A 461,373-nucleotide genomic window follows, 5' to 3' on the forward strand; every position below is an offset into this window, starting at 1 on the left:
GATACGGCTTGGCGCCTTTGAAACCTGGCAAGAACGAATGGTGAATGTTGATCGCCCGCCCCGAGAGTCGCTTGCACAGGTCATCGGAGAGGATTTGCATGTAGCGCGCCAAAACCACGAGTTCGGTGCCGGTGTCGTCGACGATCTTCATCAGTTCGGCTTCCTGCCGGGCCTTGGTGTCCTGGGTCACCGGCAGGTAGATGAAGCGAATGCCTTCGCGTTCGGCCATGGGGCGCAGGTCGAGGTGGTTGGAAACGATGGCGGTGATGGTCATGTCCATCTCGCCCTTGTGGTAGCGGTAGAGCAGGTCGGTCAGGCAGTGGTCGAACTTGCTGACCATCAACAACACGCGCATCGGCTCGCGGGTGTCGTGCAGTTCCCAGGTCATCTCGAACGCCCTGGCGACGTCGGCGAAACCGTCCTTGATCTGTTGAATGTTGCCCTGATGACCGTCGTTGAAGCGGAACACCGCACGCATGAAAAAACGGCCGCTGAAATCATCATCGAATTGCGCCATCTCCCCGATGTAGCAACCGTTGTCCGCCAGGTAAGTGGTGACGGCCGCGACGATGCCGGACACCGCGGGACAGGTGATCTTGATGATGAAATGGTTTTTTTCGTGTTGCATGACACGTCCTCGGGATGATGGCGGCAGTTCATCGCATAGCGAAAAATGTCTGAGGACAGCAGGCTCATTCCTTGAGCGTATTTTCTTGTAAGGAATAAAATATTCCTGAAGTGGCTTTATAGGGGAGTGGAGGCGGGACGTCTAGGGGGTTGGGAAAGTTTTTTAACTGAGGGGAATTTTTTGTGAGGGGCGGCGACTCGTTTCCGTCGGTCGAACGCGGTCAAAAATGTGGGAGCGGGCTTGCTCCCACAGGTTGATCTTCATGCTTCGGGAGGGGGGCGTTATTCTTTGTCGTTGCCGTAGTTCATGATCGACAAAAGCCGGATAGGCACCTGCACCAGTTGCTCGGGGCCATGGGGGATTTCGCCTTCGAACGTCAGGCTGTCGCCAGCCTCCATGCGGTAAAGCTGATTGCCGTGGCGATAGATCAGTTCACCTTCCAGCAGGTGAAGGAATTCGGTGCCGGGGTGAGAGAAGGTCGGAAACTCTTCACTCGCGTCATCCATGCTGACCATGTAGGCCTCGAAGCTTTTCTTCGGCCCGCGGGTGTGGTTGAGCAGATGGTAGGTATGGCCTTTCTCGGTGCCACGGCGCACCACTTCCATGCCCTGGTCAGCCTTGACCAATAGCGCACTGCCGTCTTGCTGGTCGTATTCGCTGAACAACTTGGACAGTGGCAGGCCGAGCACGTCGCACAGGCGGCTCAGGGTATCGAGACTGGTGGACACCTGGGCGTTTTCGATCTTGCTCAACATGCCTTGGCTGATATCGGCGATCTTGGCCACGTCAGACAATTTCAGATCCTGAGCCTGGCGCTGGCGCTTGATCTGCAATCCCAGGTATTGCTCAAGCTTGAGGCGCGGGGCGGTTTCGGTCGACATAGTCATCAATCCTGCACACTTTCCGTTCAGTAATATTAGTTTCGCACTGAGAAAGTGCAAATAGCGGCGTTCCGCTCGCGTCTGTCGAGCGATATTCCCACGGGGAAAAGAATTTTCCCATATATACAGCACAAAAGCGCTTTCTGAAGACCGTCGGCGCTTCACTCGCGAATCTGGCAAGGGCCTTGCATTCCTATTGGGAAACTAACTTTCTTTTTAGGAATAAAAAGTCAGTCCAGGCCCATCCACAATGTTTTGCCCTTTCGCGAGGAGTGACGAGCAATGTTGCCAGCAGAAACCCAGCGCATCATCGACAAGCACGCAATCAAGTACGTGCTTGCGCAGTTTGTGGATATACACGGGGCGGCCAAAACCAAATCGGTGCCTATCTGTGGGCTCAAGACCGTTGCCGAAGAGGGGGCTGGTTTTGCCGGATTCGCGATCAGCGGCATGGGCATGGAGCCCCACGGGCCGGACTTCATGGCCCGTGGCGACCTGTCCACCCTGACCCCGGTGCCCTGGCAGCCGGGATACGGGCGAGTAGTGTGCATCGGCCACGTCGACGGCAAGCCGCATCCATACGACAGCCGTTATGTGTTGCAGCAACAAGTGCAGCGCCTGGCAGAAAAGGGTTGGACGCTCAACACCGGCCTGGAGCCCGAGTTCAACCTGATGCGCCGCGACGAGCACGGCAAACTGCAACTGGTGGACCTCAGCGACAACCTGGACAAGCCTTGCTACGACTACAAAGGCCTGTCGCGCTCCCGCGTTTTCCTTGAGCGGCTGACCGAAGCCTTGCAGGCCGTGGATTTCGAGGTCTATCAAATCGACCACGAGGACGCCAACGGCCAGTTCGAGATCAACTACACCTACAGCGACGCCATGACCTCGGCGGATCGCTTCACGTTTTTCCGCATGGCCGCCGGTGAAATCGCCAATGACCTGGGCATGATCTGCTCGTTCATGCCCAAGCCGGACCCGAAACGCGCCGGCAACGGCATGCATTTTCATCTGTCGATCAGCAGTGCCGAAAACAAAAACCTGTTCCATGACGCCAGCGACCCCAGCGGCATGGGCCTGTCGAAAATGGCTTATCACTTTGCCGCCGGCTTGCTGGCCCATGGTCCGGCGCTGTGTGCCTTCGCCGCGCCGACGGTCAACTCCTACAAGCGTCTGGTGGTCGGCAATTCGTTGTCCGGCGCGACCTGGGCGCCGGCCTTTATCGCCTTCGGCGCCAACAACCGTTCGGCCATGGTGCGGGTGCCTTACGGCCGCCTGGAATTCCGCCTGCCGGACGCTGGCTGCAATCCCTATCTGGTCAGCGCCGCGATCATCGCCGCCGGCCTGGATGGCATCGATCGCCAGTTGGAAATCGACCACGTCTGCAATGAGAACCTCTACAGCCTGAGCCTGGAACAGATCGCCGCGCGGGGCATCAAGACCCTGCCGCAATCGCTCAAGGAAGCCTGTGACGCCCTGGAGGCCGACCCGCTGTTCGCCGAGGTGCTGGGCCCGCAGATCGTGGGCGAGTTCATCAAGCTCAAGCGCATGGAATGGGTGGAATACAGCCGCCACGTCTCCGACTGGGAGATCCAGCGCTACACCGAATTTTTCTGACTCTCAGTGTTTTTACAACCATTCGGGCACCCGGCACGGCGTCGAGTGTTCAGTGCCTTCGAAGGAGACTTTGTTATGTGTGGGATCGTAGGTCTTTACCTGAAAAACCCGCAGCTGGAATCCCAGCTCGGCAAGCTGTTCGAACCCATGTTGCAGGCCATGACCGACCGTGGGCCGGACAGTGCCGGGTTTGCCATCTATGGCGATGAAGTGGCGGACGGTTGGGTCAAGCTGACCCTGCAGGCAACCACCGAAGGCTTCGATTGGAAAGCTCTGATGGGCGAACTGGAAGGGCGTCTCGGCTGTTCGCTGGACTGGTTTCAGAACGCCAGCGCTGCCGTGCTCAAAGTCAATGCCCAAGAGGCGCCGGTACGTCTGGCCCTCGCCGAACTGGCGCCGAGCGTGCGCATCATGAGCGCTGGCCAGAGCATCGAAATCCTCAAGGGCATGGGCTTGCCCCAGGAAATTTCCCAACGTTTCGGCCTGGCCGGCATGAAGGGCAGCCATATCATCGGCCACACCCGCATGGCCACTGAAAGCGCGGTGACCATGGAAGGCAGCCATCCGTTTTCTACCGGCGCCGACCTGTGCCTGGTGCACAACGGCTCGCTGTCGAATCACTTCCGCCTGCGGCAGGAACTCAAGCGCGAAGGCATTCACTTCGAGACCGACAACGACACCGAAGTGGCCGCCGGCTACCTGACCTGGCGCCTGCAGCAGGGCGATTCATTGAAAGAAGCGCTGGATCACTCGCTGGAAGATCTGGACGGTTTCTTCACCTTCGCCATCGGCACCCGCAACGGTTTTGCCGTGATCCGCGACCCGATTGCCTGCAAGCCGGCGATCCTCGCCGAGACCGACGATTACGTCGCCATGGCGTCCGAGTATCAGGCCTTGTCGAGCCTGCCGGGCATCGAACACGCCAAGGTCTGGGAGCCGGCACCGGCCACCATGTACATCTGGGAACGCGAGTCAGCTTAAGGAGCGCACACATGAAAACCATCGACCTTTCCACGGCCACCGTGCGTGAACTCAATCAGGCGTTGCACGACCAGGTCAATAGCGTTGAAGAGCGCGAATGGGTGGTGACTCATTCGGACGGCAAGCACAACCTCGCGGTCGGGGTGAACGAAGTGCTGTCCATCGATATTCAGGGGCACGCCGGCTACTACTGCGCGGGCATGAATCAAAAGGCCTCGATCACCGTTCACGGCAATGTCGGCGTCGGTTGCGCCGAGAACATGATGTCGGGCTACGTCCGCGTCAAAGGCAGCGCCTCCCAGGCGGCCGGTGCCACGGCCCATGGCGGGCTGCTGGTGATTGAAGGGGATGCCGGCGCGCGTTGCGGCATTTCCATGAAGGGCATCGACATTGTCGTGGGCGGCAGCATCGGTCACATGAGCTGCTTCATGGGCCAGGCCGGGCGTCTGGTGGTCTGCGGCGATGCCGGTGATGCGCTGGGCGATTCCTTGTACGAGACCCACATCTACGTGAAGGGCAATGTGGAGTCCCTGGGTTCCGATTGCGTCGAGAAAGAGATGCGCGCCGAGCACCTCCAGGAGCTCCAGGACCTGTTGAACCGTGCCGGTTTCGCGCACAAGGCGGCTGACTTCAAGCGCTACGGTTCGGCCCGTCAGTTGTACAACTTCAAAGTCGATAACGCGTCCGCGTACTGATCCGCGCGAGGAGAACAGATATGAGCGACCCCATCAGCCAAAAAACGGCTCCGGTACTGCGCGAGTCAGCCACCTTCGACCGCCTGACCATCCAGGAAATCCAGCGTGCCGCCGAGACCGGCATCTACGATATTCGCGGCGGCGGCACCAAGCGCAAACTGCCGCACTTCGATGATTTACTGCTGCTCGGCGCCAGTGTTTCGCGTTACCCGTTGGAAGGTTATCGGGAGAAGTGCGGCACCGACGTGATCCTCGGCAACCGCTTTGCCAAGAAGCCGATCCACCTGAAGATTCCGGTGACCATTGCCGGCATGAGTTTCGGTGCGTTGTCGGCCAATGCCAAGGAAGCCCTGGGCCGTGGCGCGACCATCGCGGGCACCAGCACCACCACCGGCGACGGCGGCATGACCCCGGAGGAGCGCGGCCAGTCACAGCATTTGGTCTATCAGTACTTGCCGTCGCGCTACGGCATGAATCCGGACGATTTGCGCAAGGCTGACGCGATTGAAATCGTCCTGGGGCAGGGCGCCAAACCTGGTGGCGGCGGTATGTTGCTGGGGATGAAAGTCACCGAGCGTGTAGCCGGCATGCGTACCTTGCCCATCGGTGTGGACCAGCGCAGCGCTTGCCGTCACCCGGACTGGACCGGCCCGGATGACCTGGCGATCAAGATTGCCGAGCTGCGCGAAATCACCGATTGGGAAAAACCGATCTACGTGAAAATCGGCGCCAGCCGGCCGTACTACGACGTCAAGTTGGCCGTGAAGGCCGGGGCGGATGTGATTGTGCTCGATGGCATGCAAGGCGGCACGGCGGCGACCCAGGAAGTGTTTATCGAACACGTGGGGATTCCGATTCTGTCGGCCATCCCGCAAGCGGTACAGGCTTTGCAGGAGATGGGCATGCATCGCAAGGTCCAGCTGATCGTTTCCGGCGGGATTCGCAACGGTGCCGACGTCGCCAAGGCGATGGCGCTGGGGGCGGATGCGGTGGCCATCGGCACCGCCGCGCTGATCGCGCTGGGCGACAACCACCCGCGCCTGGACGAGGAACTGAAGAAAATCGGCTCGGCCGCCGGTTTCTACGATGACTGGCAGAACGGTCGCGACCCGGCCGGGATCACCACCCAGGACCCGGAATTGTCCAAGCGACTGGATCCGGTGGAGGGCGGCCGCCGCTTGGCCAACTACCTGCGCGTGTTGGTGCTGGAAGCCCAGACCATGGCCCGGGCTTGCGGCAAATCGCACCTGCACAACCTCGATCCCGAGGATCTGGTAGCGCTGACCGTGGAGTCGGCGGCCATGGCACGGGTGCCGTTGGCGGGGACCAACTGGGTTCCGGGTTCCGGTACCGGTTACTGACCAAAACCTGTGGGAGCGAGCTTGCTCGCGATGACGGCGGCACAGTCAAGACCGATGCAAGCTGACCCACCGTTATCGCGAGCAGGCTCGCTCCCACAAGTCCTGTTCATGACATTAATATTCGAGAGGCCGAGAAGGCCCGTATCTCATTCTTTACTGCTCGCTGCCCGACACCCACCTTTCTTTGCAGGAGCTTTGAACATGGTCAATCGTCTTCTTGGCAAATCCCTTCTTGGCTTACTGGCTACCGGCGTGCTTGTGCCGCTTGCGCAGGCGGCCGAGACGCCGACTTTGAACACAGGCAGCACTGCCTGGATGGTCACTGCCGCCGTGTTGGTGTTGTTCATGTGTCTGCCAGGCCTCGCGTTGTTCTACGGCGGCCTGGTGCGCGCAAAAAACATGCTTTCGCTGTTCACCCAGTGCTTCGGCATCGCCGGCCTGGTCGGCGTATTGTGGGTGATCTATGGCTACAGCATGGTGGTCGACAGCACCGGCATGGTCGAAGGGCAGGTGACCTTCAACAGCTTTGTCGGCGGCCTGAGCCGGGCCTTCCTGGCGGGCATGACTCCGGAGAGCCTGGTAGGAGATATTCCGGAGGGCGTGTTCGTGACCTTCCAGATGACCTTCGCGATCATCACCCCGGCGCTGATTGCCGGTGCATTCGCCGAACGCATGAAGTTTTCGGCGGCGCTGTGGTTCATGGCGTTGTGGTTCACCCTGGTGTATGCCCCGGTGGCGCATATGGTCTGGGGTGGTGCGGGGGCTTTGATGCATAACTGGGGGGTACTCGATTTCGCCGGTGGCACCGCCGTGCACATCAATGCCGGCGTCGCCGCTTTGGCGGCGTGCCTGATCCTCGGCAAGCGCAAGGGCTATCAGAACACGCCGATGCCAGCTCACAACCTGAGCCTGACCATGGCCGGTGCGGCGATGCTCTGGGTGGGTTGGTTCGGCTTCAACATCGGTTCCGGCGGAGGCCTCAACGGCACTTCTGGCATCGTCATGCTCAACACCCAGTTGGGGGCGTGCGCCGGCATTCTCGGCTGGATGTTCACCGAGTGGTTCAAGGTTGGCAAACCAAGCGCTCTGGGCCTCGCCAGTGGTGCCTTGGCCGGTCTGGTCGGCATTACCCCTGCGTGTGCCTATGTCGGCGTCGGCGGTGCGTTGGCCATCGGTTTGCTGTGTGGGGTGTTCTGCTACTTGAGCGTCACCGTGCTCAAGCGTCGCTTTGGTTATGACGACAGCCTCGACGTATTTGGCCTGCACGGTATTGGCGGGATGATTGGCGCGGTGCTGACTGGGGTGTTCTGCGTGCCGTCGGTGGGAGGATTGGTCGAAGGTGTGACCATGGGGGCCCAGGTCGTGGCGCAAATCAAAGGCGTGTTGCTGACGACGGTCTACTGCTTTGTCATCAGTTGGCTCATTCTCAAGGTGATCAACGCGGTGATCGGCTTGCGCGCCAATGAGTCGGTGGAGGAGATGGGGCTGGACCTGGCTGAACACAACGAGCGTGCCTACAACCACTGATCGTTGCTGTTGATCGACAGGGTTCACCTTCGAGTGTTCACTTGGAAAAAGTGGTGCTGTATCTGCTTGCTTTGGTGTGTATATCCGTTGCTGCGGTAACGGCGGCTTATGGTTCCGCTCTTACAGCAGGTCACTTTTGGAAGAGCCGGGAGCCGGACCAGCCAAAAGTAACCAAAAGCGCCTTGCCCCACCACTCGGCACCTCGCCTAGGCTCGGTGTGCCCTCACTCCGGCATTGCCCCGTGGGCCGCCGCGAAGGGCCATCCATGGCCCAGCGCGGCTACCTCGGCATCCATGCCGAGGTGCCCACTCCACAATGCCTGCGTTCGGCCAGCGTGGTTAACGGGGCGCCGAGATCAAAATCCAAAGCAAAGCAAGAGCCTATGTGGCTGAACCACCGCCATCGCGAGCAGGCTCGTTCCCACAATGGTCCTGCTGTGAACACAAGACTCAAGAAAACCCAAGATCCCTTGTGGGAGCGAGCTTGCTCGCGATGAGGCCCGCACATCCAACATCACCGCAAACTGACCCACCGTCTTCGCGAGCAAGCCCGCTCCCACAGGGGAACGCGATCACCCAGAGCCAGGTCGGCTATCAGGCCGCCTCGGTTCTGTTTTTGATCTGGGGCGCCCCGTTAACCACGCTGGCTGAACGAAGGTATTGCGCAGTGGGCAACCCGGCATGGATGCCGGGTTAGCCGCGCTGGGCCATGGATGCCCCTTCGCGGCGGCCCACGGAGCAATGCCTTCGTTCAGGCACACCGAGCCTAAGCGAGGTGCCGAGTGGTGGGGCAAAAGCGTTTTACTTTTGACTGGGCCGGCTCCCGGGCTTTTCAAAAGTGAGCCGCTGTAAAAGCGGAACCCTAAGTAGCCGTTACCGCAGCAACGGATATACACACCATCCTCACGTAAAAACCATGCCTCTCGGAACAGAAACTCAAAATCTCCGGGAACGCTCAAGTGAACAGCATTACACCCTCGAACGGGCCGTACGCGTTGTGCTCAACTCACCACCAGACGGCTAGCAGATGCCAGCCCACGGGCGTGCTGCAACTGGCTGGCGATCAGGGTGTTCTTGAGCAGATAAGCAATGGTCATCGGCCCGACGCCACCGGGTACCGGCGTGATCGCGCTGGCGACGGTGCGCGCGCTGGCGTAGTCGACATCGCCCACCAGATGGCTGCCGGATTCGTCGGTAATACGATTGATCCCGACATCGATCACCACCGCCCCAGGCTTGAGCCAACTGGCATCGATCAGCGCTGGACGGCCTACCGCTGCGACGACGATATCGGCCAGTCGACACAACGCCGGGGCATCGACGCTGCGTGAGTGGACCACGCTGACCGAGCAATGAGCCTGCAACAGCAGGGTCGCCATGGGTTTGCCGACGATGTTCGAGCGCCCGACGACCACGGCGTGCAAGCCGCTCACATCACCGCAGGTTTCCTGCAGCAGACGCATGCAGCCGCTGGGCGTGCAGGGCGTAAGGACTTCTATGCCTTGCACCAGGCCGCCGACGTTTTCCCGATGAAAACCGTCCACGTCCTTGATCGGGTCGATGGCATGAATGACGGCCGCCTCGTCGATATGCCCCGGCAATGGCAACTGCACCAGAATGCCATTCACCGTGGCATCGGCGTTCAGTTGGGCAATCAGTTCCAGCACCTGGCGCTGGCTGGTGTTTTCAGCCAGACGGTACTCCAGTGAGCGGATGCCGACGTCCTTGGCTCGCAGCAGCTTATTGCGCACGTAAACCTCGCTGGCCGGGTCTTCACCCACCAACAGTACCGCCAGGGCAGGGTAAATGTGCTGCTGCGCCAGGGTCAGAACCTCTTCTCGAACCTCGTCGAGAACCCGGGCGGAGATGGCCTTGCCGTCGATGTCGCGGGCAAGTGCGGGGGTGGTGCTGATCAAAAGAGTCACCGTTGTCTTGATGGATAGAGGGCCGAAATAATCATCGAGGCGTCGTTGCACCTCGATGATTCATCAGGGATCTGCAGGCAAGGGCGCTCAGACTACCAATTGATGGCTGCCGTACACCACAAGGACACCCGCAATCAGCGTGAGGTAAGGCAACCAGCCCGCGCGTTTCTGACCCGTGTCGGCCTGAACGTAGAGATCGTTGAGCATGGCTTCGGGGAACAGCCCCTTGTCCTGCACATAGTGGCGGTAGCAGAACACCGGCAGGATCAACAGCGCCAGCAGCAGGCCGGTCATCAGGGTTCCGGCGCCCCAGATATCGGCGCCCAGCCCCATGCAGGCCAGGTTGACGAAGCTCAGCACGCCACCGGCCACCAGGAGCACGGTAGGGGCCCTGTACGGGCGCGCCCAGTCGGGACGATCCAGGCGATGGATCCAGCCAGCGTTGAGGTTGAGGAAGTTGAAGATGATGTAGCTGACGTTGGACGCGGCGAGCACAAAGACATAGTCGGACATCAGCAACAGCAGCAGGTTGAAAGACAGGTCGGTCCACATCGCGGCGGTGGGCGCGCCGTGTTCATTGGTGCGGCCCAGGTACTTCGGCAGCCAGCCGTCCACCGACGCCTGGTACAAGGTGCGCGATGAGCCGGACATCGACGTCATGATCGCCAGCAAGGTGGCCAGGACCAGCATGATCAGCACGATGTTGGCGACCAGTTTGCCGCCGCCGATACTGTCCGCCATCACCTGGCCGACGCCCATGCCGCTGTAGATCGCGGGCGACAACAGGCCGTTGTAGACCGCCGGAGAAACCACTGCGCCGCTGGCGTCCAGCACCGCCGGTGTCACCAGTTGGCCGAGCCCCAGGCTGCCTTGGAACGCCAGGGGCACCAGGGTGAACACCAGGATGCACAGCAGGCCCGCATAGAAAATCGCCTTGAACGTGTCGCGCTTGGGGTCTTTGAATTCCCGCGTGTAGCACACCGCCGTTTCGAAGCCGTAGGTGGACCACGCGGCCATGAACAGACCGCCGGCCATCAGCGACCAGCCGGACAGATCCCAGGGGCCATCGATCACTTGCCCGGCCGCATCATGGGCCAGGGGGTACAACGGCAGGAAATTGGCCTGGGCCGAATCACCGGTGAACAACGGCACCACGCCCACCAGCAGCAAGGGGATCAGCGATGTCACGCCAAGCACCAGGGTCAGACGCGCCGAGCGCAGAATGCCGCCATGCTGCACGGCGAAAACCGTCAGCAGGATCAACAGACCGATGGCGAATGTCGCATTGATCCGCAGCGACAGGCCACTCTTGATCCAGCCCAGATCGAGCAGGGTCAGTTGCCAGGTATTGATCAGCGCATCGGCGGGGAACAGTGCGGTGAGTATGTAACCGGCTGCCAGCCCAGAACCGATCGACAGCACTGGCGACCAGGCCAGCCAGTTGCACCACACCGAAACCGGTGCGATCAGCTTGCTGTAACGCACCCAGGCGACCGCGCCATAGACCGAGGCACCGCCGGATTTGTGCGGGAACAGTCCGGCGATTTCGGCGTAGGTGAAGGCCTGGATAAACCCGAACAGGATCGACACGATCCAGACGATCCACGCCGGTTTGCCCACCGTGGCGGCAATCGCACCGATTGAAAACAGCACCAGCGCGGGTACGCCACTGGCAACCCAGAATGCCCCGCGCCAATCGATCTTGCGGTGCAGGCTGCCCACTGAGCTGGCGGCCTGCGGTACGGTCTCGAACGTAGTCGCTTCCATCTTCGTATTCCCATGTCTGAGTAGCGGAGTAGTGGGGGCAGTCAAAGTCAGGGTGGCGCTCAGGTCCGTCTGGTTGATCAACTGCGCACCCGGCTCTTGTCCGGGTCGTAGAAAATCGCTGCGGTGACCTCGGCGCTGATGCGCTTCTGCAGGCCATCGACTTTGCCGATCTCAAGCATGGTGCCGACGTCGGCGCAGGCCACATCGACCCGGCACAGCGCGATGTTGCTGGCCAGCAGCGGCGAGCGGCAGGCACTGGTGATGACCCCGACCTGGGCCCGGCCGCGATACACCGGGTCACCGTGGTGGGCGGCTTCGTTGCCACTCAGTTGCAGGCCCACCAGCTTGTGAGTGGGGTGGGCGCTGCGCCGCAACAGCGCATCGCGGCCGATGAAGTCGTCGGTTTTACTTTTCATCGGCACAGAAAAGCCGATACCCGCCTCGAAAGGATCGGTCTGGTCGCTGAATTCGTAGCCGGCGAAAATCAGCCCGGCTTCGATGCGCAGCATGTCCAGCGCTTCCAGGCCCAGTGGCACCAGGCCCAGCGGTTGGCCCTGTTGCCAGATCCGGTCCCAGACCCGCTCGGCGTCTTCGGGCTGGCACCAGACTTCGTAGCCCAGTTCGCCGGTGTAGCCGGTGCGCGAGATCATCAGCGGGCAGCCGTCGTAACCGTCCAGGCGGCCCACCAGGAACCGGAACCAGCCCAGGTTTTCCAGGCTCGGTTGGGTCGCTGGGGTCCAGACCATCTGTTTGAGCAGCTCACGACTCATCGGGCCCTGGACGGCCAGGTTGTGAATCTGCTCGCTGGCGGATTTGACCCAGACCTTCATGCCGAGCTTTTGTGCCTGTTCGCGCAGCCAGGCCCCGGCGTAATCCTCACCGCAGATCCAGCGGAAATTGTCCGGGCCCAGGCGCAGCAGGGTGCCGTCGTCGAGCATGCCACCGTGTTCGTGGCACATCGCCGAATACACCACTTGACCCACCGCCAGGCGCCGTACATCCCGGGTCAGGCAGTACTGCAGCAAGGCTTCGGCGTCGGGGCCGATGATTTCGAATTTGCGCAGGGCGGTCAGGTCCATCACCGCGACGCGTTCACGGCAACCGAGGTATTCCTCGATTGCGCCATAGCCGTCGTAGCGCAACGGCAGCCACCAATTGCGGTAGTCGGTAAAGCTGCCGGTCAAGGCGCTGGTGCGTGAGTGGAACGCGGACTCACGGGTGAGGATCGGGTCGGCATCGGCCGTGGTTCGAGTGCTCATGGCGATGGAAAAACGCTCCTTTTCGCTGTAGATGCGGACCTGGATATCGGTCGGGTTCCAGCCGTTGGCCGGGTCGATGTCATCCGGGCATGAGGTGCTGCCACACAGCAGGTCGGTCATGGCCCGCAGGAGTACGTAATCGCCGGGACGCGACCAGGGCTCGTCCAACGTCATCTGCTGGTGAGCGTCGACCCCGGTGTTGAAGAACAAATTGATCGCCGGCCAACCGCTGCGAGCCTCGACCCCGTGGGGCGCCAGGGCCCGGCTCAGGTTGTCGCTGCAGTTGTCGTGCCCGAAGTAGCCATGGCTCTCGTAGTAGCGCGCGGCGCAGGCCAGCGCGAAGGAATCGTGGCGGCCGACGGTGTCACGCACCACTTCCAGCATCGGCTGCATCTGCCGGTCGAAAAACTTCGAGAACAGTCCCGGAGCCGGGTAGGCGCTGCCGTTCAGGGTACGGGTGACGGTCTGGTCCAGGTCCAGTTCCAGGCCGCGATCCAGTGCCCGTCGATCGAGGGCGACGAAGTCCGAGCATTGGCGACCGGCGACATCCAGCACCTGCACGTACTGCCCTTTGCCGACGGTGTAGCTGTGGGCGGTGCCGGCGTGAATTGTGAATTCGTCGAGTAACTCACCCAACGGTTCGGGTAACGCCGGGAGCAGCAGCGACGAGGGATTGGCTCGGGTCACCCACAACCGCAGTTCGCTGGGCCGGTACTGTCGATCGACGGATGTGGGGCCTGCGGGGGCGGCGACAATTACCAGCAGTTCATCGCTGGCGACGAAGTGGCGACTGAAGTCGGCAGGGCTGTCCTCGTCCCAGAGCGAAGCCGCGCTGGGCAGTTGGTAAGGCTCAACACCGCGTCGGCTCAACGCTTGGTTGATGCGCCGAGCTTGCACCGTCGGCTCGGCGAGCCGTGCGCCGATGAACCCGCAGGCCGCCGAACCGCTCAATGCCCAGGCCGCCAGCGCGCTACGACCGTTGGCGTCCACGGCCAGCAGTTCACAGGGTTGCTGTCCTTCAAGGTCGATCACTTGCAGGCTGTCGCCGGGCTGCAAGGCCACCAGTGTCAGGCCGCCGGCCGCTACCCGATAGCGCTCCAGGGCCGGGGCCCGGGCAAACAGTCCGGGCTCCCGGGGATGAGAGACACGAGGTGCGTTCATGAGAACCTCCCGGTCAGCCGACCGACGTGATGGACGTTGGCGGCTCGGCAAGGTACGCCGCCATCGAGTCGTCCAGTGCATGCAGCCAGGGGGTGTGGTGCGGCGGTGACTGGGTGCCGGTCATCAACGAGCGATAGGACTTGTCGCGATAACCCATGATGTTTTCCGCTTTGTCATGCTTCCAGTGCAGGAAGGTTTCATTGACGGCGGCGATGTCGAAGTTCGGGTAGTCGGTGGCGTCCACCAGGTGCTGGATATAGGCACCCTGGTATTCGAACATCTGCTGATTGGTTTCCAGTGTCTGTTCCCGTTCGTGCCATTGCCGGCTGTCGGCGATCATTGCAGCCTGATCAGGCAGTTGAACGCGCCCCAGGATGACATCGCGTGCGTACCAGGCTTGGGCGTCGAACATGTTGAAGGAGTACCACTGGTCCTGCATGCCGAGGTAGATCAGTTGCGGGTTGGACTCCCAGAAAATGCCTTTGTACAGGTTCATCGGCCATAGCCGGTTATCGGTCTTGAGGCACAGTTCGTCCGGCAGGAAGGGGAAGTGATGTTTGTAGCCGGTGCAAAGGATCACCGCATCGATGGTCTTGTGGGTGCCGTCGATAAAGTACGCGCGGTTTTTTTCCAGGCGCTGCAACAGCGGCTTTTCTTCCCAATTGGCGGGCCAGTCATAGCCCATGGGCGCGGTGCGGTAGCAGCTGGTGATGCTGCGGGCGCCGTATTTGTAGCACTGGGAACCGATGTCTTCGGCAGAATAGCTGCTGCCGACGATGAGCAGGTCCTTGCCCTTGAACTCCAGCGCCTCGCGAAAATCATGGGCGTGCAGGATGCGCCCGCCGAACTGCTCGAATCCGGGGAAGTACGGCATCTTCGGCGTCGAAAAGTGCCCACAGGCGTTGACCACATAGTCGAACTCTTCCGAGGTCTGGGTATCGCTGCCGTGGTCGTGGGCGACCACCGTGAAGCGGCGAGTCGCTTCGTCAAAGGTGACCTGGCGCACCACGTTGTTGAAACGGATGTAATCCCGTACCCCGGCTTTTTCGACGCGGCCCTTGATGTAGTCCCAGAGCACTTCCCGTGGCGGGTAAGAGCCGATGGGGCGGCCAAAATGTTCTTCGAAGGTGTAGTCGGCGAACTCCAGGCATTCCTTCGGGCCGTTCGACCACAGATAGCGGTACATGCTGCCGTGCACCGGTTCGCCGTTCTCGTCCAGACCGGTGCGCCAGGTGTAGTTCCACATGCCGCCCCAGTCCTGTTGCTTTTCAAAGCACACCAGTTCGGGAATGGCGGTGCCCTTGTCGCGGGCCGACTGGAAGGCGCGAAGTTGGGCCAGGCCGCACGGGCCGGCGCCGATGATTGCTACGCGTATTGTCATGAGCGTGCCTCCTGAAGGGTTTCAGCGAAAGATCACTGTCTTGTCCTGGTTGATGAATACCCGGTGTTCCAGGTGGTATTTCAGTGCCTTGGAAAGGGCGACGGTTTCGGTATCGCGGCCGATGGCAACCAGCGAATCGGGCAGGTGCGTGTGATCGACGCGCTGGATTTCCTGCTCGATGATCGGCCCCTCATCGAGGTCGCTGGTGACGTAGTGGGCAGTGGCGCCGATCAGCTTCACGCCGCGGTCGTAGGCCTGGTGATACGGCTTGGCGCCCTTGAATCCGGGCAGGAATGAGTGATGGATGTTGATCGCACGCCCCGACAACTGCTGGCACAGTCCGTCGGATAGAATCTGCATGTAGCGCGCGAGCACCACCAGGTCGGTCTGGGTGTCTTCGACGATGCGCATCAGCTCGGCCTCCTGGCTGGCCTTGCTGTCCTTGGTGATGGGCAGGTAAATGAAACGGATGCCTTCACGCTCAGCCATGGCCCGCAGGTCCAGGTGGTTGGAGACCACGGCGGTGATGTGCATGTCCATCTCGCCCTTGCGGTGTCGATAGAGCAGGTCGGTGAGGCAATGGTCGAACTTGCTGACCATCAGCAGCACCCGGGTCGGTTGGCGCGAACTGAACAACTGCCACTGCATGTCGAAGCCGCCGGCCAGGTCGCCCAGGCCTTCGCGCAGGGTGCCTATATCACCGTCGACGCCGGTGTTGAAACGGAACACCGCGCGCATGAAAAACTGCCCGGTGAACTCGTCGTCAAACTGTGCCAGTTCGCTGATGTAGCACTGCTGCCGGGCCAGGCAGGCGCTGATCGCGGCGATGATCCCGGATGCCGCCGGGCAGGTGATCTTGAGAATGTAATGTTCGCTGGAGGCGTCCATTGAAGGCTCCTGATTAAATTAAGGGGCGGCTCAGCCCTTGGCCGTGCGTTTGGTTTTTTCCGGGTCGTCGAAGGGCAGGGCATGGGTCACGGCGCCCGCTTCAAGGCTGCCGCGCACCTGCAGTGCAATACCGGGCACGGAGCAGGCGACGCTCAGGCGGGCGATGGCCATCGAGCGTTTGCTCAGGCGCGAGTACATGCCGCAGGTGATCACGCCGACTTGCTGGTTGCCCTGCCACAGGGTGTCGCCGGCCTCGGCCGGGCGTACGCCCTCGAGCAGCACACCGGTGATCTTGAAACGCTCCTGACCGCGCAGGCGCAGGTGTTCCTCGGCGCCACGGAAGGCTTGTTTGCCGGGTGAGACGGTGAAATCCAGGCCCATTTCCCACAGGGTGTCGCCGGCCTTCTGGTCAGCGAAGGGGTACATCTGCGAGTTGTCATAGGGGAAAAACATCAGCGAGCTTTCCACCCGCAGCCAGTCCAGCGCGGTGAAGGCACACGGGATAATCCCCAGGCTGGCACCCTGTTCGAGGATGCTGTCCCACAGGAACGGTGCATCGGCCGCCTTGCAGAAAATCTCGTAGCCGCGCTCGCCGGTGTAACCGGTGCGGGAGATCATCACCGGGCGTTCGAACAGGCGCGTCTGCAGGTGATGGAAGTACGGCAACTGGCGGACGCCGGGCACGTGCTCGGCGAGAAAGTCCACCGCCAGCGGCCCTTGCAGCGACAAGTCGTGCAGGTCGTCGTCGAACAGCACCGCCACTTGCCGGCCCAGGGCGGAACGCACCAGCATTTCATGCCCGGTGCCAGCGCCATGCACCACCATGAACGCGTTAGGCCCGGTGCGGTAGACGATGCAGTCATCGACGAACTTGCCGTCCTCGTCGAGCATCGAGGCGTACACCGATTTGCCGGGGTAGAGTTTGGCGATGTCGCGGGTGGTCGCCCATTGCAGCAGGCTTTCGGCATGGGGTCCCACGTAATGGACTTTTTTCAGCCCCGACACGTCCATCAGGCCGGCACGGGTGCGGATCGCTTCGTGGTGGTCGGCCAGCGCGCTGCTGTAGGTCCAGGCGGTGCCCATGCCGTTCCAGTCTTCAAGGTTTGAACCGAGGGCACGGTGCCGCTCGGCCAATGCAGAAATACGCCATGAAAGGGTCATGTGAGGGTCCTTGTCGGGAAAGAGAGATCAGGCGTGCGGGTCGAATTGGCTCAGCCACTCGACCAGCGTGTGTCTGTAGCGGGTCATGCCCTTGTAGTCGGCGATAGGGCCGGGCAGGTCGCGCAGCACGCGATGCAGGCGACAACCCCAGCCGGGTTGAGTGACCAGTTCGTCCAGGCTGATCAGGTAGGTGCGGATGCTGAACATCACCGCGTTGCTGCGCGGCAGACGGGCCATCACCTGCAGCTCGACGCGCAGATGCACCTGTTGGCCGACGTTTTCGGCGGTGATGCGGCCGCGGTCGGCGCCCCATTCATGGAACGTCTCGGGCGAGGAGTCCAGGCGCGGCTTGATGGTCAGGGTCCAGTTCAGGCGCCGCACCGGCTGACCCACTTGCAGGTTGAGCAGATACTTCAGCGCACGGTCGAACACGCCCATCTGGTGGGCCATGGGCACCGGTGAATGCCACTGCTTGAAGCTCATGCCGGCGTCGAAGGCCAGGGACCAGTCAGCGGGACTGGTGACCAGGCCGGCGTCCATGTACAGATCGCCGTCACGTTGATCGAGCAGGGCGAAATCCCCCTGAACCTGTCGGCCGATGAACTCCAGCGGCGCGCAGGGCAGGCTGGTGGCATCACCGAAAATGAACGGCTGATCGATCTCCAGCAGGCGGTTGCGCCAATGCCAGCGGTCGCCGTCACGCACCAGGCTGAACCACTGCGGATAGTCGGCGGCCAGGTGTTCCATCAGCATCTGCAAGGCATCCCAGGCTGCCACTTGCATGTGCGGCATCACCAGGTAGCGGCGCGGGTCCTGATCCAGTACCAGGGCGCGTTCGGCCATTTCCGAACAGTAGTGCTCGTCGATGTCGAAGGCATGCTCATAGATCGAGCCGGGGTCGCGGGAGGTGGCCGGTTCGATATTGACCGAGTACAGGTAGCTGTCCTCGACAAAGGGGAAGGGGAAACGGCGGATTGCCGCAGGGCTGTTGCGAAAGCTGAAATCATCGCGATAGCTCAGCACGGGGCTCGCTTGCAGGGGCATGTCACTCACTCCTATAGGTCCAGCGAAATGCAGGGGCCGCTGCCGCGTGAGACGCAGGGCATCAGAAAGTCGGCCTGCTCGGCCGGGCAGAGGAAGCTGTCGCGGTGTTCGATGGCACCGCCGGTGTGGCGGGTGATGCACTGGCCGCAGACCCCGCCACGGCACAGGTTGGGCACTTGCAGGCCTGCGTGTTCGAGGGCTTCGAGCAGGCTCTGGTCGGCCTCCACCCGCAGGCGACGACCGCTGCGCAGCAGGTGCAGGTCGAAGGGTTGGCCGGGTTGCGCGCCTTTGAACGTTTCCGAATGCACGCGCTTGCGCGGCCAACCGAGGCGCGAGGCCTCACGCTCAACCGCGTCGAGCAGAGACTGCGGGCCACAGGTGTAGACATGGCTGCCCAGCGGCCGGTCGGCGAGGATCTGGCTCAGGTCGGGGCGATTGTCATAGGCATGCAGGCGCGCGCCGAGGCGCTGTTGCAGTTCGTCGAGGTAGGCGTCGCTCAGGCCCGGGCGGAACAGGTAATGCAGTTCGAAATCGGCCTGCTGCTGTTCCATCGCAGCGATATAGGCCATGAACGGCGTGATGCCGATGCCGGCGGCGATCAAGATATGCAGGCGTGCAGTGCCGTGGGGGGCGAACAGATTGGCCGGTGGTGAAATCTGCAACGTGTCGCCGACCTGCACCTGGCGATGCAGGTACTGCGAGCCGCCACGAGAAGCGTCCTGCAAGCGCACGGCGATGCGGTAGTGCTGGGTGTGCGCCGGGTCGCTGGTGAGCGAGTAGGCGTTGCGCACCTTGCCCTCGGCCAGTGGCAGATGCACCTGCACATGGCTGCCGGGCGAGAAGCCGGGCAGGGCGCCGTCGCAGGCCGTCAGGGTGAATTCGCGCACCACCGGCGTGAGCATTCTTGCCGCGCTGACCTGAACGTCGAGGACCGCGCTCATGGCTGGAATGCCGCATAGGGTTGGTCGGGGTTGATGCACACGCCGAGGTAAGCCCCCAGGCGCCGGGAAAAATGCGTGCGCACCTCCAGCCCGACGTGGCAACCGACGCAGTTCAGCGACGACTCCGGCCCGGCCGCCTGGGTCAGGCCACAGTGCGCGCAGTACACCTGGCGCAGGCCGGGCGTTGCGCAGGTCATGCTGATCTCGTCGTCTTCCAGGCCAGCGGCGCGAGCCTGCCCGTGAACACGCCAGACAAAAGCTTCATCGCCCAGCAGGTAGAGCCGACACCCAACGGTTGCGCTGGCCAAGGCCTGTTGCAGGTGCCGGGTGAAGTCGGCTTGTTCGCCGTTCAACAGCAGGGGATTGTCCAGTTCAGCGACAACCTCTGTGCAGACGGTTGCCGATTGCATCACCACGATGGGGCGGCTAAGGGTGGGCTTCATGCGGGCTCTCCAAAGTGCTTTTTTATTTCCTGTTGGGAGAGATACTTTCCTATGGGGAAAATCTTCTCAATCTGGAAAAAGGGCTATGCCTTTGGAGATAAGCCTTGCTACACGGCCGTCCGGGGCATGGAAGTTGCTGGTGTTCGAGGAATGTGGAGCAACCGGACGGGGAGTTATCGAGAGTGCGAACACGACCGCAGTGGTGGCCGCTCTGGTTAGGGCCTGTGCGCCCTGAACAGGCCCGCAGCGTGCGTAAGCTGTTGGCCGGGTTGCCCTTGAGCCAGGCGCACGCTGACGGTGCCTTATCGGGTTTTCTGGACCGTTTCGACGCACTGCTGCCGCCTGCCAGATTGAACCTGATCCTTGGCGGCGAGGACCTCAGCCCGACGCGACGCGGTTTGATCGAGGGCTGCCAGGACGTGGTGACTTGCCCCTGGCGCGACGCAAGCGCGGCAGACACCCCCCAAAGCTGCGGCCCGTGTCGGCAACGCGGCGTGCACCGACTGGTGTGCGCCTTGCCCGAGGGCCAAAAGGGCGTGTTGCTGCTCGATAGCCCGAAACGGGCCGGTGCCAGTTGGCGCCAGTTACTGGAAGAGGTGGCGCAGGCGGTAGGCATGGCTGTGCGCTTGCGCAGCTACAACCGTGAGCAGCAGCGCAAACAGGCGACGTCCCGCCACGGTGCCTTGGCCCGTGAGCTGCACGACTCGGTGGCACAGCAACTCGGTTACCTGTCGTTCCAGGCCCATGGCCTGCAATCCCAGTTGGGCGAGCCGGAACAAGCCACTGCGGGTTTGCAGGACCTGTGCGCTGGCTTGAGCCAGTTGCAGCGCCAGGTGCGCGAGTTGATTACCAGTGCGCGTCTGACCATGGACGGGCGCTCGCTGCGCCAGGCACTGGCCGACTCGGTCGCCGAGTTCTCGCGGCGCTGCATCATCGTGTTCGAGCTGGACAACCGCCTGGCTGACGATGCTTTGAGCCCGGGAACCGAGTTACAGATTTTGCAGATTATTCGTGAAGCACTGGCTAACGCGGTGCGCCACTCCCATGCGCGGCATGTCCGCATCGAGTTGCGGCAAAACCAGGACGGTGATGTCTCCATTTCGGTGGAGGATGACGGCATCGGACTCAGTCCGGCGTCAGGGGAGGCCAATCATTTCGGTCTGGCGATTATCCGCGAGCGCGCCGCGAACATTGGCGCCCGATTGACAATTGAGGCGATCCGCCCGCATGGGGTCCGCGTACATCTTGGCCTTCGCTGCCATCAAGACCAGCCACAGGGGAGTTTCGATGGACTGCACAACCTTATTACTGATCGATGATCATCCGCTGTTTCGCAAAGGCCTGGCGCAGCTGTTCGGCGCCAGTGACGACTTCGAAGTGGTGGGGCAGGCGGCCAGCGGTCGCGAAGGCATCAACCTGGCCGTGAGCCTGGCGCCGCAGCAGGTCTTGCTCGATTTGCACATGCCCGGCTTGAGTGGTTTGCAGGTGCTCGATGAACTGCGTCAGTTGCGCCTCGACTGTCAGGTGGTGGTGCTCACTGCGTCGATGGATCGCGCCGAGCTGTTGACGGCCTTGCGCCTGGGGGCCAGTGGTTATGTGCTCAAGGAAACCGAGCCCGATGCGTTGTTGAGCTACATGCGCAATTGCCACAAGGGCGCGATCGTTCTGGATTCAACCCTGGTTGCCCTGCTGGCCGATCAGGACGAATCGGTGAGCCGGCCTGCGTACGACCCGGACCTGCCAGACACAGGCAACCTGACCGAGCGCGAAGGGCAGACCCTGGCCCTGATCGGTGCCGGCATGAGCAATAAACAGATCGGCCGGGAACTGGGAATCAGCGATGGTACGGTCAAGATTTATGTGAGGAATCTGTTGCAGAAGTTCAGCCTGCACTCACGTCTGGAGTTGGCGGCGTGGGTGCACAACGGCGCGTCGGTAAGACACGAGGAGCGTCATTAGATGAGGGAAAGCCCGGAAGCTTTTGCACAGACACCGAGCGTGCACCTGATGGATCGCTTTCCCGCCGCCCTGCTGGAATTGCGCGACAACGGCCAGATCGCTCACTTCAACCTGGCCTGGACCGAGTTGATGGGGGCGCCGGGCGCGGAGCGCAATCTCATCGATTATGTGCACCAGGAAGACCGCCCGCTGTGGCGCAAGGCCTTGCATGAGCTGCGTCGGCGTCCCGAGACCTCGTTCAATCAACGCCTGCGTTTTGTACATCCTTCTGGTGAATTACGCTGGTTCGAGGTGAGCCTCAAGCGCGGCCCGCAGGGGTTCTATCTGGTCGTCGGGGACGTCACGGCACACAAACGCCGCGAAATTGCCTTGCAGGCCAGTCAGCGCAGCAGCATGAGCCTGCTCGATAGCATGCCTGGGCTGATCTATCGGGGCCGTAACAACCGCGACTGGACTATGGAGTTTGTCAGTGCCGGCTGCCTGCAACTGACCGGATATCCTGCGGAGCGGCTGGTGGACAATCATGAGTTCACTTACAACAGCCTGATCCTGGCGCAGGATGCCGACTACGTCTGGCGCGAGGTGCAATATGCGTTGTCGCGCAACGAGCCGTTCGAGCTCAATTACCGGATTCGTTGCGCCGATCAGTCGATCAAGCACGTCTGGGAAAAGGGCATCGGGATCTATGCCGATACGCGTGAAGTGCTGGGTATAGAGGGGGCGATTTTCGAGCGAGCGGCAGGTCAGGCCTCAGTTCGCTGAGTCGCCGCTGATCCCTGGCCGGGATCGCGGCGAAGTGTCGAGCGTGTCGCTACTTGTAATGTTGTTCAAACACCGCCAACTGCTCAGGCCTGATCAACTGAAAGGGCACCCAGACGTCCGTTTCCACCGGCTCTCCCTTGATCATCTTGAGTGCTGCCTGTACCGCGCTGGTCGCCTGGGCCTTGGGGTCCTGGAACACCGAGGCGACCAGCATCCCACGCTTGATCGCTGCCAGGCCGTCAGGCAAGCCGTCGATGCCGACAATCGCGATCTCGCCCTTGGCTTTGCCGGCCTGTTGCAAGGCCATGGCCGCACCGATGGCCATCTCGTCGTTGTTGGCGACGATGGCATCGAAACGACTGCCCGCCAATAGCCAGTTGCTGGTCAGGTCCATCCCTTTGTTGCGCTGCCACTCGGCGCTTTGCTGCTCGACAATCTTGATCCCGGGATAATCCTTGAGCACCTGTTTGACGCCTTCGGTGCGGTCGTGGGTGGCGTTTTGCGCCAGGTCGCCCATGATGATCGCAAGGTTGCCCTTGCCGCCGAGCTTTTCGGCCAGGTAGCGCATTTGCAACTGTCCGGCCTCGATGTCATTGGACGCGACCGTGACCACGCCTTTGGGCAAGGTGCGCTCGTCCGGGTGACGGTTGACGTAGACCAGCGGCGTCTTCGCTTCGACCGCGGCGCGGGTGATGTTGGCCGTGGCGGAGGTGTCCACCGGCAGGACAATGACCGCGTCCACTTGCTGGTTGATAAAGCCCTGGACCTGGTTGAGTTGGCGCACCACATCGCCTTGGGCGTCCTCGAACTGAATCTGCACGTTTTCCTTTTTCGCGGCCTCGTCCAGGCCATTACGCACGTAGGTCATGAAGTTGTCGTCGACCCTGGCGATGCTGACGCCGATGCGATAGTCGGCGGCGGCCCATTGGCTGAAGAGCAATAGCAGGGTGGCGAAAAGCAGTGTGCAACGACGCATGATGGTTTTCCTTTTGTTGTTATGAGTTGTACGTCACCAAAAGATGAAAATCTGCCGCACGTTTTGAGTTAGACGAACGCTTTATCGATCAAGCGTGAAGGCCTGCCTGAAACGCTCAAGCGCAACCTCGCTGTCACCGCTGGCCCAGCCTTCGAGGCCGACGACACCGCTGTATCCGATGCCGAACAAGGCCCTGGCAATGGCGGGATAATGGATTTCACCGGTACCGGGCTCCATGCGCCCCGGGACGTCGGCAACCTGGATTTCGCCGATGGAGCTGCCGGCGCGCTGGATCAGTTCGATCAGGTTTCCTTCGCCGATCTGTGCGTGATAGAGGTCCAGGTTCATCTTCAGGTGCGGGCTGCCCACGGCCTCGATCAGCGCCAGGGTTTCGTCAGCGCGGGCGAACGGTGTGCCCGGGTGGTCGACTTCGGTGTTGAGGTTTTCCAGCAGGAAAACCCGACCCGCGTCCTCGCCCAGGCGGGCGATTTTTTCCAGCGTCTTGCAGGCGTTCAACCACATGCGGCCAGTGGTTTGGGCAACAGGTTTGACCGGCAACCCCTGGTCACCCAGGCCGGTGCCATGCAGGTTCAGGCTAGGGCAACCCAATTGAGCGGCGACGGCCAAGGATTCCTGGGCGCTGTCGAGCAGGTGTTGGATGTCCTCGGGATCGGTCAGGTTGCCGCAGATGTAGCCGGTCATGGAGGTGAAATCCGCGCCGGTCGCCGAGAGGGCCCGGATGTCTTTGGTCGTCCAGTTCCATATCTCGACGCTGAAGCCTAGTGCGTGGATACGTTTGACCCGCTCGGTAAAGGGCAGCTCGAGGAAGACCATCTCGGCGCTGATCGCCAGTTTGAACGGTGTGAAACTCATGACAGAGCTCCTTGCACACGCACCGCTTTGCCCTGCTGGAAGGACTCGATACAGGCACGGGCAATCGCCAGTGCTGCCCGAGCGTCTTCACCGCTGGCCAGAGGTTTTTCACCGCTGCGCACGCAACTGACGAAGTGGTTGAGCTCGGCCACATAGGCATCACGCAGCAGGTCGGTGTCCATGCGCTGGGTGTCGGCCTGGACCCCATTGGCCAGGTACCGCAGCAAGTCAGAGTCGTTGACGTTGCCCATGGTCAGCATGCCAGCGCTGCCGAACACTTCGCCGCGGACATCGTAGCCATACACTGCCTGGAAATTGGCCTCGGCCGTGGCGATGGCGCCGTTATCGAAACGGATCGTGACCACCGCGGTGTCGAGAAATCCTTTGTCCTTGTAGTCCGGTGCGATCAGGGCATCGGCCATCACAAAAACCTCAACCGCTTCGGCGCCCGGATTCAGGTAGCGCAGGGTATCGAAGTCATGGATCAGGGTTTCGAGGAAGATTACCCATTGCGGCGACGCGGCCGGGTTGTTCAGCGCTGGGTCGCGGGTCAGCGAGCGCAGCAGTTGTGGCGTACCGATGCGGCCGCCGACCACGTCCAGGTGAGCAGTGCGAAAACTTCTGGCAAAGCGACGGTTGAAGCCAACTTGTAGCGTCACCCGCGCGTCAGCAGCGGCGGCGATGGCGCGGTCAGCTTCGTCCAGGGTGATGGCCATCGGTTTTTCACAGAACACCCCTTTGCCGGCCCGGGCCGCACTGATCACCAATTCGGCATGGCTGCGTGCCGGGGCGGCAATCAGCACGGCGTCGATGTCCGGGTCACCGAGTAATTGCTGTGGGTCGGTATAGACCTTCTGCACGTCCAGTTCTGCCGCCAAGCGTGCGGCTTGGCCGGGGGTAGGGTCGGCGATGGCGGCGAGGCAGGCGCCGGGGATGTGCCGGGCGGCGGTCAGGCCGTGAGAACTGCCCATGCGGCCGGCGCCGATGAGGCCAAGGTGAATGGTCTTGGATGTGCTCATGAACATGACTCCCTTTATTGTTTTTACGACTCGGCGGTAAGAATGTCCTCGTCTGTCCAGGCAGGGAGCAAGTGCTGTGCCAATAATTAACTAATTGATACTAAAGGGAATTTATTTGTTTTTATTGAAATTCATGTTCATTTAAATGACATGTCTATACTGACATGTCGAAAATATGAACAGTTGGCCGGATAATGAACCAGCAACCTGCAGCATTGAGCGCCGAAGACCGTGACTACCTCACCACGCTGGGCCCCGCGTCGTTGAACGAAGGGCCAGGCACTGCGCTGGATGAGGCTTGGCGCGCGTGCTTGCAGGGAGCTATCGAACGGCCTGCCGGGATCCGCCGGGTGATTTGGGAGTCCTGGTTGCGCAGCGTCGCTGCCGGCCTCGATCCGGAAGACGGCGAGTACCGTTTTGTCGCGCCTGCCGACCTGACCGCGACCCTGGCAGCCAACCGGGTGCTGATCGCCGCTGCGGCGCAAGTCATGCGCGGTTTGCTCGCCTATAACCCAAGGGGCCATATCAACCTGACCGATGCCGAAGGCACGACTTTGTATTTCTGTGGCCTGGACCTCACACCCATTGGCAGTCGACTGCTGGAGTCGGTACAGGGCACCAATTGCACCGGGCTGGCGATCGTCGAAGACCGTTTGGTGTATGTGTTGGCCGAGGAGAACTTCGGGCTTGGCCTGCGCCAGCGCCGCATGCATTGCGCCGCCGCGCCAATTCGCGATCCCCAGGGCCGGACGCTGGGTATGTTGACCTTGACGGCGGAACCCGGCTGGTTTCATTTCCATACGCTGGGCACGGTCCAGGCCGCGGCCGAGGCGGTCTCGAGGCAGATGGCGCTGCAAGCCTTGCTGGAAGAACAACAGACAGTCCTTGAGGTGCTCAACGAGGGCTTGGTGGTTTTGGATGAGCAGGGCCGCATCAAGGCGCTCAACCATTACGCCCGACAGTTGTTCCGCGTCGGCCGTGACCTGCTCGGCAGCCCGTTCAAGAGCCTGGGCCAGAGCGAATTGACCGATGCCGTCCTGCTGGGGGGCGGGGAAGGGGTGCGGGACCTGGATTGCACCTTTGAACTGCACGACCGCAGCCATCTGGCCTGCCTGGTGTCGGTCTGCCCGCTGGAGCAAGGCGGGCGGATTGTGTCGTTGCGCGAGAACCGACGCATCCGGGAAATCACCCGGCGGATCATTGGCACCCAGGCCAGCTACACCTTCGAAACCATCCTCGGCCGCTCACAGGCGATTGAGGATGCACTGCACCTGGCGCGGATTGCCAGTCGCAGTGATTCGACCACGCTGATCCTCGGTGAGAGCGGCACTGGCAAGGAGCTGTTCGCCCAGGCTATCCATAATGGCAGCGACCGATGTGGCGGGCCTTTCGTGGCGGTCAATTGCGGCGCCATTCCCCGTGACCTGGTGCAGAGCGAACTGTTTGGTCATGTCGAAGGCGCCTTCACCGGAGCGGCGCGCGGTGGGTCGGCAGGCAAGTTCGAATTGGCCGATGGCGGGACGATCTTCCTCGATGAAATCGGTGACATGTCCTTTGATGCGCAGGTCAGCCTGCTGCGTGTCCTGCAGGAAGGCGAGGTGACACGGGTGGGGGCGAAAAAATCGCTGCGGGTCAACGTGCGCATCATCGCCGCCACCCACCGCAACCTGAGCCAGGCAGTGGCCGAAGGCGCCTTTCGTGAGGATCTTTACTACCGGCTCAACGTGCTGAACCTGACGGTGCCGCCACTGCGGATGCGCCGCGAAGATGTGCCGTTGCTGGCGCGGCATTTTCTTGCGCGTTGTGCCCGGTCGCTACGCAAGTCGATGCAGGACCTTTCGCCCGCGGCGCTGGACATGCTCGGCGCCTATCACTGGCCAGGCAATGTCCGTGAGCTGGAAAACGTCATTGAGCGGGCCACCAACCTGGCGATGACCGAACTGATCGAGCCGAGCGATCTTGCCTTGGAAATCAGGCAGCGAGGGCGCCCATCGACATGGGGAAGTGTCCCTGAGCCGCGGATGGCGCCGGACCTTGGCACCCATGAGATGAATGCCATCATCGCCGCCCTCAAGGATACGCGCGGAAATATCCGCCTGGCTGCTCAGCGGCTGAATGTGTCGCGGGGTGGGTTGTACAACAAAATGAGCCGGTTTGGGCTCAAGGTTGATGCATTTCGTTCTTAGCGGGTGACGCATGGCCAGGGGGGAGGTCAGAAAGCGGTTTTCTTGAAGCAGCGAGCGGACACGCCCCGAAAGAACGACCAAATGGCGAGCCCCTGCACGACGACCGCTGCTGTCACGACGGCGACGATGGCGTGATTCGGATCGCGGAAGAGCGAGCGCACCAGGCCGAAAAAGGCCGGGGCGAAGGCGTAGGTGGCTTGACTGATCGCGACCATCAGGGCGATTACCCTGGCGGTTTGTTCACGGCTGAACTCGGTCTGGGCTATCAGTGGCGGCAAGGAGGTGGCATTGCCAATGCCTGAACCGATCAACACCACGGCTATCCAGGCCACTGTCGGGTGAAGATCCAGGCCCAGAAGCATCAGCGTGCCCAGCATCTGGATGACATAACCGAGGCAGGCCAGTTGTCGGCGGTTCATGCCTTGGATCATCAAGCGTGCGGCGACGTATCGCCCGCCCATCGCACTGGCAGTGGCCAGACCCATGGCGAATGAGGCCTCATGCGCCCCCATGCGACCCACCAGGATCGAGTACAGGTGCGCGATCAAGCCGATCTGGGCGAACAGCCCCAAGGACATACCGGCTGCCAGGGTGCGGAAACTTGCCGAGCGGAGGGTCTGCATGGCGGTCCACGGCGTGGCGCTGGCACTGATCGGTACGGGTTCCGGTTGGTCTGCATGGTCGGGATGTTGCCCCAGGCTTTCTGGGCTTTTGTTGAAGACCAGGAAAGCGAAGGCGCCTATGAGCAGCACCGCGACAATGCTGATCGCCAGCGCCGCCATGGCAAAGCCGAACCGCTCGATCAGCAACACCCACAGCGGCGAAAAGATCACCCCACCCAGGCTGGCGCCGTTGTAGGCCTTGCCCAGGGCCTTGGGTCTCTCCTTGACGTACCACGGCGCGATCAGGGTGTTAACGGCCGCAGCACCCAATGTCACCCAGCCGATACCCGAGCAGAGGGCGCCGGTATACAGCACCCATAACTGGTTGGCGTGAGCCCAGATGTTTACGCCAATGCCCAGGACGATGCTGCCCAGCAGGGTGATGGCGGGTATCCCGAAGCGCGCGTAAAGGCGCGGCAGGTTGGCGATGACAAGCGTGCCGCTGAGAAAGTGCAAGGTCACGGCAGCCGAGACCTGGGCGATCGGCCAACCCGTGCGCTCCATGACGGCTTGCATGTAAATCGGCGGCCCATAGAAGCCGATCCCCCAGCCGATAATCGCCAGGATGAACGTGCAGGCCAGTACGGTTTTTCCATAAAAGCGGGTGTGTGTCATCGCCATCTCCTCCAGGGTGGCTCACAGACTATGGGGTCGACAGGTTCCTCACTTCGAGGTGCGTCGAACTGTGGATGTCGGGCGGGTGATCTTCATGGGCAAAGATGCAATCGTCGAACCGACCTCTTCGACAATCCGCAGAACGACCGCACCAAGCTGTTCCTGAGCCAGATCCTGCATTGAGGATGAAGTCCAATAGCCTAGCCTGGCGTCTGTTAAAAAAATATTCGTAGCGGGCTGTCGATTTCGGCCAATGCCATTCGATTAACCCATAGAGCCGCCACACGGACGGCCTAATCCATCCACTCTCAGGAGATCAGAGCATGCGATTTATGGTGATCGTCAAAGCCAGTCCGGAATCGGAAGCCGGAGAAATGCCCAGCGCGGAACTGCTGGCCGCCATGGGTGCCTACAACGAAGAGCTGGTCAAGGCCGGGGTAATGCTCGCCGGTGAGGGCCTGCACCCCAGTGTCGAGGGCGTGCGCGTGCAGTTTTCCGGCAAGGACCGGACGGTGATCGACGGGCCCTTTGCTGAAACCAAGGAGCTGATCGCCGGCTTCTGGATCTTCAAGGTCCAGTCATTGCAGGAGGCCATCGACTGGGTCAAGCGCTGCCCGAACCCGATGGTCAGCGACAGTGAAATCGAGATCCGCCAGATCTTCGAGCTCGAGGAGTTCGGTGAGTCCTTTACCCCCGAGTTGCGCGAGCAGGAAGAACGCCTGCGGGCGCAGATGTCCGATCAATCGTGAAACCGACCACAGGAGACCCCACCATGAGAATCATTCCTTACCTGACCTTCAACGGTAACTGCAAGCAAGCTTTCGCCTTGTATAAGGAGGTACTGGGCGGCGATCTGTTTTCCATGTCTTTTGCCGAGGCCCCCGAGGAAACCGGGATGCCCAAGGATCCCAACCTGATCATGCACACTTGCCTGACCGTCGGCGCTTTCAGCCTGATGGCCTCCGACTGCCCACCGGGCCAACCGTTTCGCAAGCCGCAAGGCGTGTCGGTTTCCCTCAACGTCGACAGCGTGGAGGAGGCCGAGCGGCTGTTCAATGGTTTGAGTGCAGGTGGCAGCGTGTACATGCCCCTGGAGAAGACCTTTTGGGCGGAACGTTTTGCCATGTTCGAAGACCGTTTCGGGATTGCCTGGATGGTCAATTGCGAGGGGGAAAAATAAGTCGAGCGCAGCCCACGGATGGACGACTTGGGTGAGCACGCTCCAGGGTTTGCCTCTGTCGGGTGAACCTTGCGCCAATACTGCGTTCACTTATTGAGTTGCCGTTTCAAGTGGTCCTGTGGGAGCGAGCTTGCTCGCGATGGCGGAGTGTCAGTCTCTATCTCTGTAACTGATCCACCGCTATCGCGAGCAAGCTCGCTCCCACAAGGGATCAGTCTAAATCCGGCGGCTGCCCTCCAGTGCCGATAAGGATTTCGCATGCATCCAACCTCGTCCACATTCCCCTTGAACGCCGCCGTCGAACGCGAGCTCAGTCCACGTGCGGTCAGTACGGGAATCGTCCTCGGTATCCTGCTGACACCTTCCAATGTCTATGCCGGGTTGAAGATCGGCTGGTCGTTCAATATGTCGATCATTGCCTTGCTGGTTGGCTATGGCATCTGGCAAGGCTTGGCGAGTCGATCGGTGGGTCGGCTGCCCTGGACACTGCACGAAAGCAACATCAACCAGACCGTGGCCTCTGCCGCTGCGTCGATCATTTCCGGTGGGCTGGTCGCGCCCATCCCGGCCTATACCTTGCTGACCGGCCAGCAGTTGGACGCCATTCCCATGGTGGCCTGGGTCTTTTCGGTGAGCTTCCTGGGGATTTGGATTGCCTGGTACCTGCGCCCCTCACTGCTCAATGACAAGGCGCTGAAGTTTCCCGAGGGCATGGCGACCCTCGAAACCCTGCTGCATATCTACAACCACGGCCACGAAGCTGCGACGCGCTTGAAGGTGCTGCTCAGCGCCGCGTTGCTGTCCGGGCTGGTCAAGGCGGTCGACACGTTCATGTGGACCATCCCGCGCTGGTCTCCGAGCGCCCAACTGGAGCGCCTGACGTTTACCGCCGACCCTTCGCTGTTGTTAGTGGGGTTTGGCGGAATCATCGGTATTCGCGTGGGCCTGACCCTGCTGCTCGGTGCCTTGCTGGCGTGGGGCGGGTTGGCGCCGTGGCTGCTGGCGCAAGGCTTGGTGCGGTTGCCGCACGGCGGCAGCGGTCCGCAGTTCGCTGCGTTGGTGGAGTGGTTGCTCTGGCCGGGGGTGAGCCTGATGGTCTGCTCGACCCTGGCCTCGTTGGCGATTCGCTTGTGGGCATTGCATCGGTCCACCAAGGCGGGCGGCGGGGCGATCTGGACGATACCCAAGCCTGGGCCTGCCGTCGGTTTCGTACTGTCGATCATCCTGGTGGTGAGCCTGCAAGTGCTGTTGTTCGGCATCAATCCGTGGATGGCCTTGTTGACCATTCCCTTGGCGATCTGCCTGGCGGCGGTGGCCGCCCGAGTGGTCGGCGCCACGGGCATTCCGCCGATCGGGGCCATCGGCCAATTGTCCCAGTTGAGTTTCGGCATCGTCGCCCCGGGGCAGGTGCCGATCAACCTGATGAGCGCCAACACCGCCGGTGGTTCGGCCGGGCAGTGCACCGACTTGATGAACGACTTCAAGGTAGGCCGGGCGATTGGTGCCACGCCGCGCAAGCAGTTGATCGCCCAGACCCTGGGGATTTTTGTCGGTAGCATCGTCGGGGTGTTGGCTTACCTGGCCCTGATCCCGGACCCGCAAACCATGCTGCTCACCGAAGAGTGGCCGGCCCCGGCGGTCGCTACCTGGAAGGCTGTGGCACAAACCTTGACCCTGGGCCTGGATTCATTGTCTGCGAGCATTCGCTGGGCGATTTTCATCGGCGGCCTGGTCGGCTTGTTGTTGGGAATCCTCGACAGCCTGCTGCCGGCGCATCGGGCTCGCTACCTGCCAAGCACGGCGGCCTTGGGCCTGGCCTTCGTCTTGCCGGCCTCGGTGTCGCTGATGATGGCCCTTGGTGCGGTGCTGACGTGGCTGGTGAGCTGTCGTTGGCCGAGCCTCACGGAACGTTTCGCCATCACCGCGGCGGCGGGGTTGATTGCCGGGGAGAGCATTACCGGGGTGGGGGCGTCGTTGTGGCAGATGCTTGGGAATGGGTGAGATGGAGTAACTATCGACGGTTGGGGTCCGTCAATGCGATGGGCGCGCTTCAGAGAGGTGTGTATATCCGTTACCGCGGCAACGGATATACACACACCTAAGCAGCAAGCCTGCCAAGCCGTCCGGTTCAGGTCTTCCCTGCGGACAGGCGGGTCAGCCCCGCGGCCAAGTTTGTCGGGGACGCCTTCATCGAGATTGCCGCCGATCTGGTCGAGCGCAAGATTTGGGCCGGACACATGCTCTGAGCAAGGGGTTGTGTTGCCAATTGGCTCCCCATCAATCGGCCGGTTCAAGGCGCGGTGGGCAGCCCCAAGACCACTCAGTCCACGAAAGCTGGGTGGTTTTGGTTTTTTCGTTGTCGACGAGGGTCAAATTGCTAAGGCTGGGCTGCGGTCTTGGTGGAGACAATCTTGCCGTAACCTTCTACCGGCAGCGTCTCATGGACCACCAAGGTACGTTCTTTGCGACACTTGAACTTCACCCCTTTGCGCGGCGCCATGACTCTGGCCGTCTCCATGCACATTGCCTTGGAAGCAAAGGTTGGCCCTGGTTGTCGTTCATCGACACAGCCTTCGAAGCCACTGCAGATCGTCATCACAACAAAATAAACAGTCATCATCTCGGTGTTGCTCCATTGAGTGATGCGATTGATTACTTCCTGTAGTCCAGGTCGGTGGCCTAAACGTTTTGCGGGGTTGCTTGCGGATGATGAGCTTCGATTTGAACCCCCAGCAATGGCGCATTGGTACCGTGCGTCGGGAAACCGTCACTGTATTAATTTATTTTTATTAGGTAGGTTTTTATGCCAATAAGTTGGCGCCATGGCGGCTGTAGTAGACGCTTTGAGGAGCGGTCGGGATAGCCTGCAGGCACCGATATTCAGGCGTTAAAAAGGAAAGGGGTGGGATAAAGGGAAATGCCGCTCAGTTAAGAAACGAAACCTGTGGGAACGGGCTCGCTCCCGCTGGAAATTCCCTTTACCCACAAAGGAGCTGATGGCAGCAGAACCGACTATTCTTTCGGAACACTGCATTCTTGGCAAAAAGGGACGTCATGCCAGACATTGATCGCACCACCGGCCCCAGACACGGCATCACATGCGGTGATCGAACCTGTTCGATTGGGCCCAGGTTAGTAAGGCCCTGGCGACTGCGAATGGCCTCAATAGCGGTTTCCTGTGTTTTCATGGCCACTTCCGGATACGGTCAGGACCTGCCAACCGCAGCGGGTCTCGAAAAAGCCACGGTCACGGTTATTCAAGCGCAGGAAATCGTTTCCAAGGCCACCCTCGGTGCCGTTCGCTGGAGCGGCCCTGAATCTGGCCCGCAAGCCCAGCGGGGCAAGAACATCGCGCTTGTCGCAGAAGATTTGCGTAACGGAGGCATTGTCGGTGTCGCGCAGGGTGCCCGGGAGGCCGCCAGCGCGTTGGGCTGGACGCTGAAGATATTCGATGGTGCCGGCTCATCGGCCGGACGCGCAAAGGCGTTCTCCGATGCCCTGGCTGCGAAGCCCGACGGCCTTATTCTGTGTGGCTCCGATGCCCTTGAGAACAAGGCGGCGCTGCTGCTCTTCGCCAACAAGGAGGTACCGGTGGTTGGCTGGCACGCCGGAGTACGCCCGGGGCCGATTGACGGTACGCCGGTGGCCATGAACGTCACCACCGACCCGCTTGAAGTGGCGCGCCTCACGGCCATGGCGGCAGTGGCGCAGTCAAACGGACGCGCCGGCGTGGTCATCCTGACCGACTCCAAGTACAGCATTGCCATGGCGAAAGCCAAGGCCATGGAAGACGTCATTCGGGCCTGTCGTGAATGTACGTTGCTGGAGGTGCGCGATGTGGCGATCTCCGAAAGTGGCGAGAAGATGCCGGCGATCACCAAGGAACTGCTTCAGCGCTATGGCAAGCGCTGGACCCATACGTTGGCCATCAACGACATCTATTTCGACTACTCGATTGCCTCGCTGACCAGCGCCGCCATACCCAGTGATGGCATCAGTCTGTTGTCTGCCGGTGACGGCAGCGCTTCGGCTTTCTTGCGCATACAGGCAAAGACCTACCAGACCGTGACTGTGGCCGAGCCGCTCAACCAGCACGGCTGGCAAGTGATGGATGAATTGAACCGGCTGTTTGCAGGTCAGCCAGTGAGCGGCTTCGTCGCGCCGATTCATTTGGTCAATAACGACAATATCGCCTTCGATGGCGGGAAAAAATTCCAGTACGATCCTGACAATGGCTATCGAGACATCTATCGCCACCAATGGAATCCCTGACGTTGGATATGACTTCCCGGTTTGGACGCCAGCTCTTGCCACAATCGCTGCGCGCACAATTCACCCTGGCGTTCCTGACGCTGGCGCTGCTGATCCTGGCAGGCGGTGCTACGGCGGTCTACGCGCTGCGCACCTCAAACAGCGCCACTCGCCAGTTGACGGATGAACGACTGGTCCGCATGCAAAATGGGCAAGACATGGTGCAGCGCACCTTGCTGATCGAACGCCAGACCGACCAGCTTCTGACAACCCGTTCCTCCGACATCCTGCGCTCAAGCTATGCGGCGACCGTCGAACAGCTTGAAGCGCTCGATCAACTGGTGCAGCAACTGACTGCCGCAAACAGTGGCGTGGCGATACTCGATATGCATCAGTCGAGTCAGATGTTCCGCAATACCGCCAACATCGTTGCGCAACTGCGAGAAAGCCTGCTGCAAACCGAGGTCACCTTCGAGCAGACCCTGGAGGACCACACCGCTCGATTGACGGCGACCAACACCCGGGCCAGCCTGGAGCTGGCGGTGCTGCTTTTCGATCTGCCGCAGGCGGTTGACAGTGAGGCCGTGCAACGGCTGCGGGCCCGATATGAGCGCCTGCCACGCACCGCAGGCGCGTTATCCGACGCTGACGTGCAGACGCCGGATCTCTTCTCCCTGCGCCAGACGCTCATCGATCAACATAACGTCCTGCAGCGCTTCAACGAGCAACTAAAGAACGAGGCCGGGGGCCTCGTCGCGGTGGCCCGTACGCAATCGAGCGCCTACACCCAGGACTATCGCGAAGCGGTGCAGCGTCTGGTCGAGGCCTCGAATCGCAGCCAGCAATGGGTGCTGATCATGTTGGGCGCCAGCCTGGTGTTCGCCTGGTTCGTGACCCGGGTTTTCATGGGCCGTCATGTGCTCGTGCGCCTGAATGAAATTAGCCGGCAATTGCGTCAGGAACACACGGACAAAACGCATTTGCTGATGGCCGACCATGGGAAGGACGAGATCGGCAACATGGCGCGGGCGGTGAATCAATTTCTCGAAGACCGGCTTCAGCTGGAGAAAAGAACGGCTCAATTGAGTATCGCCACAGAGCGGCTCGCCGTGCAAAACGACCGATTGGAACAAGAAGCGATCATCCGTACCGGGCAAGGTCATGTCCTGGAACTGATCGCCAGGAGCACCGAGCTTACAGAAGTGCTCGACAGCCTGGCCCACCTGGTCGAGTCCCAACTGGAGGGCATGAAGGTCTCCATCCTGCTGCTGGATGAGGAGGGTAAACACCTGCTGCACGGGACTGCACCCAGTTTGCCGAAAGCCTATTGCCAGCTCATCGACGGAATTGAAATCGGTCCGAACGTCGGTTCATGTGGCACCTCGGCGTATCGACGAGAGCCGGTCATCGTCACGGACATCGAGCAGGATCCACTATGGGAAGCATACCGTTCACTCGTTGCGCCCTATGGGTTTCGCGCCTGCTGGTCGACGCCGATCCTGTCCCATGAGCGAAAGGTCTTGGGTACGTTTGCCTTGTATGCCAACACCGTGCGCAGCCCCAGCGCGGCCGAGACGCAACTGATCGACCTGGCGACACCGCTTGCCGGCATTGCGATAGAGCGCCAACTGACCGAAAAGCGCATTCGCTTCATGGGCGACCATGACGCACTGACCGGGCTGCCGAATCGCACGCTGCTCGAAGACCGCCTCAAGCAGGCGATGCTTTATGCCCAGCGCTACAACCGGCTGGTGACAGTGGTGTTTCTCGACCTGGACAAGTTCAAACTGGTGAATGACAGCCTTGGGCACAGTGCCGGGGACGAACTGCTGAAAACCGTCGCCCAGCGCCTGCTGGGGTGTGTGCGGCGTACCGACACTGTCGTGCGACTGGGTGGCGACGAGTTTGTGATCATCCTGTTCGACCAACCCTCGGACCTGGACGGCGTGACGCCAGTCTTGCACAAAATCCAGGAAGCCATCCTGCGGCCGATTCAACTCGGCGGCCATACGCTTCACGTCACCTGCAGCATGGGACTGGCCACATATCCGGCCGACGGCAGCGATACCGACACGTTGCTCAGCAATGCGGACGCCGCCATGTACCGGGCCAAGGAGCTGGGGCGCAACAGCTTCCAGTTCTATACGAGCGAGATGAATAACAAGGTCCAGGGCAAGCTCGCCATGCAAGATGGGCTGCGAAGCGCACTCTACAACGACGAGTTCCTGTTGTTGTACCAGCCACAAGTGGATTTGCAGTCAGGCCAGATCATCGGCGTGGAGGCATTGATCCGTTGGCAGCATCCCGAGCTGGGCATGGTCTCTCCCATCAAGTTCATTCCCCAGGCCGAAGAGACCGGGCTGATCGTACCCATCGGCGACTGGGTGATTCATACAGCCTGCAGACAGAACAAGGCGTGGCAGGATGCCGGCTGGCCGCCGATCACCATGTCGGTGAACATCTCGGCTCGCCAGTTCATCGAAAGGGACCTGATCGACCGGGTGATGCATGCCTTGCAGGAAACCGGATTGGACCCGATGTACCTCGAGCTGGAGCTGACCGAAAGCCTGATCATGCAAGACCTTCAGCAAGCCATCAGCAAAATGAAGGCCCTGCAAGCCATGGGGATCAGCCTCTCGATCGACGACTTCGGCACCGGCTATTCCAGCCTCGCCGCATTGAAAAGCTTCCCGATCGCGAGGCTCAAGATCGACCAGTCTTTCGTGCGTGATCTACCTGACAACGAGAACGACAAAGCCATCGCCACCGCCGTGATTTCGTTGGGGCACAAGCTGAATCTCAAGGTCATTGCCGAGGGGGTCGAAACCGAGGAGCAACAAACCTTCTTGCGTGATAACGGCTGCGATGAAATCCAGGGGCACTTTTTCAGCAAGGCGGTCAGCGCGGAGGAAATCAGCCGGTTACTGCGTACGTCCGGAGTGTCTGAACCAAGCCGCCTTGCCAGCCCTGGTTCGGTCAGGCAAAAAAAACGCGAGGTAAAACGCCCGAGCGGTCCAATGTCCGGGCGTTGATGACGCAGCGTGCGCTAGCGCGCTGCTGTGCCGGCCAAGCCTGCAATCAGGCGCGAACACCCACACGGGTGTGCAGGTGTTCGGTGTTATCCAGCCTCAGAACTGTTCGGGTTGCAGTTGCAACAATGACGGGCTGCCAGCGCGGATGCTTTGTTCCAGGCTGAGGATGCGCGGTAGCAGACGGCTGAAGTAGAAGCGCGCGGTGCCCAGCTTTGCACCATAGAACGCAGGGTCTGTGGCGTGTTGGTGTTCGGCTGTCTGGGCCATGCGTGCCCACATGTACGCGTAAGCGACGTAGCCGAACAGGTGCAGGTACTCGACGCACGCGCTGCCGATGGCGTGGGGATCGAGGCTGGCCTGTTGCTGCAGCCAGTCGCTGAGGTTTTCCAGGCGTTGCACGGCGTCCAGCAGCTCGGCGGCATAGGCGGCGCCGGGCAGGTAAGCGAAGTCACGGATCTGAGTGGTGAACAGCCGCAGGGCCACGCCGCCGTTGCCCACTACTTTGCGCCCCAGCAGATCGAGGGCCTGGATGCCGTTGGTGCCTTCATAGATTTGAGCGATGCGCACATCGCGTACCAGTTGTTCCTGGCCCCATTCGCGGATGTAGCCGTGGCCGCCGAATACTTGTTGGCCATGGATGCAACTGTCCAGGCCGGTGTCGGTGAAGAACGCCTTGGCCACTGGCGTCAGCAGGGCCACCAAGGCTTCGGCGTCGTGTCGCTCCTGGGAGTGTTCGCAGAACTTGGCCAGGTCCAGTTGCTGGCCGACGTAGCAGGCGAAGGCCCGGCCGCCTTCGGTCATGGCCTTCATGCTGAGCAGCATGCGGCGCACGTCGGGATGGACGATGATCGGGTCGGCGATCTTGTCCTTGGCCTGGGCGCCTGCGGGGGACCGGCTCTGGATGCGTTCCTGGGCATAGCGGCGGGCGTTCTGGTACGAGGCTTCGGCACAACCAATACCCTGGATGCCAATGGATAGCCGCTCGTAGTTCATCATGGTGAACATCGCCGCCAACCCCTTGTTGGCCTCGCCGATCAGCCAGCCACTGGCACCGTCGAAATTCATCACGCAAGTGGCCGAGGCCTTGATGCCCATCTTGTGTTCGATCGAACCGCAGCTGACGGCGTTGGATTCCCCCAGCATACCCTGTGCATCAACGTGGATTTTCGGCACCAGGAACAGCGAGATGCCCTTGGGCCCGGCGGGCGCATCCGGCAGCTTGGCCAGGACCAGGTGAATGATGTTTTCCGTCAGGTCCTGCTCACCGCCGGTGATGAAGATCTTGCTGCCGGTGATCTGGTAGCTGCCATCCGCCTGGGGTTCGGCGCGGGTGCGAATGATGCCCAGGTCGGTGCCGGCATGGGCCTCGGTAAGACACATTGAGCCGGCCCAGCGACCCTCATACATCGGCGGCAGGTACAGCGCCTTGAGTGCTTCGCTGGCGTGGGCGTCGATGGCCAGGCAGGCGCCGGAACTCAGCGCCGAGTACAGGGCGAAGCTGGAGTTGGCGGCGTAGAGCATTTCTTCGAACTGCACGGCGAGCATCTTTGGCATCCCCATGCCGCCATAGGCCGGGTTGCCGCTCAGGCCAACCCAGCCGCCGTCGATGTAGGTCGAATACGCGGCCTTGAAGCCGCCCGGTGTGCTGACCTGGCCGTCGTGCCACTGGGCACCTTCCTCGTCGCCGCTGCGGTTGAGTGGAAAGATCAGGTTATGGGTGACCTTGGCGGCTTCTTCGAGAATCGCATCGGCGGTGGCGGCATCGACAGTATTCGCCAGCGCGGGCAGGCGGGCCCAGAGGTTCGGTGCGTTGAAGACTTCGTGCAGGACAAAACGCATGTCGCGCAACGGGGCGTTGAATTCGGGCATTGCAATGAGCCTCATGCAAGGAAAGGAGGTTGGATGGCCGCAGTTGCGCGGATCACGATCCCAGGCCCCGCTGACGTGCGGGTGCTCGCCGGCCCACGAGACGGCCGGTGAGACGCCGGGGCTGTCAGCGATACCTGGGTTTTTTTGGCGTTCGGGCTAGAGATTCTTCGCCATGTCGCGCAGTACGAACTTCTGGATCTTGCCGGTGGAAGTCTTGGGCAACTGGGTGAAGACCACCGTGCGTGGCACCTTGAAACCTGCCAGGTGCTCGCGACAGAAGCTGATGATCTCGGCTTCGTGCACCTCTTCACGGTCGGATTTCAGGGTGATGAAGGCGCAGGGGGTTTCTCCCCATTTTTCGTCAGGACGGGCCACCACGGCGGCTTCCAGAACCGCCGGGTGTCGATAGAGCACGCCTTCCAGCTCGATGGTGGAGATGTTCTCGCCACCGGAAATGATGATGTCCTTGAGCCGGTCGCGGATTTCCACATAGCCATCGGCATGGGTGACGGCCAAGTCGCCGGTGTGGAACCAGCCGCCTTCAAAGGCTTCGGCGGTGGCGCTGGGGTTCTTCAGATAGCCCTTCATCACGGTGTTGCCGCGCATGAAGATTTCACCGATGGTCTGGCCGTCATGAGGTGTCGGTTCGAGCGTCCTTGGATCGGCCACCATCAGCCCCTCCAGGGTGGGGTAGCGTACGCCTTGGCGAGCCTTGATCTGGGCTCGCTGCTCCAGTGGCAACTCATCCCAGGCCGCGTGCCAGGCGCAGAGAGTCACCGGTCCGTAGACCTCGGTCAGACCGTAGACGTGGGTGACCTTGATACCCATTTCCTCGACGGCGCCAATCACCTTGGCCGGTGGTGCCGCTCCTGCAACCATGGCACTGACCGGATGGTCGATCGCGGCCTTGGCCGAGTCGGGCATGTTCACCAGGGCGTTGAGCACAATGGGCGCACCGCAAAGATGGGTGATCTGATGCTCGCGAATCAGGTTGAGGATTTTTTGCGGATCGACCCGGCGCAGGAACACATGGACGCCGGCCAGGGCGGTCACGGTCCAGGGGTAGCACCAGCCGTTGCAATGGAACATCGGCAAAGTCCAGAGATATACCGGGTGATTGCCCATGGCCCACGTCATCTGGTTGCCCAGGGAATTGAGGTAGGCGCCGCGGTGGTGATAGACCACGCCTTTGGGGTTGCCCGTGGTGCCAGAGGTGTAGTTCAGGGAAATGGCCTGCCATTCATCGTCTGGCCACTGCCAGGCGAAGTTCGGGTCGCCCTCGGCAAGAAACGCCTCGTAGTCCAGTTCACTGTTTGCCTGGCCTTCGCCGTACTCCGGATCGTCAAGGTCGATCACCAGGGGCGGGTGGTCGAGCATGCCGATGGCTGCTTGCACCACGTCATGGAACTCACGGTCGGCGATCAACACCTTGGCTTCGCCATGGGCCAGCATGAATGCGATGGCCTCGGCATCCAGGCGTACGTTGAGGGCATTGAGCACCGCTCCGATCATCGGCACACCAAAATGCGCTTCAAGCATGGCGGGAATATTCGGCAGCATGACCGCGACCGTGTCGTTTTTACCGATGCCGCGTCCGGCCAGGGCTGAGGCGAGGCGCCGGCAGCGGCTGTAGGTGTCGGCCCAGGTGCGCCGGATCGAGCCGTGGATCACGGCCGGGTAATCGGGATAGACGCTTGCGGTGCGCTCGATGAAGCTCAGGGGTGTAAGGGCGATGTGGTTGACGCCAGTTGGCGCAAGACCTTGCTCGTAGATGGACATGGCTGGGGTACCCGGTGGCTGATTATTAGCTCTATTGGCCGAGGTTCTCGTGGTCACGAGCTGCCGGTGCTAGCTGAATCGCAATGCGATTGTCGGCAGGCGCGTTCACCACAGAAAAGCTCGGTGACTTATCCGGGGGAATTTATATACTGTTTGCCGATTGATATGGAAGTACTACCTGAGTTGTATAGTATATGTACCATATGTTGCTGATCCTCTTTTTACGACAGGTTTTCTGATGATCTCCACCTCCGTTCGCTTGCACGGCTGGTTGCGCCTGCAACGTGAAGGCATGGCCCTGGCGGCTTGCGCCGATGCCCTTTGCCGGGCCTTGCAGGACTGCGCGCAAATCCGCCGGGCGGTCTACCTGAGCTGGCATGCGCCAAGTGGCATCTATCGGCATGAAGGCCGTGCCCGGCATTTGCCGCCGGGCTTTGGTGAGGCTTTGCAAAGCAGTGACCGGGCGCTTTTCCAGCGCTTGCAGGACGAGGGACGATTGGAGCTGGCTCAGGTGCGTCAGCTCGATTGCTGGCTGGCCGGTCGTCTGCGTCGTGCGTCCCTCGAGCATGGCCAGGTCCTGGAGTTGGCCCTGCAGCCGGGGCAGCAAGGCTTGCTGTTGGTTGAGCTACAGCCGGAAGTGGGCCAGGACTGGCTGGTGGCCGTGCACGAATTGCTGAATCTGCTGTTGGCCAGTGTCGGTGGCCAGTTGCGCGATTCGCCGCTGCTCGGCCATGACCCGCAGCCAAGTGCATTGCTTGATTCGCGAGGCCGACCGCTGGAGCTCAATGAGGCGCTGATGGCGCTGCTCGAACAGCTGTCGTTGGTCGATGCTTCGAGCCTGTTGCCGGTCAGCCACTCGCACCTGGTGCAGGCCTGTCTGGCCCAGCAGCGAGCCATCGAGAACGTGGAGGTGCAGGTTGCCGAGCAGATCCTGATCTGGACGTTCATTCCCGACCCCAAGGCCAATCGTGTGCTGGCCCGGTGTCGCCAGGCCACCGCGCAGATCCTCGCTGAGCGCGAGTCGGCCAAGGCGCGGCGCCTGTACCGGCTGATCACCGAAAATACCACCGACCTGATTTCCCGCCATACCCCGGACGGCTGCTTCCTTGATGCGTCACTGGCTTCTTGGACCTTGCTTGGTTACTGGCCGCAGGAGCTGCATGGGCGTCGGGCCCACAGCCTGTTTCACCGACAGGACCAGGCTAGCCTGATGCAGCGCACCCGCGATGCCCTGGAGCTGGACGGCTATCACACCATGACCTACCGCATTCGCCATCGCGACGGCCATTACTTGTGGTTCGAGACCGCGTGCCGTGCCATTCGCGAAACCTACACCGGCGCGGTGGTTGAGGTGATCAGCGTGTCGCGGGACATCACCGCCCGGGTCCAGGCCGAAGAAAACAAGCGCCGTTTGGCGGAGGTGGTGGAAGCCAACACCGACCCGGTGCTGTTCATCCAGCCCGATGGCGCGGTGACCTACCTCAATCCGGCGGCGCGCCGCACCCTTGGACTGGATGCGCAACACAGCCTGCCTACGCTGGATGCCTTTCTCAGCGCCGAGGTGCTGGCCAGCCTGGAACAGGAAGGGTGGGATTATGCCGAGCGCAGCGGCCGCTGGAGCATCGAGGCTCGCCTGCAACCGCCGGCCGGAGGGGCTTCGGTGCCGGTGTCGTTGATGCTTCTGGCCCATCGCGCGGCCAGTGGCGAGCGTTTCTATTCGCTGGTGGCTCACGACCAGTCCGAACGAGAGTTGCGTGAAGCCCAGCAGCGTCATCATCAGGACGAACTGGCCCACACCGCGCGCCTGGTGACCCTTGGTGAACTGGCCTCGGGCATTGCCCATGAGATGAATCAACCGTTGGCGGCGGTGGTCAATTATGCCAACGCCAGCCAGCGCTATTTGCAGGCCCTGGGCAGTCATTCCGAGGCCGCCGAGAAGGTAGCCCAGGGGCTGGAGCGGATCGCCGTACACGCCAATCACGCATCGGAGGTGATCAAGCGCCTGCGCGCCTTTCTGCGTAAAGGTCGCCGCCGTATGGAGGCCTTGGACCTCAGTGAAGTTGCCCGGGCAACCACGCGCCTGTGCCTCTGGGAAGCGAACAGTTGCCAGGTGGAGATCGTGGAGCGGTTGCCGGATAATCTGCCGCTGGTCTACGCCGACCGGGTGCTGCTGGAGCAGGTGCTGCTCAACCTGCTGCGCAACGCCATCGAGGCCAATCGCGAGGCCCATCCCGGCCTGCCGTCGCAGATCGTCCTGGCGGTCGAGCCTGGGGCCGACGGCGGGGTGCAGGTCAGTGTCAGCGACCAGGGACACGGTGTGCCGACGGCGCAACTGGAGCAGATCTTCACCCCGTTCTATTCCAGCAAGGTCAACGGCCTGGGGTTGGGGTTGTCCATGAGTCGCAGCATCATCGAAGGTTTTGGTGGCGAGTTGCAGGCCCGGCCCTTGGCCGTGGGCTTGCAGATGCGCTGCAACTTGCCGGGGCCGACCCTGGCCGGCTTGGCCCGACAACAAGAGGAGTAAGGCAATGGTGAATGTGGCGGAGCAGGTGGTGTATGTGGTCGACGATGACCAAGGCATGCTCGACTCGACGGTCTGGCTGCTGGAGTCCGTGGGCCTCAAGGCCCTCTCGTTCACCAGTGGCCGGGAATTTCTCGAGGCCTGCGACAACCCGCTCAATGGTTGCGTGCTGCTGGACGTGCGCATGCCAGGCATGGGGGGGCTCAACGTGCAGGAAGAGATGCGCAACCGTGGGCTGCGCCTGCCGGTAATCTTCGTCAGTGGGCATGCCGATGTGCCGATTGTGGTGCGGGCGTTCAAGGCCGGGGCCCATGATTTCATCGAAAAGCCCTACAACGAACAGTTGCTGCTCGACAGCGTGCAACAGGCCTTGAGCCTGGCCGACGACAGCCAGACCGTCAGCGCAGGCCTGGCGCGGGTGCAGGCCCGGCTCCAGAGCTTGACCCCGAGGGAAAATGACGTGTTGCTGCCTCTGGTCCAGGGCTACACCAACCGGGAAATCGCCGAGCAGCTTGGGGTCAATGTCAGGACCATCGACCTCTATCGTTCCCGTGTCATGAAGCGCATGGAGGCCGAGAACTTGCCGCAGCTGGTGGGCATGGCGATTGTCGCTGGCCTGGTCGACCCGTTGCAGTTGCGCTGAGGGCTTGGCTCAAGCCGTGGTGACAGACAACGTTGCTTCGGCTGCGACTTTGGAAGCCAATACCCGTTCTATGGCCCCAGCGAGCAGGCTCTCCAGCAACTCATCGTGCTCGTGTTGCTCCAGAGGCTGGTGCGCCAGCCAACTGGGCGCGCTGTTGAGCAGGGTGGCAATGGCGTGGCCGGCAGCGGCTAACGCTTGAGAGGGGAGACGCCGAGCAGGGCCCAGCATCAGCAACAGCCGCCGTTCGTAGTGTTCGCGTAAATACCGTACTCGCAGTTGCTGCTCGACATTGAGACAACCGCTGTCGCGCTCCGCCAGGCGAAAATGCCAGGGCATCTCCCGGTGCAGCTTGAGGTGGGCGCGGATCAACCGTTGCAGGTTGCCGCGCTTGTCCCGGGGTTGCTGTTCAATGCGCCCGAGGGTGGCCAACAGCTCCTCGAAAAACTCCTCGATCAGATCGGCCAGCAGGTGCTGCTTGCTTGGGTAATGGTGATACAGCGAGCCAGGTGTCAACCCCAGGTGGCTTGCCAGCTCCCGCATGCCAACCTGGCCGAAGCCCTTGTTGGCGAACAGCTCCAGGGCCTTGTCCCGGCTCTCGGCGAAGCGCGAGCAGCGCTCAGCCATAGGCATGGAAACCCCGCCCGGACTTGCGTCCCAGATAGCCGGCGGCGACCATTTCCTTGAGCAATGGAGCCGGGCGATATTTGCTGTCGTTGAAGCCTTCGTAGAACGCCTCCAGGATTGCCAGCAAGGTGTCCAGGCCGATCAGGTCCGCCAGGGCCAGCGGTCCGATGGGCTGGTTGCAGCCCAGGCGCATGCCCGCGTCGATATCTTCGGCGCTGGCCAGGCCTTCCTGGAAGACCAGGATGGCTTCGTTGATCATCGGCACCAGGATCCGGTTGACTACGAAGCCCGGACGGTTCCCGGCGGTGATCGCGGTCTTGCCCAGCCGTCGGGCCATTTCCAGGGCCATGGCGTGGGTTGCGTCGTGAGTCTGCAGGCCACGAATCACCTCGATCAGGCCCATTACCGGCACCGGGTTGAAGAAGTGCAGGCCGATAAAACGTTCTGGATGACTGACGCCGGCAGCCAGTTGAGTAATCGATAGGGAGGAGGTGTTGGACGCGATCACGCAGTCGCTGCTGACTTGAGTGGCGACCTGTTGCAGCAGTCGCAGTTTCAGCTCGAGGTTCTCGGTGGCGGCTTCGATCACCAGTTGTGCATCGGCCAGGCTGGCGTAGTCGGTGCTGGTGCGGATCTTGTCCAGGGCGAGATGTTTCTGCGCTTGGCTCAGGGTCTGCTTGGCGATTTTCCGATCGAGGTTCTTGGCCACGTTGGCCAGGGCTTTTTCCAGGGCGCTGGCGGAAATGTCCAGCAAGGTCACTTCGAAACCGGCCAGGGCGCAAACCTGTGCTATGCCGTTGCCCATGGTGCCGGCGCCGATCACGCCGATTGTCTGCAGATGCATGTGGAGTGTTTCCCTTTTTTTGCGCGCCCCAGCGAGCAGCCACTGGCTGGCCCTGGACGCGGTCCGCTGGAGGGGGCTCGACAGATGGTGTGCCGTGCCCCTTAATGCCGCCAGTCTAGAGGCCGCCGTTGGGTGGGCCTATGCCATAACTGCTCAGCGATGCTGGCGTTTTTTGCCATCCGGGAAGTGGGGAAACTGGGTTTATGCGGGAAAAGGATTCGGTCGCGGTCTACTTCGTGCACACCATGATCCACGCGTTGCGGGAACAGCCTCAACGGCTGGCGGCGATACTGGCCGAGGCCGGCATCGACCCGGCGTTGCTGGGGCAGCCTGAGGCCCGGGTTTCAGCGAGCGCTTTTGCTGCTTTGTGGCTGATCCAGATTCGCGAACTACAGGACGAGTTCTTCCAGCTGGATTCCCACGGCATGCCGGTCGGCAGTTTTGCCCTGATTTGTCGGGGATTGATTCAGGAACCCGACCTGGGCAAGGCCTTGCGCCAGTGCCTGGGTAACTTCGGGTTGTTCCTGAGGGACTTTCGCGGCAGCCTCAGTGTGCGCGGCAAGCGGGCGGTGATCAGTCTGCAGACGTGCTCGGCGGATCCGGATGCCCGCCGTTTTGGTGAGGAAACCTTCCTTGTGCTGATGATCAGCCTGCTGTGTTGGCTGGGCGGGCGGCGTATTCCCATCGATCGCGCGGACTTTCGTCAGTCGCGCCTGGCCCTCAGCGACGATGCGCTGCTCTGGGGGCCCAACCTGAGCTTTGGCGCCGAGCGCACGGAAATCGAATTCGCCAGCCGCTACCTGCGCTTGCCAGTCGTCCAGGACCTGGCCTCCCTCAAGGTATTTCTGCGCAGTGCGCCGCAATGGCTGGTAATCCGTTTTCGCAATCAGCATGGCCTGGCTACGCGGCTTCATCAGTGCCTGCGCCACAGCCATTACAGCCAGTGGCCGACCCTGGAAGCCTTTGCCAGTGACTTGCGGATGAGCCCCAGCACCTTGCGTCGACGCCTGGAGCGTGAAGGAAGTTCGTTCCAGGAAATCAAGGACGAGGTCCGCCGTGGGCTGGCCGTCGAGCTGCTGCGCCAGCCCGGCAGCAGCATCAGTGACATTGCCGAACAGACCGGCTTTCAGGAGCCCAGCGCCTTCCATCGTGCCTTCAAGAAATGGACCGGCGAAAGCCCCGGTCGCTATCGTGCACGCTTCCAGCGGTCGGCATGACCAGCCCACAGGCCACCGCAGCACTGACGGCCTGCTGGCGGCTTACCGAACCCAGCTTGCGTCGGGCATTGAGCAGGTGGAAGTCGATGGTGCGTTCGGAGCAGGTCAGGATGTGGCTGATTTCCCAAGTGGTCTTGCCTTCGCTGGCCCAGTACAGGCAGTCCATTTCCTTGGGCGTCAGGTCCTGGCGCGGTTGGGCAGGCCGCTGCAACTGATGTCGTATCCCGGCGAGCAGGTAGGGGATGAGCATGAACAGTTGGTAAACGGCGGGGTTGGAAAAACCCTTTTGTTCGGTGATCTGTGTGTCGTCGAAGGCCACGCTCAGTGTTCCCCTGAGCATTTCGTAGCGCAGCGGGATACTCACGCCGCTGCGCAGGCCGTGTTGCTCGCGTTGCTCCCAGAAGTGCCGGGAGCGTCCCCGGGCGCGCCGTCGCTCGCTGTCCCAGAAAAACGGCACCAGTTCGCGTCGACAGTGCCTGAGTATCGGGTCGATCTCGATCAGCCCGTCACAGCGGTAGTGTTCCAGCCAGCGTTTGGGAAAGGTGGTGATGAGGCCGGCCAGAGGGTCGGTATCCCTCGGCGCTGCCGGCCCCAGGCTGATGAGGTAGCTGCCGAAGCCGAGTTGGCGCAGCACTTTGTTCAGCAGGCGCTCCCAATCGCAACGGTTGGCATCCTTGGCGAGGCTCGTGAAGGCGGTCAGCGTAGCGGCACGCTCGGCCTGGGTCCGGCCGCAGGCGGGGGAGTGGTGTTTGTCCATAAACGGATCGCTCTAGTTGTAGCAGGAATGAAGCAGTCGCAGTACGGGGAAGGAAGGGGCGCATGCCCCTTCCGGGAGGATCACTTGTGCACGTGACACCGGATGAAACTGCGGAACAGGTCCAGGCCGTTTTCGGTGAGGATGCTTTCAGGGTGGAACTGCACGCCCTCCACCGGCAGGTGGCGATGGCGCACGCCCATGACATAGCCGTCGTCCGTGGATCTGGACGTGATCTCCAGGCAGTCGGGTAGCGGCTGCTCGCTGATCATCAACGAGTGGTAGCGGGTCGCCCGAATCGCATGTGCCTGGGTGTGGTCATAGACGCCCTTGCCATCGTTCTCGATCGTGCTCACCTTGCCGTGCATCACGTGTGGGGCCCGGCAAACCTGGGCACCGAAGGCCAGGCCGATGGCCTGGTGACCCAGGCACACACCCAACAGCGGCAGGCGCCCCTGAAAGTGCCTGATCACTTCGATGTAGCCCACGTCGGCCGGATGCCCAGGCCCAGGGCCCAGCACGCAGAAATCCGGCGAGAACGCTTCAATGCGCTGGATGAGGTCCGGTACGTCGTGGCGCTCGACATGGGTTTCCAGCCCCAGTTGTTCCAGGTACTGGCTGATGATGAAGACGAAGCTGTCATAGGCGTCGATCAAGAATACTTTCACAGTGCGATCTCCTGGCCGGTCACTGCCCGGTAAACGGAACCCATCTTGTACAGCGTCTCTTTCCACTCAAGCTCTGGCACCGAATCGGCTACCACCCCGGCGGATGCACGCAAGTGGTATGTGCCCTCGTCGAAGACCGTCGAGCGAATGCACAATGCGGTGTTGACGCTGCCATCGAAACCGACCAGGCCAAGGGCCCCGGCATAAATGCCCCGGCGGTTGCTCTCCATTCCCTCGATCAGCTCCATCGCCCTGACCTTGGGCGCGCCGGACATGGTGCCTGCGGGGAACGAAGCCTTGATCACGTCGTAGGCATCCAGGCCTGGGCGCAGCAAGCCGCGAACGTTCGACACCATGTGGTAGAGGTGCGAATACTCTTCCACCAGCATGAACTCATCGACCTCCAGTGAACCCGCCTGGCACACGCGACCGATATCGTTGCGACACAGGTCGATGAGCATCAGGTGTTCGGCGCGCTCCTTCTCGGAGCGGGTCAGCTCCAGGACCAACTGAGTCGGATCGACGCCAGGCTTCTTGCCCACGGTGCCGGCGATCGGGCGCATCTCGATCAAGTCGTCCTTGATCCTGACGAACAGCTCGGGGCTGGCGCCGATCAGGTCGATACCACCTACGTGAGCCAGGTACATGTAAGGGGAAGGGTTGCGCAGGCGCAGGTTCTGGTACACATCGAACGGTGAAACCTGCGAGCGGATGCGAATCTCATGGCCGAGCTGGATCTGGTAGACGTCGCCGGCGCGGATGTGCTCCATCGCCACTTCGACACGCTCGACGAATTGCTCCGGGGTCACCGTGCGCTCTTCCTCGAAGCCCTCGGGGTACGGTAGCGGAGCCAGCGACTCGGCTGCCGGGGTTGTGCTCAGGAAGGGGTAGTCCTCCAACGTACGGGGCGACCAGAGATCGTGGTTGTTGATCAGGGTTTCGACGATGCCATTGCTGTGGAAATAAACCAGGGTCTGATAGACCGACAGGGCAATGAGCGGGTAGTCGTAGGTCTGTTTGGCCAGATCGGGAAGTCGCTCGATCAGGCGAACGCAGTCGTAGGAGAAATAGCCGAAGAAGGCCAGGCTGGAAGGGGCATTGGCCGCCGGCTGGAACGTTGCCTGGATCGCCCGGAGCAGGTTCCACGCCGACTCGCTGTCGGGTAGATGGATCTTGTGTTGCGGGTCGACCTGCATGCCCGCTTGCCGCAGGCTGGCGGACAGATGTTCACACAGGGCGGCGCAGCCTCGCAGTTGGGCCTGGCCCTCATTGATACACACTTCGAAAAGCGGTTCGAGCCCGATGATCGTCGCCCGGCGATCACGGCTTGGGCCGGACAGTGATTCAAGAATGAAAACAGACTCGCGACCCAGTTGTTCCAGTGCATTTGCATATATGCCAAGTGCATCCGTAGGTCGACGTTCTTCGCGGCGAAGAACATTCACGCCAATTAGATTTTTATTCACGGTTAATACCATATTCAAGGTGTAACGATTCAGGCGCTCGATTAAGAGAGCGCCACGGGAATATAAAGCGCGCAGGCACTTTAAATGCGTGTTGACGGATGTTCTGAATAGACGGGGCGGACGCTGTTCATGTCGCGCGCACTAAAAAGCTCGCAATGGATTGCAGCCAATTGTTGCGCAGGGCACAAGGCGCGAGCGCCTTCGATTTCAGAGGGGAAAGATCAGGACGTTGCTGACAAGCAGCAGACAGGCTCCGGTCTTCGCTAGATTAGCGACGCCAGATATTGCTTTTGAAGATGGCCAGAATGGCCCGGGAACAGCTGTCGGGATAGCTGTGGGAGGAACTGATAGCAGAAAGGTGATAGTACATTTTTAGACATCCCAGTCTTGGCTAAGCACTGCGGGAATAATTGGCAGTGCGGCGAAATTACCAGCGTGCCCTGGGGCTGTCAACTGCTGAGGGAATATTAATATTTCATTCATTTCTGAATGTCGACGAGGCGAAGAGCTATCCCTACGCGTATGTAACCGCGCGTGCTTTTAACAAGAAACTCGTGCGCGCACAACTGCGAGATAGCGCAGCTGGGTATTTGTAAGTTCTGTTACTAACGTAGCGGCCGTTGAGTTCCAGTAACCCATCAAACCTGAGCGGCTGAAATGAAAGAGCATTTAGAGACATTCAAGAAGCGGTACGATCCGATTCATCATGCCTATTGGACCGACGTCCTCAGCGACACCGAGCTGGCGGCCTGGCACCAGGCACAGTTGCGGGAAGTGGTCGGCCACGTGAAGCGGTCCTCGCCGTTCTACTCCAGGCACCTTGCCCAGGTCGACGAGCGTTCGCTGACCTTGGATGACCTCGCCACCCTGCCATTCACGACCAAGGATGATCTGCGCGAAGCAGGCTTCGACATCTTGTCCGGTCCGCTGGAAGACAGCATCTTCTATTACGAGACCACGGGGACCACCGGGCCCGCCACGCCATGCCCACGGGACCGCAAGGAAAGCTACGCGAGCAATCGCCAGCTGGCGATGGCCTACCAGGCCGTGATCGAAAAGCATTTCCCGGGCGAAAAGACCGTGGTCGGCATCATGGGACCTACCGAGGTCCATTCCTTCGGTGACACCCTGGGTGATGTCTGCACCCAGCTCGACCTGTGCAACGCCAAGATCTGGCCGCACTCACCGGTGATCGGCTGGCCCAAGGCACTGCAACTGCTCAAGGACCTGCGGATCGGTGTGCTCGCATCGGCGCCGGGGCTGTTGCTGGCCATGGCCAAGGAAGCCGAGCGCCAAGGCTTGAACCCACGCGAGGACTTCGCCCTGCGCGCATTCATGATGAGCGGCGAACTGTGCACCCCTGCATTGAAGAACAACCTCTACAGCCTGTGGGGCGCGCAGGCCTACAACAGCCTGTATGGCTCCCAGGAAGCGATGATCATCGCGGCCTGCAACGCCAACGACCAGTTGGTGCCGCATCGCCTCAACTACATCATCGAGGTGCTCGATCCCAAGTCCGGGGAAAGCCTGGGCTGCACCGGCGACGGTGAGTTGTGCGTGACCATGCTGATCCCTGGCAGCAAGCCGTTGATTCGCTACCGCACGGGCGACCTGGTCTCGATCCAGTCGCGCCCCGGCTATCCGCAATCGATGCGCCAGACCGTCAAGGTCGTCGGTCGGGTGAAGGATGCCGTGCAACTGAACGATCGCGCCTTCTCGGCCGCACAGATCGAGCAGGCGCTGCTTGAAGGCGTCGAACAATGCCTGGGTTACCAGATCATCCTCAGTCGCGCCAATGATCGCGACACCGTCATCGCCAAGCTGGAAATGTCGCGCTTCTTCGAAGGCGATCGTGGGCGTCTGGTGCTGCTGATCAAGGAGCGCCTGCGCGAACGGCTGGGGGTCGATGCGACGGTCATGGTGGTGGGCGATCTGGCCGAGCATGTGAACCTTGGCAGTTGGTTCAGCTGGAAAGAAGCGCGCATCGTCGATCAGCGTCAAGGCCAGTGAGGTCAGCGATGAGCCTGTCTGTTCGCGTGATCGACAACGCCAATGAACTGTTCGAGTCCGTCCGGCAACTCAGGAGTCGCTACCTGGGGACCAACCCGGCACGGGAGGATGACTTCGAGCGCAGGGAGCAGGTGCGCGACGCTTTGTCCTATCACCTGGTCTACCTGGACAAGGACGAAGTGGTCGGGACGTTGCGCGTCACCCCGCTGGGTCATGGCCTGAGCTTCGTCGAGCGAGCGGTCGACGTGCAGGCCTATTTCGAACAATCGACGGATGCCTTCGATGCCAATCGCCTGGTGCTGGACGAGCGATACCGCGGCGGTCGGCACCTGCGCATGTTTCTCCTGCAAGCGGCCATTTGGCTGAAAGCCAACACCCACCTGCGATTTATCTCGGCACTGTGCCGCGGCCAATTGGCTGCGCTCTATGTCGGCCTGGGCGGGCGCGTGCTGGTGGATGACGTTACCTGGACCGGGGAACAGGTCGAGCGGCGCTACAGCCTCGTGTACCTGGAACTCGAAAGTGTTTACCTCAATGTTAAAGGAGCCAATTGAAATGCAAGCATTCTTCAAGGAACTCGACGCTATCGTCGACGCAGGCTGGGCCCAGATCAAGCAGGGCGCCTACTGGAAATTCAGCCTGGACAACCCGACGCCGCCAGCCCTCTACCAACAGCTCATGCTGCAGGTCTACCACTACACCCGCTACAACTCGGTGAACCAGGCCGCCTGCGCCTTCAGTGCCGATCCAGAGGAAACGACGCTGTTGCGCTTCGTCTACAAGCACGCCCTGGAAGAGCTGGGCCACGAGCGCATGGTGCTGCGTGACCTGGAGTCGGTCGGGCTGCTGCCGCAAGCCATGCCGGCGCCCCTGGCGCCGACTCAGGCACTGATCGCCTTTCTCAACGATGTGGCTATCCGCAAGGGGCCGATCGCTCGCCTGGGCTACAGCTACTGGGCCGAGGACGTCTACGAGCACATCCAGCCGATCCTGGAACGGTTCCGTGCCGACCTGGGCTTGAAGGATGAGCAGATGACCTTCTTCGTCGCCCACTCGACCATCGACGAGAAGCACGCCGAGGAAGTGCGTATGGCGATGCAGCGTGCGGTGAAGACCGAAGAAGATCGTCGTCAGATCAAGGAAGTGGCACGCGTCACGCTGTGGCTGACCGGGCAGTTGATGGAAGAGGCTTTGCGCGCCTACCTGGCTGGCGAAGAAGGGTTGCGGGAGGCGTCCTGAATCATGAATCTGACCATCATTGTCGGGTCAAGCCGACCTTGTGGTGTCAGTGCACGGGTGGTGGCGCTGGTGCGCCGCCACCTGGGCGAGGAGGTCGCGGTCGATGACATCTGGCTCAAGGATTACCGGATCGATTACTGCGACGCCGACAACGCCTGTTCCGACCAGGACTGCCAAGTGCAGGACGACGTCGGGCAGTTGGTGGCGCGGCTGGACCGCGCCGATGCGGTGCTCTATCTCCCCGTCATGCATGCCTATGGCACCAACAGTCGCTTCCAGGCGTTTCTGGAGCGGGTCGGCTATGGCTTCCTGCGGCCACGGGAGCGTCCGCTGCGCGACAAGCTCGCGGCGATTGCGGTCGTCGGCCGACGCTATGGACACACGGCGGTTTTCTCCCAGGTCGCGCTGAATGTCCTGCTCAACAAAATGATTCTGGTCGGCTCGGGATTTCCGCCGTGCTTCCAGACCCAACTGGCCCACGATCCTGAAGCGGAACAGGCCCTGCGCGAGACATTGGACCGGCTCTGTGAGCATCACTGTCGACTTAACCCCCCAGCCCTTGCGACAGGCAAGCCGGAAAGAATCCTGCGGCCCATTCAATTTCAGAAGGGATAACTGTCATGCCATTGAAAGATTCATTGCTCGCGCTACTGGTCGCGTTTCTCTGGGGCGCGCAGGTTACCGCAGTGAAAATCGGCGGCGCCGAGTTGCCGCCTATCCTCATGGTCGCCATGCGCTACGCGATCATGGCGCTGTTTCTCCTGCCGCTGCTCAAGCGCGTCAAGCGTGAACAGTTTGCGTCCGTGACCCTGGTCGCCACGATTACCGGGACCTTGCATTTCGGTTTGCTGTATTGCGGTATCGCCCGGGTAGACGCCTCTACCTCGGCGATCATCTATCAACTGGCGGCACCGTTTACCCTCGTCCTGGCATTCGCGTTACTGGGGGAAGTCCTGAAACTGCGACTCCTGGCGGGCATCCTGCTGGCGTTCGCCGGCGTCCTGGTGCTACTGGCTACGCCATCGGCGGGCGGGACGTTTATCGGCATGTTGCTGGTGGCGCTGGCGGCCTTGGCATTCGCTGCCGGGTCAGTGTTGACCAAACGTCTCGGGCCCCTCGATCCGCTGGCCTTGAGTGCCTGGACGGCGGTCATCGCCGCACCGCAACTGTTGCTGTGGTCCTTCGTTCAGGAAGGCGAGCAATGGACACGCGTCTACACGGCCAGCGCCCAGGCGTGGTGGGCGGTGCTCTACACCGCGCTCAGTGGTGGTCTGCTGGGGTTCGGCCTGTGGTTCTGGTTGCTCGGCCGCAACTCGATGCAGCAATTGAGCCCGTACCTGCTCCTGGTGCCGGTATTCGCGATCGCTGTCAGCCAGGTCATGCTCGCCGAAGGTTTCAGCCAGCGCCTGGTGATTGGCGCCGTGTTGACGCTGTCAGGTGTGGCGCTATGCCAACTGCGCCTGCCGGCAAGATTCTCCCTCAAGGCGGCTAGCAAAGGACAAGGGGTGGCGGATGAACCGCGTTGATCGACTGCTGCTCGGCACTTTGCGCCTGGTCCACCGCTGGCAGTTCGGTTTGAAGCTGCGCTGGCACAGCGGTGCGCATGGACGCCTGGCCTATCTGCAAAGCCCTGCACGGCAACAGCGGACGACACTGGTCATGCTCCATGGCTTGGGCGCCAGCAAGGATCAGTGGGGCCCTGCGATGCTGGGCATGGCGCGCCATCACCATTGCGTTTTCGTCGACTTGCCGGGGCATGGCCAATCCGTGTACGAGGCGGGTGCCGGCTTTGGACCCCAGGCAATGCTGGCGGAGCTCGAAGGCTTGCTGGAAACGCTCGTCGAGGGGCCCTTCGTGCTGGTCGGCAGTTCTTTGGGCGGGTGCGTGGCCGGGCTGTATGCCGCCAAACACCCGCAGCGTGTCAGTCACCTGGTCTTGCTGGCGCCTGCCGGTCTGGGCGAGCAAACGCTAGGCCCCACATTGAAAGCCGGCCTGCAAGGGGCGGGGACGGTGTTTGGCTATCGTACGGTCGAGGAGATGAAGCGCTTCTGGAGCCTGGTATTCAAGGCGCCGCCCGAGGTAGGAGGGCGCTTGGCCCAGGCCATGGCGGCCAGCGGCAAATCGAGGTTTGCCACGGTGCAGCGGGTCGTCGAGGATTTTCGACGCGAAGGCCTGGACGTGCTGCTCGAACGGTTGCCACAGATTGCTGCCAAGACGCTGGTGATCTGGGGGCGGCACGACCAGGTGTTTCTGCCAGCGACCCTGGATAACCTGCTCCAGCAACTGCCCGATGCACGCGGCGAGTTCATCGAGGACTCCGGGCATGTGCCCTATCTTGAACGGGGTGCCGATGTGGTGGCGGCCATCACGCGGTTCATTGCAACGTCCAGGGGTTAGGAGGATTGGATCAAAGCCTGGCCGCCAAAGTCCCCTTTCTGACCTCCCATAGCCTCAACAGCCGGGTACCGCTGCCGTAACGTGCACTTGACTGCGCACGCAGAGGGAGCGTCCTGATGAATCGTAGAACCTTTATGCTCGGCACCGCAGGAGTGGGTGCATTGATGGTCGGGGCGGGGGCGTTGTTGCGTCCGAGCGATCGCGGCAGCCCTTACAACGAGTATTTCCGCGCGCTGAACCAGGAGCTGAAGCGCCACGGGCCGATGCGCCCCGTGATGCTGATTGACCTGGACCTGCTCGATCACAATATCAATGTGGTCAAGCAATCCGTCACCCGCGCTGGTAAACATTTGCGCCTGGTGGAGAAATCCCTGCCATCACCGGGACTGCTGACGTACATCGCCAAACGTACCGATACCCGGCGGCTGATGTCGTTTCATCAGCCGTTTCTCAATCACGACGCGGTGACCTTTCCCGAGGCAGACATTTTGCTCGGCAAGCCTTTACCGGTACGCTCGGCCGAGGTGTTTTACCAAACCCACAAGGGAACCTTCGACCCTTCCAGGCAACTGCAATGGCTGCTCGATACCCCCCGGCGGCTGATGGATTACCTGGCATTGGCGCAAGGCCTGGGCATCCGGATGCGGATCAATATCGAGCTGGATGTCGGCCTGCACCGTGGCGGAGTCGCTGACCACGCGGTGCTCGGCGAGATGCTGACGCTGATCAGTGCCCATGCGCAGCAGCTCGAATTTTCAGGCTTCATGGGGTATGACCCGTTTGTCGGCATGGGCGTGCCCAAGGTCCTCGGTTCGTCCCAGGCGCTGTTCGACAAGGTGATGGTCATTTACAACGGCCATGTGAATTACCTGCGTGAACACTTCCCTGCGCTTTGGCACGAAGGGCTCACGCTCAATACGGCTGGCAGCCCCAGTTACGGTATACATGAGCAGGAACGCTTGAGCAGCGAGGTCTCGGTGGGGACGGCGTTTCTCAAGCCGACCCATTACGACCTGCCATCGCTGGCCGAGCATGTGCCGGCGGCCTTTATCGCAACGCCCGTGCTAAAGAGCACGGGGGCCGTCAACTTCCCAGCCCTGGATGACAAGTCCCGATTGTTCTCCTGGTGGGACCCTAATCAGCGCGCGACATTCTTCCTCTACGGCGGTAACTGGATGGCCGAGTTCGAGTCGCCCGAGGGGCTGCAAAGCAATGAGCTTTATGGTCGCAGCTCCAATCAGGAAATGGTCAACGGCTCCCTGGCCGTAGGGTTGAACGTGGAAGACCAGGTGTTTTTACGGCCGACCCAGACTGAATCCGTGCTGCTGCAATTTGGCGATTTGCTGGCCGTGCGCGGCGGGAAGATTGTTGAAACCTGGCCTGTGTATTGATCGGAGCGTGAAGGCGAGCTTTTGGCTTGGCCGGGAAAGCGCCTTCAAAGACGACCCCGAAACAGAAACAGCATCAGCGCCACCAGGCAGGCCGTCGTCTGAATCCCACCCAGCGTCGTGACCGGCGCGAAGCTCAAGACCGAGGCCAGCCAGGTGGTCAGCGCAGCCGCACCCATGGAGAGAAAACCCAGCAGTGCAGAGGCCATCCCGGCTTCCTTGCCGAAAGGGCCCATGGTGATTGCCGTGCCCAGCGGATTGGCCAGGCCCATGCCCCACAGGAAGGTGATCATCGAGAGGGCATACCACCCAAGACCAGGCGCGGCTGGACCGACGAGCAGCAGGCCGCCGCCGGCCATGGCGCAGGCAATGCCCACGAGTGTGGCGATTCGGGCGCCATGACGATGCGCCAGGCGCGGAGCCGCCATGCCGGCTGCGAACACCACGAATACCGTAGAGGCGAAATACAGGCCGGTCTGCAACGAGGTCAGGCCGATACCTTGCATCAGGATGGCGGGCGCCGCCGCGAAGGAGGCGAACAGGCCGCTCATCAGCAGGCTCATTGAAAGGGCAGGGAGGATGAAGCGCTTGTCCAGCGCCAATCTGCCATAGGCAAGCACCACGCTCTTGGCCGAGTGCGGCGCCCAGCGATCGGCGGGATGGGTTTCTCCGAGGTCGCGCACGTAGAAAAAGGCCAGCACAACGGCGGCCAGTCCCACCAGGATGAAGATGGCACGCCAGCCGAGCGTGACGGACAGGACGCTGCCGGCCAGCGGCGAAAACCCAGGCGCCGCCGCAGTGGCGATCATCGTCAGCGACAATGCCCGGGCGAGCGTCTCGCCTTCAAACAGATCCCGGGCGATGGCGCGCGACAGCACCGAGGCTGCGCACACGCCCAACGCCTGGACGACGCGTCCGGCGATCAGCACATCAAGGGTGGTGGCAAGGCCGGCGATGACGGTGCCGACCACGAACACCGAGAGGCCGCCAAGCACCAGCTTCTGGCGCCCGTAGCGGTCGGCCAGTGGCCCGACCACCAACTGACCCAAGGCGAACGTGATGAAGAAGCTGGACAGTGTCAGGCCGAGCTCGCGAGCAGTCACGCCCAAGTCTTCGCCGATATCCGCGAACGCCGGGAGAATGATGTTGGTAGACAGCATGCTGATCGCCGCCAGGCCTGCCAGCAGCGCTACGACTTTGCCGGTCAATGGTTGTGTGGAGGCGTGCGGTTGGGTACTGGCAATCGCCAATGAAGTTTGGGCTTCCATACATCCTCCGGCGTCAAAATGATGGTCGTAATATTTTGCTAAATATGATGATCGTCATCTCTGGCGTCAAGCTAAATATCGGGAGGGCGCAGGTGTCGCCCTCAAAGCGGCAACGTTCCGTTCGGGGCCGGACTGACCAGCGATGCTTGTGCGAATGAACTATTTGAACGGACGGGAAACGGGTGAGGTCTACGTTTTTCAAGCGTTGTGACAGGAACCTATCCGATGCCTTCAATGGACATTCCGCCGCTGCTCGAAGCACTGCTTCTGGCCCGCGGTCCCGGCGGGCAGGAAGACGAAGTCCGGGAAATATGCCTCAGGGAGCTGGCCAAGCACTGCGATGAGGCCTTTGTCGACGAGGCCGGCAACGTCCGGGGCCTGATCAAGGCTACGGAGGGGGCTTCGCAGGCATCGCCCATCAGGGTCATGGCTCATCTTGATGAAATTGCCATGATCGTGAAGAAAGTAAGGCCTGACGGTAACCTTGAAGTCGTCGCGCTAGGCGGTGCCCAGCCCATCTGCTTTGGTGTGTGTCCGGTCGACATACTCGGCGATGGCCAATGCCTTCCCGGCGTACTGTCTTACGGTTCCATGCACAACAGTGGCGGTTCTGCCCAGGGGCGGGATGTGCTGTCAGGAGCGGTGAAGTGGAGCGATGTCCATGTAATTACCCGCTGTTCCCAGGAGGAATTGGCGTATGCCGGTGTCCGGCCCGGCGTACGCGTGGTACTCAGCCGACACTGGCGTCAGCCGTTCCAAGTGAAAGACACAGTCGCTGCTCACTTTCTGGATGACCGGGCGCCATTGGCGGCAGTGATCACCACGGCGCAGCAGTTGAAAAACCAAAGGCATGCGCTCAAGCAAGACGTCTGGTTCGTCTGCACGACACTTGAGGAAGAGTCCAACGCCGGTGCGCTCTATGCCTCTGCCCGCGTACCAGGCGACACCACGATCGCGGTCGAGGTGGGCCCGGTGCTGGAGGAATACGGGACGGTTTTATCGGCAGACCCGATTATCAACACCGGGGATCAGAAGGGCTATTACACCCGCTCTGTCGTGGACGCCCTGGTCAAGGCTGCACAGCGCTCGGGCTATCACCCACAAGTAGCGCTCCTGGTTGATTTTGCCTCCGACGCGAGCGCCATCCTGAGTGCTGGCCTGGCCGCTCGGGTGGGTTGCATCGCCATTCCGACGGAAAATACCCATGGCTTTGAAATGGTGCTCCATGAGGGGATCGTTGCGTGTGCGGCGACACTCACTGAGTACCTGCTTCATCCCGATCGGTGAATACGTAGTGTCTGCCACCGGACAGTTGATCAACAAGGGTGTCCCCACACAGGCATTTCCATTGATGGAACGCGCATCTAACTGATTGTAAATAAACGACTTATCACTTGGCACGAATCATGTTGATAGAACAGTGAGAAGCACCGGGAAGTGGTGCTGAATCTATCGAGCAGGAGTTCCCATGCCACGTGAAATTCGTTTGAATGCCTTTGAGATGAACTGTGTCGGTCACCAGTCGCCTGGTCTCTGGAGGCATCCCAAGGATCGCGCCTGGCAGTACAAGGACCTGGATTACTGGACCGACCTGGCCAAGCTGCTGGAGCGCGGCAAGTTCGACGGCATCTTCATCGCCGATGTGATCGGTATCTACGACGTGCTTGGCGGCAATAGTGATGCGGCCATCCGCCAGGCGACCCAGGTGCCGGTCAACGATCCACTGGCGTTGATCACGCCGATGGCGCTGGTGACCGAACACCTGGGCTTTGGCCTCACCGCCTCTTTGACCTTCGAGCACCCGTACCCCTTCGCCCGCCGGCTGTCCACGTTGGACCACCTGACCAAGGGGCGCATCGGGTGGAACATCGTCACCTCTTACCTCGACAGCGGGGCGCGTAACCTCGGGCAGAAGGCGCTGAGCGATCATGATGCGCGCTACGACTATGCCGACGAATACCTGGAGGTGCTCTACAAGTTGTTCGAAGGCAGTTGGGAGGAGGGCGCGGTGGTGCGCGACCGTGAGCACGGCATTTTCAGCGACCCGAGCAAGGTCCACGAGATCCGTCACCAGGGCAAGCACTTTCAGGTGCCGGGCATCCACCTCTGCGAACCGTCGCCGCAACGCACGCCGGTGCTCTACCAGGCCGGGGCGTCGAGCCGTGGCAAGGACTTCGCCGCCGGGCATGCGGAATGTGTGTTTGTCGCTGCACCGTCCAAGGTGATCCTGAAGAAGACCGTGGCTGATATTCGCCGGCGTGCCGCCGAAGCCGGGCGCGATCCGCGCAAGGTGCTGATCTTCAACCTGCAGACGGTGATCGTCGACGAAACCGATGCCAAGGCGCAGGCCAAGTGGCGAGAATTGAAGTCCTACAGCAGCTACGAGGGCGCGTTGGCGCTGATCTCCGGCTGGACCGGCATCGACTTCGCTCAGTACCGACCTGACCAGGTCCTCAAGCACATCCACACCAACGCCATCCAGTCGGCGGTGGAAACCTTCTCTACCGCTGACCCGGACAAGCAGTGGACCGTCCAGGAACTGGCCGACTGGGTCGGCATCGGCGGCTTTGGCCCGTTGATTGTCGGCAGTGCGCAAACCGTGGCCGACGAGTTGCAGGCTTGGGTCGAGGACACCGATGTGGATGGCTTCAACCTGGCCTACGCCCTGGCCCATGAAACCTTCCGCGATGTGGTTGAACTGCTGGTGCCCGAGTTGCAACAGCGCGGTGCGTACAAGACCGAATACCGCCCCGGTACTTTGCGCGACAAGCTGTTCGGCGACGGCCCGCGACTGCCGGGCAACCACCCTGGCGCCGGCTATCGGGACTTGAGTCGCCTGGCCCGGCGCACCCACCTCGCTGAACCGGCCTTGGCCGGCGAGGAGTAAGCCCATGAGTGTCTACGAACTCAATTCGCCACTGCCCGACAGCGTGACTGACAGTGCCCTGGCGGCCTTGCAACGCTGGGCCAGGGAGCGACCGACGCAGATCGCCCTGCGCCATCGGCGTCTCGGCATCTGGAAAGCCTGGCGTTGGATCGATGTGCAGCGCGAGGTCGAATGTGTTTGCGATGGTTTGCGCCAGCAGGGCTTTGCCCCAGGCGCGCGGCTGGCGCTCAGTGGTGCCTTCGAGCCGAGCCTGTTGATCCTGGCACTGGCCGCACGCCAACTGGGCGGGCACAGCGTGGTGATCGACCGCGACAGCCGTGGTGGGGATCTACAGCGCCAGTTACGCCTGGCCCGTCCGACGTTCGCCTTTGTCCAGCGCCGCGAAAGCGTATCGCACTGGCTGCAGTGTGGCCTGGATGAGGATTGGCCGCTGCGGCTGTATTCGGCCCAGGCCAACGCAGCGAGTCGCGGCCTGTGGCAAGTGCAGTCGCTGTCGGTGCTGTTCGTCAGCGAGGCGCCGACCGCACAGCGCCAGGGCTGGGCCCAGGTCGCCGAGGACACAGTGGTATGGGTCGACGAAGGCACCGAATGGCGCGATGGCTTGACCCACTTGTTCAGTCGTTGGCTGGACGGCGGCGAAGGCCTGGCATTTCCGGAAACCCGCGAGTCAGCCAGTCGCGATCGTCGCGAGATCGCCCCGACGGCCTTGTTGCTGTCCGCCGTGCGAGTCGAATCGCTGGCGGCGGAAATCGAGGCTCGCCTGCCACTTCCAGGCAGTTGGCGACGGCGCCTGTGCGAATGGACCCTGGATGATCCGCGGCGTGGCCTGCGACGCTGGCTCAAGGCGCGGGTGCGGCATCTGCTTGGCTTCCAGCGGCTGCGCCGGATCGAAGTGCCGAGCGCGCCCGCACACGCCGTATTGCAAGGACGGGCACCTCAATCGTGGTTGCAGGAGTACCTGGAGCGAGCGGCATGAGTGCGCTGCTGGAGGTGCGCAACGTGTCGCTGTCGTTCAGGGGTGTGAAAGCGATTTCCGACCTTTCGTTCAGCGTAAAGCTTGGCGAAATCTGCGCGTTGATCGGGCCGAATGGTGCGGGCAAGAGTTCGCTGCTGAACATCCTCAATGGGGTCTACCGGGCCGATGCCGGCCAGTTGTTCTTCGCCGCCGAACCGTTGCGCCGCCCGCATCCGCTGAAGGCGGCGCGGCTCGGCATCGGCCGGACGTTCCAGAACAATGCGTTGTTCAAGAAAATGAGCGTGGTGGACAACCTGCTTACCGGCCTGTCTCGTTTCCAGCGCACGTTTTTTCTCGAACAGGCCCTCGGCCTGCCGCGTGCCTGGCGCGAGGCGCGGGCGTTCGCCGAGCGTGCCGAGCGGGTACTGGAATTCCTTGAATTGCAGGCCTGGCGCGACGTCGCCGTGGGCAGCCTGGCCTACGGCCTGCAGAAACGCGTGGAGCTGGGCCGGGCACTGATCGCGCAGCCAACCCTGCTGTTGCTCGACGAGCCGATGGCCGGCATGAATGCCGAGGAGAAACAGGACATGAGCCGCTTCATCGCCGACATCAATCGCGATCTTGGCACCACGGTGATTCTCATCGAGCACGACATCCAGGTGGTCATGGGCTTGTCCAGCCATGTCGTGGTGCTGGACTACGGACGCAAGGTCGGCGACGGCTCGCCGGCCGAAGTCCAGGCCAATCCCGAGGTGATCGCCGCTTATCTGGGGGCGCCTCACCCATGAACTTTTTTCTGGAAACCCTGATCGGCGGGTTGCTGGCCGGCACTCTGTATTCGCTGGTGGCCATCGGTTTCGTTCTGATCTACAAGGCCAGTGGCGTGTTCAATTTCGCCCAGGGCGCCATGCTGTTGTTCGCCGCGCTGACCTTCGTCAGCTTGCGCGAGCAGGGCCTGTCCTTTGCCCTGGCGTTGGTCCTGACGGTGTTGGTGATGATCGTCGGCGCATTGTTGATCGAGCGCCTGGTGCTGCGGCCGTTGGTCAACCGTTCGCAGATTACCCTGTTCATGGCCACCCTCGGCCTGTCGTTCATCATCGAAGGCCTCGCCCAAGGGCTGATGGGCGCCCAGGTGCGCGCGCTGGACCTGGGCATCGAGGACGTTCCGCTGTTCGTCGGCGAGATCATGATCAGTCAGTTCGACCTGATCGCCGCCGGAGTGTCGGTGCTGACGGTGGCGGTGCTGGCCTTGCTGTTCAACAAGACCCGCGTCGGTGTCGCCCTGCGTGCCGTGGCCGACGATACCCGTGCGGCGCTGTCGCTGGGCATCAACCTCAACCGCATCTGGCAGATTGTCTGGGCCGTGGCCGGCGTGGTCGGGCTGGTCGCCGGGCTGCTCTGGGGCGCGCGCCAGGGCGTGCAGTTTTCGCTCTCGCTGGTGGTGCTCAAGGCACTGCCGGTGCTGATCATTGGTGGCTTCACTTCGATCGGCGGGGCCATCGTCGGCGGGCTGATCGTCGGCGCCGCCGAGAACCTTGCCGAGGCCTACATCGGGCCGCTGATCGGCGGAGGCATCACGCCCTGGTTCGCCTATTTCCTCGCCTTGATCTTCCTCTACATCCGTCCGTCCGGCCTGTTCGGCGACCGGATCATTGAACGGGTATGACGCCATGACCGCTACTGTTCCGCGCCTCACTGCCAGCTTCGACGAGGCGCCCCTGACCCTGGTGCGTCGGAACTGGCGGCCGGGCCTGCTGCTATTGCTGCTGGTGGCCTTTGTCGGCCTGCCGTGGCTGGGTAACGACTATTGGCTCAATGCGATCCTGATTCCTTTCCTGGTGTTGTCGCTGGCCGGCCTGGGGCTGAACCTGCTGACTGGCTACACCGGCCAGACGTCGGTTGGCGCCGCCGGCTTCATGGCGGTGGGTGCGTTCGCCACCTACGGCCTGCTGTTGCGCGTGCCTGGCCTGCCGTTGCCGCTGGCGCTGCTTGGCGGCGGGGTGATCGCCGGGTTGGTCGGGCTGCTGTTCGGTATCCCCAGTTCGCGGATCAAGGGCTTCTACCTGATGGTCACCACGCTGGCCGCGCAGTTCTTCCTGGAATGGGTGTTCGCCAAGTTTCCCTGGTTCTACAACTACGCCTCGTCCGGCACCATCAGCGCGCCACGCCTGGAGTTGTTCGGGCATAACCTGGCCACCCCGGTCGGCCGCTACCTGTTGACCCTCAGTTGCGTGGTGCTGCTGACCTGGGTGGCGATCAACCTGGTGCGCAGCCAGGTCGGCCGCAACTGGATGGCGATCCGTGACATGGACACCGCTGCTTCGGTGATTGGGATTGCGGTCGAGCGCGACAAGCGCATGGCCTTCGCCGTCAGTTCGTTTTACCTGGGTATCGCCGGGGCGCTCTGGGCGTTCGCCTACCTGGGGACGGCCAGTGCTGGCAGCTTCGACATCAACCGCTCGTTCCAGATTCTGTTCATCATCATTATCGGTGGCATGGGCAGCATTGCCGGCGCCTTCATCGGCGCGGCCTTCATCAGCCTTGTGCCGATCCTGCTCAGCCATGCCGGGCAATGGCTGTTCAACGGCAACGTCGACGCCGGGCAACTGCAGAACCTGCAGAAGGTGCTCTTCGGCGGTTTGATCATCTGGTTCCTGATCAAGGAACCGGAAGGACTGGCACGCCTGCTCGGCGATCTGCGCGAACGCATCAGGGTCTGGCCGCTGCGGTTCTGAGCGCCGACCCACGCCCCAACAGACCTTGACCCGACCAAGGGAAAGGAGGTTTCCAACACTGCACAAGAAGTACAAACCATGCGTAGAACCTTGCCTCGCCTCCTGTTCGCCGGTCTCTTCGTGGCTGGCGTCCAGGCCCTGCTGCCGACCGTCACCCAGGCCGCCAGCAACCAGCAATTCATCCCCATGGCCACTTACCGGGTCGGCGCCTATGCCTCAAGCGGTATCCCGTGGTGGGCGGGGGAAATCGACTATTTCCGTTACATCAACGAGGTCGAAGGTGGCATCAACGGCGTCAAGCTGGTCTGGCAGGAGTGCGAGACCGAGTGGAACGTCGATCGTATCGTCGAGTGCTATGAGCGCTACAAGGGTGGGCTGGACGGTGCGCCGACAGCGTTCTTCTTCACCCACAGCACGCCGGGTTCCTATGCGCTGATGGAGAAGGGCGCGGCCGACCGGATCCCGCTGATCGACGGGGCTGGCGGGCGTACCGAATCCACCGACGGCAGCGTGTTTCCCTATGCCTTCCCGCTGCTGCTCAATTACTACGGCCAGGCCTCGGTGGGCATCAACTACATCGCCGAGCGCGAGGGCGGTTTCGACAAGCTCAAGGGCAAGAAGATCGTCACCGTCTACCACGACTCCGCCTATGGTCGTGAAACCCAGGCGCCGATGACCTTGCTGGCGCAGAAGTACGATTTCGAGAACATCCAGATCCCAGTGGCCGATCCAGGCAACGAACAGTCCGCGCAATGGCGCCAGGTGCGGCAGATCAAGCCGGACTGGGTGTTCCTGCGGACCTGGGGCGTGTCCACTCCAGTGGGGATCAAGACAGCTGCGCGGTTCGGCATCCCGGTCGATCACATCATTGGTGATGTCTGGGCCGGCTCCGAGGCCGATGTGATCCCGGCTGGCCCTGCCGCCAAGGGCTACCAGGCGCTTGCGCCGTTCCCGGGCGGCGACGGTTTCGAGATCCACAAGCGCTTGCGTCAGTCGATCCTCGACTCCGGCAAGAGCGACCTCAAGGACCGCAGCTATTTTGGCAAGGTCTACTACAACATCGGCCTGATCAACGCAGCCATCGCGGTCGAAGCACTGCGCACGGCCCAGGCGAAGTTCGGCAATCGCCCACTCAACGGCGAGGAAGCGCGCTGGGGCTTCGAGCACCTGGACATCGATGCCGCGCGGCTCAAGGCCAGTGGTTTCGAAGGCCTGCTGCCGCCGCTGAAACTGTCCTGCTCCGACCATGAGGGCGGCGGTGCGGCGCGCGTGCAGCAGTGGGACGGCGAGAAGTGGGTGCTGGTGACCGACTGGGTCCAGGCCGACCGCGCCACGCTGCGCCCATTGATCGAAGCCAAGTCCGCGGCCTACGCCAAGGAAAAGGGCATCACCCCACGAGACTGCGCCAGCGAGCAGTGAGCCGCCGTCGATAACTGTCGCCCGGCCGCCGTTGTGCGGTCGAGCACTCAAGCCGAGAAAAAATCATGCATGCAACCTTCAAACGTAGCCTCGCCGCCTTCGGCCTGGCGCTCGGTGCCTGTGCGGCGCTGATCCCGGCTGCCCAGGCGGCCAACGAACAGTTCTTCCCGCTGGCCACCTTCCGGGTCGGCGCCTATGCCTCCAGCGGCATTCCGGTCTGGGCCGGGATGATCGACTACCTGCGCTACATCAATGAGGTGGAAGGCGGGATCAATGGCGTCAAGCTGGTCTGGCAGGAGTGCGAGACCGAATGGACGGCGGAGAAGGGCATTGAATGCTACGAGCGCTTCAAGAATGGCCTCAACGGCGCGCCGGTGGCGATCTACTCGCCCAATGGTGCACCAGCGGCCTATGCCCTTGCGGACAAGGCCGCCGCCGACAGGATTCCCTTGATCACCCTCGGCTATGGCCGCACCGAAGCCACCGACGGCAGGGTGTTCCCCTACAACTTCCCGGTCATGCTGACGTTCTACAGCGAGGCCTCGGCGTTCATCAACTATGTGGCCGAGCGCGAGGGCGGGCTGGACAAGCTCAAGGGCAAGAAAATCGCCACCGTCTACCACGATTCTGCCTACGGTCGGGAAACCCAGGGGCCGCTGGCACTGCTGGCGCAGAAGTACGGCTTCGAGAACATCCAGATCGCGGTGGCCGATCCGGGTAACGAACAGGCCGGGCAGTGGCGCCAGGTGCGACAACTCAAGCCGGATTGGGTGTTCCTGCGCACCTGGGGCGTGTCCACGCCAGTGGCGATCAAGACCGCGGCACGTTTCGGCTACCCGGTGGAGCGCATCGTCGGCGACATCTGGGCCAGTTCCAACGAAGACGTGCTGCCGACCGGCGAGGCGGGCAAGGGGTATCTGGCGCTGACACCCTATCCGGGCGGCGCCAACTTTGACATCCACCAGCGCATCCGCCAGTACATCCTCGACACCGGCAAGAGCGACCTCAAGGATCCGAAGAGCTTCGGCAGCGTCTACTACAACTCTGGCCTGGTGAACGCCGCCATTGCCGTCGAAGCGATCCGCGCCGGGCAGAAGCATTTCGGCAATCGCCCGCTCAACGGTGAGGAAGGTCGCTGGGGCCTGGAGCACCTCGACCTCAACGATGCACGCCTCAAGGAAATCGGTTTTCTCGGGCTGATGCAACCGCTGCGGTTGTCCTGCAACGACCACGAGGGCGGTGGGGCGGCCAAGGTGCAGCAATGGGACGGCCGGCAGTGGAACCTGATCACCGATTGGGTCCAGGCCGACCGCGCCACGTTGCGCCCGTTGATCGATGCCAAGGCCGCCGAGTACGCGAAAGAGAAGGGCGTGACCGCCCGCGATTGCGCGGCGCAGTAACCAGGCACACAGCTCGCAAATCGAAACGCAACCGGGCGCGACTGCGCCCAAGGGGTAGGAAACCATGACCATTGAGGCCCTTGCGGGTACTGAGAATCGTGAGTTGCTGGCGGTGCAAGACATCGAAGTGATCTACGACGGCGCGATCCTCGCCGTGGCCGGGGTTTCCCTGCGGGTCGGACAGGGCGACATCGTCGCCCTGCTTGGCGCCAACGGGGCCGGCAAAAGCACCACGCTCAAGGCCATCTCCGGGCTGGTCCAGGCCGATCGGGCACAGGTCAGCCGTGGACGGATTGTCTTCCAGGGACAGGACACCGCCGGGGTTGCGGCCAATTTGCTGGCACGCCAGGGCATCGTCCATGTGCTGGAGGGACGGCATGTGTTCGCTCACCTGACCGTCGAGGATAACCTGCGTAGCGGCGGTTTCCTGCGCAAGCCGACGCGACGGGCGCTGGAGCAGGATCTGGAACGTATCTATGCCTGGTTCCCACGGCTGAAGACCAAGCGCAAGACCCAGGCCGGACTGACCTCGGGCGGCGAGCAGCAGATGCTTGCCATCGGCCGGGCACTGATGACCAAGCCTCGACTGGTGCTGCTCGATGAGCCTTCGATGGGCCTGGCGCCGATCCTTGTCGAAGAGATTTTCGCCATCGTCGCGCAGCTCAATGCCCAGGAGGGCGTGAGTTTTCTGGTGGCTGAGCAGAACATCAATGTCGCCCTGCGCCATGCCAGCTACGCCTACATCCTGGAGAACGGTCGGGTGGTGGGTGAGGGTGACGCCACGGAGCTGGCGGCGCGGGAAGACATCCAGCATTTCTACCTGGGTGGCAAGGTTCGCTGAGGGAGGCGCGATGCAACTGTTGGCTGGGCAACAGTCCGCCGACAACTTGCCGCTCACGGGGCTTTCATGCGTATCTGGGTGTCTCGTCAACTTATTGAATATAAAGAGTTTTTAAGTTTGGTACGGGCTGTGCTTTGGCTCTGGGTGAACCCGTTATGCATGGAGTAGCACATGACCGACTCACCGTCTTTCGATCTGCCTGGGCAGGCCCGTCCGGTGCCGCGCAGCCCGGCCCATATCATCCGTAGCGACGCCGAGGCCATCGAGGTGGCGCAGCGCCTGGCCGAGGATTTCTCCCGCGAGGCTGCCTTGCGCGACCGCGAGCGACGGTTGCCCTGGGAAGAGCTCGAACGCTTTTCCGCGAGCGGGCTATGGGCGATCCGCGTGCCGAAGGCATACGGTGGCGCCGAGGTGTCCTATGCCACTCTCAGTGACGTGGTCGCGATCATTTCCGCTGCCGATCCGTCCCTCGGCCAGTTGCCGCAGAACCATTTCGGTGTGCTCAGCAACCTCAGTCTGACCGGCAGCGAGGAGCAGAAGCGCCGTTACTACGCCAAGGTGTTGCAAGGCTATCGTTTCGGCAATGCCTTTTCCGAAGCGCGCAGCCAGTACGTCACCACCTTCCAGACGCAGATACGCTTCGACGGCGACACAGCCGTACTCGACGGCGAGAAGGCCTACTGCACCGGCGCACTGTTCGCCCATATCGTGCCGGTTGCCGGAGTGGATGAGGAAGGGCACGTCCATATCGCGCTCGTCCCACGCGATGCGGCGGGCCTGACGGTGATCGACAGTTGGGACGGTTTCGGCCAGCGCATTACTGCCAGCGGCCAGGTGCGCATCGACGGCGTGCGGGTGCCAGCGAGCGACGTGGTGCCGGCCTGGAAGGCCTATGATCAACCTACCTCCGACGGCCCGATCTCGCAAATCATCCAGGCTGCGGTGGACACCGGCATTGCCCGTGGCGCCTTCGCCGAGACCTTGCGCGTAGCACGCCAGGCGCGTCCATGGGTGGACAGCGGGCTGCAACACGGCTGGCAGGACCCGCTTGGCCAGGCGCTGATCGGTGAGTTGGCCTGGCGCCTGCAGGCGGCCGAAGCGATTCTGCGGCGCGCGGCGCATGCGGTCGACCGTGCTGTCGCCGAGCCCTGCGAGGAGCGGGTGGCTGAAGCCTCGGTGATCGTCGGCCAGGCCAAGGTGCTGTCCACCGAGATTTCCCTGGAGGCGTCCAGCCGCCTGTTGGAGTTGGGCGGCACCCGCAGCGTTTCGGCCAGTCAGGGGCTGGACCGGTTCTGGCGCAATGCGCGGACCCATACTCTGCACGACCCGGTGCGCTGGAAATATCACTTGGTCGGCAATCAGCTGCTCAACGGCATCAAGCCACAACGTCATTCCTGGAACTGAGGTATCGCGCATGTCCAACTTACATTCCCAAGGCCGTAGCGACCTGGCCCATGCTCGTCATGTCGAGGCTGCTTTGCTTGACTACCTGCGAGCCCAAAGTGCCCGTCATGAAGCCCTGGTGATCGCCGCGGTTGGCGAACTGCGCATCCGCATCGACGCTGCCGATGCCTTGCTGGAGTACGCCGACGAGTCCCAGTCGGCCGCCATCGCGTTTCGCCTGGCCGCCGCCGAGGCGGCGCGCCTGGCCGGTCATGTGTACTTCGAGTTGGCCGGTCGCAGCCTGCCGCGACCCTGGCCGGACAACCCCGAGCCGGCATTGCTGACCCAGCGTCGGCTGCTTGGCGACCATTACCTCAACGGCGCTGCGTTGGCCGACGGACAAGGGGATGGATTGAGATAAGGACGGCGGCAGATGCCTCGTTCTGTGGGGGCGAGCCTGCTCGTGATAGCGGTGGGAACGATCAACACCCCAGAGCGTGGGCAAGCTCCCTCGCCACGGATGCAGTTTAGTGAGCGGTCACTTTCTCCTGGCCGGCGCGGACGTCGAAGGCGCCGCCGGTGAAGGCTCCTTCCACGGTGACCTTGCCCTTGCCGGGCAACAGCGGGAACACCAGTTCGGCGAAGCGGTAGGCTTCTTCCAGGTGCGGGTAGCCGGACAGGACGAAGCTGTCGACGCCCAGGTCGGCGTATTCCAGCAGGCGTGCGGCGACGGTTTCGGGGTCGCCCACCAAGGCGGTGCCGGCACCGCCGCGTACCAGGCCAACACCGGCCCACAGATTGGGCGCCACTTCCAGCTTGTTGCGGTCGCCACCATGCAACGCCGCCATGCGCCGCTGGCCCTCGGAGTCCATCTTGACGTAGTTGGCCTGGGCGGCGGCGATGGTGGCGTCGTCGAGGTGGCTGATCAACTCGTCGGCAGCGTCCCATGCGGCTTCGCTGGTTTCCCGTACGATCACATGCAGGCGCACGCCGAAACGCACGCTGCGGCCATGTCTGGCAGCGCGGGCGCGCACGTCGGCGATCTTCTCGGCCACGGCCGCTGGCGGCTCGCCCCAGGTCAGGTAGGCGTCCACATGCTTGGCCGCCAGCTCGTGGGCCGCTTCTGATGAGCCGCCGAAGTACAGCGGCGGGTGGGGTTGTTGCACGGGTGGGAAGAAGTTCTGGGCGCCACGTACCTTCAGATGCTTGCCATCGAAGTCGACGGTCTCGCCTTGGAGCAGGCGCCGCCAGATGGTCAGGAACTCGTTGGAGGCGTCGTAGCGTTCGTCGTGCGTGAGGAACACACCGTCGGCCTCCAGTTCGGTAGCGTCGCCGCCCGGTACGACGTTGAGCAGCAGGCGACCACCACTGGCCTGGTCCAGGCTGGCGGCCTGGCGTGCCGACGCCGTGGGGTTGCCCAGCGAAGTGCGCAGCGCTACCAGCAGCTTGATGCGCTGGGTCACCGGAACCAGGCTGGCGGCGGTCACCCAGGGATCCAGGCAACTGGCCCCGGTGGGAATCAGCAGGCCATCGTAGCCGAGCTGATCGGCGGCCACGGCGATCTGGCGCATGTAGGCGTTGGTCGCCGGTCGGCCGCTGCCGGAATGGCCCAGGTAGCGGGTGTCGCCGGAGGTGGGAAGGAACCAGAAAATATCCAGGCTCATGAGGTTTGATCCTTGTGCGGTTGGGAGTCTGGAAAGGCGCATAGGCCCTTCCGGTATCGCAACGCTTGGCGTATTGGGGCTTTGTCGGCCGGGCCGCATCGCCTGGTTTTATTTTGATTAGATCGACAGTTGCAGGGCTCGGCCCGGGCGTGTGTTGACGTCCGGACGGCGCCGGTTGACCACCAACTCGCCGATGGCGATCAGTCGCGCTCGCGTGACGTTGCGACTCAGGCCCAGCAAGCTGGCTGTGCGCACCTGGTTGCAGTGGCAAAAGCGGTAGGCGGCGCGCAGCAGGCTGTCTTCAACCTTCTCGTGGAGGCCGCCGGCCTGTTCTTCGAACAACCGGTGGAAGGTGCGCAGCAGTTGTTCGTCGGCGCTCTCGCCGAGGCTGGCCTGCGGTTGTTCCTGGCGCTCGATCCGCAGGGACGACAGGCGCAGGTCGTCTTCCTGCACCAGGCCGTTGCGGCATACCAGCAGGGTGTGGTGGATGACGTTCTCCAGTTCGCGAATGTTGCCCGGCCAGCCGTAGTCCACCAGTTTGCGCTCGGCTCCCGAGGTCAGGCGCACTTCGCCGTAGCCCAGGCGGTTGCAGTAGGTCTTGATGAAGTGACGGGTCAGCGGCAGGATGTCGCCCGGCCGCTCACGCAGCGGATAGAGTTGCAGGCTGACCACGTCGAGACGGTAGTACAGATCCTCGCGGAAGTGGCCGGCGCCGATGGCCTTGTCCAGTTGCACGTTGGTGGCAGCGACTACGCGCACGTCGATCGGGATGCTCTTGCGCGAGCCCAGGCGCACCACCTCGCGCTCTTGCAATACACGCAACAGCTTGACCTGTATGGCCATCGGCAGGTCGCCGATCTCGTCGAGGAACAACGTGCCGCCATTGGCCTCCTCGAACCAGCCGGCCTTGGCGCCGAGGGCGCCGGTGAAGGCACCTTTCTCGTGGCCGAACAGCTCCGCCTCCACCAGCGATTCGGAAAAGGCTCCGCAGTTGACGGCGACGAATGGCCCGGCGCGTCGGCCGCTGAGGTTGTGGATGTGGCGTGCGACCAGCTCCTTGCCCGTGCCGGTCTCGCCAATGATCAGGACGCTGGCCTCGCTGGGGGCGACCTGTTGCACGTGGGCGAGCAGCGCCTGCGATCTAGGGTCTTCGAAGACCTGTGCGGTCGCCCGGATCGAGGTAGCCAGTGTTGGCGAAGGGGGAGAGTCAGCAGTTGCATGGGCATCCCTATGAGTAGAAGGAGGGGGTAGGCCGCGTCTGGTTCAGCGCCCATTCACCCAGTTCGTGGAGTTTGTAATCCACCGGGTCGTGCAGGCTCTGGGTGCGCAGGTTGCGCCAATGGCGGTCGAGACGCAGCGATGCATGGGTGGCGCGGGCTCCGGTGACTTCGAACAGACGGCTACAGATATCCAGGCCGGTGCGTACGGCGGCGACTTTGGCGGTGGCGATGGACAACGCCAGTTGTGCGCGTTCCTCGGCACCCAGCGCGAGCCCCTTGTGCCAGGCCTCATCGAGCTGCTCGGCGGCACGCTCCACCAGCAGGCGCACGCTTTCCAGGCCGACCCAGAACTCACCGTAGTGACGCAGCACGTAGGGGTCTTCGCTGACATGCTGAGCCTTGGAGCGGAACCACGGACGGCCTTCCTTGAGGGTGTACTGACGAGCCTCTTCCAGGGCGCCTTCGGCGATGCCGAGGAAGATATGGGAGAAATGCAATTGGGCGATCAACGGGCGCAGGCAGGCGAAATGCGTGCTCAGGGGGCCGGGGTCAAGCAGCAACTCGTTCTCTTCCACGCGCACCCGTTCGAAGGTGGCGCTGCCACTGTCGGTCTGGCGCTGGCCCATATTGTCCCAGTCGCCGTGCAGGGTGATGCCGGTGCGGCCACTGGGGATCGCGGCAATCAGCAGTTTGCCGCCGGCGCTTTCGTCGATGGCCGAGGCGATCAGCATTTCCGAGTCGCTGGCACCGGAACAGAAGCTCTTCTTGCCGGAAAATTCCCGCCAGCCGTCAAAGGTCTTGACCACGGTACGGGTGTCCAGGGGGTTCAGTGCATTGCCCCAGAACCAGTTCTTGCGGGCGGTCTGTTCGAACCAGGGTTGCCACTGATCGGGGCGCGAAAACAGGCGCACGGTGGCCAGCATCAGGTGCTGGAAACCGAAGACGTGGGCGATGGAACTGTCCACCTTGGCGAACTCGCGCACCACCCCAAGGGTTTCGCTCCAACTGGCGCCGAGGCCGCCAAACTGGGTTGGAATGCTCAAGGCCAGCAGGCCGCTCTGGCGAATGGCGTCGCGTTGCTCCTTGGGCGTGCCGCCGGCCTCGTCGCGCTCTACGGCGGTTTCGGCGAATTCCACCGCCAGGCGGCGGGCGGTCTGCAGCGGGGTCAGTACGGTGGGCTGTTGTTGGGTTCTCACGCGATATCCCTCGCAAAAAGGCCTTCCAGGCAAATGCAGTCGTGATTCATGCGGGCTCCTCAGGCGATCTTGCGCAGGGCGTGTGCCTGGCCGGAAAACAGGCGAGCGGCGCGCGCGGCCGCCAGCTCGATGCGCGACTGCAAGGTCTCGCTGACGATGCGGTAGTCGGCGAAATCGGTCTCGCAGGCGTACACGCCGATGGGCAAGGTGAGTGACTGGAAGAAGCTGAACAGCGGGCGCAATTGGTGATCGAGGACCAGGGCATGACGCTCGCTGCCACCGGTGGCGGCCAGCAGTACCGGCGTGTTGACCAGGGCGTCCTGACCGACCAGGTCGAACAAATGCTTGAACAGGCCCGGATAGGTGCCGCGATAGACCGGTGTGGCCACCACCAGCAGGTCGGCAGACTCGATCAGGCGCAGTTCGTGCTCGACGGTTTCCGGCAATTCCTTGCGCCACAGCGCGCCGCCCAGCGGACGGACAATGTTGCCCAGTTCGATCAAGTGGGTATCGATGACCAGATGCTGGCCGAGCTCGCCCAGGATGGCTTCGGTCAGTGCCAGAGTGCGGGAGGGGCGGGAGGTACCGCCGGAGACAGCGACGACTTTCAGAGGAGTGCTCATCCTAGGTGTTCCTGTTGGACTGTTGATCGGGGTACATGGGCTTGAGCAAGGGCCGTACCAATGTGAAAAGCCCAGTGTTTACTGGGCTTCGCGGGGTAGGAGAGGGGGGTGACTGTTGATCTGGCGGATGAATTGTTGAGTGGCTGTTGCACAAGCAACAGTTGAGCCGATGTTCCTGCGGCAACAGTTTTCAGTGCTGGGATTGATGCACGTCGAGCAACGGCTTCAGTTCTTGTTTATTCAGCAAGTTGGGGCGGGACAAACATGCAGCCGTCCTAAACAGCCGGCCGCCGCATCGCCAGAATGGCCGCACCGAAGCCGATGAACGTCGAGCCAACGAGCCTGCTGATCCACACGGAAAACGCGGGCCGTTTCAGCACGCCTTTGGCCTGGGCCGCGATGGCGGCATACAGGCTCAAGGAAACCAGTGACAAGCCTGCGAATATCGAGGTGAGGAGCAGGAACTGCGGTAGCAGTGCGGCGCTCTGGTCGATGAATTGCGGGAACAGGGCGGTGAAGAACATCGTCGCCTTGGGGTTGGTGATGGCTGTCAGGAAGGCCGACTTGTACAGCTTTGAACGCGATGGCTTGCTGGTTTTGCCATCGGCTTGCACATCCTGCGCGAGTATCGGGCTCTTTTTGAACAGCTGCCTGGCGCCCAGATAGAACAGATAACCCGCCCCCAGGACTTTCACGGCGTTGAACAGCCATTCGGAGCTGGCGAGCAACGCGCCCAATCCCAGCATGGCGGCGGCCGACAAGCAGAACAGCCCGCTGGCGTTGCCCACCGACGACCACACCGCGTAACGCGGCCCGTAGGCCAGGCTGTTATTGATCGCCATCAAGGTGGCAGGTCCGGGACTGGCGATGGCGATTGCCGCGACCAGGGTAAAGGCGAGAATTGAGTGCAGTTCCATTGATCACATTCGCGACTGATTGAGAGGATGTGCATCCTACAGGAGAACCTGGGGTTGGCTGAATACGGCCACCCAGCGTTTCCATTGGTGCAGCCACGCTCGGGGTGTTCATCGAGTGGTTCGCGACCCTGCTGGGGCCTGGCCTTGAGCGCTGAGCCGTCGGGGCGGCTTTAATGCTACAGTCCGGCCTTTCCTGGGGGAGGGGCGCGTCATGCGGATCGTAGTAATGGCTTTGACGATGGCGCTGCTGGGCGGATGCGCCACGGCCAACGAAACCTTTGGCATGGGACAGCTCTGCGGCCGCCATCCTTACTGCGGTGCGGCGACCGATATCGAGATCATCAAGGCCTCGACGAATGACAACGACGTGTATTCACGCGCGCTGGCACCGTTTGCTGTCGTCGACCTTCCTTTCAGCATCGTCGCCGATACGCTGATCCTGCCTTATACGATTTTTCATATGAGGCCTGCCGAGGAGTAGGTGTATTGCCTCGACGGGTTGAATCCGTGGGGCAGCAATGCGGCATTTTTGGTGACGATCACCGCCTACAGATTTCGCGAGGGACGCACATGATCGACGGTTCCGCTGTCTTGACAGTTTTTTTGGTCTACCTGGCTGGTGTCGTGATTCCTGGACCGAATTTCGTCGCGGTGGTCCATAAGGCGGTGGCGGCTACGCGCTCTGAAGCGCTGGCCTTGGTGGCGGGAATCGTACTGGTCAACCTGTTCTGGTCCACCTGTGCGATTGCAGGTCTCGGGGTTGTATTTGCTGCGCTCCCTTGGGCTGCGCTGGTTGTAAAGGTTCTGGGCGCAGCCTACCTGATGTGGTTCGGATTCCGACTGCTGATCAACGCGGGGAGGAATGCGCCGGGCCCGCTGAATGATGCCGTCGCCGGTAGTTGCCGCCAGTCCTTTATTCAGGGGGTGATCACCAACATTGGCAACCCCAAGTCCATGGCTTTCTATGCCGCTGTTTTTTCAGCCGCGGCTCCCGCCCACGTTTCGCCAGGCACGTTTTTGTCGATGCTGGCAGTTGTCGTGGTGGTTTCAATGGCCTGGTATGCAATGGTCGCAATTGCGCTTTCGCAACCGAGGATTGCTTGCGCCTATCAAGGTAGGAAAAAAGCAATTGATCGACTGTGTGGTGGTTTGATCTTGTCTCTGGGGATTCGCCAGCTGGTTTAGCGAGTAGCCGTTGCTGGAGCAAGCCTTCCTCGTTGCACGCCAGGTCGGTGTTCCGCTGACCGACCTGGCGCTTACTGCCCAGCTGTTCAAACCCCTGCGGTGGCCTCGCGGACGAAGTCTTCGTAGGTGCGCAACGGACGCCCGAGGATGGTTTGTAGCCGTTCCACGGTTCCTTCAGCAGCCTGCATGCCAAACGTCTGGATACCGGACATCATCAGGCGCATGTCATAAGCCAGCCAGGCGGGACCGTACGCGGCCAATTGCGCTTCGAAGGCGGCCACATCGTCACCGCCGTAGGCGATCTCGCGACCCAGGGCTGAACTCCAGATATTCGCCGCGGCGGCACCGGTCAGTGCTTGTGGGCCGACTAGCTCGAGGGTTACACGGTCCAGGGCCGAAGGTGCCCTGTCGCGTCGCAGCAACTCGGCAGCGGCGATATCGGCGATGTCGCGGGCATCGATCATCGAGACGCCCGCCGAGCCGATCGGCATCGGGTACACCGAGTAGTTCTGAATCGTCTGCTGGACCATCAATTCGTTTTGCATGAAGTACGCCGGGCGCAGGATGGTCGCCGGGATGTCGAGGCTTTCGATCATGCGCTCGACCGTGTGCTTGCCGGTGAAGTGCGGAACGTGGGTGAACTTGTCAGCGTGAATCACCGACAGGTAGACGATGCGCTCGATGCCGGCCTCGCGAGCGAGGTTCAAGGTGATGAGGGCTTGTGTCACCTCGTCGGGGGTCACGGCATTGAGCAGGAACAGCGTACGCACCGACGCCAGCGCCTCGCGTAGCGAAGGCACGTCGGTGAGGTCGGCAACGACTTCAGTCACGCCCGCCGGGAATGTTCCCTTGCCAGGCTGGCGCACGAGGGCTTTGACGTTGGCGCCTGCGTCGGCGAGGCGCTGGATGATGAGTGAACCGATGGTGCCCGTGGCGCCGGTAACGAGAATGCTCATGTTGAATCTCCTGCAAAAGGGTGGGTAGCCGGAAAAGTCCGCTACGGCCTTGTCGGCCCGTTGCGATGATCAAACGATATTCCGTTGCAGAAACAAAACGAAGACGCCAGGATGTAGACACTCCGTTTCAAAAGTGGAACAGCATGAACCTGAACGCGCTGATCGATTTCACCCTCGTCGCAACGAACGAGGGGTTGGGAAAAGCAAGCCGTGCGAGCGGAATATCCAAGGCAACCTTGTCGCGCCGCATTGCCGACCTCGAGGAGCAATTGGGCGTCAGGCTGATCGAGCGCAGTGCGCGTGGTCTGAAGCTCACCGAGGCTGGAGAGCTGCTGCTGAGCAGGGCCGAAGGGCCGTTGGCCGAGGTGGTCGAAGCCATGGCGGCGGCGAAGGAGGGCGTATCGACGCCTCGCGGACGCTTGCGTGTCGCTGCCCCGGTCCTGTTTTCGCAGCTGGCGATGGGCGGCATCGGCGCAGCGTTTTGTGCGGCTTACCCGGACGTCGCGATCGAGGTCATTTCGGAGGATCGCGTGGTTGATCTCGTCGAGGAACAATTTGATGTCGCCATCCGGATCAACCCCAGCCCGGACAGCGATTTAGTCGGTCGCTGTTTCGCCAAGGACCGGCTGGTGGTGGTGGCCGCGCCTGGATTACCTCGGCCTGCACCCGGCGCCATCCGCTCAGTTCCCGGTGTTGTGATGTCCAGTTTCGAGCCCACCCATTGGACACTCGATGGCGGCAGCCTGATTCTGGAGCCGATCCCCAGGCTGCGCTTCTCTTCGTTCCTGATGATCCGCGATGCGGCCATCGCCGGTGGTGGGGCTGCCCTCATTCCACAGTCCATCGCATGGAACCAGTTGGCCAGTGGCGAGTTGGTCCAGTGGGGCACGGTATCAGGGAAGGAAGCCGAACTCTGGGTCTTGCACACGTCCCGGCGTCTTGCTGCACCGAAGGTGCGCGCATTTGTCGATTTCATGTGCGCCAGGTACCCGGACATGTCGTTGGTACTGAAGGGGTAGGGACGATCAATCTCACGTCGGGTTGTCGGCAATGAGCCTCACCCTGTGGCAATCGGCCGGTCCGAGTTTCTGACCGCTTGAGGATCGAACATCCATCGGCATGAGGGCCTGTCCGGACGTGTTGTCCAACAGCACGGAACGCGTTTCTCCCGGCTCGAACAGGAAGCGTTCACCCCACTGTCGCAGGCTGACCACGACCGGAAAGATCTCTCGGCCTTTCTCTGTCAGGACGTATTCCTTGTAGGCGCTTCCATCGGATGCGGGTCGAACGTCGAACACCCCGACCTCGACCAACGCCTTGAGTCGCGAAGCCAGAATGTTCTTGGCCACGCCCAGGCTCTTCTGAAATTCGCTGAAGCGGCGAATGTCGTCGAATGCATCACGAATGATCATGAGCGACCAGCGATCGCCTATCACGTCCAGTGTCCTGGCTACCGGGCATTCGCTGTTTTGCGGTGAAGCGTTTTCCATTGTATTGACCTCCTGAAAAAGCATCGCAAGTCCGGTCGATGTCTGTGGTTGCAAATCGAAACCTGATCAGGCAACAATCCAGTCAGGTTTTCAATTGAAACCAGTTTAGCGTCAAGGAGACGTGCATGACAGCAGATGTCGATTGTTGCACCCAGCAGCCTTCGGGAAATTTGAGTGACGACCAATGTGCCGGGCTTTCGCCGGCGCTCACGTTATTGTTTTCCGTGACCTGCGCACTGGCCGTCGCCAATGTCTACTTCGCCCAGCCCTTGCTCGCCTCGATGGCCGAGAGCCTGGGCGTCGCGTCAGGATTTATCGGGGTGGTGGTGACGGCCACTCAGGTGGGTTACGCGCTGGGGTTGCTGTTCATCGTCCCGCTGGGGGACAGGGTCAACCGTAAACGCCTGGTTTTCGCGCAATTGGTGTTGTCCGCGCTTGTGCTGGCGGTCGTCGGTGCCGCCCAGCATTGGTTGGCTTTGCTGGGGGCCATGATCGTGATGGGCTTGCTGGCGGTGGTTGTCCAAGTGCTGGTGGCCTATGCCGCCGTGCTGTCTACGCCCTCCCAACGGGGGCAGGCCGTGGGAACCGTCACCAGCGGCGTGGTCCTGGGTATTCTCCTGGCGCGGTTTACCTCTGGAGTGATTGCCGATCTGGCGGGCTGGCGCGGGGTTTATTTCGTTTCCGCGGGATTGATGCTGACCATCGCGGCAGTGTTCTGGGCAGTGGTGCCTGCCGCCGTGTCGTCACCTGACCGGCAGCCTTACCTGGCGCTCATCCGGTCGCTGTTCAAGCTGTTCATGACCGAGCCGGTGCTACGGATCAGGGGGCTGCTGGCCTTGCTGATCTTTGCCGCGTTTTCGGTGTTATGGACCGCCATGGTGCTGCCGTTGAGCGCCGCGCCGCTGTCGCTTTCACATACGGCCATCGGCCTGTTTGGCCTGGCTGGCGTCGCCGGGGCCCTGGCAGCCAGAAGGGCCGGTCGCTGGGCCGATCAAGGCTTTGGACAACGCGTTACCGGCTGGTCGCTGGGGCTCCTGACGCTCTCCTGGCTGCCTATCACGTTTACCGAAACCTCCCTGATCGCACTGGTGTGCGGCGTGGTGTTGCTCGACTTCGCGGTGCAAGCCGTGCATGTCACCAACCAGAGCTTGATCTTCGCAGCACGGCCCGACGCGCAAAGTCGCATGGTCGGCGCGTACATGTGTTTCTACTCGGCGGGCAGCGCGCTGGGCGCGGCGGCCGCGACCCAGGTTTATGCGCTGTGGGGCTGGATGGCGGTCAGCCTGCTAGGCGCCTCGATCAGCCTCGCCGCGTTGGCAGTGTGGAGGCTCTCGCTTCATTGCGGCCACTGCTCAAGCAGGATCGAGACGAACTTCTCCGCAGCCGGGGAGAGCGATGCGCCCCGGCGGTAGACCAGGCCCAGCGAGCGGTTTACCACCGGCTCGATCAGCGGCACGCTGACCAGCGTTGGATGATCCCCAGCCGGCATCGCCAGGCTGGGCATCGCCGACACGCCGAGGCCAGCCTCGACCAATCCCAGCGACGTGGACAGGTGCTGCACTTCGTAAAACCATTGCGGGCGCCAGCTCAGGCCCGACAGTGCGTGGTCCAGCAGCATGCGGTTGCCGCTCAGGCGACCAACACCGATCAGCCGATAATCACTGAGTTCCGACCAGGTAACCGCACTGCGTTCAGCCAATTCATGATCGCGCCGGCAGGCCAGCACAAAGGGTTCGTTGACCAGGGGCACGAACTCGATGTCCGGGTGCTGGCCGCTCATCATGTTGATGCCGAAGTCGGCTTCGCCGCGCAGAACTGCTTCGAGCCCTTCGTTGGCGCTGAGGTCGAGCAGGCGGATGCGGATTTTCGGGTAGCGCTCGTTGTAGAGGCGGATCACCGAAGGCAGGAAATAAAACGCTGCCGTGGGAATGCAGGCCAAAGTTACCCGGCCGATCTGCCGCTCCGCCAGCTCGCGGATGTTGAGAATCGAGTCGTCGAAATCATCCAGCAGGCGCCGCGCCTTGGGCAGGAAATCACGGCCGACGCTCGTCAGGCTGACCTTGCGGGTGGTGCGATCGAGTAAAGCGGTTCCCAGGCCTTCCTCGAGTTTTTTCATCCGTCGGCTCAAGGCTGGTTGCGACAGATGCAGTGCGTCAGCGGCTTCGTGGAAACTGCCGAGTTCGGCGATTTTCACGAAAGATCGTATGTCCTGGAGTTCATATTCCATGTGCTACCTCACCGAGGAAGGGCCGTGCGCGATGATAATTAGCGTAAAGCAATTCATTTGTGAAACGCAATAATCGCTCTGATCTTTGCATTGGAAACACTTTTCAAACCCTGCCACTCTTGTTTCCAGAGCATCAATTATCCAGATTGATCAACAAGAGTTAGTGAACATGCAGCGAATTCCTTGTGTGCTAATGCGCGGCGGTACGTCCAAAGGCCCGGTATTTCTCGCCTGGGATCTGCCGGTCGCCATCGCCGAACGTGACGAGCTGCTGCTCAACCTGATGGGCTCGGGCCATGAGTTGGAAATCGACGGCATCGGTGGCGGCAGTCCACAAACCAGCAAAGTGGCGATCGTCAGCCCATCGCTGCACCCTGATGCGGATGTCGATTATTTGTTCGTCCAGGTCATGGTTTCCCAGCGTCGGGTCGATACCGCCCCCAACTGCGGCAACATGCTCTGCGCCGTCGGCCCGTTCGCTATCGAGCAGGGACTGGTCAAGCCTTCCGGCGACCTGACCCGGGTGCGTATTCGCAACCTCAATACCGGGACTTTCGTGAATTCCGAAGTGCAAACCCCAGAAGGCAAAGTCCGCTATGAAGGCGACACCGCCATTGATGGCGTGCCTGGCACAGCGGCTCCGGTGCAACTGACCTTTCTCGATGCGGCGGGCAGCAAGACAGGGAAACTCTTTCCCACTGGACAACCCCAGGACCTGATCGACGGCATCCCGGTGACCTGCATCGACATGGCGATGCCGATGGTGATCGTTCAAGCCAGTCAGCTTGGCAAGCGCGGCGATGAAAGCCCCGCTGAGCTGGACGCCGATAAAGCTTTCCTGCAGCGCCTGGAGTCCCTGCGCCTGAAAGCCGGCCTGGCCATGGGCTTGGGTGATGTCAGTGACAAGGTCATTCCCAAACCGGTGCTGGTGTCTCCGGCCAAGTCTGGCGGGACGGTCCAGGTGCGTTATTTCATGCCGCACAACTGTCACCGCGCCCTGGCGATCACCGGTTCCATCGGCTTGGCCACTGCGTGTGTGACCGAAGACAGCGTCGTCGCACAGTTGCTTGGCATCGTCAGCGAGCCGCGCTTGCAACAGGTTCGGATTGAGCACCCAAGCGGCGGCATTGATGTCGTACTGTCCTACACCGGTGAAAAGGGTGAGACCATTCGGGCTTCGGTAGTACGTACCGCGCGCCGGCTTTTCTCAGGTTACGTCTACGCCACGGCGTCCCAGCGGCTGGCCGGATAGCCCAGGCAGCCAGGGTCTTTTGCATCAGAACAATTCTAAAAATGGGTGATGCCATGAAAGTTGTTAAATCGCTCTACTTCCAGATCATCTGCGCCGTGCTGCTGGGCGTGGTCGTCGGGCACTTCTGGTCGCAACAGGCAATTGCCCTGAAGCCGCTGGGTGATGCCTTCATCAAGCTGATCAAGATGATGATCGCGCCGGTGGTGTTCTGCACCATTGTCACCGGCATCGCCGGCATGAGCGACAAGCGCTCGCTGGGGCGTTTGTTGAGCAAGACCATGCTGTTGTTCCTGGCGCTGACGGTGATCAGCCTGATCATCGGCCTGGTGTCGGTCTACCTGTTCAAGCCCGGCGCGGGCATGAACATCGATCCGACGCAGTTGAGCACCCAAGGATTGTCGCAGTACACCGAATCCGCCGCGAAACTGAGCGTGGTGGACTTCTTCATGCACATCATTCCCGACACCTTTATCGGCGCCTTCAATAAAGGCGAGGTGTTGCCGGTGCTGTTTATCGCGGTGCTCTGCGGTTTTGCCCTGTCGTCCTTGGGTGAGCGCGGCAAGCCGGTGCTGGAGGTCCTGGAATCAGCTTCGCACATGGTCTTCAAGATTTTCTCCTACCTGATGCGTTTCGCTCCGATCGGCGCTTTCGGGGCCTTGGCCTTCACGGTGGGGCAGTACGGGATCACGTCGCTGGGCTCGCTGGCCAAGCTGATCATGACCTTGTATATCGCCTGCGCCTTCTTCGTCTTCGTGGTGTTGGGCAGCATCTGCCGCGCACATGGCTTCAGCCTCTGGAAGCTGCTGCGTTATCTGCGTGAAGAATTCCTGGTGGTACTGGGGACGTCCTCGACCGAACCGGTGATGCCGCGAATGTTGGAAAAACTCCAGGCCCTGGGTTGCAAGAAAGGCGTCGTGGGGCTGGTGCTGCCGACAGGTTACTCGTTCAACCTCGACGGCACGGCGATCTACCTGTCGCTGGCGGCGATCTTCATTGCCCAGGCCTGCAACATCGACCTGACGCTGACCCAGGTCATCAGCATGCTGGCGATCATGCTGCTGTCGTCAAAGGGGGCCGCGGGTGTGACCGGCAGCGGGTTTGTCGCCCTGGCCTCGACCTTGACGGTCATCCACGACATTCCCCTGGCGGGCCTGGCCCTGTTGATCGGGATCGACCGGTTCATGTCCGAAGCGCGGGCGTTGACCAGCCTGGCGAGCAACGCCGTTGCGACCGTGGTGATCTCCCTTTCGGAGAATGCCTGCGACCGCGAACTCCTGTTGCGGACCCTGGATGGCAAACCCGCCCTGACGCAGACCCCGGCAACGGACTCAGCCTGGGACGACACGAAGGTCGCCAAACACATCTAGCCGCTCGCGGCTGACTCGACGGCACCACATCAGCTCACTCACTACCTGCGCCAGGCACACTTTTGCGTGTTGCCTGGCGGGTTGGGGGGCGTGCGCCTGAATGTCAGCCAAGCTACTCATAACAACAAGAGAACTGACATATGCTCGCTTTACTTGGCTTGGCCATGGTGGTGGTCTTTACCTTCCTGATAATGACCAAACGGTTGTCACCGATCGTCGCCCTGACGGTGGTGCCCGTCGTCTTTGCCGTGCTCGGCGGCTTTGGCGGGACCACCGGCAAGATGATGTTGGACGGCCTGAAAATGGTCGCGCCGTCGGCGGCACTGTTGTTGTTCGCGATCCTGTTTTTCGGCCTGATGATCGACGCCGGTCTGTTCGACCCGTTGATCCGCAAAATCCTCAAGCGGGTCAATGGCGACCCGATGAAGATCGCCGTGGGCACTGCGCTGCTGTCGCTGTTGGTGGCGCTGGACGGTGACGGCACGACGACTTACATGATCACCTGTGCCGCGATGCTGCCGCTGTACAAACGCATCGGCATGAATCCGATGATCCTGGCGACTGTTTCCATGCTCTCCTTGAGCATCATGAGCGGCATGACCCCTTGGGGCGGCCCGGCGACCCGCGCGATCGCGGCATTGGGCCTGGATGCCGGTGAGTACTTCGTGCCCTTGCTGCCGACCATGATCGGCGGTGCGATGTGGGTGGTGTTCACGGCGTTCCTGCTAGGTCGTGCCGAGCGCAAGCGCATCGGCAACGTCCAGCTGCAAAGCGGTGGCGGTGACTGCTACATCAACGCGATCATCGAGAATACGCCGCACAAGCGTCCGAAGCTGGCCTACGTCAACCTGCTGCTGGTGGTTGCGGTGATGGTTGCGCTGGTGATGGGGCTCATGCACTCGGCGATCCTGTTCCTGATCGGTTTCGTCCTGGCGCTGATGATCAACTATCCGCAGTTGGACATTCAGAAGGAGCGCATTCTCGCCCACTCGGGCAACGCCATGACCGTGGTCCTGCTGGTGTTCGCCGCGGGCATCTTCGCCGGGATTTTTTCCGGGACGAAAATGGTCGATGCCCTGGCACAAACCCTGGTCGACTGGATTCCGCCTTCCTGGGGCCATCTGTTCCCGCTGGTGGTGGCGATTACCAGCATGCCGCTGACCTTCGTATTGTCCAACGATGCCTACTACTTCGGTGTCGTGCCGATCCTGGCCAATGCCGCTGCCGCCTATGGCATCGATCCGGTGGAAATTGCCCGGGCGTCCATTCTCGGCCAGCCGGTGCACTTGATGAGCCCGCTGGTGGCCTCGACCTTGTTGCTGGTGGGCATGGTTGACCGCGACCTTGGCGACTTCCAGAAAGCCACCGTCAAATGGGCGGTGCTCACGTCCCTGGTGATTACTGCACTGGCGCTGCTGACCGGGGCGCTGACGCTGTTTTCCTGATTCACCCGACACCTTAGCTTTTTGCCTGACACGCCTGCGCAAGCGGGTGTGCGCTGGCTTGCACGCCAAATAACAACAACGAGTAGCTCGACATGACCACTTTGCTTACCCGCGGGGCTTTGTTTCCAATCCTTGGGCTGTTGCCTCTGGCCTCGGCCAGTGCCGAAGGTTTCATCGACGACAGCAAACTCAAGCTGCAATTGCGCAACGTCTACTTCAACGAAAATTTTCGCGACGAGCACGGGATGAGCGCACGGGCGGCGAGGACCGCCAAGAGTGAGCGCACCGAATGGGCCCAGGGCTTGCTGCTGGATTACCAGTCAGGCTTTACGCCGGGCACCATCGGCTTCGGGGTCGACGCCCTGGGCCTGCTCGGGGTCAAGCTCGACTCCGGGCGTGGTCGCAGCGGCACCGGCCTGCTACCGGTGCATGACGACGGTCGCGCCGCCGACGAGTTTGCCAGCGCAGGGATGACCGCCAAGGCCAGGGTGGCCAAGACCACGCTCAAATACGGCACGTTGCTGCCCAAGACTCCGGTGCTGGTCTACAACGATGCGCGGCTGTTGCCCCAGACTTACCAGGGCACCCAGATCAGCAGCACTGACATCGACAACCTCACCATCATCGGCGGGTATCTGGAGCGTTTCAAGCTGCGCGATTCGAGCGACAGCATGCCCATCGTGCCCGATGGCTACGGCGGCGATAAGTCCGGTGACTTCAGCTATGCCGGTGCCGACTACAGGTTGGGCAAAAACATCCGTCTGAGCTACTTCTATGGCGAGCTGGAGAATTTCTATCGACAGAATTTTGCCGGCATCCAGCATGATCTGTCCTTGGGCGCTGGGGTATTGACCAGCGACCTGCGCTACTTCAACAGCGTCGATTCGGGTTCGGCCTACGGTGGCAAGATCGACAACGACATGCTCAGCGGATCGCTGTCCTACGCCGTTGTCGGCCATACACTGAGCGCCGGCTATCAAACCCTCAGCGGCGAGGCGGGCCTGCCTTATGTCAGCGGCGCCACGGTGTACTCCTTCAGCAACGTCGGGATCGGCAAGTTCATCGAGGAAGACGAGAAGACCTGGATGCTCGGTTATGGCTACGACTTCGCTCGCCTCGGTGTGCCCGGCCTGACATTTTCCACCCGCTACCTGAGCGGCAACGACGGCAAGTCCAATACCACCGTCAAAGAGTGGGAGCGTGACGCAGAGATCGCCTACGTGGTGCAGCAGGGTACGTTCAAGGGGCTGGGGGTGAAGTTGCGCAACTACGTCTATCGCTCGGACTTTTCCCGTGGCCGTGACAGCAACCGGATCTATTTCACCTACGACATCGCGCTTTGGTAGGACGCCGTGCGCGACGGCCGGCGCGTTGGCGTAGCGTGTCCCCAGGGCACGCATCCAACCCAACACCCCATGTGGGAGCGAGCTTGCTCGCGATGACGGTGTCAGATCCAGCATCATCGTTGGCTGATGGTCCGCCATCGCGAGCAAGCTCGCTCCCACAGGGAAAGGGGCCCGCGCTCATCACGGTGGCCCGGTTCGATTCTTTGCGACATCATGGCGGCAATTTTCTTTGGGGCAATGCCCGTCGAGGCCGCTATGGATCGCAACCGAGACCGACGTAACAAGCTTTCCCTGGATGGCCTGAATTTTTTCCTCGCGGATGTACGCGATGGGCTGGGTCCTTACCTGGCGATCTACCTGCTGGCGGTGCATCGCTGGGACCCTGCCAGCATTGGCGTGGTGATGACGGTGGCCGCTATGGCCGGGCTCGTCGCCCAGGCGCCCGCCGGAGCGCTGATCGACCGGGTGCGCAGCAAACGTGCCGTGGTGGCCGTGGCTGCCTTGATGGTGACGCTGGGTTGCCTGGTGCTACCGTTCACGTCTTCCTTCGGCCTGGTGGCGCTGACCCAGGCGCTCGGCGCCGTGGCGGCGTCGGTCTTCGCGCCGGCCATTGCGGCCATCTCCCTGGGCATTACCGGCGTCCGGGCCTTTACGCGGCGTACTGGGCGCAACGAGACATTCAACCACGCGGGCAATGCCTGCGCAGCGCTGCTGGCGGGTGGGTTCGCCTGGCTGTTCGGTCCCATTGCGGTGTTCTACCTGATGGCCGCGATGGCATTGGCCAGCATCGTGGCGGTCAGTTGCGTGTCCGCCGAGGCCATCGACCATGACGTGGCCCGGGGCCTGGAGGCCGGTCAGTCGGTGCAGGGCCCGACGCCCTCGGCGCTGCGCGTGTTGCTGGATAACCGCACGCTGCTGTTGTTCGCCATTTGCTGCGGGCTGTTTCACCTGGCGAACGCGGCGATGCTCCCGCTGGTCAGCCAGAAACTCGCCCAGGCCAATGCCCACCTGGCCACGCCGCTGACGTCGGCCTGTATCGTCGCGGCGCAACTGGTCATGGTACCCATGGCGTGGCTGGTCGGCGTCAAGGCCGATGCCTGGGGACGCAAGCCGTTGTTGCTGGCCGGCTTCCTGATCCTGCCCATTCGAGGGGTGTTGTACGTGCTCTCGGATGACCCCTATTGGTTGGTGGCGGTGCAGTTGCTCGATGGGATCGGTGCCGGGCTGTTTGGCGCGCTGTTTCCACTGGTGGTCAAGGACCTGACCCAGGGCACCGGGCGTTTCAACGTCAGCCTCGGGGTGCTGTCGACGGTGTTCGGGTTCGGCGCGGCGTTGAGTAACAGCCTGGCCGGCTTTGTGGTGCAGGGGGCTGGCTACAGCGCGGCGTTCCTGACCCTGGCGGCGATTGCTGCGTTGGCATTTGGTCTGTTGCTGGCGATGCCCGAAACTTTCATGCACAGCCGCGCCCCACAGCCCGGCACGCTTACGGTCGCTGACGGCGGGGTCGCTTGAGCCTGCGTATCACCTATGTGTGAGCGAGCTTGCTCGCGATGGCGACCGGCAATCAGAGCCTGGGTACCGGCCGTTCCACGACGCTCCAATAGGACGAGGTGTCGATGAGGCTCAAAACGCGCCCTTGGTCCATGTCCTGGTTCAGCACGCCTCGTATCAAATCACCGGCCAACCAGCTCGCCGTATTAGCTGCCAATACTCGACCTTCGGCATTGAGCAACAGCGCTTCATTGCTGACTCTCATCAGGCTGCGCACGAGCAAGGGTTCCAACGAGTGCAGGGAGATGTCGGCGGCGGCAACGCCAATGAAGCGATCATCGAAAAAAATCGGCACGGAGAAGGCAACGATGTACTGCTCGGTGCCATACAAGTCGACAAAAGGCCCGTCTATGGAGGGCTGGCGAGTCTGCTGCGGACGGGTGTACCAAGGCATGTGCAGGTAATCGTAGAAACGATCGCTGCGGCTATCGAGATTCAGCTGCAAAGGCTGGACTTGTTCGTTCTGGGTCCGGCACCACCACTGCAGGTGCATCTCGCAATCTTCCAGCTCACCAGGGGCGAAAACCACGCCAGCGCCATGAAACTTGAGACTCTCGGAGTCAAGGATCTGCCGGACGCCACCCAACAATGGCTTGAGGTCGCGTTGATTGGGGCGCCTGGTCTTGCACCGTTGCCGTTCCCAAATGCTCGATACCTGGGCGCCCAGGTCGTTGAGACCCTTGAAGACGTTACCAATGGAAGCGTTGATCAACGTTGCGCATTGGGATAACCCATTTGCTGAAATTTCGTTATCCATGGCTCTAACTCATGCCTCGGAAGGGACAGTGCGGTGTTTGCTGGCGACACGGACAGGCTGTCGGGCGGTGTTTGGAGTCAGTTGTTGAGCAAGTTCTGTTCCAGTCATCAGGCATCTTGCGCCATCTGCTGCAAGCGTATGGCGGTCAAACGCCGGACGCCGCGAGCAACATGGGCTTCGGCCAGTGCCCCCGCCAGATTGGCATCGTTCGCAATGATGGCCTCCAGAATCGCCCGGTGTTCCCGCTCGATCACTTGGGGATCCGGTTGCTCATCAAATGGCAACCATAACAACTCCCCCAGTTCCGCCTGCAAGCGGGCCTCGCTGTGGGTCAGCCGTACCGACTGCGACGCCACGGCAATTTCGATGTGGAACCTGGCGTCGGCACGTCGGCGCTCCAGACGTTCTTGTGCCTTGGCCAGCGCATCGATGTAGCCACCCAGCCGCGCATGTTGCTCAGGGCCGGCGCGTTGGGCTGCCAAGCGGGCGGCGGCGCCTGAAATGGCTGCGTGCTCGTCGGCCAGGTCACGCAATTCAAGCGTGCTCATTTCACGCAATTGATCGAACAACGCCTGATCGGTGGTTTGTGGGGCGGCGCAGATAAAGCTGCCGCCGTTGCGTCCACGCCGGGTTTCGATGACCCCGCGCTCTCGCAAGGCAGCCAACGCATCGCGCAGGGTGACCGTGGCGACGCCGAGTTGGGTGGCCAGGGTACTTTCGCTGGGGAGCTGTTCACCTTCGACCAGCAACCCCAGGTCAATCATTTCAACCAGGCGGCGGGTGACGGATTCCGTTTTCCCTTCCTGACTGAGGCGTATGAGGCTTGATGTAGGGCTCATGGTCGTTTCATTCATTGGCGGCGTCGTCGACGCCTGGACTCAAAAAAATTCTATTTCATAGTTCAAAGGCATTTTCAGGGGCCACTGGCGCGGAATTCTAGGGATGAAAAGGCGTTTAAGTCAAAAAAACCTGGCTGAATTTGGTTTTCCTGGGGTTCTCATGAACTAAAAGATATGGTTCCATATGTTTAAGCGAGCCGAGATCGCATTCATCCGAACCCAGGAGCACTTCAATCATGAGTCACTTGACCCGAGCAGAGTGGGAAGCCAGAGCCAAGGCGCTGGACATCGAGGGCCGTGCCTTTATCGACGGGCGATACAGGCCTGCCAGTTCAGGCGCTACCTTTGAATGCGTGAGTCCTGTGGACGGGCGATTGTTGGGCCTGGTTGCAAGTTGCGATGCCGCGGACGCCGAGCTGGCCGTGACCAGCGCCCGGGCGGCATTCGACTCCGGCGTTTGGTCGCGTCAGGCACCGGCAATGCGCAAGGCGGTCATGCTGCGTTTTTCCGACCTCTTGCAGTCTCACGCCGAAGAGCTGGCACTGCTGGAAACGCTGGACATGGGCAAACCGATCGCCGACTCGCTGGCGGTCGACCTGCCTGGCGCCATCGATAGCATTCGCTGGTGCGGGGAGGCCATCGACAAGATCTACGATGAGGTGGCCGCGACGGCGGTAGATCAGCTCGGGCTGGTGACGCGGGAGCCGGTCGGGGTGGTCGCTGCCATCGTGCCGTGGAATTTCCCGTTGATGATGGCTTCGTGGAAATTGGGGCCGGCATTGGCGACCGGCAACTCGGTGATTCTCAAGCCTTCAGAGCGTTCGCCGCTGACGGCTATTCGTATCGCACAGCTTGCCCTGGAAGCAGGGTTGCCGGTCGGTGTGCTCAATGTGCTGCCAGGCCATGGACACACGGTGGGCAAGGCCCTGGCCTTGCACGGTGACGTTGATGCGCTGGCGTTTACCGGTTCCACCCGAGTGGCCAAGCAACTTCTCGTGTATGCGGGCGAGTCGAACATGAAGCGGGTTTGGCTGGAGGCGGGGGGGAAGAGTCCGAACATTGTCTTCGCAGATGCCCCAGATCTACAGGCAGCCGCCGAAGCGGCAGCGGCCGCCATTGCTTTCAACCAGGGCGAGGTGTGCACCGCCGGTTCACGTTTGCTCGTCCAGGCTTCCATCAAGGCGCACTTCGTGCCGATGGTGGTCGAGGCTTTAAAAGGCTGGAAGCCAGGCCATCCGCTGGATCCCGACACCAATGTCGGTGCGCTGGTGGACGCGCGCCACCTGGAAGGGGTGTTGCAACACATTCGGCAAGGACAGGATCAAGGCGCCCAGTTGTTGCTGGGAGGGCGCGTGGCATTGGAGGAAACCGGCGGCAGCTACGTGGAGCCGACACTGTTCGACAATGTCAGCAACTCGATGACAATTGCCCGGGAAGAGATTTTCGGCCCAGTGCTGTCGGTGATCGAATTCGACGAAGCCGAGGATGCGGTGCGCATCGCCAACGACACGCCTTACGGGCTGGCTGCAGCCGTCTGGACGGCCAATCTGTCGCGCGCCCACACCATGGCCCGCGCACTTCGCGCCGGAAGTGTCTGGGTCAACCTGTATGACGGCGGCGACATGATGGCGCCGTTCGGTGGCTACAAGCAGTCCGGTAATGGCCGCGACAAATCCCTGCATGCCTTCGATAAATACACCGAGATCAAGGCCACCTGGATACAGCTCTGAGGCATTTCTGGTGAACCACGTTACGGGTGGAATGGTTCTGCCTGCTTGACGCTTACTCAACGAATTCCTTTTTGAAGGATGGCGCAATGAACAGCTCAATAAGCTCCACGGCAGCCGTGGACCAGGACGCGGAGCAACTCCGTGCCCTCGGGTACACCTCGAGTTTCGAACGTAGCATGAGCCTGTGGCAGAACTTTGCCCTCGGGTTCACCTACCTATCACCGGTAGTCGGCGTCTACACATTGTTCGGCCTGTGCCTGGCAACGGGCGGGCCGCCCATGTTCTGGTCCTACCTGCTGGTGGGGTTCGGGCAAATGCTGGTGTGCCTGATTTTTTGCGAAGTGGTGTCCCAATATCCCATCTCCGGCGGTGTCTATCCGTGGGCCCGTCGCCTGGTGGGGAAAAAGTGGGCCTGGATGGTCGGCTGGATCTACGCCATCTCCCTGTGCGTGACCATTGCTGCCGTAGCTCTGGGCGCCGGTCCCTACATTGCCAACCTGCTGGGTTTCGAGCCGTCGCCGGTCACCAATACCTTGGTCGCGCTGGTCCTGACCGCTACTGCGACGGTCTTGAACCTGAGCGGCACCAAGCTGCTGGCGCGGGTGGCTATGTTCGGCTTTCTGTGTGAGCTGGTCGGGGCGTTGTTGATCGGCGGCTATTTGCTGATTTTTGAGCGCCACCAGCCCTTGAGCGTGTTGTTCGACACGTTCGATATCTCCATCGATGGGGAGTACTGGCCGGCCTTCCTGGCCGCATCACTGGCCGGGATGTTCCTTTACTACGGTTTTGAAGCGTGCGGCGATGTGGCCGAGGAAACGCCCAATCCCAGCCGCCAAGTCCCCAAGGCCATGCGAATGACGATCTGGATCGGCGGTGCCGCGTCGATCTTTGCCGCCCTGGCCTTGATCCTGGCCGTGCCTGATATTGCCGCCGTTGTTTCCGGCCAGGACAAGGACCCCATGGCCACGATATTCGGCGCGGCGTTCGGTCCGGTCATGTCGCGGGTGGTCATGGCGGTGATCACGGTTTCGTTCGTTTCCTGTGTGCTGAGCTTGCAGGCATCCGCCAGCCGCTTGTTGTATGCCTACGCCCGAGACGAGATGCTCATGGGCAGTGGCGTGCTGAAGAAAATCTCCCCGGCTACCCATGTGCCGACCGCCGCCCTGATGGTCTGCGGGGTGCTGCCGGCGATCATCGTGTGTGTCGGTTTCTATCTTCAGAACGCCATCGCGCTGGTGGTGAGTTTTGCCGCCATCGGTATCTACCTGGCATTCCAGATGATCGTCGGGGGTGTGATGTACGCCCGTCTCCGGGGCTGGACACCCAATGGCCAGTTCACCTTGGGACGTTGGGGCTGGCCGGTGAACATCGCTGCGCTCTGCTATGGCTTGTTCGCCATCGTCAATATGTCCTGGCCGCGTATGCCAGACGCGCCGTGGTATGTGAACTACGGCATCGTGTTGGTTGGCGCCATCGTGATCTTCGTCGGCCTCGTCTACATGGTCCTGTTTCGCCCCTACGAGAAAGGTACCGCCCCGGCTTCCGATGCCTGGAAAAAAACCTAAGCGACATGACGGCCTGCCGCCGGGCGCGGCAGGCAAATCCTCTGATGATAAAAGGGTGAACGCTATGACGTCTCGAATCCATTCGATGCTGTTTGGGTTGCTCCTGATTCTGGCCAGCCATGGGGTTCTGGCAGCCAGTCAAAACGATACCCTGGGTGTGATCCATGACTATATGAAAGCTTGGAACGCTCGCGATGCGGAGGCTGCGGCGAAGTACTTCACCGAGGACGGCGAGTTCCTCGACGCCTCGGTGGGGACACCGCAGGTCGGCCGGGAAAATGCCAAGACCCAGGTGATCGAAGTGTTCATGCACGCAGTGCCGGATCTGCAATGGACGATGCTGGGCGAGCCGATCGTCAACGGTGAAAGCATTGCCTTCGAATGGGAATTCAAGGGACACAATACCGGGCCTTGGAGCACCGAGACGCCGGCCACCCAGCGCCCCCTTAGCTTCAAGGGGGTGAGTTTCATCCGGCTCAAGGAGGGCAAGATTATCACGCAGCACGACTACTATGACGCCCTGGGTTTCAACAAGCAGCTCGGCTGGTAGATCAATGTTCCCGCCGCGAGAGCTGTAGCAACAAACCAGGCTCGGCTCTCCTGGCCGAGAGCGTCCAGCCGTGGGCCTGGGCGATTTCCTGGCAGATCGTCAAGCCCAGGCCGGCGCCATGGTCGCGGCGATGGGCCCCGCGCCAGAAGCGAATGAACAGGTGTGGCAGTTGCTCCCGCTCCACCCCGGGGCCCCAGTCTCGTACGCTCAGGTGATCCGCGCCGATGTCCACTCGAACCTCTGTGCCCCGAGGGGCGTGTTGGATGGCGTTTTCCAGCAGGTTCTTCAACAAGGTGAAGAGGGCGCTGCGATCCGCCTGCCATGGGTCAGCAGAGGCAGCGTTCTGCGCCAGCACCAAGCGCACGTCTGCGGCTTCGGCCATGCGCTGCAAATAGTTGCTGGCTTCCCTCGCGACATCGGCCAGTTCGACCTCGGCAAACTGGTAGTTCCGGGCCTCACTGGCTTCGGTCAGGAGCAGCAGTTGCTGGACTTGACGGGTCATGTGAGCGACATCGTTGAGCAACGCGTTGCGATCGTGGCTGTCCTCCATCAATTCGATTTGCGCGCGTATCAGCGCCAGCGGTGTCTTGAGCTCGTGGGCCGCGGTTGCTAGAAACTCCTGTTGGGTCCGGTAGCCATGTTCCAGGCGCTGGAGGGCCCGATTGAAACTGTCCACCAGTGGCACGACTTCGGACGGTACGCTGGTGACCTGCAAGCGTGAATGCAGGGAACGAGGCGAAATGGCCGCGGCCGACTCGGACACCTCGCGCAAGGGTCTGAGCGTATAGCCCAGGGTGATATAGGCACAGGCGGCAAAGACGAAGAGCAGCACCAGGCTGAACAGGACGATACCGGCGCCCATGAATGGCAACGCGAATGCACCATGGAAGAGGTCCATCAGCCGTTCGCTGACGGCAAGTTGCAGGAACCAGGTCTTGCCGTCGTGTTCGACCGGCGCGGTGGCGCCATACATCAGGATGCCCTGGCGCTCGAACTTGAACGGTTCGTGCTCTGAAGGACGCACCGCGGTGCTTGCAGGCCAGAAGGTTGCTTCGGTGGACGTCAGGACCACATTTGCCGAGGCGTCCAGCACGCGGTATCCGATGTCTTGCGGCATGCTTTCATAGGTCCAGATTCGATCGGCCTCGCTGCGATCGAATCCGACCGGGCGGCCGGCAGGATCGAACTGGAGTTTCTCCGCCAGCTCCTGGGTGCGTTCGGCCATGTTCATGACCAGCAGGATGTCGCTCTGGGAGGTGACCAGGGCCAGCGCCGTCAATACGATCAGCAGGATGCTCAGCGCCACGCCAGCAATATAGGCCAGCAACACTTTGAATCTGAGGCTACTCAGCCACGTCGACCTGGCGCAGCGCATAACCAAGACCTCGCAAGTTGACAATGCGTTGGCGGGAACCGATGGCAAGCAGCTTGCGGCGGATACGGTGAAGGGCCACGTCCAGGGCGTTCGGCGTGACCGCCTCGCTCAAGCCCCAGCCTGCTGCCTCTATCGTCTGACGGCGGACGATCTCCCCAGGTTTGCGCAACAGCAGCAACATGATCTGCATTTCCGCTGGCGCCAGAGCAATGCTTTCATTGGCACACCACATGCTGCCGGTGTCGGGTTGCAGGCTCAGGTCGCCATGGCTGGGCGCCAGTGGGCGACAGTCCACGGGGCGTCGCAGCAACGCTCGCACGCGCGCGACCATTTCATCCATGGCAAAGGGCTTGGGCAGATAGTCATCCGCGCCGGCATCGAGCCCCTGTACCCGATCATGCAGGGCATCCCGCGCCGTGAGCACCAGGCACGGGATGCCTAGCCCGGCGCTGCGCAGACGCTTCAACAGGACGAGCCCGTCGCCGTCCGGCAACCCGCGATCGAGGATCAGCGCCTGGTAGGGCACACGCTGGATGGCCGACCACGCGCCATCCATGCGGTTGATCACATCGACGGCGATCCCCGCATTCGCCAGGCCTGTGCAGACCAGGTGCGCCAATCGTTCGTGGTCCTCGACCAGCAGAATTCGGCTCATCAGAAGCGGTACAGGTAGCCGAACAGCGCGCTGTTTTCGGTAGAGCTGTCTACCAGCGGGCTGTCCTTGATCTCACTGGCGAGGCTCGTCGCTTTGATATCGAGGAACAGGGCGTGGTGTTTATCGAACATGTAGTTTCCCCGGACGCCAAATTCGGTATTGAGGGCAGACTTGCCATCATAGGCCGCACGATCGATGCGGGCCTCACTGTCGCGCACGCCAAAATAATAATCGACGTATTTTTTGTCCTGCCACATCGCCGTGACTTGGGGTGTGAGCGTGATGTGTTCGCCGACCCGCCAGGTCCGCTCCAGGCCCACGTTGAAGCGCTGCCCCTTGCTGTTGCCCGACACCTCCGACAGCCACTCGGCGCGCACGTCCACCAGACCGGTGTGCCACTCCACTTTGGCCCCCGCCCAGAAGCTGCTTTTGCGGTCGCTCATGCCATCGAAGACCCGCGCGTCGTCAGCGTCGTAGCCACTGAAGTCGTACTGGCCCATGAGGCTGAAATCGATTTGCTGGGTGTCGCCGATCTCGAGTTGTGACAGCTTGACCTCGGCGTTTGGGCCGAACACCCATAGGTATTCGTTCTCGAAGTAGATCAGCGGTATCGCCTTGTTGTCACGATCGATGCCGGTATAGGGCTGCTGGCTGCTTAATGCGCCGACCCCCAGTCCCCAGGACGAAGACGGTTCGGCGTTGTCAGACTCGGCCGCCTGTGCGGCCATTGCTGAAATGGCCACGGCGAGCAGGAACACACTCGGGATTGTCGAAACGGCTAAGCGCAAAGGCATTGAGTTCTCCAACAGGACAGGATGAATGCACGCCCATCGTCGAGAACTTTCTCTTACCGAATACTTACCGTTATTTGTCGAATGCTTGATCTTGATCAAGGCAAATACAAATTCCAGCCCCCCGGGTGGATATAAGTGCCAAGCAGTGCAATATCAGGCGTGATGGCCATTTGGTATTGCGTTAAGATCGTTCAGGATCAGCGTGTATAACAGCGGTTTTACAATAAGTTCACGCATCACTAATTCAGTATGAAATGAGGCTTGAACGGAAATGCTCAGGAATGCACCGCTGCGTCTGAAACTTTTATTGATACTGCTACTTCCCTTATTGGGGTTTCTCACCTTGGCCGGGGTCTTTGTAGTGGATAACTACAAGACACTACGCGATATGAACACCACGGTGACTGCCAGCGCCACGGCGCAGAAGTTGAGTCAACTGATTACCGTATTGCAGCGCGAGCGCGGAGCCAGTGGGGTCTTCCTGGGCAGTGGCGGCAAGTCCATGGGTGAACGGATGTCCCAGGCGCGCCAGGATGCCAATACCTCGGTCGAGGTGGTGCGCCGATTGTCTGCGTCGGGAAGCACGCAATTGGACAATGTCCTGCGGGCATTGGACGCGTTGCCCACCATTCGCGGGCAAGTTGATAAGTTGAGTATTAGCAGCACCGAGTCGGGTGTTCGTTATACCGAGATCATTCAAACGCTCATGGGTTACACCCACTCTCTGGAAGCAACGATCAACAACGCCACCATTGTCCATGCGCTCGGTGCCCTTAATCAGTTTATCGAGATGAAAGAGCGGGCCGGACGTGAACGGGTGGTACTCGGTCTGGTGTTCAGCCAGGACCATTTCGATGAGACGTTATTGTCACGCTTTAGCCGCAATCTCGGCGAGTTCTCCGCTTATTCCGACGGGTTCCGTCGCAAGGCCCAGCCAGGATTACTTCAACAACTGACTGATCAAATGCTGAAACCCGCTGCGGTTGCAGTCGACAAGTTGCAACGCCTGGCATTCGAGGTGCCATTGGGGCAGCCGCTGGGCATCAAGCCCGAGGCCTGGTTTGAACTCTCCACTCAACGCATCGACATGATGAGCCAGGTGGAACAAGCCCTGGGTGAAAGCGTCAGTCGCCTGGCGACACATGAGCGCGATGAAGCAAGCCGTGCATTGTGGCTGACCATTGGCGCGGTCGTCGTGGCATTGCTTGCGGTGACGGTGCTGTCGTATGTGATCATCCGCATGATCGATTCGGCGGTGCGCGATGTGAACCGCGTCCTGAATGACTTGGCCCAGCGTGATCTCACTGCCAGGGCCACCTATGACGGCCGGGATGAGTTCGGCCAGATCTCGCGAAACCTCAACCGCATGGCGCAAGAGATCAGCGGGGTCGTGCAGGAAATCGGCAATGCCACGGCGCAAGTGGCAACCGCGGCGCAAGAGTCTTCCACGGTGACGGTCCAGACCAGTGAGAGTGTCGAGCAGCAGCGCCAAGGCACTGAGCTGGTGGCCACCGCGATCAATCAGATGAGCGCCACGGTGCGCGAGGTGGCGCAAAGTACCAACGACGCTGCGCACATGTCGCAACAGGTCAATATCAGTACGGCTCAAGGTCGGGTGGAGATCGAAAGTACCATCGGCTTGATTCGCCAATTGTCCGCGCAAGCCGAAGAGACCGCGGGGATCATTGGTGATCTCAAGCTGGAAAGCGACGCCATTTCCTCGGTGCTCGACGTGATTCGCGGCATTGCCGAACAGACCAATCTGCTTGCGCTCAATGCGGCCATCGAAGCGGCGCGAGCTGGTGACCATGGTCGCGGGTTTGCAGTGGTCGCGTCCGAGGTGCGCACCCTGGCGCAAAAGACCCAAGAGTCCACGGGCAACATTCAACAGATGATCAGCAACCTGCAGGCCGGCTCCGATCGTGCGGCCCTGTCCATGCAGCAGACCTTGGGCAAGGCCCAGGATGGCGCGAGCAAAGTCGAGCGAGCGGGCGAGTTGTTGGTGGAGATCGCCGAAGGCGTGGCGACGATCAGCGACCGCAACATTCAGATCGCCTCCGCTGCTGAAGAGCAGAGCGCGGTGTCCGAGGACATCAATCGCAATGTGAACGAGATCAATGATCTGGTAATCCAGGTGAGCGCCGGTGCCGAGCAGACGGCAATCACCAGCCAGGAACTCGCGCGCCTGGCCGAGTACCAGCAACAGTTGGTCAGTCGCTTCAAGGTGGCTTAGTGTCCGGTATCACAAATGCTGTGCCTTTTTGACGGCGTCGGGGAGCTGAATGCAAGCTCCGGCAGGCGTCCGTCAGGACGGCGCGCAAAGCCTGGCACAGCTCATCGGCCCCGGGCTTCTGGCGAAAGTCTCGAAGGTGTTGTTGGAGGGCGGCGAAAGCAGTCCCTTCGACGATCTTTGCCAGGCTGAGCAGCGGGTCTGGCTGGATGTAATGCGGGTGGTCTGGCGCCAGGTGGAGGCCATTGAGACTCTGGTAGTCGGCGTCGATCCAGGCGTACAAGTGATGGTCGAAGTGCTCGGCAAAACGATAGCGACCGAAGTCCATGATCTGCAGCTGCAGTGGGGCGGCGCTGGACTGCCCGGCCAATTGCACATTGACGCCGTCGATCACCAGCGGCTTGCCTTGGTTGTTCGCCAGTATCTGTTCCAGTGTCTTGGTCACCTGGTTGCTGACCTTGAGTGTTGCGCCGTCGCGTTCCACCTGCAGTTTCCCGTTCTCATGGCTGACCTGAAAACGCACCGCGCCGCAGCTGCTGGCAGTCAGGCCGTAACGCCTGAGCAGCAGTTCGGTCTGCATCAAGGCCCCCGCCAGTTCGGCCCCTTGCCAGTAACGTTGCCACTGGCAGCGCGGGCGGGTGCAAGGTCGGCGCAATAACAGCACGGCGGGTTCAGGTGGTCGACCGTCATGCCACAAGGCATCGAAACCCAGGTCAATAACCGCATAGGTCGGCAGCGGCGTGATTGCCTCTTTTGCATGAGTCATGGCCGCCAATACCAGGTGTTCCATCAGCACTTCATGCACAGCTTCTGCCAGGGTCAACAAACCGTTGGAATGAGGAAGCACGGGGGCTTCATCCGGTGGTACACCGATGCCTTTGACGTCGAAGAGCACCTTGTCGCTGGAAGGCAAGCAAAGCACCGCGGCCCTGCCATAACGGGGCGGACGCCAGGCCGGCATGCGGCGACCGTCGAGGGAAATCGGCGTGCTGATGCCTTGCGCTGCGGCTTGGCTGCTGGAGATAAAGGCCGCATTGTGTAGCAGCCAACGGTCGATCTCGGCGTGCCCGGACGTGTCTGCGCACGATCCCCAGAGAGCACCAAAGTCGGCCCGAATCGCTGCGTAGTTGGCGAGCAGGACCCGGGCGTTGGCCACCCCCAGCAGTTGTTCTTCGATCAGCGCCTGGCCACTGTCGGCGTAGTCCGCAAGGTGCTGCACCCTTGGGCCGATGTTGAAGGGCTGGGCCAGATCATGGACGGATGAATTCATCGAAGGTCTCCGGCCCAGGCTGCCAGATGCTGCGGATGATCGAGGGCGGCCTGGGGATCGAGCAGTATCCAGTTGCGGTGCAGGTCCAAGGTGGGCTTCGGCCCTTGGGCCACCTCTGCACGAGTGCCAAGCATGGGCAATTCCCGCAACGCATGGGCGGCTGGGGCACAGACGCCGAGGCGATCGGCATGGGGGCTGTAGCGCAGGTGTTCGAACACCCGGGCATCGCGGGTGCGGATCGGGATGAACTGCCAGCTTGGCGCCAACGTGTCTTGGCTGACCCAAGGGTCCAGGCCATATTGACGCAACCGCACCAGTAACTCGGGCACCTGCTGCCGCAGCCGTTGGGTTCGTGCCTGGGCCGCTGTGACGGCCTGCACCAGGGCGGGCAGGGCATGGATCGACAGGGGCGGGCTTGACGCCGGGCGTGTCCGCGAACGTTGGCCTGGCGACCACACATCGATATCGGCATCCACCGGGGTGTCACCGAACAGTGCTCCGCCACCGCCGATATCCAGTGGTTTCCCGCTTCCCAGGGAGGTCACCACCCGTGAAGCGCCAGGGCGATTGAGATCCCAGGCGCCGGCGCTGTCTTCGATGATTGGCATCCGGGGCCCCAGCTGTCGACGCAGGGCCGGGATATTGCAAGGCAAACCGTATTGATGAACGGCAATCACCGCATCCAGGCTGTTTTTATGGCGCTCCAGGGCGGCGCTGCTGAGCAGTAACTCGGCACCGTTTTCAATGATGACCGGCACCGCGCCGGTATTGAGGACAGCCGCCACCACTTGATGACAGGTCGCCGCCGGAACCGCCACTCGCCAGTCGGACGTGGCGCCCAATTGCCGTAGCGCCAGTTCCAGCGCGGCGGTGCCGCTGCCAACCAAGGCACCGTGACTGCGCGCGTAAAACTGTGCGAGCCAGGACGAGCACGGGAGCCTGTCGGCTTCCCGTGCCCGCCACTGGCCATCTGCAGGGGCTGGCGTTACTTGCATTTGTCCATGGCGCAGGCGGTCAGCGCCTGGACCTTGCAGTGGTCATCGGCGCACGCAGTCAGGGCCTCGACCTTGCACTTGTCCATGGCACAAGCCGTCAAGGCTTCGACTTTGCAGTGGTCCATGGCGCACGCGGTCAGGGCTTCGACCTTGCACTTGTCCATGGCACAAGCCGTCAAGGCTTCGACCTTGCACTTGTCCATGGCGCACGCGGTCAACGCCTCGGCCCGGGACCCGCCAATGCGCCAGCTGGTGAACTTGCTTTCTGGCAGGGTCGCACGCTTGACCACATCCAGGTGCAAGGTGCGGGCATCGTGATCGTTGCACTCAAGGAGAATCTCGTCGTCGGCAACCGCGAAGTGATCATGCAGCAGGCAGAGTCCGAAGCGATCAAGGTTGCCATGGCGCTCTAGCAGCTCATGCAGGTCATTGATGAATTGCACGTCAGACGCCCCCAATGGCGTCGCTTCGGCAAAGGAGGGATTGGTGTGTCCGTTCATAAGGTGTACTCCAATATGTTTGAGTTAAGGCCTGTCAATGTCATCAACCGTGCGCGGTGCGTTTTCGTCTCATAGACCTCCTTGTCCCGGGGGAACCTTGCTGGCCGATACCCAAAGATTTTCGATGCTCAGCAATGGCGGCTGGTTGTCCGAGGCCAATGCACCCAGTGCCAGTTGGGCGGGGTCGTCGGCGCTGAAGGCGCGCAGGGTCAGGTCGACCCGGGCGTTGCCTTGGACCGTGACCTGTTCGGCCAGGCGCCAGCGATCGATGGCCTGGCTGAAGGCGTTGGTAAAGGCCGGCGGGCTGTTCAGCGACGTGGCCACTGGCAACATCAGCGCGGCCGGCAGCACGGTGCGCGCGACAACGCCCTGGCCGGCGATGTCGTAGCTGTAGCGCCCCTCCATGCCCACCTGCACCGTGGTGCCGTTGCTGCCCGAACCCAGGGCTGCAAAAAACACCTTCAGGTAATCGTCCAGGCTGGCATTCGCCACTGTCAGAGTGTCCAGGGAGAAACTGCCTTGGGTGATATGGGGGCTGATGCTGTCGGCAAAGCGCACGATCGGGGTGGAAAAACGAAACAGCGGGTTGGTCTGCAGGGTGCCAATGTCCGCGGCGGGGAACAGGATGCGGTTGCGCTCCACCGACAGCGAAGCCCAGGCGTCCTGATGATCGAACACATTGAGGGCCGGCAGGCTGGTGCGACGCTCGTTGACCAGCAGCGCTTGCTCGTAATCGAGCCATTGGACTGGCAGGACGTCCTTGAGCTGATAGCGGTAGGCGATCAACCCGGGATTGTCCGGATCGACGACGCTCACCGCCTCGTATTGCGTCGGATCTATTTCCACCCGTGGGGCCGGCAGGCTGACTTCGCCCAATTGCGCCAGGGTGGCGCTGATTCGTCCGGTGCCTGGATCGTAGCTGGCCGCCACATCGTTGATGGTCACGTCCAGCAGCAGGGTCTCGGCCACCTCTTGCCCAGCGACCGTCACCGGGGCGAGCACCTGGCTGAAAGCGCAGGTCAGGGCCTGGGGGGGCACAAACGCAGTTTTGCTCAGGATCGGACTGGCCCAGGCATGGTAGGCATCGGTGACCTCCTGGACGATGTACACGAAGGCCGCCACCGCATGCTGGGCCTCAGCGATTTGCAGCTCGGTCGGTTGGCTGACATCGATCCCGGTGAGGCTTTGCTGCATGGCCACCTCGATGCTCGGGTAGACGGTGACGAACTGGGCCAATGCGGTGACCAGGCTTTTGCCGGTGCTGCGCAGCGCACCGTCGAGCGTTGGGGTGTTCAGGGCTATGGCGACGTTGAGGCTGTCCTGGGCGGTACCGCGGAACAGCGATTCGAAAGCGTAGGTCCACTTGCTCAGGTCCGAGGCACTTTGCGGCGGCTGTACCCAGGCTGTCGCTGTCTGGCCCTGGATCGTCGGCGGTTCAGGCAAGGCCCGCAGCAGCACCGGCAGGTTCATGGTCTGCCCTCCAGCCAAGGGGATTCGCAATGGCCCGCCGATCAGGGAAATCCAGTTCGATTGGGTGTAGCCGCTGATCCCTGGGACACTGCGCATGTCGTGTTCCAGGTGACTGATCTGCAATTCCAGCTCCAGCGGCACGTAGCTTCTTGCCGCCTCGTTGCGGGAATTGAAGACAAACGCCAGGGCGCTTTCGCCGGCCGATGCCTGCAGGCCGATGCGGCCGCTGCCAAAGGCGTAGTTGTTGTTCCCGGTGCCGGGCGTGGACTGGCTGGAGCCTGAAACGGTCGGCTGGCCATACAGCGACAACGTCTGGTCGGTCGCGTTGCCTTGTACGGAGAAGCCGACGATGGCGGTGGTGCTATAGGCCGAGTACAGCTGGTTGAGCAAGGTCTGACGCAGTTTTTCGCCCGCCGCGGCCCGTGTCTCTCCATCTTGCGGACCTGTCGACAGCACCGGTTCTATGGTGGAGGCGATATCGTCAGCCAGGGTCTGCTTGGCGCTGAGGATCTTGCCGAGATTGCCGTCCTTGAGCGGGTCCTTGCTGCCGAGCAAGGTGTCGAGCAGGAACACCGAGGGGGCATAGGTTGGCGACAGGAAGCCGTCGATGGCCTTGAGGGCTGTCTCGAACCAGAGGTTCTGGTCGACGCCGGTGAGGTTTAGTGTCGCCAGGTCATTGCCAGGGAATGGCTGGTCCGGCCGGTAGGTGGGGGCGATCTGCACGCTGTCCGAGGTCAGGCTGTTGGCGATCGGTCGGGCCGCGAAGTAGCCCGGGGCCGGATCGATGCGGTAGCGAATGCCGACCGCGCCATCCTGCAGGGCGAAGCGGGCGGCCCACAGGGTCTGGCTGCGTCCGTCCGGTGTGCTGCCGGGATCTGCGGTGCCGCTGCCGACCCGTGTCAACCAGGCGCCGGAGCGCTGGAACAGCGCCTCGAAGGTCGCGGCGAACAAGTTGTAGCCGCTGGTGCTGGCCGCCTGTGGGTCGGGGACTGGCAGCAGAGTGCTGGTGACCGCGACGCCGCCCTCCAGGCCGGCGACATCCGGCGCGACCAGGGTCGAGACCCGACGCAGGCTGAGGGTCAGGCTCAGGGGCAGGATCGAGCCGGGCGCGAGGCTATCGATATCCACCGCCAGGCACAAGCGCACGGTGGCCGGCGGTGTAGCAGTGGCGCCCAGGACCACTTGCCCGAGGTACAGAATCACCCCGTTGATGTAGTCCAGCAACGGTTGCGATTGACTGTCGTCGAGCCGGCTCAGTGGCTGGGCGAACAGGCTGTTGACCAGTTCCACGCTGACGGCGCGGCCCTGGCACCAGGGCAGGTTCAAGCCCTGGTAGGACTGGTTCAACTGGTAGTAGATCAGGCTGAACATTTCCAGGTCCTTGCCGGCCTGGACCTTGATGTCACCGCCGCTGGCCGGGTCGTAGCTGGAGGTGTCCAGGCTCAGGCTGATGACCAGTTGCGCGCCACCGGCAGCGGCTTCATAGGTGTAGAAGCTGCGGGTATTGGGCCAGGCCGACAGGGCAATCAGGCGATCGTTGTAGCGTAACGGCAGCGGTGGATGGTTGAGGCTGCCACTGTAGCCAGCCGGCGGTTGCTGGAAGGGCGTCACCGTGATGTTGCCGAAGATGTCCAGCCAGGAGAGGTTGACCTGGGCGAAGCTGCCCACGCCTCGATAGGGGTTGTCGGCGGCGGCCGGTAGGCCTGGGTTCGTCGGTTGCGGGGCGGCGTTGCTGGTGGCGCGCCGGGCCAGGCCGAGGGTTTGCTGATAGTTGTACTGGCTTTCGTCGGCCAGGGCATCGAGGGCCTCGCGCCGGCTTTGCGGGTTGCGCATTGCTCGGCGATGGATTTGCGCCTCGAGTTCATCCGCCCCGCTGTCCGGCCGCTGTGGGCCGAAGGGCAGGGCCAGGTCGCTGGCGCTGAACCAGGGCGAGCCGTCGATGCCGGCGGACAGCACCGAGTAAAGGTTGTACAGGTAGGCACTGGCATAGCCGTCCGGGTCCACGCTCGGTGAGTCCACCGGTGGCGGGTTGTCGCGCAGGACACTGAAGGCGGCATTGCCTTGGTTGAACACCGCTTGCAAGTCGAAGGTCCGGGTATCGAGGGTCAATGTACTGCCGCTGACCAGCAGTCCGGGTACCCGCTCGGCGCCGACCGCCAGTGCATCGAGATCGAGGTTGTAGTAGTCGGCCAGGGACTGCAGGCTGTTGCCCGGGGCAAGGCTGCCATCGACGAGATAGACCAGCGCCGGGATGAACAGCGCCACGCTGCTGGCGGCGCTGACGCCGGGGTTGAGGGCCGCGATCTGCGCAGCGGTGAGCGGTTGCAATGCCCCCACCGAGTAGTAGCGGGCCAGGTTGTCGAGGATGGCCGCGGGCTGGCCATTGCCAGCGCTGGAATCGGCCGGTGTCACCAAGTGAATGATGCCGTCGATCGGCACCTGTGCGTGGGTGGTCAATGTCGCGCCCGGATTGAGTTCGGCAATGCGCCCGGCGCCGATACCGTAGAACGTCGCCAGGCTTTCCAGGCTGTCGCTGACGCGGGTCGGCTGGCTGGGGTTGACGGTGCTCGCCGAGCGCAGGGTCATGTGGCTGCCTTGCTGGATCACCGTATCGGTCGTGACAAAGGCGTTGATGAAGTTGCACAGGCGGCCTAGCAGGGCCTCCCTCGGATAGGTCACCACCAGGGTCAGGGTCGCGGTGCCACTGTCGTCGAAAATTCCGTCGGGCAACCCGCTGCTGGCGATCACGTCGTAATAGCTCAGGTAGTAGCCGCCCGAACGGACGGTGGACAGTTCCCAGAGCAGTTTCACCACCTCCTGGGGCGGATTGAGGATACCGCGCGGCCCGGCGTCGTCGGCCATGCGTGGGGTCATCAAGTCGGGTGGCGGGTTGGTCTCGGTCGACAGGTTGGTCTGGGTCAGGAACGCGAGGAAGTCGCTCTGGGCCTGACTCAGCAGGTTGCTGGCCTTGGCGTTGCCTTGGGGCATCAGCAGGAACTGGCCGCTGATGATTGACGTACCCAACTCGTCGACTGCGCTCAACAGGCGTTCCAGCAACTGTGCATCGGTGGCCGAAGGACCCAGCAGTTGGTAGGTATAGGACACGCTGCTACCACTGCTGGCGATGACGCCGGGCTCGGCCTGGGGCAGCCGCTTGATGGTGAAGTCGACCCGGGTCGCGTAGCTGTAGGAGGCTATTTCGCGGTGGGTGGTTTCCAGGGTCGCGGGGTCGGTTGAAACTTCGCAGGGGGTGAAGGCCAGCAAGTAGGGCAGTTGCTGCGAGAGATCGGGCAGTTGCGTGGCGAGACTGCCCACACGCTGATTGATCAGGCGAACCAGGCCATCCGGCAGGGACCAGAGCATGGGTTGGACGCTGGGGGCCTCTTCGGTTGAGGCACGCAGGCCCGGCTGGCAGAGGTCACGCAACTGCTGGAGGTCGGCGGTCGACCACAGGGACACGCTTTTCACTGCATAGTCTTTCGGGCTGCGGGCCACCGTCGGCAGCAGGCTGATGCTCGGTGCCGGCTGGAACTTGCCTTGTTGTGCGTAGGCCAGCACCACGGACAGGTTGCTGTAGGCCTGGTTCAGGTTCATCGAACCGTTGCTGCCGCCGGCGATCTGCACGAACGACAAGTCGACGCCATGACTGCTGGCGGCCCGGCTCAAGCTGATAGGGAAGTCGGTGCCGGGCACCTGGTCGGTTGGCGTGGGGAACTGCTGGCCGGTCAGTTGGTAGAGACCGTAGGCGCTCTGATTGTTTGGGTAGAGAAATTCCGCACTCAGGCTCAGGCCACCCATGCCCGCCGGGTTCGACGGCAGGCGCAGGCCATAGGCCAGGAAGCGCGAAAGCATGCCTGCCAATTGGGCCAGTTGATCGGTGCCCACCACCACGCTCCACAGGTCCTCGGTAAAGAGGCTATTGAGGGCTGTCAGGGTGATCTGCGGCGTGGCGAAGAGTGGCCCGACACTGAAGTTGCCGGACAGCGGGTCGCTGAACAGAGCCATGGCACTCACGCCAAAGCGTGCGCCACTGCTGTTCAGGCTGTCGCCGGCGGCGGTCTGGTACGCCAGGGTCGGCAGCAGCAACGGTTGGCCGGGCAGCAGCAGGCCGGCCATGTCGTAGAGCGCGCTGTCCTGGGCCAGCACTGGCAGGTCGACACCCAGGGCCCTGGCCAGGCTGTTGAAGGTTTCCCCAGGGCCTGTGGTGTACTGGTGAATGTCGTTGCCCACCAACAGGCTGATGAGTTGATTGGCGGCGATCACCGTCGAGTTGCCATTGGCCAGGATCAATCCCGGGGCGGTGGTCGTCCAGCGTGCCGGCGCGGCGCTGTCGGACCAGGCTCGTGCGACGGTTGCCAGGGTGTCGCTGCTTTGCAGGGTATAGGCGGACAGCGGGATGTCCAGGGTCAGCCCAGCGGTCAAGGCGACCTCGGCGTTGGGCCGGACAAGATCGTCCAGGGTCAGGCTGTTGCCACGAGCGTCATTGGTCCATTGCAGGATCTGTTTGATGGAGTTGCCGTTCGCCGTGGCATAGGCGTAGTCGTCAAAGGCATTGAGGGCGACCTGCAACAGCTGTCGGCCGATGACCATGAAAGCATCGGTAAAAATCACGGCGGCCATGGATTCGTTGTCATCGCCCGTGGCCCGCAGTGCCGGCGGGTGGCTGTCGTCCTTGGCCGTGACCACGGCCGCCAGTTCCTTGAACAACTGCGCGACGTTGCTGCGGTAGGTGCTGTTAGTGCCCACGTACTGGAGAAAGTCCAAGGTCGTACTACCAGCGTTCGCGAGGGGCACCTCCAGGGACAGGCCGTCGAAGACCGGGAACAGCACCGAACCGGCTTCCAGCACCTGCTTGATCTGCGCCTGGTTGGTGGCGTCGGGCAACGTGATGCTGACGTCGAAGGACGACAGGAACGTCAACAACTCGCTGATGCCGAACGGCGGATTGGCCAAGTCGGCGAGGCGTTCGATATCCACTTCCAACAGGGCCTTGTCCACCAAGGTGCCGAGGATGTCGGCCAGGGTGTCCTGGTCGCTGCTGGCTGAACCCAGGGTGCCGATCAGCCACGGCAGGTAATCGGCGCACAGGCGCTCGAAACTGCTGGAGCCATCCGTCTGCCGTGTCTGTTGAGTCGGGGACGGTGCGTCCATGGTCAACAGGAACACGAAAGCACCTAGCTGGCCGCTGTAGCTGCTCACACCCTCGTTGCACATCACGGTGAATTGCGGTGTCGCGTACAGGTTCAATACCGGTTTGGTCGTACTGCGCGACACCGACATTGCCTTGGGCGTGGTGGCCCGTCGTTGGTTGGCGAGTTGCAGATGCCGGGCCTGGCGAGCCAGCTGCAGGGTCGGCTCGGCCCAGGGGGCCGGGCCGCTGTTGAGGGCATTGATCTCGAAGCGTGCCGAGACGTCGGCATGGAATGAAAAACTGATGCTGAAACTGAACAGCCCCAGGTCGATCTTGACCTTGACGCTGACTTCCACCGTGGCGCGGGCGGCAATGGGAATTGGCTTGTAGCTCTCGTAGGTCAGGGAGAGCGACAGGGTGATGCGTACATTGACCGCCGCCGAGATAATGGCGAAATCGATACTGCCGTAGAGCAGGCCGATGACCCCGACCGTGCCCTGGATTTTGAAGTAGTAGTCGTCCTGGACGCTGCTGTTGGCCGTGACCAGTGCGGTGGACGGACGATAGGCGTGGAAGGCGGCGATAGTGCCTTCCAGGATGCCGAACACCGTCAGGGCGAAGCCGGCCTTGAGCGGCCCCTTGACGAAGTTGTAGCCCAGCCCCAGTTGCAGGCCCAAACCGAAGACGATCACCGGGTCGAAGGTGCCCTGGGTAGTCTTCGGTACCTGGGTCGCGGTGACCGACGACAGCTTGCCCAGGTAGAAACCACCAGCGCCCAACACGGGTACTCCATAGACGATCGCGGAAATCGAGAACGAGCGAGTGAAGTCGAGGTTGTAGGGGAAGCCTATGTCGATGAAGAAGTCACCGTTGGTGTAGATCTTGACCCCGATCTCCGGCAGCACGATCGACACTGCGCCGAAGTTCAGGTTGCGGATGCTGTCGGGAAAGGTCCATTCGATCTGGTACACGCCCACATCGTCGGTGATTTTCTTGTAGAGGATGTCGAGTACCAGATTGCCCAGCGCCTTGGCTTTCTCCCCGGCCAGCGCCAGGCGCAGGCCGTAGAGGTTGGGGTCGTTGAACACCAGCATCAGATCGACGGTCCAGTCCTTGCCGGTCTTGAGCAGCAACAGTTGCCCGGCGATCAGCCAGTCGCTGTTGCGGTTGTAGTACGGCGTGCCCTTGGTACCGCTGTCGCCAGGGTTCAGCGGGTTGCTGGAACCGGTCGTCGAAGGCACCTTCTTCAAGGCGTCGATCACCGCTTTGGTATTGGCGAAGCTGTCGTAGCCGCTGATGGCCACGCGTTGGCCGAGCACCAGCAGCGGCAGGCTGAAGTAGTCCGTACCCTGGCCCGGAACTGAAGGCAGCTTGTCCACGGGCTGGCCTTTCTGCGGATCCAGCAGGTTGCTCCAGTCCTGTTGTTCCTGGGGGTTATTGCCTTTGAACACCGAGGAACCGTCGATACCCAGGGTGATCTTGTCGACGCCGTCGACCTTCTTGCGCTCGAATACCAGGCCGTCGATGCTCATGAAACCCAGGTCGATCTTGCTCGCCAGGGTGTATTTGGCGGCGATGGTCGGCGTGCTGTCGTTGCTGGTTTCCAGGCTGATGATCAGCGACAGGCCATCGAGGGAAATCTGGTTGAGCACGTCCCAGGGTGAATCGAGCGTGAAGTAGGGGTCGCCCAGCGATTGCATGAGCTTCTGGATCAGACGCCCCAGGCTCCAGTTTTTCAACGTGAAGGTAAGGGTTTTTTTGTCGACCTGATAAATCGCCGTCAGGCCTTCCCAGGACAGGCTCAACTGGGCGTTGCTGCCCTGATTGTCGGGGGCAAAGCTATAGCCCAACAGCACGCTGTCGTTGAGGAAACTGAAATCCCATAGCGTGGTAGCGCTGCCACTGTACTGTTGTTGGGCGGGTTTGCTGGCGTCATAGCTCAGGCTCAAGGTTGCCAGGGTGTCGACGCTGAAGGCCTGGCCCAGGTTGAAGGTCCAGCGCAGGCTGCCGGCGACGGTGTAGCGGTCGATCGGGGTGGCGCCGGTGGCGAGACTGGCGTCGACCTCAAGGGTGTTGACCAGCAGCGTGCCGGGCAGGAAATCCGGGAATGTGAAGGCACCACCGAAGCTGAGAAACTGGCTTACCAGTTGTTGCACGTCCACCGGTTGCGCCAGTCGGGCGGCGACTTTCCAGGTGGCCGGGGTCTGGGTGCCGTCATAGTCGACGTTGACGTTGGCGAAGTACGGCCCGATGCCGACCAGTCCGCCGATGCCTGCCTGGTAAGTGGTGACCGGCGGGGTATTGGCGACGCCGTTGGCACTGGGGGGAGTGGTGGCCTTGATATAGAGCTGGCCGTCGGTGACCGAGAGTATTGGCTGGCCGCCGAGCGTGAACAGATTCAGGTCCAGCTCGAAGCCGGCATTGAAGGCGTAGCTTTTGGCGCCGACGTCAAGGCTCAGGCCGACGTCGGACAGCGACGCATCGACAAACCCCTTGGGAATGCGGATCAAGTCCAGGGTGAGCGTGGCAATCAGGTCGTTGAGGTTGGCTGTGCCGTCGAAGCGTGCGAGCAACTGGAGGTCGGAGTTGAACTGGACGAAGAACAGGCCGTTTTCTGCGACGGTCTTGCCTTTGAACACCTCGGGTAGCAACAGGAACTGGGTCTGGAACAAAAAGCTCTGGGCACTGCCCTTGGGCAGAAAATTGATGCCCCACACCAGTTCGAAATCGGTGACGCCGAAAACCAGCTGGTTGGTCGGGTCCTGCAAGGGAACCCAAGGGTGCTCGATATTGATCACCGTCGGGTCGGCACCCAGGGTCACACTGGCACTGCTCAGGGCCAAGCTGGGGCTGGTGGCGCCGCTGAGGCTGAGGCTGCGCAGGCCGATCCCTGACAGAAACTGCTGCAGTACCGGTGGCGTCCCGGTGAAAAAACTGCCGTTGTTGTCCAGCAGGCCGATGATCGTGGCCGGGGTCAGCAGGGCACTGCCGTCGTCGCTGTGACCGAGGTAGAAATTGAAAGCGCTGCCATTGTTGATCTGGGCCAAGGCACGCATCTGGTAGTCGATGGACTGTCCTCGTTGGTCAGTCAGGCTCAGGTCGAGACCGAAATACAGGCTGACCTGCTGGTCGTAGAAGGCCTCCGCCGGGTCGTCGCCGTCCTGTAGTTCCGGTGGGCCGATGATCAACCCGAAAACCGGCACGTCGACGCTCAGGTATAACAGTTTCAAGCCGCTGTCCGGGCCGAGGAACGGTGCCTGCAGGGTGGTGGTCGGCATGAAGATGTCGACCCCGTCGACCTTGGCGAAATCCATGCTGCCGGTAAAAGGCAGGGCGAGGGTCGGAAACCCCAGGTTCTGCACCACCGCGACCGCGTTGCTGAGCTGGTTGGGCGGTGTCAGGTTGGCGGCAAAGCCCTGGCAGGGGCCCAGGCTGTCATTGAAGGTGAACACCGCGTTGCTGATCCCGGCCCACTTGAAGGGGATGCCGGTGGCAAAAGTCGACAGATCGGACCAGCCCCAACTGGCTGGCGTGGTGACGATCTCCAGGCTCAGGCTCTGCGCGCCGACGCTGCCCCGCAGGCCGAAGGTCAGCACCAGCCCTTGCTTGACGTCCTGTTGCAGAAAACGTGCACTGACTCCGGTGACCTTGAACGTCTGACTGGTGGGGTTCAGCGGTTGCACGCTTTGCGCTGTCAGGTTTATCGACAACCCGGCGACAGTCGATTGGAAGGCCGCCTTGAGGTCGCTGTCCAGACTGGTGGAAACGCTGACGCTGGCATCCGCCAGGCCTGCGATCAGGTAGTCACGGGTGAGGAGGATCGGCGCGCCGGCATCGCGAGTCAGTGCCGCGGCGAGATTGCTCAGTGGGTTGTTGGCCATCTGTCTTCTCCTTGATTCAGACCGTCACAAACAGGGCCAGGTGATCGCTGGTGGAGCGGATGTGCCCCATGTTTCTCCAGCCACGGAAACGTTGTCGGTCACCAGCGGCAAATGCCGGTGCCGGTGATGGCGGCCAGCCGAGCGGGGGGGCCTGGAAATCGCTGGCGATGGCCACCACGCCCATGGGCGCACCGCCCGGCGAGGGGTTGACCACGTTCAGCGGCATGCCGACCACGGTGTTGGCGATGGTGAAGTTCCCGGCCGCGCCGCCGCGCACCAGGATGTTGTCGATCGAATACAGGTTGCTGCTGCTCGAAGAGCCGATGTAGCGGTAACCCGGATAAGGCACGACCCCCACATTGGTCGACCAGAAGATCGTCGAGTTCTTGCTCTTGAGGTGCGTGGCGAAATAGCCCGTGTAGGCATCCAGGGCCGGAGGCGGCGCCGCGGCCGGTGGTTGCAGTTGCAGGGCATAACCCAGACCGGTGAGCGGGGCGTAGCGCAGTGGATCATTGCCGTTCTGGCTCAGCAGGTTGACATTGAAATCACCGGTGATGACTCGGGTTTCCAGCGCTCCCAGGGCGGCACTGATGTCACGCACATTAGCCAGACCGTTGAGGTAGGCGTTGGCTGCCACATACTGCGGCGGCGAATGGATGGCGAACAGCGTGAGGTTGCGCTGCACCACCACGGGCGGGCCGTCGACGGTTTCACAGAACGTCACCATGTAGGGTTCGCGCAGGCCGCCATAGTTGATTGGCGCGCCGAGGTTGTCGACGAAATCGACCCGAGCCGCGCACCGGCTCTCAGTGAGGTTGCCGGGGTTCAGGGCGGTAGGAGGAATAGCGCGACCGGCGACGGTAAAACAGGTGTTGGTCTGCAGCAGCGGGTAGTTGCCGGCGGCGGGGGCGGGCAATACGGTAGGGTTGAAACTGATGCCATTGCCCGCCGGTGACCAGGCGTTGGGGCCGGTGAACAGGCGTCTGCCGGCGCCAACGCCACCGCCCGCCGGGATCACCGGTTTGTAGAACACCGCGACGCCCTCGGCGCGCCCGGCCTGGCCGACCACCAAGGGCGGTACCAGATTCCAGGCAAGGCCGGTCAGGTTGCGAATGCGCAACAGCAACTCGACACAACCTTGCCAGCCGCCGGTGGGGGAGATCAGCGAGCCTGGGCCGTTGCTCGGGCCGCTGGCGGTCTCCACCACCACGAAGATGTCCGGGTTGAAGGCCGTGATGTGGGCGAGGATCAGCGCCAGTCGATCGGCTGCGTCCAGGTCGGGAATGAGTGCCCCGGTGTGGTCCCGCTTGGTGGTCAAGGGACGAATCTTGTTATAGCCGAAACTCTCGATGTTCCAGTACAGGACGCGAGTCATGAGGCGATCTCCGATGGCCCGGTCAGTGCCGGATGCGTGGGCGTGTCCGACGCGAGGGCCAGCAGGCGTTCGGTTTCGCTGTCCGGATCTTTGACGTAGGCGGCATACCAGCCCAGGCTGCCGGAAGACTGAGGGTCGCCAAACAGGAAAAACTGCAGGGTCGCACCCGGTGGCAACTTGGCTATGCCGAGAATCTTGATGCCTATATCGGTCAGTTGCAGGTTGAAGAATTTCGCTTGGGGATCGGGCTGCCCGGGGATGGTCTGGTAGAGCAGTTTGATCGGCCCGGTGGAAACCTTGATGATCCCCTGCAAGGAGAACACGCTGGCGGACGGCGCGGCGCCCGGCAGGCTCAAGCCAACGAAAAGCATGGGATTGGCATCGGTGCTTTTACTGCCGGGCGACCAGGCGACCAGCAGGTCGGACTCGAAACCGGTACCCGACACCAGGGCGCCAGGCGAGCCCATGGTGACCTTGTAGACAATACCCGACCAGGCTCCGGACAGGGCCTTGAGCGCCAGGTCCTGCGGCAGGACCGGAAGAAAACCATAGTCCGCGGGCTTCTTCTGTTCCGGCGCCTGGATGAACTGTTTGAGCTGCAGGGTAAAACCCTTGTACAGGCTTTTTCCACGAACCTGGCTGGTGACCGGATCGAATCCAAGGTTGTCGGGATTGAAGTTGAAGCTCACGGCATTTGGCGTGGCGCTGGGAAAGCTCATGCCGATTTGCAGGTTGGTATAAGCCAGGCCCTGGTTGCTCGGGCTGCCATCGTCGCTGCCAAAGGACAACAGATCGAAGGGGCCGGCAGAGGTCTTGAGCAGGGCGAAATCCAGCTTGCCCCACAACAGGAAGCGACTGGCAGTGGTGACGCCGCCGTCCGGGCTGCCCAGGGTGTTGAACTGGATGCGATTGACCGATGCGGCTGGTAGCACGTTGCTGTCCAGGTTGAACAGGTAGCTCTGGCTTTGCTCGAACACATAGGTGGTGGTGTCATTTTGTTGCAGGGCGCTGCCATCGAGCACCATCGCGTTCACTGCGCAGGGTTCTGCGGCGCGCAGCGTGGCCAGAATTGGTGAACCGAAGAGGCGGTCCAGGCTCAACTGGATACGACTGTTGAAGGTCACCAGCCTGGATTGGCGAAACAGCGCCTGGAGCTGGAGAACGCTGAAGGCATAACCTTCGGCTTTGGCCAGGGCGATCGGCATGTCGGCATCCGCCCCGTTGGCCTGGGCCTGTTCATAAGCCGGGTTCTGGTAGTCGATCAGTCCGAACAGGTTGGAAATGCCCTGGATATCCAAGGTGTCGTCCTGATGACTGATGCGACTGACACTTGCACCGAAGTGGTGGGCGAAAAAACGGCTGTAATCGATACCGGCGGCGATCCCGGCCAACTGCTCGGGGAGACTGTCCAAGGGCAGGTCGGCGTTGAGCACCATGAAGCCGTTCCAGTCGGGGTCGTTGACCTGGGCGACGAAGTCCGCATAGAGGCTGTCGGATGTGGCGGCGGCCTTGAGCTCGGCGGCGCCGATGAAGTCTTGCAGCCATTGGGACAAGCCGGTATAGGCCAGGGTTTCCAGGCCGGGCACCAGGTCTGCGGTTTTCGAGAACGTCTCGGGCATGGTCCAGCGGTTGGGGTTGTCGATGCGTTCCTTCAGGCTGCCGCTGCAATACTTCATGATCAACACGTTGCGATAGCTGGTGGTCTGCACGCCGACACCGATATTGGCGATGAAGCGCCAGTCGGCGATCTCCAGCTCGTTGCTGAACGTTGCGCTCTGGTCGATAAACGGTTGCGAGTTGACGCCGACGAGGAACAGCTGATTGGTTTGCAGGGCCTCGTGCAACTCGTTGGTGGGCTGCTCGAAGGCAAAATCCAGCAAACTCTCGGCAGATTTCGAGCGTGCCAACAGTACTTTGCGGTAGCCGACACCGTCCGGATCGAGGTCGACCAGCAGGCCTTGTGGTGTCGTCGCTCGATCAGGTTTTTCCGTCGTGGCGGTCAGGGCCCGTTGCAGGCGTTTGAGTCGTGCGGCCTGCTTGCCCGGCAGGGTGGCGGCGCTGATCAGGCTCTTGCGCGAGGCAGCGAGAATCTCGCTCTCGAACTGGGTCAGGTTGACGCTCGTAGAACTGGTCATGCCGGCATAAGGCACCAGGGGAAGGCGAAGCCGGGGTCTTGCGGGAGCGGTGTACGGGGGGCGGTCGGCGCCAGCAGCACGGTGTCGCCATCGGTCGCAGCTTGGCCATAAAGCGGGCTACCGTCGGGCTGCGCGCTGTAGGCCGGGGTGGAGGCGCCGGCAATCAGGTTGCTCCAGGAGGTCCGGTAGGCCTTGGTCAACAGGTCAGTAACCGCGCCACTGGTGGGCGAGACCAGGCTGCTGGTCTGGAACGGAAAGACCGGTGCATATGCCGATTGCGCGGCGAGCAGGCGCATGCGGTCATTGTCGGCGGGGCTGGCCGCGGGATTGTAGTTGGTGAAGCTCAGCCACTCGGTACCGAAGATGCCACACAACAGATTTTGTCCGGCGGTGGCGGCGGGCACGTTCGGCAGGCTCAAGCCATAGTCGCCGCTCAGGGTGAGGCTGTAGCTGGCGCCGTCATCGCAGAATACCAGGCTGGCCGCGTGGGGCAGGGGCCAACCATTGGCGTCGAGGCCATTGAGTGGGACCAGATTGATGGGGTTGCCGGCAGTATTGCGCCATTGACTGGGGAGCAAGGTGCTGCCGGGAGCGGCGAAGGTCAGGCCGGTACGGATCAGCCCGGCGGCCAGTTGTGGCGCACTGATGTTCTGGTTCAGCGGGTCCAGCGGGTCGAGGACACCGCCCATGTTCAACTGGGCCGGCATGCCGACCGGGTTGAAAACCGGGTAATTGAGTATGTTGTTGCCGTTCCCGGTGTTGACCACATAGGCGAAGCCGGTCTGGAAGTACCGCAGCGCAGGCAAGGCGTTGTAGATCAAGGCATAGGTCAGGCTTGCGGCTTGGCTACCATCCAGCGGTACATAGGCCAACGGCTGCAGCGCGGGCGTCAGTTGCAGGCCGCTGTCGGCCTGTAGTTTGTCGTTGAAGCCCATGCTGATACCGATGTTGCCAGACTTCAGGCGCAAGGCATTGAAGTCCGCGTCGTATTTGACAAAGGTGCCGAAGTTGATAAAAAAAGTCAGGTGATCGCCGAGTTGCAGATTGAGGTTGTTCTGCACCTGGCAAGGCACCCCCAGGCTGATGCGCAACCCATAATCGTTGAAGCTAGTGGGCGCCGGCAGGCTGCTTGCAGGCAACCAGAGCAGCGCCCGACCGACGAAGTTTCTCTGTTCGACGGCAAACAGGAAGTCGTACAGCGCGGCGACGAAACCCGAGGGGTCGCTGCGCAGGCTGACCGGCTCGCTGGGGGCGAACAGGTAATGGCCGGCATTCTTGTCGAACGCATCGGTAGGGCTCAGGCTGGCCGGCAAGCTGGCGGGCGGGGTGCCCTTGGGCATGACGTAGCCGCGCCAGCCATAGCCACTGTCATCGGGCAGGGCATAGGCCGCGCTGTTGGCGATTTGTTGATAGTCGGACGGGGTGGCGGCGCGGCTGGTCATGTCTATCCCCTGCAATTGTCGGCACGGCCACGAATCCACGACCAGTCGGCGATGCTGCCGGCATAGTGGTTGGGCGGGTTATGGCCGGACTGGAAAGTGCCATCGAGGCTGAGCTGTCCCCGCTGTTCCTGGGTAGCGGGACGAAACGACAAGGCCCCGCCCTGGATACGCACCGGCCCGACGCTGGATTTGCGTAGGGTCACGGGGGTGGCGGTGGCCATGACGGTGTAGCGGTCGATAAGGTTCGTGGCGTAGTAGAAACTCACTTGGGCCGTCAACGCGTTGCTGCTGTCGGGTTTGTAGGGATCGAGCAGTTCCACGGTCACTTGCAGGTCGGGCAGCAAGGGCTGGTGATAACGGGCAATCACGCTGGTGGTCGGGCTCTGCCAGCGAATCAGGTCGCCGCGGTAGGCTTGCGCGCTGTCCTTGTTGTCATCGTGTGTGCCCTCGATATTGAAATCGGCGAGCAGGTGCGACGTGTTCGGCGGGGTGCAGAAAAAGGCCCCCAGGCTGCCCCGTACCCGCCGGCCATCGCTGGCCAGGTCAAAGGTGGCAGTGGGTGTTTCGGCCGTCATGCTCAACCCGGTCAGGCCCGCGCTGCCCATGGACAGTTCGGCGTTCACCCGGGCCTCACGGCTATCGATTACCAGCACGAACAACACCGGACCGACCTGGCGGCTGACGTTCATGCCGGGCAGCAGTATCGGCCCGGGCAGGCAGGGTGCCGGGATCTCTGAAGTGGTGGAGGAAGAGGGCGCAAGGTCGGCGCAACCCGATATTGGGGATGCGCGCTCGGCGCTGGAAAAGATAGGCCTATACCCGTCAGGCGAGGCCGTTGGCGCAGGTCTGCCGGTGGTGAGTCCCCACAGTATTGTTGCCAGGATCGCGCCCAGTGTTACCCAGAAAACACGGGTATAAAGCATCCGATGCTTTGTCACGCGAGGGTACCGTCCATGTCCCGTACTGCGTTAAATGAAGCCGGCGTATGACGTCCGCGTCCGCCGGCTTCAAGGATGGGGTCTGGTCACAGAGCCCGTGCGGATCAGGAAAGGCTGAATGTGCCGATGTTGGTGCCGTTGAAAGGCGTCTCGGAACCGCTGTCGACGATGCTGCCAGTGAACAGGATGGTGAATGCCGAACCGACGATTTGCAGCGTTACCTTGGCGCCCGCACGCAGGATTACCGGCCCGGCAGAGGCGTCGGCGGAGAGCGTTTGGGTTGAGGCGGTGTTGTTGACCTGGGTGGCCCACAGCAGGTTGTTCTGGTAGCTGAAAGTGACCTTGGTGGTGTCGTTGGCATCACCGTTGTATGTGGCCACGGAGTTGCAGTTGATGGTCAGAGGGGTGGTGACGGTATTTACCGAAGTGAAGGCGGTCATTTTGAATATCCTTTTCGTGTGTTGGTCATGATTCAGGGAGCTGAATCGAGTGAGAGTCTAGGCGCGCTTCTTCGCCTGTAAAGGAAGGTCTTGAACGTGATGAGGTGCATTCTGCGGTCAATTTTTGCAGCCAAAGCGGAGCTTTTTTGCCGTCCAACTTGCTGTAATTCAATGATTTTTTCTTTGTAAAAAAAGTAAGGCACAATGCCTCTAATAGCGTTTTGTTAGCAGTCTTAGGCCGAAATAGTCATTCGCTCAGGCCTCGGGCCAGGCCTGTACGAAAAGTAATGCGCCACCCGCTGTGCGCGGCGAATGCAGATCGCGCTCAAACGATATCGTCGATCAGGATGTGGGGCTGTCCGCGGCTGCATCGTTCGATCCGCGCCTCGACCTTGTAGACCTGGCGAAGCATCGACTCGGTAATCACCCCGGTGTTTGGTCAGGCTGCCCATCGTCCAGAACACCACGGCGGCCACGGCTTGTTCGGTGGCAAAGAATTGCACCAGCGCCAACAGCGCATTGAAGGTGAACACCAGGGCGATGCCGAGCAGCACGATGGTCTAGGACGCTGCAGATCAGTAGCAGCGCGAGCCCGCCGAGGATGAGGCGCTTGCGCAGCATCAGGCGCCGGTAGGTGTCGCGTTGAACCACCAGGGCTTCGTTCAACGAGCTCATGGCGTGACCTCTGCCCGGCGCAGGCTGACGGCGTAGCCCGGCTCTCCGCGCACATTGCAGCGGTCGGCCACGGTCGATTTTTAAGAAGCGGGCAGGGTGGCTCAAACCACGGGCCACCTCCCTCGTCTATAGCGGTCGATCAGAACTTTTTCGGTACGGGCAGGGGCCGGTCAATACAGCCATGGTCAGGTGCGCGTCGCGCAGGCAAGGGCACCAGCGAAACCAATTCCTCTTCGACGATTTGATTGCTCATGGCCAATTCCAGCTCGGGGCAGTCAATGCTGAGCCAGTCACCGTGTTGGAGCGGCACATTCGCGGTGCGATGGCTCAAGCTGTGAAACACGTAATGAACCAGCCCAGGCTCGAGAAACTGCTCATGTTTCTCCAGGAACTCTTCCGAGTATCGGCGCAAACTCTGCCAGCGATGCAAACTCATCCGGTGGTGACTTGCCGTCAAGGGTTGGCCGTCGCGTTCTATCTGGACATTGATGGCCAAGTCAGCCTGCAATTCCCCCACGATCAATGCCGGGGCAATCGCACAGGTACGCAAGTGCGCATGCGTTGAAGAAATGGCGTCACGACTGTGCAATACATGATCGTGAATATCGTTGCCCAGGGTAAAACCAATGAAGCGCAGCGCGCCAAACGGGTCGACCCAATAGAGGCAGACAATGCACGGCTCGCTACTGATGCTTTGTGAATGATAAGGCACCTGCAAAGGGTCGCCGTCGGTCTTGAGCAGTCGGCCGTTACCTTTGTAATACCAGGCTTGTTCTGTCTTGGCGGTACAGAGGGTGATTTCGCTGATCTGGACCAATAAGTTGTTATCGGGCTTGAGCGGCGGTCGGTATTTCACCGCCGCAGGCGTAAGCGGGTAGGGTGTGGACGGCAGGTCCTTGAGATAGGACTCCCAATCCATATTCCGATCCGCGCAATGGGCCAGGGCTTCATAAAGATTTCCCTGGGGTGGGCGCACCTCCCGGCTTTGCCCGGACTTGAAGTCAAATACGCCAAGACCTCCTCGCGGCACTGGAGAGTCCAGCAACATTACATAATGGGTCATCACTTATCCTCCAGGGTCAAGCGTGCGGACAGAGGGACGTAGTCCTTGAGTCCGTTGAAAGCCGGGTTTGTCTCTTTGAGCCGTAAGGACAGCAAGCCCCCCGTGATACTTCCGGCCAGTGCCAGGAACAGAATCGCGGTAAGCCCCCACGTCATGGCGATGTAGCCAGCGACGACAGGCGCGACGCCGCCTCCAAGAATCTCTCCGCAGCCCACCACCAGGCCCGTCGCGGTGGCCAATAGACTGGGCGGCACTGATTCGCTGGTCAGTGGACCGACCGTCATGCAGATCAGGCTGAAGTTGATGAAGGACAAGAAAAATAATTGAAGGAACAGTAGCCAGGGCAGCGGTGGGCTGATGATCAATAAACCCACCAGCAGCGCGCTGATCATGAAGCAGATGGAAACCACTGGCTTGCGACCCAGTTGGTCGGACAAGCCGGGAATGACCAGTTGGCCAAAAAAACCACCCAGGCCAATTGCAGAAATGATCATGGCCATGGAGAAATTGCTCAGGTGCAGGATGTCTGTCAGGTAGCTGGGGAGCAGGGCGCACAGAACGAACTGGCACGTCAGAATGCAAAGCATCAAGGCAATATTGAGCCGTACATTCCCGCTGGACAGGGCCGTCCTCCACTGACTTTTGGAGGTGTGTGCAATCGACACCGCGCTGGGCGCCTGGGTCGGTTGGTAGGTTCTATAGAGGTACCAGGCCACTAACAGGCCGGGTAACGAAATGATGGCGAATACGGCGCGCCAGGATCCGAACATTTCCAGCAAGACACCCGCCAGCAGCGGTCCGAGGCACAGGCCAATGATGGGGAACAAGGCCTGTTGAATGCCTAGATTGAGTCCGCGCCGGCAAGGCTGCGAAACTTCGTCGGTGACGATGATACTGACTGGAGTGAAGGCACCTTCACAGACGCCCATCAAGGCGCGCAAGAGCACCAGGCCCACCAGGCTGGTGATCAATGCAGACGCGCCGGCCAGAAGCGATAGCAGGGTGATCGACAGCACCAGCAACTTCTTGGGGCCCAGTACCCTGATGGCGGCGCCCATGAACAGGGCAGAGCCTCCCCATGCAAATGCCAGGATGGCCGACAACATGCTCAAGTCCTGATAGTCCAGGGCCAAGTCACGCATGATCACCGGGAACAGCGGCATGATAATGAACCTGTCCAGTCCTACCAGCCCGAAGCTCAGCGACAGAAGCGTGATCATGCGTCTTTCATAGCCGCCCCAAGGTCGAGCGACCAGATACTTCATCTCCATGTTCCTTCCCCTTCTTTCCCTAGTGCTTTCGAAGCCCTCTCGAACGAGGTGAACGCCTGCGATCCATACTCCGGCAGCCAGGGACAGGTGTGCCCCTGGCTGGGTGCCGGTGTTTTATCGGGTCTGTCAGGCGACCCACTTGCCCACGGCCATTTCAGCGGTGAAGCCGGGGCCGAAGGCCGCCAGCATGCCCGTCGCGCCATCGACAAGCCCGCTGTCGAACTGGCGCTTGAGCACATCGAAGACCACCACGCTGGCGATGTTCCCGGCTTCGCTCAAACTGTCGCGAGACTGCGCGACCCGACCGGGTTCCAAGTCCAGTTGCAGGACCAGTTCATCAAGAATTTTCCGTCCGCCGGTATGGAAGATGAAAAAGTCATTTTGAGCGCAATGTTGATTGAAGGTCTCGTAGTTCAATTCCTCCATCATCGGTGCGACATCTTTAATGGAGTTCATGACAGCCTTGTCCAAGGTGAAATGAAAGCCGCTGTCTTTAACGTCGTATTTAATGTAGTGCTCGCTATCAGGCAGGAAGTAAGACCCGGTATTGGCGATCTTGAAACCAGGCGCCTGGTCATCGGCGCGCATGACGCAGGCCGATACGGCATCGCCGAATAACGCGGCTGATATGAACGCGTGCAACTTGGTGTCCTGGGGTTGATAGCAGAGCGATGAGAACTCCAGGGAGACGATGAGGACATGGTTGTCCGGCGCCCGGCTGGCGAAGTCATTGGCTCGATTGATCGCCGCAGCGCCTGCCACGCAGCCCAGTTGAGCGATGGGCAGTTGTACGGTCGACGTTCGCAGGCCCAGGTCATTGATCAAGTGGGCTGTCAGCGAGGGCATCATGAAACCGGTGCACGATGTCACCGCGACCATGCGAATGTCATCGATGGTCAGCCCGGCATTCTCGATGGCTTGGCGCGCCGCGATGGACGACATTCGGCGGGCTTCGCGCTCATAAACGATACTGCGGTGGGTGAAGCCGGTGTGCACCGCCAGTTCATCGATAGGCAGGACCAAGTGCCGTTCGTTCACCTGCGTGTTTTGAATCATTCGTTTGGCAAGTGCCATTCGTGGATGATCATCATGCAACTGCTCTAGATGCTCGATCATTTGTTGCTGGGTGATCTTGTATTGCGGAAACAACAGACTGGGTTTACAAAGAGTAGACATGACAAGTCCTCGGCGAGAAGCCAATAAAGTTAGAAGCACATTTAAGGCAATGACTGCAAAGCAGGACTCTGAAAGACAGAATCAAAGCAGCGGGCTGGAGAGCCAAAAAACTTGACTGTTGTTATCGAAAGAGCGGGGTGTAGCGGGCGCCTGGTTTGTTATTTCACCAGTACAAACTTATAGGCATATTGCCAGGCCAAGTTGCTTTCCCGGACATGTTTGCGAATAACCATGCGCACAGGCGCACCGCTGACGACTTGCCGGGGATCGGTGACATCAACGATTTCCGAGGCAATCACCAGGCCATCATCCAGGCGCACCATCGCCATGAAGCGAGGCACGGTTTCGCCATAGCCCATGGCCGCCAGTATCGGATTCTCGGCATGGGCGCTGACTTGGATCGTGCCGGTGCGTGCGCAGCGATACGGTTCCACATTCAACGAATTGCACGCGCCGCAGACGGTGCGCCGAGGGAAGAAAATTTCTTCGCAATCCTGGCAGCGGCTGCCTTCGAGACGGTATTTGCCGCCATGCTCGCGCCATTCGCGCAACATGCTGGCGGTGGTCATGCGGTGAATCTGTTCAGGGTAAAGGGACATGGTCGGCTCCTTAATCGTTGGAAAGCACAATGACACTGTTGTGCGCGGCGTAACCGCCCAGATTTTGCGAGACGCCAATACGGGCGCCTTTGACTTGGTTGTTGGACTCGCCGCGAAGCTGTCGGAACAATTCAGTAATGTGCAAAATCCCATCGCAACCGGAGGCGTGGCCGCGTCCGATGTTGCCGCCGTCAGTGTTCAGGGGAAGTTGCCCGTCAAGGGCTATGCCGCCTTCCAATACAAAGTCGCCTGCCTGGCCTGGACCACATGCGCCCATGGATTCCATTTGAATCAACCCGGCGCCCAGCAAGTCGTAGACTTGCGCCACATCGATATCCTTTGCAGTGATGCCGGCTTTTTTGTAGGCGATTTCGGCGCAGGCCATCGAGTTGGCGGAAACCGCCATGCCTACATCTTTTGGCAGCCCTGGAAATTGCAACGTCGGGTTGTGATAGCGCGTGCCGAAATAGTGCGATACGCCGGTGTAGGCACAGCCACGGATAAATACCGGCTGGGTCGTGTAACGGTGCGCAAGGTGTTCGGCAACCAGGATGGCGCAACCGCTGGCTTCACCCCAGGCCAACATCGAGCCACATGCTTCGCTACTCTTGAGTGCTTCGAGGGACGGAATCGGCACGCCATAGCGGGTAGCCGTGGGGGTGTTATGGGCATAGATACGCATCTGCCGCCCAAACGTTGCCAATACATCCGCCTCGCGTCCTGCATAACCGAACTTTTCAAAATATTCGGCGGTCGCCAGGGCGAAGGCGTCTGTGTGTGAGATGCCGAGAAAATAATCGTATTCACATTCAGTGCTGGAGCCAATGTACTCGGCGTAGTTGATGTGATCGGTCATTTTTTCAAAGCCGCCGCACAGGACAATGTCGTATTCACCTGAGGCGACCATTTGGTGAGCCATCTGGAACGACACCGAACTGCTGGTGCAGTTGGCAGTACTCATGAACGTGGGGGCAGGGCTGATACCCAGGGCATCGGAAATGGTCGGGCCCAGGCCTCCGTATTCAGAAATGCCTTCACCGTGGTAGCCATAGGCAACTGCCTGGAGTTCGCGGGGGTGCATCTTGATGGCGTTGAGCGCCTGGTAGGCGGACTCGACGATCATCTCCTTGAAAGTCTGACGAACTCTGGAACTGCCGGGCTTAGGGGTATAGGCAGCCGAAACGATAGCAACGCGTCGTGCGCTCATAAAAAAGTGCTCCTTGCTGGATGGATTGGAATCAGAGATAGGCCGTCAGGGCATAGTCGGGCCGCAAGTATTTGAACTCGTACTTGATCGACGTCCCGTAATCCACGTAGTACTTATCCTCCAGCAGCGTGCGCAGCGGAACGTTGGTCTTTTGATAGGCTTCGATGGCATCGGTGACGGTCAAGGCAATGGCATCGCTGCCTGCACCAAACCCATAGGAAACCACCAGGATTCTTTCGCCGGGACGCGCTTGATCGAGGACGTTGACCAAGCCCAGCAAAGGGCTCGCTGCCCCAGCATCGCCGACGCTCTGGGCATAGATGCCAGGTTCTATTTGCGCCGTCGTGAATCCCAGGTGCTTGCCGAGAGAGTAGGGGGTCGACACCAGGTTCTGTTGGAAGACGACATAATCGAAATCACCGGCCTGCGCATGGATCTTGGCCATCAATCCCGAGGCAGCACGGCGAGTCTGGTCTTCAAGGCCGATGCTGTTCTTGTCCGAACCCAGTCCCATTCCCGACCGGATATAGCGGTCCCCTTGAGGCCTGATGTTGTCAGCGACATCCGCCGCGCAAGAAAAACTTGCGTCAAAATGCGCGATCACATTTTCTGTACCCAACAGCAGGGCAGCGGCGCCCGCTCCGGCGTAGGACTCTGTCAGATCACCGGGGGCGGTGTTGCGGTTGATCGTATCGGCGCCCACCGCCAACGCGTTGCCCACCATGCCCGATGCTACCAGGGCGTATGCAATCTGAAGGGCGCTGGTGCCTGATTTGCCGGCAAACTGCACGTCAGCACAAAAGGCGTCATAGCCGCAGCCAAGCATTTCCAGGATGATCGCGGCCGAGGCCCGGGAGTCATATGGATTGGTGCAGGTGCCAAGATAAAGCGCTTCAAGGGAACAAGGCGGCGCTTTGTCCAGTGCGCGTTGGGCGGCAAGGACGCCCAAGGTAATGACGTCTTCATCAGGCTGCAGTACAGCCCTTTCGAGAACGCCCAGTTGACCCTTTACCAAGCTCAAATCGGTGTTTTTCCACACCTGGATCACGTCGTCCACCTTGAGCCGGCAGACCGGGATGCCCGCGCCATAGCTCACAATTCCTACTTTATTCATGTGTACTTCCTCCAGATTCCGTTCTTTCACCTGCTGGCAGAAAGCCGTGACAGGTGCATGAAATATTTAGAAACTATCTATTGGTGCTCGCAAAGTGATAAATGGCGGTCCCATGCCCATAAATCGGCAGGTTCAAGCGTCAGAACCTACCGGTCAACCTATGAACAATAGGTTTGTTTTCGTACAATCATTATGTATGATACGAAACGTACCGTATCGTTAAGGTAGCGTTAAAAATTTATGACTTTCCTTCTCATATCTCCCTATTTAGAGGTAATAAGCGCTCAAGAGACCCCCTGCTAAGCAGAAGCTGAGATCAAATAAACATACAAAACGAAACGATCCGTTTCATTGCTTTTCGAGAGAATCCTATACCCTGAGTCTCTTTTGTCAAGCGCCATATTGGAGATTTTGATTTATGGCCCGTAAACCATCTCGGAGCTCCATTGGCTCATTGAGGAGCCCTCACACGCACAAAGCGATCATCATTTCTGCCATAGAAACCCTTAAGGAGTGCGGTTACTCGGGGTTGAGCATCGAGGCGGTGGCCCGCCGCGCTGGCGCGAGCAAACCGACAATCTACCGGTGGTGGGGTAACAAGGCAGCCTTGATCGCCGAGGTCTACGAGAGTGAAAGCGAGCAGATTCGCAAAGAGCCTGATAAAGGCTCTTTCAAGGAGAATCTCAATTTCTTGCTGCTCAATCTCTGGAAGGTCTGGCGAGAAACGATTTGCGGGGAGGCTTTTCGATGCGTCATTGCTGAGGCCCAGCTCGATCCCAGCACGTTGCCCAAGCTGAAAGACGAATTCATGGAGCGGCGCCGGGAGTTGCCTCGCAAGCTGGTGGAAAAAGCTATTCAGCAGGGCGAGTTGCCCAAGGATACGTCGCGTGAATTGCTCTTGGATATGATCTTTGGGTTTTGCTGGTACCGGCTGTTGACCGAGCAGTTGGAGGTGGAGGCAGATATCAATGAGTTCACGACACTGCTGATGAACGGGGTATTGCGTCCGACTTCGGCGGCGGTTCAAGACGCCGCCGAAGCCTGATTATCGGGGAGGGGATGCGCTTATTTCGTGCCGCTGAATTGTGCATGAAGGCTCGGCAGGATGCTGGCCAGATGGTTGAACTCACACAAGTCATGCACCGCAAATTCATAAGCCAGGGTTTCCAGCTCAACCTCTCCCAGACCGTTTTCTTCCAGTAGCTGAGCGGCTCGCTCGGCGCCTGGAAAACGCTGCATGGCGGGGTGGCTGCCGACCCAGTAACGGCTCGTCAGGTACAAACCCTCCGGACATTCCTTGAACAAGTGCGCCATCAGCGACACCGGCACTTGCGGTTCATGGGCCAGGCTCATCAGGGCGCTGACGCTGCCGTCTATTTTGGATTCGCGGTACAGGTCCGGACAGAAGCCCAGCTCGCAGGGGTCCCTGAAATCAATGTGCAGGTGCATGAGGCGGTCACCGACGTACTCGGAGGCGCAAAAGGTATTGCCATACAAGCGCTCCTCGAAGCTCAGGGTATCGTCCAGGAGGCGCTCGTGATGAACACAGGGGTTTTCCACATGGGCATAAGGAAACCACAGGGTGTAGCGTTCAGCCTCCAGTGGATGCCACATGAACCACCACTTGAGCATCTCAGCTGTGCAGTTGGGGAAAAACTTGCGACTTTGCACGTAGGCCATCGGCCCTGGCAGCAGCGCGTATCCGGCCTCTTCGCTAATGAAATCAGCGGCGAGCATGCGGTTAAGGTCTTCAACGCTGGGCGTCAAGGCGTCAGCCAAGGGCATGGGGCCTTGCTGTATCTTTTCGACGGCACTGAGCGGCACGCTGATCTTCGAGCGGAAAAAGTCGGCGTAGGGTTTGCCTTGGATGGCCCGCTGATTGGCTAGGAACTGCTTCTGCATTGGCAATGAGAAGTAGGTGAAAGGTGTCATTACGCGCGCTTCCATGACGGTATTTCCTTGGTAGTGCGTGAAAAGCCCGCAGCATCGGCTGCAAAGTCCTCACGTGGTGTTGTAAAGGGACAATGACGGGACCAAAATAGGTAGGCTGAAATAAAAAGTCAAATTTGAATTAGAACTATAAAGAGATGAGCTCATGGACAATGCCATTGGCAAGCCTTCCCTGCCTCGTGCTTCGCGACTCGATGGGCAGGCAACGCGGCTGCAGATTCTGGAAAAGGCGGGTGAGTTGTTTGCCGAACAAGGGTTGGCCAACACCACCAGCAAGCAGATTTGCGAACGTTCGCAAGCCAACAGCGCGGCGGTGAATTATCACTTCGTAAACAAAGAGGGCCTGTACCGCGCGGTATTGCTCGAAGCCCACGCTCGGTTGATGCGGATGGAAACTCTGGTTTCGCTTAACGAGCGGCCAGGGTCGCCGCAAGACAAATTACGTGCCCTCATCACCGTGTTGGTCGAGCGCCTGCACGACCATCCGGATGGCTGGGCGCTGAAAGTGCTCACGCGCGAAGTGCTTTCGCCTTCTCCCGAGTTCGAGGTGGTGCTCAAGGAACAATCGTTTCCCAAGGCGCACATTCTGCGTGGCTTGCTTGGACAAATCATGAACTTGCCAGCGGATCATCCGACAACCCTGCGCAGCGCCATCAGCGTCTTCGCCCCCTGTCTTTTTTTGCTTATAGCCCATCAGCCGTTAAAGCAGCATGTACTGCAAGGGTTGAGTCTCGAGCCGCAGGGTTTGATCGACCACATGATGAGTTATGCCCTTGGTGGGCTCCAGGCAGTGGCGGCGACTGCGCACGACGCTGCAAGCTGACGCGGGATCCATGGTTATCGGGGGCTACCGTTGGCGCGCGTCCATTGAGTAGGCGCCGCCGCCGCGCGCGACGATGTAGAGGGCCAGAAAACCCATCAGTACAGGAAACTCGATGCCCCGATCTATCCAGGGCCATGTCGGTCCCAGCGCATAGCTGATTGCAACCATCTCAATGGCGATCAGCAGTGCGACGAGTCGCGTGCCGAGCCCCATCGCCAGCATGAGCGCACCGACCGTCTCCAGGAGCATGACCAGGAAGGCAAGCTGTGCAGCGAAAGGCAGCCCCATCACGTTCTGGATGAGGTTGATCGACGCGCTCATTGGATCAGCCATCGATCCATGGGCGGTGCGCAGAACCTTCGGCAAACCGTGGGTAAACAGGACCACGGCGAAGACGATCCGCAGCGCGGCGTACAGGTGAGGTTCGAAGCGGGCGACTCGTGCAGTCACCGTGGCCACCGCGCAGCGCAGCGATGATAGGTCTTGAGTTGTCATGGGAAATCCTTGGCTGGTTTGCTTGAAGCACTGATACATGACGTCGATAGGCCTTTTGAATACTCCGAAGGCGCTATTGTCCTTTGGCAGGCAGCCCCATCTTCGCCAGCGTCAGCGTTTCATCAGCGCGCCCCCATCCGCCGTCTGCAACCTCTTCGACCAGCACCATGGTGAACGGACGAACTCCCTCGCCGAAGTATTCGACGAACATCTCTGTGGTGCGATGAATGATCTCTTCTTTGCGGGCGTGGTCCAGGATTCCTTCGGGAAATTTATAGTTGGCGAATGGCATCGGTTTGCTCCGTGGGTGTGAAACAGACTGGGTCGGGCGAACAGCCCATGGCGCGCATTTTTCTTGTTTGGGCCCTGGAGATAAACCCTGCCGAGTTGCCATCTGAATTCAATAACCGTGAACAATCGACGCCGTGGAACGCTCTCACGTGCCAACCTCCGGATGCATGCGGTGTCATTTGATTTTCGCCGCAAGAACCGGATAGCGGGTTCTGCCCAGGTGTTCTCTTCTAGGCACTCACATCAAGAGGTGCCCATCATGAACTTTCGCATCACAGGCCTTGCCCCCGATCCATTCCGCGCGCTGTTTGGATTGTCCGATGAAGCACTCGCCTCGCGGGGGATAAGGCGTTATGTCGTTGACTGCCAGCCAGGCTTTCCTGATCGCATAGAAATGAAAGATGCGGAGCTGGGGCAACGCATGCTCTTACTGAACCATGTCAGTCAGCCGGCCAACTCGCCGTATCGCGCCTCCCATGCGATTTTCATCCGAGAGGGGGCGCCCCAGGCTTACGACGCCGTCAACCAAGTGCCCGAGGTCATGCGCATCCGACTACTGTCCCTGCGTGCTTTTTCCGAGGAGGGGATGATGCTTGATGCCGATGTGGTGGACGGACAGGCAATAGAGCCTGTGATCAGCCGGATGTTTGCCAATCCTGAGGTCAGTTACATCCACGTTCACAATGCTAAGCAGGGGTGTTACTCGGGGCGGATAGATCGGGTGTAGGCAAGGGGAGGTCGTGCTTGCAGACTTGGCTTGAAAGCATTCGGGCCTGCAAGCCTGGAGCATCGCTCCACGGCCCGATGCGCGGAAGCGATACTGAGTTGGCTGTTGTCAGTGCGAATGACGCGGCTCACCACTACGAGCAATCACCCGCAGGTGCAACGTGGCCGGCTCCAGGCAACCCCCGGTGGAAAGCTGTCCCACCAATTGCCGGTACAGCTCCTGCCAGGGCGTTTGCGAAGGCGGAATATTCGGCGTCCATTCGCGTCGGCGCTGGGCCATCTCGGCGTCGTCGATCAGCAGGTTCACGGTGCGGGTATTGAGGTCCACTTTCAGCCGGTCGTTGGTTTTCAGCAACGCCAGGCCGCCGCCCACGGCCGCTTCCGGGGACATGTTGAGGATCGATGGGCTCGCCGAAGTGCCGCTCTGGCGACCGTCGCCGAGGCAGGGCAGGGAGTCGATGCCTTGTTTGATTAGCGCGGCCGGCGGGGCCATGTTCACCACCTCGGCGCTGCCGGGATAGCCCACCGTGCCGACACCGCGAATGACCAGGATGCAGCGCTCGTCGATGTCCAGCGCCGGGTCGTCGATGCGGGCGTGGTAGTCCTCTGGTCCTTCGAACACGATGGCCCGGGCTTCAAAGCTATTCTCGGCGCCGGGCTCGGACAGGTAGGTCTTGCGAAACGCTTCGCCCACCACCGACATCTTCATGATCGCGCTGTCGAAGAAATTGCCGCTGAGCACGATGAAGCCGGCCCGGTGCTTGAGCGGGGTATCGAAGGGATGGATCACATCGGTGTTGCTGGTCAGGCTGCTGCCGACGATTTCGCCGATGGTCCTGCCGCTGACCGTGGCGCAGTCTTCATGCAGGCGCCCGGCTTTTTGCAGTTCGTGCATGACCGCTGGCACGCCTCCAGCCCGATGGAACCCTTCACCCAGGTACTTGCCCGCCGGCATGCAATTGACCAGCAGCGGCACGTCCTCGCCAATCCGTTGCCAGTCCTCCAGGCTCAGCTCGACGCCCATGTGCCGGGCGATGGCGATCAGGTGCGGCGGGCAGTTACTCGAAGCACCCAGGGCCGAGGCGACGGCGATGGCGTTCTCGAAGGCTTGGCGGGTCATGATTTGTGACGGGCGAATGTCTTGCAGCACCAGTTCGCAGATGCGCTTGCCGGTGGCATAAGCCATTTGCCCGCGCTCGCGATAGGGCGCCGGGATGCTCGCGCAACCGGGCAGGGACATGCCCAGGGCTTCGGCCAGGGCGTTCATCGACAAGGCGGTGCCCATGGTGTTGCAGTGACCCACCGACGGCGATGCCGCGGTGGTCATTTCCATGAAGCCTTCGTAGTCGATCTCGCCGGCGGCCATCAGGTTGCGCGCATGCCAGAGCACGGTGCCCGAGCCGATCAGCTCGCCCTTGTGGTGACCGTCGAGCATCGGCCCGCCGGACAGGACAATGGCCGGCAGGTCGGTGGTCGCCGCGGCCATCAGGCAGGCCGGGGTGGTCTTGTCGCAGCCGGTGGTGAGCACCACGCCGTCCAATGGGTAACCGTGAAGAATCTCCACCAGCCCCAGGTACGCCAGGTTGCGGTCCAGCGCGGCGGTGGGGCGGCGCGACTGTTCGGCGATCGGGTGTACCGGGAATTCCATGGGAATGCCGCCGGCATCACGGATGCCGGCCTTGACCCGTTGTGCCAGTTCCAGGTGATGACGGTTGCAGGGCGTCAGGTCGCTGCCGGTCTGGGCGATGCCGATGATCGGGCGTCCCGACTGCAGCTCTTCGCGGGTCATCCCGTAGTTCATGTAGCGTTCGACATACAGGGCGGTCATGTCCGCGTGGGCAGGGTCATTGAACCATTGCTCGCTGCGCAGGCGGCGTTTTGACGTGTCACTCATGATTCATTTCTCTCTTGTAATTGGATGAATCGGTCACGGTCGTGGCGTTTTAGCGGTCCAGCAGTCCTCGGGCGGCGAGGTTACGCAGCAAGGCGCTGACACCAAAGGTCCAGGGGGCGGCATCGCAGCTGTGGGTCACCTGGTTATGCAGGCTTCCGAGCAACGGGCTGCTGATGCTGACCACGTCCCCGCGTTTGTGGGTGAAACCGCTGCCGGCATGATCACGGTCTTCGGTGGGGGCGAACAGGGTACCGAGAAACAGCACAAAACCATCCGGGTATTGGTGATTGGCGTTGAGCGTCTGGCCTGCCAGGTCCTGCGGGTCGCGGCTGATCTGGCTCATGGAGCTGGAGCCGTGCAGGCGATAGCCATCCTCGCCTTGTACCTGAAGATCGACCACGCAATCCCTTACATCATCCAGGCTGAAGTGTTCGTCAAACAGGCGAATGAACGGCCCGATGGCGCAGGAGGCGTTGTTGTCCTTGGCCTTGCTCAGCAACAGCGCACTGCGGCCTTCGATGTCCCGCAGGTTGACGTCGTTGCCCAGGCTGGCGCCGTGGATCTGGCCACGGCTGTTCACCGCCAGCACCACTTCCGGTTCCGGGTTGTTCCATTGCGATATCGGATGAATGCCGATGCGGCTGCCGCTGCCCACGGCGGCCAGGACCGGTGCCTTGGTGAAGATCTCCGCATCCGGGCCGATGCCGACCTCCAGGTACTGCGACCACATGCCCTGTTCGATGAGCAGGGCCTTCAGGCGCATGGCTTGCTCGGAGCCCGGCACGATCGTGCGCAGGTTGTCGCCGATCACGCTGTGCACCGTGGCGCGTACGGCTTCGGCCTTCGCGGCGTCGCCGCCGGCCTGTTCCTCGATCACACGCTCGATCATGCTGGCGGCGAAGGTCACGCCGGCGGCCTTGATCACTTGCAAGTCCAGTGGCGGCAACAGCGACGGCTTGCTCGGGTCGGCATCAGGGCCGGTGTTGGCCAGCAGGGCTTCGACACTGGCGATGAAGGTGCCGGGCGTCTGTCGCACGGCGGCCAGCGGCGATTCGGTTTCCAGCAGATCACTCAATGTCGCAAAACGATCCGAGAGATCGAACACGCCATCGCTGCGCAACGCAATGGGCGAAGGCCCGGCGATCCGGCCTGGCACCCAGGCACGTCCAATCAGGGTTCCGGCCACGCCATCGACGGGCAGGGTGTTCTCGGGAGTAAGCAGTAGCGACATGGCGAGTCTTCCTGTTCGTAAAGCCTTCACGCTAGGGTGGCCGCTCGATAAACTCCAATGAGATATATTCAGTATTTGATAACGTCGGGTTATCGCCGGCCTGAGGAATAGCCATGTCAGATCTGTCCTTCTCCAGCTTCTGCGGCTGGCTCAAGTTCCGCCACTTGCTGCTGATCGACACGTTGGGGCGCACCCGCAACATGCACCTGGCGGCGCAGCAGATGAACCTCAGCCAGCCGGCCATCAGCAAGATGCTCAAGGAAATCGAAAGCCTGCTCGGCTTTGCCTTGTTCGAACGGCTGCCACGGAGCATGCCGCCCACGGCCTTGGGCGAACACGTACTGCGGTATGCGCAGATTGCCTTGAATGATGCGCGCTCGTTCGTCGAACAGATCAGCAGCTTGCGCGAGGGCGGCCACGGCTTTCTCAAGGTCGGCGGGATCTTTGCCGCCACTGCGGTGGCTTTGCCCGAGGCGATCCTGCAGATCAAGCAGCGCTGGCCGTTGCTGTCGATTGAAGTGGTGGAGCAGACCAGTAACCACCTGATGGAGATGCTTGAAGAGAAGACGCTCGACCTGGCGGTGGCCCGTTTTACCGATCAAAGCCAGCAGCAGCGCTATGACTTCCAGCCGTTGGCCCCGGAACCGTTCTGCATCGTGGTCAACTATCGCCATCCGTTGGCTGGCGCGGGTCCGGTCTCCTTGCAGCAGTTGGTGGACTTGCCGTGGATTCTCTATCCGGTCGGCACACCGATTCGCGCACGCATGGAGTTGGCCTTTGCCGAGGCTGGCGTAGGAATGCCGCGCAACACCATCGACACCATTTCCATGCAGACCTTCCTCCAAGTGCTGCAGCGCGGGCCCATGATCGGCATGCTGCCCAATGCAATGGTCGACCCGCTGCTCGAAAGCGGTCAGCTCAAGACCCTCGATACCCCACTGCACCTGGCGCCGCAGGATTACGGCATCCTCACGCGCAAGGATGAGCCGTTGGTGGGCGCGGCGCTGGAGTTCGCCGAGATCCTCAAGGACAACGCGCGCCTGGCCGCCATGCAGCCTGCTTAAGGGCAGTATGAATCTGTGGGAGCAAGGCTTGCCCGCGATGCAGGCGCCTCGTTTCCCCTCAGACCGCGTCGTCTTCATCGCGGGCAAGCCTTGCTCCCACAGATGACTCGTCACAGGTTCCATGGGTCTGAAGATCATTTCGATAACGCATCGTTATCAACTAATCCAAAAATGCCATTGGGAAAGAATCGCTTCCCGACAGTAGAGTCCTCGTTCAATCGCCGGATGATTCGCTCATTCGACGTGACCCAATAAAAACAATCAGGGGTTACCTCATGCAAACCATCTCCGAGCAGTTGCCCGCGCAGGCTCCCGCCTGCGAATTGGATTTCGAAGACCGGACCTACCGCAAGGTCATCTGGCGCATCCTTCCGGTCCTGCTGTTGTGCTACATGGCGGCGTACCTCGATCGGGTGAACATCGGGTTCGCCAAGCTCGACATGCTCAACGAGCTGCAGTTCAGCAACACCGTATATGCCTTGGGCGCCAGTATGTTTTTCTGGGGCTATTTCCTCTTCGAAGTCCCCAGCAACCTGTTGCTGCATCGCTTTGGCGCGCGGTTCTGGATTGCCCGGATCATGCTGACCTGGGCGGTGGTGTCCATGGCCGTGGCCTACACCGTGCCGCTGGCGGCTTTCTTCCACCTCGAATCGAGCACGATGTTCTATGTGCTGCGTTTCCTGTTGGGCATCTGTGAAGCGGGCTTCTTCCCTGGCGTGATCCTGTACCTCAACTACTGGTTCCCGACCCATCGGCAGAGCCGGGTGATGTCCGGGTTCCTGCTGGCGTTGCCGGTCAGCCTGACCCTGGGCGGGATACTCTCCGGTTGGCTGATGAACAGCATGCAAGGGGTGCATGGCCTGTCTGGCTGGCAATGGATGTTGCTGATCGAAGGCATTCCTTCGATCATCATGGCGTTCGTGGTGATCGTCTGCCTGGCCGACAACATCGACAAAGCCAAATGGCTTTCTGTCGCGGAAAAAGCCCTGCTCAAGGCCAACCTGCAAACCGACAACCAGGGCAAGGCCACGCGCTTGAGCGAAGTGTTCCTCAACCCGCGGGTGTGGTTGCTGGTATTGATCCTGCTGACCTTCAACACCGGCTTCTATGGCCTGGCGTTCTGGATGCCGTCGATCATCAAGAGCACCGGCATCACCAACAGCTTGCACATCGGTTTGCTGACCGCCATTCCTTACTCGGTGGCAGTGGTGGCGATGCTGCTCAACGCCCGGCACTCCAACCGCACCGGTGAGCGGCGCCTGCACGCGGCAATTCCGGCGTTCATTGGCGGCGCCGGCCTGATCCTCAGCGCGTTCTTCGCCGACAACCTGGTGTTGTCCGTGCTCTTTCTCAGCGTCTCCGCTTCGGGGATCCTCAGTCTGATGCCGATTTTCTGGACCCTGCCGGGCACCGTGCTGTCGGGCGTCGCCGCCGCAGCCGGGATTGGCATGATCAACGCCATCGGCAACCTGTCGGGTTTCACCGGTTCGATGATCACCGCCGTGGCCGAGACCCTCACGGGCAACATCAACAACGGCACCTATGTATTAGCCTTGTGTCTTTTGGTCAGCGGTGGACTGATCCTGGCCATTCCCGCCTCGATGCTCGGCAGGACACCCAAGCACGCCACCACGGCAGCCCAACTGGAGACCGCATGAACCTACAAAACAAGCGCGTACTGGTCACGGCAGCGGGGCAGGGCATAGGCTTGGCCAGCGCCATTGCCTTCGCCCGGGCCGGTGCCGAGGTGTTCGCCACTGACATCGATATCCACGCACTGGCGGGGATCGAAGGGATCACCGCCATGACCCTGGACGTCACGTCGCCCGTTGCCATCAGCGCCGCCTGCGAGCGCATCGGTGGGCTCGACGTGCTGTTCAACTGCGCAGGCTTCGTACACAGCGGCAACATCCTCGACTGCGACGAGGCCGCCTGGGCACGTTCGATGGACCTCAATGTCACGGCCATGTACCGGATGATCCGTGCGTTCCTGCCGGGCATGCTGGCCCGTGGCGGCGGTTCGATCATCAACATGTCGTCGGTGGCCTCCAGCGTCAAGGGCGTGCCCAATCGCTTCGCCTATGCCACCAGCAAGGCCGCGGTAGTGGGCCTGACCAAGGCCGTCGCCATCGACTTCGTCAGCCAAGGCATCCGTTGCAACGCGATCTGTCCGGGCACCGTGGATTCCCCCTCGTTGCGCCAGCGCATTGCTGACCAGGCCGCGCAGCAGGGCGTCGATGAGGCACAGGTCTACCGGCAATTTCTCGACCGCCAGCCCATGGGCCGCATCGGCCACACTGAAGAGATCGCGCAGTTGGCGTTGTACCTGGGCAGCGATGCGTGCGCCTACACCACGGGTGCCATCCACATCATCGACGGTGGCATGAGCATCTGAACCCCGGTCTTCACTTGAGCAGGAGCACGACATGAAACTATTGCGCTACGGCGAAAAAGGTTCGGAAAAACCCGGGCTGTTGGATGCCGACAATCAGATCCGCGACCTCTCGGCCCATGTGCCGGACATCGCCGGGCTGGTTCTCGGCCCGGATAGCCTGGCAACGCTCGCCGCCCTCGACCCGCGCAGCTTGCCGATCGTGGCCGGCCAGCCACGGATCGGAGCCTGTGTCGGCCAGGTCGGCAAATTCATCTGCATCGGCCTGAACTACGCCGACCATGCGGCCGAGTCGAACATGGAGGTGCCAAAAGAGCCGATCATCTTCAACAAGTGGACCAGTGCCATCTGCGGGCCGAACGACGACATCCAGATCCCGCGCGGCTCGCTCAAGACCGACTGGGAAGTCGAGCTGGGCGTGGTCATCGGGAAAGGCGGGCGCTACATCGACGAAGCGAACGCCCTGGAGCATGTCGCCGGCTACTGCGTCATCAACGATGTGTCCGAGCGCGAGTGGCAACTGGAGCGCGGCGGTACTTGGGACAAGGGCAAAGGCTTTGACACCTTCGGTCCCCTTGGGCCGTGGTTGGTGACCCGGGACGAAATCGCCGACCCGCATACGCTGGACCTGTGGCTGGAGGTCGACGGACACCGCTATCAGAACGGCAATACCCGAACGCTGATCTTCAGCGTGCCGCAACTGATTGCCTACCTGAGCCGCTGCATGAGCCTGCAACCTGGGGATGTGATCTCCACCGGCACGCCGCCCGGCGTCGGTTTGGGCATCAAGCCCAACCCGGTGTTCCTGCGTCCGGGCCAGACCATGCGCTTGGGAATCCAGGGCTTGGGCGAGCAGCGCCAGGTCACGGTGCAGGCGGACTGAGGGCTAGACCGGACCACTGCTATCGCGAGCAAGCTCGCTCCCACATTGGATCTTCGGCAGGCACACAATTCATGTGCCCCGCAGGCCCCTGTGGGAGCGAGCTTGCTCGCGATAGCGATGGTCTGGCTTAACCTCACTTGGGATCAACACGCCTCACGCGCTTCATCACCACCACAAAAAACACCGGCACAAACACCACCGCCAGTGTCGCGGTGATCATCCCGCCGATCACTCCGGTACCGATGGCCTGCTGGCTTGCCGAACTGGCGCCCGTGGCAATCGCCAGCGGTACCACCCCAAGGATGAAGGCCAGCGAGGTCATGATGATCGGCCGCAGGCGCAGGCGTGCTGCCTGGAGCGTGGCGTCGATCAGGTCGTGGCCTTCGTCGTACAGGCTCTTGGCGAACTCGATGATCAGGATCGCGTTTTTCGCCGACAGGCCGATGATGGTGATCAGCCCGATCTTGAAGAACACATCGTTAGGCATGCCGCGCAACGACACGGCCAATACCGCGCCGAGCACACCCAACGGCACCACCAGCAACACCGAGGTCGGGATCGACCAACTCTCGTACAGCGCCGCCAGGCACAGGAACACCACCAGCAGCGACAGGCCCAACAGGATGGGCGCCTGGCTGCCGGACAAGCGTTCCTGCAAGGACAACCCCGTCCATTCCTGGCCCAGTCCCGTCGGCCCCAGGGCCACCAGCCGTTCGATTTCAGCCATGGCTTGCCCGGTGCTGTAGCCCGGTGCCGGTTCACCGGAAATGCTCACCGCCGGATAACCGTTATAGCGGGTCAATTGCGCCGGCCCCTGGGTCCAGCGGGCCTGGACGAAGGCTGACAACGGGACCATTTTTCCGCTGTTGTTGCGCACATGAATCTTCAGCAAGTCTTCGACCTGGCTGCGCTGGTCGCCCTCGGCCTGGACCACCACCCGTTGCATGCGCCCCTGGTTGGGGAAGTCGTTGATGTAGGTCGAACCCACTGCCGTGGACAACACACTGCCGACGTCGGCAAAGGAAATGCCCAGGGCATTGGCCTGCTTGCGGTCGACCTCCAATTGCACCTGCGGCGCCTCCGCCAGGGCGCTTTCACGCACATTCATCAGCATCGGGCTTTTGTCGGCGGCGGCGAGCAATTCGCTGCGGGCCTGCATCAAGGTGGCATGGCCGAGGCCACCACGGTCCTGCAAACGGAACTCGAAACCGCTGGACGTGCCCAGGCCGTCCACCGGCGGCGGTAGCACCGAGAACGCCATGGCGTCCTTGATCTGGCTCAGCGCCAGGTTGGCGCGGTCGGCGATGGACGCCGCCGAATCATCGGCGCCGCGTTGCGACCAGTCCTTGAGGGTGGTGAAGGCCAGGGCCGCGTTCTGCCCACTGCCGGAAAAGCTGAAACCGAGAATGATCGTGCTGTCACCGACTCCCGGTTCACCGGCGTTGTGGGCTTCGATTTGTTCCACCACCTGCACCGTACGACTCTTGCTGGCACCCGGTGGCAACTGGATGTCGGTGATGGTGTAGCCCTGGTCTTCCACCGGCAGGAACGAGGAGGGCAGGCGACTGAACAGCAGGCCCATGCCCACCAGCAACACGCCGTAGATCAGCAGATAACGGCCGCTGCGTTTTACCGCATGGGCCACCCAACCTTGATAGCGCTCGCCGAATCGGTCGAAACCACGGTTGAACATGCCGAAGAAACCGCTCTTGGCGTGGTGATCACCCTTGGCGACCGGTTTGAGCAAGGTCGCGCAAAGCGCCGGGGTCAAGGTCAGTGCGAGAAACGCCGAGAACAGGATCGAGGTCGCCATCGACAGCGAGAACTGCTGGTAGATCACCCCCACCGAGCCCTGCATGAACGCCATCGGAATGAACACCGCCACCAGCACCAGCGTGATGCCGATGATCGCCCCGGTGATCTGCCCCATGGCCTTGCGCGTGGCCTCTTTGGGCGACAAGCCTTCCTGGGCCATGATACGCTCGACGTTCTCCACCACCACGATGGCATCGTCCACCAGGATGCCGATGGCCAGCACCATGCCGAACATCGTCAGCACGTTGATCGAGAACCCCAGCGCGAGCATCGTCGCGAAGGTGCCCATCAGCGCCACCGGCACTACCAGTGTCGGGATCAGGGTGTAGCGGATGTTCTGCAGGAACAGGAACATCACCGCGAACACCAGCAACATCGCCTCGCCGAGGGTGTAGATCACCTTGGTGATCGAGACCTTGACGAACGGTGAGGTGTCGTAGGGAATCTTGTATTCCACGCCGGCCGGGAAGTAGCGCGACAGCTCGTCCATCTTGTTGCGCACCAGGGTCGCGGTGTTCAAGGCATTGGCGCCCGGCGACAGTTGCACCGCCACGGCAGTGGACGGCTTGCCGTTCAGACGCGTGGAAAACTGGTATTCCTGGCTGCCGATTTCCACCCGTGCCACGTCGGCGATGCGCACCGTCGAGCCGTCGGGGTTGGCCTTGAGCACAATGTCGGCGAACTCCTGCGGCGTGTTGAGCTGGCCTTTGACGACGATGGTCGCGGTGATTTCCTGGGTGCTGCGGCTCGGCAAATCGCCCAGGCTACCGGCCGACACCTGGGCGTTCTGCGCCACGATGGCGGCATTGACGTCGGCCGGGGTCAGGTTGAAACCGACGAGTTTCTGCGGGTCGATCCAGATCCGCATGGCCCGTTCGGCCCCGTACAACTGGGCCTTGCCGACACCGTCCAGGCGCTTGATCTCGTTCATCACGTTGCGCGCCAGGTAGTCGCTGAGGGCCACGTCGTCGAGCTTGCCGTCGCTGGAGGTGAGGGTGATCAGCAGCAGGAAGCCGGCGGAGACTTTGTCCACTTGCAGGCCTTGCTGGGTCACCGCTTGCGGCAGGCGCGACTCCACGGCCTTGAGGCGATTCTGCACGTCGACCTGGGCCAGTTCCGGGTTGGTGCCGGGTTGGAAGGTCGCAGTGATGGTGGCGCTGCCCAGGCTGCTCTGGGACTCGAAATACAGCAGGTTGTCGGTGCCGTTCAGCTCTTCCTCGATCAGGCTGACCACGCTTTCATCCACGGTTTGCGCCGAAGCACCCGGGTAGACGGTGTAGATCTCGATTTGTGGCGGGGCCACGACCGGGTATTGCGCCACCGGCAGTTGTGGAATGGCCAGGATACCGGCCAACAGGATGAACAACGCGACGACCCAGGCGAACACCGGGCGGTCGATGAAGAATTGCGGCATGGCTTAGTGTCCTGCCTGTGGCCCGGGAACCTGGGCGAGGGGAAGTGGGGTGTCATCGACCTGGACGTGCTCGCCGGGACGGGCGTGTTGCAGGCCTTCGATGACGATGCGGTCGCCGGGCTTCAAACCTTGCGTGACGACCCAGCGATCGTTTTGCGCGACGCCCAGTTGCACCGGTTGCTGGCTGACCTTCTGCTCGGCGTCCAGCAGCAACACCTGGGCGACTCCGGCGCTGTCTCGCAGGATCGCCCGTTGAGGCACGGTGATGCCCTGGCTATTGACCGCCTGTTCCAGGCGCACGCGAATGAAACTGCCAGGCAGCAAGTCCAGGTCGGGGTTGGGAAATTCGCTGCGCAGGGTGATCTGGCCGGTGCTCGGGTCGACGCTGAGGTCGGTGAACAGCAATTTGCCGGGCAGCGGATAGGGGCTGCCATCGTCCTGAATCAACGTGGCCTTGGCCTGGCCCTGGCCGACCGCTTGCAAAAGCCCTGAACGAAAGGCGCGGCGCAGGTCGTTGAGTTCGCGGGTCGACTGCGTGAGGTCGGCGTGGATCGGGTCCAGTTGCTGGATCAACGCCAACGGCGTGCTTTCGTTCTGCCCGACCAGGGCGCCTTCCGTCACCAGGGCGCGACCGATCCGTCCGGAAATCGGCGCGGTCACCGTGGCGTACCCCAGGTTCAGTTTTGCCCGTTCCACCGCGGCCTTGCTGGCAGCGACGTCAGCGGCGGTCTGGCGCACGCTGGCCCGGGCGTTGTCGTAATCCTGGCCACTGATCGCCTTGTCATCGATCAACTGGGCGTAACGTTGTGCCTGCAAGCGGGCCTGGAACGCATTCGCCTCGGCCTTGCGCAACGCCGCCTCGGCACTGTCCAGGTCGGCCTTGAATGGTGCCGGATCGATGCGAAACAGCACCTCGCCCTGTTTGACGTCGCGGCCTTCACGAAACACCTGCTGCAAGACCACGCCGGCCACCCGCGCCCGGACTTCGGCGACCCGCGGCGCGGCGATCCGGCCACTCAGCTCGTTGCTGATCGACAGTGGCCGGGCCTGGACGGTTTCAACGCGCACGCTTGGCAGCGGAGCGGATGCCTCCGGGGTCGAGGCGCTATCACAGCCACTGAGCAGCAGTGCCCCGACCAACAGGCCCAGTGTGACGAAAGGAATCTTGGACATGGTGCTTCCCCAATATTGAGCCGCCCATGGTAGGGGGCGAGGTCAATGGCAGGGGTGAAGCTTTGTAGGCGCTCTGTGAAATTGTGTAAGCACCCTAGTGGTCTGTTTCAGGGGCCACTAGATCCGAAAATGTCCCACCAACTGCTGTTGACGGTTGGCCATGGCATGCAGCGAGTGGCTGGCCTGCGATGCTTGTTCCATCTGGCCGGTCAAGGTCTCGCTGATCCCTCGAATGTCACTGACGCGATGGCTGATGTCCTCGACCACAGCGCTTTGCTCCAGGGCAGCGCTGGCGATCTGCTGGTTCATGTGCTCGATCACTTCCACGGCGTCGCTGATGTGTTGCAGTGCCGCCTGGGTCTTTTCGACTTGAACGACGCTGTCCCTGGCCTGCTCGCGGCTCAATTGGGTGCTGTGCACGACCTCCTGGCTCAACTGTTGTAACGCTTCGATCACCGTGCGTATCTGCTCGACCGAGTTCTGGGTGTTGCTGGCCAAATGGCGGACTTCGTCAGCCACCACCGCGAAGCCGCGCCCCTGTTCACCCGCCCTGGCGGCTTCGATGGCGGCATTCAAGGCCAGCAGGTTGGTTTGCTGGGCAATGGCGCAGATCACGTCCAGCACCTGGCCGATGTGTTGACTGTTGCCGGCCAGCGCCTGCACTTGCTCAAGCGTGGTCTCCAGGCGCCGGTCCAGGCTGTCGATGCTGGTGACCGCGTTGGCGAACAATTCACGCCCCGATCGGCTGGCGTTTTCGGCAACGGTGGCGGCATCGGCCGCCTGGTGGGAGTGGCGGGCCACTTCCTGGGCATTGGTGCTCATTTCATGCAGGGCGGTCGCGGCCAGCTCGACCTCCCGGTACTGCGTGTGCATGCCTGCGCTGACTTCCCGGGCCACCTGCGCCGAGGTATCGGCGGTGTCGCGGGTGTCCAGGGACGCTTGCTGGATATCGCGGATGATGGGCTGCAATTTGTCGAGAAAGCGGTTGAAGCCCTTCGCCAGTTGGCCCAATTCATCGTGGCGGTCGTTGGGCAGGCGCTGGGTGAGATCGCCGTCGCCCTCGACAATGGCGTCGAGCATGTGCGCCACCCTGAGCAAGGGCCGTGTGACGCCGTAGGCCGTCAGCCAGATAAGCAATAATCCCAGACAACTGGCGAGCAAGCCCAGGCTGAGGTTGAACCAGTTGGACTGGCGACGCTTGTCGTCCAACTGGGTCTGCATTTGCAGGGCTGGCGCTTGCACAAGCGACTCAGGCACGCGTATCTGCAATTGCCAGGGCGTATTGGCGGGAGCGGTTTGCACGGCTTGCTGAACGTCGATGGAGATGCCATCAACCGTGCCGCTATGGCCGGCAACTTGCCCTGACGGGGAAAGAATGTTGATCTCGCTGTGGCCGGGGTACAGGTCGTTGGCAAGGCTGGCGGCGAGTTGCTGAAGGGTATCGAGGCTGATGTCCATGCCCACCACGCCGATGACTTTGCCCTGGTCCAGCAACGGTATGGAGATGCTGCTCATCAACGTCTTCTGGCCTTCGACCTCGATCGCGTAGGGCTCTGTCACGCAGGTGCGCCCCTGGGTCTGCGGGCAGACGTACCAGGCGTTGGCCGGCTCGCTGCCCGGTGGTGCGGTGTTGGCGCTGATCTGGGCTTCGCTGAGCACCTCTTGCACCAAATTGCCGGGTTGGCTTTGCGACCAGTACAGGGCAAAGCGACCTTTTTCATTGCCGGCCAGATCGCGTTGGCCAGTGAAACCGACATCTTCACCGACCAGCGCGTCGGGAAGCAGTACCACGTAGAAACCGAGGACTTTTTCGCGGTTTTGAAGGGCTTGGCGGGTCGCGGCGATCAGGTCCCGGCGCAGTTGCCCTGGCGTCAGTCGCCCGTTCCACGCTTGGGTGCGCAGTTGCAGGACCTGCTGGGCAAAACCTTCCCCATAGATCGCCGTTTCGCTGAAAAAGCGTTCCACCCGCTGACCATGGGCCATGGCCTGTGCCTGCAGGCCTTCCAGGGCCGAGCGCCCCAGCAGTTGACTGCTTTGCTGCTTGAGCAGCGTTGCGCCTTGCTGGTTCTGATACAAGGAAGCGCCGGTCAATGCCCCGACGACGGCGAGCAAGCACAGGCCACTCAAGAGCGTGATCCGCCATTGGATAGAGAGACGAGCGAAGAACATGCTGAGGTTTCCTGCGCTTAGGGATTTTTATTGTTCTGTGCCCAGCACTGTTTGAAGGACGGGCAAGGCTATCTTGCGGGAGGAAACGCCTGCCGGTTATCCCGAATCGGCAGCCGCTGCACGCTGCATGCAGGAGTGTTGACCTGTTTTGGGGCGCGGCTTTGGATGCTGCCGTTTTGGGATAGCGAAGGGTTTTGGCAAGGGCCTAGGATCGAATCCAGCGTGCAAGCAAAACAATAAGCTTTTGGAAGCCGGCGAAGCTGGCCGCCTCCGATCCAGCAACACTGCCTCATACAATAAGGTCAAGAACAATGAGTGTATCTTTCCCGATCAGCAGCTCGACGGAGTTGAAGCGCGGCGCCTTGGGTGTCGGTTTCATCATCTTCTTTGTGATTTCGGCGGCGAGTCCCTTGAGCGTCATCGCCGGCGGTTTCCCCATTGGCATCATGCTGGGCAACGGCGCTGGCACGCCGGCATTGCTGCTCCTGGCCTTGCTGGTGTTACTGGCGTTCTCGGCGGGCTACACCGCCATGTCCCGCCACATGACCAACGCCGGTGGGTTCTATGCCTTCACCTCCCGCGGCTTGGGTGGCCTGGCCGGCGGCGCGGCGGGCGTGCTGGCGATGTTTGCCTACAACATTCTGCAGGTTGGCCTCTACGGCATGTTCGGCGGCGTGGTCAGTGGCACGATGGCCAGCGTCTTTGGCCTGGACTTGCCTTGGTGGACCTATTCGTTGCTGGCGATGGCGAGCATCGCGATTCTTGGCTATCGCAAGATTGACCTGTCGGCCCGGGTGCTGTCGGTGGTGGTCATTGCCGAGTACCTGGCGATCCTGACGCTGGATTTCGCCATTCTCAAAACCGGTGGCGACAGTGGCATCAATCTCGATTCGTTCGATCGCAGTCATGTGTTCAGCGGCACGCCGTCCATCGGCTTGCTGTTCTGCTTCGCGGCGTTCATCGGCTTCGAGGCCACCACCATCTACGGCGAGGAGGCGAGAAATCCGCACCGCACGATTCCCATTGCCACCTACAGCTCGGTGCTGTTGATCGGTGGTTTCTATGCCTTGTCGGTCTGGGCGATGGTGATTGGCGTCGGGGCCGACAAGATCGTGCCGACCCTGCAAGCGCTCCAGGATCCCACCACGTTCATCTACGGCATGTCCGATCACTTTGTCGGCCCGCACCTGACCCAGATCATCCGCGTGCTGTTCATGGTCAGCATCTACGCCGGGCTGCTGGCGTTCCACAATGCCGCGGCGCGTTATTTCTATGCCATCGGTCGTGACGGTTTGCTGCACAGCCGGTTGGGCACCACCCATCGCGTGCACCAGAGTCCGCACATGGGCTCGGTCCTGCAAAGCCTGATCGCGGCGGTGGTGGTGCTGATCTTCGCCGCGCTGGACGCCGATCCGATCCTTCAGCTGTTCGCCTGGTTTTCCAACCTGGCCACGCTGTGCGTGATCCTGCTCATGGCGCTGACCTCAGCGGCGGTGTTTGTCTATTTTCGCGCTCACCCGGAGCTGAAGCTGGGGCTCTGGCGCGGTCGGATTCTTCCGGTCTTTTCGTGCCTGGCATTGCTGGCGGTCCTGGCCCTTGCGGTGATTCATTTCGACGTGCTGACCGGCGCCAGCCAGCTTCTGTCCTATGGCCTATGCGCTGTGATTCCCGCCGCGCTGATCGTCGGCGTGTTCCTCGCCGCTCGATTGCGCAAGGTATCGCCCGAGCGGTTCATGGCGCTGGGAAGCCACAAGCTCTAAGGCGTCAGGCACAACGTCAATCCACCCAGAAAACAAGTCCGCTGTCGTTCGGGACGGTTCGTCAGCGCGTGAAAGGAAGGTTCTATGCACGATTATCAAATGCTCATCAATGGGGCTCGGGTCGACGGTGAAAACGGGCACTTTGATGTGCTCAATCCGGCGACCGGTACGGTGTTCGCTCGATGCCCAGCCGGTTCCCTGGCCCAGCTGGACCTTGCCGTCGAAGCGGCGCAGTCGGCCTTTGTCGAGTGGCGACACAGCACCCATGAAGATCGCCGCCAGCGCCTGCTGAGCATCGCTACCGATCTCGAACAGGAAGCCGAGGCGTTGGCCCGGCTCATTGTCCTGGAACAGGGCAAGCCACTGGAATTGGCGTTCTCCGAAGTGATGGGTGCGGTGGCCTGGACGCGCTATGCCGCCGAGCAGCAGATTCCCGTGGAGTTGGTGGAAGAAACCCCGACCCAGCGTATTGAACTGCACCGCAAGCCGTTGGGCGTGGTCGCGTCGATCACGCCTTGGAATTGGCCGTTCATGATCGCTGTCTGGCACATCATGCCGGCATTGCGGGCCGGTAACTGCGTGATCAGCAAACCATCGAGCCTGACCCCCTTGAGCACCCTGCGCCTGGTGGAAGTCATCGCTCGCCACGTGCCTCGGGGCGTGATCAATAGCGTGACCGGTGAACAAGGGTTCGGCAGTGCGATCACCTCCCACGCCGGTATCCAGAAGATTGTCTTCACCGGCTCCACCGCCACCGGCCAGAGCGTGATGCGCGGCGCCGCCGGCAACCTCAAGCGTCTGACCCTGGAGCTGGGCGGCAACGATGCCGCCATCGTGCTGCCAGGCACCTCGGTCGCGGCGGTCGCCGAAGATATTTTCCAGGCCGCATTCCTGAACATGGGGCAGACCTGCGCCGCTCTCAAGCGGTTATACATCCACCAATCCCAGTACGAGGCCTTTGCCGAGGCCCTGACCCTGATCGCCAAGCGTCAGGTAGTGGGTGACGGCCTGGCGCCCGGGGTCACGTTTGGCCCGGTGCAGAACCTCGAACAGCTGGCGCTGGTGGAGGAACTGGTGGCGGATGCCCGTGCCCAGGGCGCGCGTGTGTTGTGTGGCGGTGCTCGTCTGGACCGCCCCGGCTTCTTCTATCCGCCGACGCTGGTCGCCGATGTGACCGATGGGCAGCGCCTGGTGAATGAGGAGCAGTTCGGGCCGGTGTTGCCGCTGATTGCCTACCAGGATGTCGAGGATGTCCTGCGTCGCGCCAATGCTGGCGACATGGGCCTGGGTGGATCGGTCTGGGGACGCGACAGCGAGCAGGCACAGGCCCTGGCCAGTCGCCTGGAATGTGGCATGGCCTGGGTCAACTGCCATGCGCAGATCCAGCCGAATACGCCGTTTGGCGGCAGCAAGATGTCCGGGTTCGGCGTCGAGTTCGGCCTTGAAGGGTTGTTGGAGTTCACCGGCCAGCAACTGCTGTACGTACGCAAGCGTGAAACAGAGTGAGGAATGCAACCATGTACGAGCAATACAAGACAGCACCAAAAAAATTCTGGCACCCGATGAGTTCTTCGGCGCCGGCGAACCGGTCCAAGACGTTGATCATCGCCCGTGGCGACGGTAACTACATCACCGATATCGAAGGCCATCGCATGCTCGATGGGGTCGGCGGTTTGTGGAACGTGAACGTGGGCCATAACCGGGCTTCAGTGAAGGCGGCCATTGCCGCGCAGCTGGACGAACTGGCTTATTACCAGACCTTCGACGGCATCGCCCATCCGCGGGTGTTCGACTTGGCCGAGCGGCTGACGTCGATGTTCGCCCAGGAAAACATGACCCGGGTGTTGTTCAGCTCCGGCGGTTCCGATGCGGTCGAGACGGCCCTGAAAATGGCCCGCCAATACTGGATCGCCAGCGGCGAGCCAGGGCGCACGCGCTTTCTGTCATTGCGCAATGGTTACCATGGCGTGCACGTGGGCGGCACCTCGGTGGGCGGCAACGGCGTGTATCACTACAACCACGGGCCGCTGCTGGCTGGCTGTCATCTGCTCGACACGCCGTGGCTGTACCGCAACCCCTGGGACTGCCGCGATCCGGAAGAACTGACCGCTCACTGCATTCGTCAGTTGGAAGACCAGATCGCACTGCTCGGCCCGCAGACCATTGCCGCGCTGATCGCCGAACCGGTGCAAGGTGCCGGCGGTGTGATCGTGCCGCCGGCGTACTACTGGAAGAGGCTGCGCGAAGTCTGCGACCGCCACGGCATCCTGTTGATCGCCGATGAAGTGGTGACGGGTTTCGGCCGCACCGGCTGCATGCTCGGCAGTCGTGGCTGGGGCGTCGCTCCCGACGTACTGTGCCTGGCCAAGGGCATCACCGCCGGTTACATCCCCATGGGCGCCACGGTCTTCAACCAGCGCATGGTCGATGCCATCGAGAACGGCCCGGGTTTCAGCAACGTAATCATGCACGGCTACACCTACAGCGGGCACCCGACTGCCTGTGCGGCGGCCCTGGCAGTGCTGGACATCGTCGAGGCCGAGGATTTGCCGGGCAACGCCGGGAAAGTCGGTGCCCAGTTGCTGGAGCAACTGCAACCGCTGACCGAACGTTATGCAGTGGTGGGCGAAGTGCGTGGCAAAGGCTTGATGATCGCCGTGGACCTGGTGGCGGACAAGGCCACGCGCGAGCCGCTTGACCCTGCAACGGGCCTGGCCTCGCGCATCGCCGAGCAGGCGCGCCTGGCCGGCGTATTGATGCGCCCGATAGGCAACAAAATCGTGATGTCGCCGCCGCTGACTCTCACGTCCGACGAGGCCGCCATGATGGTCGGCGCGTTGGACAGCGCACTCGCTGACTGCCGTTAGCCCGGCCAGCCGGTGCCGCTTGCGGTGCCGGCTCCTGCATATAAAAACAGCCTACAAGGGCGCACCACAAGGAGCTCCAGCCATGCGAAATCTATTGCGTATGGGATTTTTCGGCAGTGGCCTTGCCTGTACGCTGGCGCTCTGCGCTGCGAGTCAGGTCCAGGCCTATGAGTTGTATGCCGATGACGACACTCACCTCAACGCCGACATGCTGGCCGTGTTCGGTCTTTTCAACAGTCGCAAGAATTACGACGGCAGGCCAGGTGGTTCAACCTGGCGCGAAGGCTTCATCAAGTATGGCGTCAGCGGCGACCAGGGCCTGGCCGGCCATGGCACCGCCTACGGGGCGTTCAGCCTGGTCAGTTCCGCCACCTGGGGCGATGGCGACGCGGCCGGCAATACACTGGGCAGCGAGCGCACGACGAAGATTGAAGACGCTTACCTGGGTTGGCGTTCCGCCGATCTGTTCCCCGTATTGGGACAGGACGGTGTCGATATCTCCGGCGGCCGCCAGGTGGTCAAGCTGGGCAGGGGGTTCCTGATCAACGATGACGGGCCGAACCTGGGCAAGGGGCCTGCCGATGGTCGCTTGAATCGCGGTGGAGCCTATTACCTGGCTGCCCGGCACGCGTTCGATCAAACCGCCGTATTACGTCTGGGCGGGCAGGATGGGCTGCATGGCAGTGTGGTGTGGCTCAAGTCCGATAACCGCGCCCAGGCCGAAACCGAACTGGCCGCCGGTACGCTCGATTACACCGCCAAGGCGGGCACGTTGGGGCTGACCTGGATACATGGCCTCGACGTGAACGAGCAGTGGGCCAGCGATTTCCAGAAGCAACGCAAGGGCATGGACGTCTACAGCATTCGTGGTGAAGGTGACGCGGGCATCGAGAACGCCAGCCTGGCATTCGAATACGCCTGGCAGGACAAGGACGCCGGCCCGCAGAACGCCTGGTACGCCGAGGCCGGCTACACCTTTGCCGATCTGGCCTGGGCCCCGAAGCTGACGTACCGCTACAGTCGTTATTCCCAGAAGTGGGACTCGCTGTTCACCGGGCAGAGCACCGGCTATGGCACCTGGTTCCAGGGCGAAGTCGCGGGTAACTACGCAGGGCCCTTCAACAGCAATACGGCTATCCACCATGTCGGCCTGAAGGCCACGCCACTGGAAAACCTGACCCTCGGCGTGTTGTATTTCGATTTCAACACGGTACGCAAAAATAACGCCCTGAACCTGGATGCCCGTGAGCTGGATCTGTATGCCGAGTGGGCGGTCAACGAGCATGTGATCATCACTCCGCTGATAGGGCTCTACAAGCCGGATCGGGATGCAACGACCGGGGGCAATCAAGTGGCGGGCAATGGCACCAACGTGTACAGCCAGGTGACGGTGGCCGTTCCGTTCTGAAGTAGGGGGTGTTCGATAAAACCTGTGGCGAGGGAGCTTGCTCCCGCCGGGACATGTAGGAGCTGCCGAAGGCTGCGATCTTTTGATCTTGATCTTTCGCTTGGGACTCAATGGGGGAGCGAAAAGATCGCAGCCTCGCTTCGCTCGACAGCTCCTACAGGGCAGCGGTATGGCCGCACCTCCGGTTTCTAGCCGATGGCAGGCGGATTCTGCATTCTCTCGGCAATCCGCCGGGTGGTGTCCATCACCATTTCAATCACGGTTTCCTGGCGCAGCAGTTTGAAGCTGTCGGTGCTGCCGACGGCTGAAAGGCTGCCCACCACCTCGTCGAGCCCAGGGTTGATGATCGGTGCCGCGATACCGGTGAGTCCCAGGTTGAGTTCGTCGTGGGTCATGCAATAGCCGTCCTTGCGGATCTTTTTCGCCACTTTGGAGAAGCTTGCCCAGTCATAGCCGTTGTCGGGGTCGTTGGCCATGTGTTCTTCGAACAGGCGTTGCAGGCGCCGTCCCTTTTGGAAGGCGATCAGCACCTTGGATTGCGCACCGCGAAAAAACGGCAGCGGCTGGCCGCGACCGAATGCGAACTGGTAGGTGTCGTTGGGTTCGGCGATGTAGGTGTTGATGATGTGGCCGTCATAGAAAACGCTGGCGAACACCGCCAGGCCCGTGGCTTCGGACAGCTGGTGCATCAACTCGCGGCCCGCCACGAGGATCGGGTCGTACTGGCGCATCATCCAGTCGAGCTCGATGATCCGTGGCCCCAGGCCGTAGCTACCGGCATCCACCCTGACCAGCAGGCCCGCATCACACAAATCCTTGACGTAGCGGTACACGGTCGCCCGTGACAGGCCCATGCGCTCGGCGATGGTGTCGGGGTCGATCTTCAGCGTTGCCGGGTCGAACAGGTCCAGCACACTCAGCATTTTGCTCAGACTGCTCATTTCGCTCCTAAAGGGGGGATGGCGCGTAGGTGGTCGTTGGGTGAGCACTATAGGTAGGTGCGCCGATGATGAAAAGCCCGCTCGCTCGGCGAACAGGGCGTTGCCACGATACGTCAGTGCTTGAGAAAAACATACATATTGAAGGTAGTATTTACGTAATATTTTTGCATAAATCTCAAAATAAGAGTTTTTGTGTATAAAAATGCTTGAGTGCAGGGTTTTTCTGTGTGATAAATCTCAGCCACTGCAAACGCTCGATCAAGAGGGCTGGAAATGAATGGTGCGCAACTGATAGTGAAAGCGGCGGTGGCGAGTGGTATCGAATACTGCTTCGCCAATCCCGGAACGACTGAAATTCCCCTGGTGGCAGCCATGGCCAGTGCGCCAGCCCTCAAGCCGGTGTTGTCCTTGTTCGAAGGGGTGTGCACCGGTGCTGCGGACGGCTATGGCCGGATTGCCGGCAAGCCGGCGATGACCCTGACTCACCTGGGGCCAGGCTTTGCCAATGGCATTGCCAACCTGCACAACGCGCGTCGCGCCAACACCCCGATCGTCAACGTCATCGGCGATCACGCGTCATGGCACGTCAATTACGATCCGCCGCTGGCCAGTGATATCCAGGCGCTGGCCGGGAGTGTTTCCGGATGGGTGCGCACATCGCGCACCGCATCGGGTGTCGGCGAAGATTTCCAAGAGGCAGTGCGTGCCGCCTGGCAAGCCAACGGGCAGATCGCCAGCCTGATTCTGCCGATGGACCTGCAAGCCAACACGGTGCAGCACGAGAAAGCCTTCACGACATTGCAGGCCCCGGTTCGCCGTTTTGCTGGTGACCGGATCGAGGCGGTCGCCCAGGCCCTTCGCGATGGCCAGCGCCTGGTGTTTATCGTTGGCGACCAAGGCTTGTCCGTCGCCGGACTCGAAGCGGCGGGGCGCCTGGCACAACTGCCAGGCGTGCGCCTGTTCGCCGAAACCTTTCCGCGCCTGAGCTATCGCGGTGGTGGTTTGCCTGACCTGGATCGCCTGCCTTACTTCCCCGAAGTGGCCATTGAGATTCTTGACCAGTACGACGCGGTGGTGTGCGCCGGCGTGCCGGACCCGATCAGTTATTTCGGCTACGAAGGCATCGCTTCTCGCCTGGCCGAACGTGAACGCCTGCTCTGCCTGGCGGAAGTAGGGGACGATGTTGCCGGCGCGCTCACTGCGCTTGCCGATGCGCTTGAAGCGCCGGCTTATGTGCCAACGCCAACCGGTATCGAGCTGCCGCCAAGCGAAGCTACGTTGACACCGCAGTCCGTGGGTCAGGTGCTGGCTGCGTCGCTGCCCGACGACTGCATCGTTTCGGTGGAAGGCGGGACGTGCGGCTATCCGTTCTTCACCGCCTCGGCCCATGCCGCACGGCATCGGGTCTTGACCAACACCGGTGGCGCCATCGGCCAGGGCATCCCGGTGGGTTTTGGCGCCGCCATGGCCGAGCGCGGCAACCGCGTGTTCTGCCTGCAATCGGACGGCAGTGCCCAGTACACCATCCAGACCTTGTGGAGCATCGCCCGCGAGCAACTGCCCGTGGTGATCCTGATCGCGGCCAACCATCGCTACGCCATTTTGCAGAACGAACTGCGCCGCTTCGGCATGACCGAGCTGGGCCCCGAGGCCCTGAGCCTGACGGTGCTGGACCGTCCACGCATCGATTGGAAGGCTTTGGCCAAGGGCTACGGCTTGCCGGCCAGCACCGTGCACACCAATGGTGAATTGCAGCGCGCCCTGGCCAACGCCAAGGCCGATGGCGGTCCTTGCCTGATTGAAATGGCCCTGTGAAGGAGCGGATATGAACCCGATTCAATTGTTACCTGCCGTCGAGAAGTTCCTGTCGCAGCCCGGGCGCCTGTTTATCGGCGGGACCTGGCAGGACGCCGCCAACGGCCGCCGGTTTTCCGTGGAAAACCCGGCCACTGAGCACATCCTGGCGGAAGTCGCCGAAGGCGGCGAACGCGACGTGGATGCCGCCGTCGCTGCCGCCCGCGCGGCCTTCACCGGGCCCTGGGCGCAGCACTCACCGGCCCAGCGCGGGTTGTTGCTGTTTCGCCTGGCGGAACTGCTCGACCAGCATCGCGAAGAGCTGGCGCAACTGATCACCCTGGAAAACGGCAAGCCAATCGCCGCGGCCCGGGGGGAAGCGGCCAGTGCGGCCAATATCATTCGTTATTTCGCTGGCTGGCCGACCAAGATCGAAGGCAGCACGCTGCCGGTATCGCCGTCCAGCGGCGCGCCGATGCTCAACTACACCTTGCGCGAGCCGGTGGGCGTCTGTGCCTTGATCGTGCCGTGGAACTTCCCGCTGACCATGTGTGTGTGGAAGCTTGGCCCGGCGCTGGCGACCGGTTGCGTCGCGGTGCTCAAGCCCGCCGAACAGACGCCTCTGGTTGCGATTCGCCTGGTGCAGTTGATCGAGGCCGCCGGTTTCCCGGCCGGGGTGGTCAACCTGCTCACCGGCCTCGGCGTGCATACCGGCGCACCGCTGGCCCAGCACCCGGACGTGGACAAGATCGCCTTCACCGGTTCGACCCAAGTGGGACGACTGATCGCCCAGGCGGCCACGGGCAACATGAAGAAGGTCTCCCTGGAGCTGGGTGGCAAGTCCCCCAACATCATCCTGCCGGACGCCGATATCGTCCGTGCCGCCAAGGGCGCTGCCGACGGCATTTTCTACAACCAGGGGCAGGTCTGCACCGCCGGGTCGCGTCTCTACGTGCACGCCAGCGTCCTCGATCAGGTGCTTGAGGAACTCCAGCGCCATGCGGCCGCCCATGTGTTGGGGCCAGGCCTGGATCCGGCCAGCAGCATGGGTCCTCTGGTCTCGGCCCGGCAATTGGGCACGGTGCATGGCTACCTGCAACGCGGCCAGGAAGAAGGCGCCGAGCTGATCTGCGGCGGTGATCGGCCGGCCCACTTGGAGCGCGGCCACTTCATCCGGCCCAGCGTGTTTCTCGATCGCGCCGAACGCGCCTGTGTCGCCCGGGAGGAAATCTTCGGGCCGGTGCTGACCGTCATGAGCTGGACCGAGATCGATGAACTGGTGCTGCGCGCCAACGACTCGCCCTATGGCCTGGCCGCCGGGCTCTGGACCCGTGACTTGCGTTCCGCCCATCGCGTGGCCGCCCAGTTGAAGGCCGGCTCGGTGTGGATCAACTGCTGGAACGTCGTCGACCCAGCCTCGCCATTTGGTGGCTACAAGCAATCCGGCTGGGGCCGGGAAATGGGTAAGAACGTGATCGATGCCTACACCGAAACCAAAAGTGTCTTCGTCGATCTCGCCTGAGCCGAACAATCACAAGAGGAACTGCTATGGATCTGGAATTACAAGGCCGCGTGGCGATCGTCACTGGCGGTGGCATGGGCATCGGCAAGGAAGTCGCGCGCTTTCTGTCCCAGGAAGGTTGCAAGGTGGTGATCTGCGCGCGGCGCATGGAATACCTCCAGCAAGCCGCCGAGGAAATCACCGCAGAGACCGGCAACGAGGTGCTGCCGCTGTTCTGTGACACCAACCAGATGTCGGCGGTGTCCGACATGGTCGAGGCTGCCCACAAGCACTTTGGCCGCATCGACATCCTGGTCAACGGCGCCGCGGCCCCGTCCGGTGTGGTGCGCAACGACATCGAGCACGCCGGCGACGACGAACTGCTCTCGGACCTCAACACCAAGGTGATCGGCTATTTCCGTTGCGCCAAGGCCGTGACCCCGCACATGAAGGCCGGTGGCTTCGGTCGCATCATCAATATCGGTGGCCTGACCGGGCGTGGCAGCAAGGTCCTCTCGGGCATGCGCAACCTGGCCATCGCCCACATGACCAAGACGCTTTCCGACCAACTGGGCCCAGCCGGCATCACGGTCAATCTGATCCACCCCGGCGTCGTGGACACCCCGCACATCCAGGAGCTTTACGAGCGCGAAGGGATCAAGCAGGGCAAGACGCCCGAGCAGGTGGAGCAGGGCTACATCGACGCAACGCCGATCCGACGCACCCTGGCACCCATCGAAATGGGCTGGCTGATCGGTTTCCTCGCATCCCCCAAGGCCGGTGCGGTGACCGGGGAATCCATTGGTATCGACGGCGGCTTGACCCGCGGCATCTTCATTTGAGGAGCAGCAGTGATGAGTAACGGAACCCTTTTGGTCGCCACCGTAGGGCAGGCGGTCATCCGCAGCGCCGACGATGGCCGTACCTGGCATCGCCTGGGCCTGGGCCAAGACCTGGAATTCGACGCGATCACCCGCTCCCTGAGCTTGCATCCAGGGACGCCTGAGGTGATCTATGCCGGCACCGATGTCGGCCTGTGCATCAGCCGTGATACCGGAGGCCATTGGCAGCGGGTGGATTCGCCATTCAACGGCCAGACCGTCTGGAAGGTGGCCGTGGATCCTCAGGACGCACAGCGGATTTTCGTCGGCACCGGTGCGCCGTCGCGCGCGGTGCTGTGGCGCACCCTCGATGGTGGCCAGACCTGGGAACGTGCCCCGGTGGAGATCCCGGAGTTTTGCGAAGGGGTCAGCCGTCCACGCTTGCTGGCTTTCGCCTACGACCCGACCGATCGCAACCAGTTGTGGTTCGGCCTGGAAGAGGGCGGGTTGTTCCACAGCCGTGACGGTGGCGATAGCTGGACCCGTGTCGATGACCGCCTGCTGTGGGACTTCAACTCGGACGTGCACAACATCGTGGTCCTGCCCAACCACGGGCAAAAGGTCATCGTGGTGGTGTGCGTCAACGCCGTTTACCGCAGCCTCGACGAGGGGCAGACCTGGACCGGCATCGTCGCCCGGGAAACCTTCGGCCTGTACTACGTGCGCGCCATGAATGCAGCGCTGGGCAGCGAGGATACGCTCTACCTGAGCATTTCCGACGGCACCCCTGGCACGACCAGCAAGGTGCTGGTCTCCCGGGATGCCGCCCTCAGCTGGGAAGTGCTGCCACTGCCGCAACAGCCCAACTCCTGTGTCTGGGCGATTGCCTTGAACCCTGCCGACCCTCGCCAGATTGTCGCCGGCACCAAGTACGGGCATCTGTTCACCTCCGAGAACGGCGGTGACGGCTGGCAGAAGCAGTGGCGTGAATTCAGTGAAATCGCTGATGTGCTCTGGACGCCCGCGGTGGCGCAAATCAAGTCCGGGCATCAATCCATCATCAAGAAGAACTGAGGTATCGCGCGATGAAAGTCGAAGTCGTTCGTACTCACCTGTCGCTGTCCGTGAGCGACCCTGAAGTGTCGGCGCGTTGGTACGCCGACGTGCTGGGCATGCATGAAAGCGCCCGGGGTGAAAGCTGGATCATGATGGCCTTCGGTGCCAAGCACCACGATATCGCGTTGCTCCGTGCAGCACCCGGGGCCCACCAGGGCGGCCTGGGGCTGCAGCACTACGGGCTGGAGATCGCGGGCGACATGACCACCCTGCGCAAGCTCTACGGCATGTTGCTGAAGAAGGGCGTCGAGGTGGTGAAGATCACTGACCACGAGATCGGTAACGGCGTGTATTTCAACGACCCCGATGGCAATCGCCTGGAATTCTTCCTCGAGTCCGAACACGACGATGCACGCGGCAAGGCCCGCTTCAAGGCCGCTGGAGCCCCCAGCCGGCATTTCGATCTCGACCCACTTTGAAAGAGACTTCTCTTATGAAAACCGCAAATTTCGCCAGTTACCACATCCGCAAATGGTACACCTTCGTCGAGGAAACCCTGGCCAACGAAACGGGCCAGTTGGCCGATGGCGAGCCGCTGTTCAAGTACGCCATTGGCGCGGTGATCGCCAACCCTTATGCCGGCCGTTTCAGTGAAAGCCTGGCCGAGTTGATTGAGCCATCACCCTTGCTGGGTCAGGAGTTTGGTCGGCGCATCCGGGTACTGGCCGGCCAGCACAAGATCGTCAGCTATGGCAAGGCGTGCCTGGTGGGCAGCCAGGGCGAGTACGAGCATGGCAATGCATTGTTGACCAATCCGGCGGCGGATCCGATCCGCGTCGCATTGGGCGGCGGCAAATCCTGGGTGCCTTCCACGGGCAAGCGTGGCGGGCCTGGCGTGACCATCGATGTGCCGCTGGCTCACAAGGATGCGCTGTATGTCCGTTCGCACTACGACAGCATTTCGTTGTCGTTCGGTGATGGTCCGGCGGCCGACGAATTGATCATCATCTGGGCCTTCGCCACGCGTGGGCGCTTGCATGCGCGCCTGGGTGGCCTTGAGGCTGCCGACGTCAAGGGCAATGACGGCCTGTATTGAGGTACGGATCGTGGGAAGCAAACGAATGTCTGCAAACAGCCAGTTCTTCACCAATCGATCGGGGCTGCGCCTGCATTATCTGTCCTGGGGCAATCCGTCGGGCATTGCGGTGGTACTGCTCCACGGGCTGCGCTCCTATGCCCAGACCTGGGATGGCCTGGTCAATGCGTTGGGCGAGCGGTACTGCTGCTATGCCCTTGACCAGCGTGGTCGTGGCCACAGTGACTGGGCGGATGCCTCCAGTTACCGGACCGAGGCCTATGTCAACGATCTTGAAGATCTGGTGGCGCATCTGGAACTGCAGCGTTTCGTCCTGGTGGGGCATTCCCTTGGCGGCACCAATGCACTGGAGTATGCGCGGCTCAATCCGGGACGACTGCAAGCGTTGGTGATCGAGGACATCGGCCCTGGTTCTTCGGTCAGCGGTGACGGCGCCGAGCGCATTCGGCGCGAGATGAGCCAGACACCGCTGTTGTTTCCTGACTGGGAGAGTGCCGCCCAGTTCTGGCTGCAAGCGCGACCTGGCCTCTCTCAGGAGGGGCTGGCTTCCAGGTTGATGTATTCCATGAAGGAAACCCTGGCTGGAATCGAATGGCGTCACGACCAGCAAGGTATTGCCCAGGCGCGCCTGAGTATTACCCCGACCGACCTGTGGCCGGCGGTACGGGCGCTGGATTGCCCGACGCTGTTCATTCGTGGCGCCCGTTCCGATTTCCTGCCCTTGGCGACCCTTGAGTCGATCAAGCAGGCCGGTAAGTGGGTGCGCACAGAGGAAATCGCCGACGCCAGCCATTATGTGCATGATGACCAGAGCGAAATGTTCAACCTTGTCGTCATGGACTATTTGTATGACCAGTGCCTACAACCACAACAACAAAGCGGTGAATAGCGATGAAGCAGGAGAAAACCCAGGTTGTCATCGTGGGCGGCGGCCCCAACGGGATCACGGCCGCTCATTACATGGGGCTGTACGGCATCGACTGCATCGTCCTTGAGTTGGCTGACGGCGTCCTGCCGTATCCGCGTGCGGTGGGCATGGATGACGAGGCCCTGCGTGTGTTGCAGGGCATCGGCATCGCCGAACTGGCCGCGCGCGACATGATCTGCAACGTGCCCTTGCGTTACTACAATGCGCGAGGCGTGTGTTTTGCCGAGGTCAAGCCGAGCACGGCAAACTATGGCTGGCCGATGCGCAACATCTTCATGCAACAGTTGCTGGAAACGACGTTGCGCGAGCAGTTGGGCAAGCACGCCAGTGTCGAGTTGCGCCAGGGCCATGAAATGCTCGATCTGGAGCAGGATGCCGAGGGCGTGACCTTGCAGGTGCGCGATGCCCAGGGCGAGCTCTATCAATTGCAGGCGCAGTACGTGATCGGCGCCGATGGTGGACGTTCCAGCGTGCGCAAGAAACTCGGCATCGAGCTGCTGGGGCTGACCCATCCGCGCAAATGGGTGGTGATCGACACGGCCAACGATACCCTGGATGCACCGTATACCGCCCTGCATGCCGACCCTCAGCGACCTTTCGTCTGCATCTACTTGCCGTATCAGCAGCGGCGCTGGGAGTTCATGCTCCTGGAGGGCGAAGACGAGACCCGGATGTGCGAAGAGACGACGATCCGGGACTTGATCCGTGGGCATATCGGCGATGCGGTCGATCAACTGGAAATCATCCGGATCCGCGCCTACACCCATAACTCTCGGGTCGCGGCGCGCTTTGTCCAGGGCCGTGTGGCCTTGGTGGGGGATGCGGCGCATATTTCCCCGCCCTGGGCCGGGCAGGGGCTCAATTCGGGCCTGCGTGATGTCGCCAACGTCACCTGGAAACTCGCCGCGATCCTTCAAGGGCGAGCGTCGCCGACGATTCTTGCCAGTTACGACCAGGAGCGCCGTGGGCACGCGACCGATCTCATCGCGTTGGCCGACAACATGGGCGCGGTGCTGGGGCTGACCAACCCGTTGATGGCCGGTGTGCGGGACTGGTTGTTCCAGGCCGTCAACAGCGTCGACAACCTTCGCTCGCACTTGCTGGAATTCAAGTTCAAACCCAAGGCGACCATCACCAAAGGCCTGGTGCATCACGAGCGTGCCGAGCTGCATGAGGATGATCTGGTCGGGCAGTTGTTCATCCAGCCGTCTGTCGAGGACGCCCAGGGTCAGCGCCGGCGCCTGGACGATGTACTGGGGCATTCCTATGCGGTGCTGGGGTATCGGGTCAATCCGAGCGAACAGCTCAGCGAGCAAACCGCCGCCTGGTGGGCGCGCTGGGAGACGCGCTTCATCCAGATCAATCGCTCGCGCAGTGGCGTGGGGCGTAATCAACCCTTGTCCGCCAGCGGCGCCATTTGCGTCGAGGACATCGATAATCGCTTGGGCGAATGGTTTGCCAAGGTGCGTGACTGCGTTGTGGTGGTGCGGCCAGATCGGTTCGTTGCCGCGATCACCACACCCGAGCGGCTCGAAGGCGTTTTGCGCAAACTGGCGGAGCAACTCTCATGAAGCGTGAGGATGATTTCCTGATCCGGCTCCACGATGCTGCGCAGGTCGTACACGCCTTGCCTTCGTTGGAACCTCAGGCCCTCGACCTGTCGGCGGGCTATACCTTGCAACGCGAGGCGCTGCGCCGGCGCCAGGCCGCTGGTGAGCGGTTGACCGGGTGGAAAGTGGCCTTCGCCGGCCGCGCCGCCCAGGACCGTTTCGGTATTGATGAACCGGTATTGGGCGCGCTGACCGATGCCATGGCTGTGGAACCCGGCAGCACGGTGCCCCTGGCACGGCTGATCCAGCCCAAGCTGGAGATCGAGCTGGCGTTTGTCCTGGGGCGCACGCTGGTGCCAGATTTCTACAGTGACGAGGACATCCTCGCCGCCATTTCCGAGGTCGCGCCGGCATTCGAAATTGCCGATTGTCGCTGGCAGGGCTGGCGTTTCGGTGTCGGAGCGTTTCTTGCCGACAATGCCGCCGCGGGGCTGTATTGCCTCGGGGCCAGGGTGGGGTTCGATCCGGATCGACTGCCCGAAGTGAACTATCGCCTGGTGCATGACGGCGGGTCCTGCGGTGAAGGTAACGTCCTGGCGCGCGAGGACACACCTCTGGCGAATCTGTGTTGGCTGGTCCGGCGGTTGCTGGCCGACGGGCAGCGCGTTGAAGCGGGGCAGGTGGTGCTGTCCGGGGCGTTGTTGGCGCCGATGGACGTCAGGGCAGGCGAATATCGTTTGCACATGCTTGGCACGGAACTGGCTTTGGTTTTCCGACAATAAGAACGGTTCACGAGTCCGTGGCGAGGGAGCTTGCTCCCGCTGGGCTACGCAGCAGACCTGTTTTGTGAGCGCTTCGCGCTCAAGCGGGAGCAAGCTCCCTCGCCACAGGTTTATCGACCTCTTTGGATATCAGCACCAGGGTTAAGCACAGCACCACCGAGGAACAATGATCATGTTCGCCGAAGTCCGTACCTTCAATGATCCTCAGCAACATGCCGGTTCGATCCTGGGCTGGCAACAGGTCTATGACCAACTCGGGCGTGGCTGCCTTTCCAGCGAGCTGCGGCAGGTGTGCGCCGATCGCTTCCAGATCTTCCAGGAGGTGCTGGATAAACGTGTAGTGCAGCGCGGTTGCGCGCCAAAAGGGCGTTTGTGCATTGCCATGTCGCTGGGCGGCGCGCCGGTGGTCCAGGGGCACCAGGTGGGCGCCCACAGTGTCGTGCTATTGCGCGATGGCGAGGACTTCGTCTTGCACGCCCCGGAGGGCATGCACTTCTTTGCGGCCAATGTCGACACGGTGCGGTTCGCCAAGCTGGCGGCCTACGAACTGTCGAGCGAACAGCTCAAGCGCCTGCAAAGCGTGTCCCAGGTCAGCGTGGATGAGGCGGTGCTGCGCCGCGTGCAGCAAAGGATCCACCCACTGTTTCGTCAGCTTCTGGAACAGGCGGACGCGGTCAATCCGGCCTCGGAAAAAATCCTCGAGGACGTGCTGCTCAACGCCTTTCTCGACTTGTTCAGTCACGCTTCGGACGAGGTGCGTGGCCGGCGCGGCAATTTTGCCGTCAGTGCCTATCTGGTCAAGCGTTGCCAGGAGCTGGTCGTCACCAGCGCAGAGGTGCCCTTGAGCATCCTCGACTTGTGCGAGCAATTGCGGGTGAGTCGCAGGACCCTGCAGAACAGTTTCCAGGCGGTCACCGGGATGCGTCCGGTGGAGTACCTGCGCAACCTGCGGCTCAATGCCGTGCGCCGGCGTTTGATCACGACCCGTGCGGCGGCATTGAACGTCAGTGAAATCGCCGTGGCGATGGGGTTTTTCCACCTGAGTCATTTTGCGGCCCATTACCGGGCGCTGTTTGGCGAGTCACCCTCAGATACACCCAGGGCACCTGCATGATGGGCTGCCGCCTGCGGTGTTACCGAAGCGTCATCCTGCACACATAAAGGGCAGCCACTGAGCTGTTTGGTAGCACAGGTGTGCGGCCAAGCCTATGGCAGGGCTTTAAGGCTGGCAGTGGTTTTCCTCTGAAAATTCCTTCAAATCAAACACTTGCACGATTATTCGTGAGCTTGGCACGCATTCTGCTTTTTTGAATCCATGGATAATTGGATACAAAAATTCAAAAGGTGCTGCCATGCAATTTGCCCCGACTTACGCTGAACGTCCGCCGATGACTGCCGAGGAAGAGGCCTACAACTTCCTGCTCGATGCCATTTGTGGCGGTCGGTTACGCAAGGGCGACCGGCTGATTGCCGAGGACATCGCCAACGAAATCGGCATGAGCCGGATGCCGGTGCGCGAAGCCTTTCGCCGTCTGGATGCCCAGGGGCTGGTGACCCTGCGACCCAATCGCGGGGCGATTGTCAGCGGCCTGGACATCGATGAGTTGCACGAAGTCTTCGAGATGCGCAGCGCCCTGGAAGGCCTGGCAGTCCGTGTCGCGACAGCCAGAATTGGCGAGCGCCAGTTGGCTGCCTTGGAGCGACTGCTGGACGAGATGGACGATTACCGCGAGGAAAGCGCCGAGTGGGTCAGCCGCCATCGCGCGTTCCATGAGTACCTGTGCAGCCTCAGCGGTCGTCCGCGATTGCTCAAGCAGATCAGCGCGCTCTATTCCCTGATCGAAGCGCCCATGCGCCTGTGGCTGCAGCATGTGGAAAAGCCCCTGAGTGCGCGCCAGGAGCACATGCTGATCCTCGATGCCCTGCGTGCGGGCGACGCCGACAAGGCCGAGGCGGTGGTGCGTGCGCACATCGAAGGCACCGTCCCTGAATTGATCGAGTTCCTGCAATCGAAAAAATAACGAGAGCGGGCTCCGAGCCTGCCCGTGTTCTGACTTTGAGTACTGCCCGTTACTTACTGAACTGGAGTGTCTGGTCATGCATAAGCCTCGCCTGTTGGTTGCCGCTTTATCCTTGGGTTTCTGTGCACAGTGGGCGGTTGCCGCGCCCGTTGTCCCGGAGCGTTTGCTCAAGGTCGATAAACTCGTCTACTGCTCGGGCATGGATTCGCCGCCGCTGGTGTCCTTCGATGAGGCGCAGAAACCCAAGGGACTGACCGTGGACCTGGGGCTGGAAATCGCCAAGCGCCTGGGCGACAAGAAGGTGGAATGGCGGGTCATTCCCTTTTCCGGGCTGCTCCCCGCGTTGCTGGCTCGACAGTGCGACATGATCGTCGACCAACTGTTTGACAAGCCCGAGCGCCGCGAGGTGATCGACATCGTCAACTACATGTATTCCAGCCAGGCGGTGGTGGTGCCCAAGGGCAATCCAAAGGGCCTCAAGACGCTGGCGGATCTCTCCGCAGACAAGGTCGCGGTACTTAACGGTTCCACCATCAAGACCCTGCTCGACGCCGAGAGCGAGACCCTGGCCAAGGCCGGCAAGCCGCCTATGAAACTGGTGGTCTACAACTCCGACACCGATGCCTTCCAGGCTCTGCGCATCAGCCAGGTCGACGCCTACGGCACCACCGTGGAAACCGCCGGTTATTACGCCGCCATGGCGCCCGATCTGTTCGAGGAGGGCGTGCCAGCCTTCAGCCGGATTCTCACCGGCCTGGGCATTCGCAAGGACGACCCGCAACTGACCGCCGCCGTGCAGCAGGTCATCGGCGATATGCGCAGCGACGGCAGCTACAGCCAACTGCTGGGCAAATGGCATGTCGCCAGTGACACGCTTGATTGAGGTGAACCACCGATGAATTTCAATTGGGATGTGTTCTGGCAGTACCTGTTGCAGCCCAGTGGGGTGTACCTCACCGGGCTCTGGCTGACCTGCCTGATCAGTGTGCTGGCGATGCTGCTGGGCTGTGCCCTCGGGCTGGCCGCCGCGCTGTTGCGGTTGTCGAGGAACCCGTTGCTGCATTTGCCAGTGCGCTTTTACGTGTGGCTGATGCGCGGCACGCCGTTGCTGGTGCAGATCGTCTTTCTCTATACCGCGCTGGCCGCTGGCGGGATTTTCCGCTTCGAAGACATCGACCTCTTTGGGCTGGTAATCCCTGGCAATATCCAGGCGGCGATCATTGCCCTGGGTCTCAACGAGGGGGCCTACATGGCCGAGATCATCCGCGCCGGCATCGGTGCGGTGGACAAGGGCCAATACGAGGCCGGGCGCTCGCTGGGCATGACCTTCGCCAAACTGATGCGCCGCATTGTCCTGCCCCAGGCGTTCCGGGTCATCGTGCCGCCGCTGGGCAACGAGTTCAACGTGATGCTCAAGAACACCACGCTGGTCAGCGTGATCGGTGTACAGGAATTGTTGCTCAGTACCCAGATGGTCACGTCGGCGACGTTCCGGGTGTTCGAACTGTATCTGGTGGTGGCGATCTACTTCCTGTTGCTGACCACGCTGTGGGGCTTTTTCCAGCGCTGGCTGGAAGCCCGTTTCGGTCAGTCGGACCGGCCCTCGTCACCGCCGCCGGCTTCGACGCGGATGTTCGGTCGCAGCACCCTGAACCTGCTGAGGGCACGTTAACCATGGCGCATAAAAGCGAAGAGCTGATTATCGAGGCGCTGGATGTCCACAAGTCCTTCGGCGAGCTGCAGATTCTCAAGGGCATCTCCCTGCAAGTGCGGCGCGGCGAAGTGGTGGTGCTGATCGGCGCTTCGGGCTCCGGCAAGACCACCTTCATCCGTTGCATCAACCTGCTGGAGGACATCCAGGGCGGGCGGATCCGCGTCAACGGTCGGGCCATGGGCTATCGCGAGCGGGCCGATGGCAGCCTGGTGCGTGAGTCGGAGCGCAACATCGCCCGTCAACGGCGGGACATCGGCATGGTCTTCCAGCGCTTCAACCTGTTTCCTCACATGACGGCCCTGGAGAACATCATCGAGGCGCCGATCCAGGTGCTTGGCGTGACTCGCACCGCAGCGCTGGAGCAGGCCCGCGGCCTGCTGGAGCGGGTCGGCCTGGCGGACAAGGCCGATCACTACCCGTCGATGCTTTCCGGCGGCCAGCAACAGCGGGTGGCGATCGCCCGGGCCTTGGCGATGAAACCCCAGGCCATGCTGTTCGACGAACCCACCAGCGCCCTCGACCCGGAGACTGTCGGCGAGGTGTTGCAAGTGATGAAGGAGTTGGCCGAGGAGGGGATGACCATGGTCGTGGTGACCCATGAAATGGGCTTTGCCCGGGAAGTGGCCGACCGTGTGGTGGTCCTGGATCAGGGCGAGCTCATCGAGCAGGGGCCGCCGGAGCAGATTTTCTGTCACCCCATTCATCCTCGTACCCGGGCTTTTCTCAGTCGCGTGTTATGACTTTTCCCGGCCACTGAATTCCTGTATCGAAGAGCCTCCGCCATGCTGAAATTTTCTGCCCACCAATACCCTTATCCGTCGCAACGCCAGAGCGTTTTCGCCCGTCGGGGCATGGTCGCCGCGTCCCAGCCCCTGGCTGCCCAGGCGGGCATCGAGATCATGCAAAAGGGCGGCAATGCCATCGACGCCGCCATCGCCACGGCAGCCACACTGACGGTGGTCGAACCCACCGGTTGTGGCATTGGCGGTGACGCCTTCGCGCTGGTCTGGTGCAAGGGCCAGTTGCACGGCCTCAACGGCAACGGCCATGCGCCGGCCGCCTTGAGCATAGAGGCGGTCAAGGCCGCCGGCCACGGGCAGATGCCGCTCTATGGCTGGACACCGGTGACCGTCCCGGGCTGCCCGTCGGCCTGGGCCGAGTTGTCCCGACGCTTTGGCAAGCTGCCCTTTGCCGAGCTGCTGCAACCGGCGATCAGCCTGGCGCGGGAGGGCTTTGCGCTGTCGCCGGTGGTTGCCCATCAATGGCAGGTTGCGGTGAACGAGTTCACGCCCCATCGGGATGCCGTCCTCGAGGCCTGGTTCGATACTTTCCTGATCGATGGCCAGGCACCACAGGCCGGGGAGGTTTTTCGCAACCCGGCCCAGGCGCGCACCCTTCAGGAATTGGCCGATACCCGCTGTGAGAGCCTGTATCGCGGCGCGTTGGCCGAGCGCCTGGACGCCCATTCCCGGGCCAGCGGCGGCTATCTGCGGGCCTCGGACCTCAAGGATTATCGTGCCCAATGGGTGGACCCCATCCACGTCAATTACCGAGGCGTGGATGTCTGGGAAATCCCGCCAAGCGGGCAGGGCCTGGTGGCCTTGATGGCGTTGAAGATTCTGGAAGGTTTCGACTTCGATCACCGTGACAGCCAACAGACCTGGCATCGCCAACTGGAAGCGATGAAGCTGGCCTACAGCGACGGCCTGCACTACATCACCGATCCTTTGCACATGCGCGTGGCGGTGGCTGACCTGCTCAGCGATGACTACAGTGCCCACCGTCGTCGACAGATCGGCGAACAGGCCCAACCGCCCGCGCCCGGCGACCCCCACGCCAGCGGCACGGTGTACCTGGCGACCGCGGATGGGGAGGGCAATATGGTCTCGTTCATCCAGAGCAACTACCACGGGTTTGGCTCCGGTGTGGTGCTGCCCGACAGCGGTATCGCCTTGCAGAATCGAGGGCAGGAATTCAGCCTCGATTCGACCCACGCCAACTGCCTGGCCCCAGGCAAGAAGACCTTCCATACCATCATTCCCGGTTTCCTCACCCGCAATGGCGAGGCCCTCGGTCCCTTCGGCGTGATGGGCGGCTACATGCAGCCCCAGGGGCATGTGCAGATGGTCATGAACCTGGTGGATTTCGGCCTGAACCCGCAAGCGGCGCTGGATGCACCGCGCTGGCAATGGCTGGGGGGAATGAAGGTCGGGATCGAGCACGGGGCCTCACGGGACCTGGCCAATGCCTTGGTTCGACGGGGGCATGAGGTTCAGATCGCCAGCGACCTGACCGACTATGGCCGCGGCCAGATCATCCTGCGCGACCCGGTCAGCGGGGTGCTGTGTGGTGGTACCGAACCCCGGGCGGATTCGCATATTGCTGTTTGGTAAGGGTTGTCACAGACGATCAGTCGGCACGGGCGTCGGTCAGTGCCTGCCTGATCGCCTGCGCCAGATCCAGCAGCACCGCTGCATAACGCTCTTCCACTTCCTGCGCTGTTGCAACGGTCGCCAGACTGATGTTCAGCGCATGGCTCCGATAGGCCGGGTGGCCGAGCGGGGTGGCAATCGCCATGACCTCCGGCTGCCATGAGGCCACGCAGTACCCGGTCGCCCATACATGCCTCACCGCATCGTCGATCTCCTGGATCAGTTGACTGGCGCGGGACTCGCATCGACGAGAGCCGAACAGTTCCAGCAATGGCCGGCGTTGTCCTTCTTCAAGCCCCGATAGATAAGCCCGGCCCAGGGACGTCACGTCCATGGGCAAGCGCTGCCCGGCGAGCACGTTGCGCGGCGACTTGCGCTTGCCCAAGCGAATCGACTCCAGGTAGATCATCTCGTCGCCATCGGCGGCGGCGAGGCTGACGTTGACCTGATGTTCGCGAGCCACTTGCAACATCAGCGGCGTGGCGACCTGCAACAGCGTACTGGCGTGGTACATCGAATGCGCCAGCCCAAGCAGGGAGGGCGCCAGTCGGTAGGTGCCCGTTGTCGGGTCGTAATCCAGGAAGCCGGCGTGAACCAGAGTCTGGGTCAACCGACTCACGGTGGATTTCGACAAACCGGCGATCTCGCTCAGATCACCATTGGTCAGCGATTCGGTACCCGGCCGAAACGCCCTCAGCAAATCGAGGCCGCGCTCAAGGGATCGGTTGAGCGGCGCCTTGCCTTGCCCGGGAATGTTTGCCGAAGCAAGGCCAGTGTCACCCTGTTCCAACAGGTGGAACGGTCGCGTTGTCATCAGGTTCGCTCTCCCGCAGATTGAATCCAAGCTTGGCTCAGCGCCGGGCAGTCAATCAACCGAATAATAAAAGAGGCACCGTATGACCAATCCTGAGCTATTGTCTTGCCCGGTCGAACTGTCTGTTGTCGAAGGCATCGCCACCCTGACCCTCAATCGTCCTCAAGCGCGCAACGCAATCAGCGACGACATGCGCTCGTTGTTGATCGAGCATCTGGAGCACATTGCGTCTGATAATTCGATCAAGGCGTTGATCGTGACTGGCTCCGGCAAGGGCTTCTGCGCCGGTGGCGACATCAAGGGTATGCAAGCACGCATGAGCGCTCCGATCGGTTCCGTGGCGTTCAATGGCTGGAAACGCCAGCAACGGGTTCATCATGCGGTGTCGCTGCTGCACAACCTGCCCAAGCCGACCATCGCCGCAGTGAATGGCGCCGCGACGGGCCTGGGCTGCGACATGGCGTTGAGCTGCGATTTCATCGTGGCCTCCGAGCACGCCAGCTTTGCGATGAGCTATATCGCTCGCGGCCTGATCCCGGATGGCGGCGGCTTGTATTTCCTGCCCCGTCGTGTCGGCCTGCCCAAGGCCAAGGAACTGATCTTCAGCGGACGCACGGTGGCGCCGGTGGAGGCCCAGCGGATCGGCATGATCGATCGCGTCGTCGAGCACGATCATCTGTTACCGGCGGCCCACGATTGGGCGTTGCAACTCGCGGGGGGATCCGCCACGGCCCTGGCGTTGAGCAAGTCGATCCTGAACAACACCTTCGAGCTCACCCAGAGCCAGATCTTTGCCATGGGCAGCCAGGCCCAGGGCATTTGCTACACCTCCAGCGAGCATCAGGAATCGGTTGCCGCCTTCCTTGCCCGCAAGGCCGAGCGGAGCTGAACCATGAACCAGATTGCACGCCTTCTCAGTCCCGCCAGCGTCGCCGTCATCGGCGCCTCGGGCGATGCTCGCAAAACTTCGGGCCGGCCCATCGCGTTCCTGCGCAAGCACGGTTTCCAGGGGCGCTTGTATCCCGTCAATCCACGTTATGAAGACATCGATGGGCTGCGCTGCTACCCCAGCATTGCCGAGCTGCCGGAAGTGCCGGACGTGGCGATCATTCTCCTCGGGCCGGCGCGCGCCAACCAGGCCGTCGCCGAGCTGGCGGCATTGGGTTGCCCCGCCGCGATTGTGTTGGCCGGTGGTTATGGTGAAACCGGTACTGCGGGTGCATTGCGCCAGGACGAACTGAAAGCGGCCCGTGGGTCGATGAGGATCCTGGGCCCGAATACCATCGGCCTGGTCAACCTGACCGAGCGGATCACGCTGTCGGCCAGCGGTGCGTTGGACATGGACGAGCTGCTGGCCGGCCGTGTAGCCGTGGTATCGCAAAGTGGCGGGATCCTGGGCGCGCTGCTGTCTCGTGGCGTCGCTGCCGGCATCGGTTTTTCCAAGCTGATCTCCACCAGCAACGAGGTCGACCTGGATGTCGCCGACTTCGTCGATTACCTGGCCGACGATCCCGCGACCTCGGTGATTGCCCTTTATCTGGAGGGCTTGCGCGACAGTGAAAAGTTTTCCCGTGCGGCGCGCAAGGCTCGCGATGCCGGCAAGCCTGTGGTGGTCTTCAAAGTGGGACGCTCCCAAGCAGGTGCCCATGCGGCAGCCTCCCACACGGGGGCCATGGCCGGCTCCGATGCACTGTATAGCGCCTACTTCCGTCAGCTTGGGGTGATTCGGGCCGAGACGTTTGCCGACCTGCTGGACATTCCCTTTGCCTTGGCCAGTGGCAGGGTCATGCGTGGCCGACGGGTCGCCATTCTGACCTCGACCGGTGGCGCGGGCACCTTGATCGCCGACAGCCTGGGCGTCAGTGGTTTCGAAACCCCTACGCCCGGCGCGCAGACCGCGGCGAAACTGCGTGACCTGGATATTGGCGACCAGGCGGTCCTGGACCGTAACCCGATCGACTTGACCTTGGCGGGGCTGCAGCCGGAGTTGATGCGCGCGGCCATTGGCATCCTGCTCGACAGTCCGGATTTCGATGCGGTGATCAGCGTCGTGGGCTCTTCCGGTGTTGCCCAGCCCCACCTGATGGCCGATGCCATTCGCGACAGCCTGGCCAGCTCCGATAAACCGGTGCTGGCGTACATCAGCCCCCATGCTCCGGCTGCGGCTCAACGTATCAATGGCTCGGGTGGCGTGGCGTTCAGCGCGCCGGAAAGTTGTGCCAGCGCACTGAAGGCATTGGCGGCGCAGGCCACATGGAGCGAGCCATCTCCTGAGCCAGGCAGTGCGCAGCCCCGGCCTGAGGTTGTCCAGGACCTGCCAAGTGGCCCGCTCGATGAAGAGCGCAGCAAGCGCTTGTACGCCAGCTTCGGCATCCCGGTGACGCGGGAGCGGGTGGTTGGTGATGGGGAACAAGCCGCTCAGGCCGCGCAGGAACTGGGCGGTCACGTCGCCCTCAAGGTTCTTTCCGAGCAGATCCCGCACAAGAGCGAAGTGGGTGGCGTGGCCTTGCATCTGGACGCCGGAAATATCGGCGCGCGGCTGGATCGCATGCGCGTCGAGGTCTGCGGCCATGTGGGGTTCGAGCCGCCAACCTTTCTCGTCCAGGAAATGGTCACGGGCGGGCAGGAACTCATTCTCGGTTTTCACCGCGACCCGCAACTGGGCCCGGCGCTCCTGCTTGGAATGGGCGGGGTGACGGCGGAGTTGTTCCAGGACACCACCTTGCACTTGCTTCCGGTAAACCTCGAACAAGCCCGGCAGATGCTGCGCGAGCTGCGCACTTACCCGTTGCTGGACGGCTATCGCGGGATGCCCAAGGCCGACATCGAAGCCGCCGCGCACTGCATCGTCGCGTTCTCGGACATGGCCATGCAGTTGGGCGAGCGCCTGATTGAAGCCGAGATCAATCCGTTGCTGGTGCGTCCTGCCGGAAGCGGGGTGATGGCCTTGGACGGCTTGACGATCATGGCGTAAGGGAGGGCTGTTCCATTCTGTGGAACAGCTGTCTTTACCCTGGAAATCACGCTCGCATAATCAAAGAACGCTCATTTAAGACTCATAAAAACAAGCAGGTCTCTATGAACAGCCCCCATATTGCCATTCAGTCGCGCAGTTCCCCGATCAGCGCCACGGCGACCGCTCCGACGGTGGTTTCTTTCCGTGACGTGTCCAAGTCTTTCACGGTGAAAGGCGTCGCCAAGCAGGCGTCCCACAGCATCAACGTCGATATCCAGCAAGGTCAGTTGGTGACCATCATCGGCCCCTCCGGCTGCGGCAAGTCGACCTTGCTCAACATGGTCGCCGGGCTGTTTTGCCCCACCACCGGCGAGGTGCTGTACCGAGGCGAGGCCGTACACGGCGTCAACGGCCGCACCGGCTACATGACCCAGAGCGATCATCTCCTGCCGTGGCGGGATGTGGCCGGCAACATCGCCGTGCCCTTGGAAATCCAGGGCGTACCCAAGGCCAAGCGTGAAGCGCGTATCCGCGAGTTGCTGACCCTCGTTGGCCTCGATGGGCATGAAAAGGCCTACCCGAGCCAGCTCTCCGGTGGCATGCGCAAGCGCGCCGCCCTTGCTCGCTTGCTGGCCTATGACCCGGAGACGCTGCTGATGGACGAGCCGTTTGCCGCGTTGGATGCGCAACTGCGGATCCGCATGCAGACCGAGCTGTTCAAGCTCAGCCGCCAGCTCAAGAAAACCGTGTTGTTCGTCACCCATGACCTGGACGAAGCCGTGGCCCTGGGTGATCGCTGCCTGGTCTTCTCCGGTCGGCCGGGCACGATTGTCCGCGATGTGCCCATTCCCTTGGGGGATGACCGCAACATCATCCAGCTGCGCAAGAACCCGCGTTACCACCAACTCTGTGGCGACCTCTGGGAAATCATCACGCCGGATCACGACGCCTAAAGGCCCAGTCTTGGAGAACCCTGCACATGAATATCTTTCTCGGTCGTCTCGCCATCTTCGCTGCGATTTTTTTGTCCTGGCAGTTCGCTTCCGGTCCCTTAGTGGACCCGTTCTTCGTCAGCTCACCATTGGAAATCGGCCGGCGCTTCATTGAACTGGTCGCCAGTGGCCGACTGTTCGCCCACGGTTGGATCACCGTCGTGGAAACCTTGGTGGGCTTTTTCTTCGGTGCCTTGGCAGGTATCACGGTGGGCTTGATCCTGGGGCGCAACGCGCTGCTCGCCAAGCTGCTGGACCCCATCCTGACGTCCATCTACAGCCTGCCCAAAGTCGCCCTCGCGCCGCTGTTCATCATGTGGTTCGGGATCGGCATCGAAATGAAGATCATCCTGACCGCCACCATCGTGTTCTTCCTGGTGTTCCTCAACACCTACAGCGGCGTCCGTGCGGTGGAGCGCGAGCAATTGGAAATCCTGCGCCTGATGGGCGCCAAGGAGCACCACCTGATCACCAAGGTCGTACTGCCATCGGCCATCCAGTGGGTGTTCACCGGCCTAAAGCTGTCGGTGCCCTATGCCCTGATCGGCGCCATCGTCGGTGAAATCATGGCCGCCAACCGCGGCCTGGGCTACCTGTTGCAGGACGCGGCGGGGCAATTGGACACGGCCGGCGTATTCGCCGCGCTGATCGCCATCATCACCTTGGCGCTGCTGCTCCAGGCGGCGGTTCGCGCGTTGGAGACATACCTGATGCCGTGGAAGAAAGAACAGGACGAGCGAGAAATGTCGGTCTGAGCAAAACCATCACAACAACAAAAACAGAGGGTCGCATCATGTCTATCAAAGGTTTTATTTCTGCTTTAGGACTCAGCGTCGTACTCAGTGCGGTCTCGTTCCAGGCGCAAGCTGCCGAAAGCGTAAAAGTCGCCTTGGGGACGGAAGGTTTCGTGCACATGCCGCTGTTCGTCGCACTCGACGGCGGCTTATTCGAAAAGCACGGCCTGGATGTCGAACTGGTGAAATTCAAGGGTGGTGGTGCGGCGGCTTCGGGGCTCGTCAGCCGTTCGGTGGAGTTCTGCTCATGCGCCACCCAGAATGCGATCAACGCCAAGATCAAGGGTGCCGACATCACGCTGTTGGGGCGCATGGTTGGTCAATACGCCAGCAACGTCGTCATTCGCCAAGAGGTGGCCGATCGGCTCGGCCTGGATGCCAATTCCACCGTCGAGCAACGCCTGGCCGCTTTCAAGGGCCTGCGCCTGGCGGTGAGCGGGGCTGGCGGCAGCGCCGATTTTCTGGTGCGTTTCCTCGGCCAGCAGGCTCACCTGCAGTCGGAAAAAGACTTCACGCTGCTTTACCTCAATAACGGCGCGGCCATGCTGGCGGCGTTCGCCCAAGGCAAGATCGATGGCTTTGCCCTGTCATCGCCGGCATCAGATAGTGCGGTCATTGATCACAAAGGCTTCACCCTGCTGGACATGTCCGAGGGCATGGTCGCCGAGCTGGATGGCTACCCCTCGATCGCCCTCAGTGCTCGCCGGCAATGGGCCGAGGACAACCCGGCCATCGTGAAAGCCTTCCTGGCCGCCCTGGGTGATGCCACTCAGATGATCAACGAACAACCGCAGCAAGCCATGAAAGCCGTGCGCAGTCGCTTCGACGGCGTGAATGACAAGGTCTATGCCGCCGCCTGGGAAAGCAATCGCAAGTCGTTCCCGAAAACCCCGTACCTGACGGATACCGACGTGGAGCGGGCGATCAAGTTCCTGGGCGCGGTCCAGAACGAAAAAATCCCGGGCAAGGCCCAGGACTATCTGACCCAGGTGCGCTGAAGCGCGTTTGAATTCCATTTGGCCGGCGCGTCAAGGAGCACATTGGCCGCGCTCGGCTTCTTCTCGGTAAGCAGTCATGAAATCAATAAAAACAATGCCGCTCTGCGCGGCAGGGGTTGGCTTTGCCGTGTATCTGCCGATGGCAGGCGCCGAAGGTTTTTTCGAGGACAGCAAGGCTTCCATGGAAATGCGCAATTTCTATATGAGCCGGGATTTTCGCGAGGGCTCGGGCCAGTCAAAACGCCAGGAGTGGGCCCAGGGTTTTATCCTGCGCTATGAGTCCGGTTTTACCCCTGGCGTCGTCGGGTTCGGTGTCGATGCGATCGGCATGCTGGGCATCAAGCTCGATTCCGGACCAGGACGTTCCGGCACCGGCCTGCTGCCTGTCCAGGACGATGGGGATGTCCCCGACAGTTATTCCAAGGCCGGCGGGACCCTCAAGGTCAAGGTCTCGGAGAGCCAGTTGCGGGTCGGGACCTTGCTGCCGAAATGGCCGACCTTGGCCGCCAACAACGGTCGTTTGTTGCCGCAGACCTTTGAAGGTGCCCAGGTGCAGGTCAACGAATGGAAGCCCCTTGAACTCACCGCGGCACAGATCCAGGGCACGGTGTACAGGGATCAGTCGGGCTCTACCGGTCTTGAGCTGAACAACAAGAACCGACGTTTCAGCGGCCCCCTCGATGGCGGCGATTTCAACCTTCTCGGCGGGACCTTTCACGCCAGTGAGACGACCGACCTGATTGCCCAGTACGCCGTCTTCGAAGACGTCTACAAGCAGCGCTTCCTGGGCCTGACCGACCGCAGGAAAGGCGACTGGGGCGCCTTCACCAGCGATGTGCGCTTTTTCGACAGTGACAGCGACGGCCAGGCACGAGGCGGGCGCATCGACAACCGCGCCTTCAGCGCCTTGGGCACTTACAAGCTGAAAGGCCATTCGTTTGGGCTGGGCTACCAGAAGATGTCCGGGGACTCCGCGTTTCCCTACGTGGCCGGCACCGATCCTTACCTGGTGAACTTCGTCCAGGTGGGCGACTTTGCCGAGAAGGACGAGCGCTCCTGGCAGGCACGCTATGACTTCGACCTCGCCAGCGTCGGCGTGCCGGGCTTGAGTTTCATGACCCGCTATGTGCGCGGCAGCCGGGCCGATGTGACGGGCGCGGATGCCGACGGTGAACGCGAGCTCGACGTCGAACTGCAATACGTGGTGCAGAACGGTTCGATGAAAGGCATGAGCATGCGGGTGCGCAGCGCCACCTATCGAGCGGACTTCGCCCGGGACGCTGACGATGTTCGCGTGATCGTCAGCTACCCACTGTCGCTTCTGTAATCCAAGCCATTCAACGGGAGGTAACCGATGCACGCCACTGTAGTGCTCCAACGTGAAGGTGATGTCGGCCAGGTCATCATCGACAATCCACCGGTCAATGCCCTGTCGCAGGAGGTTCGGGAGCAGTTGCTCGAAAGGCTGCAGGAAGCGTTGGCCGACAGCGCCATCAAAGCGATTGTCATTGCATGCCAGGGCCGGACGTTCGTCGCTGGCGCCGATATCAAGGAGTTTGACTTGCCCCTGCAGGCACCTCATCTGCCTGACGTGTTGGTTGCGATTGAACAGGCGTCGAAACCCGTCGTTGCGGCGCTGCATGGCTCGGCGTTCGGTGGTGGGCTCGAACTGGCCTTGGCCTGCCATTACCGAGTGGCCGCACCTGATGCGCAGTTCGCCTTGCCGGAAGTCAGCCTGGGCCTGATACCCGGAGCGGGGGGCACGCAGCGCTTGCCACGGTTGTGCGGTATGCAGGTGGCGCTGGCGATGGTGCTGGAGGGCGAGCGTATCGGTGCGGTACAGGCGTTGTCGATCGGCTTGTTGAATGGGTTGAGCGACGCCTCGGTACTGGTGTGTGCCAGCGACTTCGCCAGGAAGGTCATGGACAAGCCCATCCCGCGGGTCTGCGACCTGTCGGTCGCGTCATTCGACCCGCAGCTTATCCACGAACGCGCCCAGGCGATCATTCGCAAGGCAGCGGGCCAGGAAGCGCCCAGCATTGCCCTGCAAGCACTGCAAGGTGCCTCGCAGCTGACCTTCGCCGAAGGGATGGCGAACGAGCGTGAGCGCTTCATCGCTCGCCGCCATAGCGAGCAGGCCAAGGCGTTGCGGCACGTGTTCTTTGCCGAGCGGGACCTGGCCTCCAGGTGTCGTGCATTGGCCAGGCAAGCTCCCACGCGCGCCGTCGAAGTGGTAGCCGTGATTGGCGCGGGCACCATGGGCAGCGGCATTGCGCTGTGCCTGGCCAACGCCGGCATCGCTACACGCCTGATCGACACGCAACCCGAAGCCCTGGAGCGTGGTCGCGCGACCATCGACCGCTACTTCACCAGCGCCGTGGAAAAAGGTCGGCTGGATACCGACGAAGCCGCCCGACGTGCCAGCCTGATCGAGTTCGACTCAAGCATTGAAGGCGTCGCCAGCGCCGATCTGATTATCGAAGCCGTGTTCGAGGACCTCGCCGTCAAGCAGGCCGTGTTCAGGCAACTGGACCGCTTCGCCAAGCCGGGTGCCATCCTCGCGACGAATACCTCGTACCTCGATATCGAGGCCATTGCTGCCGTGACCACCCGCCCGGGCGATGTCGTCGGCATGCACTTCTTCAGCCCGGCGCACGTCATGAAGCTGCTTGAGGTGGTCAGGACGCCGCAGGTCCAACCTGATGTCCTGGCAACGGTGCTGCAATTGGGTGGCCGACTGGGCAAGACCGCTGTCGCGGTGGGCAATTGCTATGGTTTTGTCGGCAACCGGCTATTGGCCGTTCGCGAGCGCGAGGCGGGTTTCCTGCTGGAGGAGGGGGCGGCTCCAGAGGATGTGGACCGGGTCATCCGGCAGTTCGGTTTCCCCATGGGCCCCTTCGAACTGCGTGACCTGGCGGGCGTGGATATCGCTTGGCGAAACCGCCAGGGTCGGGCCGATCTACTGAGTGCATCGGAGCGCCGTTGCAACTGGATCGAACAGCTCCACGAGGCAGGGCGTCTCGGACAGAAAACGGCGGCCGGTTTCTATCGATACGAGGAAGGCCAGCGCCGGGGCCTGCCGGACCCGTATGTGGCCAGGATGCTCGTGGCCCATCGACAGAACCGTGGCATCGAGCCGCGTGCAATTGACGATGAGGAAATTCTCAACAGGTGCCTGTTCGCCATGATCAATGAGGCCGCGCACCTGCTTGAGCAAGGTATCGTGGACAGCCCCAATGACATCGACCTCGTCTGGATTCACGGCTATGGCTTCCCCCGTTACCGGGGCGGGCTTCTTTACCATGCCGACCGAATTGGCTTGCCTGGGATCGTCGAGGCACTTTCCGGCTGGGCGGCCTTACTTCCCGAGCGAGGCCTGCGGGTGGCTCCGCTGCTTCGGACAATGGCAGCGCAGGAGGCGTCGTTCATTCGGCCATGAGGCGAATGAGGTCACGCTTCATTGCTCGAGCATCAACGTGCGCCAGACGATCACTGGCGCAACGAAGTCTTGCTCCTCCTTGTCTTCCTCCAAGGGGGCCGGGGCCGAAGGGGTCACCTCTGTTGCTGGATCCTGGTCGCTGTCTGGGGTGGATACGGTTTCACTCATCGGCCATTCCTGAGCGGACTTTGATGACGACCTTGCCTTTGGAGCGTCCTTGCTCGACGTAGCTCAAGGCATCGGCTGTCGCCTCGAAGGGGAAGGATCGGTCAAGCACCGGCTTGATACTGCCGGACTCGACGAGCGTGGTGATTTCACGCAGTTGAGAACCGCTGGCACGCATGAACACGAAGGCGTAGCTCACACCTTTTTGGCGGGCCTTGCGGCGTATACCGCTGCTCAACAGGCCCATGATCAGTCTCAGCACCCAGGAAAATCCCTGGGCCCGGGCGAACTGTGGGGTGGGTGGTCCTGAGATGGAGATGAGCTGGCCGCCAGGTTTCAGGATCTTCAGCGATTTCTCCAGCTCATCGGCGCCCAGGCTGTTCAACACGACGTCATAGTCCTGCAGAACGTTGGCGAAATCCTGTTGCTTGTAATCGATGACAACGTCCGCGCCCAGGGCTTTGACCCACGGCACATTGGCGGTGCTGGTAGTGGTCGCAACGAAGGCGCCGAGGTGCTTGGCAAGCTGGATGGCGAGGGTGCCGACGCCACCTGAGCCGGCCTGGATGAAGACCTTTTGGCCTTTCTTCAATCGGGCGGTTTCAACCAGTACCTGCCAGGCGGTCAGGGCGACCAAGGGCAGGGCGGCGGCTTCTTCCATGCTGATGTTTGCCGGTTTCACGGCCAGGGCATTTTCGTTCACTGAAATCTGCTCGGCGAAGGTGCCGATATGCCCATCCGGGGCGCGGGCATAGACTTCATCGCCCGCCTTGAATTGCTCGACACGGGATCCCACGCGGACCACGACCCCCGCCAAGTCATGACCCAATGCCAAGGGAAATGAGTAGGGCAGGATCAGTTTGAATTCGCCTTTGCTGATCTTTGAATCCAGCAGATTGACGCTGGCGGCCTGCACGCGGACCAGAACGTCATGGTCACCCACGTCAGGGGCCGGTAGCTCGCCGATACGGCCACTGTGCTTGCCGTAGCGGTCGATTAAAAATGCCTTCATGGTGCTTTGCTCTCATAAGGGATGCGGCGCAGTGATCGCCCGGCCCGGCATCCGGAAATACCGGCGCTGTCCTTCGCGCCGGCGCCCGCTAAACAATGATCACGCCGGGTCTTGATAGCGTTCGGCAACATGGGACTGCCGGATTTGCCCGAGCAGGCCTTGACGCGCGGCCTGCAAGGCATCCCAGCGTGCTTCTTCATGCAAGGGCGGGATGGTCACCGGCTCGCGACGATCAAAACCGACCAGCGCGGCATCGACCAGGTCACCGACTTCCATGACTTCATTCAGGGTGTTGATATCGATGCCCGCGCGTTCCCAGATCTCGGTACGGGTGGCCGCTGGCAGGACGGCTTGTACGTAGACGCCTTTCGGAGACAGCTCCAGGCTGAGTCCCTGGGAGAGAAACAGCACGAACGCCTTGGTCGCGCCGTAGACCGACATACCGAACTCCGGTGCCAGGCCAACGACGGAGCCGATGTTGATGATCGCGCCGTCACCCGCTTTGACCAGGCGTGGGGCGATGGCGCTGGCCAGCCGGACCAGCGCGGTGGTATTGAGCGACACCAGGTGCGCGACACTGTCGGTCGACTGTTCGATGAAGGTCCCGGATTGGGCGGCGCCGGCGTTATTGACCAGGATGCCGATGTTGGCGTCATCGCGCAGCCGGGCTTCGACGGTTGTCAGGTCGCCGATCTGGGTCAGGTCGGCCTGGAGAATATCGACGGCAACGTTGTGTTCGCTGCGCAGCTTGGCGGCCAGCGCTTCCAGGCGCGCGCTGTCGCGGGCCACCAGGACGAGATCGTGTCCACGTTGCGCAAAGCGCTGGGCATAGACAGCGCCAATACCGGTGGAGGCGCCAGTGATGAGAACAGTTGTGCGAGTGTCCATGGAGATTCTCTTCTTCAAGGTATTGATGAGCGAGTCGCGCGCTGTTGTTCAGGCGCGCGGTCGGGTCTGGCCAGTGTTACTGCGTGCTGGATTCAGCGAGCGTTGGATAATCGATGTAGCCCGTCGCACCACCACCGTAGAGGGTAGCGGGATTGAAAGCCGACAAAGGCGAACCGGTTCTGAGCCGCTCCACCAGGTCCGGATTGCCGATGAACGGCCGGCCGAAGGCGATCAGGTCAGCCTTGTCCTCGGCGAGTCGTGAGGTGGCCAGGTCCAGGTCGTAGCCGTTGTTGGCGATGTAGGTTTTTTTGAAGCGCTGGCGCAAGGCACCAAAGTCGAAGGGCGCAACGTCGCGCGGCCCACCGGTCGCGCCTTCGACCACGTGCAGGTAAACGATGTCGAGGGCGTTGAGCTGGTCGACCAGGTAGTCGAACTGGGCCTGTGGCGCGCTGCTGGACACACCATTGGCCGGCGAGACCGGCGAGATGCGCAGGCCGGTGCGGTTGGCGCCGACTTCGTCCACCACTGCCGCGGTCACTTCCAGCAGCAGGCGAGCACGATTTTCAATCGAGCCGCCGTAGGCATCGGTGCGCAAGTTGGCGCCGTCCTTGATGAACTGGTCCAGCAGATAGCCGTTCGCGCCGTGGATCTCTACGCCGTCAAATCCCGCGGCGATGGCGTTCGCCGCCGCCTGGCGAAAATCGTTGACGATCCTGGGCAACTCGCTGATGTCCAGCGCTCGCGGTTCGGAAACGTCCTCGAAACTATTGTTGACGAAGACCTTGGTCGCCGGACGCAGAGCGGAGGGGGCCACCGGCGCCGCACCATTCGCTTGCAGGTCGACGTGGGAAACGCGGCCGACATGCCACAGTTGCAGGAAAATCCGCCCACCTTTGGCATGCACGGCCTCGGTGACCGTGCGCCAGCCGTCGATCTGTGCCTGGGTGTAGATCCCGGGTGTGTCCTGATAGCCCTGTCCTTGCTGGGAAATCTGTGAAGCCTCGGAGATCAGCAGGCCTGCCGACGCTCTCTGGCTGTAGTAAGTGGCAGCGAACTCGCTCGGTACAAAGCCTTGCCCCGCACGGTTACGTGTCAGCGGCGCCAGGACCACTCGGTTGGAAAGCGTGAGATCACCCAACGTGTAGGGCGTGAACAGGATCTGGTCGGTCATGACGTCTTGTTTCCGTAGGTTTGGATAAAGGGAGCGCGTGCAGCCTGGCGAGGTGAGCGCGACTTTTCATTAGGATGATGACCGAAATCTAAACTGTCAACGAATTTGATTATGTTCGACATCTATGTATGATGTGAGCATGATTTTCGAGCAGCACGAGGGAGTGAAAAATGAGGGTGACCAAGGCCCAGGCCCAGGCAAATCGGGAGCACATCGTCGAGACGGCCTCTGTCTTGTTTCGCGAGCGAGGCTTTGACGGCGTAGGTGTGGCGGACCTGATGGCGGCCGCCGGCTTCACCCATGGCGGGTTCTACAAGCATTTCGGCTCCAAGGCCGACTTGATGGCCGAAGCGGCAGCTAGCAGCCTTGCGCAGTCGCTGACCGACAATGCGGGCATCGACGTGGCTGATTTCGTCGATCTTTACGTGTCCAGGGATCACCGTGACGGCCGGGGTGGTGGTTGCACCATGGCGGCACTGTGTGGCGACGCTGCCCGTCAATCGCCCGAACTGAAGGCTACCTTTGCCAACGGTATCGAAAACACGCTGGCCGCGCTCGAAAGCCGGTACGAGGCCGGGCAAGACGCGCCGCAGGAAGCGATCAGGGCAAAAATGCTCGACATGTTGGCGCATGCCGTCGGTGCGATCATGTTGTCGCGTGCCTGCCCGGACGATTCCGCGCTGGCCGATGAAATCCTCGAGGTATGCCGCGCCCGGATCATCGCGGCGCTGCCGCCGTCGCCCGCGAAGCAGCCTTGAGGGCAGGGCGCCGGATGCCGATTGGCGTTATAGCGACGCCCTGACCACCAGCGGGCAATCCACCGGCTGGGCACCCGATACCTCGAGGTTCTCGATCAGGTGCCGGGCCGCCTGGCGACCGATCTCGTAGTACGGCAGTTGTACCGTGGTCAGTGGCGGGATGAACAGTTCGGCGATGCCGATCATGTTGTCATAGCCGAGCACCGCGACATCGTCGGGAATTTTCAGGCCGCGCCCCAGCAACAGCTGATAGGCGCAAAAGGCGATGCGGTCGTTGCCGCAGACCAGGATGTCGAATTGCGGACGGCCGTCAACGATATGCCGGTCGAGAATGGCGGCGGTTTCACCGTAGGCGTCGTGATCGGAAAGGTCGTACTGCAGGAGTGCTTCAGGTGCCAGCCCGACGGCCTGGCAGGCGCGTTGCAGGCCTTGCTGGCGCAGGCCCCAGGCAAGACTCTTCCTCGGCAAATTGATACACAGCGGGCGCCGATAGCCTTGGTTCAACGCATGCTGCATGGCTCGATGCTGCCCGGCTTCATCATCCGGCACATAACTGACCAGGTGGCTGTCATCGGCCAGGCAATTGGCGAGCACCAGCGGCTTGCTCTTGAGTCGCTCGGGAATGCTCACCTGGCGCAATCCCATGGCACTGAAGATCAACCCGTCGGGGCGGTGCGACAGCATCAGGTCGATGTTCTGGTCGGTGGGCGGGTTGCTCAACAGGTTGAGGATGAAGACGTTCCAGCCTGCCTGCTGCGCGGTCTGTTCGATGGACAGCAGCAACTCGACGGCGAACGGCGTGGTCGCGGTGTCCAGTGCGAACACACCAATGGTGCGCGCCTGCAGGTTGTCGCCGCGCATCCTGCGCGCCGACAGGCTCGGTACGAATTGCAGTTCCTCAATGGCGCGACGTACCCGCTGAAGGGTTTCGGGGCTCAGTTTTTCCGGCGTGTTGAGCGCGCGCGAAACCGTCATCAGGGATACGCCGGCCAGCTGTGCAACGTCTTTCACGGAAGTCATGCGAAGTGCGGCCAGTCAGGTTGACGCAGAATCATGACACAGGCCCTGGGCTTCTCGCGACTCGAATGACGGTACTCACAGCCAGCCCGAGTCCAGCGGCCAGGCCTTGGGAATGGCGACGCGCCCGCCAGTCCCGTTCGCCAACAGCTTCACCCCGAGGCTGTCGGGCCGCGGGTAGAGGCGGCTGCTGAAGCTGAAACGGCCGTTTTCCTCGAACACCTCGATGGACGAGCGATCGAGAAATACCCGCAGGTGCAGTTGTGTTTGCGTCGACTCGATCGACACGCTGCGCTGACCACTCACTTGCGCACCCGAGTGGCTGCGATCGAGCACCAGGCGTTGCAGTGACGCGTCGTAATAAAGCAGGGTTTGTTCCTGCTCATCGGCACTGCAGCGCAAGGCGACGCCCAGGCGGCCTTCGGTGCAGCCGAGCAGATCCAGATGCACATGGATTTCCAGCCTGTCGCCCTGCACTTGCGGCACCCAGCAGCTGCCCGACTCGCCCCACGGTGCGACGCTCGGCAGCGGCGCCTGGCGCAACGCCGTCAGTTCCCGTGCCGGAAACACGCCAAGGCGATCGCCCTGCAGTTCAAGCTCGCGGGGCAAGCCGAGCATGCCGCACCAGTGATGAGCCTGGCTCGGCATCGGGCTTTCCCACATATCCAGCCAAGCCCACACCAGGCGCCGACCATCGGCGGCCTCCAACGTTTGCGCGGCATAGAAGTCGTGACCGTTATCCAGTTCGATGAACGGCCCGCCGGTGAAGTGCCATTCGCTGTCGAGTCGGCCAATGCGATAACCGGTCTGGTACTTGTTGAGGCGTTCGTAACCTTCGGGTTGCATGCCCTGGGGGGAGTACAGCAGCACGTCGCGCCCGTTGAGGCGAAACAGGTCCGGGCATTCCCACATGTAGCCATCGCCCTCATTGCCGCTGGACACGTAGTCGAGGAATTCCCAGGTGTGCAGGTCGGTGGAGCGGTACAGCGGCAGCAGCGGCTTGTCGCCCAGGCGCGCGCCGGCAATCAGGTACCAATAGCCGTCCTCCTGCCAGACCTTGGGGTCGCGAAAGTGCATGATCGTTTCTTGCGGCGCGTTCTCGATGACAGCGCCATGCTTGACGAACCGGATGCCGTCGTCACTGGTGGCCAGGCACTGGACCTGGCGGATAAAGCGTTCGTCACCCACTTCTCCCAGCCAGGTGTGCCCGGTGTAGATCAGCGCCAGGGTGTCGCCACACACCACCGCGCTACCGGAAAAACAGCCGTGGCGGTCGAAGTCATCGCCTGGCGCCAGGGCAAGGGGCAGATGCTGCCAATGGACCAGGTCGGCGCTCTTGGCGTGCCCCCAATACATTGGCCCCCATTTGGCATCGAAAGGGTGGTGCTGGTAGAACACGTGATATTCGCCACGGAAAAACACCACGCCGTTAGGGTCGTTCATCCAGCCCGCGACAGGCGCCAGATGATAGTCCGGTCGATAATCGTCGATGAGACGAGACTGACCTTCACTCAGCGCCTGCTGCGCATGTTCAAGGGGGGAGGGCATGGGTGCATTCATGGCATTCACAGACACAGTCATAGGGCGCCTGCTTTTGGCGAGCGCTGCGGGACGTCCTCCGGGAGGACTTCAATAACAGCAGGATGGCGTCTCAAGGCCGTGCCATCCGCGTCGAACAGATGCACGCTGCCGAACGCCAGTTGCAGTTCAACCCGATCGCCCACTCGCCATCCGGCGTTGATTTCGCAGCGACAGATCAACGGTTCATCCTCGCCTGACTCCAGGTGCACGTAGGTTTCGCTGCCCAGGTATTCGACCCCGACCACGACGATGCCGGCGCTGCCTTGCGCCGCTTTGAGCGACACGTGTTCCGGGCGAATCCCCAAGGTCAATGGGCTGTTCGCCGCCAGGTGGGCGCTGTCGAAGGGAAGGGGCGTCATACCCAATAAAGGGCTGTCGATCTGGCTGGTTTCACCTGGGGTGTGCAGGTGCGCCGGCAGAAAGTTCATCTTGGGCGAACCGAGGAAACCGGCGACAAAGCGGCTGGCCGGATGCTCATAGAGTTCGCGTGGCGAGCCGACCTGCTCGATGCGGCCGCCATTGAGCACGACAATCTTGTCGGCCAGGGTCATCGCTTCAACCTGGTCGTGGGTCACGTAGATCATGGTCGAGCCCAGTCGTCCATGCAGACGGGCGATTTCGTTGCGCATCTGCACGCGCAAGGAGGCGTCGAGGTTGGACAGCGGCTCGTCGAACAGCAGGATGTCCGGTTCCCGCGCCATGGCCCGGCCCATGGCCACCCGCTGGCGCTGTCCACCCGACAGTTCCCGTGGCTTGCGCTGCAGCAGTTTGTCCAACTGCAGGATCTGCGCGGTTTTGAGCACTCGCTCGCGCAGGCTGGTCTTTTCGGTCTTGGCCAGTTTGAGGCCAAAGCTGATGTTGTCGTAGACGCTCATGTGCGGGTACAGCGCATAGGACTGGAACACCATGCCGACGCCACGCTCGCGCGGTTCCAGGTCATTGACCCGGCGTCCGTCGATCAGCAGGTCGCCGTCACAGATCGAATCCAGTCCGGCGATCAGCCGCAGCAAGGTCGACTTTCCGCAGCCCGAAGGGCCGACGAAAACCACGAATTCACCCGCCGAGATTTCCAGGCTGACGTCGCGAAGAATGCGTGCGCCGCCCAATTGTTTGTTCACGTTGTCCAGCTTCAACTTGATCACGATGCTGTTCCTTTCTTGTCTGTGTTGGGCCTCAACCCTTTAACGCGCCGGCAGTGAGGCCGGAAACGATGCGGCGCTGGAAGACCAGCACCAGAATCACCAATGGGACCGTGACCAGCACCGACGCCGCCATCAGCAAGCCCCAAGGCAGTTCATGTGGGCTGCCGCCGGAAATCAGCGCGATGGCGACCGGGACCGTGCGTTGCGAGTCGGTCAGGGTGAAGGTCAGGGCAAACAGGAACTCGTTCCAGGCGGCGATGAAGGCCAAAAGCCCCGTGGTGACCAGTGCCGGCCAGAGCAGCGGCAACAGCACGCGGGTCAGCGTGACCCAGGGTGACGCACCGTCCATGATCGCGGCCTCTTCCAGCTCATGAGGCAGTTGGCCCATGAAGGTGGTCAGCACCCAGACGGTGAAGGGCAGGGTGAAAATCGTGTAGCTCAGGATCAACGCCCAGGACGTGTTGTACAGGCCCAGGGCACGTATCACTTCGAACAATCCCGACAGCACCGCGACTTGTGGAAACATCGAGACGCCCAGGACCATCATCAACACCACGCCGCGGCCGCGAAACTTCACGCGGCCCAGGGCATAGGCGGCGGTCAGGCTGAGGAACAACGCCAGCGCGACCACGCTCAGCGCAACCACCAGCGAGTTGCCGATGGCCCGCAGGAACGAGGCCTGGCTCAGCACGGCGGCATAGTTGGAGAAGTCGGGTTTGTCGATCCAGTAGCTCACCTGGAACAATGCGCTGGACGGCTTCAGCGACGTCACGATGGCGTAGTAGAACGGGAAGACCGCATACAGCAGCAAGATCCCGATCAGGCACCAGAACCCGGCGCGCAGCAGGGCTTTTTTCAGCAGGCGCGGGCTCATGAGCGAACCTCCAGTTGACGGCGTCCGAGGTACAGGTAAGCCATGGCGATGACCGCCACGACCAGGAACAGCAAGGTCGAAGCGGCGCTGCCGTAACCGACGTCCTGGAATTCCACCAGGTGCTGGCGGGCATAGACCGACATGCTCATGGTGCTCGATGAGTTCGAGGTCAGCACATAGATGACGTCGAACACCCGCAAGGAATCGAGGATGCGAAAGATCGCCGCCACCAGCAATGCCGGCATCAACAGCGGCAGGGTGACCCACCAGAACACTTTCACCGGGTGAATGCCATCGACCCTGGCGGCTTCGTAGCAGTCGCTGGGCAACATCTGCAAGGCCGCCAGCATCAGCAGCGTGACGAAAGGCACGGTCTTCCAGACGTCGACGATGATCACTGCCCACATCGACAGGTCCGCGTCGGCTGTCCAGGCCAGGGGCGCATCGATCAGGCCGAGGCCGAGCATCAGGTGATTGATGATGCCGAACTGGTCGTTGAGCATCCATGACCAGATTTTCGCCGAGACGATGGTCGGGATCGCCCAGGGGATCAGGATCAACGCCCGCACCAGCGCGCGTCCGGTGAACTTGACGTTCAGCAGCAACGCCACCATCAGCCCCAGTACGATTTCCAATCCCACTGACACCACGGTGAAATGCAAGGTGTTGCGCACCGCGTTCCACCACTGTGGATCGACCAGGATGCCCGACCAGCCGGCGCTGCTGTGATACAGATAATTGCTCAAGCCGACAAAGCTTGCATCGCCCGTGTCGGCCAGGCTGGCGTCGGTCAGGCTGAACCAGAATGTGCGCAGCAGCGGCCAGGCCGCCACCAGGGCCAGGCATAGCAACATCGGGCTCAGGAACAGCCAGGCGGCGCGAACGCGACGGCGTTGTACCGGCGTTTCCCGAGTGAGCAGGTACTCGTCGTCGCCGGGGGCGAGTGTAGTGGAGACAGACATGGTGATTTCCTTCCTTGTGGCTTACCAGTTCCGGCGTTTGATGCGCGTGAGTTCGCTTTCCAGTTCGGCCAGCGCCTGATCGACCGGCCGTTCGTCCGCCAGCACGCCGTGCACTTGATCGAAGAACGCATTGGAGACCCGTGGATAGCGGTCGGCGGTGATTGAAGCAGGGCGCATGACCCCATCATTGAGGATGCTGCGCAGTTGGCTGTAGTACGGCATGGCGGCGAGCAATTCGGGATCCTGGTAGAGCGACTCGATCACCGGGTTGTAGGCACCCACCAGGGCGCGGTGTTTCTGCTGTTGGGCGCTGCTCAGGTAGCTCACCAATTCTGCGGCGAGCTTGGGGTTGGCGCTGTAGCGCGACACCGCCAGGCCCCAGCCACCGAGGGTGGACGCATGGGTGCCCGTCGCGCCGCCGCGGGGCAGGGGAGCGACGCCGACCTTGTCCTTCACGACGCTGTCCTGGCTTTGCACCAGGGCCCAGAGATAAGGCCAGTTACGCATGAACAACGCATTGCCCGACTGGAAGACGCCGCGTCCTTCTTCCTCGGTGTAATTGAGTACGCCACGCGGGGAGATGTCTCCCACCCAGCTTTTGGCCAGGGTCAATGCGGCCCTCGAGGCCTGGCTGTTGACCACGATGTCGCCTTGCGCGTTGACCAGCCCGCCTTGCGGCTGGCTGCTGATCCACTCCAGTGCGTTACACGTCAGGCCTTCGTAGGCGCGCCCCTGGAATACATAACCCCAGGCATTGGCGTTCCCGGCATCGCGTTCGGCCTGCTGGACAGCCCTGGCAGTCGTGGTCATTTCTTCCCAGGTCTGGGGCACGGGCTTGTTGTACTTCTCGAGCAGGTCCTTGCGGTAATACAGCAGCCCCGAGTCGGTGAACCACGGCATGGTCACCAGGCGCCCGTTCACCGTGGCGTTGTCCACCTGGGCCTGGAAGTAACCTTGGGTCGCGTTGGCAGGAAGCACCTCGCGCAGGTCCATCAAGTGCTTGGCAAGCATCCCCGGCCACACCATGTCGATCTGGATGATGTCGATGTCGCTGGATTGCGCACTGAGGATCTGTTGGTAGAACGACAACCGCTCGGTCGCCGAGTTAGGCGTGGAAACCACTTCGACGCTGTTGCCGGTCTGCTTCGACCACGCCTCGACGGCCTCTTTGCACAGTTGCAATTCAGCACCCACGGCACCGCAGGAAATCGTCAGGCTGGCGGCTGTGGAGAGGGATGGAAACCCGACGCACAGGCCGAGCAGTGCCGCTGGAAGGATCGATTTGAGCTGTTTCATAAAGCCCTCTTTATTTTTGTTTTTAGAAAAGTTAACGTTAACATCGCCAAATGTAGCAGTGTATTTGCGATGAGGCATCCTTTTTTTCCTTTGGTTTGACAATTCAGAACCTGGGCGAAAAAGGCCGGTCGCGGCAACAGAACAATAAAAACAAAACAGGGAAAATCCACATGCAGAAAGCATCAAGCTGGCTACTCGCAGGCGTGCTCGGCGCCGCGGCGACCACTTCTCAGGCCGCGACTCTGGAAGAGCGCATGGCCGCGTTCGAGGCCCGTGCCAGCGCAGCGGAAAAACGCGCAGCCGCCGCCGAACAGCAAACCCAGGCACTCGCCAGGGAATTGCAGCAACTCAAACTCGCCACGTCCGCCACACAACCGGTGGCGTCCGCTGCTACGGTCCCCACGCTCGATGCTCGCCTGGCAAAACTCGAAGCCAGCCAGCAAAGCACGGCGAAGCAGGGCAGTGGCGCACACCTTACCGACGGCTTCAGCTTCAAGGGCTATGCTCGCTCCGGGTTGCTGATCAATGATGGGTTGGGCGGTGGTCGTGGCGGTCCGTACACCACTCCGGCCGGTTCTGTGGGTGGCGCTGTCGGGCGACTCGGCAACGAGGACGACACCTACATGCGCATCGACCTGTCGAAAGAGCAGTACGCGCAAAACGGCACCCACTCCAAGTTCACGGTGTCCATCGCCGATGGTGTGGAGAGCTCCAACGACTGGACCGCCGATGAAAGCAACCTGAACGTGCGCCAGGTGTTTACCGAACTCGATCACCTCGCGGCATTCAAGGGCAATTCGATGTTCGAAAACTCGACCCTGTGGGCCGGCAAGCGCTTCGACCGGGACAATTTCGACATCCACTGGCTGGACTCTGACGTCGTCTATCTGGCCGGCACCGGTGGCGGCATCTACGATATACAGATGACCAAGGACTGGCGCTCGAACTACTCATTGATCGGTCGCAACTACGGGGATTTCAGCGAGGGTGGCGTCAATGCCGATGTGGAAAGCTACATCCTGACGTCCAACCAGTTTTTCGACGGTGGCCAGTGGCAGTGGATGTTCAACGCCATCGGCTCGAAGAAAAACGACTTTGCTACCCGCACCAACGAGGCGGGGCTGACGCCGGCCGACTCCGGCTTGCACAGCATGGTCGCCAATCACCAGAAAAACTTTTTCGGCCGCGAAGGCTTCTTCAAGACGGCGCTGCTCTATGGGCAGGGCCTGGGGGCTGAGGTCAAGAACGTTGGCTCGGATGGCGAGCTGATCGATGATGCTCGTGCCCTGCGTCTGGCGCTCTACGGCGAGACCCCTATAGCGTCCGGCTGGCGCATCGGCCCGAGCCTGCTGGCTGAACAAAGCAAGGACCGCTATGTCAAGGGCGACGACTACCGTTGGATGACCCTGAACGTGCGGTTGGCCAATGAAATCAACAGCAATTTCGAGATGGCCTACGAGATGAGCTGGCAAACCATGAAGCTGGACCCCAAGGGTTACCTGCAACGCAATGCGGTCGACGGCAACTTCTGGAAGTTCACGGTCGCCCCGACCTTCAAGCCTGACCTGGGCGATCTGCTCACGCGTCCTGAGCTACGCCTGTTCGCCAGCGTGATGAACTGGTCGTCGGACCTGGACAGGTACAGCACCACGGATTCCTTCGGCAAGACTGACTTCAACGCCGGCGGTGTCTGGCAGTACGGCATCCAGATGGAAACCTGGTTCTGATGCCGGCCAGTTGAAACCTGTGGGAGCGAGCTTGCTCGCGATAGCGGTGGATCTGCCTGCAATGATGTTGGGTGTGCCGACACCTTCGCGAGCAAGCTCGCTCCCACAGTTTTACCGAGTTGCTCACAGACCTTGCGTACGCCACACCCCCTTGTGGGAGCGAGCCTGCTCGCGAAAGCGGTGGATCAGTTTGCAATGATGCTGGGTCTGCCGACGCCTTCGCGAGCAGGCTCGCTCCCACAGGGGCTTTGCTTGACTGATGGGTATTACCGCGCATGCCAGCCCAACTGGCTTGAGATCTGTTGGGTGGCTTGCATCAGTTGCTTGACGTAGTCCTGCTTCAACTCTTCCCTGAAGCGAAAGCAGGGAAATGAAACGCTCATCCCGCCGATCACATGGCCAAAACGGTCGCGGATCGGTGCCGCCAGGCAACGCATGTTGTCTTCGAACTCTTCATGGTCCTCGGCATAGCCTTGCTGGCGGACGGTCTCCAGTTCCTGCAGATACGCTTCGGCACTGGTCAAGGTATTGGCCGTGCGACGCTCGAAGCTTTCCTGCGCCAAGTGCGCCAGCAACTCCTCTTCTTCAAGCCAGGCCATCAGCACCTTGCCGATGCCGGTGCAGTACAACGGCGCCCGCCGGCCGATGCGCGAGTACATGCGCAGGTTGTACTTGGAGTCGATCTTGTGCACGTAGACGATGCTGCCTTCGTCGAGAATCCCCAGGTGGACGGTTTCGCCGGTCAGCTCGTTGATCCGCCGCATACCCGGCTCCGCTTCCCGGACGATGTCCAGGTGGGGCAGGGCCTGGGCCCCCAGTTCAAACAGCCGGACGCTGAGGCGATAGCGATCCTCTGCGTCCTGCACCACATACCCACGCGCCTTGAGCGACTGCAGGAAGCGATAGACCGTGGCCTTGGACATGTCCAGCTTGTTGGCGATTTCCGAGACGCCGCTTTCTTCCGGATGCTCGGCCAGTGCCTCGAGCACGGCCATGGTCCGGCCAACCGCCGACACCAGATCGTTGTTTGGAATGACGCTGTTGTCCATGAAGGCTCCAACGTGAAAGTAAAACCCAAGGATATACGCAAGCAGAACAAAACGCTGTTTCATTTTTGCTTGACGAGGCGGCAAATCTGACTAGACTCGGGCCTTGAGATAAAAATGAAACGCCGTTTTAAAAACAAGAAAGGCGCGTTGATTATGGATGTAACGCTTAACCATGGCCCAGAGACCCGCTTCGCCCGCCCGATGAAGGTGGCGTTGGTGGGGGAATGCATGATCGAGATGCGCGGTGAACCGGGTGCCGCGATCACGCAGACCTTCGGTGGCGATACGCTCAACACCGCGGTCTACCTGGCGCGATTGAATCTGCGTGGCGCAGTGGCCGTGGACTACGTGACGGCCGTGGGCTGCGATGCGTTCAGCGTTGCCATGCGCCGCTCCTGGCTGGACGAAGGGATCGGTGATGCCCATGTCCGCGTGATCGAAGACGCGCTGCCGGGGCTGTATTTCATCCAGACCGATCCCCACGGCGAGCGGCGTTTCCTCTACTGGCGTGGGGAAGCGGCGGCGCGGCGCATGTTCGAGGGCCCCGAGGCAGAGGCCATGCTCGATGCGCTGGCTGATTACGACTACGTCTATTTGAGCGGTATCAGCCTGGCGATCCTCACGCCAGAAGGGCGCCAACGCCTGATCCAGGCTTTGCACCTGGCGCGCCGAGCCGGCACGCGCATCGTCTTCGACAACAACTACCGTCCCCACCTCTGGCCCGATCCTGAAACGGCCCGGCAGGCCTACCGCGACCTGTTGCAGCTGACCGACCTGGCCCTGGTCACTTGGGAAGATGACGCGGCCCTGTTCGGCTATCGCGACACGGAGGCCTTGTTCAGTGCCTACGCCCAGGCGGGAGTTCGCGAGGTGGCCCTCAAGCGCGGCGCCGCCAGCTGTTTGATCCAGTGCCCGACAGGGCGTTTCGAAATACCCGCGCAAACCGTCGTCCATGTCATCGACACCACCGCTGCCGGTGATTCGTTCAACGCCGCGTACCTGGCCTGTCGCCTGCGTGGCGGCGATCCAGAGCAGGCCGCCCGCTGGGGCCATCGCCTGGCTGCCCAGGTCGTCCAATACCGAGGTGCGCTGATTCCCCAAGCGGCGATGCCGAACATGGGCACGTCCTCACTCCCTTCTGTTGCACAGGTCTGACTTTATGAAAATTGTTGAAGCGCGCGTCATCGTGACCTGCCCGGGTCGCAACCTGGTCACCTTGAAAATCGTCACCGACGAGGGCCTCTACGGCATTGGCGATGCGACGTTGAATGGCCGCGAACTGGCGGTGGTCGCTTATCTGGAGGAGCACGTGCTGCCCGCGCTGATCGGCCGCGACGCCCACCGCATCGAAGACATCTGGCAGTACCTGTATCGCGGTGCGTACTGGCGCCGGGGGCCGGTGACCATGACCGCCATTGCCGCCGTCGACGTAGCGCTCTGGGACCTCAAGGCCAAGGCCGCGAACATGCCGTTGTACCAGTTGCTCGGTGGCAAGAGCCGCGAGCGGGTGATGGTCTATGGGCATGCCACCGGCAAGGACATCGAAGGGTGCCTGGACGAAGTCGCCCGTCACGTCGAGCTGGGCTATAAAGCCGTGCGTGTGCAATGCGGTGTGCCCGGCATTGCCACCACCTACGGCGTCGCCAAGCGCAGTGGCGAGCGCTATGAGCCGGCCGACAGCGACCTGCCCGCCGAACACGTCTGGGACACCGCCAAGTACCTCAACTACGTCCCCAAGTTGTTCGCCGCCGTGCGCGAACGCTTTGGCGATGACCTGCATATCCTCCACGACGTGCACCATCGCCTGACGCCCATCGAAGCCGGGCGCCTGGGCAAGGCCGTGGAACCGTACAACCTGTTCTGGCTGGAAGACTGCACGCCGGCCGAAAACCAGCAGAGCTTTCGCCTGATTCGCCAGCACACCACCACACCGTTGGCCGTTGGCGAGGTGTTCAACTCCATCCATGACTGCCGCGAGTTGATCCAGGAACAATTGATCGACTACATCCGCACGACGCTGGTGCATGCCGGTGGCATTACCCATGTGCGGCGTATTGCCGATTTCGCCGCTCTGTTCCAGGTGCGCACCGGCTTTCACGGCGCCACCGACCTGTCACCGGTGTGCATGGGCGCGGCCCTGCATTTCGATACCTGGGTGCCCAACTTCGGCATCCAGGAACACATGCCTCACGAAGACCGCATCGATGAAGTCTTCCCCCATGCCTATCGCTTCGAGGACGGCCATTTCACGCCGGGCGAAACACCGGGACATGGCGTCGACATCGATGAAGACCTTGCCCGCCAATACCCCTACAAGCGCGCCAGCCTGCCGGTCAACCGTCTTGAAGACGGCACGCTGTGGCATTGGTGAAACGCTTTTAACCCTTTGAGCAAACGGGGCGAATGTCCCGTCAGGAGTGACCCGATGAAAGCGTTCCAGGTAAGAGCACCCTTCGAGTTCGGGTTGGCCGAGGTCGACCGACCGCAGCTCGCCCGAGGCGAGGTCCAGGTCGATGTGGCGTATGCCGGCATCTGTGGCTCGGACATGCACATCATTCATGGGCAGAACGCATTCGTGCGTTTCCCCCGTGTCACCGGCCATGAGTTCTCCGGGGTGGTCCGGCAAGTCGGCGACGGTGTCGAACACCTGCAAGTGGGTGACCGAGTGTGCGTCGATCCGGTGATCAGTTGCGGTACCTGTTATCCCTGCCGGATTGGCCGACCGAATGTCTGCACCCGCCTGCAAGTGATCGGCGTGCATCGTGACGGTGGTTTCAGCGAGCAGGTGTGCGTACCGGCCGAGAACGCACACCGCTTGCCCGATTCGATGTCCCTCAGCCACGGCGCCCTGGTCGAGCCTTACTCCATTGCCTTGAACGTGCTGGATCGGATGCAGCCTCATCCGGGCGACAGCGTGCTGATCTACGGTGCCGGGGTGATCGGCCTGACCCTGGTGCAGATGGCCCGGGCGCTGGGATTGACCGACATCACCGTGACCGATGTCATCGACAGCCGCCTGGAGACGGCGCGGGCGCTGGGCGCCAGCCGGACCCTCAACGGCCAGCAAGTCGACGTCGAGGCCACGATGCGTGAATTGACTCAAGGTGAAGGTGTGCCGTTGATTGTCGATGCCGCCTGCATTCCGGCACTCATGCCGCAGATGGTGCGCCTGGCTTCGCCGGCCGGGCGCATCGGGTTGCTGGGGTTCAATGCCACGCCGAGTGATCTGGTGCAGTTGGAAATGATCAAGAAGGAACTGACCCTGGTGGGCTCGCGGCTCAATAACCGCAAGTTCCCGCGGGTGATCGAACTGATCGCCAGTGGCAAGTTGCAGGTCCAGGACCTGATCAGCCATCGCGTCAGCTTCGACGAAATGCCCGGCGCCATCGACCTGATCGAAAAACATCCCGAGCAAACCCGAAAAATACTGGTGGAACTGACGAACGCCCATCCCTGAGCTGTCTGTACCACCGGTTTCATCGTGCCTGTCATGGGCACCCTCACCGAATAAACACAACAAGCGGGAGGTTCCACCATGTTTGGTCAAGGACGTAGCTTAATCATCATCATGCTGTTCCTGGCCGGGGTCATCAATTACCTCGACCGGTCGGCATTGTCTGTGGCGGCGCCTTTCATCCAGAAAGACTACGGTCTGAGTACGGGTGAGATGGGCATGATCTTCAGTAGTTTCTTCGTCGGTTATGCCGCCTTCAACTTCATCGGTGGCTGGGCCGCCGACCGCTACGGCGCCAAGACCACGTTGCTGCTGGCCATGGTCCTGTGGTCGTTGTTCAGCGGCCTCACCGTGTTGACGGTGGGCTTCGCTTCGCTGGTACTTATCCGGATCCTGTTCGGCATGGGTGAAGGACCGCTGAGCGTCACCACCAGCAAGATGGTCAACAACTGGTACACCCCCAAGCGCCGGGCGCGGGCGATTGGCACCTCGATGTCCGGCACGCCGCTGGGCGGGGCGATTTCCGGTCCGGTGGTGGGCTTTATCGCCGTCACCTACGGCTGGAAGATGTCGTTCATCATCATCATGGTGATCGGCCTGGTCTGGGCGGCGGTGTGGTTCAAGTTCGTCAAGGAAAGGCCAGAAGGCGAGGGGGCCGAGGAGATTCTGCGGGCCGAGGGGCAAAGCGAGTTGGCAGCACAACCGGTGTTCCCACTGCGCTTCTACCTCAAGCAGCCAACGGTGCTGTTCACCTCCCTGGCGTTCTTTTCCTATAACTACACCTTATTCTTCTTCCTGACCTGGTTCCCCAGCTACCTGACCATGGCCCACGGCCTGAACGTCAAGGACATGAGCATCGCCACGGTCATTCCCTGGGTGTTGGGTTTCCTCGGCCTGGCCTTGGGCGGTTTCATCTCCGACTTTGTGTTCAAGAAAACCGGAAAGATGATGTTCTCCCGCAAGGTGGTGCTGGTGACCTGCCTGCTGGCCTGCGCCGTTTGCATCGCCTGTGCGGGGATGGTCAAGACCCTGTATCCGGCGGTCATCCTCGTCGCCTTGGCGGTGTTCTTCCTGTACCTCACCGGTGCCATCTACTGGGCGATCATCCAGGACACCGTCCCGGCGGCGCGGGTGGGCGGCGTCAGCGGTTTCATGCATTTCCTGGCTAACACCTCGGGCATTGTCGGCCCGACCCTGACGGGCTTCCTGGTGCAGTTCACCGGCTCGTTCACCAGTGCATTCCTGCTGGCGGGGCTGTTGACCGTGATCGGTGCCGTGTGTGTGGCGCGCTACGTGAAACCGCTGTCGGTGGCCGATACCGGCAACGCGGCGGCACAAAGCTCGCAACCCGCTTCGGCCCTGGGCCATCCCTGAACAGAAGGAGTGAGTCGATGCCTGTTGTGAAACGTGTACCTTGTACCGGGACTGCAGCGCAGATCGGTATCGTGCACCTGGGCCTGGGCGCGTTTCACCGCGCGCACCAGGCGGTCTACCTGCAACGCCATCTCAATCGCCATGGCGAAAGTGACTGGGGATTATGCAGCGCCAACCTGCGCTCCAATCGCACCTTGGTCGAGCAATTGCGCGAGCAGGACGGCCGCTACCATGTGGCCGAGTACCGCGACCGCGAGCAGGTGACCCTGCGCGAGATGGGAGTGTTGCGCCAGGCCTTGTATGTGGGCGAGGGCGGTGATGAATTGGAGCAGTTGCTGCAGCGCATGGCTGCGCCGCAAACGCGGATCGTCACGCTCACCGTCACCGAAAAAGGCTACTGCCTGAGCCCTTCCTCCGGGCAGTTGCGCCGCGAAGATCCGACGATTGCCCATGACATCGCGCAGCCACAAACGCCGCGCTCGGCCCCCGGCATTGTCCTTGAGGCCTTGCGTCGCCGTCGCGCGGCAGGCATTCCGGCCTTCACCGTGTTGTGCTGTGACAACATGCCCGACAACGGCCAGCGCACCCGCCAGGCGGTGAGCGCCTTGGCGGCGTTGCAGGATGAGGCGCTGGCGCAGTGGGTCGAGCAACAGGTGGCGTTTCCCAGCTGCATGGTCGATCGCATCGTGCCGGCCATGGACGACGAGTCCTTCCGTCGGCTGGAGCAACAACTGGACTGCCACGACCGCGCGGCAGTGGTCTGTGAAAGTTTCAGCCAGTGGGTGATCGAGGATCACTTTCCCCTCGGCCGCCCGGACTGGGAAGTGGAAGGTGTGCAGATGGTCGACGATGTGCGTCCGTTTGAAACCATGAAACTGCGCATGCTCAATGGCAGCCATTCATTGCTGGCCTACGTAGGGCTGCTGGCCGGCCATGAGTCGGTCTTCGACGCCGTCAGCGACGTGAAGCTGGCGCGCTTCCTCGAGCGTTACATGGCCGAGGAAGCCGCACCCACCCTGGACATGCCGGCCGGCATCGATCTTTCGGTGTATGCCCACGACCTGCGGGCGCGCTTTGCCAACGACAGCCTGCAACATCGCTTGCGCCAGATCGCCATGGACGGCTCGCAGAAACTGCCGCAACGCTGGTTGCTCGGCGCGCAGCAATTGCTCGACCAAGGGCGCAGCATCGACTGTACCGCCCTGGGCATCGCGGCCTGGATTCACTACTGCACGCAGCCGTTGCCTGGTCAGTCGATGCACGTGATCGACGACCCGCTGAGCGCAACCTTTGCCGATCTTGCGGGACGCTTCGAGGGCGCATCGCGGGTGAATGCTTTCCTCGACCTGGATGAAGTCTTCCCGCTGCAGCTGGCGGCTCGCGCAGAGTTTCGCGATGCCGTGCACCGCGCCTATCGCACCCTGGTCCGCGATGGTGTGGACAGCCTGTTGCCCGCCCTTGCCGCACTCAACTGATAACAAGGAGAAGAACATGGAACAGACATGGCGTTGGTTTGGCCCCAAAGACCCGATTTCCCTGGCGGACGTTCGCCAAACCGGTGCGACCGGCATCGTCACCGCGCTGCACGAAATCCCCAATGGCCAGGTGTGGCCAGTGGAGGCCATCGCGGCGCGCAAGCAGATGATCGAAGCGGCCGGCTTGAGCTGGTCGGTGGTGGAAAGCATTCCGGTGCACGAAGACATCAAGCGCGGCTGTGGGCGGCGCGACGAATACATCGCCAACTACCAGCAAAGCGTGCGCAACCTGGCGAGCTGCGGCATCGATATCGTCTGCTACAACTTCATGCCGGTGCTGGACTGGACCCGTACCGACCTGGCCTATGAGCTGGCGGATGGTGGCTGGGCATTGCGTTTCGATCAAACCGCATTCGCCGCTTTTGACCTGTTCATCCTCCAGCGCCCGGCTGCGCAGGCCGAATACAGCGCCGAGGATATCCAGCAAGCCAAGGCCTACTTCGAACAACTGTCACCTACCCAGCGTGAAACCTTGGTCAACACCTTGATCGCGGGCTTGCCCGGCGCCGAGGAGCACTACAGCCTGGACAACTTCCGTGCCTTGCTGCGTACCTACGCCGACATCGACGAGGCCACGTTGCGCGAACACCTGGGGTATTTCCTGCGCGCGGTGATCCCCGTCGCGGAGGAGGTGGGTGTGCGCATGGCGATCCACCCGGACGACCCGCCCCGGGCGCTGCTCGGTTTGCCACGCATCTTGTCCACTGCCGAAGACGCCCAATGGCTGCTGGACGCGGCGCCTAGCCCGGCCAATGGCCTGACGTTCTGCACCGGCTCCTATGGTGTGCGTGAAGACAACGACCTGGTGGCGATGGCCAAGCACTTTGCGCCGTTCATCTACTTCACTCACCTGCGTTCAACTCGCCGGGAAACCGACCCACGCAGCTTCCATGAGGCCCATCACCTGGATGGTGACGTCGACATGGTCGGGGTCATCGCCGCCCTGGTGGCTGAAGAGCGCCGACGTGAGCGCGAAGGCGGCCCGCGCTTGCCGCTGCGGCCAGACCATGGGCATCAATTGCTTGACGATCAACAGCGCAAAAGCAATCCCGGCTACTCGCTGATCGGCCGTCTCAAGGGCTTGGCGGAAATCCGCGGCGTGGAGCTGGCTGTGCGGCAACAGCTGAGCTCTGTAGGAACTGGCGAAGCCTGCGATCTTTGATCGTTCCCACGCTCCTGCGTGGGAATGTCGCCAGGGACGCTCCGCGTTCCGCTTCCGGGGTGTGACGCAGAGCGTCACGGGATGCATTCCCACGCAGGAGCGTGGGAACGATCAAGCCCCTTCCGGTTCCAGCGCTTGCAGCCAGCGGTTCTCCGAACGGCTCAGATGCTGGCGCATCGAGGTTTGGGCGCCGAGCACATCCTTGTTGGCTACGGCGTGCAGGATCGCCTCATGCTCGACGACCGCAGCTTCCCACGTCAGGGCATTCTCCGAGTGTTTGCTCAGGTGAGCCGAAATCGGGTTGTGTCGTTCATCAAAGAGCGCAGTGATAATCCGGACCAGGGCGGAGTTGCCGCTCATCTTGGCCAGGCGCTGATGGAAGCGACGGTCATCCTCCAGCGGAGGCAGGCCATTGGCGATGCTTGCGCGCATGGCATCGATACATTCCTGCAGATAGCGGTAGTCGCTTTTCTTGCCATGCAGACACGCCAGGATCACCGACTCACCTTCGATCAAGGCACGCGCCTGCATCAGTTCCGAGGGGCTTTCGCCCAAGGTCATGCTCGGGTTTTTTCCGTCCTTGGGCTTGGCGCGCACGTACACGCCGGAGCCCATCTTGATCTCGATGTCGCCGTCTATTTCCAAGGCAATCAGCGCCTCGCGCAGCGACGGCCTGGAAACCCCCAGCAGTTGGGTCAAGTCACGCTCGGGGGAAGCCTGGAGCCTGCTTTGAAATCCCCCTGGGCGATGTAGTTGCGCAGTTGATCGGCGATTTTCTGGTACGGCTTTCGCTCGGTGGTGTTGATCGGTGAGACCATGGGGTGGCGTCCATCGGAGAATCCGCAAAGGCTACCATAGGCGCTTGATGGTGTTCATTTATGTGGGGAAGGGTTGCAGTGACTCTGCCATTCACATCACCGCGCCGATCTGCCAAGGCAGGAACTCGTTATCGCCCAAGCCGTTTTCCTCACTGCAGGTGCGATGTCCGGACGCCGTCTCCAGCATCAGTCGGAACAACCGCTCTCCCGCCTGCGCCACCGACTCCACGCCATCGACAATGCCGCCGGCGTTGAAATCCATATCCAGTTCCATGCGTTGGAACAGGCGAGTATTGGTGGCGATCTTCAAGGAGGGCGTGGGTTTGCAACCGTAGGTCGAGCCGCGGCCCGTGGTGAAACAGATGAGATTCGCGCCTCCGGCCACCTGGCCGGTCGCGGACACCGGGTCATAACCGGGTGTGTCCATGAACACGAGGCCCCCGGTATCGACCGTTTCAGCGTATTGGTAGACGCCCATCAGCCCGGTCGCACCGGCTTTCGCCACGGCGCCCAGGGATTTTTCCAGAATGGTGGTGATGCCCCCGGCCTTGTTGCCCGGCGAAGGGTTGTTGTTCATGTCGCCGTCGTTGTGGCGCACGTAAGCTTCCCACCAGTGGATCCGCTCCATCAATTTTTCCGCGATTTCGGCAGACGCCGCGCGGGCCGTCAGCAAGTGTTCGGCCCCATAGATTTCCGGCGTTTCCGAAAGAATCGCGGTGCCGCCATGCTGCACCAACAGATCCACGGCCGCGCCGAGTGCCGGATTGGCCGTAATGCCCGAGTAACCATCCGAGCCGCCGCATTGCAAACCGACGCATAAGTGGCTGGCGGCCACGGTCGACCGTTGGTATTGGTTGATGGCCGGCAGCATCGCTTCAATATGGGCGATGCCACGGCGCACGGCTTCGCGAGTACCGCCTTCTTCCTGAATGATCAGGCTGGCCTTGAGCACAGCGCGGCGATCTCCCAGTTCATTCATCAACGGGGTCAGTTGGTTGACTTCGCACCCCAGGCCGATCAACAGCACGCCGGCGAAGTTGGCGTGATCGGCATAGCCGCGCAAGGTGCGTTTGAGGATGTCGATGCCTTCACCCTTGGCGCCCATGCCGCAGCCGCTGCCGTGGGTGATCGCCACGACGCCATCGACGTTGGGAAAGTCTTTCAGGCGTTCCGGAGAAAAGGCATTGGCGATGTGTTTGCAGACGGTTGCCGAGCAGTTGACGCTGGAAATGACCCCGATGTAATTGCGTGTACCGACGCGCCCATCCTCACGAACGTAACCTTCGAACGTAGCGGGATCATTGCTCAACGAGGTGGGCACATAGACGTTCCGTACACGGTGTTCGGCATTGGAGGCGGGCATGTCCAGGTTGTGCACGTGGACGTAATCTCCGGGCTCGATGTCCCGGGTTGCCTGGCCAATGGTCTGCCCGTACTTGAGCACCCGTTGGCCGGCCAACACCGTGCGCAGGGCGATCTTGTGGCCGGACGGAACCGGCTGGCTGGCGGTCAGTGTGATGCCGTCGGCACTCACGTGCTGACCTTTGGCGATATCGCCCCGGGCCACTGCGACATCATCGCCCGGTGCCAGCACAAGCAAAGAAGAAGGCGGGTTCATGTGGCGTCCTCCGATTCCTAGCACTCGATGATGGCTTTGACGACACCCTGGCTGGGATCGAGCAATGTGGAGAACGAATCGGCCACGTCGCCCAGGGCCAGTCGGTGGGTGTTCAGGGCCGCATCCGGAATCAATCCGTCGCGCAGGCATTGCTCGACGTGGCGGAAGTCTTCCTGGGTGGCGTTACGGCTGCCCATCAGCGTGGCTTCGCGCTTGTGGAATTCAGGGTCGGAGAAGGTGATGGAGTCCCGCACCACCGAAATCATCACATAGGTGCCGCCATGGGCGATGAACTCGAACCCGCGCTCCATGGCCCGTGCGTTACCGGTGGCATCGAACACCACGTCGAAGAAATCACCCCCTGTCAGTTCAGCCAAGGTCTGCTTGTCGCCTTCGCCGATGTGCACGGCGGCGTGGATATCCAAGTGTTGCTTGCAGAATGCAAGACGATCCTCACGGGTATCCAGGACAGTGACTTGCGCCCCACGCAGGCTGGCGAAGATCGCCGCGGCCATGCCGATCGGGCCGGTGCCGACCACCAGCGCACGTTTATCCGCCTGGACATTTGAGCGCCGCACAGCGTGGGCGCCGATGGACAGGAACTCGATCATCGCCGCCTGATCGAGGGAAACACCCACAGCCTTGTGCACGAACTCGTGGGGAACGCTCAGGTACTCAGTGAACGCGCCATCGCAATGAACCCCCAGCACTTGAATGCGGGTGCAGCAGTTGGTCTTGCCCTGGCGGCAGGCGATACATGTCCCGCAGGAAAGGTAGGGCATCACATAGACAACATCACCGATGGCGAGGTCGCTGGCGCTGTCCGTCTCGTCGACAACCCCGGAAAACTCGTGGCCCATGACGCGCGGATATTCGAGGTACGGCTGATTGCCGGTGAAGATGTGCAGGTCGGTGCCGCAGACCCCGACACGCTTGACCCGGATAAGGATCTCTCCCGGTTTCCTGAGGGGCTTTTCACGTTCGATGGCGGTTAACGAGCCGGGTTCGTTACAGATGACAGTCAGCATGTTGATGCTCCTTGGCTGGCGTACGGGCAGTGGCTGCCTGCAGGCGGGAGGAGGGTTGTGAGCGCACGGCTGCCGGGACCGGGGCTCTTTTTTTGTTGTAGGCGGGCAGTGACCTGCACCGATGACCTTGGCCCGAAACTACACGCCGTAAAATATATTGGCAAGACCAATTAATAAAAATATTGATTGGACTGACCAAATTCAATCTGGACGTCGCCCGGCGCTGCATCTTGAGTGAACCCAGGTCCATCCCGACAGGTCACTCGTTTATCAGGAACGAAAAACAGGATGGACCCTCTGATGCGACCTATCGATCTCGCCAGCCTCTCCTTTGCCGCGCTGCTGTGCGTGGCCTGTTCAAGCCAGCCGCCCGCCAAATGGAGCTACGCTGACGCCCAAGGACGGGCCAATCTCCCCCCCGATCAGGCCTATCCCGAACTCTTTGAAGCGGTGCAACGCGGGCAGGTGTTCACTGACCAGAAGCATTTCGTGGACGCACTGCCCAACCGTGATCCGGCGCAGATTCGCGCCGATTACCTGGCCCGACGTAACAGCGATGGCTTCGATATCAAGGCTTTCGTGAAAGACAACTTCATCGAGTCCGGCGAAGCCGAAAGCCCGGCTCCCAAGCCCGGTGCTGCGATCGAGGCACACATCGACAGCCTCTGGCCGGTACTGAGTCGATCCTACAGCCAGGTGCCGGCCTACAGCAGCTTGTTGCCGCTGCCGCAGCCCTATGTGGTGCCCGGTGGACGCTTTCGCGAGATGTATTACTGGGATTCGTATTTCACCATGCTGGGGCTTGAGCAGAGCGGTGATAAGGCCCAGGTCCGCCAGATGACCGACAACTTTGCCTACATGATCGACACCTACGGCCACATTCCCAACGGCAATCGCACCTACTACCTGAGCCGGTCGCAGCCGCCATTCTTTGCTTACATGGTGGAGTTGCAGGCGCGTATCGAGGGCGACCAGGCTTATGGACGATACCTGCCGCAGTTGCAGAAGGAGTATGCCTATTGGATGGAGGGCGCCCAGGCACTCAAGCCCGGCACGGCTGAGCGGCACGTGGTCAAGCTCGCCGATGGCAGTGTGCTCAACCGCTATTGGGATGTCAGCCCGACGCCTCGACAGGAATCCTGGCTGCAAGATGTCAACACCGCCGAGCAGGCGCCGGACCGGCCCAGGGAGGAGGTCTGGCGTGACCTGCGCGCTGGCGCCGAAAGTGGCTGGGACTTCAGCTCGCGCTGGTTGGACGATGGCCACAACCTGGCGAGCATTCGCACCACCGCTATCGTGCCCGTGGATCTGAATAGCCTGATCTATCATCTGGAAAACACCATCGCCAAAGCCTGCGAGACGGTGCACAACAGCCCCTGCGTCCAGGCTTACGGCCGGCGCGCCGAACTGCGCCAGCGTGCCATCGAGAAGCACTTGTGGAATGCCGACAAAGGCTTCTACGTGGACTACGACTGGCAACGCAACCAGCCACGCCAGCAGCTCACGGCCGCGACGCTTTTCCCGCTGTATACGGGGCTGGCGTCTGTCGAACATGCCAATCGCACCGCCGATGCGGTACGTGACGGCCTGTTGCGCCCCGGCGGCATCGCCACCACCCAGGTCAGTAATGGCCAGCAGTGGGACGAGCCCAATGGCTGGGCACCGTTGCAATGGGTCGCGGTGGAGGGGCTGGACCGATACCGGCAAACCGCCCTGGCGCAGCAAATTGGCAGCCGCTTCTTGCAGCAGGTCGAGAACCTTTACCGCAAGGAAAACAAACTGGTGGAGAAATACGATCTGTCCGGGCGCGGTGACGGCGGGGGAGGCGGCGAATATGAACTGCAGGACGGTTTCGGCTGGACAAATGGGGTGACGCTCAAACTACTGGGTAAATATGGCGCGACTCCCCCAACCCTGGTGGGCAAGTGAATGCCGTACACATCTCTGTGGGAGCGAGCTTGCTCGCGATGACGGCGTGCCAGCCACCCTCAATGTTGCTGAACCACCGCTATCGCGAGCAAGCTCGCTCCCACAGGGGGATGTGTGGCGTGGTCAAGTCGCACCATCACCTTAGTAGGAAGGTGGGCTCGCTATTCATGGATCGTCACCCGATTGCGCCCGCTCTTCTTCGACGTATACAGCGCCTGGTCCGCCCTGGCGATCAGGTCGGCGTGGTCGTTCGAGGGTTGGCTCAGGTCGGCCACCCCCAGGCTGATGGTGAAGCGGATGGCCTGGTCGTTGTAGTGCACTTCCAGCGTCTCGACGGCCTTGCGCAGGCGCTCGGCGAAAATCTGCGCGCCGGCCTTGTCGGTGTCTGAGAGCACCACGCCGAACTCTTCACCGCCATAACGCCCGGCCACGTCGGCGTCGCGCACATGCTCGCGCAGTAGCCCGGCGACATGCTCGATGACCTTGTCGCCGGCCTGGTGACCGTAGGTGTCGTTGACCCGCTTGAAGTGGTCGATATCGAGCATTACCAGGCTCAACGCATGGCCGTAGCGCTGATGCCGGGCGTAGGCGGCTTTCAGGTTGGCCTCCCAGTGACCACGGTTGTACAACCCCGTCAGTCGGTCCGTGCTGGAGAGTTTTTGCAGCTGTGCATTGGCGGCCTGGAGTTGATGCCGGTTGGTGGCGACGTCGGTGACGTCATAAATCACCAGGCAAATGTGCTTGATGGTGTTGTCAGGCGAGCGCAGCGGCAACAGCGTGGTGTTCTGGTACATGAACGCTTCCTGGCCGGTGATCGGCTGGTAGCTCTTGAACCGAATCAGGTACGGGCGCTGCTCCCAGACCGTGAACGCCGGCGTGCCCAGGGTTGCGACACTTTCCACCTTGCGGCTGAACCATTGGCGATCGATTTCAGGGAACAGAGTGAAAAAATGCTGATTGTGGGCGTCCTTGGGCTGCACCCCGGAGCGGTTCTCCATGAAGGTGTTCCAGACCTGCACGCGGTACTCGCGGTCGAGCACCACGACACCGACGTCGATGCTCTGAACGATGGCCAGCAACCAGTGAAACTCGTTCAGATCGATGGAATCGTTCATGGCTCAGCTCATCAGATAGGCGAGTTTGTGGGTCAACCGTTCGATGGAGTCTTCCGTGAACAGCAGCAACAGGTCGAAGCGAATATCGTGCCCTTCCAGGCTGTAGCTGATTTCCACTGCCAGGGTCTTTTTCCAGTGCTTGCGGTTGACCTGGATCAGGTCCTCGATGGCCGCGTGCTGGCCGAGGATTTGCGGATGGCCCTGGGAAAACACCACATCGATCTGTTCGGCAATGCTGCTCAGGCACGCACCGATCAAGACGCTGGAAAGGTCCAGCAACATTTCCAGGTCCGAATAATCGGCGCTCTCGCGCTGCATCAGTTGCGCGATGTCAGCGATTTCCGAGTCATGGAATATCAGCAGGGCTTCGCCGGCGATGCCGCTGCCGATGAAACCCTGGCAGATGGCCGTGAGTTGCTGGGAGCTGCCGACGTCGTTGAGCGCCATATGCAGTTCCCCGACCTCGAGAATGTTCACGTTCGGCACCGGCAACTGCACAAAGACCCCCAATACCTTGGCGATCAGGGCCGCTGCCCGGCCGATGGCCACGTTGACCGTCTCGCGGAACACATCGTGAAAACTGATGGCCGTGTTCGTGGCCGAACGATTCTGCAGCGGCACCTGGCCGGATTGGGTCAGTAGCCCCACCCGGATGAGGGTCTGGCGCAGTTCGTTTTCGTCGAAAGGCTTTTTCAGGAACGCCAACGCGCCCAGCTCAAGCACGCGGCGCACCGCCTCGTCCTGGATGTCACCGGAAATCACGATGACTTGCGCCTGCAATCCCTCGGCGCGCAAGGCGCTCAACACCTGGTAGCCATCCATCTCCGGCATGGTCAGGTCGAGCAGCACCACTTGCCCCAGGCCTTGGCGTATGGCGTCCATGGCCTGGCGCCCGTTGACCGCCTCGGTGACCGAAACCGGCCAATCTGTCGGCAGCGCGCGCAAAACCTGTTTGCGCGCCATGTTGGAGTCGTCACACACAACCAGGGGAATCAACGGCACAGGGGCATCCATTGGCGTTCAATGGCAGGGGAGGTCCTACGTACATCATTCATAGGCTGGCAGGGGCCCTTTGATTAACGAACGGGATTTATCAGGCATTGCGTCGTGCATGAAAGACCTGCATGACACTGTTGTATTAAAAACTGGACCAATAAGTCAGGGGAGTCAACTGCACTTCGTCATTACAACCAGCGCAAAGCCACGGACGACGTGCCGATTGGCAGTGGCAGACGCGGTTTGTGGTCTATAGTTTTCTGCAGGTCCGGAATCCTTCAGTGCCGGCGATCAGGAACCACGGACGCCTCGCAGCGTTGCCGCGTCGGATACCCGCAGGCCGTCAGCAGTGAACAATGCAGGGAGCACATCATGGCGATCCAACGGGCGAGTGTACTGACGTCGGCCCAGGATGTTGCCCCTCGTGAAAACGCCTTGTCCGATGCGACGAGCGATCTGTTTCGGCGCCGCTTCGACCAGGTCAAGGAAGCCTACATTCTGTTCCCGCTGCTGGCGGTTCTCCTGCTGTCGGTCATCTGGGCGGGCACCCTGTACCTGATCAAGTTCGAACAGGCCCGCGCGCAGCAGGGCATTGCCGAGGCGAGCCTGGAAATCGGAGCCACCTACGAAGCGCAGATCCTACGGGCGGTGCGTGAAATCGATCAGACCCTCAAGCTCGTCAAGTACACCTACGAGTCCGAGCGCGAGCCAAACCCGCTGCCCAAGCTCAAGGCCCGCGCCTTGCTGCCTTCACCCTACTTGTTTGATGTCAGCGTGGTCGATGCCAGTGGCCTGGTCGTCGCCAGCACCCAGTCGAGCGAGGTCGGAAACCGGATCGCCAAGGATGAGCTGCAAACGGTGGGGCGTGACACTGCACTGTCGATCAGCCGCCCGTGGAAAAGCCCGGCGACGGGGGAGTGGAAGTTGCGTTTCAGTCGACGGCTCGACACGGGGGATGGCGCATTCGCCGGGATCGCCATGGTCGAAGTCGATGCGGCCTATTTCGTCAGCAGTTATGACACCTCCAAGCTTGGCAATCAGGGCTTGCTCGGTCTGCTGGGCATCGACGGTGTCTTTCGGGCACGGCGCAGCGGGGAAGCGATATCGGCGGGCGACGAGGTCGATTACGCCGTCGTGGTGCCAGACACTGAAAACGCTGAAGCCGTACGCTTGATCAACGGACCGGACGGTGTGCGGCGCTATATCAGCGCCCGTCAGCTCTACGATTTTCCGCTGGCGGTGATTGTCGGCTTATCCGAAGAAGAACAGCTGGCCACGGTGAAGCGGCAAGCGCGCACCTACCTCTGGCGGACCGCGGGCGGCAGCCTGTTGCTGGTGTTGTTGGCGGGGCTGCTTGCCCGGATGAGCTGGCAACTGCTGCAAAGCCGCCTGCGCGCTGGTGAAGCGAAAGTCGCCTACGCCGAAAATGTCGAGTACCTGGCCTATCACGACGGCCTTACGGCGTTGCCCAATCGCAGTCTGTTCAGCAAGCTGTTGAGCCGGAGCATTGGCGAGGCGAGTCGTTATCATCGGCAACTGGCGGTGCTGTTCCTGGATCTCGACCGCTTCAAGCAAGTCAACGATACGCTTGGGCACGATGCTGGCGATCAATTGCTCAAGGAGGTCGCGCTGCGACTCAAGGCGTGCCTGCGCACCAGCGATACGGTGGCCCGATTGGGCGGCGACGAATTCGTGATCCTGCTGCCGGAGCTGTCCGATGACAAGGACGTGGCAACCACTGCCCAGAAAATCCTGGGTGCCATTGCCCGGCCTTTCAACCTCCAGGGTCAGGAGTTCCGGGTGACCGCCAGCGTCGGCATCAGTGTTTTTCCACAGGATGGCCTGGACGAGCAGACACTCAAGAAAAACGCCGATATCGCGATGTACCAGGCCAAGCAACGCGGCAAGAACAACTTCCAGTTCTACTCCGCGAAGCTGAACGCGGACTCACTGGAACGGTTGACGCTGGAGCTGAGCTTGCGCCACGCCCTGGAGCGCCACGAGTTCCAGCTTCACTACCAGGCCAAGCGAGATATCGGCAGTGGCCGCATTACCGGCATGGAAGCGCTCCTGCGCTGGAATCATCCGGACCTGGGTATCGTGGCACCGATGCAGTTCATCCCCGTCGCGGAAGAGACCGGTTTGATCGTGCCGATCGGCAAGTGGGTACTCAAGACCGCCTGCCAGCAAAACATGGCCTGGCAGCAACAGGGATTGCCGCACCTGGGGGTCGCCGTGAACCTCACGGCACGGCAGTTTGCCGATGAGAACCTGCTTACGGACCTGGCTGAGATATTGGCCGAAACCGGTATGGATGCACGTCTGCTGGAGCTGGAGATCGCCGAGAGCCTGCTCATGCAGGACGTCAAGAGAGCGTTGAGCGTGTTGACCGGGCTCAAACACCTGAGGGTCCGCATCGCCATCGATGATTTCGGCATTGGCTATTCTTCGCTCTCTGCCCTCGAGCAGTTTCCGCTCGACGTCATCAAGATCGACCGCTCGTGTATTTGCGATACCAGCAGCGTGTCGGAGGACAAAGCCTTGACCGAGGCCATTATCGCCATGGGCCGGACCCTCAGCCTGACCGTGGTGGCCCAAGGCGTGGAAACCAAGGAGCAGGCCGATTTCCTGCGCGACAATGCCTGCGACGAATTCCAGGGGTTCTACTTCAACAAACCGGTTCCCGCCGATCAGTTCAAGGTGTTGCTGCAAGCCCAGGCGGCTGACACGGATCTCGATACGTAAAGGCCCGCGCTTATTGCGGGTCAAGCGGCAGCGCCCTGACGCTGCCGTCCACCTCCCGAGCATCGATATAGCCAATGGTGCCGGGGTTCTCTGCGACACGCTTCTTGACCTCCGAACTGCTTGAAACAGCCTGGGGCGGTTGGCCTCTGCCGGTAAAGATGATTTTCGACCAGTGCGCCTTGAGCTGGGAGGCGGACTTGCTTGTGAACGTTGTGTAGAACTCATCGCGGGTCGGCGAATCTTCCGTCAGGTCAATGGGAGTAGCCTGTCCGCCGTCGGGGAAACGACTGGTCTTGCCGAGGAAAATATCCGCCACCTGATTACGCGCGAGCGCTTTCACCGGGCTGGACGTGGCGACGACCACAACCACGTCGGCCTTGACGGCAGCGCTGGCTGCGCACATGGCGAGTCCCGCTACGGCGAATCCGATGAGCCTCACAAACCACATGTCCCGCTCCATCAGAATACAAAATCGACAGCTAGGCTGATGACGTTGAATGAGCCCCCAGGCTCGAAGTCCGGTTGGGGGTTGATCAACGGACCGACCGAGTTACCCTTGAAACGTGTGTGATCGTATTGCAGCTTGGCGTCCATGTTCTTGGTGAAATCCCAGCGCACGCCCAGGGAAAGGGTCTGCTGGCCTTCGTTGGAGCCCAGGACAGAGTTGAGCGCACCATTGAGCTGCGCGGCGGCACCCGCCAGCTCCGGTGGCAAGGCCGATGTCGTCAAGCCCGGGCTGGAGACTTCTGTTTCGGTCTTGGACCGAGCGTAGGTGGCATAGGGGGTGAACGCTTCAATGCGGTACCCGCCGCTGATGTACCAGGCGCTGGTCCTGCCGAGGCCAGAACGGCTATCCAGACGCCCCCATTCGCTCATGACGAACCAATCACCCGGATCATAGCTGGCGCCTACTCCAAAGAATTCGACGGGCGTGTGATCGGAGTCGTAGCGATCGGCGATGGCGATGCCTTCTGCACCAAACTCCCTGAACGTATCGAAGAGTGAGTTGAACTGCTCCAGGGTCAGGTCGGCTTTCATGAAGGTGATGCGCGTGGTCAGGACGCCGAACTCAGTGGTGTTGGTGATCCCCCAGAAATTTCTCGCCAGTGCTTTGCCGGCACCGTCAGGCAGTCGGCTGTCGGTCTGACCGTAGTGAGCCTGCACGGTATCGGTGATTTCATCGATATGAAACCGGTAGCTGCCATCGATGCCGTCGCTGCTGGAAATCGGCATCAGGCTGTAGACCTCCATGGGCGCCCGCACCCAGGGCAGGGTATAGCCCACCTTTTGAGTGTCGGAGACCAGGAAAGTCGGCAATACGGTACGGCCAATGCGTGCGTTGAAGTCCGGCGTGAACTGGTACTTGATGTTGGCCCACTCGACAAAGGGCCGGTAGCTGTTGTCGTAGCGCTGCTCTGAAATGACCTGCACCACGGCCGACAGCTGCGGGGTGAACGTAGCGGTCAGTTGGGCACCGATCAGGCTGTCGACGTCGGCGCTCCAGTTGCGTGAATGACCTGCGCCGTTGGGTTTGAAGATACTGGAGGTGAAGTCGGCTTTTTTCTCGCTGGAGTGGACGATCCCCACCGTGCCGAAGCTGCTCAGCGAGAACATCGACGTATCGGCTGTGTCGGCGCTGGCGCCGCCGGCATACAGCGTCATGACGGCCAGGGCCAGGGTATTGGGTCTTGTCGCCATAGGGTCAACGTGACCTCGTTGCATGGATCGCCATTCGTCTGTTCCTTGTAACGTTGGCTGAAGCTGCGTGAAACCACCGAAGCGTAGCCTAGATCGCCAATTTGAGCGTAAAGGTCGCCCCCGTTCCCGGGCCTTCGCTGTGGGCCTCCAGCGAACCACCCATCTCCATGGCCGCCAGGACGCAGCTGTGCAGACCAAAACCATGACCATCCTTGCGCGTGGTAAAGCCGTGGGCAAAGATCCGTGTCAGGTTCTCGGGCGCGATGCCTTCGCCATTGTCGATGACCTTGATCACCAGGGTGTCTCCTGGGTGCATCTCACTCTGAAGAATGATTTGATGGGCAAGCTCCGGCTTGTCATCCATCGCCCTGCTGGCGTTTTTTATCAAGTTGACCAGGATCAGCAGCACCCGGTGCTTGTCCAACAGCAGCAAGGGCGTTTCGGCAAAGTTTCGCACCACGGTTATCTGGCGCGCCGCGATGATGCCGGCGTTCATGCGCAGGGCATCCTCGATCAGTTCCTTAATCTGCACGGTTTCGGCAATGGTGGAGGTGCCCGCATACGATTGCTGGGCGGAAACGATTTCCTTGATATGGTCAACGCTTTTAGTCAGTTGGCCGAGTTCCTCGGTCATGCTCTGTTGCTCGACCGCCAGCGCGTCCACCAGTTGGTTCAGGTAGCCGGGCAGCAGCTTGCCTTTTTCGTCGTGGGAGATGAAGTCGCCGAGGTCCTCGGCATGCTCGTTCATCATTTGCACCGCCTTGCCGAGCCCCAAGGCCTTGCTGGTACGCAGCTTGCGGGTGACCAGGTCGGCGGAGATATTCACGCTGTTGAGCACATTGCCCACGTTGTGCAGGACGTTAGTGGCGATTTCGGCCATGCCGGCCTGGCGGGCGGCCGCGGCCAGTTGCGTCTGGGCTTCGGCGGCGCGCAAACGGCTCTGCGCCAGTTGCCAGCTCATCCGGGCGAGCAGGCCCACCAACAACACCAGCACCAGGCTGCCGCCCGCGGCGCGCCAGAGATAGGTGCGCGCTTGCTGGTTCACCGCGGCCAGTTGCTCTTGCTCGGACAAGCCGACAATCACCGCCAACGGAAAGTCGTAGAGCTGGCGGGCACTGGTGTAGCGCCGCACCCCGTCCCATCCATTGACCGAGAGTACGGCCTCGGTGTTTTCGGCGTCCGGCACCACGGCGCTGTAATCGACCGTATCGCCGGCCAGTACCGTTTCCCCGGTGCGCCGTACGCGGAAGATGCCGTCGGTGCCAAGGAGCCCGAGCGCACCCTGGTCGCCGAGTTTCGAGGCGTCGTAGCTGCTGACGAAGTAGGCGGCATCGACCTCGACCCTGGCGATCCCGGAAAGCCCGCCATCCGCGGCGTCGAGTCGCCGACTGAAGCGCAAGCGCCATTCCCCGGTGACAGGGCTTTTCCACGGGTGGCTGATGGACAGTGAGTCGCTATGGCGCAGCGTTTGTTGCTCATCCGGGTCCGCGATATTTTCCCGGTCGTTGGTCCGCGTGCTTGCCACGAGCCTGCCGTCCGGGTTGACCACACTGACGTCAAACACCAAGGCCGGCGGCAACAAGGCCCGCTCCTGGAGACGGCGCAAGGGATTGGGCTCACCCTCAGCTTCGTAGGTGTATTTGACCAACTTGAGGGTTTGATCGATTTCGTGAATGGCGCGCAACATTTGCGCTTCGTAGGTGGCGCCCATCTCCAGGCTTGCCGTCGCGGCGCTCTGCTGCGCGCGGGCGTGTTCAACCTTGATCAGGTACAGGGTCGCGGCCCAGATGGCCAGCAACAGCAGCGCGGCCAGCAATGGGAACAGAATGTAGGCTTCCTTGGCCTGGTCGAAGCCGAACCGAAACACGCCGGCCTCGGTATCGCCATCCATCGCTGGATGATGGGCAGGGCCAGGGGCCAACCTCAGTGTCTCAGGCCGCTGGATCGGCATGGTGTGCTCCCTGCATTATTCACTACCGAAGGCTGGTGGGCATCCGACATGGTTACGGCTCGAGGGGGTGTTGCTCCTATGGCCCGAGCGAAACTCTGGATCTGTCAGGAACTATAGACCACAAAACCTGCATGCCAATGTACAAAGGGGGGCGATTGACGGGGATACTGAGGACTTTGTGACGAGGGGGTTTTGTGGGAGCAAGGCTTGCCCGCGATGAAGGTGACGTGGCCCTCCTGAAGTCGAGTCGACTCCATCGCGGGCAAGCCTTGCTCCCACAACTCCGCCCGCCACAGGTTATTCAGCGTTTGCTCTATTGGGCTCACACCGCTTGTTTGACCTTGCGATGCACCCACTGCGCCTCGTCCCGCAATTCAAGGACTTGCCAATGGAAGTGCTCCAGGGAGGCGCTGTGCCCGACACTGATCAGGATCGTGTCCGGCAGCGTTTGCTTGAGCAGTTGATAGCAGCGCGCTTCGTTTGCCGCATCCAGCGCCGAGCTGCTCTCGTCGAGAAACAGCACCGTAGGGCGGGTCAGCAGGGCCCTGACGAATGCACAGCGTTGCTGTTCGCCGACGCTGAGGGTCTGCGCCCAGTCCCGTTCCTCCTCCAACTGATCGGCCAGGTGTTGCAGGCCGACTTGCTCCATGATCTGGCGCAGCGCCGCATCTTCTTCGCGACGGGGCGGTTTGGGATACCACAGCGCCTCGCGCAGGCTGCCCAACGGCAGGTAGGGTTTTTGCGAAAGTGTCAGGGCGCGCTCACGGTCATAACAACTTGAACCGCGAGCGTGATGCCAAAGCCCGGTAATCGTGCGGATCAGCGTCGATTTGCCGTAGCCGGACGGCGCGCTGATCATCAGGCTGTCGCCGGGCTTGAGGGAAAGGTTGAAGCCTTTGAACAATGGCCGGCCGTTCGGCAGCCAGATGTCCAGGTCCTTGATGTCGAGGCCGCTGGCCTGTTGCTCGTGCCTGACCTGGGACTTGACCTCGACGTTATCCAGGCGCTCCTGGAAACCGACCAGCCGGTCGATCACCGACTTCCATTCCGACAGCTCCGGGAACACGCTCACCAGGTAGGCGATGGCCGCGTGCACTTCGCCGAAGGCCGCGCTTATCTGGGTCAGGCGGCCGAGGGGAAAGGCGCCGGCAAAGAACTGTGGGGCCATGATGAACATCGGGATGACCGTCGCGCTGCGCAAGTAGAAGGTCGAGTAGCCCATGATCAACTTCTGTTTCTTCACCAGCGCCCAGAAGTTCTCCAGCGCCGCCTCCAGGCGACGGTTGAAGCGTTCGTTCTCCACGACTTCACCCCGGTATTGCGCCACCGAATCAGCATTCTCCCGCAGGCGGATGAGCGAGAAGCGAAAATCCGCCTCACGCCGCTGTTGCATGAAATTGAGGCTGGGTAGCGCGCGGCCCAGCCAGAAGGCCAGGCCGGTGCCCGCCAGCGCATACACCAGGGCGACCCACACCAGCAGCCCCGGAATGACCACCGATTGGTCGTTGAACGGCACGCTGACAAGGCTGGAGGCCTGCCAGAGGATATGCAGGAAGGAAAACAGCGACACCACCGACGTCAACAGGCCCAGGCTCAACTTCAGCGACTTGACGATAAACAAGTCGATGTCCTCGGCGATCCGCTGATCAGGATTGTCGACGTCGGTTTCGGTCAGTTTCAGCTTCTGGTAGCGCTGGCTGCCCAGCCATTGATCGAGCATGTTGCGGGTCGCCCAGCGCCGCCAGCGGATGGTCAGCTTTTGCTGGAAGTGGAATGCGCCCACGGTAAAGGCGGCCGTGCCGATCTGCAGCAGGATGAATTGCAGGCTGCCGATCAGGAAACCGTGATAGTCCAAGGCCTGCAAGGCGTTATAGAAGTGCAGGTTCCAGAAATTGGTGAGGATATTGACGCCAACCAGGCACAGGGTCATCAGCACGGTGGCCAACAGCAGCAACAGGGCCGGGTACTTTTCCTCGGAGGCCCAGAAAGGCCGCGCGAGACGCCAGAAATTGCGAAGTGTGTGCATGTGGTCTTGGTAAGCCTGGTCGCTAACGACGTTGAGTTTGCAAGGGCGGGAGGATAGGATCAGCCAATGCTAATCGTTTGCATTAATTAGGGAAAGCCACGGGAGCCCCGCTATCGAATTTCCAGAATGGCTTAACCAGGCCTGGCCGCCGATACAGCGGGTTATCCGGCAGGCACCTGGCGACCAGCCTGCCATCGCGTTGAGCCAGCTTGCCGACCCTGCCGTACTGCAACCCTTGCTGAGCCGGTTTGCCCTGCGTTACCCGGGGGTGAACCGCGCCGCCGTGGTCTCGCAGTGGTCGATGAACTACATGAGTATTGTCCTGCCGGCCACCCTGGCCTGCGTGCTGACGCGTCATTGCGCCATCGAGTTCTGGGGCGAAGACGCGCTGCTGCTGCACGACGACGGTCAACCTGCGGCGCTGGGCCTGGCCACCGGGCTGTCGGCCTTGGGTGCGGATGATCGTGCCGCGTACTGGTCGCGATTGATCCACGAGCACCTGGCGCCGCTGTTCAGCACCTTGGCCGCCGCTGGTGGCCTGGCTCCGAAGATATTGTGGGGCAACTTCGTCGCCATCTGGGATGGCGCGTTCGCCAGGCTGGACCCGGACCTGTCCAGGGACGGCTTCGCCGAGGCGCACCAGTGGCTGGAACACGTCACGGTGAACAACGGACGCTTGAAGCTGCGAGGCCTGCAACGCATGGTCGAATCACCGGCGCCGCAGATTTGCCCGTGCTTGCCCCTGCGCCGGCATTGCTGCCTGCATTACCAGCTGCATGAGCCGGTCGAAGGCCAACCGCCAGTGCTCTGCGAATCCTGCCCCAAGCTGCACCGCCTGCCGGTGGCGGAGCAGGTGAGCTACCTGCGTTACATCTATGAGTAGGGGGGAGCGCGTCGTTTTCTTTTGGGTGGGTTGGACTGGGTTGGATTGGATTGGGTGCATATCCGTTGCTGCGGTAACGGCTGCTTAGGGTTCCGCCCTGACGGCGGCTCACTTTTGAAAAGCGCAAAAGTAAAACGCTTTTGCCCCACCACTTGGCACCTCGCTTCGGCTCGGTGTGCCCTCACTCCGGCATTGCTCCGTGGGCCGCCGCGAAGGGCCATCCTTGGCCGCGGCTATCCCGGCATCCATGCCGGGATACCCACTGCGCAATGCCTGCGTTCGGCCATCGTGGTTAACGGGGCGCCGAGATCAACGTCCACCGCGAGGCGGCCTAACAGCCGACCTGGTTCTCCCGGTCATACACCCATCAGAACTGTGGGAGCAAAGCTTGCTCGCGATGGCGGTGGCTCAGTCGCATGGATGTTGGGTTTGCTGGCCTCATCGCGAGCAAGCTTTGCTCCCACAGGTGATCTTGGGTGTTCATGAGTTCTGTGTTCACTGCGGCCCATTGTGGGAGCGAGCCTGCTCGCGATAGCCGTGGCGCAGTCACATAGATGCTGGACATGCCCCGCTTTTGCTTTGCTTTGCTTTGCTTTAGATCTTGATCTGAGAGCCCCGTTAAACCACGCTGGCCGGCGTGAGGGCATGCCGAGCCCTAGCGAGGCACCGAGTGGTGGGGCAAAGCGTTTTTGGTTACTTTTGGCTGGTCCGGCTCCCGGCTCTTCCAAAAGTGACCCGCCGTCAGGGCGGAACCGCCAGCTGCCGTTACCGCAGCAACGGATATACACACCATCCGTCCGGAAAAAAGGCGAGTAGCTTTATCAAAAAAACGACGCTTTCCATTTCTGAAAGAAGCGCCGTAAGTGAACAGCATTACCCACAATGTTCAGGGTTTCCTCAAGACAGCATTTCGGCCACGGGCATCGCATCAGCCTGCGGGGCGACTTCGCTGAGCTTGCCATGTTCGATGCGTATCAGCCGGTCGGCCAGGCCGAAGTAGGCGTCGTCATGGGAGATGACGATCAGTAATTTACCGCGCTTGCGCAGGTCCGGCAGGATCCGGGTGTAGAAAAAGTGCTTGAACACCGGGTCCTGGTCGGCGGCCCATTCGTCGAACAGATAGCAGGGACGATCATCCAGGTACGCACTGAGCAGCGCCAGGCGCTTGCGTTGCCCGGTGGACAGCGCCAGCGTCGTCAGCTTGCCTTCCTCGATTTTCACCTTGTGGTCCAGTTGCAAGTGCACCAGGTAGTCCTGGGCCTGTTTCACCAGGTGTGGATCGTCGCCATCGAACAGGTTTTCGAACAGGCAGAAGTCGGTAAAGATCGCCGAGAAGTGCTGTCGGTAATGGTGGTTGTCATTGCTCGAAGACACTTGCTCGTCGAGCATGATGTCGCCGCTTTCCGGCCGGTATAGCCCGGTCAGCAACAAGGCCAGGGTGGTCTTGCCGCTGCCGTTGCCGCCGGTGATGAACACCACTTCGCCGGCATTGAGGGAGAGGTCGATGGGGCCCAGGGTGAAATGACCGTCCTCGCGCTCGCGGTAATAGGTGTGGGTGACCTGGCGGCACACCAGGCTGCGAACCTGGGTTGGCGAGATCGTGTCGAGGGCCTCGCCGACGGTTTGCATCTCGCCTTCCAGGGCGCGGATCTTGTTCAGCGCCACGCTGGCCCGGCCGAGGGTCGGCAAGGCGTGCATCAGTTCCGACAGCGGCGTGATCATGTAGAGGATCGCCAGGATATAGCCGGTGACCAGGCTCACGCCCAGCTCGATGAAGTGCGGCGCGGCGAACAGCACCACGCCGATCAGCATGTAGAACACCGCATTGCCCCAGTTCAGGACCAGGGCGTAGATGCTCATGCCCCGGACAAAATCGCGGCGATATTGCTGGCTCACCGGTATCAGCAGGCGGGTGAAGAAGTGCTGCCGGCGCGGATGGTTGAGTTGCAGTTCCTTGCTGCCATCGGTGAGCAGGCGGTATTGATTGAACAACTGGTCCTTGAGCTCGCGAGCGCGGGAAATCGAGGTCAGTGCCCGGCGTTGCGGCCAGTGAAAGCTCAGGCTGCCGAGGGCGATCAGCAGCAGCGTCAGGCCCAGCAGCGGCATGCTGAGCCAGCCCAGGTAGCCCAGGCATGCGACGATGATCCCGACGTTGACCAGCAGGATCGGCACCAACTCCACCGCTTGGCTGATGGTTTGCGTATCGTCGGTGAGCATTGCCAGCAGGCGATGTTTGCCCAGGCGCTGCAATTGCGCGTAGGGCGTGTCGATCAGCTTGGCGCTCAGGTGCAGGCGCATGTCGTTGACCGCGGCCTGGCCCAGGCGTAGCAGGCTGATGTCGGAGACTATCCGCGACACCGCGACCAACACCACCAGGCCGGCGAAGAGCACGCCATCCACTGGGCGCAGCTTATCGAACACCTCCAGGCTGTGGTTGATGTTGGCGATCAGGCCGGCCGCTGCGAGGCCGCAGGTCAGCCCCGTCAGGGTCGCCACCAGCAGTGCGCGCCATGAGCGTTTAGCCATGAGTAACAACAGATCCATTTCAAACCGCTCCGTGTGTAGCAATGGCCGTGAGGCGCGCCGCCAATTGTTCATGCAAGGCGCGTTGCTCCAGGATGGTGAGGTGTTGTGCGGCGATGACCTCGCGGGTCAACGGCCCGCTGCTCAAGCGTTCCCACTGCGGGTCGGCGAAGTCAGGCTGGGCGAGGGTGTCGCTGGCCCACCAGACATGCACCGGGCAACTTAGCCGGGCAGGCTGGAAAGTCGCCAGCAGATGCTGCGTATGTTGCTGGTAGCGCAGCCGCATTTGCAAATGCTCCCAACTGTCGCCATCGAGTTGCAGGCCTTGTTGCCGTGCCCACTGGACCAGTTCCGGCAGGCGTGCCGCTGGAGGCAGGGCGTCCAGTTGCGCCAGCAAAGCGGCCATGATCGGCGGCGGCAACTGGCGCAACACTGCCTGGCTGTCCGGTGTCACTGCTTGGGAAGCCGATTCCAGCAGTGCTTCGACACTGTCTTCCGGCGCCTGACGCTGGTATTGCGAGTCGATGATACCGAGAAACGCCACTTCTTCACCCTGGCCTTCCAGGCGAGCGGCCGCGGCAATCGCCAGCAGGCCGCCGAGGGAAAAGCCCAGCAGGTGATAAGGCCCTTGCGGTTGCTGCTGGCGCAGGTGTTCGACATAAAGCGCGCCGAGGCTCTCGATATCGCCGCCCAGCGCTGTGCTGTCGTCGCTCAGGTACGCCGCCTGCAAGCCCCACAGATGCCAGCCCGAAAGCGGCGCCAGCAGCGTGCGGTAATCCTGCACGTGACCGGTGGATGGGTGGAAGCAGAACAGGTTGGCGGCCTCAACGGTGTTGGGCGCCGACAGCCGGACCAGCGGCGAGAGCTTGAGCTCGGCCTGTACCAGCGCCGCAAACGCCGAGACGCTCGGGGCGTTGAACACCGCATTGACCGTCACCGGTGCCGACAGCGCGGTCTGCAAGCGACTGGCAAGGGTCACTGCTGCCAGGGAGTGGCCGCCCAGCTCGAAGAAGTCATCGTCGATGCCCACCCGCTCCAGGCCCAGCACCTGCGCCCAGACGTCGGCGAGCAGGGCTTCCATCGGTGTGCGCGGCAAGGCGCTGCCGACCGTGTCGAGGACTTTATCAGCCCATTGCTGCAGGGTCTTGCGGTCGAGCTTGCCGTTGCCCATCAGTGGCAATGCTTCGACGATCCGCAGGGTGGGCAGCATGTAGTCTGGCAAGCAATCCTGGGCCTGGCCGTGCAGCCGGGCGACCGTGGTCGAATGCCCAGGCGCCAGGGTCATGAACGCGAACAGTTGCTGGCCGAGCTCGCCCCGAGGGATGCATTCCACGGCAGCCTGGGCTACACCGGGAAGGCCGGTCAGCTGCGCCTGGATCTCGTCGAGTTCCACACGGAAACCGCGGATTTTCACCTGGCGGTCTGCGCGTCCGGTGATTTCCAGGCTGCCGTCATGGCGATAGCGGGCCAGGTCGCCGGTGCGATAGAGGCGTTCGCCAGGCAGTTGCGCCAGTTCGATAAAACGCCCAGTGCTTTGTTCTGTGTCCAGATAACCGCGGGCCAGTTGCGGGCCGGCGATATACAGCTCGGCGCTCTGGCCGGGGGCGGCCAGCGCTTGCTGCTCGTCGAGCAGGTACAGGCGCATGCCGTCGAGACGGTCGCTCAGCGGCAGGCGGCGATAATCCATGGTCGGCTCGGCTTTGTGCATCACCACGCCAACGGTGGTTTCGGTCGGGCCGTAATGGTTGAAGACCACCAGCGTCGGCGAGAGGTCGCGAATGCTTTGCAACAGGCGCCGCGAACAGCTTTCGCCACCGAGGATCAATTGCTTGCGTGGCAACACGGCAGCGCTTTGGGCGTGAATCAACCAGGCGTCGAGCAACGACGGCACGATCTTCAGGTGGTCGATCGGGTATCGCGCCTGCCAGGCAGCCCAGGCCTGGGCGTCCATCGCCGTTTCCTTGTCCAGCAAGTGCAATTCGCCGCCGCTGAGCAGTGCCGGGAACAGCAACGTGTAGCCCAGGTCGGCCGCCAGGGAAGTCACCACCGCGCTGCGTTCGCCGGGCGCCAGCGCCAGGCGGCGGGACACGCTGGCGACATAACTGGCCAGCTGCCGATGCTCGACGATAACGCCTTTAGGCGTGCCGGTGCTGCCGGAGGTGAACAGCACGTAAGCCGCGTCCTGGGATTGGATCTCGACATCGACTGGCGTGGTGGGTGCTTGCTGCCAGGTCGCTTCATCCCGCAGGTCGAGGCTGCCGATGGCGGGCAACGCAGGGGCGCTGCCGGCCGAACCACTCAGGATGAAGACCGGCTGCGCCTGTTGCAGGATGGCCAGGGAGCGCTGTGCCGGCTGATGCACGTCCAGGGGAATGAACGCCGCGCCGCTCTTGAGCACGGCGAGCATGGCCAGGACCATCTGCGACGAGCGATCCAGGTACAAGGCGACGCGGTCTTCGCGACCCACGCCTTGAGCGCGCAGGTAACGCGCCAGTTGGCTGCTGCGGGCCTGCAATTGGGCGTAGCTCAGTGGCCCGCTGTGGTCGCGCAGGGCCAAGTGCTCGGGGAACTGCGCGGCACACGCATCGAAGCTCGCCGGCACGCTGGTAAACGGCAGCGCCGCGACGTCGACTGGCGCCTGCAGGGCGGCCAGCGTCGCGGTGAAACTCGGCGACTGCAATGACAGCTCGGCCAAGGGCTTGCCCGGGTTGGTGAGGGCGTCGAGCAGCAGCGATTGGAACTGCTCCAGCAAGACCAGGGCGGCTTGTTCGCTGTAGCGGCTCGGCAGGTGGCAGAGGTTCAAGCGATAGCCGCCAGCGATGGTTTCGGCCACCAGCAGCAGCTCCATGCCCGCGGGGATGGCCTGTGCGTCCAGCACGGTGAGCGTCGATGCCAGGTTGCCCAAGGTGTCGAGCCGATCGGGCAACTGCCCACCCCACTGGAAACCGTACTGCGAGGCGTCGCCCGGCTGTGCAGCGCTGACGCCGCAGTATTCCTGCCATTCCGTGGCTTGCTCGCAGAGCACCTGCAGGTTCGCCAGCGCCTGGGCAAAATGGCTGTCCGCCGCCGGTTGCCAGCGCAGGGGCAGGGGCTTGGCGAACAAGCCCCAGCAGTCGGCGAGTTCTTCATAGTCGTCGCGGCAATCGTGGACCCAGTTCAAGGTCAGTGCGGGGCTGTCGCCAGTACTCAGGCGCTGCAACAGCACGCCCCAGGCCGTCATCAAGACCTGCTCGGGCGATGCGTCGTGACGCTGGCAAAAGCTGTCCAGGGCCATGCTCACCGACGGGTTGGCGTCCAGGCGAGTGGTGACCGGGGCGTCCGGGCGGTCGCTGCGTACCTGGCGGTAGAGCAATTCGCTGGCGGCCGGCTCGTCCAGGGCCTGGCTGGCCCAGAAGCGTCGGCCAGGCTCGGCGTCTTCATCGGCCTGCAATTCGTAGAGCCAGGCGCTGTACTGGGTATAGGTCATGGCCTCGTCATCCACCGATGGCGCATCGGTCGAGCCCAATGCCTGCGCCAGGCGCAGCAAGGTTCCGCGATCGGCGCTCAGTGCCGGCAATTGCAGCGTCACCCGGTGGCGATCGGCGCCGATTGCTTGCACCTCGACGTTGAAGGCGTTCGCGGCCATGACGGTGGATTCGATCACTTGCAATGGCATCAATAAGCCAGGCTCAGGCCGCACCCGCAGGCGCAAGGCCTCGTGGCAGGCGCTCAGGGCGACGAGTCGTTGCTGCAGACGTTCCAGGGCCAACGGACCTTTTATTTCCAGTTCCAGGCGCGCTGCTGGCAACCCCGCCAACCACTGGCTGCGTTGTTGGGGCGAGAGGGCGAAGGCTTCTTCACGTTTTTCGAAGGCGCTCATGCCTGCACCTCCGCAGCCGGCGACGGCTGCGCTTCGGGCAGGCAGCCGGTCAATTGTTCACGGCGCATCATCTGGCCCATGGCAACGCAGATCTTGCGCTCGCCCTCGAAGGGGTCCCGGGCATGGGCCACCAACATATTGTCCAGCATCACCATGTCACCCTTTTGCCAACTGAAACGTACTGCGCAGTCTTCATAAGCTTCGCCGATCACTTGCATCACCGCGTCTTCGATCACGCTGCCGTCGCCGTAGTACACGTTGCGGGGCAGGTGCCCGGGGCCGAACAGGCTGATCAGGTTGCTGCGCACTTCCGGCTCCAGGCAGGCGGTGTGGTGCAGTTGCACCTGGTTGAAGAACGACAGTTCACCGGTCTCGGGATGCGCGACGATGGCCGAGCAATGCTGGGCGATCCGCAGGTTGTCGGTCCCCAGCCATTCCCAGCGCATGCCCGACGCCAGGCATTGGCGCTCGACTTCCTCGCGCTGTTCGGTCTTGAAGAAGTCCTGCCAGCGAACATCCAGCTTGTCGGTGAAGTGCCGCACATAAAGCAGCCCCAGGGCCTTGAAGCGAGCGACGATGTCCTCGGGCAAGCGCGCCAACACCTGCCGGCAATCGACGATGGGCGTGCAGCCGCCGCGCGGTGCCGGCGTTTCGCAATAGAACCACTGCTTGCGTGGCCACTGCGGCAGATGGGAGCTCTCGTTGTGGAAGAGAATCATGTGCTGTTCCGGGTACGGCGTGGAGTGGTAGATGTTCTTGCCCGAGGTGTTTTTCGGCAGGTCGCCGTAGGTCCCGTAGAGGTCGGGTTCGATGGCCTGGGCGAATTGTTCGAAAGCGCCAGCGTCCGGCAGGTTGAAACCCCGGAACAGCAGGCCACCGTGGGTCAACAACTGGGCATTGATCCATTCCCGGGCTTGCAGCGCCCAGTGCACCGGGTCCAGGTCGCCGAGCAACGGCTCGATCACCAATGGCAAGGCCTGCCCGGCGTTGAGGGTGCGGGTACGGACCTGCTCGTGGGCCACCTGGCTCACGGCGGTAGCGCGGGTCTGCTTGAGCTTGCTCAGTTTCGACTGCTTGCGCGCGCTGCGGGCCGAGGCCTCGTCGAGCGACGAATCGGCCTGGGACGGCGTGCTGGCGTTGCCGCCCTCAAGGCGCCACGACCAATGCTCCAGCGCTTGGCCTGCGTCCGAGAGGATCTGCTCCAGCAGGCTCTCGAAGCCTTGTTCGAGGCGCTGGACGGTCTGCGCCTGCAGCACGCTGGTGCGATACACCCAGCGCACGTTCAGGCCTTGTTCCTCGTCCTCTTCGACGAACACAGCGAGGTCGAACTTGCTGCTTTCCTGGGGCGATACCAAGTGCTCCACCTCAAGGTCCGGCAGGCTGGCATTGCCGCTGGGTGTGTTCTGCATGACGAACAGCACCTGGACCAGTGGGTTGACCCCCGGCGTACGCGGCGGCTGCAACTCCTCGACCAGTTTGTCGAACGGCACCTGCTGGTGCTGGAACGCCGACAGGCAATCCTCGCGCAAGCGTTGCAGGCGGACGTCAAAGGTTTCGCCTTCGCTCAGGCGGGCACGGATCGGCAACACGTTGACGAAGAAGCCGATGAGGTGTTCCAGGGCCGGATGTTCGCGGTTGGCCAGGTCGGTGCCGACGATAAAATCGTTGGCCCCGGTGGCGCGCTGCAACAGGCTGTTGAAGGCATTGAGCAAGACCATGAACAGCGTCGCCCGTTGCGCTTGCGCATAGGCCTTGAGCACCTGCGTCTGGGCCGCGGTGAAGCGTTGCTCCAGCGCCGCGCCCTGGTAGTCGGGGCGCGTCGGGCGTGGCTGGTCAAGCGGCAGCGGGATCAGCGTTGGCGCGCCGTCGAGCTGGCGGCGCCAGTAGTCGATGGCCCGTGCCAGCAGGCGCTGTTGCGCTTCGCTGCGTTGCCAGTAGGCATAGTCGGCGAACTGGATCGGCAGCACCGGCAGCACCGGTGTCGAGCCGCTGGTACGGGCCTGGTACCCGACGATCAGCTCCTGCATCAGGATGCCCATGGACCAGGCGTCGGTGGCGATGTGATGCAGCACCAGTTGCAGCACATGATCATCGGCACCCAGGCGCAGCAGGTTGGCGCGCAGCATTGGTGCCTGTTGCAGATCGAACGGGCGAGCGGCCTGTTCAGAGATCAGGCGTTGCAGGGTTGGCGCCTGCTGCTTGCTGTCGAGGTGACTCAGCTCGGTCGGCGTCAAGTCCACCACAGGCGCCGGGCTGATGACCTGGCAAGGCTGGTCGCCGTGGAGGTGGAACGCCGTGCGCAAGGATTCATGGCGCTCGAAGACTGCCTGCAACGCCGCTTGCAGCGCCGCGATGTCCAGCGCGCCACGCAGCCTGACGGTGGTGGTCATGTTGTAGGCGGCGCTGGGGCCTTCGAAGCGATCCAGGAACCACAACCGTTGCTGGCTGTAGGACAGCGGCAACGGCTGGTTGCGCGGCGCCAGGGTCATCTCGCTGTCGCTGTCGGCTTCGGTCTGGGCGTTGCGCTGCTGATCGACCGCTTCGGCCAATTGTTCGAGGGTGCCGCGCTCGAACAGCGTGCGCAGTGGCAGGTTCACGTTCAACCGTCGACGAATCCGCGACAACACCTGGGTGGCCAGCAGCGAGTGACCGCCGATGGCGAAGAAGTCGTCATGCACACCGACATCGTCCAGGCCAAGGATTTCCTGCCAGAGTTCGGCGAGCACTGTCTCGGTTGGCGTACGCGGTGCGATGCCTTGCGCCTGCGCTGTCTCGTCCTGGGGCACATCCAGGGCGGCGAGGGCGCGGCGGTCGACCTTGCCATTGGCGTTCAGCGGCAATTGCGCAAGGGCCAGCCAACGGGCCGGGACCATGTAGCTTGCCAGTTGCTGGCCCAGGTAAGCGCTCAAGACCTGTTGCGCGGACTCACCGCCCAGGTCGACCGCTTCGTCGAGCACATACCAGGCCACCAGTTGCAACGCACCGCGGGCGTCGGGCAGCGCCAGCACCGCCGCGCTGTCCACCGCCGGGTGTTGCATCAGGCGGTTTTCGATCTCGCCCAGTTCGATGCGGTGGCCACGGATCTTCACTTGCTGGTCGCGACGGCCGAGGTACTCGATCACGCCGTCGGCGCGCATCCGGCCGATGTCACCGCTGCGATACAGGCGCGCATCGGCCTGGAACGGGTGCGGCACAAAGGCTTCGCGGGTACGTTGCGGGTCGCGCAGGTAGCCGCGACCTACGCCGACACCGCCGATGCACAACTCGCCGGGTACGCCGATGGGGACCATGCGCAGCGCCGAGTCGAGGACGAACACCTGGTTATTGGCGGTCGGCTTGCCGATGGGCATGTGCAGGCAGTCGTCGGCCGGGGCTTGGGTGATGGGGTAGAAGGCGACGTCGTCCGAGCATTCGGCGGGTCCGTAGGCGTTCATCAACGGGATGGCCGGGAAGCGTGCGAACCAGTCCCGCGCCAGGGCCGGTGGCAATGCCTCACCGGTAGGCAGGAGCCAGCGCAGGCTCGCCAGGCTGTGGTGCGCCTGGCTTTCCTGGAGCATGCCGCGAATCAGCGCCGGTACGGTTTCCAGCAGCGTCAGCTGCTGTTCTTGAACCGCATCGAGCAAGGCTACAGGGTCGTGGGCCTGGGCATCGGGAAGAATGTGCACGGTGGCGCCGAACAGCGGTGCGGCGAGGAATTGCCACACACTGATATCGAACGCCGCCGAAGCCGTCTGGGCAATCCGGTCGTGCTCACCCAGGCCCAGGCTCGGGACCTTGCCGAACATGTTGTTGAGCATGCCGCGTTGTTCGACCATCACACCTTTGGGCGTGCCGGTGGAACCGGAGGTGAAGATCACGTAGGCCAGTTGATCCGGGTTGTGCACATAGCTGACCGGCGGCTGTTCGCGGCCTTGCCAGAGTGCCTGGGCGATCAGGCAGGTGGGTTGCTGGCGCATCTGCGGCAGGACGTTGTCCAGTGCCGAGGTCGCGTGCTCGCACACCAGCAACAGCGGCGCTTCGCCCAGGTCCAGCAGCTCCGCCAGGCGGGCGTGAGGCTGTTGGATATCCAACGTCTGGAACGCGGCGCCGGCCTTGAGCGTGGCGATCATCATCGTCAGCAAGGCCAGGCCACGCTCAGCGAACAGCGCCACCAGGGTTTCCGGGCCGGCCCCGGCGGCTTGCAACGCATGGGCGATGGCGTTGGCGCGGCGATCCAGTTCGGCGTAGGTCAGCGATTGTCCCTGGCATACCGCGGCGAGGTGTTGCGGGCGGCTGCGCACTTGTTCGGCGAACAGCGCCGCATAGCCGCGCTCCAGCGGGAAGTCGACGTCGCTGCGGTAGCAGTCGATCTGCAACTGCCGGCGTTCCGACTCAGGCAGCATGTGCAGGCTGCCCAGGGGCGCCTGCGGTGTCTCCAGCATGTTCGAAAGCAGCTGCACCAGGTGCCCGAGCATGCGCTGCACGGTGTCAGTGCTGAAACGCATGCTGTCGTAGGACAAGCGAATGCCCAGGCGGTCGCCGGGGTACAACACCACCGTCATCGGGAAGTTGGTGTGCACTCGGTCTTCGTAGATGTCGATGCTGAAGGCATCCAGTTGCACGCTGCTGATATCCAGTGGCGCGTTCTCGAACACCACCAGGCTGTCGAACAATTGCTGGCCGCGCGGCACCTGGCTGCAACGCTGAATGTCCACCAGCGACGCGCTTTCGTGTTCGCGCAATTGCGCGTTGTGGGACAGCAGCGCCTGCAACCAGTCGGCCACTGGCGCTTGTGGGTCGACATCGATGCGCAGTGGCAAGCTGTTGATGAACAGCCCGACCATTTCTTCTACACCGGCGAGGTCAGTCGGGCGGCCGGCGACGGTCACGCCGAACAGCACGTCGCGGTTGCCGCTGTAGCGCGACAGCAACAGCGCCCAGGCGCCCTGAATCCAGGTGTTGGGGGTCAGTTGGTATTGCTGGCATAGCTGCTGCAGACGCTGGGTCTGGGCGATGCTCAGGGTCTGGTCGAAGTCGCCGACCTGTTCCGGGCCGGCTGCGGGGCTGTCCACATGCAGTGGCGTCGGCTCGCTGAAACCGGCCATTTCGGCTTGCCAGAACGCGTGTGCGGCGGCCATGTCATGGCGTTCCAGCCAGCTCATGTAGCCGCGGAACGAGCGCAAGCGCGGACGGGCCACAGGTTCCTGGCGCACGATGGCCTGGTAGATCGCCAGCAGGTCTTCCATCAGCAGGCCAAAGCACCAGGCGTCGGTCAGGATGTGATGGAAGCTGCGCACCACGGCGAAGCGTCGCTCGTCGAGTTGGAACACCCGCAGGTGGGTCAGTGGCGCAGCGGCCATGTCGAAACCTTGCAGGCGTTGTGCTTCGAGGGCCTGGTCCATGGCCAGGCGCTGCTGTTCTTCGTCGAGATGACGCAGGTCCTGCCAGTCGAACGCCCTGTGGGTCTGGCGGTACACGCATTGCAGCGGCTCATGGTCGTCCTGCCACCAGAAGGCGGTCCGCATCATCGGATGGCGCTCGAGGAACAACTGCCACGCAGCTTCCATCGCCGGGCGTTGCAATACCCCGTCCCAGCTGTAGCGTTGTTGCATCAGGTAGATGCCGCTGTGGGGTTGCAACAGCGTGTGCAGGAGCATGCCTTGTTGCATCGACGACAACGGGTAGACGTCTTCGATGTTCAACCAGTCCAGCGGCTCGGCCGCCAGGGTCGCCGCTTGCTTGTGGCACAGTGGAAACGCCTGGCTGGCAGGGCGCAGGTCCGGTGTGGCGACGAGTCCGGCGAGTTCGCTCAAGCGTTGAGCAAGGCGCGGTGCCCAGTCGGCGGCGAGGGTGCCCTGGCTGCGCAGGTGCAGGCAGTCATCCTGCCACCAGGCGTCCAGGGTCAGTGGGCAAGGCGAAGCCGTCGATGGGCTTGCGGCTTCGACCTGGGCCAGGATGCCGCGCTCTTCGCGATGGCTGTCGAGGTTGCCCAGCCAGCGAATGGCGACCGAGGCCGTCGGCAGGTCACGCAGCGGTTCTTGCAGGTAGGTGTTGTCCGACAGGTAGCGCAGGGCGCCATAGTCGACGCCGTGTTGCGGGTAGGCGCGCATCTGCGTGGCCAGTGCCTGCAAGCGTTGCAGCAGGCTGTCGCCTTCGGGCTGAAGGAAATAAGGCACCGCCAGTGCCAAGGGCCCGATGATGCGTGCCGGGTCGAGGTCGGCCACGGCAATCGGCGCTGCGACCGGCAAGCGCTCGACACTCGGTCGGGCGCCGTGCACGCTCAGCGCGATCAGGCCATTGCCGCACAGTTCACGGTACTGTTCGGCCACGGCTGCGGCCAACAGGCTATTCCAGTCCAGTTGCAGCACTTCGCCCAGGCGCTTGAGTTCGCCTGAGGTGGCGGCCGCCAGGGTCTGTTCGATCACGCTGACCGGCTGCTGGCTGTCAGGCAGTTGCAGCGGTTCCAGACCGGCGTATTGCAGCCAGTGCTCCCAGGCGTCGTCCAGGGCATCGCCCTGTGCGTGAGCTTGCTGGTGCCGTGTCCACTGGGTGAAGTCACCACCGGCGTAGGACAGGCGCACCGGCCGCTGATAACGCAGTTGCGCCAAGGCCAGGTTGAGGTCAGTCAGCAGCAGCGACCAGGAGGCTTCGTCCAGGCACAGCGGATGAGCGGCCAGCAGCAGGGCGTGCTTGCCGCCCACTTCCAGCAAGCTGGCGTGCAGGGTTTGGCCGGCGTCCAAGTCCAGCGCATCGACACCGGCCTGGGCCAGGGCTTGCAGTTGCGCCGGGGCGCAGGTCTCCAGTTTTTCGGTGGTGATGACCGGGGCCTTGGTCGCGACCAGCACCCGTTGCTGCCACTCGCCCTCCGGCAGGGCCTTGAGCGCCAGGCGCAAGGCCTGGTGGTGTTGCTGCAAGGCGCCGATGGCCTGGCTCAGCAGCTCGCTGTCGATCGCCTGGGTCAGCGCCACGCAACGCCAAGTCGCGTGCAACGGCCCTTGTTGCAAGCGCGCCAGTTGACCGGCGGCCAGCGGCAGTTCATAGCCATCGGCAATGTCTTGTGCCACACCCTGGCTGGCATCGGCGCCCAGCACCCGGGCGATGTCGGCGATGGTGCGGTTTTCGAAGAGCTGGCGGGGCGTGAGTTTCAGCCCTTGCTGGTTGGCGCGGGCGATGATCTGCAAGTTGATGATCGAGTCGCCGCCCAGGGCGAAGAAGTTGTCATGCACGCCGACACGCTCAAGCTTCAGCACCTCCTGCCAGATGGCGGCCAGTTGCGCTTCGACTTCATTGCGCGGGGCAACGTGGGTGGCGCTGTCGTCCGTGGGCTTTTGCGGGAGCGGCAGGCGCTGGACATCGACCTTGCCGTTACGGGTCAGGGGCAATTCGTCGAGGGTGATGAAGTGCGCCGGCACCATGTAGTCCGGCACCCGCGCTGCGAGGTCGTTACGCAGTTTCGTGGCGGACAGCGACTGGCTGGCGACCAGGTAGGCCACCAGGCGCAGGCTGCCGTCCAGTTCCACGGCGCGGACCAGCGCCTGTTCGATCAGCGGCGACAGGCGTTTGAGCTGCGCCTCGACTTCGCCCAGCTCCAGGCGGTTGCCACGGATCTTGACCTGGCTGTCGACCCGACCGAGGAACGCCAATTGGCCGTCCACTTGCCAGCGCACGCGGTCGCCCGTGCGGTACCAGCGTTGTTGATCCGCGTCGAGGTGGAAGCGCTCGGCGGTCAGGTCCGGGCGGTGCAGGTAACCCCGGGCCAGGGCGCCGTTGATCAGCAGCTCACCGGACACCCCGGTGGGCACCAGCCGACCGTTGGCATCCACCACTTGCAATCGGCGGTTCGGCAGCGGCCGGCCGAGGGCGATGCTGTGCAGGCCTGCCGGCAGTTCGGTGGCAATCGCCCCGACTGTCGCTTCACTCGGCCCATAGTGGTTGAACACCCTGAGCCCTGGGGCCAGGCGGTTGACCTGCTCCAGCAGCGCCGGGCTGAGGGCGTCGCCACCGAAGACCAGCAGGGCGCGCGGCAACAGGCGGGCGTCGGGAAGCGCCTGCAACAGACCGGCCAGGTGGCTTGGGGTGATCTTCAGCACATCCACCGGGTGTTGCTCGAAGAGTTCGGCCAGCGCCAGGGGGCTGAAGCCGCTGTCTTCATCCACCAGCAGCAGGCTGGCGCCGCTGCACAGGGCGCCGAACAGCTGGGTGTGGCCGAGGTCGGCGGCGATGCTCGACAGCAAGCCGTAACGGGCCGCCAGCGGTGGGTTGAGTACCGCGTGCACCGCCGTCAGGTAATCGACGATGGACTGGTGCTCGACCACCACACCCTTGGGGGTGCCGGTGGAGCCCGAGGTGTAGATCACGTAGGCGGCGTCAGTCGGGCTGTGGGCCACGGTCGGTGGCATGTCTGGCTGGGAGGCGATGGTCTCGGCCTGTTCCGCCAGCCACAGCGTCGGCGTGTGCTCGGCCAGGCCCTTGAGCAGGGGCGAGGCGGCCGCGCCGATCAGCAGCGCGGCGCGGCTGTCCACCAGCACATCGGCCAGGCGTCCGGCGGGTTGTTTGAGGTCCAGCGGCAGATAGGCGGCGCCGGCCTTGAGGGTGGCCAGCAGGGCAATCACGAACTCGGCGCTGCGCTCCAGGGCCAGCGCCACGACGCTGTCGTGGCCGATGCCCTGGGCGCGCAAATACTGGCTGAGGCGATTGGCCTGCTGGTCCAGTTCACGGTAGGTCAGGGCGACCTGACGGTCGCGGACCGCCAGGTGTTCCGGGTGAGCGGCCACCTGTTGTTCGAAACGCTGGTGCAGGCACGCCTCAGGCACCGGCAGCTGCACGCCGCGACCCTGCACGAGCAGTTGCTGGCGTTCTTCAGGGCTCAGCCATTCAAGCTCGTTGACCCGGCACTGCGCTTGTGCCGTCATCGCCAACAGGATGGCGCGCAATTGTGCCGACAACACCGCGACCTCTGCGTCGCTGAAGCGACTGCGGTCGTAGCTGATCAGGTAGTGCAGTTGTTTGTCCGGCACCACGATCAGCGATAGCGGGAAGTGGTTGCGGCCTTGGGTGAGGGTAATGCCATCGACCTGCTGGTCGTTGCTCGGGGCACTGAAGCTCAAGCCACCGGTGTCCTGGTTGAGCGCGTCGGTGACCGGGAAGTTCTCGAACACCAGGATCGAGTCGAACAGCGCCTGTTCGGCAGCGATGCGCGTCATCGACTTGAGCTTGCCCAGCGGCAGGTAGGCGTGGTGACGCAGATCACTGTTGGTTTGCTGCAAGTGTTGCAGCCAGGTCACCAGCGTCGGCTCGTCAGCCCATTGCACACGCAGCGGCAATGTATTGATGAACAGCCCGACGGTGCTGTCCACTGCCGCCAGGCTCTCCGGACGTCCGGCGACGGTGACGCCATAGACCACGTCGTCACGCCCGGCGTGTTGGCCCAGCAGCAGTGCCCAGGCGCCCTGGATCAGCGTATTGATGGTCAGATCGTTCTGGCGGGCGAAGTGCGCCAGCTGCTCGGTTTCGCTGGCTGCCAGCAGACTTTCCCGTTCGGCGAACGGCGCTCCTGCCGGTGCTGCCTGGCGTACGGCGAAGGTGGGCAGCGGGGTCGGCTCGCTGACGTCCTGCAACTGCTCGCGCCAGAAGCCTTCGGTGGCGACCATGTCCTGTTCCGCCAGCCAGGCGATGTAATCGCGATAAGGGCGGGTCGGCGCCAGGTGGGCGGGGCGGCCATGGGCTTGTTCGTAGTACAGCGCCAGCCACTCCTGGACGGCGATGCCGACGCTCCAGCCGTCCATGAGGATGTGATGGAAGGTCCAGATCAGGTGCCAGCGCTCGGGGGCCAGGCGCACCAGGCACACGCGCATCAGCGGCGAGTCATTCAGCTCCAGGGGTTGCGCCCGCTGCTCCAGCGCCAACTGTTCCAGCGCAGCCTGTGGCTCGGCGCGGTCTTGCCAGTCCAGTTCGGTCAGGGGCAGGGCGACTTCCTGTTGCACCACCTGATAGGCATCGTCCAGTTCTTCCCAGAGAAACGCACTGCGCAGCACCGCGTGGCGCTGCATCAGCGCCTGCCAGGCAGCGCGAAACGCGTTCAGTTGCAGCGGGCCGTTCATGTCCAGGCTCAATTGTTGGTAATAAACCCGCGAATCCGGTTCATAGACGCTGTGGAACAACAGGCCGTGCTGGGTCGGCGAAAGGGAGTAGATGTCTTCGATGTTGTTCATGCTTGCTTGGTCCATTTCAAAGTCTTGAAAACTCAAGTGAGTCGATCAAGGCGCCGCATCGGTCTGAGACCTGCGGCGCCGCATCGCTCGCTAGCTTTGGGAATTGGGTTTGGTCTTGAGCTTGCCCAGCAGCTTGTCCAGGGATTTCTGGTTCAGCGCCTTGGCCAGCGGGAAGTCCGCGGGCATCAGCGAACCGGCCTGCGGGTCGAGGCAGTGTTCGACCAGCGCCTGCAAACGTTCCAGCAGGCGAGCGGGCAAGCGGCTGTCGGCGTTTGGCGTGACGCTGTGCCACTCGACACGCAACACGCCGTCCTCCAGCCAGGCCACCACCTCACGGGCGTGGGTCACCCGGTTAACCGAGGCCACGTCCGGCGGCGGGGTCAGGCTGCTGGCGCGCAACCAGCCCTCTGGCGTTTGCTCATGCCCCAGGTAGTTGAACAGCACATCACCGTGGCTGGCCGGCAACTCGCCGCGCTGGCGCAGCAAGCCGTAGCCGAGGCCCAGGCCAGGTACGTCACGCAAGGCTTGCTTGGCGTTGCGCACTTGATCGCCCGCGGCGCCGCTGGCATTCACGCGCAGTGGGTAGAGGGTGGTGAACCAGCCGACGGTGCGGCCGACGTCCAGCCCGGCAAACGGTGCGTCACGCCCGTGGCGCTCCAGGTCCACCACGATGTCGCTGCGCTGTTCGGCCTCGGCCAGGGTCGCGGCGAGGGCGGCGATCAGCAGTTCTTCCGGTTGCGTGCGGTAAGCCGCATGGGATTCGGTCAGCCATTGGTGCGTGCGGCTGGCGTCCCAGCGGGCCGACAGGGTCTGGCGTTCGGCGACCGTGGCCATGGGCGGCTGGTTAGCGCCGATCTGGGCACTCCAGTAGCGATGCTCGGCGGCGACCTTGGCGGCATGGGCTTGCAGGTGCTCGCTCCATTGACGATACGAGGTGGTTTTCGCCGGCAACGTCGGGCTCTCGCTACGCTCCAGTGCCGGGTACAACTGCTGGAAGTCTTCCAGCAGCAGCGTCCAGGAAACTGCGTCCACCACCAGGTGATGGGCCACCAGGTATAGGCGCTGCGGGGTGCCTTCCAGCAGCGCCGCGGCAAACAGCGGGCCGTGTTGCAGGTCCAGGCTTTGGGCAACTTGCAGCAGTTGTTCCGGGCGTTCGCAGCAGGTCAGTTGGGCCGCAGCCACTGGTGCGATGTGCGCCTGCCATTGGCCGTCGACGTCGGTGAAACGCAAGCGCAGGGCGTCGTGGTGGGCGACCAGTCGATCCAGCGTGGCTTGGACCATGGCCGGCACCAGGCGACGGTCGCTGTCGGCCAGCACCGATTGGTTCCAGTGCGCGACCTGGACCTGCTGCTGGTCGAAGAACCACTGGTGCAATGGCATCAGCGGCATCGGCCCGGTCACGTCACCTTGTTCGGCCTGGGTCAGCAACGCCGTGGTCACGTGGGCCAGGGCCGCTGGGGTTGGCGAACGGAACAAGTCCCGTGGGGTGAGCGAATAGCCCTGTTCACGCAAGCGCGAGATCAGTTTCAGGCCGAGGATCGAGTCACCGCCCAGGGCGAAGAAACTGTCCGAGGTGCCGACTTCACGGCCACCGGTCAAGGTGTCGCCGAGCAGCTCGCCGAACAACTGGCAGAGCAGGCGTTCCAGGTCGTTGCGCGGTGCCGCGTAGTCCTTCTGGGTGTTCGGCAAGGGCAGGGCGGCGAGGGCCTTGCGGTCGATCTTGCCGTTGGTGCTCAGGGGCAGGGCCGGGATCTGCACCCATACCGCTGGCACCATATAGGCCGGCAGCTCGGCCGCGAGCTGGGTGTCGAGGTCCGGTTGCGCGGCGCTACTGCTGTAGAACGCCACCAGGCGGTTGTCGATGACCAGGGTGCAGGCACCGGTGATGGCCGGCAGGTTCAGCAGGGCTGAGTCGATTTCCCCCAACTCGATGCGCTGGCCGCGCAACTTCACCTGATGGTCGAGACGCCCCAGGTACTCGATGTTGCCATCGGCCAGGAAGCGGCAACGGTCGCCGGTGCGGTACAGGCGATCACCGGCCACGAACGGGCTGGCGAGGAAGCGTTCCTCGGTCAGGTCCGGGCGTTTCAAGTAACCCCGGGCCACACCGACGCCGCCGATGTACAGCTCGCCGATGCTGCCAATCGGTAGCGGTTGCAGGGCCTCGTCGAGGATGTACAAGCGCAGGTTGGCGATGGGTTTGCCGATCGGCACGATTGCATCGTCCGCCGAGCAACGCCAGACCGAGACGTCGATGGCCGCTTCGGTCGGGCCGTACAGGTTGACCAGTGCCGCCGGGTGCTGGCCCATGAAGCGCCGGACCAGGTCCACCGGCAGGGCTTCGCCACTGGCGAACACCTGGCGCAGGCTCTGGCAGTTGACCAGGCTCGGCTCTTCGACAAAGGCCCGCAGCATCGACGGGACGAAGTGCAAGGTCGTGACCCGTTCCTGCTGGATCAACTGGCTGAGGTAGGCCGGGTCGCGATGACCGTCCGGACGGGCAACCACCAGGGTCGCGCCAGTGATCAGCGGCCAGAAGAACTCCCACACCGACACGTCGAAGCTGTACGGGGTTTTCTGCAGAACACGGTCGTTCGGGCCGATCGGGAAGGCGTCCTGCATCCAGTGCAGGCGGTTCATCAAGGCGCCGTGTTGGTTCATCACGCCTTTGGGTTGGCCGGTGGAACCGGAGGTGTAGAGCACGTAGGCCAGGTCGTGGGCTTCGACATTGATCGGTTCGAAGGCGGGTGCTTGGGGCAGGGCGTCGAGGGTCCAGGCTTGATGCCCGACCGGGAGGCGCGACAGCCACTGCGCTTGGGTCAAGGTGACCCGGGCATCGGCGTCTTCGATCAGGAACGCCAGGCGCGCGGCAGGCAACTCCGGGTCCAGCGGCAGCCACGCGGCGCCGGCATGGACGATGCCGAGCAAGGCCACGACCATCTCCACCGAACGCTCCATGCACACCGGCACGATGCTGTCGGTGCCCACGCCAGCGGCGCGCAGGGCGCGGGCGACGGTTTGCGCCCGCTGGTCCAGCTCGGCATAGCTTAGGCGCTGGCCTTCGAACACCAGCGCCGGGGCGTTGGGGCTCAGGGCCGCTTGCTGGCTCAGGGCGGTGTGCAGGTTGGTTGGGCCGCTGTAGTGGCGGTCGGTGGCGTTCCAGCGGTCCAGTTGCTGCTGGTCCTGCTGTTGCGGGAACAGTTCGACCAGGGTGCGTCCAGGGCTTGCCACCAGGGCGTCAAGCAGCGCGCACCACTGCGCGCTCCAGCGTTGCATCGTTGCTTCGTCGTACAAGGCCGATTGGTATTCCAGCGCCAGCGTCATGTCGCTGCCGTCGTCCTGGACTTCCCAGCTCTGTTCAAACTTGGCGTCGATCACCGGCAGCATCTGTTCTTCGACGTTCAGCCCCGGCCATTGGCTGCTGTCGATGCGGCCGTAGTTGAGGGAGAACAGCACTTGGAACAGCGGCGTACGGTTCAAGTCGCGGTTCTGCGCGATAGCGCCGACCAGGGTGGCGAAGGGCAGGTCAGCATGGGCTTGGGCTGCACGCAGATCGGCCTCGAGGCTGGCCAGCAGTTGCTCGGCCGGGGCCCGTTGGTCGACGTCGCTGCGGATCACCAGGGTATTGACCAGGCAGGCCAGCAACGTCTGGGTTTGCCCATGGTCACGCTGGTCCGCCGGGGTGCCGAGACGAATCTCCCGCTGACCGCTGTAGCGGGCCAGCAGCGCGCTCAGGGCCGTGGCCAGCACCACGTAGGTGGTCGTGCCGCGCTGACGGGCAAACTGCCGGATGGCTTCGGCGCGCTGGGTTCCGAGGCGCACGGTGAGTTGCCGGGCGCGGCGATCGGCTTCGGCGCCGCGTGGGTGGTCGATGGGCAGGTCGAGTTGGTAGTCGTCCTGGCCCAGGTGGTTTTTCCAGTAGTCCAGGCTGTCATTGCGCCGGGCCTGGGTGTCCGGGTGCTGTTGCCACAGGGCGAAATCGACGTAGTCGATTTCCAGCGGAGCCCAGGCGGGCGACTGCCCGTTCAGGCCGGCGGCGTAGGCCTGGGTCAGTTCGTCGATGAGCAACTGCATGGCCCAGCCGTCGGTGGCGCTGTGATGCAGGCATACCAGCAACAGGTTCTCGTCACTGCCTTGGCGTTGCAGCAGGTGCGCCCGCCAAGGCGCCGCGGCGGCCAGGTCGAACGGCGTCATCAGTGCGTTCTGGGCATTGGCACAGGTCGCTGCCCAGTCCTGGGTTGCAACGCCAGTGACCGCGAGCGCCGGGCCGTGGTCGTCGATCAGCAATTGCGGCTCGCCGTCGACTTCGACGATACGGCTGCGCAGCACCAGGTGGCGCTGGCTGACCTGCGCAAAGGCCTCGCGCAAGACCTCGACCTGCAACTCGCCGCGCAAGGTCAGGGCGAATGGCATGTGGTACTCGCGGGACTCCGGTACCAGGCGGCTGAGCATCCAGAACCGGCGTTGAGCCAGGCCCAGGGGCAATTGCGCCGGGCGCGGTTGTGCGCTGATCGACTCACCGGGCATGGCCGCGCGCAGATGCTCGGCCAGGGCCGCGACCGTCGGTTGGGCGAACACCAGCGGCAAGGGCAGGGAAACCCCCAGGCGTTCACGAACCCGGCTGACTAGGCGGGTGGCCAGCAAGGAATGGCCGCCGAGTTGGAAAAAGTTGTCTTCGATGCCGACTTCCGCACCACCCAGCACTTCGCTGAACAGTTCGCAGAGCACGCTTTCAGTGACCGTGCGCGGCGCGGTGCGCGGCTGCTCGCTTTGGCTTTGTGGCAGCGGCGTGGCGGCCAATGCCTTGCGGTCAAGCTTGCCGTTGCTGTTGAGCGGCAGGTTATCGAGCTGCACGAACAGGCTTGGCTGCATGTGCGCGGGCAGGCTGTCACTCAGGTCGGCACGCAGGGTGACCTCATCGGCGTCACCGCACCAGAAACTCACCAGACGCTGGTCCAGCAACAAGGTGGCGGCGTCGCGAACACCGGCCTGTGCCAGCAGCGCAGCGTCGATTTCCCCCAGCTCGATGCGTTGACCGCGCAGTTTCACCTGATGGTCGAGACGCCCCAGGTACTCGATGTTGCCATCGGCCAGGAAGCGGCAACGGTCGCCGGTGCGGTACAGGCGGTCACCGGCCACGAACGGGCTGGCAAGGAAGCGTTCTTCGGTCAGGTCCGGGCGTTTCAGGTAACCCGGGCCACACCGACGCCGCCGATGTACAGCTCGCCGATGCTGCCAATCGGCAACGGTTGCAGGGCTTCGTCGAGGATGTACAAACGCAGGTTGGCGATGGGTTTGCCGATCGGCACGATTGCATCGTCCGCCGAGCAACGCCAGACCGAGACGTCGATGGCCGCTTCGGTCGGACCATACAGGTTGACCAGCGCTGCCGGGTGTTGGCCCATGAAGCGTCGGACCAGGTCCACCGGCAAGGCTTCGCCACTGGCGAACACCTGGCGCAGGCTCTGGCAATTGACCAGGCTCGGTTCCTCGACAAAGGCCCGCAGCATCGACGGGACGAAGTGCAACGTCGTGACCCGTTCCTGCTGGATCAACTGGCCGAGATAGGCCGGGTCGCGATGACCGTCCGGCCGGGCAACCACCAGGGTCGCGCCGGTGATCAGCGGCCAGAAGAACTCCCACACCGACACGTCGAAGCTGTACGGGGTTTTCTGCAGCACACGGTCGTTCGGGCCAATCGGGAAGGCGTCCTGCATCCAGTACAGACGGTTCATCAAGGCGCCGTGTTCGTTCATCACGCCTTTGGGTTGGCCGGTGGAACCGGAGGTGTAGAGCACGTAGGCCAGGTCGTGGGCCTCGACGTTGATGGGTTCGAACGCCGAGGCCTGGGGCAGGGCGTCGAGGGTCCAGGCTTGATGCCCGACCGGCAGGCGCGACAGCCACTGCGCTTGGGTCAAGGTGACCTTGGCATTGGCGTCTTCGATCAGGAACGCCAGGCGCGCGGCAGGCAGTTCCGGATCCAGCGGCAGCCACGCGGCGCCGGCATGGACGATGCCGAGCAAGGCCACGACCATCTCCACCGAGCGCTCCATGCACAGCGGCACGATGCTGTCGGTGCCTATACCGGTTGCGCGCAGGGCGCGGGCGACGGTTTGCGCCCGCTGGTCCAGCTCGGCATAACTCAGGCGCTGGCCTTCGAACACCAGCGCAGGTGCGTTGGGGCTCAGGGCTGCTTGTTGGCTCAGGGCGGTGTGCAGGTTGGTCGGGCCGCTGTAGTGGCGGTCGGTGGCGTTCCACTCGATCAGTTGGCGGTGACGCTCTGCCGCCGGCAGCGGTGTCCAATCGCCGAGGCGGGTCCGTGGCGCTTCGAGCATCGCCTCCAGCAGTTGTTGCCATTGTTCCAGCCAAAGCCGGGCCGTGGTTTCGCTGAACAGCGCGGCTCGGTACTCCAGCAACACCGACAGCACCTCGCCGTCATGCACTTCCCAGTTCAGGTCGTACTTGGTGGCCTGGGCGGTCACGGCGCGTTCGCTGACCCGCAACTGCGGCCATGGCTGGCTCGACGAGTCGGCGTTCTGCATGGCGAACAACACTTGGAACAGCGGCGTCTGGCCGAGGCTGCGCGAAGGCTTCAAATGCTCGACAACCTGGTCGAAGGGCACGTCCTGATGCTGCTGGGCATCCAGCACACGGTTGCGCACCTGGTTGAGCAAACCTTCGAAGTCCAGCGCCGGATCGAGGTCGGCACGCATGACCACGGTGTTGACGAAGCAGCCGATCAGCGGCTGCAGCTCGGCGAATGGACGCTGGGCCACCGGGCTGCCAACCCGTACATCGCGCTGGTTGGCGTAGCGGCCCAACAGCAATTGCGCGGCGCCGAGCATGAGCATGTACAGGGTGGCACCGCGGTGCTGGGCGAACTGTCGCAGGCGTTCCACCAGGACGGGCGGCAATTGCAGTTGGACCGCGCCGGCCGCCGGGGCGAGCTGGGTTGGCCGGCCCTGTTCGGTTGGCAGGTCCAGCAGGTAGTCGCCGTCCTCCAGTTGGTTGCGCCAGTATTCCAGTTGGCTGCTGAACGCGGTCTGTTGACCGGGTTCGCGCTGCCAGAGGGCGTAATCGGGGTATTGCAGCGCCAGCCCTGGCAGTGCTGCCGGGGCGCCCTGGCACTGGGCGGTGTAGCACTGTCGCAGTTCATCCAGCAGGTTCTGGCTGGAGGCGTCGTCGGTGGCGCAGTGGTGCATGTTGAGCAACAGCAGCGACTGGGTAGCGCCGCTGCGTTGCAATAGCGTGGCACGGACCGGCACTTCGGCGGCGAGGTCGAAGCGGCGGCCGGTTTCGGCGTGGATCACCGCGTCGGTCAGTTGCTGCCATTGCTCGTCGCTGGTCGCTTGCAGTGCCGTCACCTGCAGGCTGATATCGACCTGGGGTTCGATCACCAGCGCCAACTCGCCATCGCTATCGCGCACGATGCGGCTGCGCAGGATCTCGTGGCGCTGGACCACGCTGTTCAAGGCCGTGTGCAGGGCCTGGACGTTGAGTTCGCCGTCCAGTTGCACGGCGCTGACCACGTTGTACTCGCCACCGCCGGTGCTCAGTTGTTCAAGGAACCACAAGCGTTGCTGTTCGAACGACAGCGGCAGGCGCGCCGGACGCGCTGCCGGGACAAAGGTCGCCGCCGGGGCTTGCAGGGGATCGCCCAGCAGCGCGGCCAAGGCGTCGAGGGTCGGGTGTTCGAACACCGCCCGCAACGGCGGCACGCTGGTGAACTGTTGGCGCAGGCGGGCAAACAACGTCGCCGCCAGCAGCGAGTGGCCGCCGAGGTAGAAGAAATGGCTGTCACGGCCGATCTGCGACGACGGCATCTTCAGCAACTCGGCCCACAGGGCAGCCAGTTGCTGTTCGGCGGCGCTGCGGGGTGGATCGAGGGCGTCTGGCGCGGCTTGGATGTCCGGGGCCGGCAAGGCCTTGCGGTTGAGTTTACCGTTGTCGGTCAGTGGCAGCTCATCGAGCAATACGAATGCCGAGGGCACCATGTAGTCGGGCAGGGCGGCGCCAATGGCTTTGCGCCAGGCATGGATGTCGGCCTGCTGGTCGCACGTCACATAGGCGACCAGGCGCTTGTCGCCGGGCACGTCTTCACGGGCCAGCACCACGGCCTGGCGCACGCCCGGTTGGGCACCGATCAAGGTTTCTATTTCCCCCAGCTCGACACGGAAACCACGGATCTTCACTTGATGATCCATGCGTCCCAGGTATTCGAGCTGGCCGTCGGGCAACCAGCGCACCAGGTCACCGGACTTGTACATCCGTGCCCCGGCCACGGTGGAGAACGGGTCTTCGATGAACACCTTCGCGGTCTGCTCGGCGCGGTTGAGGTAGCCCAGGGTCACGCCGGCACCGCCGATGTGCAGTTCCCCGGGACGCCCACCGGCATCGGGTTGAGGAAGGCATCGAGCACGTAGGTGCGCACGTTGGCGATGGGCCGGCCGATGATTGGCCGCAGCGGGAAGTCATCCACCGCGCAACCAGTGGCATCCACCGTGCATTCGGTTGGGCCGTAGGTGTTGAAGAAGCGGCTGCCGGCAATCGACGGCAGGCGTTGCCACAGTTGTGCGTCCACCGCATCGCCACCGAACAGCACGAAGCGCGGCAGGTACACTTCGCCACGCCGAACACCGTCGCTTTCGAGCAGGGCCTTGAGCTGTGCCGGGGTACATTCGAAGGCGTCCAGGCGGGTGTCGCGGAAGAATCCAGCCAGGGCCTCAGGGTCGTAGCGCACGTCTTCCGGGGTCAGGTACAGGCTGTGGCCGTCGAGCAACAGGATCAGCTCGGCCACCGAACTGTCGAAGGCGAACGAGTAGTTGAAGCTGGTACGCATCGGCTGGTCGGTGTAGCGGCGATACAAGCCATGGATACGCGCCCAGGCCAGGTTGACCACCGAACCGTTGGTCACCAGGGTGCCCTTGGGCTTACCGGTCGAACCGGAGGTGTACATGATGTAGGCCAGGTCTTGCGGCCCGGCGAGCGGGGCAGGGTTGCTGTACGGCTGGTTGGCGAACAGGGCTGCGTCGCTGTCCAGGCGCAAGCGCGGCAGTTCGGCGCCCAACTGTTCCAACAGGCCTTGCTGGCCGAGCAACAGTGCCGGTTGCGCGTCTTCGAGCATGTACGCCAGGCGATCCACCGGGTAGGTTGGGTCCAGCGGCACATAGGCGCCACCGGACTTGAGAATGCCCAGCAGGCCGACCAGCAGTTCCAGCGAGCGCTCGACACACAGCGCCACCGGGCTGTTGGCGCCGACGCCCCGGCTGCGCAGGTAATGCGCCACCTGGTTGGCGCGCCGGTTGAGTTCGCCGTAGCTCAGGCTGCGGCCTTCGAAGCACAGGGCGTCACGCTCCGGGGTGCGTTCGGCCTGTTGTTCGAACAACTGGGCGAAGGTCAGGTGCGTTGGCACCGCCATCTCGGTGCGGTTCCACTCGACCACGGTGCGTTGCCATTCGGCGTCCATCAGCAGCGGCAAGGCGGCGACCGGGCGTTGGGGCTCGGCGAGCATGTGTTCGAGCAGATGTTCCAGGCGCGCCAGGGTCTGGCGGGCGCTGTCGGCGACGAACAGATCGAGGGCGAACATCAACTCCAGCTGGATCGGCGCATTGGCCGGGCACAGCACGTGCAGGTCCAAGTCGCATTCGGAATGTCGCAGCGGCGTGTCCAGCGCTTCGAATTCCAGCCCGGGGAAGCGCAACCGCGACTCCATGGCCAGTTGCTGGGCGACCATCACCTGGTACAGCGGCGCATGGCTGAGGCTGCGTGGCAGTTGCAGGCTGTCCACCAGTTGCTCGAAGGGCAGGTCCTGGTGCAGCAGGCCACTGCGCAGACGTTCGGCCACCTGTTTGACCAGGGCGCTGAAACCGACTTGCGGTTCGAAGTCCGCGCGGATCGCCAGGTTGTTCAACAGTATGCCCAGCAGGCCTTCAGTGCCCGGCTGTTCACGGTGGGTGACCGGGGTGCCGACCAGCACCGTGGCATCGCCGCTCAAACGGTGCATCAGCACGGCGAAACCGGCGAACAGGACGGTGAACGGCGTGGTGCCGAGGCGACTGGCTAAGGCCTGTACCCGGGCGCTGAGGTCGGCGCTGAGTTCACGCTGCACGATCCCGGCGCGGTAGCTTTGCACCGACGGCCGTGGATGATCGGTGGGCAAGGCCAGCAGCGGGCTGGCGTCGCTGTCGCGCCGGTCGAGGGTGGTGGTCCAGTAGTCGAGTTGGCGCTTGAGTTCGGCGCCTTGCAGGTGTTCGCGCTGCCAGAGGGCGAAGTCGGCGTATTGCAGCGGCAGGGCCGGCAGTTTGGCAGGGGCGCCGTTGCAACGGGCTTCATAACCCAGGGCCAGTTCGCGCAGGGCGATGGTGGCCGACCAGGCGTCCGAGACCAGGTGATGCAGGGCGATGCCGAGCACGTGCTCGCCCGGCGCCAGGCGTAGCAAGCGCGCACGCAGCAGCGGTGGGCAGGTCAGGTCGAACGGCAGCTCGAAGGTGTCTTGCAGGGCATTGAACTGCGCGCCGGCGCGAGCGGTGGTGGTCAGCCCCGACAAGTCTTCGAAGGGCAGCGCGATGTCCAGCGCTGGGCTGATGCGCTGGCACGGCACGCCGTCGGTGCTGTGGATGCCGGTGCGCAGGATTTCGTGGCGCAGCAGCAGGTCGTTCAGGCTGGCGTGCAGCGCCTCGACATTGAGTTCACCCTTGAGGTGCAGGGCGAACGGGATGTTGAACAGGGTGGTGCCCGGCGTCAGTTGCTCGATGAACCACAGGCGTTGTTGCGAGAACGACAGCGGTAGCAGCGCCGGACGTGGCTGGGCCTTGGGCACGCTGATCGCGCTGGCTTGCGGCGCGGCGGCCTGGGCCTGGCGGGCGGCGATGGCCACGGCCAGCAAGGCCACGGTCGGCTGTTCGAACAGCACCCGCAACGGCAGGTCGAGCTTGAACTGGGTGCGCAGGCGGGCAACGATCTGGGTTGCCAGCAGCGAGTGTCCGCCGAGGGTAAAAAAGTTGTCTTCCACGCCAACGGTGTCGCGCCCCAGGACCTCGGCCCAGATCGACGCGACGGTGGTTTCCAGCGCGTTGCGCGGAGCGATGCTTTGCTGGGTGTCGGCCTGCCAGTCCAATTCCCGGGCGGCCAGGGCCTTGCGATCGACCTTGCCGTTGTTGTTCAGGGGCAGTTTGTCCAGGCAGACGAACGCCGCCGGCACCATGTACGGCGGCAGTTGCGTGCGCAGGTGTTCGCTCAGGCCGTCGCTGCCCAGGGTTTCGTCATGGGCCGACCAGTACGCCACCAGCCAGGCTTCGCCGACGGTGTTTTCCCGCAGCAGGACGGCGGCTTCGCGTACGTTGGGGTGCTGGGCGAGACGGTGTTCGATTTCCGTCAGTTCGATCCGGTGCCCGCGCAGTTTGACCTGCTGGTCGCGGCGGCCGAGGTATTCGATCACCCCGTCTGCACGCCAGCGTCCCAGGTCACCGGTGCGGTACAGGCGACCTTCGAGTTGAGGGTGGTCGATAAAGGCTTCAACGGTGCGCTGCGGGTCGTGCAGGTAACCGCGGCCAACGCCGACGCCGCCGACACAGATTTCCCCGGCCACGCCCACCGGCACCGGGCGGAGGGATTCGTCCAGCACATACAGGCGGTTGTTGGCGGTCGGCTGGCCGATGGGCATGTGGCTGACCTCGGCCCCCGGTGCTTTGAGGATCGGCTGGAAGGCCACGTCGTCGGCGCACTCGGCCGGCCCGTAGGCGTTCATCAGGGCAATGTCGGGGAACCGTGCGAACCAGTCGCGGGCCACGGTCGGCGGCAGGGCTTCGCCGGTAGGCAACACCCAGCGCAGGTCCGGCAGTTGCAAGTCGCACGGGCACAGCGCGAGCAAGGTGCGCATCAGGCTCGGGACGATTTCCAGCACGTTCAGGCGCTCGCTGGCGAGCACCTGCAACAGGCGTTGCGGGTCGTGGGCAACTTCATCCGCAAGGATGTGCACGGTGGCACCGAGCACCGGTGCGGCAAGGAACTGCCACACCGAAATGTCGAACGCCACCGAGGCAGTCTGGGGAATCCGGTCGGCGGCGCTGAGCCCCAGGGCCGGTACTTTGCCGAAGATGTTGTTGAGCATGCCGCGCTGTTCGATCATCACGCCCTTGGGCGTACCGGTCGAACCCGAGGTGAACAGCACGTAGGCCAGGCTGTCGGGGCTGGCGAGCACCGGCAGTGGCGCGTCGTTGCCGGACGTCCAGCAGGCTTCGGCGAACAGCGCCTCGGGTGCCTGGTCGAGGCCGCTGAGCAGTTGATCGAGCAGGCCGCTGCAGGCTTCGCTGGCGACCAGGAGCGGGGCGCGGGACAGCCCGAGGATTTCCCGCAGGCGCTCGGGCGGGTGATTGACCTCAAGGGGCAGCATCGCCGCACCGGCCTTGAACACCGCCAGCATCATGCTCAACAGCGCCAGGCCACGGGGGGCCACCAGCGCGACCAGTTGGTCTTCAACTGCGCCGGCCTCGCGCAGAGCGTGGGCCAGGCGCGTGGAGCGCAGGTCCAGCTCGGCGTAGGTCAGCGACTCCCCGTCGCAGGTCGCGGCGATCTGTTCGCCGCGCTGAGCGACCTGGGCGGCAAACAGCTCGGCGTAGCTTTGCTCCAGCGGAAAATCGTGGGGGTTGAGCGCCCACTCGCCCAGCAACTGCTGACGTTCGTCGGCGGCCAGCAGCTCAAAGCTGGCCAACGGCGCCTCGGGTGCGGCGAGCATGTTGCGCACCAGGCTGGCGATGTGGCCCAGCAGGCGTTGCACGGTGGCGGCTTCGAAACGTTCGCGGTCATAGGAGACGCGGATGCCCAGCTGTTCGCCCGGCAGGATCACCACGGTCAAGCCGTAGTGGGTGTGCACGCTGTGGTCCATGCCTTCGAGGCTGAACTGGAAGCCGCCTTCGAGGATCTGTTCGTCGATGGGTGCGTTTTCAAATACCAGGATGCTGTCGAACAGGGTCTCGCCCCGGGGGAAATCGCTCCAGCCCTGGATGTCGGTCAAGGGCGTGTGTTCGAAGTCGCGCATGTCGACGTTGAGCTTTTGCAAGTCGCCCAGCCAACTGCCGAGCGAGGCGCTCGGGTCCACCGAAACCCGCAGCGGCAAGGTGTTGATGAACAGGCCGATCATTTCCGCGACACCGGTCAGGTCGGCCGGGCGCCCGGCCACGGTGACGCCGAAGACCACGTCCTGTTGCCCGCTGTAGCGTGATAGCAGCAGCGACCAGACGCCCTGGAAGAACGTGTTCGGGGTGATCCGGCGACTGCGGCAGAACGCCGCCAGTGCCTGGGTTTCCTGTTCGTCGAGGTGAATCAGTTGGTCGTCCACCAGCACCGCATCGGTGTAGCGGTCGCGGGTCACGCCGTTGTCCACGGTCAGCGGCGTGGGGGCATTGAGACCTTGCAGCTGGCCGCGCCAGAACTGCTCGGCCTCGCTCGCGTCCTGGCGTTGCAGCCACTGGATGTAATCGCGAAACGGCCGAGGGCTTTTCAGCTCCGGCGTGCGGTCGTTGCACAGCGCTTCGTAGACTTTGAGGAAGTCCACGGTCACCAGGGAAATGCACCAGGCGTCCATCAGGATGTGGTGGAAGCTGCGAATGAACTCGTAGGACTCATCGCCCAGGCGTACCAGCCGGAAGCGAATCAGCGGTGGCTTCGACAGGTTGAAGCCGACTTTCTGCTCGTCTTCCAGCAACGTGCGGATTCGCGCTTCCTGCTCATGGGGGGCGAGCCCGCGCAGGTCGAGGGTGTCCAGCGGTACCTTGACCTGGCGATGGATCACCTGCACCGGTTGCTTCTGGCTTTTCCATTGGAAACTGGCGCGCAGGGAAGGGTGCAGCGCCACCACCTGGCGCCACGATTCGAGGAACGCCCCTTCATCGATAGCCCCGCCGATGCGGTAGCGATCCTGCATCAGGTACACACCGGAGTCTTCGTGCAGCAGGGAGTGGAACAGCATCCCTTGTTGCAGCGGCGACAGCGGGTAAATGTCTTCGATCGGGTTACCGGTGGTTTTTTCGGTGGTCATTGAAAGCGTCCTGCGTAAAAAGGGGCAACGGTGATGGCGGGGCGACGGGACGAGCCGCTCACAGGTCGGCCTCGTCCAGTTCGGCCATCAGCGCTTGCATTTCGTCATCGGACAGGCCCGAGGCGCTGAACTCGGTGCTGTCGGCTTGCGGCTCGGCGGCGCTCGGTGCCAGCGGTTGCGCGACCTCGGCCATGGCCGCGATGGTCTGGCGTTCGAAGACTTGCTTGGCCGAAAGCGCGATGCCTTGCTCGTGGGCCTGGGCCACCACTTGCAGGCTCAGGATCGAGTCGCCGCCGATGGCGAAAAAGTTGTCGGTGACACTCACCGTCGAGAGCTTCAAGACCTTGGCGACGATGGCTTGCAGGGCGGTTTCCATGGCGTTGCGCGGCGCCACGTGGGCGCTTTCGTCGAACGAGTCGGGGTCGGGCAATTGGCGGGTGTCGAGCTTGCCGTTGGGCGTGCGCGGAAAGCTTGCCAGGGTCAGCACCAGGGCCGGCACCATGTACGACGGCAGGCGCTCGCCGAGGAAACGCTTGATCGCCTCGGAGTCCGGTGCGTAGCCGTGAGCGGCCAGGATGTAGGCCAGCAGGCGCTTGCCGGCGGCGTGTTCCTGGACGATCACCGCGGCTTCGCGCACGTCGCTGTGGCTGCACAACTGGCGTTCGATTTCACCCAGCTCGATGCGGTAGCCGCGCACCTTGACCTGATGGTCCTTGCGCCCCAGGAACGCCAGGCGCCCGTCGGCCAACCAGCACGCCAGGTCGCCCGTACGGTAGGCGCGAGTGCCGTCGGCCAGGGTGACGAAGGCCTTGGCGGTTTCTTCGGGTTTGTGGCGATAGCCGCGGGCCAGGGTCGGGCCGGCGAGGACGATTTCCCCTGGCTCGCCAATGCCGCAGGCAGTGTCGAACTCGTTCAGCAGGCGCAGGTCCATGCCGGCGATGGGGCGGCCAATGCTGACGTTGCGGTTTGGCTCCAACACCTCATAGGTGGCCCAGACGGTGGCTTCGGTGGGACCGTATTCGTTCACCAGCCGGGCGTGGGGCAGGGTCTTGCTGTGTTGCGCGATCAGCGATGGCGGGCAGGCTTCACCGGCGACGATCCAGCAGGCAAGGCTGTCGGTGCCTGTGCTGCGCTGCAGTTGATCGAGCAGGGCCTGGTACAGCGACGGCAGCGACAGACCGTGGCTGACCTGATGCTGGGTAATCAGTTGCGCCAGGCGGGACATTTCCAGCTCTTCTCCTGAGGCGGGCAAGACCAGGCGTCCGCCTTGGGCCAGGGTCCAGAAAATCCCGGCGACCGAACTGTCGAAGGCGAACGACGACAGCAGCAAGTAAGCGCGCACCGGAGTCTCATAGGCGGCCATGCGCACCTGGGTCGAGAAGCTCAGTGCGCCGTGGCTGATTTCCACGGCCTTCGGCGCACCGGTAGAGCCCGAGGTGTAGATCAAGTAGGCGAGGTCGATCGCGTCCGGCAACGGCAGCGCCGGCCAATCGCCGAGGTCCGGCGCTGCCAGGTCATCCAGCACGAAGCGTTGCAGGGTGGCCGGCACGCTGTCGGCCAGTTCGCTGCTGACCACGATGTGGGCAATGGCGCTGTCGGCGAGCATGTAGGCGCGGCGGTCGGCCGGGTAGGTCGGGTCGATCGGCACGTAGGCGCCACCGGCTTTCAACACGGCGAGCATGGCGACAATGGCCGCGTTGCTGCGGGCGAACAGGATGCCGACGGGCACGCCAGGACCGATTCCGGCCGCGACCAGTCGATGGGCCAGTTGCGTGGCGCAGGCGTCGAGGTGGCTGTAGCTCAGGTCACCGTTCTGGTCGCTGAGGGCAATGGCGTCTGGCTGTTGGCGAACCTGACGGGCAATCAATTCTACCAGCGTCACCGGTTCGATGGCCGGCACGCTCGTGCGGGTGCCGATCAACTGCGATTGCAGCGTTCCACCCAGGGGCAGTTGGGCCCAGGCCCGTTGCGGTTCAGCCAGGGCGCCTTGCAGCAGTTGCAGCCATTGCTCGGCGAGGCAACCCGCGGCTTCGGCGCTGAGGGCATGGCGGTCGTAGACCAGTTGCGCGTGCAGGCTGGCGGGCAACTGGCGTACGTTCAGGCAGGCCTTCAGCGGGTTCATCACCGCGCCGGCATGACGCTCCCGGGCATCGCCCGAACGCCAGGCAAAGGCATAGCCGGCGTTGAGGTGGCCGGTGTAATAGTCTTGCCAGCCGACTGCCCGTCCCAGGGTGGCGGCCACTTGTGTGCTTTGTTCCAGCAGGGTCGCCTGGGCATCCAGTTCGATGCTCACGGGCAGGCACTGCTCGAACAGGCCCAGGGTGTTTTCCAGCTCCGCGCCGCGACTTTCATGGATCAGGGTGAGCGGCACCTGTTGCTGGCCGGCCAATCGTCCCAGCACCGCTGCCCATGCCGCCAGCAGCAGGTCCGGGGTCAGGGCCGAGTGACGGGCGAGGTCGCTCGGCAGAGTCAGGTCCAGCCGGGTCGGCGCGAACCCGCCATCGAGGGCCACTTCGAGCGGCAGCTGCAAGGCGGCCTGTTCGGTTTCGCCCGAGGGTTTCCAGAAGCTCACGCCCGGATGGTCCGGCGCGTCTTCAACCAGGCTCCAGCGCCATTCGGCGTAGTCGGCGTACTGCAAGGTGTCGGACAGGTCCGTGGGGTTGTCTTGCAGCAGTGCGCCGGCCAGCCATTTCAGGCTGGCGAGGTCGAAGTGGCTGCTGGCCGCCGCCAGGTCCAGGACCGCTTGTTCATCGGACAGGCGCACCAGGGTCACGCACAGTGGGGTTGCCCAGTCGCGGGGCTGGGTGGCGAGCCGGGCCAACGCGGCGTCCTGGTCGACGCGGCTGTGCTGGCGCAAGTCCTGGAGGTTCACCGCCAGCGAGCCGGCTTCGTCGATCACCTGCACCGGGTGGCGCAGGCCGGGCACGGGCATCAGGCGCGTGCGCAGGATTTCACTGCCGGCCACCAGGGCTTGCAAGCGGTTGTCCAGTGCAGCGACGTCCAGCGGCTGTGACAGCGACCATTGCAGATGGCAGCTGAACGGGTGCTCCGCCGCGCCGTTGATGTGGGGGTAAACCGATGCCTGTTGCGGCGAAATACGAAAACCTTGAAGTCCGCTCATGTTCATCTCGACTGGAAAAGGGCTTGAGCCTGGATCACCGCACAGACGTCGGGGCTTGCTGGACACGTGTCAGGCAAGCCTCCTGCGAACGGCGGGTGGACCCGTTGAATGTCAGACGGCAACGTCGCTCGACAGCAGGGCTTCAGCCATGCCGGTCATGATTGCGCGCTTGCCGGTAAAGGGTTCGCGACCGTGCACGGCGAGCATGTTGTCGATGAACAACACGTCCCCCTGTTGCCAACTGAATCGCACCAGCGAATCGAGGTAGGCCGCACGCAGCGATTGCAGTACGTGTGGCTCGATCGGTTCGCCATCGCCATAAAAGGTGTTGGTGGGCAGGTCGAGGTCGTTGAAGTTGCTTTGCAGCGAATCGCGGATTCGCTCAGGCAGGGTGCTGATGTGGAAGAACGTGGCGTGATTGAACCAGACCTCTTCGCCGGTGCGCGGGTGGCGCACCACGGCCGGCCCGCGTTGGCGGGTGCGCAGGCGATTGTTGTCTTTCCATTCCACTTCGATGCCGACGCTGGCGCAGTAGGCCTCCACTTCGCGGCGGTCTTCGGACTGGAACACGGTCTGCCATGGCAGGCCGAAACCGTCGCCGTAGTTGCGCACGTACAGCACGCCTTTTTCCCGGAATCGCGCTTCGATCTGCGGGCTGATCCCGGCCTTCACGGCGCGGGTCGAGCCAATCGGTGTTTCACCACCGGTCTCGGACGGCAGTTGGCAGTAGAAGAACAGCCGCAGTGGAAAGCGCGGCGAGTAGGAGTGCTCGTTGTGGGGGAAAATCATCTGGTCGGCCGGGTAGTCGGTCGAGGTGTAGATGTTGCCGCCGACCCGTGTCCGGGGCGAGGCGCGGAACATGTATTCCAGAGCGCCGGGGGAAAGGGCGGCGATCACTTGGTCGAACTGCTCGACGGACGCGACGTTGAAGCCGCGAAACAGCAGGGCGCCGTACTCCAGCAGTTTCTTTTCCAGCGACTCGCGTTCCCGGGTGGCCCAGGCGATCAGGTCGACGCCGCTGACCGCCGGCTCGATCACCAGGGGCAGGACGTGGTCCGGGCTGAGCAGGCGCTCGGTGACCAACTGTTGTTCCGAGACGTTCATGGCTTTGCGACGCACGGCGCCGAGGGCGCGTGGCGATGGGGGCACGATAGACATAACGGCATCCGACTCGGTTAAAGGGACAAGGAGCGACGTTTGGCTTGCATCATCTGGCTGCGACCGGCCAGCGCCTGTGACTGTTGTCGCTCACGGGCAAAGGCCTGGTCCCAGTTATCGATGCGCTCGGCCAATGCCGGCAGCGGCTCGTCCAACAGGGTGTGTAGCTGTTCCAGCAGGCCCGTCCACAGGTGTTGCAGGCGCAGGGCACGCTGCTGGTCGAAGTATTCGCCGCGATACTTGAGGGTCGCGGCGAGGCCTTCGCTGCCGTGCACGAGGTCGAGCACCAGGTGGAAATCTCCCGGTGCCTGGGCCACGTCCAGCGCGGACAGCTGCGCGCCGGCGATGGCGGTCGGGGTCACCCGTGACGGTTGATAGTTGAGCTTGACCTGGAACAGCGGCGAGTGACCGGGGCGGCGTTGCGGCGCGAGGGCCGAGACCACCAGGTCGAAAGGCAGGCCTTGATGGGCATAGGCCAGGCGCGCTTCATCGCGAACCCGCTCAAGGAAACCGGCCAGGGTCGGTTCGCCACGCAAGTCGCAACGCAGGGTCAACTGGTTGACGAAGAAGCCGATGACGTCGCTGTGCTCGGCCAGTGGCCGGCCATTGACGTCGGTGCCCAGCAGGAATTGCTGCTGGCCGCCCAGTTGCTTGAGCACCAGTTGGTAGCTGGCCAGCAACAGCATGAACAAGGTCATGCCTTGCTCGCGGGCCAGTGCTGCCAGCCGTTCGCAGCGGGCCTGGGGCACGCTGAAGTCCAGGCTGTGTTCGCCCGGGGCCTGGCCGCTGCCACCGAGTTCCAATGTTTGCGGCATGCCGGCCAGGTGTGTGCGCCAGAAGTCCTGCTCGGTGGCGATCTGCTGTTCGCTCCAGTACCGGGCTTCCCATTGGGCGAAATCGAGGTATTGCCCCGGCAGCCCTACGTCCGTCGAACCAGCCAGCTCCGCCAGCAGCACTTGTGCCGAACGCCCGTCGAAGGCGATGTGGTGCAGGGTCAGCAGCAGGTCATGCTGTTGGCCATGTCGGCTAAGCAACTGCGCTCGCAGCAGCGGGCCGGCTTGCAAATCGACAGGGTTGGTGTGTTCGTGGGCCAGGTGCTCGCTCAGCGCCTGCTGTTGCTGCGCTTCATTCTGCTCGCGCAAATCATGATGGATCAGCGCTACCGCCGTGGCCGGCAACACCTGTTGTTGCGGGCCATCGACACCGTCGCGGTACACCGTGCGCAACACGCCATGCCGCTCGACCAGCGTGTTCAAGCGCAGGGCCAGGGCCTCGATGTCCAACGGCCCTTGCAGGCGCAGATGCAGCACCAGGTTGTGGCGGGTGTCGTCCGGGTTCAGTTGGCGCAGGAACCACAGGCGACGCTGGGCGAACGACTGATGGCCCTGGTTGAGGTTGGCTTGCTCGGTCGAGGCTTCGGCCGTGGGCGCCGGTTCATTCAGGAAACCTTGCAGGGCCAGCGCCCATTGTTCCAGGGTGATTTCCCCGAACAAGTCCTGGGTCTCGAGATTCCAGCCCAGGTCCCGGTGCAGGCGCGCAGCGAAGTCGGCCACGCCGATGGAGTCCAGGCCCTGGCCGATCAGGCTGCGTTCGAAATGGGCGGACAGATACGGGTTGACCGCGTGCAGCGTCTGTTCCAGCCATTGGCGGCAGGCGACCTGGGCCTGTTGCGGCGTCTCGGCCACCAGGCGCTTGAACTGGGCAAGGTCAAGGGTCTCGCCGTGCGAGGCATGCTGCCCACCGCTCTGGGCGATGATGCTCAATGTGCCGGCGGCCAGCTGCTTGCGTGCGCCTTGACGGGCGATCTTGCCGCTGGTGGTCATCGGGATGGTGCCGGCTTGCACCAGCACAATCTGGTCGATGCCACAGTCGGCGGCTTCGCGCACGGCGTTTTGCATCGACGCGAACAGCGCCGGATGATGCGCCGGGTCGACGAACTTGCGCTGCGGCTCGGCGACGATCACCAGTTTCTCGCGGCCCAGGGCCGGGTCCATTTCCGAGAAGGCGGCGATGCGTCCAGTGCGGATGCCCGGCTCGGCGTCGGTAATGGCGAATTCGATGTCGTGGGGATAGAGGTTGCGTCCGTTGAGAATCAGCAGGTCCTTGAGCCGTCCGCAGATCACCACCTGGCCTTCATGCATGAAGCCCAGGTCGCCGGAGCGCAGGTAATGCTCCGATGAGCCGGCAATCCGTGCTTCAAAGGCTTCGCGAGTGGCCTCGGGGTTCTTCCAATAGGACTCGGCGTTGCTCGGGCCCTTGAGCCAGACTTCGCCGATGCGGTCGGCGGCGCAGCGTTCGAAGGTGTGCGGGTCGACGATGGCGATGCCGTGCAAGGCTTGCGGGTAACCACAGGCGACGAACTCCACGGCGGCGGCATCGGCCGTCGCCAGGGCCACACGACCGGTCTCCAGCACGGTCTTGTCCAGGCGCAGCACCACTGGCAGCGCATCGGCCGGCGTGGCGCTGACGCACAGGGTCGCTTCGGCCTGGCCATACCCGGGGCTGATGGCCAACGGGTTCAGGCCACACGCGGCAAAGCGTTGGGCGAAGGCCTCCAGGGTGCCAGGGTGGATCGGTTCGGCGCCGTTGATCGCGTGTTTCCAGGCACTCAGGTCAAGCTGCGCGATCAGGTTGTCGCTGACCACGCGGTTGCACAGGGCATAGGCGAAGTTGGGGGCGAAACTGGCGGTGGCGCGGTAGCGGCTCAACGCCTGCAACCAGGTCGACGGCGCATTGACGAACGTCTGGGACGCCATCAGGTAGCAGGGCATGCCGCTGTAGAGCGGGGCCAGCATGCCGCCGATCAGGCCCATGTCGTGGTACAACGGCAGCCAGTTGACCATGGCGCCGTGCTCGTCGAAAGCGTACGCCTGGCGCATCAGTTCGACGTTGGCGATCAGGTTGCGTTGACGCACCTCGACACCTTTTGGCGAACCGGTAGAGCCGGAGGTGTATTGCAGGAAGGCCACGGTAGAACCGTCGATGACCGGGCGTTGCCACTGGCTGGCCGGTGGCGTGCCCAGGTCCTGGACGGTCAGCACATCGACGCGTCCTTCCACCAGTTCCAGCAAGCCTTCGCAATAATCTGCCGGTGCAAGAATCAGCCCCGGTTCGGCATCCACCACCACGTTGCGGACGCGATCGAGGTGGCGCGGCTTGCGCGACGGCGGTGGAAACAACGGCACGGCAATCAGCCCCGCATACAGGCAGGCACAGAAAGTGCGGGCGTAGTCGAGGCTGCTGGGCAACATCAACAGCACCCGATCACCCGGTGCATAACGTGCTTGCAGCGCGGCCGCCAGGGATTGGGATTGCTCGTGCAGCTGGGCAAAGGTCAGGGTTTCGCCGATCTCTACGCCGTCCGGCAGAAAATGCAGGGCCGCACGATGAGGGAAGTGCTGGGCGTTGGCTTCCAGCACGTCGATCCAGTGTTCGAATGAAAACATGTGCAATTCACGCCATGGCCACGATGACTTTGCGGTCACCGGTGAAAGGATTGCGACCGTGTGCGACCAGTCGGTTATCGAGCATCAGGATATCGCCGGGCTGCCAGGGGAAACTGATGGCAGTCTCGCGGTAGACCTCGCGCACGGTGTCGAGCATGTCGTCGGCAATCGGCGAGCCGTCGCCGAAATAGACATGGCGCGGCAGGTTCTCTTCACCCACTGCCGCCAGCAGGCTGGCGCGTACGCTCGGTTCGATGGCCGAGACATGGAACAGGTGCGCCTGGTTGAACCAGACCCACTCACCGGTATCGGGATGCTGCTGCACAGCGGCGCAACGCTGGCGGGTGCGCAGGTCGCCATCGGCTTTCCATTCCCACTCGATGTCGTTGTCCTGGCAGTAGCGTTCGACCTGGGCGCGGTCCTGGGTGTTGAAGACTTTTTCCCAGGGCAGGTCCAGGGCGCCGCTGTAGTTGCGCACGTAGAGCAACTCGCGGCTGGCGAACAGCTCGCGAATCTCGGCAGGCATGCGCTGGTAGATCAGGCGGCTGTCGGCAATCGGGGTCTCGCCGCCGGTTTCACTGGCCTTGATGCAGTGGAACCAGATGCGCGAAGGCCAGGGGCGGGTGTAGGCCTGTTCGTTGTGCAGCGGGATGAATTGATGGGCCGGATACTCGGTGGAGCTATAGACCCCGGCGAAGACTTTGCTGCGCGGTGTGGAGCCGAACTCGTAACTGGCCAGCGGTGCACCAAAGCTGGCAGCGAAGCGCTTGAAATCAATGGGCGTGGCGACGGTGAAACCGCGAAACAACACGCCGCCAACGGTGCTCAGGACATGGGCCAGGCTGTCGCGGATCGAGGTGTCCAGATCGTGGATCGACTGCCCCGATGTCCCCTGCACCAGCACGGGGAGCGATTGGGCGCTTGCATCCGTGGGCGCCATTGAAAAAAGCTCGGAACGCCCGTTCAGGTGTTCGATTGAGGTCATCCTTGTGCATCCTCTTATAGCGTCTTCGACCAGTCACAAGACCTCGAAAGCAGGGCAGCGGTCAGCGATGTAGGACTCGTCTGTAATGTATGTAAGGCGATACAAGACGACATACTAGGTACAAATGAGATGGATTATCAATACTATTTATTTAATTTTTTTTTTGGATTAGACTCCGCTCCGCTGGCGCCAAACAGCCTTCGGCCAGCTCAAAAAACCTAAAAATATCTGTCGCAGGGGAGCGGGGCGTGAATTTCAAAAAGAACACAATTGCGTTGGCTGTAGGGTCGGCCATCGGCCTGAGCAACGGCGCATGGGCGGCCGAAGAAGCCGGCAAGATGGAGATCGCTCCGATCACCGTGACGGGTGAAAAAATCGACCGCCCCCTCGATAAGACCCAGTCCAGCGTCGTGGTCGTCACCGACAAGAACCTGCGTGAACACGGCGACAAGGACCTGGTGGATGTATTTGCCCGCACGCCCGGCGTCTATAGCCAGGCCGGCAATGAGAACTGGGGTATCCGTGGCGTGCCGGTGTCCGGTTTTGACGACCAGGGCCCGGCGGCCCTCAACGGGGCAGTATCGGTGTATGTCGACGGTGCCGTGCAGCCCAACCGCGCGCTGACCCTCAGCCCGGTCCCGCTCTGGGATGCCGAGCAGGTCGAGGTTTTTCTCGGGCCGCAATCCACCACCCAGGGCCGTAACTCCCTGGCCGGTGCGGTGGTTATCCGAACCAAGAACCCAACCTTCGAACCGAGCTTCTCGGCGCAGACCAGCGTGGGCAACTACGGTGAGCACGGTGCGGCCGTGGCGGGCGGCGGGGCCATCGTCGATGACAAGATCGCCGGGCGTATCGCCGTGGATTATTCCGACGGTGACGGCTACATCCGCAACACCACGCTCGATAAAGACGCCAACCCGCATCGCACCAGCAACGCCCGCGGTAAATTGCTGATCCTGCCCAATGACGACACTGACGTCTTGCTGACTTATGCCCATAACGAACATCGCCAGGGTGACCGCTCGACGATGCGCGGCGCCGATGGCAAACCGAGCTATTACGACATCGCGTCCAATACCGAGGCCTTCGACAACCTCAAGCAAGACACCCTCAGCGCCAAGGTGGATTATCGTCTGAACGATGCCTGGTCGCTGACGAGCATGACCGCCAATACCAATACGGACTACAGCAACCGTCTGGACTTTGACCAGAATGCCGTGGACAACGAGGTCGTTCTGCGTAAGCAGGACGGCAACCTGTTCAGTCAGGAACTGCGCCTGAATTACGACTCGGACACGGTGAAGAGTTTCGTCGGTGCCTACTATGGTCACAACACCAACAACTTCCACGACCGGTTGTTGTTCGATGATGTGCTGGTTCGTACCGTCAAAGGTGATACCAAGATTGAAAACAAGGCGGTGTTCGGTGAAGTCAACTGGACGTTCGCCCCGCGCTGGACCTTGATCACCGGCCTGCGTTACGACCACGAAACGAACGATACCGACATCGAAGCAGATGGCCGCTTCGTGCCCGAGAAAATCAAGAAGTCGTTTGATGCCGTGCTGCCGAAACTTGGCATCGACTACGAACTGGCAACGGACCAGTACCTCGGTTTCACGGTGCAGAAGGGCTATCGCGGTGGCGGTGTCAACCTGCGTTCCGGTAGCGGTCACCAAGCCTACGATCCGGAATACACCACCAACTACGAGCTGTCCTATCGCGGTTCGTTCTTCGACAAGACCCTGCGTACCCGCGCCAACCTGTACTACACCGACTGGAAAGATCAGCAGGTCAGCGTGCGGCAGCCCGGTAGCACCGTCATTGATATCTACAACGCTGGTCGCAGTGAGATCAAGGGCCTGGAAGTCTTCGTCGAAAAAGACATCACCGAGCAACTGACCCTGAACGTCGGCGGCGCCATTACCGATAGCAAATACAAGGACTTCGTCGCTGACAATGGTCAGGACAGGAGCGGTGAGGCGTTCCTCTACTCGCCTAAATACAAGGCCTCGGTGGGTGGTGTCTATCGTTTCGACGATCGCCTGATATTCGGTACGGACATTGTCTATCAGAGCACCGCGCCTTCGGAGTACGAGTTCGATTCAAACGGTAAAGTCACTGGTGAGCGTAAGAGCGATGCCTATGTGCTGGTGAATTTCAACACCGAGTACAAAGTCACCAAGAACGTCGCAGTGTCCGCCTACGTGAAGAATGCGTTCGACAAGGAGTACGTCACCAACAATCGCGACGACGACATCATCGACGTCGGCGCACCGCGCACGGTGGGGATGATCCTGCGCTACGACATGTAAACCCACGGGCGCGGGGAGGCAATCTCCTCGCGTCTGTCCTGCAACGTTTCGGATGTTTGTTTCCAGGCTGTTTGTTCCCTTCCAAACCCAGCCTCCATGGAGGAAATCATGAGTGCTTTTTCGAATGTCACAGCGGGTGGCGCGCAACAGCTACGCCTGTTGCACACCGGTCTGTCGAATCCTTACTGCCTCGATTCGACACCACTGCTGGAACGTCAGCAACAGCAGGAATCCAACGCCCGCAGTTACCCGCGACGCATTCCCCTGGTGCTTGAAAGGGCCCATGGCATTTATGTGCAGGACAGCCGAGGGCAAGTGTTCGTCGATTGCCTGGCCGGTGCCGGGACCCTCGCGCTGGGCCACAACCACCCGGTGATCATCGAAGCCATCACCCAGGTCATGGCGGCCGGTGTGCCGATGCATACCCTGGACCTCATGACGCCCGTGAAGGACGCATTCGTCCAAGAGATTTTCGCTTGCCTGCCCAGCGAGTTCGCTCGCCATGCACGCATCCAGTTCTGCGGCCCGAGTGGGGCCGATGCGGTCGAGGCCGCGCTCAAGCTGACCCGTACCGCGACCGGACGGCATTCGGTCCTGGCGTTCGAAGGGGCCTATCACGGGATGACCCTGGGCACGCTGGCTATCAGCGGCAACCTGTCGCCAAAGAATGCCCTCGGCGCGTTGATGCCCGGCGTGCAGCGCCTGCCGTTCCCCCACGACTATCGTTGCCCGTTCGGGGTGGCCGGCGATCAGGCGGTCACGTTGAACGTTCGATACCTGGAACACTTGCTCAACGACCCGGAAAGCGGGGTGACAGCACCGGCGGCAATGATCCTGGAGCCGATCCAGGGCGAGGGTGGGGTGATCGCCGCGCCGGACCGCTGGCTGCAGGAGTTGCGCCGGTTGACCCAGGCCCACGGCATTCCGCTGATCGTCGACGAGATCCAGTGCGGCATTGCCCGCAGTGGACGGATGTTCGGCTTCGAGCAATCGGGCATCACGCCGGATGTCATCACCCTGTCCAAAGCCATCGGCGGCGGGTTGCCGCTGTCGGTGATGGTCTACCACGAGTCGCTGGACGTCTGGCAGCCGGGTGCCCACGCCGGCACATTCCGCGGCAATCAACTGGCGATGGCGGCGGGTACCGCGACCTTGCGTTTTATCCGTGATCAAGGCCTGGTCCAGCACGCTGAAACGGTGGGCGCCCACCTGCAGAAACAATTGCAGGCGCTGCAAAACGAGTTCGCCTGGATCGGTGATGTGCGTGGGCGTGGCCTGATGCTCGGCATGGAAATCGTCGACCCGCACGGCACCCCAGACGTACAGGGCCATCCGCCGGTGGACACCGCCCGGGCCAAGGCGTTCCAGCAGGCTTGCCTGAAGCACGGCTTGATCGTTGAACTGGGCGGACGCCACGGCGCGACCGTACGCTTCCTGCCGCCGCTGATCATCACCGAACAGGAAATCGATTTCGTCGCGAAAATCCTGTTCCAGGCCGCGAGCACAATCAACGAGCGCCCCGCAGGCTGATCATCCAGGTTCGACCCCGCATCCAGATACAACACCCAACCCTGTGGGAGCGAGCTTGCTCGCGAAGGCGCCGGCACATTCAACATCACCACAAGCAGACCCACCGCTATCGCGAGCAAGCTCGCTCCCACAAGGGATTGCGGCTGCCCACAGCATCCGGACTCAGCACCAAACCCTGTGGGAGCGAGCTTGCTCGCGAAGGCGCCGGCCCATCCAACCTCACTACAAGCTGACCCACCGCTTTCGCGAGCAAGCCCGCTCCCACAAAAGATTGCAGATGCCCACAGCACCTGGATTCAACACCAAACCCTGTGGGAGCGGGCTTGCTCGCGAAGGCGTCAGCACATCCAACATCACCGCAAGCAGACCCACCGCTATCGCGAGCAAGGGATTGCGGCTGCCCACAGCGTCCGGACTCAGCACCAAACCCTGTGGGAGCGAGCTTGCTCGCGAAGACGCCGGCACATCCAACATCACCACAAGCAGACCCACCGCTATCGCGAGCAAGGGATTACGGGTGCCCACAGCATCCGGACTCAACACCAAACCCTGTGGGAACGAGCCTGCTCGCGAAGACGCCGGCACATCCAACATCGATGCAAGCTGACCCACCGCTATCGCGAGCAGGCTCGCTCCCACAGGAGATTGCGGCTGCCCACAGCATCCGGATTCAACACCAAACCCTGCAACAGTTGCTCAAGCACTGGCGTGAGTCAGCCCCGTCAAGGTGTCCGCGATGGCCTTCGTGCGTTGTGCCGTACCTTCGGTGGTGCGGCTCGAGTCTTCCAGGGCATCGAGCATCTCGCGCAGGGCGCTGACGGCGACGGACTGGTCTTCGATCTGTTGGGCGACGCCTTGGATCTCCGTCGAGAGCAGGTCAATGTCCACGCCGATTTCCGCGGCATTCTTGCGGGTGATTTCCGCGAGCTTGCGGACCTCATCAGCCACCACCGCAAACCCTCTGCCCATCTCACCGGCGCGCGCTGCTTCGATGGCGGCGTTGAGGGCCAACAGGTTGGTCTGCCCGGCGATTTGCTGGATGACCTGTACGATCGACTGGATACGCAAGCTCGAACTGGCAAGCGCACGGGCGCCGACCACCGCTTCACCCGCTTGGGTGGCAAGCTGTTCGACGGTCGTGCCGGCCTGCTCGGCGACGCTGTTTTGCCGGTCGATCGTGCCCGTCAGGTCATCCATCGACAAGTGCAGTTCGCCAGAGTAGTGCTTGATTTGCGTCGCCATCAGCGCTTGTTGCTGGCTGGCCTGGGCCAATACCTGGCCCAGATCCGTCAGGCCGTCGAACACCGGCAGGATGGTGTTGTCCAGGCCGCGAGTGTCCAAGGCGCTGCTGAAGTCATTCATCTTGAACGCCATGATCTGCTTGACCACGACATGGTTCAGGCCCGCCAGCTTCTTGATCTGGCGGCGCAGGAAAAACGCCTTGAACTCGCCGTAGTGAGCAATGAAGTTATCGACGTACTCATCGACAAAACTGGCGCCCTTGGTGACTCTGAAGAAGAAAATCGCCGTGAGTGTCTGGTTGAGGTTCAAACCGAGGATTTCACCAAACGTCGAGAAGCCGGCCAAAGGCACATCGCCGAAAATACCGGCCATGCTGCCCAGGTCGCTGCTGTTGTTGAGCCGGCGCAGGATGCAGTCGTTGAGAATAGCGGCCACCGGACGGCCGCCTTTGCCCTTGAGGAATTTCTCGTAGTCGAGGCGGGTCGCCTCGCGAAGGGGCGTACGCTTGACCATCACCAGCTCTTCGCCGGGCGCCACGTCGCAGAACAGCTGGATGATCTGCTGCTGATAATCGATGCGGGCAATGGAGCGCACGAACAGCTCATCGCCCACACGGATGGCGAATGAATAATCGGCCAGCTTCTTTTCCAGTGCCTGGGCACTGCACTCGAATGCATCGCACAGCGCCTGGACCATGCTCTTGATGTTGCCACGGCTGTCGATGACCTGGTCGATGGTGCGGTCTTCGACCGACGCGGTCAGCACGCTGAACGTCAGCCCGGCAGGTTGGAAGTTCTGACTCTTGAACACCCCGAAGCGCACATCCGCCGCGGTTTTCAGGAAGACAATCTGCGCATGGTTCTGATAGCTGCGCTGCCCATCACTGATCAAGGTCTTCTTGAAATCGGCCTTGCCACCGGCCGAACCGCCGACGAACAGGCAAGGGAAGCGTCCCGACTCATAAAGCGCTTCCATAAAGAACGATTCGGAAGCCGAAAGACCATCGAACACCACGTAGGCCAAGGTATCGCGATGGTCAATCGGCGTGCTCACTTGCGCCTGCTTGATGTTACTCACCAACCGGGTGATTCGCTCACGCATGGCCAAGCGCTTGCCGCCACCGCGAATGTCCTCGCACTCCAGCGGCACCATCACCACCTCGGCCGACACAATCACACTGGCGTCAAACAGCTGCAGCACCACTCGATCCCAGGTTTCGCCGGTCTGGCAGTACAGCGTGTTCGCGCCGTTGCACAACTCACCCGACGTCGTGCACAGGCTGATGGCGCTGTGGGCAAAGCGCTTCTTGACCTTGGCGGCGACCTGGTCGATGTCCAGGTGCGGGGAGATGAACCCGGTAATCAACACTGGGGTGATACGTATGTTGGCCAGTGCCTGGTCAAGTTCAGCAGAGGTGCAGACCACGCTGACCGCGCCTTGAGTCTGGGCGCGGGCCTTGTTGAATAGATTCAGTAGGTTCATGGCTGGACTCGGTTGAGTGCGACGTGACGCGTACGAGGTATGCGTGCGGAGTCCATTCTCTGTAGCGGTCACGGCTGGGGGGGCTTGTGTGGGCGTGAGCTTGTGCTATTTGCGGGGAGGGTCCATAGGGGCTTTTGGTTGGGGTTTACTACGTCTGTTGGCCAGCGACTTTCGTATGGGTGCCAGGGGAGGGCGATGAAAAAACAGTCTCTGACCTCTAGACGAAAAAATGGCAGCCGCTATGCTTCGGTGATGCCTCTTGCTACTTGTTATGGCCGTCACAAGCAATTCTTGGCGCGAGACGGACCCCCCTTCATGAGGCGGTGATAAGTATGAGGCGAATTTTTGAGGGTGGATTGGGATGTTTTAGCGGAGTCTTTTGAGTTAATGGTTGATGAGTGAAAGGAGGTTGAGTAAGGCGGGAGCAGGCCATGTTTCTGGGAGGGTAAATGAATATTTCGAATGTTAGAGGAGTTGCTATAGTCAATGGTGCTATCTCGAGCGTTAGGTTGGTTGAGTTGCAAGGAGGTTTTCACGTGCAACTGCCAGACGCTTATGTGCAGATGCTTAATTCGGCAGATGGTTTTTCATTGCAAAATGGTGTGATCTTATATTCTTCTAGTGAGCTTGTTGAAAGGAATAAGACCCTGGAGGTGGATAAATATGCCTCAGCCTATCTTGCTATAGGTGACGATAGTGGTGGCCGTTCTATAATGCTTCCGCTTGCAGGTAAAGGCGTCTACCTAGTGGATCAAGGCAGTATGGATTCTGATGAATTTAAAAGGATCGGTATGTCGTTAACTGATTGGATTACTGACGGGTGTGTGATTTAACTATGTTGGGTGGGGGCTGTAGTGATTACACGGAAACAGAGAAGACAAAAAAGCAGTTAAGGATGATAAGTATGGTAACGGCAGGTTGGCAGTTTAGTGATCCTCCGAACGTCGCGGTCGTTGCAAGCCAGAAAATAGTTTCGGGTGGCTGGATAGCGTATGTTTCGCATGATAGCGATGATGGTGCTTGGCAGTTTCATACCAGTCAATCGGAGCCTGTCAGCGAAGAAGATGCAATGGTCGTGAGTTTGCAAAGCATTGTGATGCTCGACCCAACCGTTATTGAGCTGGCTGATCTTCCGCTTGGATGGCATGCGTGGCGGAGCTCTAAGTCAAGTGTTTGGCAAAGAAAGATGATGTAAGGGGGCGCAAGGATAGGTCGAGATTTGAATTCACCTGTAATTGGTTCGTTTCATAATCGTGATCTGTTCCCGGGAATAAATTATGACGAGTGATGAGTTGTGTGAATGCGCAAAGGCCGTTTCAACAAGAGCGGGTTTTGTCGATTTTGTTGAGATGTTAAGCCGGGATTATGTAAGTAATCGTGACGAGTGGCAGAACGATACTTTGGATCAGTTTCTTTTGGGGCTCTCAGGTTTCGCAAGTGACATGGGTGGATGTTACAAAAATATGGGGGAAGCTGTTGATGTTGAAAAAATAACTTGGCGGATTGCTGCGGAAATGTTAATTGCTGCTACTGTTTACGAGGGGTAGCGGATCCTCGGGGGGCTATATTCCTTATGTTTCTGCTGTTGGGAGAGCTTGCTTGAGCATCCAGCGCCGACTTAAATCTGCTCTATTTCGATACCATGAGTCTTGTGATGGAGTGGAGTTGTTTTAAGTGCTCAGCATCCATCCAGAAATAATTTCGGAAAAGTATGGTGAGTACCCTGACGTACATCGATTGATAGATCTTAGGGTAGGGGAGCGAGGTTTTCGAGTTTGCCGTCAAATATCATAGGGTGAGTTAATAACTCTGGTTTCTATTGAAGAGGTATTTGATACGCCAGGAGTTCCACTTTGGTTGACGGGAGAGAAATTGGTGCTGTGGACTATAGATGAAAAGGAAAGTCCGTCAGACGAACCAACTGATTGGAGTAGGTATTGTTAGCTATGAAATATCATTTGACAGAGGGGGAGTTCAATGACCCAGCTGAATCCGAGATCCTCAATGACCTCTCGACTCACTCGGGTATGGCACTTCCAAAAAGTTATATCGACTTTCTCAAACAGCATAATGGTGGCGAGGGTTTCATAGGCGAGAATTACATTGTTTTTTGGAGTGCAGAGGAATTGGCCGACTTCAATCGGGAGTATGAAGTAGAAGTCTATGCTCCGGGCATCTTCTTGTTCGCTTCGAGCGGAGGCGGAGAGGGGTATGGCTTCGATACCAATGACGCAGCGATGCCGATAGTGCGCATCCCGTTTATAGGCATGGATCGGCGGTATGCCGAAACGCTAGCCTACGATCTCCCCGATCTATTTGCTCGGTTGGCAAACGAGGATGAATAAGCCAGGGCGCCCCAAGGGAATGGAGTTGTTCGAGATTGTACCGGTCATTTTAGGTGGCGATCCAATAAGCCCAGAAAACAAAACATGGTTGACGAGGCAACAGCATTTTGAAGCTGTGCGCTATTGGAATCAAGTTGTCAGCGGTAGGCGAAAGGAGCAGGGGTAACAATAGCGGATACTGTAGGAAATGTGAACTGCTCCAATGTTTTTTAAAGTTGACAATATGGAAGATCGGAGATTGACTCATGTATGATATTTTTCGCAGTTCTTTCTCCGAGGATTATCGTGTAGTCGATAAAGGCCTGACTGCTCTGGATATTAAAGGCGACGCTTATGGGGTGTCTGAACTGATGTCGGAGTTTGGAGGGTGTTCATTTGATAGAGCATTATATCGAGTGATGGCGCCTAGCTCGATTAGTGAGTGGAACCAAGTCATTGAATATGCGTTCCCCAATTTCGATGGGCGTGTGCAATGCTTTGGTTACGATTGGCTAGGTCGCATATTTGCGCTGGATTCAGGCCGGTTGGAAGGGGGGCATTCTGGAGTTGTTATGTTTGAGCCAGGAACCGGAGAGGCGCTAGAGATTCCCTGCAATATCGTGACTTTTCATAACGAAGAATTGATGGAGTTCCGAGAAGAGGCCTTAGCTGTTAGCTTCCATATTCAATGGCTAGCTCAAGGTGCTGCTCCTAGCTATGAAGACTGTATCGGCTATAGGGTGCCATTGTTTCTCGGTGGTAAAGATGTTGTCGAAAACCTAGAGGTTTCAGACCTTGATGTCTACTGGACATTAATAGGCCAAATAATTAGGAAAACGAAGGAGCTTCCTCTAGGTTCATTACTGGCGAATATTGTGCTCACTGATGAGGGGGAAGGAGGTTAGAGCCACATTTTTACTCTGGCGAAAATCTCTCTTTTCACTTGACGCATACTAGGGGATCTATGGTGAGTCTGATGAGGCTAACAATGCAGTCGAGAGTTTTTATGGTGTCTTCAATAGATGTTGAAGTGGCTAATAAGATAATGTCTTAAACATATTTCCAATCTATCGCGAGTGAGAGTGGTGTCGAAAATTTTATCTATATTTTTACACGTTATTAAAGTGACGGTTCTGCCACTGGCGTTGTCTAGTTGTTGTCTGATAGAGATGGAACAGGTTTTTTTTGACGAGCTTCGTATTGAAAATAAGTTAGCAATACCAATAACATATTGCAACGAATTCGATGCTACGACCTGTTCTGAGGTAGTCCAGAGCGGCGGAAGCTACAGCGTAATTTTCGTTTCGCACGTTGATAATGACGATGATGAAGAGATTTTAGAGGCATTTGATCGTCAAAACATCAGGGTCTGTGGAAAGGTCCTTGATATCAAACTTATTCGCTCAGTGTCGCCAATAGTTAAGCGTGACAAGGACCATTTTGAGATCATCATTAATAGGGCGGCAAGCGATCAATTTTGCCAATAGTATAGCCTTTGGGTTTTATCGCATCGATCAGCGCGCTAAATAATGTGAGAGCAGGTTATGAGACAGATGACGGATGAAGAAAAGACTGAGTTAAAAAAGAGAAAGGACAGGTTTGACGTGTTTCGCAAGGAATGTATGCCCGTTCTACATGATTTTGCTAATATATTAGGTTGTGAAAGTCCGCATGAAATACTGATTGTGCCTGAAAAATTTCTACCTTATATAAGTAAATATATGGCAGCGCAAGATGTGAGCGATAGCAATCGCATTTGGTTGATGACAAGGATAGGCTATTTTATTGGGGAGTGGCTTGTTGGTAAATTTGACGGGTGCTGGGTAGTTGATGAAAGCGTTGAGTCAAAAACCTTTTCGAGGTATGTGATTGGAGAGTTTGGGGGGGCTGGGGCAGGAAAAGTCATAGATCCATTTTCTTTGGCTCAAGCATATGTCGATACTCGGCCGCCTAGAAATTTGATCGAGCAGTTGGATTTGGTAGTAAATTCTTTTGAGGACTCCTGAGGTGGTATGAGGCGCGGAGACGGATAGCGGCACGCGGTCACTGTTTTCCAGTATGGGACGATTTTTTTTGCTGAGCTAGAAGTGAGAGTGGATTTCCGCTTTAATTTATCAAAGGAAAGTTAATATGGAAGTGATAGTGACGTTGTTAGATCACTTTATTGATGGGAGAGATACAAGTATTGAAGCTGCAAATCGTTTAGAAGTGTTGATTGATAACGCTTATCCAGACGATAATTTTTTACAAGCGACGGTGGAAGTTTTGGCGTGCTATCGCCCTGAAGGTGGAGATTTTATTTTTGATGTGAATCAAGTGCGAAATCGTCTTGTTGAAACTCGAATTTATTTGATGAAAGTCGCTTCCCTATGAAGACTGGTCCGAGCACATAAAAGAGCAGTGGGCAGATCACTTTGATTCTCTGCCAACGCAGCTTGAGTTTGCGAGAAACGGGGACAGACCACGTTTTCTGATGAAATTGAAGCAATGATCGTACGGGGAGCTCAGTAAGGCCGACCGGGGCGCCCGGAAAGCGATGCTGTCTTGGTTTGGATACGTAGTCTGTCTCCGTTTTTTTTTAAGTAGAGGCGTAAAGGTGGCGATGATTTTATTATTCCTTTTCATGTTCGGCCGCTTGAGTCGTCAATCATGCCGTCTGATTTTTCAGGGGCATATGTAAGTTGCTATGCGTCTGGAATTGATTATGTTGATGCTACTCAGAAAGCGCTAAAGCGGCTTTCTGATGATGGTCTGTATCCAATTGAAATTTTGGAGCCGATCCATTAGGAAACGTGGTCTGTCCCTGAGGAATTTCAGCTGTCAATTGTTGTGAAACCAATCGTTCCTAGAGGTTGAATTCAATGCAATATGTAAACCTGCTTGGTGTGCACCCTGGTTGCGTGGAACTGCGACCATTTGCGAAAAAATTCTTTGACGCCCTAGGCGTTAATGATAGGGAAAAGCGCGAGAGCAGTAATTACATTGATGGTTATTATTTTAAGGGTTCCCTTGGTGGCATGACTTTCTCCGTCGCTATTTCAGACGAAGATGCGCATGAAAACGTACCGTACTGGATTCACATTTCAGCGGACTTGGTCACACCTGACGCTCTGGAAGATGCGGTTTCCCAGTTGATTCGAGATAAGGTACTTCCAATGGGATTTCAGTTGCTCCGTATTGTTAACTTCGGCAAGCGAGGTGAGCTGCGAATTGACTACTGACATGTCAAGCGTGATAAAGATAATATTGTTATTGGTAGCGTTGTGATGACGGATTTTGCCGATGGCGAGATTTTCAGATTGGATCACGGCGACCAACGCACTTGAGAAGTCAGAAGGCAACAGAAAGATAGGGCTCTAATAAATGAAGTTTACAATGAGCGTAGTCGAAAAATTTGAGTTGTCAGATGGAGTTACGATTCTCGCTTGTAAAGGCTGTAACTCAAATGTTGATGTTATCGGAAAACGATTTTATCCGGTTTCTGGTGATAAGGTTCGACAGCCTCTGACGATAGTTTGTGAGCGTAAGCTGCTAAATCAACAGTCGAATCTTGATCAAAAGGCTTTTGAAATAAGAGATGTTGTGGATCTGACGCAAGAAGAGGCAAGAAGTGGAGGTTGGCAGTTGGTCGTAGAATAAGATCAAGAGGGCTCAACGGAGGGGCAAAATTCTGGCTCACTTAAAGTAGTGCTATTAACGCTTTGTACGTTCTTTAAAGGCTAAATAGAATACTAGCGATTGTCGGGTAAAAGCATTGCGCACAAGTAGATTCTGAGTTTGGCGATAAAAATTATCTGTTTTGAGGGTTGGCTGGATGAGTTCTCCAATTATTTTTGGCTTGAGCGAAGATGATAATTCAATGAGGTTGATTTATCGTCTTGAGCATGACTTGGAAAGAGATCACGAAAGAGTATCGTTGACTCAAGCTTTAACATTGGATAAAACTCGCCCGCTTATAGGGCTTAAAGGAACCTATGGGCTTTTTGGATCAGTAGATTGGTGGGATAGCATCCGCCAAGGACAAATGCCACTGTTATTCGTTTCTGGCGTCATTTTGCGGGCTTATGTTGCGGGGCAAGATAAGCATCAAGCGAATAATATGCTTGATTTAGAGCTAGAAGACGGCTCGGTGCGAGCTGTTGGTATTTATGTCAATGACAGGGAAGACGTTCGGTTGTTTCGGCCTGGTTACAAAGCTAGTGTTGTGTATGCGTTAGATGAATTGAAACAACAGCCGGCTGCTGATGGTGGTGTGAATTATTCGAAGGTTGCATTGGAGATGGCGGTTTCGTTGCAGTCTGTTATATAGCAAAAGCCAGTTTGTGTTGGCAGTTTTGGGGCGGTGCGGGCAGACCAAGTCTTCTAGGCGTTTTGGAGATGGTGATTAAGCGTATGAAGAAGCAGCTTGAAATAAGGAATGAGGTGACAGCGTTTTATATTCGTAGTGAGTTTGAAAGAGGAGATGCTCTATTAGCTGATTCAGTGGGTGTGCTATCTAATTATATTAAACTCGAGTGTATTGGGAATAGGCATTTTTATAAGCGGGAGCTAGCTGATGCGATTCGTTGCTATGAGGAAGGAATTAGTTTGAATTCCGAACACCAAGTGGCGAGATATCAGTACTTGGTCGGCGTGCAGCTTGAGAAAAAAATGGAGTTGGTGGAGGCCTTTAAGCGCTATCAGGCAGCTATAGAGGCTGATTCTTCATTTGTGGATGCCTACGTAGAGTTAGGGGGGTTGCTTGTTAGGGTTGGTGATTTAAAGGGAGCTTTGCATTGCTATCGTGACGCTGTTCGTATTGATAGTTCTGATCCCGGTAATCTATTTAATCTAAAAGCAGTTTTAGAGAGGTTGGTAGAGGAAGATCCTGGTGACTATGAGGACGAGCTTAAGCGCATCAACAAAACTTATGAGGGTTGTCCAAGAGGCGCTCAGTTGCAGGATAAAAGTTGGTGATAAGCGGAATTTTTTGGAGAGCCGGGGACAGACCACGCTTTCTGATGAAATTGAAGCAATGATCGGGCGGGGAGCTCAGTGAGGCCGACCGGGGCACCCGGAAAGCGATGCTGTCTTGGTTTGGAAACGTAGTCTGTCTCCGTTTTTTCCTTAAGTAGAGGCGTAAAGGTGGCGATAGTTTTTATTATTCCTTTTCATGTTCGGCCGCTTGAGTCGTCAATCATGCCGTCCGATTTTTCTGGGGCATATGTAAGTTGCTATGCGTCTGGAATTGATTATGTTGATGCTGCTCAGAAAGCGCTAAAGCGACTCTCTGATGATGGTCTGTATCCAATTGAAATTTTGGAGCCAATCCATGAGATGAACTCTGGAAACTGGTTCGAGCACATAAAGGAGCAGTGGGTAGATCACTTTGAGTCTATGCCAACGCAGCTTGAGTTTGAAGAGGCGATGCAGAACAACAAAGTGGTATATGGGCCTTTTGGTTCATATTCCTAGCAGTGGAGCTTCTGGAGGTAGTAGTTTTTTTGCTTCATCCATCTGCTGATTCATTACAAGTGAATTGATCTTGTGGGCCAGTGGTGTTACGTCAGTAATCCGCTGAATCCATTCTTCGGTATATAAACGGACGGCCTCTTGGCTGAGGCCTATCTGGATGGCGCGATACGGCAGTGGTTGCAGTAGTAGATTGCGCTCTGGGTCCCACTGAACACGTACCGGGGAGCGGCTTTTGAGTTGTTTCCATTCCTCGTGGCTCATGTTAGGTTCAGAATGGCTAGAGCAGCTATGTGCCAGTGCCCACTCGAAACCTTCGCGGGTTATGTCGATGGCAAGGATGCGTTTTTGGCCTTCGTCCTTGAATCCCCAACCGGCGCGATACATCATCCACAGAAATGATGGCTTAATCCACGTCATGCGCTCCATTTTAAAGGGAGGCGAAACAAACGTTCCGCGTGTTAACGCGCTGTCGGCAATAGCATCGGAATAGGCTTGATAAACACGAATGGTTTTATCGTCATAAACAGCGCGAATTTGTTGGAGAACGGTTTGATTCATTGCTTTTTTCTCGCTGTAAGTCATCCGGTCTGAAGCATATTTTATGGGGAAGCGTCGTGAGTGATGGGGAGCAGGTCATCATTTCGTGCATGATGAGTCAAGAGTACACCCTATGTGAAAAGCCTGAAGCCCCTTGGCCGGGGTGGATCCCCTCCATTAAGCCAACCAGCACGATCCCTCAGGTACAGACCACGTTTTCTGATGAAATTGAAGCAATGATCGGACGGCGAGCTCAGCGAGGCCGTCCGGGGCGCCCGGGAAAGCGATCGCTCTCTTAGTTTAGATAACGTGGTCTGTTCCCCCATTTTCCTCACTCCCCAGCGCCTTATTAAATATTTTCTACACCCCCTAAACTTTTTTCAAGGAGAAACGGGGACAGACCACGTTTTCTGTGACGTATTTTAATTGACTGAAACAGTAGGAAATAGAAAGGGGTGATGTCTTCTCTTGAGTTGACTAAGCTTTGGTCCGACTTATATGAAAGGACTCTCCATATGCCACGCAGAGCACGCGTCTTGATACCGGGCGCACCCTTGCATTTAATTCAACGAGGAAATAATCGATCGGTTTGTTTTTTCTCGGATGATGATTATCTTTTTTATATGGAGCTGCTTGCTGAACAAGCCAGCAAAAGCGGATGTGAAATTCACGCGTGGTGTTTAATGAGTAATCATGTTCATTTGTTAGTCAGCCCTCAAGAGCAAAGTAGTGCGGGTTCGCTTATGAAGGGGATAGGGCAGAGGTATGTGCAGTACGTGAATCGTACATATGGACGCAGTGGGACCCTGTGGGAGGGACGCTTTCGTTCATGCCTTGTTCAAAGTGAAAACTATGCTTTAGCCTGCTATCGTTATATAGAAATGAATCCTGTCCGGGCAAAAATGGTAACGCATCCGGCGGAGTATCGTTGGTCGAGTTATCGTGCTAACGCACAATCAGAGCTTTCGTGTTTTATTACCCCGCATGCTCAGTACCTGTCGCTTGGAGGGCCAAATACATCGACTGCAGAAGCTTACAGGGAGCTTTTTAGAGACGAGCTGGGGGTAGGGTTGGTTGACCAAATTCGGGCCGCCACCAATGGTAACTATGTACTTGGTGGCTCGCGATTTGCTAATGAAATTGAAGCAATGATCGGACGGCGAGCTCAGCGAGGCCGCCCGGGGCGCCCGGGAAAACGATCGCTGTCTTAGTTAGAAAACGTGGTCTGTCCCCGTTTTCTCATGCCATCTGATATACAGCTTTTTAAGCATGAATACTTCGAATCAAAATTCGAAAAGATTTTCAAGGTAGACTACGGGCGGGCGCATGATGCTACCCAGCTTCGATATCCAAGCCCGCTCGTCAAGTAACGAAAATAGGACAAAAAATTATGGCTTTTTACATCGAAATGGACAAGATCGCTGATACCGAGGAGTTCGTTGACTACTCTTTTGGGCGGGGTATGGATGTTGGTGTTCTTAGACTAAACAAAGTGCGTGGAACGCTAACGGTACTTTCTGCGTGCCCATTAGACCAAGACGGAGAATGGTCGCAGAGGGCAAGCATGAAATTAGCGAGGCTCTGGAAGGAAGGCGTATATCCTGACAAGACCCAATGGGCCTCGTAAGGCAAGCGAAAACGGGAGAAACGGGGACAGACCCTGAGGGATCCCTCCTGAGTGCCGCGTCGCGCGCAAGAAGCTTTCTCCAGCGCTTGTTCAAAGCTCAATTGGAGAAAGCGCCGGGCAGGCCCTGAGGTTCGCCGTTTTTCCCGAGCCTTGCTTCATTCGAGCATTGGGTCCTCGCGTAGGAAACTTCTGAAAATCCCACCAAAAGCACTATTCTGGCCCTAAGCCTCTCGCCGGAGGTTTTCTGTCGCGTTACGCTCTGGGTGTCGCTGCACATTCAGCGACCGGGCTTGGTAACCCGGTGGAATAAGGCGTAATAGTGTACAGACAGGATTGCAGGCTTTCAGGCCTGCGATTTTGTTTTATGGCAGCTGTGCGTGGGACGTCTTCTGACGTGCCGGTTTCCTTGATTCCCCGGTTTACCAACCTGCGCACAGCTGCCACCCATTCGCTTGGTAACGGATGCGGTAGCTCTTCGGATCAAGGGAGTTGAACAATGCATATCGATAGATCAAGCAAACGGCCTCATCTGCTCCGCAGCTCTGTATCGCCGTCCCGCTGCATCTCAGTCAGTGGGGATCTCAAATGACCATACAGGCAGAAGCAAAAACCATCGGCTACACCCCATTCCATTATTGCTCCGATCGTCCGCTGTTCCGCGTTAACGGCGGTGTCCCGTTAGATGAAGCGTTGCAACAAGCGTCAGATCTCTTGCATCTCGCCTACCGGCTTGCAGAGGATGCAACCTTCGAAAGGAAAACGGACCGCCATGCCTGGGCCGCTCATTATTTAATGGAGATGAGCAAAGCAGTGATTGATGATGTAGTGAAAGTTATGACGGTTAGACCTGGGGAATCAAAACGCTCCAATAGCTAACGACGCATCCAAATTAGTCGAGAAGGGGGAAGGCGGGGGCAGGCCACGATTAGGGGACGGGCCGATTACAGGTGAACTCAAATCGTGGTCTGTCCCCGATTTCGTGCCTCAGGAACGGACCACGTTTTCGGTAATCGTGGTCTGTCCCCGGTTCCGTCCCCGGTTTCCGCTGGTCGATTGGAGATCCAAGATGAGCACCATCGTACCGCCGCCGCTAAGAAAGCAGATTTGAATAAAATTTCGGTTCTTGTATGGGAGTGATGTCATGAAGGGGAAATATCAGGCCGCTTTCATTCTTCCTAAAGGGGCAAGAGAAAAGTTGGGTGAGGATGGATGGGAGTTTGAGACGAGCAATCGCTTGCCGTTAGAGTTTAAAGAATGTCTGATTGATAGCCTGGGGTTGAGCTTTCTTAGTGAGAAACTTGGGGTCGAAATTTATTCAGGTTTTGAGTTGGAGGTTTCTTTTTTCTACGATGTTGATCAGCAAATTGAGTTTGTTCATATAAAAGTTTATGGCGATGGATGGCCTAGCACTCTAAGTGTAATCAGGGATCTAAAATTGGCCGGGGCATGGGAACTGTTTGTTCCCGATAAAAAAGCAGAGTAGGAGGCCGCTCCCACAGGGGGACTGTGCAAGTCGAAAAAACCGAGGTTCACCGCCGATACAATGTGGGAGCGAGCTTGTTCGCGATGGCGTCGGCACATTCAGCATCGAGGCCAACTGATCCACCGCTTTCGCGAGCAAGCCCGCTCCCACAGGGGGGCTGTGCTGATCGAGAAACCGAGGTTCACCACCGATCGAATGTGGGAGCGAGCCTGCTCGCGATGACGTTGGGACATTCAGCATCGAGGCCAGCTGATCCACCGCTATCGCGAGCAAGCTCGCTCCCACAGGGGGGCTGTGCTGGTCGAGAAACCGAGGTTCACCACCCATTCAGTGTGGGAGCGGGCTTGCTCGCGAAGACGTCGGCACATTCAGCATCGATGCAAGCTGATCCACCGCCATCGCGAGCAAGCTCGCTCCCACAGGGGGCTGTGCTGGTCAAAAAAAGCCGGGGTTTACCACCGACCCGACATGCGACCTGGCCTCAGCCCAGATCCCCAGCCTCATGCCGCTCCGGCACCTGGCTCGCCTCATCCCCCCACGTACGGTTGACCCGCTGTCCGCGCAGGACGGCCGGTCGCTTGGCAATCTCTTCTGCCCAGCGCTGCACATGGGTGTATTCGTGAGCACTCAGGAATTCGGCGGCGCCGTACACGTTGTTGCGCACCAGTTGGCCATACCAGGGCCAGACCGCGATGTCGGCGACGGTGTAGTCATCGCCTGCCAGGTATTGGCTTTCGCCGAGGCGGCGATCCAGGACGTCGAGTTGACGCTTGGCCTCCATGGTGAAGCGATTGATCGGGTATTCGAGTTTCTCCGGTGCATAGGCGTAGAAATGCCCGAAGCCGCCACCCAGGTATGGGGCAGAGCCCATCTGCCAGAACAGCCAGTTCAGTGTTTCGGTGCGGCCCGCCGGGTCGGTGGGCAGGAAGGCGCCGAATTTTTCCGCCAGGTACAGCAGGATCGAACCGGACTCGAAGACACGGATGGCAGGTTCCACGCTGCGGTCCAGCAGGGCCGGGATCTTGGAGTTGGGGTTGACCTCGACAAAACCGCTGGAGAACTGGTCACCTTCGCTGATGCGGATCAGCCAGGCGTCGTATTCCGCGCCCGTATGACCCAGCGCCAGCAGTTCCTCCAGCAGGATGGTCACCTTCACGCCATTGGGCGTGGCCAGGGAATAGAGCTGCAACGGGTGCTTGCCAATCGGCAAGGTTTTTTCGTGAGTTGGCCCAGCGATAGGGCGGTTGATGCTGGCGAACTGGCCGCCAGACGGGGCGTCGTTTTTCCAGACCTTGGGCGGAACGTAGGACGCTTGGCTCATCGGGACATACCTCATCGTTTGCTTGTGGTGTGATCCCCCAGAGTCTACCGCTGTTCGTTCATGATCCGCGCCACTTCACCGGAAGCCTTGAGCTGCTCGAAAGCGCGCTGGGCCTTGGCGACGACTTCGTCAGGTGTGCTCAGGCTGAACGCCAGGTGGACCTTGTGGGGTTGCTCGTCGAGGGTATAGACCTCTTCCAGCGAAGTGAAATCCACTTGGGCATCCTTGCTCATCAGGCGCGCGGTGTTCTCCGGCAGCGGCAGCATTTGGATCTGGTGATTCAGCAGCTTTTGAAAGTTGTCGTGGTTGTTGGCCGAGATGACCAGCCGGGTAAACCCACGCTGTTGCAGGTAAATCTGCTTGGCGTCATTTCGCACCACGCCGATGCTGTACTGCTTGGCATCCTCGAGATTGTTGACGGCGATGCCTTCACTGTCTCGCATCTTGTAGAGCCGGCTCGCCACCCGGTGTATCTCACCGACCCATTTGAACAATTGCTCGCGGGCCGGGGTGCGGTCCAGGGGGAAAATCAACACGTTAGGCTCGTGCAGCGCCTTTTCGTAGGCCCGGGCCCACGGGTATAGCGACAGGCTGTAGTCGGTGAGCTGCGCGTTCTTCAGCGTTTCTTCGGCGATGCGAATACCCGGCCCGACGACCTTGTTGTCACGCTGGTAGGCATAGAGGGAATCTTCGGTCACGACTTCGATCGTCTCGGCGTGGCTTTGCAGGCTGATCGAGGTGAGAAGCAGGCACGAGCAGAGTATCAGGCGATAGTACATATACAGACCTCATGGCACGCGATGGTTTACAGGGCGACGCAATCGCGTCCCTTGTGTTTGGCCCGGTACAGCGCCTGGTCGGCGCGTTGCAGCAGTTGATCGAAATGGTCCATGGTCTCCGGGTCCAGCTCGGCGACGCCGATGCTCACGGTGACAAACGACGAGACCTTGGAACCGCTGTGGGGCAGTTCACGTTCCGCCAGGCTTGTACGGAAACGTTGGGCGGCCTCGCAGGCCTGGGCGGCATCGACGTTGGGCAGGACCACGACGAACTCTTCGCCGCCTACGCGCGCGGTCAGTTCGCCAGAGCGGCCGAACACGCTGCGCAGGGTCTCGGCGATCTCTTTCAAGCACAAGTCGCCCTGCATGTGGCCGTAGGTGTCGTTGTAGATCTTGAAGAAATCGACATCGCACATGAGCACCGCCAGCGGGGTCTTGTGGCGGATCGCCCGGCGAAACTCGATGTCCTTCAACTCGTCGAAATAGCGACGGTTGGCCAGCCCCGTCAAATCGTCGTGGCGTGACAGTGCTTCGAGGGCCTGGTTGGCCGCCTTCAATTCCGCGGTGCGGGCCTCGACCAGTTCGGCCATTTGGTCGCGGCTGGCGGCAAGGGCCAGTTCGTCCGAATGCTGGCGTTCCAAATGGGCGCGCAGGTTGTCCTGGAGTGTATTGACCTGGAATTCGAGCAGGCTCAGCTCGTCCTGGCGCTGCACCGCCCGTTGCAGCTTGAGGTGACGCTTGAGGGTTTGCGGCGCCAGTTCGCCCAGGTGCCGGGCGATATGCACCACATGCACGGTCACCAGGCGGTTGAACACGGTCATGATCAACCCGGCCAGCAGCAAGGACTGGATGAGCTGGGTGATGACGATGCTGCGTGCTTCGCCCCAGAGGCGCTCCCACAGCAGGTTATTGTCGCCTTCGATGGTCAGCTCGCCGACTTTTTCATGGGCCCCGGCGTAAGGTTGTGCGATGAGCTGGCGATGCAGCACCGGCACCACGCCCGATTGACCGGCGGGGTATCGATTGAGTTCGATGACTTCAGGCGCTTGCCCGGGGCGCAGGATGTTCAATACCAGGCGTCCCACGGGCGCTGCCATGGCGACGCTGGCGATTTGCTGGTCGAGGGATTCACGGTCCAGTTCCCAAATGGCATGGGCCAGGGTGTTCTGGAACACCTGGTCGATCAGGGCCAGCTCCGAATTCATTTCCGCCAGATTGTTTTCCCAGGCCAACCAGGTACGCCAGGTGACCATCGCCAGGGTAAAGAGCAGGCAGAACAATAGCGTTGCCAGTACCAGGCGGCGTCCCAGGGAGCTGAACGCCCTGGTCTGTGGTTGTAAGGAGGACGCCCTGCGGAAATTGGCATCCATGTCATAACCATTTGCGCAGGATGGCATCGTAGACGCCATTGCGCCGGATGGTCTCCAGGCCCACACGGAACTTCGCCACCATATCGGCTGGCGTATTGCGGCTGAATGCCATGCTCAAGCCGTCTGCGCTGCTCAGCTCGGGCAGTGCCAGCGAGCGGATCAGCAACTTGTCCGGGTCTTCGCCGTTCTGGCGCGTCAGGTACAGCGCGTTGAGCTCATTGGAAATCCACAGCTCCACGTGATCGACCTTGAGCTTGCGGTAGTTGTGTTCGTACTTGGTGCTCGACTGCAATTCCTCGCCGATGCGAAAGCCCTTCGAGACCAGGTATTGCTCACCCACGTCCTGATTGACCGTGGCGATCTGGTGACCATGGGCATCGGCCAGCGAGTCGAGTTTCACCGGCCGGTCCGCCAGCGAGTAGAGGTACCACTGCGTCGGGCCGATGCTGCCGACCCACTGGAAAAGCGGTTCACGTGCAGGGGTGCGGACGATCGAGTAGATGAGCACGTTGCTTTCATTGAGCGCCAGTTCGTAGGCACGGGCCCACGGCATGGAATGGATAGGCGCGTCCATGCCGACCTCCTTGAGCACGGCCTGGACCACCTCGGTGCTCATGCCGGTCATTCGGCCGTTCTGCGTCATGTTGTAGGGCGGCAGTTCCTCGGTCACGATGCGCAGCGGCGCCTCTGCCGCGCCAGCGCTTGCAGCGAGGAACATCAGGACGCCCCACACCAGTAGGCGATTCAGCGGCAAACCCATTGATCATTACCCTATGCAACTGCAGAACCCGGAGGTCTGGAAGCTATTATTGATAGGGTTATCGGCTGGGCTGACGCCTGCTTGAATCCGGCCTGTCGAAACTGCCAGCCCAGCCGCAGGATCAACCGTTCAACAACGTCATCGTGTGCGCCTGGTATCGGTCGCCTGCCACGGCACCTTCGCCTGCGAAAATTCCATCCAGCTGGGCCAATTCGTCAGCGCTCAACATCACCGAAGCCGCTGCCACGTTGCTTTCCAGGTACTTGCGCTGCTTGGTGCCCGGGATCGGGATGACATGGTCACCCTGGGCCAATACCCAGGCCAAGGCCAATTGCGCAGCGCTGATGCCCTTGTCCAAGGCCAATGCCTTGACCCGCTCTACCAGCGCCAGGTTGCGATTGAAGTTGTCGGCCTGGAAGCGCGGGTTGAAGCGGCGATAGTCATCGGCGGCGAAGTCCTCCGGTGATTTCAGCTCACCGGTCAAAAAGCCCCGGCCCAAGGGGCTGTAGGCGACGAATGCAATGCCAAGGCGCCGGCAAGTATCGAGCACGTCATTGTGTTCTGGCTCACGGGACCACAGCGAATATTCGCTTTGTACCGCTGCCAGGGGATGCACGGCGTGGGCCCGCTGGATGGTCTCGGCGCTGGCTTCCGAGATCCCGATGTGGCGGACCTTGCCGGCCTTGACCAGCTCGGCCATGGCGCCGATGGTTTCTTCGACGGGCACTTCAGGATCGATGCGGTGCTGGTAGTAGAGGTCGAGGTAATCGGTATCGAGACGCTTGAGGCTGCCCTCGACAGATTGCCGGACGTAGTCGGGGCGACCATTGACGCCGCGGGCATGGGGATCGCTGCTGCGCACCAGGCCGAACTTGCTCGCCAGGTAAAGGCTGTCACGCTTGCCGCGCAGGGCCCGTCCGAGCAGTTCTTCGTTGGTATGCGGCCCGTACATGTCGGCGGTGTCGAACAGCGTCACGCCCAATTCCACGGCGCGGTGCAGCGTGGCAATCGCTTCGCGCTCGTCCACGCCCGTGGTGTAGAAATCCGACATGCCCATGCAGCCCAGGCCGATGGAGGAAACGTGAGGGCCGCGATGGCCGAGTTGGCGAGTCTTCATGCTGATAGCTCCTGGAAATGAACGACCTGTGCAGTCTCTATCAAGAGGTTTCCTGGATAAATCCACGATTATTGGTTTAACTATTCGTGATATCTAAATAATGAGGCACGAGATTGGACCGATTACAGGCCATGCAGGTGTTCCGGCGCATCGTTGAACTGGGCGGTTTTGGCAAGGCGGCCGATGACCTTGGGCTTCCGCGGGCCACCGTCAGCCTGCTGATCCAGCAGTTGGAAGCCCATCTGGGCGTGCAACTGTTGCAGCGCACCACCCGGCAGGTGCGCGCAACGCTTGATGGGCAAGCGTATTACCAGCGCAGCGGCCAGTTGCTGGACGACCTCGATGACCTCGAAAGTTCGTTGTCGGCGCAACGCAGCCAGCCGCGCGGCACCTTGAAAGTGGACATGCCCATTGCCTTTGGTTGCACCTGGATCGTGCCACGCCTGCCGGATTTCTATCGCCGCTACCCGGCGTTGCAACTGGACATCGGTTTTCATGACCGCCAGGTCCATCTGCAGCGCGAGGGCGTGGATTGTGCAATCCGCGCCGGCAACGTCGTCGACCAGGCGCTGGTGGCGCGTCCCATCGTGCGTCTGCATCAATTGACGTGCGCCAGCCCTGACTATCTGGCCCGCGCCGGCACGCCCGGGCGGTTGGAGGATTTGGCGGCGCACCGGGCCATCGGGTTTGCGTCCGGCAATGGGCGGTTCTTTCCGTTCGAATTCGAGGTGGCGGGGCGGGTGCGCGAAATGCAATTGCCCAGTGACTTGAACGTCAACAATGCCGACGCCTACGTGACGGCCTGTGAAGCGGGATTCGGCTTGATCCAGGTGCCGCGTTATCACGTGCAACAGCAGTTGGCCGAAGGCCGGCTGGTTCAAGTGCTCGACGACTACAGCGTGCCGTCGTGGCCGATCTCAGCGGTATACCCGCCCCATCGACAGTTGTCGCCCAGGGTGAGGGTCTTTATCGACTGGGTGATCGAGCTGTTGCAGGGAGAGGCGGATGCCCAGGGGGCGCTGATGGATAGGGTGTAGAGCAGCGCCGAATCGCTGTGGGAGCGAGCTTGCTCGCGATAGGGCCCTGTCAGTCAATAGGACCTCAAGCCTTGACCCAGCGTTGGCGACTCCAGCTGCTCAACGTATCGACCGCGAAAACCAGCAACAACATCGCCAGGATCACCGTGCTGCCCTGGGCTTCCTGGAACAGGCTGAGGCTGACGTAGAGCATTTGCCCCAAGCCCCCGGCGCCGACGAAGCCGAGCACGCTGGCCATGCGGATATTGTTTTCCCAGCGGTACAAGACATAGGCCAGTAGCTGGGGCAGGAGGTTGGGCAGCGTGCCGTAGCAGAAAGCCAATACCGCATTGCCACCTTGCAGGCGGATGGCGTCGGCCGGTTCGGACGGGGTATTTTCCAGGGCTTCGGCGAACAGCCGGCCGAGCACGCCGGTGGTGTGCAGGGCCAAGGCCAGGGTGCCGGCATTGGGGCCGAGCCCGGCGGCGAGGACCATCAGCGCCGCCCACACCAATTCTGGAACCGCGCGCAAGGCATTGAGCACCAGCCGCGAAGCGCTCTGCAGGGGCCAGCCGAAGCGCCCGGCCGCAGGCAAGGCCAATAGCAGGCCGAAGACTGCCGCGAGCAAGGTGCCAATGGCCGACATGGCGAGGGTTTCCAGGGCGCCGTGGCCGATCGCCTTCAGGTGGCCCAGGCTCAGGTCCGGGCTGAGAAAACGCTGCGCATAAGCGCCCATCTGGTGCAGATTGCCGCTGTCGCCGAGCTCGCCCAGGTCGATGCCCAGGTAGATGAACGAGGCGACGACTGCCGCACCGATGCCCAGGACAATGACCGCGTTGATCAGGCGATTCATGCCAGCCTCCAGCGCAGCAGGCGGCTGAGTTGATCGGCGAGCAGTACCAGCACCAGGAACGTCAGCAGCAGGCTGGCCACTTCACCGCCGGCGAACATTCGCAGCGACAGGTCCATTTGCTGGCCCAGGCCCCCGGCACCGACGAAGCCCATCACTACCGAGGCGCGGATGGCGCACTCCCAGCGATACACCGTGTACGACAACAGTTCCGCCGCGACATTGGGCAGGATCCCGTAGCAGAAAGCGGCGAACCGGCTGCTGCCGGATTGCAAGAGCGCATGGGCCGGACGCTGGTCGACCGACTCGTAGATTTCCGCGTAGACCTTGCCCAGCATGCCGCTGTAGGTAATGGCGATCGCCAGTACACCGGCCGTGGGGCCGAGGCCGACGGCACGCACGAAGAGCAAGGCCCAGACGATTTCCGGGACGCTGCGCAGGAAGATCAGCAGGCCGCGCACCGGCCAGCGCAGCAGTTGCCCCCAATAACCCGGGTGCCCGGCACGGGAGGCCGCCGACAGCGATAGGGCGCGGCTGGCCAGCAGGCTCGCGGGCACCGCCAACAGCAACGCCAGGGCCATGCCGGCAGTGGCGATCGCCAGCGTCTGCAAGGTGGCCTGCCACAGCAGCTCGACAAATTCGTCGCCATGGGCTGGAGGCCAGAAGGCTGCTACAAACCGGCCCATTTCACTCTGGCTGTCCCTCGCCACCAGCACGCGAAGGTCCAGTTCGCTGAACTGGATGCCCGGCCACAGCAGGACGAGGGCCAGCAGAGTGAGCAGCAGGCGCGGGCGGGTGGCGGGGTCTCGGGTATCGCGTGTCAGCATCGGGGAATCTGCACGCTCAAGGAAGCGGGGGGCGTTGGCGAAGACTGTAGCTGTTCGTTGGCGTAGAGCGTGTCGAGCAACTGGCGGTCTACGGCTTCGGTTGGCAGGTCGAACAGGATCTGTCCATCACGCAGGCCAATGACCCGGGAAAAGTGTGCCAAGGCCAGTTCCACCGCATGCAGGCTGGCGACCAGGGTGACGTTGTGCTCCCGGGCATGGCGGCAAAGCACCGAAAGCGTGTGCTGGGCCAGTACCGGATCCATGGCCGAAACCGGTTCATCGGCCAGCAGCACCTCAGGCGCCTGGTACAACACCCGGGCAATGCCTACGCGTTGCAGCTGTCCGCCCGACAGCTGCTGGCATTGCGCGAACAATTTGTCGCCCAGGTCCAGTCGGGCCAACGCCGCCCTGGCGCCTGGAATATCCAGCGGATGCAGCAGGTTCAACAGGCTTTTGCCGATGCCCCACTGACCGAGCTTTCCGGCCAGGACCGCCGTGACCACGCGTTGACGCGGCGGCAGCGGCGGCGATTGGTGGATCAGGCCGATGCGCGCGCGCAGGCGTTGACGCTGGCGGGCAGACAACTGCCAGGCGCGTTCGCCGAGCAGTTGCAGCTCGCCGTTACCCGGGCGCAGGGCAGTGGCCAGCAGGTTGAGCAGGCTCGACTTGCCCGCGCCGGACGGGCCGATGATGGCGACCTGTTCACCGACGCCGATGTGCAGGTCGATGCCGCGCAGCGCCTGGACGCCATTGGCATGGGTAACGCTGACCTGGGTCAGTTGCAGGGTCATTTGAGCAGTTCGGCGGCGCGTGCGGCTTCCTCGATGCCCTTGTAGTTCTCAGGCTTGGTTTCGATGAAGCGGCTGGCGGCCTGCAGATCGAGGATTTCCTTGTCCTTCGGGTTGGCTGGATCGAGTGCCAGGAAAGCTGCCTTTATCTTGGCCGCCAACGCTGGGTCGAGGGTACCGCGCACCGTCCAGTTGTAGTCGAAATAGGCTGGGGTGGTGGCGAAAACCTTGACCTTGGTCGTGTCGACCTTGCCGGCAGCGACCAGTTTTTCCCAGACACTGGCGTTCAGCACGCCAGCGTCGACCTTGCCGGCCTGGACCCAGGCGACTGTGGCGTCATGGGCGCCCGAGTAGCCCACGCGACTGAAGTAGCTTTCCGGCTTGATGCCGTCCTTGAGCATGAAATAGCGCGGCATGAGGCTACCGGACGTCGACGACACCGAACCGAAGGCAAAGGTCTTGCCCTTGAGGTCGGCGAGGGATTTGACGGCCGGGTCGGCGGTGATGAATTTACTGGTGAACTGGGCGTCCTGTTCGCGTTGGACCAGGGGAATGGCGTTGCCGGTTTTCAGGCGTGCCTGCACGAAGGTGAAGCCGCCCAGCCAGGCCATGTCGATCCGGTCGGTGGCCAGCGCTTCGACTACGGCGGGGTAGTCGCTGACGGGTACGAACTCGACTTTCATGCCGGTTTGCTGCTCCAGATAAGCACCCAGCGGCTTGAACTTGCGTAGCAGCTCGGTCGGGGCCTCATCGGGAATCGCACTGACTTTCAAGGTGTCGGCGGCCTGGGTCAGCAGGCTGCAAAAAGACAGGGCAACGCCGACGGCCAATGCCAGGGAACGCTTGAGCATGGAGGATCTCCGGTACATGAAGGCAAGGAATGGTGAAGCATCACGCCCACGTGGAGGGCGGTACGCCGCTCTGTGAGGGTAGACGAAGGAGAGCGATATTAACCGTTTTCTGGCCTGCCAGATGAAGAAGATAGGACAGAGCAGCGATCTCAAGCTCACCCACAACCCTTGTGGGAGCGAGCAAGCTCGCTCCCACATTGGCAGGTGGCGGACAGGAGATTCAGCGCGAGGCCTCAGTCAGGTGAGGCCTCGGCGAACGAGAGGTCAGAACAGCTTGGTGAACAACCAGTAGAGGCTGCCCGAAAGGAGGATGGCAGCAGGCAGCGTCAGTACCCAGGCCATCACCAGGTTGCGGATGGTGCGCATCTGCAAGCCGGAACCGTTGGCGACCATGGTGCCGGCCACGCCGGAGGACAACACATGGGTCGTGGACACCGGCAAACCGAACATGTCGGCGGCGCCGATGGTCAGCATGGCGACGGTTTCGGCTGAGGCACCTTGGGCGTAGGTCAGGTGGGACTTGCCGATTTTCTCACCCACCGTCACCACGATGCGCTTCCAGCCGACCATGGTGCCCAGGCCGAGGGCGATGGCCACGGCGATTTTCACCCACAGTGGAATGAACCGCGTGGAATTGTCGATCTGCTGCTTGAACAGTTGCAGCTGGGCGCTGGTGTCGGCGTCGAAGTTGCCGACCTTGTTCTTGTCCATCAGGCGAATGGTTTCGCTGGTCAGGTACATGTCGTTGCGCACGTTGCCCACGGCTTCGGCGGGGACTTTGGCCAGCGAGCCGTAGCCCTTGACCTCGGCGCCGATGCTGCCGGTCATGGCGGCCAGGGCCGGTACCAATTGCGGCGTCGCCTCCTTGCTGCCCACGTAGGTGGAAAGGATCGCTCGCGGATTTGCCGGGGCCGGCAGCGGCGAGTGCTTGACCAGTGCTTGCTGGGTGACTTGCGCCACGGCGGCGAATTGCAGCGCCTGGTCGGCCGGCATGGTGCGGTTCAGCGCATACGCCATCGGCAGGGTGCCGACCAGAATCAGCATGATCAGGCCCATGCCTTTCTGGCCGTCATTGGAGCCGTGGGCGAATGACACGCCGGTGCAGGTCAGGATCAGCATGCCGCGAATCCACCAGGGCGGCGGCGTATTGCCTTCCGGGGCCTTGTACAGCGAGCGGTTCTTGACGAAGGCCCGCAGCGCCAGCAGCAGCAATGCAGCGCAACCGAAGCCCACCAGCGGCGACAACAGCAACGCATAGCCGATCTTGGTCGCCTGGGCCCAGTCCACACCGCTGGTGCCGTCACGCCCGTGCATCAGGGCATTGGCGACGCCCACGCCGATGATCGAGCCGATCAGCGTGTGGGACGACGACGCCGGCAAACCCAGCCACCAGGTGCCCAGGTTCCACAGGATGGCGGCAATCAGCAGGGCGAAGATCATCGCGAAGCCGGCGGAGGAGCCGACTTGCAGGATCAGTTCCACCGGCAGCAGGGCGATGATGCCGAAGGCCACGGCGCCGCTGGAGAGCAGCACTCCGAGGAAGTTGAAGAAGCCCGACCAGGCCACGGCGAAGTTCGGCGCCATGGAATTGGTATAAATGACCGTGGCCACGGCGTTGGCAGTGTCGTGGAAGCCATTGACGAATTCGAAGCCAAGGGCAATCAGCAGCGCCACGCCCAACAGCAGGAACGGCGTCCAGGTGGTCACTACGGTGCCGAGTTCGTTCATGTCGTGCATCAGGCTGTAGGCGGTAAACAGCAAACCGCTGCCCAGTACGGCGAAAAACACCACCAAGGTGATCACGCTCGGTTTGCCGGTGAGCTGCGGTCTTGAGCTGGGGGCGATGGAACTCGATGAGTCCATGACCAGGGTCTGGTTTGTCATGATGAAATCCGATTCAGTGAGCTGTGGAAGTGGGAGGCGCGGTGCCGGGCGTCCCTGCCTGGCTGGCCTTAATAGACCCGAGGCACGATGAGCTCCGGTGGCGTCGGACTGCGGGAGTAGTCTTGCTGTCGTACTCGCTGCGGCAGTTCGATGGCCGGCATTTCCACCTCTTCATAGGGCATTTGCCCAAGCAGGTGATGGATGCAATTGAGCCGGGCCTTTTTCTTGTCGTCGGCGTGCACCACCCACCAGGGAGCCTCGGCGATGTGGGTGCGTTCGAGCATGATTTCCTTGGCCTTGGTGTAGGCCTCCCAACGCCGGCGGGACTCCAGGTCCATGGGGCTGAGCTTCCATTGCTTGAGTGGGTCATGAATGCGACTGAGGAAGCGCAGGTGCTGTTCCTGGTCGGAAATGGAGAACCAGTACTTGATCAACTGGATACCGGAGCGAGCGAGCATCCGTTCGAATTCCGGCACGGTACGGAAGAACTCTTCGTACTGGTCGGCGGTGCAGAACCCCATGACTTGTTCGACCCCGGCGCGGTTGTACCAGCTGCGGTCGAACAGCACGATTTCACCCGCCGCAGGCAGGTGCGAGACGTAGCGCTGGAAGTACCATTGAGTCCGTTCACGGTCGTTGGGGGCGGGCAGGGCGGCGACGCGGCATACCCGTGGATTGAGTCGCTGGGTAATACGCTTGATCACGCCACCCTTGCCAGCGGCATCGCGTCCTTCGAACAGGATCACAACCTTGTGTCCGGTCTTGACCACCCAGCTTTGCAGCTTCACCAGTTCGCCTTGAAGGCGGAACAGTTCGCTGAAATACAGTCGTCGGATTTCCTTCTCGCTGCTATCCGGGGCATGTTCATCGAACAAGGCGTTCAGGTCATACCCGTCTTCGGATAACTCCAGCTCCAGCTCTTCGTCACTGTGGTCAAGCAGTTCGCGGTGGATGCGCTGTACCAAGGTGTCCTGGGTTGAAAGCATGATGGAAAACTCGGTCGTGGAGGCGCCATCCACGCTAGTTGCATTTTGTTACATGACGGTGACGGTCATCCGAGCCTCACGCGCTTTCCCATGGCTAAAACGTTTATCTCTGGAGGATGCCTGCACGATCGAGTTTTATCGATTACGCTCGAAGGCGCAGGGTTCGCCCGAAATTTCGTTGGTGCGCGTCTGTTTTCCATGGCCGAGCGCCAGGGGTGTCATCCAGGTGTCATCGAAGCCATGGCAGGATCTTCGCAAACCATCGTGGGAAGTCCGGCAGCGCCTGTGCCTGCTGGCTGATGAATCAAGGAACACCGCTATGAAAGGCGACGCCCCCCTGTTCGCGGCCATTGACTTGGGCTCTAACGCTTTCCGCTTGATGATCGGCCAGTCGGTCAAGCGCAATCGACAGTTGGTGATCCAGGAAGTGAAAACCCTGCGCGAGCCGGTCCGATTGGCTGAGGGCCTGCAGGCCGGGGCGTTGGACGAGCTGGCACTGGATCGGGGCTGGCAGGCGCTCGCCCGATTCGGCAAGAAACTGCGCGGCTTTGAAGCCGGACGGGTGCGGGCGGTGGCGACCAGTGCCGTGCGCGAGGCGGCGAATGCCCAGCTGTTCCTGGCCAGCGCCGAGCGCCACCTGGGGTTTCGGATCGACGTGCTCTCCGGGCACGAAGAAGCCCGACTGGTGTATGCCGGTGTTGCCCATACGGTGCCCGGTGTCGAGCGTACGCGGCTGGTGGTGGACATCGGCGGTGGCTCGACCGAACTGATTCTGGGGCAGGGTGCGCAGCCGCTGTTCACGGAAAGCATTGCCATTGGCAGCGGCACTTTTGGCGCGCGTTACTTTCCGGGCGGATGCATGACTGCTCAAGCGCTGTTGGAGGCGGAGCGAGTGGCCGTCCTGCAGTTTGAAAGAGTGGCGTCTCGTTATCGCGCGCTGGGCTGGCAGCAGGCTATCGGCTCTTCCGGTACCGCGCGGATGTTGGCCAAAGTGCTCAAGGCCAACGACCTCAACGACTTGGGTAAAGGCGGCATTACCTACAGTGGATTGTTGCGGTTGTCGTTGCGACTGTTGGAGGTCGGCCATGTCAACCAGCTCAGGTTGGCCGGCTTGCAAACCCACCGCCTGGGCATCCTGCCCGGTGGCCTGGCGATCATGCTGGCGGCATTCAAGGTCTTTGGTATCTCGCAAATGATTGCTTCCGAGCCGGGCCTGAGGTTCGGCGTTCTGCATGGTCTGATGCATCAGCACTGATCACGGACGGTTGTTACCCATTGCCGTCTATCAGCGATGGCTCAATTTCGAGCATCAGCGCCTCTTCGGTGACCCCTTCTTTACCAGATCATCCAGCATTTCATCGCCTGGGCAGTCGGTACGTCCGGTTATCGCAAAGCGTGGGCCCGGATCAGGGTGATTGCGTGAACGGGGCTTTTCGCTCTTTCGATATGCAGTCAGTGAAGGCACAATGCGCATCCTTTTTTGGCTCGCCTTGCCCGGAGGCCTCGAAAATGATCAAAACGCCGTACTACCTCATCGACAAACAAAAGCTGCTGGCGAACATGCAGAAGATCGCCTATGTGCGTGAGCAGTCCGGGGCCAAGGCCTTGTTGGCGCTCAAGTGCTTCGCCACCTGGTCGGTGTTCGACCTGATGCAGCAGTACATGGACGGCACGACTTCGTCGTCGCTCTATGAGCTCAAGCTCGGCCGGCAGAAGTTCGCTGGCGAGACCCATGCCTACAGCGTCGCCTGGGCCGACGATGAGATCGAGGAGATGCTCGCCAACTGCGACAAGATCATCTTCAACTCCATCGGCCAGTTGCAGCGCTACACCGAAGCGTCGGCCGGCAAGGTCCGCGGCCTGCGGGTCAATCCGCAAGTGAGCAGCTCCGATTACCTGCTGGCTGACCCGGCGCGCCCCTTCAGCCGCCTGGGCGAATGGGATCCGGTGAAAATCGAGCAAGTCATCGAGCATATCTCCGGCTTCATGTTCCACAACAACTGCGAGAACGGCGATTTCGGTTTGTTCGACCAGATGCTGGGCACTATCGAAGAGCGCTTTGGTCACTTGCTGCATAAGGTCGAGTGGGTCAGCCTCGGTGGCGGCATTCACTTCACCGGCGAGGGCTACGCCCTGGACGCCTTCTGCGCGCGGCTCAAGGCCTTCTCGCAAAAATATGGCGTGCAGGTCTACCTGGAGCCGGGCGAGGCCGCGATCACCCAGAGTGCGTCGCTGGAAGTCACCGTGCTCGACACGCTCTACAACGGCAAGCACCTGGCCGTGGTGGACAGTTCCATCGAGGCGCACATGCTCGATCTGCTGATCTATCGCCTGGACGCCAAAATGGCACCGAGCGAGGGCGAACACACCTACATGGTGTGCGGCAAATCCTGCCTGGCCGGAGACATTTTCGGCGAGTACCAATTCGATCGTCCGCTGTCCATCGGCGATCGGCTGTCGTTCATCGACGCAGCGGGTTACACCATGGTCAAGAAAAACTGGTTCAACGGCCTGAAAATGCCGTCCATCGTAGTGAAGCAGCTCGACGGCAGCGTCGAGGTGGTTCGCGAGTTTGTTTACGACGACTATCTGTCCAGCCTGTCTTGAGTTGGCGGAAGGAGAAATGAAGAAATTGAAGAAGAACGTACTTATCATTGGTGCAGGAGGTGTCGCCAAGGTGGTGGCCCACAAGTGCGCGCAGCACAACGACGAACTCGGTCGTATTGCTATCGCGTCGCGCAACATCTCCAAATGCCAGGCCATCATCGACAGCGTCAAGGCCAAGGGTAGCCTCAAGCAACCCGCCGACATCAAGGCTTTCGCACTGAACGCTCTGGATGTCGAAGCGACCAAGGCGCTGATTCTCGAAACCGAGTCCCAGATCGTCATCAACGTCGGCTCTGCCTTTCTCAACATGTCGGTGCTGCGTGCCTGCATCGATACCGGCGTGGCCTACCTGGACACCGCCATCCACGAAGAACCGGGCAAGGTCTGCGAGACGCCGCCCTGGTACGGCAACTACGAGTGGAACCACCTCCAGGAGTGCCAGGAAAAGAACATCACCGCCATTCTCGGCGTGGGCTTCGACCCGGGTGTGGTCAATGCCTATGCGGCACTGGCGCAGCAACAGCATTTCGACCGCATTGATTCGATCGATATTCTCGACGTCAATGCCGGCTCCCATGGCAAATATTTCGCCACCAATTTCGACCCGGAAATCAATTTCCGCGAATTCACCGGACAGGTGTGGAGCTGGCAGGACAGCCAGTGGACCAGCAACACCATGTTCGAGGTCAAGCGCACCGACGACCTGCCGGTCGTAGGCTCGCAGAACCTGTACCTGACCGGCCACGACGAAGTGCACTCGCTGTCGAAGAACCTCGACGTGCCCAACGTACGTTTCTGGATGAGCTTCGGTGAGCACTACATCAACGTGTTCACCGTACTGAAGAACCTCGGCCTGCTCTCCGAGCAACCGGTCAAGACCGCCGAAGGCCTGGAAGTCGTGCCGCTGAAAGTGGTCAAGGCCGTGCTGCCTGACCCGAGTTCGCTGGCGCCGGGCTACACCGGCAAGACCTGCATCGGCGACCTGGTCAAGGGCGTCAAGGACGGCCAGCCGCGCGAGATGTTCATCTACAACGTGGCCGACCACGAGGACGCCTACGCCGAAACCGACAGCCAGGGCATTTCCTATACCGCAGGCGTGCCACCCGTGGCCGCAGCCTTGCTGGTGGCCCGTGGCGAGTGGGACGTGCAGCGCATGGTCAACGTCGAGGAGCTGCCTGCCGAGGCGTTCCTCGAGGCGTTGGACGTGATGGGCTTGCCTACGCGCATCAAGGACGAGCATGGAGACCGTCCCTGGAACCAAAACGCCTAAGGATAGCGGCGGGTTGCGTTCCGGCTCCCACAATCCGCGGGAAGCCTTGAAAAAATGCTCCGTATCGAAAGGTACGGGGCATTTTTCGTTTATGGCCGCGTCAAATGAATCCCCTCGCCACATAAGTCCCTGGATATACCTATTTGATAGTTCCCATGCTCTGCGTGGGAATGCATCCCGCGACGCTCTGCGTCACCTTCCAGAAGCGGAACGCGGAGCGTCCCTGGCGACATTCCCACGCGGGAGCGTGGGAACGATCGATATGTATTTTCAGCCTTAAAAATCACATGGTTGCAATTTGTTCCATGAGAGCCTGTTCTCGCTGGGTCGAGCGTAGGAGCTGCCGAAGGCTGCGATCTCTTGATTTTTCGCTCACCACTCAATTGGCTGGAGCAACGTCCACGTTTCGTAGTCAGGCATTTCTACTCTCTTGCTCCTTAAGCAAATCCAGTGTCCTTGCGTCGACCTTCAGCCCACCCTCCAACGCTTGGGCATACACGGAATGCTCGCCCGCAGCCGCTGCAAAAAGCGTCATGCAGGACGCGAACTTCATGGCATCGATGGTCCCGAGGAGTTTCTCCAAAGCGACTCCCGAGTCCAGTACGGCACGGGTGGCGCGCTCGAGTCGCGGTCCCAGAAGCGGGTGCTGCAAATAGTCACGCGCTTCGTCAATGCCGCACAGGCCATAGTAGGTGGCGTTCTCACTGACGCCCAGGCCGCGTAATTGCGGAAAGATGAACCACATCCAATGGCCTTCCTTGCGGCCACGCCGCAGTTCCAGCAAGGCGTGCTCATAGGTAGACGCTTGCGCCTGGATAAAACGCTCCAGTGATTCGGTCATGCGAGCCTCCGTATGGTTTCAAGGCTGAAGAATGAACCAGACAAGGGCAAAGCCTATAGCACACTTGCGCTATAGCGCCGCTCGGCGCTCGTCCCTAACCTATGAGCGTTATCGGTTTTTCGATCGATCGCAACGAGCACATCGGGACAAGGATCTGTTTTTTGAAAAGTACATCTGCCAGAAAGTCCAACGTCAATCCGGCTTGGCGCAAACGCCTGGCAACGGCGTTCACCGCCTCGACCCTTGCCGTCAGTGGCTGGGGTTCTTTTATCGCCGATGCGTCGGCCTCGACCGCCAGTGCAACGTCTTCAGCCGCTTGCACCAACGAAGCGGACTTTCAGGCCGGGACAGTGGTGGAGTACGAAAGCCGCGACAACCTGTCGTCGGCCATCAGTCGCGGCAAAACCGAGACGTTGGGGCGTGAGGCATTTGCCGACGCCAATCCGATGGCTTCGGCGCACACCTCGTTCTTGAACAATGCGCCGTTCTTCCTGACGACAACCTTCGCCGAGATCAAGGACGGTCGATTGATTCGTTACGGCGATCGCCATGGCGCCGGGGCATCGTTGGTGACCACCCTCTACCAGCCTCCCGCTTCCACACCAATTGATCTGCAACCTGGGCAGACCGTCACCGTCAGCTACAAAAACAAAGCCGTGAGCGCCGGGGCAACCATCGAGTTCGATGTCGTCGAGAAGCTGACTTACAACGGTCGCGAAACGATCAAGACCGCCCTCGGCACGTTTGATACCTGCAAGTTCACCAATGAAATTTCTACCGGCTCGGCTTCGGCCACGCAGCCGAAAAACGTCGTCGTTGTCCAGAATTGGTTTCCTGCGGACGGACCCTACCGTGGGCAGTCGATCCGATCCGTCACGCCGCCGGCCAATGGCGTTGCGCAGAGAATCAGCGAAGTTATCAAGATGCAGTATGAGGCGCGATGAACGACGCGTTTCGGGCCAGAAGATTTGCCGGATCATCGTGGCAGACGAACACCCGCTGTTCCGAGAGGGGATGACGCTGTTACTGCAACGCCTGGTACCTGAGGCGATGATCGAACAAGCAGGGAGCCTGGAAGAAGTACGGACGCTCGTAACGAATGGACACGCTCTCGATACGCTGATTCTTGATATACGTCTTCCCGGCCTGGGTTCCGTCAGCGAGCTTGCGCAGTTGCGCCAGGCACTCAAGCACACTGTGATGATTGTGGTTTCGACCCTGGATGACGGCGATGTCATTGGGCGTGTCATGGAGACCGGTGTCGACGGCTTTGTCGGTAAGAGCCTTTCTCCCGAGCAGGTCGGCAAGGCTATCGGCGCTATTCGTCGTGGCGAAGTACTGGTCAAGTACGAGCCTTCGGACCCGCTGCCGCTTGGCTCCAACGATGACATGAACAAGCTCACGTCCCGGCAGCGAGAGGTCTGGCAATTGATTGCCGAAGGCAAGACCAACAAGGAGATCGCCGCAGCGCTTGAGATTTCTCCCTTCACTGTGCGCATTCATGTCTCTTCGTTGATCCGTGCGCTGAACGTCCCCAACCGGGCGGTGGCTGCGGCGCGTTTTGCCGGGCGCCAGGCGCCTGGCACTTTGCGTTAGACGAGATGAGAAATCGACGCCTGGCCAAGGCAAGGCGTCGATCCGGCTAGCGCTTACAGCCAGTACCGCAGGCCGAGCATCAAGGACTGGGCGTTGTATTCGGTTTTCACATCGGCTGGGACCAGGCCCTGGATTTTGCCGTAGTTCGCTTCGCCGGTCTTGAAGTAGCGGTAATCCAGGGACATGGACCAATGGTCGCTCAGCTCGTAAGCAACGCCTGCGCCGAGTTGCCAGGCCGAGACGGTGTCGCGATGGGTGCCGCCGAACTCGACGCCACCCGCTTCCAGGCCCTTGATGGTCAGCACCGCGTAGCCCAGGCCACCGCCTACATAAGGTGTGAAGCGGCTGAAGGGGGCCGGCAGGTTCGAGACGTCATACCAGAGGTTGGCCATGAGGCTGCTGGCTTCCTCTTCGCCTTTGCCCTCGATGCTGCTTCCGCCCTCGTAGACCCGGTTATTGAATTGGTCCATGGTGTTGCGGCGGTAGCTCAGCTCCACCTCGGGCCGCAGTCCGACCGGGAACCGCCAGCCCACTGCCAGCCCGGTGGCGTAGCCCGAGTGCAGCGGTTGATTGTATTCCATCTCGACGAAATCATTGCTGTTCTGGGTCAGGTCCTGTTTAGAGACCCAGTTCACGCCGCCCATGCCACTGACATAGGGGCCGAGGTTGTCGGCGAAACTCGATGCTGGGGCAATAGCCCCCAGGCCAACGATGGCCATGAGCAGATATTGGCTGTTTTTCTGTAGGTTCATGCTAGATCCGAAATGTGCTGTTATCGATAAGTAAGCAAAGCGAGTCCGGGAAGGTGCGTTCAGCACGCGTGCTTCCGGGAGGCATTCACACGAGGTGCAAAGGCGTCGCGGTTTTCTCGTGTCCTGGGGCGCCAATGGCCCGTTGTTCAGCCAGCCGGCACAGGTTGTCCAGTGCCGTGGTCATCGCTGCGGTCAACGCTTTGCGCAGCAGTCCGCGATACAGGAAACTCAACGGCCCGGAAATTTTCGCGCTATGGATGACATGGGTTTCATCGGGAGAAAGCCTGCGCAACTGATGATCGAACTCGAGGTCGATCCACAGCAGCCGTGCACTGTTGCGATAGCTTTCGTGCAGGCTCACGGCTTCCAGTTTCAGTGGCATGTTCAAGCCATTCTTGAGCACGCATTTGCCGCGTGTCCCCGCCTGGAAAGGGCCGTCGAGTTGACACTGGCGAACGTCGGTATCCCATAACGGCGCTTCTGCAAAATTGCTCCAGATCTTCCAGATTTCAGAAGGGGGCGATTTGACTATGACTTGCACTTTGACATCGTTCACGGCGACACCTTGGTTGTGGGGGGCACGGTCATGCTGGAGGGCAGATCCATTCAATGCTCAGGCCGCCGGTGCGGATTGACTGAGCACCTGGGCGGTAATGCTCGCTTGACCGATTTTTTCGCCCCGGTTGAACAGGTCGATATAGATGCGGTTGGTCTTGAATGCCTGGAGCGCCGCATCAAAGCCGGCTTGCGGCGCCAATGACAGCGGGCTGTTCCTGGGGATGGGGCGATCCAGGGTGAAGCTCAAGGCCAGCAGATTCATTGGCGTATTGAGTGGAATCCGCAGATGGCTGTGGGCGATCTGCATGTAGCACTGGCGAGCCACTTCGAGGAAATACACCATCGAATAGTGTTCGGGATCACCTGCCTGGAAGAAGTGTTCCTGCGGCAGTTTCACCGTGTCCACGCTCAGGCCCTGGGCCACGCCGCTCATGTCACTGACGATGACGTTCTCCTCCCTGGCCTTGTGCAACAGGGCCTTGTTACGGCAGGGCGTGGCGGTGAATTCGCCGGCTGGCGATGTCTCGAACGCCGAGCTGTAGGCCATCCCGAGGACGCAGGTGCACATCACTTTCCCGGCCTGCATGACCTTGGCATTGAACACCTGGGGATCCTGGCCTTGCTCGACGTGCAGATCGATCACGCCTTGCTTCTGTACGTATTGCTGGAACTTGATCGTCAGGCTCTTGATGTAGGCGACCCGGCCGCTCAGAGGCGGCATGGCCAGTTCGATCAGTTGCAGCACGCCCTCGAGCAGCAAAATGCCCGGGACGTGATCCAGGGGGTGATCGAAGAAGTACGGGTGCGCTTCATCCACCACGAGCTGGGCGTGCAGCGACTGTGGGCTGCGCTGGGCGTTGGCGATCACGATATGTTCCACGCTGCGCTGCCAGTGCGTCGGGCGCTGGGTTGTGTCGCCATGGTGCAGGGCGAACAGGCTTTCCATGGCGCGAACCCGCACCCGCAGCCCGGAGAGCAAGGTGCTGGTGAGCATGTCGCTGAGTTGCAGTACGTCGACGCCATCGTTCTGTGGTTCGCGGACCAGGCTGACAGGCCGGGCAGGCGTGATGACCTGCTGCAGTTCGTGGGATGACGAATGGGCAAAGCGCAACATGAAGGGATGCTTGATGGGCGAGCTGGCTTCGGCCGCCGTCGGGCTCCATTGGCGAAGCTTTTCGGTAAACAGCCACATCACCGTCTTGCCGGCGTCGCGCACCTCGATCACGGAATGGGTCGCGCCATTCAACATCACCGCCAACAGGGTCTCGATGCCGCTGGCTTCAGCCAGGAAACCGGTCATCTCCTGCAGTGATCCGCTGGCAGGCGTCGCAGCAGGCTGCAACTCACAGACGTCAACGTTCGGATAGTCGCTCGGCGCTTTGTCCAGCCGTTGGCAAGCCTCTTCCAACGAGCCGGCAGCGTGGGCGAGGACCGCCGCGCGGATCACCAGCAAGGGTTTGTCAGCGGCATCCGGTTGGTAACGACGCAGCGCGATCAGTCCCAGTCCTTCACCTTGCGTGATTGCGCTGCTCCGGGCGCGCTCGACCTCGATTTCACCGCTGACAAAACGCCCTGCGCCGAGCAGCAGCGTGGTGATGCCGTCGTTGAACCATTGCGGCGAGGCCAGCAAGGTTTGCCAGAACAGGCCCGCTGTGCCGACCAGGGTCTGATGGAAACCCTTGAAGTCAAAAATCTGCGCCGGATAGCCGGACAACATGTTCGGCAGCATGGTTGCCACGTCTGTCACTTCGACGCCCGGTGCCGCACCTTGCGCCCGGGAGTAGAAGTTGTGGGCGCTGCTGTAGGCATTGCTGAAGCGCTCGCCACCCATGTTGCAGCACATGACCATCGCTGTGCCGGGCGAACCGGCCACGCCTGGCAAACGCCGCAGCAAATGATTGACGCGATCGGTGATCAACAGCTTGAACGGATCGACATGAGCCAATGGCTTGGGCCCCATGCCATAGCCATCGATATCGATGACGTGGTCTTGTGCGAGGAATTTACCCAACAACGGTTGACCGGGCGCCGGGGTGTAATCAACGAAGCGCCCATAAGGGAACATGACGGAGGGGGCGGCGGGTTGATCGAGTTGCTGCTGGAATGACTGCAAGGAACGGTGGCTGCCCAGCGCTGCTTCAGCCTCGACAATGGCAAGGTCGAGCATGACCACGCCACTGGCGCTCGCCGGCGCGGTCAGGGGGGCGGCAGGGTGGTTGTCGGGAATGTATTCATCCACCACCAAGTGCGCGTTGGCACCGCCGAAACCAAAACTGGAGATGCCAATCCGGCGTGCAGATGGATGATCCTCCAGGGGATGTACCTGCTGGGTGGCGAGTCTCAGGCAGGTCTCGTCGACCTTGGTGCTGGGGCGGTAACCGGGCTGCGGGGGGATGCCTTTATGGCGCAGTATCATCAAGGCCTTGGCGAGCGAGGCACCGCCGGCAGCGGCCAGGGGATGGCCGATGACCGACTTGATCGAGCCGATGGTGATTTTCTTGCCGTCCGGACGATGGGGGGCAAAGAAGCTGTTCAGCGAGGCCAGCTCCGTTGCGTCCCCCAGCGGTGTCCCGGTGCCGTGGGTCTCGATGTAGTCGACATCGCGTGGATCGAGGCCGCGATAGGCTCGTTGGTAGGCCGAGTACTGGGCCTGTTTGCCTGGCGCAAACACCGAGCCTTCGGCGCCGTCGGCGGACATGCCCAAGGCGCGCAGCACGCCCAGGGGATGACGCTGCGCTGTCAGGGCCTGGGCGAGCGGTTCGACCAGAAAGGCCACGGCACATTCGCCCGGCACGATGCCGTCGGCGTCCTGGCCGAACGCTTCCATCCGCGCGCGGGCGGAAAAAGCCGTCAACTGCGAGAAACCCAGGAACAGCGCGGGTGGCAGCACGGTGTTGAGGGCCATGACAATCGCGTTGTCAGCCTGGCCACTGTTGACCAGTGCCTGGGCCATATCCAGGGCATAGGGGAACGAACTGCACGCGGTGTCTACCGATAACGCCGGCCCACCCAAGGCAAAGGCCGCCGCCAGTTCTGCAACTTGTTCACCCGGTGTAAAGCCGGCCGGTGCGTCGGTTTTTCCGGACACGCCGGTGACGAAATAGCTCTCGTCACTCCAGGAGGTCGCGACCACCAGCGCGGTGCGCTCCCTGTTTAGCGCCGAGCCTTGTCCGGCGAGTTGGGTGAGCAGCGTCTGGAGCACTTTCTTGCCGATGGCGACCTGTCGTCCTTCGTGCCGTGACGGGGTTGAGACGTCATCGGTCAGGCAAAAAGCGCTGTCCAGGTACGTGCGATCCTTCTCGCCGGCCTTGGTTGAATAGATCGACGCCTTGTCCAATTCCCAGCGTGTCGGCATTGATTCGATCGGTGCGATCTGCCCTTGCGAGAGCAACTGCCAAAGCGCATCCGTGGACGGCGCCCCCGGAAACTCGCCCGCCATTGCGCTAAAGCAAAAATCGCCCTTTGTTGTGACTGCGCCACTCATACCTGTCTCCCTGATCGCCAAAATGCTGGGTGACCTGTTCGATCACCCGGATTCCATTCCTGTTGCTGCCGGGCTCAGCTCAGCCTGGCCAGCAGCGACAAGGCATCCTCAGGCGTGCGACGGGACATCAGCGCTTCACCGGCAAATTCGCTGGCAGAGCACTGTTGCGCCATGGATTGGCAGAGCGCCTCTCGGGCAAAGCCGTTGAGGCCCAGTTGTGCGAACGGCGTCTGGATGTCGATCGACTGCGCTGCGTCCGGGATCAGCGGGGACAGGGCGTTGAGCAGCAGGTTTTCTTCCTGCCCTTGAGTGTCCGTCGTGGCCGCTGAAGGTTCGTCGCCAGGCGCCGCCTGCGGCTGGGGAGCGGCCAGGGCGGTTTGAATCAGGGCGATGGTTGCCTGCGGGAACTTGGCGTTGGCCAGTTCGGAACTGTGGGCCTTGAGCTGCGGCCACATGGCGACTACCGACTCCAGGAAGTCCAGTTGCACCAGGGAATCCAGGCCCAGGCTTTCATAGCTTTGTGTCGGGTCGATCTGCTCGACCGTAAAGCCGGTGATGGTCGCGAGTTGGTCGAGTACCCACGCTTGGACATCCACCGTTGGTGCCTGCGGATCGGCTTCAAGCCGCGCCAGCAATGCGGTTGGGGTAGGGGCGTCGAAGAGCTGCGAGGTCAGGTCTTTCTTTTCCGGGAAGTGCTGGGCCAGGGATTCGAAAATATCGACCAGCCCCAGGGAGTCGATCCCCAGGCTCTCGAAGCTCTGATCGAAGTCGATCTGTTGAGCCTGGAAGCCGGTGACCGTACTGATTTCGGCACGCAACCATTGCCCGTAGCTGAGTGCATTTGTCTCTTCGACGGCTGCGGCGGCTTCGACGACAGGCGTCGGCGCCAGTATGGTCGGGTTTGAATGAACCGGCTCGAGTACGGGAACACTCGTGTTGACCGCCGCTTCGGTCCCATTGGCATAAACGCCTTCAAGGACTTGTTGATGAGCATTGAAGTAATGCGCAGTGACCGTTTCAGCCTGTTCCAAGAGTCGCAGCAATATTGATTCTTTGGCGATATTGGATTCGCAGAGTGAATCAATAATCTTTTCGGAAAGAGAGAAATAGCTATGGGCTATTCTCCCATTGGACACGATGAATTCCTGCACAACATCATTAAGTTGCAAGCGCATAAGATTCTCCTAACCAAGTCGGTCGATATTTCTATAAGTAAGAAAGATCAAAAATCATGGCCCAGGGCAGGGCCTTGTTTATATCAGTTCATCAAACTGGCAGTAGCCATGGAGCGACTTAAAGTTGGAGTTCCACTGCGTCGGTCTCGCAAGATATTGTTTTTCTGGCACCCTTGAGCAACCCGGACCTTACATTCAGATACGTCATCAGCGTTATTGCATCGGCACCGAGGAAAGCGATATAGCCGTCAGGACGAATCAGCATCATCGTGCCTTCCTTGGCGTGATAGCGCTTATGCAGTCGCCAATCGGGGTCCAGCAACGTCGAGTGCCAAGCCGGCAGGCCGGCGCTGCTCAGGGCGTCGATCACGCAGTAGGCCTTGATGCCTGGGAAGTCCTTTTCCACCGACTTGGCCAGCGCGTAGTAGCCTGGCAGCAACGGCGAAAACTGATCGGCCGCGCTGAAAATCAGCAGCGTGAATGTCCCGTGGAACAAGTCGATCAAGCGTTTTGCTGGCATCCCTTGCAGTTGCCACAGTTCGACATCGGGCGCCAGTTGCCCGGCGCGAGGCGCTGCGCTCTGGAACTCGGGTTTTTTCCCTTTCTTGCTCCAGTTCTTGCGCTGCTTCTTCGTCAGCGATTCTTGAATGTAGTCACTTTTCTCATAGTGATATTGATGACCGGAAATCATCGACGGCAGTTTGCGCTGGACCTTTTTGCGGTTGCTCAACAGCGGCAGGACATTGTCGCGCAGCCACACCAGGGCGCGACGCCGGACCGTAATCAGCCCCGTCAGCCGGTGTGCGGTGTTCTCGACTTCCAGGGCAACCGGGTAGCGCTCTTCGTTGTAACTGTCGAGCAAGGATGGATTCGCCAGGCCCTGATCGACATAGGCCATTTTCCAGGCCAGGTTGTAGGCCTCGGAAACCCCCAGGTTCATCCACTGCCCACCGATGGGGCTGCCGATATGCGCCGAGTCCCCCAGCAGAAACACGGAGCCTTGTTGCATCGATTGCACGCGGCGATGCTGGAAAGAGGCGATGGTGGTCGATGAAATGTTGGACAGCGTCATCTTTTGCCCGCGCCCTTCGCACAAGCGCTGGAAGTTCTCCAGGCTCAAGGACGGGCGCTCGCCTTCTGGCGGCAGGTTGTAGGGCATTTCGATGAACAACCGGTAACGCGATTGAGCGCTGATCGGTGCAACGGCCACATAACCGTCCTGCGCACCCAGGAAAAATGCGCCCTCGTCCTTGCTTCCGGACCACTCGATATCGGCATCGGCGAGCATGAAGAAGCGGTCGTAGGACGAGCCTTCGAAGGTCATGTCCAGGCGTTTTCTGATGTTGCTGCGAGCACCGTCGCACGCGGCCACCCAACGACTGGTGAAGTGTTCGTCGGTGCCGTCGGCATGCTTGAGCGTCATGCGCACCGAACCCGGCAGGTTTTCGATGTCCATCAGTTCGGTATTCCACTCCACCTCGGCACCCAGCTCCCTGAGCCGCTCCAGGAGAATCTTCTCCGTTTGCGGCTGTGGCAGGCTCAGGAGCAGGGGATAGGGCGCGTCCAGGTAGGAGAAGTTGTAGTTCAGTACCCGCTTGGCATTCGACTGCACCGAAAACTGGTTGATCGTGAAGCCGTCGCTGATGGCTTGCTCGGCAACGCCCAGGTCCCGAAAGATTTCCAGGGTCCGGGAATGGATAGCCATCGCCTTGGTCGCCGTCGAGGGGCCGGCGTTCCTTTCAATGATGCGGAACGACACGCCCCATTTCTTCAACAGGATTGCCAGGGACAGGCCAACAGGACCGGCGCCGACGATCATGACCGTCGGGGCGCTGCCAGGTCGCTGGAAATGCTTGGGGGCCAACGTGCTCAGAGTGTTCATCGATCAGTACCAGTTTCTGTAGAAGGGAGAGTTGGCAATGCCGAGCAGGGCATCGTCGCCTGATGAATCGCCGTAGGCATAAATGTAAAAATCATCAAGGTTGCTCAAGCAGCCCTTGAGCCGCGTGACTTTCTCTCGCTCTACACAGTTGGTACCGGATATCCCGCCGGTCAGCTTGTTCTTTGCCGTTGCCAGGCGGGTACCGCACACATAGTCGAAACCCGCGGCCTGGCCCCAGGGGATCAGGTAGTTTTCCGGCGAATTGCTCACCAGCGCGGTGACGTGCCCCATGGACTGATGCCATTGCAGCCGTCGCAACGCCTCGGGCCTGAGCCAGAGCGGCAGCAGCTCGCTGATGAAATACTTGGCATGCTCGCGCTCTTGCTCCACCGACAGGCCGCCCAGGTAGCAGGCGATGAACGCCAGGCGCGCTTGCATCAGCGGGGTGATGCCGACGATCACGCTGAGCATCTTGGGCAGCAGGGGAATGATCCGCAGCCAGAACGAACGGGTGCCTACGATGAAGCGCATGTAGCGCCAGAACGTGTGCCGGTCGGTCAATGTGCCGTCGAAGTCGAAAACGGCCAGGACCGGTTGTGTGCTGTTAGCGTGCATGTGCCTCTTCCTTGAGAGAAGTAATCTCGATGGTCTTGGGCAGCTTGAAGCCCGATAGGTAGCGCGAAAGCAGGGTGGACAGCGCGTTCTGGGTCAGCTCGCCGGTCCCTTCGACGCACAGGTGCAGCACGTTGACTTCCTTGTGGTCCGGGACGATATAGGCCTTGGCGCGCACCACGTCGGGGTGCTTGAGGGCGACGGATTCGATTTCCACCAGGTCGACCATCTGCGCCTTGATCTTCGAGATTCGCAGGCGTTGGCAATAGAAAAACACATGCCCATCGTCGTCCTGCCAGACCAGGTCACCGCTGTGGAACCAACCATCGCGGAAGAACCGCGCATTGGTGTCCTCGGCATCGTTATAGCCGTCGATCACCATCGAGCCGCGTATCAGCAATTCGCCGATACGCCCAGGCGCTACGTCCTGGCCCTGGGCGTCGACGATGCGTAGCTGCACACCGCTGATCGGCTGGCCCATGGCGCCACGGTGGACCGTTCCAATCGAGCTCTGGACGATCACGGGCATGCTTTCGGTCAAACCATAGCCCTGCAGCACCGGATTGCATCCCAGCAGCCTTCCCAGCTTCTCGGCCTCGTCGGCCGGCAGGTGGCTGCCGCCCGAGTAAATCATCAACTGCGGGTGCAACGGCAGGAGCGCGCCTTTACGCTTGGCCAGGCGCGTATTGAAGTAGCGAATGACGTCGGGCACCAGGCAGGCAAAGGTGACCTGATGCTCGGACAGGACTTCAGCCAGGTCTCGATTGAGCAGGGTGTTGGTCATCAGCAGGGTGGCGCCGATGCTCAAGGGAAACACCATCATCACGGACAGGCCGAAGATGGCATACAGCGGCAGCGTCACCAGATGAACGGATCCGACGCCTTGCAGATGAAAGTGCTCATGCAGCCCGTCGCTCGATTGCGTCAGGTCGAGATAACGGTGAGAAACAGCCAGGGGCCTGCCGATGCCACGATAGGTGAATTGTACCGAGACGATCGGATTGCCCTCGGGCAACAACAAGGCTTCGATCTGGCAAGGCAGTTGAGAGATGGCCGTTGCGTTGGCAGGCAGGGGCGCTGACGGTTCGCTCCCGCCGTCCAGCACCAGGGAGTGCCTGACACCGTTGTCAGCCTGGAATACCTCACTGTGTTGCACCCATAGCGTTTCGGTCGTGACCACGAGCGTCGGCCTGGCGAGGCTGACGACACTGGCCATTTCGAAGGAGGTCAACTTGTAGTTGAGGATGACCGGAATGGCACCTCGCCCGATGATCGCCAAGTAGTAAGCGATGAACGCCACGCCATTGGGCAGTACCAGCGCTACTTTGTCGCCTGGCAATACACCGAGCGCTGTAAGAGCGCCATTGCATTGTTCAGCCTTGATGCGCAACTCGCGATAAGTAACGGTATCTTCTTCCGTATCCAGATGCCGAATAGCAACTTGCTCGGGGAACGATTCCGAAAAACCGACAAAGCGATGCAGAAAACCTTCTTTATATGAAAGGCTTTTCATTTACCAACCTCTCTCAATCCTTGGATGTTTGGCTAGTCAAAAAGTACTACAGAGGCAGGCTATATATGAATTGTTTCAATTAAGCATCTGTGTAGTTGTTATTCCGATACCAGTCCAGGGTATCGGTCAGGGTTTCAGCAACAGGGCGGAACTTGCACTCCAGCTCCCTGGAACTTTTGTTATGGCTGAAATGAGTACGGCCTTGTTCTTGCTCCATGAGCTTGACCGTGGAGGTACTGATGAGCACCGGTTTTTTGGTGATCCGGTAATAACCTTCATAGATAAGCGCGATGATTCGCAGCATGAACAGGGGCACTTTTCGCTCTGGGGCTTTTACACCACTGACGCTGGACAGCGCCTGGAAAATGCTCTTCATGTCCATGTGATTGCCGGCGGCCAGGTAACGCTCTCCGGACCTGCCGCGGGTGATGGCCGCGATTTGATGCTCGGCCACATCCCGGGCATCGACAACGGAAAAGCTTCCGGGCAGTACACCGGGCAATTTTTGTCCGACGAAGTCGAGCAGGAACTGGCCTGAGGAAGTAGGGCCGATGTCGCCGGGGCCGAACATCCACCCTGGCAGGACCATGGCGATAAACATGTCCGGGTGCTGGGTCAGGAATTGCTGGACCTTCTGTTCGGACAATATTTTGCTCAAGTAGTAATCGTCAGCCTCCAATTCACTGCGAGACATGGTTTCATCGATCACTTGATCCCGGTTGCCCTTCAATACGGCAATGGAAGAGGTGTGGACTGCACGACGGATACCGGCGTCATAAGCGGCTTGCAGCAAGCGCTCGGTGCCGGTCACATTGGTGTCATACAGCTTTTGCCAATGTTTCCCGCCTTTGTAACTGTCGCGGAAATAGGCCGCCGTATGAAACAGGGCATCACACCCTTGCAGGGCATGGGCGAAGGCCTCGACATTAAGCATGTCGCCTTCGACAAACTCCACAGGCAGGCTGCCGAACTGTTTCTTGGCTTTCTCTACGGAACGAACCAGCGCTTTTACTTTGATGTTCCGCTTTAACAGCGCACGAACGACATTATTCCCGAGCAGGCCAGTAGCGCCTGTAACGAAGGCATATTCCATTAAAATCCCGCTCCTGTGAGGTGACCTGGCATTGCATCGAGAGCGGTGTCACTGACTCGATGCGCTGATCAGGCGTTGGGCTCCACCAACGGCGCAAGTAAAAACCATTCGGTATCTGAAAATCAAGTGGTATTTCGTCGGATTGACAAGCTGATGGCTCTGCAACGGGCTTCATGCGCGTTTTTTCACGATCCAGCGTGAGGTGTCGGACAGGAAAATATCCGGTTTGAGCCGCTCAAAGGGATGTCAGGGACTCATCAAACGGGGCGAAATGAAGATTTTGATTGCTTCATATTCGAGCAAAACTGTGGCGGGTAGCCCATCTAGCGTGCCTTTCCGGCTGTTCCAACTACATGGCACATACATGGCACTTCTTGAAAGTTAAAATGTAAATGATTGAACAAGGCGCGTATAAGATATGATGGCGAAAACGGGTTACGTACAGTGAGTAATCGATTCGTTGCATCCAGTTACACATAGCTATCTTGTTTGGCCAAAGGAGCCGAGGGCGTGATTAAAAAGAGACTAGGTCGAGAAGAGAGCCAGCAAGTAACAAGAGACAGATTGTTCGACACAGCCACTGAGCTGATGATCCGAAAGGGCTTTCATGCCGCCAGCGTCAACGTTATCGCCGAAGAGGCGGGCTTTTCCAAAGGCGCCTTTTTCTCAAATTTTTCAAGTAAATCGGACTTGCTGCTGCAATTGACTCAACGCTTCAAGCGAGTTGAGATCGACCGACTGAGTACGACCCTGGCATCGGGATATTCGGCGGAGCAGTTGAGTCACGGCTTGAATGCCTATATCGACACGCTGAAGAACAATACCCGCTGTGCGATCCTCGATGCCGAGTTGCAATTGATCGCCTTGCGCGATGAAGAATTCTCGCCGCATTACTACGACTTGCATGAGGAAAACAGCGAGGCCTTGGGCAAGTTGATTACCATCATATTCAATCACGCTGGCAAGAAGCCGCCGCTGGCCTACGCCGCGCTTGCCAAGACCTTCACCGCCCTGGCGGAAGGCCTGATATTGCAAGGGCATAAAGACCCAGCTGTTGAAATCAAGCTGGTATTGAACTCGCTCATCCAGACCGCAGAGCCTCTATAAGCCCTTGGTTTATCGCTGATAGGCCAGCAAGCGGCGCTCAGACCATCGGAATACACCCACCAGCATGCACGCCAGCAACATGTAGAGCAGGGCGGCAATGCCATAGGCCTGGAAGGTCTTGAAGTTATCCTGGGATTCGGGCCGCGAAGCTTGACTGAACGCATTGATGAGTATTTAGTTGTGCGGTACAACTACTCAATCATTGCGTCCGAGGTCCCCCATGAACCATTGCCCACCAGATCTGATTGAGAACGTCCGTTCAGCGTCGCGCCTCATGGTGCGAGAGCTGGGGTTCATGCGCACCACGCTGGCGGCGACGGATTATCCGCCGTCGTCGGTGCACACAATAGTGGAGATCGGCAATCACGAATCCCTGACGGCGGGTGAGCTTGTCGAGTTGCTCGGCCTGGAAAAGTCCAGCGTAAGCCGGATGGTTCGCAAGCTCGTCGAGGCCGGCGAGATCGAAGAAATTCCCCATGAACAGGATGCGCGCGCCAAGCGATTGCGACTCACCGCGCAGGGGCAAAACACCCTTCGAGACATCGATGCTTTCGCCACGCAACAGGTTGTCGCGGCCATGTCTCACTTGTCCAGCGGGCAATGTCAGATCGTGAGCGAGGGGATTGCCAGCTATGCCGACGCCTTGCACGCTCATCGGCTCGGTGCAGAGCCACCTGCGCCGGCGCAGTTGGAGATTGCCCGGGGCTACCGTCCTGGCCTCATCGGTCGCATGGCGGAAATGCACGCAAACTATTACGCCAGGCGTTCAAACTTCGGTCAGCCGTTCGAAAGCCTGGTGGCATCGGACATGGCGGAACTGATGGGGCGTTTGCACAATCCGCGCAACGAGGTCTGGTCGGCCCTGGATGGCGAACGAGTGGTCGGTTCAATTGCCATCGACGGCGAAGGAGAGGACGGCAGTGCGGTGCTGCGTTGCTTCATCCTGGATGATTCGGCACGAGGCAAGGGCGCCGGTAGACGCTTGTTGGCTGAAGCGATGAAGTTCTGTGACGAGTGGGGCTTCAGTTCAACGAGTCTCTGGACGTTCCAGGGGCTCGATGCTGCCCGCAAGCTGTACGAGGATTTCGGTTTCAAGTTGGAACTGGAGCAAGAAGGGCAGCAATGGGGGCAGCGGGTCATGGAGCAGTGTTTTGTCAGGCCGGGTCCAGCCGCCTCATCACGTTGACGCGTAATCCGTCGAGATCAACTGGCCGACGTGGATTTGAAAACCCCACTGAGGATGAAGGCATAGCGTTCCGGGCGGATGAAAAACGTCGTGCGGTCGCAGCAGCGTCCGTCGGCAAAATAGGATGTGCGCTCCATGACCAGCAGCGCGGCGCCGCGTTTGACCTGCAGCGCGCTGGCCAGGCCTTTGTCGGCTTCCTGCGCACGGATGGCCAGGTCGGCACGGGTGACCGCCAGGCCGGTGATCGACTCGAGAATGGAATAGATCGGTTGATGTTCGACTTCAGCCCAGGCCACGCTGGCCAGCTCTGCCGGTAAGTGGCTGCGCCCCAACGCGATGGGTTCGTCATCGACGAAGTGCAAACGCTCCAGGAGCAGGCAGTCGTCTGCGTCCTCAAACAAACCACGCAGGATCTCTGGAACGGGCTGCAGGGCATGGCTGACCACCTGCATGCTCGGTTGCAGCCCTTGCAGCAACAACGCCTCATGAAAACTGCGCAACGCATCCAGGCCGTGGCGTACCTGCTTGGCTGCCACGAAGGTGCCTTTGCCTTGCTTGCGCTCCACCACGCCGTCGTCGCTGAGCTTGCCCACCGCCAGGCGAACCGTGACGCGGCTCACCCCGAACCGTTCGCCCAACTGTGCCTCGGACGGCAGCTTGCCGCTGGGTTCGTAGTCGCCGCGTTGGATTTCCTCCAACAGTTGATGGGCGATCTGTTCGTAGAGCGAGGTGGTGCTGTCGCGAAGAATGGGCGTGGACACAGTCAGTTTCCATGGCCTTGAGCGGGGCAGGGTGCCTTCACTTCTAAGGTTATAAAAATAGGTTATTGGGACTACTTGTATTAATACGTATTATGTCAGGTATTCCCATTGTAAACGACCTGACGACACTTGCCATGCTCAAAACCTTTCCTTACGCACAGCCGCAAGCCGATGCCCTGACGGTCGATGACATCAGCTTCAGTTACCCCAATGGGCACTCCGTATTTTCCGCTTTCAGCCTGAACGCCCAGCCTGGCGAGTTCGTCGCGATCCTGGGGCCATCCGGTTGTGGCAAGACCACGTTGCTGAACTTGTTGTCGGGGTTCATGCAACCGCAAAGCGGTCGTATCACGATCAACCAGACAGCGGTACGTCCGGAGCGTTCGGAATTGGGCTATGTGTTCCAGGCGCCGCAACTGTTTCCCTGGTTGAGCGCGTTGGAAAACGTCCGTTTCGGTCTGCGGATGAGCGCTCGAATCGACGAATCGCAGCAGCGCGCCCAGGCGTTGCAGTACCTGCGCCTGGTCGGGTTGGAGAATGCGGCGCATCGGCTGCCGCACCAGCTTTCCGGTGGCATGCAACAGCGTGTCTCCCTGGCCAGGACCCTGGCCCTCGAACCCAGCGTGTTGCTGATGGACGAGCCGTTCGCCGCGCTCGATGCCATCAGCCGCAACAGCATGAATGAAGAGACGTTGCGCATCTGGGCCGAACTGGGCCAGACGGTGTTGTTCATCACCCACGACATCGACGAAGCGGTATTCCTGGCCGATCGGGTCGTCGTGCTCAATATCGCGCCGGGCGGTATTCACAGCGAGCTGGAGATCCACCTGCCGCGCCCCCGCAGCAACCTGCAAACCCGCCGCCTGCCGGCCTTCCTGGATTACCGCAATGAACTGATGACGCGCATTGCCCAGGTGATGGACGCGCCCCAGGCCATTGCTCACTCCACTCCTCGACTTGAGCTGACAGCATGATCAAACGTTCGCTGCTTGCCCTTACATTGTCTGCTGCCACGTTGGCGGGCAGCGCATTCGCTGTGGCGGGTGAAGAGAAACCCTTGCGTGTGGGGTACGTCTTCGCCATGGCCAACGCCCCGGCGCTGATTGCTGACAAACAGGGTTACTACCGCGAGGAAGGCTTGAACGTCGACCTCAAGTCGTTGGGCGATGGCCCGGTGATCCAGCAGGCTCTGGCCGCGGGTGAACTGGATGTGGCCTACGTCGGCACGCCGCCGGTGTACCAGTGGTTTTCCCGCGGGCTGCAAAGCCGGATCCTGGCGAAGGTCAATTACGGTCAGGCTGCAGTGATTGTCGACGCCAAGAGTCCGATCACCAGCCTGGATGCGCTCAAGGGGAAGAAACTGGCCGGGGTCAAGAAGGGCAGTGGCATGGATGTGTTGCTGCGCGGTTATGTCCTGAAGGAAAAGGCCGGGCTCGACCCTGACAAGGACCTGGACATCATCGACATGCCGCCGGGCAACATGAACGCGGCCCTGGAGCGCGGCGTCGTCGATGCGGCATTTTCCTGGGAACCCTTCGTCAGCCAGTCGGTATTGCGCGGCTCGAGCCGGATCCTGCTGGACGTCAACCAGGCGTTGCCCCAGTACCCGTGGTATGTGGTGATCGCCTTGCCGAAAACCTTGCAGGAACGTCCGGATGATGTGGTGAAGCTGCTGCGTGCCCATCGCAAGGCCATCGCCTTCCTCAATGAGCATCCCGCCGAGTCGAACCGGCTCATCGCCGAGGCCTTCAAGCTTGAAGCGGTGCAAGGCACTGACGGCAAGACCATCGCCCCGGACGCCATCGTCGCCCAGGCCCGTACCCGACTGGGCTGGTCGGCGGATTTGCAGGCGTCGGACATCCAGTTCATCCAACGCCTGATGGATTATTCCCACGACCTGGGCTTTATCGAGACCACGCTCAAGACTGATCAGATCGTGGATACCTCCTACCTCGAAAAAACCGCGCACTGAGTCCGTCATGTCCTTGCCAAAACCGAACTGGGGATGGGCGTCGCTGCCATTCCTGCTGTTGATCTGGATCGCCCTGGCGAGCCGCTTTCCCACCTACATCCTGCCGCAGCCCTGGGACGTTGCCCGCGAGGCGCTGCGCTGGCTGGGCGACCGCTCGCTGTTGCAGCACCTGCAGGCCAGTGTGCTTGAAGAGGTGGGGGGCTTTTGCGCGGCGGTGATCGTTGCGATTGCGCTGGGCACTGGCGCTGGCCTGTCCTCGCGTTTTCGCGACTTTATCTCGCCACTCAACAGCCTGTTCATGGCCATCCCGCCGATTGCCTGGGCGCCGCTGATCATGATCATTTTCGGCCTGGGCTATGTGTCCATCGTGCTGGTGATTTTCATTGCCGCGATGTTCCCCATGGCGGTGACCATCCAGGAGGGCGTGCAGAGTATTCGCGGCGGTGAAGTCCGCGCGGCGCGCACCTTGGGTGCCAATGCCTGGCAACTGTTGGCCCACGTCTACCTGCCGGCCTCGTTGCCGTTCGTCACGGCCGCCTTGCGCATTGGCTTCAGCCAGGGCTGGCGGGCACTGGTCGCGGCGGAAATGATCGGCGCCTCCCAGGGCATCGGCTGGATGGTGTCCACGGGCGGCCAGATCGGCAACAGCAGCCAGGTGCTGCTGGGCATTGTCGTGATCGGCCTGATTGCCTGGCTGATGGAGAGTTTTGTATTCCGGCGCATCGAGCGTCACTACCAGAAATGGCGCGTGCAATAAGCGCTACCTGCTTGTCTTCGTCCCCCTTTCAAACCTTCAGTGGACCACTGCACGAGGTGTCATGTGAGTAACGTTTTCGATCCCCGCGAAGCCGGGCATTACATCGCCCCGCAAGGCTTGTACGAGCGCAACAAGAAACGTCCGTTCCTGGGCAGCGTCCACTGTGATCGTGACACGCTGGTCGCCGGTCAATGGGATGAAATCACCCTGGTCTACGAGGTCGGTGGCAGTGGCCTGGCCGATGGTGCCTGGCTCAAGCTGGCCTTCAAGTTCTACTCCGACTGGGCTTTGTTCCAGACTTCGAACCCGGCCGGCCCCAACTACGTCAGCGCCGAATACCAGGCCGGTGAACTGGTGCCCGGCCAGAGCCAGGCCACCGTGCAGCACTTGAAAGTGCGCTTCGACCAGAAGGGCCATGAACGGCCGTTCCAGAAAGCGATCATCATCGACATCATCGACGGTTACCTGAACCCGGGCGACAAAGTCATCATTCGTCTGGGTGACCGACGCCAGGGCGGGGCGGGGACGCGGGTGCAGAGTTTCGTCGAGAAGGACTTCCGTTTCCGTCTGTTCATCGACCCGTTGGGCAGCTCGAAATTTGCCGAGGTGCCGGGCGACCCCTTGCTGGACATCGTGCCGGGACCGGCGCGGAGCGTGCAGTTGATCGTGCCGCGACTGGTCAGCGCCGGTGAGGCGTTCGATGTCCTGTTGCGGGTGGATGATGCCTGGGGCAACACCTGCCGAAACTTGCCGCTCAACGGTGTCCTGACCCTCGTTGACCCGGAAGGTGGCGAGCGCCAACAGCCGTTCACGCTGGCCGCCGAAGGTTGGGCCACGGCCCGGCTCGAGGGGCTTGATCTCGGCGCCGTGGGCGAGTGGCGTTTGTCCGCCAAGGTGGCAGAGCCTTTTGTCGACGGCGCCCAGGCCTTTGTTACCGTCGACCCGGCCGGTACTGCGTTGCGTCCGCTCTACGCCGACCTGCATGTGCACTCCGATGACACGGTGGGCACCAACGACACCCTGTACAACCTCAGCTACGGTCGCGATGTCGCCGGGCTCGATGTACTCGGCTACACCGCCAACGACTTCAATATCACCGAGCAACGCTGGGACCAGGCGGTCAAGTTGATCCACGAACTCAACGAACCGGGGCGATTTGTTTGTTATCCCGGCACCGAGTGGTGTGGCAACTCTTGTGCGGGCGGCGACCGCAACGTGGTGTTCCTGCATGACCGCAAGCCCGAGTTCCCCTTCGACAACCAGGGGCGGCTGGTGCGCTCCTTCGAGTGGAACGAGTTCACCGCCGGCACCATCAAGCCGGGGGCCTGGCCGGTGGACGAGTTGTACGCCGCCTATGCCAAGGACCCCGAAGGGCATCTGATGATGCCCCACGTCGGCGGACGTCGTTGCAACCTCGACTGGCATCACCCGGAGCTCGAGCGGCTGATCGAGGTCGGTTCGGCCTGGGGCCAGTTCCATTGGGTCTACGCCGAAGCGTTGCAGCGCGGCTATCGGGTGGGAGCCGCGGCGAACAGCGATGAACACCAGGGCCGCTGCGGTGGCGGCGTGCCGGCCACGGCGGTGTTCGGCTCCCGTGGCGGGCTGACCGGCGTTGTCGCCGAGGCTTTCGACCGCGCCAGTGTGGGCAAGGCCCTGCGCGCTCGTCGCACCTTTGCTACGACGGGGGAGCGTTCGTTCGCCAGCTTGCGTCAGGGCAGGCACTTCATGGGTGAAGTCTTCACTGCTGATTCGAATGCCACCTTGGACTATCGACTGCTGGGCGAGGCGGGCTGGGAGCAGGTCGATCTGTTCGATGGCGACAAGCTGATCTGGTCGCGCAACCTGCATCAGGAACTGGGTTTTTGCACGCAACGCATTCGCTTGCGCCTGGGGGGCGCACGGATCAAGGACCGTTATCGCGGCGCCTACTGGACCGGCGAAATCCGCATCACGGGCGCGGTCATCAATGGCTTCCGCGCGTTGGGCCTCGACCATCCCGAGCAGACCGTATGGCGCAAGGATGCAACGGTCCTGGCGTTTCGCACCGACACCAACGGCGATACCGACAGCATCGAAATCGACCTGTCGCAACTGGCCGGCGCGACGCTGCAGGTCCACAGCCGTATCGACAACTACGTCAAGGTCGGCGACCCGTCCGAGCCGCAACCTTACGTACACGCGCCGACGGTGTTGATGACGCTGTCCGGCGAACAGTTGCTGGCGCAATCGCAAGTGGTCGAAGAGTTGCCGGGCGCGGAGTTGAAGGTGTCCCTGGAACGGGTGACCGCCGCAGCGCTGCCCCGTGAGCTGCAGGGGACAATCGAACTGGCCCGGTTGGGTCTTGAGCCAGGTCGTGAACACCCGCTGTTCATCTGCGCCCGCCAGCGGGATCAATCACGGGTATGGACGTCCGCACTGTTTCTGACCCTGTAGGCGCTGTCGAGTGCAACGAGGCTGCGGTCTTTCCCCAGACACTTGAGTCTCAAGCGAGAGATCAAAAGATCGCAGGCTTCGCCAGCTCCTACAGGGCCCAGCGGGAGCCATCTCTGGCCACATTTTTCGCAAAACCCCGACAGTCCCGGCAAACCTGCGAAAGCTCGCTAGTCCCCGTTGCGAGAAAGTGAAGCCGTCGATAACGACAGCGCCCACGGGCGCCGGGCTGGCGAATGTCTCGTCGGCCCGCTCACGCAGGAGAGCGATCATGACCGATATCCAACATAGCATTCCCCACGAAGTCGAAGGCAAGGTCGCACTGGTCACCGGAGCCGCCAGTGGCATCGGCAAGGCCATCGCATTGCTGTTGCATGCCCGCGGCGCCAAGGTGGTCGCGGAAGACATCAACCCCGCCGTCCATGAGCTGGCCCGTCCCGGGTTGGTGCCGCTGGAGGCTGACATCACCGAGGATGGCGCTGCCGAGCGCGCCGTTGGCCTGGCCGTCGAACAGTTCGGCCGGTTGGACATCCTGGTCAACAACGCCGGGATCATCATCAACAAGCTGGTGATCGACATGACGCGCCAGGACTGGGAGCGCATCCAGGCAGTCAACGCCACCGCGGCCTTCCTGCATTCACGCGAAGCGATCAAGGCGATGATGCCCAACCAGTCGGGGGCCATCGTCAACATTGCCTCCTACGCGTCCTATTTTGCCTTCCCGACCATTGCCGCCTACACCGCCTCCAAGGGTGCCCTGGCTCAACTGACGCGGACCCTGGCGCTGGAAGTCATCGGGCATGGCATTCGCGTCAATGCGGTCGGAGTTGGCGATGTGGTCACCAACATCCTCAATGACGTGGTCGAGGACGGCCCGGCGTTCCTTGCCCAGCACGGTGAAGCCGCGCCTATCGGCCGAGCCGCACAGCCGGAAGAAATTGCCGAGGTGGTTGCGTTCCTGGCGTCGGACCGTGCCAGCTTTATCGTCGGTTCGGTGGTCATGGCGGACGGTGGCATGACGGTCACTGCTGGCTGAGTCAAGAAAAACGGCGCCTATCCCATGAAGGGTAAGCGCCGTTTTTTTGCCTGCGGCCTTGAGCGTTTGTTCAGAGTTGCACCCGACGAAGTCTGCCGTTTAACGGCACCACGCTTCCATCTGGCGCAGGCAGTGGCCGCCCGACCAGCCCCATGCCTTCGCTGACCAGTACCGCGTCGGGTAACAGGCATAGGTTGGAAGGGGTATCCAGGTCGCGGGCGAGAACCGTGATCTGGGCTGTCTGCAAGTCGCAGCTCAGCAGTCGCCCACTGAACCGGGTAAAGCCACCATGCAGGGGTTCGCCGTTCCAGTCGGGGAGCAGCGGTTGTTGCAGGCGCTCGCAGAGCTCCAGCACCAGCAACTGGCCGTTGGGGCGCAGCGCCAGCCCGGTGGGCAGTTGCAGGCCGCGAATCAGGATGTCGATCCTGGCGCTGGCGGGCCAGACCCGGATCACCTGGCCGGCCTTCTCGGCGAAGTCGATGCCCTTGCGGCTCGGGTCGCCGTGCAGTTCGCCCGAGAACAGGCTGATCAGCACGGCGTCTGTCGCCGGTTCGTACACCAGGGTCACGGGAACGGCCTCCTGGCCTTGATCCAGTTCGGGCAGTTGCGCCAGTACGCGCTCTTCCTGGCCTGTGACGAACTCCACCAACTGGTTGGTATCGGGCTTGACGGCCAGCCAACTGCGGCGGGTCGGGTGGTAGCACAGCGCATTCAGGTTGCCACGGCTATGAAAGACCGGTTCGGGCGGTGTGAATTGCAGGTCCAGCAGTTTGGAGCCGGCGACGTAATCGGTCTGGCTGACCAGGCAGCGTCCGTCACCACAGGCGATGTCCGACACCCCCATGATTTCATCGCGCAGCATGCGCGCCTGCATGTTCATGGCGCGAAACCCTTGCGCCAGGGTTTCGCGGGGCAGGTAGGCGTCGGGCCGCTGCGGATCCGGTCGCAGTCGGCTGATACGGCCGCTGAAGGGGTGGTCGGGCAACCCCGAGCCTGCTTCGGTCAGCAGCAGGCTGCCATCGGCTTGCAGGCAGAGGCCGCGAGGGTTCAGCAGGTCCTCGGCGACCAGGGTGCTGGGGCGCAGGTTTTCCCCGGGGTGTGCGGGGATCTGAAGGGGAACGGGCATAGGCTCTCTCCGTGAATGAGCAGGGGATACGGTCATTGCGGCGGCTGCCACGGTTCACCGGTGAGATAGGCCCGCAGCAACGCCCGTTGGCAGGGCGACATCGAGCGCACCACGGGCATGAACAGCGTGGTGCCTTTGTAGGCGTCCGAGGTACGGGCGAGGATGGGGTTCTTGGCGCCCATGATGGCGTCGGGCTGATTCAGCGGGATATAGCGCGACATGGCGGGGAAGGCCAGGTAGTGAAAGCGCAGCACGTTGGGATACATCAGCGGCCAGGTGATGGTGGTGCCCTTGGGAATGCCGAAGTCGGTCTGGGCGTATTTGCGAAAGTTGGTGAAGTAAGCGCTGCTGTCGAGGCCATTGGCCGTGCAGGTCAGGGCGACGAAACCGGCCTGGGCGGCGCTGCCCGGTTTGACGGTGACGGGGAAGCTGACTGAAAGCTGGCCGGCGCTGACCGTCAGCGAGTCAGGGTAGTCGAGGAAGTCCCAGTACTGCGGTTCTTTGTACGTGGGAGGATCAGCTGCCGGGATTGCCTGCAGGCCGATTTCGGTGGTGCTGGGGACCGCCCCGCCCAGGTACCTGACCTGCAGGGTGACCGACAGGCCGTTGGGGTAGTCCTCCAGGTAGACGTTGCGCTGGTCGGCATAGATCCGATAGGTCGACTCGGTGGCTTGCAACGTGGTGCCGGCGACCTTGCCCGGAGCGTCGATTGCCAAGGCAGAGGTCCGTACTGCCTGTAGCTGGTCGGCGGTCAGGGGCAGGTCGACGATGCCGCCATACACGTAGTAGTCGAATAAAAAGCGGCTGGTCGGCTCCAGGGTCGTCAGGGTGGTGGTGCCGGCACTGATGGTCACGGTCCCGTAATCGGCGTTGGGGCCGATCGGGCTGGTGATGTCGTCCCTGACGGCCCGGAAGGTTTCCTTCGGAATGACGTTCACCATGTCGATGCTCAGGTAACCGGTGTCGCCCAGGTCGGCATAGCCGGCATTGCCGGTACTCTGGTTGACCAGTTGCCGGCCCGGCTGGCAGTTCAGCGGCTCGTCGGCGAAGGCCGGGGCCAAGGTGCCGATGACCCGGCCGATGCTCGGGTTGGGCGTGTATTTGCCGGCGGCGTAGTCGGCGTCCAGTTGTTCGGTGGTCATCGTCGGGCACATTTCGAACATGACGAAACGCAGGACGATGCCCGTCGCCCCTGGTGCCTGGATGATCGAGCGCAGGCCGCTGCTGTTCTGGTTCCAACTGACAATGCTGCTCAAGGGAAAGGTCAGTTGAAACGTGCCGCTGGCGTGGAAAGAACCCGGCGCGTCCATTTTTTTCGGCAGCAGCACACGTCCCGCCACGTCGAAACTGCTGCACACGGTGTTGCTGCGGATCAGCAGTTGGATGTTGTCGTTGCCACCGATTTGCAGGCCGCCGACGAAGATCTGGGTGGTCGTCGAGGAGGTGGGGTCCAGGTCCACCATCATCGGGCCGGAAACGGGGCCCTGGCCGGTCACCGGGTCCACCGAACCGAGCAAATAGACGGCCTGGCCCACCAGGTCGCCGGTGGTGTTGATGCTGCCGGGGATGCCCTGGGAGCTGATCAAGGCGTTCTGCATGTCGACGACATGCTGTCCGTAGTGATTCCAGCCACCGGCGGTGTAGTAGTTGCCGGCGGGGGCATTGATCATGTTGTTCAACTGGTCGTCGGTGTAGGGCTCGGCGCCTGGTGCCAGGGTCGAGGTGGTCAGGTCGAAGAGCGGCCAGTCATCGTTGCCATCGTAGGGAATGGTCGGGGAGTTGTTCGGCAGGCTGACGTCGGTGCGGATGCCGCCCCAGAAGTTCAGCCGTGGTCCGTTCAGGATGCTCATGAGTTATTCCTCGTCCTTGATGGTTTTGCCGACAGGTGAATTGGCGAATTTGAACAGGTAGGAGTAGTCGGATTTGTAGGGACTCTTGACCGGTGTCGCCATGGAGTGGCAATTCATGCAGCTGCTGTTGGGCTGGATGTAGCTTTCCATGGTCACGTTGGCCGAAAGGGCGGGGGTCGGCTGGCCCAGCGGGTTGCTGGGGTTGTCCGGCATCAGCGGGCGCTGGGTGGTGATGAGTTGGTAGTACTTCAACACGCTGCGTTGCAGGCCCGGGTCGCTGCGGTAACGGGCGTTGACCTCGTTGGTGATCTCGGCGATCGGGGTGTACCGGTTCAACGGGTTCGGGGTCTGGAAGGTGGTGCCAGGTTTGGGCACGCAGACCAGGTGTGCGCCTTGGGTCTGCCAGTCGCAGGGCGACTGGTTGAGTGTGGCTGCCGGGGCGCTGGCGTTGAAGTAGGAATAGGCCGTGCCGGAGGTCGGCTGGTCGACCCATGCACCGTTCACCAGCGTTTTGGGCGGAACGTTGTCGATCTGTTCGAAGGTCGACCAGATCCACTGCGGATAGCCGTTCACCTTGGTGATGACGTGCAGTCCTACCAGCCCCAGGTAGGCTTCGGTGACGCCGGTGCGCTGGCCTTGGTCGTCGAACGTGGCCACGCGCGCAAGCATGGTCAGGTAGCGGCTGGCATTGTCGTTGGGGGTGAGGATGCGCCAGCTCGATTTGACCTCGATGACCCCATAGGGGAAGTAGATGTTGTTGGCTTTGGAAACCACATCGGCGTTATAGAACTGGTTGGCGACGATGTAGTTGTAGGAGGTCTCGTTGGCCGAGATGTCGTAGTAGGTCGGGTTGCCGGCCTGGTCGATCAGCCAGCCGCCGACGGCCTGGTCGACGGCATTCACCTGGGAACTGTTCTTCAGCGCGGCGATGTTGATGATGCCCAGGCTCTTGGCAAGCTGCGGGGTGTTCCAGGGGCCTGGGTCGGCCCCCCGTGGCAGGAAGGTTTCTTCCACGGTCTTGTAGGTCTGCCAGACGGTGTAGCCGGGGTCCCCCGGCTGTTTGCTGCAGTCGGGATCACCGCGCTGTCCCGCCTGGGCGGGCCAGTTCACGGCGATGAACAGTTGCCAGCTGTATTGATCGAACAGGTCCTGGCTGGCACTGGCCGCTGGCGCTGTACTGGGGGGTTGGCAATTCAGGTTCGAGGCCTGCGTCCGTGGCATGGTTTGTTCCTGGGATTGCTCCAGGCCCAGGGCCGGAAGATTGGCCAGGCCCAGCAGTACCAGGATGAAACGGAGTGAAGTGTTCATGGCGATCCTTCGTCATTGGTCAGGGTTTGCGCTGCATGAGCTTGTTCCACTGCGCCTTTTGCCCGTTGCTCTGTGAAGCCGGTGGCTCGAACAGCTGGCAGGGCGGTGGATTCGCCGGGCACATCGCGGCCACCTGCGCCCAGGTCTGGGCAGGGTCCGGTTTGGCGATGCGGAAGTTGGTGTAGTTCTGGCTGACGATGGGGGCATTGGCGACGCTGCTGTCACCGGAGAAAAAGAACGATTGGGGCTGCCGGTAGGGCGGTTGCCCCGACATTTTCTTGTAGAAGGCATAGCCGAACAGGATCGGACCCTGCGGCGATTGAAGGTCCAGCGCGTAGGCCTGCACGCTGCCATTGAGGTTCTGGCTGCGCTCGGCGCTGTAGGGCAGGTGCTGGATGAAGTCTTGCCGCGGCGGATGATTCATCGGCGAAAACATGCAGCAGGCCGGCATGTCCTTGGGGCGATCCTGCGGGTAGGTCAGGAAGTACGCCTTGTTGCCCAGGGACACGAAGGAGCAGGTGTAGTTGTTGTTCTTGATCGGGAAGATCGGCAGGCAGTACTTCTCATAATGCTCCATCATCGCACCGAAACCGTCGCCATCGGCCGGGATATAGGCCGTGTCGTAGTAGCTGGTTCCTCGGGAGACGGTGTAGTCCGCCGGGGTCAGGGTGGAGGGCGGATTGCTGTAGGGCGGCGGGTTTTTCTCATAGTTGTGCATCACCCGGTACATGGTCCAATCGCTGATCCAGAACGCCGGGAAAAACGGATCGGAAGGCTCGCCTGGGAGGCGTTTGGCGATGCAGTTGCCGTTCTGTTCGTTGCAGCCCTCGGTGTTGTGCACGCCCATGGTGAAGTACACCGCGCCGCTGTCCTGGGCGAACAGAGGTGTGCTGAACAGCAGGATCAACAGCAACAACCGGTTCAAGATACTGGTTTTCATAGGTCATTCCTTTGAAAAGTACCGGGTGACACTGTGGGAGCCTGTGGGAGCAAAGCTTGCTCGCGATGAACGATAACGCGGTCATTCGAAAGACCGCGGTGCCTTCGTCGCGAGCAAGCTCAGCTCCCACACAAGCTCGCTCCCATAGTGGTTTATCCTCCTTGGGTGAACAGCGTCACGGTCAGAGGTTGTCGTAATCGCTCATCTTGAGTTGTTGTGGCGGATAGTTGCGCTTGACCAGCTTCTGGGCCCACAGCTCCAATACCGCGCGGCGGCTCTGGGACATGTCACGGGTGATAGGCATCGAGAGCGTGCTTTCCTCCTGGTAGGGCTTGCTGATCAGCACAATCAACTGGTCGATGGCGCCTTCGACGCGCGCCTGGGAGTTGAGCGGCATGTACTTGTTCATGATCGGGTACAGGTAATAGAAGGTCTGCAGGATGCGTGGGTAGAGGAAGCCCTCCCACAGCTGCGTCGCGGCGTTCTGATCCTTGTAGACGGTGTTCCAGTAGTTGATGAAGTCCTGTTGCAGCTGCACGTCCAAGGGCAGGACGCGGAGCGGGGCGAGGAAGTCGATGTAGGCTTGGGGCAGCGGGAAGCTGAAGGGAAAGACCGGATCGCTGTCGCCTTCCTTGACGAAAAAACGCAAGGTCGGGAAGCCCGGGGCCACGGCCCTGAAGCTCACCTGGGCGATGCCGTTGGCGTCGGTGGTGGTCGCTACATAAGAGTAATCCACCGGAGTGGCGTGGACGTCGTCGCTCAGGGTTCCGGTGGCGTAGACGCCGGCATCGAATGCCAGGCAAGGGTGCAAGTCGATCGTGACCGGTTTGCCGTCGCCCTGCAGGAATTGCTGATAACCGATCGGGTTTCCACTGGACTGATCCGTACTCTGCAGCGCAGTCAGTCGGCGGCCGCTGCCTTTGGCCAGATAGTTTTGTACGGGCGGCGCGTTATTGAAATTCGGCAGATTGGCCTTGTTCTGGTTGGGGTCGTCTGGGTGGTCGAAGAACAGCGTGAAATTGGCCGCGTTGCTGGAGGCCAGGTAGTAGTCGCTGGTGGTCACCATGTAGGGGTTGCCATATTCCGCCACCCACAGCGTGGTATTGGCCGCCGGCTGACCATTTTTCTGCACCATGATGGTCAGCGTCTTGTGGTCGCCCACGTCGATGAAACTGCCGCTCTCCACCACTTCGGCGGTCCAGGTTTGCTGGGTGGCGGCGATCACGGGTGTCGGGGCGGCCGTGGCCTTGAGTCGCAGCTCCAATGGATGACCTGGTTGTAGTTTCGTCAGGTCCGCGTCGCTGAGCGGGAAGTCCTGCAGGCCGGAGCGTTTGTCGAAGGCTGCCTGGTCATACCGGTCGAAACCCAAGTCCACTACCGGCGTGAATTGATCACCCTCGCGTACACCCAGTTGATAGTCGCCGGCCTGGAATTTTTCGGCGGTCAGGATGGGCGCATTGGGCTCTACCGGATAGAACGGGAACGTGTTGGCCAGATCCAGCGACAGGGTGTTGCCGGTAATCTGCACTGAAGTCACGCCCAGTGTGGCGTTTTGGGGAGTCCCATTTGGTTGAACAACAGGTACGGCCTGCGCGGGCACCAGGCGCAGGCCGGCGGGGGCGGTCGGGTATTCGTCGGCGAACCAGAGGCCCAGGGTCGCAGCGGTGCGGCTGTAGGCGGGGTTGAAGAAAATACCGGAAACGTTGTCCAGGCCCTTCTGATACATCGCTTGCAGACGAGCCGTATCCGAGGGGGCATTGGAACGGGTGTTGACGTACGGGAAATCGTTGAAAACACCGTTCCTGTCGTAGCAGGTCAGGTAGGTGGAGAACCTGAACATCAGGCCCTTTGCCCCTTGCAGCTTCATCTGCTGCTGGAGGTTACTCAGCAGCGCCGAATCGCCGATGACCCATTCCAGGTTCTCCTGGGGAAAGCAGGTCTGCCAGGTGGTGGTGACATACACCAGGCCATGGAAGGTGCTCGCCCAATTGAAATTCAGGAAGCGATCCATCATTCGATACTGGCGATTGAGGGTCAGGCCACACGTGGCATCCCCCAGCATCAGCTTGTCGAAATACAACGCGGTGAAGGTGTTCTGCCACGGGCTGACGTCCACGAAGCGCGCGGCAGTCGGAGCGTTGCTGCCAAAGGGATTGCCGAGCAATTGGTAATCCCTGCCAACCAGCGCATCCTCGGTGATGTAGGTGTCGGCCTGCAGCTCGCCGCCAATGATCGTCGAGCGAGTACCTTTGTAGCTCACCGTGCCGCAGGCATTGTCGCCAAACAGATCCCATTCGGCGGGCATGTACGGGTAGGTTCCCGGGTTGGCATTGGTCGGTACCTGCAGCATATAGGCCGGCAGCTCCGCCATTGTCAGGGGCTTGATGGCCCAGGGCATCAGTAGGGTGGGGGCGTTCTTGGCGTTGATGTCGAAGTGGCTCATGAACGGCCAGTTTATGTCCGCGTTGACCGCGTCATACAGCGGATACACGTCGTTGTTGTTGGCCGTTGGCGGGTTCCAGAACATATGGCCGTTGAGGTAGATACGGGGGAAATTCAATACGCTCATGTCATGCTCCTTAGCGTTGCCACTGGGCGCGTTTCAGCGACCAGACAAAGTCCAGTTTTTTGTAGCCATCGAATGCCGAGGGCGGCAGCGGGGTGGTGGGATAGACAATGCCGCCCCCGTGGTTCAGAGCGAAATTGAAGTAGCCTTTGTCGTTCGAGTAGGCGGCGGTGCCGTGGCAGGCCAGGCAGGACGAGGTGTTCTGGAACGCCGATTCCAGCTGTGAGTTGGCCAGTACCTGGGTGATGGGTTGGAACTCGACCCCGATCAACTCGTACTTCGACAGGTTCCGGTTGTTGGCCTGGAAGCTGGTGTTCACCGGCTTGGCGGCCGGAGTCGGCCCCGTGGTGTTGGTCATCGGCGCAGGCGGGGCGGCATTGGTGACGGTGTACTTGCTGTTGTTGATGTTTTCGAAGGTGGTCCAGACCCAGTTGGCGTTCAGTTTGTTGACGACATGCAGACCGCTCAATGCCACATAGCCGACCTGGTAAGTACCGTCGTCCTGCTGGTAGTAGGCCTGTGCAATGTAGTAGCCGTCATTTACCAGGGTTTGTCGGTAGGTCGTGTCTGTGCCGATCCACAGCCACGCGGCTTTCAACTCCCAGGCGGTGGGGGGAAAGTTCAGGTCGTTGGCCAGGGCGGCCTGGCCATTCACGTTGTAGACCTGCTTGTTCACGATGTAATCGAACGTGTCCTTGCCCATCAGCAACTGAAAGCGTACGGGGTGGCCTTGTTGGGCATCGGGCACGGCACCCCCCATTTGCAGGATCAGGCCATCGACCTGTTGGGTGGCATTGATGTTATGGAAGGATCGGGACAGGTCCATGCCTTGTGCCTTGGCTTGCGTCACCACCGCGGCCGGGAGCGGCGCGGAGCTGTCATAGGCGCCCGGTGGTGCGCCGTTGGGCAGGTAGACCTGGTCCGAGGGCTTCATCATCTCCCACACCAGATTGCTGCTTTGCGCGGTACTGGGTTGGTTCAAGCAGACGAACCAGTTCCAGGCCATGGTCTCGGGACTCTGGGCAAACGCGGTCCGAGTCTGGTTGATGTCTGCTCCAAATTGCAGGAAGTTGCTGCAATCGAAGTTGTTGGTGTCCTGTGCCTGGGCCAAACCGGCCAGGGCACTGAGAACGGTTATGGAAATGGCTCGCCGCATGGAAGCTCCTTGGCATTCGCCGTATCGGCATGAGGGTGCCCCCGGAAGTGTTCCAGGAGCAGTTGCTTCACCGCCGTGGCCGCAAGGTGCTGTGGCAACGACAGATCACAATTGGTGATGAGCAGCGGGCCGGTCTTCTCGCTCGTGGGCAGCCGTCCGTGGCTGCCGCGGACCAGGCGGGTGTCCAGCGGAATCAGGTCCATGTAGTAGCGAAAGCCGAGCTTTTTCTGGAGCAGGCGGCGCGCCACTTTCAATTTCGGGAAGCGAATGGCCGGGTCGATGAACAGCTCGAGCGGGTCGTAACCTGGCTTGCGATGGATATCCACGGTGCGGGCAAAGTCGGGAGCCTTGCCCTCGTCGAACCAGTAGTAGTAATCGAACCAGTAACCGGGCGCGGCCACGGCCACCAGCTCGCCGCTGCGGGGATGATCCAGTTGCCAGGCCTGTTGTTCGGTTTTATCCAGTACCTGTTCGATGCCGGCCTGGCGTTGCAACAGCGCCTTGACGCGGGGGATGTCGCGCGCATGCTTGACGTAGATGTGCGCGACCTGATGATCGGCCACGGCAAACGCTGCACTGGCACCGGGATCGAGCAACTCCCAGGTCAGCGATTGGCGTACCTGCAACAAGCCCTCGGCACGTAATAACCGGTTGATGGAAACGGATTGGGTGACGGCTTCGATCCCGTATTCGGACAGCAGCATCACTGCCGCGCCTTGCGCTTGGGCAAAGTCCAGCAGACGCCCGACTTCGCTGTCGATGGCGCGTACCTCGTCGGCAATCGACGGGTGATCGGGCCCCAGGCGTTGCAGGCTGTAGTCGAGGTGGGGCAGGTAGATCAATTGCAGGTCGGGGTGGTTGAGCTGGAATTCGGAGATGGCGCAATCGACGATCCAGCGGCTCGAGGCGATGCCAGCCGCCGGTCCCCAGAAGCTCGGAAAGGGAAACTCGCCGATCTGCTGTTCGATACGCTCATGCAACGAGGCCGGCGCCGAATACAGGCCGAACATCTTGCGACCATCGGCCGGGTAATGCGGTCGTGGGGTAATGGCGGCGTCTACGTCGGCATACATGTTGTACCACCAGAACAACTGACTGCAGCGAAACCCGGGGTACTGACGCTTGAGTGTCTGCCAGACCTTTTCCCCCTGGATCAGAGCATTGGGTTGCAGCCAGAAACGCACTTCGGCCTGATCGCGAAAGTACCAGCCGTTGCCGATGATGCCGTGTTCCGACGGTGGCTGTCCCGTGAGGATCGAGGCCTGCACGGTCGAAGTGACCGCCGGGAACACCGGTTGCAGCGTGGCCATCTTGGCCGTTTTCAACAGGGCATTGATGCAGGGCGTCGCGGCACCCAACAGCGCGGGCGTCAGGCCGACCACGTTGATCAGCAGCAGCGGCTGGCGCGCAGGATCAGAGCGCATGGGCATGGGCCTCCAGCGCTTGAGGTTGCAGCAAGCGGCGCTGCTGCAACTGGTCCTCGACCCAATGCAACTCCGCCGCGATGCCCTGGAGTTGGGCGTGCTCGGTCGTGGGCCGCAATTGGCTGGGCAGGACGCCCCAGCTGTAGGTTTCCACTTCCAGTACGGGGCGAAAATCCCCATGGTCGGCCAAAAAGTCGAACGTCTGCGACAGGGCAACCTGGCTGCCGCTGAGTTCGGGCAGCAGTAACTGCTCGCTGAACAGCGGAATGTGGAAGTGAATCCTCAGTTCGGGATGAGAGACGCGGTTTTGCTCACAATCATCCAGGGCCGCGGGGAGGTCCGCCCAGGCCGATAACCGGTCCTGTCCATTGCGGGCCTTCACTTGATGCAGGTAGGTGGGTTCGGCAAAACCGCTCAATGTCTTGAGCACCTGTTCGCGCCGGTGCTCGTCCTCAGGCAGGCGACAAATCAGTGCATTGGATAACTGGATCTTGCCGATGGGGACCCGGGCCTGACGCAATCGGTCCAGTGATTGATAGCAGTCTTCGAACATCACGGCCTGGTGGCAAACATCAAAGCACAGCGCCAGGTGTTCATGGTGCGGGTCCGTGGCTTGCCAATGGCGGAAGAAGGCGATGGCCTGGTCGGTGTTTTCCAGCACGCAATCGGGCTCCATTTCCAGGCAGACCACGATCTTCTTGCCCGTCTCCCGTTGCAGCCGGGCCAGCCCGGCAGTGAGCTCGCGCAGTTGGTGCTCGGCATGTTGCTGTAGCGTCGGGCTCCAGTGGGCGGCATAGCCCAGCGGCAGGCTGGAGATCACCCCCTGGGCACAGTCCGCTGGCAGGGCCTGGGCGAGAAATCGAGCCAGGTCCAGGCTGTACGCCAGCCGCTGCGGATCGGCCCAGCTGGGCAGGTAGACGTCGGCTTTCACCGCGCCCTGGTGAAATTGGCCGTAGGGAAACCCATTGAGTGAGGTCAGGCGTAGCCCGCTGCGTTGCAGCAGGTCGAGGAAATCCGCACGGGTCGACGCTTGTTGGAGTTCGGCGGCGGCGAGGGCGCTGATCCACAATCCACTGTCCTGCGTGTCGAGCCCGCGCAGTGTGCGCACGGTGTGGAAATGCCGTTCGACGGATGCGCGCAGCCCGCCCAGGTCATGGGTCGGGTGCACGTTGCTGCAATAGCCGATCTGCGTGGCCGTCCAACCCGTGCGGGCGCTCATTTGATCACCGGTTCCTGGCCCCGCAGGGCGGAGTTGTCCTGCCATTGCCGCCGCTGATCGATGGGCAGGGGCGTGCTGACCAGGGCTTTGTCCAACTGGCCGCTCTGGGCAAAAAAGTCCACCGGGTTGTGGAACAGCACTTGTTCGACCTGGTCTTCACTGAAGCCTGCGGCCAACATTGCCTGGCCGGTCTTGGGCACCTTGAGCGGGTCGCTGATGCCCCAGTCGGCGGCGCTGTTGACCACCATTTTTTCCGTGCCGTACTGCTGCAGCAGCGCGACCATGCGCTGTTCCGACATCTTGGTGTTGGGGTAGATGGAGTGGCCGCGCCAGCAGTCGCTGTCCAGCACCAGGGGCAGGGTCAGTTCGTTGAGGTGGTCGATGATCACCATATGTTCGGCAATGCCGACCTCGCGGATGACCGCGAGCGTGCGTTTGGTGCCGCCGATCTTGTCGCGGTGCGGCGTGTGCACCAGCACCGGCAGATTGAATTGCTTGGCCAGCTCCAATTGCGCGGCGAGGAAGCGATCCTCTTCCGGGGTAATGTCGTCGTAGCCGATTTCACCCACCGCCACCACGCCGTCTTTCACCAGGTAGCGCGGCAGAATCTCCAGCACCTCGTTGGCCACCGACAGGTCATTGGCCTCCTTGGGGTTCAGGCCAATGGTGCAGAAGTGATGGATGCCAAACATGCTGGCGCGAAAGCGCTCCCAGCCCAACAGTGTGTCGAAGTAGTCGATGAAGCTGCCGACGCTGGTCCTGGCCTGGCCCTGCCAGAAGGCCGGCTCGATTACCCCGGTGATGCCGGCGGCCGCCATGTTCTGGTAGTCGTCAGTGGTGCGGCTGACCATATGGATATGCGGGTCGAAGTACTTGAGCATGGTGAATCCTCGTCAAAAAAAGCGGGGGACGGTGGGGCATCAGTTCGGCGAAACGCCGCCCAGGTGCTCGTGCCATTGCGCCGGCAAGCGTCGTTGCTGGCCCAGGCCGGCCAGGCGCTGACGCTGCGCCGGGCTCAGCAGGTCGAAGGCAATCACGTGGGGCAGTCCGGCGGACACCGTTCGTTCGGCGGCGAGTTGTTCGTCCAGCAGGTCGAGGGCCAACTGGTTGAGGGTGACGCTTTGTCGTTGTGCCAGGCCGATCAGGCGTCGCACGTCGAGGCCCATGCCCAGCGCTTTCAACACCAGTTGGTTGAAAGCCTGTTCGTTGTAGTGACGCGACGGGTAGGCGGTGTCCAGGGCGAGGGCGGCGAACACCTGGCTGTTGCTGGTGCGTCCGGCCTGGCGTGCAAGCTCCACGCACGCCCCGCGGCTATCGAGCCAATCGAGGGCTTTCAAGGTGGCGACCTTTTCCTGGTCGTCGCCCCACAGGAACAATTGGTGCAGCAGGGCGACTTGCCCGGCGGCGGGCTGCTGTTCCAGCACCTGGGCCAGCAGCAACGCCCGCGCCATTTGGACGTTACTCCAGCCGGCGATATCGGGCAGTGCTCGCTCCTTGAGGTTGCGCTTGCACTGGCTGCTCAAGAGTGACGAGGTATTGGAGTCCGGGCGCTGGGCAAGTTGCTCCTGTGCCTGACGCCACCATTGCCGCTCGGTTTCTTCGAGTTGACGAATGAAATTTTGCCGTTGTTCGTTCACGCAGTCGTGGCGCATGTCGAGGGCCGCCGATGCCGGTGCAGTAACGTCCGTGTTCATGTTGGTTTGATCCAGCGCTGGAAATGAGGAAGCAGGAAAAACACCAGGACACATAACAGGCTGCCCAGGGGCTGGTTAGCCACGGCCAGCACCAGGGCATCGAACAGCGGCAGGGCTGCCAGGCCAGCGCCGATAAAGACGCGGACCTGCCGTTGCCGAGGGTTGGCCAGGTTGCGCCAGTAGTGCCAGCCCAACCAGCCAAGCCATAACAGCAGCACCGGCCAGAACCAGGCGCTGCCTGCGTAGATCGCCAAGGCCAGTGGGCTCAGCATCAGCAGCAGGGGGAGGCGGCTGATCAGTTGGTTGCGATGTTCCTGGCGAGCCAGGTAGGTCAGGCCGCTGATGTAGACACCGAGCAAAATGGCGCAGAGCCAGATCGGTCCCGGCGGCACCGCCAGGCTTGCCGCTGCGGTGAGGTAGAGCGCCGAGCGGCAGGCTCCCATCAGCCAGACGCTGTGGGCGTATTTCTTGTGCAGCAGGTTGTAACCGAGGATGCAGCCCACCAACAGGGTGGCGCTGCCCAGCAGCCAGTGCGGCTGCTCGATCAACCGGCTCAGGCCCAGCAGTGAGGCCGCGGCCAGCACCAGCAACAACGCAGTGGCCAGCAGCACTTGCTGGCGGCTGACCAGGCCCAGGGTGATGGGGCGGGGGTTGTGGTGTTGTTGGTCCCAGTCGGCGTCCAACAGGTCGTTCAACAGCATGCCGGCCAGGTACAGCAGCGACAGTGCCGCCAGCAGCAGGATCCATACCAGGGAAGACGGCGGAGCCAGGGCCCCGGCGCTGCTGGCGAGCAGGGCGGCGGCCAAGGTGTTGGTCCACACCGTGGGCAGGTTGGACACACGGCCGAGGGTCAGCCAGGCCTTGAGGTTCGGCGCAGTCTGGTTCATTGCGCACAGCGCTCGTTCAGGGGTAGCGCAAGCTCGACCTGGGTGGACAGCCGCTGCAATGCCTGCTCCATTCGCGCGGTATCGATTTCATGCAAGTCCACCGACTCGCCGATCCGGCTGAGCATGGGGATGGAGAGTTGCCCACCCAGATGCTGGCGGAACTCCTCCAGCCCCAGCAAAACCTGCGAGCGCCCCAGTGCATCTTTCAAGATCAGTTCCGGCGGGTTCAGGCAGAAGCCGAGCTTGAGCAGCAGGTTCAGCACCCGTTCGGTGTCGCTGTCGTTCAACAACCCCAAGGCATTGGCATAGAGTCCATCCAGAGCCATGCCCACCGCGACAGCTTCACCATGGCGCAGTCGGTGCTGACTGAGATTTTCCAGTTTGTGAGCGGCCCAATGCCCGTAGTCCAAGGGCCGCCCGTTACCGCGTTCGAAGGGGTCGCCAGCACCGGTGATGTGCGCCAGGTGCAATTCGGCGCAGCGGCGGATCGCATAGCGGCTGGCCCCATGTTCGAAGCAGGCGAGGGCGTCGGCCTGTTGCTCCATCCACTGGAAAAACGCCTGGTCCTTGATCAGCGCCACCTTGACCGCCTCGGCCAGCCCGGCGATCTGGTCGCGCCGGGTCAGGCTGGTCAGCAATTGAAAGTCGTTGATGACTGCGGTGGCGGGATAGAAGGCGCCCAGCAGGTTTTTCTGGCCGAAGGCGTTGATGCCGTTTTTCACACCGATGCCGGCGTCGTTCTGGGCGAGCACGGTGCTGGGGATGCGAATCAGACGAATGCCGCGGTGGAAGGTGGCGCAGGCGTAGCCCACCGCATCCAGCACCGCGCCGCCACCGACGGCCAGCACATGGCAATGCCGGTCCAAGCCATGTTTCAGCATGTCGGTGTACAGCCGCTGCAACACCTTAGAATCCTTGCTCGACTCGCCGGCCGGGACCGCGATCGGCGGCGCCTGCAGGTGCAGGTCTGGAAAGTGGCTGACGAAGTAGGCGTTGATCTGTTCCAGCAGGTGCGAGGCGCTGTGCAGCAGTTGTTCATCGGCGAATATCAACACCGTGACCGGGCCCCTGTGGCCGGCCATGAGCTGGCGGTGCAGGCAGGGATTGAGTGGATCGAATACATGATCGGTGAATACCACCGGGTAGTCGTAGCTGACCTTGAAGCGCCCGTGCAACGGTTGCTCCGCGTCGCTGCGGCGAAGGCTCTTGAACAGGCTGTACCCGGCGATGAACAGCCCGGGCAACACCATGCTGGCGAGCAGGGTCACCAACAGCGCGTTCTGCTCGACGAGAAAGGTGCCAATGGCGCTGTAGGCCAATGCCAGGCCAGCATTGGCCAGGGTGGTGACGAGGATGAACGCGCGCAGCGGGTAGCGTTGCATCCCGGCGGCGACGACCGAGGTTTCCGCCAGCACCGGGACCCCGCGCAGGCAGATCAACGACAGTGTGCCCAACCGGTACGCCAGTTGCCCCGGCTGGCGCTGATGCAGGCCCAGGCGGCCGGCCAACAAACGCAAATAGCCGGCTCCCAAGGCATAGCCCAACCCGGCGCCCAGGCACAGCCCCACGAAAATCGCCAGGTAACCCCCACGCTGCCAAGCATCGCTACGGCCAGCAGCGCGACCATGCTCGACGGCACCGGCAGCACCACGTCCAGCGCCAGCAGGGCGATCAGCAGCAACGCCAGGTAGAGTTTCTGCGCGGGCGTCGAGGGCTGGTACAGGTTGAGATGGGTCAGGAAATCCTGGATCTGTTGTTCGAACAGCAAGAAGCTGGCGATCACCAGGGCTGAAAAGCAAACCAACGACAGCCAGAAATGTCCGGCTGCGCCTTTTTGCGAGAGCAAACGATACCCACGGCCATGCTTCATCAAGCATCCCTCTTGTTGTTATTGACTGATTCCGTGTCAGTAATTGAAAGCAACGCCAAGTGTGTGTTTTAGGCCAATAGACGCTCTCGCCCGAAGGGCTGTCAGGTGTGGTTGATGATGTGGTTGGAGACAGGTTTGAATCTAGACGGCCCGGGTGTTTTTGCAAGGTCATCTGATGGCAATTTGATTTGGGCTGCCACTGCGCGTTTCAGGTACCCCGTACCAGCGGCTTGTCCCGCTCGTTCAGGGCGTCGAATACCCGCGCAACTGCGCCGGGCTGACGCCAAGGCGTTGCTTGAACAGCGTGGTCATGTGCGCCTGGGAGTTGAAGCCACAAGTGTGGGCGATATCGGTCAGTCGGGCGGTTGAATCGCGCATCAGCGCCCGTGCCTTGGCCAGGCGCCGGTCGATCAGGTAGCTGTGTGGACTTTTGCCGGTGGCATTCTTGAATGCCCGCATGAAATACCCTTCGGACAAGCCAAGCAGGCCGGCCATTTCCTTGACCCCCAGCGGACCGTCGAGACCGGCGTCGATGAACTCGTCGAGCAGGCGCATTCGCCCGCCGGTGATGGCCCCTTGTACGGGGGCCGAAAACGTCTTGGGGTCCTTTACCCGTTCAGCCAATCCGAGCGCCCAGGCCTCCCAGTCATCCTCTGCGCTGGCACGCAGCAATGCGCTGCGCATTCTCAGCGCGAGGGTGATGGCCTGCGGGTCAATACGGTTGTTGAACGCATGCTCCCCCGGCAACGCCATACCGTCGGTGCGCACGACCCGCAGGTATTCACCGCCCCTGGGGGACTCGGAGAACACGTCGCATTCGGCGGGGACGAATGCCAGGCCGTTGGGGATCGCCTCGAAGGGCTGCACTCGGTCGCTGCCGATGGCATGCAGGCCGCGCTGGCTGTCGAAGGCGAAGCCGATCGCCGACTGGGTGGCGACATAGCGGGTGGCGTAGGCGCAGCCGGACAGCAATTCGATCGCCCACGGTCCTGCCTCGATGCGACGGACCGGTTCGGACTGGGGCGGCTGGTGGCGGTTTCGAGGGTTCATGAACAGCATAGTAGTGAAGAGAGGGCCTGAAAGTCAGGTCAGTTTTCTGAAAGCCCGCCGGTGGTGCCCTGATTAGACTGGGCAAAAACCCGGAGGCCCATCATGCACACACTGACTCGCGACGATATCGAACAAGCTGCCCGCCACTTATACGAAGTCATGCCCGCCACCGCCCAGTACGCCTGGCCCTTGCTGGCTGAGCGGTTGGGTTGCACGGTGTGGGTCAAGCACGAGAACCACACCCCGACGGGGGCCTTCAAGGTGCGCGGCGGCCTGACCTTCGTGCGCTGGCTCATGCGCGAGCACCCAGAGGCAAAAGGCATCGTCACGGCGACTCGCGGCAACCATGGCCAGAGCCTGGCGCTGGCGGCCAGCGCATTGGGTTTGAAAGCGTTGATCGTCGTGCCGCGCGGTAACTCGCTGGAGAAGAACAACGCCATGCGCGGTTTTGGCGGCGAGGTGGTCGAGTATGGCCGCGATTTCGATGAGGCCCGTGAAGAGGCCGCACGCCTGGCCCAAGTGCATGGCCTCTACCTGGTGCCGCCGTTCCATCCCGAGTTGGTCAAGGGCGTGGCGACCTATGGGCTCGAGCTGTTCAACGCGGTGCCGGACCTGGACACTGTCTATGTGCCGATAGGCTGCGGCTCGGGGATCTGCGCGGTCATCGCCGCCCGCGATGCCTTGGGCCTGAAGACCCACGTGGTGGGCGTGGTGTCCACCGAGGCCGTCGCGGCGAAGTTGTCGTTTGAAACGGGCAGGCTATGCGAGACCGATTCGGCGAATACCTTTGCCGACGGCTTGGCCGTGCGCAGACCCATTCCCGAGGCCTTTGCCATCTATGGAGCCGGGGCGGCGCGAATCGTAGCGGTCAGCGACGCTGAAATTGCCGGGGCCATGCGGGCGTATTACACCGACACCCACAACCTCGCCGAAGGTGCCGGCGCTGCCGCCTTGGCAGCGCTGATGCAGGAGCGTGAAACGATGCGGGGGAAAAGGGTGGCGGTGATTCTGTCCGGTGGGAATATCGACCGGCCGGTGTATGCGAATCTGATTGGCTGAGGTTGGGCTTGCCGCCGTCATCGCGAGCAAGCTCGCTCCCACAGTGGTTCTGTGTCGGATATGAATTTTTTATTCAATGGAGATTGAATCTGGGAGCGAGCTTGCTCGCGATGAGGCCGGTAAGCCCAATATCCATCGTTATTGCATAGCCGGCGAAAGGGCGGTTTTCGGGGCCCTCTATGGGGTAAAGGCTTCAAGCCGATGTTGCCCAGCCAACAGTCTGTTGCGGCACTGTTGCGCCCTGGACATTGGCTGCCTGTGACTATGAGCTTATGCTTTAAAAGAATTTCTAATGTGAATTCCAAGAGCGTTATGTTCTATGAAATTCACTCAGGAATGTCTTCATGAAGTTCGCCCGATCCCTGCGCCGTCTGTTCCTCAGCACATTGTTCGCCGCCCCTTTGGTCCACGCCAGCGAGCCCTTGGTACTGCACGTCGGCGACCAGAACTATTACAACGTACGGGCATCGGTGGAGGCTTCGGGTGTGCTTGAGGGCGCACCTTACCAAGTCGACTGGAAACACTTCCAGGCCGCCGCGCCCCTGGCCGAGGCGCTGAATACCGGCGACCTGGACCTGGGTTTCCTCGGCGATTCGGGTTTTCTGTTCCTGGCTGCCAAGCAGGCACCGGTGAAATTGATCGGTGTCTCGCGGCAGAACCCGGACACTATCGCGCTGCTGGTGCCCAAGGATTCACCGGTCAAGACCATCGCCGACCTCAAGGGCAAGAAAGTCGCCTATTGGCCCGGTGCCTGGAGCCAGCAACTGACTTTGCGCGCCCTGGAGCAGGCCGGTTTGCCAGAGAACCATGTGGCATTCATCAAGCTGATGCCGATCGACGCGGCGGCGGCCTTGCCCCAGGGCAGCATCGATGCGTTTCCGGTGTGGGAGCCCTACATCTCGCAACAGATCCTGTTCTCCGGCGCCCGACCGATCCTGACGGCGAAAAACCTCATGCCCGGCCTCAGCGCCATTGCCGCTTCGACGCCGGCCATCGACAGCAAGCGCGAAGCCATCGCCGACTTCCTCGGGCGTGTGAAACAAGCCCGCGCCTGGGTCGACAACCACACCGACCAATACGCGGACCTGTGGGCGAAAAAGGCCAACCTCGACCAGAACGTCTCGCGTCATTGGTTGCGTCAGGCACACATGAGTGTCGGCCCGGTGGACCAACAGGCTGCCGCCGACCTGCAAAGCACGGCGGACTTCCTGTTCAAGGTCAAGGCGCTGCCGGCACCGCTGGCCACTGCCGGGATTATCGACACGTCCTTCAACCAGGCCTTGAGCGAATAAACCGAGCCGCTCTGGATCAGGGCACCAGTACGGCTTTTGCGCTGCTGCCCTTGGCGATCAGCGCGTACTGGGCCTTGCCGTCCACCAGGGGGATTTCAAGAATATCCGTGGGAGCGTCGATGACGCCTGCCTCGAAGTGCTTGCCAAATTCTTCAAGCATCCGGGCGCAATCGGTATTGTCATAGAGCAGTGAGTTCACCCCGATCAAGATGCCGCCTTTGCGATAGAGCGCCAGGGCGGGGAAGTGCACCATCCCATCTGGCGGGGCAGCAATGATCGCGATTCGACCGAAGTTGGCCAATGCCGATACCGCCTCTTGCAGCCAGAAGCCGGTGGTGTCGAAGATGACCTGCGCCCCTCCCGGAAATACCGCGTTTACCTGCTCTGCAAGGCTGCCGGGCGAACTGGTCACGATGACGTCGTAGCCTTTGGCTTGCAACTCGGCGACCCGCTCCGGTCGCCGTACCGCCGCAAGCACACGGGCCCCGCGGGCCTTCGCCAGGGCCAGCGCTGCGCTGCCTACCGCGCCATTGGCGCCAATCACCAAAAACGTCGTGTCGCGCTGCACGTGAGATCGTTCAACGGCATCGTAGGCGGTGGTAAAAGGCACACCGATAGCCGCCGCTTGGACGAAGGACAAACGCTCGGGCTTCAGGGCCACGCCACTTGCCGGAACCGTGAGGTATTGCGCATGGGAGCCGTCACGCAGGAAACCTGGGCCCCTGCCGGTTCCCCAGACCGCTTTGCCGAGCAGGTGTGCCGGGCCTTGCTCAACCACCCCGGCGAAATCACGGCCGGGCACGCGGGGCAAGGTGGTATAGGGGAAGCGGCCCTCGACATTCTTGACATCACTGGGGTTGAGCCCAGCCGCCTTGACCCGGATGAGGACCTCGTCGGGGCCCGGGACGGGTGTCGGCAAGTCAACGAGGCAGAGGTGGTCCAGGCTGCCGGTGGCGGAAAACTGTAGGGCTTTCAAGCTGCAATACTCCTCGACGAAATGTGCATCGAGGATAGCGTCCGGGCCGATAGTGAGCCCGCCAGAGAGTTTCGTCTATCGGACAAATCCCCTCGATGCCATCGCGTTTTTATACGCCGACGGTGCAACGCCCAGGGAACGGCGGAACATCTCGCTGAAACTGCTCAGCGTATAGCCCAACCGCGCCGCTATCGTGCCCACCGAGTCACCCTCCAGGAGTGCGGCGACGGCGTGGGCCAACTGCACTTGGCGTCGCCACTCGGTGAACGTCAGGCCAAGCTCGCCATGGAACAACCGGGCCAAGGTGCGGGTGCTGGCCCCCACCGACTCGGCATGCTGCTCAAAGGACATGGCCAGGCCGGGGACGTCGAGCACCGTCTCGCACAAATTGCGCAAGCGCCTATCCCCGCCGGCAGGCATGGGCACCTTGAGCACCGCCGGGCGCTGCTCGCGAAGTTCCAGCACCAGCAGGTTGTCCAAGGCATCACGCAACGCAGGATCAGGACGGTTACCCAGCGCCACTCGCCGGATGATCAGCTCGCGCAGCAGTTTGCTGACCTCAAGCACTTCCAGCTCAAGCCCCACGCCCATGGCCAGTTCTGCGCGTAAATAGAGATTGCGCATCTCCAAGGGCGAAACCACCCGGATCCCATGTGTGACCCGCGGCGGCAGCCACACCGCGCGCTGCGGCGGGACCAGCAGCGCAGCACCGGGTGTATCGACCCACATGAGACCACTTTGCGCGTAGAGAAGCTGACCCCATTCATGATGATGAGGCGCGATCAACGTCCCGGATGAGTAGGTGCGGGAAAGCGGTTGAACAAGATGCGTCGTGTCCGTCAGATCGGGAGGTGAAGCAAGGGCCATGACCGGAACTCAGAACGATAACGGTGCTTTTTAGCACAAGTGCGCAAGCGTTGGGGCCTGGCGTGGCTGTACCGCCGCTATCGCGAGCAAGGGATCCGGGTGTATCTCGAATCTCACAATCACCCCGGACACCTGTGGGAGCGAGCCTGCTCGCAATAGCGGTGGTTCAGATCGCACCGAGATTGGATGCCGCCTCCGCAGCCATGGCCGCCCGGACGCTGGGGCGTGCGGCGATTCGCGCCATGAACGCCGCCAGCGCCGGCCAGTCCCTGATCTGGATATTGAACAACGGCAGCCAGTTCAGGACGGTAAACAAATAGCCGTCGGCCAGGCCAAAGGTGCCCATCAGGTAATCCTGTTGTTCAAGGGCCTGGCTGAGGTAATCCAGACGCCTGAACAGCTTTGCCCTGAAGATGGCCTTGGTCGGCTCTGCAATATCGGCGTTGAACAATGGCGCACATCCGCTGTGAATCTCGCAGGTAATGAAGTTCAACCATTCCTGCAGGCGAACCCGCTCCCAGGTGCCATTGACCGGCGCCAGTGTGTTTGCGGGAACCAGATCGGCCAGGTATTGGACGATGGCGGGGCCCTCGGTCAGGACATCACCGTTATCCAGCACCAAGGCTGCCACGTAGCCCTTGGGGTTGATGGTCAGGAAGTCGAGCCCATCGGCAGTTCGTTTGGTCTGGTTGTCGACCCGGATCAATTCAAAGGGCAGGCCCAATTCCCGCAGCACGATGTGCGGGGACAATGAGCAGGTCATGGGGGCGAAGTACAGTTTCATGGTTTCCTCAAGGTCGGGGGCGTGCCGCCAGAATCCGCGAGGGCCGGAACATTTTCAAAGGACATCTTCAGTGCTAGCGTATGACAAAATCTCATGAGCAAGCCAACCCAATGGCCACAAGAATCCCTTCCTTAAATGGCCTTAGAGCATTCGAGTCGGCCGCTCGGCACATGAGTTTTACCAAGGCTGCGCTAGAGCTGAACGTCACTCAAACAGCCATCAGCCATCAAATTCGCCGGCTCGAAGAGGAGCTGGGCGTGCGCCTGTTCCTGCGGCTCAAGGATGGCCTGGCGCTGACAGACGAAGGACATGGCTATTTCCCAGGCGTTCGTGCGGCGTTCCATGAGTTGCGCTATTGCACGCAGACGTTGCTGGAGAGCCGCAACAACAGCGTCTTGACCATCAGTACGCTGGTGTCCTTTGCCTCCAAATGGTTGTTGCCGCGACTGGCGTCTTTCCAGCAGGCGTTTCCCAGCATTGACGTACGCGTTACGGCCTCCACCGAACGGGTGGATTTTCGCAAGGGCGGCGTCGATGCGGCCATTCGTTACGGTTCCGGGGATTGGAAGGGCTTGCGGGCGGACTGGCTGATGGCCGATGAGATCTTTCCGGTGTGCAGCCCCAGGCTGCTGCAAGGTCCGACAGCCCTGGAGAATCCGCACGATCTGGCCCGGCACACCTTGTTGCAGGTCAGTGGGGTGACCCACGACGACTGGAGTGCCTGGTTGAGTGCCGCCGGCCAACCGAAAAAACTGGCCGAAGGCAGCCGGTTGACTTTCGACCTTGCCATGATGGCTGTTCAGGCTGCGGTTGACGGCCTGGGGGTCTGCATCGGGCGTTCAACCTATGTCGAGGATGACCTGAAGGCCGGGCGATTGGTTGTCCCCTTCGATCTACGCTTGAAATCTGACCTCGGCTTTTATTTCGTGAGCCCGCATGAAACAGCCGACACCCCAAAAGTGCAGGCCTTTAGAACCTGGTTGATGGATTCGGTGAGTTTTGGCGCCAAAACATAATTACAGCGTACCGTTCAGCCTCCAGCCAGCGAGCCGATATGAATAAAAGGTCCGGTTACTTCCAGGGTTCACCGAGGGTACGTCATGTTTAATACAACACTAAAAAATGAACTGACGGCTAGGACGGCCGAATTGGCAACATACAAAGGACTGGTCGGCGCCTTGGAGCGGTCGATGGCTGTCATCGAGTTCAGCCCCGATGGCAAGGTCCTTCGGGCGAACGAGAATTTTCTTGGCACGATGGGCTACCGTGCGGATCAGTTGGCCAGCCTGTCCCATCGGGATTTTTGCGCCCCAGCGCTGGTGGGCAGCGCCGAGTACCGTGAATTCTGGAACCAGCTGCGCGCCGGCCAATTTGTTTCCGGCACGTTTCAGCGCCGTAGCGCGCAAGGGCAGAACGTGTGGCTGGAAGCTAGCTATAACCCGGTAGTGGACGAGCAAGGCCGCGTCGTGAAGGTGGTCAAGTACGCACTCGATGTCACCGCCAAGGTTGCCGCCGAGGCAGAAACACGTGGCCGGCTGGCGGCTCTCGACCGGGCCATGGCAGTGATCGAGTTCGACCTGGGCGGCAACATCCTGACCGCCAACGACAACTTCTTGAATGTCATGAATTACACGTTGGCAGAGCTCAAGGGCAAGCATCACCGGATGTTCTGCGAACCGAGCCTGGTGGGCAGTTCGGAGTACAGTGATTTCTGGCGTCGTCTCAACGCCGGCGAGTTTTTCAGTGGCCAGTTCAAGCGCCTCGGCAAAAACGGCAAAGTCGTCTGGCTGGAAGCCAGCTACAACCCGGTCTACGACGCCGAAGGCAAGTTGTGCAAGGTTGTGAAGTTCGCCAGTGACATCAGCGAACGGGTGGAGAAGTTCGAAGAGGATTCGCGTGGCGCTTCCCGTGCGTACCATATCTCCGCCGAGACCGAGCGAGTGGCCGAACAGGGCGCCCAGGTGATCCACCAGACTGCCAAGGAGATGCGCGAGATCGCCGACAACATTGGCTCTTCCGCGCGTCTGGTTGGGCAGTTGGGGGCGCGTTCGGAAGAGATCACAGCCATCGTCAACACCATTCGCGGCATTGCCGACCAGACCAACCTGCTGGCCCTCAACGCGGCTATCGAGGCCGCGCGGGCCGGAGACCAGGGGAGGGGATTCGCGGTGGTGGCCGACGAGGTCCGGCAACTGGCCGGGCGCACCAGTCGCTCCACCTCGGAGATTGCCGAAATGATCGGCATGATTCTCTCCGAAACCCGCGACGCCGTCGCCAGCATGAACGTGACCCATGAAGGCGCATTGCGCGGTGTAACCCTGGCAGACCAGGCCGGCTCGGTCATCGTGCAAATCAGGAACGGGACCACGGATGCACTCGAGGCCGTGAGCATGTTTGCGTCCAAGCTCGACGAGTCCGAGGTGATTCCCAAGACGGCTATCGGCTGGGTGGGTTGAGGTGAGCTGAGTCCTCGCCCCAGCGATCCATGCGCTTGACCAATTCAAGCAATACCGCTCGCAGTTCCGGCGGTCGCACGGGCTTGGCCAGCACCGAGATACTCAGGCTTTGCAGCGATTGGCGTATCCGCTCGATCTCATGCCCGGTGATGACCAGCGCCGGGACTTGCCAGCCGCGCTGCTCGCGTAGCGCGGCAATGCATTCGGCGCCCGAGACTTTTGTGCCCAGGTCGAAATCGGCGATGACGATGTCGCAATCGCTGGTCAGCCCTTCACCGTCGCTGTGGGCCTCCACCTCGCATCCCCATTTTTCCAGCAGCGCCGAGGTCGCCATCAGCACGTTGGCGTCGTCTTCAACCAAACACACCCGCAACCCGTCCAGGCGATTCTGGACGGGCACCACCTTGGGCGCCATGACACGTGGTGCCGCCGGTTCCAGGCCGCTGATCGCCACCCGGGTGCCTTGTCCGACCTTGGAATGGATGTGTATATCGACATTTAGCATCTGGCTGATGCGCTTGACGATGGACAGGCCGAGGCCGAGCCCCTCGACATCCTTGTCGCGCGCATGGCGAATGCGGTAGAACTCCTTGAACACCTCGGGCAAATGTTCGGCGGCGATGCCGCGCCCCTTGTCGTAGATCACCACGGCCAGGCGCTGGCCCTGGCGTCGCACGCCGATCAGCACGGGTTGGCCGGGTGCGTATTTGAGCGCGTTGGACAGCAGGTTCTGGACCATCGTGGTCAGCAAGCCGGGATTGACGCTGACCCAGTAAGGACAGGCGCGCAAACGCAGCTCGACGCCGGCCCAGCGGGCCGCTTCGGTGTTCTGCTTGACGACGTCCTGCAGCAATTGGCCCAGGTGTACGGTGTCGGCCTTCGGCATCGGTTGGCCGTGATCGAGGGTGTAGATATCGAGGATCGAGCGGAACAGTTGCGACACGGTGTGCAGCGAACGGTCGATGTTGTCCACCAGCCGCAATTCTTCCAGCCCCAGCCTGGCGTCACGCAGGCAGGCCGTAAACAGACCGATGGAGTGGATTGGCTGGCGCAGGTCATGACTGGCCTGGGCCAGGAATCGCGATTTCTCCTGATTGGCCAAAATGGCTTCTTCGGAGGCAATGCGTGTGCGCTTGAGCAAAATGTGCGCGTAGGCGGGCACCACAATGGTGGTGACGATCAACATCAGGAACATGTAGGGCTGCGTATGCCAGAACGGGGTCAGCCAGAAAACCAGTACCAGGGTCGACAGCGCGATAACGGTCGCCAGCGCCAGGTAGCGCGAGCCGAAGCGCATGCCATTGCCCAGCGTGACCCAGAGTAATGCAGCGTACACCGGGAGCGTGCCCTCTCCACCCACGATCATGGCAAATGCGATGCCGGCATAGTCATGCAGCATCGTGAAAAGGCGCCGCCAGAAGAAGTGTCCAGGCCAGCGCTTGATGATCATGCGCAGGAACACCGAGACGAAGATGAACGTACAGATGTAGATAATGATGGGTACGTAGCTCGCGGCCTCTTCTGGATAGAGGCCGGCGAGGATGACGATATACAACAGCGCACAGGCGCTGACGGTCAGGCGTAACGTGGCCTGGTCGAGTTCACTGTTCTTTTCCACTGGTTTTGGCACCGCATGACCTCTGGTGCCTCCAAGCGTAGCGGCTAGCCTCGGTAAAGGTTGGGAACAGACTTGATGCTGTCCCCAACGGGCGATGCCATTGCGTCAGTAGACCCTGTAGTACTTCACGACATCATCGACGAAATAGATGGTCAATACCGAACCCTGGCTCTGGCTCTGGCCTGTTTTCGTGCCGGTCACGCTGCTGACGTCATTGGCTACGGTTTGCGCCTTGGACAGTTGTGCCGAGGTTTCATACATCTTCAGGCTGGTTTCGGTCGAGACGTACTTATGGGCCAGCTTCATGTACTTATCCAGGCCTTCATCAGTCTTTTCATAGGTCCAGTTCGACTCGTTGCTGGAGCTCGTCGAATTGAGTTCTTCATTGGTCGGCGCGCCGAACATTTGAGTGATCTGGCCTTTTGTCGTCTTGCCCGGAATGATTGTTTGCTTGAGGTACGAGACGTCGTATTTTTTGGCGCCCTGATTCAAGGAGCCCATCAAGTTGCCCAAGTCGCCGGTGTTTGCACAACCGTTCAGTACGCCCGCCAGCACGCACAGCGCCATTCCATTTCTAAGTGTTTTTCCATATTCGAAGGACATGATGACTTACCTTGAGTTAATGTCAGGACCATTCCATTTCAACCGTGCAGACGGTGAAGTTGACCCAGCATTGCGCCGCCTATCGATTTATAAAATCCATAGGCTTCGCACGTCATAACGTTTCAATAGGTACAGTGATACTGCACGGTGCATGGCATGTTGGCTTTCTTTATGTTTGGCTGTTCCAACAGCCTTTTTATGGAGCGTCCACAGCTTAGGGGGAGAGTACTGGGCGACGCTATAGTACAAGTGTGCTATGGCCTCGGAGATGGGCAGGCAGGGAGGGTGATGCTCAATTAATATTCGCGGTCGTTATACATTTAATTGTCTTGTTTTCCCGGCCATCCACCATTGCCTGGGAAGTTGGAGAACTGCGCCGCAGCCGCCGCGCGCGTGGGCACACCCAGGGATTTGAGCAGGCTTGAGACATGGATGCGCACCGTGAACGGGGAAATGCCCAGGTCCCGGGCTATCTCCTTGTTGGTCTTGCCGGCGGCGATCAAGCCAAGCACTTGCCGTTGGCGCGCGGTCAGTTGGGAAAGTGCATCGTCCAGGATCGCGTTTTCGGCCTGATACTTCACCACCACTTCGCCTTCGCGTATTGCCATGATGGCGTCGGCAATACCGGCGGGGTCGATATTCTTGCCGATGAATCCGTCGGCACCCAGCGCCATCACTTGGGAAATAACGTCGACATCATCCACCATTGAAACCACAATGATCGAGGTGCGCTTGAACTCACTGCGCAACTGGCCGATTACTTGCAACGATTTGATCCCGGGAAAGCGCAAGTCGAGTATCAGGGAGTCCACTTCCATTCCGGAACGTGCCAGCGCCAATACTTCGTCCAGATTTCCAGCCTGTTCTATGGATGCTGTCGGTATGAGTCGTTCAATGGTTCTCAGCATACCTTCGCGAAACAAAGGATGGTCATCTGCCACAATTACTCTGCACGTCATGCTTCAGATCCTTCTGATCTTCCAGTTCACGAATCGTAACCTAAACTGCCCCCTTGGGTTTCAAGTTTGAAACAACCTTTCATGTTGGAATAATCCAGTGACTATGACGGAAAAGAATAGCGAGCTTGATCAGGCTACCTTGAGATTGACGGTCGGGGCCTGTACTGCGCTCTACATCATAGTGGTGGCCTGCCTGGCCAGTGATTTCGAAACCTATGTCCCGATCCTGTGGTACATGGCCTTTTTTTTCGGCGTCGCGGTCCCGCTGCGCATGGCGATCAAGCGTTGGCCCGGGCACTTCATCCTGCGTCGTCTTTTTGCCATGACCCTCGACTATGCAAGCCTCGCCTTCGCCTTGATCGTGGGTGGGGAGGGGTTGCTACCGGTGTACGCCGCATTGCTCTGGGTCACGTTGGGCAATGGCATGCGCTTCGGCTCGCGCTACCTGGCTGCCGCGACGTTGATCGCTCTCGCTACCTTGGTGGTGATCTTCCTGCTCACGCCGTTCTGGCGTGGTCAGCCCTACGTGTTCCTGATGCTGATCGTCACCACCATAGTGGTGCCCGCCTACGCGCATATCCTGCTGACCCGAACCCGCATCGCTTCGGAGGAGGCGATTGCCGCGAACCAGGAGAAATCCCGCTTCCTGGCCCAGGCCAGCCACGACTTGCGCCAACCGATTCACTCGATCGGCTTGTTCACCGCCTGCCTGCGCGATGCCCGGTTGGGCCAGGAAGAGTTGCGACTGGTGGACAACATCGACCGCTCGTTGCACATCGTCTCGCAGCTGTTTCGTTCGATCCTCGATATCTACACCCTCGATAACGGGCAGCTTGAACCGCAGGCCGAACCTGTACACCTGGGCGCGTTGCTTCAAGATGTGGTCAAGCAGAACACCGAAGCCGCACGCTGGGCCGGTGTCGAGTTGCGCCTGCGGCCTTGCCGGCATTGGGTCAATGTCAACGCCGGCCTGTTGGCGACCATGGTGCAGAACCTGGTCTCCAACACGCTCAAATATGCCTCCGGCCAACCAGTGTTGATCGGCGTGCGGCCGAAAGGCAGCGGCCTGGCCATCGTCATCTACGACAAGGGCCGGGGCATTGCCGCCGAACACCTGCCCGAGGTGTTCAAGGAGTTCTATCGGGTGCGCCACGTTCGTGACAAGGACGTCGAGGGGCTGGGCCTGGGGTTGTCCATCGTCAAGCGAATCAGCCTCCTGATCAATCTGGACATCCAGCTGGACTCCCGGCTCGGCAAGGGCACGCGCGCCATGATCCAGGGGCTGGAAACGGTTGCGCCAAGGGCGATGGTGGACAGGCCGGTGTCCACCCATAGCCGTTTGCAAGGCTTGCGGGTGTGCCTGGTGGAGGATGACGCCAACGTGCTGATGGCGACATCCGCGCTATTGGAGAAGTGGGGGTGCGAAGTGGAAACCCACAGCGACGGGGTGGGCGTGACCAGTGACTGCGACATCATCATTGCCGACTTCGACCTGGGCACGAAGGTCTCCGGTTCCGAATGCATCGCCGCGATTCGCGAGCAACGGGGTTGGGAAGTCCCCGCCATGATCATGACCGGCCATGAAATCGAAAGAATTCGCCACGCGCTGCACCACATGAACATCTCGATCCTGGCCAAGCCTGTGCGGCCTCCGGAGTTGCGGGCGACCTTGCTCGAGCTGACCAAGAACTTTGCCAGCGTCAGGACCTGACCTCCGTTCGGGCCATGCCTCGTGCTTCCACCATTCCATTTTATGAAACGGTGGATTGCAGTTTGTGCGTATTCCTGCGCCGTCGCTTTGGGCAGAAGATGAGTCCAGCCATTTGCACAGCCGTGCAAACGATGGCGGAGAATCCCTAACCGTAGCGCACTGGCGCAGGCGTTCATGCTGCGAGCGCGAGGAGTAGCTGATGGACGAAGCCTTGCAAGCAAAAACCTCGCCCTGGCACGAAGGAGAGCTGGCCTTGCAGCGCTCCGTCGGGGCAGTCGACATGATGGCCGGTGTCGGGCAACGGCAACTGGCGCGCACGTGGATGCCAGACCAGCATCGGGAGTTCTACGCCCAACTGCCTTTCGTGGTGCTGGGGGCGGTGGATCGGCAAGGCGATGTCTGGGCGACCTTGCGCGCCGGGCAACCAGGCTTCATGAACTCGCCCGATCCGCAGACCCTGCACATCGACCTCGAGCCTGAGCCGAACGACCCGGCCCAGGAGGGCATGGGCGAGGGCGATGCCATCGGGATGCTGGGGATCGAGTTGCACACCCGCCGGCGCAACCGCATGAACGGTGTCGTGCGTCGTCAGCTCGACCCTGGGCTCGAGATTTCAGTGAGCCAGGCGTATGGCAACTGCCCTCGCTACATCAACCTGCGCCAGTACCACTTTGTCGACGCGCAGGCCGTTGCGCCGCGTCAACTGACCGTGTCCGACCCACTGGTGCGGCGCCTGGTGACGGCGGCCGATTCGTTCTATATCGCCACCTACGTGGTGCGCGACGGCGAGCGGCAGGTCGATGCTTCCCACCGTGGCGGCAAGCCGGGGTTTGTGCGCATGGACGAAGACGGATCGCTGACCATTCCGGACTTTTCCGGCAACCTGTTTTTCAACACGCTGGGCAACATCCTGCTCAATCCGCGGGCCGGGCTGGTGTTCGTCGATTTCCAGACGGGCGATCTGCTGCAAATGAGCGGCTCGGCGCAAGTCCTGCTGGACGACCCCGAGATCAGCGCGTTCCAGGGCGCCGAGCGGCTGTTGCGCTTTACCCCGCAACGCATCGTGTATCGCCCGGCGGCCATTGCCCTGCGCTGGAAGGACCAGGACGAAGGCGACTCGCCCAATTCAATGATGACCGGCAGCTGGGAGCAGGCCGCCGAGCGCTTGCAGGCCGAGGCGCTGCGTAGCCGCTGGCGTGCATTGCAGGTCGCGCGGGTGGTGGATGAAAGCCACAACATTCGCTCGTTCTACTTGCAGGCAAGCGATGGCTTGGGTTTGCCCCGGTTTGAAGCCGGGCAACATTTGCCGGTGCGGATCTTGCTGGAAGGACAGAACGCGCCATCGATCCGGACCTATAGCGTATCCAGTGCGCCGTCGGATGATTTTTTGCGCATCAGCGTCAAGCGCGATGGTTCGGTGTCGTCTCACCTGCATGATCAGGTGCAGGCGCTGCACGAGCTTGAGGCGCGGGCGCCCCAGGGCCATTTCACCGTCCAGGCCACCGAGCGACGTCCGTTGGTCTTGCTGGCAGCGGGCGTGGGCATCACACCGTTGTTGTCGATGTTGCGCGAGGTGGTTTACCAGGGCCAACGCATCAGCCGCATGCGCCCGGTCTGGCTGGTGCAAAGCGCCCGCTCGGTGGCCGACCTGGCTTTCCGTGACGAGATCGACGAACTGGCCGCCCGTGCCGGCGACAAGCTGCAGGTGCTGCGCATGGTCAGCCAACCACCCACTGATGGAGGAGGCGCTGAAGGTTATGACCTGACCGGCAGGATCGATGTGGAACTGCTCAAGAAGCTGCTGCCGCTCAACGACTACGACTTCTATTTGTGCGGGCCGGGCAGCTTTACCCAGGCGCTGTACGACGGGCTGCGCAAACTGCGCATCCCTGACGATCGCATCCACGCGGAGACCTTTGGGCCCTCAACGCTCGTGCGGGATCTCGAAGTGAGCATGCCGGCGCCAGAGCAAGTGCCGGCTGCGAGTGAAGCGGTGAAGGTCTTGTTCGCCAGTTCCGGCAAGGAGGCACGTTGGGAGCCGGGCAGCGGGACGTTGCTGGAGCTGGCCGAAGCGCGCGGCCTTAATCCGGAATTCAGTTGCCGCGGCGGTTCCTGCGGCACCTGCAAAACTCGCTTGAGCCGCGGCCAGGTGCATTACCTGAGCCAGCCGGCCGAACCGGTTGGTGAAGGTGAGGTGCTGATCTGTTGCGCGGTGCCGGCCCAGGGGAGCGAGCCGTTGGTGCTCGAGGTCTAGGCTGACCGCCTGACTGTTTCACCGGATGAAATGCTGGATTGTAGAAGCTGGTTATTCCGCTGTCCGGGGCAGGAGCAGAGGATAGCGCCATCGACGCGATCACCGCTTCGAGCCCAAAACAACATGGAGTACGTCATGTCTGAGAAAGCGATCAAACTTTATCGCCACCCGCTGTCGGGGCACGCCCATCGTGTCGAGCTGATGCTCTCGCTGCTTGGCTTGCCAACCGAGTTGATATTCGTGGACTTGATGAAAGGTGAGCACAAGACTCCGGAGTTTCTCGCCATCAACAGTTTTGGCCAGGTGCCGGTGATCGACGACAACGGCACCGTCCTGGCCGACTCGAACGCGATCCTGGTCTACCTCGCGGCCAAGTATGGCAAGGGGCAATGGCTGCCCAGCGATCCGCTTGCCCAGGCGCGGGTGCAGCGCTGGCTGTCGGTGGCGGCGGGCCAGATCAACCAGGGGCCGGCCAACGCCCGGTTGATCACCGTGTTCGGCGCCGGCTATGACGCCGAAGACGCCATCAAGCGTTCCCATGCCCTGTTGAAGGTGATGGAGACGGAGTTGGGGCAGAGCCGGTTCCTGGCCGGTGAGCAACCGACCATCGCGGACGTGGCCGCGTACACTTACGTGTCCCATGCGCCGGAAGGCAACGTCGCGCTGACCGACTACCCGAACGTCCGGGCCTGGCTGGGCAGCATCGAAGCATTGCCGAATTTCGTCGGCATGCAACGCACCGCCAAGGGCTTGCAGCAAGCCTGATTCACACCGCAGGTGCTTGCCGGGGGGCATCTTCCGGCAAGTACATTCAAGCCACGTGCCCTCAAGGCTGGATCGCCCATGGATCGCTTTCAGGAAATGCAGGTTTTCATGGCGGTTGCCGAGGAGGAAGGGTTCGCCGCTGCCGCCCGTCGACTGCGTATATCACCACCAAGCGTGACGCGCGCAATTGCGGCGATGGAGGAGCGGATTGGCACCCAGCTGTTGTCGCGCACCACCCGCAATGTGTACCTGACTGAAGCGGGGCAGCGCTACCTGGAGGATTGTCGACGGATCCTGAGTGAGCTCGATGAAGCCGAGGAGGCCGCTGCCGGCAGCTATTCGATCCCCTGCGGGTATCTGACGGTCACCGCCCCGGTGCTGTTTGGCGAGCTGTACATCGCGCCTTTGCTGACGGATTACCTGGATCAATTTCCCTCGGTACACCTCAACGCCTTGTTGGTCGACCGCGTGGTGAACATCGCTGACGAAGGCATCGACGTGGCGATCCGCATCGGCCATTTGCAGGAAAACAATCAGCACGTCATCAAGGTAGGTGAAGTGCGCCAGGTGATTTGTGGCGCCCCGGCCTATTTCCAGCGACACGGACGGCCAACCCATCCTGGCGAGTTGAGCAAGGCCAATATCGTGATGTCTTCGGCCAGTCATTTGCTGAGCCACTGGCAGTTCATGGACGAAGCCAATTCGCTGAGCCTGCGCTTTGATCCACGCCTGGTGGTGACCGCTAATCAGGCGGCAATCAACATCGCCTGCCAGGGTTGGGGCGTGACCCGGGTCTTGTCCTATCAAGTGGCCCGGCAGGTCGCCGACGGCGAGCTTGAGGTAGTGCTCAAGGCGTTCGAGCCACCAGCGTTGCCGATTCACGTGGTGTATCAGAAGAGCAATCGAGTGCCGGCCAAGGTGCGCACGTTCGTGGACTTCCTCGCTGATCGGTTGGGGGACGACGTCACGCTCAAGCCTGTCGTAAAAGGCATCGCCTGATGGCTCGCCACCATGAAATGCTGATGTTCCATGCGCTGTCGCAGTGCCCCAGTCTCGCCTCGGCAGCCCAGCGCCTCAACGTTTCCGGACCGACCGTGATGCGTGCCATCGCTCGGCTGGAGGCGCGACTGGGTGTGCAGTTACTGTCACGCAGCACGCGCGGGGTCGTGCTGACTGAAGCCGGGGTCGGCTTCATGGCTGACTGTTCACGGATCCTCAATGCGATTGACGAGGCCGAGGCGTCGGCCAAGGGCTGGCATGTCCAGGCCCAAGGCAACCTGACGATCCTGTTGCCCTTGCTGTTCAGCCGCTATGTCATGGCCCCGGTGCTGGCCGGCTACATGGATCAGTACCCCGAGATCAGGGTATTTGCCCACTACCACGATCGTTTTCCGAACATGCATGAGGAAGGGCTGGATGTGGCGGTGTTGGTGGGGAATCTGCCCAACTGCTCATTGATCGCACGACCGGTCGGCAGCGTTCGTTCGCTCGTCTGCGCCAGTCCTGGCTACCTGGCGATTCATGGTGAGCCGGTTGTGCCGCAGGATCTGCACAATCATCGATTGATCGCCACGCAGGCCAACCAGGATTGGGTCCAGTGGCCTTTCCAGCAGCAGGCCAGCGGCCTCAAGGCACGCACGCGGCTCAGTTGCGCCACGCTGCAGGCGGCCATCGACGCGGCGGCTCGTGGGGCTGGGTTGATGCGCTGCTTGAACTATCCGCTGTACGACTATCTGAACAGCGGACGCTTGCGCCGGGTCCTGCAACCCTATGAACCGCCCTCGATACCGGTTCATGTGGTCTACCGCGAAAGACGCAAGGCGCCGATGCGCGTGCGCAGTTTCGTGGACTACATCGTCGAGCACCTGCGCGAGCACCCGGCGCTGCGAGCGGATGTTTCTTGAATATCAGCTCGCGCTTGGACCCAGGATCCCGCGGCGCACACGGCCTGGCGCCTCACCGAAGACTTCCTTGAATTTCTTGCTGAACGCGGCCTGGGATTGGTAGCCGACCTGTACGGCAATATCGCTCAGCCCCAAGTGTGAGTGACTGAGCAGGCTGAAGGCCAACTCCATGCGGACTTGCGTCAACAGTACCCACGGCGAGACACCGGCCACCTTGACAAATGCACGCATGAAGTTGGCCCGGGACATGCTCGCGATGTCCGCCAGGCCTTGGATGGTCCACTCGTGCGCAGGGTCCGCCAGCATTGCCTGCCAGGCCCGGCCCAGACGCTTGTCGCCGAGCAGGGCCAGCGAGCCGCTGTCCTGTCCCTGGCTGGCCAGATGCGCACGCAGAATCAGGGTGAACAGCGCCTGTGACAGGGCATCGAGCAAGAAGCGCGCGCCGACCTTATTCCCATCTGCTTCTGCGCGCATGACCTCCACCAGCGCCGGCAACGGCCCATTGGCCGGTAATGCGCCGCTGGGAATCACCAGGTATTCGGGCAAGGCGCCGAACAGCAACGAAGCCCGGTTGAAGTGAAAGCCTCCGCAAAGCATGTCCAGCTCCGCGCTGGCGCCGCCAATGCGATGAATCGGCAAGGTGCCCCCGGTCAGGATTCGGGGGGAGGTCGGCGTTACCGTTTTGCCAGGGCTGTGCATGACGTGAGGGGCACCGCGCGGCAACAGCAGGATGTCACCGGCACGCATGGGCAAGCGCTGCCCATCGGCAAACTCGACGCGGCATTCGCCGGCCAGCACGATGTGATAGGGCGCTGTGCCCAGGGCTTGCTGCCCGTGATCCATGGCCCAGTCGCCCTGGAACTGACAGCGCAGGTCCAGGCTGCCGCGCACGTTGGCCAGGCTGATGAGTTTATCGATCGCATTCATTTGAGCATTTCGCCAAAAAAACTGAGCGCATTGAGCAAACCCGAGTGGCGCCAGGGTGAAAAACTGAGGGCGTCAAAACAGTACACCCAACCCACTCAGGAGTTAATGCCATGTTCAATAACTGGTCCGAATTGTTGCCCACCATTCAGAAGGCCTTTGGCGCACTGGGCCGCAGCAACCCGAAAATGGTCAAGGCCTATATGGCGCTAGGGGAAGCCGCCAGCGAAAACAATGTGCTCGATGCCAAGACCCGCGAGCTGATCTCGATCGCCATCGCCGTCACTACCCGCTGCGACGGTTGCATCGCCGCCCACACGGACGCGGCGATCAAGGCCGGCGCGAGTCGCGAGGAGGTCGCGGCGGCCCTGGCAACTGCGATTTCGTTGAATGCGGGGGCGGCCTATATCTACTCGCTGCGGTCGCTTGAGGCGTATGACATGCTGAAAGCGCCGGTGTGATTTGTATGGGGGCATATCCGTTGCTGCGGTAAGGGCGGAACCATAAGCCGCCGTTACCGCAACAACGGATATACACACCAAAAAAACACCCCTCTCGGAACGAAATATCAAAACCTCGGTAAGCCTTTTTTGTTCAGTCAGCTGCGATTGTTTCAGATTACGCAATCAAGTCATGTAATTCCTGGACATTCTCTAAAAACCGTCCGCCAGTGAAACTGATCCCAGAAGCGATTGACCGTTTCGGGTCGTCGCAGCGTTCTCCATCCATCGGGAGATTCCCATGATCGACACGACTTGCACCGGCAACCTTCGGCCCGATACCTCCGTTGCGACTTACCAGGAGCACGAAAGCGGATTCCTGTTGCCCCAATTGATGGGCGCCTTGGCAAGCGAGTCCGCAGGTTTCGTCTCGAACGACCTGTGTCAGCAACGCGCGCACGGCACTTTGCTGGCGAAGGCTGGCGCCTTGGTGATGCGGGTGCTGAAGCTAACGCCGATCGGCTAACGCAGAACCCGTGGCGAGGGAGCAAACAATGAAGCGTCGCTTCGTGCGCACTTGAACATGGGGATGAAAGAGGTCGCTACTTTTCCGTTCAACGGGTTTGAGTTCGCTGTTTATTCGTACATTGGCTAGGCAGAAAACGAAAGCGGGCCATGCATTACGATCGACTAAGTCGACACCGAATCATGGCAGCAGACGCAAAGCTTGTTGCCATCGAGATCTCGAAAGTAGGCGCCGTAATAATCAGGGTGGTAGTGGGGTCTCAAGCCGGGTTCTCCCTCACACGTCCCGCCCAGTGCCAGCGCTGTCGCGTAGCTGTTCCTCACCGCTTCCCGGCTGGGGGCAAGCAGAGCCACCATTTGTCCGTTGCCGGGTTGGTGCACCTTGCCGTCAAAGGGTTTTCCAATCACGAAGATCGGGCGCGGTGAATGCTCGGCAATCCAGCCCGCCCAGCCTTTGTGGGCGTCGCTAAATTTCAATGTCAGGCCCAGCCCGGCCATGACCTTTGAATAGAACCCGAAGGCGCGATCAAAATCGGCGATACCTAGAAAAACATGCGAGATCATGATGACTACCGTTTTGCCGTGGGCGCGAGGGTTGTTTGAAATTCCAGCCTACGCTGCCACAGGAATCATCGCGCTGCCAAGTCCGGGCGGTTAGCGCTCCGGCTCAGACGCTCGGCGCCTGGCCTGCCGGGCTTCGGTGCCGACGACCAGCCAGATGCCAATCCCGGAGACCGCCATGCCCGAGACCATTTGCCATGAAAGCGGCTCGTTGAACATGGCCCACGCCCAGAGCATCGTAATGGGCGGGCTGAGGTACAGGACGCTGGCGACCCGGGTGGCGGTTGCGCGGCGCAGGCACAGCCAGTAGAGCCCATAGCCGCCCATCGTCGACAGGCCCGCGGTCCACAATACGCTCAGTGCAAAGCCTGTGCTGGGTATCGGGGCGAGGCTGCCATGGGCGGCTTCGACCAGGGCGAAGGCCAGTCCCGAAACGCAGCATTGCAGCCACAGGTTAGGCAACAGACCCAGCGATTGCGCGGGGGGAGATATTTCTGCCACAAGGTCGCGACAGCGAGCGAGAGCATGCCAAGCAGCGGCAGGCCATAGGCCCACCAAGGCGCGTTGCCCCACGCCAGCGCGCCTTGGGTCACCAGCATGACGCCGAGCAGGCCGATGAGCAGCCCGGCCCAGATCTGCCAGGCCAGTCGTTGCCGCAGTACACCCGCAGCCAACAGCGCCAGGCCCATCGGCAGCAGGTCGGCGACAAGCGCGGCCAGGCCCGCCGGCACACCCAGGGCAATGCCTTGGGTGATACCGGCCAGGTAGCCCGCCATCGCCAGAAGGCCGATACCGGCATTTTTCAACAACACGACGGGCGAGGTTCGGCGCAGCGCTCTGGCGACGAAGGGCAACAGGACGAGCGTGACCACGACGCAACGCCAGAACACCACCAGCAATGCTGGCGCGTAATCAATGGAAAAACGCGCGCCGACGAAGCCGGAGCTCCACGTCAGCAGCAACGCCGCCTCGAGCAACGGCAACGGAATCAGCCAGTGCCAGTCGGGCTTGGGAAGGGAAGGGCAGTCCATCGATTTGGTCGGGTTCATGACCACAGGCTACGAAACCCGCGTAATCTAATAAATCAAAATGTAGTGCATCAGTCTTCACAAAGATTGAATAATGACGGCCATACTCGATATCGACTTGATACGTACCTTTCATGCGGTGGCACGGATCGGCAAATTCAGTGCGGCGGCAGAACAGCTGCACAAAAGCCCGGCGGCGGTCAGCGTGCATATTCAGCGCCTGGAAGCGGTCGCTGGCGGGCGTTTGCTCAACAGGGACAATCAATCCGTATCCCTCACCGCGTTGGGCAAGCGTCTGCTCGTGGCGACGACGGAACTGCTGAGCACCCACGACCGGGTGCTGGCCGATCTCCACGGAACCCGGCTGGCGGGACGCATTACGCTGGGGGTGCCGGATGAATACGCCGAACATGTCATTCGCGACATCCTCCCGACCTTCGCCGCCGCGTGGCCCAACGTGGTGCTGGAACTCAAGACCGCGCCCAGCTACGCGCTACGTGACCTGGTCCAGCGTGGCAAGCTCCAGGCAGCGGTCGTTGCGCAGCCGAAGGGGCAGGTCAGTGCTGGCGGGCAAGTGCTGGTTTCCACCACGCCGGTCTGGGTCGGTCCGGTCCACACAACAGTGGCCTCGATGGAGCCGCTGCCGCTGGCGGTGCATGCGGCGCAATGCCCTTATCGGCAAGCGATGATGGAGGCCCTCAGGCAAAGCGGCCGCAGGACCCGAGTCGTCCTGGAAAGCCCCTCCAACCAGGCCGTCAAGGCGTGTGTGGAGGCAGGGTTGGCGGTCAGCCTGATAGACCGCGCGCGGGTGACGGACACCATGCAGATCCTCGAAGGCCTGCCGGTTATTCAGGAGCACGAGGTGGTGTTCCTGCGAGCTCGGGCGTCACACGGCGATGAGGCCGTGGACCTGCTTTCCCGTGCCATGCAACAGTCTTTCCGGCTGTAGAGCCGGTCCAGGGACTGCTGCGCAGCCCCAAGACCAAACCCGCCAAACGATCAAGCCGACAGCGGCGGCGTCCGCGGCGGGATCAGGCGTTTGGAGCCAATCGATTCAAACGCCGAAGCCAGTCGCAACAGCGTCGAATCGTCATAGGCGCGGCCAGCGAACGTCAGCCCGACGGGCATGCCGATGTCCGCCATGACGCCCATCGGCACCGTGACAGTCGGCACGCCCAGATGGCGGATGGCGAGGTTGCCATTGGCGACCCAGACGCCGTTGCTCCAGGCGATATCGGCAGACGCCGGGTTGATGTCCGCATCCGCCGGCCCGACGTCGGCGACGGTCGGGAAGATCACCGCGTCCAGGCCCAGCTGCGCCATCCAGTCCTCCAGATCGATTCGACGTGTCTCTTCAAGCCCCCGCAGGCCGTCAGGCAGGGTCGGGATCTGGTCCCACGGCATGATGCCGCGCTGGGCCATCTTCACGTACTCATCCATGCCGGCGGCCAGATCGTCCTCCCGGTTGGGCAGGGTGCCCGGGTCGTGGGGGAAGATCTTCGGTCCGTCGACGTCGGCCAGGCGATTCAACTTCGGATCGCCGTTGGCCCGCAGGAAATCATCGAATGCCCAGGCCGACAGGTCCCACAACTCATGGTGCAGGAACTCCTTGGAAACCAGGCCGCGGGTGAAGACCGTCGGTGCGCCAGGACGATCGCCCTCGCAGTTGGATACCAGGGGGAAATCCACCTCGACCACTTCGGCGCCACAGGCCTCAAGCGCCTTGCGCGCTTGCTCCCAGAGCTCGATCACCGAGGCGCGGGTGATGATTCGCTGCCCCGTCGGACCGCCGATGCGGGGGCCGGGGCCGTGCCTGCTTCAGGGTCGGCGTTGATGTACATCCGAGGAACGCCGAACCGAACGCCTGCCAGCGCACTTGGGTGGCTGGCAAGGCTCGGATACGAGGCCGGGCGAACCGAGTCGACGCTCGGAATCGGCACCCAGGGTTGCAGGCGCCACAGGTCGCCACGGGTGTCCAGGTCCTCGGCGACCACCACGTCCAGCACTTCGAGCAGGTCGGCCATGGTCCTGGCGTAGGGCACGACGACGTCCATGGTCGGCGTCAACGGCCAGTTGCCACGCACCGAGATCACGCCGCGCGACGGCGTATACGCGCACAAGCCGTTGTTCGACGCCGGACCGCGTCCGCTCGACCAGGTTTCTTCGGCAAGGCCGAACGCCGCGAAACTGGCGGCGGTTGCCGTGCCCGCACCGTTCGAGGAGCCCGAGGCAAAGGGCGCGGTGAGGTAGTCGCCGTTGTACGGGCTTTCGGCACGGCCATACACCCCGCGCTGCATGCCGCCGTTGGCCATGGGCGGCATGTTGGTCTTGCCCAGGCAGATGGCGCCGGCGGCGCGAAGCCGCTCGATGGTGAACGCATCGCGATAAGCAACCAGGTCCTTGAACGCCGGGCTGCCGGAAGCGGCAGTGAGCCCCTTGACCAGGTAACTGTCCTTGGCCGTATAGGGAATGCCGTCGAGCGGCCCCAGGGTCTGGCCGCTGGCCCGACGGGCATCGGAGGCCTGGGCCTCTTTCAATGCATCGGGGTTGCGCACCACCACCGCGTTGAGGGCTGTGGGCGTATCGGGGCCGTCGTAGGCATCGATCCTGGCAAGGTAGGCCTGGACAAGCGCCACCGCCGTTGTCTGGCCCGACTCCAGCGCAGCGCGCAATTGGGCAATGGAGGCTTCGGTGATTTCGATCATGCTGTTAGCGCCGCGGCAGAGGGATGGCGGGGTGTTCGGGTCCATTGAAGTTGCTCCTGAGACTTCAGGTCATCTCAAAGTGGATATTTATCGGACTTGCGCACTGTACTACGGAATAGCGATCAGGGGCAGTTCAGGTTTGACCGAACTGCCTCTCTAACGAGCCAAAATTTTCCACCTTCAGACTTCGTTAAGAAACGACCTCGATACTTTCCCCCAATAGCCCGAGGGAGAACGTTGACCCATGCCCGATTTCGACTGGAACATCCACCTGCCGCTGGCCTTTGGCGATGCCGGCCCGCCGGTTCGCCACTTGCACCGGGCTTTGCCGGGACAACCTCGGCGAGATGAGTTCGAAGCGTTCATCCAGCAGCGTTTCCGCCAGGTCCACGGTGCCGATATTCGTCACTTCATGCCGGAGCTGTTCGGGCTCGACGATGTCCACGGCACGCTCTGCGCTGCCGCTGGCGTGCGCCGCGCCGCACAGGGGCCGCTGTTCCTCGAACGTTATCTGGACAGCCCCATCGAGCCCTTGATCAGTGCCGCCGCTGACCGTCCGGTGGACCGCGCCGGCATCGTCGAGGTTGGCAATCTGGCCGCCAGCGACACGGGCAGCGCCCGGCTGAGCATCATCGCGATCACTTATCTGTTGGCCATGGGCGGTCTGGAGTGGGTTGCGTTCACTGGCAACATCGGCCTGGTCAACAGCTTCCATCGCCTGGGTCTCAAGCCTGTGACGCTGTGCCCGGCCGACCCTCAGCGCCTCGGCGAGGACCGCCATCTCTGGGGCCGCTACTACGAAAGCCAGCCGTGGGTTCATGTCGGAAACATCCGCGCCGGTTTCATTCATCTGCGCAATACCGGCCTGTTCAATCGCCTGGGACTGCCGACGGACCTCGGAGAAACCAGCCATGTCGCCTGAAATGGAACGCTTCAAGCGCACCCTGCGTGGTCATGCCGAGCGCAGGGGCCACGCCGTGGCGCTGTGGGGCGACGGCTCGCAGCTCGACTACGCGACGCTTTATTCCGAAGTGGTATACCGCCAGCAACGCCTGCGCGATGAACACATCAGCGTGGTCGCCCTGGCCCTGGACAATGGCATCGAAGCGATGCTCTGGGACCTTGCCGCACTGTTCGAAGGGCTCACCTGCGTCATCCTGCCCGGGTTTTTCAGCCAGGCTCAACGTCGGCACTGCCTGGAACAGAGCCAGGCCGAGCGAGTGATTGCCGAGCCCGTGTTCGAAGCGGAACTGCAAGCTGCCGGATACCAGCACAGTGGTGAGTTCTGGCGGCGGCACTTCGACGGGCCGAGCCGTCTGCCGGTGGGCACCGCCAAGCTGACGTTCACCTCCGGTACCACCGGCACGCCCAAAGGCGTCTGCCTGAGCGCCGACAGCCTGTTGCGGGTGGCCCGTGAACTGGAGCAGGCCAGCCAACCGGTCGAGGCCAGGCATCACCTGGCGTTACTGCCCCTGGCGATTCTGCTGGAAAACCTTGGTTGCTACGCGGCGTTGTATGCCGGTGCCATGCTGAGCCTGCCCAGCCAGAAGACCCTCGGCATCCAGGGTGCCAGTGGGGTCGACCCGACGCGTCTGCTGGGATGCCTGGCCGAGCGTCGGGCGCAGAGCCTGATCCTGGTTCCGCAGTTGCTGTTGATGTTGGTCACGGCTGCCGAACAGAAGATGTTCAACCCGCACATCGTGCGATTCGCTGCCGTCGGCGGGGCACGGGTGTCCCACGATTTGTTGCAGCGGGCCCAGCGTGTTGGCCTGCCGGTGTTTGAAGGCTATGGGCTGTCGGAATGCGCCTCGGTGGTCTGCCTCAATCGGCCACAGGCCCACCGTGCCGGCAGTGTCGGCCAGCCGCTGCCCCATGTGGAGATCCGCTTGGCCGATGACGGCGAAGTCCTGATCAAGGGCTCGACGCTGCTCGGTTACCTGGGTGAGCCACCGCACACCAGCGAATGGTGGCCCAGCGGCGACCTGGGCGAGTTCGACGAAGAGGGTTTTCTTTACCTGCGCGGGCGCAAGAAGCACCAGTTCGTGACCAGTTTCGGGCGCAACGTGAACCCCGAATGGGTTGAAGCCGAACTCACCCAGGGCGGTGACATTGCCCAGGCCTTTGTCTATGGCGAAGCCATGCCGCACAACCATGCACTGCTCTGGCCCGCCCGGGCCGACTGCACGGATCAAGCGCTGGAGCTGGCCGTGGCCAAGGCCAACGACACGCTGCCCGATTACGCGCGGGTCCATCACTGGACGCGCCTGGACCAACCCTTCAGCGCTGCCAACGGCATGCTCACCGCTAATGGCCGGCCACGCCGGGAGGCCATCGTCGAGCATTACCGCGCGCAGCTCACTTCATCTGTCTTGTCCGAGGAATCCCCATCATGAGTTTTTTTGACACGTTGCAAGAAGCCACCCAGCAAGAACGCCAGACCCTGTTCAATCTGCCGATCATTCGTGACGCCCTCAACGGCCAGGTCAGCCTGGCCAGTTACCGGGGCTTCCTGATCCAGGCGTATTACCACGTGCGCCATACCGTACCGTTGATGATGGCGTGCGGGGCGCGGCTGCCAACGCACCTGGAATGGCTGCGCAAGGCCGTGTGCGAATACATCGACGAAGAGTACGGCCACGAGCAATGGGTGCTGGATGACATTGCCGTGTGCGGTGGCGATAAGGAAGCGGTGCGCAACGGCCAGCCCTCGTTGCCCATCGAGCTGATGGTCAGTTACCTCTACGACTTGATCGCCCGAGGCAACCCGGTAGGCCTGTTCGGCATGGTCAATGTGCTGGAGGGCACCAGTATCGCCTTGGCGACCCATGCCGCCGACAGCATCCGCGAGCGCCTGGAATTGCCGCCCACGGCGTTCAGCTACCTCAGTTCCCATGGATCGCTCGACATCGAGCATATGCAGACCTATCGCGGCCTGATGAACCGCCTGGACGATCCGGCGGACCAGGCTGCGGTGATCCATGCCTCCAAGGTTGTGTACCGGTTGTACACCGACATGTTCCGCGGCCTGCCGCGCGACGGGGAGCATGAACATGCGCTTGTGTGATGCGCGTGTCGTGCTGACCGGTGCCAGCGGCGGAATTGGCCAGGCCATCGCCGCCGCCCTGTGTGCCAGTGGCGCGCGGGTCCTGGCCGTGGCCAGGCATCGCGAAGCCTTGCAGCCGTTGCTGGAGCAGTATCCGCAGCAATTGAGCTGGGTCGAAGCCGACCTGACCTTCCTCGCCGACCGGCGCAAAGTGTTGGTCGCCGCCGAAGCCCAGGGCGGCATCAACCTGCTGATCAATGCGGCCGGCGTGAACCACTTCGCCATGCTCGAGCAACTCGACGACAGCGAGATCAACGCCATGCTGGCGCTGAACATCAGCGCGCCGATCTGCCTGACCAAACTGCTCTTGCCGCTGCTCAAGCAAGCTGACAGTGCGATGGTGGTCAACGTCGGCTCGACCTATGGATCAATCGGTTACCCGGGATACGCCAGCTACTGCGCCAGCAAGTTTGCCTTGCGCGGTTTTTCCGAAGCCTTGCGCCGGGAGTTGGCCGATACCCGTGTTGGGGTGCTCTACGTAGCGCCCCGGGCCACCCGTACCTCGATGAACAGTCCGGCGGCCGATGCGCTCAACCAAGCCCTCAAGGCCAACGTCGACGACCCGCAAACCGTGGCGGCGGCGGTGATCCACGCGATTATCGGCGACCGACGCGAACTGTATCTGGGCTGGCCCGAACGCTTTTTCGTCGGCCTCAACAGCCTGCTGCCCAACCTGGTGGACCGGGGTCTGCGCAAGCAGTTGCCACTGGTGCGCCGTCTCAGTCACAAACCCGAAAACGAGCACCTCAAGCCATGAAAAAAATCTTCGCTTGCCTGTTGATCGGCACCCTGAGCCAAAGCGTCTGGGCGTTGGAGGCGGCCGACCAGCAACGTCTCGGCGACATCCAGCAGAGTTGGGCCCATATTCAATATGAAGTGCCCGAAGGCCAACGCGCCGATGCGTTCGAAAAACTCGCCGTCCAGGCATCGGCGTTCAAGCAGGAGCGCCAATCGGTGGCCGAAGCGTGGATCTGGTCTGGCATCGTCAACAGCAGTTGGGCCGGTGCCAAGGGTGGGATCGGCGCGCTGGGCAAGGTCAAGGATGCCAAGGGCGACTTGGAAAAAGCCCTGACCCTGGACCCCAAGGCCCTGCAAGGCTCGGCCTACACCAGCCTCGGCGCACTCTACGACCGGGTGCCGGGCTGGCCCCTGGGTTTCGGCGATTCGGACAAGGCCGAGCAATTGCTCCAGCAGGCTTTGCAACTCAACCCGAACGGCATCGACAGCCTGTACTTTTGGGGCGATCACCTCTACCGTCAGAAGCGCTATAGCGAAGCCAAGGCAGCGCTGCAAAAAGCCTTGCAGGCAGCACCGCGGCCAGGTCGAGAAACGGCCGATGCCGGGCGCCGCAAGGAGATCGACGCTTTACTGGTGGATGTGAACAAGAAACTGAACTGACAGGAGCGGATGTGCGTTTATTACTGATCGAGGATGACGTGGCCTTGGGGGAGGGCATCCATCAGGCCCTGAGTCGCGAAGGTTATACCGTCGACTGGGTGCAGGACGGCAGCAGCGCCTTGCATTCGTTGCTCAGTGAAACCTTCGACCTGGCGGTGCTCGACCTGGGCCTGCCACGCATGGACGGCCTGCAAGTGTTGCGGCGCTTGCGTGACAGTGGTTCCAACCTGCCGGTGCTGATCCTCACCGCCCGCGATGCCACCGAGGATCGCATCGCCGGGTTGGACGCCGGGGCCGATGATTATCTGGTCAAGCCCTTCGATCTGGCGGAACTCAAGGCCCGGCTACGGGCCTTGTTGCGCCGCAGCGCCGGCCGCGCCCAGGCGTTGATCGAACATGCCGGCATCAGCCTGAACCCTGGCACCCAGCAAGTCAGTTACCAGGGCAAGCCGGTGGCCCTGACACCCAAGGAATACCAACTGCTCCATGAACTGCTCTCGCCGCCGGGCCGAGTCATGACCCGCGATCATCTGATGCAGTTGCTCTACGGCTGGAGCGAGGAGGCCGAGAGCAACACGCTGGAAGTGCACATCCATCACCTGCGCAAGAAATTCTCCACCGACCTGATCCGCACCATCCGCGGTGTCGGTTACCTGGTGGAGGAGCGTCGATGAGTTCGATCCGGCGTCGTACCCTCACGTTGATCCTCGGCCTGCTGTTCCTTGGCCTGTTGATCATCACCGTATTCAACCTGCATGACAGCAACCACGAAATCGCCGAGGTCTACGATGCCCAGTTGGCGCAGAATGCCCGGCTGTTGCAGGGCGTGATGCGCATGCCGATGGCGAGCAAGGAACACGCCGAGCTGTATCAGGCGTTCAATTCGGCGCTGGGGCAGGCGGTTCCCAGGGTCGATGGCCATCCCTATGAAAGCAAGATTGCTTTTCAAGTCTGGAACTCACAAGGTTCGGTGCTGGTTCATACCTCCAGCGCACCCTCGTTCACCTCACCGCCGGGCGCGCCCGGTTTCAGTGAGGTCGTGGACCAGAAGAACCGTAAGTGGCGGGCGTTCGTCCTGGACGATGCGCAATACGGCTTGAAGATCTGGGTGGGCGAGCGCGACGACGTGCGTGCCGACCTGGTCGATCGCATTGTTCGTCACACTGTCGTGCCCAACCTGATCGGCAGCGTGGTGCTTGCCGCAGTGATCTGGCTGGCCATCGGCTGGGGGCTCAAACCCCTGGTCGATATGGCGGCGAAGTTGCGCGCCAGGCATCCCGGCTCACTGGAACCCCTGCAAATGATGCCGCTCCCTACGGAGCTTGAGCCCATGCAGGCGGCGCTCAACCGCGTCTTGGCGCAGATCCAGGAGGTGATGGGCCGTGAGCGGCGTTTCATTGCCGACGCCGCCCATGAAATGCGTACGCCCCTGGCCGTGCTGCGGGTGCATGCACAGAACCTGATGGAGGCGGGAAGCGAGCAAAGCCGGCGCGAGTCCCTGGAGCACCTGATCGCTGGCGTCGATCGCACTACGCGCCTGGTCAATCAACTGCTGACCATGGCGCGGCTCGAACCGCAGGCAGGTGTTCCGACGCCTGCGGTCATCGACCTGCCCGCCACGGTTCGTGCGAGCCTGGTTCAACTGACGCCCTGGTTGTTGAGCAAGGGGCTCGAGCCGGTGCTGGACGTCAGCGATGACATCGGCCCGGTTCGAATCGACCCGGTGGCCATCGACATCGCCTTGAACAACCTGGTGACCAACGCGGCCAATTTTTCGCCGGCCAACGGCACGATCACCGTACGCCTGGCCAGGAAGGGCGATCACTACGAGCTGTCAGTCGAAGACCAGGGGCCGGGTATCGACGAGACCGAGCGTGAGCGGCTCTTCGAGCGGTTCTACAGCCGCGGCAATGACCAGGGGGCTGGGCTGGGTCTGACGATCGTGCGCACCATCGCGGATCGTCTGGGAGGGCGCATTCGCTTGGAAAATCGCACCGAGGGTGGGCTGTGCGCGACCTTGGAAATAGGGCGCTTCTAAGCGGTTTCCCGACGCCATGACAGGTGGCCAGCCCCTGGTGGTGGGCTCAAGCCGGCGTATCGGCCGTGGATTGTTCGGCGAGAAAGGCGACTATCTCGTCGACCGTGCTGCGTGCCGTGCGTGTAACGCCGATCAGGGTGGCGGAAGCCGACCCCGTCCACTCGCCGTAGCCGACCAGCCACAGCCTGGGCTCTTGTATCGAGCGGGTGCCCTCGACTTCCACACGGCCGTCGTTGTTGAGCACTCCCAGCGTATCAAGGTGCTGCAGGGCGGGCCTGAACCCGGTGCACCAGATCACCACGTCCACTGCTGATTCGCGGCCGTCGGCCCAGATCACGCCGTTGCGGGTAAAACGCTCGAAAGGCCTGACAGACTGAAGGACGTTGCGTTCACGAGCCTCGACCACCGGCGGCACCATGACGATGTCACCCAACCCTCCCACGGGTTGGTCGATGATGCGACCTTCCTGTTGGGCCTTCCAGCGTTCGGTGGCGCGCTCGAACAACACGCGCCCATCCACTTCGTCGGGAAGGAACAGTGGCTCGACGGGAGTGACCCAAGTAGTCTCGGCAATTTTCGACACCTCGGCCAGAATCTGCGCCCCTGAATTGCCGCCGCCCACCACCAGGACTCTCTTGCCAGCGAAAGGGGACGCCTCGACATAGTCCGCCGAATGCAGTTGCTGGCCGGCGAACAAGGCCGCATCAGGGTAGCGAGGGATGTAGGGGTTGCTCCAGGTACCCGTTGCGCTGACCACGACCCGTGCGTCCCATTGCCTGTCCCGGGAATGGACGCGCAAACCCGTTTCCGTGGGTTCCACACGGGTGACCTGTACCGGCCGCACCACGGGAAATCGATAGCGCTGTTCATACTGCTTGAGGTAGTCGATCACGTGGTTTCGTGACGGATAGCCATTTTGTGTGGGGGCATCATCCAGCCGGGGATCGAACTCCAGGTCGCCGGGGAAAAGAGTCGTAGCGAGTTCCAGCCATGCCGCCAGGCACCACCGGGTTCTTCCTGGGCGTCGAGGATGACGAACGACAGAGGCGTACGCCGCAGGAAATAGGCCACCGCCAAGGCCGCTTGGCCGCCACCGATGATGACTACGTCAAATGTATCGGGCTGTGAGCGGGGCATGACGGCGAATCCTTTGGTTGAGCAAGCCTGTTGCAGGACTCCAAGGGTGACTGGCAAGGTTCAATGGCCGTTCCAAAAGAACGGCCATTGCGCCTCTCAGCTATGTTTGCAGGTCTTGATGCCCAACAACGAATAGATCGGGCAGAAGCGCATGAAACCGGTGGCCAACGGCACGAGGCCGATCCAACCCCACGCGCCGATCAAGCCCGTCAGGCTGAGGATAATGAGGACAAGCCCCACAGCGATACGTGCGCCCCGGTCAATGGTTCCAATGTTGGCTTTCATGACAATCTCCCGATCAATGGACGCGCCGGGTTTCCAGCGCGGAGAACAACAACATGCCCGCCAACATGGCCAGCATGAACACAAAGGCTTGCCAGTGTCCGGTCAGCAGGATGGCCACGGCAGGGCCAGGGCAGATGCCGGCGATGCCCCAGCCGATACCAAACACCAGGCTGCCACCGATCAGGCGTGGGTCCAGTTCTCGCTTGACCGGCAACTGCATGGGGCTGCCCAGCAGCGACTGAGTCTGTTGGCGCGCCCAGGCCAGGGGGGCGATGGCGGTGCCAATCGCTCCGATCATCACCAGCGCCAGGGACGGGTCCCAGGTGCCGGCCAGATCTAGAAATCCCAACACCTTTTTCGGGTTGGCCATGCCTGCCAGGAGCAGCCCGAAGCCAAAGAGCAGGCCAGCGATGAATGCCGTCAGTTTGCGCATGTTCAAACCCCTATCACGTGACGCAGGACAAATACCGTGGCGAAACCGCTGAGCATGAAACACGCGGTGGCGACCATCGAGCGCGGTGAAAGGCGCGATAGGCCACACACGCCATGGCCACTGGTGCAGCCCGAACCGTAACGAGTGCCGACCCCCACCAACAGGCCGGCGACGGTGAGGCCGAGCCAGCCGTTCTGGAACTCGATCGGCGGCAAGGTGGCAAACACGCCCCATAACAGCGGCGCGACAAGCAGGCCCAGGAGAAACAGGGCCTTCTCGCCCAGCCCTTCGCTGCCACGTTGCAAGAGGCTGCCGATCAGCCCGCTGATGCCGGCGATCCGGCCGTTGGCGACCACGAACAGGCTGGCCGCCAAGCCAATCAACATGCCGCCGGCCAGGGATGCCCACGGCGTAAAGTTGAGCCAGTCAATATTCATCAGCGTTCTCCGCTACACATCGTTGATATTCCATCTGGTTTCAACCCAGGACCTTTACCAGCAGGGCGACCGCTACCAGCGTCGACACCAGGGCAAAGCCTCTTTGCAGATAGGGTTCCGGCAACCTCGCGGCGACCAGGCGCCCGCCGAGCATGCCGACGATGGCCCCCATGGAAAAGGGTAGCGCTATGGGCCATTGCAGGTGGCCCATCGCCGAACTCGCCAGCACCCCTGACATGGAAACCAAAGCGATGACGGTCAGCGACGTGGCGAGCACCGACTGCGTGGTCAAATTGGTGTACCGCTGGAGCGCCGGAACCATGACGAAACCACCGCCCACGCCGAGCAGTCCGGAAAGCACCCCAGCGACCATGCCCGAAGCCGTGAGCGCCCACGCGCAAGGGCCGGTCCAGTTCAGCTTGCCGCGATTTTCGTCCAGGACACAGGGCGGCGGTTTGCGTGTTTCGGATGCCTTTGCTCTGACATGAGAGGGCAATGATTTTTGCAATGCCCGGAACGCCACGTACATCAGCAACAAGGCAAACAGGATCGTCAGCGGACGGTTGGGCGTGCGCTGCGCCAACCAAAGGCCCAGCGGCGAACAGATGACCCCCGCACTGGCCGTCACCAGTGCAGCCTTGTAGCGCACGATGCCATTGCGCAGGCCCATCACGGCGCCCAGGGTGGCGGCCAGGCCCACCGCCAGCAATCCAATGGGCCCGGCTTCGGCCATGCTCAAGCCCACGCCAAAAACCAGGAACGGGACGGCGAGTATGCCGCCGCCGGCACCGGTCAGCGCCAGGATCACGCCCACCGTAAAACCCAGTACCAGGACGGTAATCATCTCGGTCTCCTGGAGGTGAAGGTTGATTTCATAGGTCCGCCAGTTCAGGTTTCGCCAGCCATTCACGGCCCTTGAGCATGGCTTTCCAGTACAGCGGTGGAAGAATTCGCTCTTTAAGTAGCCAGGCGAGCCGCGAAGGCCTAGTACCGTCGATCAGCCAGGACGGGAAACTGGGGGCGAGCTTGCCGCCATAGGTGAATTCAGCGAGAACGACCTTGCCCCGTTCCACGGTCAGCGGGCAGGAACCGTAGCCGTCGTAATGGGCGCTGCCCTTGGCCTTGCCCATGGCCGCCAGCACGTTATGAGCGACCACGGGCGCCTGCTTGCGCGCCGCCGCTGCGGTCTTTGCGTTGCTGGTATTGGTCGCATCGCCCAATGCGTGAATATTCGCCCAGGCCTTATGCCGCAAGCTGTCGGGGTCGACATCGATCCAGCCCGCCCCATCGGCCAGAGGGCTTACGCGGATAAAATCCGGCGCTACCTGAGGGGGCACCACATGCAGCAGGTCGAAGTCGTGCGTCACCAGGTGCGTACTGCCATCGGCCTTGACGCACCTGAAGGTCGCCGTTTGTGCCGGTCCATCGACAGACGTCAGCGTACTGCCGAAATTCAGGTCGATCCCATAGGCGTGGACGTACTCCATCAAGGCTGGCACGTAGTCGGGAACGCCGAACAGGACTGTCCCGGCGCTGCAGAAGTCGATCTCGATATCGCCGAGTACCCCTTGGCGTCTCCAGTGGTCGGCGCACAGGTACATCGCTTTTTGAGGGGCCCCGGCGCATTTGATCGGCATGGGGGGCTGCGTGAAAATGGCCCGGCCACTGCGCAGTTGCTGCACCTGTTCCCAGGTGTAGGGGGCCAGGTGGTACAGATAGTTCGAGGTGACGCCGTTGCGCCCCAGTGTCTGCGGCAAACCTTCAATGGCATGCCAATCCAGTTTAAGGCCCGGGCACACGATCAACTGCTCGTAGCGGACCACGCGGCATCCATCGAGAATAATGGCGTCGTTTTCAGGTTCGAAGGCCGCGACAGCCGCTTTGATCCAATGCACGCCCCGGGGAATGGTCGCGCCCATCGTGTGGGCCGTTCTGTGCGCGTCGAAGACGCCACCGCCGACGAGGGTCCAGCCGGGCTGGTAATAATGCACATCCGCCGGGTCGATAATGGCAATGTCCAGGCCCGGCTCGCGGGCCAATAGGCTTGAAGCTGCCGCGATGCCCGCCGCACCGGCGCCGACAATGACCACGGCATGCCGGGCTTCGGCCACGCCAACGGGCGTGCGTCCCTCGTTGGCAATTCTACGGATGACGCCTTTCATGTCGAAGCCGGCTTTGCTGGCTGTTTCGACAATCCGTGGCAAGGGCTGCTGGCCGGCCTGGGACAGGGCCCACATCGTCGTCGAGCGCATGCCGGAGCGGCAATACGCCAACACTGGCTTGGGTAAGGACTCGAACAATTTACCGAAGGCAACGCCCTGTTCGTCGGTCACCTTGCCGGACTCTGCGGCAAGGTAATGCGCCTCGATGCCCATCGCTTGTGCCGCACGCTGGATGTCGGCAAACAAAGGTTGATCGCTGCCTTCACCATCAGGGCGGTTACAGATGATGGCGCGGAAGCCGCTGGTTTTGATCTCACTCATCTGGTCGGGATGAATCTGCCCTGAGATCGAGAGGCCGGACGCAAGGTGGCGGATGTCCATGACTGTCTCCGTGATGACGGTTTTTCTTATGAGAGGGGGCGGGTCTTCAGAGCCGATTGAGTGGGATTTTCAGGTAGCACGTGCCGTTCGACTCCGGCTCCGGGAAATGCCCGGCCCGCATGTTGACCTGGACCGATGGCAGGATGAGCGTCGGCATGTCCAGCGAGGCATCGCGCTGGGTGCGCATCGCCACGAATGCTTCTTCACTGATGCCGTTACGGACATGGACATTGTCGGCACGTTGCTCGGCGACGGTGCTGGAAAATTGCACCTCGCGGCCACCCGGTTGGTAATCGTGACAGGTGTAGAGGAGGGTGTTGGCCGGCAGGCTCAAGACCTTGTTGATGGATCGGAACAACGTATGCGCGTTACCCCCGGGGAAATCACACCGTGCGGTACCGTAGTCGGGCATGAACAAGGTGTCGCCGACGAATGCCGCTGTTTCCTGGCCATCGCTGATGACATACGTCATGCAGGCGGGGGTGTGGCCCGGTGTATGAAGCGCACGGCATTGCAGCGTTCCGACTGTGAACGACTCGTCATTGACGAACAGATGGTCGAACTGACTGCCATCGCGGGGCATCTGCCCACCTGTGTTGAACAGCGTGCCAAAGACTTCCTGCACGGCGGTAATCTGGCTGCCGATCCCTATCGTGCCACCGAGTTTTTCCTTCAGGTACGGGGCGGCGGTGAGGTGGTCGGCATGGACGTGGGTTTCAAGAATCCATTCGACCTTCGCCCCCAGCTCGATCACCCGGGCCATCAGCTTGTCGGCCGAGGTGGTCGTGGTACGGCCTGATTTGGGATCGTAATCCAGGACGCTGTCGATCAACGCGCACTGGCGGGTCACTTCGTCCAGCACCAGATAGCTGACAGTGTGGGTCTCAGGATCGAAAAATCCTTCGACGTACGGTTTTACGGTCATGAACGGTCTCCTTCGGGGCTCTCAGCCGCTTGAAGAACAGACACAGCAATAATGCTGCCATGTCGATTATGGGTTGCTTGCAAACGATAACCATATGATTTTATTGGTTTAAATTCATGGGTGCCGACAAGGTCTCTTCCGATGTCCAGACAATTGAACTGCCATTGGCAGCGTTTGTTGGCATAGTGGCAGTGTCAACCTTGCTGGATGAATCACTGGAGCCGCGATGACACACAGCCTGCCGCCCACCCAAGACCTGCTTCCGCATCCAGACCAGGTGCAGTCCCTGGTCTCGTTTCTGGAGCACGAGCCCCAGCCGATGATCGTCCTCGATCCCGATTACAACATCCTGGCGGCAAACACGGCTTACCTGCGTCAGTTCGGCAGCGCCGACAAGCCGTTCATTGGCCATAAGTGTTATCGGGTTTCCCACCACTACGATGTGCCTTGTGACCAGGCCGGTGAGAACTGCCCGATGAAAAAGGCCAGGGAGATGCGCAGTCCGGATCGGGTCTTGCACATTCATCACACACCGCGCGGGCCCGAACACGTCGATGTGGAATTGCGCCCGATCCTGAATGAGCAGGGTGTCATCACCGCTTATGTGGAACGTCTTACCCAAGTGCGTAGCGCATCGGCACGGCCCAGCAACGAGGGGCTGGTGGGCAGTTCGCCGGCCTTTAATCAGGCGCTGCTGGAGCTGCAGCGGGTCGCGCCCTCGATGTTACCGGTCCTGCTGCTGGGAGAGTCCGGCACAGGCAAGGAGCTGTTTGCCCGCGCCGTTCATGAAACCAGCGAGCGGGCCGCGGGGCCTTTTGTCGTGGTCGATTGCTCCGGGTTGACCGAAACCTTGTTCGAGAGCGAGCTGTTCGGCCACGAGAAGGGCGCGTTTACCGGCGCCACTGTGCGCAAGGTGGGCCTGGTGGAGACGGCCCAGGGCGGCACGCTGTTTCTCGATGAGATAGGCGACGTTCCCCTGGCCATGCAGGTGAAACTGTTGCGACTGATCGAGTCTGGAACCTATCGCCGTGTCGGCAGTGTGGAAACCCTGCACGCGGATTTCAGGCTGGTGGCCGCGACCCATAAGCCGTTGGAGAAAATGCTCGAGAAAGGCGAGTTCAGGCAGGACCTGTACTACCGCATCAGCGTGTTTCCCATCCATTTACCGCCCTTGCGGCATCGCCTTGAAGACATCGGCTTGTTGGTGGATTCGTTCCTGCAACGTTCCGGGATCGGTAAGCGTCGACTGACCATCGATCCCGAGGCGCTGATGCAATTGCAGCGGTTTTCCTGGCCGGGCAATATCCGCGAGCTGCGCAATGTCCTGGAAAGAGCTGCGCTGTTTGCCGACGACGGCGTCATTCACGCCTTGCATCTGCCCGCGCCCCCCCTGGCGTTGTTCGCCCCAGCCTTGACGCCTGCGCCCGACAGCAGGGACCTGGACCAGCTCCTGGCCACTTTCAAAGGCACCCGCAGCGAACTGGCCAGACACCTGGGCGTGAGTGAACGCACGTTGTACCGGCGGTTGAAAGAACAAGGCCTGGCCTGAGCCCCATCGAGCCTTGACTGCCAATGACTGCCAGCCCCTGGCAGTTTGGCAGGTTCTCCTCCCTCCAAACCAAGCGCTGAGCTTCGGCGTTTATCGCTAAATAATTGGTTTTTAAGCATAAATAATAAATTCAGGCGTTGGCATGAGCCGTGCTAATGCTTGCCCCATGACTATTTCCGATAAACGACTGCGTCGCCATCTGCTCACAGCAGTACTGATCAAACTGGTCGTGCTGACAGTGCTGTGGTGGCTGTTCATCAAGGATTCGCGCGTCAGCGTCGACTCGAACACCATCAGCGACAGGTTCGGCGTACCCACCTCGGCTCAAGGGGCAAGCAAGTGATCTCAGAACAACTGGTGGATCTGTCACGGCTGCAATTCGCAGCGACTGCGCTGTACCACTTTCTATTTGTGCCGCTCACCGTGGGGATGGTGTGGCTGCTGGTCATCATGGAAAGCGTCTACGTGATGACCGGCAATGTCATCTGGAAAGACATGACTCGCTTCTGGGGCAAATTGTTCGGTATCAACTTCGCGTTGGGCGTGACCACCGGCATCACCTTGGAGTTTCAGTTCGGCACCAACTGGGCGTATTACTCGCACTACGTCGGGGACATCTTCGGTGCCCCGCTGGCCATCGAGGGCCTGATGGCGTTCTTTCTTGAATCGACCATGATCGGGTTGTTCTTTTTCGGTTGGGATCGCCTGAAGAAAGAACATCATTTGCTGGTCACGCTGCTGATGGCCATTGGCACAAACCTGTCGGCGCTGTGGATTCTGATCGCCAATGGCTGGATGCAGAACCCGGTGGGTTCGGAATTCAGTTACATCACCATGCGCATGGAGATGGTGGATTTCTGGGCCGTGGTCTTCAACCCGGTGGCGCAGGCCAAGTTCGTCCACACCGTGTCTGCCGGTTACGTCACCGGTTCGATGTTTGTGTTGTCGATTTCCAGTTGGTACTTGCTCAAGGGGCGTGATGTCGAGTTCGCCAAGCGCAGTTTCCGGGTGGCGGCCGCCTTCGGCCTGGCCTCGGTGCTGAGTGTCATCGTCCTGGGGGATGAGTCGGGTTACACGGTGGGCGAGGCGCAGCAAACCAAGCTGGCGGCCATGGAGGCCATGTGGGAAACCAAACCCGCACCGGCGGGCCTGACCCTGGTGGCCAGCATCAATGAAGCCGAGTCCAGGAATAACTGGGAACTCGATGTGCCGTGGATGATGGGCTTGATCGGCACGCGCTCGGTCAGCAAGCAGATTCCGGGCATTCATGACATCAAGGCGAAAAACCGCGCACGCATTCTGCGGGGCATTACTGCGGTCAATGCGCTTGAAGCACTGCGCGCCGATCGCACCGATAAGGCCGCGTTCGATACCTTCGAAGCGTACAAGGCCGATCTGGGTTTTGGCCTGCTGCTCAAAAAGTACGTCGAGGATGTCAACCAGGCCTCGCCGGCCATCATCGACAGGGCTGTGAACGATACCGTACCGCGCGTGACCCCGATGTTCTGGGGGTTCCGGATCATGGTCGGCCTGGGCTTTGCCATGCTCGTGCTTTTCGGGCTGGCCTTCTGGAGCACCTTGAAATCGAGCGGCGCACATCATCGCGGGTTACTGCGCTGCGCACTGTTGATGCTGCCTGCGCCATGGCTCGCCTGTGAACTGGGCTGGTTCGTGGCCGAGTACGGCCGCCAACCCTGGACCATCTACGGTGTGTTGCCGACCCACATGAGCGTTTCCACCCTCAGCGTCGATAACCTTTACGGCTCGCTGGCTGGGTTCGTCGTTTTCTACACGGTGCTGCTGGCGGTGGAAATGTTCCTGATGGTCAAGTTCGCCCGCCAGGGGCCCGGCAGCCTCGGTACAGGTCGGTATGTCCACGACGCCAAGTTGAAGGAGCTTCACCATGCTTGATTACTTCACGCTCAAGATCATCTGGTGGGCGCTGGTCGGCGTCCTGCTGATAGGTTTCGCCATCATGGATGGCCACGACATGGGCGTCGGCACGCTGCTGCCGTTCGTGGGTCGCAATGACATGGAGCGCCGTGTCGTGATCAACACCGTGGGCCCTCATTGGGATGGCAATCAGGTCTGGTTCATTACGGCCGGTGGCGCGTTGTTCGCCGCATGGCCGGTGGTCTATGCCACTGCATTCAGCGGATTCTATTGGGCGATGATCCTGGTGCTCTGGGCGTTGTTCTTCCGCCCGGTGGGTTTCGACTACCGCAGCAAGATCCACCATCCGGTGTGGCGCAGTACCTGGGATTGGGGGCTTTTCGTGGGTGGGGCCGTGCCGCCGCTGGTGTTCGGCATCGCGTTTGGCAACCTGTTGCAGGGCGTACCGTTCCACTTCAATGAGTACCTGGTGTCAACGTACACCGGCAGCTTCTGGCAGTTGCTCAACCCTTTCGCGCTGCTGACCGGCCTGGTCAGCAGCGCCATGATTACGCTGCAGGGGGCACGTACCTGGCCCATCGCACCGAGGGTGGGATTCAGTCCCGGGCGATCAAAGGCGCGTTAGGCGCTGCCATCGTGCTGGTGTGTTCGTTCGTCGTAGCGGGTATCTGGCTGCAATGGATCGAGGGGTATCGCATCACGTCGCTCGTGGATACCGCCGGGTTGCCTGACATTCTCGGCAAGTCGGTCGTGAGGGAGGCGGGGGCCTGGATGGCCAACTATGGTCGCTATCCTTGGTTGTGGCTGCTGCCCGCGCTTGGACTGGCCGGCGCAGCCGGTGCGGCGCTGTTGCTGATGAGGCGCCGTACCCTTTGCGCGTTCGTTGCGTCTTCGCTCGCGGTGGTGGGCGTCATCAGTACGGCAGGGGTATCGATGTTCCCCTTTGTCATGCCGTCGTCATCGATGCCAGCGGCAAGCCTGACCGTGTGGGACAGTGTTTCCAGTCACCTGAGCCTGGCCATCATGTTCTGGGCCACGTTGTTCTTCATGCCATTGATCGTGATCTATACCGCTTGGGCGTATCGCGTCATGCGCGGCAAGGTCACGGCCACCCAGATCAAGGCCAACGAACATTCGGCGTACTAGTGTCGACAGAGGAGTAAAGCAATATGTGGTATTTCGCCTGGATGCTGGGAGTCGGTTTCGCACTGCTGCTGGCGATACTCAATGCAATGTGGGGTGAGAACGAGGCAGGACGAGCCATGAGTGACCGTGACGAGGCGCAGCCATGACGCCGGATGTCGCTGACGTGCAGCCCTCGTCACGGCTGCATCGGCTGAGCCTGGCCGTCGCGGTGACGATCATGTTGGCCTGTACGCTCTACCCGCCACTGATGACGGCGCCGGATGGGAAAGCCGACCATGCGCTGGCAACGGCATTGTTCATCGCCATGAGCGTGGCCTTTGTAAGAGGGGTGGGGTTCATTCCGCGCAGGCTTGTCTGGCGAAGGATGTTCTCGGGCTGGACCTGCCTGGGGGCACTTGCGCTTGCCGGCGGGTTGAAGTTCTTGCACTGAGGCCTGACGAGAAGCCCGGCGATGGCCGGACGGTGATCAAAAAACTCACCTGCCGACGCGGCAGGTGAGTGGGGGCAGTTCTGGAGGCCGGCCTAGCGAGCTGGCGGGCTCATTTGCTGTTGTTGCATCATCTGCTCCATCATCATCTGTTGCATGCCCATGTACCTGTCCATCATGTACTGGTGCTGCTTCATCTGCTCGGGCGTCATCTGGGAATAGTGGTTGCCCATTTGTTTCCAACCCATCATCGGGCCGTTTCCCTTCATGTGGCCGCCCATCATGCCACCTCCGCAACACCCCATCATCCCATTCATCATCTGCATGCTTTGCCGCATCGAGGCCTGGTGTTCTTGCATGAGTTTCTGGCGTTGCGCCGGATCGCTGGTGTTCTGGATCTGGGTCATCTGTTCCTGCATTTTTTTCAGGTTTTCCTGGGCCGTCGCCATCTGCTGATCGAATTGCTCGACGCTCATCGACGACTGGGGCGCCTTGGCGGCGTCGGTGGCTTGCTGGGCAAAGGTCAGCGTGGGGAAAAACACCGCGGTCAGAGCGAGGGCGGCGAGTCTGGGTGCGTTCATGGTTCAGTTCCTTGCAGGCTGGTGGAGCGGGGGAGCGGGATCGTCACGGTTGACGATCGGACTCGGTTAAACGCAGTCGAAGCTGTTTTTCAATTTCGATGATGGCGAACAGCGCGATGCCCACCGCGATGATCAGCAGTCCGTCCTTGAAGGGAACCGCTTGGGTCGCGAACACGGTTTGCAGCGGCGGCGCGTAGGTGATGGCGAACTGAGCGACGGTCACCACCGCGATGGTCGCCCACACAACCTTCGTACCTCGAAGGCCCTTCCAGGTCAGCGACGTGCCGTAGAGATTGCGGATAAAGAACAGATGGAAAATTTCCATCACGACCAAGGTGTTCACCGCCAGGGTGCGAGCCAGTTCGACGGAGTAGCCTCGGTCCAGGGCATAGGTAAAAATGCCGTAGACGCCGCACAGGAACAGAATGGAAACGAGCACCATATGCCAGACCAGTGCGCCGCTGATCAACGGCTCCTCTCGTGAGCGCGGAGGCCTGCGCATGGTGTTGTCTTCGGTCGGTTCGAACGCCAGCGCGATACCCAGCGTGATGGCGGTAATCAGGTTGATCCACAGGATCTGTATCGCCGTGACTGGCAATGTAAGGCCAAACAGCAGCGCGACAATCAGGGTCATTGTCTCGCCCGCATTGGTGGGTAACGTCCAGCTCAGGACTTTCTTGATGTTGTCATAGACCGTCCTGCCTTCACGCACAGCGGCCACGATGGAGGCGAAGTTATCGTCCGCCAGGACCAGGTCCGCGGCTTCCTTGGCCGCTTCACTGCCTTTGCCGCCCATGGCGATGCCGGCATCTGCGCGTTTGAGCGCTGGCGCGTCGTTGACGCCGTCGCCGGTCATGGCCACGGTCATGCCGTTGAGTTGCAGCAACGTCACCAGCCGCAGCTTATGTTCGGGGCTGGTGCGCGCGAAGATGTTCACTTGCTTGAGCGATTCCCTGAGGGTGGCATCGTTCATGGCGTCCAGGTCGTTGCCAGTCAGTACCTTGTCGGGGTTGTCCAGGCCGATCTGATCACCGATGGCGCAGGCGGTGCCGGCGTGGTCCCCTGTGATCATCTTCACGACAATGCCGGCCGCCTGGCATTGCTTGATCGCCTGGATCGTTTCCGGGCGGGGCGGGTCGATCATTCCTACCAGGCCAAGCAAGGTCAGTGTCCCTTGCACATCGGCAAATTCCAGGATGGCGTGTTCGGGTGGGACGGACCTGACGGCGAGCGCCAGCACGCGTTGGCCTTTGCGGGCGATGGCATTGGCCTGCGCGTGCCAATAGTCGGCATCGAGCGGGGCTGTTGCCCCTGTGCTGCTACGTTGGCGCGTGCACATGGTCAAAATCTGCTCCGGCGCGCCTTTGACATAAATCGCCGCTTGCCGGTCATGGTTGTGATGCAGTGTCGCCATGAAGCGGTGTTTGGCGTCGAACGGAATGGCATCGGTGCGGGCCCAGGTGCCGCGTTCCTCCTCGTCGTTGATGCCGGCCTTGGCGCAAAACACCAGCAGTGCGCCCTCCATGGGGTCCCCTTCGACTTTCCAGGTGTCTTCGTGCTGCCTCAAGCTTGCGTCATTGCAAAGGCTGGTCGCGCGCCCCAGTTCGGCCAGCACCGGGTGATGGGAGGTATCGATCAACTGATCGGCAAGGTTCATGTTGCCCGAAGGCTGGTAGCCGACACCGTCGACCGTGAAGGTCAGGTCACTGGTGACGACGGATGCCACCATCATCTCGTTACGGGTGAGGGTGCCGGTCTTGTCCGTGCAGATGACTGATACCGAGCCCAGGGTTTCGATGGCCGGCAGGCGCCGAACGATGGCGTTGCGATGGGCCATCGCCCGCACGCCCACCGCCAGGGTGATGGTGAGTACGGCGGGCAACCCCTCGGGTATGGCCGCGACCGACATGCCCACCACGACCATGAATATCTCGGTGAAGACGTAATGCCCGACAAAGTGGCCATAAGCGAGTAGCAGGCCGGCGATCAGCAAAATCAATAGCGTCAGCCAGCGGGCGAAGACATCCATTTGCTGTATCAGGGGTGTTGTCAGTGGCTCCACTGCCGACAGCAGGTTGCTGATGCGCCCGATTTCAGTCGAGGTTGCCGTGGCGACAACGACCCCTGTTGCTTGTCCGCAGGTCACCAGGGTGCCACTGAAGGCCATGCAGGCACGATCACCCAGGGCTGCTTCGATGCGTACCGGCTCGGTATTTTTTTCAGCCGGTGCGGACTCTCCGGTCAGGATGGCTTCCTGCACCTGGAGCCGGTTGGCATGTAGCAGGCGCAGATCCGCCGGGACTTTGTCGCCAGCCTCCAGCAAGACGATATCGCCGGGTACCAGTTCTTCGCCGGCGATGCCCAGGCGTTCGCCGGCACGTATCACCGTTGCACGGGGCGCCAGCATGTTGCGGATGGCATCCATGGCCTGTTCGGCCTTGCCTTCCTGGACATAGCCAATGATCGCATTGGCCACCACGACAGCGAGAATGACCACCGTGTCCCACAGGTGTTGCAGCGTTGCGGTGATTGCAGCGGAACCGAGCAGCACATAAATCAGGATGTTATGAAATTGCAGCAGAAATCGCCGCCACGCTGGCCGCCGGGTTGACGCTGACAACCGGTTGAACCCCGTACGCTCAAGCCGGGCCTGGACTTCGGCGATGTCCAGCCCGGCTTGCTCATCGACACCAAGGTGTTTGAGCGCCTGTTCGGCGGGCAACGTGTACCAGGCCAGGCCCTGCGAGGGCGTTGTCGGGTGCGCCGCTGGTATGTTGCTCGGTCGGTTCATCAGCCGCGTTCCTGTGGGTACGGAGCGGTTGTTCTACAGGCCATCTGCGCAGGTCTGCCTCAGCCAACTTGCTGCGGCGCAATCACCCACAGGCTGCAGGGCATCTTGTACAGCAGGCCTTCGACGGTGCTGCCGATCAGCTTGTCCAGGCTGCCATAGCGCACGCGCCCCATGACGATGACATCAATGTCATGGGACGCGGCGTAGCTCGCCAGCACCTTGGCCGGGTCACCCATGATCATGCGTCGCTGGTCCGGGGCGATGCCATTGCGTTCGGCCAGTGCATCGAAGGCCGCACCCTGGGACTCGTAGAGCTGGCGGGCCAGGGTCGAGGAGAAGAACATCGAACCGTTGCCAAAGCCGTATTCAGCGGCAGTGATAGACGAAAGGTCATAGGCGTAGATGACTTCCAGCGTCGCGTCGCAGCTGGTGGCCAGCTTGTTCGCTTCGCTCAGGATCCGATCATTGAGGCCTTCGTAGCGGCCGTCCTGATGGAACGGGTCGATGGCCGCCAGGATCTTGCGCGGACGGGCGTGGGTGACCTTGTTGACGAAGTGCAGTGGAACCTCGCATTCGCGCAGCAGATGCACGTCCAGCGGCGTGAACATCAGTCGGGAAAACCACGACTCGGGGTCCACCGACTTGATCAGCGCATCCATAGGCGCTTCCTTGAGGTGGACCAGGATCTCCTGCAAGGGGCGCTCGACCCACGTCACTTCTGTCGTGACCTCGATACCGAGGTTGCGCAGGGGCCTGGCCTGTTCTTCCAGCCACTGCCGATGGCGCTCGATGTAGCCCAGGCGCATCTGCTCCAGCGCCTGCTCGTTGACCAGGCCGGCCGTGGCCAGGCCTTCGAGGTAGTCAAAAGCGACGATGTGCAGCGCCGCGCCTTCGGCCTTGGCCAGTGCGGCAGCCCGGTCGAACGCCGGGCTGTGTTCCATCAGTGGCGAGACGACCAGCATCAAGCGTGATTGCGTAGACATGACAAACCTCCCGGGCAAGGACCTGTTGGCGCCGGGCGAGGTTTCGCGCGGCGTGGTGTCTGTCATTGATCATGAGCGCCATAGAGCTCGCTAACTTGATTTGCATCAAACACGCTGCAAAGCGTTGAATTGAAGGCGGCAACGGCGAGGCAATCGCGCTATGTTTGAGCATGATCAGTCGCCCCAGGGCACGAGTGCAGCCGGCTCGGACCGCTGGATTGAGTGACAACCGCAGACAGTGCCAGGGAGCCGTAACCATGACTGAAACCCTGGCCTTCGCCAATGCCGCCGCCGCGCTGGGAATCGGCCTGCTGGTGGGGCTTGAGCGCGAACGACGCAAAGGCGAGGGCGACCGGCGCGACTTCGCCGGTTTGCGCACCTTCGCCATCACGTCCGTGCTCGGCTACCTGGCGGTCCAGGCGGGCGGCCCCCTGTTACTGGGGGCATGACCCTTGCCCTGGGCGCTTTGGTGACCGTGGCCTATTGGCGAAACCTCGACAAGGACCCCGGGATTACCAGCGAGGTGGCCTTGTTCGCGGTATTGGCACTGGGCGCGCTCTGTGCGAGCGCCCCGGGCCTGGCGACCGCGATTGGGGTGGTGATGGCCGGGCTGCTCGCCAGCCGCCAGGCGTTGCACCACTTTGCCCGCAAGCAGTTGACCGCTACCGAGATGCGCGATGGCCTGGTGCTGTTGATCGCCGCGCTGGTCGTGCTCCCGCTGGCGCCGGATCGCTTCCTCGGACCTTATGACGCAATCAACCTGCGCAACCTGTGCACGCTCACCGTTATGCTGATGGCGGTGGGTGCACTGGGGCATGTCGCGGTTCGAACCCTGGGGACCCGCTATGGCTACGCTCTCAGTGCGATTGCCTCTGGATTCGCCTCCGCCACGGTGACGGTCGCGACCATGGGTGGCATCGCGGCCAAAGACCCGATCAATCTCAAGGTGGTGAGCGCCGCGGCAGTGTTATCCAACCTGGCGACGGTGGTTCAAATGGGCCTGATCCTCACGGCCGTGGACCCCGCGCTGTTGCGTTGGATGTGGGGCCCGCTGTTGTGCGGGATGCTGATGGTATTGCTCTACGCCGGCGTGCTGATGTTTCCCCGCCCAAGGGCGCGGGCCGATGAGCCCATCAAGCATGGCGGTGCCTTCAGCCTCAAGCTGGCGGTGACGATGGTCCTGGCGATGACCGCTATCACCGTCCTCTCGTCGGCAATGCTCGATGCGTTTGGCCAGGCCGGGGTGACCGTCACCGCGATTTTCAGCGGGTTGCTCGACGCCCACGCCTCGACAGCCTCCATCGCTTCCCTGGCCAAGGGCGGGTTGTTGCCCTTCGACGGCGTCGCCGTGCCGATCTTGATCGCGTTTAGCAGCAACTCCCTGAGCAAGTGCGTGGTGGCCTGGCTCAGCGGCGGACGGAGGTTTGCCGCGTATGTAATTCCCGGCCAGGTGCTGATAACGCTGGCAATGTGGGTGGGGCTGTTGCTCCCGAGTTTGTCAGCCTGAATGATGGCCGTTTGATAAAGATCAAGTCCCGTCCCTGGCATATGTTCATTCTGGAACCCTCAATCCTTTAAGTGGCTGTCGCCACGTGCCGAGGTGTTCCATGTCCCAGACTCAACGTTTATTGCTAGTGGCGCCTGACGCCATGATCCGTACGCCGGCGTTCGACCGCGCCACCGAGTTGGCCCTGGCGCTGGACCTGCCCCTGCACATCGTGGCGTTCGACTACCTGGAGTTGCTCTCGGTGGCCGGTCTGTTCGCCCCGGAGCAGGTCAAGCAAGCGCGTGAGGGTTATCTGGAAACCCACCGGCATTGGCTGTGGCAACAGGCCGAACTGGCGCGCCGGCACGGCGTCGAGGTGACCTGCGAGGTGGTTTGGAGCAAGGATGCCTTCCAAGCCTTGCAGCAATACGTCAAGGAGATGCCGATGGCGTTGATCATCAAGGACGCGCAGCCGGAACCGGCGATGAAGCGGGTGTTTTTCACGCCCCTGGACTGGCGCTTGCTGCGTGACTGCCCGGTGCCAGTGCATCTGGTCACGGATTCGCGTAACCCGCGGCCTCGGCGGATCCTGGCGATTGTCGACGTGCTGCGCAGCGAGGATCAGGACCTGGTATTCAACGACCAGATCGTCGACGCCGCGGTCAAACTGGCGGAACAATGCAACGCCCAGGTCGAGTTGCTGCACGCCTTCGATTGGACGGCTGTCTACGCCTCGGACATGGGCATTGGTGCGCTGCCCCTGGCCACCGGGCTCTATGAAGCGTTGGGCCAGGCACAGCATGAGGTGTTCGAGTCCCTGGCCGAACGGCATGGGGTTGCACCGCAGCAGCGCCACTTCATCGAAGGGGCGCCGCTGAACAGCATTTGCACGTTCGCCAGCGATCACCAGATCGATGTCATCGTCATGGGCACCACGGAGCATCGTGGCCTGGACAAGCGCCTGGGCACCACCGCCGAGCTGCTGCTGCAACGGGCGCCTTGCAGCGTGTTGGCGATCAAGCCGCAAGTGTGATTGGAGCAACGCTGCGCGAGGCCATACCAAGGCCTCGCGCGGCGCCCGGAGCTAAAGGTAGAGCCGGTGGATGACCTGCCGGGTGTCGTCGGGATCGCTGTGGGTTTCAAAACCCAGGCTATGGGCCAAGTCCCGCATCGGGGCATTGCTGGCCGCGTCCACGGAGTACATCTGGCGGTAGCCGTTTTTACGCGCGGTGTCGATCAGGTGCTCCATCAATAACGTCCCCAGCCCCAGGTGTTGCCAAGGGTCGGCGACCGTCACTGCGCACTCGCATTCGTGTTCCTGGGTCGAGCAATAGCGGCTGACCCCGATCTCGATCAACTCGCCGTTGTCATGGACCAGGGCGATGTAGGCCATGTGCGTCTTGCAGTCGACATCCATCAATTGATCGAGCAGCGCCGCGCCTGGCTCATTGATCTGCGCCAGGAAGCGCATGTGCCGGGACTCCGGTGACAGGCGCATGATGAAGTCGTATTCGCGCTGGCGGTCCTGCTCCCTGAGCGGGCGGATCAAGACATGCCGGCCGTCCTTGAGTGCCTGGATCCAGTGTTTGCCACTGATGCTGGCATACAGGGCAGCGGCGCGTTCGTTGTGGTCTTTGACAGTAAGCATGGTGCGATCCTCCCTCGGATGTGCACGTGCGGTGCGATAAATAGCTACGCATTCGGTACTGTTCTACGCCCGCCACGGCGATCGATTCTGATCTGGATCAGTGCCCGCGTATCCGTCCATCGATTGCCCTGCCTTTGATTCAGATCAAACCGTCCGGGGCCTTGATGGGCGCACGCTGAAGATCGCGCCGGAAAAGGCCGGTGCAAGGTTTCGGGTCTGAGTCGATCTGCCCGATGGAGGTGTGCGATGGGGCAATACCAGCGTCTGCTATTGATCGTCGAACCGGATCTGCACCCCTCCGCAGCGATGCGCAGGGCCTGTGCCCTGGCCCGGGCCAGCGGCGCGGCGCTGCATTTGTGCGCTTTCGTCCAGCCGCCGGCGCGTACCCACTTGTGGGGTGAGAAAACCGACGAAGCGAGTGTGCAGCGCTATTTGCACCACTACCGTCGCTGGATGGTAGAAGAGGCGGAGCTGCTCAAGGAGGAAGGCCTGGATGTGACGACTCACGTGGTGTGGACGCTCCATCCGTTGCTGGACATCCTGCGCTATGTCGAGCAGTTCCAACCTGACCTGTTGATCAAGGACGTCACCCTCGAACCTTTGCTCAAGCGCGTGTTCGCCACGCCCCTTGACTGTCATTTGTTGCGCGACTGTCCGGTGCCGGTGCATCTGGTCAACCAGGCGGTACACGGCTTGCCGCGCCGGGTCGTGGCGGCGGTGGACCCCTCGGACCCCGAGGCCAATGCCTTGAACGAGCACATCGTCCAGACTGCCGACGCGCTGGCCCGGCAATGTGACGCCTCGTTGAATCTGCTGTATGCCTGCGACCTGTCGCCGGCCTTCAATGGCGAAACCTCGTTGCTGGCCGGTGCCTGGGATGACGACTTTGCCGACGCCCTGCGCGAATCGCTGCATGCGGCGTTTATCAGCCTGGCCGAGCGCTGTGGCGTACCGGCGGAACGTCGGCACTTTGTCGTTGGCCTGCCGGTGCCGGTCATCCGTGAGTTCATCGACGAATTCGAGGCCGACGTGGTGGTGATGGGCACTGTGCACCGCGCCGGTCTTGAGCGTTTGATTGGCAGCACGACAGAACGCGCCTTGTATTCGGTGCCGGGCAGTGTGCTGGCGGTCAAGGGATAAGTACGATAGCCCCGTTGACCTGTCCGCTCCTCAGGCGCTCCAGGGCCTGGTTGGCTTGGACCAATGGGTAGCAGGTCACGTTGCAATGCACGGGCGTACGCTGGATCTGCTCGAAAAACGCCACGCCGTCCGCGCGGGTCAGGTTGGCTACTGAATGCACGCTGCGCTCCTGCCACAACAGGCGATAGGGAAAGGTGGGGATATCGCTCATGTGAATGCCGGCGCACACCACGCAACCGCCTTTGGCGGTGGCTTGCAAGGCCAGCGGCACCAGTTCGCCGACGGGGGCGAAGATCAGGCTGGCGTCGAGCAGGTGTGGCGGGAGCTGGTCCGATGCTCCGGCCCAGGTCGCGCCCAGCGAACGGGCATAGTCCTGGCCGCTGTCATCACCGGGGCGAGTGAAGGCATAGACTTGCTGGCCCCGGCCCACGGCGACCTGGATCGCCAGGTGCGCAGCGGCGCCGAAGCCATAAAGGCCCAAGTGAGGGGCGTTCTGCGCCATCTGCAAGGCCCGGAAACCGATCAGCCCTGCACACAGCAGGGGTGCGGCTTCGGCGGCCTCCAGTGTATCGGGCAGAGGGAAGCAGAACCACGCGTCGGCAACGGTGTAGTCGGCATAACCGCCGTCCAACTGGCAGCCGGTGAACAGCGCCTGGTCGCAGAGGTTTTCCCGGCCCGAGCGGCAGAACTCACACACGCCACACGTCCACCCCAGCCAGGGCACGCCCACCCGTCGGCCGATCCAGTCCGAGGCAACTTGCGCGCCAACGGCGGTGACCTCACCGACAATCTCGTGGCCCGGCACCCGAGGCAACCGGGCCTGGGGCAGTTCACCGTCGAACAGATGCAAGTCGGTGCGGCACACACCGCAGGCTTGCACCTTGATCAGCATTTGCCCGGCGGCCGGCGTCGGTTGGGGACGTTCCTCCAGTTGCAAGGGTTGACCAATCGTGTGCAGGACCATGGCGCGCATGAGCATTCTCCTGTGTGAATGGGCGCTCGCCATGCCAGTGAGCGGCGCCAGGGCATCGAGCAAGCACCTTGTATGACCTTAGCGTCCCTGGTTCTGATGTAAATCAAGTCACCCTTATTCCCGCGTTCCAGAATCAGGCATGGCAACCCTGTTTTTTGTGGAGGACGTGATGAGCGATTTTCTCAGCCCCGACCAACTGGAAGGCATTGACGCCTACTGGCGTGCGTCCAATTACCTGGCCGTGGGGCAGATCTACCTCAAGGACAACCCGTTGCTGCGCAAACCGCTGCAGCGCGATCACGTCAAGCCGCGCCTGCTGGGACACTGGGGCACGACGCCGGGGCTGAATCTGATTTACGTGCACCTCAATCGCCTGATCAAGTCCCGTGACCTGAACATGATCCTGATCACCGGCCCCGGTCATGGCGGCCCGGCCATCGTCGCCCAGAGTTACCTGGAGGGCAGCTTCACCCAGTGTTATCCCTCGGTGGAGCAGAACGAAAACGGAATGCTGCGCCTGTTCCGGCAGTTTTCCTGGCCTTATGGCTTATCCAGCCATGTCTCGGCGCAGATTCCCGGCTCCATCCATGAAGGTGGAGAGTTGGGTTATTCCCTGGCCCATGCCTATGGCGCGGCGTTCGACAACCCTGACCTGATCGTGGCTTGCGTCATCGGCGATGGTGAGGCCGAAACCGGCACGTTGGCGGCAAGCTGGCACTCCAACAAATTCCTCAACCCCAGGCGTGACGGTGCGGTACTGCCCATTCTTCATCTCAACGGTTTCAAGATCGCCAACCCCACGCTGCTTTCGCGCATCAGTGAAGACGAACTGTCGGCCCTGATGTATGGCTACGGCTACGATCCTTATTTTGTCGAAGGCGACGATCCGCAAGCGGTGCACCAGCAGTTGGCCAGGACCCTGGACGGCATGTTGCTCAAGATTCGCGAAATCCAGCGCATGGCCCGTGCGGATTCGTCGGGACGTACCCTGGAACGCCAGCTCTGGCCGATGCTGGTGTTGCGTACGCCCAAGGGCTGGACCGGTCCGAAATTCGTCGATGGCCAGCAGGTTGAAGGCACCTGGCGCGCCCACCAGGTGCCGCTTAGCCACTTCGAGCTGCCCGTGCATTTGACGCAACTGGAACAATGGCTCCAGAGCTACCGTCCGCAGGAATTGTTCGACGACAACGGGGCGTTGCTCCCGGACATTGCCGCGTTGGCGCCGACGGGACATCGGCGCCTGGGCGCCAATCCCCATGCCAATGGCGGCATGCTGCTCAAACCCTTGGAACTGCCTCGGTTCACCGATTACGCCGTGCAATTCAGCGCGCCCGGCAGCGTGCAGGCAGAGGCCGCCCGGGTGTTGGGTGGTTTTGTCCGTGATGTGATGAAGCACAACCTGCGGGCAGGCAATTTCCGCCTGTTCGGTCCCGACGAAACCGCCTCCAATCGCCTTGATGCGGTGTACGAGGTCAGTGGCAAGACCTGGATGGCGGCCCTGGAGGCGGGCGATACGAACCTGGCGTGCGACGGCCGGGTGATGGAAATTCTCAGCGAGCAAGTGTGCGAAGGCTGGCTGGAGGGCTATTTGCTGACTGGCCGGCATGGGCTGTTTTCCTGTTACGAGGCGTTCATCCACATCGTCGATTCGATGTTCAATCAGCATGCCAAATGGCTCAAGACCGCCGCCCAGATCCCGTGGCGCGCATCGATTGCTTCGCTCAATTACCTGCTCACGTCCCATGTCTGGCGTCAGGACCACAACGGCTTTTCCCATCAGGACCCGGGGTTCATCGACCTTGTGGCGAACAAGAGCGCTGACGTGGTGCGTATCTACCTGCCAGCAGACGCCAATTGCCTGTTGTCCGTTGCCGATCACTGCCTCAAGAGCCGCGATTACATCAATGTGATCGTGGCCGGTAAACAGCCGGAATGGCAGTGGCTGGACATCGATTCGGCCGTTCGGCACTGCTCGGTCGGGATCGGTCGCTGGGCCTTTGCCTGCAACAACGACGAAGACCCGGACGTGGTGATGGCCTGTGCCGGTGACGTGCCAACCTTGGAAACCCTGGCCGCTGTCACGCTGCTGCGTGAATACGTGCCAGACCTGCGCGTGCGAGTGGTCAATGTCGTCGACCTGCTGGCCCTGCAACCGCCGCAACAGCATGCCCACGGATTGCCGGACGCCGAGTTCGATGGGTTGTTTACCGTGGACAAGCCAGTGATTTTCGCCTTCCACGGCTATCCGTCGCTGATCCATCGGCTGATCTACAAGCGTCACAACCACGATAACTTCCATGTCCGCGGTTTCATGGAGGAGGGCGCCACCACTACGCCGTTCGACATGGCGGTCATCAACCACCTGGATCGCTACCAACTGGCGCTCGATGTCATCCAGCGCGTGCCACGCTTGCAGCCGCTGGTGGACAGCGCTCGGGATCGCTACTGGGCAACCATGGAAAAGCATCAGCTGTACCTCATCGAGCATGGGCAGGACATGCCCGAAGTCTTGAATTGGCGCTGGGCGCCGACGCCGCAATGACGGCCAACATGCCTCATGGCATCGACGCTGCGCCGTGGCGTTCGAGCCCGACTTTGGAGACCCATCATGAGCCAGTACCAACGCCTGTTGCTGATCCTCAACCCGGCACAACGTCATTCGCCCGCCCTGCATCACGCCGCGGCCCTGGCGGCGGCCAGCGGGGCGCACTTGCATGTCATCGCCTTGATTCCCTCGCTGGACATTCTTTCGCTGCTTGAAGAGAGGCCCCGTGAGGAGGCGCGGCAGAACTATCTCCAGGATCATCGCCATTGGTTGGAGGATGAGGCGGACAAGATGCGTCGCCGTGGCCTGCGGGTCACCACTGAGGTGGAATGGGCCCAGAAGATGGGCAAGCAGATCCTGCAACACGTTACGCAGATCCAGCCGGATCTGCTGATCAAGCAGGTACAACACGAGCCCATGCTCAAGCGGGCATTTTTCACCCCGCTGGACTGGCAACTGCTGCGCAACTGCCCGGTGCCGATGTACCTGGTGGGGGCCACCGGTCATGCGCTGCCGCGCACCGTGGTCGCGGCGGTGGACCCTTCCAGTGCGTTTGCCCAGAACAGCGGGCTGAACGACCGGATCATCCGCCAGGCAATGGGGCTGGCCTTGCAGTGCGACGCCGAGCTGCATCTGGTTCACGCTTATGAGGTGTCGTCAGTCTATCTGGGGGATGTCGGCGGTGGCGGCCTGTCGCTGTCGCAGCTCAGCAAGGAACTGCGCAGGAGCCTGGAAAAAACCTTCCTGGAACTGGCGAACCTGTTTGGTGTGCCGGCCGAGCGCAGGCATTTTCTGCTTGGGCATCCGGTCTCGGCCCTGAGTGAATTTGCCCTGGAGCATGAAGTGGACGTGATCGTCATGGGGCGATTCCAGCACGACGATCTGTATGGGCTGCTGGGCAGCACGACCGAACACATCCTCTACCAGGTGTCGTGCAGTGTTCTGGCGGTGTGATGAATCGGACTTGACCGCTGAGCTGTTGACAAAGATCAACGGCAACGAGGTCAAACAATGGGACCAATAGACCTATTATCGATTGTCCAGGAGCACCGCCATGCGCATGACATTTCTCGGGGCCGCCGGTACGGTCACCGGCAGCAAGTACCTGCTGGAACACGACGATCAGCGCATCCTGATCGATTGCGGCCTGTTCCAGGGCTACAAACAATTGCGCCTGCACAACTGGGATCCCTTCGAACTGCCGATGCGTGACCTGGATGCGATCGTACTGACCCATGCCCACCTGGACCACAGCGGTTATCTGCCGGTGCTGGTGCGTAATGGCTATCGCGGCCCTATCTATGCCTCGCCGGCGACCTGCGAGCTGGTGAAGAACCTGCTGCGCGACAGCGCCCGCCTGCAGGAAGAAGAAGCCGAATACGCCAACCGCAAGGGCTTCTCCAAGCACGCGCCGGCCTTCCCGCTGTACACCCGTGAACACGCTGAGCGAGCGCTGAAACTGCTGCGCCCGATTGCATTCGAACATCCGGTGGAGATCGCCCGGGGGATAACCATCTTGCTGCGTCGCGCCGGGCACATTCTCGGTGCCGCGACGGTACAGGTCCAGGCCGGTGGGGTGACGCTGGTGTGTTCCGGGGACTTGGGGCGGCCCGAGGATCCGGTGATGTTCGCGCCGAAGGTCGTCGAGCAGGCGGATATCTTGCTGGTGGAGTCCACCTATGGCGACCGTCGACACCCACACGAGTCGCCGGAAGACCAATTGGCAGAGGTGATCACTCGCACCGCGCTGCGCCGTGGCATCACGTTGGTGCCCTCGTTCACGGTTGGTCGTGCCCAATTGCTGATGTACCACTTGTATCGCCTGAAGCAACGCCGGGCGATCCCCGATATCCCGATCTACCTCAACAGCCCCATGGCCATCGACGTCACCCGGTTGTACCAGCGCTTTGGCGACGAGCATCGTCTCTCCAGGGAAGAGTGCGAAGGCATGTGCCACATCGCCCATCCGGTGCGCTCGGTCAAGGACTCCATGGCGCTGGACCTGCAACGCACCCCAGCGGTGATCATCGCCGCCAGTGGCATGGCCACCGGCGGGCGCGTGCTGCACCACCTCAAGAGCCTGGCGCCCAACCCGATCAACACCTTGCTGATGCCCGGTTTCCAGGCAGGCGGTACGCGAGGTGCGAGGATTGTGGCGGGCGAGCCTGCGGTGCGCATCCATGGCAAGGATGTGCCGATCAACGCCGAAGTGGTGCCCATGCAAACGCTCTCGGCCCATGCCGATGCCGACGAAATCATGCAATGGCTGCGCGGCTTCAAGACACCACCCCGGCACACCTATGTCGTGCATGGCGAACCCAATGCGTCCGATGTCTTGCGTCACCGCATTTGCGATGAATTGGGTTGGTCGGTGTCGGTCCCGGAGTACCGCGATAGCGTCGAACTCTGACCCACCGCCTTCGCGAGCAGGCTCGCTCCCACAGAGGATTTTCTGTGCCCGCCGGATCTGTGCCCGCCACGACCCAGTGTGGGAGCGAGCCTGCTCGCGAAGGGGCCGGCCGCTTCAACGACGCATTCGGCCTGAAATAAGCGCAGGCATGAAAAAGCCCCTCGTCGTTGGCCGGCGAGGGGCAGGGTTCAAAACGATCAATCGGCCTTGATCGGCACGACCTTTTCCGCTTTCAGTGCTTCGGGTTTTTTTGGCAGTGTCAGCGTCAGCACGCCTTTGCTGAACTGGGCTTCGATCTTGTCGCTGTCGACGCCTTTTGGCAGGTTGAACACGCGCTCGAAGGAACCGTAATGGCGCTCGGAGAGGTGATAACCCTTTTTCTTTTCTTCCCTGGTTTCTTTTTTCTCCCCCTTGATGATCAGGTTGCCGTTGGCCAGGCGGATTTCGATGTCTTTCTGATCCATGCCGGGCAGCTCGGCGGTGATTTCAAAGCTCTTTTCCTTCTCGCTGATGTCAACGGCCGGCAGGCTGCTGGTGGAGAACTCGCGACGCCAGAAGGGCTCGACATCGAACAACCCGCGACTGAATGGAGAAATCCCAGTGCCCCGGTTGAAGTCATCGAACAGGCGATCCACCTGCTGGCGAAGCTTTTCAAATGGATGCCTGAGGTCAGTCTTGGCGGGATGTGGCGCGTTTTCTTCGGTTTTGACCGGCATTTTTTTCACTGAATTGGACATTTGATTTTCCTCTTTGGTGATGTCCGGGCGAGTACCTGGCCAGATGACCAGGCACCGTCGCCGAACGGGTCAATGCACGCTTGCGAACCTACAAAGACAGTTGGCCGGACCAGAGCATCCAGCCGGCGAAAATCGCCGCCGCCCAGATCACCAGCAGCAGGCCCCAGCCAAACCCATTGAAGGCCCGGCCCGTCCTGGCCCGTTGGGCGCTCAGGTAGATCAGCGAGCCGGGGGCATAGAGCAGGGCACTGAGCAGCATGTACCGGGGGCCGGCAGCGTAGAGCAGCCAGACGCAATAGCCCGTCGCGACCACAGCGATGGCCATGTCGCGCAGTTGCAGGCCGCGATGGCCGGCGTAGGTCTGGCCTTGCCAGGTCATCTTCAGTGCATACAGGCCACTGAACAGGTACGGCAGCAGGATCATCGAGGTGGCGAGTGAAATCAGCGCCAGGTAGCTGGCGCTCGAATACAGGGTCAGCAACAGGAACAGCTGAATGCAGCCGTTGGTGATCCACAGCGCGTTGGCCGGTGCGCCATGTTGGTTTTCCGTGGCCAGCAGGCGCGGCATGACCTTTTCCTTGGCCGGCGTGAACACCGATTCGGCTGCCAACAGCGTCCAGGCCAGCAACGCGCCGCCCACCGACACAATCAGGCCAATGCTGATCAGCACCGCACCCCAAGGCCCGGCCACCGCTTCCAGTACACCCGCCATGGAGGGGTTCTTCAGCGCGGCCAGTTCGGGCTGTCTGAGGACACCCAACGACAATAGGGAAACAGCGATCAGCAGCAACAATGTGAGGACGAAGCCAATCACGGTGGCGCGGCCCACATCGGCCCGTTCGGCGGCCCGGGCGGAGAATACGTTGGCGCCTTCAATACCGATGAACACCCAGACCGTCACCAACATGGTGCTCTTGACCTGGTCCAGCGTACTGCCCAGTGCCGGCGCACCCCAGAAATCCACCATGAAGGTGTCCTTGGAGAAAGCGGCAATGACCAGCCCGATGAACAACAGCAACGGCACCACCTTGGCGATCGTGGTCAGGGCGTTGGCCTTGGCGGCGGTGCGCATCCCGCGCAGGATCATCCAATGCAACGCCCACAGCACCACGGACGCGCCGAGGATCGCGGCTTTGTTATTGCCTTCGCCAAACACGGGGAAAAAGTAACTGAGCGCGGCGAACAGAATCACCAGGTAGCTGACGTTGCCGATCCAGGCGCTGATCCAATAGCCCCACGCCGAATTGAAACCGAGGAATTCACCGCCCAGGGCACGGGCGTAGGCGAACACACCGTTGTCCAGTTCCGGTTGGCGGTTGGAGAGTGTCTGGTAGACCAGGGCCAGCGAGAGCATGCCCACGCCGGTGATGAGCCAGCCGATCAGGATCGCCCCTGCACCGGCGCTGGCTGCCATGTTCTGGGGCAGGCTGAAGATGCCGCTGCCGATCATCGAACCGACGACCAGGGCGATCAGCAGGCTCAGCGACAGGCGCCGGGGCTCGACCTTTCGCAAACTGCCGGCCAAAGGGTGGGGGGTGACGGTCGGGATGACCGGTTTTGTACCTTGCAGGTGCGTTGCCATGATCAAAGCCTCCATGAGACGGGAGGTTCGGTAACCTTCGTCGATACAAAGGTTCGAACGCTAGTCTTAATGTCGACCTGTAGGCATTGGGGGGTATTGATGTAGATCAGATGTCATGCAGGGCGGGCGTTACAGCTCGGAATGACGATGGCAACCGGCGACCTTCTGCCTGAGGCCGGGCAAGTCCAGAATGGTGACATTGCGCCCATGCATGTCCACCAGTTCCTCCTGGCGTAGGTGGGCGATGCCCCGGCAGATGGTTTCCAGGCGCAGGCCCAGGTAGGAGCCGATGGCTTCGCGGCTCATGCGCAGCACGAATTCCCTGGAGGAATAGCCGCGCATGTTAAGCCGCTGGGACAGGTTCAATAGGAATGCCGCCAGGCGTTCGTCGGCGTTCATGTTGCCGAGCATCAACAGCATGCTGTGGTCGCGCACGATTTCCTGGCTCAGGAGTTTGTTCAGGTTGTGCTGCAACGACGGTAAATCGTGGGCCAGTTTTTCCAGGAGGTTGAAAGGCAGCGGGCAGACTTCGCTGTCTTCCAGGGCAATGGCATTGCAGGCGTAGTGATCGGTACTGATAGCGTCCAGGCCAAGCATTTCGCCTTGCATCTGGAAACCGGTGACCTGTTCGCGACCGTCTACCGAAAGGACGCTGGTCTTGAAGAAGCCCAACCTCACGGCATACAACGAGCGCAGCGGGTCGCCGGTGCGATACAGCGCTGCGCCTTTCTTGACCTTGACCCGCTGGGCGATCAGCGTGTCCAGGCGCTCGACTTCACCGCCCGTCAGGCCGATGGGCAGGCACAGTTCGAGCACGCTGCAGTTCGAGCAAGCGGTCTTGAGCGCATGCACGTGCAGAAGTCGCGGTTCAAGCTCGCTCATGGAAAAATTTCCTTTATCTGGTGCAAGCATAGAAGAACAATGCAGCTGCGCTTGTTTTTTGTCGGCCTAAAGTGTTACCGACTGTCGATAGACGCAGAACGGGTACAAAGGATGGGGGTGCAAACCTTCACTATGGGGCTTGCAGATGACGCTATTGCGTCGTGGGTGTGCGTACAGGGGGCGTTGGATTCGTTCACGCCGTGACAGATCGATCAACGGTCAGGCGCTGTCAAACCAGTCGCAAGGTCAGCGCAGCGTGTTTAAGCGGCAGGAGCGGGGCAAACTCTTCAGGTGTCAGGGTTTCCTTTTCCACCAGCAGATGGGCCCCGGTGTCCAGGTCTTCCCGATGGCTTTCCAGCAGTGTGCTGGCGCGTTGATAGGCTTCAGCGAGCAAGGCGCGAATAGCCAGGTCGACTTCCCTGGCGGTTTGTTCCGAATAGTCCTTGTCACCGATTTCCATGCGTTCGCCCAGGTAGCTCGCACTTTTGCGCTCCAGCACCGCCAGGCCAAGCTCTGTGCTCATGCCAAAGCGGGTGATCAACTGCCGGGCGATATCCGTGGCGTGGGCCAGGTCATCGGCGGCCCCGGTCGAGACTTGGCCATAGGCCAGGCATTCGGCGGCACGTCCCGCCATCAGGACGACCATGCGGTCCTTGAGCATCTGGTAGCTGACAAGAAAATGATCTTCCGTCGGTCGCTGCAAGGTATAGCCCAGCGAGCCAATGGCGCGCGGCACGATCGAGACCTTATGGACCGGGTCCATGTCCGGCAGGTTGCTGGCCGCCAGGGCATGGCCCATTTCGTGGTAGGCCACCACTTGGCGTTCATCGGGGTGCAGCAGGCTGCCCTTGCGTTCGATCCCGGCAACGATGCGTTCCACCGCCGCGGTGAAATCGTCGAGGCTCACCGTTTCGGCACCGCGTCGAGTGGCGATGATGGCCGCCTCGTTGACCAGGTTGGCCAGGTCTGCTCCGGTAAAACCGGTGGTGATGTCGGCGATACGCTCGCTATCGAGGTCCTGGCCGGTGACGATTTTCTGAAGGTGGACCTTGAGGATCGCCTGGCGGCCTTTACGGTCGGGGCGATCGATCAGGATCTGCCGGTCGATCCGGCCGGCTCGCAACAGCGCCGGGTCCAGTACCTCGGGGCGGTTGGTCGCCGCGAGCAGCACGACACCCTCACGCGGGTCGAACCCATCGAGCTCTGACAGCAATTGGTTGAGGGTTTGTTCTTTCTCGTCATTGCCCCCGAAGGCGCCAACGCCGCGCATTTTGCCCAGCGCATCGAGTTCATCGATAAAAATGATACACGGCGCTGCCTGCCGGGCCTGTTCGAACAAATCATGCACGCGAGCGGCACCAACACCGACGAACATCTCGACGAATTCCGACCCCGATATCGAGAAGAAGGGCACGCCAGCTTCTCCGGCGATGGCCTTGGCGACCAGGGTCTTGCCGGTGCCGGGCGGGCCGACCAGTAACGTTCCCTTGGGGATGTGTGCGCCCAGGCGCGCATATTTCGCCTTGTCCTTGAGAAAGGAGACAATTTCCACCAACTCGACCTTGGCTTCGTCGATGCCGGCGACATCGGCAAAGGTCACCCCGGTATCGCGTTCGACGAACACCTTGGCGCGGGACTTGCCAATGTTCATCAGCCCGCCCAGGCCCTGCTTCTCGGCCAACCCGCGAAACAGGAAGTGCCAGACCGCCATGATCAGCACGAAGGGCAGCAACCAGCCCAGCAAACCGTTCAAAAAAGTGTTTTCGTTGATGCCTGTAAAACCGACACCTGATTGGGCGAGGTCCGTTGCCAGAGCCGGATCGACCCGTACGGTCGAGAACAGATTGTGACCCTCAATCGGTTCCTGCAATTTGCCGCTGATGTGTTCTTTTTCGACGCGTAAATCGCTGACCTTCTGATTGCTCAACAGCTGTAGGAACTGGCTATAGGGGATGACCTGCACCGCGGGACGTTCGAAAAACAGGAACTGCACAAGGCTGAACACGGCCAGTGCAATGAAGAAGTAGGACAGGTTCCATTGGTGGGTTTTTTTCATGGCCTCGACTCAATAAAAGGCCTCGGATGAACAGGCCGTGCATAAATGGTCGGGGAGATCGCAGGCTCCCCGGTTTGCTTTTTCTACGCCTGAGGGCTGCAAAGACATTGAGCTAAATCAACTAGGTTCAAGTGAGCCACGGTGTGGATGTCGGACGAGCCATGCAGTTGACAAAGATCAGAGTGCACCGGGGGTGTTGCCCGATACTCGAGCCAGTTGTTAGCCGTTTTTCCTGCTGCGCTTAACCGAGGAAATAACCATGGCCTTGAATAGATACTTACCTGTCGTATTGATGAGCATTTTTCTGGCGACCACTGCCGGGTGCTGTAACAAGCTCGCCCAAGAAGTGGATGCCCGACTGGAGTCGGCGGAGAATAACGCCGCGACGGCAAGGCTCAGGGCGGATGAGGCCTACAGGAAGGCTGAGCAGGCCGAGATAATGTCCGAGCAGGCGCAACGTACTGCCGAGGAGGCAAGCATCCGCGCCACTCGGATGACCGATAAGGCCAAGCGCAAGTAATCAGCGGATGAAGGAGGCATTTCTATCAGGAACAGTGGACGTCAGAATGATACGAACTGCCATCATCACCCCCACCAGCACGCCAGTAAGACCGGACGCTTCTAGAAGCGTTGGCAGCCGCTGATGAAACAACAGGCCCAGTAGTGTGGCAAATAGTGATTCCAGGGATATCAACTGCCCGGAAAGCACCATGGGAAGGCGACGGGACGCCGCGTTCCACGCCCAGGCCCCGATGACTGACGACATCAGCGCAATCACAAGACCCCAGGCATACAGGTGTCCCGCCAGGGAAACACTGAAACCCAGGCTTGGCAGCTTGAGAAGATCAAACGCTTGCGCTGCTGGTAACAAGCACAAGGTGCCGATCCCTGCGCCGACCATCATGAGGCCGGTCCAGGCCCCCGAAGCGCTGGCCGACAGGTTGACCAAGGCGCCCTGGTTCAACCAACTGAATACGATCCACAAGAGCACCGCACCGATCGAGAAAAACACGCCCGTCAACCATGAACCGTCGTCGCTCAGGGGCTGCTGGATACTGCTGATGTTCGACAGCAATAGCCCTCCCGTTAAAAAAACCAGCGGTATCGCCAGCCTTCGCCATGGGAGGGTTTTGTGGGTGGCGTTGCCGAGCAGTGCCTGCAGGATCGGCACCATGCCAATAAACGCCGGGGTCAGTACCGGCCCGGCAAACATGACGCCTGCGGCAATGCAACTGCTGTAGCCGAGATACCCGATGACCCCCAGGCTGGCGCCAAGTAGCAGTTGGCTGCGACGCATACGCCGGAGCTGGGTTCGATAGCCCACCACGACAGCCACGCCCAGCGCCCCGGCGATCAGGAACCGTATGATCATCAGATCGTGGATCGTGTAGGCACCGACGACGTAAGGCGCAATGAAATTCAACGCCCAGCTCAGCGTCGCGACGACGGCAAGGCTCACGCCGGCGAGGGTGTTCGAGTAGGCATTGGGCATTCATGCATATCCTTAAGGCATTGAACTCATGTTGCACAGCGTCGCAGCTATGCTACAAACGAGTTCTCGGCCCCGGATGCATTACCTCTGATTATGAATACCCTTGGAAAATCATTGCCGCCGCTTGCCAGCTTGTTGCCCTTCGAAGCGGCTGCGCGCCTGGAGAGTTTTTCCAAGGCCGCCGAGGAACTGCACATCACCCAAGCGGCGATCAGTCGGCAGATCCGTGGGCTCGAAGAGGACTTGGGGCTGAAGCTTTTCTGCCGTCGTAACCGCGCCGTCTTCCTGACCCCCCAAGGACGTGAGTTGGGCCGTGTGGTGAGTAACGCGTTGCAAAGTATCAGTGCCAGTGCTGTCAGCCTTCGTCAATCGCCAGGTAAAAACCGCGTCGTTTTGCTGTGCCAATTATGTGAAGCGTTCTATTGGTTGATGCCGCGGCTCTCGACGTTCCACCAGCGATACCCGGAAATCGAGATACAGGTGGCCACATCCACCGGGCCGCTGACTGAGTTCAATGAGCATTTTGACGTGGCCCTGCAAAGCACGGGACGGCCCAGCGGCGTCCATGGCTTGATGTTTACCGCCGCTGATGAAGTGTTTCCCGTATGCAGTCCTCATTACCTGCGTACCCACAAAGCGTTGCAAGTCCGTGACCTGAAGTCCCACACCCTTTTGCACTATCACGCTACGCCGCCTCATTGGATGCAGTGGGGTGCCTGGTTCCAGGCGTTTGGGCAGTCGTTCGACAATTCTTCCGAGGGCTCGGTGTTCGATAGCTACCCCTTGATGCTCCAGGCGGCGGTCGAGGGGCATGGCATCGCATTGGGGTGGCGGCGCACCGCCCAAGGGCTGCTTGAGAGCGGTGCGTTGGTGAGGCCTTGCGCAGAAAGTGTCCCTTTGCCTGATGCGATATCGGTATTCAGCCGGCCGGGCGGGGAAGGTCGGGTTGAGGTAAGCGCGCTGCTCGACTGGCTTGAAGGTGAATTGGGAAGTGATCGTCAGGCCGGCTTCGGTCAGTCGCGGTTAAACCGTTGAAGCTGCCATGACGGATAAAGTATTGGTATCCATTGTGGCTGGGTCAGAACGGCCCCAGCTTGAGGGGGTACTGGATGACGATATACAGCCGGTCGATGTCATCGCCGCCCTGGCTGCTATTGGCGCGATGGGTGACATGGGACAGTTGCAGCGACAGGTCCTTGGCCGGGCCTGACTGCACGATGTAATGCAGGTCCAGGTCGCGCTCCCAATGGCGTCCGCCAGCGCCTTGTTGCGGACTGTAAGTGCCAGTGTCGCTATCGAACAGGTTGTAGGCGCCGCCTTGGGGGGCATGGCTGCCGTCTACGTCCAGTCACATAGCGGGCCATGAAGCTCAGGCCGGGGACGCCCAAGGTGCCCAGGTCAAGGTCGTAGCGCGCTTGCCATGAGCGCTCACCCGGGCCGTTGAAGTCGGCATATTTGATCGAGTTGGCCAAGTAGATGGAGTCGCCGCCGACGAAATCGAAGGGCGTGTCGCCGTTGATTTTCTGATAGGCCAGGGTGAACGCCTGGGCATTGAGCCGGTATTTGCCACTCAGGCTATAAGCTGTGGTGTCGATGGCCCCGGCGTTGGCCTTGCCATAGTCGCGGGTGTGATACAGGTTGCCGTCAAGGAACAGTTCGCCAAGGGTGGCATGCAGGTTGGCATAGTACTGGCGCCAGGTGTCGCTCAGTTCGGAGGCGTAGAGCGCGCCGCCCAGGGCTTGGCCGGTGAACAGGTCGGCGCCGATGAAGTCGATGGCGCCGTTGCGCGTCGTCGCCCCATACCCGGAAAAGTCACCCTTGCTGGTCGAGGCGTCCTGATTCTTGAACGCACTGAAGTGGCCCGCCTGCAGATCGACCCCTTCGACCTCGCGGCTGGAGAGCAGCAGGCCGCTGGCGTATTCGGGTTGCAGGCGCTTGTCTGCGGTGTCGAATACCGGGCTCTGCACAGTCATTTCGCCGACCGCCAGGGTGGTGCGTGAGGTGTTGAATTTCAGCGCGCCACCCGCACTGGAGTAGTGATCCTCGCTTCGTCCGTTCTCATCCAGCGGCAACAATCCCGTTCCGGAATGCCCCTTGCCGCCGTCCAGTTTCAACCCCAGGAACGCGTGGGCATCGATGCCTACGCCGATCGTGCCGGGGGTGAAGCCGGACTCGAACGAGGCGATGAAGCCCTGGGCCCATTCCTGTTTGTAGCTTTTGCCGGCCGGTGTCGGGGTGCGATAGTCATTGTTGAGGTAGAAGTTGCGGCTGAGGACTTCCAGCGTCGCGCCGTCGAGAAAGCCAGGCGTGCTTTGCGCGAGCTGCGCTGCCATCGCCGGTGCGGCGCTGCCGGTGAGCAGGGCAAGCAGCCAGAGCGGTTTCAGGGTGACGGTTGAGTGGTGTTGTGCAGGCAACATGCTTCATTTCCATGTGAAATTGGGCGGGCGAAGGGGGCGGTACTACGCGCAGCCAGGTGTGTACGGCTGAGCGCGCAGTTCCCGACACCGCCAGGCAAACGGATTGATGCCTTCGCTGTGGGTGAAGATGTGACAAAAGTGCGCCTGGTCGCAGAACCCGCATTCCAGGCTGATTTGCGTCAGGGTCAAGTCGGTCTCCCGGATCAGTTGCTTGGCCCGGGCGATGCGCTGGCTACGGATCCAGGCTTGAGGGGACTGGCCGGTGCTGCATTTGAATGCTCGGGAAAAATGACTGCGGGACAGGGCGCAGGCCTTGGCCAGTTCGGTGATTTCCAGCGTGTCGCTAAGGCCGTCGAGAATCACTTTCTTGACCAGGCTTTCGCGCCAGGGAGACAGGCCCCCGGTGCCGGTTTTGCGCGTTGGCTTGATGGCCGCCCTGACGGTGGTGTGTGATGCACGAGCCATGACAAAAACTCCGTGTCAGTGGGAAATGCCGGGCGCACCGTACGGTGGACGGCCAGCTTCCCGCTTGAGAAAACAGGTCTGGGCAGAGGGCTTCATTCTTGGGTGTGAGGCGCGAGCGTGCGAGTTAAACGTTGTTAATTGCGTTCAGGTGCAGCACCGGACGCAGTACTCACTCAGCACATGCCTGCAAGTTCTGCGGTGTGAGACGAGTGCATGATGACCTTCTCCGGCTGGTGTATGAGTGGCCGTTCTTCTGACTCGATCAAGGTGAAGGTATGAAGCATTCTCTGGCGTGCACACTGCGCGGGGCGGGCCTGGCATTGGCGCTGACATCGCTGGGCGCCCTGGCCCAGGCGCCGCTCCAGGGCACTCAAGTACCCGGTTACTACCGCTTGACGGTGGGCGACTACGAAGTGACGGCGCTGTTCGATGGCTACAACGATCTGTCGCCCAAGCTGCTCGAAGGCCTGAGCCAAAGCCAGATCCGCGCCTTGCTCGCCCGTCGCTCGATTGAAACGCCGGGGGTGCAGACCGCGTTCAACGCTTTTCTGGTCAATACCGGTAGGCAACTGATCCTGGTGGACACCGGTGCCGGCCAATGTATCGGCGCCACGGCTGGAATGCTCTCGGCGAACATGCAGGCCGCCGGTTATCGCCCGGAGCAGGTCGATGCCATCTTGCTCACTCATTTGCACCTGGATCACGTGTGCGGGCTGGTCGACGACAAGCAGCAACCGCTGTTTGCCAACGCTACAGTCTATGCCGCGAAGGCAGAAGCCGATTACTGGCTCGATCCCCAGGCACTGGCGAAGGCGCCGGCCGGTGCCCGGGAATTCTTCAAGATCGCTCAGGATTCCACCGCCCCTTATGTGGCAGCCGGCCGCTTCAAGACCTTCGCCAGCGGCCAGTCGCCGCTGCCCGATGTCGACGCCGAGCTGGAGCCAGGGCATACGCCCGGCAGTACCACGTACCGGTTTACCTCCCAAGGCCAGAGCATTCTGTTCATGGGGGACCTGGTGCATAACCTGGCGGTGCAGTTCGAGCATCCTGAAGTGTCGATTCGTTTTGATGTCGACAATCAACAGGCAATCAAGAGCCGGGCCAAGGTGTTCAATGCCGCGGCCACTACCAGGACCTGGGTGACAGCGGCGCATTTGCCGTTTCCGGGGATAGGGCATATCAGTGCAGTGGGCGGGCACTTCCAGTGGGTACCGGTCGAGTACGGGCCTTATCAACGGGCAGCCAAGGTGCCGATGATCGAGTGAAATCCAATCGCTCGCGCCGTTAGAACAGGTGTTGCCCCAGGGCGTCGGCGTCAGCGCGTTTGAACCTGAGGCTGCAACTGTCCGCCGACTATGGATATTTCCTTGAGCTGCAAACCGTCGCGCATGACGAACAATGCGTCCATCCCGCGTTCTTGTGCCAGGCGGGGGCCTTGGGTTTCGCCCAGTACCATCAGCGCTGTGGCCCAGGCGTCGGCGAGCATGCATGAAGTCGACACCACCGTGACGGCTGCGAGTGCGTTGCACAGTGGGGTGCCGGTGGCCGGGTTCATTGTGTGGGCGAAGGATTGCCCACAGACGTCGACCCAGTGTCGATAATCCCCGGAGGTGGCGATGGCGGCGTCGCTGAGTTCCATCACACCCATGACCTCACGCACGCCCCGGCGGGGCTTTTCCATGGCCACGACCCAGGGCTGCCCATCTGGTTTGTTGTCGCGGGCACGCATCTCGCCGTCGATGCCTACCAGGTAGCGCGCGATGCCAAACCTGTCCAGGCAGCGGGCCAGCTCATCGACACCAAAACCTTTGGCAATGCCGTTCAAGTTGAGGTTAAGCGGTGCCTGTTTGCGCACCAGGTTGCGTTGTGAATCAACGACCAGCGCTGCACTGGTCGAGCGTCGAGTTGGCGCAGGCGCCGGTTCGGTGATGGACAGCTCGCCGGGACCGAAGCCCCAGGCGTCCACCAGATCACCAACGGCGATATCGAAGGCGCCGCCCGATTGCCGGCTGACGCGCAGCGCCGCAGACAATACCGTGGTCAGTTCCTCGGGCAGCGCTATCCATTCCTGCAACGGTGCGTTGTTGAGGCGATTGAGGTCCGAATCGGCTTTCCAGGTCGACATTTGTTGGTCCACCCGGCCCACGGCGTGCGCCAGGCTGCGACTGATCGGGCGGGTGTCGAGTTCGGTTTCGGCATAGAACAGGGCGGTATAGCGCGTGCCCATGGTTTCGCCGCTCAGGCTGTAGCGTTGCAATTCAGTAGACGTCTTCACGATAGCGTCCTTGTGCCTTGAGGGTCCGCACATTCAGGTTCAGCGGTGCCAGTACTTCGTCCAGGGCCAGCATCACCCCCTTGGCCATCTCGCGACCGCCGCAAACCAGTACCTGGGCGCCTTTTTCGATCAGCCGACGCAACATCAGGGCGTCGCTGATCAGCCGGTCCTGCACGTAGGAACGGTCCATGACCTGGGAAAAGGCTGCGTGCAATGCGGTGAGACGCTGGTCCGCCAAGTAATGGTTAAGCTCGGCTTCGTAGAGGAAATCCGAGGTCGGGTTGCGCCCGCCCCAATACAAGTGCATGGGGTGGTGGGCCTTGTTGTTGCGGATAAAACCGGTCAGCGGGCCGATGCCGGTACCGGCACCGATCAGGATCACCGGATGAGCGCCCGACGCGGGACGAAATTGTGGATTCGGTTGGATAAAGGCGTCGATGGTCGCCCCGATCTCCAGGCTGTGAAGGAATGACGAGCACAGACCTCCTTTGTATTTGCGTACGCAGATCTCCAGCACGCCGTCCTGTGAACTGCTGGCCAGCGAGTAGAACCGCGGGAGGGGGTTGCCAGGGGGCAGGATGCCGACCAGATCACCGGCTTCAAAGGCCGGTAACTTCCCTGGGGCTTTGAAACGCAGCACGTGGGTGGGCGCGCCTACCTGTTCACCATAGGCAATGCGTTCGACCAGGATCAGTTGATCGGTGCGGGGCGGCTGTGGGGTGTGGATCAGCGTCAAGTCATGCCCCAGCACTTCACCCACGGCGTGGCCCCACCGAGCGAACTCCTGGGAGGATTGGCGGTTGATGGTTTCCAGGCCAATCAAAGGCGTGCCACCGGCCTGCAACAAGGCTTCCTGTACCTGATGGGCAAACTGACAGAACTGCGCAAACTGCCGGTCGCCAAAACCCAGCACGGCAAACGGCTGGCCAGGTTTCAGGCCGGCTTCGGCCAGCCGTGCCAGGAACTGCGAAGCCGAGGCCGGGGCATTGCCGTCACCGTGGGTCGCGGTGAGGATCAACACGCGTTGAGCGTTGCCGTAGTCGTTGGCGTATTGATTCATTGCTGCGCTGTGAACGCGGTGGCCGGCTTGATGCAAGGCTTCATGCAAGGTGTTGGCAAAGCCCCAGGTGCTGTTGGTTTCGCTGCCGACCAGAATCACGGTGTCGGCGGATTGCGCAGCGCTGTTATGGCGGATATTCGGCCCGGCCTGGCGGCGACGCCACCAGATCAGGATGCCGGTGATGCTCATCACGGGCACGCCGAGGGCACAGAGGCCCAGCAACAGGCCCAGCCACCAGAGCCCTTCACCGGTGTGCAACTGATAGATCAACTCGTAGACGTTGCGCATCGAGTCGTGAGCTTGATAGGACAACAGGGCACCGCTGACCGGGTCCACGTAGCCGTCACCCTGGGCCGTGCGCAGGGAAAACACGTCTTGCGGATTATTCGGGCTGGGATAGACGAGCTCGCGCAGGTCAGTCAGATCGGTGGCCTGCAAAGCTTGCAGGCTCGCCACGGGCGAGGCCGAGCCTGCGCTGATGTGGTCGGGGAATGCAGGCTCGCTCTGACTGCCATCGGCGATGAAGTCGAAGGTCGTGGCGCACATGTAGAGCCCGCTCAGTGCCGATAACAGCAGCCCAAGCAACGCTAAGCGACCGACCTCAGCGTGCCAGCGCTGGCTGAAGTCGCCCCGCAATGGCCGCAGCAGGTTGCGCCAGCCGCCGACCCGCCGGACCAGCAACAGCGCCCCGGACACCGACAGCATCAGCATGAACAGCGCGCCGACGCCTGACACCCCGTGGCCCGGCGTGTCAAGAAACAGCGAGCGGTGCAGGTCTTTCATCCAGCGTGAGAAAGCGGAGGGTTCGTAGGGGGCCAGGCCTCGCCCGGTCAGTGGGTCGACCTTTTCGGCCCCGACCCGGCCGTCCTGATCGAAGTAGACAATGACGGTCCCGGACGCTGTGCGCTGGATCTGCTCCACGCCCGGAAAGTGACTGGCAACGCGTCCGGCCAACTGGCCGACATTGACTTGCCCGGCCGCAGTGGACGTGTTGTTCAGGCGTTCAAGGGCCGGATCGACAGACAATGTCGCGCCGCTGATGGCCAAGAGCATGACCAACAGGGCGGCGATCAGACCGGGCAGGGAGTGGAGCTGGCGAAGCATGTTCGGCCTCCGAACAGGTAGGTGCTACAAATCGTAAGTAAAGGATTCGACGTAGGTATTACCGGCCGCCGGCTTGCCTGCGCCTTCGCGGGTCAATGGCACGCTGACTTCGGCGCGGGCATCACGCTTATCCTCGACGGCGCTATCGATACGGATCTGATACCCGGCATCGATCAGGGTGTCTGCCAGCTCGACGCTGACTTTGAGGGTGTCGCCGCTGCCAACGCTGGCGCCGCTGACGCCGTCGTACTCGCTGGGGTTCAGCTTGCTTCCACGGGCCCAGTCGGCCAGGTGCTTGTAGTACTTGGCCTTTTTGCCGGCCACCCAGAGGGTTTTCTGGTACTGGCCGCTGGCGTCGGTGACGTAGATCGCCAGGTACGCGTCGTTGCCGCTGTAGCGCTTGAGCTGGGTGGTGAGGGTTACTTCACGGGCCTGAGCCAGCCCCGGCAGGATGATGGCGCCGGCGAGGCAGGTTGCAGCGATGATTTTTTTCATGGAGGTTGTCCTTTTGATCGTTGGGGCGAGAGCCTGGACCTGCTTGCTGACAGCAACCTGAACGGCAGGATCAACGCGTCGAAATGTCACGGTGCGGGGGCAGGGGCGAGGTAAGCGCTGGCATCGTCATCGTCCCGGAAGTAGATCTCGAGCTTGCGCAAGTGCAGCGACGCCGGTGCGTAGCGGGCCTCGATGACATTGCCCTGGCGGTCCAGGCCCTTGAGCTTGTAGCAGCCGTCGTCGACCTTGATGCGCTGCACCTTCCAGCCGTACCGCTGTTCCACCTGCAGGCGCAGGGTTTCCCGTGGCTGCCAGTCGTTGACCGGTTCGCCGCAGTCGTCATCGGCCAAGGCGTAACCGTTGGCCAGCACACTTATCAGCGCAGTGCTGGCGATAAAACCTGATTTCATGATCTGTCTCCTGCCGGGGGCTTCGTTGTGGGCATACCCTACGGTGCATTCCTGACAGCCAGCTGAATCTTCAGATTCACGTCAGGTAAGGCCGCTAAGGTGCGGCAAACCACGATTACAGGAGCTGCCCGATGCGGGTTTTATTGGTTGAGGACTCGCCACGGTTGGGGGATGCGGTGCGCGAGCAGATCGCCGATGACGGCCATGCCGTTGATTGGGTGCAGAACCTTGCCCAAGCACGCAGCAGCGTGAGCACCACCGCTTATGACCTGATCCTGCTTGACTTGATGTTGCCGGACGGTCGAGGGCTGGACTTCCTGCGTCAGCGGCGCAGCGCAGGTGACGCGACTGCGGTGATCATCCTGACGGCCCAGGACCAGATCTCTGATCGAATCGCCGGCCTCAATGCCGGCGCCGACGATTACCTGGTCAAACCCTTCGATCTGTTTGAACTGTCGGCCCGTGTGGCTGCGGTGGCTCGTCGTTACAGCGGCAACCCCAATCCCCAGATCAGGCTTGGTGAGCTGCACGTCGACATGACGGCCCGTACGTTGCATCGGGCCGGCATGGCCGTGGACCTCACGGCCCGGGAATGGGCGCTGTTGGAGGCATTCATCCAGCGTCCCGGCGCGCTGCTGTCCAAGGGGCAACTCGAAGATCGGCTGTACGCCTTCGGTGCCGAAATCGAAAGCAACACGATCGAGGTCTATATCAGTCGATTGCGCAAGAAGCTCGGGCGCGACCTGATCGAGACCGTGCGGGGCATGGGTTACCGGATGGTGTCGGCATGAAGACGACCTTCAGCCTGCAAAAACGTCTGGGCCTGGGCCTGACGCTGGGCATGACGTTGCTCTGGCTGGTGGCGACAGTCGGCACCTGGCGCGGGGTACGACATGAGTTGAACGAGGCCTTTGACAGCGCACTGGAAGAGACCGCCCAACGCATCCTGCCCCTGGCCGTGCTGGAAATCAGCAACCGGGAAACCCCGGGCGAGGCGCAGCAGGTTGCCACTTTGAAGATGCACAAGGAGTACTTGAGTTATCTGGTGCGCGATGCCGAGGGCAAGGTCCTGATGCAGTCCCACGATGCCAACCCGAAGGTATTCAGCAAACATCCGATTGAAGGTTTCTCCACGACTGGAAAGTACCGTCTGTATGGCGCCAGTGCGCTGCGCGAGACGGTATTCATCGAAGTCGCCGAGCCGCTGCGCCATCGTCGTGGGGCCGCACGAGAAGCCTTGTTTGCCTTGTTGTGGCCATTATTGGCGCTGATCCCCATCAGCCTGTTGGGGACCTGGCTATTGGTGCGCATGAGCCTGGGCAGCGTGCTGGCCTATCGTCACGCCGTAGAGGCCCGCGGCGTGGGTGATCTGTCGCCGATCAAGGTGTCGCGCCTGCCGGCAGAAATCAACCCCTTGGCGGATGCGGTCAACCGCCTGCTGGAGCGCTTGCGCAAGGCCCTGGAGGCCGAACGCAGCTTCACCGCCAACAGCGCACATGAGCTGCGTACACCCTTGGCCGCGACATTGGCGCAAGTCCAGCGGCTATACCAGGAGGCCCCTGAAGGTCCGTTGCGTTTACGTGCGAAAAAGATCGAAAGCGCTTTGCGCGAATTGGCCCGGTTATCGGAAAAACTCATGCAACTGGCCAAGGCTGAAGGGGGCGGACTGCTCTCGCAAACGCCCCAGGACCTGGTCCCATTGTTGGCTCACGTGGTGGATGAGTGGCGGCACAACAGCAGCCGCCAGATCGCGCTGCAACTTCCTGCCCAGACCCATGTGTATTCGACCGTCGACCCGGACGCCTTCGGCATCCTGTTGCGCAATCTGATCGAGAACGCATTGAAGTACGGTGCGATGGATCAACCCATCGAAGTCACCCTCACGGACCAGGCACTGCTGCGGGTGATCAATGCCGGACCGGTGGTGCCGGTGGCCGTCCTGCAGAACCTGACCGAACGTTTCGTGCGCGGCCAGAGCGAAACCAGTGGGTCGGGATTGGGCTTGGCGATCGTCAAGACGATTGTGCAGGGGATCAATGGACGAATCGAACTGCTGTCCCCGGCAAAAGACCGGCAGGAGGGGTTCGAGGTGCAGGTCCGGCTACCGCTTGCCACTGTTGCCACCGGCCATTCGTCAGCCAGCTAACCTGCGCATTCTTGACAAGCAATCGACCTTGAGCAAATACTCTCGTCCATATTCATATATATGACTAGATAACAAGGTGAATAAGGTCAATGAAATCTCTCTCCAGTGATGTCCGCCTGCCGCTGTATCAACGTTTACGCGACCAATTGGCTGAACAGATCGCCAATAACCGTTGGCGTCCGGGGGAGGCGATTCCTACTGAAGCGGTACTCTCGGCCGAATACCAGTTGTCTACCGGCACGGTGCGCAAGGCCATCGATGCGCTGGTCAGCGAGGGCGTCCTGGAGCGCCAGCAGGGGCGTGGCACCTTCATTCGCCGGCCGCAATTCCAGTCGTCGCTGTTCCGGTTTTTCCGCTTTCAAAGCGCTTCAGGCGAACGCCGGGTTCCCGAGAGCCGGATCCTGTCCGTGGAGCCGGTGGCCGCGCCTTCGGCGGTGGCCCAGGCGCTGGGGTTGCCGGCGGATGCGCCGGTGATTCGCATCGTGCGGGTGCGTCTGCTGGATGTGGCGCCGGTGCTCGCCGAAGAAATCTGGCTGCCCCGCAACCGTTTCCAACCCTTGCTCGAGATCGACCTGAGTCAAAAGGGACCGCTGCTTTATCCCATCTATGAAGAAACCTGCGGTCAGGTGGTCGCCTCTGCCGAAGAAACCCTCACCGCTGAATCGGTGAATGAGGTGTACGCGCGGCTGCTGCAGGTGCCGGTCAACAGTCCGGTGGTGGTGATCGAGCGTCTGGCGCGAGACTACGCCGGCAATCCCCTGGAGTGGCGACGCTCGCGCGGGCATGCCGAGCACTTCCGCTACAGCGTGGAAATCCGCTGAGCCTACCGGGTTAGCGGCGAGTCGGTCGCCGCAGCCCTTATCGTTTTGTTTGCCATGACTGGCCCTGTAGCGGCGCGGTTCGCTCTCGGCTGCCTTTCGTTCCACTTACAAGGATAAGAATCATGTTCAGCTGGTATCGCCAAGTCACTGCGCGGGAGCGTAAAACGTTTTGGGCCTGTTTCGGCGGATGGTCGCTCGACGCGCTGGAAGTACAGATGTTCGGCCTGGCGATACCGGCGTTGATCGCCGCGTTCGCCCTGACCAAGGGCGATGCCGGGCTGGTCAGCGGCGTGACCCTGGTCACTTCGGCCATTGGCGGCTGGGTTGGCGGGACGCTGTCGGACCGTTACGGACGGGTGCGCACGCTGCAATGGATGATCCTGTGGTTTTCGTTCTTTACCTTCCTGTCGGCGTTCGTCACCGGCTTCCACTCGTTGTTGATCGTCAAGGCGCTGCAGGGCTTCGGCATCGGCGGTGAATGGGCCGCCGGTGCGGTATTGATGGCCGAGACCATCAACCCCAAGTACCGCGGCAAGGTCATGGGCACGGTACAAAGCGCCTGGGCGGTGGGTTGGGGTCTGGCGGTCGGCGTCTTCACGCTGATCTACTCCCTTGTGCCGCAAGACATGGCTTGGCGGGTGATGTTCATCGTGGGCCTGCTGCCGTCGTTCCTGATCATCTGGGTACGACGCAACGTTGAGGAACCCGACAGTTTCCAGCGCCTGCAAAAAGCCAATGTCATCCCGCAAAGTTTCTTCAAATCCCTGAGCGGTATCTTTCGCCCTGAGCTGATCCGCGTGACCTTGTTTGGCGGGCTGTTGGGGCTGGGGGCGCACGGCGGTTACCACGCGGTGATGACGTGGCTGCCAACCTTCCTCAAGACCGAGCGCAACCTGTCGGTGCTCAACTCCGGCGGCTACCTGGCGGTGATCATCTTCGCCTTCTGGTGCGGCTGCGTAGTCAGTGGCCTGTTGATCGATCGCATCGGGCGTCGCAAGAACATCGTGCTGTTCGCGCTGTGCTGCGTGGTGACCGTACAGTGCTATGTGTTCCTGCCGTTGAGCAACACCCAGATGCTGTTCCTGGGGTTCCCGCTCGGCTTCTTCGCGGCGGGTATTCCAGCGAGCCTCGGGGCGTTTTTCAACGAGTTGTACCCGGCGGATGTACGCGGCGCCGGCGTGGGGTTCTGCTACAACTTCGGCCGGGTGCTCTCGGCGGTGTTCCCGTTCCTGGTCGGTCACATGAGCGACTCCATGTCCTTGGGCTCGGCCATTGGCATCGACGCCGGGATTGCCTACGGCGTGGCGGTGATCGCGGCGCTTTGCCTGCCGGAAACCCGCGGTCGCAGCCTGGAAGCCACTGCTGCATCGGTGCCTGCGGTGGAGAGTGACGGCCAGGGCGCCCGAGCCTGATTTCCCTTATTTTCGATAGATGAAACCCATGGTTGATACCCGCACTACGCCGATCACCGGCATTGACTGTCACGCCCACGTATTCAGCAGCGAGCTGGAACTGGCGGCTGTCCGGCGCTACACACCTGACTATGACGCCACGCTCGCCCAGTACCTGGGCCATCTGCACGCTCACGGCTTGAGCCATGGCGTGTTGGTGCAGCCAAGTTTTCTCGGCACGGATAACCGCTACTTGCTGGCCGCGCTACGGCAAGCGCCAGAGCAATTGCGTGGGGTCGTGGTGGTGGCGCGAGACGTCAGTCGAGCCGAGCTGGACGACATGGCCCGGTTGGGCGTGGTCGGTGTTCGCTTGAACCTGATGGGCCAAGCTTTACCTGATTTTCGCGACCCCACCTGGAAAGGCTTTTTGGGCCACATCGCGGAGCTGGATTGGCATGTCGAGTTGCATGCCAACCTGGCGGACTTGCCGGGGCTGATGAGACAGCTGTTGCCATTGGGCATCAAACTGGTGGTCGATCACTTCGGTCGTCCGGATGCGCGTTTGGGGCTGGATCAACCTGGCTTTGCCCAATTGATGGAACTGGGGCAGGGCGGGCAGGTGTGGATGAAGGTGTCCGGCATCTATCGATTGGGCGCAACAGCCCCGCGGAATCTTGAATTCGCCCGCGCCTCGTTGATGTTGCTGGAACACCACTTCGGCCCCGAGCGCCTGGTGTGGGGCAGCGACTGGCCGCACACCCAGCATGAAGAACACGTGGGTTTCGAAACGGTGATGGAGCAGTTGTGCGCATTGGAATGTTCGGGGCCACTTATGCGGGCGTTAATGGTCCAGGCACCCCAGGTACTGTTCAAGTTTTGAGGCCCGAGGCTTGTGACATTGAGTTTTCCTGAACTCGCCCGATGAATAGGGATCTAGACTCCATTGATGCCCTGTGAAAGGTTTCAGCCAGGCGGTTTGAGGATGACTGATGTCGAACATTGAAGAGCTATCCAGGGAAACGCGTGCGCCAAGCGAGTACGAGAGCTTGATCTCGATGGGGACGAGCGCACTCGATGCCATTCCTGGTGCGGTGTACCTGTGCGATCGCCAGGGGTGGCTCGTCAGGTACAACAGTGAGGCGGCCGAGCTGTGGGGAAGGGCGCCGGCACTTGGAGAGAACGGTGACCGTTTCTGCGGCGCCCATCGACTGTTCCAGACTGACGGTACACCGCTGGCGTTCGAACACTGCCCGACAGCCTCGGCACTCAATACCGGCATTGCCTCGCGTAATCAGGAAGTGCTCATCGAGCGTCCGGACGGCTCGCGGTTCGTGGCGCTGATGAACATCCGCGCCCTCAGGGATCGGCAGGGGGGCGTCCAAGGCGTGATCAACTGCTTCCAGGACGTCTCGGCGCACCACGCCATGGCCGAAGAGCTTCGGCGCAAGAGCGACGACCTCGAAGACTTTTTCGAAAACAGCGCGGTGGGCCTGCATATCGTCAGCGGCGAAGGCATTATCCTGCGCGCGAACAAGGCGGAGCTGACGCTACTGGGCTATTCGGCCGACGAATACATCGGCCGCCACATCACCGAATTTCACCTCGACGAGCCGGTCATTGGCGACATCCTCACCAAGCTCGGCAGCGGCGACTGCCTGGAAAGCTATCCGGCGCGACTGAGGGCAAAGGACGGCTCGATCAAGCATGTCATGATCACTTCCAATGGCCGATTCGAAGACGGAAAACTCTTCAATACGCGCTGCTTCACCATCGACAGGAGCTGTGTCCATGCGGCCGAGGCGGCGCGCCAGGACAGCGATGACCGGCTTTCGGCGACCTACGAGGCGGCGACCATCGGTATTGCCGAGGCCGGCGTCGACGGTCGCTTGCTGCGCGTCAACGATGCCCTGTGCAACATGCTGGGTCGCTCGCGCGAAGAGCTCCTGTCGATGACATTCCTGGACTATACCCACCCCGATTGCATCCCGCAGGACGCGGGGTTGTACGCCCGCCAGGTGGCCGGTGAACTTGATAACTACGTGCTTCGCAAGCGCGCCGTGAAGCCCGATGGCGAGGTCGTTTACCTCGACATCCACAGTTCCTCGGTGAGGGACGTCAGCGGTACGTTTCGGTATGGCGTGCGAGTGCTGCAGGACGTCACGCTGGCGCGGCGGATGGAAAACCAGGTCCGCGAAAGCGAACGGCACATGCGCAATCTTCTCGAGGCGTTGCCTGCCGCGGTGTACACCACCGACGCCGATGGCCGCATCACCTTCTACAATCGCGCCGCTGTCGAACTGTCCGGGCGCACACCTCGGCTGGGCGACCAGTGGTGCGTGACCTGGAAACTGTTCAACACGGACGGCAGTTTCCTGCCCCACGACCAATGCCCGATGGCGGTGGCCCTGAAGGAAAACCGGCCGATTCGCGGCGTCGAGGCAATTGCAGAGCGGCCGGATGGTAGCCGCGTTCCGTTCACGCCTTTTCCCACGCCTTTGCATGATGCCGATGGAAACCTGGTGGGCGCCATCAACATGCTGGTGGATATCTCCGAGCGAAAGCAGGCGGAAAACCGGCAGAAGACGCTGATCGATGAGCTCAATCACCGGGTCAAGAACACCCTGGCCACGGTGCAATCGCTGGCAGCCCAGACGGCACGCAACGCAGAGGATGCGAAAGACGGCTACAGGCGTTTCGAGGCGAGGCTCCTGGCGTTGTCACGGGCACACGATCTTTTGACGAAACGGCATTGGGGGCAGACGCCGCTCGACACCCTGGCCCCCGAGGTGCTGATGCCGGTGTTTGGGCATGAGCCTGGTCGTATTGTGATTGAAGGCCCTTCTATGGACGTCGGCACTCGCGTGGCGCTCAACCTAACGATGACCCTCAATGAATTGGCGATCAACGCGTTGAAATATGGCTCGATGTCGGTCGAGAGCGGGACGCTTGCAGTTACCTGGCACCTGCAAACCCGGGCGGACGGAACGTTGCTGACCCTCGACTGGCGCGAACAAGGAGGGCCACCCGTGTCACCGCCGGAACGGGAAGGGCTGGGTTCGCGCTTGATGAGGCGCTGCATCGAGCGCGACTTGGCCGGCAAGTTCGACCTCACCTACGCTCCGCAAGGCGTTTGTTGCCGCTTTTCGTTCCTGATTGGGGTGACCGGGGCATGACCCCATTTGTTGGTGTCAGGGTGCTGGTCGTCGAGGACGAAGGCGCGGTTGCCCTGTTGATCGAGGACATGCTGGAGGAGTTCGGATGCGAAGTGGTGGCCTCAGTCGCCCGGCTCGCTGCGGCACGTGACATGGCCGGCTCGGTGCAGGTTGATCTGGCGATCCTCGACGTCAACCTGGCTGGCGAGCGGGTTTTTCCGGTGGCCGAAATCCTTCGCGGTCGCCATATTCCCTTCCTGTTCAGCACCGGATACGGCGCCAGTGGACTTCCAGCCGAATACGCCGAGTGCCCGGTCCTGCACAAGCCGTTTTCGCAAAGTGAGTTGCAGCAGAAAATTGCCGTTACGCTGAGCGGGGCTCGCGAAAGCGGCTTGGCTGCCAGCACCGATGTCGACTGACCCGCCGCCTTCGCGAGCAAGCTCGCTCCCACCTGGGATTTGCGGTGGTCACTCAATCAAGCTCCACCGCTGATCCAATGTGGGAGCGAGCTTGCTCGCGATAACGGTGGCACAGGCAATCTCATCGCCAACGAATACAACACCGTCGCGAGCAAGCCCAGCCCTTGGCTTCAAGTAGGCCTCTGACTGTGCTAAATCTCTTACCGGTAACCAACCTCCCCAAACTCCAAGGAGTGATCATGAGTCTCCACGGTCATTACGATCCGCAGAACATCTTTGCGCTGATCATTCGCGGCGATGCGCCGTGCTACAAGATTTACGAAGATGCCGATGTGTTGGCCTTCCTGGATCTCTTCCCTCAATCGCGCGGGCATGTCCTGGTCATTCCCAAAGCCTCCCAGGCGCGAAATATCCTCGAGGTCGAGCCCGCCGTCCTGAGGGCGATGATGTCTGCCGTGCAGCGCCTGACGCGGATCATCGTGGACGAATTGCAGCCGGACGGGGTTCAGGTCGCGCAGTTCAATGGTGCTGTGGCCGGGCAAACGGTCTATCACATTCACATGCACATCATTCCTCGCTGGGACGGTGAAGCACCCGGTATACATGGCAGGGGCAAGGCCGATCCCGAAGAGCTGGAAGCACTCCAGGCGCGTCTGGTCGAGCGCATTCGCTCAGAAGCCTGATGCTGGGCAGGACGCCGTAAGGGGCACAGGGCGTGCCCCACTCATCAAAATGCTCGGCGACCTTGCCACAACGTCCAAGGCTGTGCACCCCACCACAAAACCTATCAACAATGGGCTACCAAATCCCTGGCCAACCGCTACCATTGCGCGCTGATCTCCCAATACCCCGGACCTCACCTTCATGAAATTGCGCCTGCTGACCGCCGCCTTGTTTTTCACCTGCACCCTGACTCACGCCGCTGAATCGAAACCCGTTCCGAAAGCCCTGGAAGTACAGATCGGGCACTTGGTAGCGCTCATCAAGGACAGCTATGCCACCGGCTATCCTGAAGCGACGCTGGTGCAGACGCTGGACACCGGCGAGGACAGCCAGGTCACCCTCGCGGTCTTCACCATCGAAGGTTTCGGTATGGGCAATAACTACAGCCAATACCTGGCGGCCTTTACGCCCGAAGAGAACGAAGAAGGTGTGCCGCACTACAGCCTGTTGGACGTGATGCGCATCGGTGGCGACAGCTGGCGTGCCATCGACAAACTGGATGCCAAGCTGGTCAGCGACCCGACCGGGGAGCAGACCCTGATCGACATTCCCGTGATGGAGAATACCGACGAGGACGCGCCGAACTTCCCAAGCAAGGCCGCCGTGATTCACTTGTCGCTGGACGGATCACAGGCAGTGCGGTTGGTTGAGATCAAGTAAAGCGGATTTATGCGATTGCGATATAAGTGCTATGTAATTGGCATGGTTTATCGATTAATGCAGCAAGGTTAATTTGTTTCTCTACGATATCAATCGAGAGGAAAGCCAAATGACTCTGCGTTCAACCGGTAGCCTTTGTTTTGCGCTATGCGCGGCGGCGCCTTTTGTCGACGCCGCCAGTACAGAAAGCACCAGCGAGTCCCGGACTTCGCAACAGATCAGTCGGGCCGGCAGCCAAGCGTCGGTCGCAGGCCCGGCGGACTCTTTCACCGGGCGCGTGCGGGTCGATCCTCTGTTCCCGGCAACCGATGAAATCGATGCTTCCGGCGCCTACGTCAGCTTCGAACCGGGCGCGCGTTCGGCCTGGCATACCCATCCTGCCGGACAGCGGTTGGTGGTGATTTCCGGTGTCGGTCTGACGCAGGAATGGGGCAAACCTGTGCAGCAGATCCTCCCGGGCGATGTGATCGTCTGCCCGCCTGGCGTCAAGCACTGGCATGGTGCCGCGCCGACGAGCGCCATGACCCACTTGGCCGTGACTGGCACGGTGGAGGGCAAAAACGTGGAGTGGCTGGAGAAGGTCAGCGAAGAACAATACAGCGCCGCTGGAGTGTCGACGCCATCGACCAAGCCGGATGCCGTGGCGGTTTCGCAAACCCTATCGGCCAAGCAGCAAGCCATCCCGCTGATTGCCGCCGCCATGGCGACGAGCAACATGCCCGGCCTCAATACCGCCTTGAATCAAGGGCTGGATGCCGGCCTCTCCGTCAGTGAGGCGAAGGAAATCCTGGTGCAGCTTTACGCCTACAGTGGCTTTCCCCGCAGCCTCAACGCCCTCGGCGAATTGATGAAAGTGGTGGAGGCGCGCAAGCAACGCGGCGTCCAGGACGACCCGGGGCGCGAGCCCGTTCGCCTGATCCCTACCGGCGATGCGCTGCTGGCGGCGGGCAAGGCCAATCAGACGCGCATTGCCGGTGCGCCCGTCCAGGGACCGTTGTTCGACTTCGTCCCAGTCATCAACCAGTACTTGCAGACGCACCTGTTCGGCGACATTTTCGAGCGTGACAACCTGGACTGGCAAAGCCGTGAGCTGGCGACAGTCGCCGCGCTGGCGGTCACCCCCGGTGTGGAGTCACAACTGCGCTCGCACATGGCCGCCAGCCTGCGCGTCGGCTTGAGCGCCGCGCAACTGCGGCAACTGATCCAGCTACTGGGCGAGCAGGGCGATGCCGCCGCGGCCAAGCGCGCCGCCGAAGCATTGGACACCGTCCAGGCCAGTCAACCCTCGTAGCGCAAGGCTTCGCGCAGCAGCGTGAAGGCCGGTGAACTTTGGCGGCGACTGGGATAGTAGAGGTGGTAGCCGGAAAACGGCTCGCACCAATCTTCCAGCACCCGAATCAACCGGCCTTGCGCGACAGCATCCTGCACCAGGTCCTCCGGCATGAAGGCCAACCCCAAGCCTTGCAGCGCAGCCTCCAGGCGCATCGCGATGGTGTTGAACACCAACTGGCCTTCCACCCGGACTTTCAGTTCCTGTCCGTTTTTCTCGAACTCCCAGATGTAGAGGCCGCCATGGGTCGGCATGCGCAGGTTGATGCAATTGTGCGCCGTGAGGTCGTCTGGGATGACCGGCTTGGCATGCCGGGCGAAATACGCCGGCGAGCCTACCACCGCCATGCGCATGTCAGGGCCGATGCGCAGGGCAATCATGTCCTTGGCCACCTGCGGACCCAGCCGCACACCGGCGTCGAAACCCTCCGCGACGATATCGGTAAAGCCGTAGTCGACGATGATTTCGATGTTGAGGTCGGGATGGTCAGGTAGCAGCCTGGCGAGAACGGATTGCAGGATGGTGATCGCGGAGTGCTCACCGGCAGTGATGCGCAGCTTACCCGCCGGCTTATCGCGAAACTCACTGAGCATCGCCATCTCGTTATCGATCTCTTCGAAGCGCGGCGCGACCACCCGCAACAGGTGTTCACCGGCTTCGGTCGGGGCGACACTTCGAGTGGTTCGCGACAACAACCTGACCCCCAGCCGCTCCTCCAACTGACGCATCGCCCGGCTCAGCGCCGGTTGCGACATGCCCAGTTTGGCGGCTGCGCGAGTGAAGCTACGCTCCTGGGCTACGGCGGCGAAGATGGCGAGTTGGTCGTAGCGTTCGGTGGTCATTGATCCGTCTCTGGTATGAGCAGGCTTGGATTATGACATCTATTGTATTAATTGGTTGAGCCATTTGAAGTTGGGATCTGCCAGGAAAATTGACTGCTATAGTCCACTGGCACCCCCTGATGAACTTGTTGTACGTGAGGCGCTAAGCGCTATAAAAAATTATTTAAGTTGGCTAATTGTTATATCGAACAAGGAGAGGGGCGATATGCGTAGGGCCATGGCATTTTTGGTACTGTTGATGAGTGCCTCGAATACACTTTTTGCGAGTCAATTTACAGGAGAGCTGAAGCTACTCCCTGAAGGCTGCCAATTTACCAAGGAGCGAAAGTGTCAGTTAGGATCGATGCTTACGTTCAAATCGCCAAATGGCTTGGTTTGGCAAACCGATATTTGGAAAGCAGGCAATCATGAGTCAGGAACCACGGATGGCGCGTCGATCCCCAAATGGGCGCAACCTATAATAGGTGATGCTTACGACGCGTCTTTCTTGAAAGCGGCAATTGTTCATGATCATTATTGCTACGAAGAAAATCGGGTCCGGTCGTGGGTTGAAACGCATCGGATGTTTTATTACGCGCTCATCGATCTTGGTATTGATAAAGTCAAGGCGAAAACAATGTATTTTGCTGTCTTTACTTTTGGACCTCACTGGAGGGATGTTGTCGAGGGAGAGAAGTGTGGTGAAAATTGCATCAAGACTTTAGCTCCTTCTGGACTGGTTTCAGAAGAAAGCCAACTCAATTGGGATAATTCAATAACGACGACACAAAATTTCAAGGCGGCTCTTGAGGCGGATCCGAGCATGAGTCTCAATGAAATCGAAGCTTATGCCGAATCGGCCAAGCCAAATGATTTTTACGTTGGTCAGGGGAGTACGTATGTTCCCGAGGGCGTGAATGATCCCAATTTATTACAGAAATATTAGTCGAGTGGAGAGGGCGATCCAAGATCGTTCATTTCTCCTCGCTCCGCAGCTTGCGCCCGCAACCGTCTCCCATCATATCGCACCCGTCGCGCAGCGCTTCGGTGGGGGAATGGTTGAACGAGCTTGTCGTAGGAATCGACGGAGCGAATATTCCCCATTGACTTGCAGGACATTTCCTAGAAAATTCCAGCCTCTTGCGCCTGCTGATTCCGGTGCCTAGTCTTTGTCCACCGCTGCCAATTCAGCGGTCGGGTTTAGTCGCTCGGTATTTCGTTAGGCGCAAGGTCTCCTTGAAGTCAGGCTACGGTTTTCTCGCTGATTTTATGGTGGCTGTGCGCAGGGCACTTTCGGGTGCGCCGGTTTCCTAACGTCCCGGTCGACTAACCTGCGCACAGCCGCCACCCCACTTCGTTTAGTCGCGAACAGTGGCGGATCCGACTGACGTTAGGAGGTCCATATGGACAAACTCATCCCCGACCCACCCGTTCCACCGCTGCACCTGGACATCGCAGCCGACGTCAACGCCGAACGCGTTATCGATTCCTATCTGAACCCCAAGCCCGCCCAGCCTGACAAGAAGCCACCTCCGGAGCAGCTATTCACCGTCGTGGAGGATGTCGATGCTGAAAGCCTGTTGGCCAACCTCAGCGAAACCTTGGCCTCCGCCAATGCCATGGCCGGCGATTTGGCGTTCGACCTGGAGGATTCTCGACGGCATGTTGCACTAGGGTTGCAACAGTTGATCGAGTTGGGTCAGCTATTGGCAAACCGGGCGCTGGATGTCATCGACCCTAGATAGACGTTCGTAACTGGCGTGGGATAGACCCCATTTTTCCAAGATAAATCGGGTCGGAAGCAGGGCAGCTTCCGACCCAAAACACCCGCTTGCAGATCATCCCCAAGCGCTCAGCGCTCATACCTGATCCATGTCCTCCGTCACCCCCCGATCCTCACCCAGGAACCCACCACTCTGATGGTGCCACAGCCGCGCATAAATACCGTTCTTGGCGAGCAATTCAGCGTGAGTACCCTGTTCAATGATGCGTCCATCATCCATGACAATCAGTCGATCCATCGCCGCAATCGTGGACAGTCGATGAGCAATGGCGATGACAGTTTTACCCTGCATCATTTCATCGAGGCTTTCCTGGATGGCCACTTCGACTTCCGAATCCAGGGCGCTGGTCGCCTCGTCGAGGAGCAGGATCGGGGCGTTCTTGAGCATCACACGAGCAATCGCGATGCGCTGGCGCTGACCGCCCGACAGCTTGATGCCGCGCTCGCCCACCAAGGTGTCGTAGCCGCTATGACCCTGGCGGTCGCTCAGTTGGCTGATGAACTCATCGGCCTGGGCATTGGCCGCGGCACGGCGGATTTGTGCGTCGCTCGCGTCGGGTCGGCCATAGGCGATGTTGTCGCGAATGGAGCGGTGCAGCAGGGAGGTATCCTGGGTGACCATGCCGATGGCGCTGCGCAGGCTGTCCTGCGTCACGTGGGCAATGTCTTGCCCGTCAATGCGAATCTGTCCGCTGTCGACATCATAGAAACGCAGCAGCAAGTTGATGAGCGTGGATTTGCCCGCGCCGGAGCGGCCTACCAGGCCGATTTTCTCGCCCGGGCGAATGTTCAGGCTCAAGCCATCGAGCACCTGGCGTTCACCGTTGTAGTTGAAGCTCACCTTGTCGAAGGTGACCGCTCCGCCAGTGGTCGCCAGCACCGCGGCGTCCGGCGCATCCTGCACCTTGGGGCCGCGGGTCAGGGTGGCCATGCCGTCCTGCAAGGTGCCGATGCTCTCGAACAGCGAGGTCATTTGCCACATGATCCAATGCGACATGCCGTTGATACGCAACGCCATGGCGGTAATCGCCGCCACGGCACCGGCGCCGACGTCACCCTGGTGCCACAGCCACAGTGCATAACCGCCTGCAGCCATGATCAACCCCACCACCAACGCTTGGTTGACGATTTCGAATTGGCTGACCAGGCGCATCTGGCGAAAGCCGGTCTGCTTGAAGTCCTCCATGGCCGCGCGCGCGAAGTGCGCTTCACGGTTGGAATGGGAGAACAGCTTCACGGTGGTGATGTTGGTGTAGGCGTCTGAGATCCGTCCGGTCATCGAGGAGCGCGCATGGGCCTGTTCCTGCCCGACTTTCCCCAAGCGGGGCACGAAGTAGAGCATGGCCAGCCCGAACAACACGATCCAGGCAAGGAACGGCAGCATCAGTTTCAGGGCGAAGCCGCCGGCCAATGCGATGATCGCAATGAAATACACGCCGATGCCGGGTGCGATCTCGATCAGAGTGAACAGCACGTCGCGCACGGCCAGCGCAGTCTGCATCACCTTGGTGGTGACCCGGCCGGAGAACTCATCGGAAAAAAACGACAGGCTTTGGCGCAGCATCAGGCGGTGAAAGTCCCAACGCAGCCGCAACGGCAGATTGATCGCCAATACCTGGTGCTGCACCATGGTCCGCAATGCCACCAGCCCGATGCTCGCCACCATGACGATGCCCATGCCCCATAGCACGCGACTTTCCTGCGCCGCCGCCTCACCACCGGCTTGCCAGGTCGAGAGCAGATCCACGACCTGACCGAGGAAGGAAAACAGCCAGGCTTCGTAGATCGACACACCGGCGCTGAGCAGCGCAAACGCAAGGATATAGCCGCGGGCGCCCCGTGTGCAGGCCCACAGAAACCGGGCCAGGCCTTCGGGGGGCGGCGGTACCTCGTCGGGTGGGAAGGGGTCGAGTCTTTGTTCAAACACGCGAAGCATGGTGGTCTCCAGAACGATCAATTAAGGAGATTCTGCCATTTAAAGGTGGCTTTGAGGGTTCTGTGGAGTGGTGGGTATGGTTCTATTGGCATGCTGCTCAAGATATTGGGTTGCCGGGAGGGGAGCTAAGCTACGTATTGACATATCGAAAAATCTCGATATTCTCGAGACATGGAATTGATCGAAATATTCAAAGCACTCTCAAACCCTACACGCCTGCAAATCTTGAAAGGCTTGAAGGATCCCGCAAAGAACTTCCCTCCACAGGATGAAGGTGACGTTCTCACGGTGGGTGTCTGCGTCAGCAGTATTCAAGAAGGTATCGGACTGTCGCAGTCAACGGTGTCTGGTTACCTTGCAACGCTGCAACGAGTGGGCTTGGTCGAAGTCCGGCGCGTCGGTCAGTGGACCTACTACAAGCGCAATGAAGCAACCATCAGGGCGCTTGCCGAGGTCATAGGGAAAGAGCTGTAATTTTTTACCGTAGCATATCGAGATATCTCGATATTCCTTTTTGTAGATTCGAGGATTTTACGATGAAAGCAATGGTATTTAAATCATTCGGCGGGTCGGGATCGTTCGAACTCTGCGATGTGCCCAAGCCTGTGCCGCACACGGGGCAAGTCCTGGTCCGGGTACACGCAACCTCCATCAATCCGTTGGATTACCAGGTTCGACGCGGCGATTATCCCGACCTGGTGCAACTGCCGGCCATTACCGGACACGATGTATCGGGTGTCGTCGAAGAAGTTGGGCCAGGCGTGACAGCCTTCGCTCCAGGAGACGAAGTCTGGTACACCCCGCAAATATTTGACGGGCCAGGCAGTTATGCCGACTACCACGTTGCTGCTGAAACCATCATCGGGAAGAAGCCACCCTCGCTAAGCCATCTGGAGGCGGCAAGTCTGAGTTTGGTTGGCGGGACGGTGTGGGAAGCATTGATCGTGCGTGCGGCGCTCAGATTGGGTGAAAGCATTCTGATACACGGCGGCGCGGGAGGCGTCGGTCATGTGGCGATCCAGGTGGCAAAAGCCATGGGGGCACGGGTGTTCACGACCGTGCGCGAGGCAAACGCTGAGTTCGCACGGAGTCTGGGGGCCGATGTGGTCATCCATTACGAAAAAGAGGATTACGTCGACGCCATCATGCGGGAAACGGGGGGCCGCGGAGTTGATGTTGTGTTCGACACCATCGGCGGCAATACCTTGTCGCGCAGCCCCGACGCGCTGGCACAGCTTGGCCGCGTTGTCACGATCGTGGACATTGCACAGCCACAAAACCTTGTCCAGGCCTGGGGCAAGAACGCGAGTTATCACTTCGTTTTCACAAGGCAGAACCGCGGCAAGCTCGATGAGTTGAGCGCATTGGTCGCGCGAGGTCAGCTGCGGCCACATGTTGGCGCTGTCTATTCGCTTGCCGACATTGCACTTGCCCATGCCCGGCTGGAGAGTCCCAACAACGGCGTTCAAGGAAAAATCGCGATCGCAGTCGAGCCATCGCTCATCGCGTAAGTGCGTACTGTTAACCGTTCAAGTCATGCTCGAGGAACGCCATGATTTATGAGATCGCTCTGCTCCCCATTCACAAAGAACGCATTGAAATGTTCAGGCGTGCATTTGCCGAGGTCGCTCCTTTGCTCACCCGCGCAAAGGGTTACTGCGGTCACCTGCTAGCGCAAGGGATTGAGTCCCCCCAACAATTCAACCTGATCGTGCGATGGCAATCGCTCGAGGATCACACGCCGGGTTTCGAAGAGAGTGAAGACCATCGGATGTTCATGATGGGTTTGGAGGACTATTTTTCGGAAGAACCGAGGGTCTACCATATTGACGGGACAGCGTCCTGCTCACCGTTTCTGACCGAGCAGTGGTCGAATTGACCGCCCTCAGGGATTGGAGCTCATCCGGCCCCGGATCGCCATGCGCAGACAACCCCAGGCGATGAATCCGATGATCAACACCTCGGCCATGCCCACCAGCATGTTGAATGAGAAGGTGAGCGGTTGCTCGGCCCAGTAGAAAGTTGTCGTGCCCGTTCGACCGCCGACACGCAGCCGCCCGGCAAACAGAGCGGGCACCAATGCGATGACGCGACTCAGCTCCAATAGTGCCAGGAAAACACCCATTAGAAGGAGCAGGGCGCGTGCGGGCGTGCCGAGTTTTTCGGTGACCTCATGGGCAGGCGTGAGCCCCTTGGCTTTGCGCTGCCTGGCTTCCCTCACCGCCTTACCGCTGGTTGGGGCTGGAGCAGGCCTGTAGGTAACCTTCTTCACTCCCGCCGCCGAACCCACCACGACTTCGGTGGGCACTGCCACGTTCAGGTAGTCGGCCAGCTCTCGCAGCCACACGTCGGTGCGTTTACTACCCGGCACTACCGGAACGTTGTCGGTCGTCAGGCGGTGTTCGCTGCCATCGCGCATCACCAGCCACAATTGGGTGTAAGCCGGTTCGGCATCTTGGCGGCGGCGAAGCTCGAGGCATTTGGGGGTATCGATTCTGAACACCGAATGCACACGCTCGCGGCGCCCAAAAAAGTTTTGGGTGCGGCGCTTGCCTTCACCGTCGCATCGCGATAACTGCAAAGTCTCGCGGATGCCGGTGTACACCATCAGGAGTAGGCCGAGTGCGGGAATCAACAGCAACCCGAGCACGATCAGCAGTGAGGACAGTGGATCGACGTCAATCAGCGGCGTGCCCCCATCAGCGATCACAAATACGGCGAACGCCACCGGCAAGATGAAGGCAAGCGCGCCTGTCAGCAGCACGAAGGCGCTCTGCACCCGGTTGCGCGAGTGGATGTGCAGGTCATCCTGGGCGGTGCGCTCGAAGCGATGTCCAATCAACATGCAGATCTCCTGGTGCGCCGCTTTTAGATCGATCAAGGGGACGTGACAATCGGTTGCACGTCGCAGGCCTGGATCGTGTTTTACGCCGCGCAGAATACCTCATGCCCAGACATAATCACTCCGCACTCAACTCCCACAACACATCCAGCACATGTTGCGTAGGCCGTTCGATCTCCTGACTGCGGTGGGCGATACCCAGTTGACGCCACAATAAGGGCTTTAGTGGCCGCATGACGATCCTGTTATCGAGCAATGGCGTGGCCGCCTCATGGGGCAACAACGTCGCACCATATCCGGCCGCCACCAGGCTTTTGATCGCGTCGTTGTAGTTCAGTTGAATACGCGGCGCAGGCTGCTGCCCATCACTGGCGAACCACTCCGCCGTCAAGCGCGAAAGACGCGTGGTGGTGTCGTTCAAAATCAACGGCTGAGCGGCCAGCCAAGCGGGGGTCACAACCTCCGGGGACTCCCAGCGAGCCGGCAGGAACGCCATGACCGGGTCCCGCCGCCACGGCTCGATCCGCAAGCCCTTCACCGGCGGCTGCGGCAGCGCAACCAAGCCGACCTCCAAAGCGCCCTCGGCAAGTTTCTTCAAGGTTTCCTGGGAGGTGAGCACCGCGACTTGTACATCGATCGCGGGGTGGCGTTGGCTCAATGTCTCCAACGCATGCGGCAGCAACTGTGCGATGGCCCCTGTGGAGGCGCCTAACCGCACACGCCCGGCCAACCCTTGAACCTGACGTTCAACGTCTTCAAGCGCCTGCTCTGCGTCCGCCAATAGGCGCCGCGCGCGTTCCACCAATGTGTTCCCTATCGCTGAAGGCTGAACGCGCCCGCGCGTGCGCGACAACAGCTTGCCGCCCACGCGCGCCTCCAGGTCGGCGATATGCAGACTGACGGTGGGTGGCGCAAGGTGCAGCACACGGGCGGCCTCGGCAAACGACCCCAGGTCGGCAATCGCTACCAAGGTGCGCAGACGGTCGAGGCTGATTTCGCGCATGAGGGATTCCTTGTTCAGAAAAACTGAATTTCATCGTTTATAAATTCAACTTTTCCTATCTTAGAGCCTCGCTGAAGATTGGGCTCCTGATTTCCAATGTTCCGAGAGCATTCCATGGCAAGTCCCCTTGTATTCATCGATGGCGACCAAGGCACCACCGGGCTGCAAATCCATCAACGTCTGCGCGAGCGCAGCGATCTGCGGCTTTTCACCCTCAGCCCTGAACATCGCAAGGATCCGCAACGTCGCGCCGAAGCCATCAACCACTGTGACATCGCGATTCTCTGCTTGCCCGACCAAGCCGCACGCGACGCGGTAGCGACCATCGAAAACTCCGCCGTTCGGGTGATCGATGCGAGCTCGGCGCACCGCACCCATCCAGACTGGACCTATGGATTCGCAGAGATGAACCCGCAACAGGCCCAACGCATCGCCGCTGCGCGCCGGGTCAGCAATCCCGGTTGCTACCCAACGGGGGCGATCGGGTTGCTGCGTCCATTGCTGGAGGCCGGATTAGTGCCCAGGGATTACCCGCTGAACATTCATGCAGTGTCGGGTTATTCCGGAAAAGGACGCGTCGGCGTGCAAGAGCATGAGGGCGCAGGCGCAGCACAGGCGTCGGCGTTTCAGGTCTATGGGCTGGGGCTGGCACACAAGCATATTCCGGAGATTCAGCAGCAAAGCGGGCTGACGGAGCGGCCGATGTTCGTGCCGGCCTATGGCGCTTTTCGGCAGGGGATCGTGCTGACCATTCCCTTGCAAACCCGATTGCTGGCGCCAGGCGTGAGCGCGGTGCAGTTGCATGGATGTTTGATGCAGCACTACGCCGATGCGCACCATGTACAGGTGATGTCGATGCAGGAATCCAAGGAGATGACGTCCCTTGATCCTCAAGCGCTTAACGGAACCGATGATTTGCGATTGTCGGTGTTTGAGAATGATGAGACCGGGCAGGTTTTGCTGGCTGCGGTGTTTGACAATCTTGGGAAGGGCGCCGCTGGCGCGGCGGTGCAGAATCTGGACTTGATGCTTGCAGGCGCATGACCGCGCAAATCAGCTCGCTGCCCTGACTTCAATGGGTAGCGGGAATATTCTGTTTGGGCATGAAGAATCGAGCAAAGAGCTCAGATTGTGACTTGATATTTAATTTTGCGTAAATGTTGCGGCGGTGAACTTTTATGGTCTCCGCCGAGAGGGACAGCTTTCCGGCTATCTCTTTATTGGAGAAGCCGCTGAGCAATAAACGGAGTACATCACTCTCGCGTGCTGTTATTTGGGTGCCAAGCTGATTGACCGTTTCCGGCCACAGAGGCGGTTCAGCCGGAGTTTTCTCTACGTCAACTTCATAGCCCATGCGCTGATGCATTAATGCAGTCACCCACGGCTTGATGATGTCAAGCATGGTTATTTGTTCTTGGCTAAAGCGAACTTTGCTGCCGATGGAAATGCACAACGTTCTGTCGGGGTCGAGCTGGACATTGTACTGTGCCTCATCCATGGAGATGTATTGTGCAAAATACTTGTGGTAGTACTCGGTTTCAAGAAAGTATGCCGGTGCAATATCCAATAGGTGGAAGAAACCACTCTGTGGATTTTCCCGATTGGCTATATAGAACGGATCCAGCAAGTAAAGACCCTTCACATAGCGATGAATGAACGCGTCGACTTCTTCCGCGTCTGCTATCTCAGGAAGGCTAACGACCTGTACGTGTTGATTGCTGAAAATCAATACAACCCAATTATCGATCTGTACATATTCATTTAATGTGCGAACAAGTGAACTCCAGAAATCTGGACGGTTCAGCTGCATGATCAGCTTCCCAATCGATCGATGCCAAGCCAGGCTGTGGAGGTCAAACGGCATTTTCTACCCCTTTAGGGTTAGGGATTCGCAGGTCAAAGGTAAGTATTCGTAGGTATTTACTATTCGGTAACACCCGGTATATTCGCTGCCAGGGTTAACGATGGCCATGAGGGCATATCGTCTTGACAAGGATGTTGCATGAGAAAGTCACATTTGCGAACCATTTTTTCCGCCTCGCTTCTCTGTGCAGGGATAAGCACATCAGTAGCGGCTGTAGAGCCCGGGATGTATCTGTATAACTGGTTCGGGTTGCTTGCGCCGGAGACGCCAAAAGAGTTTGAACAGGAAACTGGCACGAGCGTGCATATGGATGCGTTCGACAGCGCCGAAATCATGCAGAGCAAGGTCATGGCTGGGCGCACCGGTTATGACGTGGTTGTGGCGACCTCCAATGTGTTGCCCAGCCTGATCCAGGCGGGAGTCCTTCAGCCGTTGGATCGTAGTCAACTGAGTAACTTTTCACATATCGATCCTGAGCTCTTGGCACAGCTCGCGGTCAATGACCCTGGTAACCGCTACGCCGTACCTTATCTATGGGGCACTACCGGCATTGGTTATGACGTTGACAAAGTCAGGGTGGCATTGGGTGATAGTGCTCCGGTGAATAGTTGGGACCTGATCTTCAAAGAAGAAAACATTAGCAAGCTCCAGTCATGTGGTGTGGCAATGCTTGACTCTCCAAGTGAGATCATTTCCATTGCCTTGAATTACCTTGGACTCCCTAGCAACAGCAAGAACCCGGAGGATTACCAGAAAGCTCAGGCTTTGCTGTTGAAAATCCGTCCTTATGTCCTCTATTTCGACTCATCCAGAATCGACGCCGACCTGGCTGACGGCAATATTTGTGCAGTTGTGGGATGGGCCAATGGTGCCCTTGCGGCACAGGCCATCAACGAGAAGACCAACACAGGGCGCAAGATCGCCTACAGCCTGCCTCGCGAAGGAGCGCTGTCCTGGTCGGAGAATCTGGTTTTACTGAAAGATGCTCCCCATCCCAAAGAAGGTATGGCGTTCATTAATTATATGATGCGACCAGAAATTATCGCCAAGACCTCAAACCACACGCTATACCCAAACGCCAATAAAGATGCCACCGAGTTTGTCGAGCAGAAGCTGCGAGACAATCCTTGGATTTATCCAGACAAAAAAACGGTCGCAACACTTATTCCGCTTGAGCCACTGCCATTGAAGTTGGAGCGGATCCGCACGCGGATCTGGACCAAAGTGAAGAGTGGTGTCTGATCTGACTTGATTTGCATGTCTGGAAAGTAAGACGCAAACGCCGATATACAGGGATGCCGGGCGGGTGGGTGAGTACCTGTTAATCCATCAACCCAGTATTACTCAGGGTCTTCCGGTCCATTGCGCCGCCTTATGTAAGAAGAGAACAGCGGATGTTCAGCCCAGCCAATCAAACGCACTTCAGTTTGACCATCGACGGTTTTGAGCACGATTTTCAAGTGCTCGCATTCACTGGAGAAGAGGCGATCAGCAGGCCTTACCTCTTCAACGTGGAATTTGTTAGCGAGCGGCCTGACCTGGATCTCGAAAACCTCTTCGACGTAGAGGCTTTTCTGACCTTCGACGCGAAGGGCAACGGCATTCATGGACGGGTCTACCACATCGCTCAAAGCAGTAACGGTGAGCGTTTGACGCGCTACAGGCTGGCCCTCGTACCGCACCTGTCCTACTTGCGCCATCGCATCAGCCAGAGGATCTATCAACAGTTCTCGGTGCCGAAAATCGTCGCCTTGGTACTGGAAGAGCACGGCATTCTGGGCGACGCCTATCGGTTTCATCTGGGGGCGACCTACCCCGAGCGTGACTACTGTACCCAGTACGACGAAACGGATTTGCACTTCATTCAGCGCTTGTGCGAAGAAGAGGGTATCCACTTTCACTTCCAGCACAGCGCTCATGGCCACGTGCTGGTCTTTGGCGATGATCAGGCGGTTTTTCCCAATATTGGCCAACCCACTGCTTATGGCCATGAGAGCGATAGGGTGGCCAACGAGCCATTGATCAAACGCATCAACCTGCGTCTGGGACAGTTCACCAGTCGTATCTCGCCGCGCAATCATGATTTCGAGCAACAGCTGGACATTGAAAAAGATGACAGACCGGAGCGTTTCACCGGTCATGAGCACGGCAAGCAGATACGTCTTCGGACTATGGAGCGCCGCCATGCGGCCTATCGACAAGCCGAGGGGCAAAGTGACCAGACTCGGTTAGTCAGCGGCCATGTGCTGGAAATCTCAGGCCATCCGCGCCAAGAGTGGAACACCCTATGGCTAATGACCCAGGTCATCCACGAAGGTCGGCAACCACAGGTATTGGGTGAGAACGTCGCCAGTGGCAACTCTGGAAACGACGATGACTTTCATCAGGGTTACCGCAACCGCTTTGTCGTTCTTCCGTGGAATGTTTCCTATCGTCCGCCGTTGGCTCACAAGAAACCTCAGGTACCAAGCCTCCAGACCGCCGTAGTCGTCGCTTTGGAAGGCGAGGGCATCCAGAGCGATCGGCGCTGCGGGCGGATCAAGGTCAAGTTCCCCTGGGACCGCGAAGATAGATTTGACGACAAGAGTCATTGTTGGCTGAAGGGAACCGCCGATTGGAGTTGTGAGATGGGGCCGCCTCGGACGGGCATGGAAGTCGTGGTTACATTTCTTGAGAATGACCCTGATCAGCCGGTGGTCAGCGGTTGTCTGTGTTGTCGCTAAGGGGGACAGACCCTTACATTGATGTTGCTGAGCGCCAGTTTTTGGTCGATTGCTGCCTGTCACAAGTGACTGCAATCGACTCTGGTGACCTTACGAACTGCCTTCGCTACGGATCACTCTATAGGCGCACATCGAAGAGCTTGCCTATGCCGCAGAGCGGTCTGCGCGGGTTATTCTGCGGCCACAAACGATCATATCGCAGCGTCGGTCGGGTGCCTTTACTGTCTTCCCGAGCGGACATCACACAGACATTCGTCAGGATTTACCATGGGCGAAATACAAATGATCCGCCAAGCAGTTGCAGACGATGAAGTAGCAGTGCGTGCTTGTGCCGAGCAAGCGTATGCCCCGTATGTTTCGGTAATAGGACGAAAGCCTGCACCGATGTTAGCGGATTTCGGTGCTCAGATTGCAGCCGGTTTTGTGCACCTTTCAATCGGAGAACAAGACGAATTGCGAGGCTTCATCGTCTTCTTTCCTGTGGGTCAGCAGATGTTTCTCGAAAATGTAGCCGTGTCCAAAGAAGGTCGTGGGAAAGGGATCGGCAAAGCACTCATTCAATTTTGCGAGGCGCAGGCGACGCGCTTGGGCTTTGGTAGTGTTTGTCTCTATACGAATGTGAAGATGACCGACAATCTGTCAATTTATCCTCGACTTGGTTACGTCGAAGTCCAGCGGCGCTCGGAGGATGGATTTGATCGTGTCTACTTTGAAAAACGTTTGGGTTGACACTTTTTCAAGATCAAAGTCGTGGTAACCACTGATTGCACATGGCCGATTTCTGCCTGCCGCGATTGCCATGGATGCCCGCTTCAGCGCCCTCGCTGCCGGAGCCAAGGCAGACCTCATTGATGCAACGAACCGGGTTGTTCGATGAGTCGAGTCACGACGAGCATTGTGGTCGCTGTCATGCCTCAGACCGGCGGCAGCGCCGCAAGGTGTGGAGAGTCGCCGAAGTACTCGATCAGGAGTTCGGTGAGGACCCGTATCTTGCGTGCGGGATGCTGGCCTGACGGGCGAATGACATAGGCACCTGCCGGGGGCGGTGGATGACGCGTCATGATCGGCACCAGTGCCCCCGAGGCCACATGTTCAAAGGTGAGGCAATCGGGCAGGTAAGCGATCCCAAGGCCTGCTGTTGCCGCAGCGACTAACGCGATGCCGTTGTCGGCTTTGAAGCGGCCCTGCGGACGAACCGTGATGATCTTGTCCCCATCCATGAATTGCCAGGCTTCTGTGCTCTGCATCAGGGCCTGATGGGCGACAATCTCCTCCGGCGTCTCAGGTGATCCGTGCGCCTTGATGTAGTCCGGACTGGCGAGGAGCTTCCCATAGATCGGGCCGATGCGCCTTGCGATCAAGTTGGAGTCCTGAAGGTAGCCAACCCGTATCGCACAATCGTAACCCTCCGTGATGAGGTCAACGAAACGATCGCTGTAGCAGGTCTGGATATGAAGCTGGGGGTGGCGTCGTGCCATTTCCGCGAGCACGGGCGCGAAATGCGTCGGGCCGAAAGAGAGTGGTACGGCGACTCGCAAACGGCCACGAAGGGCTCCGGCGGGCAGGATCGTTTCCTTGGCTATGTCGATCTCTGCGCAGACTCTGGCGGCGTAGTCGCGGAACGTAGCCCCGGCTTCTGTGAGAGCCGCCCCGCGTGTGGATCGTGCAAGCAACTGGACGCCAAGTTCCGTTTCAAGCCGAACGAGCCTGCGACTGACGATCGATTTGGACACGCCAAGCCGAAGCGCGGCAGGTGAAATGCCCCCCGCATCAGCCACTTCGACGAAGGTCTGCAGCTCTTCAATGTCCATTCCAGCGTTCCCCATTTTGCGACACAGCTCGCCTCGCAATGCTACTACTGCACCGAATAGGGGAACAGCACAATGCTGCTTCCGGGCAACGTCGCCGCTGGTGCATGTCTCCCGGAAAATCATTTCTCCCACAAGCGTGGATTACCCATAAAAGGATTTGCCAATGGCAAGCGAGAATATCCGCAACCCGCAGACCGACCAACTCCTGTCCCCCGAGAACTCGGCATTGATCATCATCGACTACCAGCCGATCCAGGTCTCCTCGATTCGCTCGATGTCCCGTGACGAGCTCGTCTTCAACATAACGAGCGTCGCCAAGGCGGCGGTCAATTATAATCTTCCGATTATTCACTCGACCGTCAACGTCGCGACCGGCCGCAACAAACCACCGATCCAGGAGCTGCAGGACGTGCTCGGCCATCTGCCAACCTATGACCGCACCTCGATCAACAGCTGGGAAGACACAGAGTTCAAGCAGGCGGTCAAAGCGATCGGCCGCAGGAAGCTCATCATGACTGCGCTCTGGACCGAAGCATGCCTGACGTTCCCGGTACTCGACGCGATTCAGGAAGGTTATGAAGTCTATGTGCCGGTCGATGCGGTCGGCGGCACGTCACTGGCCGCGCACGAGGCGGCGTTGCGCCGAATGGAACAGGCGGGCGCGAAGCTCATCAGCCGCGTGCAGATGTACTGCGAACTCCAGCGCGACTGGGCGCGAGCGTTGACCGTTCCCGGCTTCATGGGTGTCTTCGATAACTTCGATGGTTTCAACGCCGAAAAGGCCCATGGAGGCACGCGCTAAGAACGCCTGACTGATACGTGATGAAAGTGGCGTTCGCGAATGCGGCCGCTACTTTCATTTCCATAATCGGCGTTGATGGTCTTGCATTGGTGCTCAAGTAAAACAACAAGGAACCCTCAAAAATGCCCACCGCCCACGTGTTCATCGCCACCAGCCTGGATGGCTTCATCGCTCGCCCCGACGGTGACATCGACTGGCTTCTACAACGTGACGACCCATCCGAAGACCACGGCTATTCAGCCTTCATCGCCGACAAGGACGTGATCGTGATGGGGCGCGGGAGCTATGAAAAGGTGCGGACCTTCGACACCTGGTTCTACGACCGGCCCGTGATAGTGCTGTCCGAACAGCTAGCCGATTCGCCAGTGCCCGAGGCGTTGAAGGGCAAGCTGCGTTTCTCCGATCTGGCCCCCAAGGATTTGATGGCTGAGCTGGAGAGTCAAGGCGTGCAGCGCGTCTATGTGGATGGTGGGCGGGTGGTGCAGTCGTTCCTGCGCGATGGGTTGGTCACCGATATGGTGATCACCACCGTTCCTGTATTGATCGGCTCGGGGCGGCCGTTGTTTGGCGGGCTTGAGCGGGATGTGGATTTGAAACTGGTATCCAGCCGCAGCTTTCCTTCGGGGCTGGTGCAGTCCACCTACCAAACAATCGGTGGGGCTTGACAGCCATGGGATACTGAAAGCGTAGCCACATCCATCGCGGCTTCAGCCCGTCACGACGCAAAGGAAGGTGCCCTCCATGCGCAATGAAGAACTCAAGGCTTTATTCGACCAGCAGGCCGCCAGCTACGATAAGCAATGGGCGGGAATGGCGCCCATTCGTGACGCCCTGTACACCCTGCTCGACTCGGTGTTCGCTGACTTACCGGAGAATGCCCGGATACTCTGTGTCGGTGTGGGCACTGGTGCGGAACTGACCCACCTGGCCAAGCAGAACCCCGGCTGGCATTTCACCGCCGTTGATCCCTCGGACGCCATGCTCGATATCTGCCGACAGAAAGCGGTACAAGAAGGCTTCCTTTCGCGTTGCCGCTTTCACCATGGTTACCTTGACGCGCTGCCTGCCGAGCCTGACCACGACGGCGCTACCTGTTTTCTGGTGTCTCAGTTTTTGCTCGAGCCACAAGCCCGTATAACTTTCTTCCACGAGATCGCCCGCCGGCTTAAGCCGGGTGGAATACTGGCAAACGCCGACCTCGCCGCTGATACCGAATCACCTGCCTATGAGGCGCTACTGCGCAACTGGATGACGCTGATGTCCTCTGCAGGCGTACAGCCGGAAATGCTGGTGAGAGCTCGTGCCGCCTACGCTCGAGACGTGGCTATCCTGCCGACACAGCAGGTCGCCGGTCTCATCGAGAGCGCTGGGTTCGAGGCTCCGGTACAGTTCTTCCAGGCGGGGCTGATGCATGGGTGGTTTTGCCCGCGCAAGGCAGACATCGTCTTGAGTTAGACGTGACCTTGACTTTCAACGCACGCGGTCGCGGCTTTGTGCGGCCAGGTCCAGGGCCTTTTGCATGTCCAGCCGCGCCGAGCGGCCGACGTCTTTGTCGTTGAGTTGGTAGCGGCGCTCCGACGGCAGAATGGGGGCGGTGAGGTCTTCGGCGTCCATCTGTTCGAAGTCGTGATTGTCGCCGATGGTCATGGCGCTGCGGCGTAGCAGCATGCGCAGTTGCTCGGGTTGCAGTTGCGGGTTGATGGACAGCATTGCCGCCAGCAGCCCCGCGACCATGGGCGTGGCGTAGGACGTGCCGCAATGCACTGCGCCTTGCTGGCCTGCGTTGGTCGTCGAGGCATGTGCGCATGCGGCGGCGGTGATGTCGACGCGCATGTCGATGTTCGAGGAGCTGCGTTTGACCGCGTAGGCCGGGTCGTCGACGGCGACGCCGGTGTGCTCGCTGCGCTGGTGCCCGCCGACCACCAACAATTGCTCGGTGATGAAGGAGGAGGGCAGGCGGTATTCATCGCTGCCCGAGAACGAAGCGCCATTGCCGGCGGAGTTCACCACGATTACGTCGGGATGTTCCTTGCGCAGCCAGAGGAAAAACTCCTCCAGCAACTCCTCGTACCCGCCCATGGCGATGCCCGAGCGCAGCAGCGAGTCGACGTCATCGCCTTTGATGTCTTTCGCGCCGACGCGGTGGATGCCCCAGCTCCAATTGAGTACGCGTACACCGTCCTCCACGAGGTTGACCGAGGCAGCGATGTTGGCGGTGATCCCGGCATCGGAATTACGTTCGACGATGACCTCGAAGCCACCGCTGGTTTTGTCCAGCCCGCGGAGAAAACCAGTGTTGCCGCTGTCCTCCCAGCGTGCTGCGAGAATGCCGGCGACGGTTGTGCCGTGGTTGTCCGGTTTGTCTGCATCGCGGGCGTAGACGCAGGTGCGTGGTGGTGAGCAGGCGCCGAGGTAGTCTGCAAAGTCCGTCGTGTCGAAATCCACATTACGCTCGATCAGGCCGATGCGCACCGGTTGCGGCTGGATGGGCGGCTGTCGTCCGGGGATGCGTCGTTGGTAATAATTCACCGCGTCGAGAAAGCGATTCGCGGCCCATTCATCGGAGTCCAGGGCTGGCTTCTTCGGTTCTTCAGGATGGGCTGCGGCTTGCTCGGTTTCTTCGGCCGAGGATTCTTCGATGACCACGGCGTCCACGCTGGTCTCGCTGCCCAGGCGCAGCACCAGGGCGTCGCGCTGCACCAAGTCCTTGGCCGGCAGGCGAAGTTGGTACAGGTTCAGCGGCGCGATGCTGCCGACCACCGTTGCCCCGTACTTGTGGGCCAGGCGCTCGGCTTCCTGGCGGCCATCACGGTCTTCCTCGATCAGTACGCTGACCAGGTCGACGTAGGTGGTCAGGCCATCCATGTTCTTCGCTACTTCGTCCGCTCCGGCGGCCAGTACGTGACTGTTGCGCAAGGTCAGCCAGGCGGCATTGCTGGCGCGTGGGCCGTCCTGCAGCCAGAGCGGGCCGCTCTGGTAGTCGGCGCTGTCCAGGCGCAAGCGCAGGTTTTCCCCTTCGCGCTGGATCGCGTCTGTGGGTATCACCTTTGTGCCCAGTTTCAGTTGCGGCCTTGCGTCGCCCAGTCCGCGTACGGTCAGGCACCAGTCCTGCTGCTGGCTTTGCAGCAGGTCGCCGCAGCGTTTCAGGCTTTCCAGGCGCAGCGGTTCAGGCACAGCGGCTGCCGTGCTGGCAGCAAAAGTGAGCAACGTAGCGAGGGCAGCGGATCGTAGGGGCATGAGCCAGGTTTCTTTGCCGAGGGTCCTGTTGCTCCGACTGTTGCGTTGCTTGCTTCGTTCAGCGCAATAACGCTACCCAGCGATGACGCCTCTTCGTTCAGAAGCTATCGAGGCGCACACCCAACATGAACGCGATACCTGATATCCCGATCAAAACTGTCTTCCGGGTTTTCATAAGCTTCCAGTGTTTCCAAGAACCCTGTGCGCTCAAGACTCACCAGATCCTCAAGGGACCAATCAAAGGGGAAGTCGCTGGAAAAGCTTTCGCCCTGGTATTCAATCCAATGAAAAACCGGGAAGGGCAGGTAACCGAGCCACTCTGATCGATAGGTGATCTCGTCGGATTCGCTGCTCGTCACCACGGCGTGGATCTTGTTCTTGATGGTTGCTTGGCGTTCATCCATGGTGTTTCGATCCTGGGTGATGAGATGGAGAGAGCAGCAAAGTTGTTCGGCTAATGGCAATCATCGACGACATGCCTCGTATCCTGTGTAGAATCCGTTTTTTCCAGTTTTCAAAGGATTGAGCCCGTGATTACTTGCCATGTCAGGTACGTCATTGACCCCTACCAGATCCCAGCTTTCGAGAGCTACTCGCGCCAATGGATTGAAGTGGTGACCCGAATGGGGGGCGTCCATCATGGCTACTTTCTTCCCGCCGAAGGCGCCAACAATATCGCCTACTGCCTGTTCAGCTTTTCCAGCCTGGCCGACTACGAAAACTATCGAAGGAAAGCCGAACAGGATCCAGCGTGCGTTGAATTGGTGACCCAGGCGACGGAACAACGATTCATTCTGAGTTATGAGCGTAGTTTCCTGCGGCCTGTTCTTGATTGAGCGGGTGGCTGCTTGAATCAATGTCAGATTTCAAGCCATGAGCCAACGTTCGTTAAAGTCCTACATCACACCGAAGACCTATTACTATCGCGGCACCTAGATAGACCTTTGGTTAACGCGTTTGGATAGCGCTTCGGCGCTTTCCTTGCGCTCGGAGTAGCGGTCGACCAAATAGGTTTCTCTGCCGCGCACCAGCAAGGTGAACTTCATCAGTTCCTCCATGACATCGACGACCCGGTCGTAATAGGACGAGGGCTTCATGCGCCCGGCTTCGTCGAACTCAAGGAAGGCTTTGGGGACGGAGGATTGATTGGGGATCGTGACCATGCGCATCCAGCGACCCAGCACGCGGAGTTGGTTCACTGTGTTGAAGGATTGCGAGCCGCCACATACCTGCATCACCGCCAATGTCTTGCCTTGGGAAGGACGAACCGCGCCCAGTGCGAGCGGGATCCAGTCGATCTGCGCCTTGAACACCGCCGACATCGAGCCGTGGCGTTCCGGCGAGCACCAGACCTGGCCCTCCGACCACATCACCAAGTCGCGCAGTTCCTGCACCTTGGGGTGATCGACGGGCGCATCGTCCGGCAGTGGCAACCCGGACGGGTCGAAGATAGCGGTTTCGGCGCCCATGAGCTCCAACAGACGCGCCGCTTCGCGGGTCAGCAACTGACTGAAAGAGCGTTCGCGGGTTGATCCGTACAGCAAAAGTATGCGCGGTTTATGTTCGGGTTCTGCGCTCTTTGCGAGTTTTTCCGCTGTTGGTACGTCGAAGAGTGACAGGTCAAGATTTGGGAAGTCATGCGGGGTTTCGCTGGAGAATTCAGTCATTACACAGCTCCAATCCGGTCCAGAACATATGGAAAAAACATATTCGTATTTCCATATGTTGATCGCAAGCCGCAATTGGCTGACCGCGCAAAATTCTGCCGATAGAAAACGATATTCCTTATGGGAATGCCGCGCATAAGATTAATGAATTTTTATTATCCATCAGCGCGGTGTAGCCTGATTTCAGCACACGGAGAACTGCGCCTTGAAATCATCCTCGTTAAATTCAGCGGAAAAATTTGATACCTCACGGGCCAACGAGTACGGCCGGCAGAGCCGCATTGCGCTCGCTGGATACGACGCCTGCCAGGACCTGGCGGCGTGCATGCTGGCAGCGACTCTTGGAAATGTGGGCTCGGCGAAAATACTGGTGGTGGGCGCCGGCGGTACGGCGCAAGAGATCATTGCAATGGCCAAGCTGGAGCCGGGTTGGCGCTTCACTGCCGTCGATCCGTCCGAGCCTATGCTGGAGGCCGCGAAGCAGCAATTAGTCGCAAACAACGTGCTTGAAAGAACCGCCATGCATCTTGGGCATGTTGAAGACCTGGTAGCCAACGGGTCGTACGATGCTGCCACCTTGATCGGTGTGCTCCATCATCTCGATGGGGATGAAGCCAAGTTGAAAATATTGCGGTCCATCCAGGCACGTCTAAAGCCGGGAGCGCCGCTGATTGTCGCCGGGAACCAATATGCGTATGCCAGTCAGCCGTTACTCCTCGCGGCCTGGGGGCAGCGCTGGCGACAGCATGGCGCCAGCCCGGAAGAAGTGACGGTCAAGCTTGGCAAGATTCTTCAAGGCGCCGACCCTCCACATTCCGAGGCAGCGGTTCAAAAACTGTTGAATGATGCAGGATTCGGCAGTGCTACCCGGTTCTTCAGCAGTCTTTTCTGGAGCGCCTGGTTAACCTGCAAAACGGCCTGAGCATGGAGCTTCAGCGACCTGGATCAGCTTTCCGGGGGCGTGATGGGGGCGTCGCTGGCTTCTGCCGCCAGCTTCAGTCGGTCGGCTTTGCTGATGTATTGAGTCTTGTTTTTGGGAGCCAGCTTGGCGCTGGCTTTTTTGGCGTTAGCCTTTAACAACTGGTTTATTTTCTTGCGGCGATTCATGGTGTTCTGCTCAGCCTGTCAATTTTCCGGATGGTATCAGCTTTCCGTTTTCTCAGGATTTTTCCTCATCTTTGCAGTGGGCTTCACACGGCGCTCGATAATGATCGAGTCATTCGGGATCTCCAACCGGATCGCCGTTTCCCCGGCGTGCATTTCAATGAGCGTCGAATTGCCAATGCCTCGGAAAATCACCGTCGCATTTTCAAATTTTTTGTAATTTTCCAGCGGGGAATCCCTGGGGGCAGGCAATAGATTGGCGTAAGGCGGTTTCACCAGAATCGTTGCCCTTTCTATACGTATTTGCGCGAAGCTCATGGCCACTTGCAACAAGTCCGAAGTCACGCCCCCCATGAGAAGGGGCGTCAGGAGGATGACCCCAACGATCACTGCCCTGGTTCTCTTCAAGGGTTTCATTTCGGCGTGAGGATTCTGGTCAGGATGCTCGGAATCGACGACTTCAGGTGCCGATGGCTGCGCTGCTTTTATTTTCTTGTTCTGCTCCAGATAGGCGGAGTAAACGATGTACTGAAAAATGGGCAGAAGGATGAGCTGAATGTGTTCCAAGGGGCTTTTATGAGTAAGGAAATAAATGGTCACCGCGCCGAATATTCCAAAAAATACCGAGAGGAAGGTTATTTTTGGTCGTTTGAATTCCAGTATGGGTTTTTTATCGGTGATTTTTCCATGTAGCCAGACGAAGCTTCTCAGCACGGGTATGAAGAACGGCGAAAGTAATATCCCGACAGCCGTGACGGAGACTGAAAAGTAAACACAAACCAGTCCGAAGCAAAACGCCGTGACCAGAAACAACAAACTGTCTCCAACGGATACGCCTTGTGGGTAATGACCGTTGCTCAATAAATAACTGACGATGCACGTGCCGCCAATCAGCAATCCGATTTTTGCCGACAGGGAGAGTAGTTTTGTAGCGATCTCTATCTGTTTTTCCAGTCCGGTGGTTGCTTCCCGCATCATAGAATCCTCCTTGATATTAAGCAGCAGACGGTCGCTTCCCGGACGCATCTATCCGTAGAGCATAGCGATGCTTTGGTTGTTCGTGGCGTGAGAGTGCGCGCAGAGTTGGGGCGAGGTTGGCGAATGCTTCCCATGAGTCTCTGGAGGTGATCGCGGGTTCGCACTTGGTACAACGTCTAAATATAAAAAAAGCGTCTTGAAATGCCGGTCTTCAGACTGCCTTAAGACTTTACCCGCAGGTTGGCAGCATCGCTTCCCAGCGATCGGATCGGGGCTGCCGAATGAGTCGGCGGCTCGTCAGACTTTCACGAGGCGCGTTATGACCCGCGATATTGCCGTAAACCGTTATGGAAAACTGTCGATCACCCTGCACTGGTTGATGCTGGCGCTGTTCGTCGGCGTATATGCCTGCATTGAGATCAAGGGGTTGTTGCCCCGTGGCAGCACCGGGCGAAGCCTTTTCCTGGGGTTGCACGGGCTCTTCGGGCTGAGCATTTTTGCACTGGTTTGGGTCCGTCTGCTCGGGCGTCTGACACCGCGCCCGCCGGTCACACCCGCGCCGCCGGCCTGGCAGACGGGTGTTTCCCACCTGATGCATGCGGCCCTGTATGGCCTGATGATCGCGACACCGGTGCTGGCCTGGCTGATGCTGGCCGCCGGAGGTAAGCCCATGCCGTATTTCGGGTTCTTCTTGCCAGCCCCCGTGGCGGTGGATCCCGACTTGGCCAAACAGCTCAAGTATTGGCACGAATTGCTCGGTAGCAGCGGCTACTGGCTCATCGGCCTGCATGCGGCGGCGGGTCTGTTTCATCATTACTGGGTGCGTGACAATACCCTGGCCCGAATGCTGCCGGGGCGAAACCGCTCTTGACTACTCAGCTGACGCGATGAGTGCTGCGCTAGAAACGCCTGTCTGACTCAGCCCAATTGCACCGGTTTTGTCATGTATATTTGCTCGCACGAACATATCTGGCAAATCGGCGTTCCTGTTTCCGTGTTCCCCCGGAACTCCGTGAAGAAACCAGTCCCTTTGTCACTTCAGATTGCTCTGGAAGAAGCTCGTCAGCTTATCGAACGGAATGAGGTTGACCCGATCATAAAGATCGACATGACCAGCCCCGGGAATGATGACAAGTTCCTTGGGTTGACCGGCGAGCTTGTAAGCCTCCTCGCTGAACTCCCTGGAGTGCGCATCGGCGCCAGCGATGAATAACATCGGATGAGGCGAAATGGTCTCGATGTCATTGAGCGGGTAGAAATTCATGAACTTGATGTTGCTCGTCAGCGTCGGGTGCGTGGTCAGGTCTTTGGAGGAGCTGGCTGGTGTGAATTCGCCGCGCGGGGTGCGGTAAAAATCATAAAATTCACGCTGGATAGGATGGGTACTTTCATCCAACTGATGCACCGTACCGCTGGTGTAAAGCGTTTCACCGCCTGCGAACTCCACATTACGCTGCTGTGTGGCCTGCGCGATGATCGCCCGGCGCTGTTCAAGCGTTTGGGAGTGCTTCAATCCGTTGCGATTGACGGCTCCCATGTCATACATGCTCACCGTTGCAATGGCTTTCATGCGCGGGTCAATCTTGGCTGCACTGATAACAAAGCTGCCACTGCCGCAGATGCCGATTGCGCCAATCCGCTCTTTATCGACAAAAGGCTGGGCGCTGAGAAAGTCCACCGCTGCGCTGAAGTCTTCGGCATAGATATCCGGCGAGACTGCATTGCGCGGCTGCCCCTCGCTTTCGCCCCAGAATGACAAGTCCAGGGAAAGGGTCACGAAGCCTCTTTCTGCCATTTTCGTGGCATAGAGATTGGCGCTCTGTTCTTTCACTGCGCCCATCGGGTGGCCTACGACAATTGCCGGATTCCTTGTCTTGCCATTGAGTTTTTTCGGGATGAACAGATTGCCTGCCACGTTCATCTGATATTGGTTTTTAAAATTGACCTTCTGTACGGTCACTTCGTCGCTGGAATAAAAATTGTCTGCGCCATTAGACATATCGGCCCCTATTGCTGACAGTGAACTGACAAGCAGCGTCAGTAAAACGATGATCTTTTTCATTGGAAATCCTATCGATGCGGAGTAATCAATTCTGGGAAAACATCACTTGCACACCCCGCCGGCCCAGCGCCTGAGCCAGTCTTGCGGGGTCGTCCACACGCCCCAGGCGCGTGTATGCGTAGGTTGAAACGAAGTTCGTATAGAAGATGACCAGGGTGTCCGGGCCATACAGCATGAGATCGCCGCTGTGGATCGTTCCCGGCTTGCTCGCTTGGGTAGGTAGTGCTTGGGGAGGGCGGCGTACTTTTCATTGCGGTTGAGATCACTCATGTCCAACGTCAGTGGCAATAACGCGACAAGCGCGCGGGCAGCTGCGTTGTTGGCCAGGGTGATGGCGAAGCGTTGTTCCCCGACGGTCATCCACATGCCAGTGTTCTCCGTTAGCGAAGATGCCGATGCGGCTTCATTCATTGTCGAGTAGCTGCCGAGCACGAGCATCGAAGCCCGCAAACCAAGCCAGGTCGCCCTCATCGCAGTTCTGCTTTCATTCCTGTTCATGGGGAACATGGTGAGCGACGGACAGTCACGCGACTAGCTAATGAATGCTTAACAAGGCTATAAGTAAGGCTAATCAATTGGCTTAGATGTGTTTCACCATGATCAAAAGAAATCTCAATGATCTGCTGTCTTTCGTCACGGTCGCGCGCGAAGGCAGTTTCACGCGCGCTGCCGGGGCATTGGGTGTCACACAATCTGCACTGAGCCAGGCAATCAATGGCCTGGAAGCACGCTTGCAGATCCGCTTATTGACGCGGACTACCCGCAGCGTTTCGCCGACCGTCGCGGGCGAACGGCTGCTGCAAGCAATAGGCAATCGCTTCGATGAAATAGAAGCGGAGCTGGATATGCTGACGGAAATGCGCGACAAGCCCGCAGGTACGGTACGCATCACCTGCGGCGATCATGTCTTGCGCACGACCTTGCTCCCCAAACTTACCGGGTTACTGCACGACTACCCGGATGTAAACGTTGAATTTGACGTGTGTTACGGCTTTCGAGACATCGTGGCGGATCGGTTTGATGCTGGTGTGCGCCTGGGGGACACCATCGACAAAGACATGGTTGCCGTTCCGATAGGCCCTCCATTGCGGATGGCTGTCGTCGCTTCGCAAGCGTACTTCGCTGCCCACGCCATTCCCAAGGCCCCGCGCGACCTGATGAGCCATCGCTGTATCAACCAGCGCATGCAGACATCAGGCGGGCTCTATGTCTGGGACTTTGAGCGGCGAGGCAAACAGGTGAACGTGCGAGTTGACGGCCAGCTGATTTTCAACACGTCGACTCATATCGTGCAGGCGGCAGTGGCCGGGCTGGGCGTTGCCTACCTGCCAGAAGAAGAGTTTGAACCGTACCTGCAAGAAGGCCGGCTGGTGCGGGTGCTGGAAGATTGGTGTCCGCCGTTTTCAGGCTACTATTTGTACTATCCCAGCCGGCGACAGCCTTCGCCTGCATTTACATTGGTTGCCAATGCTTTGCGCAAAGACATCTAAGAAAGTAGTCGCTTTCAGAACACGTTTCGTCGTCCATGTGCAATCGCCAACCCCCGGGAGTGGCAAGCTGTGAGGATGCCCCGGACCAGATGCGCCAAAGACACCTGGCCGGAGAGCGAGAATGGCGATCGGATGTGCCACGCGACCGTGACGTGGGCCGCACGCCCAAGCCAAGACTCCGGACGGCTGCCGCTATGCGGCGGTGGCGTTCGAGATGCCGAGGTACGTTTATGCCCGATGAGACGCTTCACCTGCCTTTGATCCACAGCGTGCTTGCGCGCGAAAAGGACACCCCCGGTGCCTTGCTGCCTATTCTCCATGCCATCCAGGCAGGCTGCGGGTATGTCCCCGACAGCGCCGTCCCGGAGATCGCCCACGCCCTCAACCTCAGCCAGGCTGAAGTGCGCGGGGTCATCAGCTTCTACCACGATTTCCGCACCACGCCGCCGGCGCGCCATACCTTGCGCCTGTGCCGGGCCGAGTCCTGCAAGAGCATGGGCGCCGAGACCCTGGCTGCGCAGTTGCGCGAGCAATTGGCGCTGGACGATCACGGCACCAGCGCCGATGGGAGCATCAGCCTGCGGCCAGTCTATTGCCTGGGTGCCTGCGTCTGCTCGCCGGCCCTGGAGCTGGACGGGGAGTTGCACGCGCGGATCACGCCCGAGCGTCTGCGTCAGTTGGTCAATGACTGCATGGAGGAGGGCGCATGCTGACGCTCTGTATCCCCCGCGATTCGGTAGCCCGTGCCGTGGGCGCGGACAAGGTGGCCGATGCGTTGGCCCTTGAGGCTGAGCGTCGACAGCTGCCGTTGACGGTGTTGCGCACCAGTTCCCGTGGCCTCTATTGGCTGGAACCGCTGGTGGAGCTTGAAAGCGCCGGCGTCCGGCTGGGCTTTGGCCCTGTCACACCGGCCGATGTGCCGGGCTTGCTGGATGCGCTGGCAGGCGATCCCGGCAGCCATCCGCTGGCCCTGGGGCCGGTGGAGGAGATTCCCTATCTCAAGAGCCAGCAGCGCCTGCTGTTCGCGCGCGCCGGCATCACACAACCGCTGTCCCTGGACGACTACCGTGCCCAGGGCGGCTTCCTGGGCCTGGCCCGGTCCATCCAGATGGATGGCGCAGACGTGGTCGCCAGCGTGCTGGATTCCGGCCTGCGCGGTCGGGGCGGTGCGGCGTTCCCGGCGGGCATCAAGTGGCGCACCGTGCGTGATGCCGTGGGGGCGCAGAAGTATGTGGTGTGTAACGCCGATGAGGGCGACTCCGGCACCTTCGCCGACCGCATGCTGATGGAAGGCGACCCCTTCCTGCTGATCGAAGGCATGATCATTGCCGGCATCGCCGTAGGCGCGACGATGGGCTACATCTACGTGCGTTCGGAATACCCGGCCGCCATCAGTACGCTGAACGAAGCGCTGCGCATCGCTCGCGACGCCGGCTATCTGGGCGCGAACGTGAGCGGTAGCGGCCGCGCCTTCGACATCGAGGTTCGTGTCGGAGCCGGCGCCTATATCTGCGGCGAAGAAACCGCACTGCTGGAATCCCTCGAGGGCAAGCGCGGCACGGTTCGCGCCAAACCGCCACTGCCGGCGATTCAAGGCCTGTTCGGGCTGCCGACCCTGGTGCACAACGTGGTGACCCTGGCCTCGGTGCCGATCATCCTGGAGAAGGGCGCGCAGTTCTATCGCGACTTCGGCATGGGCCGCTCCCTGGGCACGATGCCGTTCCAACTGGCCGGTAACGTCCGTCAGGGCGGTCTGGTGGAGCGCGCCTTCGGCCTGAGCCTGCGTGAACTGGTGGAAGGCTACGGCGGCGGTACTGCCAGCGGTCGGCCCCTGAAGGCCGCGCAAGTGGGTGGGCCGTTGGGTGCCTGGGTGCCGCCTGCGCAATTCGATACACCGCTGGACTACGAAGCGTTCGCCGCCATGGGCGCGATGCTTGGCCACGGTGGCGTGGTGGTCGCCGACGACAGCCTGGACATGGCCCAGATGGCCCGGTTCGCCTTGCAGTTCTGCGCTGAGGAGTCCTGCGGCAAGTGCACGCCGTGCCGGATCGGCTCCACCCGTGGGGTGGAAGTGGTGGATCGCTTGATCGCCAGCACCGAAGCCGGTGCTCGCCAGGAACAGGCCCTGCTGTTGCAGGATCTGTGCGACACCCTGCAATACGGTTCGCTCTGTGCCCTCGGCGGGATGACGTCCTACCCTGTCGCCAGTGCCCTCAAGTATTTCCCCGCCGACTTCGGTCTGGCGACCACGGAGGCCGACCAATGATCAACATCTTCGATCCCAGCAGCGATATCGACCTGGGCACCCCGGCGCGCGAAAGCGACGTGCAGGTCAGCCTGACCATCGACGGGCGCGAAATCAGCGTCACCTCCGGCACCTCGGTCATGCGTGCCGCGGCCTTGCTCGGCACCACCATTCCCAAACTCTGCGCCACCGACAGCCTGGAGGCGTTCGGCTCCTGCCGCATGTGCCTGGTGGAGATCGATGGCATGCGCGGCTACCCGGCCTCCTGCACCACCCCGGTAACCGAAGGCATGGTGGTTCGCACGCAAACCTCCAAGCTCGCCACGCTGCGACGCAACGTGATGGAGCTGTACATTTCCGATCACCCGCTGGACTGCCTGACATGCTCGGCCAACGGCAACTGCGAATTGCAGACCGTGGCGGGGCAGGTGGGCCTGCGCGAAGTGCGCTACGGCTACGAAGGCGCCAATCACCTGGATGAAGCCAAGGACGTTTCCAACCCCTATTTCGAGTACGACCCGAGCAAGTGCATCGTCTGCAACCGCTGCGTGCGTGCCTGCGAGGAAATCCAGGGCACCTTCGCCCTGACGATCACCGGACGCGGTTTTGACTCTCGAGTGGCGGCTGCCGGCGGTGACAACTTCCTCGATTCCGAATGCGTGTCCTGCGGCGCCTGCGTGCAGGCATGTCCGACGGCGACCCTGATCGACAAGAGCGTCGTGGAGATCGGCCAGCCGGAGCGCAGCGTCATCACCACTTGCGCCTACTGCGGTGTGGGTTGCTCGTTCCGCGCCGAGATGAAAGGCGAACAACTGGTGCGCATGGTCCCGGACAAGAACGGCCAGGCCAACCACGGCCACTCCTGCGTCAAGGGCCGCTTCGCCTGGGGCTACGCCACGCACCCGGACCGCATCACCAAGCCGATGATCCGCAAGCACATCGACGACCCGTGGCAGGAAGTCAGTTGGGACGAGGCGGTCACTTACGCCGCCAGCGAATTGCGCCGGATCCAGCTCAAGTACGGGCGCGACTCCATCGGCGGCATCACCTCCAGCCGCTGCACCAACGAAGAAACCTACCTGGTGCAGAAACTGGTGCGCACCGCGTTCGGCAACAACAACGTCGACACCTGTGCCCGCGTCTGCCATTCGCCTACCGGTTACGGCCTCAAGCAGACTTTGGGCGAATCCGCTGGTACCCAGAACTTCGACTCGGTGATGAAAGCCGACGTCATCCTGGTGATGGGCGCCAACCCCACTGACGCGCACCCGGTGTTCGGCTCCCAGCTCAAGCGCCGCCTGCGCCAGGGCGCACGGCTGATCGTCATCGATCCACGGCGCATCGACCTGGTGGATTCACCTCACGCCCGTGCCGAGCTGCACCTGCAACTGCGTCCGGGCACCAACGTGGCAATGCTCAACGCGTTGGGCCATGTGATTGCCACCGAAGGCTTGATTGACCAGCCTTTTGTCGAGGCACGCTGCGAGGCGGCGGACTTCGCTCGCTGGCGCGATTTCGTCAGCCTGCCGGAAAACTCCCCCGAGGTCCTGGGCCCGGTGTGTGGCGTGCCTGCCGAGCAGATCCGCGCCGCCGCACGGCTCTACGCCACCGGCGGCAACGCGGCCATCTACTACGGCCTCGGCGTCACCGAGCACAGCCAGGGCAGCACCTCGGTCATGGGCATCGCCAACCTGGCCATGGCCACCGGCAACATCGGTCGCGAAGGTGTCGGGGTTAACCCGCTGCGTGGACAGAACAACGTCCAGGGCTCCTGCGACATGGGTTCGTTTCCCCACGAGCTGCCGGGCTATCGGCATATCTCCAACGAAGCGGTACGCGCCGAGTTCGAGCAGGCGTGGAACGTCACCCTGCAACCCGACCCGGGCCTGCGCATTCCCAACATGTTCGAGGCGGCCCTGGACGGCACCTTCAAGGCGCTCTATTGCCAAGGCGAGGACATCGCCCAGAGCGACCCCAACACCCAGCATGTGACGGCCGCGTTGTCCGCTTTGGAATGCGTGATCGTCCAGGACATCTTCCTCAACGAGACGGCCAAGTTCGCCCACGTGTTCCTGCCGGGCAGCTCGTTCCTTGAGAAGGACGGCACCTTCACCAACGCCGAGCGTCGCATCTCCCGCGTTCGCAAGGTGATGGACCCGCTGGCCGGCAAGGCCGACTGGGAAGCCACCATCGCCCTGGCCGACGCCTTGGGCTACAAGATGCACTACAACCATCCTTCGGAAATCATGGATGAAATCGCCCGCCTGACGCCGACTTTCACCCGCGTCAGCTACGCCGAACTGGATCGTCACGGCAGCCTGCAATGGCCTTGCAACGATGCCGCACCGGACGGTACGCCGACCATGCACATCGATCAGTTCGTGCGCGGTAAAGGGCGCTTCATGCTCACCGGCTACGTGCCCACCGATGAGAAGGTCAACGGCCGCTACCCGCTGCTGCTGACCACCGGACGCATCCTCAGCCAGTACAACGTCGGCGCCCAGACTCGACGCACCGACAACGTGGCCTGGCACGAGGAGGATCGGCTGGAGATTCACCCAACCGACGCCGAGAACCGCGGGATCGTCGACGAAGACTGGGTGGGTATCGGCAGTCGTGCCGGGCAGACGGTGCTGCGTGCGAAGGTGACCGAGCGGGTGGCACCGGGCGTGGTCTACACCACGTTCCATTTCCCTGAGTCGGGCGCCAACGTGATCACCACCGACAACTCCGACTGGGCCACCAACTGCCCGGAATACAAGGTGACGGCGGTCGAGATCGTGCGGGTCAGCCAGCCTTCGGAATGGCAGAAGCGTTACCAGGCGTTCAGTGATGAACAGGGACGCTTGCTCAGGGAACGTCGCCATGCCGAGAAAGCCGAGGTGCGTCGATGAGTTCTGATAGCTTGATCAAGATGGCCAACCAGATCGCCCAGTACTTCGCCACCGAGCCGGATCACACATTGGCGGTGAATGGCGTGCGCCAGCACATCAAGAGCTTCTGGACGCCGGGCATGCGCCGGCAATTGCAGGATTGGCAGCAGATGCATCCGGGGGCTGTCCTGCACCCCCTGGTGCTGGAGGCGCTGACTGAGCCGGAGGGGACGACCTAGCGCGGTTTACTGGCGTCAAGTTATCTGCGTTGCGCTTATCAGGTGGCTGTCCTAATCTCCGAGACAAGGCATTGTGCCAGCAACGACTAGGGGAAAGGGATGTTCACCGAAAACGCACCGGTTCAGGTAGCGAAGGCGTTGCGCGCAGCCTTCAGCACTCGATTCGCATTGGTATGCGGATTGTCACTCTTCATCGTCGGTTGCGCCGTTCCAACAGGGACGGCGCATCTTTTCAAGGTTCAACCTGCTCGTCCCTCGAGCGTCGTCGATAAGCAGTTCGAAGAGGCGGCAGCACTAAAGCTCAAGTGGCAACAAGCCCAGCAGGCCCACGCCGCCCTGGTGAAAAAAGGGGCGACCTCCGCCGACCTCGCTGCTGCCGATGCACAAACGCAGCAAGCAAGAAAAGAATTCCAGGACGCCATCCGCAATTTGAAAGCCGAGCGCCTGCGCATCGATGGCGACATCTTCAGCGCCGATAAAGCTGGCGCTATTCGTAAACCTGACAGCGAGGGCAACGGTGGCGATGTGTTCGCTGTCTATTTGACGGATGCTTACTTTAAGTACCTCAAGGATCTCGGTGGGGTGAACGAAGTCGTGATCGTTGCCGAGTTCACCGAAGTGGGTGGCGAGAATAAAAGCGAAACGGTGACCAAAGTACTCGGGCCTTATCTCGGGGTCGCCGATAACGCCAAGCCGAACCTGCTGAATAAATTGTTGTACGGCCCCAAAAAGCTTGAGTCCGATCACCTGTCGATGAAATTGACTGTCCTGGAATATGACCAGGGCGAGAACGAAGACTCCGCTGCATTTCTCGATTTTATCGGCTCGGCCAGCAAGACATTGTCCCTGGCCAACCCGATAACAGCTGCTGAGCAAGTATTTGCCAAAGAAGTCGCCAAGAGTCTGCTGGCCCTCAACAAAGACGACATTGTGCTGCAGATCGACGTGGATCTGGTGGCTGGCCCCGACGATGAGGCAGTGGAAGATAACGGTTCGGTCTTGGCGCTCAGGCCTGGGAATTATGTGCTGATCAACCAGGAGCGCTGTGCCCCCACCAATTGCTATTTCTATTTGACGAATCGTGGCAATAAAGAGAACCCGCTGGCTTGGCTGGGGGATACGCTGATGCTGGTGCCTACCGCCATGCGGCGCGGTTGGACTGACACGCCAGACGGTACGTCGTTGGAGGACATCCAGGCTGGAGAGATCGAGTACGCCAATCACGGTCTGCAACAACGCGGCAAGAACGAGACGTTCCTGGACAAGACCTGGGTGTCGTTTGCGGTCCGCAAGGGTGGCGATGACGTGCTCTGGGGACGGCGACGTGCGTTGATCGAGGCAGAGAAAGCCGTCCAATACATCAACAGGCAAGAGACGAGTGCGCTGTTGAAGAGTGCCGACTATGAACGTGCGCGGACGGCCCTGGATGCTGCCCAGCAGGCCGAGCAAGAGAGCCGGAGTGGGATAACGTTCGTTTCCCCCCTGGATGCCAAGGGTCGATTCGCGCCTTCAGCCAAGAACGACTCGTTTTGCCTTACCCACGCCAAGCCGGTCAGCAACCCCCAATATTCGTTCTATCAATTGAACGAGGCTGCTGAGCCTACGCCGATCAAGAGCGTGGCTATTGTTCCGGGTAAATCCACCTCCAGCGTGTCGTGCTTCAGTTATCCCGCAAACACTTTGCTTGTTGGCAAGTATCAATTGGTGGTGACCACGCCCGGGAAGATGATCCCGGTGACCCAGACTGCGGCCTTTGAGATGTTGCCATGAGTTGAAGAGGGGAGCGCAAGTGCTTCGATAGGCAACCCTGGCCGGCATCGTCATGGCGAATAGCAAGCCGGCCAGGGTTGTTTACAACTCAGCGAACAGTCAATTGACGGTGACGTACGGGTCCCAAGTGTTGGTCGGGCCAATCTGGTTCAGGTCACGATCCAGCAGAACGAAGTAGATTTTGTACCAGAGCTTTCCTGCGCTCAGCGCCGTCGATTGCCACATGGTGTACATCACATCGGTTTTGGAAATACCGCCGGGAGCAGCCTTGTTCAGATAGGGCACCACACCGGGGATGTTGAAAGAGTTAGGTTTCGAAATGGTGCCCTTGTAATCACCGCCCTGGTGGGGGTCGCCGATCTCGATGTCCTTGATCAATGCGATGCGGTCGAAGTTGCGCGACAGCGTGGTGGCGCGCCAGCGAATGTTGTCACCAGGGTTTACGTCGAACCACAACTCGTTGCCGCCTTCGCCTTCGCCGGCATTGGTGTTGGCATGGCTGTCGACGGCACCGCGGGTCACCAGCATGGCAATCGCGCCGCCTACGTCTTTGGGGTGGGCGAGCAGGTAATCGGCGTCAACGTTGACGAGCACATCAATGGTTTGGGTCGCTCCAGACATGTTGTTGCTCCTTGAGAGTAATGACATTGACGACCGCCCTTGCAAAGGGGTGTCCGGGCCACCCGGTCCCTGGGTGCGGTCTCGAGAGGAACGATAGGTGATGGCCTTGTAGTGTCAAATTTCCAATTCTTGACGCTGGCGAAACGGAGCGAAGCGCAGCACAACCAAGGCTTTGATTTACCTTTGTCGTGGTCGATCTCTTAATGGGTTTTTGGTTGTTTTCTGAGGGCATCAGTGGACAAAGGCGCACAACCGTTGTCGGTGACTGCTTCTGATCCTGCGGAAGATGGGAGCCATTACCGACCGCGGTTCAGTTGTGGGACTGATTCGCCGTCCAGCGCTTCATCTCTTCGGCAATGAAGTGATGCACCAGGTCGCTGTACATCTTCTCGATGGCGTCCGGGCTCAAGCCTTCGGCCTCGGCCCACTTGCGTCGTGTCGCCAGCATGGCCTTGAGACGCTCCGGTGCCTGCACCGAAGTTGCCGATGTCTTGAATTTCGAGGCCGCGAGCACGTATTGATAGCGCTTGCCCAGCAGCGTGATGACCGCCTGGTCGAGGGCATCGATTTCGCGTCGGATGTCCTCCATGTTTGCGCATTGCGAGGGTTGCAACGGGTCCATGCAGTGAGCTCCGCTTGTTGAACAAGACCGGCCCGACGCGAGCCGATCTTCTGATGGAGTTTAGAAGCACCAGTCTTCAGCGCGAACGACACGACAGAAAGCGCCTGCCAGGGTTGCGTTGTGATGGGCGACGATCATTTCTGCCTTCAATTCAGGCGTGTCGGAACAGGTATGACCGTCGGCGATCAGGACCGCGTCGAACCCCAGGTCCCGAGCGGCTCGGCAGGTGCTGTCGATACAATACTGGGTTTTCATACCGGTGATGACCAGGCCTTCAGCAGCGCAAGCCTTTAGCCGCTCTGCCAGGCCTGTCTGGGTGAAGGCGTTGGGGCGATTTTTTTCGAAGATGACTTCATCACCCTCCAACTGCAGTTCCTGCACCAGTTGCGTCAACGGGCTTCCAGGCTCGATGGGCGAGCCAGGCGGGCCTACGTGGCGAACCAGGAAAATCGGTGCGCCAGCCCTCCGGGCCTTGAGCAGCAAGCCATTCAATGTGTCCAGCAACGCTTCGCCGGCCCAGGGCTTATCCGGGCCGTGAAACAACCCAACTTGCATATCGAGAATCAACAGAGCGTGCATGGTGCTTTCCTTGCGTTTGGGCCAGCGACGCAAGGGCAAAAGAAAAGGCCCTTACCATCACTGGCGGGCCTTTGAGATACGTGTGTTATTGGCTCACGACACCTCACGACCCGCCTTGGCGGTCGTGGTTGTGGTGGTCGAGGCAATCTGTGGCAGGTTCATGGTGCTGACAGTAGCTTGCGGCCGTCAGGTTTGGCAAGCGGGTATGTCACCTGCTTGCGAAAGCCGTCGATCGTTCCCACGCTCCTGCGTGGGTACGATCAGGTTGCGGGGCCTGTGGAAGATCGTTCCTCACGCTCCGCGTGGGAATGCCGCCAGGGACGCTCCGCGTTCCGCTTCTGGAGGGTGACGCAGAGCGTCACGGGATGCATTCCCACGCAGAGCGTGGGAACGATCAGATTGCGGGGGCTGTGGAGATCGTTCCTCACGCTCCGCGTGGGAATGCCGCCAGGGACGCTCCGCGTTCCGCTTCTGGAGGGTGACACAGAGCGTCACGGGATGCATGCCCACGCGGAGCGTGGGAACGATCAGATTGCGGGGGCTGTGGAGATCGTTCCTCACGCTCCGCGTGGGAATGCCGCCAGGGACGCTCCGCGTTCCGCTTCTGGAGGGTGACGCAGAGCGTCACGGGATGCATTCCCACGCAGAGCGTGGGAACGATCGGGTCGCGGGGGGCTGTGGAGATCGTTCCTCACGCTCCGCGTGGGAATGCCGCCAGGGACGCTCCGCGTTCCGCTTCTGGAGGGTGACGCAGAGCGTCACAGGATGCATGCCCACGCGGAGCGTGGGAACGATCAGATTGCGGGGGCTGTGGAGATCGTTCCTCACGCTCCGCGTGGGAATGCCGCCAGGGACGCTCCGCGTTCCGCTTCTGGAGGGTGACACAGAGCGTCACGGGATGCATGCCCACGCGGAGCGTGGGAACGATCAATTGTGCCGTCGCCGTCTCAACGGTTTAGCCCTCGAGCCCGCGTTGTTCGATCACGCCAAACACATCCGCCACATCCTGTACCAGGATCCGGGCAACGTTGGTGATGGTGTTGATGTCACTCGATGCCGAATCACGCAGGCTGCTGCACGCCACCAAGGTCAGGTAATCGAGCGTGGCGTGCAGGCGTTCGCTGGCACAGGCGTGGAGTTCGGGGAGTGGGGCGTGGGTGTCGATCAGCAGGACGGGATGGGTGGTGGCGGTTTGGGTCAGGGGGGTGAAGCGTTGATCCAAAGGATTCTGGCGCATAGTTACTAATTTCCTCATATCAAGAAAGATAGCTACTGCAATTCGCTGCGAAACGAACGGGTGGTAGCTGCATGTGGGTTCGCAGACCGAGGATACGAGGAACTCGGCAGACCCGAAGATCTCCCACACACAGCCACCATAAGTGACGTTGAACGCCAAACGCGCCCATTGTTACTTTTATGATGCCTGGTTGCCAGCGTATCTATCGGGCTGCGAAACCCAGCCACCGGCCAAAGCCAGCGACGCCCCAACTATAGAAGTCGATCCCGGCACCCACAACCGACCTGTAGGACGCACGCTTCCCCTGTGGCGAGGGAGCTTGCTCCCGCTCGGCTGCGCAGCAGTCGCAAAACCGGTGCCTGCGGTATACCTGGCGAAATAAGGTGTCTGGTTTGTGGCCGCTTCGCAGCCCAGCGGGGATAAATCCCCTCGCCACAGAGGTAAATTCCTACGAGATTTTCGGACCGATTTTTGCCGCTACCACTGGAGTGCACGACTTTCTGTGGGAGCAAAGCTTGCTCGCGATGCAGGCACCTCGGTTCCCCGGAAGACCGCGTCGTCTTCATCGCGGGCAAGCCTTGCTCCCACAGGAACAGTGCTCCCACAGGAGGCTTGCGGCGAGTATCTTCAGATTTTTCTAGCGACAGCCGCGAAAAAAAGCCCTGACATCCTCCGCCAACAACTTCGGCTGTTCCAACGCGGCAAAGTGACCACCGCGAGGCATGACGGTCCAGCGATCCACGTTAAAGCAGCGCTCCACCCAGCTCCTCGGCGGCATAGGCAGTTCGTTGGGAAACAGCGCAACCCCAACAGGCGGTTTCAGCCGTTCACCGTCGTTGAACAGCAACGGCCGCTTGCCACCTTCCACATACTGGCGAAACGACGAGCCGATGCAGTTCGTCAGCCAATACAGCGTGACATTGGTCAGCAACCACTCTCGGTCGATAGCGGGGCTGTCATCGCACCAGGACAGGATCTTTTCCCCCATCCACGCCAACAGTCCCGCCGGTGAATCATTCAGGCCCACCGCCAGGCTCTGCGGCTTGGTTCGCTGAATGTGCCCATAGGCGCCTTCGGCATCGGCAAAGGCAGCAGCGCGTTGCAGGAAGGCCGTTTCTGCCTCGGTCAGCGCAGGCTCGGTTTCGCCAAGGGGAGGGCGATAGGACCCGGGGATGTAATTGAGATGAATGCCCGTCACCCGCTCGGGAAAGCGCACGCCCAGCCACGTCGACACGCCTGCACCAATGTCCCCGCCCTGGGCGCCAAACCGGTCATAGCCCAACCCGCTCATCAACTCACCCCACAAACCCGCCACTTCATACGGCCCCATGCCGGATTGCTGGAACGGTGCGGAAAAGGTGTAGCCGGGCAGCGACGGCACCACCACATCGAAGGCGTCCGCAGGATCACCGCCATGGCGGGCCGGGTCCGTCAGCAATGGGATGATGCGCTGCATCTCGATGAACGAGCCGGGCCAGCCATGGGTGAGGATCAACGGCATCGGCTTCGGCCCGACGCCACGTTGATGAATGAAATGGACCCTTTGCCCATCGATGTGGGTGACAAATTGCGGCAAGCGATTGAGCACCGTTTCCTGGGCACGCCAATCGAACGTGTTCGACCAATAGGCGAGAAGCTCCCGAAGCACATCCATGTCCATGCCTTCGCTCCAGCCTTGGCCGGCCAGGGGTTCTGGCAGCCTTGCGTTCAGCAGGCGGTGGCGAAGGTCCTCAAGGGCGCTGTCGGGGATGTCGATGGAGAAAGGCTCGATGAGCATGCGTGTTTTCGTCCTGATTACCTAACATCTGAAAATGATATGACATGGGTCGCAAAATCATCTTCTACCGGCCGAAATCCGCAGCGCAGGTAAAAGGCTGCGCCCTCCGGCGTGTCTGTAGACAGGCGCACCGCTTGGAACCGTGACGCTGCGTGTTCCAAGAGATGTTCCACCAAAAACCTGCCCACCTTCAGCCCCCTTGAGGTTCGCGTGACATATACCCTTCGTAACCTACCGACACTCGGGGCGGCATAGGGATCACATGAAAGTCCGCCAACAGCAATCAGTTGCCCGTTGTCGAAGACTCCTAGAAAGCACTCCCCAGGTTGATCGAATCGATTGGACCCGTTTCTCCAATCGATGATCAAGCGAGTAAGAAACCTAAAACCCTCTGTAACAGATTCTGCCTCCAGTTGCAGAATCGCTGGAGGAAGTTCTAGCAGTTGCCGTACCGTCAGTGCTCGTACTGATTCAATCACTGGACATTCCTGTGTTGCTTTTAGTTGCCGGCACGACTTGGGCGCAGCTAGTGTAGCCACGATGGCCGTGCTTGATGCTGGACGAGTGCAGCAGATTAAAAATGGAAATATCTAACGAAGGAGTGGTACATGGCACGCTATTTCAAGAGCCCGGACAGTGATCAAGTTGAAGAAGTGGACGCGTTCCAGGTGTTGGCGATCCTGTTCTTGGGCGTGATCTATCTGTTTTTCGCAGGGCTCTGGCGACACTTGTTGATCTGGCTCGGCATCCTGGCGATCGGGCTTGTGGCGGGGCCGTCATGGATGGCAGGGGCAACGGCGCTACTGCATGTCGTCTACTGTTTCATGATCCGCAAGATTGTTGCGCAGGATTATTTGCGCAAGGGTTGGATTGAAGTCGTTGATCCAAAAGTTGTTGCTGGAAATTGAAGGCAAGCGGCTTTGCAGCTCTACGAGCTCTTTACTGGACCCTGTCCATCCCAATCCTGCTGGACCTGAGAAAACAGCCAATCAACAAAAACCTGCGTCTCAGCCACCGCATCCCCGGACACCCCGTAGTAATAGCGGGCTAACGGCAGGCGCAACGACGGCAGTGGACAGGTCAGGCGCCCGTTGGACAAATCCCTGCCCAGCAGCGAAGCCGGACACAGCGCCACGCCCAGCCCATCGACGGCGGCCTGCAGCACGAGGTGCATGTGATCGAATTGCAGGGTCGGCGAGTTGTTTAATGACTCGATCCCAGCGTGTTCCGCCCAGTCTTGCCAATCGCTGCTGCGCGTCCTGCCCGACAACAAGGTGTGTCGGGCCAGGTCGTGGATGGTTTCCAATGGCACGCTGTGCAGCAACGACGGGGCGGCGACCAGCAGCAGGTCGTCTTCCAGCAGCACCGTGGGCTGTACATGGGGCGACCAGCCGGCGTGCCCGCGGCGGATGACCACGTCGAACGTTTCCCGTGATGGATCGGGAGGTAGGGTGCTGGTGACGATGTCGGGCTTGATGTCCGGGTGAAGCGCCATGAAGTCGGGCAGTCGCGGGATCAGCCAACGCACCGCGAAGGAGGGGCGTACGTTGATGGTCACTTTGCGCTGGGCAGCGTTGCGCGTCAGTGCGGTGGCGGCGTTGGCGATCTGGGTCAGGGCCTCGCTGACCTGTTCGTAGAAAGCCCGGCCGGCCGGTGTGAGCAAGGACTGGCGGGTTCGACGTTCGAACAGCAGCACGCCCAAGCGCTCTTCGAGCAACTTTACGTGGCGGCTGACGGCACTGTGGCTCACGTGCAGTTCTTCGGCGGCGCGGCTGAAACTCTGGTGGCGAGCGGCAGCGGCGAAGGCGCGGACGGCGTTCAACGGGGGGAGGTTGGCGATCATGTGTCTAATTTAGTCACATATGTAGTGCAATTAAAGCGTTTGTCAGCGTCCCGGTGCCACGCCACCCTGAAGTCCACAGCAATTCGCTTTCAATGTGGAGTGATGCATGGCCGGTTACGGACTTTTTCTGATCCTGGCGACCCTGACGGTGCTCAGCCCGGGCCCCGGTGTGGTGCTGACGATTTCCAATGCCTTACGCCATGGCTGGCGAGGTGCGTTGCCGGGGATCTTCGGGATCGCGTCGGGCGCGTTTATCGTGGCGGGTATCTGCGCCAGCAGCTTGGGGTTGATCCTGGCCGCCTCGGCGACGGCCTTCACGCTTTTGAAATACATCGGCGCGCTGTACTTGTTGTACCTGGGCATCAAGATGTGGCGAACCCAACGCTTCGTGCCCGAACTCACGGCCACGTCCACGCGCCCATGGCGGCGATTCGGCGAGGCGCTGTCGATCCAGTTGCTCAACCCCAAGGCCGGGTTTTTCTTCCTCGCCGTGTTCCCCCAGTTCATCAAGCCGGCGGGTGACTACTACAGCCAGTTCTTCTTGCTGGTGTCGTCCTACAGCGTGCTTGTGGTGCTGGTGCATTCCGGTTATGCGCTGATGGCCAATGGCGCCAGGGGCTGGCTCTCCTCAAGCCAGGGCGCCAGGATTGTCGGCAAATTCTCGGGCATCACCTTCCTGGGCTTTGGTGTGTTGATGGCGTCTGCCAGCAAATGATGAGCTTCCTCAACGTCGCCCTGTCCGCGTACTGACATCCACCCACACCGCCAGCACCAGAATGCTGCCTTTGACGATCATCTGCCAGTAGCTGTCGACATCGAGCATGGACATGCCGTTGTCCAGGCTGGTGATCACCAGCGCGCCGAGGAGGGCGCCGTAGACCGTGCCGGAGCCGCCGCGCATGGAGGTGCCGCCGATGAAGCAGGCGGCGATGGCGTCGAGTTCACCCATGTTGCCGGCAGAGGGTGAGCCGGCGGCCAGGCGTGCGGTATTGACCACGCCGGCGAGGGCGCACATCACGCCCATGATGCCGAAGATCCACAGCTTCACCGCCTGTACGTTGATGCCGGACAGGCGCGTGGCTTCCATGTTGCTGCCTACCGAATAGACGCGGCGGCCGAACACGGTCTGGCTGGTGACGTAGCTGAACACCCCCAGCAGGATCAGCAGGAGCAGCACCGGCACCGGGATGCCATCGTAGCTGTTGAGGGTATAGACGAACCCGGCCAGCACCGCGCCGATCACCACCACGCGCAACACGTCACGTACCAGGGAGTGGGCCGCGAGGCCATGGAGCGCGCGGTTGCGTCGCTGTTTCCAGGTCAGGAACAGAGTCAGGGCGAACAGCAGGATGCCGAGCCCGGTCCCGACCGTGTGCGGCAAATAACCCTGGCCAACGTAGACCAGTTCCGGTGACACCGGGGCAATGGTGGTGCCGCCGGTCACCCCCAGCAGGACGCCGCGAAACGCGAGCATGCCACCCAGGCCAACGATGAACGACGGGATACGCAGGTAGGCGGTCATGTAGCCGTTGCCCAAGCCAATCACCAAGCCGCACAGGGCTACCAGGCTCAGGTTCGCCAGCAGCGGAATGTGATAGACCACGTCGAGAATCGCCGCCAGGCCACCGAGCAGCCCAAGCAATGAACCCACCGACAAATCGATCTCGCCGCTGATGATCACCAGCACCATGCCGCAGGCAAGGATCCCGGTGATGGACATCTGCCGCAGCAGGTTGGAGAGGTTGCGCGGGGTCACGAACCCACCCTCGGTCTGCCAACTGAAGAACAGCCAGATCAGCGCCACGGCGATCACCAGCGCGAGCATTTTGTAGCGGGAAAACAGCTGTTTGACCTGATTCATCTACGCGGACTTCCGATCATTATTGTTATGGCCATCGGGATGGCTGAGCGCGGCGGCGAGCACCTGTTCCTGGGTCAGTTCGTGGTTGATGAAGTCGCCGCGCAACTGACCTTCGCCGATCACCAGGACGCGGTCGGAAACCCCCAATACTTCGGCCAGTTCCGAGGACACCATGATGATCGACACGCCTTCGGCCGCCAGCGCGCCCATCAGCTTGTAGATCTCGTACTTGGCGCCGACGTCCACACCCCGGGTCGGTTCATCGAGAATCAGCACGCGGGGTTTGGTCAGGAGCATTTTCGCCAGCACGGCTTTTTGCTGGTTGCCGCCGGAGAGACTGGTGATCGGCAAGAACGGGCTCGCGGTCTTGAGGTGCATGCGCGCGATCTCCTTGTCGATGCTGCCCAGTTCGGCTTCGGCGTCGATGCGCGTCAGTTTCGAATAATTGTCCAGCACCGCCAGGGTGATGTTCTGGCCCACGCCCAGGTCCGGAATGATGCCTTGGCGCTTGCGGTCTTCGGGGACCATGCACAGGCCGGCACGGATCGACTTGAGCGGCGTGCGCGTGTCGATTTGTTGGCCGCCCAGCCAGACTTCACCTTCGTAGCGGCCGGGGTAGGCGCCGAACAGCGCTGACACCAGTTCCGTGCGGCCGGCGCCGACCAGCCCGGCGATGCCGAGGATTTCCCCGCGCTTGAGAACGAATGAAATGTCGTCGACCCGTTTGCGCCTGGGGTTGTCGACGTCGTAGCAGGTGAAGTGGCGCGCCTCGAAAATCACTTCGCCGACGTCATGGGGTTCAGTGGGGTAGAGGTTGCTCATTTCCCGTCCGACCATCTGGGTGATGATCTTCGGGATGCTCATGTCCGCCATGGCGGTGGTGGCGATGTGTTTGCCATCGCGGATCACCGAGATGGTGTCGCAGACGGCGGCCACTTCATCGAGCTTGTGGGAGATGTAGACGCAGGCGACGCCTTTGGCCTTGAGGTCGCGGATGATGTCCAGCAGCACCTCGATTTCCGAACGAGTCAGGGCCGAGGAGGGCTCATCGAGGATCAACAGCCGCGCCTGCTTGTTCAGCGCCTTGGCGATTTCCACCAATTGCTGGTAGCCACCGCCGTACTGCGAAACCGGCAGCGAGACGTTCATGTCCGGCACTTTGAGTTCACGCATCAGGGCTTCGGCGCGGTGGATCATCGCCGGGTAGTTCATGCGCCCGCCGGGCAGCGTGAGTTCGTGGCCCATGAAGATGTTTTCAGCCACCGACAGGTCGGGGACCAGGGTCAGCTCCTGGTGAATGATGACGATCCCGGCGGCTTCGGTTTCGCTGATGGACTGCGCCTTGAGCGGCTGGCCGTCCCAAACAATTTCACCCTCCCAAGTGCCGTAGGGGTAGACCGCCGACAGCACCTTCATCAACGTGGATTTGCCGGCGCCGTTCTCACCGCACAGGCCTACACACTCACCCGGCTTGACCTTGATGTCGATGCCGTTCAGGGCTTTGACACCGCCAAAGGTTTTGACGATGCCGTTCATTTGCAGCAGGTAGTCGGACATGGCAAGGACTCATGAAAAAGGGCTCACACTTCAGCAGTGGGGCAGGCAGCCAAGCCATGTGACCTGTGGGAGCGAGCTTGCTCGCGATAGCGGCGGTTCAGCTTGCATCAATGTTGGATGTGCTGCCGTCATCGCGAGCAAGCTCGCTCCCTCAGGGGGGCTTGATTGCCTGGTCAGATCACTGCCCGGCGATCTGTGCCTTGGTGTAGAACCCGTCCTTTTCCAGCAGGTCGATATTGTCCTTGGTCAACGGCGTGGGGGTAAGCAGGATGGTGTCGACTTTCTTGCTGCCATTGTCGTATTGCGAGCTGAAGGTCGGCTTCTCGTTGCGCGCCAGTTGCACCGAGAGCTTGGCGGCTTCGGAGGCGATCAGTTTCAGCGGCTTGTAGACGGTCATGGTCTGGGTGCCATCGATCACCCGCTTGACCGCTGCCAGGTCAGCGTCCTGGCCCGAGATCGGCACCTTGCCGGCCATTTTCTGGGCGGCCAGGGCTTGGATGGCGCCGCCGGCGGTGGCGTCGTTGGAGGCGACGATGCCATCGATCTTGTTGTTGTTCCGGGTCAGGGCGTTTTCCACGATGCTCAGGGCTTCGGTGGGGTTCCATTCCTTCACCCACTGCTGGCCGACGATCTTGATGTCGCCCTTGTCGATGGCCGGTTGCAGCACCTTCATCTGGCCTTCGCGCAGGACCTTGGCGTTGTTGTCCGTAGGGGCGCCACCGAGCAGGAAGTAATTGCCCTTGGGCGCTGCCTTCAGCACGCCGCTGGCCTGCATCTCGCCGACCTTTTCGTTATCGAAGGAAATGTAGGCGTCGATATCGGCGTTTAGGATCAGTCGGTCGTAGGACACGACCTTGATCCCGGCCTTCTTGGCTTCGGCGACGGCGTTGGTCAGCACGGTGGCGTTGAATGGCACGATGACGATCACATCGACGCCGCGGGAGATCAGGTTTTCGATCTGCGAGATCTGCTTCTGCTCGTTGGCATCGGCCGACTGGACGAAGACCTTGGCGTCGAGTTTTTCCGCCGCCGCGACAAAGTAGTCACGGTCCCGTGACCAGCGTTCCAGGCGCAGGTCATCGATGGAAAAACCGATTTTCGGATGGGCCGCATCGGCCATGACCGGAAGCGAGAGCAGGGCGAGGGCGCCGGCGAGCAGGGTACGTTTGAATGTATTCATGTGGTGCGTCCTTTTATTGTTGTTTGAAAGACACTGCCTGACGATGAGCGTGATACCGGGTAGAACTGTAGAGCGTTGCAGCGCGCCGTGGGCACAGATTTGTCGCGCGAATGTAACAGCCCCTGTGCCCCGACCATTGCCCGTTGTCAGGGGTAGATGAACCGATTGACCACGTTTTCGAGCATCTCTTGTCGACCGCTGACGGCTTGGGGATTCAGCTCGTTGGTGAAGGCATGCTCGGCCAGTGATTCAAGGCTGAAGTCACCGGCCAGTACCGCTTTGCCAAATGGTTGCTGCCAGCCGGCGTAGCGCTGGTCCTTGAACTGTTGCAACTGATCGTTCTGCACCATGGCCGCCGCGCGTTCCAGGGCGAGGGCGAGGACGTCCATGGCGGCGACATGGCCGTGGAACAGATCGATCTCGTCCAGGCTCTGGCGCCGGACCTTGGAATCGAAGTTGAACCCACCATTGCGAAAGCCCCCGGCCTTGAGGATTTCATAGGTGGCCAGGGTCATTTCCTCGACGCTGTTGGGGAACTGGTCGGTGTCCCAGCCGTTCTGCGGGTCGCCACGGTTGGCGTCGATGCTGCCGAAGATGCCCAGGGAGACGGCCGTGGCGATCTCGTGATGGAAGCTGTGCCCGGCCAGGGTCGCGTGGTTGGCTTCGATGTTGACCTTGATCTCGTTTTCCAGGCCGAACTGTTGCAGGAAGCCGAACACCGTGGCGCTGTCGTAATCGTACTGGTGCTTGGTCGGTTCCTGGGGCTTGGGCTCGATCAGCAGGTCGCCCTTGAAGCCGATCTTGTGCTTGTGCTCGACCACCATGCGCATGAAGCGGCCCAACTGTTCGCGCTCGCGCTTCAAGTCGGTGTTGAGCAGGGTTTCGTAACCTTCACGGCCGCCCCACAACACGTAGTTGGAGCCTTTGAGGCGCTGGGTGGCGTTCATGGCGCTGAACACTTGCGCGGCGGCGCAGGCGAATACTTGCGGGTCCGGGTTACTGGCGGCGCCGGCGGCAAAACGCGGGTTGCTGAAGCAGTTGGCGGTGCCCCACAACAGTTTGATCCCGGTCTCTTCCTGATGGCGCTCCAGATGATCGACCATCAGGGCGAAGTGTTCGCGGTACTCTTTGAGCGAACTGCCTTCGGGGGCGACATCGGTGTCGTGGAAGCAGTAGTAGTCGATGCCCAGCTTGGAGAAGAACTCGAAGGCCGCTTCGGCTTTGCCGATGGCCAGTTCCATGGGGTCCCCGGCGTGCTGCCACGGGCGCTTGAACGTGCCGGCGCCGAACACGTCCGATCCCGGCCAGACGAAGGTATGCCAGTAGCAGACCGCCATGCGCAGGTGCTCGCGCATGGGCTTGCCGAGCACCAGTTTGTTGGCGTCATAGTGACGGAAGGCAAGCGGCGAGTCGCTGGCGGGACCCTCGTAGCGAATCTTGTCGACAGCAGGGAAGTACGACATGGGCGAGTTCCTTTTTATTCTTGGCGGTGTCTCGATACTAACGCCGGCCCCGTGGCTGCTGATTATGAAAATCACCAACAGGGCGTTCGATTTTGAGTATTGAGGTTCGTCGCTTGCACGCCTAGTCTGTGTGCATCGGCCCAGGGTTAAACCAATGAAAACCGTCCCGCCCGTTCACCGCATTGCACTGTTGTTCAACGGCAGCAAGATCTACGACCGCGGCATCATCAGCGGCATCGGCAACTACCTGAGCAGCACGCGCGCGTCCTGGGACTTGTTCCTCGAGGAAGATTTTCTCTGTCGCTTGAAAGGGATCGAGCGCTGGCAGGGCGACGGGATCATCGCCGACTTCGACGACCCGCTGATCGGCGAGGCGCTGGCCGGGATCAAGCTGCCGGTGGTGGCGGTGGGCGGCTCTTATCAGGATGAACGCGCCTACCCCAAGGGCATTCCCTATGTCGCCACCGACAATGATGCGTTGATGACGTTGGCCTACGAGCACCTGATCGAGGCCGGGCTAACCCGTTTTGCCTGTTTCAGCCTGCCTGAAGCACAAGCCAATCGCTGGGCCCAGGAACGGGAAAAAGCCTTTCGCCGGCTGGTGCAGCGCGATGGCCTGCACGCCGAGGTCTATCGCGGCATGGGCACCAGCGCACCGCTGTGGGACAGCGCCGTCGAACAACAGATCGCCTGGCTGCAAAGCCTGCCCAAACCCATCGGCATCATCGCCGTCAGCGACGCCCGCGCCCGGCAGTTGCTGCAAGCTTGCCTGACCGCCGGGATCGCCGTGCCCGAGCAGGTGGCGTTGATCGGCATCGACAACGACCCCCTGACCCGCAGCCTGACGCGGGTGCCGCTGAGCTCGGTGATCCAGGGCACCGAAACCATGGGCCGCACCGCCGCACGCCTGCTCCATCAAATGCTGCACGGCATGCCGTCCACCGGCACACAGATTCTGATACCGCCGGATGCGATCAATGTGCAGGTTTCGAGCCTGCATCAACCGTTGGGCAACCCTTATGTCATGCAGGCACTGCTCTTCATCCGCCAATACGCCTGCCAGGGCATCAAGACGGCCCAGGTGGCGGCCTATGTGGGAGTGTCGCGCTCATCGCTGGAATCGCACTTTCGCAAGGAGCGCGGTTGTAGCGTCCACGACGAAATCCTGCGCTTCAAACTGGCCGCCGCCGCCAACGGATTGGAAAACACCAACTCGCCGATTGCCGACATCGCCCAGAATTGCGGCTTCAAATCGGCGCAATACCTGCACACCGTGTTTCGCCGCGAGTTCGGCTGCACCCCTCGGGAGTATCAACAGGGAACTAATGCGGCCACTCACTGACCTCCTGCCGAACCGCTCTTGTGGCGAGGGGGTACACCACCGAGTCTTCCTTGTGGCAAGGTTGCTGGCTTTATCGAATATTTAGGGAAGGATGGAATGACGCTCAGGGTGATGGTGGTCGGCGGGTATGGAAACTTCGGCAGTATCGTTTCCAGGCACCTGGTGGTGATGCCAGGTGTACAGCTAGTGATTTCGGGGCGTGACGCCCAAAAACTGCAGCTCAAAGTCGAGGAGTTGAACGCTCAATCGGGCACGGTGTGTGAAAGTTGGTGCGGCGACGCCATGGCAGCGGGCTTCAAATCCATCCTTGGATTGATGAACATCCAATGGGTCATCCATACCGGTGGCCCATTCCAAGGGCAATCCTATGCCGTGGCCGAGAGTTGCATCGACGCGGGTGTGAACTACTGTGACCTGTCCGATTCCAGAGACTTCGTCACCGGCATTGGCGCACTCGACGCCCGGGCAAAACAAGCAGGCGTGGCGATCCTCAGTGGTTGCAGCTCAGTGCCGACGCTCTCGGCCGCACTCATTGATCAGCAGCGGCATCGCTTTAAACGTATCGACACGATCGAACATGGTATTTCCTCTTCGGCCAAGATGCCGGGGTTGTCCACCGTCGAAGGCGTTCTGGCCTATGCAGGCAAGCCGATCAAGCAACTCAGGAATGGCCGAGTGCATGAGGTCCTGGGATGGCAGGATCTGACACTTCGCAGAATGCGCCATATGGGAACCCGGGTATTGGCCAATGTCGACGTGCCGGACATGGATATCTTCGCCAGCCGCTACGGTGCCCAGACCCTGACCTTCAAGGCCGGCTCAGGCTTGAAGCTCGGCGGCATTGCCAATTATCTGCTGGCCCAGGCAATGAGGATGGGGGTGGTGCGTGACCATGTTACTTGGGCCGCCAGGCTTCATCGGTGGGGGCTCTGGTTCGAACGATTTGGCGATGGCAAAAGCGCAATGTACATCGACGTCCATGGCATGGGGGCCAATGGCGAACCGTTGTCGATGAACGTGCAGCTCACCGCCATGAACGACAAGGGCCCGGAGATTCCCAGCTGTGCAGCCGTTGCCTTGGCGGCAAAAGTCGCCCAAGGGTATCTGCCCGAATCCGGTGCTCGGGCCTGCGTGGGTGAAATCACCGTTGACGAATACATGGCTGCCATCAACGACCCCGAAAACTTGAGCCTGTCCGTTCACTTCTCTGACGAGCAGGGCTGACAGATGCTCTATCTTTGCCTGAAGTACCTCCACATCATTGCTGCCATTTTCCTGTTCGGCTTCGGCATGGGGTCCTACCTCTACCTGATCGCGGCCAGCCGCACCGCCAACCCTCAGATCATTGCCCACGTGGCCAGGACGGTCGTCCAGTTCGACACTTGGATTACCACGCCGGCGGGCTTTATTCAGATTGGGACGGGCTATCTGTTAATGAGACTGGCCGGACTTCCCCTGACCACGGAATGGATAATGACGTCGTTGATCATTTTCTTTTGCGTGGGGGCGCTGTGGCTTCCTGTGCTGGTGCTCCAGAAGCGTTTATACGTGATGGCTTCGAGCGCGCTTGGGGACGGGTGGGTGCTCGGTGATCGATACTCATCCGTGTATCAAAAGTGGTTCTGGATGGGGGTTTTTGGCTTTTTGGGGATGTTTGTCATTGTGCTGATCATGGTGACGAAGATGACGCCACCTCAGTGGATCGAGCTACTGAAGGGCTAAGTACCGATCCGTTCCACCGGATGGCTCCCAGGCGTTGGAGCCGTCAAGAAACGCCGCTCATGATCCGGGCTCGGTAAAAGGCACACGTCGTATTTGCCAAACAGCCGATAACGATTCAGGGCAATGCGATCATAAGCCCAATCCCGAAGCTTGCGGGGGACGTAGCGCAGCAGTTTCACCGGGCGCCAGGGCCAGGGCAGCAGGGCTACGACTTCAAAAATTGCATCCGAACGCACCCAGTAATGCTGATCGCGAACCACGGCCATGGTGTCGAACTGCTGCAAGGGCAGGCCCGCCCAGGCAAGCAAGGCTTGTCCTTCGGGCGACTGTACGGAGGCCAACCGCACGCGGCGGGCGTGGTCATGGCGGATCAGGAACTTCGCCCAGCCATTGCACAGTTTGCAAACGCCGTCGAACAGGACCACTGTCTCGCCTGGCTTGAGCAAGGGCGCGGGTGAGGGACGAGTTTGGGAGATCGGCATGAATGGGTGTCTACATGGCGCCTGGTTATCCGGATAATACGCCTGTTCCAGCGTCAAGGGGCGACCCGGAGGGTTGCTCGACCATGATGACTTCAAGGGCATGATCCGATCCATGAGTGATGACACCTACAGCCTGTATATACGCTTCCAGACCCCCGATCCTGACATCGGCCCACGGGAGCGGGTGCCGATGCTGGAGCAGGAGCTGGCCTGGGCGCGGGAGCACGCAACCATGCATCGCTTCAGCTGGATCATGGTGCTGGTGCCGCCGTTGGGCCTGGGTCCGGTGTTGCCAGGCATCGCGTTTTCGCTGGGGCTGCTGGTCTATCAAGGGTTATCCGCCCCAGGCGTCAACCTTGACCGGATCGTCGAGGCCTCCCTTGACTGGCTTGTACTCGCCACCTTGCTGTTCATGGCTGCCTGGGTCCTGCATAACTACTTGCGCGATAAGCGCGACCCGACCAAGCGATATTGGCAATCGATGCCCGATCAAGGGCTGGTCGAGCTCGAACACCATACCCTGGTCTGCGGCGTCAACCTGTGGTCCAACGACTATGATCCGGACTGCAACACCCTCATGCAATGGACCGACGGCAAGTTGAAGTGCGTGCAAGACAGCGGTGTATCGCAATGGATTCTGGCCAAGACCGCGGCGGGGCACTGGCTGGTGCTCAAAGAGCAATTTTCGGGCGACTTCAGCTACGGACGGGAAGGGCAAATGCCTGCACCGGACAAGCTGTTGCAACCTCGCCAGCAACTGGCGATCGCTTTCGCCCCCGGCACAAACCTGCAACTGGGCCGGCGTTTCGATGGGCCGCCGATGCCATTGGTGGATACGCCGTACTGGCTGTCTGCCGATGAGCTCAAGCGCCTTGTCGAGGCCGCCCATCACTGGAATTTTCTACCGCCGAACCGCTATGGGGTGATCAATGACCAGGATGCCGCGTGGGTGCAACGGTTGCTGAACAGGGCGCAAGCGAGCGTTGGGCCTGTAGGAGCTGTCCAGCGAAGCGAGGGTGCGATCTTTCCCAGACATTTGAGCCACAAGTGAAAGATCAAGAGATCGTCCGAACGCGGCCTGAGCCTTCGGCATCTCCTGCAGCGCAGTCCAGCGGGAGCAAGCTCCCTCGCCACAATGAGTCGAACACATTCCTGGAAGTCCGGCCTGTCCTTGGCCGGGCGCTAAAGCCACGTATTCACCACCCGCCGATCCAGCTCTTCCCAATCCGCCATGCCCAGTACCCGAGTGGTGTTCAACCCGCGCAAATAACCGCGCAGTTGATTGGCCGTGGCGCGCCTGAGCTCCGGGTCGGGTTCGGTGCTGCTCAACAGCACGCTTTCGTACTGGATCAGGTAATCAGCCACCCGCTCACGGAAGTCGGGCAATACCGCGTCGCGAATCAGATCAAACGTTCTCATGGCTATACCTCATCAATCTTTCTCGGCTTGCAACTATTGCTAGGAGTAATAGTGACCATTACGAAATGCAAGTTCTGCTTTGCCGACAATCATTGGAAAATCAGCGCCATCGAACACGCAACCGATTATTTTATTTTCAGGACCCCCACTCATGCGCCCTTTATTTTTGCTTCCCCTGGCGTTTTCCCCGTTGTTGCTGGCCGGTTGTGCCTCGGCGCCGAACGATCCGACCCTGACCTTGCAGACCAGCAAGACACCGGCCCAGTACGCTGAATGCGTCATACCGAAATTGCAGGGCAATGCCTTGAACCCGATGGTCTCGCAGACCCAGCGCAGCTACCGCATCGTGGTGCCGAGCAAAGTCTCGGCAGACAACGTGCTGGAAGCCTACAAGGCTGGCAGCGGCGGCAAGGTATTCATCTACGAGCGACATTTGCTGGCTTCCAACCTCCTGCCTTCGAGTTTTGAACGCGCCGCGCAGGAATGCATCTGACCGGCCCGTAAACGTTTTTCACTGTGCTCCTTTGGTTGGCCGCAACCAACCAATTTCCTTGCCCCGCACCGTATTCGGTCGCGGGGCTTTTTTTGTCTGCCGGTTTCAGGTTGGTCAATCATCTGCCCGGATGAACTCGATGAACGCTTTCAGGGCCGGTGGTACGTGACGCCGGCTGGGGTAGTAGAGAAAAAACCGGCTTGGCGGCGCTTTCCATTGCGCGAGCAGTTCCGTGAGCTGCCCATTGCGGATGTCATCGCGCACCAGCTCCTCGTAGACGTAGGCAATTCCGGCGCCATCTTTTGCTGCCTGGATCATCAGCGCATCGTCTTCAAGAATGAGCGGTCCGGTGACGGACAGGCGGATCGGTTGCCCTTGTGCCTGATACTCCCAGGCATAGAGTTTGCCGCTGGGAAAACGTCGGGCGATGCAGGCATGGTCGAGCAAGTCGCGTGGAGCCTGGGCGATTCCCTTCGCGGCCAGATAGGTGGGCGAGGCCACGGTCACGAACGATTGAGGGGGGCCGACAGGGACGGCGATCATGTCGCCGGCCAGGCTTTCGCCAAAGCGCACACCCGCGTCAAACCCGCCGTTCACGATATCGGTCAAGCCATCATCGGTGACCAGGTCCAGTTGAATACGTGGATACCTGGCCACGAATGGCGCGAGCACTTTCGCAAATACCGCACGCGCCGCCGGACGCGCCACGTTGAGACGAAGCTTGCCGGCAGGCACTTCCTGCATCGAGGTCAGTTGCGCCAGTGCATCGGCAACCTGCTGCAGGGTCGGGGCCAGCGTTGCCAATAGCTGGTGGCCGGCCTCGGTCGGGGTAACGCTGCGCGTGGTTCGATTGAGCAGCCTGACACCCAGGCGTGCTTCCAGTGCACGCATCGCGTGACTCAAGGCAGACGCCGAAACGCCACGCTCGTCGGCGGCCTTGCGAAAGCTGCGATGGCGAGCGACGGCCGCAAAGGCATCCAGTTCGGAAAGATCGGGGCGCTGACTCATGAATATTGTTCAGTAGTTCAAATACGATTACCCATCTTATCGTCATGAGATCGCTCGCGGATACTGGCCCACATCATCTGTGGAGAACTCGCTATGCAAAAGAATCGTCTTGGATCATCGGATTTTCTGATTTCGCCCATTGGCCTGGGAACCTGGGCCATTGCTGGCACCGGCTGGGAATACAGTTGGGGCGCGCAGGACGACGAGGACAGCCTGGGCGCCCTTGAATATGCCGTCGAGCGTGGTGTGAACTGGATCGATACCGCGGCGGTTTATGGCTTGGGCCACGCCGAACAACTGGTTGGGCAACTGTTGCGTCGGGTGCCGGCTTCACGGCGTCCGTTGGTGTTCACCAAGGGCAGTC

The 461,373-nt window shown here is 61.1% G+C and carries 375 protein-coding genes and 13 pseudogenes (2 of these 388 cut by a window edge); 198 read left to right on the forward strand and 190 right to left on the reverse strand.

What is annotated here, in order from left to right; all coding sequences use genetic code 11:
• Positions 1–628 carry the 5' portion of a formyltetrahydrofolate deformylase gene (gene purU / locus KI235_RS12180; protein WP_003200567.1) on the reverse strand. 239 nt of this gene lie to the left of the window's left edge, so 628 of the gene's 867 nt are visible here — the first part of the coding sequence; it begins with the start codon at positions 626–628; its stop codon lies beyond the left edge, outside the window.
• Between the two features lie 281 nt (positions 629–909).
• Positions 910–1,509, reverse strand: a complete 600-nt coding sequence (locus KI235_RS12185; protein ID WP_003200568.1) for a helix-turn-helix domain-containing protein — start codon at positions 1,507–1,509, stop codon at positions 910–912.
• A 282-nt stretch (positions 1,510–1,791) separates the two neighbouring features.
• On the opposite strand from KI235_RS12185, the gene glnT reads away from it, so the two are divergent.
• From glnT to KI235_RS12210, 5 genes are all read left to right on the forward strand, one after another.
• Entirely contained in the window at positions 1,792–3,126 is a 1,335-nt protein-coding gene (gene glnT, locus KI235_RS12190) for a type III glutamate--ammonia ligase (protein WP_003200570.1), read from the forward strand.
• A gap of 75 nt (positions 3,127–3,201) precedes the next feature.
• A complete protein-coding gene (locus KI235_RS12195; protein ID WP_003200573.1) occupies positions 3,202–4,107 on the forward strand; it encodes a glutamine amidotransferase family protein in 906 nt (301 codons plus the stop codon).
• An 11-nt stretch (positions 4,108–4,118) separates the two neighbouring features.
• Positions 4,119–4,802 carry a protein glxC gene (locus KI235_RS12200; RefSeq protein ID WP_003200575.1) on the forward strand — a complete coding sequence of 228 codons (684 nt, stop codon included), beginning with the start codon at positions 4,119–4,121 and terminating at the stop codon, positions 4,800–4,802.
• 20 nt (positions 4,803–4,822) lie between these two features.
• A complete protein-coding gene (locus tag KI235_RS12205) occupies positions 4,823–6,163 on the forward strand; it encodes an FMN-binding glutamate synthase family protein (protein WP_003200577.1) in 1,341 nt (446 codons plus the stop codon).
• A gap of 201 nt (positions 6,164–6,364) precedes the next feature.
• Positions 6,365–7,690 (forward strand): ammonium transporter, encoded by a 1,326-nt coding sequence (locus tag KI235_RS12210; protein ID WP_046062870.1) that lies wholly within the window; start codon positions 6,365–6,367, stop codon positions 7,688–7,690.
• Between the two features lie 1,000 nt (positions 7,691–8,690).
• Here KI235_RS12210 and folD read toward each other — a convergent pair.
• From folD to KI235_RS12255, 9 genes are all read right to left on the reverse strand, one after another.
• Positions 8,691–9,605 carry a bifunctional methylenetetrahydrofolate dehydrogenase/methenyltetrahydrofolate cyclohydrolase FolD gene (gene folD, locus KI235_RS12215; RefSeq protein ID WP_028236568.1) on the reverse strand — a complete coding sequence of 305 codons (915 nt, stop codon included), beginning with the start codon at positions 9,603–9,605 and terminating at the stop codon, positions 8,691–8,693.
• 96 nt (positions 9,606–9,701) lie between these two features.
• Positions 9,702–11,381 carry an APC family permease gene (locus KI235_RS12220; protein ID WP_013692961.1) on the reverse strand — a complete coding sequence of 560 codons (1,680 nt, stop codon included), beginning with the start codon at positions 11,379–11,381 and terminating at the stop codon, positions 9,702–9,704.
• 77 nt (positions 11,382–11,458) lie between these two features.
• On the reverse strand, positions 11,459–13,801 hold the full coding sequence (locus KI235_RS12225) for an aminomethyltransferase family protein (protein WP_043042650.1): 2,343 nt from the start codon (positions 13,799–13,801) through the stop codon (positions 11,459–11,461).
• Between the two features lie 13 nt (positions 13,802–13,814).
• Positions 13,815–15,182: an NAD(P)/FAD-dependent oxidoreductase gene (locus KI235_RS12230; protein WP_003200586.1), complete on the reverse strand. Its 1,368-nt coding sequence runs from the start codon at positions 15,180–15,182 to the stop codon at positions 13,815–13,817.
• A 21-nt stretch (positions 15,183–15,203) separates the two neighbouring features.
• Positions 15,204–16,070, reverse strand: a complete 867-nt coding sequence (purU, locus tag KI235_RS12235) for a formyltetrahydrofolate deformylase (RefSeq protein WP_003200587.1) — start codon at positions 16,068–16,070, stop codon at positions 15,204–15,206.
• Positions 16,071–16,100: 30 nt separating this feature from the next.
• Positions 16,101–17,231 carry an aminomethyltransferase family protein gene (locus KI235_RS12240; protein WP_003200589.1) on the reverse strand — a complete coding sequence of 377 codons (1,131 nt, stop codon included), beginning with the start codon at positions 17,229–17,231 and terminating at the stop codon, positions 16,101–16,103.
• Between the two features lie 27 nt (positions 17,232–17,258).
• Complete coding sequence (locus KI235_RS12245) at positions 17,259–18,275, reverse strand: DUF3445 domain-containing protein (protein ID WP_028236566.1); 1,017 nt, start codon at positions 18,273–18,275, stop codon at positions 17,259–17,261.
• A gap of 11 nt (positions 18,276–18,286) precedes the next feature.
• Positions 18,287–19,216, reverse strand: coding sequence for a PDR/VanB family oxidoreductase (locus KI235_RS12250; RefSeq protein ID WP_053162330.1), 930 nt, complete (start codon positions 19,214–19,216; stop codon positions 18,287–18,289).
• Entirely contained in the window at positions 19,213–19,659 is a 447-nt protein-coding gene (locus KI235_RS12255) for a dimethylamine monooxygenase subunit DmmA family protein (RefSeq protein ID WP_003200595.1), read from the reverse strand. The genes KI235_RS12250 and KI235_RS12255 overlap by 4 nt, the downstream gene beginning before the upstream one ends.
• A 224-nt stretch (positions 19,660–19,883) precedes the next feature.
• On the opposite strand from KI235_RS12255, the gene KI235_RS12260 reads away from it, so the two are divergent.
• From KI235_RS12260 to KI235_RS12270, 3 genes are read left to right on the forward strand one after another with little or no spacing between them, the layout of a single operon-like run.
• Positions 19,884–20,978 (forward strand): ATP-binding protein, encoded by a 1,095-nt coding sequence (locus tag KI235_RS12260; protein ID WP_003200597.1) that lies wholly within the window; start codon positions 19,884–19,886, stop codon positions 20,976–20,978.
• Positions 20,947–21,618 (forward strand): response regulator, encoded by a 672-nt coding sequence (locus KI235_RS12265; RefSeq protein ID WP_003200599.1) that lies wholly within the window; start codon positions 20,947–20,949, stop codon positions 21,616–21,618. The genes KI235_RS12260 and KI235_RS12265 overlap by 32 nt, the downstream gene beginning before the upstream one ends.
• The gene (locus tag KI235_RS12270; protein WP_212795761.1) at positions 21,619–22,380 is read left to right on the forward strand and encodes a PAS domain-containing protein; all 762 of its coding nucleotides are present in this window, start codon (positions 21,619–21,621) and stop codon (positions 22,378–22,380) included.
• Positions 22,381–22,429: 49 nt separating this feature from the next.
• Here KI235_RS12270 and KI235_RS12275 read toward each other — a convergent pair whose 3' ends face one another.
• From KI235_RS12275 to KI235_RS12285, 3 genes are all read right to left on the reverse strand, one after another.
• On the reverse strand, positions 22,430–23,356 hold the full coding sequence (locus KI235_RS12275; protein WP_027912394.1) for a sugar ABC transporter substrate-binding protein: 927 nt from the start codon (positions 23,354–23,356) through the stop codon (positions 22,430–22,432).
• An 81-nt stretch (positions 23,357–23,437) separates the two neighbouring features.
• A complete protein-coding gene (locus KI235_RS12280) occupies positions 23,438–24,229 on the reverse strand; it encodes a TIM barrel protein (protein ID WP_212795762.1) in 792 nt (263 codons plus the stop codon).
• A complete protein-coding gene (locus tag KI235_RS12285; protein WP_212795763.1) occupies positions 24,226–25,248 on the reverse strand; it encodes a Gfo/Idh/MocA family oxidoreductase in 1,023 nt (340 codons plus the stop codon). The genes KI235_RS12280 and KI235_RS12285 overlap by 4 nt, the downstream gene beginning before the upstream one ends.
• 194 nt (positions 25,249–25,442) lie before the next feature.
• Here KI235_RS12285 and KI235_RS12290 point away from each other — a divergent pair, with 194 nt between their 5' ends.
• A complete protein-coding gene (locus KI235_RS12290; RefSeq protein ID WP_003200609.1) occupies positions 25,443–27,434 on the forward strand; it encodes a sigma-54-dependent Fis family transcriptional regulator in 1,992 nt (663 codons plus the stop codon).
• A 26-nt stretch (positions 27,435–27,460) separates the two neighbouring features.
• Here KI235_RS12290 and KI235_RS12295 read toward each other — a convergent pair whose 3' ends face one another.
• Positions 27,461–28,711 carry an MFS transporter gene (locus KI235_RS12295; protein WP_028236555.1) on the reverse strand — a complete coding sequence of 417 codons (1,251 nt, stop codon included), beginning with the start codon at positions 28,709–28,711 and terminating at the stop codon, positions 27,461–27,463.
• 64 nt (positions 28,712–28,775) lie between these two features.
• Between KI235_RS12295 and glnQ the strand changes: the two are divergent.
• The 5 genes and pseudogenes from glnQ to KI235_RS12320 form a co-directional block, all read left to right on the forward strand.
• A pseudogene (gene glnQ / locus KI235_RS12300) lies at positions 28,776–28,894 on the forward strand (glutamine ABC transporter ATP-binding protein GlnQ); the annotation flags it as partial.
• A gap of 140 nt (positions 28,895–29,034) precedes the next feature.
• Positions 29,035–29,460 (forward strand): YciI family protein, encoded by a 426-nt coding sequence (locus tag KI235_RS12305; protein WP_013693001.1) that lies wholly within the window; start codon positions 29,035–29,037, stop codon positions 29,458–29,460.
• Positions 29,461–29,483: 23 nt separating this feature from the next.
• Positions 29,484–29,891, forward strand: a complete 408-nt coding sequence (locus tag KI235_RS12310; RefSeq protein WP_003200614.1) for a VOC family protein — start codon at positions 29,484–29,486, stop codon at positions 29,889–29,891.
• A gap of 258 nt (positions 29,892–30,149) precedes the next feature.
• Positions 30,150–31,892 carry an OPT family oligopeptide transporter gene (locus KI235_RS12315; protein ID WP_013693002.1) on the forward strand — a complete coding sequence of 581 codons (1,743 nt, stop codon included), beginning with the start codon at positions 30,150–30,152 and terminating at the stop codon, positions 31,890–31,892.
• A gap of 125 nt (positions 31,893–32,017) precedes the next feature.
• A pseudogene (locus KI235_RS12320) lies at positions 32,018–32,137 on the forward strand (LysR family transcriptional regulator); the annotation flags it as partial.
• Between the two features lie 131 nt (positions 32,138–32,268).
• On the opposite strand, the gene KI235_RS12325 reads toward KI235_RS12320, so the two are convergent.
• A complete protein-coding gene (locus KI235_RS12325) occupies positions 32,269–32,409 on the reverse strand; it encodes a hypothetical protein (RefSeq protein ID WP_155252598.1) in 141 nt (46 codons plus the stop codon).
• Between the two features lie 536 nt (positions 32,410–32,945).
• Between KI235_RS12325 and KI235_RS12330 the strand changes: the two genes are divergently transcribed.
• Positions 32,946–34,163, forward strand: coding sequence for a substrate-binding domain-containing protein (locus KI235_RS12330; protein ID WP_167331289.1), 1,218 nt, complete (start codon positions 32,946–32,948; stop codon positions 34,161–34,163).
• On the forward strand, positions 34,151–37,174 hold the full coding sequence (locus KI235_RS12335; protein ID WP_027912379.1) for an EAL domain-containing protein: 3,024 nt from the start codon (positions 34,151–34,153) through the stop codon (positions 37,172–37,174). Before KI235_RS12330 ends, KI235_RS12335 begins: the two co-directional genes overlap by 13 nt.
• 96 nt (positions 37,175–37,270) lie before the next feature.
• On the opposite strand, the gene KI235_RS12340 is transcribed toward KI235_RS12335, so the two are convergent.
• Both KI235_RS12340 and KI235_RS12345 read right to left on the reverse strand, forming a co-directional pair.
• Positions 37,271–39,043, reverse strand: a complete 1,773-nt coding sequence (locus KI235_RS12340) for an acyl-CoA dehydrogenase C-terminal domain-containing protein (RefSeq protein WP_003200624.1) — start codon at positions 39,041–39,043, stop codon at positions 37,271–37,273.
• Positions 39,044–39,199: 156 nt separating this feature from the next.
• Positions 39,200–40,822, reverse strand: coding sequence for an acyl-CoA synthetase (locus KI235_RS12345; protein WP_003200626.1), 1,623 nt, complete (start codon positions 40,820–40,822; stop codon positions 39,200–39,202).
• 238 nt (positions 40,823–41,060) lie between these two features.
• Here KI235_RS12345 and KI235_RS12350 point away from each other — a divergent pair, with 238 nt between their 5' ends.
• Both KI235_RS12350 and KI235_RS12355 read left to right on the forward strand, forming a co-directional pair.
• Positions 41,061–43,346, forward strand: coding sequence for a PAS domain S-box protein (locus KI235_RS12350; RefSeq protein WP_003200628.1), 2,286 nt, complete (start codon positions 41,061–41,063; stop codon positions 43,344–43,346).
• A gap of 4 nt (positions 43,347–43,350) precedes the next feature.
• Positions 43,351–43,986 carry a response regulator transcription factor gene (locus tag KI235_RS12355; RefSeq protein ID WP_013693007.1) on the forward strand — a complete coding sequence of 212 codons (636 nt, stop codon included), beginning with the start codon at positions 43,351–43,353 and terminating at the stop codon, positions 43,984–43,986.
• Between the two features lie 9 nt (positions 43,987–43,995).
• Here the strand turns inward: KI235_RS12355 and KI235_RS12360 are convergent, their stop codons facing one another.
• Positions 43,996–44,616 (reverse strand): TetR/AcrR family transcriptional regulator, encoded by a 621-nt coding sequence (locus KI235_RS12360; protein WP_180988338.1) that lies wholly within the window; start codon positions 44,614–44,616, stop codon positions 43,996–43,998.
• Positions 44,603–45,454: a 3-hydroxybutyryl-CoA dehydrogenase gene (locus tag KI235_RS12365; protein WP_212795764.1), complete on the reverse strand. Its 852-nt coding sequence runs from the start codon at positions 45,452–45,454 to the stop codon at positions 44,603–44,605. The genes KI235_RS12360 and KI235_RS12365 overlap by 14 nt, the downstream gene beginning before the upstream one ends.
• 203 nt (positions 45,455–45,657) lie before the next feature.
• Between KI235_RS12365 and KI235_RS12370 the strand changes: the two genes are divergently transcribed.
• Complete coding sequence (locus KI235_RS12370) at positions 45,658–46,671, forward strand: AraC family transcriptional regulator (RefSeq protein WP_212795765.1); 1,014 nt, start codon at positions 45,658–45,660, stop codon at positions 46,669–46,671.
• Here KI235_RS12370 and KI235_RS12375 read toward each other — a convergent pair.
• The 3 genes from KI235_RS12375 to KI235_RS12385 all read right to left on the reverse strand — a co-directional run bounded on the left by KI235_RS12375 (position 46,610) and on the right by KI235_RS12385 (position 49,559).
• Positions 46,610–47,428 (reverse strand): LuxR family transcriptional regulator, encoded by an 819-nt coding sequence (locus KI235_RS12375; RefSeq protein WP_123350814.1) that lies wholly within the window; start codon positions 47,426–47,428, stop codon positions 46,610–46,612. The genes KI235_RS12370 and KI235_RS12375 overlap by 62 nt on opposite strands.
• Before the next feature lie 80 nt (positions 47,429–47,508).
• Positions 47,509–48,093 (reverse strand): aminodeoxychorismate/anthranilate synthase component II, encoded by a 585-nt coding sequence (locus KI235_RS12380; protein WP_003200640.1) that lies wholly within the window; start codon positions 48,091–48,093, stop codon positions 47,509–47,511.
• Entirely contained in the window at positions 48,090–49,559 is a 1,470-nt protein-coding gene (locus tag KI235_RS12385; protein ID WP_003200642.1) for an anthranilate synthase component I family protein, read from the reverse strand. The genes KI235_RS12380 and KI235_RS12385 overlap by 4 nt, the downstream gene beginning before the upstream one ends.
• Positions 49,560–50,216: 657 nt before the next feature.
• On the opposite strand from KI235_RS12385, the gene KI235_RS12390 reads away from it, so the two are divergent.
• The 7 genes from KI235_RS12390 to KI235_RS12420 all read left to right on the forward strand — a co-directional run bounded on the left by KI235_RS12390 (position 50,217) and on the right by KI235_RS12420 (position 56,596).
• Complete coding sequence (locus KI235_RS12390; protein ID WP_003200644.1) at positions 50,217–51,569, forward strand: phenylacetate--CoA ligase family protein; 1,353 nt, start codon at positions 50,217–50,219, stop codon at positions 51,567–51,569.
• An 8-nt stretch (positions 51,570–51,577) separates the two neighbouring features.
• Positions 51,578–52,123 (forward strand): hypothetical protein, encoded by a 546-nt coding sequence (locus tag KI235_RS12395; RefSeq protein WP_003200646.1) that lies wholly within the window; start codon positions 51,578–51,580, stop codon positions 52,121–52,123.
• Position 52,124: 1 nt separating this feature from the next.
• Positions 52,125–52,808: an iron-containing redox enzyme family protein gene (locus KI235_RS12400; protein WP_003200648.1), complete on the forward strand. Its 684-nt coding sequence runs from the start codon at positions 52,125–52,127 to the stop codon at positions 52,806–52,808.
• Between the two features lie 3 nt (positions 52,809–52,811).
• Positions 52,812–53,423 carry a flavodoxin family protein gene (locus tag KI235_RS12405; protein WP_003200650.1) on the forward strand — a complete coding sequence of 204 codons (612 nt, stop codon included), beginning with the start codon at positions 52,812–52,814 and terminating at the stop codon, positions 53,421–53,423.
• 5 nt (positions 53,424–53,428) lie between these two features.
• Positions 53,429–54,334 (forward strand): DMT family transporter, encoded by a 906-nt coding sequence (locus KI235_RS12410; RefSeq protein WP_013693009.1) that lies wholly within the window; start codon positions 53,429–53,431, stop codon positions 54,332–54,334.
• Entirely contained in the window at positions 54,321–55,205 is an 885-nt protein-coding gene (locus KI235_RS12415; protein WP_003200653.1) for an alpha/beta fold hydrolase, read from the forward strand. Before KI235_RS12410 ends, KI235_RS12415 begins: the two co-directional genes overlap by 14 nt.
• A gap of 185 nt (positions 55,206–55,390) precedes the next feature.
• On the forward strand, positions 55,391–56,596 hold the full coding sequence (locus tag KI235_RS12420; RefSeq protein ID WP_161797243.1) for a DSD1 family PLP-dependent enzyme: 1,206 nt from the start codon (positions 55,391–55,393) through the stop codon (positions 56,594–56,596).
• Between the two features lie 44 nt (positions 56,597–56,640).
• On the opposite strand, the gene KI235_RS12425 is transcribed toward KI235_RS12420, so the two are convergent.
• The gene (locus KI235_RS12425; protein WP_069970932.1) at positions 56,641–57,861 is read right to left on the reverse strand and encodes a multidrug effflux MFS transporter; all 1,221 of its coding nucleotides are present in this window, start codon (positions 57,859–57,861) and stop codon (positions 56,641–56,643) included.
• Between the two features lie 225 nt (positions 57,862–58,086).
• Between KI235_RS12425 and KI235_RS12430 the strand changes: the two genes are divergently transcribed.
• From KI235_RS12430 to KI235_RS12480, 11 genes are all read left to right on the forward strand, one after another.
• Positions 58,087–59,148, forward strand: a complete 1,062-nt coding sequence (locus KI235_RS12430; protein WP_003200657.1) for a M28 family peptidase — start codon at positions 58,087–58,089, stop codon at positions 59,146–59,148.
• A 181-nt stretch (positions 59,149–59,329) separates the two neighbouring features.
• A complete protein-coding gene (locus KI235_RS12435) occupies positions 59,330–60,748 on the forward strand; it encodes an LLM class flavin-dependent oxidoreductase (protein WP_013693012.1) in 1,419 nt (472 codons plus the stop codon).
• Positions 60,749–60,752: 4 nt separating this feature from the next.
• On the forward strand, positions 60,753–61,724 hold the full coding sequence (locus KI235_RS12440) for an AMP-binding protein (protein ID WP_003200661.1): 972 nt from the start codon (positions 60,753–60,755) through the stop codon (positions 61,722–61,724).
• Positions 61,721–62,491 carry an ABC transporter ATP-binding protein gene (locus KI235_RS12445; RefSeq protein ID WP_013693013.1) on the forward strand — a complete coding sequence of 257 codons (771 nt, stop codon included), beginning with the start codon at positions 61,721–61,723 and terminating at the stop codon, positions 62,489–62,491. The genes KI235_RS12440 and KI235_RS12445 overlap by 4 nt, the downstream gene beginning before the upstream one ends.
• Positions 62,488–63,369 (forward strand): branched-chain amino acid ABC transporter permease, encoded by an 882-nt coding sequence (locus KI235_RS12450; protein WP_003200666.1) that lies wholly within the window; start codon positions 62,488–62,490, stop codon positions 63,367–63,369. Before KI235_RS12445 ends, KI235_RS12450 begins: the two co-directional genes overlap by 4 nt.
• A 4-nt stretch (positions 63,370–63,373) precedes the next feature.
• Positions 63,374–64,438 (forward strand): branched-chain amino acid ABC transporter permease, encoded by a 1,065-nt coding sequence (locus KI235_RS12455; RefSeq protein ID WP_003200668.1) that lies wholly within the window; start codon positions 63,374–63,376, stop codon positions 64,436–64,438.
• 78 nt (positions 64,439–64,516) lie between these two features.
• A complete protein-coding gene (locus KI235_RS12460) occupies positions 64,517–65,857 on the forward strand; it encodes an ABC transporter substrate-binding protein (RefSeq protein WP_013693014.1) in 1,341 nt (446 codons plus the stop codon).
• 65 nt (positions 65,858–65,922) lie between these two features.
• Entirely contained in the window at positions 65,923–67,257 is a 1,335-nt protein-coding gene (locus tag KI235_RS12465) for an ABC transporter substrate-binding protein (protein WP_013693015.1), read from the forward strand.
• Between the two features lie 64 nt (positions 67,258–67,321).
• On the forward strand, positions 67,322–68,098 hold the full coding sequence (locus KI235_RS12470; RefSeq protein ID WP_003200674.1) for an ABC transporter ATP-binding protein: 777 nt from the start codon (positions 67,322–67,324) through the stop codon (positions 68,096–68,098).
• 171 nt (positions 68,099–68,269) lie between these two features.
• Entirely contained in the window at positions 68,270–69,502 is a 1,233-nt protein-coding gene (locus KI235_RS12475) for an SfnB family sulfur acquisition oxidoreductase (protein WP_003200675.1), read from the forward strand.
• A 10-nt stretch (positions 69,503–69,512) separates the two neighbouring features.
• Positions 69,513–69,902: a hypothetical protein gene (locus KI235_RS12480; RefSeq protein ID WP_003200677.1), complete on the forward strand. Its 390-nt coding sequence runs from the start codon at positions 69,513–69,515 to the stop codon at positions 69,900–69,902.
• Between the two features lie 106 nt (positions 69,903–70,008).
• Here KI235_RS12480 and ssuD read toward each other — a convergent pair whose 3' ends face one another.
• From ssuD to KI235_RS12505, 5 genes are all read right to left on the reverse strand, one after another.
• Positions 70,009–71,145 (reverse strand): FMNH2-dependent alkanesulfonate monooxygenase, encoded by a 1,137-nt coding sequence (gene ssuD, locus KI235_RS12485; RefSeq protein WP_114731019.1) that lies wholly within the window; start codon positions 71,143–71,145, stop codon positions 70,009–70,011.
• Positions 71,146–71,262: 117 nt separating this feature from the next.
• On the reverse strand, positions 71,263–72,333 hold the full coding sequence (locus KI235_RS12490) for a sigma-54 dependent transcriptional regulator (RefSeq protein ID WP_212795867.1): 1,071 nt from the start codon (positions 72,331–72,333) through the stop codon (positions 71,263–71,265).
• Positions 72,334–72,373: 40 nt separating this feature from the next.
• Entirely contained in the window at positions 72,374–73,561 is a 1,188-nt protein-coding gene (locus KI235_RS12495) for an acyl-CoA dehydrogenase family protein (RefSeq protein WP_003200684.1), read from the reverse strand.
• 59 nt (positions 73,562–73,620) lie between these two features.
• Positions 73,621–74,184, reverse strand: coding sequence for an FMN reductase (gene msuE, locus KI235_RS12500; protein ID WP_003200686.1), 564 nt, complete (start codon positions 74,182–74,184; stop codon positions 73,621–73,623).
• A gap of 275 nt (positions 74,185–74,459) precedes the next feature.
• On the reverse strand, positions 74,460–75,101 hold the full coding sequence (locus KI235_RS12505; protein ID WP_003200689.1) for a LysE family translocator: 642 nt from the start codon (positions 75,099–75,101) through the stop codon (positions 74,460–74,462).
• Positions 75,102–75,312: 211 nt separating this feature from the next.
• Here KI235_RS12505 and KI235_RS12510 point away from each other — a divergent pair, with 211 nt between their 5' ends.
• Positions 75,313–75,582, forward strand: coding sequence for a YceK/YidQ family lipoprotein (locus tag KI235_RS12510; protein ID WP_027912369.1), 270 nt, complete (start codon positions 75,313–75,315; stop codon positions 75,580–75,582).
• An 89-nt stretch (positions 75,583–75,671) separates the two neighbouring features.
• Positions 75,672–76,286 carry a LysE family translocator gene (locus KI235_RS12515; RefSeq protein ID WP_003200694.1) on the forward strand — a complete coding sequence of 205 codons (615 nt, stop codon included), beginning with the start codon at positions 75,672–75,674 and terminating at the stop codon, positions 76,284–76,286.
• An 86-nt stretch (positions 76,287–76,372) separates the two neighbouring features.
• Here the strand turns inward: KI235_RS12515 and KI235_RS12520 are convergent, their stop codons facing one another.
• A complete protein-coding gene (locus KI235_RS12520; protein WP_013693019.1) occupies positions 76,373–77,242 on the reverse strand; it encodes an NmrA family NAD(P)-binding protein in 870 nt (289 codons plus the stop codon).
• Between the two features lie 143 nt (positions 77,243–77,385).
• Between KI235_RS12520 and KI235_RS12525 the strand changes: the two genes are divergently transcribed.
• Positions 77,386–78,261, forward strand: coding sequence for a LysR family transcriptional regulator (locus tag KI235_RS12525; RefSeq protein WP_028236546.1), 876 nt, complete (start codon positions 77,386–77,388; stop codon positions 78,259–78,261).
• 12 nt (positions 78,262–78,273) lie between these two features.
• On the opposite strand, the gene KI235_RS12530 is transcribed toward KI235_RS12525, so the two are convergent.
• Positions 78,274–78,732, reverse strand: a complete 459-nt coding sequence (locus KI235_RS12530; protein WP_003200700.1) for a helix-turn-helix domain-containing protein — start codon at positions 78,730–78,732, stop codon at positions 78,274–78,276.
• Between the two features lie 125 nt (positions 78,733–78,857).
• On the opposite strand from KI235_RS12530, the gene KI235_RS12535 reads away from it, so the two are divergent.
• Complete coding sequence (locus KI235_RS12535) at positions 78,858–80,144, forward strand: MFS transporter (RefSeq protein ID WP_027912366.1); 1,287 nt, start codon at positions 78,858–78,860, stop codon at positions 80,142–80,144.
• On the opposite strand, the gene KI235_RS12540 is transcribed toward KI235_RS12535, so the two are convergent.
• A complete protein-coding gene (locus KI235_RS12540; protein WP_003200706.1) occupies positions 80,069–80,959 on the reverse strand; it encodes a LysR family transcriptional regulator in 891 nt (296 codons plus the stop codon). The two genes, KI235_RS12535 and KI235_RS12540, sit on opposite strands and share 76 nt — an antisense overlap.
• Positions 80,960–81,128: 169 nt before the next feature.
• Here KI235_RS12540 and KI235_RS12545 point away from each other — a divergent pair, with 169 nt between their 5' ends.
• From KI235_RS12545 to KI235_RS12565, 5 genes are all read left to right on the forward strand, one after another.
• On the forward strand, positions 81,129–82,211 hold the full coding sequence (locus tag KI235_RS12545) for a 4-oxalomesaconate tautomerase (protein ID WP_003200708.1): 1,083 nt from the start codon (positions 81,129–81,131) through the stop codon (positions 82,209–82,211).
• Between the two features lie 41 nt (positions 82,212–82,252).
• Entirely contained in the window at positions 82,253–83,578 is a 1,326-nt protein-coding gene (locus KI235_RS12550) for a dicarboxylate/amino acid:cation symporter (RefSeq protein ID WP_003200711.1), read from the forward strand.
• A gap of 140 nt (positions 83,579–83,718) precedes the next feature.
• Positions 83,719–85,023 (forward strand): citrate:proton symporter, encoded by a 1,305-nt coding sequence (locus KI235_RS12555; protein WP_212795766.1) that lies wholly within the window; start codon positions 83,719–83,721, stop codon positions 85,021–85,023.
• A gap of 92 nt (positions 85,024–85,115) precedes the next feature.
• Complete coding sequence (locus KI235_RS12560; RefSeq protein WP_038856375.1) at positions 85,116–86,369, forward strand: OprD family porin; 1,254 nt, start codon at positions 85,116–85,118, stop codon at positions 86,367–86,369.
• A gap of 255 nt (positions 86,370–86,624) precedes the next feature.
• Entirely contained in the window at positions 86,625–87,881 is a 1,257-nt protein-coding gene (locus KI235_RS12565) for an MFS transporter (protein WP_003200719.1), read from the forward strand.
• Positions 87,882–87,933: 52 nt separating this feature from the next.
• Here the strand turns inward: KI235_RS12565 and KI235_RS12570 are convergent, their stop codons facing one another.
• Together KI235_RS12570 and KI235_RS12575 are read right to left on the reverse strand one after the other, a co-directional pair.
• Complete coding sequence (locus KI235_RS12570; RefSeq protein WP_003200720.1) at positions 87,934–88,677, reverse strand: cache domain-containing protein; 744 nt, start codon at positions 88,675–88,677, stop codon at positions 87,934–87,936.
• A 107-nt stretch (positions 88,678–88,784) separates the two neighbouring features.
• Positions 88,785–89,516 (reverse strand): FCD domain-containing protein, encoded by a 732-nt coding sequence (locus KI235_RS12575; protein WP_013693026.1) that lies wholly within the window; start codon positions 89,514–89,516, stop codon positions 88,785–88,787.
• Between the two features lie 236 nt (positions 89,517–89,752).
• On the opposite strand from KI235_RS12575, the gene KI235_RS12580 reads away from it, so the two are divergent.
• From KI235_RS12580 to KI235_RS12590, 3 genes are all read left to right on the forward strand, one after another.
• Positions 89,753–91,246, forward strand: a complete 1,494-nt coding sequence (locus KI235_RS12580; RefSeq protein WP_003200724.1) for an aldehyde dehydrogenase — start codon at positions 89,753–89,755, stop codon at positions 91,244–91,246.
• Positions 91,247–91,332: 86 nt separating this feature from the next.
• On the forward strand, positions 91,333–92,811 hold the full coding sequence (locus KI235_RS12585; RefSeq protein ID WP_013693028.1) for an amino acid permease: 1,479 nt from the start codon (positions 91,333–91,335) through the stop codon (positions 92,809–92,811).
• Positions 92,812–92,875: 64 nt separating this feature from the next.
• Complete coding sequence (locus KI235_RS12590; protein ID WP_032833219.1) at positions 92,876–93,361, forward strand: ester cyclase; 486 nt, start codon at positions 92,876–92,878, stop codon at positions 93,359–93,361.
• 1 nt (position 93,362) lies between these two features.
• On the opposite strand, the gene KI235_RS12595 is transcribed toward KI235_RS12590, so the two are convergent.
• The 3 genes from KI235_RS12595 to KI235_RS12605 are packed head-to-tail and all read right to left on the reverse strand — an operon-like array spanning position 93,363 to position 96,284.
• Positions 93,363–94,691: an ATP-binding protein gene (locus tag KI235_RS12595; RefSeq protein ID WP_244864299.1), complete on the reverse strand. Its 1,329-nt coding sequence runs from the start codon at positions 94,689–94,691 to the stop codon at positions 93,363–93,365.
• A 13-nt stretch (positions 94,692–94,704) separates the two neighbouring features.
• Positions 94,705–95,391 (reverse strand): response regulator transcription factor, encoded by a 687-nt coding sequence (locus KI235_RS12600; RefSeq protein WP_003200730.1) that lies wholly within the window; start codon positions 95,389–95,391, stop codon positions 94,705–94,707.
• The gene (locus KI235_RS12605) at positions 95,391–96,284 is read right to left on the reverse strand and encodes a MipA/OmpV family protein (protein WP_223522898.1); all 894 of its coding nucleotides are present in this window, start codon (positions 96,282–96,284) and stop codon (positions 95,391–95,393) included. Before KI235_RS12605 ends, KI235_RS12600 begins: the two co-directional genes overlap by 1 nt.
• Before the next feature lie 172 nt (positions 96,285–96,456).
• Between KI235_RS12605 and KI235_RS12610 the strand changes: the two genes are divergently transcribed.
• Positions 96,457–98,418 (forward strand): methyl-accepting chemotaxis protein, encoded by a 1,962-nt coding sequence (locus KI235_RS12610; protein ID WP_043042603.1) that lies wholly within the window; start codon positions 96,457–96,459, stop codon positions 98,416–98,418.
• Here KI235_RS12610 and KI235_RS12615 read toward each other — a convergent pair.
• From KI235_RS12615 to KI235_RS12695, 17 genes and pseudogenes are all read right to left on the reverse strand, one after another.
• Positions 98,405–99,685, reverse strand: coding sequence for a hypothetical protein (locus KI235_RS12615; protein WP_043042604.1), 1,281 nt, complete (start codon positions 99,683–99,685; stop codon positions 98,405–98,407). The two genes, KI235_RS12610 and KI235_RS12615, sit on opposite strands and share 14 nt — an antisense overlap.
• On the reverse strand, positions 99,682–100,680 hold the full coding sequence (locus KI235_RS12620; RefSeq protein ID WP_060613765.1) for a DegT/DnrJ/EryC1/StrS family aminotransferase: 999 nt from the start codon (positions 100,678–100,680) through the stop codon (positions 99,682–99,684). Before KI235_RS12620 ends, KI235_RS12615 begins: the two co-directional genes overlap by 4 nt.
• On the reverse strand, positions 100,671–101,180 hold the full coding sequence (locus KI235_RS12625) for a hypothetical protein (RefSeq protein WP_014337930.1): 510 nt from the start codon (positions 101,178–101,180) through the stop codon (positions 100,671–100,673). Before KI235_RS12625 ends, KI235_RS12620 begins: the two co-directional genes overlap by 10 nt.
• A gap of 69 nt (positions 101,181–101,249) precedes the next feature.
• Positions 101,250–111,662, reverse strand: coding sequence for a hypothetical protein (locus KI235_RS12630; RefSeq protein ID WP_212795768.1), 10,413 nt, complete (start codon positions 111,660–111,662; stop codon positions 101,250–101,252).
• 16 nt (positions 111,663–111,678) lie between these two features.
• Complete coding sequence (locus tag KI235_RS12635; RefSeq protein WP_043042606.1) at positions 111,679–113,037, reverse strand: hypothetical protein; 1,359 nt, start codon at positions 113,035–113,037, stop codon at positions 111,679–111,681.
• Entirely contained in the window at positions 113,034–115,172 is a 2,139-nt protein-coding gene (locus KI235_RS12640; RefSeq protein WP_212795769.1) for a hypothetical protein, read from the reverse strand. Before KI235_RS12640 ends, KI235_RS12635 begins: the two co-directional genes overlap by 4 nt.
• A complete protein-coding gene (locus KI235_RS12645) occupies positions 115,169–116,614 on the reverse strand; it encodes a hypothetical protein (RefSeq protein WP_212795770.1) in 1,446 nt (481 codons plus the stop codon). The genes KI235_RS12640 and KI235_RS12645 overlap by 4 nt, the downstream gene beginning before the upstream one ends.
• A gap of 2 nt (positions 116,615–116,616) precedes the next feature.
• Positions 116,617–117,303, reverse strand: coding sequence for a hypothetical protein (locus tag KI235_RS12650; RefSeq protein WP_069970924.1), 687 nt, complete (start codon positions 117,301–117,303; stop codon positions 116,617–116,619).
• A 353-nt stretch (positions 117,304–117,656) separates the two neighbouring features.
• Positions 117,657–117,992 carry a hypothetical protein gene (locus tag KI235_RS12655; RefSeq protein WP_043042610.1) on the reverse strand — a complete coding sequence of 112 codons (336 nt, stop codon included), beginning with the start codon at positions 117,990–117,992 and terminating at the stop codon, positions 117,657–117,659.
• 325 nt (positions 117,993–118,317) lie between these two features.
• Positions 118,318–118,419: pseudogene (locus KI235_RS12660) on the reverse strand (ABC transporter ATP-binding protein); the annotation flags it as partial.
• A 7-nt stretch (positions 118,420–118,426) separates the two neighbouring features.
• A pseudogene (locus KI235_RS30390) lies at positions 118,427–118,558 on the reverse strand (iron chelate uptake ABC transporter family permease subunit); the annotation flags it as partial.
• A gap of 248 nt (positions 118,559–118,806) precedes the next feature.
• Positions 118,807–119,730 (reverse strand): hypothetical protein, encoded by a 924-nt coding sequence (locus tag KI235_RS12670; protein WP_003200738.1) that lies wholly within the window; start codon positions 119,728–119,730, stop codon positions 118,807–118,809.
• Complete coding sequence (locus KI235_RS12675) at positions 119,730–120,995, reverse strand: MFS transporter (RefSeq protein WP_013693032.1); 1,266 nt, start codon at positions 120,993–120,995, stop codon at positions 119,730–119,732. Before KI235_RS12675 ends, KI235_RS12670 begins: the two co-directional genes overlap by 1 nt.
• A gap of 132 nt (positions 120,996–121,127) precedes the next feature.
• The gene (locus tag KI235_RS12680; protein WP_003200744.1) at positions 121,128–122,177 is read right to left on the reverse strand and encodes a type III polyketide synthase; all 1,050 of its coding nucleotides are present in this window, start codon (positions 122,175–122,177) and stop codon (positions 121,128–121,130) included.
• Between the two features lie 158 nt (positions 122,178–122,335).
• Positions 122,336–122,776, reverse strand: coding sequence for a zinc ribbon domain-containing protein (locus KI235_RS12685; protein ID WP_013693033.1), 441 nt, complete (start codon positions 122,774–122,776; stop codon positions 122,336–122,338).
• Positions 122,777–122,786: 10 nt separating this feature from the next.
• Positions 122,787–123,983 carry a thiolase family protein gene (locus tag KI235_RS12690; RefSeq protein ID WP_003200749.1) on the reverse strand — a complete coding sequence of 399 codons (1,197 nt, stop codon included), beginning with the start codon at positions 123,981–123,983 and terminating at the stop codon, positions 122,787–122,789.
• A gap of 31 nt (positions 123,984–124,014) precedes the next feature.
• Positions 124,015–125,097, reverse strand: a complete 1,083-nt coding sequence (locus KI235_RS12695) for a hydroxymethylglutaryl-CoA synthase (protein ID WP_003200752.1) — start codon at positions 125,095–125,097, stop codon at positions 124,015–124,017.
• A gap of 418 nt (positions 125,098–125,515) precedes the next feature.
• Between KI235_RS12695 and KI235_RS12700 the strand changes: the two genes are divergently transcribed.
• Entirely contained in the window at positions 125,516–126,142 is a 627-nt protein-coding gene (locus KI235_RS12700) for a TetR/AcrR family transcriptional regulator (RefSeq protein WP_003200754.1), read from the forward strand.
• A gap of 20 nt (positions 126,143–126,162) precedes the next feature.
• Here the strand turns inward: KI235_RS12700 and KI235_RS12705 are convergent, their stop codons facing one another.
• A complete protein-coding gene (locus KI235_RS12705) occupies positions 126,163–127,044 on the reverse strand; it encodes a hypothetical protein (RefSeq protein ID WP_013693035.1) in 882 nt (293 codons plus the stop codon).
• A 148-nt stretch (positions 127,045–127,192) separates the two neighbouring features.
• Between KI235_RS12705 and KI235_RS12710 the strand changes: the two genes are divergently transcribed.
• A complete protein-coding gene (locus KI235_RS12710; protein ID WP_003200758.1) occupies positions 127,193–127,870 on the forward strand; it encodes a TetR/AcrR family transcriptional regulator in 678 nt (225 codons plus the stop codon).
• A gap of 24 nt (positions 127,871–127,894) precedes the next feature.
• On the opposite strand, the gene KI235_RS12715 is transcribed toward KI235_RS12710, so the two are convergent.
• Together KI235_RS12715 and KI235_RS12720 are read right to left on the reverse strand one after the other, a co-directional pair.
• Positions 127,895–128,365: a DoxX family protein gene (locus KI235_RS12715; RefSeq protein WP_027912359.1), complete on the reverse strand. Its 471-nt coding sequence runs from the start codon at positions 128,363–128,365 to the stop codon at positions 127,895–127,897.
• Between the two features lie 73 nt (positions 128,366–128,438).
• Positions 128,439–128,657 carry a 4-oxalocrotonate tautomerase family protein gene (locus KI235_RS12720; RefSeq protein WP_003200762.1) on the reverse strand — a complete coding sequence of 73 codons (219 nt, stop codon included), beginning with the start codon at positions 128,655–128,657 and terminating at the stop codon, positions 128,439–128,441.
• A 258-nt stretch (positions 128,658–128,915) separates the two neighbouring features.
• On the opposite strand from KI235_RS12720, the gene KI235_RS12725 reads away from it, so the two are divergent.
• The gene (locus KI235_RS12725; protein ID WP_013693037.1) at positions 128,916–129,383 is read left to right on the forward strand and encodes a DUF1203 domain-containing protein; all 468 of its coding nucleotides are present in this window, start codon (positions 128,916–128,918) and stop codon (positions 129,381–129,383) included.
• A 108-nt stretch (positions 129,384–129,491) separates the two neighbouring features.
• Here the strand turns inward: KI235_RS12725 and KI235_RS12730 are convergent, their stop codons facing one another.
• Both KI235_RS12730 and KI235_RS12735 read right to left on the reverse strand, forming a co-directional pair.
• On the reverse strand, positions 129,492–131,276 hold the full coding sequence (locus tag KI235_RS12730; RefSeq protein ID WP_003200766.1) for an IlvD/Edd family dehydratase: 1,785 nt from the start codon (positions 131,274–131,276) through the stop codon (positions 129,492–129,494).
• 49 nt (positions 131,277–131,325) lie between these two features.
• A complete protein-coding gene (locus tag KI235_RS12735; protein WP_003200768.1) occupies positions 131,326–132,507 on the reverse strand; it encodes a fumarylacetoacetate hydrolase family protein in 1,182 nt (393 codons plus the stop codon).
• A 113-nt stretch (positions 132,508–132,620) separates the two neighbouring features.
• Between KI235_RS12735 and KI235_RS12740 the strand changes: the two genes are divergently transcribed.
• From KI235_RS12740 to KI235_RS12755, 4 genes are all read left to right on the forward strand, one after another.
• Positions 132,621–133,571: a LysR family transcriptional regulator gene (locus KI235_RS12740; protein WP_013693039.1), complete on the forward strand. Its 951-nt coding sequence runs from the start codon at positions 132,621–132,623 to the stop codon at positions 133,569–133,571.
• Between the two features lie 275 nt (positions 133,572–133,846).
• A complete protein-coding gene (locus KI235_RS12745; protein WP_013693040.1) occupies positions 133,847–135,229 on the forward strand; it encodes an MFS transporter in 1,383 nt (460 codons plus the stop codon).
• Positions 135,226–135,966, forward strand: a complete 741-nt coding sequence (locus KI235_RS12750) for an SDR family oxidoreductase (RefSeq protein WP_003200774.1) — start codon at positions 135,226–135,228, stop codon at positions 135,964–135,966. Before KI235_RS12745 ends, KI235_RS12750 begins: the two co-directional genes overlap by 4 nt.
• A 31-nt stretch (positions 135,967–135,997) precedes the next feature.
• Positions 135,998–136,846 (forward strand): ureidoglycolate lyase, encoded by an 849-nt coding sequence (locus KI235_RS12755; protein ID WP_003200777.1) that lies wholly within the window; start codon positions 135,998–136,000, stop codon positions 136,844–136,846.
• A gap of 133 nt (positions 136,847–136,979) precedes the next feature.
• On the opposite strand, the gene KI235_RS12760 is transcribed toward KI235_RS12755, so the two are convergent.
• The 3 genes from KI235_RS12760 to KI235_RS12770 form a co-directional block, all read right to left on the reverse strand.
• Positions 136,980–140,075, reverse strand: a complete 3,096-nt coding sequence (locus KI235_RS12760; protein ID WP_013693042.1) for an efflux RND transporter permease subunit — start codon at positions 140,073–140,075, stop codon at positions 136,980–136,982.
• A 3-nt stretch (positions 140,076–140,078) separates the two neighbouring features.
• Positions 140,079–141,248 (reverse strand): efflux RND transporter periplasmic adaptor subunit, encoded by a 1,170-nt coding sequence (locus KI235_RS12765; protein ID WP_003200780.1) that lies wholly within the window; start codon positions 141,246–141,248, stop codon positions 140,079–140,081.
• Between the two features lie 117 nt (positions 141,249–141,365).
• Complete coding sequence (locus KI235_RS12770; protein WP_003200782.1) at positions 141,366–143,417, reverse strand: methyl-accepting chemotaxis protein; 2,052 nt, start codon at positions 143,415–143,417, stop codon at positions 141,366–141,368.
• 311 nt (positions 143,418–143,728) lie between these two features.
• Here KI235_RS12770 and KI235_RS12775 point away from each other — a divergent pair, with 311 nt between their 5' ends.
• The 4 genes from KI235_RS12775 (at position 143,729) to KI235_RS12790 (ending at position 149,452) form a co-directional block, all read left to right on the forward strand.
• On the forward strand, positions 143,729–145,177 hold the full coding sequence (locus KI235_RS12775) for an APC family permease (protein ID WP_003200784.1): 1,449 nt from the start codon (positions 143,729–143,731) through the stop codon (positions 145,175–145,177).
• A gap of 84 nt (positions 145,178–145,261) precedes the next feature.
• Positions 145,262–146,683 (forward strand): aldehyde dehydrogenase family protein, encoded by a 1,422-nt coding sequence (locus KI235_RS12780; RefSeq protein ID WP_212795771.1) that lies wholly within the window; start codon positions 145,262–145,264, stop codon positions 146,681–146,683.
• Between the two features lie 11 nt (positions 146,684–146,694).
• Positions 146,695–148,044 (forward strand): aminotransferase class III-fold pyridoxal phosphate-dependent enzyme, encoded by a 1,350-nt coding sequence (locus KI235_RS12785; protein WP_003200789.1) that lies wholly within the window; start codon positions 146,695–146,697, stop codon positions 148,042–148,044.
• A gap of 82 nt (positions 148,045–148,126) precedes the next feature.
• On the forward strand, positions 148,127–149,452 hold the full coding sequence (locus KI235_RS12790; protein ID WP_212795772.1) for a hypothetical protein: 1,326 nt from the start codon (positions 148,127–148,129) through the stop codon (positions 149,450–149,452).
• A gap of 188 nt (positions 149,453–149,640) precedes the next feature.
• Here KI235_RS12790 and KI235_RS12795 read toward each other — a convergent pair whose 3' ends face one another.
• The gene (locus KI235_RS12795; RefSeq protein WP_003200792.1) at positions 149,641–150,393 is read right to left on the reverse strand and encodes an IclR family transcriptional regulator; all 753 of its coding nucleotides are present in this window, start codon (positions 150,391–150,393) and stop codon (positions 149,641–149,643) included.
• 273 nt (positions 150,394–150,666) lie between these two features.
• Here KI235_RS12795 and KI235_RS12800 point away from each other — a divergent pair, with 273 nt between their 5' ends.
• The 15 genes from KI235_RS12800 (at position 150,667) to KI235_RS12870 (ending at position 166,049) form a co-directional block, all read left to right on the forward strand.
• On the forward strand, positions 150,667–152,208 hold the full coding sequence (locus KI235_RS12800; RefSeq protein WP_028236537.1) for an acetolactate synthase large subunit: 1,542 nt from the start codon (positions 150,667–150,669) through the stop codon (positions 152,206–152,208).
• Positions 152,209–152,218: 10 nt separating this feature from the next.
• Positions 152,219–153,709 (forward strand): aldehyde dehydrogenase family protein, encoded by a 1,491-nt coding sequence (locus tag KI235_RS12805; RefSeq protein WP_003200795.1) that lies wholly within the window; start codon positions 152,219–152,221, stop codon positions 153,707–153,709.
• A 26-nt stretch (positions 153,710–153,735) separates the two neighbouring features.
• Positions 153,736–154,530 carry an SDR family oxidoreductase gene (locus KI235_RS12810; protein WP_003200796.1) on the forward strand — a complete coding sequence of 265 codons (795 nt, stop codon included), beginning with the start codon at positions 153,736–153,738 and terminating at the stop codon, positions 154,528–154,530.
• Between the two features lie 12 nt (positions 154,531–154,542).
• Positions 154,543–155,583 (forward strand): YCF48-related protein, encoded by a 1,041-nt coding sequence (locus tag KI235_RS12815; RefSeq protein WP_003200797.1) that lies wholly within the window; start codon positions 154,543–154,545, stop codon positions 155,581–155,583.
• Positions 155,584–155,594: 11 nt separating this feature from the next.
• A complete protein-coding gene (locus tag KI235_RS12820; protein ID WP_003200799.1) occupies positions 155,595–156,044 on the forward strand; it encodes a VOC family protein in 450 nt (149 codons plus the stop codon).
• Between the two features lie 14 nt (positions 156,045–156,058).
• On the forward strand, positions 156,059–156,661 hold the full coding sequence (locus KI235_RS12825; RefSeq protein ID WP_013693046.1) for an amino acid synthesis family protein: 603 nt from the start codon (positions 156,059–156,061) through the stop codon (positions 156,659–156,661).
• A 25-nt stretch (positions 156,662–156,686) separates the two neighbouring features.
• Positions 156,687–157,550 carry an alpha/beta hydrolase gene (locus tag KI235_RS12830; RefSeq protein WP_039011653.1) on the forward strand — a complete coding sequence of 288 codons (864 nt, stop codon included), beginning with the start codon at positions 156,687–156,689 and terminating at the stop codon, positions 157,548–157,550.
• Positions 157,551–157,552: 2 nt separating this feature from the next.
• On the forward strand, positions 157,553–159,160 hold the full coding sequence (locus KI235_RS12835; protein WP_028236535.1) for a bifunctional 3-(3-hydroxy-phenyl)propionate/3-hydroxycinnamic acid hydroxylase: 1,608 nt from the start codon (positions 157,553–157,555) through the stop codon (positions 159,158–159,160).
• A complete protein-coding gene (locus tag KI235_RS12840; protein WP_013693047.1) occupies positions 159,157–159,921 on the forward strand; it encodes a 2-keto-4-pentenoate hydratase in 765 nt (254 codons plus the stop codon). The genes KI235_RS12835 and KI235_RS12840 overlap by 4 nt, the downstream gene beginning before the upstream one ends.
• A gap of 172 nt (positions 159,922–160,093) precedes the next feature.
• Positions 160,094–161,035, forward strand: coding sequence for a helix-turn-helix domain-containing protein (locus KI235_RS12845; RefSeq protein WP_003200808.1), 942 nt, complete (start codon positions 160,094–160,096; stop codon positions 161,033–161,035).
• 238 nt (positions 161,036–161,273) lie between these two features.
• A complete protein-coding gene (locus KI235_RS12850) occupies positions 161,274–161,942 on the forward strand; it encodes a GntR family transcriptional regulator (RefSeq protein WP_003200810.1) in 669 nt (222 codons plus the stop codon).
• 76 nt (positions 161,943–162,018) lie between these two features.
• Positions 162,019–162,825: an ABC transporter substrate-binding protein gene (locus KI235_RS12855; RefSeq protein ID WP_003200812.1), complete on the forward strand. Its 807-nt coding sequence runs from the start codon at positions 162,019–162,021 to the stop codon at positions 162,823–162,825.
• Positions 162,826–162,837: 12 nt separating this feature from the next.
• Positions 162,838–163,614, forward strand: a complete 777-nt coding sequence (locus KI235_RS12860; RefSeq protein WP_003200814.1) for an amino acid ABC transporter permease — start codon at positions 162,838–162,840, stop codon at positions 163,612–163,614.
• A 2-nt stretch (positions 163,615–163,616) separates the two neighbouring features.
• Entirely contained in the window at positions 163,617–164,396 is a 780-nt protein-coding gene (locus KI235_RS12865; protein WP_003200817.1) for an amino acid ABC transporter ATP-binding protein, read from the forward strand.
• A 42-nt stretch (positions 164,397–164,438) separates the two neighbouring features.
• Positions 164,439–166,049 carry a gamma-glutamyltransferase family protein gene (locus KI235_RS12870; RefSeq protein ID WP_100264161.1) on the forward strand — a complete coding sequence of 537 codons (1,611 nt, stop codon included), beginning with the start codon at positions 164,439–164,441 and terminating at the stop codon, positions 166,047–166,049.
• Between the two features lie 16 nt (positions 166,050–166,065).
• On the opposite strand, the gene KI235_RS12875 is transcribed toward KI235_RS12870, so the two are convergent.
• The gene (locus KI235_RS12875) at positions 166,066–166,902 is read right to left on the reverse strand and encodes an IclR family transcriptional regulator (protein WP_039011656.1); all 837 of its coding nucleotides are present in this window, start codon (positions 166,900–166,902) and stop codon (positions 166,066–166,068) included.
• A gap of 82 nt (positions 166,903–166,984) precedes the next feature.
• On the opposite strand from KI235_RS12875, the gene KI235_RS12880 reads away from it, so the two are divergent.
• From KI235_RS12880 to KI235_RS12910, 7 genes are all read left to right on the forward strand, one after another.
• Positions 166,985–167,791: an enoyl-CoA hydratase/isomerase family protein gene (locus KI235_RS12880; protein ID WP_212795773.1), complete on the forward strand. Its 807-nt coding sequence runs from the start codon at positions 166,985–166,987 to the stop codon at positions 167,789–167,791.
• 3 nt (positions 167,792–167,794) lie between these two features.
• The gene (locus tag KI235_RS12885) at positions 167,795–169,876 is read left to right on the forward strand and encodes an acetate--CoA ligase family protein (RefSeq protein WP_212795774.1); all 2,082 of its coding nucleotides are present in this window, start codon (positions 167,795–167,797) and stop codon (positions 169,874–169,876) included.
• Between the two features lie 104 nt (positions 169,877–169,980).
• Complete coding sequence (locus tag KI235_RS12890; protein WP_043042833.1) at positions 169,981–170,811, forward strand: ABC transporter ATP-binding protein; 831 nt, start codon at positions 169,981–169,983, stop codon at positions 170,809–170,811.
• Positions 170,812–170,837: 26 nt separating this feature from the next.
• On the forward strand, positions 170,838–171,605 hold the full coding sequence (locus tag KI235_RS12895) for an ABC transporter permease (RefSeq protein ID WP_039011660.1): 768 nt from the start codon (positions 170,838–170,840) through the stop codon (positions 171,603–171,605).
• 38 nt (positions 171,606–171,643) lie between these two features.
• Entirely contained in the window at positions 171,644–172,642 is a 999-nt protein-coding gene (locus KI235_RS12900; RefSeq protein WP_212795775.1) for an ABC transporter substrate-binding protein, read from the forward strand.
• A 76-nt stretch (positions 172,643–172,718) separates the two neighbouring features.
• The gene (locus KI235_RS12905) at positions 172,719–173,969 is read left to right on the forward strand and encodes an OprD family porin (RefSeq protein WP_043042832.1); all 1,251 of its coding nucleotides are present in this window, start codon (positions 172,719–172,721) and stop codon (positions 173,967–173,969) included.
• Positions 173,970–173,996: 27 nt separating this feature from the next.
• Entirely contained in the window at positions 173,997–176,081 is a 2,085-nt protein-coding gene (locus tag KI235_RS12910; RefSeq protein WP_052239516.1) for a 3-hydroxyacyl-CoA dehydrogenase NAD-binding domain-containing protein, read from the forward strand.
• A gap of 18 nt (positions 176,082–176,099) precedes the next feature.
• On the opposite strand, the gene KI235_RS12915 is transcribed toward KI235_RS12910, so the two are convergent.
• From KI235_RS12915 to KI235_RS12930, 4 genes are all read right to left on the reverse strand, one after another.
• Positions 176,100–176,249 carry a hypothetical protein gene (locus KI235_RS12915; RefSeq protein ID WP_156334293.1) on the reverse strand — a complete coding sequence of 50 codons (150 nt, stop codon included), beginning with the start codon at positions 176,247–176,249 and terminating at the stop codon, positions 176,100–176,102.
• Positions 176,242–177,258 (reverse strand): NADP-dependent oxidoreductase, encoded by a 1,017-nt coding sequence (locus KI235_RS12920; protein ID WP_043042830.1) that lies wholly within the window; start codon positions 177,256–177,258, stop codon positions 176,242–176,244. Before KI235_RS12920 ends, KI235_RS12915 begins: the two co-directional genes overlap by 8 nt.
• Positions 177,259–177,357: 99 nt before the next feature.
• Positions 177,358–178,146: an SDR family oxidoreductase gene (locus KI235_RS12925; RefSeq protein ID WP_003200827.1), complete on the reverse strand. Its 789-nt coding sequence runs from the start codon at positions 178,144–178,146 to the stop codon at positions 177,358–177,360.
• 76 nt (positions 178,147–178,222) lie between these two features.
• Entirely contained in the window at positions 178,223–179,317 is a 1,095-nt protein-coding gene (locus KI235_RS12930) for an alkene reductase (RefSeq protein ID WP_212795776.1), read from the reverse strand.
• A 170-nt stretch (positions 179,318–179,487) separates the two neighbouring features.
• On the opposite strand from KI235_RS12930, the gene KI235_RS12935 reads away from it, so the two are divergent.
• Positions 179,488–180,075, forward strand: a complete 588-nt coding sequence (locus KI235_RS12935; protein WP_003200831.1) for a TetR family transcriptional regulator — start codon at positions 179,488–179,490, stop codon at positions 180,073–180,075.
• Between the two features lie 27 nt (positions 180,076–180,102).
• On the opposite strand, the gene KI235_RS12940 is transcribed toward KI235_RS12935, so the two are convergent.
• The 6 genes from KI235_RS12940 to KI235_RS12965 form a co-directional block, all read right to left on the reverse strand.
• A complete protein-coding gene (locus tag KI235_RS12940; RefSeq protein WP_003200833.1) occupies positions 180,103–181,095 on the reverse strand; it encodes a LacI family DNA-binding transcriptional regulator in 993 nt (330 codons plus the stop codon).
• A 75-nt stretch (positions 181,096–181,170) separates the two neighbouring features.
• On the reverse strand, positions 181,171–182,673 hold the full coding sequence (locus tag KI235_RS12945) for a glycoside hydrolase family 32 protein (RefSeq protein ID WP_212795777.1): 1,503 nt from the start codon (positions 182,671–182,673) through the stop codon (positions 181,171–181,173).
• Complete coding sequence (gene ugpC / locus KI235_RS12950) at positions 182,670–183,815, reverse strand: sn-glycerol-3-phosphate ABC transporter ATP-binding protein UgpC (RefSeq protein WP_003200839.1); 1,146 nt, start codon at positions 183,813–183,815, stop codon at positions 182,670–182,672. Before ugpC ends, KI235_RS12945 begins: the two co-directional genes overlap by 4 nt.
• A 31-nt stretch (positions 183,816–183,846) precedes the next feature.
• Positions 183,847–184,689 carry a carbohydrate ABC transporter permease gene (locus KI235_RS12955; RefSeq protein ID WP_212795778.1) on the reverse strand — a complete coding sequence of 281 codons (843 nt, stop codon included), beginning with the start codon at positions 184,687–184,689 and terminating at the stop codon, positions 183,847–183,849.
• Entirely contained in the window at positions 184,686–185,651 is a 966-nt protein-coding gene (locus KI235_RS12960; RefSeq protein ID WP_038858891.1) for a sugar ABC transporter permease, read from the reverse strand. The genes KI235_RS12955 and KI235_RS12960 overlap by 4 nt, the downstream gene beginning before the upstream one ends.
• Before the next feature lie 21 nt (positions 185,652–185,672).
• Positions 185,673–186,947: an ABC transporter substrate-binding protein gene (locus tag KI235_RS12965; protein ID WP_212795779.1), complete on the reverse strand. Its 1,275-nt coding sequence runs from the start codon at positions 186,945–186,947 to the stop codon at positions 185,673–185,675.
• A gap of 170 nt (positions 186,948–187,117) precedes the next feature.
• Here KI235_RS12965 and KI235_RS12970 point away from each other — a divergent pair, with 170 nt between their 5' ends.
• Positions 187,118–188,674 (forward strand): carbohydrate porin, encoded by a 1,557-nt coding sequence (locus tag KI235_RS12970; RefSeq protein ID WP_212795780.1) that lies wholly within the window; start codon positions 187,118–187,120, stop codon positions 188,672–188,674.
• 266 nt (positions 188,675–188,940) lie between these two features.
• Here KI235_RS12970 and kdgR read toward each other — a convergent pair whose 3' ends face one another.
• The gene (gene kdgR / locus KI235_RS12975; protein WP_003200849.1) at positions 188,941–189,723 is read right to left on the reverse strand and encodes a DNA-binding transcriptional regulator KdgR; all 783 of its coding nucleotides are present in this window, start codon (positions 189,721–189,723) and stop codon (positions 188,941–188,943) included.
• Between the two features lie 153 nt (positions 189,724–189,876).
• On the opposite strand from kdgR, the gene KI235_RS12980 reads away from it, so the two are divergent.
• The 6 genes from KI235_RS12980 (at position 189,877) to uxuA (ending at position 197,248) form a co-directional block, all read left to right on the forward strand.
• Positions 189,877–190,878 (forward strand): sugar kinase, encoded by a 1,002-nt coding sequence (locus tag KI235_RS12980; protein WP_003200853.1) that lies wholly within the window; start codon positions 189,877–189,879, stop codon positions 190,876–190,878.
• 4 nt (positions 190,879–190,882) lie between these two features.
• Entirely contained in the window at positions 190,883–192,094 is a 1,212-nt protein-coding gene (manD, locus tag KI235_RS12985) for a D-mannonate dehydratase ManD (RefSeq protein ID WP_003200855.1), read from the forward strand.
• 54 nt (positions 192,095–192,148) lie between these two features.
• Positions 192,149–193,180, forward strand: a complete 1,032-nt coding sequence (locus KI235_RS12990) for a Zn-dependent oxidoreductase (protein ID WP_003200857.1) — start codon at positions 192,149–192,151, stop codon at positions 193,178–193,180.
• A 78-nt stretch (positions 193,181–193,258) separates the two neighbouring features.
• Entirely contained in the window at positions 193,259–194,551 is a 1,293-nt protein-coding gene (locus tag KI235_RS12995) for an MFS transporter (RefSeq protein ID WP_003200859.1), read from the forward strand.
• A 17-nt stretch (positions 194,552–194,568) separates the two neighbouring features.
• Positions 194,569–196,026, forward strand: coding sequence for a mannitol dehydrogenase family protein (locus KI235_RS13000; RefSeq protein WP_013693056.1), 1,458 nt, complete (start codon positions 194,569–194,571; stop codon positions 196,024–196,026).
• Positions 196,027–196,042: 16 nt separating this feature from the next.
• Positions 196,043–197,248: a mannonate dehydratase gene (gene uxuA / locus KI235_RS13005; RefSeq protein WP_003200863.1), complete on the forward strand. Its 1,206-nt coding sequence runs from the start codon at positions 196,043–196,045 to the stop codon at positions 197,246–197,248.
• Positions 197,249–197,359: 111 nt separating this feature from the next.
• Here the strand turns inward: uxuA and KI235_RS13010 are convergent.
• The 3 genes and pseudogenes from KI235_RS13010 to KI235_RS13020 all read right to left on the reverse strand — a co-directional run bounded on the left by KI235_RS13010 (position 197,360) and on the right by KI235_RS13020 (position 200,712).
• Positions 197,360–198,066: pseudogene (locus KI235_RS13010) on the reverse strand (FadR/GntR family transcriptional regulator).
• A 91-nt stretch (positions 198,067–198,157) separates the two neighbouring features.
• Positions 198,158–199,684 carry an altronate dehydratase family protein gene (locus KI235_RS13015; RefSeq protein WP_212795781.1) on the reverse strand — a complete coding sequence of 509 codons (1,527 nt, stop codon included), beginning with the start codon at positions 199,682–199,684 and terminating at the stop codon, positions 198,158–198,160.
• A 17-nt stretch (positions 199,685–199,701) separates the two neighbouring features.
• Positions 199,702–200,712 (reverse strand): zinc-binding alcohol dehydrogenase family protein, encoded by a 1,011-nt coding sequence (locus tag KI235_RS13020; RefSeq protein WP_212795782.1) that lies wholly within the window; start codon positions 200,710–200,712, stop codon positions 199,702–199,704.
• 300 nt (positions 200,713–201,012) lie between these two features.
• Between KI235_RS13020 and treA the strand changes: the two genes are divergently transcribed.
• Positions 201,013–202,641: an alpha,alpha-trehalase TreA gene (gene treA / locus KI235_RS13025; RefSeq protein WP_041931373.1), complete on the forward strand. Its 1,629-nt coding sequence runs from the start codon at positions 201,013–201,015 to the stop codon at positions 202,639–202,641.
• A 161-nt stretch (positions 202,642–202,802) separates the two neighbouring features.
• Here the strand turns inward: treA and KI235_RS13030 are convergent, their stop codons facing one another.
• Entirely contained in the window at positions 202,803–203,756 is a 954-nt protein-coding gene (locus KI235_RS13030) for a diguanylate cyclase (RefSeq protein ID WP_028236528.1), read from the reverse strand.
• A gap of 3 nt (positions 203,757–203,759) precedes the next feature.
• Complete coding sequence (locus tag KI235_RS13035; protein ID WP_032833217.1) at positions 203,760–204,770, reverse strand: response regulator; 1,011 nt, start codon at positions 204,768–204,770, stop codon at positions 203,760–203,762.
• A gap of 354 nt (positions 204,771–205,124) precedes the next feature.
• Here KI235_RS13035 and KI235_RS13040 point away from each other — a divergent pair, with 354 nt between their 5' ends.
• Entirely contained in the window at positions 205,125–207,497 is a 2,373-nt protein-coding gene (locus tag KI235_RS13040; protein ID WP_003200877.1) for an EAL domain-containing protein, read from the forward strand.
• Between the two features lie 10 nt (positions 207,498–207,507).
• Here the strand turns inward: KI235_RS13040 and KI235_RS13045 are convergent, their stop codons facing one another.
• From KI235_RS13045 to KI235_RS13060, 4 genes are all read right to left on the reverse strand, one after another.
• Complete coding sequence (locus tag KI235_RS13045; protein WP_038859030.1) at positions 207,508–207,945, reverse strand: substrate-binding domain-containing protein; 438 nt, start codon at positions 207,943–207,945, stop codon at positions 207,508–207,510.
• Between the two features lie 11 nt (positions 207,946–207,956).
• Positions 207,957–209,195, reverse strand: coding sequence for a porin (locus tag KI235_RS13050; RefSeq protein WP_212795783.1), 1,239 nt, complete (start codon positions 209,193–209,195; stop codon positions 207,957–207,959).
• 88 nt (positions 209,196–209,283) lie between these two features.
• On the reverse strand, positions 209,284–211,146 hold the full coding sequence (locus KI235_RS13055; protein WP_028236527.1) for an ATP-binding protein: 1,863 nt from the start codon (positions 211,144–211,146) through the stop codon (positions 209,284–209,286).
• A gap of 322 nt (positions 211,147–211,468) precedes the next feature.
• Entirely contained in the window at positions 211,469–213,172 is a 1,704-nt protein-coding gene (locus KI235_RS13060) for an ABC transporter ATP-binding protein/permease (RefSeq protein ID WP_003200886.1), read from the reverse strand.
• A 199-nt stretch (positions 213,173–213,371) separates the two neighbouring features.
• Between KI235_RS13060 and fhuF the strand changes: the two genes are divergently transcribed.
• Positions 213,372–214,055, forward strand: coding sequence for a siderophore-iron reductase FhuF (gene fhuF / locus KI235_RS13065; protein WP_013693066.1), 684 nt, complete (start codon positions 213,372–213,374; stop codon positions 214,053–214,055).
• Positions 214,056–214,952: 897 nt separating this feature from the next.
• Here fhuF and KI235_RS13070 read toward each other — a convergent pair.
• From KI235_RS13070 to KI235_RS13105, 10 genes are all read right to left on the reverse strand, one after another.
• Entirely contained in the window at positions 214,953–216,599 is a 1,647-nt protein-coding gene (locus tag KI235_RS13070; RefSeq protein WP_212795784.1) for a cyclic peptide export ABC transporter, read from the reverse strand.
• A gap of 1 nt (position 216,600) precedes the next feature.
• Positions 216,601–220,437: a non-ribosomal peptide synthetase gene (locus tag KI235_RS13075; protein WP_212795785.1), complete on the reverse strand. Its 3,837-nt coding sequence runs from the start codon at positions 220,435–220,437 to the stop codon at positions 216,601–216,603.
• Complete coding sequence (locus KI235_RS13080; protein ID WP_212795786.1) at positions 220,434–230,627, reverse strand: non-ribosomal peptide synthetase; 10,194 nt, start codon at positions 230,625–230,627, stop codon at positions 220,434–220,436. The genes KI235_RS13075 and KI235_RS13080 overlap by 4 nt, the downstream gene beginning before the upstream one ends.
• 90 nt (positions 230,628–230,717) lie before the next feature.
• On the reverse strand, positions 230,718–235,766 hold the full coding sequence (locus KI235_RS30400; protein WP_244864302.1) for a non-ribosomal peptide synthetase: 5,049 nt from the start codon (positions 235,764–235,766) through the stop codon (positions 230,718–230,720).
• Positions 235,767–235,810: 44 nt separating this feature from the next.
• Entirely contained in the window at positions 235,811–238,978 is a 3,168-nt protein-coding gene (locus tag KI235_RS30405; RefSeq protein ID WP_244864303.1) for an amino acid adenylation domain-containing protein, read from the reverse strand.
• Positions 238,975–244,662, reverse strand: coding sequence for a non-ribosomal peptide synthetase (locus tag KI235_RS30410; protein WP_244864304.1), 5,688 nt, complete (start codon positions 244,660–244,662; stop codon positions 238,975–238,977). Before KI235_RS30410 ends, KI235_RS30405 begins: the two co-directional genes overlap by 4 nt.
• A gap of 58 nt (positions 244,663–244,720) precedes the next feature.
• A complete protein-coding gene (locus KI235_RS13090) occupies positions 244,721–247,783 on the reverse strand; it encodes an amino acid adenylation domain-containing protein (protein ID WP_212795787.1) in 3,063 nt (1,020 codons plus the stop codon).
• A gap of 111 nt (positions 247,784–247,894) precedes the next feature.
• Positions 247,895–248,941 (reverse strand): TauD/TfdA family dioxygenase, encoded by a 1,047-nt coding sequence (locus KI235_RS13095; RefSeq protein WP_003200902.1) that lies wholly within the window; start codon positions 248,939–248,941, stop codon positions 247,895–247,897.
• 17 nt (positions 248,942–248,958) lie between these two features.
• Positions 248,959–252,387, reverse strand: a complete 3,429-nt coding sequence (locus KI235_RS13100) for a condensation domain-containing protein (protein WP_212795788.1) — start codon at positions 252,385–252,387, stop codon at positions 248,959–248,961.
• A gap of 7 nt (positions 252,388–252,394) precedes the next feature.
• Positions 252,395–253,372, reverse strand: coding sequence for a TauD/TfdA family dioxygenase (locus tag KI235_RS13105; RefSeq protein ID WP_013693073.1), 978 nt, complete (start codon positions 253,370–253,372; stop codon positions 252,395–252,397).
• A 248-nt stretch (positions 253,373–253,620) separates the two neighbouring features.
• Here KI235_RS13105 and KI235_RS13110 point away from each other — a divergent pair, with 248 nt between their 5' ends.
• On the forward strand, positions 253,621–255,684 hold the full coding sequence (locus KI235_RS13110) for a TonB-dependent receptor (protein WP_013693074.1): 2,064 nt from the start codon (positions 253,621–253,623) through the stop codon (positions 255,682–255,684).
• 108 nt (positions 255,685–255,792) lie between these two features.
• Positions 255,793–257,214, forward strand: coding sequence for a diaminobutyrate--2-oxoglutarate transaminase (locus KI235_RS13115; RefSeq protein ID WP_212795789.1), 1,422 nt, complete (start codon positions 255,793–255,795; stop codon positions 257,212–257,214).
• A 696-nt stretch (positions 257,215–257,910) separates the two neighbouring features.
• On the opposite strand, the gene KI235_RS30615 is transcribed toward KI235_RS13115, so the two are convergent.
• Complete coding sequence (locus tag KI235_RS30615) at positions 257,911–259,938, reverse strand: methyl-accepting chemotaxis protein (RefSeq protein WP_043042730.1); 2,028 nt, start codon at positions 259,936–259,938, stop codon at positions 257,911–257,913.
• 449 nt (positions 259,939–260,387) lie between these two features.
• Here KI235_RS30615 and KI235_RS13125 point away from each other — a divergent pair, with 449 nt between their 5' ends.
• The 13 genes from KI235_RS13125 (at position 260,388) to KI235_RS13185 (ending at position 267,716) form a co-directional block, all read left to right on the forward strand.
• Positions 260,388–260,771 (forward strand): SMI1/KNR4 family protein, encoded by a 384-nt coding sequence (locus KI235_RS13125; protein ID WP_114730990.1) that lies wholly within the window; start codon positions 260,388–260,390, stop codon positions 260,769–260,771.
• Between the two features lie 71 nt (positions 260,772–260,842).
• Positions 260,843–261,133 carry a hypothetical protein gene (locus KI235_RS13130; RefSeq protein WP_212795790.1) on the forward strand — a complete coding sequence of 97 codons (291 nt, stop codon included), beginning with the start codon at positions 260,843–260,845 and terminating at the stop codon, positions 261,131–261,133.
• Between the two features lie 82 nt (positions 261,134–261,215).
• Entirely contained in the window at positions 261,216–261,485 is a 270-nt protein-coding gene (locus tag KI235_RS13135; protein WP_212795791.1) for a hypothetical protein, read from the forward strand.
• 399 nt (positions 261,486–261,884) lie between these two features.
• On the forward strand, positions 261,885–262,283 hold the full coding sequence (locus KI235_RS13140; RefSeq protein ID WP_060613783.1) for an SMI1/KNR4 family protein: 399 nt from the start codon (positions 261,885–261,887) through the stop codon (positions 262,281–262,283).
• Positions 262,284–262,528: 245 nt separating this feature from the next.
• Entirely contained in the window at positions 262,529–263,167 is a 639-nt protein-coding gene (locus tag KI235_RS13145) for a T6SS immunity protein Tdi1 domain-containing protein (protein WP_212795792.1), read from the forward strand.
• A gap of 180 nt (positions 263,168–263,347) precedes the next feature.
• On the forward strand, positions 263,348–263,749 hold the full coding sequence (locus tag KI235_RS13150; protein WP_145902455.1) for a hypothetical protein: 402 nt from the start codon (positions 263,348–263,350) through the stop codon (positions 263,747–263,749).
• Positions 263,750–263,815: 66 nt separating this feature from the next.
• Positions 263,816–264,268, forward strand: coding sequence for a hypothetical protein (locus tag KI235_RS13155; protein ID WP_050516652.1), 453 nt, complete (start codon positions 263,816–263,818; stop codon positions 264,266–264,268).
• Positions 264,269–264,392: 124 nt separating this feature from the next.
• Positions 264,393–264,635, forward strand: coding sequence for a hypothetical protein (locus KI235_RS13160; RefSeq protein WP_003200940.1), 243 nt, complete (start codon positions 264,393–264,395; stop codon positions 264,633–264,635).
• Positions 264,636–265,123: 488 nt separating this feature from the next.
• A complete protein-coding gene (locus tag KI235_RS13165; RefSeq protein WP_033028096.1) occupies positions 265,124–265,483 on the forward strand; it encodes a hypothetical protein in 360 nt (119 codons plus the stop codon).
• Between the two features lie 154 nt (positions 265,484–265,637).
• On the forward strand, positions 265,638–265,901 hold the full coding sequence (locus tag KI235_RS13170; protein ID WP_170291489.1) for a hypothetical protein: 264 nt from the start codon (positions 265,638–265,640) through the stop codon (positions 265,899–265,901).
• Positions 265,902–266,076: 175 nt separating this feature from the next.
• Complete coding sequence (locus KI235_RS13175; protein WP_244864305.1) at positions 266,077–266,571, forward strand: hypothetical protein; 495 nt, start codon at positions 266,077–266,079, stop codon at positions 266,569–266,571.
• Between the two features lie 83 nt (positions 266,572–266,654).
• Positions 266,655–267,218 carry a tetratricopeptide repeat protein gene (locus tag KI235_RS13180; RefSeq protein WP_151180581.1) on the forward strand — a complete coding sequence of 188 codons (564 nt, stop codon included), beginning with the start codon at positions 266,655–266,657 and terminating at the stop codon, positions 267,216–267,218.
• A gap of 222 nt (positions 267,219–267,440) precedes the next feature.
• Positions 267,441–267,716, forward strand: coding sequence for a hypothetical protein (locus tag KI235_RS13185; protein ID WP_050516650.1), 276 nt, complete (start codon positions 267,441–267,443; stop codon positions 267,714–267,716).
• Here KI235_RS13185 and KI235_RS13190 read toward each other — a convergent pair.
• Positions 267,705–268,274, reverse strand: a complete 570-nt coding sequence (locus tag KI235_RS13190; RefSeq protein ID WP_212795793.1) for a DUF4291 domain-containing protein — start codon at positions 268,272–268,274, stop codon at positions 267,705–267,707. The genes KI235_RS13185 and KI235_RS13190 overlap by 12 nt on opposite strands.
• A gap of 533 nt (positions 268,275–268,807) precedes the next feature.
• Here KI235_RS13190 and KI235_RS13195 point away from each other — a divergent pair.
• From KI235_RS13195 to KI235_RS13205, 3 genes are all read left to right on the forward strand, one after another.
• Positions 268,808–269,464 carry a transposase gene (locus KI235_RS13195; protein ID WP_244864306.1) on the forward strand — a complete coding sequence of 219 codons (657 nt, stop codon included), beginning with the start codon at positions 268,808–268,810 and terminating at the stop codon, positions 269,462–269,464.
• Positions 269,465–270,465: 1,001 nt separating this feature from the next.
• Positions 270,466–270,756: a DUF3077 domain-containing protein gene (locus KI235_RS13200; RefSeq protein WP_212795795.1), complete on the forward strand. Its 291-nt coding sequence runs from the start codon at positions 270,466–270,468 to the stop codon at positions 270,754–270,756.
• Positions 270,757–271,021: 265 nt separating this feature from the next.
• Complete coding sequence (locus tag KI235_RS13205) at positions 271,022–271,363, forward strand: hypothetical protein (protein WP_212795796.1); 342 nt, start codon at positions 271,022–271,024, stop codon at positions 271,361–271,363.
• A 481-nt stretch (positions 271,364–271,844) separates the two neighbouring features.
• Here the strand turns inward: KI235_RS13205 and yghU are convergent, their stop codons facing one another.
• From yghU to KI235_RS13230, 5 genes are all read right to left on the reverse strand, one after another.
• Entirely contained in the window at positions 271,845–272,684 is an 840-nt protein-coding gene (yghU, locus tag KI235_RS13210; RefSeq protein ID WP_212795797.1) for a glutathione-dependent disulfide-bond oxidoreductase, read from the reverse strand.
• Between the two features lie 44 nt (positions 272,685–272,728).
• Positions 272,729–273,463, reverse strand: a complete 735-nt coding sequence (locus KI235_RS13215; protein WP_060613787.1) for an ABC transporter substrate-binding protein — start codon at positions 273,461–273,463, stop codon at positions 272,729–272,731.
• Between the two features lie 26 nt (positions 273,464–273,489).
• Positions 273,490–274,833, reverse strand: a complete 1,344-nt coding sequence (locus tag KI235_RS13220) for a diguanylate cyclase (RefSeq protein WP_069970900.1) — start codon at positions 274,831–274,833, stop codon at positions 273,490–273,492.
• Between the two features lies 1 nt (position 274,834).
• The gene (locus KI235_RS13225; protein WP_003200978.1) at positions 274,835–275,593 is read right to left on the reverse strand and encodes a transporter substrate-binding domain-containing protein; all 759 of its coding nucleotides are present in this window, start codon (positions 275,591–275,593) and stop codon (positions 274,835–274,837) included.
• A gap of 121 nt (positions 275,594–275,714) precedes the next feature.
• On the reverse strand, positions 275,715–276,710 hold the full coding sequence (locus tag KI235_RS13230) for an aldo/keto reductase (RefSeq protein ID WP_028237132.1): 996 nt from the start codon (positions 276,708–276,710) through the stop codon (positions 275,715–275,717).
• 113 nt (positions 276,711–276,823) lie between these two features.
• Between KI235_RS13230 and KI235_RS13235 the strand changes: the two genes are divergently transcribed.
• Complete coding sequence (locus tag KI235_RS13235) at positions 276,824–277,747, forward strand: LysR family transcriptional regulator (protein ID WP_003200985.1); 924 nt, start codon at positions 276,824–276,826, stop codon at positions 277,745–277,747.
• A gap of 64 nt (positions 277,748–277,811) precedes the next feature.
• Here the strand turns inward: KI235_RS13235 and phnE (KI235_RS13240) are convergent, their stop codons facing one another.
• The 6 genes from phnE (KI235_RS13240) to ppk2 all read right to left on the reverse strand — a co-directional run bounded on the left by phnE (KI235_RS13240) (position 277,812) and on the right by ppk2 (position 283,912).
• Positions 277,812–278,579 (reverse strand): phosphonate ABC transporter, permease protein PhnE, encoded by a 768-nt coding sequence (gene phnE, locus KI235_RS13240; RefSeq protein WP_013693114.1) that lies wholly within the window; start codon positions 278,577–278,579, stop codon positions 277,812–277,814.
• Positions 278,576–279,403, reverse strand: coding sequence for a phosphonate ABC transporter, permease protein PhnE (phnE, locus tag KI235_RS13245; protein ID WP_003200989.1), 828 nt, complete (start codon positions 279,401–279,403; stop codon positions 278,576–278,578). The genes phnE (KI235_RS13240) and phnE (KI235_RS13245) overlap by 4 nt, the downstream gene beginning before the upstream one ends.
• Positions 279,397–280,194 (reverse strand): ATP-binding cassette domain-containing protein, encoded by a 798-nt coding sequence (locus KI235_RS13250; protein WP_003200992.1) that lies wholly within the window; start codon positions 280,192–280,194, stop codon positions 279,397–279,399. Before KI235_RS13250 ends, phnE (KI235_RS13245) begins: the two co-directional genes overlap by 7 nt.
• Positions 280,191–281,042, reverse strand: coding sequence for a putative selenate ABC transporter substrate-binding protein (locus tag KI235_RS13255; RefSeq protein WP_003200995.1), 852 nt, complete (start codon positions 281,040–281,042; stop codon positions 280,191–280,193). Before KI235_RS13255 ends, KI235_RS13250 begins: the two co-directional genes overlap by 4 nt.
• A 264-nt stretch (positions 281,043–281,306) precedes the next feature.
• Positions 281,307–282,926 (reverse strand): inorganic phosphate transporter, encoded by a 1,620-nt coding sequence (locus KI235_RS13260; protein WP_003200997.1) that lies wholly within the window; start codon positions 282,924–282,926, stop codon positions 281,307–281,309.
• Positions 282,927–282,994: 68 nt separating this feature from the next.
• Positions 282,995–283,912: a polyphosphate kinase 2 gene (gene ppk2, locus KI235_RS13265; protein WP_028237133.1), complete on the reverse strand. Its 918-nt coding sequence runs from the start codon at positions 283,910–283,912 to the stop codon at positions 282,995–282,997.
• 319 nt (positions 283,913–284,231) lie between these two features.
• Between ppk2 and KI235_RS13270 the strand changes: the two genes are divergently transcribed.
• From KI235_RS13270 to KI235_RS13280, 3 genes are all read left to right on the forward strand, one after another.
• A complete protein-coding gene (locus KI235_RS13270; RefSeq protein WP_003200999.1) occupies positions 284,232–285,167 on the forward strand; it encodes a Ppx/GppA family phosphatase in 936 nt (311 codons plus the stop codon).
• A gap of 254 nt (positions 285,168–285,421) precedes the next feature.
• A complete protein-coding gene (locus KI235_RS13275; RefSeq protein WP_003201000.1) occupies positions 285,422–286,519 on the forward strand; it encodes a carboxynorspermidine decarboxylase in 1,098 nt (365 codons plus the stop codon).
• Positions 286,520–286,544: 25 nt separating this feature from the next.
• Complete coding sequence (locus KI235_RS13280; RefSeq protein ID WP_043042741.1) at positions 286,545–287,789, forward strand: saccharopine dehydrogenase family protein; 1,245 nt, start codon at positions 286,545–286,547, stop codon at positions 287,787–287,789.
• A 412-nt stretch (positions 287,790–288,201) separates the two neighbouring features.
• Here the strand turns inward: KI235_RS13280 and KI235_RS13285 are convergent, their stop codons facing one another.
• On the reverse strand, positions 288,202–288,630 hold the full coding sequence (locus tag KI235_RS13285; RefSeq protein WP_003201004.1) for a DUF1810 domain-containing protein: 429 nt from the start codon (positions 288,628–288,630) through the stop codon (positions 288,202–288,204).
• Positions 288,631–288,731: 101 nt separating this feature from the next.
• On the opposite strand from KI235_RS13285, the gene KI235_RS13290 reads away from it, so the two are divergent.
• Both KI235_RS13290 and KI235_RS13295 read left to right on the forward strand, forming a co-directional pair.
• The gene (locus KI235_RS13290) at positions 288,732–289,574 is read left to right on the forward strand and encodes a hypothetical protein (RefSeq protein WP_052239517.1); all 843 of its coding nucleotides are present in this window, start codon (positions 288,732–288,734) and stop codon (positions 289,572–289,574) included.
• Complete coding sequence (locus KI235_RS13295; protein WP_013693119.1) at positions 289,561–290,226, forward strand: response regulator transcription factor; 666 nt, start codon at positions 289,561–289,563, stop codon at positions 290,224–290,226. Before KI235_RS13290 ends, KI235_RS13295 begins: the two co-directional genes overlap by 14 nt.
• 53 nt (positions 290,227–290,279) lie before the next feature.
• On the opposite strand, the gene KI235_RS13300 is transcribed toward KI235_RS13295, so the two are convergent.
• The 8 genes from KI235_RS13300 to KI235_RS13335 form a co-directional block, all read right to left on the reverse strand.
• Positions 290,280–290,978 carry an outer membrane beta-barrel protein gene (locus tag KI235_RS13300; protein WP_003201010.1) on the reverse strand — a complete coding sequence of 233 codons (699 nt, stop codon included), beginning with the start codon at positions 290,976–290,978 and terminating at the stop codon, positions 290,280–290,282.
• An 85-nt stretch (positions 290,979–291,063) separates the two neighbouring features.
• Entirely contained in the window at positions 291,064–291,534 is a 471-nt protein-coding gene (locus KI235_RS13305) for an SRPBCC family protein (RefSeq protein ID WP_013693120.1), read from the reverse strand.
• 57 nt (positions 291,535–291,591) lie between these two features.
• Positions 291,592–295,020 (reverse strand): beta-ketoacyl synthase N-terminal-like domain-containing protein, encoded by a 3,429-nt coding sequence (locus KI235_RS13310; RefSeq protein WP_212795798.1) that lies wholly within the window; start codon positions 295,018–295,020, stop codon positions 291,592–291,594.
• Between the two features lie 74 nt (positions 295,021–295,094).
• Entirely contained in the window at positions 295,095–296,195 is a 1,101-nt protein-coding gene (locus KI235_RS13315; RefSeq protein WP_003201015.1) for an acyl carrier protein, read from the reverse strand.
• 118 nt (positions 296,196–296,313) lie between these two features.
• Positions 296,314–298,077, reverse strand: a complete 1,764-nt coding sequence (locus tag KI235_RS13320) for an FAD-dependent monooxygenase (RefSeq protein ID WP_027912318.1) — start codon at positions 298,075–298,077, stop codon at positions 296,314–296,316.
• 3 nt (positions 298,078–298,080) lie between these two features.
• Positions 298,081–298,692 carry an HAD-IB family hydrolase gene (locus KI235_RS13325; protein WP_003201018.1) on the reverse strand — a complete coding sequence of 204 codons (612 nt, stop codon included), beginning with the start codon at positions 298,690–298,692 and terminating at the stop codon, positions 298,081–298,083.
• Positions 298,682–300,202 (reverse strand): class I adenylate-forming enzyme family protein, encoded by a 1,521-nt coding sequence (locus tag KI235_RS13330; protein WP_003201020.1) that lies wholly within the window; start codon positions 300,200–300,202, stop codon positions 298,682–298,684. Before KI235_RS13330 ends, KI235_RS13325 begins: the two co-directional genes overlap by 11 nt.
• Before the next feature lie 79 nt (positions 300,203–300,281).
• Positions 300,282–301,295: an SDR family oxidoreductase gene (locus KI235_RS13335; RefSeq protein ID WP_027912317.1), complete on the reverse strand. Its 1,014-nt coding sequence runs from the start codon at positions 301,293–301,295 to the stop codon at positions 300,282–300,284.
• Positions 301,296–301,805: 510 nt separating this feature from the next.
• Here KI235_RS13335 and KI235_RS13340 point away from each other — a divergent pair.
• Positions 301,806–302,402, forward strand: a complete 597-nt coding sequence (locus tag KI235_RS13340; RefSeq protein ID WP_003201023.1) for a TetR/AcrR family transcriptional regulator — start codon at positions 301,806–301,808, stop codon at positions 302,400–302,402.
• 274 nt (positions 302,403–302,676) lie between these two features.
• Positions 302,677–303,588, forward strand: coding sequence for a helix-turn-helix domain-containing GNAT family N-acetyltransferase (locus KI235_RS13345; RefSeq protein WP_013693122.1), 912 nt, complete (start codon positions 302,677–302,679; stop codon positions 303,586–303,588).
• 17 nt (positions 303,589–303,605) lie between these two features.
• Here KI235_RS13345 and KI235_RS13350 read toward each other — a convergent pair whose 3' ends face one another.
• Positions 303,606–304,349 (reverse strand): GntR family transcriptional regulator, encoded by a 744-nt coding sequence (locus tag KI235_RS13350; protein WP_003201027.1) that lies wholly within the window; start codon positions 304,347–304,349, stop codon positions 303,606–303,608.
• A 134-nt stretch (positions 304,350–304,483) separates the two neighbouring features.
• On the opposite strand from KI235_RS13350, the gene KI235_RS13355 reads away from it, so the two are divergent.
• From KI235_RS13355 to KI235_RS13375, 5 genes are all read left to right on the forward strand, one after another.
• On the forward strand, positions 304,484–305,323 hold the full coding sequence (locus tag KI235_RS13355) for an ABC transporter ATP-binding protein (protein WP_003201029.1): 840 nt from the start codon (positions 304,484–304,486) through the stop codon (positions 305,321–305,323).
• Positions 305,320–306,321: an ABC transporter substrate-binding protein gene (locus KI235_RS13360; RefSeq protein WP_003201030.1), complete on the forward strand. Its 1,002-nt coding sequence runs from the start codon at positions 305,320–305,322 to the stop codon at positions 306,319–306,321. Before KI235_RS13355 ends, KI235_RS13360 begins: the two co-directional genes overlap by 4 nt.
• Positions 306,322–306,328: 7 nt before the next feature.
• A complete protein-coding gene (locus KI235_RS13365; protein ID WP_003201033.1) occupies positions 306,329–307,078 on the forward strand; it encodes an ABC transporter permease in 750 nt (249 codons plus the stop codon).
• A gap of 63 nt (positions 307,079–307,141) precedes the next feature.
• Entirely contained in the window at positions 307,142–309,511 is a 2,370-nt protein-coding gene (locus KI235_RS13370) for a hypothetical protein (RefSeq protein ID WP_028237137.1), read from the forward strand.
• 268 nt (positions 309,512–309,779) lie between these two features.
• A complete protein-coding gene (locus tag KI235_RS13375; RefSeq protein ID WP_003201036.1) occupies positions 309,780–310,544 on the forward strand; it encodes an SDR family oxidoreductase in 765 nt (254 codons plus the stop codon).
• Between the two features lie 70 nt (positions 310,545–310,614).
• Here KI235_RS13375 and KI235_RS13380 read toward each other — a convergent pair whose 3' ends face one another.
• From KI235_RS13380 to KI235_RS13440, 13 genes and pseudogenes are all read right to left on the reverse strand, one after another.
• On the reverse strand, positions 310,615–311,670 hold the full coding sequence (locus KI235_RS13380) for a hypothetical protein (RefSeq protein WP_003201038.1): 1,056 nt from the start codon (positions 311,668–311,670) through the stop codon (positions 310,615–310,617).
• Positions 311,671–311,702: 32 nt separating this feature from the next.
• A complete protein-coding gene (locus KI235_RS13385) occupies positions 311,703–313,520 on the reverse strand; it encodes a hypothetical protein (RefSeq protein ID WP_212795799.1) in 1,818 nt (605 codons plus the stop codon).
• Between the two features lie 3 nt (positions 313,521–313,523).
• Positions 313,524–314,828 carry a hypothetical protein gene (locus tag KI235_RS13390; protein ID WP_013693128.1) on the reverse strand — a complete coding sequence of 435 codons (1,305 nt, stop codon included), beginning with the start codon at positions 314,826–314,828 and terminating at the stop codon, positions 313,524–313,526.
• Positions 314,829–314,847: 19 nt separating this feature from the next.
• Positions 314,848–315,768, reverse strand: a complete 921-nt coding sequence (locus KI235_RS13395; protein ID WP_212795800.1) for a hypothetical protein — start codon at positions 315,766–315,768, stop codon at positions 314,848–314,850.
• A gap of 181 nt (positions 315,769–315,949) precedes the next feature.
• On the reverse strand, positions 315,950–318,337 hold the full coding sequence (locus KI235_RS13400) for a hypothetical protein (protein WP_212795801.1): 2,388 nt from the start codon (positions 318,335–318,337) through the stop codon (positions 315,950–315,952).
• 10 nt (positions 318,338–318,347) lie between these two features.
• Positions 318,348–319,490, reverse strand: a complete 1,143-nt coding sequence (locus KI235_RS13405; protein WP_003201049.1) for a hypothetical protein — start codon at positions 319,488–319,490, stop codon at positions 318,348–318,350.
• Positions 319,469–320,914, reverse strand: coding sequence for a nucleotide pyrophosphatase/phosphodiesterase family protein (locus KI235_RS13410; protein WP_212795802.1), 1,446 nt, complete (start codon positions 320,912–320,914; stop codon positions 319,469–319,471). The genes KI235_RS13405 and KI235_RS13410 overlap by 22 nt, the downstream gene beginning before the upstream one ends.
• Complete coding sequence (gene eboE / locus KI235_RS13415) at positions 320,904–322,133, reverse strand: metabolite traffic protein EboE (protein WP_212795803.1); 1,230 nt, start codon at positions 322,131–322,133, stop codon at positions 320,904–320,906. Before eboE ends, KI235_RS13410 begins: the two co-directional genes overlap by 11 nt.
• Positions 322,130–323,014 carry a TatD family hydrolase gene (locus KI235_RS13420; RefSeq protein WP_003201055.1) on the reverse strand — a complete coding sequence of 295 codons (885 nt, stop codon included), beginning with the start codon at positions 323,012–323,014 and terminating at the stop codon, positions 322,130–322,132. The genes eboE and KI235_RS13420 overlap by 4 nt, the downstream gene beginning before the upstream one ends.
• Before the next feature lie 39 nt (positions 323,015–323,053).
• Complete coding sequence (locus tag KI235_RS13425) at positions 323,054–323,827, reverse strand: EboA domain-containing protein (protein ID WP_013693131.1); 774 nt, start codon at positions 323,825–323,827, stop codon at positions 323,054–323,056.
• Complete coding sequence (locus KI235_RS13430) at positions 323,824–324,714, reverse strand: UbiA family prenyltransferase (protein WP_003201058.1); 891 nt, start codon at positions 324,712–324,714, stop codon at positions 323,824–323,826. The genes KI235_RS13425 and KI235_RS13430 overlap by 4 nt, the downstream gene beginning before the upstream one ends.
• Positions 324,711–326,584: pseudogene (locus KI235_RS13435) on the reverse strand (3-dehydroquinate synthase). Before KI235_RS13435 ends, KI235_RS13430 begins: the two are co-directional and overlap by 4 nt.
• A 243-nt stretch (positions 326,585–326,827) precedes the next feature.
• Positions 326,828–327,643: an AraC family transcriptional regulator gene (locus KI235_RS13440; RefSeq protein ID WP_212795804.1), complete on the reverse strand. Its 816-nt coding sequence runs from the start codon at positions 327,641–327,643 to the stop codon at positions 326,828–326,830.
• A 93-nt stretch (positions 327,644–327,736) separates the two neighbouring features.
• Between KI235_RS13440 and KI235_RS13445 the strand changes: the two genes are divergently transcribed.
• Together KI235_RS13445 and KI235_RS13450 are read left to right on the forward strand one after the other, a co-directional pair.
• The gene (locus KI235_RS13445; protein WP_039011729.1) at positions 327,737–328,693 is read left to right on the forward strand and encodes a threonine dehydratase; all 957 of its coding nucleotides are present in this window, start codon (positions 327,737–327,739) and stop codon (positions 328,691–328,693) included.
• 344 nt (positions 328,694–329,037) lie between these two features.
• Positions 329,038–329,985 (forward strand): ABC transporter substrate-binding protein, encoded by a 948-nt coding sequence (locus tag KI235_RS13450; protein ID WP_003201065.1) that lies wholly within the window; start codon positions 329,038–329,040, stop codon positions 329,983–329,985.
• A gap of 16 nt (positions 329,986–330,001) precedes the next feature.
• On the opposite strand, the gene KI235_RS13455 is transcribed toward KI235_RS13450, so the two are convergent.
• The 3 genes from KI235_RS13455 to gstA all read right to left on the reverse strand — a co-directional run bounded on the left by KI235_RS13455 (position 330,002) and on the right by gstA (position 332,612).
• The gene (locus KI235_RS13455; protein ID WP_053162449.1) at positions 330,002–330,961 is read right to left on the reverse strand and encodes a zinc-binding alcohol dehydrogenase family protein; all 960 of its coding nucleotides are present in this window, start codon (positions 330,959–330,961) and stop codon (positions 330,002–330,004) included.
• Positions 330,962–331,036: 75 nt separating this feature from the next.
• On the reverse strand, positions 331,037–331,828 hold the full coding sequence (locus KI235_RS13460) for a helix-turn-helix transcriptional regulator (protein ID WP_212795805.1): 792 nt from the start codon (positions 331,826–331,828) through the stop codon (positions 331,037–331,039).
• A 166-nt stretch (positions 331,829–331,994) separates the two neighbouring features.
• Entirely contained in the window at positions 331,995–332,612 is a 618-nt protein-coding gene (gene gstA, locus KI235_RS13465; protein ID WP_114730977.1) for a glutathione transferase GstA, read from the reverse strand.
• A 110-nt stretch (positions 332,613–332,722) separates the two neighbouring features.
• On the opposite strand from gstA, the gene KI235_RS13470 reads away from it, so the two are divergent.
• Entirely contained in the window at positions 332,723–333,628 is a 906-nt protein-coding gene (locus KI235_RS13470) for a transcriptional regulator GcvA (protein ID WP_114730976.1), read from the forward strand.
• 84 nt (positions 333,629–333,712) lie between these two features.
• On the forward strand, positions 333,713–335,068 hold the full coding sequence (locus KI235_RS13475; RefSeq protein WP_181819099.1) for a PAS domain-containing methyl-accepting chemotaxis protein: 1,356 nt from the start codon (positions 333,713–333,715) through the stop codon (positions 335,066–335,068).
• Here KI235_RS13475 and KI235_RS13480 read toward each other — a convergent pair.
• The 3 genes from KI235_RS13480 to KI235_RS13490 all read right to left on the reverse strand — a co-directional run bounded on the left by KI235_RS13480 (position 335,049) and on the right by KI235_RS13490 (position 338,248).
• The gene (locus tag KI235_RS13480) at positions 335,049–336,686 is read right to left on the reverse strand and encodes a hybrid sensor histidine kinase/response regulator (protein WP_114730974.1); all 1,638 of its coding nucleotides are present in this window, start codon (positions 336,684–336,686) and stop codon (positions 335,049–335,051) included. The two genes, KI235_RS13475 and KI235_RS13480, sit on opposite strands and share 20 nt — an antisense overlap.
• 105 nt (positions 336,687–336,791) lie before the next feature.
• A complete protein-coding gene (locus tag KI235_RS13485; RefSeq protein WP_003201077.1) occupies positions 336,792–337,289 on the reverse strand; it encodes a hypothetical protein in 498 nt (165 codons plus the stop codon).
• Positions 337,290–337,609: 320 nt separating this feature from the next.
• Complete coding sequence (locus tag KI235_RS13490) at positions 337,610–338,248, reverse strand: response regulator transcription factor (protein WP_003201079.1); 639 nt, start codon at positions 338,246–338,248, stop codon at positions 337,610–337,612.
• A gap of 103 nt (positions 338,249–338,351) precedes the next feature.
• Between KI235_RS13490 and KI235_RS13495 the strand changes: the two genes are divergently transcribed.
• From KI235_RS13495 to KI235_RS13515, 5 genes are all read left to right on the forward strand, one after another.
• Positions 338,352–339,959 carry a hybrid sensor histidine kinase/response regulator gene (locus tag KI235_RS13495; RefSeq protein WP_028237079.1) on the forward strand — a complete coding sequence of 536 codons (1,608 nt, stop codon included), beginning with the start codon at positions 338,352–338,354 and terminating at the stop codon, positions 339,957–339,959.
• Between the two features lie 199 nt (positions 339,960–340,158).
• Positions 340,159–342,213, forward strand: coding sequence for a pyridoxamine 5'-phosphate oxidase family protein (locus KI235_RS13500; RefSeq protein WP_038856975.1), 2,055 nt, complete (start codon positions 340,159–340,161; stop codon positions 342,211–342,213).
• Positions 342,214–342,348: 135 nt separating this feature from the next.
• Entirely contained in the window at positions 342,349–342,978 is a 630-nt protein-coding gene (locus KI235_RS13505) for a glutathione S-transferase (protein ID WP_027912298.1), read from the forward strand.
• 78 nt (positions 342,979–343,056) lie between these two features.
• Positions 343,057–343,977, forward strand: coding sequence for a LysR family transcriptional regulator (locus KI235_RS13510; RefSeq protein WP_003201095.1), 921 nt, complete (start codon positions 343,057–343,059; stop codon positions 343,975–343,977).
• On the forward strand, positions 343,977–344,882 hold the full coding sequence (locus tag KI235_RS13515) for a LysR family transcriptional regulator (RefSeq protein ID WP_212795806.1): 906 nt from the start codon (positions 343,977–343,979) through the stop codon (positions 344,880–344,882). Before KI235_RS13510 ends, KI235_RS13515 begins: the two co-directional genes overlap by 1 nt.
• A 3-nt stretch (positions 344,883–344,885) precedes the next feature.
• Here the strand turns inward: KI235_RS13515 and KI235_RS13520 are convergent, their stop codons facing one another.
• Positions 344,886–345,809 (reverse strand): AraC family transcriptional regulator, encoded by a 924-nt coding sequence (locus tag KI235_RS13520; RefSeq protein ID WP_003201099.1) that lies wholly within the window; start codon positions 345,807–345,809, stop codon positions 344,886–344,888.
• 110 nt (positions 345,810–345,919) lie between these two features.
• Between KI235_RS13520 and KI235_RS13525 the strand changes: the two genes are divergently transcribed.
• Positions 345,920–346,267, forward strand: a complete 348-nt coding sequence (locus KI235_RS13525; protein WP_003201101.1) for a carboxymuconolactone decarboxylase family protein — start codon at positions 345,920–345,922, stop codon at positions 346,265–346,267.
• Positions 346,268–346,547: 280 nt separating this feature from the next.
• Positions 346,548–346,772: a hypothetical protein gene (locus KI235_RS13530; protein ID WP_003201103.1), complete on the forward strand. Its 225-nt coding sequence runs from the start codon at positions 346,548–346,550 to the stop codon at positions 346,770–346,772.
• A 164-nt stretch (positions 346,773–346,936) separates the two neighbouring features.
• Here KI235_RS13530 and KI235_RS13535 read toward each other — a convergent pair whose 3' ends face one another.
• Both KI235_RS13535 and KI235_RS13540 read right to left on the reverse strand, forming a co-directional pair.
• Positions 346,937–347,335 carry a VOC family protein gene (locus KI235_RS13535; RefSeq protein ID WP_003201106.1) on the reverse strand — a complete coding sequence of 133 codons (399 nt, stop codon included), beginning with the start codon at positions 347,333–347,335 and terminating at the stop codon, positions 346,937–346,939.
• A 90-nt stretch (positions 347,336–347,425) separates the two neighbouring features.
• Positions 347,426–348,381 (reverse strand): annotated as a pseudogene (locus KI235_RS13540) (DMT family transporter).
• A gap of 73 nt (positions 348,382–348,454) precedes the next feature.
• Here KI235_RS13540 and KI235_RS13545 point away from each other — a divergent pair.
• A complete protein-coding gene (locus tag KI235_RS13545; RefSeq protein WP_013693145.1) occupies positions 348,455–349,309 on the forward strand; it encodes a LysR family transcriptional regulator in 855 nt (284 codons plus the stop codon).
• Positions 349,310–349,359: 50 nt separating this feature from the next.
• On the opposite strand, the pseudogene KI235_RS13550 reads toward KI235_RS13545, so the two are convergent.
• Positions 349,360–351,065, reverse strand: a pseudogene (locus tag KI235_RS13550) (amidase).
• Between the two features lie 244 nt (positions 351,066–351,309).
• On the opposite strand from KI235_RS13550, the gene KI235_RS13555 reads away from it, so the two are divergent.
• Genes KI235_RS13555 through KI235_RS13585 form a run of 7 tightly spaced genes read left to right on the forward strand, consistent with a single transcriptional unit; the run spans position 351,310 to position 357,604 of the window.
• Positions 351,310–351,987: a thermostable hemolysin gene (locus tag KI235_RS13555; protein ID WP_003201114.1), complete on the forward strand. Its 678-nt coding sequence runs from the start codon at positions 351,310–351,312 to the stop codon at positions 351,985–351,987.
• Positions 351,977–353,458: an AMP-binding protein gene (locus KI235_RS13560; RefSeq protein ID WP_003201116.1), complete on the forward strand. Its 1,482-nt coding sequence runs from the start codon at positions 351,977–351,979 to the stop codon at positions 353,456–353,458. The genes KI235_RS13555 and KI235_RS13560 overlap by 11 nt, the downstream gene beginning before the upstream one ends.
• Positions 353,455–354,129: an iron-containing redox enzyme family protein gene (locus KI235_RS13565; RefSeq protein WP_003201118.1), complete on the forward strand. Its 675-nt coding sequence runs from the start codon at positions 353,455–353,457 to the stop codon at positions 354,127–354,129. The genes KI235_RS13560 and KI235_RS13565 overlap by 4 nt, the downstream gene beginning before the upstream one ends.
• Entirely contained in the window at positions 354,116–354,925 is an 810-nt protein-coding gene (locus tag KI235_RS13570) for an SDR family oxidoreductase (RefSeq protein ID WP_013693148.1), read from the forward strand. The genes KI235_RS13565 and KI235_RS13570 overlap by 14 nt, the downstream gene beginning before the upstream one ends.
• Positions 354,922–355,566, forward strand: a complete 645-nt coding sequence (locus KI235_RS13575) for a tetratricopeptide repeat protein (protein WP_003201121.1) — start codon at positions 354,922–354,924, stop codon at positions 355,564–355,566. The genes KI235_RS13570 and KI235_RS13575 overlap by 4 nt, the downstream gene beginning before the upstream one ends.
• An 11-nt stretch (positions 355,567–355,577) precedes the next feature.
• Positions 355,578–356,240, forward strand: coding sequence for a response regulator (locus KI235_RS13580; protein ID WP_003201124.1), 663 nt, complete (start codon positions 355,578–355,580; stop codon positions 356,238–356,240).
• A complete protein-coding gene (locus tag KI235_RS13585; protein WP_003201126.1) occupies positions 356,237–357,604 on the forward strand; it encodes an ATP-binding protein in 1,368 nt (455 codons plus the stop codon). Before KI235_RS13580 ends, KI235_RS13585 begins: the two co-directional genes overlap by 4 nt.
• A gap of 46 nt (positions 357,605–357,650) precedes the next feature.
• Here KI235_RS13585 and KI235_RS13590 read toward each other — a convergent pair.
• The 7 genes and pseudogenes from KI235_RS13590 to KI235_RS13620 all read right to left on the reverse strand — a co-directional run bounded on the left by KI235_RS13590 (position 357,651) and on the right by KI235_RS13620 (position 363,364).
• A pseudogene (locus KI235_RS13590) lies at positions 357,651–358,741 on the reverse strand (ArsO family NAD(P)H-dependent flavin-containing monooxygenase).
• Between the two features lie 96 nt (positions 358,742–358,837).
• Positions 358,838–359,026, reverse strand: coding sequence for a DUF2892 domain-containing protein (locus KI235_RS13595; protein WP_013693150.1), 189 nt, complete (start codon positions 359,024–359,026; stop codon positions 358,838–358,840).
• Positions 359,027–359,039: 13 nt separating this feature from the next.
• The gene (locus tag KI235_RS13600; protein WP_003201132.1) at positions 359,040–359,459 is read right to left on the reverse strand and encodes a DUF6691 family protein; all 420 of its coding nucleotides are present in this window, start codon (positions 359,457–359,459) and stop codon (positions 359,040–359,042) included.
• Positions 359,460–359,461: 2 nt separating this feature from the next.
• Positions 359,462–359,896, reverse strand: coding sequence for a YeeE/YedE family protein (locus tag KI235_RS13605; protein WP_003201134.1), 435 nt, complete (start codon positions 359,894–359,896; stop codon positions 359,462–359,464).
• A gap of 40 nt (positions 359,897–359,936) precedes the next feature.
• A complete protein-coding gene (locus KI235_RS13610; RefSeq protein ID WP_013693151.1) occupies positions 359,937–360,740 on the reverse strand; it encodes a sulfite exporter TauE/SafE family protein in 804 nt (267 codons plus the stop codon).
• Positions 360,741–360,768: 28 nt separating this feature from the next.
• The gene (locus KI235_RS13615) at positions 360,769–362,439 is read right to left on the reverse strand and encodes a bifunctional protein tyrosine phosphatase family protein/NAD(P)/FAD-dependent oxidoreductase (RefSeq protein ID WP_003201137.1); all 1,671 of its coding nucleotides are present in this window, start codon (positions 362,437–362,439) and stop codon (positions 360,769–360,771) included.
• Between the two features lie 46 nt (positions 362,440–362,485).
• On the reverse strand, positions 362,486–363,364 hold the full coding sequence (locus KI235_RS13620; protein WP_003201139.1) for an MBL fold metallo-hydrolase: 879 nt from the start codon (positions 363,362–363,364) through the stop codon (positions 362,486–362,488).
• Between the two features lie 226 nt (positions 363,365–363,590).
• Between KI235_RS13620 and KI235_RS13625 the strand changes: the two genes are divergently transcribed.
• The 6 genes and pseudogenes from KI235_RS13625 (at position 363,591) to KI235_RS13650 (ending at position 368,382) form a co-directional block, all read left to right on the forward strand.
• Positions 363,591–364,913, forward strand: a complete 1,323-nt coding sequence (locus tag KI235_RS13625; RefSeq protein ID WP_013693153.1) for a sigma 54-interacting transcriptional regulator — start codon at positions 363,591–363,593, stop codon at positions 364,911–364,913.
• Between the two features lie 166 nt (positions 364,914–365,079).
• Entirely contained in the window at positions 365,080–365,256 is a 177-nt protein-coding gene (cydP, locus tag KI235_RS13630) for a cytochrome oxidase putative small subunit CydP (protein WP_014338536.1), read from the forward strand.
• On the forward strand, positions 365,253–366,824 hold the full coding sequence (locus KI235_RS13635; protein WP_027912290.1) for a cytochrome ubiquinol oxidase subunit I: 1,572 nt from the start codon (positions 365,253–365,255) through the stop codon (positions 366,822–366,824). Before cydP ends, KI235_RS13635 begins: the two co-directional genes overlap by 4 nt.
• A pseudogene (gene cydB / locus KI235_RS13640) lies at positions 366,817–367,952 on the forward strand (cytochrome d ubiquinol oxidase subunit II). The gene KI235_RS13635 and the pseudogene cydB overlap by 8 nt, the downstream one beginning before the upstream one ends.
• A 23-nt stretch (positions 367,953–367,975) precedes the next feature.
• A complete protein-coding gene (cydX, locus tag KI235_RS13645) occupies positions 367,976–368,098 on the forward strand; it encodes a cytochrome bd-I oxidase subunit CydX (protein WP_003201151.1) in 123 nt (40 codons plus the stop codon).
• The gene (locus tag KI235_RS13650; protein WP_003201153.1) at positions 368,095–368,382 is read left to right on the forward strand and encodes a cyd operon YbgE family protein; all 288 of its coding nucleotides are present in this window, start codon (positions 368,095–368,097) and stop codon (positions 368,380–368,382) included. Before cydX ends, KI235_RS13650 begins: the two co-directional genes overlap by 4 nt.
• 92 nt (positions 368,383–368,474) lie before the next feature.
• On the opposite strand, the gene KI235_RS13655 is transcribed toward KI235_RS13650, so the two are convergent.
• The 3 genes from KI235_RS13655 to KI235_RS13665 are packed head-to-tail and all read right to left on the reverse strand — an operon-like array spanning position 368,475 to position 372,734.
• Positions 368,475–368,960 (reverse strand): hypothetical protein, encoded by a 486-nt coding sequence (locus KI235_RS13655; protein WP_003201154.1) that lies wholly within the window; start codon positions 368,958–368,960, stop codon positions 368,475–368,477.
• 43 nt (positions 368,961–369,003) lie between these two features.
• On the reverse strand, positions 369,004–371,751 hold the full coding sequence (locus KI235_RS13660) for a cation-transporting P-type ATPase (protein ID WP_013693157.1): 2,748 nt from the start codon (positions 371,749–371,751) through the stop codon (positions 369,004–369,006).
• Between the two features lie 59 nt (positions 371,752–371,810).
• Complete coding sequence (locus KI235_RS13665) at positions 371,811–372,734, reverse strand: universal stress protein (RefSeq protein WP_003201159.1); 924 nt, start codon at positions 372,732–372,734, stop codon at positions 371,811–371,813.
• Between the two features lie 257 nt (positions 372,735–372,991).
• Here KI235_RS13665 and KI235_RS13670 point away from each other — a divergent pair.
• Positions 372,992–374,241, forward strand: a pseudogene (locus KI235_RS13670) (DUF4010 domain-containing protein).
• A gap of 100 nt (positions 374,242–374,341) precedes the next feature.
• Positions 374,342–375,253 (forward strand): universal stress protein, encoded by a 912-nt coding sequence (locus tag KI235_RS13675; RefSeq protein ID WP_003201162.1) that lies wholly within the window; start codon positions 374,342–374,344, stop codon positions 375,251–375,253.
• 51 nt (positions 375,254–375,304) lie between these two features.
• Here the strand turns inward: KI235_RS13675 and KI235_RS13680 are convergent, their stop codons facing one another.
• On the reverse strand, positions 375,305–375,868 hold the full coding sequence (locus KI235_RS13680; protein WP_003201164.1) for a GNAT family N-acetyltransferase: 564 nt from the start codon (positions 375,866–375,868) through the stop codon (positions 375,305–375,307).
• A 246-nt stretch (positions 375,869–376,114) separates the two neighbouring features.
• On the opposite strand from KI235_RS13680, the gene KI235_RS13685 reads away from it, so the two are divergent.
• Positions 376,115–377,008 (forward strand): universal stress protein, encoded by an 894-nt coding sequence (locus KI235_RS13685; protein ID WP_003201166.1) that lies wholly within the window; start codon positions 376,115–376,117, stop codon positions 377,006–377,008.
• Here KI235_RS13685 and KI235_RS13690 read toward each other — a convergent pair.
• The gene (locus KI235_RS13690; protein WP_212795807.1) at positions 376,998–377,981 is read right to left on the reverse strand and encodes a zinc-dependent alcohol dehydrogenase family protein; all 984 of its coding nucleotides are present in this window, start codon (positions 377,979–377,981) and stop codon (positions 376,998–377,000) included. The two genes, KI235_RS13685 and KI235_RS13690, sit on opposite strands and share 11 nt — an antisense overlap.
• Before the next feature lie 169 nt (positions 377,982–378,150).
• Here KI235_RS13690 and KI235_RS13695 point away from each other — a divergent pair, with 169 nt between their 5' ends.
• The 3 genes from KI235_RS13695 (at position 378,151) to KI235_RS13705 (ending at position 382,936) form a co-directional block, all read left to right on the forward strand.
• A complete protein-coding gene (locus tag KI235_RS13695; protein ID WP_212795808.1) occupies positions 378,151–380,523 on the forward strand; it encodes a phosphoketolase family protein in 2,373 nt (790 codons plus the stop codon).
• A gap of 66 nt (positions 380,524–380,589) precedes the next feature.
• The gene (locus KI235_RS13700; protein ID WP_003201170.1) at positions 380,590–381,480 is read left to right on the forward strand and encodes a universal stress protein; all 891 of its coding nucleotides are present in this window, start codon (positions 380,590–380,592) and stop codon (positions 381,478–381,480) included.
• Between the two features lie 100 nt (positions 381,481–381,580).
• A complete protein-coding gene (locus tag KI235_RS13705; RefSeq protein WP_212795809.1) occupies positions 381,581–382,936 on the forward strand; it encodes an MBL fold metallo-hydrolase in 1,356 nt (451 codons plus the stop codon).
• Positions 382,937–383,133: 197 nt separating this feature from the next.
• Here KI235_RS13705 and KI235_RS13710 read toward each other — a convergent pair whose 3' ends face one another.
• From KI235_RS13710 to ftsH, 4 genes are all read right to left on the reverse strand, one after another.
• The gene (locus KI235_RS13710) at positions 383,134–383,673 is read right to left on the reverse strand and encodes an Hsp20/alpha crystallin family protein (protein WP_027912285.1); all 540 of its coding nucleotides are present in this window, start codon (positions 383,671–383,673) and stop codon (positions 383,134–383,136) included.
• An 88-nt stretch (positions 383,674–383,761) separates the two neighbouring features.
• Positions 383,762–385,255: an arginine-ornithine antiporter gene (gene arcD / locus KI235_RS13715; protein WP_003201174.1), complete on the reverse strand. Its 1,494-nt coding sequence runs from the start codon at positions 385,253–385,255 to the stop codon at positions 383,762–383,764.
• Between the two features lie 129 nt (positions 385,256–385,384).
• Positions 385,385–386,137, reverse strand: coding sequence for a fumarate/nitrate reduction transcriptional regulator Fnr (fnr, locus tag KI235_RS13720; protein ID WP_003201177.1), 753 nt, complete (start codon positions 386,135–386,137; stop codon positions 385,385–385,387).
• 229 nt (positions 386,138–386,366) lie between these two features.
• Complete coding sequence (gene ftsH / locus KI235_RS13725) at positions 386,367–388,193, reverse strand: ATP-dependent zinc metalloprotease FtsH (protein WP_003201179.1); 1,827 nt, start codon at positions 388,191–388,193, stop codon at positions 386,367–386,369.
• 259 nt (positions 388,194–388,452) lie between these two features.
• Here ftsH and KI235_RS13730 point away from each other — a divergent pair, with 259 nt between their 5' ends.
• Positions 388,453–388,713, forward strand: coding sequence for an Lpp/OprI family alanine-zipper lipoprotein (locus KI235_RS13730; RefSeq protein ID WP_003201181.1), 261 nt, complete (start codon positions 388,453–388,455; stop codon positions 388,711–388,713).
• On the opposite strand, the gene KI235_RS13735 is transcribed toward KI235_RS13730, so the two are convergent.
• Positions 388,714–389,685, reverse strand: a complete 972-nt coding sequence (locus tag KI235_RS13735; RefSeq protein ID WP_028237066.1) for an amino acid transporter — start codon at positions 389,683–389,685, stop codon at positions 388,714–388,716.
• Between the two features lie 93 nt (positions 389,686–389,778).
• Between KI235_RS13735 and KI235_RS13740 the strand changes: the two genes are divergently transcribed.
• Entirely contained in the window at positions 389,779–390,720 is a 942-nt protein-coding gene (locus KI235_RS13740; RefSeq protein WP_003201185.1) for a LysR substrate-binding domain-containing protein, read from the forward strand.
• A 43-nt stretch (positions 390,721–390,763) separates the two neighbouring features.
• Here KI235_RS13740 and KI235_RS13745 read toward each other — a convergent pair.
• Positions 390,764–392,102 (reverse strand): annotated as a pseudogene (locus KI235_RS13745) (OprD family porin).
• Positions 392,103–392,144: 42 nt separating this feature from the next.
• Positions 392,145–392,567, reverse strand: coding sequence for a helix-turn-helix transcriptional regulator (locus KI235_RS13750; protein ID WP_003201189.1), 423 nt, complete (start codon positions 392,565–392,567; stop codon positions 392,145–392,147).
• Between the two features lie 275 nt (positions 392,568–392,842).
• On the opposite strand from KI235_RS13750, the gene KI235_RS13755 reads away from it, so the two are divergent.
• Complete coding sequence (locus tag KI235_RS13755; protein WP_123350867.1) at positions 392,843–393,832, forward strand: MBL fold metallo-hydrolase; 990 nt, start codon at positions 392,843–392,845, stop codon at positions 393,830–393,832.
• Positions 393,833–393,882: 50 nt separating this feature from the next.
• On the opposite strand, the gene KI235_RS13760 is transcribed toward KI235_RS13755, so the two are convergent.
• The 4 genes from KI235_RS13760 to KI235_RS13775 form a co-directional block, all read right to left on the reverse strand.
• The gene (locus KI235_RS13760) at positions 393,883–394,842 is read right to left on the reverse strand and encodes an FAD:protein FMN transferase (RefSeq protein ID WP_123350868.1); all 960 of its coding nucleotides are present in this window, start codon (positions 394,840–394,842) and stop codon (positions 393,883–393,885) included.
• The gene (locus tag KI235_RS13765) at positions 394,826–397,006 is read right to left on the reverse strand and encodes a PepSY domain-containing protein (protein ID WP_212795810.1); all 2,181 of its coding nucleotides are present in this window, start codon (positions 397,004–397,006) and stop codon (positions 394,826–394,828) included. The genes KI235_RS13760 and KI235_RS13765 overlap by 17 nt, the downstream gene beginning before the upstream one ends.
• A gap of 24 nt (positions 397,007–397,030) precedes the next feature.
• Complete coding sequence (locus KI235_RS13770; RefSeq protein ID WP_114730959.1) at positions 397,031–397,501, reverse strand: DUF2271 domain-containing protein; 471 nt, start codon at positions 397,499–397,501, stop codon at positions 397,031–397,033.
• An 86-nt stretch (positions 397,502–397,587) separates the two neighbouring features.
• Positions 397,588–397,911: a PepSY domain-containing protein gene (locus tag KI235_RS13775; protein ID WP_013693168.1), complete on the reverse strand. Its 324-nt coding sequence runs from the start codon at positions 397,909–397,911 to the stop codon at positions 397,588–397,590.
• Between the two features lie 131 nt (positions 397,912–398,042).
• Between KI235_RS13775 and KI235_RS13780 the strand changes: the two genes are divergently transcribed.
• The 10 genes from KI235_RS13780 (at position 398,043) to KI235_RS13825 (ending at position 408,514) form a co-directional block, all read left to right on the forward strand.
• Positions 398,043–398,702, forward strand: coding sequence for a response regulator transcription factor (locus KI235_RS13780; RefSeq protein ID WP_028237064.1), 660 nt, complete (start codon positions 398,043–398,045; stop codon positions 398,700–398,702).
• Positions 398,699–400,057: an ATP-binding protein gene (locus tag KI235_RS13785; protein ID WP_003201205.1), complete on the forward strand. Its 1,359-nt coding sequence runs from the start codon at positions 398,699–398,701 to the stop codon at positions 400,055–400,057. Before KI235_RS13780 ends, KI235_RS13785 begins: the two co-directional genes overlap by 4 nt.
• Positions 400,058–400,146: 89 nt before the next feature.
• Complete coding sequence (locus KI235_RS13790) at positions 400,147–400,878, forward strand: GntR family transcriptional regulator (RefSeq protein ID WP_003201206.1); 732 nt, start codon at positions 400,147–400,149, stop codon at positions 400,876–400,878.
• A 122-nt stretch (positions 400,879–401,000) separates the two neighbouring features.
• Positions 401,001–402,290 (forward strand): MFS transporter, encoded by a 1,290-nt coding sequence (locus KI235_RS13795; protein ID WP_003201208.1) that lies wholly within the window; start codon positions 401,001–401,003, stop codon positions 402,288–402,290.
• Between the two features lie 28 nt (positions 402,291–402,318).
• Entirely contained in the window at positions 402,319–403,149 is an 831-nt protein-coding gene (locus tag KI235_RS13800; RefSeq protein ID WP_212795811.1) for an amidohydrolase family protein, read from the forward strand.
• A gap of 109 nt (positions 403,150–403,258) precedes the next feature.
• Positions 403,259–405,442 (forward strand): PAS domain S-box protein, encoded by a 2,184-nt coding sequence (locus tag KI235_RS13805; protein ID WP_212795812.1) that lies wholly within the window; start codon positions 403,259–403,261, stop codon positions 405,440–405,442.
• Entirely contained in the window at positions 405,439–405,840 is a 402-nt protein-coding gene (locus KI235_RS13810; RefSeq protein WP_003201215.1) for a response regulator, read from the forward strand. Before KI235_RS13805 ends, KI235_RS13810 begins: the two co-directional genes overlap by 4 nt.
• A gap of 239 nt (positions 405,841–406,079) precedes the next feature.
• Positions 406,080–406,523 (forward strand): HIT family protein, encoded by a 444-nt coding sequence (locus KI235_RS13815; RefSeq protein WP_212795813.1) that lies wholly within the window; start codon positions 406,080–406,082, stop codon positions 406,521–406,523.
• Positions 406,524–406,704: 181 nt separating this feature from the next.
• Entirely contained in the window at positions 406,705–407,223 is a 519-nt protein-coding gene (locus tag KI235_RS13820) for a hypothetical protein (protein WP_013693174.1), read from the forward strand.
• A gap of 109 nt (positions 407,224–407,332) precedes the next feature.
• Positions 407,333–408,514 carry a carboxymuconolactone decarboxylase family protein gene (locus tag KI235_RS13825; protein ID WP_212795814.1) on the forward strand — a complete coding sequence of 394 codons (1,182 nt, stop codon included), beginning with the start codon at positions 407,333–407,335 and terminating at the stop codon, positions 408,512–408,514.
• Here the strand turns inward: KI235_RS13825 and KI235_RS13830 are convergent.
• The gene (locus tag KI235_RS13830; protein WP_212795815.1) at positions 408,502–409,395 is read right to left on the reverse strand and encodes a LysR family transcriptional regulator; all 894 of its coding nucleotides are present in this window, start codon (positions 409,393–409,395) and stop codon (positions 408,502–408,504) included. The genes KI235_RS13825 and KI235_RS13830 overlap by 13 nt on opposite strands.
• A gap of 205 nt (positions 409,396–409,600) precedes the next feature.
• On the opposite strand from KI235_RS13830, the gene KI235_RS13835 reads away from it, so the two are divergent.
• Together KI235_RS13835 and KI235_RS13840 are read left to right on the forward strand one after the other, a co-directional pair.
• Positions 409,601–410,320 carry a DUF1353 domain-containing protein gene (locus KI235_RS13835; RefSeq protein WP_013693176.1) on the forward strand — a complete coding sequence of 240 codons (720 nt, stop codon included), beginning with the start codon at positions 409,601–409,603 and terminating at the stop codon, positions 410,318–410,320.
• Between the two features lie 457 nt (positions 410,321–410,777).
• The gene (locus KI235_RS13840) at positions 410,778–411,119 is read left to right on the forward strand and encodes a DUF6124 family protein (RefSeq protein ID WP_003201229.1); all 342 of its coding nucleotides are present in this window, start codon (positions 410,778–410,780) and stop codon (positions 411,117–411,119) included.
• A gap of 114 nt (positions 411,120–411,233) precedes the next feature.
• Here the strand turns inward: KI235_RS13840 and KI235_RS13845 are convergent, their stop codons facing one another.
• Positions 411,234–413,093: an ABC transporter ATP-binding protein gene (locus tag KI235_RS13845; protein WP_039011776.1), complete on the reverse strand. Its 1,860-nt coding sequence runs from the start codon at positions 413,091–413,093 to the stop codon at positions 411,234–411,236.
• A gap of 171 nt (positions 413,094–413,264) precedes the next feature.
• On the opposite strand from KI235_RS13845, the gene KI235_RS13850 reads away from it, so the two are divergent.
• The 3 genes from KI235_RS13850 to KI235_RS13860 all read left to right on the forward strand — a co-directional run bounded on the left by KI235_RS13850 (position 413,265) and on the right by KI235_RS13860 (position 414,972).
• Positions 413,265–413,567, forward strand: coding sequence for a metalloregulator ArsR/SmtB family transcription factor (locus KI235_RS13850; RefSeq protein WP_003201234.1), 303 nt, complete (start codon positions 413,265–413,267; stop codon positions 413,565–413,567).
• A 62-nt stretch (positions 413,568–413,629) separates the two neighbouring features.
• Complete coding sequence (locus KI235_RS13855) at positions 413,630–414,604, forward strand: zinc-dependent alcohol dehydrogenase family protein (RefSeq protein ID WP_212795816.1); 975 nt, start codon at positions 413,630–413,632, stop codon at positions 414,602–414,604.
• Between the two features lie 41 nt (positions 414,605–414,645).
• Positions 414,646–414,972, forward strand: a complete 327-nt coding sequence (locus tag KI235_RS13860; RefSeq protein WP_027912269.1) for an antibiotic biosynthesis monooxygenase — start codon at positions 414,646–414,648, stop codon at positions 414,970–414,972.
• 6 nt (positions 414,973–414,978) lie between these two features.
• Here KI235_RS13860 and KI235_RS13865 read toward each other — a convergent pair whose 3' ends face one another.
• Both KI235_RS13865 and KI235_RS13870 read right to left on the reverse strand, forming a co-directional pair.
• Positions 414,979–415,938, reverse strand: coding sequence for a hypothetical protein (locus tag KI235_RS13865; protein ID WP_212795817.1), 960 nt, complete (start codon positions 415,936–415,938; stop codon positions 414,979–414,981).
• A gap of 115 nt (positions 415,939–416,053) precedes the next feature.
• Positions 416,054–416,938 carry a LysR family transcriptional regulator gene (locus KI235_RS13870; protein ID WP_123350873.1) on the reverse strand — a complete coding sequence of 295 codons (885 nt, stop codon included), beginning with the start codon at positions 416,936–416,938 and terminating at the stop codon, positions 416,054–416,056.
• A 114-nt stretch (positions 416,939–417,052) separates the two neighbouring features.
• Here KI235_RS13870 and argC point away from each other — a divergent pair, with 114 nt between their 5' ends.
• On the forward strand, positions 417,053–417,982 hold the full coding sequence (gene argC, locus KI235_RS13875) for an N-acetyl-gamma-glutamyl-phosphate reductase (protein WP_003201243.1): 930 nt from the start codon (positions 417,053–417,055) through the stop codon (positions 417,980–417,982).
• A 28-nt stretch (positions 417,983–418,010) separates the two neighbouring features.
• On the opposite strand, the gene KI235_RS13880 is transcribed toward argC, so the two are convergent.
• Entirely contained in the window at positions 418,011–418,802 is a 792-nt protein-coding gene (locus KI235_RS13880) for a helix-turn-helix transcriptional regulator (protein WP_053162497.1), read from the reverse strand.
• A gap of 138 nt (positions 418,803–418,940) precedes the next feature.
• Here KI235_RS13880 and KI235_RS13885 point away from each other — a divergent pair, with 138 nt between their 5' ends.
• The 3 genes from KI235_RS13885 to KI235_RS13895 all read left to right on the forward strand — a co-directional run bounded on the left by KI235_RS13885 (position 418,941) and on the right by KI235_RS13895 (position 422,254).
• Positions 418,941–420,044 (forward strand): polyamine ABC transporter substrate-binding protein, encoded by a 1,104-nt coding sequence (locus KI235_RS13885; protein WP_013693184.1) that lies wholly within the window; start codon positions 418,941–418,943, stop codon positions 420,042–420,044.
• Positions 420,045–420,196: 152 nt separating this feature from the next.
• Positions 420,197–421,525, forward strand: coding sequence for a type VI secretion system tip protein TssI/VgrG (tssI, locus tag KI235_RS13890; RefSeq protein ID WP_212795818.1), 1,329 nt, complete (start codon positions 420,197–420,199; stop codon positions 421,523–421,525).
• A gap of 267 nt (positions 421,526–421,792) precedes the next feature.
• Positions 421,793–422,254 (forward strand): GNAT family N-acetyltransferase, encoded by a 462-nt coding sequence (locus tag KI235_RS13895; RefSeq protein ID WP_013693185.1) that lies wholly within the window; start codon positions 421,793–421,795, stop codon positions 422,252–422,254.
• A gap of 185 nt (positions 422,255–422,439) precedes the next feature.
• Here KI235_RS13895 and KI235_RS13900 read toward each other — a convergent pair whose 3' ends face one another.
• Entirely contained in the window at positions 422,440–423,336 is an 897-nt protein-coding gene (locus KI235_RS13900; RefSeq protein ID WP_003201254.1) for a LysR family transcriptional regulator, read from the reverse strand.
• A 163-nt stretch (positions 423,337–423,499) separates the two neighbouring features.
• Here KI235_RS13900 and KI235_RS13905 point away from each other — a divergent pair, with 163 nt between their 5' ends.
• The 3 genes from KI235_RS13905 (at position 423,500) to KI235_RS13915 (ending at position 425,593) form a co-directional block, all read left to right on the forward strand.
• Positions 423,500–424,138, forward strand: coding sequence for a hydrolase (locus KI235_RS13905; protein ID WP_003201256.1), 639 nt, complete (start codon positions 423,500–423,502; stop codon positions 424,136–424,138).
• A 122-nt stretch (positions 424,139–424,260) separates the two neighbouring features.
• Positions 424,261–424,803, forward strand: a complete 543-nt coding sequence (locus KI235_RS13910; protein ID WP_123350875.1) for a dihydrofolate reductase family protein — start codon at positions 424,261–424,263, stop codon at positions 424,801–424,803.
• A gap of 76 nt (positions 424,804–424,879) precedes the next feature.
• A complete protein-coding gene (locus KI235_RS13915; RefSeq protein WP_212795819.1) occupies positions 424,880–425,593 on the forward strand; it encodes a class I SAM-dependent methyltransferase in 714 nt (237 codons plus the stop codon).
• Between the two features lie 15 nt (positions 425,594–425,608).
• Here the strand turns inward: KI235_RS13915 and KI235_RS13920 are convergent, their stop codons facing one another.
• Positions 425,609–427,375, reverse strand: coding sequence for a S8/S53 family peptidase (locus KI235_RS13920; protein ID WP_212795820.1), 1,767 nt, complete (start codon positions 427,373–427,375; stop codon positions 425,609–425,611).
• 104 nt (positions 427,376–427,479) lie between these two features.
• Complete coding sequence (locus KI235_RS13925; RefSeq protein ID WP_003201264.1) at positions 427,480–427,779, reverse strand: hypothetical protein; 300 nt, start codon at positions 427,777–427,779, stop codon at positions 427,480–427,482.
• 126 nt (positions 427,780–427,905) lie between these two features.
• On the opposite strand from KI235_RS13925, the gene KI235_RS13930 reads away from it, so the two are divergent.
• On the forward strand, positions 427,906–428,211 hold the full coding sequence (locus KI235_RS13930; protein WP_003201266.1) for an NIPSNAP family protein: 306 nt from the start codon (positions 427,906–427,908) through the stop codon (positions 428,209–428,211).
• 96 nt (positions 428,212–428,307) lie between these two features.
• On the opposite strand, the gene arsH is transcribed toward KI235_RS13930, so the two are convergent.
• Positions 428,308–429,042 (reverse strand): arsenical resistance protein ArsH, encoded by a 735-nt coding sequence (arsH, locus tag KI235_RS13935; RefSeq protein ID WP_013693193.1) that lies wholly within the window; start codon positions 429,040–429,042, stop codon positions 428,308–428,310.
• Positions 429,043–429,247: 205 nt separating this feature from the next.
• Here arsH and KI235_RS13940 point away from each other — a divergent pair, with 205 nt between their 5' ends.
• Positions 429,248–429,964 (forward strand): class I SAM-dependent methyltransferase, encoded by a 717-nt coding sequence (locus KI235_RS13940; protein ID WP_212795821.1) that lies wholly within the window; start codon positions 429,248–429,250, stop codon positions 429,962–429,964.
• A 23-nt stretch (positions 429,965–429,987) separates the two neighbouring features.
• Here KI235_RS13940 and KI235_RS13945 read toward each other — a convergent pair whose 3' ends face one another.
• Both KI235_RS13945 and KI235_RS13950 read right to left on the reverse strand, forming a co-directional pair.
• On the reverse strand, positions 429,988–430,149 hold the full coding sequence (locus tag KI235_RS13945; protein WP_080766468.1) for a DUF2986 domain-containing protein: 162 nt from the start codon (positions 430,147–430,149) through the stop codon (positions 429,988–429,990).
• 36 nt (positions 430,150–430,185) lie between these two features.
• Positions 430,186–431,124 carry a hypothetical protein gene (locus KI235_RS13950; RefSeq protein ID WP_039011801.1) on the reverse strand — a complete coding sequence of 313 codons (939 nt, stop codon included), beginning with the start codon at positions 431,122–431,124 and terminating at the stop codon, positions 430,186–430,188.
• A gap of 319 nt (positions 431,125–431,443) precedes the next feature.
• Here KI235_RS13950 and KI235_RS13955 point away from each other — a divergent pair, with 319 nt between their 5' ends.
• A complete protein-coding gene (locus tag KI235_RS13955; protein ID WP_212795822.1) occupies positions 431,444–431,995 on the forward strand; it encodes a cytochrome b in 552 nt (183 codons plus the stop codon).
• Between the two features lie 162 nt (positions 431,996–432,157).
• On the opposite strand, the gene KI235_RS13960 is transcribed toward KI235_RS13955, so the two are convergent.
• Together KI235_RS13960 and KI235_RS13965 are read right to left on the reverse strand one after the other, a co-directional pair.
• Complete coding sequence (locus KI235_RS13960) at positions 432,158–433,186, reverse strand: alpha/beta hydrolase (RefSeq protein WP_027912259.1); 1,029 nt, start codon at positions 433,184–433,186, stop codon at positions 432,158–432,160.
• 25 nt (positions 433,187–433,211) lie between these two features.
• A pseudogene (locus KI235_RS13965) lies at positions 433,212–433,657 on the reverse strand (cyclophilin-like fold protein).
• A gap of 125 nt (positions 433,658–433,782) precedes the next feature.
• On the opposite strand from KI235_RS13965, the gene KI235_RS13970 reads away from it, so the two are divergent.
• The 6 genes from KI235_RS13970 (at position 433,783) to KI235_RS13995 (ending at position 441,803) form a co-directional block, all read left to right on the forward strand.
• Positions 433,783–434,676 carry a LysR family transcriptional regulator gene (locus KI235_RS13970; protein ID WP_039012821.1) on the forward strand — a complete coding sequence of 298 codons (894 nt, stop codon included), beginning with the start codon at positions 433,783–433,785 and terminating at the stop codon, positions 434,674–434,676.
• 230 nt (positions 434,677–434,906) lie between these two features.
• Positions 434,907–435,389 (forward strand): formate dehydrogenase subunit gamma, encoded by a 483-nt coding sequence (locus KI235_RS13975; protein ID WP_003201284.1) that lies wholly within the window; start codon positions 434,907–434,909, stop codon positions 435,387–435,389.
• A complete protein-coding gene (locus KI235_RS13980) occupies positions 435,383–436,942 on the forward strand; it encodes a formate dehydrogenase beta subunit (protein WP_003201286.1) in 1,560 nt (519 codons plus the stop codon). Before KI235_RS13975 ends, KI235_RS13980 begins: the two co-directional genes overlap by 7 nt.
• Entirely contained in the window at positions 436,939–439,815 is a 2,877-nt protein-coding gene (fdhF, locus tag KI235_RS13985; RefSeq protein WP_003201288.1) for a formate dehydrogenase subunit alpha, read from the forward strand. The genes KI235_RS13980 and fdhF overlap by 4 nt, the downstream gene beginning before the upstream one ends.
• Complete coding sequence (locus KI235_RS13990; protein WP_003201292.1) at positions 439,812–440,033, forward strand: formate dehydrogenase subunit delta; 222 nt, start codon at positions 439,812–439,814, stop codon at positions 440,031–440,033. The genes fdhF and KI235_RS13990 overlap by 4 nt, the downstream gene beginning before the upstream one ends.
• Positions 440,034–440,132: 99 nt before the next feature.
• The gene (locus KI235_RS13995; protein ID WP_212795823.1) at positions 440,133–441,803 is read left to right on the forward strand and encodes a hypothetical protein; all 1,671 of its coding nucleotides are present in this window, start codon (positions 440,133–440,135) and stop codon (positions 441,801–441,803) included.
• Positions 441,804–441,902: 99 nt separating this feature from the next.
• On the opposite strand, the gene KI235_RS14000 is transcribed toward KI235_RS13995, so the two are convergent.
• The 6 genes from KI235_RS14000 to KI235_RS14030 form a co-directional block, all read right to left on the reverse strand.
• Entirely contained in the window at positions 441,903–442,424 is a 522-nt protein-coding gene (locus tag KI235_RS14000) for an AidA/PixA family protein (RefSeq protein WP_003201296.1), read from the reverse strand.
• A gap of 310 nt (positions 442,425–442,734) precedes the next feature.
• Positions 442,735–443,046: an isochorismate lyase gene (locus KI235_RS14005; protein WP_003201298.1), complete on the reverse strand. Its 312-nt coding sequence runs from the start codon at positions 443,044–443,046 to the stop codon at positions 442,735–442,737.
• 60 nt (positions 443,047–443,106) lie between these two features.
• Positions 443,107–443,625 carry an isochorismatase family protein gene (locus tag KI235_RS14010; RefSeq protein ID WP_003201300.1) on the reverse strand — a complete coding sequence of 173 codons (519 nt, stop codon included), beginning with the start codon at positions 443,623–443,625 and terminating at the stop codon, positions 443,107–443,109.
• Between the two features lie 955 nt (positions 443,626–444,580).
• Positions 444,581–444,862, reverse strand: a complete 282-nt coding sequence (locus KI235_RS14015; RefSeq protein ID WP_013693209.1) for a hypothetical protein — start codon at positions 444,860–444,862, stop codon at positions 444,581–444,583.
• A gap of 637 nt (positions 444,863–445,499) precedes the next feature.
• Positions 445,500–446,639 carry an epoxide hydrolase family protein gene (locus KI235_RS14025; RefSeq protein ID WP_212795824.1) on the reverse strand — a complete coding sequence of 380 codons (1,140 nt, stop codon included), beginning with the start codon at positions 446,637–446,639 and terminating at the stop codon, positions 445,500–445,502.
• A gap of 17 nt (positions 446,640–446,656) precedes the next feature.
• A complete protein-coding gene (locus tag KI235_RS14030) occupies positions 446,657–447,118 on the reverse strand; it encodes a GNAT family N-acetyltransferase (RefSeq protein ID WP_013693213.1) in 462 nt (153 codons plus the stop codon).
• 129 nt (positions 447,119–447,247) lie between these two features.
• On the opposite strand from KI235_RS14030, the gene KI235_RS14035 reads away from it, so the two are divergent.
• Positions 447,248–447,547: a DUF2628 domain-containing protein gene (locus KI235_RS14035; RefSeq protein ID WP_003201306.1), complete on the forward strand. Its 300-nt coding sequence runs from the start codon at positions 447,248–447,250 to the stop codon at positions 447,545–447,547.
• Between the two features lie 20 nt (positions 447,548–447,567).
• On the opposite strand, the gene gcvA is transcribed toward KI235_RS14035, so the two are convergent.
• Entirely contained in the window at positions 447,568–448,482 is a 915-nt protein-coding gene (gene gcvA / locus KI235_RS14040; protein WP_003201308.1) for a transcriptional regulator GcvA, read from the reverse strand.
• Positions 448,483–448,588: 106 nt separating this feature from the next.
• Here gcvA and KI235_RS14045 point away from each other — a divergent pair, with 106 nt between their 5' ends.
• Positions 448,589–449,197, forward strand: a complete 609-nt coding sequence (locus tag KI235_RS14045) for a LysE family translocator (RefSeq protein WP_028237233.1) — start codon at positions 448,589–448,591, stop codon at positions 449,195–449,197.
• 9 nt (positions 449,198–449,206) lie between these two features.
• Here KI235_RS14045 and KI235_RS14050 read toward each other — a convergent pair whose 3' ends face one another.
• The 4 genes from KI235_RS14050 to xylA form a co-directional block, all read right to left on the reverse strand.
• Positions 449,207–450,343 carry a sugar ABC transporter permease gene (locus KI235_RS14050; RefSeq protein ID WP_003201312.1) on the reverse strand — a complete coding sequence of 379 codons (1,137 nt, stop codon included), beginning with the start codon at positions 450,341–450,343 and terminating at the stop codon, positions 449,207–449,209.
• Positions 450,344–451,900, reverse strand: coding sequence for a D-xylose ABC transporter ATP-binding protein (xylG, locus tag KI235_RS14055; protein ID WP_060613825.1), 1,557 nt, complete (start codon positions 451,898–451,900; stop codon positions 450,344–450,346).
• A 178-nt stretch (positions 451,901–452,078) separates the two neighbouring features.
• A complete protein-coding gene (gene xylF, locus KI235_RS14060; RefSeq protein ID WP_013693217.1) occupies positions 452,079–453,080 on the reverse strand; it encodes a D-xylose ABC transporter substrate-binding protein in 1,002 nt (333 codons plus the stop codon).
• A 146-nt stretch (positions 453,081–453,226) separates the two neighbouring features.
• Complete coding sequence (gene xylA, locus KI235_RS14065; RefSeq protein ID WP_003201318.1) at positions 453,227–454,543, reverse strand: xylose isomerase; 1,317 nt, start codon at positions 454,541–454,543, stop codon at positions 453,227–453,229.
• A gap of 154 nt (positions 454,544–454,697) precedes the next feature.
• Between xylA and KI235_RS14070 the strand changes: the two genes are divergently transcribed.
• The 3 genes from KI235_RS14070 (at position 454,698) to KI235_RS14080 (ending at position 457,607) form a co-directional block, all read left to right on the forward strand.
• Complete coding sequence (locus KI235_RS14070) at positions 454,698–455,885, forward strand: XylR family transcriptional regulator (protein WP_003201321.1); 1,188 nt, start codon at positions 454,698–454,700, stop codon at positions 455,883–455,885.
• Between the two features lie 96 nt (positions 455,886–455,981).
• The gene (locus KI235_RS14075; RefSeq protein WP_028237231.1) at positions 455,982–457,109 is read left to right on the forward strand and encodes a saccharopine dehydrogenase; all 1,128 of its coding nucleotides are present in this window, start codon (positions 455,982–455,984) and stop codon (positions 457,107–457,109) included.
• 3 nt (positions 457,110–457,112) lie between these two features.
• Entirely contained in the window at positions 457,113–457,607 is a 495-nt protein-coding gene (locus KI235_RS14080; RefSeq protein ID WP_212795825.1) for a DUF2269 domain-containing protein, read from the forward strand.
• On the opposite strand, the gene KI235_RS14085 is transcribed toward KI235_RS14080, so the two are convergent.
• Complete coding sequence (locus KI235_RS14085) at positions 457,604–458,089, reverse strand: thiol-disulfide oxidoreductase DCC family protein (protein ID WP_003201328.1); 486 nt, start codon at positions 458,087–458,089, stop codon at positions 457,604–457,606. The genes KI235_RS14080 and KI235_RS14085 overlap by 4 nt on opposite strands.
• A gap of 112 nt (positions 458,090–458,201) precedes the next feature.
• Here KI235_RS14085 and KI235_RS14090 point away from each other — a divergent pair, with 112 nt between their 5' ends.
• A complete protein-coding gene (locus KI235_RS14090) occupies positions 458,202–459,140 on the forward strand; it encodes a hypothetical protein (protein ID WP_212795826.1) in 939 nt (312 codons plus the stop codon).
• A 131-nt stretch (positions 459,141–459,271) separates the two neighbouring features.
• On the opposite strand, the gene KI235_RS14095 is transcribed toward KI235_RS14090, so the two are convergent.
• Complete coding sequence (locus KI235_RS14095; RefSeq protein ID WP_003201330.1) at positions 459,272–459,508, reverse strand: hypothetical protein; 237 nt, start codon at positions 459,506–459,508, stop codon at positions 459,272–459,274.
• A gap of 151 nt (positions 459,509–459,659) precedes the next feature.
• On the opposite strand from KI235_RS14095, the gene KI235_RS14100 reads away from it, so the two are divergent.
• Complete coding sequence (locus KI235_RS14100) at positions 459,660–460,001, forward strand: hypothetical protein (RefSeq protein ID WP_003201332.1); 342 nt, start codon at positions 459,660–459,662, stop codon at positions 459,999–460,001.
• A 114-nt stretch (positions 460,002–460,115) separates the two neighbouring features.
• On the opposite strand, the gene KI235_RS14105 is transcribed toward KI235_RS14100, so the two are convergent.
• Positions 460,116–461,009 carry a LysR family transcriptional regulator gene (locus tag KI235_RS14105; RefSeq protein ID WP_038855858.1) on the reverse strand — a complete coding sequence of 298 codons (894 nt, stop codon included), beginning with the start codon at positions 461,007–461,009 and terminating at the stop codon, positions 460,116–460,118.
• A gap of 93 nt (positions 461,010–461,102) precedes the next feature.
• Between KI235_RS14105 and KI235_RS14110 the strand changes: the two genes are divergently transcribed.
• On the forward strand, positions 461,103–461,373 hold the 5' portion of the coding sequence (locus KI235_RS14110) for an aldo/keto reductase (RefSeq protein ID WP_114730948.1). 737 nt of this gene lie beyond the right edge of the window; 271 of the gene's 1,008 nt are visible here — the first part of the coding sequence; it begins with the start codon at positions 461,103–461,105; its stop codon lies off the right edge, out of view.

It is taken from the genome of Pseudomonas sp. St386, from assembly GCF_018325865.1.
GTDB classification, from domain to species: Bacteria; Pseudomonadota; Gammaproteobacteria; order Pseudomonadales; family Pseudomonadaceae; genus Aquipseudomonas; species Aquipseudomonas brassicacearum.

Bases quoted from the DNA above. Each gene is read 5' to 3' on its own strand.
- KI235_RS13860 (WP_027912269.1), top strand. From the start codon at position 414,646: ATGATTTATGAGATCGCTCTGCTCCCCATTCACAAAGAACGCATTGAA.
- KI235_RS13790 (WP_003201206.1), top strand. From the start codon at position 400,147: ATGAAATCTCTCTCCAGTGATGTCCGCCTGCCGCTGTATCAACGTTTA.
- KI235_RS14090 (WP_212795826.1), top strand. From the start codon at position 458,202: ATGAGTGATGACACCTACAGCCTGTATATACGCTTCCAGACCCCCGAT.
- KI235_RS12325 (WP_155252598.1), bottom strand. From the start codon at position 32,409: ATGGAGACGGCCAGAGTCATGGCGCCGCGCAAAGGGGTGAAGTTCAAG.
- KI235_RS13995 (WP_212795823.1), top strand. From the start codon at position 440,133: ATGTTCACCGAAAACGCACCGGTTCAGGTAGCGAAGGCGTTGCGCGCA.
- KI235_RS12855 (WP_003200812.1), top strand. From the start codon at position 162,019: ATGCATAAGCCTCGCCTGTTGGTTGCCGCTTTATCCTTGGGTTTCTGT.
- KI235_RS12240 (WP_003200589.1), bottom strand. From the start codon at position 17,231: ATGACCCTTTCATGGCGTATTTCTGCATTGGCCGAGCGGCACCGTGCC.
- KI235_RS12760 (WP_013693042.1), bottom strand. From the start codon at position 140,075: ATGCCGCAATTCTTCATCGACCGCCCGGTGTTCGCCTGGGTCGTCGCG.
- KI235_RS12915 (WP_156334293.1), bottom strand. From the start codon at position 176,249: ATGAGTGAAACCGTATCCACCCCAGACAGCGACCAGGATCCAGCAACA.
- KI235_RS12925 (WP_003200827.1), bottom strand. From the start codon at position 178,146: ATGGACACTCGCACAACTGTTCTCATCACTGGCGCCTCCACCGGTATT.
- KI235_RS13690 (WP_212795807.1), bottom strand. From the start codon at position 377,981: ATGCGCGCCATGGTCCTGCACACGATTGGTCAACCCTTGCAACTGGAG.
- yghU (WP_212795797.1), bottom strand. From the start codon at position 272,684: ATGAGCCAAGCGTCCTACGTTCCGCCCAAGGTCTGGAAAAACGACGCC.
- KI235_RS13335 (WP_027912317.1), bottom strand. From the start codon at position 301,295: ATGGAATATGCCTTCGTTACAGGCGCTACTGGCCTGCTCGGGAATAAT.
- KI235_RS12885 (WP_212795774.1), top strand. From the start codon at position 167,795: ATGAACCAGATTGCACGCCTTCTCAGTCCCGCCAGCGTCGCCGTCATC.
- KI235_RS13665 (WP_003201159.1), bottom strand. From the start codon at position 372,734: ATGTCTACGCAATCACGCTTGATGCTGGTCGTCTCGCCACTGATGGAA.
- KI235_RS12290 (WP_003200609.1), top strand. From the start codon at position 25,443: ATGAACCAGCAACCTGCAGCATTGAGCGCCGAAGACCGTGACTACCTC.
- KI235_RS13375 (WP_003201036.1), top strand. From the start codon at position 309,780: ATGACCGATATCCAACATAGCATTCCCCACGAAGTCGAAGGCAAGGTC.
- KI235_RS12830 (WP_039011653.1), top strand. From the start codon at position 156,687: ATGTCTGCAAACAGCCAGTTCTTCACCAATCGATCGGGGCTGCGCCTG.
- KI235_RS13115 (WP_212795789.1), top strand. From the start codon at position 255,793: ATGAGTGCTTTTTCGAATGTCACAGCGGGTGGCGCGCAACAGCTACGC.
- KI235_RS12620 (WP_060613765.1), bottom strand. From the start codon at position 100,680: ATGCAAGTAACGCCAGCCCCTGCAGATGGCCAGTGGCGGGCACGGGAA.
- KI235_RS13565 (WP_003201118.1), top strand. From the start codon at position 353,455: ATGAGTTTTTTTGACACGTTGCAAGAAGCCACCCAGCAAGAACGCCAG.
- KI235_RS14010 (WP_003201300.1), bottom strand. From the start codon at position 443,625: ATGCACGCTCTGTTGATTCTCGATATGCAAGTTGGGTTGTTTCACGGC.
- KI235_RS13620 (WP_003201139.1), bottom strand. From the start codon at position 363,364: ATGACCGTAAAACCGTACGTCGAAGGATTTTTCGATCCTGAGACCCAC.
- KI235_RS13470 (WP_114730976.1), top strand. From the start codon at position 332,723: ATGGCCACAAGAATCCCTTCCTTAAATGGCCTTAGAGCATTCGAGTCG.
- glnT (WP_003200570.1), top strand. From the start codon at position 1,792: ATGTTGCCAGCAGAAACCCAGCGCATCATCGACAAGCACGCAATCAAG.
- KI235_RS12475 (WP_003200675.1), top strand. From the start codon at position 68,270: ATGACCGACTCACCGTCTTTCGATCTGCCTGGGCAGGCCCGTCCGGTG.
- treA (WP_041931373.1), top strand. From the start codon at position 201,013: ATGCGACCTATCGATCTCGCCAGCCTCTCCTTTGCCGCGCTGCTGTGC.
- KI235_RS13730 (WP_003201181.1), top strand. From the start codon at position 388,453: ATGGCCTTGAATAGATACTTACCTGTCGTATTGATGAGCATTTTTCTG.
- KI235_RS12545 (WP_003200708.1), top strand. From the start codon at position 81,129: ATGCAGCGAATTCCTTGTGTGCTAATGCGCGGCGGTACGTCCAAAGGC.
- KI235_RS13535 (WP_003201106.1), bottom strand. From the start codon at position 347,335: ATGATCTCGCATGTTTTTCTAGGTATCGCCGATTTTGATCGCGCCTTC.
- KI235_RS12965 (WP_212795779.1), bottom strand. From the start codon at position 186,947: ATGAAACAGCTCAAATCGATCCTTCCAGCGGCACTGCTCGGCCTGTGC.
- KI235_RS12670 (WP_003200738.1), bottom strand. From the start codon at position 119,730: ATGACCCATTATGTAATGTTGCTGGACTCTCCAGTGCCGCGAGGAGGT.
- ppk2 (WP_028237133.1), bottom strand. From the start codon at position 283,912: ATGCTTTCAACCCAGGACACCTTGGTACAGCGCATCCACCGCGAACTG.
- KI235_RS13990 (WP_003201292.1), top strand. From the start codon at position 439,812: ATGAGTTCTGATAGCTTGATCAAGATGGCCAACCAGATCGCCCAGTAC.
- KI235_RS12560 (WP_038856375.1), top strand. From the start codon at position 85,116: ATGACCACTTTGCTTACCCGCGGGGCTTTGTTTCCAATCCTTGGGCTG.
- KI235_RS13390 (WP_013693128.1), bottom strand. From the start codon at position 314,828: ATGAACACTTCACTCCGTTTCATCCTGGTACTGCTGGGCCTGGCCAAT.
- KI235_RS13560 (WP_003201116.1), top strand. From the start codon at position 351,977: ATGTCGCCTGAAATGGAACGCTTCAAGCGCACCCTGCGTGGTCATGCC.
- KI235_RS13100 (WP_212795788.1), bottom strand. From the start codon at position 252,387: ATGTTTTCATTCGAACACTGGATCGACGTGCTGGAAGCCAACGCCCAG.
- KI235_RS12845 (WP_003200808.1), top strand. From the start codon at position 160,094: ATGTTCGCCGAAGTCCGTACCTTCAATGATCCTCAGCAACATGCCGGT.
- KI235_RS13805 (WP_212795812.1), top strand. From the start codon at position 403,259: ATGTCGAACATTGAAGAGCTATCCAGGGAAACGCGTGCGCCAAGCGAG.
- KI235_RS13130 (WP_212795790.1), top strand. From the start codon at position 260,843: ATGGTAACGGCAGGTTGGCAGTTTAGTGATCCTCCGAACGTCGCGGTC.
- KI235_RS13950 (WP_039011801.1), bottom strand. From the start codon at position 431,124: ATGATGCGGGAAGCAACCACCGGACTGGAAAAACAGATAGAGATCGCT.
- KI235_RS12730 (WP_003200766.1), bottom strand. From the start codon at position 131,276: ATGAGTGACACGTCAAAACGCCGCCTGCGCAGCGAGCAATGGTTCAAT.
- KI235_RS13355 (WP_003201029.1), top strand. From the start codon at position 304,484: ATGCTCAAAACCTTTCCTTACGCACAGCCGCAAGCCGATGCCCTGACG.
- KI235_RS13740 (WP_003201185.1), top strand. From the start codon at position 389,779: ATGAATACCCTTGGAAAATCATTGCCGCCGCTTGCCAGCTTGTTGCCC.
- KI235_RS13180 (WP_151180581.1), top strand. From the start codon at position 266,655: ATGAAGAAGCAGCTTGAAATAAGGAATGAGGTGACAGCGTTTTATATT.
- KI235_RS13700 (WP_003201170.1), top strand. From the start codon at position 380,590: ATGAGCCAGTACCAACGCCTGTTGCTGATCCTCAACCCGGCACAACGT.
- KI235_RS13735 (WP_028237066.1), bottom strand. From the start codon at position 389,685: ATGCCCAATGCCTACTCGAACACCCTCGCCGGCGTGAGCCTTGCCGTC.
- KI235_RS12655 (WP_043042610.1), bottom strand. From the start codon at position 117,992: ATGACCGCCTTCACTTCGGTAAATACCGTCACCACCCCTCTGACCATC.
- KI235_RS13795 (WP_003201208.1), top strand. From the start codon at position 401,001: ATGTTCAGCTGGTATCGCCAAGTCACTGCGCGGGAGCGTAAAACGTTT.
- KI235_RS13835 (WP_013693176.1), top strand. From the start codon at position 409,601: ATGCGTAGGGCCATGGCATTTTTGGTACTGTTGATGAGTGCCTCGAAT.
- KI235_RS13865 (WP_212795817.1), bottom strand. From the start codon at position 415,938: ATGTTGATTGGACATCGCTTCGAGCGCACCGCCCAGGATGACCTGCAC.
- KI235_RS13095 (WP_003200902.1), bottom strand. From the start codon at position 248,941: ATGTCTATCGTGCCCCCATCGCCACGCGCCCTCGGCGCCGTGCGTCGC.
- KI235_RS13575 (WP_003201121.1), top strand. From the start codon at position 354,922: ATGAAAAAAATCTTCGCTTGCCTGTTGATCGGCACCCTGAGCCAAAGC.
- KI235_RS13920 (WP_212795820.1), bottom strand. From the start codon at position 427,375: ATGCCCCTACGATCCGCTGCCCTCGCTACGTTGCTCACTTTTGCTGCC.
- argC (WP_003201243.1), top strand. From the start codon at position 417,053: ATGGCAAGTCCCCTTGTATTCATCGATGGCGACCAAGGCACCACCGGG.
- KI235_RS12770 (WP_003200782.1), bottom strand. From the start codon at position 143,417: ATGTTCTTCGCTCGTCTCTCTATCCAATGGCGGATCACGCTCTTGAGT.
- KI235_RS12600 (WP_003200730.1), bottom strand. From the start codon at position 95,391: ATGAGCCGAATTCTGCTGGTCGAGGACCACGAACGATTGGCGCACCTG.
- KI235_RS12315 (WP_013693002.1), top strand. From the start codon at position 30,150: ATGCATCCAACCTCGTCCACATTCCCCTTGAACGCCGCCGTCGAACGC.
- KI235_RS13425 (WP_013693131.1), bottom strand. From the start codon at position 323,827: ATGAACACGGACGTTACTGCACCGGCATCGGCGGCCCTCGACATGCGC.
- KI235_RS13710 (WP_027912285.1), bottom strand. From the start codon at position 383,673: ATGTCCAATTCAGTGAAAAAAATGCCGGTCAAAACCGAAGAAAACGCG.
- KI235_RS12790 (WP_212795772.1), top strand. From the start codon at position 148,127: ATGCGAAATCTATTGCGTATGGGATTTTTCGGCAGTGGCCTTGCCTGT.
- KI235_RS13170 (WP_170291489.1), top strand. From the start codon at position 265,638: ATGAGCGTAGTCGAAAAATTTGAGTTGTCAGATGGAGTTACGATTCTC.
- KI235_RS13080 (WP_212795786.1), bottom strand. From the start codon at position 230,627: ATGAACAACATCGAAGACATCTACTCCCTTTCGCCGACCCAGCACGGC.
- KI235_RS12895 (WP_039011660.1), top strand. From the start codon at position 170,838: ATGAATATCTTTCTCGGTCGTCTCGCCATCTTCGCTGCGATTTTTTTG.
- KI235_RS12890 (WP_043042833.1), top strand. From the start codon at position 169,981: ATGAACAGCCCCCATATTGCCATTCAGTCGCGCAGTTCCCCGATCAGC.
- KI235_RS12185 (WP_003200568.1), bottom strand. From the start codon at position 1,509: ATGTCGACCGAAACCGCCCCGCGCCTCAAGCTTGAGCAATACCTGGGA.
- KI235_RS13020 (WP_212795782.1), bottom strand. From the start codon at position 200,712: ATGCTGACTGTCATCTGTAACGAACCCGGCTCGTTAACCGCCATCGAA.
- KI235_RS12865 (WP_003200817.1), top strand. From the start codon at position 163,617: ATGGCGCATAAAAGCGAAGAGCTGATTATCGAGGCGCTGGATGTCCAC.
- KI235_RS12635 (WP_043042606.1), bottom strand. From the start codon at position 113,037: ATGACTCGCGTCCTGTACTGGAACATCGAGAGTTTCGGCTATAACAAG.
- KI235_RS12905 (WP_043042832.1), top strand. From the start codon at position 172,719: ATGAAATCAATAAAAACAATGCCGCTCTGCGCGGCAGGGGTTGGCTTT.
- KI235_RS13585 (WP_003201126.1), top strand. From the start codon at position 356,237: ATGAGTTCGATCCGGCGTCGTACCCTCACGTTGATCCTCGGCCTGCTG.
- KI235_RS12210 (WP_046062870.1), top strand. From the start codon at position 6,365: ATGGTCAATCGTCTTCTTGGCAAATCCCTTCTTGGCTTACTGGCTACC.
- KI235_RS12540 (WP_003200706.1), bottom strand. From the start codon at position 80,959: ATGGAATATGAACTCCAGGACATACGATCTTTCGTGAAAATCGCCGAA.
- KI235_RS12875 (WP_039011656.1), bottom strand. From the start codon at position 166,902: ATGACAACGCGACCGTTCCACCTGTTGGAACAGGGTGACACTGGCCTT.
- KI235_RS13250 (WP_003200992.1), bottom strand. From the start codon at position 280,194: ATGACCCTGCAACTGACCCAGGTCAGCGTTACCCATGCCAATGGCGTC.
- KI235_RS13885 (WP_013693184.1), top strand. From the start codon at position 418,941: ATGAGAAAGTCACATTTGCGAACCATTTTTTCCGCCTCGCTTCTCTGT.
- phnE (WP_003200989.1), bottom strand. From the start codon at position 279,403: ATGCTGACACGCGATACCCGAGACCCCGCCACCCGCCCGCGCCTGCTG.
- KI235_RS12405 (WP_003200650.1), top strand. From the start codon at position 52,812: ATGAATCTGACCATCATTGTCGGGTCAAGCCGACCTTGTGGTGTCAGT.
- KI235_RS13030 (WP_028236528.1), bottom strand. From the start codon at position 203,756: ATGAACGATTCCATCGATCTGAACGAGTTTCACTGGTTGCTGGCCATC.
- KI235_RS13105 (WP_013693073.1), bottom strand. From the start codon at position 253,372: ATGACCTCAATCGAACACCTGAACGGGCGTTCCGAGCTTTTTTCAATG.
- KI235_RS13380 (WP_003201038.1), bottom strand. From the start codon at position 311,670: ATGCCCGTTCCCCTTCAGATCCCCGCACACCCCGGGGAAAACCTGCGC.
- KI235_RS12225 (WP_043042650.1), bottom strand. From the start codon at position 13,801: ATGAACGCACCTCGTGTCTCTCATCCCCGGGAGCCCGGACTGTTTGCC.
- KI235_RS12345 (WP_003200626.1), bottom strand. From the start codon at position 40,822: ATGTCCATCTACGAGCAAGGTCTTGCGCCAACTGGCGTCAACCACATC.
- KI235_RS12970 (WP_212795780.1), top strand. From the start codon at position 187,118: ATGCAGAAAGCATCAAGCTGGCTACTCGCAGGCGTGCTCGGCGCCGCG.
- KI235_RS12445 (WP_013693013.1), top strand. From the start codon at position 61,721: ATGAGTGCGCTGCTGGAGGTGCGCAACGTGTCGCTGTCGTTCAGGGGT.
- KI235_RS13515 (WP_212795806.1), top strand. From the start codon at position 343,977: ATGGCTCGCCACCATGAAATGCTGATGTTCCATGCGCTGTCGCAGTGC.
- KI235_RS13185 (WP_050516650.1), top strand. From the start codon at position 267,441: ATGCCGTCCGATTTTTCTGGGGCATATGTAAGTTGCTATGCGTCTGGA.
- KI235_RS13295 (WP_013693119.1), top strand. From the start codon at position 289,561: ATGAGGCGCGATGAACGACGCGTTTCGGGCCAGAAGATTTGCCGGATC.
- KI235_RS12295 (WP_028236555.1), bottom strand. From the start codon at position 28,711: ATGACACACACCCGCTTTTATGGAAAAACCGTACTGGCCTGCACGTTC.
- KI235_RS13765 (WP_212795810.1), bottom strand. From the start codon at position 397,006: ATGCTTCGCCAGCTCCACTCCCTGCCCGGTCTGATCGCCGCCCTGTTG.
- KI235_RS12615 (WP_043042604.1), bottom strand. From the start codon at position 99,685: ATGAATTCATCCGTCCATGATCTGGCCCAGCCCTTCAACATCGGCCCA.
- arcD (WP_003201174.1), bottom strand. From the start codon at position 385,255: ATGGCAACGCACCTGCAAGGTACAAAACCGGTCATCCCGACCGTCACC.
- KI235_RS12720 (WP_003200762.1), bottom strand. From the start codon at position 128,657: ATGCCATTCGCCAACTATAAATTTCCCGAAGGAATCCTGGACCACGCC.
- KI235_RS13230 (WP_028237132.1), bottom strand. From the start codon at position 276,710: ATGAAGACTCGCCAACTCGGCCATCGCGGCCCTCACGTTTCCTCCATC.
- KI235_RS14045 (WP_028237233.1), top strand. From the start codon at position 448,589: ATGGCCGGTTACGGACTTTTTCTGATCCTGGCGACCCTGACGGTGCTC.
- ftsH (WP_003201179.1), bottom strand. From the start codon at position 388,193: ATGAAAAAAACCCACCAATGGAACCTGTCCTACTTCTTCATTGCACTG.
- KI235_RS12410 (WP_013693009.1), top strand. From the start codon at position 53,429: ATGCCATTGAAAGATTCATTGCTCGCGCTACTGGTCGCGTTTCTCTGG.
- KI235_RS12335 (WP_027912379.1), top strand. From the start codon at position 34,151: ATGGAATCCCTGACGTTGGATATGACTTCCCGGTTTGGACGCCAGCTC.
- KI235_RS12555 (WP_212795766.1), top strand. From the start codon at position 83,719: ATGCTCGCTTTACTTGGCTTGGCCATGGTGGTGGTCTTTACCTTCCTG.
- KI235_RS12995 (WP_003200859.1), top strand. From the start codon at position 193,259: ATGTTTGGTCAAGGACGTAGCTTAATCATCATCATGCTGTTCCTGGCC.
- KI235_RS13260 (WP_003200997.1), bottom strand. From the start codon at position 282,926: ATGACAAACCAGACCCTGGTCATGGACTCATCGAGTTCCATCGCCCCC.
- KI235_RS13900 (WP_003201254.1), bottom strand. From the start codon at position 423,336: ATGGACATTGAAGAGCTGCAGACCTTCGTCGAAGTGGCTGATGCGGGG.
- KI235_RS14105 (WP_038855858.1), bottom strand. From the start codon at position 461,009: ATGAGTCAGCGCCCCGATCTTTCCGAACTGGATGCCTTTGCGGCCGTC.
- KI235_RS12765 (WP_003200780.1), bottom strand. From the start codon at position 141,248: ATGTCCAAGATTCCTTTCGTCACACTGGGCCTGTTGGTCGGGGCACTG.
- KI235_RS12270 (WP_212795761.1), top strand. From the start codon at position 21,619: ATGAGGGAAAGCCCGGAAGCTTTTGCACAGACACCGAGCGTGCACCTG.
- KI235_RS13320 (WP_027912318.1), bottom strand. From the start codon at position 298,077: ATGAACACTCTGAGCACGTTGGCCCCCAAGCATTTCCAGCGACCTGGC.
- cydP (WP_014338536.1), top strand. From the start codon at position 365,080: ATGACTATTTCCGATAAACGACTGCGTCGCCATCTGCTCACAGCAGTA.
- KI235_RS12980 (WP_003200853.1), top strand. From the start codon at position 189,877: ATGGATGTAACGCTTAACCATGGCCCAGAGACCCGCTTCGCCCGCCCG.
- KI235_RS13045 (WP_038859030.1), bottom strand. From the start codon at position 207,945: ATGTGGTTTGTGAGGCTCATCGGATTCGCCGTAGCGGGACTCGCCATG.
- KI235_RS13815 (WP_212795813.1), top strand. From the start codon at position 406,080: ATGAGTCTCCACGGTCATTACGATCCGCAGAACATCTTTGCGCTGATC.
- KI235_RS12355 (WP_013693007.1), top strand. From the start codon at position 43,351: ATGGTGAATGTGGCGGAGCAGGTGGTGTATGTGGTCGACGATGACCAA.
- KI235_RS12835 (WP_028236535.1), top strand. From the start codon at position 157,553: ATGAAGCAGGAGAAAACCCAGGTTGTCATCGTGGGCGGCGGCCCCAAC.
- KI235_RS12510 (WP_027912369.1), top strand. From the start codon at position 75,313: ATGCGGATCGTAGTAATGGCTTTGACGATGGCGCTGCTGGGCGGATGC.
- KI235_RS12585 (WP_013693028.1), top strand. From the start codon at position 91,333: ATGAACAGCTCAATAAGCTCCACGGCAGCCGTGGACCAGGACGCGGAG.
- KI235_RS12255 (WP_003200595.1), bottom strand. From the start codon at position 19,659: ATGAAGCCCACCCTTAGCCGCCCCATCGTGGTGATGCAATCGGCAACC.
- KI235_RS12955 (WP_212795778.1), bottom strand. From the start codon at position 184,689: ATGAGCCCGCGCCTGCTGAAAAAAGCCCTGCTGCGCGCCGGGTTCTGG.
- KI235_RS13870 (WP_123350873.1), bottom strand. From the start codon at position 416,938: ATGCGCGAAATCAGCCTCGACCGTCTGCGCACCTTGGTAGCGATTGCC.
- KI235_RS13145 (WP_212795792.1), top strand. From the start codon at position 262,529: ATGTATGATATTTTTCGCAGTTCTTTCTCCGAGGATTATCGTGTAGTC.
- gcvA (WP_003201308.1), bottom strand. From the start codon at position 448,482: ATGATCGCCAACCTCCCCCCGTTGAACGCCGTCCGCGCCTTCGCCGCT.
- KI235_RS12640 (WP_212795769.1), bottom strand. From the start codon at position 115,172: ATGACCAGTTCTACGAGCGTCAACCTGACCCAGTTCGAGAGCGAGATT.
- KI235_RS13915 (WP_212795819.1), top strand. From the start codon at position 424,880: ATGCGCAATGAAGAACTCAAGGCTTTATTCGACCAGCAGGCCGCCAGC.
- KI235_RS12780 (WP_212795771.1), top strand. From the start codon at position 145,262: ATGCACGATTATCAAATGCTCATCAATGGGGCTCGGGTCGACGGTGAA.
- xylG (WP_060613825.1), bottom strand. From the start codon at position 451,900: ATGTCCGACTACCTGCTGCAAATGAACGGCATCGTCAAAACCTTTGGC.
- KI235_RS13530 (WP_003201103.1), top strand. From the start codon at position 346,548: ATGATCGACACGACTTGCACCGGCAACCTTCGGCCCGATACCTCCGTT.
- KI235_RS12700 (WP_003200754.1), top strand. From the start codon at position 125,516: ATGGCCCGTAAACCATCTCGGAGCTCCATTGGCTCATTGAGGAGCCCT.
- KI235_RS13035 (WP_032833217.1), bottom strand. From the start codon at position 204,770: ATGGATGCCCCTGTGCCGTTGATTCCCCTGGTTGTGTGTGACGACTCC.
- KI235_RS14050 (WP_003201312.1), bottom strand. From the start codon at position 450,343: ATGAATCAGGTCAAACAGCTGTTTTCCCGCTACAAAATGCTCGCGCTG.
- KI235_RS12285 (WP_212795763.1), bottom strand. From the start codon at position 25,248: ATGAGCACATCCAAGACCATTCACCTTGGCCTCATCGGCGCCGGCCGC.
- KI235_RS12360 (WP_180988338.1), bottom strand. From the start codon at position 44,616: ATGCCTATGGCTGAGCGCTGCTCGCGCTTCGCCGAGAGCCGGGACAAG.
- KI235_RS12550 (WP_003200711.1), top strand. From the start codon at position 82,253: ATGGGTGATGCCATGAAAGTTGTTAAATCGCTCTACTTCCAGATCATC.
- KI235_RS12945 (WP_212795777.1), bottom strand. From the start codon at position 182,673: ATGACTGTGTCTGTGAATGCCATGAATGCACCCATGCCCTCCCCCCTT.
- KI235_RS12455 (WP_003200668.1), top strand. From the start codon at position 63,374: ATGACCGCTACTGTTCCGCGCCTCACTGCCAGCTTCGACGAGGCGCCC.
- KI235_RS12680 (WP_003200744.1), bottom strand. From the start codon at position 122,177: ATGTCTACTCTTTGTAAACCCAGTCTGTTGTTTCCGCAATACAAGATC.
- KI235_RS12775 (WP_003200784.1), top strand. From the start codon at position 143,729: ATGAGTGTATCTTTCCCGATCAGCAGCTCGACGGAGTTGAAGCGCGGC.
- uxuA (WP_003200863.1), top strand. From the start codon at position 196,043: ATGGAACAGACATGGCGTTGGTTTGGCCCCAAAGACCCGATTTCCCTG.
- KI235_RS13285 (WP_003201004.1), bottom strand. From the start codon at position 288,630: ATGACCGAATCACTGGAGCGTTTTATCCAGGCGCAAGCGTCTACCTAT.
- phnE (WP_013693114.1), bottom strand. From the start codon at position 278,579: ATGAATCGCCTGATCAACGCGGTCATTGTCCTGGGCATCGGTGCGGCA.
- KI235_RS12910 (WP_052239516.1), top strand. From the start codon at position 173,997: ATGCACGCCACTGTAGTGCTCCAACGTGAAGGTGATGTCGGCCAGGTC.
- KI235_RS13775 (WP_013693168.1), bottom strand. From the start codon at position 397,911: ATGAAATCAGGTTTTATCGCCAGCACTGCGCTGATAAGTGTGCTGGCC.
- kdgR (WP_003200849.1), bottom strand. From the start codon at position 189,723: ATGGACAACAGCGTCATTCCAAACAACGATCTGGTGTCGGCGGTTGGC.
- KI235_RS12525 (WP_028236546.1), top strand. From the start codon at position 77,386: ATGAACCTGAACGCGCTGATCGATTTCACCCTCGTCGCAACGAACGAG.
- KI235_RS12755 (WP_003200777.1), top strand. From the start codon at position 135,998: ATGAAACTATTGCGCTACGGCGAAAAAGGTTCGGAAAAACCCGGGCTG.
- KI235_RS12205 (WP_003200577.1), top strand. From the start codon at position 4,823: ATGAGCGACCCCATCAGCCAAAAAACGGCTCCGGTACTGCGCGAGTCA.
- KI235_RS13555 (WP_003201114.1), top strand. From the start codon at position 351,310: ATGCCCGATTTCGACTGGAACATCCACCTGCCGCTGGCCTTTGGCGAT.
- KI235_RS13925 (WP_003201264.1), bottom strand. From the start codon at position 427,779: ATGGATGAACGCCAAGCAACCATCAAGAACAAGATCCACGCCGTGGTG.
- KI235_RS13845 (WP_039011776.1), bottom strand. From the start codon at position 413,093: ATGCTTCGCGTGTTTGAACAAAGACTCGACCCCTTCCCACCCGACGAG.
- KI235_RS12815 (WP_003200797.1), top strand. From the start codon at position 154,543: ATGAGTAACGGAACCCTTTTGGTCGCCACCGTAGGGCAGGCGGTCATC.
- KI235_RS13385 (WP_212795799.1), bottom strand. From the start codon at position 313,520: ATGAGCATCCTGAACGGACCACGGCTGAACTTCTGGGGCGGCATCCGC.
- KI235_RS14025 (WP_212795824.1), bottom strand. From the start codon at position 446,639: ATGCTCATCGAGCCTTTCTCCATCGACATCCCCGACAGCGCCCTTGAG.
- KI235_RS13600 (WP_003201132.1), bottom strand. From the start codon at position 359,459: ATGCGCAAACTGACGGCATTCATCGCTGGCCTGCTCTTTGGCTTCGGG.
- KI235_RS13955 (WP_212795822.1), top strand. From the start codon at position 431,444: ATGACCCGCGATATTGCCGTAAACCGTTATGGAAAACTGTCGATCACC.
- KI235_RS13780 (WP_028237064.1), top strand. From the start codon at position 398,043: ATGCGGGTTTTATTGGTTGAGGACTCGCCACGGTTGGGGGATGCGGTG.
- KI235_RS13275 (WP_003201000.1), top strand. From the start codon at position 285,422: ATGATCAAAACGCCGTACTACCTCATCGACAAACAAAAGCTGCTGGCG.
- KI235_RS13205 (WP_212795796.1), top strand. From the start codon at position 271,022: ATGAAGGGGAAATATCAGGCCGCTTTCATTCTTCCTAAAGGGGCAAGA.
- KI235_RS13485 (WP_003201077.1), bottom strand. From the start codon at position 337,289: ATGTCCTTCGAATATGGAAAAACACTTAGAAATGGAATGGCGCTGTGC.
- KI235_RS13525 (WP_003201101.1), top strand. From the start codon at position 345,920: ATGTTCAATAACTGGTCCGAATTGTTGCCCACCATTCAGAAGGCCTTT.
- KI235_RS13800 (WP_212795811.1), top strand. From the start codon at position 402,319: ATGGTTGATACCCGCACTACGCCGATCACCGGCATTGACTGTCACGCC.
- KI235_RS12850 (WP_003200810.1), top strand. From the start codon at position 161,274: ATGCAATTTGCCCCGACTTACGCTGAACGTCCGCCGATGACTGCCGAG.
- KI235_RS12645 (WP_212795770.1), bottom strand. From the start codon at position 116,614: ATGACCAGCCGCGCCGCCACCCCGTCCGACTATCAACAAATCGCCAAC.
- KI235_RS12330 (WP_167331289.1), top strand. From the start codon at position 32,946: ATGCCAGACATTGATCGCACCACCGGCCCCAGACACGGCATCACATGC.
- KI235_RS14000 (WP_003201296.1), bottom strand. From the start codon at position 442,424: ATGTCTGGAGCGACCCAAACCATTGATGTGCTCGTCAACGTTGACGCC.
- KI235_RS14095 (WP_003201330.1), bottom strand. From the start codon at position 459,508: ATGAGAACGTTTGATCTGATTCGCGACGCGGTATTGCCCGACTTCCGT.
- KI235_RS12570 (WP_003200720.1), bottom strand. From the start codon at position 88,677: ATGGATAACGAAATTTCAGCAAATGGGTTATCCCAATGCGCAACGTTG.
- KI235_RS14100 (WP_003201332.1), top strand. From the start codon at position 459,660: ATGCGCCCTTTATTTTTGCTTCCCCTGGCGTTTTCCCCGTTGTTGCTG.
- KI235_RS12250 (WP_053162330.1), bottom strand. From the start codon at position 19,216: ATGAGCGCGGTCCTCGACGTTCAGGTCAGCGCGGCAAGAATGCTCACG.
- KI235_RS12740 (WP_013693039.1), top strand. From the start codon at position 132,621: ATGTCAGATCTGTCCTTCTCCAGCTTCTGCGGCTGGCTCAAGTTCCGC.
- KI235_RS12505 (WP_003200689.1), bottom strand. From the start codon at position 75,101: ATGGAACTGCACTCAATTCTCGCCTTTACCCTGGTCGCGGCAATCGCC.
- KI235_RS13400 (WP_212795801.1), bottom strand. From the start codon at position 318,337: ATGAGCGTATTGAATTTCCCCCGTATCTACCTCAACGGCCATATGTTC.
- KI235_RS13175 (WP_244864305.1), top strand. From the start codon at position 266,077: ATGAGTTCTCCAATTATTTTTGGCTTGAGCGAAGATGATAATTCAATG.
- KI235_RS13000 (WP_013693056.1), top strand. From the start codon at position 194,569: ATGCCTGTTGTGAAACGTGTACCTTGTACCGGGACTGCAGCGCAGATC.
- KI235_RS13825 (WP_212795814.1), top strand. From the start codon at position 407,333: ATGACTCTGCGTTCAACCGGTAGCCTTTGTTTTGCGCTATGCGCGGCG.
- KI235_RS12930 (WP_212795776.1), bottom strand. From the start codon at position 179,317: ATGACCGACCAGATCCTGTTCACGCCCTACACGTTGGGTGATCTCACG.
- KI235_RS13430 (WP_003201058.1), bottom strand. From the start codon at position 324,714: ATGAACCAGACTGCGCCGAACCTCAAGGCCTGGCTGACCCTCGGCCGT.
- gstA (WP_114730977.1), bottom strand. From the start codon at position 332,612: ATGAAACTGTACTTCGCCCCCATGACCTGCTCATTGTCCCCGCACATC.
- fnr (WP_003201177.1), bottom strand. From the start codon at position 386,137: ATGAGCGAGCTTGAACCGCGACTTCTGCACGTGCATGCGCTCAAGACC.
- KI235_RS12800 (WP_028236537.1), top strand. From the start codon at position 150,667: ATGAATGGTGCGCAACTGATAGTGAAAGCGGCGGTGGCGAGTGGTATC.
- KI235_RS12275 (WP_027912394.1), bottom strand. From the start codon at position 23,356: ATGCGTCGTTGCACACTGCTTTTCGCCACCCTGCTATTGCTCTTCAGC.
- KI235_RS12520 (WP_013693019.1), bottom strand. From the start codon at position 77,242: ATGAGCATTCTCGTTACCGGCGCCACGGGCACCATCGGTTCACTCATC.
- KI235_RS13125 (WP_114730990.1), top strand. From the start codon at position 260,388: ATGAATATTTCGAATGTTAGAGGAGTTGCTATAGTCAATGGTGCTATC.
- KI235_RS12470 (WP_003200674.1), top strand. From the start codon at position 67,322: ATGACCATTGAGGCCCTTGCGGGTACTGAGAATCGTGAGTTGCTGGCG.
- KI235_RS12265 (WP_003200599.1), top strand. From the start codon at position 20,947: ATGGACTGCACAACCTTATTACTGATCGATGATCATCCGCTGTTTCGC.
- KI235_RS13135 (WP_212795791.1), top strand. From the start codon at position 261,216: ATGACGAGTGATGAGTTGTGTGAATGCGCAAAGGCCGTTTCAACAAGA.
- KI235_RS12940 (WP_003200833.1), bottom strand. From the start codon at position 181,095: ATGACTTCCGTGAAAGACGTTGCACAGCTGGCCGGCGTATCCCTGATG.
- KI235_RS13960 (WP_027912259.1), bottom strand. From the start codon at position 433,186: ATGAAAAAGATCATCGTTTTACTGACGCTGCTTGTCAGTTCACTGTCA.
- KI235_RS12820 (WP_003200799.1), top strand. From the start codon at position 155,595: ATGAAAGTCGAAGTCGTTCGTACTCACCTGTCGCTGTCCGTGAGCGAC.
- KI235_RS13405 (WP_003201049.1), bottom strand. From the start codon at position 319,490: ATGCGGCGAGCCATTTCCATAACCGTTCTCAGTGCCCTGGCCGGTTTG.
- KI235_RS13345 (WP_013693122.1), top strand. From the start codon at position 302,677: ATGGTGCGAGAGCTGGGGTTCATGCGCACCACGCTGGCGGCGACGGAT.
- KI235_RS12610 (WP_043042603.1), top strand. From the start codon at position 96,457: ATGCTCAGGAATGCACCGCTGCGTCTGAAACTTTTATTGATACTGCTA.
- KI235_RS13330 (WP_003201020.1), bottom strand. From the start codon at position 300,202: ATGAAAAGCCTTTCATATAAAGAAGGTTTTCTGCATCGCTTTGTCGGT.
- KI235_RS12480 (WP_003200677.1), top strand. From the start codon at position 69,513: ATGTCCAACTTACATTCCCAAGGCCGTAGCGACCTGGCCCATGCTCGT.
- KI235_RS13500 (WP_038856975.1), top strand. From the start codon at position 340,159: ATGGACGAAGCCTTGCAAGCAAAAACCTCGCCCTGGCACGAAGGAGAG.
- KI235_RS14005 (WP_003201298.1), bottom strand. From the start codon at position 443,046: ATGGACCCGTTGCAACCCTCGCAATGCGCAAACATGGAGGACATCCGA.
- KI235_RS12920 (WP_043042830.1), bottom strand. From the start codon at position 177,258: ATGAAGGCATTTTTAATCGACCGCTACGGCAAGCACAGTGGCCGTATC.
- purU (WP_003200587.1), bottom strand. From the start codon at position 16,070: ATGGACGCCTCCAGCGAACATTACATTCTCAAGATCACCTGCCCGGCG.
- KI235_RS12630 (WP_212795768.1), bottom strand. From the start codon at position 111,662: ATGGCCAACAACCCACTGAGCAATCTCGCCGCGGCACTGACTCGCGAT.
- KI235_RS12375 (WP_123350814.1), bottom strand. From the start codon at position 47,428: ATGGACAAACACCACTCCCCCGCCTGCGGCCGGACCCAGGCCGAGCGT.
- KI235_RS13905 (WP_003201256.1), top strand. From the start codon at position 423,500: ATGGCAAGCGAGAATATCCGCAACCCGCAGACCGACCAACTCCTGTCC.
- KI235_RS12705 (WP_013693035.1), bottom strand. From the start codon at position 127,044: ATGGAAGCGCGCGTAATGACACCTTTCACCTACTTCTCATTGCCAATG.
- KI235_RS13325 (WP_003201018.1), bottom strand. From the start codon at position 298,692: ATGCACGCTAACAGCACACAACCGGTCCTGGCCGTTTTCGACTTCGAC.
- KI235_RS13475 (WP_181819099.1), top strand. From the start codon at position 333,713: ATGTTTAATACAACACTAAAAAATGAACTGACGGCTAGGACGGCCGAA.
- KI235_RS13975 (WP_003201284.1), top strand. From the start codon at position 434,907: ATGCCCGATGAGACGCTTCACCTGCCTTTGATCCACAGCGTGCTTGCG.
- KI235_RS13160 (WP_003200940.1), top strand. From the start codon at position 264,393: ATGGAAGTGATAGTGACGTTGTTAGATCACTTTATTGATGGGAGAGAT.
- KI235_RS14075 (WP_028237231.1), top strand. From the start codon at position 455,982: ATGACGCTCAGGGTGATGGTGGTCGGCGGGTATGGAAACTTCGGCAGT.
- KI235_RS12305 (WP_013693001.1), top strand. From the start codon at position 29,035: ATGCGATTTATGGTGATCGTCAAAGCCAGTCCGGAATCGGAAGCCGGA.
- KI235_RS14015 (WP_013693209.1), bottom strand. From the start codon at position 444,862: ATGCGCCAGAATCCTTTGGATCAACGCTTCACCCCCCTGACCCAAACC.
- KI235_RS12650 (WP_069970924.1), bottom strand. From the start codon at position 117,303: ATGAACGTCAGCCGCCAGGTCGGTCCGGTGTTGTTCGTGCTGGTAATC.
- KI235_RS12565 (WP_003200719.1), top strand. From the start codon at position 86,625: ATGGATCGCAACCGAGACCGACGTAACAAGCTTTCCCTGGATGGCCTG.
- fdhF (WP_003201288.1), top strand. From the start codon at position 436,939: ATGATCAACATCTTCGATCCCAGCAGCGATATCGACCTGGGCACCCCG.
- KI235_RS12450 (WP_003200666.1), top strand. From the start codon at position 62,488: ATGAACTTTTTTCTGGAAACCCTGATCGGCGGGTTGCTGGCCGGCACT.
- KI235_RS12340 (WP_003200624.1), bottom strand. From the start codon at position 39,043: ATGCCCGAATTCAACGCCCCGTTGCGCGACATGCGTTTTGTCCTGCAC.
- KI235_RS12990 (WP_003200857.1), top strand. From the start codon at position 192,149: ATGAAAGCGTTCCAGGTAAGAGCACCCTTCGAGTTCGGGTTGGCCGAG.
- KI235_RS13495 (WP_028237079.1), top strand. From the start codon at position 338,352: ATGACGGAAAAGAATAGCGAGCTTGATCAGGCTACCTTGAGATTGACG.
- KI235_RS13660 (WP_013693157.1), bottom strand. From the start codon at position 371,751: ATGAACCGACCGAGCAACATACCAGCGGCGCACCCGACAACGCCCTCG.
- KI235_RS13220 (WP_069970900.1), bottom strand. From the start codon at position 274,833: ATGGATGCCAATTTCCGCAGGGCGTCCTCCTTACAACCACAGACCAGG.
- KI235_RS12900 (WP_212795775.1), top strand. From the start codon at position 171,644: ATGTCTATCAAAGGTTTTATTTCTGCTTTAGGACTCAGCGTCGTACTC.
- KI235_RS30410 (WP_244864304.1), bottom strand. From the start codon at position 244,662: ATGACCACCGAAAAAACCACCGGTAACCCGATCGAAGACATTTACCCG.
- KI235_RS12725 (WP_013693037.1), top strand. From the start codon at position 128,916: ATGAACTTTCGCATCACAGGCCTTGCCCCCGATCCATTCCGCGCGCTG.
- KI235_RS12590 (WP_032833219.1), top strand. From the start codon at position 92,876: ATGACGTCTCGAATCCATTCGATGCTGTTTGGGTTGCTCCTGATTCTG.
- KI235_RS13075 (WP_212795785.1), bottom strand. From the start codon at position 220,437: ATGAGCGCCTTCGAAAAACGTGAAGAAGCCTTCGCCCTCTCGCCCCAA.
- KI235_RS13055 (WP_028236527.1), bottom strand. From the start codon at position 211,146: ATGCCGATCCAGCGGCCTGAGACACTGAGGTTGGCCCCTGGCCCTGCC.
- KI235_RS12430 (WP_003200657.1), top strand. From the start codon at position 58,087: ATGCCTTCAATGGACATTCCGCCGCTGCTCGAAGCACTGCTTCTGGCC.
- KI235_RS13850 (WP_003201234.1), top strand. From the start codon at position 413,265: ATGGAATTGATCGAAATATTCAAAGCACTCTCAAACCCTACACGCCTG.
- KI235_RS14035 (WP_003201306.1), top strand. From the start codon at position 447,248: ATGGCACGCTATTTCAAGAGCCCGGACAGTGATCAAGTTGAAGAAGTG.
- KI235_RS13215 (WP_060613787.1), bottom strand. From the start codon at position 273,463: ATGTACTATCGCCTGATACTCTGCTCGTGCCTGCTTCTCACCTCGATC.
- KI235_RS13420 (WP_003201055.1), bottom strand. From the start codon at position 323,014: ATGCTCAAGTACTTCGACCCGCATATCCATATGGTCAGCCGCACCACT.
- KI235_RS13520 (WP_003201099.1), bottom strand. From the start codon at position 345,809: ATGAATGCGATCGATAAACTCATCAGCCTGGCCAACGTGCGCGGCAGC.
- KI235_RS12435 (WP_013693012.1), top strand. From the start codon at position 59,330: ATGCCACGTGAAATTCGTTTGAATGCCTTTGAGATGAACTGTGTCGGT.
- KI235_RS12690 (WP_003200749.1), bottom strand. From the start codon at position 123,983: ATGAGCGCACGACGCGTTGCTATCGTTTCGGCTGCCTATACCCCTAAG.
- KI235_RS12415 (WP_003200653.1), top strand. From the start codon at position 54,321: ATGAACCGCGTTGATCGACTGCTGCTCGGCACTTTGCGCCTGGTCCAC.
- KI235_RS12735 (WP_003200768.1), bottom strand. From the start codon at position 132,507: ATGTCGCTACTGCTTACTCCCGAGAACACCCTGCCCGTCGATGGCGTG.
- KI235_RS12825 (WP_013693046.1), top strand. From the start codon at position 156,059: ATGAAAACCGCAAATTTCGCCAGTTACCACATCCGCAAATGGTACACC.
- KI235_RS13680 (WP_003201164.1), bottom strand. From the start codon at position 375,868: ATGCTTACTGTCAAAGACCACAACGAACGCGCCGCTGCCCTGTATGCC.
- KI235_RS13970 (WP_039012821.1), top strand. From the start codon at position 433,783: ATGATCAAAAGAAATCTCAATGATCTGCTGTCTTTCGTCACGGTCGCG.
- KI235_RS13490 (WP_003201079.1), bottom strand. From the start codon at position 338,248: ATGACGTGCAGAGTAATTGTGGCAGATGACCATCCTTTGTTTCGCGAA.
- KI235_RS13545 (WP_013693145.1), top strand. From the start codon at position 348,455: ATGACGGCCATACTCGATATCGACTTGATACGTACCTTTCATGCGGTG.
- KI235_RS13450 (WP_003201065.1), top strand. From the start codon at position 329,038: ATGAAGTTCGCCCGATCCCTGCGCCGTCTGTTCCTCAGCACATTGTTC.
- KI235_RS12200 (WP_003200575.1), top strand. From the start codon at position 4,119: ATGAAAACCATCGACCTTTCCACGGCCACCGTGCGTGAACTCAATCAG.
- KI235_RS13445 (WP_039011729.1), top strand. From the start codon at position 327,737: ATGCACACACTGACTCGCGACGATATCGAACAAGCTGCCCGCCACTTA.
- KI235_RS14080 (WP_212795825.1), top strand. From the start codon at position 457,113: ATGCTCTATCTTTGCCTGAAGTACCTCCACATCATTGCTGCCATTTTC.
- xylF (WP_013693217.1), bottom strand. From the start codon at position 453,080: ATGAATACATTCAAACGTACCCTGCTCGCCGGCGCCCTCGCCCTGCTC.
- KI235_RS12365 (WP_212795764.1), bottom strand. From the start codon at position 45,454: ATGCATCTGCAGACAATCGGCGTGATCGGCGCCGGCACCATGGGCAAC.
- KI235_RS13440 (WP_212795804.1), bottom strand. From the start codon at position 327,643: ATGCTGTTCATGAACCCTCGAAACCGCCACCAGCCGCCCCAGTCCGAA.
- KI235_RS12880 (WP_212795773.1), top strand. From the start codon at position 166,985: ATGACCAATCCTGAGCTATTGTCTTGCCCGGTCGAACTGTCTGTTGTC.
- KI235_RS13685 (WP_003201166.1), top strand. From the start codon at position 376,115: ATGGGGCAATACCAGCGTCTGCTATTGATCGTCGAACCGGATCTGCAC.
- KI235_RS12785 (WP_003200789.1), top strand. From the start codon at position 146,695: ATGTACGAGCAATACAAGACAGCACCAAAAAAATTCTGGCACCCGATG.
- KI235_RS12675 (WP_013693032.1), bottom strand. From the start codon at position 120,995: ATGAAGTATCTGGTCGCTCGACCTTGGGGCGGCTATGAAAGACGCATG.
- KI235_RS12515 (WP_003200694.1), top strand. From the start codon at position 75,672: ATGATCGACGGTTCCGCTGTCTTGACAGTTTTTTTGGTCTACCTGGCT.
- KI235_RS13855 (WP_212795816.1), top strand. From the start codon at position 413,630: ATGAAAGCAATGGTATTTAAATCATTCGGCGGGTCGGGATCGTTCGAA.
- KI235_RS12195 (WP_003200573.1), top strand. From the start codon at position 3,202: ATGTGTGGGATCGTAGGTCTTTACCTGAAAAACCCGCAGCTGGAATCC.
- KI235_RS12715 (WP_027912359.1), bottom strand. From the start codon at position 128,365: ATGACAACTCAAGACCTATCATCGCTGCGCTGCGCGGTGGCCACGGTG.
- KI235_RS13140 (WP_060613783.1), top strand. From the start codon at position 261,885: ATGAAATATCATTTGACAGAGGGGGAGTTCAATGACCCAGCTGAATCC.
- KI235_RS12575 (WP_013693026.1), bottom strand. From the start codon at position 89,516: ATGAGCCCTACATCAAGCCTCATACGCCTCAGTCAGGAAGGGAAAACG.
- KI235_RS13570 (WP_013693148.1), top strand. From the start codon at position 354,116: ATGCGCTTGTGTGATGCGCGTGTCGTGCTGACCGGTGCCAGCGGCGGA.
- KI235_RS13820 (WP_013693174.1), top strand. From the start codon at position 406,705: ATGAAATTGCGCCTGCTGACCGCCGCCTTGTTTTTCACCTGCACCCTG.
- KI235_RS13785 (WP_003201205.1), top strand. From the start codon at position 398,699: ATGAAGACGACCTTCAGCCTGCAAAAACGTCTGGGCCTGGGCCTGACG.
- KI235_RS12350 (WP_003200628.1), top strand. From the start codon at position 41,061: ATGATCTCCACCTCCGTTCGCTTGCACGGCTGGTTGCGCCTGCAACGT.
- KI235_RS12810 (WP_003200796.1), top strand. From the start codon at position 153,736: ATGGATCTGGAATTACAAGGCCGCGTGGCGATCGTCACTGGCGGTGGC.
- KI235_RS13255 (WP_003200995.1), bottom strand. From the start codon at position 281,042: ATGCTCAAGCGTTCCCTGGCATTGGCCGTCGGCGTTGCCCTGTCTTTT.
- KI235_RS13705 (WP_212795809.1), top strand. From the start codon at position 381,581: ATGCGCATGACATTTCTCGGGGCCGCCGGTACGGTCACCGGCAGCAAG.
- KI235_RS13750 (WP_003201189.1), bottom strand. From the start codon at position 392,567: ATGGCTCGTGCATCACACACCACCGTCAGGGCGGCCATCAAGCCAACG.
- KI235_RS12400 (WP_003200648.1), top strand. From the start codon at position 52,125: ATGCAAGCATTCTTCAAGGAACTCGACGCTATCGTCGACGCAGGCTGG.
- KI235_RS12310 (WP_003200614.1), top strand. From the start codon at position 29,484: ATGAGAATCATTCCTTACCTGACCTTCAACGGTAACTGCAAGCAAGCT.
- KI235_RS12710 (WP_003200758.1), top strand. From the start codon at position 127,193: ATGGACAATGCCATTGGCAAGCCTTCCCTGCCTCGTGCTTCGCGACTC.
- KI235_RS13980 (WP_003201286.1), top strand. From the start codon at position 435,383: ATGCTGACGCTCTGTATCCCCCGCGATTCGGTAGCCCGTGCCGTGGGC.
- KI235_RS13650 (WP_003201153.1), top strand. From the start codon at position 368,095: ATGACGCCGGATGTCGCTGACGTGCAGCCCTCGTCACGGCTGCATCGG.
- KI235_RS13770 (WP_114730959.1), bottom strand. From the start codon at position 397,501: ATGAAAAAAATCATCGCTGCAACCTGCCTCGCCGGCGCCATCATCCTG.
- KI235_RS12685 (WP_013693033.1), bottom strand. From the start codon at position 122,776: ATGTCCCTTTACCCTGAACAGATTCACCGCATGACCACCGCCAGCATG.
- KI235_RS13615 (WP_003201137.1), bottom strand. From the start codon at position 362,439: ATGGACATCCGCCACCTTGCGTCCGGCCTCTCGATCTCAGGGCAGATT.
- KI235_RS14070 (WP_003201321.1), top strand. From the start codon at position 454,698: ATGAAAACCGTCCCGCCCGTTCACCGCATTGCACTGTTGTTCAACGGC.
- KI235_RS13595 (WP_013693150.1), bottom strand. From the start codon at position 359,026: ATGAAAGCCAACATTGGAACCATTGACCGGGGCGCACGTATCGCTGTG.
- KI235_RS13395 (WP_212795800.1), bottom strand. From the start codon at position 315,768: ATGAAAACCAGTATCTTGAACCGGTTGTTGCTGTTGATCCTGCTGTTC.
- KI235_RS13695 (WP_212795808.1), top strand. From the start codon at position 378,151: ATGAGCGATTTTCTCAGCCCCGACCAACTGGAAGGCATTGACGCCTAC.
- KI235_RS13830 (WP_212795815.1), bottom strand. From the start codon at position 409,395: ATGACCACCGAACGCTACGACCAACTCGCCATCTTCGCCGCCGTAGCC.
- KI235_RS13410 (WP_212795802.1), bottom strand. From the start codon at position 320,914: ATGCGCTCTGATCCTGCGCGCCAGCCGCTGCTGCTGATCAACGTGGTC.
- xylA (WP_003201318.1), bottom strand. From the start codon at position 454,543: ATGTCGTACTTCCCTGCTGTCGACAAGATTCGCTACGAGGGTCCCGCC.
- KI235_RS13015 (WP_212795781.1), bottom strand. From the start codon at position 199,684: ATGAACCCGCCTTCTTCTTTGCTTGTGCTGGCACCGGGCGATGATGTC.
- KI235_RS13675 (WP_003201162.1), top strand. From the start codon at position 374,342: ATGTCCCAGACTCAACGTTTATTGCTAGTGGCGCCTGACGCCATGATC.
- KI235_RS13050 (WP_212795783.1), bottom strand. From the start codon at position 209,195: ATGGCGACAAGACCCAATACCCTGGCCCTGGCCGTCATGACGCTGTAT.
- KI235_RS12220 (WP_013692961.1), bottom strand. From the start codon at position 11,381: ATGGAAGCGACTACGTTCGAGACCGTACCGCAGGCCGCCAGCTCAGTG.
- KI235_RS14085 (WP_003201328.1), bottom strand. From the start codon at position 458,089: ATGCCGATCTCCCAAACTCGTCCCTCACCCGCGCCCTTGCTCAAGCCA.
- KI235_RS12860 (WP_003200814.1), top strand. From the start codon at position 162,838: ATGAATTTCAATTGGGATGTGTTCTGGCAGTACCTGTTGCAGCCCAGT.
- KI235_RS12425 (WP_069970932.1), bottom strand. From the start codon at position 57,861: ATGGAAGCCCAAACTTCATTGGCGATTGCCAGTACCCAACCGCACGCC.
- KI235_RS12840 (WP_013693047.1), top strand. From the start codon at position 159,157: ATGAAGCGTGAGGATGATTTCCTGATCCGGCTCCACGATGCTGCGCAG.
- msuE (WP_003200686.1), bottom strand. From the start codon at position 74,184: ATGAGCACTCCTCTGAAAGTCGTCGCTGTCTCCGGCGGTACCTCCCGC.
- KI235_RS13300 (WP_003201010.1), bottom strand. From the start codon at position 290,978: ATGAACCTACAGAAAAACAGCCAATATCTGCTCATGGCCATCGTTGGC.
- KI235_RS12395 (WP_003200646.1), top strand. From the start codon at position 51,578: ATGAGCCTGTCTGTTCGCGTGATCGACAACGCCAATGAACTGTTCGAG.
- KI235_RS12390 (WP_003200644.1), top strand. From the start codon at position 50,217: ATGAAAGAGCATTTAGAGACATTCAAGAAGCGGTACGATCCGATTCAT.
- KI235_RS13060 (WP_003200886.1), bottom strand. From the start codon at position 213,172: ATGCACACACTTCGCAATTTCTGGCGTCTCGCGCGGCCTTTCTGGGCC.
- KI235_RS13165 (WP_033028096.1), top strand. From the start codon at position 265,124: ATGCAATATGTAAACCTGCTTGGTGTGCACCCTGGTTGCGTGGAACTG.
- ssuD (WP_114731019.1), bottom strand. From the start codon at position 71,145: ATGAGCCTGGATATTTTCTGGTTCCTTCCCACCTCCGGCGACACCCGC.
- cydX (WP_003201151.1), top strand. From the start codon at position 367,976: ATGTGGTATTTCGCCTGGATGCTGGGAGTCGGTTTCGCACTGCTGCTG.
- KI235_RS12230 (WP_003200586.1), bottom strand. From the start codon at position 15,182: ATGACAATACGCGTAGCAATCATCGGCGCCGGCCCGTGCGGCCTGGCC.
- KI235_RS12805 (WP_003200795.1), top strand. From the start codon at position 152,219: ATGAACCCGATTCAATTGTTACCTGCCGTCGAGAAGTTCCTGTCGCAG.
- KI235_RS12460 (WP_013693014.1), top strand. From the start codon at position 64,517: ATGCGTAGAACCTTGCCTCGCCTCCTGTTCGCCGGTCTCTTCGTGGCT.
- KI235_RS13090 (WP_212795787.1), bottom strand. From the start codon at position 247,783: ATGAGCGGACTTCAAGGTTTTCGTATTTCGCCGCAACAGGCATCGGTT.
- KI235_RS12960 (WP_038858891.1), bottom strand. From the start codon at position 185,651: ATGTCTGTCTCCACTACACTCGCCCCCGGCGACGACGAGTACCTGCTC.
- KI235_RS30615 (WP_043042730.1), bottom strand. From the start codon at position 259,938: ATGAACCTACTGAATCTATTCAACAAGGCCCGCGCCCAGACTCAAGGC.
- KI235_RS13895 (WP_013693185.1), top strand. From the start codon at position 421,793: ATGGGCGAAATACAAATGATCCGCCAAGCAGTTGCAGACGATGAAGTA.
- KI235_RS12625 (WP_014337930.1), bottom strand. From the start codon at position 101,180: ATGAACGGACACACCAATCCCTCCTTTGCCGAAGCGACGCCATTGGGG.
- KI235_RS12245 (WP_028236566.1), bottom strand. From the start codon at position 18,275: ATGCCCCTGCAAGCGAGCCCCGTGCTGAGCTATCGCGATGATTTCAGC.
- KI235_RS13315 (WP_003201015.1), bottom strand. From the start codon at position 296,195: ATGCGCTTGCAACTTAATGATGTTGTGCAGGAATTCATCGTGTCCAAT.
- KI235_RS13755 (WP_123350867.1), top strand. From the start codon at position 392,843: ATGAAGCATTCTCTGGCGTGCACACTGCGCGGGGCGGGCCTGGCATTG.
- KI235_RS13360 (WP_003201030.1), top strand. From the start codon at position 305,320: ATGATCAAACGTTCGCTGCTTGCCCTTACATTGTCTGCTGCCACGTTG.
- KI235_RS12535 (WP_027912366.1), top strand. From the start codon at position 78,858: ATGACAGCAGATGTCGATTGTTGCACCCAGCAGCCTTCGGGAAATTTG.
- KI235_RS12530 (WP_003200700.1), bottom strand. From the start codon at position 78,732: ATGGAAAACGCTTCACCGCAAAACAGCGAATGCCCGGTAGCCAGGACA.
- KI235_RS12795 (WP_003200792.1), bottom strand. From the start codon at position 150,393: ATGAGCAGTCTGAGCAAAATGCTGAGTGTGCTGGACCTGTTCGACCCG.
- KI235_RS13880 (WP_053162497.1), bottom strand. From the start codon at position 418,802: ATGCCGTTTGACCTCCACAGCCTGGCTTGGCATCGATCGATTGGGAAG.
- KI235_RS12745 (WP_013693040.1), top strand. From the start codon at position 133,847: ATGCAAACCATCTCCGAGCAGTTGCCCGCGCAGGCTCCCGCCTGCGAA.
- KI235_RS13225 (WP_003200978.1), bottom strand. From the start codon at position 275,593: ATGGGTTTGCCGCTGAATCGCCTACTGGTGTGGGGCGTCCTGATGTTC.
- manD (WP_003200855.1), top strand. From the start codon at position 190,883: ATGAAAATTGTTGAAGCGCGCGTCATCGTGACCTGCCCGGGTCGCAAC.
- KI235_RS13460 (WP_212795805.1), bottom strand. From the start codon at position 331,828: ATGGCCCTTGCTTCACCTCCCGATCTGACGGACACGACGCATCTTGTT.
- KI235_RS13505 (WP_027912298.1), top strand. From the start codon at position 342,349: ATGTCTGAGAAAGCGATCAAACTTTATCGCCACCCGCTGTCGGGGCAC.
- KI235_RS12935 (WP_003200831.1), top strand. From the start codon at position 179,488: ATGAGGGTGACCAAGGCCCAGGCCCAGGCAAATCGGGAGCACATCGTC.
- KI235_RS13310 (WP_212795798.1), bottom strand. From the start codon at position 295,020: ATGAGTGGCGCAGTCACAACAAAGGGCGATTTTTGCTTTAGCGCAATG.
- KI235_RS12695 (WP_003200752.1), bottom strand. From the start codon at position 125,097: ATGAATAAAGTAGGAATTGTGAGCTATGGCGCGGGCATCCCGGTCTGC.
- tssI (WP_212795818.1), top strand. From the start codon at position 420,197: ATGTTCAGCCCAGCCAATCAAACGCACTTCAGTTTGACCATCGACGGT.
- KI235_RS13945 (WP_080766468.1), bottom strand. From the start codon at position 430,149: ATGAATCGCCGCAAGAAAATAAACCAGTTGTTAAAGGCTAACGCCAAA.
- eboE (WP_212795803.1), bottom strand. From the start codon at position 322,133: ATGAGCGCCCGCACGGGTTGGACGGCCACGCAGATCGGCTATTGCAGC.
- KI235_RS13200 (WP_212795795.1), top strand. From the start codon at position 270,466: ATGACCATACAGGCAGAAGCAAAAACCATCGGCTACACCCCATTCCAT.
- KI235_RS12580 (WP_003200724.1), top strand. From the start codon at position 89,753: ATGAGTCACTTGACCCGAGCAGAGTGGGAAGCCAGAGCCAAGGCGCTG.
- KI235_RS13155 (WP_050516652.1), top strand. From the start codon at position 263,816: ATGACGGATGAAGAAAAGACTGAGTTAAAAAAGAGAAAGGACAGGTTT.
- arsH (WP_013693193.1), bottom strand. From the start codon at position 429,042: ATGACTGAATTCTCCAGCGAAACCCCGCATGACTTCCCAAATCTTGAC.
- KI235_RS13190 (WP_212795793.1), bottom strand. From the start codon at position 268,274: ATGAATCAAACCGTTCTCCAACAAATTCGCGCTGTTTATGACGATAAA.
- KI235_RS13290 (WP_052239517.1), top strand. From the start codon at position 288,732: ATGAGCGTTATCGGTTTTTCGATCGATCGCAACGAGCACATCGGGACA.
- KI235_RS13365 (WP_003201033.1), top strand. From the start codon at position 306,329: ATGTCCTTGCCAAAACCGAACTGGGGATGGGCGTCGCTGCCATTCCTG.
- KI235_RS13840 (WP_003201229.1), top strand. From the start codon at position 410,778: ATGGACAAACTCATCCCCGACCCACCCGTTCCACCGCTGCACCTGGAC.
- KI235_RS12280 (WP_212795762.1), bottom strand. From the start codon at position 24,229: ATGAGTTTCACACCGTTCAAACTGGCGATCAGCGCCGAGATGGTCTTC.
- KI235_RS13625 (WP_013693153.1), top strand. From the start codon at position 363,591: ATGACACACAGCCTGCCGCCCACCCAAGACCTGCTTCCGCATCCAGAC.
- KI235_RS12750 (WP_003200774.1), top strand. From the start codon at position 135,226: ATGAACCTACAAAACAAGCGCGTACTGGTCACGGCAGCGGGGCAGGGC.
- KI235_RS12465 (WP_013693015.1), top strand. From the start codon at position 65,923: ATGCATGCAACCTTCAAACGTAGCCTCGCCGCCTTCGGCCTGGCGCTC.
- KI235_RS13610 (WP_013693151.1), bottom strand. From the start codon at position 360,740: ATGATTACCGTCCTGGTACTGGGTTTTACGGTGGGCGTGATCCTGGCG.
- KI235_RS12370 (WP_212795765.1), top strand. From the start codon at position 45,658: ATGCGGGAAAAGGATTCGGTCGCGGTCTACTTCGTGCACACCATGATC.
- KI235_RS12870 (WP_100264161.1), top strand. From the start codon at position 164,439: ATGCTGAAATTTTCTGCCCACCAATACCCTTATCCGTCGCAACGCCAG.
- KI235_RS13270 (WP_003200999.1), top strand. From the start codon at position 284,232: ATGAAAGGCGACGCCCCCCTGTTCGCGGCCATTGACTTGGGCTCTAAC.
- KI235_RS13605 (WP_003201134.1), bottom strand. From the start codon at position 359,896: ATGAATATTGACTGGCTCAACTTTACGCCGTGGGCATCCCTGGCCGGC.
- KI235_RS12440 (WP_003200661.1), top strand. From the start codon at position 60,753: ATGAGTGTCTACGAACTCAATTCGCCACTGCCCGACAGCGTGACTGAC.
- KI235_RS13910 (WP_123350875.1), top strand. From the start codon at position 424,261: ATGCCCACCGCCCACGTGTTCATCGCCACCAGCCTGGATGGCTTCATC.
- KI235_RS13040 (WP_003200877.1), top strand. From the start codon at position 205,125: ATGGCGATCCAACGGGCGAGTGTACTGACGTCGGCCCAGGATGTTGCC.
- KI235_RS13810 (WP_003201215.1), top strand. From the start codon at position 405,439: ATGACCCCATTTGTTGGTGTCAGGGTGCTGGTCGTCGAGGACGAAGGC.
- KI235_RS13070 (WP_212795784.1), bottom strand. From the start codon at position 216,599: ATGGATCTGTTGTTACTCATGGCTAAACGCTCATGGCGCGCACTGCTG.
- KI235_RS13510 (WP_003201095.1), top strand. From the start codon at position 343,057: ATGGATCGCTTTCAGGAAATGCAGGTTTTCATGGCGGTTGCCGAGGAG.
- KI235_RS13655 (WP_003201154.1), bottom strand. From the start codon at position 368,960: ATGAACGCACCCAGACTCGCCGCCCTCGCTCTGACCGCGGTGTTTTTC.